Origin of the sequence: Tessaracoccus oleiagri (genome assembly GCF_900103275.1) — a bacterium.
Lineage (GTDB): Bacteria > Actinomycetota > Actinomycetes > Propionibacteriales > Propionibacteriaceae > Arachnia > Arachnia oleiagri.
Genome location: NZ_FNGP01000003.1, coordinates 114,724 through 565,896 on the forward strand (window position 1 = coordinate 114,724; position 451,173 = coordinate 565,896).

General features: G+C 69.8%; 413 protein-coding genes, 8 tRNA genes, 1 other RNA gene, 6 pseudogenes and 1 riboswitch (1 of these 429 only partly in view). Of the genes and pseudogenes, 290 read left to right on the top strand and 138 right to left on the bottom strand.

Annotated elements, in window-relative coordinates; genetic code table 11:
• A protein-coding gene (locus tag BLR46_RS08450; RefSeq protein ID WP_093251024.1) for a cation diffusion facilitator family transporter crosses the window boundary here: on the top strand, positions 1 to 461 show its final stretch. Its footprint begins 490 nt before the window's first position; the window shows 461 of its 951 coding nt (coding positions 491-951); its start codon lies beyond the left edge, outside the window; the stop codon is at positions 459 to 461.
• A gap of 6 nt (positions 462 to 467) precedes the next feature.
• On the opposite strand, the gene dhaL is transcribed toward BLR46_RS08450, so the two are convergent.
• Both dhaL and BLR46_RS08460 read right to left on the bottom strand, forming a co-directional pair.
• Positions 468 to 1,094 (bottom strand): dihydroxyacetone kinase subunit DhaL, encoded by a 627-nt coding sequence (dhaL, locus tag BLR46_RS08455; RefSeq protein WP_093251026.1) that lies wholly within the window; start codon positions 1,092 to 1,094, stop codon positions 468 to 470.
• A gap of 29 nt (positions 1,095 to 1,123) precedes the next feature.
• A complete protein-coding gene (locus tag BLR46_RS08460) occupies positions 1,124 to 1,372 on the bottom strand; it encodes a PLD nuclease N-terminal domain-containing protein (protein WP_093251028.1) in 249 nt (82 codons plus the stop codon).
• A 60-nt stretch (positions 1,373 to 1,432) separates the two neighbouring features.
• Between BLR46_RS08460 and BLR46_RS08465 the strand changes: the two genes are divergently transcribed.
• Genes BLR46_RS08465 through menD form a run of 4 tightly spaced genes read left to right on the top strand, consistent with a single transcriptional unit; the run spans position 1,433 to position 5,731 of the window.
• Positions 1,433 to 2,386, top strand: a complete 954-nt coding sequence (locus BLR46_RS08465) for an AMP-binding protein (RefSeq protein WP_093251031.1) — start codon at positions 1,433 to 1,435, stop codon at positions 2,384 to 2,386.
• A complete protein-coding gene (locus BLR46_RS08470; RefSeq protein WP_093251034.1) occupies positions 2,383 to 3,258 on the top strand; it encodes a 1,4-dihydroxy-2-naphthoate polyprenyltransferase in 876 nt (291 codons plus the stop codon). Before BLR46_RS08465 ends, BLR46_RS08470 begins: the two co-directional genes overlap by 4 nt.
• On the top strand, positions 3,255 to 4,181 hold the full coding sequence (locus tag BLR46_RS08475) for an o-succinylbenzoate synthase (protein WP_093251037.1): 927 nt from the start codon (positions 3,255 to 3,257) through the stop codon (positions 4,179 to 4,181). The genes BLR46_RS08470 and BLR46_RS08475 overlap by 4 nt, the downstream gene beginning before the upstream one ends.
• Positions 4,178 to 5,731, top strand: a complete 1,554-nt coding sequence (gene menD, locus BLR46_RS08480; protein ID WP_093251040.1) for a 2-succinyl-5-enolpyruvyl-6-hydroxy-3-cyclohexene-1-carboxylic-acid synthase — start codon at positions 4,178 to 4,180, stop codon at positions 5,729 to 5,731. The genes BLR46_RS08475 and menD overlap by 4 nt, the downstream gene beginning before the upstream one ends.
• Here the strand turns inward: menD and BLR46_RS08485 are convergent.
• Together BLR46_RS08485 and BLR46_RS08490 are read right to left on the bottom strand one after the other, a co-directional pair.
• On the bottom strand, positions 5,718 to 7,373 hold the full coding sequence (locus BLR46_RS08485) for a TM0106 family RecB-like putative nuclease (RefSeq protein WP_245701609.1): 1,656 nt from the start codon (positions 7,371 to 7,373) through the stop codon (positions 5,718 to 5,720). The two genes, menD and BLR46_RS08485, sit on opposite strands and share 14 nt — an antisense overlap.
• Positions 7,370 to 8,086, bottom strand: coding sequence for a demethylmenaquinone methyltransferase (locus tag BLR46_RS08490; protein WP_093251041.1), 717 nt, complete (start codon positions 8,084 to 8,086; stop codon positions 7,370 to 7,372). Before BLR46_RS08490 ends, BLR46_RS08485 begins: the two co-directional genes overlap by 4 nt.
• A gap of 56 nt (positions 8,087 to 8,142) precedes the next feature.
• On the opposite strand from BLR46_RS08490, the gene BLR46_RS08495 reads away from it, so the two are divergent.
• Both BLR46_RS08495 and BLR46_RS08500 read left to right on the top strand, forming a co-directional pair.
• Positions 8,143 to 8,793 carry an ABC transporter ATP-binding protein gene (locus tag BLR46_RS08495; RefSeq protein WP_176761719.1) on the top strand — a complete coding sequence of 217 codons (651 nt, stop codon included), beginning with the start codon at positions 8,143 to 8,145 and terminating at the stop codon, positions 8,791 to 8,793.
• Complete coding sequence (locus BLR46_RS08500; RefSeq protein WP_245701611.1) at positions 8,790 to 10,424, top strand: DUF6297 family protein; 1,635 nt, start codon at positions 8,790 to 8,792, stop codon at positions 10,422 to 10,424. Before BLR46_RS08495 ends, BLR46_RS08500 begins: the two co-directional genes overlap by 4 nt.
• Before the next feature lie 86 nt (positions 10,425 to 10,510).
• Here BLR46_RS08500 and BLR46_RS08505 read toward each other — a convergent pair whose 3' ends face one another.
• Positions 10,511 to 11,761: an isochorismate synthase gene (locus BLR46_RS08505; RefSeq protein ID WP_093251846.1), complete on the bottom strand. Its 1,251-nt coding sequence runs from the start codon at positions 11,759 to 11,761 to the stop codon at positions 10,511 to 10,513.
• A 171-nt stretch (positions 11,762 to 11,932) separates the two neighbouring features.
• On the opposite strand from BLR46_RS08505, the gene BLR46_RS08510 reads away from it, so the two are divergent.
• From BLR46_RS08510 to BLR46_RS08590, 17 genes are all read left to right on the top strand, one after another.
• Positions 11,933 to 13,201, top strand: coding sequence for a geranylgeranyl reductase family protein (locus BLR46_RS08510; RefSeq protein ID WP_093251043.1), 1,269 nt, complete (start codon positions 11,933 to 11,935; stop codon positions 13,199 to 13,201).
• Positions 13,202 to 13,228: 27 nt separating this feature from the next.
• Positions 13,229 to 13,588: an NADH-quinone oxidoreductase subunit A gene (locus tag BLR46_RS08515; RefSeq protein ID WP_093251046.1), complete on the top strand. Its 360-nt coding sequence runs from the start codon at positions 13,229 to 13,231 to the stop codon at positions 13,586 to 13,588.
• Positions 13,589 to 13,610: 22 nt separating this feature from the next.
• Positions 13,611 to 14,165, top strand: a complete 555-nt coding sequence (locus tag BLR46_RS08520; RefSeq protein ID WP_093251048.1) for an NADH-quinone oxidoreductase subunit B — start codon at positions 13,611 to 13,613, stop codon at positions 14,163 to 14,165.
• Positions 14,162 to 14,851 (top strand): NADH-quinone oxidoreductase subunit C, encoded by a 690-nt coding sequence (locus BLR46_RS08525; protein WP_093251049.1) that lies wholly within the window; start codon positions 14,162 to 14,164, stop codon positions 14,849 to 14,851. Before BLR46_RS08520 ends, BLR46_RS08525 begins: the two co-directional genes overlap by 4 nt.
• Positions 14,848 to 16,185, top strand: coding sequence for an NADH-quinone oxidoreductase subunit D (locus BLR46_RS08530; RefSeq protein ID WP_093251051.1), 1,338 nt, complete (start codon positions 14,848 to 14,850; stop codon positions 16,183 to 16,185). Before BLR46_RS08525 ends, BLR46_RS08530 begins: the two co-directional genes overlap by 4 nt.
• Positions 16,182 to 16,925 (top strand): NADH-quinone oxidoreductase subunit NuoE, encoded by a 744-nt coding sequence (gene nuoE / locus BLR46_RS08535; protein ID WP_093251053.1) that lies wholly within the window; start codon positions 16,182 to 16,184, stop codon positions 16,923 to 16,925. The genes BLR46_RS08530 and nuoE overlap by 4 nt, the downstream gene beginning before the upstream one ends.
• Positions 16,922 to 18,235 (top strand): NADH-quinone oxidoreductase subunit NuoF, encoded by a 1,314-nt coding sequence (gene nuoF, locus BLR46_RS08540; RefSeq protein ID WP_093251055.1) that lies wholly within the window; start codon positions 16,922 to 16,924, stop codon positions 18,233 to 18,235. The genes nuoE and nuoF overlap by 4 nt, the downstream gene beginning before the upstream one ends.
• Positions 18,232 to 20,634 carry an NADH-quinone oxidoreductase subunit G gene (locus BLR46_RS08545; protein ID WP_093251057.1) on the top strand — a complete coding sequence of 801 codons (2,403 nt, stop codon included), beginning with the start codon at positions 18,232 to 18,234 and terminating at the stop codon, positions 20,632 to 20,634. The genes nuoF and BLR46_RS08545 overlap by 4 nt, the downstream gene beginning before the upstream one ends.
• Positions 20,631 to 21,986: an NADH-quinone oxidoreductase subunit NuoH gene (nuoH, locus tag BLR46_RS08550; protein ID WP_093251059.1), complete on the top strand. Its 1,356-nt coding sequence runs from the start codon at positions 20,631 to 20,633 to the stop codon at positions 21,984 to 21,986. Before BLR46_RS08545 ends, nuoH begins: the two co-directional genes overlap by 4 nt.
• An 8-nt stretch (positions 21,987 to 21,994) precedes the next feature.
• Positions 21,995 to 22,540: an NADH-quinone oxidoreductase subunit NuoI gene (gene nuoI, locus BLR46_RS08555; RefSeq protein ID WP_245701650.1), complete on the top strand. Its 546-nt coding sequence runs from the start codon at positions 21,995 to 21,997 to the stop codon at positions 22,538 to 22,540.
• Entirely contained in the window at positions 22,537 to 23,349 is an 813-nt protein-coding gene (locus tag BLR46_RS08560) for an NADH-quinone oxidoreductase subunit J (protein ID WP_093251063.1), read from the top strand. Before nuoI ends, BLR46_RS08560 begins: the two co-directional genes overlap by 4 nt.
• Positions 23,346 to 23,645, top strand: a complete 300-nt coding sequence (gene nuoK, locus BLR46_RS08565; RefSeq protein WP_093251064.1) for an NADH-quinone oxidoreductase subunit NuoK — start codon at positions 23,346 to 23,348, stop codon at positions 23,643 to 23,645. The genes BLR46_RS08560 and nuoK overlap by 4 nt, the downstream gene beginning before the upstream one ends.
• A gap of 14 nt (positions 23,646 to 23,659) precedes the next feature.
• On the top strand, positions 23,660 to 25,564 hold the full coding sequence (nuoL, locus tag BLR46_RS08570) for an NADH-quinone oxidoreductase subunit L (RefSeq protein ID WP_093251065.1): 1,905 nt from the start codon (positions 23,660 to 23,662) through the stop codon (positions 25,562 to 25,564).
• Between the two features lie 14 nt (positions 25,565 to 25,578).
• Positions 25,579 to 27,084 carry an NADH-quinone oxidoreductase subunit M gene (locus BLR46_RS08575; RefSeq protein WP_093251066.1) on the top strand — a complete coding sequence of 502 codons (1,506 nt, stop codon included), beginning with the start codon at positions 25,579 to 25,581 and terminating at the stop codon, positions 27,082 to 27,084.
• Positions 27,081 to 28,655, top strand: coding sequence for an NADH-quinone oxidoreductase subunit NuoN (gene nuoN / locus BLR46_RS08580; protein ID WP_093251067.1), 1,575 nt, complete (start codon positions 27,081 to 27,083; stop codon positions 28,653 to 28,655). The genes BLR46_RS08575 and nuoN overlap by 4 nt, the downstream gene beginning before the upstream one ends.
• Complete coding sequence (locus BLR46_RS08585; protein WP_093251070.1) at positions 28,655 to 29,617, top strand: polyprenyl synthetase family protein; 963 nt, start codon at positions 28,655 to 28,657, stop codon at positions 29,615 to 29,617. The genes nuoN and BLR46_RS08585 overlap by 1 nt, the downstream gene beginning before the upstream one ends.
• A 180-nt stretch (positions 29,618 to 29,797) precedes the next feature.
• Positions 29,798 to 30,745: a type IV toxin-antitoxin system AbiEi family antitoxin domain-containing protein gene (locus tag BLR46_RS08590; protein WP_093251073.1), complete on the top strand. Its 948-nt coding sequence runs from the start codon at positions 29,798 to 29,800 to the stop codon at positions 30,743 to 30,745.
• Positions 30,746 to 30,802: 57 nt separating this feature from the next.
• Here the strand turns inward: BLR46_RS08590 and BLR46_RS08595 are convergent, their stop codons facing one another.
• The 6 genes from BLR46_RS08595 to BLR46_RS08620 are packed head-to-tail and all read right to left on the bottom strand — an operon-like array spanning position 30,803 to position 39,563.
• The gene (locus BLR46_RS08595) at positions 30,803 to 32,497 is read right to left on the bottom strand and encodes an alpha-amylase family protein (protein ID WP_093251075.1); all 1,695 of its coding nucleotides are present in this window, start codon (positions 32,495 to 32,497) and stop codon (positions 30,803 to 30,805) included.
• A 13-nt stretch (positions 32,498 to 32,510) separates the two neighbouring features.
• The gene (locus BLR46_RS08600; RefSeq protein WP_093251078.1) at positions 32,511 to 33,467 is read right to left on the bottom strand and encodes a TIGR03885 family FMN-dependent LLM class oxidoreductase; all 957 of its coding nucleotides are present in this window, start codon (positions 33,465 to 33,467) and stop codon (positions 32,511 to 32,513) included.
• 47 nt (positions 33,468 to 33,514) lie between these two features.
• Positions 33,515 to 35,455, bottom strand: coding sequence for a M13 family metallopeptidase (locus BLR46_RS08605; protein ID WP_093251080.1), 1,941 nt, complete (start codon positions 35,453 to 35,455; stop codon positions 33,515 to 33,517).
• Positions 35,456 to 35,491: 36 nt separating this feature from the next.
• Positions 35,492 to 36,673 carry a hypothetical protein gene (locus BLR46_RS08610; protein ID WP_143008255.1) on the bottom strand — a complete coding sequence of 394 codons (1,182 nt, stop codon included), beginning with the start codon at positions 36,671 to 36,673 and terminating at the stop codon, positions 35,492 to 35,494.
• On the bottom strand, positions 36,670 to 37,713 hold the full coding sequence (locus tag BLR46_RS08615) for a 2-oxoacid:ferredoxin oxidoreductase subunit beta (RefSeq protein WP_093251085.1): 1,044 nt from the start codon (positions 37,711 to 37,713) through the stop codon (positions 36,670 to 36,672). The genes BLR46_RS08610 and BLR46_RS08615 overlap by 4 nt, the downstream gene beginning before the upstream one ends.
• Positions 37,710 to 39,563 (bottom strand): 2-oxoacid:acceptor oxidoreductase subunit alpha, encoded by a 1,854-nt coding sequence (locus BLR46_RS08620; RefSeq protein WP_245701615.1) that lies wholly within the window; start codon positions 39,561 to 39,563, stop codon positions 37,710 to 37,712. The genes BLR46_RS08615 and BLR46_RS08620 overlap by 4 nt, the downstream gene beginning before the upstream one ends.
• A 187-nt stretch (positions 39,564 to 39,750) precedes the next feature.
• On the opposite strand from BLR46_RS08620, the gene BLR46_RS08625 reads away from it, so the two are divergent.
• The 3 genes from BLR46_RS08625 to BLR46_RS08635 are packed head-to-tail and all read left to right on the top strand — an operon-like array spanning position 39,751 to position 44,870.
• Positions 39,751 to 40,155, top strand: a complete 405-nt coding sequence (locus tag BLR46_RS08625; RefSeq protein ID WP_093251090.1) for a MarR family winged helix-turn-helix transcriptional regulator — start codon at positions 39,751 to 39,753, stop codon at positions 40,153 to 40,155.
• Positions 40,152 to 41,471 (top strand): MFS transporter, encoded by a 1,320-nt coding sequence (locus BLR46_RS08630; RefSeq protein WP_093251091.1) that lies wholly within the window; start codon positions 40,152 to 40,154, stop codon positions 41,469 to 41,471. The genes BLR46_RS08625 and BLR46_RS08630 overlap by 4 nt, the downstream gene beginning before the upstream one ends.
• Before the next feature lie 48 nt (positions 41,472 to 41,519).
• Positions 41,520 to 44,870 carry a PPi-type phosphoenolpyruvate carboxykinase family protein gene (locus BLR46_RS08635; protein WP_093251092.1) on the top strand — a complete coding sequence of 1,117 codons (3,351 nt, stop codon included), beginning with the start codon at positions 41,520 to 41,522 and terminating at the stop codon, positions 44,868 to 44,870.
• A gap of 3 nt (positions 44,871 to 44,873) precedes the next feature.
• Here BLR46_RS08635 and BLR46_RS08640 read toward each other — a convergent pair whose 3' ends face one another.
• Positions 44,874 to 46,520: a sensor histidine kinase gene (locus tag BLR46_RS08640; RefSeq protein ID WP_093251093.1), complete on the bottom strand. Its 1,647-nt coding sequence runs from the start codon at positions 46,518 to 46,520 to the stop codon at positions 44,874 to 44,876.
• A gap of 80 nt (positions 46,521 to 46,600) precedes the next feature.
• Between BLR46_RS08640 and BLR46_RS08645 the strand changes: the two genes are divergently transcribed.
• Positions 46,601 to 47,398, top strand: coding sequence for a response regulator transcription factor (locus BLR46_RS08645; protein ID WP_093251849.1), 798 nt, complete (start codon positions 46,601 to 46,603; stop codon positions 47,396 to 47,398).
• 4 nt (positions 47,399 to 47,402) lie between these two features.
• On the opposite strand, the gene BLR46_RS08650 is transcribed toward BLR46_RS08645, so the two are convergent.
• Positions 47,403 to 47,786, bottom strand: a complete 384-nt coding sequence (locus BLR46_RS08650; RefSeq protein WP_093251096.1) for an Hpt domain-containing protein — start codon at positions 47,784 to 47,786, stop codon at positions 47,403 to 47,405.
• Positions 47,787 to 48,011: 225 nt separating this feature from the next.
• On the opposite strand from BLR46_RS08650, the gene BLR46_RS08655 reads away from it, so the two are divergent.
• From BLR46_RS08655 to mptB, 8 genes are all read left to right on the top strand, one after another.
• Positions 48,012 to 48,530, top strand: coding sequence for an alternate-type signal peptide domain-containing protein (locus BLR46_RS08655; protein WP_093251098.1), 519 nt, complete (start codon positions 48,012 to 48,014; stop codon positions 48,528 to 48,530).
• Positions 48,531 to 48,710: 180 nt separating this feature from the next.
• The gene (locus BLR46_RS08660) at positions 48,711 to 49,151 is read left to right on the top strand and encodes a hypothetical protein (RefSeq protein WP_143008256.1); all 441 of its coding nucleotides are present in this window, start codon (positions 48,711 to 48,713) and stop codon (positions 49,149 to 49,151) included.
• Complete coding sequence (locus BLR46_RS08665; RefSeq protein ID WP_093251102.1) at positions 49,152 to 49,715, top strand: signal peptidase I; 564 nt, start codon at positions 49,152 to 49,154, stop codon at positions 49,713 to 49,715. It abuts the gene before it with no gap.
• The gene (locus BLR46_RS08670) at positions 49,712 to 50,197 is read left to right on the top strand and encodes a hypothetical protein (protein ID WP_093251104.1); all 486 of its coding nucleotides are present in this window, start codon (positions 49,712 to 49,714) and stop codon (positions 50,195 to 50,197) included. The genes BLR46_RS08665 and BLR46_RS08670 overlap by 4 nt, the downstream gene beginning before the upstream one ends.
• A gap of 21 nt (positions 50,198 to 50,218) precedes the next feature.
• The gene (locus BLR46_RS08675; protein WP_245701616.1) at positions 50,219 to 50,611 is read left to right on the top strand and encodes an NADH-quinone oxidoreductase subunit B; all 393 of its coding nucleotides are present in this window, start codon (positions 50,219 to 50,221) and stop codon (positions 50,609 to 50,611) included.
• Positions 50,604 to 51,116 carry an NADH-quinone oxidoreductase subunit C gene (locus tag BLR46_RS08680; protein WP_093251106.1) on the top strand — a complete coding sequence of 171 codons (513 nt, stop codon included), beginning with the start codon at positions 50,604 to 50,606 and terminating at the stop codon, positions 51,114 to 51,116. Before BLR46_RS08675 ends, BLR46_RS08680 begins: the two co-directional genes overlap by 8 nt.
• On the top strand, positions 51,113 to 51,433 hold the full coding sequence (locus BLR46_RS08685) for a 4Fe-4S binding protein (RefSeq protein WP_093251108.1): 321 nt from the start codon (positions 51,113 to 51,115) through the stop codon (positions 51,431 to 51,433). Before BLR46_RS08680 ends, BLR46_RS08685 begins: the two co-directional genes overlap by 4 nt.
• Positions 51,426 to 52,898 carry a polyprenol phosphomannose-dependent alpha 1,6 mannosyltransferase MptB gene (gene mptB, locus BLR46_RS08690; RefSeq protein ID WP_093251110.1) on the top strand — a complete coding sequence of 491 codons (1,473 nt, stop codon included), beginning with the start codon at positions 51,426 to 51,428 and terminating at the stop codon, positions 52,896 to 52,898. The genes BLR46_RS08685 and mptB overlap by 8 nt, the downstream gene beginning before the upstream one ends.
• Before the next feature lies 1 nt (position 52,899).
• On the opposite strand, the gene BLR46_RS08695 is transcribed toward mptB, so the two are convergent.
• Both BLR46_RS08695 and BLR46_RS08700 read right to left on the bottom strand, forming a co-directional pair.
• Positions 52,900 to 53,781 (bottom strand): exodeoxyribonuclease III, encoded by an 882-nt coding sequence (locus BLR46_RS08695; RefSeq protein WP_093251114.1) that lies wholly within the window; start codon positions 53,779 to 53,781, stop codon positions 52,900 to 52,902.
• Positions 53,782 to 53,807: 26 nt separating this feature from the next.
• A complete protein-coding gene (locus BLR46_RS08700) occupies positions 53,808 to 54,299 on the bottom strand; it encodes a YajQ family cyclic di-GMP-binding protein (RefSeq protein WP_093251116.1) in 492 nt (163 codons plus the stop codon).
• Between the two features lie 115 nt (positions 54,300 to 54,414).
• Here BLR46_RS08700 and BLR46_RS08705 point away from each other — a divergent pair.
• From BLR46_RS08705 to rplA, 17 genes are all read left to right on the top strand, one after another.
• Positions 54,415 to 54,496: transfer RNA gene (locus BLR46_RS08705), tRNA-Tyr, on the top strand.
• 74 nt (positions 54,497 to 54,570) lie between these two features.
• Positions 54,571 to 56,016: an aminodeoxychorismate synthase component I gene (gene pabB, locus BLR46_RS08710; RefSeq protein ID WP_093251118.1), complete on the top strand. Its 1,446-nt coding sequence runs from the start codon at positions 54,571 to 54,573 to the stop codon at positions 56,014 to 56,016.
• A 44-nt stretch (positions 56,017 to 56,060) separates the two neighbouring features.
• Entirely contained in the window at positions 56,061 to 56,771 is a 711-nt protein-coding gene (locus BLR46_RS08715) for a purine-nucleoside phosphorylase (protein ID WP_093251119.1), read from the top strand.
• Positions 56,772 to 56,826: 55 nt separating this feature from the next.
• Positions 56,827 to 56,899, top strand: a tRNA-Thr gene (locus tag BLR46_RS08720).
• Positions 56,900 to 56,927: 28 nt separating this feature from the next.
• Positions 56,928 to 57,000 (top strand) — tRNA-Met (locus BLR46_RS08725).
• Between the two features lie 52 nt (positions 57,001 to 57,052).
• Positions 57,053 to 57,223, top strand: coding sequence for a 50S ribosomal protein L33 (gene rpmG / locus BLR46_RS08730; protein ID WP_093251121.1), 171 nt, complete (start codon positions 57,053 to 57,055; stop codon positions 57,221 to 57,223).
• A gap of 110 nt (positions 57,224 to 57,333) precedes the next feature.
• Entirely contained in the window at positions 57,334 to 57,756 is a 423-nt protein-coding gene (locus BLR46_RS08735; RefSeq protein ID WP_093251122.1) for an FAS1-like dehydratase domain-containing protein, read from the top strand.
• Complete coding sequence (locus tag BLR46_RS08740; RefSeq protein WP_093251124.1) at positions 57,753 to 58,148, top strand: MaoC/PaaZ C-terminal domain-containing protein; 396 nt, start codon at positions 57,753 to 57,755, stop codon at positions 58,146 to 58,148. The genes BLR46_RS08735 and BLR46_RS08740 overlap by 4 nt, the downstream gene beginning before the upstream one ends.
• Positions 58,149 to 58,194: 46 nt before the next feature.
• A complete protein-coding gene (locus BLR46_RS08745) occupies positions 58,195 to 59,253 on the top strand; it encodes a UDP-N-acetylmuramate dehydrogenase (protein WP_245701652.1) in 1,059 nt (352 codons plus the stop codon).
• 106 nt (positions 59,254 to 59,359) lie between these two features.
• A complete protein-coding gene (locus tag BLR46_RS08750; protein ID WP_093251126.1) occupies positions 59,360 to 60,373 on the top strand; it encodes a peptidoglycan-binding protein in 1,014 nt (337 codons plus the stop codon).
• Between the two features lie 17 nt (positions 60,374 to 60,390).
• Positions 60,391 to 62,163 (top strand): ABC transporter ATP-binding protein, encoded by a 1,773-nt coding sequence (locus BLR46_RS08755; protein WP_245701618.1) that lies wholly within the window; start codon positions 60,391 to 60,393, stop codon positions 62,161 to 62,163.
• Positions 62,160 to 63,974 carry an ABC transporter ATP-binding protein gene (locus tag BLR46_RS08760; protein WP_093251127.1) on the top strand — a complete coding sequence of 605 codons (1,815 nt, stop codon included), beginning with the start codon at positions 62,160 to 62,162 and terminating at the stop codon, positions 63,972 to 63,974. Before BLR46_RS08755 ends, BLR46_RS08760 begins: the two co-directional genes overlap by 4 nt.
• Positions 63,975 to 64,085: 111 nt before the next feature.
• Positions 64,086 to 64,158: transfer RNA gene (locus tag BLR46_RS08765), tRNA-Trp, on the top strand.
• An 82-nt stretch (positions 64,159 to 64,240) separates the two neighbouring features.
• Positions 64,241 to 64,735 (top strand): preprotein translocase subunit SecE, encoded by a 495-nt coding sequence (secE, locus tag BLR46_RS08770; protein ID WP_093251128.1) that lies wholly within the window; start codon positions 64,241 to 64,243, stop codon positions 64,733 to 64,735.
• On the top strand, positions 64,735 to 65,550 hold the full coding sequence (gene nusG / locus BLR46_RS08775) for a transcription termination/antitermination protein NusG (protein ID WP_093251129.1): 816 nt from the start codon (positions 64,735 to 64,737) through the stop codon (positions 65,548 to 65,550). Before secE ends, nusG begins: the two co-directional genes overlap by 1 nt.
• Positions 65,551 to 65,612: 62 nt before the next feature.
• Positions 65,613 to 66,044, top strand: coding sequence for a 50S ribosomal protein L11 (rplK, locus tag BLR46_RS08780; protein WP_093251136.1), 432 nt, complete (start codon positions 65,613 to 65,615; stop codon positions 66,042 to 66,044).
• 92 nt (positions 66,045 to 66,136) lie between these two features.
• Complete coding sequence (gene rplA, locus BLR46_RS08785; protein WP_093251138.1) at positions 66,137 to 66,838, top strand: 50S ribosomal protein L1; 702 nt, start codon at positions 66,137 to 66,139, stop codon at positions 66,836 to 66,838.
• Between the two features lie 71 nt (positions 66,839 to 66,909).
• On the opposite strand, the gene moeB is transcribed toward rplA, so the two are convergent.
• On the bottom strand, positions 66,910 to 68,064 hold the full coding sequence (gene moeB / locus BLR46_RS08790) for a molybdopterin-synthase adenylyltransferase MoeB (RefSeq protein WP_093251139.1): 1,155 nt from the start codon (positions 68,062 to 68,064) through the stop codon (positions 66,910 to 66,912).
• 139 nt (positions 68,065 to 68,203) lie between these two features.
• On the opposite strand from moeB, the gene pulA reads away from it, so the two are divergent.
• On the top strand, positions 68,204 to 74,050 hold the full coding sequence (pulA, locus tag BLR46_RS08795) for a pullulanase-type alpha-1,6-glucosidase (RefSeq protein ID WP_143008257.1): 5,847 nt from the start codon (positions 68,204 to 68,206) through the stop codon (positions 74,048 to 74,050).
• A 55-nt stretch (positions 74,051 to 74,105) separates the two neighbouring features.
• Here the strand turns inward: pulA and BLR46_RS08800 are convergent, their stop codons facing one another.
• The 6 genes from BLR46_RS08800 to BLR46_RS08825 form a co-directional block, all read right to left on the bottom strand.
• On the bottom strand, positions 74,106 to 76,523 hold the full coding sequence (locus tag BLR46_RS08800; protein ID WP_093251141.1) for a hypothetical protein: 2,418 nt from the start codon (positions 76,521 to 76,523) through the stop codon (positions 74,106 to 74,108).
• Between the two features lie 101 nt (positions 76,524 to 76,624).
• Positions 76,625 to 77,389, bottom strand: a complete 765-nt coding sequence (locus BLR46_RS08805; RefSeq protein ID WP_093251856.1) for an amino acid ABC transporter ATP-binding protein — start codon at positions 77,387 to 77,389, stop codon at positions 76,625 to 76,627.
• 5 nt (positions 77,390 to 77,394) lie between these two features.
• Entirely contained in the window at positions 77,395 to 78,348 is a 954-nt protein-coding gene (locus BLR46_RS08810) for an amino acid ABC transporter permease (protein ID WP_218118408.1), read from the bottom strand.
• Positions 78,349 to 78,350: 2 nt separating this feature from the next.
• On the bottom strand, positions 78,351 to 79,265 hold the full coding sequence (locus tag BLR46_RS08815; protein ID WP_093251143.1) for an ABC transporter substrate-binding protein: 915 nt from the start codon (positions 79,263 to 79,265) through the stop codon (positions 78,351 to 78,353).
• Between the two features lie 57 nt (positions 79,266 to 79,322).
• On the bottom strand, positions 79,323 to 80,024 hold the full coding sequence (locus tag BLR46_RS08820) for a response regulator (RefSeq protein ID WP_093251145.1): 702 nt from the start codon (positions 80,022 to 80,024) through the stop codon (positions 79,323 to 79,325).
• Positions 80,021 to 81,133 carry a sensor histidine kinase gene (locus BLR46_RS08825; RefSeq protein WP_093251147.1) on the bottom strand — a complete coding sequence of 371 codons (1,113 nt, stop codon included), beginning with the start codon at positions 81,131 to 81,133 and terminating at the stop codon, positions 80,021 to 80,023. Before BLR46_RS08825 ends, BLR46_RS08820 begins: the two co-directional genes overlap by 4 nt.
• Before the next feature lie 128 nt (positions 81,134 to 81,261).
• Between BLR46_RS08825 and BLR46_RS08830 the strand changes: the two genes are divergently transcribed.
• The 13 genes from BLR46_RS08830 (at position 81,262) to tuf (ending at position 99,547) form a co-directional block, all read left to right on the top strand.
• A complete protein-coding gene (locus BLR46_RS08830) occupies positions 81,262 to 81,825 on the top strand; it encodes a hypothetical protein (protein ID WP_093251150.1) in 564 nt (187 codons plus the stop codon).
• 229 nt (positions 81,826 to 82,054) lie between these two features.
• On the top strand, positions 82,055 to 82,669 hold the full coding sequence (gene rplJ, locus BLR46_RS08835; protein WP_093251153.1) for a 50S ribosomal protein L10: 615 nt from the start codon (positions 82,055 to 82,057) through the stop codon (positions 82,667 to 82,669).
• 49 nt (positions 82,670 to 82,718) lie between these two features.
• Positions 82,719 to 83,114, top strand: a complete 396-nt coding sequence (rplL, locus tag BLR46_RS08840; RefSeq protein WP_093251156.1) for a 50S ribosomal protein L7/L12 — start codon at positions 82,719 to 82,721, stop codon at positions 83,112 to 83,114.
• 286 nt (positions 83,115 to 83,400) lie between these two features.
• Positions 83,401 to 86,874, top strand: a complete 3,474-nt coding sequence (gene rpoB, locus BLR46_RS08845) for a DNA-directed RNA polymerase subunit beta (RefSeq protein ID WP_176761720.1) — start codon at positions 83,401 to 83,403, stop codon at positions 86,872 to 86,874.
• A 131-nt stretch (positions 86,875 to 87,005) separates the two neighbouring features.
• Positions 87,006 to 90,956, top strand: a complete 3,951-nt coding sequence (locus tag BLR46_RS08850) for a DNA-directed RNA polymerase subunit beta' (RefSeq protein ID WP_093251161.1) — start codon at positions 87,006 to 87,008, stop codon at positions 90,954 to 90,956.
• 177 nt (positions 90,957 to 91,133) lie between these two features.
• The gene (locus tag BLR46_RS08855; RefSeq protein ID WP_093251163.1) at positions 91,134 to 92,447 is read left to right on the top strand and encodes an ABC transporter substrate-binding protein; all 1,314 of its coding nucleotides are present in this window, start codon (positions 91,134 to 91,136) and stop codon (positions 92,445 to 92,447) included.
• Positions 92,448 to 92,520: 73 nt separating this feature from the next.
• Entirely contained in the window at positions 92,521 to 93,426 is a 906-nt protein-coding gene (locus tag BLR46_RS08860; protein WP_093251166.1) for a carbohydrate ABC transporter permease, read from the top strand.
• Positions 93,426 to 94,322, top strand: coding sequence for a carbohydrate ABC transporter permease (locus BLR46_RS08865; protein ID WP_093251168.1), 897 nt, complete (start codon positions 93,426 to 93,428; stop codon positions 94,320 to 94,322). Before BLR46_RS08860 ends, BLR46_RS08865 begins: the two co-directional genes overlap by 1 nt.
• A 258-nt stretch (positions 94,323 to 94,580) precedes the next feature.
• Positions 94,581 to 94,952, top strand: a complete 372-nt coding sequence (gene rpsL / locus BLR46_RS08870) for a 30S ribosomal protein S12 (protein ID WP_093251171.1) — start codon at positions 94,581 to 94,583, stop codon at positions 94,950 to 94,952.
• Positions 94,952 to 95,422 carry a 30S ribosomal protein S7 gene (gene rpsG, locus BLR46_RS08875; RefSeq protein ID WP_093251173.1) on the top strand — a complete coding sequence of 157 codons (471 nt, stop codon included), beginning with the start codon at positions 94,952 to 94,954 and terminating at the stop codon, positions 95,420 to 95,422. Before rpsL ends, rpsG begins: the two co-directional genes overlap by 1 nt.
• Positions 95,423 to 95,535: 113 nt before the next feature.
• Complete coding sequence (gene fusA, locus BLR46_RS08880; protein ID WP_093251859.1) at positions 95,536 to 97,587, top strand: elongation factor G; 2,052 nt, start codon at positions 95,536 to 95,538, stop codon at positions 97,585 to 97,587.
• 123 nt (positions 97,588 to 97,710) lie between these two features.
• Positions 97,711 to 98,163 carry a GNAT family N-acetyltransferase gene (locus tag BLR46_RS08885; protein ID WP_218118409.1) on the top strand — a complete coding sequence of 151 codons (453 nt, stop codon included), beginning with the start codon at positions 97,711 to 97,713 and terminating at the stop codon, positions 98,161 to 98,163.
• Positions 98,164 to 98,347: 184 nt separating this feature from the next.
• On the top strand, positions 98,348 to 99,547 hold the full coding sequence (gene tuf / locus BLR46_RS08890; protein ID WP_093251176.1) for an elongation factor Tu: 1,200 nt from the start codon (positions 98,348 to 98,350) through the stop codon (positions 99,545 to 99,547).
• Positions 99,548 to 99,640: 93 nt separating this feature from the next.
• Here tuf and BLR46_RS08895 read toward each other — a convergent pair whose 3' ends face one another.
• Genes BLR46_RS08895 through BLR46_RS08905 form a run of 3 tightly spaced genes read right to left on the bottom strand, consistent with a single transcriptional unit; the run spans position 99,641 to position 103,450 of the window.
• Positions 99,641 to 101,203, bottom strand: coding sequence for a mechanosensitive ion channel family protein (locus tag BLR46_RS08895; RefSeq protein ID WP_093251179.1), 1,563 nt, complete (start codon positions 101,201 to 101,203; stop codon positions 99,641 to 99,643).
• Positions 101,204 to 101,228: 25 nt separating this feature from the next.
• Positions 101,229 to 102,905, bottom strand: coding sequence for a glutamine--tRNA ligase/YqeY domain fusion protein (locus BLR46_RS08900; RefSeq protein WP_245701620.1), 1,677 nt, complete (start codon positions 102,903 to 102,905; stop codon positions 101,229 to 101,231).
• Positions 102,906 to 102,940: 35 nt separating this feature from the next.
• On the bottom strand, positions 102,941 to 103,450 hold the full coding sequence (locus BLR46_RS08905) for a DUF4112 domain-containing protein (RefSeq protein WP_176761721.1): 510 nt from the start codon (positions 103,448 to 103,450) through the stop codon (positions 102,941 to 102,943).
• A 46-nt stretch (positions 103,451 to 103,496) separates the two neighbouring features.
• Between BLR46_RS08905 and BLR46_RS08910 the strand changes: the two genes are divergently transcribed.
• From BLR46_RS08910 to BLR46_RS08920, 3 genes are read left to right on the top strand one after another with little or no spacing between them, the layout of a single operon-like run.
• Positions 103,497 to 104,759, top strand: a complete 1,263-nt coding sequence (locus tag BLR46_RS08910; RefSeq protein WP_093251185.1) for a glutaminase — start codon at positions 103,497 to 103,499, stop codon at positions 104,757 to 104,759.
• Between the two features lie 31 nt (positions 104,760 to 104,790).
• Positions 104,791 to 106,245, top strand: coding sequence for a glutamate--tRNA ligase (gene gltX, locus BLR46_RS08915; RefSeq protein WP_093251186.1), 1,455 nt, complete (start codon positions 104,791 to 104,793; stop codon positions 106,243 to 106,245).
• 37 nt (positions 106,246 to 106,282) lie between these two features.
• Entirely contained in the window at positions 106,283 to 107,398 is a 1,116-nt protein-coding gene (locus BLR46_RS08920) for a glycerate kinase (RefSeq protein WP_093251187.1), read from the top strand.
• Here the strand turns inward: BLR46_RS08920 and BLR46_RS08925 are convergent.
• From BLR46_RS08925 to BLR46_RS08935, 3 genes are read right to left on the bottom strand one after another with little or no spacing between them, the layout of a single operon-like run.
• Positions 107,395 to 108,375 carry a hypothetical protein gene (locus BLR46_RS08925; RefSeq protein WP_093251188.1) on the bottom strand — a complete coding sequence of 327 codons (981 nt, stop codon included), beginning with the start codon at positions 108,373 to 108,375 and terminating at the stop codon, positions 107,395 to 107,397. The genes BLR46_RS08920 and BLR46_RS08925 overlap by 4 nt on opposite strands.
• Before the next feature lies 1 nt (position 108,376).
• The gene (locus BLR46_RS08930) at positions 108,377 to 109,375 is read right to left on the bottom strand and encodes a hypothetical protein (protein ID WP_093251190.1); all 999 of its coding nucleotides are present in this window, start codon (positions 109,373 to 109,375) and stop codon (positions 108,377 to 108,379) included.
• Positions 109,368 to 110,321, bottom strand: a complete 954-nt coding sequence (locus tag BLR46_RS08935) for a glutathione S-transferase family protein (RefSeq protein ID WP_093251191.1) — start codon at positions 110,319 to 110,321, stop codon at positions 109,368 to 109,370. Before BLR46_RS08935 ends, BLR46_RS08930 begins: the two co-directional genes overlap by 8 nt.
• A 96-nt stretch (positions 110,322 to 110,417) precedes the next feature.
• Between BLR46_RS08935 and BLR46_RS08940 the strand changes: the two genes are divergently transcribed.
• Positions 110,418 to 111,362 (top strand): DUF2599 domain-containing protein, encoded by a 945-nt coding sequence (locus BLR46_RS08940; protein WP_143008258.1) that lies wholly within the window; start codon positions 110,418 to 110,420, stop codon positions 111,360 to 111,362.
• A 2-nt stretch (positions 111,363 to 111,364) separates the two neighbouring features.
• Here BLR46_RS08940 and BLR46_RS08945 read toward each other — a convergent pair whose 3' ends face one another.
• Positions 111,365 to 112,141 carry a siderophore-interacting protein gene (locus tag BLR46_RS08945; protein WP_093251195.1) on the bottom strand — a complete coding sequence of 259 codons (777 nt, stop codon included), beginning with the start codon at positions 112,139 to 112,141 and terminating at the stop codon, positions 111,365 to 111,367.
• Positions 112,142 to 112,266: 125 nt separating this feature from the next.
• Between BLR46_RS08945 and BLR46_RS08950 the strand changes: the two genes are divergently transcribed.
• From BLR46_RS08950 to BLR46_RS09115, 34 genes are all read left to right on the top strand, one after another.
• Positions 112,267 to 112,740: a YgaP family membrane protein gene (locus BLR46_RS08950; RefSeq protein WP_093251196.1), complete on the top strand. Its 474-nt coding sequence runs from the start codon at positions 112,267 to 112,269 to the stop codon at positions 112,738 to 112,740.
• Between the two features lie 304 nt (positions 112,741 to 113,044).
• Entirely contained in the window at positions 113,045 to 113,356 is a 312-nt protein-coding gene (rpsJ, locus tag BLR46_RS08955) for a 30S ribosomal protein S10 (RefSeq protein WP_015071250.1), read from the top strand.
• An 11-nt stretch (positions 113,357 to 113,367) separates the two neighbouring features.
• A complete protein-coding gene (rplC, locus tag BLR46_RS08960; protein ID WP_093251197.1) occupies positions 113,368 to 114,024 on the top strand; it encodes a 50S ribosomal protein L3 in 657 nt (218 codons plus the stop codon).
• Entirely contained in the window at positions 114,021 to 114,740 is a 720-nt protein-coding gene (gene rplD, locus BLR46_RS08965) for a 50S ribosomal protein L4 (protein ID WP_093251198.1), read from the top strand. Before rplC ends, rplD begins: the two co-directional genes overlap by 4 nt.
• Complete coding sequence (gene rplW / locus BLR46_RS08970) at positions 114,737 to 115,042, top strand: 50S ribosomal protein L23 (RefSeq protein WP_176761722.1); 306 nt, start codon at positions 114,737 to 114,739, stop codon at positions 115,040 to 115,042. Before rplD ends, rplW begins: the two co-directional genes overlap by 4 nt.
• Positions 115,043 to 115,071: 29 nt before the next feature.
• A complete protein-coding gene (rplB, locus tag BLR46_RS08975; protein ID WP_093251200.1) occupies positions 115,072 to 115,908 on the top strand; it encodes a 50S ribosomal protein L2 in 837 nt (278 codons plus the stop codon).
• 14 nt (positions 115,909 to 115,922) lie between these two features.
• On the top strand, positions 115,923 to 116,204 hold the full coding sequence (gene rpsS, locus BLR46_RS08980) for a 30S ribosomal protein S19 (RefSeq protein WP_093251202.1): 282 nt from the start codon (positions 115,923 to 115,925) through the stop codon (positions 116,202 to 116,204).
• Positions 116,205 to 116,229: 25 nt separating this feature from the next.
• Positions 116,230 to 116,631: a 50S ribosomal protein L22 gene (gene rplV, locus BLR46_RS08985; RefSeq protein ID WP_093251204.1), complete on the top strand. Its 402-nt coding sequence runs from the start codon at positions 116,230 to 116,232 to the stop codon at positions 116,629 to 116,631.
• Between the two features lie 2 nt (positions 116,632 to 116,633).
• Complete coding sequence (gene rpsC, locus BLR46_RS08990) at positions 116,634 to 117,443, top strand: 30S ribosomal protein S3 (RefSeq protein ID WP_093251207.1); 810 nt, start codon at positions 116,634 to 116,636, stop codon at positions 117,441 to 117,443.
• Between the two features lie 2 nt (positions 117,444 to 117,445).
• Entirely contained in the window at positions 117,446 to 117,865 is a 420-nt protein-coding gene (gene rplP / locus BLR46_RS08995) for a 50S ribosomal protein L16 (RefSeq protein WP_093251210.1), read from the top strand.
• Entirely contained in the window at positions 117,865 to 118,095 is a 231-nt protein-coding gene (gene rpmC / locus BLR46_RS09000; protein ID WP_093251212.1) for a 50S ribosomal protein L29, read from the top strand. Before rplP ends, rpmC begins: the two co-directional genes overlap by 1 nt.
• 2 nt (positions 118,096 to 118,097) lie before the next feature.
• Positions 118,098 to 118,385 (top strand): 30S ribosomal protein S17, encoded by a 288-nt coding sequence (gene rpsQ / locus BLR46_RS09005; RefSeq protein WP_093251213.1) that lies wholly within the window; start codon positions 118,098 to 118,100, stop codon positions 118,383 to 118,385.
• 314 nt (positions 118,386 to 118,699) lie between these two features.
• Positions 118,700 to 119,917 carry a quaternary amine ABC transporter ATP-binding protein gene (locus BLR46_RS09010; protein ID WP_093251216.1) on the top strand — a complete coding sequence of 406 codons (1,218 nt, stop codon included), beginning with the start codon at positions 118,700 to 118,702 and terminating at the stop codon, positions 119,915 to 119,917.
• Positions 119,914 to 120,834 carry an ABC transporter permease gene (locus BLR46_RS09015; protein WP_093251219.1) on the top strand — a complete coding sequence of 307 codons (921 nt, stop codon included), beginning with the start codon at positions 119,914 to 119,916 and terminating at the stop codon, positions 120,832 to 120,834. The genes BLR46_RS09010 and BLR46_RS09015 overlap by 4 nt, the downstream gene beginning before the upstream one ends.
• Before the next feature lie 20 nt (positions 120,835 to 120,854).
• Positions 120,855 to 121,748, top strand: coding sequence for a glycine betaine ABC transporter substrate-binding protein (locus BLR46_RS09020; RefSeq protein ID WP_218118410.1), 894 nt, complete (start codon positions 120,855 to 120,857; stop codon positions 121,746 to 121,748).
• A 121-nt stretch (positions 121,749 to 121,869) separates the two neighbouring features.
• Complete coding sequence (locus BLR46_RS09025) at positions 121,870 to 122,751, top strand: glycine betaine ABC transporter substrate-binding protein (protein ID WP_218118411.1); 882 nt, start codon at positions 121,870 to 121,872, stop codon at positions 122,749 to 122,751.
• A 152-nt stretch (positions 122,752 to 122,903) separates the two neighbouring features.
• On the top strand, positions 122,904 to 124,292 hold the full coding sequence (locus tag BLR46_RS09030; RefSeq protein WP_093251224.1) for an ABC transporter substrate-binding protein: 1,389 nt from the start codon (positions 122,904 to 122,906) through the stop codon (positions 124,290 to 124,292).
• 20 nt (positions 124,293 to 124,312) lie between these two features.
• Positions 124,313 to 125,665 carry an ABC transporter permease subunit gene (locus BLR46_RS09035; protein WP_218118412.1) on the top strand — a complete coding sequence of 451 codons (1,353 nt, stop codon included), beginning with the start codon at positions 124,313 to 124,315 and terminating at the stop codon, positions 125,663 to 125,665.
• The gene (locus BLR46_RS09040) at positions 125,662 to 126,543 is read left to right on the top strand and encodes a carbohydrate ABC transporter permease (protein WP_218118413.1); all 882 of its coding nucleotides are present in this window, start codon (positions 125,662 to 125,664) and stop codon (positions 126,541 to 126,543) included. Before BLR46_RS09035 ends, BLR46_RS09040 begins: the two co-directional genes overlap by 4 nt.
• A gap of 369 nt (positions 126,544 to 126,912) precedes the next feature.
• A complete protein-coding gene (gene rplN / locus BLR46_RS09045; protein ID WP_093251229.1) occupies positions 126,913 to 127,281 on the top strand; it encodes a 50S ribosomal protein L14 in 369 nt (122 codons plus the stop codon).
• A gap of 1 nt (position 127,282) precedes the next feature.
• On the top strand, positions 127,283 to 127,651 hold the full coding sequence (gene rplX, locus BLR46_RS09050; RefSeq protein ID WP_093251232.1) for a 50S ribosomal protein L24: 369 nt from the start codon (positions 127,283 to 127,285) through the stop codon (positions 127,649 to 127,651).
• Entirely contained in the window at positions 127,651 to 128,280 is a 630-nt protein-coding gene (rplE, locus tag BLR46_RS09055; protein WP_093251234.1) for a 50S ribosomal protein L5, read from the top strand. Before rplX ends, rplE begins: the two co-directional genes overlap by 1 nt.
• Positions 128,281 to 128,289: 9 nt before the next feature.
• Positions 128,290 to 128,475 (top strand): type Z 30S ribosomal protein S14, encoded by a 186-nt coding sequence (locus tag BLR46_RS09060; protein ID WP_093251236.1) that lies wholly within the window; start codon positions 128,290 to 128,292, stop codon positions 128,473 to 128,475.
• A 73-nt stretch (positions 128,476 to 128,548) separates the two neighbouring features.
• Positions 128,549 to 128,953: a 30S ribosomal protein S8 gene (gene rpsH / locus BLR46_RS09065; RefSeq protein ID WP_093251239.1), complete on the top strand. Its 405-nt coding sequence runs from the start codon at positions 128,549 to 128,551 to the stop codon at positions 128,951 to 128,953.
• Positions 128,954 to 128,969: 16 nt separating this feature from the next.
• Positions 128,970 to 129,512, top strand: a complete 543-nt coding sequence (gene rplF / locus BLR46_RS09070) for a 50S ribosomal protein L6 (RefSeq protein WP_093251241.1) — start codon at positions 128,970 to 128,972, stop codon at positions 129,510 to 129,512.
• Complete coding sequence (rplR, locus tag BLR46_RS09075; protein ID WP_093251244.1) at positions 129,512 to 129,895, top strand: 50S ribosomal protein L18; 384 nt, start codon at positions 129,512 to 129,514, stop codon at positions 129,893 to 129,895. The genes rplF and rplR overlap by 1 nt, the downstream gene beginning before the upstream one ends.
• A 19-nt stretch (positions 129,896 to 129,914) precedes the next feature.
• A complete protein-coding gene (gene rpsE, locus BLR46_RS09080) occupies positions 129,915 to 130,520 on the top strand; it encodes a 30S ribosomal protein S5 (protein ID WP_093251246.1) in 606 nt (201 codons plus the stop codon).
• A complete protein-coding gene (gene rpmD, locus BLR46_RS09085; RefSeq protein ID WP_093251249.1) occupies positions 130,520 to 130,702 on the top strand; it encodes a 50S ribosomal protein L30 in 183 nt (60 codons plus the stop codon). Before rpsE ends, rpmD begins: the two co-directional genes overlap by 1 nt.
• A 1-nt stretch (position 130,703) precedes the next feature.
• A complete protein-coding gene (gene rplO / locus BLR46_RS09090) occupies positions 130,704 to 131,144 on the top strand; it encodes a 50S ribosomal protein L15 (protein WP_093251251.1) in 441 nt (146 codons plus the stop codon).
• A gap of 146 nt (positions 131,145 to 131,290) precedes the next feature.
• A complete protein-coding gene (gene secY, locus BLR46_RS09095) occupies positions 131,291 to 132,607 on the top strand; it encodes a preprotein translocase subunit SecY (protein ID WP_093251254.1) in 1,317 nt (438 codons plus the stop codon).
• Positions 132,604 to 133,176 (top strand): adenylate kinase, encoded by a 573-nt coding sequence (locus tag BLR46_RS09100; RefSeq protein ID WP_093251256.1) that lies wholly within the window; start codon positions 132,604 to 132,606, stop codon positions 133,174 to 133,176. Before secY ends, BLR46_RS09100 begins: the two co-directional genes overlap by 4 nt.
• Positions 133,173 to 133,985, top strand: coding sequence for a type I methionyl aminopeptidase (gene map, locus BLR46_RS09105; protein ID WP_281230830.1), 813 nt, complete (start codon positions 133,173 to 133,175; stop codon positions 133,983 to 133,985). The genes BLR46_RS09100 and map (BLR46_RS09105) overlap by 4 nt, the downstream gene beginning before the upstream one ends.
• Positions 133,986 to 134,005: 20 nt before the next feature.
• Positions 134,006 to 134,368 carry a DUF1707 SHOCT-like domain-containing protein gene (locus tag BLR46_RS09110; RefSeq protein ID WP_093251259.1) on the top strand — a complete coding sequence of 121 codons (363 nt, stop codon included), beginning with the start codon at positions 134,006 to 134,008 and terminating at the stop codon, positions 134,366 to 134,368.
• Positions 134,365 to 135,294, top strand: coding sequence for a neutral zinc metallopeptidase (locus tag BLR46_RS09115; protein ID WP_143008259.1), 930 nt, complete (start codon positions 134,365 to 134,367; stop codon positions 135,292 to 135,294). The genes BLR46_RS09110 and BLR46_RS09115 overlap by 4 nt, the downstream gene beginning before the upstream one ends.
• A 1-nt stretch (position 135,295) precedes the next feature.
• Here BLR46_RS09115 and BLR46_RS09120 read toward each other — a convergent pair whose 3' ends face one another.
• Complete coding sequence (locus tag BLR46_RS09120; protein ID WP_093251263.1) at positions 135,296 to 135,574, bottom strand: YciI family protein; 279 nt, start codon at positions 135,572 to 135,574, stop codon at positions 135,296 to 135,298.
• A 121-nt stretch (positions 135,575 to 135,695) separates the two neighbouring features.
• On the opposite strand from BLR46_RS09120, the gene infA reads away from it, so the two are divergent.
• The gene (gene infA, locus BLR46_RS09125; RefSeq protein WP_068749455.1) at positions 135,696 to 135,917 is read left to right on the top strand and encodes a translation initiation factor IF-1; all 222 of its coding nucleotides are present in this window, start codon (positions 135,696 to 135,698) and stop codon (positions 135,915 to 135,917) included.
• A 63-nt stretch (positions 135,918 to 135,980) separates the two neighbouring features.
• On the opposite strand, the gene BLR46_RS09130 is transcribed toward infA, so the two are convergent.
• Genes BLR46_RS09130 through BLR46_RS09140 form a run of 3 tightly spaced genes read right to left on the bottom strand, consistent with a single transcriptional unit; the run spans position 135,981 to position 139,098 of the window.
• The gene (locus BLR46_RS09130) at positions 135,981 to 136,850 is read right to left on the bottom strand and encodes a carbohydrate ABC transporter permease (protein WP_093251265.1); all 870 of its coding nucleotides are present in this window, start codon (positions 136,848 to 136,850) and stop codon (positions 135,981 to 135,983) included.
• Positions 136,850 to 137,770 carry a carbohydrate ABC transporter permease gene (locus tag BLR46_RS09135; RefSeq protein WP_218118414.1) on the bottom strand — a complete coding sequence of 307 codons (921 nt, stop codon included), beginning with the start codon at positions 137,768 to 137,770 and terminating at the stop codon, positions 136,850 to 136,852. Before BLR46_RS09135 ends, BLR46_RS09130 begins: the two co-directional genes overlap by 1 nt.
• On the bottom strand, positions 137,767 to 139,098 hold the full coding sequence (locus tag BLR46_RS09140) for an ABC transporter substrate-binding protein (RefSeq protein WP_176761723.1): 1,332 nt from the start codon (positions 139,096 to 139,098) through the stop codon (positions 137,767 to 137,769). Before BLR46_RS09140 ends, BLR46_RS09135 begins: the two co-directional genes overlap by 4 nt.
• A 131-nt stretch (positions 139,099 to 139,229) precedes the next feature.
• Between BLR46_RS09140 and BLR46_RS09145 the strand changes: the two genes are divergently transcribed.
• From BLR46_RS09145 to BLR46_RS09220, 16 genes are all read left to right on the top strand, one after another.
• Positions 139,230 to 140,354 (top strand): hypothetical protein, encoded by a 1,125-nt coding sequence (locus BLR46_RS09145; RefSeq protein ID WP_093251271.1) that lies wholly within the window; start codon positions 139,230 to 139,232, stop codon positions 140,352 to 140,354.
• Entirely contained in the window at positions 140,344 to 141,582 is a 1,239-nt protein-coding gene (locus BLR46_RS09150; RefSeq protein ID WP_176761724.1) for an NAD(P)/FAD-dependent oxidoreductase, read from the top strand. Before BLR46_RS09145 ends, BLR46_RS09150 begins: the two co-directional genes overlap by 11 nt.
• A gap of 177 nt (positions 141,583 to 141,759) precedes the next feature.
• Complete coding sequence (gene rpmJ, locus BLR46_RS09155; RefSeq protein ID WP_020575560.1) at positions 141,760 to 141,873, top strand: 50S ribosomal protein L36; 114 nt, start codon at positions 141,760 to 141,762, stop codon at positions 141,871 to 141,873.
• Between the two features lie 216 nt (positions 141,874 to 142,089).
• Positions 142,090 to 142,464, top strand: a complete 375-nt coding sequence (gene rpsM / locus BLR46_RS09160; RefSeq protein WP_093251275.1) for a 30S ribosomal protein S13 — start codon at positions 142,090 to 142,092, stop codon at positions 142,462 to 142,464.
• 46 nt (positions 142,465 to 142,510) lie between these two features.
• Positions 142,511 to 142,915, top strand: coding sequence for a 30S ribosomal protein S11 (rpsK, locus tag BLR46_RS09165; protein ID WP_093251277.1), 405 nt, complete (start codon positions 142,511 to 142,513; stop codon positions 142,913 to 142,915).
• Between the two features lie 32 nt (positions 142,916 to 142,947).
• Positions 142,948 to 143,553, top strand: coding sequence for a 30S ribosomal protein S4 (rpsD, locus tag BLR46_RS09170; protein WP_093251280.1), 606 nt, complete (start codon positions 142,948 to 142,950; stop codon positions 143,551 to 143,553).
• Positions 143,554 to 143,640: 87 nt separating this feature from the next.
• Complete coding sequence (locus BLR46_RS09175; RefSeq protein WP_093251281.1) at positions 143,641 to 144,657, top strand: DNA-directed RNA polymerase subunit alpha; 1,017 nt, start codon at positions 143,641 to 143,643, stop codon at positions 144,655 to 144,657.
• Positions 144,658 to 144,698: 41 nt separating this feature from the next.
• Positions 144,699 to 145,265 carry a 50S ribosomal protein L17 gene (gene rplQ, locus BLR46_RS09180; RefSeq protein ID WP_093251282.1) on the top strand — a complete coding sequence of 189 codons (567 nt, stop codon included), beginning with the start codon at positions 144,699 to 144,701 and terminating at the stop codon, positions 145,263 to 145,265.
• Between the two features lie 140 nt (positions 145,266 to 145,405).
• Positions 145,406 to 146,395, top strand: a complete 990-nt coding sequence (locus BLR46_RS09185) for an ABC transporter substrate-binding protein (protein WP_176761725.1) — start codon at positions 145,406 to 145,408, stop codon at positions 146,393 to 146,395.
• A 76-nt stretch (positions 146,396 to 146,471) separates the two neighbouring features.
• Complete coding sequence (locus tag BLR46_RS09190; protein WP_093251284.1) at positions 146,472 to 147,482, top strand: ABC transporter substrate-binding protein; 1,011 nt, start codon at positions 146,472 to 146,474, stop codon at positions 147,480 to 147,482.
• A 19-nt stretch (positions 147,483 to 147,501) separates the two neighbouring features.
• Positions 147,502 to 148,404: an ABC transporter permease gene (locus BLR46_RS09195; RefSeq protein ID WP_093251293.1), complete on the top strand. Its 903-nt coding sequence runs from the start codon at positions 147,502 to 147,504 to the stop codon at positions 148,402 to 148,404.
• Entirely contained in the window at positions 148,404 to 149,195 is a 792-nt protein-coding gene (locus BLR46_RS09200) for an ABC transporter ATP-binding protein (RefSeq protein ID WP_093251296.1), read from the top strand. Before BLR46_RS09195 ends, BLR46_RS09200 begins: the two co-directional genes overlap by 1 nt.
• Before the next feature lie 22 nt (positions 149,196 to 149,217).
• Positions 149,218 to 150,291 (top strand): sensor histidine kinase, encoded by a 1,074-nt coding sequence (locus BLR46_RS09205; RefSeq protein WP_143008260.1) that lies wholly within the window; start codon positions 149,218 to 149,220, stop codon positions 150,289 to 150,291.
• Positions 150,288 to 150,899 (top strand): response regulator transcription factor, encoded by a 612-nt coding sequence (locus BLR46_RS09210; protein WP_176761726.1) that lies wholly within the window; start codon positions 150,288 to 150,290, stop codon positions 150,897 to 150,899. The genes BLR46_RS09205 and BLR46_RS09210 overlap by 4 nt, the downstream gene beginning before the upstream one ends.
• A 26-nt stretch (positions 150,900 to 150,925) precedes the next feature.
• Positions 150,926 to 152,074 (top strand): glycosyltransferase, encoded by a 1,149-nt coding sequence (locus BLR46_RS09215; protein ID WP_093251877.1) that lies wholly within the window; start codon positions 150,926 to 150,928, stop codon positions 152,072 to 152,074.
• Complete coding sequence (locus tag BLR46_RS09220; RefSeq protein WP_143008261.1) at positions 152,067 to 152,669, top strand: transglutaminase domain-containing protein; 603 nt, start codon at positions 152,067 to 152,069, stop codon at positions 152,667 to 152,669. Before BLR46_RS09215 ends, BLR46_RS09220 begins: the two co-directional genes overlap by 8 nt.
• 54 nt (positions 152,670 to 152,723) lie before the next feature.
• On the opposite strand, the gene BLR46_RS09225 is transcribed toward BLR46_RS09220, so the two are convergent.
• The 4 genes from BLR46_RS09225 to trmB are packed head-to-tail and all read right to left on the bottom strand — an operon-like array spanning position 152,724 to position 155,489.
• Positions 152,724 to 153,338 carry a superoxide dismutase gene (locus tag BLR46_RS09225; protein ID WP_093251306.1) on the bottom strand — a complete coding sequence of 205 codons (615 nt, stop codon included), beginning with the start codon at positions 153,336 to 153,338 and terminating at the stop codon, positions 152,724 to 152,726.
• A gap of 53 nt (positions 153,339 to 153,391) precedes the next feature.
• The gene (locus BLR46_RS09230) at positions 153,392 to 153,976 is read right to left on the bottom strand and encodes a class I SAM-dependent methyltransferase (protein WP_093251308.1); all 585 of its coding nucleotides are present in this window, start codon (positions 153,974 to 153,976) and stop codon (positions 153,392 to 153,394) included.
• Positions 153,973 to 154,782, bottom strand: coding sequence for a tRNA pseudouridine(38-40) synthase TruA (truA, locus tag BLR46_RS09235; protein WP_093251311.1), 810 nt, complete (start codon positions 154,780 to 154,782; stop codon positions 153,973 to 153,975). The genes BLR46_RS09230 and truA overlap by 4 nt, the downstream gene beginning before the upstream one ends.
• Positions 154,779 to 155,489: a tRNA (guanosine(46)-N7)-methyltransferase TrmB gene (trmB, locus tag BLR46_RS09240; RefSeq protein ID WP_245701623.1), complete on the bottom strand. Its 711-nt coding sequence runs from the start codon at positions 155,487 to 155,489 to the stop codon at positions 154,779 to 154,781. Before trmB ends, truA begins: the two co-directional genes overlap by 4 nt.
• A gap of 78 nt (positions 155,490 to 155,567) precedes the next feature.
• Here trmB and BLR46_RS09245 point away from each other — a divergent pair, with 78 nt between their 5' ends.
• Positions 155,568 to 155,945, top strand: coding sequence for a YccF domain-containing protein (locus tag BLR46_RS09245; RefSeq protein ID WP_093251313.1), 378 nt, complete (start codon positions 155,568 to 155,570; stop codon positions 155,943 to 155,945).
• 78 nt (positions 155,946 to 156,023) lie between these two features.
• On the opposite strand, the gene BLR46_RS09250 is transcribed toward BLR46_RS09245, so the two are convergent.
• Together BLR46_RS09250 and dtd are read right to left on the bottom strand one after the other, a co-directional pair.
• Positions 156,024 to 156,272 carry a DUF6458 family protein gene (locus tag BLR46_RS09250; protein ID WP_143008262.1) on the bottom strand — a complete coding sequence of 83 codons (249 nt, stop codon included), beginning with the start codon at positions 156,270 to 156,272 and terminating at the stop codon, positions 156,024 to 156,026.
• A 65-nt stretch (positions 156,273 to 156,337) separates the two neighbouring features.
• Positions 156,338 to 156,772, bottom strand: a complete 435-nt coding sequence (dtd, locus tag BLR46_RS09255) for a D-aminoacyl-tRNA deacylase (protein ID WP_093251318.1) — start codon at positions 156,770 to 156,772, stop codon at positions 156,338 to 156,340.
• A gap of 193 nt (positions 156,773 to 156,965) precedes the next feature.
• Between dtd and rplM the strand changes: the two genes are divergently transcribed.
• From rplM to BLR46_RS09280, 5 genes are all read left to right on the top strand, one after another.
• A complete protein-coding gene (rplM, locus tag BLR46_RS09260) occupies positions 156,966 to 157,409 on the top strand; it encodes a 50S ribosomal protein L13 (protein WP_093251320.1) in 444 nt (147 codons plus the stop codon).
• Between the two features lie 22 nt (positions 157,410 to 157,431).
• Complete coding sequence (rpsI, locus tag BLR46_RS09265; RefSeq protein ID WP_093251323.1) at positions 157,432 to 157,956, top strand: 30S ribosomal protein S9; 525 nt, start codon at positions 157,432 to 157,434, stop codon at positions 157,954 to 157,956.
• A 98-nt stretch (positions 157,957 to 158,054) separates the two neighbouring features.
• Complete coding sequence (gene glmM / locus BLR46_RS09270; protein ID WP_093251325.1) at positions 158,055 to 159,404, top strand: phosphoglucosamine mutase; 1,350 nt, start codon at positions 158,055 to 158,057, stop codon at positions 159,402 to 159,404.
• A gap of 40 nt (positions 159,405 to 159,444) precedes the next feature.
• The gene (locus tag BLR46_RS09275) at positions 159,445 to 160,185 is read left to right on the top strand and encodes a zinc ribbon domain-containing protein (protein WP_093251328.1); all 741 of its coding nucleotides are present in this window, start codon (positions 159,445 to 159,447) and stop codon (positions 160,183 to 160,185) included.
• Entirely contained in the window at positions 160,185 to 161,618 is a 1,434-nt protein-coding gene (locus tag BLR46_RS09280; RefSeq protein WP_093251329.1) for an RNB domain-containing ribonuclease, read from the top strand. Before BLR46_RS09275 ends, BLR46_RS09280 begins: the two co-directional genes overlap by 1 nt.
• A 6-nt stretch (positions 161,619 to 161,624) precedes the next feature.
• On the opposite strand, the gene BLR46_RS09285 is transcribed toward BLR46_RS09280, so the two are convergent.
• Both BLR46_RS09285 and BLR46_RS09290 read right to left on the bottom strand, forming a co-directional pair.
• Positions 161,625 to 162,308 (bottom strand): potassium channel family protein, encoded by a 684-nt coding sequence (locus BLR46_RS09285; protein WP_218118415.1) that lies wholly within the window; start codon positions 162,306 to 162,308, stop codon positions 161,625 to 161,627.
• Positions 162,301 to 163,632, bottom strand: coding sequence for a TrkH family potassium uptake protein (locus BLR46_RS09290; RefSeq protein ID WP_245701626.1), 1,332 nt, complete (start codon positions 163,630 to 163,632; stop codon positions 162,301 to 162,303). The genes BLR46_RS09285 and BLR46_RS09290 overlap by 8 nt, the downstream gene beginning before the upstream one ends.
• Before the next feature lie 51 nt (positions 163,633 to 163,683).
• Between BLR46_RS09290 and rnpB the strand changes: the two genes are divergently transcribed.
• Positions 163,684 to 164,044, top strand: an RNA gene (gene rnpB / locus BLR46_RS09295) — RNase P RNA component class A.
• Here rnpB and BLR46_RS15080 read toward each other — a convergent pair.
• Genes BLR46_RS15080 through BLR46_RS09305 form a run of 3 tightly spaced genes read right to left on the bottom strand, consistent with a single transcriptional unit; the run spans position 164,045 to position 165,968 of the window.
• Complete coding sequence (locus BLR46_RS15080; protein ID WP_176761727.1) at positions 164,045 to 164,212, bottom strand: hypothetical protein; 168 nt, start codon at positions 164,210 to 164,212, stop codon at positions 164,045 to 164,047.
• A 43-nt stretch (positions 164,213 to 164,255) separates the two neighbouring features.
• Entirely contained in the window at positions 164,256 to 165,104 is an 849-nt protein-coding gene (gene map, locus BLR46_RS09300) for a type I methionyl aminopeptidase (RefSeq protein WP_093251331.1), read from the bottom strand.
• Between the two features lie 30 nt (positions 165,105 to 165,134).
• Positions 165,135 to 165,968, bottom strand: coding sequence for a DUF2510 domain-containing protein (locus BLR46_RS09305; RefSeq protein ID WP_176761728.1), 834 nt, complete (start codon positions 165,966 to 165,968; stop codon positions 165,135 to 165,137).
• Between the two features lie 73 nt (positions 165,969 to 166,041).
• Here BLR46_RS09305 and BLR46_RS09310 point away from each other — a divergent pair, with 73 nt between their 5' ends.
• On the top strand, positions 166,042 to 167,337 hold the full coding sequence (locus tag BLR46_RS09310; RefSeq protein WP_093251881.1) for a glutamine synthetase family protein: 1,296 nt from the start codon (positions 166,042 to 166,044) through the stop codon (positions 167,335 to 167,337).
• On the opposite strand, the gene BLR46_RS09315 is transcribed toward BLR46_RS09310, so the two are convergent.
• Positions 167,330 to 167,752, bottom strand: a complete 423-nt coding sequence (locus BLR46_RS09315) for a sterol carrier family protein (RefSeq protein WP_093251334.1) — start codon at positions 167,750 to 167,752, stop codon at positions 167,330 to 167,332. The genes BLR46_RS09310 and BLR46_RS09315 overlap by 8 nt on opposite strands.
• A gap of 39 nt (positions 167,753 to 167,791) precedes the next feature.
• Here BLR46_RS09315 and BLR46_RS09320 point away from each other — a divergent pair, with 39 nt between their 5' ends.
• Positions 167,792 to 170,698, top strand: coding sequence for a bifunctional [glutamine synthetase] adenylyltransferase/[glutamine synthetase]-adenylyl-L-tyrosine phosphorylase (locus BLR46_RS09320; RefSeq protein WP_093251335.1), 2,907 nt, complete (start codon positions 167,792 to 167,794; stop codon positions 170,696 to 170,698).
• Positions 170,699 to 170,702: 4 nt separating this feature from the next.
• On the opposite strand, the gene BLR46_RS09325 is transcribed toward BLR46_RS09320, so the two are convergent.
• Positions 170,703 to 171,464 (bottom strand): extensin family protein, encoded by a 762-nt coding sequence (locus BLR46_RS09325; protein WP_093251337.1) that lies wholly within the window; start codon positions 171,462 to 171,464, stop codon positions 170,703 to 170,705.
• A gap of 55 nt (positions 171,465 to 171,519) precedes the next feature.
• A riboswitch (FMN riboswitch) is annotated at positions 171,520 to 171,652 on the top strand.
• A 65-nt stretch (positions 171,653 to 171,717) separates the two neighbouring features.
• On the opposite strand from BLR46_RS09325, the gene BLR46_RS09330 reads away from it, so the two are divergent.
• Together BLR46_RS09330 and BLR46_RS09335 are read left to right on the top strand one after the other, a co-directional pair.
• A complete protein-coding gene (locus BLR46_RS09330; RefSeq protein ID WP_093251339.1) occupies positions 171,718 to 172,521 on the top strand; it encodes an ABC transporter permease in 804 nt (267 codons plus the stop codon).
• Positions 172,518 to 173,447, top strand: a complete 930-nt coding sequence (locus tag BLR46_RS09335; RefSeq protein ID WP_093251342.1) for an ABC transporter substrate-binding protein — start codon at positions 172,518 to 172,520, stop codon at positions 173,445 to 173,447. Before BLR46_RS09330 ends, BLR46_RS09335 begins: the two co-directional genes overlap by 4 nt.
• On the opposite strand, the gene BLR46_RS09340 is transcribed toward BLR46_RS09335, so the two are convergent.
• Both BLR46_RS09340 and BLR46_RS09345 read right to left on the bottom strand, forming a co-directional pair.
• On the bottom strand, positions 173,444 to 173,842 hold the full coding sequence (locus BLR46_RS09340) for a hypothetical protein (RefSeq protein ID WP_093251345.1): 399 nt from the start codon (positions 173,840 to 173,842) through the stop codon (positions 173,444 to 173,446). The two genes, BLR46_RS09335 and BLR46_RS09340, sit on opposite strands and share 4 nt — an antisense overlap.
• A gap of 5 nt (positions 173,843 to 173,847) precedes the next feature.
• A complete protein-coding gene (locus BLR46_RS09345; protein WP_093251347.1) occupies positions 173,848 to 174,816 on the bottom strand; it encodes an MDR family oxidoreductase in 969 nt (322 codons plus the stop codon).
• Between the two features lie 235 nt (positions 174,817 to 175,051).
• Here BLR46_RS09345 and scpC point away from each other — a divergent pair, with 235 nt between their 5' ends.
• On the top strand, positions 175,052 to 176,560 hold the full coding sequence (scpC, locus tag BLR46_RS09350) for a succinyl-CoA:acetate CoA-transferase ScpC (RefSeq protein ID WP_093251350.1): 1,509 nt from the start codon (positions 175,052 to 175,054) through the stop codon (positions 176,558 to 176,560).
• A gap of 62 nt (positions 176,561 to 176,622) precedes the next feature.
• On the opposite strand, the gene glnA is transcribed toward scpC, so the two are convergent.
• Together glnA and BLR46_RS09360 are read right to left on the bottom strand one after the other, a co-directional pair.
• Positions 176,623 to 178,044, bottom strand: coding sequence for a type I glutamate--ammonia ligase (glnA, locus tag BLR46_RS09355; protein WP_093251352.1), 1,422 nt, complete (start codon positions 178,042 to 178,044; stop codon positions 176,623 to 176,625).
• Positions 178,045 to 178,124: 80 nt separating this feature from the next.
• Entirely contained in the window at positions 178,125 to 179,480 is a 1,356-nt protein-coding gene (locus tag BLR46_RS09360) for a dicarboxylate/amino acid:cation symporter (protein ID WP_093251355.1), read from the bottom strand.
• A 202-nt stretch (positions 179,481 to 179,682) separates the two neighbouring features.
• On the opposite strand from BLR46_RS09360, the gene BLR46_RS09365 reads away from it, so the two are divergent.
• Both BLR46_RS09365 and BLR46_RS09370 read left to right on the top strand, forming a co-directional pair.
• Entirely contained in the window at positions 179,683 to 180,096 is a 414-nt protein-coding gene (locus BLR46_RS09365) for an RDD family protein (RefSeq protein ID WP_245701628.1), read from the top strand.
• Positions 180,097 to 180,201: 105 nt separating this feature from the next.
• Positions 180,202 to 181,629: an outer membrane protein assembly factor BamB family protein gene (locus tag BLR46_RS09370; RefSeq protein ID WP_093251357.1), complete on the top strand. Its 1,428-nt coding sequence runs from the start codon at positions 180,202 to 180,204 to the stop codon at positions 181,627 to 181,629.
• Positions 181,630 to 181,633: 4 nt separating this feature from the next.
• On the opposite strand, the gene BLR46_RS09375 is transcribed toward BLR46_RS09370, so the two are convergent.
• The 6 genes from BLR46_RS09375 to BLR46_RS09400 all read right to left on the bottom strand — a co-directional run bounded on the left by BLR46_RS09375 (position 181,634) and on the right by BLR46_RS09400 (position 189,105).
• The gene (locus BLR46_RS09375) at positions 181,634 to 183,394 is read right to left on the bottom strand and encodes an ABC-F family ATP-binding cassette domain-containing protein (RefSeq protein WP_093251360.1); all 1,761 of its coding nucleotides are present in this window, start codon (positions 183,392 to 183,394) and stop codon (positions 181,634 to 181,636) included.
• A gap of 1 nt (position 183,395) precedes the next feature.
• Positions 183,396 to 184,166: a DUF4191 domain-containing protein gene (locus tag BLR46_RS09380; RefSeq protein WP_093251362.1), complete on the bottom strand. Its 771-nt coding sequence runs from the start codon at positions 184,164 to 184,166 to the stop codon at positions 183,396 to 183,398.
• 17 nt (positions 184,167 to 184,183) lie between these two features.
• Positions 184,184 to 185,119, bottom strand: a complete 936-nt coding sequence (locus BLR46_RS09385) for a lipoyl synthase (protein WP_093251365.1) — start codon at positions 185,117 to 185,119, stop codon at positions 184,184 to 184,186.
• A 9-nt stretch (positions 185,120 to 185,128) separates the two neighbouring features.
• The gene (gene lipB, locus BLR46_RS09390) at positions 185,129 to 185,773 is read right to left on the bottom strand and encodes a lipoyl(octanoyl) transferase LipB (RefSeq protein WP_093251368.1); all 645 of its coding nucleotides are present in this window, start codon (positions 185,771 to 185,773) and stop codon (positions 185,129 to 185,131) included.
• An 80-nt stretch (positions 185,774 to 185,853) separates the two neighbouring features.
• Positions 185,854 to 187,674, bottom strand: coding sequence for a 2-oxoglutarate dehydrogenase, E2 component, dihydrolipoamide succinyltransferase (gene sucB / locus BLR46_RS09395; RefSeq protein ID WP_093251371.1), 1,821 nt, complete (start codon positions 187,672 to 187,674; stop codon positions 185,854 to 185,856).
• A gap of 36 nt (positions 187,675 to 187,710) precedes the next feature.
• On the bottom strand, positions 187,711 to 189,105 hold the full coding sequence (locus tag BLR46_RS09400; protein ID WP_093251373.1) for an FAD-dependent oxidoreductase: 1,395 nt from the start codon (positions 189,103 to 189,105) through the stop codon (positions 187,711 to 187,713).
• Between the two features lie 49 nt (positions 189,106 to 189,154).
• On the opposite strand from BLR46_RS09400, the gene BLR46_RS09405 reads away from it, so the two are divergent.
• Positions 189,155 to 189,484 carry a hypothetical protein gene (locus tag BLR46_RS09405; protein ID WP_093251376.1) on the top strand — a complete coding sequence of 110 codons (330 nt, stop codon included), beginning with the start codon at positions 189,155 to 189,157 and terminating at the stop codon, positions 189,482 to 189,484.
• Positions 189,481 to 190,698 carry an AGE family epimerase/isomerase gene (locus BLR46_RS09410; RefSeq protein WP_093251378.1) on the top strand — a complete coding sequence of 406 codons (1,218 nt, stop codon included), beginning with the start codon at positions 189,481 to 189,483 and terminating at the stop codon, positions 190,696 to 190,698. The genes BLR46_RS09405 and BLR46_RS09410 overlap by 4 nt, the downstream gene beginning before the upstream one ends.
• Here the strand turns inward: BLR46_RS09410 and BLR46_RS09415 are convergent.
• Positions 190,695 to 192,182: a leucyl aminopeptidase gene (locus tag BLR46_RS09415; RefSeq protein ID WP_093251381.1), complete on the bottom strand. Its 1,488-nt coding sequence runs from the start codon at positions 192,180 to 192,182 to the stop codon at positions 190,695 to 190,697. The genes BLR46_RS09410 and BLR46_RS09415 overlap by 4 nt on opposite strands.
• A gap of 38 nt (positions 192,183 to 192,220) precedes the next feature.
• On the opposite strand from BLR46_RS09415, the gene BLR46_RS14870 reads away from it, so the two are divergent.
• The gene (locus tag BLR46_RS14870) at positions 192,221 to 192,592 is read left to right on the top strand and encodes a hypothetical protein (protein WP_143008263.1); all 372 of its coding nucleotides are present in this window, start codon (positions 192,221 to 192,223) and stop codon (positions 192,590 to 192,592) included.
• On the opposite strand, the gene BLR46_RS09420 is transcribed toward BLR46_RS14870, so the two are convergent.
• Entirely contained in the window at positions 192,491 to 192,697 is a 207-nt protein-coding gene (locus tag BLR46_RS09420; protein WP_093251384.1) for a hypothetical protein, read from the bottom strand. The two genes, BLR46_RS14870 and BLR46_RS09420, sit on opposite strands and share 102 nt — an antisense overlap.
• Positions 192,697 to 193,323, bottom strand: a complete 627-nt coding sequence (locus tag BLR46_RS09425) for a DUF3043 domain-containing protein (protein WP_093251387.1) — start codon at positions 193,321 to 193,323, stop codon at positions 192,697 to 192,699. The genes BLR46_RS09420 and BLR46_RS09425 overlap by 1 nt, the downstream gene beginning before the upstream one ends.
• 131 nt (positions 193,324 to 193,454) lie before the next feature.
• Here BLR46_RS09425 and BLR46_RS09430 point away from each other — a divergent pair, with 131 nt between their 5' ends.
• The 7 genes from BLR46_RS09430 to BLR46_RS09460 all read left to right on the top strand — a co-directional run bounded on the left by BLR46_RS09430 (position 193,455) and on the right by BLR46_RS09460 (position 198,966).
• Positions 193,455 to 194,258, top strand: coding sequence for a PspA/IM30 family protein (locus BLR46_RS09430; protein WP_093251389.1), 804 nt, complete (start codon positions 193,455 to 193,457; stop codon positions 194,256 to 194,258).
• Positions 194,255 to 194,575: a PspA-associated protein PspAA gene (pspAA, locus tag BLR46_RS09435; RefSeq protein WP_176761729.1), complete on the top strand. Its 321-nt coding sequence runs from the start codon at positions 194,255 to 194,257 to the stop codon at positions 194,573 to 194,575. Before BLR46_RS09430 ends, pspAA begins: the two co-directional genes overlap by 4 nt.
• On the top strand, positions 194,572 to 195,411 hold the full coding sequence (locus tag BLR46_RS09440; protein WP_093251392.1) for a glycerate kinase: 840 nt from the start codon (positions 194,572 to 194,574) through the stop codon (positions 195,409 to 195,411). The genes pspAA and BLR46_RS09440 overlap by 4 nt, the downstream gene beginning before the upstream one ends.
• 78 nt (positions 195,412 to 195,489) lie before the next feature.
• A complete protein-coding gene (locus BLR46_RS09445) occupies positions 195,490 to 195,840 on the top strand; it encodes a HesB/IscA family protein (protein WP_093251393.1) in 351 nt (116 codons plus the stop codon).
• A 137-nt stretch (positions 195,841 to 195,977) separates the two neighbouring features.
• A complete protein-coding gene (gene ctaC / locus BLR46_RS09450) occupies positions 195,978 to 196,832 on the top strand; it encodes an aa3-type cytochrome oxidase subunit II (protein ID WP_483887616.1) in 855 nt (284 codons plus the stop codon).
• Positions 196,832 to 198,571, top strand: a complete 1,740-nt coding sequence (ctaD, locus tag BLR46_RS09455; RefSeq protein WP_093251394.1) for an aa3-type cytochrome oxidase subunit I — start codon at positions 196,832 to 196,834, stop codon at positions 198,569 to 198,571. Before ctaC ends, ctaD begins: the two co-directional genes overlap by 1 nt.
• A complete protein-coding gene (locus BLR46_RS09460) occupies positions 198,568 to 198,966 on the top strand; it encodes a cytochrome c oxidase subunit 4 (protein WP_093251395.1) in 399 nt (132 codons plus the stop codon). The genes ctaD and BLR46_RS09460 overlap by 4 nt, the downstream gene beginning before the upstream one ends.
• 74 nt (positions 198,967 to 199,040) lie before the next feature.
• Here the strand turns inward: BLR46_RS09460 and BLR46_RS09465 are convergent, their stop codons facing one another.
• The 5 genes from BLR46_RS09465 to ctaE all read right to left on the bottom strand — a co-directional run bounded on the left by BLR46_RS09465 (position 199,041) and on the right by ctaE (position 204,858).
• The gene (locus BLR46_RS09465; RefSeq protein WP_093251396.1) at positions 199,041 to 200,495 is read right to left on the bottom strand and encodes a GuaB1 family IMP dehydrogenase-related protein; all 1,455 of its coding nucleotides are present in this window, start codon (positions 200,493 to 200,495) and stop codon (positions 199,041 to 199,043) included.
• Between the two features lie 69 nt (positions 200,496 to 200,564).
• Positions 200,565 to 202,286 carry a cytochrome bc1 complex cytochrome b subunit gene (gene qcrB / locus BLR46_RS09470; protein ID WP_093251397.1) on the bottom strand — a complete coding sequence of 574 codons (1,722 nt, stop codon included), beginning with the start codon at positions 202,284 to 202,286 and terminating at the stop codon, positions 200,565 to 200,567.
• Positions 202,286 to 203,377, bottom strand: a complete 1,092-nt coding sequence (qcrA, locus tag BLR46_RS09475) for a cytochrome bc1 complex Rieske iron-sulfur subunit (RefSeq protein ID WP_093251398.1) — start codon at positions 203,375 to 203,377, stop codon at positions 202,286 to 202,288. Before qcrA ends, qcrB begins: the two co-directional genes overlap by 1 nt.
• Entirely contained in the window at positions 203,374 to 204,174 is an 801-nt protein-coding gene (gene qcrC, locus BLR46_RS09480) for a cytochrome bc1 complex diheme cytochrome c subunit (protein ID WP_245701630.1), read from the bottom strand. The genes qcrA and qcrC overlap by 4 nt, the downstream gene beginning before the upstream one ends.
• 18 nt (positions 204,175 to 204,192) lie before the next feature.
• Positions 204,193 to 204,858, bottom strand: a complete 666-nt coding sequence (ctaE, locus tag BLR46_RS09485; protein WP_483887617.1) for a cytochrome c oxidase subunit 3 — start codon at positions 204,856 to 204,858, stop codon at positions 204,193 to 204,195.
• A gap of 140 nt (positions 204,859 to 204,998) precedes the next feature.
• On the opposite strand from ctaE, the gene BLR46_RS09490 reads away from it, so the two are divergent.
• The 3 genes from BLR46_RS09490 to trpD are packed head-to-tail and all read left to right on the top strand — an operon-like array spanning position 204,999 to position 207,414.
• Positions 204,999 to 205,985 carry a cytochrome c oxidase assembly protein gene (locus BLR46_RS09490; protein ID WP_093251408.1) on the top strand — a complete coding sequence of 329 codons (987 nt, stop codon included), beginning with the start codon at positions 204,999 to 205,001 and terminating at the stop codon, positions 205,983 to 205,985.
• Complete coding sequence (locus BLR46_RS09495) at positions 205,982 to 206,383, top strand: response regulator transcription factor (RefSeq protein WP_093251409.1); 402 nt, start codon at positions 205,982 to 205,984, stop codon at positions 206,381 to 206,383. The genes BLR46_RS09490 and BLR46_RS09495 overlap by 4 nt, the downstream gene beginning before the upstream one ends.
• On the top strand, positions 206,383 to 207,414 hold the full coding sequence (gene trpD / locus BLR46_RS09500; protein WP_093251410.1) for an anthranilate phosphoribosyltransferase: 1,032 nt from the start codon (positions 206,383 to 206,385) through the stop codon (positions 207,412 to 207,414). Before BLR46_RS09495 ends, trpD begins: the two co-directional genes overlap by 1 nt.
• Here the strand turns inward: trpD and BLR46_RS09505 are convergent.
• Positions 207,401 to 208,042, bottom strand: coding sequence for a prepilin peptidase (locus tag BLR46_RS09505; protein WP_143008264.1), 642 nt, complete (start codon positions 208,040 to 208,042; stop codon positions 207,401 to 207,403). The two genes, trpD and BLR46_RS09505, sit on opposite strands and share 14 nt — an antisense overlap.
• A gap of 118 nt (positions 208,043 to 208,160) precedes the next feature.
• Positions 208,161 to 208,328: pseudogene (locus BLR46_RS15600) on the bottom strand (sunset domain-containing protein); the annotation flags it as partial.
• 891 nt (positions 208,329 to 209,219) lie between these two features.
• On the opposite strand from BLR46_RS15600, the gene BLR46_RS09515 reads away from it, so the two are divergent.
• Positions 209,220 to 209,729 carry a peptidylprolyl isomerase gene (locus tag BLR46_RS09515; protein ID WP_093251412.1) on the top strand — a complete coding sequence of 170 codons (510 nt, stop codon included), beginning with the start codon at positions 209,220 to 209,222 and terminating at the stop codon, positions 209,727 to 209,729.
• A gap of 11 nt (positions 209,730 to 209,740) precedes the next feature.
• Here the strand turns inward: BLR46_RS09515 and BLR46_RS09520 are convergent, their stop codons facing one another.
• Entirely contained in the window at positions 209,741 to 211,459 is a 1,719-nt protein-coding gene (locus BLR46_RS09520) for a DEDD exonuclease domain-containing protein (protein WP_093251413.1), read from the bottom strand.
• A gap of 135 nt (positions 211,460 to 211,594) precedes the next feature.
• On the opposite strand from BLR46_RS09520, the gene BLR46_RS09525 reads away from it, so the two are divergent.
• The 5 genes from BLR46_RS09525 to BLR46_RS09545 all read left to right on the top strand — a co-directional run bounded on the left by BLR46_RS09525 (position 211,595) and on the right by BLR46_RS09545 (position 216,884).
• Complete coding sequence (locus tag BLR46_RS09525) at positions 211,595 to 212,713, top strand: C40 family peptidase (protein WP_093251414.1); 1,119 nt, start codon at positions 211,595 to 211,597, stop codon at positions 212,711 to 212,713.
• Between the two features lie 83 nt (positions 212,714 to 212,796).
• A complete protein-coding gene (locus BLR46_RS09530; protein WP_245701631.1) occupies positions 212,797 to 213,549 on the top strand; it encodes a lysophospholipid acyltransferase family protein in 753 nt (250 codons plus the stop codon).
• Positions 213,546 to 214,763, top strand: a complete 1,218-nt coding sequence (locus BLR46_RS09535) for a sensor histidine kinase (RefSeq protein WP_093251416.1) — start codon at positions 213,546 to 213,548, stop codon at positions 214,761 to 214,763. The genes BLR46_RS09530 and BLR46_RS09535 overlap by 4 nt, the downstream gene beginning before the upstream one ends.
• 33 nt (positions 214,764 to 214,796) lie before the next feature.
• Positions 214,797 to 215,438: a response regulator gene (locus BLR46_RS09540; RefSeq protein ID WP_176761738.1), complete on the top strand. Its 642-nt coding sequence runs from the start codon at positions 214,797 to 214,799 to the stop codon at positions 215,436 to 215,438.
• Between the two features lie 60 nt (positions 215,439 to 215,498).
• Positions 215,499 to 216,884 (top strand): class II 3-deoxy-7-phosphoheptulonate synthase, encoded by a 1,386-nt coding sequence (locus BLR46_RS09545; protein WP_093251422.1) that lies wholly within the window; start codon positions 215,499 to 215,501, stop codon positions 216,882 to 216,884.
• Here BLR46_RS09545 and BLR46_RS09550 read toward each other — a convergent pair.
• From BLR46_RS09550 to BLR46_RS09560, 3 genes are all read right to left on the bottom strand, one after another.
• Positions 216,871 to 218,097 carry a hypothetical protein gene (locus BLR46_RS09550; RefSeq protein ID WP_093251423.1) on the bottom strand — a complete coding sequence of 409 codons (1,227 nt, stop codon included), beginning with the start codon at positions 218,095 to 218,097 and terminating at the stop codon, positions 216,871 to 216,873. The genes BLR46_RS09545 and BLR46_RS09550 overlap by 14 nt on opposite strands.
• A gap of 18 nt (positions 218,098 to 218,115) precedes the next feature.
• The gene (gene pknB / locus BLR46_RS09555) at positions 218,116 to 220,179 is read right to left on the bottom strand and encodes a Stk1 family PASTA domain-containing Ser/Thr kinase (RefSeq protein WP_093251424.1); all 2,064 of its coding nucleotides are present in this window, start codon (positions 220,177 to 220,179) and stop codon (positions 218,116 to 218,118) included.
• A gap of 103 nt (positions 220,180 to 220,282) precedes the next feature.
• On the bottom strand, positions 220,283 to 222,763 hold the full coding sequence (locus tag BLR46_RS09560; protein WP_093251425.1) for a sodium-translocating pyrophosphatase: 2,481 nt from the start codon (positions 222,761 to 222,763) through the stop codon (positions 220,283 to 220,285).
• 122 nt (positions 222,764 to 222,885) lie between these two features.
• On the opposite strand from BLR46_RS09560, the gene BLR46_RS09565 reads away from it, so the two are divergent.
• The 3 genes from BLR46_RS09565 to BLR46_RS09575 all read left to right on the top strand — a co-directional run bounded on the left by BLR46_RS09565 (position 222,886) and on the right by BLR46_RS09575 (position 227,068).
• Positions 222,886 to 223,767, top strand: a complete 882-nt coding sequence (locus BLR46_RS09565; RefSeq protein ID WP_093251426.1) for a pyruvate, water dikinase regulatory protein — start codon at positions 222,886 to 222,888, stop codon at positions 223,765 to 223,767.
• A gap of 113 nt (positions 223,768 to 223,880) precedes the next feature.
• Positions 223,881 to 226,517 (top strand): pyruvate, phosphate dikinase, encoded by a 2,637-nt coding sequence (ppdK, locus tag BLR46_RS09570; RefSeq protein WP_093251427.1) that lies wholly within the window; start codon positions 223,881 to 223,883, stop codon positions 226,515 to 226,517.
• A gap of 2 nt (positions 226,518 to 226,519) precedes the next feature.
• Positions 226,520 to 227,068, top strand: a complete 549-nt coding sequence (locus tag BLR46_RS09575; RefSeq protein ID WP_093251428.1) for a DinB family protein — start codon at positions 226,520 to 226,522, stop codon at positions 227,066 to 227,068.
• Here BLR46_RS09575 and BLR46_RS09580 read toward each other — a convergent pair.
• From BLR46_RS09580 to BLR46_RS09590, 3 genes are read right to left on the bottom strand one after another with little or no spacing between them, the layout of a single operon-like run.
• Positions 227,065 to 227,610 carry a DinB family protein gene (locus BLR46_RS09580; protein ID WP_245701632.1) on the bottom strand — a complete coding sequence of 182 codons (546 nt, stop codon included), beginning with the start codon at positions 227,608 to 227,610 and terminating at the stop codon, positions 227,065 to 227,067. The genes BLR46_RS09575 and BLR46_RS09580 overlap by 4 nt on opposite strands.
• 52 nt (positions 227,611 to 227,662) lie before the next feature.
• Positions 227,663 to 230,026: an HAD-IC family P-type ATPase gene (locus tag BLR46_RS09585; RefSeq protein WP_093251433.1), complete on the bottom strand. Its 2,364-nt coding sequence runs from the start codon at positions 230,024 to 230,026 to the stop codon at positions 227,663 to 227,665.
• A gap of 8 nt (positions 230,027 to 230,034) precedes the next feature.
• A complete protein-coding gene (locus tag BLR46_RS09590; protein WP_093251436.1) occupies positions 230,035 to 231,117 on the bottom strand; it encodes a polyprenyl synthetase family protein in 1,083 nt (360 codons plus the stop codon).
• A 48-nt stretch (positions 231,118 to 231,165) separates the two neighbouring features.
• Between BLR46_RS09590 and BLR46_RS09595 the strand changes: the two genes are divergently transcribed.
• Positions 231,166 to 232,068 carry a methylenetetrahydrofolate reductase gene (locus tag BLR46_RS09595; protein ID WP_245701633.1) on the top strand — a complete coding sequence of 301 codons (903 nt, stop codon included), beginning with the start codon at positions 231,166 to 231,168 and terminating at the stop codon, positions 232,066 to 232,068.
• On the opposite strand, the gene BLR46_RS09600 is transcribed toward BLR46_RS09595, so the two are convergent.
• Genes BLR46_RS09600 through BLR46_RS09610 form a run of 3 tightly spaced genes read right to left on the bottom strand, consistent with a single transcriptional unit; the run spans position 232,055 to position 236,338 of the window.
• Complete coding sequence (locus tag BLR46_RS09600; protein WP_093251438.1) at positions 232,055 to 233,665, bottom strand: DUF5671 domain-containing protein; 1,611 nt, start codon at positions 233,663 to 233,665, stop codon at positions 232,055 to 232,057. The genes BLR46_RS09595 and BLR46_RS09600 overlap by 14 nt on opposite strands.
• Before the next feature lie 13 nt (positions 233,666 to 233,678).
• Positions 233,679 to 234,107: a hypothetical protein gene (locus BLR46_RS09605; RefSeq protein ID WP_143008267.1), complete on the bottom strand. Its 429-nt coding sequence runs from the start codon at positions 234,105 to 234,107 to the stop codon at positions 233,679 to 233,681.
• A 59-nt stretch (positions 234,108 to 234,166) separates the two neighbouring features.
• Positions 234,167 to 236,338 carry a HelD family protein gene (locus tag BLR46_RS09610; protein WP_425441391.1) on the bottom strand — a complete coding sequence of 724 codons (2,172 nt, stop codon included), beginning with the start codon at positions 236,336 to 236,338 and terminating at the stop codon, positions 234,167 to 234,169.
• A 103-nt stretch (positions 236,339 to 236,441) separates the two neighbouring features.
• Between BLR46_RS09610 and BLR46_RS09615 the strand changes: the two genes are divergently transcribed.
• Positions 236,442 to 237,227, top strand: coding sequence for a DsbA family protein (locus BLR46_RS09615; RefSeq protein ID WP_093251446.1), 786 nt, complete (start codon positions 236,442 to 236,444; stop codon positions 237,225 to 237,227).
• Between the two features lie 21 nt (positions 237,228 to 237,248).
• Here the strand turns inward: BLR46_RS09615 and BLR46_RS09620 are convergent, their stop codons facing one another.
• A complete protein-coding gene (locus BLR46_RS09620) occupies positions 237,249 to 238,646 on the bottom strand; it encodes a DUF222 domain-containing protein (RefSeq protein WP_093251448.1) in 1,398 nt (465 codons plus the stop codon).
• A 113-nt stretch (positions 238,647 to 238,759) separates the two neighbouring features.
• Between BLR46_RS09620 and BLR46_RS09625 the strand changes: the two genes are divergently transcribed.
• The 3 genes from BLR46_RS09625 (at position 238,760) to rocD (ending at position 241,614) form a co-directional block, all read left to right on the top strand.
• Entirely contained in the window at positions 238,760 to 239,443 is a 684-nt protein-coding gene (locus BLR46_RS09625) for a TRM11 family SAM-dependent methyltransferase (RefSeq protein WP_143008269.1), read from the top strand.
• A 99-nt stretch (positions 239,444 to 239,542) separates the two neighbouring features.
• Positions 239,543 to 240,400, top strand: coding sequence for a dimethylargininase (gene ddaH, locus BLR46_RS09630; RefSeq protein ID WP_342689729.1), 858 nt, complete (start codon positions 239,543 to 239,545; stop codon positions 240,398 to 240,400).
• The gene (gene rocD, locus BLR46_RS09635) at positions 240,397 to 241,614 is read left to right on the top strand and encodes an ornithine--oxo-acid transaminase (protein WP_093251456.1); all 1,218 of its coding nucleotides are present in this window, start codon (positions 240,397 to 240,399) and stop codon (positions 241,612 to 241,614) included. Before ddaH ends, rocD begins: the two co-directional genes overlap by 4 nt.
• A gap of 46 nt (positions 241,615 to 241,660) precedes the next feature.
• Here rocD and BLR46_RS09640 read toward each other — a convergent pair whose 3' ends face one another.
• Complete coding sequence (locus BLR46_RS09640; protein WP_218118417.1) at positions 241,661 to 242,533, bottom strand: transposase; 873 nt, start codon at positions 242,531 to 242,533, stop codon at positions 241,661 to 241,663.
• 42 nt (positions 242,534 to 242,575) lie between these two features.
• Complete coding sequence (locus BLR46_RS15270) at positions 242,576 to 242,860, bottom strand: IS110 family transposase (RefSeq protein WP_218118418.1); 285 nt, start codon at positions 242,858 to 242,860, stop codon at positions 242,576 to 242,578.
• Positions 242,861 to 243,154: 294 nt separating this feature from the next.
• Between BLR46_RS15270 and BLR46_RS09645 the strand changes: the two genes are divergently transcribed.
• Positions 243,155 to 243,841, top strand: a complete 687-nt coding sequence (locus tag BLR46_RS09645; RefSeq protein WP_093251459.1) for a DUF2786 domain-containing protein — start codon at positions 243,155 to 243,157, stop codon at positions 243,839 to 243,841.
• 24 nt (positions 243,842 to 243,865) lie between these two features.
• On the opposite strand, the gene BLR46_RS09650 is transcribed toward BLR46_RS09645, so the two are convergent.
• Positions 243,866 to 245,686, bottom strand: a complete 1,821-nt coding sequence (locus tag BLR46_RS09650) for a glycoside hydrolase family 15 protein (protein WP_218118419.1) — start codon at positions 245,684 to 245,686, stop codon at positions 243,866 to 243,868.
• A 71-nt stretch (positions 245,687 to 245,757) separates the two neighbouring features.
• Between BLR46_RS09650 and hrpB the strand changes: the two genes are divergently transcribed.
• Positions 245,758 to 248,220 (top strand): ATP-dependent helicase HrpB, encoded by a 2,463-nt coding sequence (hrpB, locus tag BLR46_RS09655; protein WP_093251899.1) that lies wholly within the window; start codon positions 245,758 to 245,760, stop codon positions 248,218 to 248,220.
• Here hrpB and BLR46_RS09660 read toward each other — a convergent pair.
• Both BLR46_RS09660 and BLR46_RS09665 read right to left on the bottom strand, forming a co-directional pair.
• A complete protein-coding gene (locus tag BLR46_RS09660) occupies positions 248,217 to 249,746 on the bottom strand; it encodes a beta-N-acetylhexosaminidase (RefSeq protein ID WP_093251464.1) in 1,530 nt (509 codons plus the stop codon). The two genes, hrpB and BLR46_RS09660, sit on opposite strands and share 4 nt — an antisense overlap.
• A complete protein-coding gene (locus tag BLR46_RS09665) occupies positions 249,743 to 250,858 on the bottom strand; it encodes a hypothetical protein (RefSeq protein ID WP_093251467.1) in 1,116 nt (371 codons plus the stop codon). The genes BLR46_RS09660 and BLR46_RS09665 overlap by 4 nt, the downstream gene beginning before the upstream one ends.
• Positions 250,859 to 250,916: 58 nt before the next feature.
• Between BLR46_RS09665 and ilvD (BLR46_RS09670) the strand changes: the two genes are divergently transcribed.
• Entirely contained in the window at positions 250,917 to 252,617 is a 1,701-nt protein-coding gene (ilvD, locus tag BLR46_RS09670) for a dihydroxy-acid dehydratase (RefSeq protein WP_093251468.1), read from the top strand.
• A gap of 3 nt (positions 252,618 to 252,620) precedes the next feature.
• Here the strand turns inward: ilvD (BLR46_RS09670) and BLR46_RS09675 are convergent, their stop codons facing one another.
• Positions 252,621 to 258,533, bottom strand: coding sequence for a toxin TcdB middle/N-terminal domain-containing protein (locus tag BLR46_RS09675; protein ID WP_093251469.1), 5,913 nt, complete (start codon positions 258,531 to 258,533; stop codon positions 252,621 to 252,623).
• 7 nt (positions 258,534 to 258,540) lie between these two features.
• Entirely contained in the window at positions 258,541 to 262,041 is a 3,501-nt protein-coding gene (locus BLR46_RS09680) for a Tc toxin subunit A-related protein (protein ID WP_093251470.1), read from the bottom strand.
• 173 nt (positions 262,042 to 262,214) lie between these two features.
• Here BLR46_RS09680 and BLR46_RS09685 point away from each other — a divergent pair, with 173 nt between their 5' ends.
• From BLR46_RS09685 to dinB, 4 genes are all read left to right on the top strand, one after another.
• A complete protein-coding gene (locus BLR46_RS09685) occupies positions 262,215 to 262,682 on the top strand; it encodes a hypothetical protein (protein WP_143008270.1) in 468 nt (155 codons plus the stop codon).
• Between the two features lie 207 nt (positions 262,683 to 262,889).
• Positions 262,890 to 263,165 carry a DUF6504 family protein gene (locus BLR46_RS09690; RefSeq protein WP_093251472.1) on the top strand — a complete coding sequence of 92 codons (276 nt, stop codon included), beginning with the start codon at positions 262,890 to 262,892 and terminating at the stop codon, positions 263,163 to 263,165.
• Positions 263,165 to 266,716 (top strand): DNA polymerase III subunit alpha, encoded by a 3,552-nt coding sequence (locus BLR46_RS09695; RefSeq protein WP_093251473.1) that lies wholly within the window; start codon positions 263,165 to 263,167, stop codon positions 266,714 to 266,716. The genes BLR46_RS09690 and BLR46_RS09695 overlap by 1 nt, the downstream gene beginning before the upstream one ends.
• Positions 266,713 to 267,903: a DNA polymerase IV gene (gene dinB / locus BLR46_RS09700; RefSeq protein WP_093251474.1), complete on the top strand. Its 1,191-nt coding sequence runs from the start codon at positions 266,713 to 266,715 to the stop codon at positions 267,901 to 267,903. The genes BLR46_RS09695 and dinB overlap by 4 nt, the downstream gene beginning before the upstream one ends.
• A gap of 21 nt (positions 267,904 to 267,924) precedes the next feature.
• Here the strand turns inward: dinB and BLR46_RS09705 are convergent, their stop codons facing one another.
• The 4 genes from BLR46_RS09705 to BLR46_RS09720 all read right to left on the bottom strand — a co-directional run bounded on the left by BLR46_RS09705 (position 267,925) and on the right by BLR46_RS09720 (position 272,729).
• Positions 267,925 to 268,326, bottom strand: coding sequence for a DUF3040 domain-containing protein (locus BLR46_RS09705; protein WP_093251476.1), 402 nt, complete (start codon positions 268,324 to 268,326; stop codon positions 267,925 to 267,927).
• Positions 268,327 to 268,395: 69 nt separating this feature from the next.
• A complete protein-coding gene (locus BLR46_RS09710; protein ID WP_093251479.1) occupies positions 268,396 to 270,534 on the bottom strand; it encodes a transglutaminase TgpA family protein in 2,139 nt (712 codons plus the stop codon).
• Positions 270,531 to 271,769 carry a DUF58 domain-containing protein gene (locus BLR46_RS09715; protein ID WP_093251481.1) on the bottom strand — a complete coding sequence of 413 codons (1,239 nt, stop codon included), beginning with the start codon at positions 271,767 to 271,769 and terminating at the stop codon, positions 270,531 to 270,533. The genes BLR46_RS09710 and BLR46_RS09715 overlap by 4 nt, the downstream gene beginning before the upstream one ends.
• 3 nt (positions 271,770 to 271,772) lie before the next feature.
• Positions 271,773 to 272,729: an AAA family ATPase gene (locus tag BLR46_RS09720; RefSeq protein ID WP_425441388.1), complete on the bottom strand. Its 957-nt coding sequence runs from the start codon at positions 272,727 to 272,729 to the stop codon at positions 271,773 to 271,775.
• Between the two features lie 191 nt (positions 272,730 to 272,920).
• On the opposite strand from BLR46_RS09720, the gene mraZ reads away from it, so the two are divergent.
• From mraZ to pyk, 20 genes are all read left to right on the top strand, one after another.
• Positions 272,921 to 273,349, top strand: coding sequence for a division/cell wall cluster transcriptional repressor MraZ (gene mraZ / locus BLR46_RS09725; protein ID WP_093251903.1), 429 nt, complete (start codon positions 272,921 to 272,923; stop codon positions 273,347 to 273,349).
• 127 nt (positions 273,350 to 273,476) lie between these two features.
• Entirely contained in the window at positions 273,477 to 274,415 is a 939-nt protein-coding gene (gene rsmH, locus BLR46_RS09730; RefSeq protein ID WP_093251484.1) for a 16S rRNA (cytosine(1402)-N(4))-methyltransferase RsmH, read from the top strand.
• Complete coding sequence (ftsL, locus tag BLR46_RS09735) at positions 274,412 to 274,912, top strand: cell division protein FtsL (protein ID WP_093251486.1); 501 nt, start codon at positions 274,412 to 274,414, stop codon at positions 274,910 to 274,912. Before rsmH ends, ftsL begins: the two co-directional genes overlap by 4 nt.
• 230 nt (positions 274,913 to 275,142) lie before the next feature.
• Entirely contained in the window at positions 275,143 to 276,954 is a 1,812-nt protein-coding gene (locus BLR46_RS09740; protein WP_425441392.1) for a peptidoglycan D,D-transpeptidase FtsI family protein, read from the top strand.
• Positions 276,954 to 278,456 (top strand): UDP-N-acetylmuramoyl-L-alanyl-D-glutamate--2,6-diaminopimelate ligase, encoded by a 1,503-nt coding sequence (locus BLR46_RS09745; RefSeq protein WP_093251491.1) that lies wholly within the window; start codon positions 276,954 to 276,956, stop codon positions 278,454 to 278,456. Before BLR46_RS09740 ends, BLR46_RS09745 begins: the two co-directional genes overlap by 1 nt.
• The gene (locus BLR46_RS09750) at positions 278,453 to 279,877 is read left to right on the top strand and encodes a UDP-N-acetylmuramoyl-tripeptide--D-alanyl-D-alanine ligase (RefSeq protein WP_093251494.1); all 1,425 of its coding nucleotides are present in this window, start codon (positions 278,453 to 278,455) and stop codon (positions 279,875 to 279,877) included. The genes BLR46_RS09745 and BLR46_RS09750 overlap by 4 nt, the downstream gene beginning before the upstream one ends.
• Positions 279,874 to 280,944, top strand: coding sequence for a phospho-N-acetylmuramoyl-pentapeptide-transferase (gene mraY, locus BLR46_RS09755; RefSeq protein WP_093251496.1), 1,071 nt, complete (start codon positions 279,874 to 279,876; stop codon positions 280,942 to 280,944). The genes BLR46_RS09750 and mraY overlap by 4 nt, the downstream gene beginning before the upstream one ends.
• A complete protein-coding gene (gene murD, locus BLR46_RS09760) occupies positions 280,926 to 282,392 on the top strand; it encodes a UDP-N-acetylmuramoyl-L-alanine--D-glutamate ligase (RefSeq protein ID WP_093251499.1) in 1,467 nt (488 codons plus the stop codon). Before mraY ends, murD begins: the two co-directional genes overlap by 19 nt.
• 13 nt (positions 282,393 to 282,405) lie before the next feature.
• Positions 282,406 to 283,650 (top strand): putative lipid II flippase FtsW, encoded by a 1,245-nt coding sequence (gene ftsW / locus BLR46_RS09765; protein ID WP_093251502.1) that lies wholly within the window; start codon positions 282,406 to 282,408, stop codon positions 283,648 to 283,650.
• Positions 283,647 to 284,735: an undecaprenyldiphospho-muramoylpentapeptide beta-N-acetylglucosaminyltransferase gene (gene murG, locus BLR46_RS09770; protein ID WP_093251504.1), complete on the top strand. Its 1,089-nt coding sequence runs from the start codon at positions 283,647 to 283,649 to the stop codon at positions 284,733 to 284,735. The genes ftsW and murG overlap by 4 nt, the downstream gene beginning before the upstream one ends.
• Before the next feature lie 5 nt (positions 284,736 to 284,740).
• Positions 284,741 to 286,177, top strand: coding sequence for a UDP-N-acetylmuramate--L-alanine ligase (gene murC, locus BLR46_RS09775; RefSeq protein WP_093251906.1), 1,437 nt, complete (start codon positions 284,741 to 284,743; stop codon positions 286,175 to 286,177).
• Positions 286,170 to 286,889: a cell division protein FtsQ/DivIB gene (locus tag BLR46_RS09780; protein WP_093251507.1), complete on the top strand. Its 720-nt coding sequence runs from the start codon at positions 286,170 to 286,172 to the stop codon at positions 286,887 to 286,889. The genes murC and BLR46_RS09780 overlap by 8 nt, the downstream gene beginning before the upstream one ends.
• 121 nt (positions 286,890 to 287,010) lie before the next feature.
• Positions 287,011 to 288,159: a cell division protein FtsZ gene (ftsZ, locus tag BLR46_RS09785; RefSeq protein ID WP_093251509.1), complete on the top strand. Its 1,149-nt coding sequence runs from the start codon at positions 287,011 to 287,013 to the stop codon at positions 288,157 to 288,159.
• 110 nt (positions 288,160 to 288,269) lie between these two features.
• Positions 288,270 to 288,746, top strand: a complete 477-nt coding sequence (locus tag BLR46_RS09790; RefSeq protein ID WP_093251908.1) for a cell division protein SepF — start codon at positions 288,270 to 288,272, stop codon at positions 288,744 to 288,746.
• Between the two features lie 10 nt (positions 288,747 to 288,756).
• On the top strand, positions 288,757 to 289,041 hold the full coding sequence (locus BLR46_RS09795) for a YggT family protein (protein WP_093251512.1): 285 nt from the start codon (positions 288,757 to 288,759) through the stop codon (positions 289,039 to 289,041).
• A 96-nt stretch (positions 289,042 to 289,137) separates the two neighbouring features.
• A complete protein-coding gene (locus BLR46_RS09800) occupies positions 289,138 to 290,148 on the top strand; it encodes a DivIVA domain-containing protein (protein WP_093251519.1) in 1,011 nt (336 codons plus the stop codon).
• A 107-nt stretch (positions 290,149 to 290,255) separates the two neighbouring features.
• Positions 290,256 to 290,672: a TraR/DksA family transcriptional regulator gene (locus BLR46_RS09805; protein WP_093251522.1), complete on the top strand. Its 417-nt coding sequence runs from the start codon at positions 290,256 to 290,258 to the stop codon at positions 290,670 to 290,672.
• Positions 290,645 to 291,181, top strand: a complete 537-nt coding sequence (gene lspA, locus BLR46_RS09810) for a signal peptidase II (RefSeq protein ID WP_245701634.1) — start codon at positions 290,645 to 290,647, stop codon at positions 291,179 to 291,181. Before BLR46_RS09805 ends, lspA begins: the two co-directional genes overlap by 28 nt.
• A complete protein-coding gene (locus tag BLR46_RS09815; protein WP_093251523.1) occupies positions 291,178 to 292,104 on the top strand; it encodes an RluA family pseudouridine synthase in 927 nt (308 codons plus the stop codon). Before lspA ends, BLR46_RS09815 begins: the two co-directional genes overlap by 4 nt.
• A gap of 62 nt (positions 292,105 to 292,166) precedes the next feature.
• A complete protein-coding gene (pyk, locus tag BLR46_RS09820; protein ID WP_093251525.1) occupies positions 292,167 to 293,591 on the top strand; it encodes a pyruvate kinase in 1,425 nt (474 codons plus the stop codon).
• Between the two features lie 67 nt (positions 293,592 to 293,658).
• Here pyk and BLR46_RS09825 read toward each other — a convergent pair.
• A tRNA-Leu gene (locus tag BLR46_RS09825) sits at positions 293,659 to 293,741 on the bottom strand.
• A 123-nt stretch (positions 293,742 to 293,864) separates the two neighbouring features.
• Between BLR46_RS09825 and BLR46_RS09830 the strand changes: the two genes are divergently transcribed.
• Positions 293,865 to 294,455 (top strand): ANTAR domain-containing response regulator, encoded by a 591-nt coding sequence (locus BLR46_RS09830; protein ID WP_245701635.1) that lies wholly within the window; start codon positions 293,865 to 293,867, stop codon positions 294,453 to 294,455.
• Position 294,456: 1 nt separating this feature from the next.
• Here the strand turns inward: BLR46_RS09830 and BLR46_RS09835 are convergent, their stop codons facing one another.
• Complete coding sequence (locus tag BLR46_RS09835; protein WP_093251531.1) at positions 294,457 to 294,861, bottom strand: PaaI family thioesterase; 405 nt, start codon at positions 294,859 to 294,861, stop codon at positions 294,457 to 294,459.
• Positions 294,862 to 294,894: 33 nt separating this feature from the next.
• Between BLR46_RS09835 and BLR46_RS09840 the strand changes: the two genes are divergently transcribed.
• Entirely contained in the window at positions 294,895 to 295,476 is a 582-nt protein-coding gene (locus BLR46_RS09840) for an isochorismatase family protein (RefSeq protein ID WP_093251534.1), read from the top strand.
• Here the strand turns inward: BLR46_RS09840 and coaBC are convergent.
• Positions 295,473 to 296,687: a bifunctional phosphopantothenoylcysteine decarboxylase/phosphopantothenate--cysteine ligase CoaBC gene (gene coaBC, locus BLR46_RS09845; RefSeq protein WP_093251535.1), complete on the bottom strand. Its 1,215-nt coding sequence runs from the start codon at positions 296,685 to 296,687 to the stop codon at positions 295,473 to 295,475. The two genes, BLR46_RS09840 and coaBC, sit on opposite strands and share 4 nt — an antisense overlap.
• 53 nt (positions 296,688 to 296,740) lie before the next feature.
• Between coaBC and BLR46_RS09850 the strand changes: the two genes are divergently transcribed.
• Positions 296,741 to 297,433, top strand: a complete 693-nt coding sequence (locus BLR46_RS09850) for an NRDE family protein (protein WP_093251536.1) — start codon at positions 296,741 to 296,743, stop codon at positions 297,431 to 297,433.
• Here the strand turns inward: BLR46_RS09850 and BLR46_RS09855 are convergent.
• Positions 297,420 to 298,304 (bottom strand): hypothetical protein, encoded by an 885-nt coding sequence (locus BLR46_RS09855; protein ID WP_093251537.1) that lies wholly within the window; start codon positions 298,302 to 298,304, stop codon positions 297,420 to 297,422. The genes BLR46_RS09850 and BLR46_RS09855 overlap by 14 nt on opposite strands.
• Before the next feature lie 257 nt (positions 298,305 to 298,561).
• On the opposite strand from BLR46_RS09855, the gene BLR46_RS09860 reads away from it, so the two are divergent.
• Genes BLR46_RS09860 through BLR46_RS09895 form a run of 8 tightly spaced genes read left to right on the top strand, consistent with a single transcriptional unit; the run spans position 298,562 to position 304,492 of the window.
• Entirely contained in the window at positions 298,562 to 299,164 is a 603-nt protein-coding gene (locus tag BLR46_RS09860; protein ID WP_093251916.1) for an NUDIX domain-containing protein, read from the top strand.
• Positions 299,161 to 300,081 carry a site-specific tyrosine recombinase XerD gene (gene xerD, locus BLR46_RS09865; protein WP_093251913.1) on the top strand — a complete coding sequence of 307 codons (921 nt, stop codon included), beginning with the start codon at positions 299,161 to 299,163 and terminating at the stop codon, positions 300,079 to 300,081. Before BLR46_RS09860 ends, xerD begins: the two co-directional genes overlap by 4 nt.
• Before the next feature lie 33 nt (positions 300,082 to 300,114).
• A complete protein-coding gene (locus tag BLR46_RS09870) occupies positions 300,115 to 300,984 on the top strand; it encodes a ParA family protein (RefSeq protein WP_093251538.1) in 870 nt (289 codons plus the stop codon).
• Positions 300,977 to 301,333, top strand: a complete 357-nt coding sequence (locus tag BLR46_RS09875; protein WP_093251539.1) for a hypothetical protein — start codon at positions 300,977 to 300,979, stop codon at positions 301,331 to 301,333. The genes BLR46_RS09870 and BLR46_RS09875 overlap by 8 nt, the downstream gene beginning before the upstream one ends.
• On the top strand, positions 301,323 to 302,150 hold the full coding sequence (locus BLR46_RS09880) for a segregation and condensation protein A (RefSeq protein WP_093251540.1): 828 nt from the start codon (positions 301,323 to 301,325) through the stop codon (positions 302,148 to 302,150). Before BLR46_RS09875 ends, BLR46_RS09880 begins: the two co-directional genes overlap by 11 nt.
• Positions 302,147 to 302,710 (top strand): SMC-Scp complex subunit ScpB, encoded by a 564-nt coding sequence (gene scpB / locus BLR46_RS09885; protein ID WP_093251542.1) that lies wholly within the window; start codon positions 302,147 to 302,149, stop codon positions 302,708 to 302,710. The genes BLR46_RS09880 and scpB overlap by 4 nt, the downstream gene beginning before the upstream one ends.
• Positions 302,703 to 303,437 (top strand): pseudouridine synthase, encoded by a 735-nt coding sequence (locus BLR46_RS09890; protein WP_093251545.1) that lies wholly within the window; start codon positions 302,703 to 302,705, stop codon positions 303,435 to 303,437. The genes scpB and BLR46_RS09890 overlap by 8 nt, the downstream gene beginning before the upstream one ends.
• Positions 303,438 to 303,457: 20 nt before the next feature.
• Positions 303,458 to 304,492: an FKBP-type peptidyl-prolyl cis-trans isomerase gene (locus BLR46_RS09895; protein ID WP_245701636.1), complete on the top strand. Its 1,035-nt coding sequence runs from the start codon at positions 303,458 to 303,460 to the stop codon at positions 304,490 to 304,492.
• On the opposite strand, the gene gluQRS is transcribed toward BLR46_RS09895, so the two are convergent.
• Complete coding sequence (gluQRS, locus tag BLR46_RS09900; protein ID WP_093251550.1) at positions 304,456 to 305,364, bottom strand: tRNA glutamyl-Q(34) synthetase GluQRS; 909 nt, start codon at positions 305,362 to 305,364, stop codon at positions 304,456 to 304,458. The genes BLR46_RS09895 and gluQRS overlap by 37 nt on opposite strands.
• Before the next feature lie 47 nt (positions 305,365 to 305,411).
• Between gluQRS and BLR46_RS09905 the strand changes: the two genes are divergently transcribed.
• The 18 genes and pseudogenes from BLR46_RS09905 to BLR46_RS09985 all read left to right on the top strand — a co-directional run bounded on the left by BLR46_RS09905 (position 305,412) and on the right by BLR46_RS09985 (position 322,032).
• Positions 305,412 to 306,335, top strand: coding sequence for a helix-turn-helix transcriptional regulator (locus tag BLR46_RS09905; protein ID WP_093251552.1), 924 nt, complete (start codon positions 305,412 to 305,414; stop codon positions 306,333 to 306,335).
• On the top strand, positions 306,332 to 307,255 hold the full coding sequence (locus tag BLR46_RS09910) for a helix-turn-helix transcriptional regulator (protein ID WP_143008271.1): 924 nt from the start codon (positions 306,332 to 306,334) through the stop codon (positions 307,253 to 307,255). Before BLR46_RS09905 ends, BLR46_RS09910 begins: the two co-directional genes overlap by 4 nt.
• Entirely contained in the window at positions 307,252 to 307,434 is a 183-nt protein-coding gene (locus tag BLR46_RS09915; protein WP_093251557.1) for a hypothetical protein, read from the top strand. The genes BLR46_RS09910 and BLR46_RS09915 overlap by 4 nt, the downstream gene beginning before the upstream one ends.
• A 31-nt stretch (positions 307,435 to 307,465) precedes the next feature.
• Positions 307,466 to 307,729: a twin-arginine translocase TatA/TatE family subunit gene (gene tatA, locus BLR46_RS15525; protein WP_425441389.1), complete on the top strand. Its 264-nt coding sequence runs from the start codon at positions 307,466 to 307,468 to the stop codon at positions 307,727 to 307,729.
• Positions 307,730 to 307,739: 10 nt separating this feature from the next.
• A complete protein-coding gene (gene tatC / locus BLR46_RS09925; protein WP_245701637.1) occupies positions 307,740 to 308,612 on the top strand; it encodes a twin-arginine translocase subunit TatC in 873 nt (290 codons plus the stop codon).
• Positions 308,609 to 309,520: a diacylglycerol/lipid kinase family protein gene (locus tag BLR46_RS09930; protein WP_093251562.1), complete on the top strand. Its 912-nt coding sequence runs from the start codon at positions 308,609 to 308,611 to the stop codon at positions 309,518 to 309,520. The genes tatC and BLR46_RS09930 overlap by 4 nt, the downstream gene beginning before the upstream one ends.
• Complete coding sequence (locus BLR46_RS09935) at positions 309,517 to 312,249, top strand: DEAD/DEAH box helicase (protein WP_093251565.1); 2,733 nt, start codon at positions 309,517 to 309,519, stop codon at positions 312,247 to 312,249. Before BLR46_RS09930 ends, BLR46_RS09935 begins: the two co-directional genes overlap by 4 nt.
• A gap of 26 nt (positions 312,250 to 312,275) precedes the next feature.
• A complete protein-coding gene (gene hisF, locus BLR46_RS09940) occupies positions 312,276 to 313,037 on the top strand; it encodes an imidazole glycerol phosphate synthase subunit HisF (RefSeq protein ID WP_093251567.1) in 762 nt (253 codons plus the stop codon).
• Between the two features lie 11 nt (positions 313,038 to 313,048).
• On the top strand, positions 313,049 to 313,444 hold the full coding sequence (locus tag BLR46_RS09945) for an HIT family protein (protein ID WP_093251569.1): 396 nt from the start codon (positions 313,049 to 313,051) through the stop codon (positions 313,442 to 313,444).
• A gap of 100 nt (positions 313,445 to 313,544) precedes the next feature.
• Complete coding sequence (locus BLR46_RS09950) at positions 313,545 to 314,036, top strand: hypothetical protein (RefSeq protein WP_093251572.1); 492 nt, start codon at positions 313,545 to 313,547, stop codon at positions 314,034 to 314,036.
• Between the two features lie 231 nt (positions 314,037 to 314,267).
• Positions 314,268 to 316,010: an acetolactate synthase large subunit gene (locus BLR46_RS09955; protein WP_093251575.1), complete on the top strand. Its 1,743-nt coding sequence runs from the start codon at positions 314,268 to 314,270 to the stop codon at positions 316,008 to 316,010.
• Positions 316,007 to 316,513, top strand: a complete 507-nt coding sequence (gene ilvN / locus BLR46_RS09960; RefSeq protein WP_093251577.1) for an acetolactate synthase small subunit — start codon at positions 316,007 to 316,009, stop codon at positions 316,511 to 316,513. Before BLR46_RS09955 ends, ilvN begins: the two co-directional genes overlap by 4 nt.
• A gap of 13 nt (positions 316,514 to 316,526) precedes the next feature.
• Complete coding sequence (ilvC, locus tag BLR46_RS09965) at positions 316,527 to 317,552, top strand: ketol-acid reductoisomerase (protein ID WP_093251580.1); 1,026 nt, start codon at positions 316,527 to 316,529, stop codon at positions 317,550 to 317,552.
• Positions 317,553 to 317,655: 103 nt separating this feature from the next.
• Positions 317,656 to 318,174 (top strand): hypothetical protein, encoded by a 519-nt coding sequence (locus tag BLR46_RS09970; protein WP_093251582.1) that lies wholly within the window; start codon positions 317,656 to 317,658, stop codon positions 318,172 to 318,174.
• Between the two features lie 31 nt (positions 318,175 to 318,205).
• Positions 318,206 to 319,705 carry a flotillin family protein gene (locus BLR46_RS09975; protein ID WP_245701639.1) on the top strand — a complete coding sequence of 500 codons (1,500 nt, stop codon included), beginning with the start codon at positions 318,206 to 318,208 and terminating at the stop codon, positions 319,703 to 319,705.
• 36 nt (positions 319,706 to 319,741) lie between these two features.
• Positions 319,742 to 320,095, top strand: coding sequence for an MFS transporter (locus tag BLR46_RS15275; RefSeq protein ID WP_218118420.1), 354 nt, complete (start codon positions 319,742 to 319,744; stop codon positions 320,093 to 320,095).
• Between the two features lie 12 nt (positions 320,096 to 320,107).
• Positions 320,108 to 321,202 (top strand): annotated as a pseudogene (locus BLR46_RS09980) (MFS transporter); the annotation flags it as partial.
• A gap of 89 nt (positions 321,203 to 321,291) precedes the next feature.
• The gene (locus tag BLR46_RS09985) at positions 321,292 to 322,032 is read left to right on the top strand and encodes a hypothetical protein (protein WP_093251585.1); all 741 of its coding nucleotides are present in this window, start codon (positions 321,292 to 321,294) and stop codon (positions 322,030 to 322,032) included.
• Here BLR46_RS09985 and BLR46_RS09990 read toward each other — a convergent pair.
• Together BLR46_RS09990 and BLR46_RS09995 are read right to left on the bottom strand one after the other, a co-directional pair.
• A complete protein-coding gene (locus BLR46_RS09990; RefSeq protein WP_093251594.1) occupies positions 321,979 to 322,662 on the bottom strand; it encodes an SDR family oxidoreductase in 684 nt (227 codons plus the stop codon). The genes BLR46_RS09985 and BLR46_RS09990 overlap by 54 nt on opposite strands.
• Positions 322,659 to 323,711: a 3-isopropylmalate dehydrogenase gene (locus tag BLR46_RS09995; protein ID WP_093251597.1), complete on the bottom strand. Its 1,053-nt coding sequence runs from the start codon at positions 323,709 to 323,711 to the stop codon at positions 322,659 to 322,661. Before BLR46_RS09995 ends, BLR46_RS09990 begins: the two co-directional genes overlap by 4 nt.
• A gap of 122 nt (positions 323,712 to 323,833) precedes the next feature.
• Here BLR46_RS09995 and cimA point away from each other — a divergent pair, with 122 nt between their 5' ends.
• The 6 genes from cimA to BLR46_RS10025 all read left to right on the top strand — a co-directional run bounded on the left by cimA (position 323,834) and on the right by BLR46_RS10025 (position 328,050).
• Positions 323,834 to 325,408 carry a citramalate synthase gene (gene cimA, locus BLR46_RS10000; RefSeq protein ID WP_093251599.1) on the top strand — a complete coding sequence of 525 codons (1,575 nt, stop codon included), beginning with the start codon at positions 323,834 to 323,836 and terminating at the stop codon, positions 325,406 to 325,408.
• A complete protein-coding gene (locus BLR46_RS10005; protein WP_093251601.1) occupies positions 325,405 to 326,085 on the top strand; it encodes a type 1 glutamine amidotransferase in 681 nt (226 codons plus the stop codon). The genes cimA and BLR46_RS10005 overlap by 4 nt, the downstream gene beginning before the upstream one ends.
• A gap of 10 nt (positions 326,086 to 326,095) precedes the next feature.
• Positions 326,096 to 326,899 carry a fumarylacetoacetate hydrolase family protein gene (locus BLR46_RS10010; protein ID WP_093251603.1) on the top strand — a complete coding sequence of 268 codons (804 nt, stop codon included), beginning with the start codon at positions 326,096 to 326,098 and terminating at the stop codon, positions 326,897 to 326,899.
• Complete coding sequence (locus tag BLR46_RS10015) at positions 326,896 to 327,810, top strand: CPBP family intramembrane glutamic endopeptidase (protein WP_093251606.1); 915 nt, start codon at positions 326,896 to 326,898, stop codon at positions 327,808 to 327,810. The genes BLR46_RS10010 and BLR46_RS10015 overlap by 4 nt, the downstream gene beginning before the upstream one ends.
• Positions 327,811 to 327,878: 68 nt before the next feature.
• Positions 327,879 to 327,950, top strand: a tRNA-Gln gene (locus BLR46_RS10020).
• Positions 327,951 to 327,977: 27 nt separating this feature from the next.
• Positions 327,978 to 328,050: transfer RNA gene (locus tag BLR46_RS10025), tRNA-Glu, on the top strand.
• 150 nt (positions 328,051 to 328,200) lie between these two features.
• Here the strand turns inward: BLR46_RS10025 and BLR46_RS10030 are convergent.
• The 3 genes from BLR46_RS10030 to BLR46_RS10040 form a co-directional block, all read right to left on the bottom strand.
• Positions 328,201 to 329,571 (bottom strand): CAP domain-containing protein, encoded by a 1,371-nt coding sequence (locus BLR46_RS10030; RefSeq protein WP_093251607.1) that lies wholly within the window; start codon positions 329,569 to 329,571, stop codon positions 328,201 to 328,203.
• An 82-nt stretch (positions 329,572 to 329,653) separates the two neighbouring features.
• A complete protein-coding gene (locus BLR46_RS10035) occupies positions 329,654 to 331,219 on the bottom strand; it encodes a polysaccharide deacetylase family protein (protein WP_218118422.1) in 1,566 nt (521 codons plus the stop codon).
• A gap of 51 nt (positions 331,220 to 331,270) precedes the next feature.
• Positions 331,271 to 331,996, bottom strand: a complete 726-nt coding sequence (locus tag BLR46_RS10040) for an IclR family transcriptional regulator (RefSeq protein WP_093251609.1) — start codon at positions 331,994 to 331,996, stop codon at positions 331,271 to 331,273.
• Between the two features lie 97 nt (positions 331,997 to 332,093).
• On the opposite strand from BLR46_RS10040, the gene leuC reads away from it, so the two are divergent.
• From leuC to BLR46_RS10060, 4 genes are all read left to right on the top strand, one after another.
• Positions 332,094 to 333,491: a 3-isopropylmalate dehydratase large subunit gene (gene leuC / locus BLR46_RS10045; RefSeq protein ID WP_093251610.1), complete on the top strand. Its 1,398-nt coding sequence runs from the start codon at positions 332,094 to 332,096 to the stop codon at positions 333,489 to 333,491.
• A 22-nt stretch (positions 333,492 to 333,513) separates the two neighbouring features.
• Positions 333,514 to 334,122 (top strand): 3-isopropylmalate dehydratase small subunit, encoded by a 609-nt coding sequence (gene leuD / locus BLR46_RS10050; protein WP_093251612.1) that lies wholly within the window; start codon positions 333,514 to 333,516, stop codon positions 334,120 to 334,122.
• Positions 334,123 to 334,359: 237 nt separating this feature from the next.
• The gene (locus tag BLR46_RS10055; RefSeq protein WP_093251613.1) at positions 334,360 to 335,799 is read left to right on the top strand and encodes a DEAD/DEAH box helicase; all 1,440 of its coding nucleotides are present in this window, start codon (positions 334,360 to 334,362) and stop codon (positions 335,797 to 335,799) included.
• Between the two features lie 81 nt (positions 335,800 to 335,880).
• Positions 335,881 to 336,741, top strand: a complete 861-nt coding sequence (locus tag BLR46_RS10060; RefSeq protein WP_093251615.1) for an exodeoxyribonuclease III — start codon at positions 335,881 to 335,883, stop codon at positions 336,739 to 336,741.
• Positions 336,742 to 336,799: 58 nt separating this feature from the next.
• Here BLR46_RS10060 and BLR46_RS10065 read toward each other — a convergent pair whose 3' ends face one another.
• On the bottom strand, positions 336,800 to 338,179 hold the full coding sequence (locus tag BLR46_RS10065) for an HNH endonuclease signature motif containing protein (protein ID WP_093251616.1): 1,380 nt from the start codon (positions 338,177 to 338,179) through the stop codon (positions 336,800 to 336,802).
• Positions 338,180 to 338,327: 148 nt separating this feature from the next.
• The gene (locus BLR46_RS10070) at positions 338,328 to 339,629 is read right to left on the bottom strand and encodes a vWA domain-containing protein (protein WP_093251618.1); all 1,302 of its coding nucleotides are present in this window, start codon (positions 339,627 to 339,629) and stop codon (positions 338,328 to 338,330) included.
• Between the two features lie 381 nt (positions 339,630 to 340,010).
• Between BLR46_RS10070 and BLR46_RS10075 the strand changes: the two genes are divergently transcribed.
• The 5 genes from BLR46_RS10075 (at position 340,011) to BLR46_RS10095 (ending at position 348,642) form a co-directional block, all read left to right on the top strand.
• A complete protein-coding gene (locus BLR46_RS10075) occupies positions 340,011 to 341,312 on the top strand; it encodes an ISL3 family transposase (RefSeq protein ID WP_093251619.1) in 1,302 nt (433 codons plus the stop codon).
• Between the two features lie 83 nt (positions 341,313 to 341,395).
• Positions 341,396 to 342,085 carry a hypothetical protein gene (locus BLR46_RS10080; RefSeq protein WP_218118423.1) on the top strand — a complete coding sequence of 230 codons (690 nt, stop codon included), beginning with the start codon at positions 341,396 to 341,398 and terminating at the stop codon, positions 342,083 to 342,085.
• Between the two features lie 107 nt (positions 342,086 to 342,192).
• Positions 342,193 to 343,395 (top strand): DUF6361 family protein, encoded by a 1,203-nt coding sequence (locus tag BLR46_RS10085; RefSeq protein ID WP_093251625.1) that lies wholly within the window; start codon positions 342,193 to 342,195, stop codon positions 343,393 to 343,395.
• Positions 343,388 to 345,256, top strand: a complete 1,869-nt coding sequence (locus tag BLR46_RS10090; RefSeq protein WP_093251628.1) for a phospholipase D family protein — start codon at positions 343,388 to 343,390, stop codon at positions 345,254 to 345,256. The genes BLR46_RS10085 and BLR46_RS10090 overlap by 8 nt, the downstream gene beginning before the upstream one ends.
• The gene (locus BLR46_RS10095) at positions 345,253 to 348,642 is read left to right on the top strand and encodes a helicase-related protein (protein ID WP_093251630.1); all 3,390 of its coding nucleotides are present in this window, start codon (positions 345,253 to 345,255) and stop codon (positions 348,640 to 348,642) included. The genes BLR46_RS10090 and BLR46_RS10095 overlap by 4 nt, the downstream gene beginning before the upstream one ends.
• Before the next feature lie 604 nt (positions 348,643 to 349,246).
• Here BLR46_RS10095 and BLR46_RS15605 read toward each other — a convergent pair.
• Positions 349,247 to 350,478, bottom strand: a pseudogene (locus BLR46_RS15605) (IS30 family transposase).
• A 152-nt stretch (positions 350,479 to 350,630) separates the two neighbouring features.
• Here BLR46_RS15605 and BLR46_RS10105 point away from each other — a divergent pair.
• The 4 genes and pseudogenes from BLR46_RS10105 to BLR46_RS15610 all read left to right on the top strand — a co-directional run.
• A pseudogene (locus BLR46_RS10105) lies at positions 350,631 to 351,440 on the top strand (IS256 family transposase); the annotation flags it as partial.
• A gap of 223 nt (positions 351,441 to 351,663) precedes the next feature.
• Positions 351,664 to 352,884, top strand: a complete 1,221-nt coding sequence (locus BLR46_RS10110; RefSeq protein WP_093251632.1) for an IS110 family RNA-guided transposase — start codon at positions 351,664 to 351,666, stop codon at positions 352,882 to 352,884.
• Positions 352,885 to 352,957: 73 nt separating this feature from the next.
• Positions 352,958 to 353,464: pseudogene (locus BLR46_RS10115) on the top strand (transposase); the annotation flags it as partial.
• Positions 353,465 to 353,815: 351 nt separating this feature from the next.
• Positions 353,816 to 354,031, top strand: a complete 216-nt coding sequence (locus BLR46_RS15610) for a 3'-5' exonuclease (RefSeq protein WP_245701641.1) — start codon at positions 353,816 to 353,818, stop codon at positions 354,029 to 354,031.
• A 3-nt stretch (positions 354,032 to 354,034) separates the two neighbouring features.
• On the opposite strand, the gene BLR46_RS10125 is transcribed toward BLR46_RS15610, so the two are convergent.
• The 4 genes from BLR46_RS10125 to BLR46_RS10140 form a co-directional block, all read right to left on the bottom strand.
• Positions 354,035 to 354,658 (bottom strand): DUF4230 domain-containing protein, encoded by a 624-nt coding sequence (locus BLR46_RS10125; protein WP_143008272.1) that lies wholly within the window; start codon positions 354,656 to 354,658, stop codon positions 354,035 to 354,037.
• Positions 354,659 to 354,789: 131 nt separating this feature from the next.
• Complete coding sequence (glcF, locus tag BLR46_RS10130; protein WP_093251637.1) at positions 354,790 to 356,163, bottom strand: glycolate oxidase subunit GlcF; 1,374 nt, start codon at positions 356,161 to 356,163, stop codon at positions 354,790 to 354,792.
• Between the two features lie 2 nt (positions 356,164 to 356,165).
• Positions 356,166 to 357,371, bottom strand: coding sequence for an FAD-binding oxidoreductase (locus tag BLR46_RS10135; RefSeq protein WP_093251641.1), 1,206 nt, complete (start codon positions 357,369 to 357,371; stop codon positions 356,166 to 356,168).
• Positions 357,371 to 358,849: an FAD-linked oxidase C-terminal domain-containing protein gene (locus BLR46_RS10140; protein ID WP_093251643.1), complete on the bottom strand. Its 1,479-nt coding sequence runs from the start codon at positions 358,847 to 358,849 to the stop codon at positions 357,371 to 357,373. The genes BLR46_RS10135 and BLR46_RS10140 overlap by 1 nt, the downstream gene beginning before the upstream one ends.
• Before the next feature lie 118 nt (positions 358,850 to 358,967).
• Here BLR46_RS10140 and BLR46_RS10145 point away from each other — a divergent pair, with 118 nt between their 5' ends.
• Positions 358,968 to 362,330, top strand: coding sequence for a P-loop NTPase fold protein (locus tag BLR46_RS10145; RefSeq protein ID WP_093251646.1), 3,363 nt, complete (start codon positions 358,968 to 358,970; stop codon positions 362,328 to 362,330).
• A 5-nt stretch (positions 362,331 to 362,335) separates the two neighbouring features.
• Here the strand turns inward: BLR46_RS10145 and BLR46_RS10150 are convergent, their stop codons facing one another.
• Positions 362,336 to 363,343, bottom strand: coding sequence for a helix-turn-helix transcriptional regulator (locus tag BLR46_RS10150; RefSeq protein ID WP_245701643.1), 1,008 nt, complete (start codon positions 363,341 to 363,343; stop codon positions 362,336 to 362,338).
• Between the two features lie 111 nt (positions 363,344 to 363,454).
• Between BLR46_RS10150 and BLR46_RS10155 the strand changes: the two genes are divergently transcribed.
• Together BLR46_RS10155 and BLR46_RS10160 are read left to right on the top strand one after the other, a co-directional pair.
• A complete protein-coding gene (locus tag BLR46_RS10155; RefSeq protein ID WP_093251650.1) occupies positions 363,455 to 363,748 on the top strand; it encodes a hypothetical protein in 294 nt (97 codons plus the stop codon).
• A gap of 70 nt (positions 363,749 to 363,818) precedes the next feature.
• A complete protein-coding gene (locus tag BLR46_RS10160) occupies positions 363,819 to 364,355 on the top strand; it encodes a GNAT family N-acetyltransferase (protein ID WP_093251653.1) in 537 nt (178 codons plus the stop codon).
• Between the two features lie 11 nt (positions 364,356 to 364,366).
• Here BLR46_RS10160 and BLR46_RS10165 read toward each other — a convergent pair whose 3' ends face one another.
• On the bottom strand, positions 364,367 to 364,810 hold the full coding sequence (locus BLR46_RS10165; protein ID WP_143008273.1) for a DUF2231 domain-containing protein: 444 nt from the start codon (positions 364,808 to 364,810) through the stop codon (positions 364,367 to 364,369).
• A gap of 6 nt (positions 364,811 to 364,816) precedes the next feature.
• Positions 364,817 to 365,296, bottom strand: coding sequence for a COG4315 family predicted lipoprotein (locus BLR46_RS10170; protein WP_093251658.1), 480 nt, complete (start codon positions 365,294 to 365,296; stop codon positions 364,817 to 364,819).
• A gap of 102 nt (positions 365,297 to 365,398) precedes the next feature.
• Between BLR46_RS10170 and BLR46_RS10175 the strand changes: the two genes are divergently transcribed.
• From BLR46_RS10175 to BLR46_RS10185, 3 genes are read left to right on the top strand one after another with little or no spacing between them, the layout of a single operon-like run.
• The gene (locus BLR46_RS10175) at positions 365,399 to 365,971 is read left to right on the top strand and encodes an RNA polymerase sigma factor (RefSeq protein ID WP_093251659.1); all 573 of its coding nucleotides are present in this window, start codon (positions 365,399 to 365,401) and stop codon (positions 365,969 to 365,971) included.
• Complete coding sequence (locus tag BLR46_RS10180; RefSeq protein WP_093251660.1) at positions 365,964 to 366,641, top strand: anti-sigma factor family protein; 678 nt, start codon at positions 365,964 to 365,966, stop codon at positions 366,639 to 366,641. Before BLR46_RS10175 ends, BLR46_RS10180 begins: the two co-directional genes overlap by 8 nt.
• A 14-nt stretch (positions 366,642 to 366,655) precedes the next feature.
• The gene (locus BLR46_RS10185) at positions 366,656 to 367,048 is read left to right on the top strand and encodes a VOC family protein (RefSeq protein ID WP_093251661.1); all 393 of its coding nucleotides are present in this window, start codon (positions 366,656 to 366,658) and stop codon (positions 367,046 to 367,048) included.
• On the opposite strand, the gene BLR46_RS10190 is transcribed toward BLR46_RS10185, so the two are convergent.
• Positions 367,038 to 367,814, bottom strand: a complete 777-nt coding sequence (locus BLR46_RS10190) for an enoyl-CoA hydratase-related protein (RefSeq protein ID WP_093251662.1) — start codon at positions 367,812 to 367,814, stop codon at positions 367,038 to 367,040. The genes BLR46_RS10185 and BLR46_RS10190 overlap by 11 nt on opposite strands.
• Positions 367,815 to 367,919: 105 nt before the next feature.
• On the opposite strand from BLR46_RS10190, the gene BLR46_RS10195 reads away from it, so the two are divergent.
• The 5 genes from BLR46_RS10195 to BLR46_RS10215 all read left to right on the top strand — a co-directional run bounded on the left by BLR46_RS10195 (position 367,920) and on the right by BLR46_RS10215 (position 371,694).
• Positions 367,920 to 368,540 carry a cytidylate kinase-like family protein gene (locus BLR46_RS10195; protein WP_093251663.1) on the top strand — a complete coding sequence of 207 codons (621 nt, stop codon included), beginning with the start codon at positions 367,920 to 367,922 and terminating at the stop codon, positions 368,538 to 368,540.
• Positions 368,541 to 368,660: 120 nt separating this feature from the next.
• On the top strand, positions 368,661 to 369,473 hold the full coding sequence (locus BLR46_RS10200) for an ABC transporter ATP-binding protein (RefSeq protein WP_093251665.1): 813 nt from the start codon (positions 368,661 to 368,663) through the stop codon (positions 369,471 to 369,473).
• Positions 369,470 to 370,138 (top strand): ABC transporter permease, encoded by a 669-nt coding sequence (locus tag BLR46_RS10205; protein ID WP_093251666.1) that lies wholly within the window; start codon positions 369,470 to 369,472, stop codon positions 370,136 to 370,138. The genes BLR46_RS10200 and BLR46_RS10205 overlap by 4 nt, the downstream gene beginning before the upstream one ends.
• Entirely contained in the window at positions 370,104 to 370,796 is a 693-nt protein-coding gene (locus BLR46_RS10210; RefSeq protein WP_093251668.1) for an ABC transporter permease, read from the top strand. Before BLR46_RS10205 ends, BLR46_RS10210 begins: the two co-directional genes overlap by 35 nt.
• Positions 370,789 to 371,694, top strand: coding sequence for an ABC transporter substrate-binding protein (locus tag BLR46_RS10215; protein ID WP_093251669.1), 906 nt, complete (start codon positions 370,789 to 370,791; stop codon positions 371,692 to 371,694). Before BLR46_RS10210 ends, BLR46_RS10215 begins: the two co-directional genes overlap by 8 nt.
• On the opposite strand, the gene BLR46_RS10220 is transcribed toward BLR46_RS10215, so the two are convergent.
• Positions 371,691 to 372,470, bottom strand: coding sequence for an enoyl-CoA hydratase (locus tag BLR46_RS10220; RefSeq protein WP_093251671.1), 780 nt, complete (start codon positions 372,468 to 372,470; stop codon positions 371,691 to 371,693). The two genes, BLR46_RS10215 and BLR46_RS10220, sit on opposite strands and share 4 nt — an antisense overlap.
• 67 nt (positions 372,471 to 372,537) lie before the next feature.
• Here BLR46_RS10220 and BLR46_RS10225 point away from each other — a divergent pair, with 67 nt between their 5' ends.
• From BLR46_RS10225 to BLR46_RS10235, 3 genes are read left to right on the top strand one after another with little or no spacing between them, the layout of a single operon-like run.
• The gene (locus BLR46_RS10225; RefSeq protein ID WP_093251672.1) at positions 372,538 to 373,299 is read left to right on the top strand and encodes a hypothetical protein; all 762 of its coding nucleotides are present in this window, start codon (positions 372,538 to 372,540) and stop codon (positions 373,297 to 373,299) included.
• Between the two features lie 57 nt (positions 373,300 to 373,356).
• Positions 373,357 to 374,004: a hypothetical protein gene (locus BLR46_RS10230; protein WP_093251674.1), complete on the top strand. Its 648-nt coding sequence runs from the start codon at positions 373,357 to 373,359 to the stop codon at positions 374,002 to 374,004.
• The gene (locus tag BLR46_RS10235; protein ID WP_093251676.1) at positions 374,001 to 374,951 is read left to right on the top strand and encodes a hypothetical protein; all 951 of its coding nucleotides are present in this window, start codon (positions 374,001 to 374,003) and stop codon (positions 374,949 to 374,951) included. Before BLR46_RS10230 ends, BLR46_RS10235 begins: the two co-directional genes overlap by 4 nt.
• Here the strand turns inward: BLR46_RS10235 and BLR46_RS10240 are convergent.
• Together BLR46_RS10240 and BLR46_RS10245 are read right to left on the bottom strand one after the other, a co-directional pair.
• Positions 374,911 to 375,708 carry a tryptophan-rich sensory protein gene (locus tag BLR46_RS10240; RefSeq protein ID WP_093251677.1) on the bottom strand — a complete coding sequence of 266 codons (798 nt, stop codon included), beginning with the start codon at positions 375,706 to 375,708 and terminating at the stop codon, positions 374,911 to 374,913. The genes BLR46_RS10235 and BLR46_RS10240 overlap by 41 nt on opposite strands.
• Before the next feature lie 9 nt (positions 375,709 to 375,717).
• Positions 375,718 to 376,809 carry a serine hydrolase domain-containing protein gene (locus BLR46_RS10245; protein ID WP_093251680.1) on the bottom strand — a complete coding sequence of 364 codons (1,092 nt, stop codon included), beginning with the start codon at positions 376,807 to 376,809 and terminating at the stop codon, positions 375,718 to 375,720.
• Between the two features lie 175 nt (positions 376,810 to 376,984).
• Here BLR46_RS10245 and BLR46_RS10250 point away from each other — a divergent pair, with 175 nt between their 5' ends.
• Positions 376,985 to 377,722, top strand: a complete 738-nt coding sequence (locus tag BLR46_RS10250) for a lysophospholipid acyltransferase family protein (RefSeq protein WP_093251682.1) — start codon at positions 376,985 to 376,987, stop codon at positions 377,720 to 377,722.
• Here the strand turns inward: BLR46_RS10250 and BLR46_RS10255 are convergent.
• Together BLR46_RS10255 and BLR46_RS10260 are read right to left on the bottom strand one after the other, a co-directional pair.
• A complete protein-coding gene (locus BLR46_RS10255) occupies positions 377,707 to 378,201 on the bottom strand; it encodes an SRPBCC family protein (protein WP_093251685.1) in 495 nt (164 codons plus the stop codon). The two genes, BLR46_RS10250 and BLR46_RS10255, sit on opposite strands and share 16 nt — an antisense overlap.
• Before the next feature lies 1 nt (position 378,202).
• On the bottom strand, positions 378,203 to 378,538 hold the full coding sequence (locus BLR46_RS10260) for an ArsR/SmtB family transcription factor (RefSeq protein ID WP_093251687.1): 336 nt from the start codon (positions 378,536 to 378,538) through the stop codon (positions 378,203 to 378,205).
• Between the two features lie 85 nt (positions 378,539 to 378,623).
• Between BLR46_RS10260 and BLR46_RS10265 the strand changes: the two genes are divergently transcribed.
• The 7 genes from BLR46_RS10265 (at position 378,624) to BLR46_RS10295 (ending at position 386,051) form a co-directional block, all read left to right on the top strand.
• Positions 378,624 to 379,736: a D-alanine--D-alanine ligase family protein gene (locus BLR46_RS10265; protein WP_093251690.1), complete on the top strand. Its 1,113-nt coding sequence runs from the start codon at positions 378,624 to 378,626 to the stop codon at positions 379,734 to 379,736.
• Positions 379,733 to 380,653: a thiamine-phosphate kinase gene (locus BLR46_RS10270; protein ID WP_093251692.1), complete on the top strand. Its 921-nt coding sequence runs from the start codon at positions 379,733 to 379,735 to the stop codon at positions 380,651 to 380,653. Before BLR46_RS10265 ends, BLR46_RS10270 begins: the two co-directional genes overlap by 4 nt.
• 60 nt (positions 380,654 to 380,713) lie before the next feature.
• On the top strand, positions 380,714 to 383,203 hold the full coding sequence (locus tag BLR46_RS10275; RefSeq protein ID WP_093251924.1) for an FtsK/SpoIIIE family DNA translocase: 2,490 nt from the start codon (positions 380,714 to 380,716) through the stop codon (positions 383,201 to 383,203).
• Positions 383,204 to 383,215: 12 nt separating this feature from the next.
• A complete protein-coding gene (gene rimO, locus BLR46_RS10280) occupies positions 383,216 to 384,598 on the top strand; it encodes a 30S ribosomal protein S12 methylthiotransferase RimO (RefSeq protein ID WP_093251695.1) in 1,383 nt (460 codons plus the stop codon).
• Complete coding sequence (gene pgsA / locus BLR46_RS10285) at positions 384,595 to 385,203, top strand: CDP-diacylglycerol--glycerol-3-phosphate 3-phosphatidyltransferase (protein WP_093251697.1); 609 nt, start codon at positions 384,595 to 384,597, stop codon at positions 385,201 to 385,203. Before rimO ends, pgsA begins: the two co-directional genes overlap by 4 nt.
• A gap of 16 nt (positions 385,204 to 385,219) precedes the next feature.
• Positions 385,220 to 385,714, top strand: a complete 495-nt coding sequence (locus tag BLR46_RS10290) for a CinA family protein (RefSeq protein WP_093251700.1) — start codon at positions 385,220 to 385,222, stop codon at positions 385,712 to 385,714.
• 64 nt (positions 385,715 to 385,778) lie between these two features.
• Positions 385,779 to 386,051, top strand: coding sequence for a helix-turn-helix domain-containing protein (locus BLR46_RS10295; protein WP_093251701.1), 273 nt, complete (start codon positions 385,779 to 385,781; stop codon positions 386,049 to 386,051).
• Here the strand turns inward: BLR46_RS10295 and BLR46_RS10300 are convergent.
• Entirely contained in the window at positions 386,048 to 386,800 is a 753-nt protein-coding gene (locus BLR46_RS10300) for a DeoR family transcriptional regulator (RefSeq protein ID WP_093251704.1), read from the bottom strand. The genes BLR46_RS10295 and BLR46_RS10300 overlap by 4 nt on opposite strands.
• Before the next feature lie 59 nt (positions 386,801 to 386,859).
• Here BLR46_RS10300 and BLR46_RS10305 point away from each other — a divergent pair, with 59 nt between their 5' ends.
• The 4 genes from BLR46_RS10305 to rny all read left to right on the top strand — a co-directional run bounded on the left by BLR46_RS10305 (position 386,860) and on the right by rny (position 390,088).
• Complete coding sequence (locus BLR46_RS10305) at positions 386,860 to 387,054, top strand: DUF3046 domain-containing protein (protein WP_093251706.1); 195 nt, start codon at positions 386,860 to 386,862, stop codon at positions 387,052 to 387,054.
• A 150-nt stretch (positions 387,055 to 387,204) separates the two neighbouring features.
• Entirely contained in the window at positions 387,205 to 388,248 is a 1,044-nt protein-coding gene (gene recA, locus BLR46_RS10310) for a recombinase RecA (protein WP_093251708.1), read from the top strand.
• Positions 388,232 to 388,702, top strand: coding sequence for a regulatory protein RecX (locus tag BLR46_RS10315; RefSeq protein WP_218118426.1), 471 nt, complete (start codon positions 388,232 to 388,234; stop codon positions 388,700 to 388,702). The genes recA and BLR46_RS10315 overlap by 17 nt, the downstream gene beginning before the upstream one ends.
• Positions 388,703 to 388,729: 27 nt before the next feature.
• Entirely contained in the window at positions 388,730 to 390,088 is a 1,359-nt protein-coding gene (gene rny, locus BLR46_RS10320; RefSeq protein WP_093251710.1) for a ribonuclease Y, read from the top strand.
• A 9-nt stretch (positions 390,089 to 390,097) separates the two neighbouring features.
• Here rny and BLR46_RS10325 read toward each other — a convergent pair whose 3' ends face one another.
• Positions 390,098 to 390,538, bottom strand: coding sequence for a hypothetical protein (locus BLR46_RS10325; RefSeq protein ID WP_093251713.1), 441 nt, complete (start codon positions 390,536 to 390,538; stop codon positions 390,098 to 390,100).
• Between the two features lie 68 nt (positions 390,539 to 390,606).
• Complete coding sequence (locus tag BLR46_RS10330; RefSeq protein WP_093251715.1) at positions 390,607 to 391,485, bottom strand: aldose 1-epimerase family protein; 879 nt, start codon at positions 391,483 to 391,485, stop codon at positions 390,607 to 390,609.
• A gap of 52 nt (positions 391,486 to 391,537) precedes the next feature.
• On the opposite strand from BLR46_RS10330, the gene miaB reads away from it, so the two are divergent.
• The 7 genes and pseudogenes from miaB to pntB all read left to right on the top strand — a co-directional run bounded on the left by miaB (position 391,538) and on the right by pntB (position 401,146).
• Positions 391,538 to 392,992 carry a tRNA (N6-isopentenyl adenosine(37)-C2)-methylthiotransferase MiaB gene (gene miaB, locus BLR46_RS10335; protein WP_093251718.1) on the top strand — a complete coding sequence of 485 codons (1,455 nt, stop codon included), beginning with the start codon at positions 391,538 to 391,540 and terminating at the stop codon, positions 392,990 to 392,992.
• Between the two features lie 3 nt (positions 392,993 to 392,995).
• Positions 392,996 to 393,862: pseudogene (gene miaA / locus BLR46_RS15285) on the top strand (tRNA (adenosine(37)-N6)-dimethylallyltransferase MiaA); the annotation flags it as partial.
• Positions 393,863 to 393,934: 72 nt separating this feature from the next.
• The gene (dapF, locus tag BLR46_RS15290; protein ID WP_218118439.1) at positions 393,935 to 394,747 is read left to right on the top strand and encodes a diaminopimelate epimerase; all 813 of its coding nucleotides are present in this window, start codon (positions 393,935 to 393,937) and stop codon (positions 394,745 to 394,747) included.
• A 64-nt stretch (positions 394,748 to 394,811) separates the two neighbouring features.
• Entirely contained in the window at positions 394,812 to 396,203 is a 1,392-nt protein-coding gene (gene hflX, locus BLR46_RS10345) for a GTPase HflX (protein WP_093251722.1), read from the top strand.
• The gene (locus BLR46_RS10350) at positions 396,196 to 398,145 is read left to right on the top strand and encodes an ATP-dependent DNA helicase (RefSeq protein WP_093251723.1); all 1,950 of its coding nucleotides are present in this window, start codon (positions 396,196 to 396,198) and stop codon (positions 398,143 to 398,145) included. Before hflX ends, BLR46_RS10350 begins: the two co-directional genes overlap by 8 nt.
• 51 nt (positions 398,146 to 398,196) lie before the next feature.
• Positions 398,197 to 399,720, top strand: a complete 1,524-nt coding sequence (locus BLR46_RS10355) for a Re/Si-specific NAD(P)(+) transhydrogenase subunit alpha (RefSeq protein ID WP_093251726.1) — start codon at positions 398,197 to 398,199, stop codon at positions 399,718 to 399,720.
• A 4-nt stretch (positions 399,721 to 399,724) separates the two neighbouring features.
• Positions 399,725 to 401,146 carry a Re/Si-specific NAD(P)(+) transhydrogenase subunit beta gene (gene pntB, locus BLR46_RS10360; protein WP_093251730.1) on the top strand — a complete coding sequence of 474 codons (1,422 nt, stop codon included), beginning with the start codon at positions 399,725 to 399,727 and terminating at the stop codon, positions 401,144 to 401,146.
• Between the two features lie 3 nt (positions 401,147 to 401,149).
• Here the strand turns inward: pntB and lexA are convergent, their stop codons facing one another.
• Positions 401,150 to 401,869, bottom strand: a complete 720-nt coding sequence (lexA, locus tag BLR46_RS10365; protein ID WP_093251735.1) for a transcriptional repressor LexA — start codon at positions 401,867 to 401,869, stop codon at positions 401,150 to 401,152.
• Between the two features lie 196 nt (positions 401,870 to 402,065).
• Between lexA and BLR46_RS10370 the strand changes: the two genes are divergently transcribed.
• The 5 genes from BLR46_RS10370 to BLR46_RS10390 all read left to right on the top strand — a co-directional run bounded on the left by BLR46_RS10370 (position 402,066) and on the right by BLR46_RS10390 (position 407,279).
• A complete protein-coding gene (locus tag BLR46_RS10370; RefSeq protein ID WP_093251737.1) occupies positions 402,066 to 402,392 on the top strand; it encodes a hypothetical protein in 327 nt (108 codons plus the stop codon).
• Positions 402,393 to 402,552: 160 nt separating this feature from the next.
• On the top strand, positions 402,553 to 403,071 hold the full coding sequence (gene nrdR / locus BLR46_RS10375) for a transcriptional regulator NrdR (protein ID WP_093251741.1): 519 nt from the start codon (positions 402,553 to 402,555) through the stop codon (positions 403,069 to 403,071).
• A gap of 19 nt (positions 403,072 to 403,090) precedes the next feature.
• A complete protein-coding gene (locus tag BLR46_RS10380) occupies positions 403,091 to 405,937 on the top strand; it encodes a vitamin B12-dependent ribonucleotide reductase (protein WP_093251744.1) in 2,847 nt (948 codons plus the stop codon).
• 76 nt (positions 405,938 to 406,013) lie between these two features.
• Positions 406,014 to 406,451, top strand: a complete 438-nt coding sequence (locus BLR46_RS10385; protein WP_093251746.1) for an SRPBCC family protein — start codon at positions 406,014 to 406,016, stop codon at positions 406,449 to 406,451.
• A 30-nt stretch (positions 406,452 to 406,481) separates the two neighbouring features.
• Entirely contained in the window at positions 406,482 to 407,279 is a 798-nt protein-coding gene (locus BLR46_RS10390) for a sulfurtransferase (RefSeq protein WP_093251749.1), read from the top strand.
• A gap of 8 nt (positions 407,280 to 407,287) precedes the next feature.
• Here BLR46_RS10390 and BLR46_RS10395 read toward each other — a convergent pair whose 3' ends face one another.
• Complete coding sequence (locus BLR46_RS10395; RefSeq protein ID WP_176761730.1) at positions 407,288 to 408,064, bottom strand: 2-oxo acid dehydrogenase subunit E2; 777 nt, start codon at positions 408,062 to 408,064, stop codon at positions 407,288 to 407,290.
• Positions 408,065 to 408,174: 110 nt separating this feature from the next.
• Between BLR46_RS10395 and ilvD (BLR46_RS10400) the strand changes: the two genes are divergently transcribed.
• Positions 408,175 to 410,028 (top strand): dihydroxy-acid dehydratase, encoded by a 1,854-nt coding sequence (gene ilvD, locus BLR46_RS10400; protein WP_093251754.1) that lies wholly within the window; start codon positions 408,175 to 408,177, stop codon positions 410,026 to 410,028.
• Here ilvD (BLR46_RS10400) and BLR46_RS10405 read toward each other — a convergent pair.
• Together BLR46_RS10405 and BLR46_RS10410 are read right to left on the bottom strand one after the other, a co-directional pair.
• Positions 410,025 to 411,050: a magnesium and cobalt transport protein CorA gene (locus BLR46_RS10405; protein ID WP_176761731.1), complete on the bottom strand. Its 1,026-nt coding sequence runs from the start codon at positions 411,048 to 411,050 to the stop codon at positions 410,025 to 410,027. The genes ilvD (BLR46_RS10400) and BLR46_RS10405 overlap by 4 nt on opposite strands.
• 8 nt (positions 411,051 to 411,058) lie before the next feature.
• Positions 411,059 to 411,607 carry a DedA family protein gene (locus BLR46_RS10410; protein WP_218118427.1) on the bottom strand — a complete coding sequence of 183 codons (549 nt, stop codon included), beginning with the start codon at positions 411,605 to 411,607 and terminating at the stop codon, positions 411,059 to 411,061.
• Between the two features lie 77 nt (positions 411,608 to 411,684).
• On the opposite strand from BLR46_RS10410, the gene BLR46_RS10415 reads away from it, so the two are divergent.
• Genes BLR46_RS10415 through BLR46_RS10435 form a run of 5 tightly spaced genes read left to right on the top strand, consistent with a single transcriptional unit; the run spans position 411,685 to position 418,481 of the window.
• Complete coding sequence (locus tag BLR46_RS10415; protein ID WP_093251931.1) at positions 411,685 to 412,599, top strand: T3SS (YopN, CesT) and YbjN peptide-binding chaperone 1; 915 nt, start codon at positions 411,685 to 411,687, stop codon at positions 412,597 to 412,599.
• 33 nt (positions 412,600 to 412,632) lie between these two features.
• Complete coding sequence (locus BLR46_RS10420) at positions 412,633 to 413,037, top strand: pyridoxamine 5'-phosphate oxidase family protein (protein ID WP_093251758.1); 405 nt, start codon at positions 412,633 to 412,635, stop codon at positions 413,035 to 413,037.
• Complete coding sequence (locus BLR46_RS10425; RefSeq protein ID WP_093251761.1) at positions 413,034 to 413,900, top strand: universal stress protein; 867 nt, start codon at positions 413,034 to 413,036, stop codon at positions 413,898 to 413,900. The genes BLR46_RS10420 and BLR46_RS10425 overlap by 4 nt, the downstream gene beginning before the upstream one ends.
• Complete coding sequence (hrpA, locus tag BLR46_RS10430; protein ID WP_093251764.1) at positions 413,897 to 417,634, top strand: ATP-dependent RNA helicase HrpA; 3,738 nt, start codon at positions 413,897 to 413,899, stop codon at positions 417,632 to 417,634. Before BLR46_RS10425 ends, hrpA begins: the two co-directional genes overlap by 4 nt.
• A gap of 7 nt (positions 417,635 to 417,641) precedes the next feature.
• Positions 417,642 to 418,481 carry an acyl-CoA thioesterase gene (locus tag BLR46_RS10435; RefSeq protein ID WP_093251767.1) on the top strand — a complete coding sequence of 280 codons (840 nt, stop codon included), beginning with the start codon at positions 417,642 to 417,644 and terminating at the stop codon, positions 418,479 to 418,481.
• 3 nt (positions 418,482 to 418,484) lie between these two features.
• Here the strand turns inward: BLR46_RS10435 and BLR46_RS10440 are convergent, their stop codons facing one another.
• Entirely contained in the window at positions 418,485 to 418,943 is a 459-nt protein-coding gene (locus BLR46_RS10440) for a general stress protein (RefSeq protein WP_093251769.1), read from the bottom strand.
• 76 nt (positions 418,944 to 419,019) lie between these two features.
• Between BLR46_RS10440 and BLR46_RS10445 the strand changes: the two genes are divergently transcribed.
• Positions 419,020 to 419,475, top strand: a complete 456-nt coding sequence (locus tag BLR46_RS10445) for a MarR family winged helix-turn-helix transcriptional regulator (RefSeq protein WP_093251770.1) — start codon at positions 419,020 to 419,022, stop codon at positions 419,473 to 419,475.
• On the opposite strand, the gene BLR46_RS10450 is transcribed toward BLR46_RS10445, so the two are convergent.
• Positions 419,460 to 421,478, bottom strand: a complete 2,019-nt coding sequence (locus BLR46_RS10450) for a S9 family peptidase (RefSeq protein WP_093251771.1) — start codon at positions 421,476 to 421,478, stop codon at positions 419,460 to 419,462. The genes BLR46_RS10445 and BLR46_RS10450 overlap by 16 nt on opposite strands.
• Before the next feature lie 39 nt (positions 421,479 to 421,517).
• Positions 421,518 to 422,444, bottom strand: coding sequence for a sigma-70 family RNA polymerase sigma factor (locus tag BLR46_RS10455; RefSeq protein ID WP_093251772.1), 927 nt, complete (start codon positions 422,442 to 422,444; stop codon positions 421,518 to 421,520).
• 95 nt (positions 422,445 to 422,539) lie between these two features.
• Here BLR46_RS10455 and BLR46_RS10460 point away from each other — a divergent pair, with 95 nt between their 5' ends.
• Positions 422,540 to 423,934 carry an RNA polymerase sigma factor gene (locus tag BLR46_RS10460; protein WP_093251774.1) on the top strand — a complete coding sequence of 465 codons (1,395 nt, stop codon included), beginning with the start codon at positions 422,540 to 422,542 and terminating at the stop codon, positions 423,932 to 423,934.
• Positions 423,935 to 423,958: 24 nt separating this feature from the next.
• On the opposite strand, the gene BLR46_RS10465 is transcribed toward BLR46_RS10460, so the two are convergent.
• Together BLR46_RS10465 and BLR46_RS10470 are read right to left on the bottom strand one after the other, a co-directional pair.
• Positions 423,959 to 424,690, bottom strand: a complete 732-nt coding sequence (locus BLR46_RS10465) for a glutamine amidotransferase (RefSeq protein WP_176761733.1) — start codon at positions 424,688 to 424,690, stop codon at positions 423,959 to 423,961.
• Positions 424,687 to 425,826, bottom strand: a complete 1,140-nt coding sequence (locus tag BLR46_RS10470) for a carboxylate-amine ligase (RefSeq protein WP_093251779.1) — start codon at positions 425,824 to 425,826, stop codon at positions 424,687 to 424,689. The genes BLR46_RS10465 and BLR46_RS10470 overlap by 4 nt, the downstream gene beginning before the upstream one ends.
• Positions 425,827 to 425,913: 87 nt before the next feature.
• Here BLR46_RS10470 and BLR46_RS10475 point away from each other — a divergent pair, with 87 nt between their 5' ends.
• Positions 425,914 to 427,104: an amino acid aminotransferase gene (locus BLR46_RS10475; protein WP_093251781.1), complete on the top strand. Its 1,191-nt coding sequence runs from the start codon at positions 425,914 to 425,916 to the stop codon at positions 427,102 to 427,104.
• Here the strand turns inward: BLR46_RS10475 and recD are convergent.
• The 3 genes from recD to BLR46_RS10490 are packed head-to-tail and all read right to left on the bottom strand — an operon-like array spanning position 427,094 to position 434,788.
• Positions 427,094 to 428,782, bottom strand: a complete 1,689-nt coding sequence (recD, locus tag BLR46_RS10480) for an exodeoxyribonuclease V subunit alpha (protein WP_093251784.1) — start codon at positions 428,780 to 428,782, stop codon at positions 427,094 to 427,096. The genes BLR46_RS10475 and recD overlap by 11 nt on opposite strands.
• Positions 428,775 to 431,888 (bottom strand): UvrD-helicase domain-containing protein, encoded by a 3,114-nt coding sequence (locus tag BLR46_RS10485; protein WP_143008274.1) that lies wholly within the window; start codon positions 431,886 to 431,888, stop codon positions 428,775 to 428,777. The genes recD and BLR46_RS10485 overlap by 8 nt, the downstream gene beginning before the upstream one ends.
• The gene (locus BLR46_RS10490) at positions 431,885 to 434,788 is read right to left on the bottom strand and encodes an exodeoxyribonuclease V subunit gamma (protein ID WP_093251789.1); all 2,904 of its coding nucleotides are present in this window, start codon (positions 434,786 to 434,788) and stop codon (positions 431,885 to 431,887) included. The genes BLR46_RS10485 and BLR46_RS10490 overlap by 4 nt, the downstream gene beginning before the upstream one ends.
• Before the next feature lie 87 nt (positions 434,789 to 434,875).
• On the opposite strand from BLR46_RS10490, the gene BLR46_RS10495 reads away from it, so the two are divergent.
• Positions 434,876 to 436,894, top strand: coding sequence for an ATP-dependent DNA helicase UvrD2 (locus BLR46_RS10495; protein WP_093251790.1), 2,019 nt, complete (start codon positions 434,876 to 434,878; stop codon positions 436,892 to 436,894).
• Here the strand turns inward: BLR46_RS10495 and BLR46_RS10500 are convergent.
• From BLR46_RS10500 to BLR46_RS10510, 3 genes are all read right to left on the bottom strand, one after another.
• A complete protein-coding gene (locus BLR46_RS10500) occupies positions 436,891 to 437,385 on the bottom strand; it encodes a hypothetical protein (protein WP_093251791.1) in 495 nt (164 codons plus the stop codon). The two genes, BLR46_RS10495 and BLR46_RS10500, sit on opposite strands and share 4 nt — an antisense overlap.
• An 82-nt stretch (positions 437,386 to 437,467) precedes the next feature.
• On the bottom strand, positions 437,468 to 437,629 hold the full coding sequence (locus tag BLR46_RS15085; protein WP_093251793.1) for a DUF5679 domain-containing protein: 162 nt from the start codon (positions 437,627 to 437,629) through the stop codon (positions 437,468 to 437,470).
• A gap of 198 nt (positions 437,630 to 437,827) precedes the next feature.
• Positions 437,828 to 439,132 (bottom strand): zinc-dependent metalloprotease, encoded by a 1,305-nt coding sequence (locus BLR46_RS10510; RefSeq protein WP_176761734.1) that lies wholly within the window; start codon positions 439,130 to 439,132, stop codon positions 437,828 to 437,830.
• 108 nt (positions 439,133 to 439,240) lie between these two features.
• Between BLR46_RS10510 and BLR46_RS10515 the strand changes: the two genes are divergently transcribed.
• From BLR46_RS10515 to BLR46_RS10525, 3 genes are read left to right on the top strand one after another with little or no spacing between them, the layout of a single operon-like run.
• Positions 439,241 to 440,284: a YlbL family protein gene (locus tag BLR46_RS10515; protein WP_093251796.1), complete on the top strand. Its 1,044-nt coding sequence runs from the start codon at positions 439,241 to 439,243 to the stop codon at positions 440,282 to 440,284.
• Positions 440,277 to 440,792: a PPA1309 family protein gene (locus BLR46_RS10520; RefSeq protein WP_245701647.1), complete on the top strand. Its 516-nt coding sequence runs from the start codon at positions 440,277 to 440,279 to the stop codon at positions 440,790 to 440,792. The genes BLR46_RS10515 and BLR46_RS10520 overlap by 8 nt, the downstream gene beginning before the upstream one ends.
• Complete coding sequence (locus BLR46_RS10525; RefSeq protein WP_093251799.1) at positions 440,789 to 443,755, top strand: UPF0182 family membrane protein; 2,967 nt, start codon at positions 440,789 to 440,791, stop codon at positions 443,753 to 443,755. The genes BLR46_RS10520 and BLR46_RS10525 overlap by 4 nt, the downstream gene beginning before the upstream one ends.
• Here BLR46_RS10525 and BLR46_RS10530 read toward each other — a convergent pair.
• Genes BLR46_RS10530 through BLR46_RS15295 form a run of 4 tightly spaced genes read right to left on the bottom strand, consistent with a single transcriptional unit; the run spans position 443,752 to position 448,442 of the window.
• Entirely contained in the window at positions 443,752 to 445,056 is a 1,305-nt protein-coding gene (locus BLR46_RS10530; protein ID WP_093251800.1) for a M16 family metallopeptidase, read from the bottom strand. The two genes, BLR46_RS10525 and BLR46_RS10530, sit on opposite strands and share 4 nt — an antisense overlap.
• The gene (locus BLR46_RS10535) at positions 445,053 to 446,312 is read right to left on the bottom strand and encodes a M16 family metallopeptidase (protein ID WP_093251802.1); all 1,260 of its coding nucleotides are present in this window, start codon (positions 446,310 to 446,312) and stop codon (positions 445,053 to 445,055) included. The genes BLR46_RS10530 and BLR46_RS10535 overlap by 4 nt, the downstream gene beginning before the upstream one ends.
• A 10-nt stretch (positions 446,313 to 446,322) precedes the next feature.
• Positions 446,323 to 447,375: an acetylxylan esterase gene (locus BLR46_RS10540; protein ID WP_218118428.1), complete on the bottom strand. Its 1,053-nt coding sequence runs from the start codon at positions 447,373 to 447,375 to the stop codon at positions 446,323 to 446,325.
• On the bottom strand, positions 447,372 to 448,442 hold the full coding sequence (locus BLR46_RS15295; protein WP_218118429.1) for an acyltransferase family protein: 1,071 nt from the start codon (positions 448,440 to 448,442) through the stop codon (positions 447,372 to 447,374). Before BLR46_RS15295 ends, BLR46_RS10540 begins: the two co-directional genes overlap by 4 nt.
• Positions 448,443 to 448,560: 118 nt before the next feature.
• Between BLR46_RS15295 and BLR46_RS10550 the strand changes: the two genes are divergently transcribed.
• Positions 448,561 to 449,529 (top strand): squalene cyclase, encoded by a 969-nt coding sequence (locus tag BLR46_RS10550; protein WP_093251935.1) that lies wholly within the window; start codon positions 448,561 to 448,563, stop codon positions 449,527 to 449,529.
• Positions 449,530 to 449,587: 58 nt separating this feature from the next.
• Here BLR46_RS10550 and BLR46_RS10555 read toward each other — a convergent pair.
• Positions 449,588 to 449,661 (bottom strand) — tRNA-Met (locus tag BLR46_RS10555).
• A gap of 93 nt (positions 449,662 to 449,754) precedes the next feature.
• Positions 449,755 to 451,173: DUF222 domain-containing protein (locus BLR46_RS10560; protein ID WP_218118430.1), on the bottom strand; the 1,419-nt coding region annotated here is incomplete at its 5' end.

Consider the following 451,173-nt stretch of genomic DNA (forward strand, 5'->3'; position numbering starts at 1 on the left):
GCGTGGTGGTGGGCGTGCTGCTGGTGTGGGTGACCGGGTGGTTGTGGCTCGACCCGGTCGTGGCGCTGCTCGTCGGCGTCAACATCCTGTGGACCGGGTGGCGCCTGCTGCGCGAGTCCACCGGCGGCCTGATGGATGTGTCACTGCCGAAGGAGGTCAACGCCCGGCTGCGGGAGATCCTCGAGGAGCAGTCGACCGAGGACGTGCGCTTCCATGCCTTCCGCACCCGCGTGAGCGGTTCCCAGCAGTTCATGGAGATGCACATGCTCGTGCCGGGCAGCTGGACGGTGCAGCGCGGGCACGACGCGATGGAGGACCTCATCGACGACATCGTCGAGGAGTTCCCCGACCTGCACGTGAACGGCCACCTCGAGCCGATCGAGGACCCGCGGAGCTACGACGACATCCACATCGGCCAGCGCGGCCGGATCGACGAGGGGTTCGGGCCCCCTGCGGTGTGAGCGGCGTCAGCCCTCGTCGGAGAGGTGGCGCAGGCAGAGCTCCAGAACCATCGTCATGGACTCGGCACCGGGATCGATGTGCCCGACGGTGCGCTCGCCCAGCAGCGCCGCACGGCCACGCTTCGCCACCATGTCGCGGGTCGCGTCGCGCGCCTCACGGGCCGCGAGGACGGCGCTCTCGAGCGACTCGGCCAGCGGCGCCTCCGGGTCCGCGGCCTCCATGGCCTTCACCGCGGCGTCGAGGGGGTCGACCATCGTCTTGTCGCCGACCTCGGCCCGCCCGCGAGACTGCACCGCGTCGCGCGCGGCGCGGAAGAGTGCGGCCAACCGGGGCGTGTTCAGCTGGGAGGGCCACTGGGCGGCCAGGGTGAGGAAGAAGGTGCCGTACAGCGTGCCGGCCGCGCCGCCGATCGTGCCGAGGAGGGTCATGCCGATCTGCTTGATGGCGGCGGGGGGCGTGTTGCAGGTGGCGTAGTCCATGGTGGCGGCGGCCTCGAGGCCGCGTGCCATGTTGGAGCCGTGGTCGCCGTCGCCGATGGCGGCGTCGAGTTCGTCCAGGCGGTCGGCCGCCGCGTTGAACGCTGTCCTCGCCTCAGAGAGCCAACCTTGAATTGCGCCGAGTCCGAATGCCATGGGTGCATTCTCGCGCGACCCTGCCCCAGCTACCTAATCCCGCGGAGGAAGTCCTCGTCATCGTCGGGCGCGCGGGGCGGGAGCGGTCTCGCGGGCTCGGACCTGGGCCTGCCGAGCGTGAGCCAACCGATGGGTCCGACGACCGGCACCGCGATCACGGCGAACGCCCACAGCCACTTGGGGAAGGTCCTCACGCGGTACTTGCGCGACTGCGCCACCTCCACGACGCAGTACACCGTCAACATGACGACCGCGATGATGAGGATGACCCGGAGCATTCTCCAATCCTACCGCGCCACCGGACGGCTCCCGGGGGCGTGGGACTACGATGCGTAGCCATGACCCAAGTCGACGACGTCCGCCGCATGCTGGGCGGGGGCCCGGCGCTGTGGCTCGCCTCCGGGGAGGCGCAAGCGGTCGACCCGTCGGTCGGGGTCGTGCTCGAGACGTCCGGCTCGACGGGCGTCCCGAAGCGGGTGCCCCTGCAGCGGGAGCAGCTGCGCGCCGCCGCGGCCGCGACGACCGCCCACTTCGGGTGGGGTGCCACCTGGCACCTGGTGCTGCCCGCCCATTACGTCGCCGGATTCATGGTGCTCGTCCGCGGTGTCCTCGGCGACGGTGTCCGCGCGGCCTCGTCGGACCTCACCGACCTCGACCCGGCGCCCGGCCGCAACGTCGTCTCGATCGTGCCCACCCAATTGGTCCGTGCGCTCGACGCACCCGGCCGCCTCGCCGACTTCGACGCCGTCCTCGTCGGCGGCGCACCGCTGGCACCCGACGTGCGCGCGCGGGCCGAGCAGCTGGGGATCCGCGTCGTCGAGACCTACGGCATGAGCGAGACCTGCGGCGGCGTCGTCTACGACGGGGTGCCGCTGCCCGGGGTCGACGTCACCCTCGAGGACGGGCGCATCCGACTGTCCGGGCCGATGGTGAGCGGCGGCACCTTCCTCACCGCCGACCGCGGCGAGTGGCGTGACGGACGCCTGCGCGTGCTCGGCCGCGTGGACGACGTGGTGATCACCGGCGGTCTGAAGGCCGACCTGGCGGTCGTCCGCCGGCACGTGACCGCCCTGGACCCCGACGCGTGGGTGCTCCCCGTCGACGACGACGAGTGGGGCCAGCGGATCGTCCTCTTCGCGCGCGCCGGCACGCTGGGGCAGTGGCGCAAGCGGCTCGCCGGGGGCCTGCCCCGGCACGCGCTGCCTCGTCAGCTGGTTCGCGTTGCGGAACTGCCCCGCACCTCCGGTGGCAAACCCGACCGCGAATCGCTCCTAAGATTGCTCGGGACATGACAACACTCGAAGTCTGGGTCACGGGCGCCCGCCCGCGCACCCTGCCCGCCGCCATCGCCCCCATCCTCGCCGGCGCCGCCACCGCCGCCGCACAGGGGGAGGCGGACCTGCTCCTCACCGTGCTCGCGTTCCTCGTCGCCGCCGCCCTCCAGGTGGGCGTCAACTACGCCAACGACTACTCCGACGGCGTGCGCGGCACCGACGAGTTCCGCACCGGCCCCACCCGCATCACCGCCTCCGGCCTCGCCAGGCCCGCCGCCGTGAAGCGCGCGGCCTTCCTCAGCTTCGGGGCTGCCGCCGTGTTCGGCCTGGTCATCGTGGTGCTGACCGCCCACTGGTGGCTGCTGGCAGTCGGCGTGGCGGCCATCCTCGCCGCCTGGTTCTACACCGGCGGCGAGAAGCCCTACGGGTACATGGGGCTCGGCGAGGTCTTCGTGTTCATCTTCTTCGGGTTGGTCGCGACGATGGGCACCGCCTACATCGTCGCCGACCGGTTCGCCTGGTACTCGGTGGCGGCGGGCTCCGCCGTCGGCGCCATGGCGTGCGCGGTCCTCGTCGGCAACAACCTCCGGGACATCCCCACCGACCGGGAGACCGGCAAGCGGACGCTGGCCGTGCGGCTCGGTGACCGGGGCACCCGGGTGCTCTACGTCGCGCTCGCGGTGCTCGCCGTGGTGAGCGTGGTCGCGTTCGCGGCGGGCACCACCTGGTGGGCGCTGGTGGCGCTCCTCGGCCTCCTGCCGCTCGGCGGCCCGCTCAGGCTCGTGCTGTCGGGCGCCGTCGGCCGCGACCTCATCCCGGTGATCCAGGGCACCGGCCTGGCCGGCGTCGGGATCGGGCTGGGGCTCCTCGTCGGGGTGTACCTCGCATGATCGTCTACGACATCCCCATGGCGGTGCCGTTCCGCGGCCTCGCCCGTCGCCAGGGCATGCTTCTCCGCGGCCCTGCCGGCTGGGCCGAGTGGAGCCCGTTCCCGGAGTACGGCGACGAGGAGGCCGCGGCCTGGCTCCGCGCCGCCCGCGACACCGCCCAGCACGGGTTCCCCGCACCGTTCCGCGACCAGGTGCCCGTCAACGGCATCGTCCCCGCGCTGCCGCCCGAGCTGGCCGCCCGGCGCGCCGTCGAGACGGGCTGCGCCACCATCAAGATCAAGGTCGCGGGCGAGGGGCCGCTCGACGACGACGTCGCCCGAGTCCGCGCCGTCCGGGAGGCGCTCCCCGAGGCGAAGTTGCGCGTCGACGCCAACGCCGGCTGGACGCTGGAGGAGGCCCGCGAGGCGATCCGCCGGCTGAAGCCGTTCGGCCTGGAGTACGTCGAGCAGCCCGTCGCCGCGGTGGAGGACCTGGCCAGACTGCGCGGGATGGGGGTGCCGATCGTCGCCGACGAGTCCATCCGACGCGCCGAGGACCCGTTCCGCGTCAAGGAACTGGACGCCGCCGACGCGATCGTGCTCAAGGTGCAGCCCCTCGGGGGCGTGCGCCGCTGCCTGCAACTCGCCAAGCAGCTGGGGCTCCCGGTGATCGTCTCCTCGGCCGTGGAGACGTCCATCGGCCTCGCCGCGGGCGTCGCCCTCGCGGCGGCGCTGCCGTCGCTGCCCTATGCCTGCGGCCTCGAGACCATCCGCCTCCTGCAGGGCGACGTGGTGGCCGAGCCGCTCCTCCCCGTCGACGGGTTCCTCACCCCGCCGGTGGTCGGGCCCACCCCCGACCCCGAGCTGGCGGAGCGGTACGCGGCCGACGCGGAGACCACGCGCTGGTGGCGGGCGCGCCTCGAACGGGTGGAGGCCCTGCTGTGAGCGCCCACAGCACCGGCTCCGGCAGCGTCGCGCTCGGCGCCGTCATCGTCGAGACGCTCCGCGCCATGGGCGCGGGGCACTTCGTACTGTCGCCCGGATCGCGCAACGCCCCGCTGTCGCTCGCCCTGCACGCGGCCGGCAGCGACATCGACCTGCACGTCGCCATCGACGAGCGCGCCGCCGCCTTCCGCGCGCTCGGCCTCGCGAAGGCGTCGGGCCGGCTCGCGGTCGTGGTCGTGACCAGCGGCAGCGCCGTCGCCAACCTCGCGCCCGCGGCGCTGGAGGCCCGCCACGCCGGGGTTCCGCTGCTGCTCGTGACCACCGACCGGCCGAGCGAACTCGTCGGCACCGGCGCGAGCCAGACCGCGGACCAGGTCGGCATCTTCGGCCCCTCGGTGCTCGGCGTCGCCCGCCTCGCGTCCACCTCCGGCGGCCCGGAGGCGTGGAGCGCGACGGTGCAGCGCGCCGCCCACCTCGCCCTCGGCACCCGCACGCGCGAACCGGGACCGGTCCAACTGAACGTCGAGCTCACGCCCCCGCTGGTGGGGGCCGCGGACGTGGCCCCGCCGCGGATCGCGCGCGTCTCCGCCAGCCGGGGCGACGACCTGGTCGAGCTCGACGGGCGCCGCAACACGGTGGTCCTCGTCGGCGACGCCGCCCCCGCGGTGGGCGCCGAGGCACGGGCGCTCGCCGAGCTGGCGCGCGTCCCGCTGCTCGCCGAACCCAGCAGCAACGCCCGCGCGGGGGAGTGCGCGATCGCGAACTACCGGATCCTGCTCGCCGACGGACTCGCCGGGGAGATCGAGCGGGTCGTCGTGTTCGGCCACCCCACGCTCTCGCGGCCCCAGACCACGCTGCTGTCGCGCTCCGACGTCGAACTGGTCGTCGTCACGGACCGAGCGAGCTGGGGCGACACCGGCCACCGGGCGCACGTCGTGGCCGACCGGGTCACCCTCGAGCCGCAGGACGAGGGCTGGTTGGCACGGTGGCGGGACGCCGACGCGGCGCTGCGCAAGGAGCCGAGGTGGGGCGGGCGGGCCGTCGCGGACGCCGTCCTGCGCCACATGGGAAGCGCCGACGTCCTCGTGCTGGGGGCGAGCAACATCATCCGGGCGGCCGACCTGTCGCCGATCCATTCGTCGCCCCCCACCTGCTACGCGAGCCGCGGGCAGGCCGGGATCGACGGCACCATCGCCACCGCGAGCGGCATCGCGCTGGCCACGGGCCGGCCGACGACGGTGCTGCTCGGCGACATCACGGCGCAGCACGACCTGGGCTCCCTCGTGCGGCCGCCCCAGGAGCCGCGCGCACCCCTGCGGGTGGTCGTTGCCGACGACAACGGCGGGTCGCTCTTCCACAAGTTGGAGCAGGGGGCGCCCGAGTTCGCGCACGCCTTCGAGCGCGTCTTCGGCACCCCGCAGCACGCCGACCTCGCGGGGGTGGCGCAGGCGCTGGGGTGGCGGACGGCCGTCGTGGATTCGGTGTCGGCGCTCGAGGAGGCGCTCGCCGGCGACGCGGACTTCGTCGTCGCCAGAATCAGCCGGCCGTAGCGTCCAGCCGGGTCAGCCACTCGCGCACCGCCAGAGTGGCGCGCACGTCGTCCTCGTTGTACTCCAGCACGCGGCGACGGGCGCACTCGCGGGTCGTCACGTCCGCGGCCCCGACGGCGTCCTTGAACCACACCTGCGACTGGAGGCCGCCCGGGTCCTCGTCGCGCCAGCGGAAGTCCGCCCCCCGGGTGGCGACAACCTTGAGGCCGAGCCCGTCGACGCCCACGAAGTGGTCCCGCACGTACCCGTAGAGGTCGACGAAGCGCTCGCCCGCCAACTGGACGGCGCGCCGCAGGACGGGGTGGTCGCTGCGCTCGGCCATGCGGCGCAGGTGCACGACCTCGTAGTCGGAGTAGTGGTAGACCCGCAGGTCGGGGTGGCGGTCGGCGAGGTCCAGCAGCCACGTCGAGAACTCCAGGGCGAGCTCCACCTCGTCGGCACCGGTCATCCGGCCGAACCGGGCGAACGGGCGGTACGTCGGCTCCGGGTCCACGCCTGAGACGAGCGCCCCCCACAGATAGGTGGTGCCGTCGTCGGAGGTCTCGATGTCGAGATCCACCTCCACCGAAGCGCGCGGCAACCCGACGGGATCGTCGGTGACCCGCTCCAGTTCCACCCCGCGGGCGAGCATCCGGGCCCGCAGCGCCGCTTGGCGCAGCCGCGCCTCGGAGCGGTCGCGGTGACCGGTCAGCGGCAGGTACTCCGGCAGCAGCGCGTCGACGTCGGCCTCCGCCAACTGGGCCACAGTCTTGATGCCCAGGCTCAGCAGGGTCTGCAGCTCACGCACGTCGAGCGGCGCCTTCGCGATGCGCAGGGAGAGGTCGTCGTCGTCCATCTTCGGCCGGCACACCTGCCACCACGCGCACCACTCGCACTCCTTGACGCGGATGGGCCGCACGACCGGCGGCGGGTCGTCGACCCCGGTGCGCTCCGCGGCGCTGGTCGCGACGTGGACGCGGAAGCCGTGCTCGTGGTCGTAGCGCTCGAGCGGGCTGCGCATCTTGTGGCCCGCGGTGCGGGAGTAGGTCCGGATGAACTTGTGCTGCAGGTTCACCCACGTGATCGACGGCTGGGAGCCGTCGTGGTTGTCGCCGACGACCGCGGCCCACGGCTCGTCGCCCGCCCAGCCGGCGGACTGCAGCATGCGCCAGGCGTGGGCGAGTTCCAGCAGCACACCCTCCCGGAACACGCGGTAGCGGCGGTCGTGAAGGATGTGGAGGGTGTGCGGGGCGGAGAGCGGGGACGTGCGCAGTTCCCCGGCCCCCAGCTGCTTCTCGACGACGCGGTACGGCTTTGCCTTGAGCGGGTAGTAGCGCGGCTCCGGGGCGCCGGCGTCGGACACCAGGGCGTCGGTGCTGCCCTTGCGGTGGCCCTCGACGTCGTCGGGCAGCGTCGGGCGGATGATCACGCTCGCCCCTGCGGCGACCGCGGCGCGCGTGGCCTCCAGACTCGTCGACGTCCGCAGGTCCACGGCCCCCGGGACGGCCGCGAGGGCGCCGAGCACGAGGTCGCGGTGGTCGCTGCCGCCCTGGAACGCCTCGCGGAGGGACTCGTCCATCGGCGGAGCCGGTTCCGTCGGGTCGAACGCGTTGAACGTCTTGACCGGGCAGGAGCGAGCCGCATAGGGATCGAGCAGGATCACGGGCGCCAGCCTCGATGGAGGGCCACGATGCCGCCGGACAGGTTCTGCCACTCGACGCCGGTCCAGCCCGCCTCCACCATCAGGTCCGCCAGCCCCTGCTGGTCGGGCCACGCCAGGATGGACTCGGCGAGGTAGCTGTAGGCCGCCGGGTTGGGGGAGATCTTCGCCAGCGGCGGCAGCGCGCGCAGCAGGTAGTTGTTGTAGACGTGGCGGAACACGGGGTTGCTGGGCGTGGAGAACTCGTTGACGACGACGCGCCCGCCCGGCTTCGTCACGCGGAGCATCTCCTTGAGCGCCCCGAGCGTGTTCTCGACGTTGCGCAGGCCGTAGCTGATGGTGACCGCGTCGAAGGTGCCGTCCCCGAAGGGGAGCCGCAGGGCGTCGGCGTTGACGAAGTCGAGCTCCGGGTACTGCAACCGGCCCTGCTTGAGCATGCCGAACGACAGGTCCGCTGCCACGACGACCGGGCCCAGCTCCGCGAGGGCCACCGACGACGTGCCGGTGCCCGCGGCGAGGTCGAGGACCAGCTCGCCCTGCTTCGGTGCCACGGCCGCGACGGTGCGGCGACGCCACGCGCGGTCCTGCCCGAGCGACAGTATGTCGTTCAGCAGGTCGTAGCGGGAGGCGATGGCGTCGAACATGCCTGACACGTCGTCGCGGTGCTTGTCGAGCGTTGCGCGGTGGCCGGAGGACGACGATTGGGCTGCGGTCATGCGCACAGCCTAGCCCGACGGGCCCTGGTTGGCCCCAGTTGTCCCCTGCTGGGACAATGGCGCACGTGGCTAAGAGAGACGTCGTGCTGAAGGTCGAAGGATTGAAGAAGTCCTACGGGCCCGTGACCATTGTCGAGAACTTCAACCTGTCGGTGCGCGAGGGCGAGGCCGTCGCGCTCGTCGGGCGCAACGGTGCGGGCAAGTCGACCATCCTGCGCTGCCTCGTCGGCGCGGACCGGCCCGACGAGGGGACGGTCCTCATCGGCGGCAACCGGATGACGGAGACCAACCCCGCGGTGCGGCGAGACCTCGCCACCGTCATCGACGACCTCGACTTCTTCCCCGACCTCGCCGTCGTGGAGCACCTCGACCTGCTCGCCCGCGCGCACGGCCTCGAGGACCCGGACGACATCGTCGACGACGTGCTCGAGCAGGTCCAGCTGGTGCAGCAGGCCGGCCAGCTGCCCTCGACGCTCTCCTCCGGCCAGCGGCGACGCCTGGCACTCGCCACCGCCTTCGTGCGCCCGCGTCGCCTGCTCGTGCTCGACGAGCCGGAGCAGCGCCTCGACGTGCAGGGCGTGGAGTGGCTCGGCAGGAAGCTGAGGGAGGACCTCGACGAGGGACTCGCCATCGTGCTGGCCAGCCACGAGCCCTCGCTGATCGCAGCGGTCGGGGCCCGCGAGGTCCACGTCGGGGAGCAGCAGTGACCACACTCGACGACCGCTACGGTCCCGTGGGCGTCGCCGACGAGCGCGCCATCAAGCGCCTCATGGGGGACTGGCGCAACGGCCGCGCCGACCGCAACTTCTGGGCGGCGCTCTCGGACTCCTACGTGATGGTCTTCTCCATCGCGGTGCTCGGCGCGATGATCGGCTCCGCCATCTTCGACGCGCAGCAGCAGGCCGCGGGCTGCACCACCGTCGGCTGCTCGGCCGCGCGCGGGCTTCTGCCCTGGGCCGCGGCCGCCGCGCTGCTGACGCTGACGCTCGTGGCGGGACGCATGTTCGGGCCGGTCCTCGCCAGCGCGGCGGAGGGCTTCTGGCTGATGGACTCGCCGATGGACCGGCGCCGGTTGCTCGCGGGGCGGTTCGTCCTCGCGCTGGTGCTGGCGGGCGTCCTAGTCGGCGCCGTCTCCGCGCTGGTGGCGGCCCTGACCGGTTCGTCGCTCAGCCACGTCCTCATCTGGGCGGTATCGGCCGCGCTCGGCGCGTCGGGGCTCACCGCGCTGGCCGCGCTCGAGCAGACGTTCGACCGCCGCGTCATCATCAACGTCCTCGAGTGGGTGATGGGCGCCGCCGCGGCCGCCACGCTCGCGCTGCTCGTCGCCTCCGCCGCCGAGTGGATCGCGATCGACCCGGACATCGACGCGCAACTCGCCTTCATCGTCGGCGGCGTGGGACTGGTGCTGCTCGTGGTTGCGGGCGTCGCCGCCTTCACGAGGCTCCGCGAGATCCGGCGCCAGCGGCTCACGTCGGGCGGCTCGCTGCTGAGCGGGCTGCAGGGTGCCGCCTTCGCGCTGGAGTTCGCGCTCATCCGCGACATCCTCGTCGAGGAGAAGAGCCGGCAGAAGGGGCACGTCAACCCCACCCGCGGCGTCGGCAGCGGCACCACGGCGCTCATCATGCGCGACGTGCAGCGGCTCCTGCGCAACCCGCTGTCGCTGGTGGTCTTCGCCGGCTCCGTGGTCGTGCCCTACGCGGTCCAGGCGCTGGGGCTGCAGGCCCTCAACGTCGCCATCTCCGGCATCGTCCTGATGGCCGCGCTCATTCCATTCATGAACTCGTTGCGCGTGCTCTCGCGCACCAAGGGGCTCGAGCGGATGTTCCCGTTCAGCCCCACGACAGTGCGCCAGGCGACGATGGTCGTCCCGGCCGTGCTGGCGCTGCTGTGGGTGTTCGGGGCGTTCCCGGCCTTCGCCGGCGTGACGGGTGAGGTGCGCGTCGACTTCGTCACCGCCGCGTCCGCCGCACTGGTCGCCGGCCTGGCCGGGTTCCTGGGCGCCGTGCGCTGGGTCTCCGCGAAGCCGGCCTCCTACAGCGGGCCGCTCGTGGCCACCGGCACCGGCGCCATGCCGCCCGGCCTCATGTTCTCGATGATCCGCGGCTTCGACATGATCGCGCTCACCACCTTCCCGCTGCTCTTCGGGCTGCCCGCGTGGATCTCGCTGGTCATCGGCGCCATCGCGTTCATGTTCCTCAGCTCCGGCATGAGCCAGGAGTCGCTCATGGAGCAGTCGGCCGAGCAGCGCCGCCTGCTGGAGGAGGAGAAGGCCAAGACGAAGTCCGGCGGCACGTCGGGCTCCGGCCAGAAGATCAAGGTCCAGCGCAAGACGCGCTGACCCATCGAGACACTGCGCTCCTCAGGGAGCTTCCGGTGGGACGCTTTGCACCGAGCTTGGTGCAAACCCTCCCAGCGGAGTGGCCGTCAGTCGAGGCCGAGGGCCTGCAGCATGGGGACGAACTTCGCCCGCGTCTCCTCGAGCTCGGCGCCCGGCTGGGAGTCCGCGACGATCCCGGCGCCGGCGAAGAGCCTGATCTGGTCCGGGGCGTCGGGGCCCGAGTAGCCGCCGCGCAGCGCGATGGCCCACTCGCCGTCGCCCTCGGTGTCCACCCAGCCGACGGGGCCGGCGTAGCGCCCGCGGTCCATGTTCTCGATCGCCGCGATGGTGTCGAGGGCCAAGTGCGTCGGCGTCCCGCAGACGGCCGCCGACGGGTGCAGCGCCGCAGCCAGCCGCAGGGCGCTCACGTCGGCATCCGCGACACCCGTGATGTCCGTGGCGAGGTGCAGCACGTTGGGGAGGGGGAGCACCGACGGCGCCTCGGGCACGTTCATCGCGCGGCAGAACGGTTCCAGCGCCTGCGCCACGGACTCGACCGCGAACTCGTGCTCGCGGATGTCCTTGGTGCTGCGGGCCAGCTGCGCCGCCTTGGCGAGCGGGTCGGTGTGGTCCGGGTCGACCGAGATGGTGCCGGCGAGCACGCGGGAGGTGACCAGCCCGTCGGCCACCCGCACCAGCAGCTCGGGGGTGGCGCCCACCATGCCGTCGACGAGGTACGTCCAGGTCATGGGGTAGCGCTCGATGAGTCGACCCAGCACGGCGCGCAGGTCGATGGGGCCGTCGGCCTTCGCGATGAGGTCGCGCGCCAGGACCACCTTGTGGATGTCGCCCTGTCGGATCAGCTCGACGCACCGGGCGACGATGCCCGCCCACTCGTCCTGCGTGACGGTGCCGTGGCCGAGGTCGAGGTGCTCGGGGAACCTCGGCGCGTCGCCGGGCGCCGGCAGCGTCTGGTTGCGGTGCTCGCCGATCTGCGTCAGCCAGTACTGCCCGCCGCGCCGCCCGATGATTGTGCGCGGGATGGTGAGCACCGACCGGAAGGCGGAGCGGTCCGGGTCGAAGGCGAACGAGCCCACGGCCAGCGGGCCGATGCCGCTGGCGCCGGGCAGCTCGGAGTCGTGGTCGATCTGCGTGGCGATCTCCGTCCACCACACGTCGGCGGTGTCGATGTAGTCGGTCTCGAACCTCGCCACCTCCCCGAGCCCGACGAACCCTTCACCCCGCCGCAGGAACGCGCTGCCCGGCTCCTTCGCCGACAGGTAGCGCTCGAGCGGTCCGGGGTCGCTGATGGCGACGGTGGTGGCGCGCACCCGCCCAGAGCCGAAATCCGAAATCACCTTGGTGAGCATAGCCGCTCGGGCTCTACTATGCGCTGTCGTGCCCGCCCATTTTGGCTACCCGAAGATGCCGTAAATACCCGGCAGGACCCGGCTGGCACCATCCAATCGACACCCCTAGACTGACCGGAGTACAGTCCCGGCTTTGTGAAGAGATATGAGGTGCGCAGTATGGCTAATGCCGCTGGTGAGGCGGATGTCATCGTCGTAGGCGCGGGACCCGCGGGATCCACGACGGCTGCATACCTGGCCCAGCACGGCCTCTCGGTCACACTGCTCGAGAAGTCGCATTTTCCGCGCGAGAAGGTGTGTGGCGACGGTCTCACCCCGCGTGCGACGCGCCAGCTCATCCGGCTCGGCATCGACACCTCGGAGGAGGCCGGCTGGCTGCGCAACAAGGGACTGCGCGTGTACGCCGGCCGCAAGGAGCCGTTCCACTTCGAATGGCCGGACCTTCGCGACTTCCCCAACTACGGTCTCGTCCGCCCCCGCTCCGACTTCGACAACCTGCTGGCCCAGCACGCGGTCGGCCTCGGGGCCGAGCTCGTGCAGGGCGCCAACGTCACCGAGCCGGTCCTCGACGAGCGCAGCGGCCGCATCGTCGGCGTCACCACGAAGACGGGGGAGACCTACCGGGCGCCCCTCGTCGTCGCCGCCGACGGCAACTCGGCCCGCCTCGCGATCAGCATGGGCGTGAACAAGCGCGACGACCGCCCGATGGGCGTGGCCGTGCGCACCTACTACAAGACCCCTCGTCACGACGACGACTACCTGGAGAGCTGGCTCGAGCTCTGGGACGGCGAGCCGGACAAGTCAACGCTGATGCCCGGCTACGGGTGGGTGTTCGGCATGGGTGACGGCACCAGCAACGTGGGCCTCGGCGTCCTCAACACCTCGAAGGGCTTCGGCAAGACCGACTACCGGGCGCTGCTCAAGCGCTGGCTGGACCACACCCCGGAGGAGTGGGGCTTCCGCGACGAGAACCGCGTCGGCACCGTCCAGGGCGCGGCCCTGCCGATGGGCTTCAACCGCCAGCCGCACTACGGGCGCGGACTGCTGCTCGTCGGCGATTCGGGCGGCATGGTCAGCCCGTTCAACGGGGAGGGCATCGCCTACGCCATGGAGGCCGCGGAGTACGCCGCCGCCGCGATCGCCGACGCCCACGCGCGGGGCATCGGGACGAAGGAGGCGGAGCGTGCGCTGCAGGGCTACCCGGTCCAGCTCCGGGCCGAGCTCGGCGGCTTCTACCGCCTCGGCAACATCTTCGTGCACCTCATCGGCAACCCCACCATCATGAAGCTCTGCACGCGTTACGGTCTTCCCCGGAAGACCCTCATGCAACTGGTCATGAAGCTGCTGGCCAACCTCACCGACGCCCACGAGGGCGACTGGATGGACCGGTTGATCAACATGCTCGCCAAGGCAGCTCCGTCGGCGTAGCTCAGAAGAAGAAGTGAAGGAGTCCTCGTGAATCCCTACATCCCGGTCCTGGCCATCATGCTGCTGGCCACGGGCTTCGTGGTCGTGTCCATGCTCCTGAGCGCCGTCCTCGGACCCAAGCGGTACAACCGCAGCAAGCACGACGCGTTCGAGTGCGGCATCCAGCCCACCCCGCAGCCCCCGGGCGGCGGACGCTTCCCCGTGAAGTACTACATCACGGCCATGTTGTTCATCGTGTTCGACATCGAGGTCGTGTTCCTCTACCCGTTCGCGGTGGCCCGCGGCCAGATGGAGCTCTTCGTGGTGTTCCAGATGGTGCTCTTCATCGCGCTCGTGTTCGTCGCGTTCTTCTACGTCTTGCGCCGCAAGGGCCTGGACTGGGACTGATCAGGTTAGGAAACGATTCCAAATGGGTATCGAAGACAAGATTCCTCAGGGCATCATGCTCACCAGCGTCGAGGCGATCGCCGGCTGGATGCGCAAGACGTCCTTCTGGCCGGCCACCATGGGCCTGGCCTGCTGCGCGATCGAGATGATGGCGTTCGGCACGCCGCGTTTCGACGCCGGCCGGTGGGGCCAGGAGGTCTTCCGTTCGCCCCGCCAGTCCGACCTGCTGATCGTGTCCGGCCGCGTCACGCAGAAGATGGCGCCGGTCCTGCGCCAGATCTACGACCAGATGCCGAACCCCAAGTGGGTCATCGCCATGGGCGCCTGCGCCAGTTCCGGCGGCATGTTCAACAACTACTCGGTCCTGCAGGGCGTGGACCACATCCTCCCCGTGGACATGTACATCCCCGGCTGCCCGCCGCGTCCCGACCAGCTGATCGACGGCATCTTCAAGCTGCGCGCGCAGGTGCAGTACGGCACCAAGATGGGGGCCAACCGCGTCGCCGAGATCGAGGAACTCGAGCAGGCGGCGCTCGCCGCTCCGGCGAAGATCGAGCAGAAGGGGCTCCTGCGATGACCGAGCAGAACCTCCCGGAGGAGCGCCGCGACGCCGACCGCGCCGAGCGCGTGTTCGCCACCAAGAGCGGCATGTGGTCGCGCGGGTCCGGGGACACGTCGGGCTACAACGGCCTGGTCCGCGAGCTCGCGATGCCCGGCAAGTCCGGTGCGCCCTTCGAGGACGCCGCCGCCGACGCCATCCATGACCGCGCCGTCGACGTGCTCCCGAAGTTCAAGGGCTACCGCATGCTCTTCCACGCGGGGGAACTGACCGTCTACGTGCCGCGCGAGGACCTCCGCGAGGTCGTGCGCACACTCCGAGACGACCCGTACCTGCGGTTCGAGGTCATCATGTCGATCTCGGGCGTGCACTACCCGCAGGAGGTCGGCGCCGAACTGCACGCCGTCTACCACCTGCTCTCCTACACCTACAACCGCCGCCTGCGCCTCGAGGTCACCTGCCCCGACGACGACCGCCACATCCCGTCCGTGGTCGAGACCTACCCGATGGCCGACTACGACGAGCGCGAGACCTGGGACATGTTCGGCATCATCTTCGACGGCCACCCGTCGCTGACCCGGATCCTCATGCCCGACGACTGGGCGGGGCACCCGCAGCGGAAGGACTACCCGCTGGGCGGCATCGACGTCGAGTACAAGGGCGCCACCATCCCCGCCCCGGACACCCGAAGGAGCTACTCGTGAGCCAGCAGGACGTTTACTCGCAGCCCGAGGAGAAGCCCGCGGACCACGTGTACTTCCCGCAGGGCGGCGACTGGGAGGACATCGTCAGCGAGCACGCCGGCAGCGGCGACGAGACGATCGTCATCAACATGGGGCCGTCGCACCCGTCGACGCACGGCGTGCTCCGCCTCATGCTCGAGATGGAGGGCGAGACCGTCACGTCCATCCGCCCGGGCATCGGCTTCCTCCACACCGGCATCGAGAAGAACATCGAGTTCAAGACCTGGACCCAGGCCGTCACCTATGTGACGCGCATGGACTACGTCGCCCCGCTGTTCAACGAGGCCGTGTACTGCATGGCCGTGGAGAAGCTGCTCGGCATCACCGACCAGATCCCCGAGCGGGCGCGGATCATCCGCGTGCTCGTGATGGAGCTCAACCGCATCGCCTCGCACCTGGTGGCCATGGGCACCGGTGCGCTGGAGATCGGCTCCACCACCGTCATGTCGATCGCCTTCCGCGAGCGCGAGATGATCCTCGACTTCTTGGAGGCGCTCACCGGCCTGCGCATGAACCACGCGTTCATCCGCCCCGGCGGCGTGGCCAACGACCTGCCCGAGGGCGGCCTGGACCACCTCCGCGACGTCATCAAGTGGCTGCACAAGCACCTGCCGGAGTACGCCGGCTTCTGCAACGAGAACCCGATCTTCCTCGCCCGCATGAAGGACATCGCCGTCGTCGACCTGAGCGGCGCGATGATGCTCGGCATGACCGGCCCCCGCCTGCGCGGCACCGGCTACGACTGGGACCTCCGCAAGACGCAGCCCTACTGCGACTACGAGACCTACGACTTCGACGTCGTCTCCTGGGAGGGCGATGACGCGTACGCCGCCTTCCGCATCCGCCAGGCGGAGTGCTGGGAGTCGCTGAAGATCGTCGAGCAGTGTCTCGAGCGCCTCGAGAAGACCCAGGGCCAGCCGGTGATGGTGGCCGACAAGAAGATCGCGTGGCCCGCGCAGTTGTCCCTCGGCCCCGACGGCCAGGGCAACAGCAACGAGCACATCAAGCACATCATGACCGGCTCGATGGAGGCGCTGATCCACCACTTCAAGCTGGTCACGGAGGGCTTCGACGTCCCCGTCGGCCAGGCCTACATGGCCATCGAGTCGCCGAAGGGCGAGCTCGGCTGCCACGTCGTCTCCGACGGTGGCCCGAAACCCTACCGCGTCCACGTGCGGGACCCAGGTTTCCACCACATCCAGTCGATCCCGTACATGTGTGAGGGCGGCATGATGTCCGACGTCGTCGTCGCGCTCGCAAGCATTGACCCTGTCCTTGGAGGTGTGGACCGATGAGCGGCCACTTCGAAACGTATTTCCCCGACTCGGGGTCGGTCGACTACGCGGACCAGTCGACGAACATCGACGAGACGACGATGGCGGAGCTGCGCGAGCTGGCGGGCCGCTACCCGCAGCCGCGCTCCGCGCTGCTGCCGATGCTGCACCTCGTGCAGTCGGTGGACGGCCGCGTCAGCCCCCGTGGCATCGAGGTGTGCGCCGAGGTCCTCGGCATCAGCACCGCCGAGGTCTCCGGCGTGGCGACGTTCTACACCATGTACAAGCGCCGCCCCGCGGGCAAGCACCACGTCGGCGTCTGCACCACGTCGCTGTGCGCGGTGATGGGCGGCGACATCCTGCTGGAGCGCGCGAAGCAGAAGCTGGGCATCGACGAGAACCAGACCACCCCCGACGGCCAGATCTCGCTCGAGCGGATCGAGTGCAACGCCGGCTGCGACTACGCGCCGGTGATGACCGTCAACTGGGAGTACTTCGACAACATGACGCCGGCCAAGGCCGACGAGCTGCTCGACCGGCTGCAGGCCGACGAGGAGGTCGTCTCCACCCGCGGCGCCACCATCACGTCGTGGAAGGAAGCCGAGCGCGTGCTCGCGGGCTTCCCCGACGGCCGCGCGGACGAGGGCCCCTCCGCGGGGCACGCGTCGCTGCGCGGTCTGCAGATCGCGAAGGAGCGCGGCTGGAGCGCTCCCGACAAGGACACCCTGCCGGCACCCGCAGAGAAGGAGGCTGACCAGTGACCGACCTGCTGACCCCGGTCCTGTCGGCGCACTGGGGCGAGGACAACTCCTGGAAGCTGTCCCGCTACGAGGCCAACGGCGGCTACGAGGCCGCCCGCAAGGCGCTCGACATGGCGCCGGCCGACATCATCTCGCTGGTGAAGGACGCCAACCTCCGCGGTCGCGGCGGCGCGGGCTTCCCGACCGGCATGAAGTGGAGCTTCGTCCCGCAGGACAACCCGAACCCGAAGTACCTCGTCGTCAACGCCGACGAGTCGGAGCCGGGCACCTGCAAGGACATGCCGCTCATGATGGCGACGCCCCACACGCTCGTCGAGGGCATCATCATCGCCGCCTACGCGATCAACTCGCACACGGCCTTCATCTACTGTCGCGGCGAGGTGCTGCACATCATCCGTCGCCTGCAGCAGGCGGTCCGGGAGGCGTACGCCGCCGGCTACCTCGGCAAGGACATCTTCGGCAAGGGCTACGACCTGGACATCATCGTCCACGCCGGCGCCGGCGCCTACATCTGCGGTGAGGAGACCGCGCTCCTCGACTCCCTCGAGGGACGCCGTGGCCAGCCGCGTCTCCGCCCGCCGTTCCCGGCGGTCGCCGGCCTCTACGCGTCGCCCACCGTGGTGAACAACGTCGAGTCCATCGCGTCGGTGCCGTCGATCATCGCCAACGGCAAGGACTGGTTCGCCTCGATGGGCACGGAGAAGTCGAAGGGCTTCACCCTCTACTCCGTCTCCGGCCACGTGAAGAACCCCGGCCAGTTCGAGGCGCCCATGGGCATCACCATGCGGCAGCTCATCGAGCTCGCGGGAGGCATCCGCGAGGGGCACGAACTCAAGTTCTTCACCCCGGGCGGTTCCTCGACGCCGATCCTCACCGCCGAGCACCTCGACATCCCGCTCGACTACGAGGGCGTCGCGGGCGCCGGCTCCATGCTGGGCACCAAGGCGCTGCAGGTGTTCGACGACACCGTCTCCGCCGTCCGCACGGCGCTGCGCTACGTCGAGTTCTACAAGCACGAGAGCTGCGGCAAGTGCACCCCGTGCCGTGAGGGCACGTGGTGGCTCGTTCTGCTGCTGATGAACTTCGAGAAGGGCATCGCCACCCAGGGCGACGTCGACAAGCTGCTCGACATCGCCGACAACATCGGAGGCCGTTCCTTCTGCGCGCTCGCCGACGGTGCGGTCGCGGTCGTGACCAGCTTCATCCGCCACTTCCGGTCCGAGTTCGAGGCCGGTACGCACACGCCCGCGTGGGAGTTGTTCCCCTATGAGAAGAGCGCAGTCTTCGCCGAGGAAGGAGCCGTCCGATGAGCGTCGACGCCAAGACCGCCAGCGAGGTTGAGAAGAAGCCGGACCTGGTCACCCTCACCATCGACGGCACCCAGGTCAGCGTCCCGAAGGGCACCTTGATCATCCGGGCCGCCGAGATGGTCGGCACCCACGTGCCGCGCTTCTGCGACCACCCGCTGCTGGACCCGGTCGGCGCCTGCCGCCAGTGCCTCGTCGACATCCCCGACGCCGGCAACGGCCGCGGGTTCCCGAAGCCCCAGGCGTCGTGCACGATGCCGGTCGCCGAGGGGATGGTCGTCAAGACCCAGGTGACCTCGCCCGTCGCGGACAAGGCCCAGAAGGGCCAGATGGAGTTCCTCCTCATCAACCACCCGCTCGACTGCCCGATCTGCGACAAGGGCGGCGAGTGCCCCCTGCAGAACCAGGCGCTCAGCCACGGCTACGAGGAGACCCGCTACAACCTGCCCAAGCGGACCTACCCGAAGCCGATCAACGTCTCGGCGCAGATCCTGCTGGACCGCGAGCGCTGCATCCTCTGCGCCCGCTGCACCCGGTTCTCCGACCAGATCTCCGGTGACCCGTTCATCGCGCTCGTCGAGCGCGGGGCGCTGCAGCAGGTCGGCTTCTACGAGGACCAGCCGTACGACTCCTACTTCTCCGGCAACGTCGTCCAGATCTGCCCGGTGGGCGCCCTCACGTCGGCCGCGTACCGCTTCCAGGCCCGCCCGTTCGACCTCGTGTCGACGACGACCACCTGCGAGCACTGCGCCGCCGGCTGCGAGCTCCGCACCGACCACCGCCACCACCAGGTCAAGCGCCGGCTGGCCGGCAACAACCCGCTGGTCAACGAGGAGTGGAACTGCGACAAGGGCCGCTTCGGCTTCATGTACGCACGCAACGACCGGCTCAAGCACCCGCTCGTGCGCGAGAACGGCGTGCTGCGCCCGGCGTCGTGGCCCGAGGCGATCGACGCCGCGGTGGAGGGCCTGAAGCGCGCGGGCTCCGCCGTCGGCGTCCAGACCGGCGGCCGCCTGACCGTCGAGAACGCCTACGGCTACTCCCGCTTCGCCCGCGCCGTGCTCGGCACGAACAGCATCGACTTCCGCTCCCGCCCGCAGTCGGCGGAGGAGGCCGAGTTCCTGGCCGCCCGGGTCGCCGGACGGTCGCTGCCGCAGAACGTGACCTACACCGACCTCGAGCGGGCCAAGCACGTCGTGCTGGTCGCGTTCGAGCCCGAGGACGAGTCGCCGATCGTGTTCCTGCGCCTGCGCAAGGCCAACCGCGACAAGGGCCTCAAGGTCACGACGATCGCCCCGTTCGCCTCCCGCGGCTCGCAGAAGCTCGACGCGACCCTGATCCCGGCCGCCCCGGGCGACGAGATCGCCGCACTCGACCGCGTCGAGGGCCTCGACGGCAGCACCATCATCCTCGTCGGTGAGCGTGCCGGCACCCTGCCCGGCGTGCTCTCCGCCGTCGCCGCCAAGGCCGACGCCACCGGCGCCCGTCTCGCGTGGATCCCCCGCCGGGCCGGCGACGTCGGCGCCCTCGACGCAGGCTGCCTCCCCGGCGTCCTGCCCGGCGGACGCCTGGTCTCCGACGCCACCGGCCGCGTGGACGTGGCCGCCGCGTGGGGTGTCGAGCAGCTCCCGAGCGAGCCCGGCCTCAGCGCCGACGAGCAGTTCGCCGCACTGGCCTCCGGTGCACTCAAGGCGGTCGTCCTCGCGGGCGTGGAGCTCGCCGACCTCGCCGATCCCGACGCTGCGCGCGCCGGGCTCGAGGCGGCGGACTTCGTCGTCAGCATCGAGCAGCGTCCCTCCGAGGTCACCGAACGGGCGAACGTCGTGTTCCCCGCAGCGCTGATCGAGGAGCAGGCCGGCCACTTCCGCAACTGGGAGGGCCGCGACCTCGACGTCGCGCTCGTCACTGCGGCTCCCGGCAGCCCGATGACCGACCTCCGGATCCTCGCCGCGCTGTCCGACGCGCTCGGCTCCGACCTCGGCTTCCGCACCCCGGCGGCCGCGTGGGCCAGCTTCAGCGAGCTCCTCGACTGGGAGGGGGACCGCCAGGCCGCCCCGCAGGTCAGCGCGGGGGAGCGGCCCGAGGGCCTCGTCCTCGCCGGTTGGCGCGAGCTGCTCGACGCGTCGCGCGGCAACGACCACGAGGTGGCGCTCCGCGACACCGCACGCGACGCCGTCGCCCGCGTCTCGCCGGCCACCGCCGAGCAGCTGGGCCTGTCGGACGTCGTGCGCGTCAGCGCCGATGGTCGCGAGCAGGTCCTGCCGCTACTCGTCACCCCGGAGATGGTCGACAACGTCGTCTGGGTGCCGATGAACTCCGGTCTGGGGGACCGACTGTCGGTCCTGCCGGGCAGTGCGGTGACGGTGTCCGCCGTCACCTTCGAAGAGGGAGCAATGGCATGAACCCCATTTTCTTCGCCGACCCGTGGTGGCTCGTCCTGATCAAGGTGCTGGGCCTGTTCGTCCTGCTTCTGGTGTGGACGATCTTCAACGTCTGGTACGAGCGTCGTCTCCTCGGCAAGATGCAGAACCGCATCGGCCCCGTCATGAACGGCCCCCTCGGCCTCGGGCAGGCGCTCGGTGACGGTGCGAAGCTCATCTTCAAGGAGGACTACCGGCCGGCGAACACCGACGGGCTGATCTTCAACCTGGCCCCGATCCTCTCCGGCTTCGCGGCCTTCACCGCCTGGTCGGTCATCCCGTTCGCGGGCGAGGTCACGATGTTCGGCGTCGAGACGCGGCTGCAGCTGACGGACCTGCCCATGGCGGCCCTCTTCGTGCTGGCCATCGCCTCGATCGGCATCTACGGCATCGTCCTCGCCGGCTGGGCGGGATCCAACTCCTACTCGTTCCTCGGCGGCATCCGCTCCACGGCGCAGATGATCTCCTACGAGCTCGCGATGGGCCTCGCCATCGTCGGTGTGCTCATGCGCGCCGGCAGCATGTCGACCCACCAGATCGTCGAGGCCCAGAACCAGCCGATCCCGTTCGCCAACCCGTTCACGGGCGAGCTGTTCATGAACGGCGACCACGGGATCACCGGCTGGTACTTCTTCCTGCTGTTCCCCTGCTTCGTGATCTACGTGATCGCGATGGTGGGCGAGACCAACCGTGCGCCGTTCGACCTCCCCGAGGCCGAGTCCGAGCTGGTCTCCGGCTTCATGACCGACTACTCCGGCTTCCGGTACGCGATGTTCTTCCTCGCCGAGTACATCAACATGCTCACGGTCTCCGCCGTGTGCGTGACGCTGTTCCTCGGCGGCTACCTGATGCCGTGGCCGCTCAACCTCATCCCGGGGCTGGACAACCCGTGGCTCGGCTTCCTGGTCTTCCTGATCAAGGTCCAGCTCGTGTTCTCGCTGTTCATGTGGCTCCGCGGCGCCACCTGGCGCTTCCGCTACGACCACTTCATGGACCTCGGCTGGAAGTACCTCATCGAGATCGCGCTGGTCTACCTGATCGCGGTGATGATCTACCCGGAGGGTTCCGCCTTCTTCGGCGTGCTCACCGCGATCGTCGTCTACTTCCTCTACGCCTCGAAGCGCCGTAAGGACCTCGAGGCGCGGGTGGAGTACACGGAGGAGGTCACCACCGACCGGGCCGAGCTCGAGACGTTCGACCCGTACGCTGGCGGTTACCCGGTGCCGCCCCGCAAGGGCCAGGTGCTGCCCGAGCTCGCGGGTGTGGTCACGAGCCGACGCACCGACGACGGCACCGTCGAGGAGACGGACACTACCGAGGGAAGGGACGCCTGATGGGGTTCATGGAAGAGTGGGCCGGCTTCGGCATCACGTTCAAGACGATTTTCCGCAAGACCTTCACGCAGAACTATCCCCACAAGGACTCCGAGAAGGTCATGATGCCCCGCTTCCACGGGCGTCACCAGCTCAACCGCTGGCCCGACGGCCTCGAGAAGTGCGTCGGCTGTGAGCTGTGCGCGTGGGCCTGCCCCGCGGACGCCATCTACGTCGAGGGCGCGGACAACACCGAGGACGCCCGGTACTCGCCGGGCGAGCGCTTCGGGCACGTCTACCAGATCAACTACCTGCGCTGCATCTTCTGCGGCCTCTGCATCGAGGCGTGCCCCACCCGCGCGCTCACGATGACGAACGAGTGGAAGCTGGCGGACTCGTCGCGCGAGAGCCTCATCTACGAGAAGCAGGACCTCCTGGCACCGCTGCTGCCGGGCATGGAGCAGCCCCCGCACCCGCGGCGGCTCGGTGACGACGAGGACGACTACTACGCCGGCCTCCCCGCCACCGGTCAGCTGGACACGCGCAGCGCTACGCAGGCAGGAGCAGCCGAATGATGTCGCTGGTTCCCCTGGTGACCGCCGGGGACGTCGCGTTCTGGATCACCGCACCACTCATGGCGCTGCTGGCGCTCGGGTTCCTGGTGTCGCGCAAGCCGGTGCACTCGATGGTGTACATGGCCGGCGTGATGATCGGGCTCGCGGTGCTCTACGCTGCGCAGGACGCCCCGTTCCTGTTCGTGGTGCAGATCATCGTCTACACCGGCGCGATCCTGATGCTGTTCCTCTTCGTCGTGATGCTGATCGGCGTCGACGTGCGTGACTCGGTCGTCGAGACGATCAAGGGCCACCGCGTCACCGCCATCCTCGTCTCGCTCGGGTTCGGCATCCTCCTGATCATGGGCGTCGGCCAGGCGGCCGTCTTCGGTGGCCCCGCCGGCCTGGAGATGGCCAACGCGGGCGGCAACATCGAGGGCCTCGCCAAGTTGGTGTTCGAGGACTACTTCCTGCTCTTCGAGATCACCGCGGCGCTGCTGATCATCGCCCCGATGGGTGCCATCGTGCTGACGCACGGCGACGAGCTGAAGCGCCGCGTCTCGCAGTGGGGTTCCGCCCAGGAACGTGCCCGCGCCTACGCCGAGAAGGGCCAGCACCCCGGGCCCCGCTCCAACTCGGGCGTGTTCGCCACCGCCAACTCCATCGCGGTGCCGGCGCTCCTCCCGGACGGTTCCGTCGCCGAGGATTCGCTGTCCCAGGCCCTGCTCGACCGCGGCATCGCCGTCGACGTGGACCGGCTGCGCCGTCCCACCGACGCCAACTACGCCCAGATCGACCAGACGCACGCAGAGATCCAAGGAGAGAAATGACCACCGCCTCGCTGCTCGTCCTCTCCGCGTTCCTCTTCACCGTCGGCGTCGCCGGCTTCCTGCTGCGCAGGAACGCCCTCATCGCGTTCCTCTCCATCGAGCTGATGCTCAACGCCACGAACCTCGCGTTCGTCGCGTTCGCACGCCAGCACGGCAACCTCGAGGGGCAGATGGCTGCCTTCTTCGTCATGGTCGTCGCCGCCGCTGAAGTCGTGGTGGGCCTCGCCATCATCGTCGCCGTCTACCGTGCGCGTCGTTCGGCCTCGGTCGACGACGCGAACCTGATGAAGTTCTAAGGGGACAACAGAAAGTGATTCTTCTCGAAACCTTCCAGGCGGTCCCCGCCACAGGTCTCTTCTCACTGGCCTGGCTGCTCATCGCCATCCCGCTCGCGACGTCGTTCCTCCTCCTGCTGCTGGGGCGCGTTTCCGACAGCTGGGGCCACTGGCTCGCCACCCTTGCGCCGATCGCCTCGTTCGCCATCGGGCTGCTGCTGTTCCTGCAGATGCTGGGTGCCGACGAGGGCTCCCGCGCCGTGACGGTCCACCTCTACGACTGGATCTCCACCGGCTCCTGGAACGTGAGCGTCGGCCTGCTGATCGACCAGCTCTCGATCCTGTTCGTGCTGCTGATCACCGGCGTCGGCTCGCTGATCCACGTGTACTCGATCGGCTACATGGCGCACGACGACCGTCGCCGCCGCTTCTTCGCGTACCTGAACCTCTTCATCGCCGCGATGCTGACGCTGGTGCTCGCCGACAGCTACCTGATCCTGTTCGTCGGCTGGGAGGGCGTCGGTCTGGCGTCGTACCTGCTGATCTCCTTCTGGGCGCACCGCGACTCCGCGTCCGCGGCCGGCAACAAGGCGTTCATCGTCAACCGCGTCGGCGACCTGGGCCTGGCGATGGCGATGTTCACGATGTTCTCGCTGATCGGCTCGGTGTCCTTCGTCGACGTCAACGCCGCGGCGGGGGAGATGGGCGGCTGGGCCACGCTGATCGGCTTCCTGCTGCTGCTGGCCGCCTGCGGCAAGTCGGCCCAGGTGCCGCTCCAGTCCTGGCTCCTCGACGCCATGGAGGGCCCGACCCCGGTGTCGGCGCTCATCCACGCCGCGACGATGGTCACCGCCGGTGTCTACCTGGTGATCCGCTCCAACGTCATCTACGCGCAGACGCCGGAGGCCACGTTGGCCGTCGCGATCGTCGGCACGGTGACGCTGCTCGCCGGCGCCTGGATCGGTTCGAGCAAGGACGACATCAAGAAGGTCCTCGCGGGCTCGACGATGTCGCAGATCGGCTACATGATGCTGGCCGCGGGCCTCGGCCCGATCGGCGCCGCGTTCGCGATCTTCCACCTGCTCACGCACGGTTTCTTCAAGGCCAACATGTTCCTCGGCGCCGGTTCCGTCATGCACGGGATGAACGATGACGTGAACATGCGCAACTTCGGCGGCCTCGCCAAGGCGATGAAGATCACGTTCCTGACCTTCGCCGCCGGCTACCTGGCCATCATCGGGTTCCCGTTCACGGCGGGCTTCTACTCGAAGGACCACATCATCGAGGCCGCGTTCGAGTCGAACATCATCCTCGGCACCCTGGCTTTGCTGGGCGCCGGCGTGACGGCGTTCTACATGACGCGCCTGATGATGATGACGTTCTTCGGCCAGAAGCGCTGGGAGCCGGACGTGCACCCGCACGAGTCGCCCGCCGTCATGACGGTGCCGCTCATCATCCTCGCGATCCTCTCGCTGTTCGCCGGCCTGTTCCTCAACGGCTGGATCCAGGACTGGCTCGCCGTCCCCACCGGCCACGAGGTCCACAACACCGGCCTGCTCCACATCACGCCGATCGGCTGGCTCACCATGGCCGTCGTCGCCGTGGGAGTGTTCATCGGCTGGTACATGTTCAAGGACGACATCCCGAAGACCGTCCCGCAGACGAAGAACGTGTTCGCGCACGCGGGCCGCAACGACCTCTACGGTGACGCGTTCAACGAGCACGCCATCATCCGCCCGACGAAGGAACTCGCCGCCGGCCTCGCCTGGTTCGACCGCACCGCGGCCGACGGCGTGCCGGAGGGCGGCGCGACGGTGGCGGCCGGGCTCGGTGGGCTGTTGCGAAGGACCCAGAACGGTTACTCGCGCACGTACGGCCTGACGTTGGTCCTCGGCGTCATCGGCGTCGCACTCGTCGTCGCGCTCGGACAGCTGGGCTAAGGAGATTTGAAGAGATGCTGTTGACTGTTCTCGCCCTGCTGCCCATCGTCGGGGCCCTGGTCGTCGTCCTCCTCAAGGGGGAGATCGCCAAGCTCGTCGGCATGGGCGTCGCGCTCAGCACCCTGGTGCTCGGCGTCGTCGCGGTGGCCCTGACCATCAGCGGACAGGCGCTCAGCGTGTCCGTCCCGTGGATCCGGCCCATCGGCGCCTACTACGCGCTCGACATGACCACCATGGACGCCGTCCTCGTGCTGCTGACCGTCATCCTGGTGCCGGTCGTCATGCTGGCCGAGTGGCGCGTCGGTGAATCCGTCACCGCCCGCGGCACCACCGGTGGGTTCTTCTCGCTCGCGCTGCTGATGCAGGGTCTGGCGCTGTTCGTGTTCCTCGCCGGCGACCTGCTGCTGTTCTACCTCGCGTTCGAGGCCACGCTGATCCCGGTCTACTTCCTGATCGGCCGCTACGGCGGCGACGGACGCTCCCGGGCGGCGATGAAGTTCCTGCTCTACTCGCTCGCCGGTGGCCTCGTGCTGCTGGTCGGCGTCGTCGGCCTCTACGCCGTCGCGGCGGGGGAGGGGCAGGCCAGCCTGCTGATCGGCGACCTCGGCGCCCTCGACCTGAACAACACGACGGGGCACCTGCTGTTCCTCGCGGTGTTCTTCGCGTTCGCGGTCAAGGCGCCGCTCGTCGGCCTCCACACCTGGCTGCCCGACACCGCGCAGGCCGCCACCCCCGGTACCTCCACGCTGCTCGTCGGCATCCTCGACAAGATCGGCACCTTCGGCATCATCAAGATCTGCCTGGTGATCTTCCCCGAGTCGATGCAGTGGGCGGCGCCCGTGGTGCTCGTCTGGGCCGTGGTCTCCATGATCTACGGCGCCCTGATGGCGTTCCAGTCCACCAACCTGCTGCGCCTGGTCAGCTACACGTCGATCAGCCACTTCGGCTTCATGGTGTTCGGCATCTTCGCCCTCACCACGCAGTCGCTGACCGGCTCGATCTTCTACATGCTCAACCACGGGTTCTCCACCGCGGCGCTGTTCCTGATGGTCGGCTTCCTCGTCGCCCGCCGCGGGAGCGCGGACATCCACGCGTTCGGCGGCGTCCAGCGCGTCGCCCCGGTACTCGCAGGGTTCCTGCTGATCTCCGGCCTGTCGGCGCTGTCGCTGCCCGGCATGGCGACGTTCGTGTCCGAGTTCCTGGTCATGGCCGGTTCGTGGCAGCGCTACCCGGTGCACACCGCCGTCATCACGCTCGGCATGGTGCTGGCCGCGGTGTACGTGCTGCGCATGTACAAGATCACGATGACCGGGCCCGTCACCGAACAGGTGAGCACCCACGTGAACAGGGACCTCTCCCTGCGCGAGAAGGCCGCGGTCTTCCCGCTCCTCGTCCTCCTGCTGGTGCTCGGCTTCGTGCCGAAGCCCGCGCTGGAGTTCATTGACGAATCCTCGACGGGCTTCCTCTCGGTCGCCGGCGTCCAGGATCCCACCCCGCAGCTGAAGGAAGGCGGACGATGATCAACGTCTTGGAGATCCAGGCACCCACCGTCGAGTGGATGCCGCTGCTCCCGCTGCTGCTCGTCTTCGGCGGTGCCGTCGTGGGCGTGCTGTTCGAGGCCTTCGCGCCGCGCAGCACCCGCTACGTGCTGCAGACGGGGCTGTCGATCCTCGTGCTCCTGGGCGCAGGCGCGGCGGTGCTGTTCCAGATGGCGGATCTCGAGCCGCAGACGATCGCCATGGGCCTCCTGTCGCACGACGGCCCGACCCTGATCTTCTGGAGCCTGCTGATCCTCTTCTCGCTCGGCGGCGTGGCGCTCTTCGCGGAGCGTGGCGTCGGTGACGGGCAGTCGGCCTTCGCGTCGTCGGCCTCCGCCGTCCCCGGCTCGCCGCTCGAGCGCGAGGCCGTGCGCCTGCGCCGCGAGCACACCGAGGTCTTCCCGCTGCTGCTGTTCTCGCTGCTGGGCATGATGCTGTTCGCGTCGGCCAACGACCTCATCACGCTCTTCGTCGCGCTCGAGGTCATGTCGCTGCCGCTGTACCTGCTGTCGGCCATGGCGCGCCGCCGTCGCCTCCTCTCGCAGGAGGCCGGCCTCAAGTACTTCCTGCTCGGCTCGCTGGCCAGCGGCTTCTTCCTGTACGGCATCGCGATGCTCTACGGCTACTCGGGCGGCCTCACGCTGACCGACGTGGCCGCGGCGATCGACGCCGGGGCGGACAACTACTGGCTCCTGCTGCTCGGCCTCGTGCTGCTGGCCGTGGGCCTGCTGTTCAAGATGGGCGCCGTGCCGTTCCACTCGTGGGTTCCGGACGTCTACATGGGCGCACCCACCCCGGTGACGGGCTTCATGGCCATCGCCACGAAGACCGCTGCGATCGCCGCGCTGATGCGCGTGTTCTACGTGGGCCTCGGCGGCGCGTCGTGGGACTGGCAGCCGCTGTTGGCGGTGATCGCGATCGTCAGCATGATCCTCGGCGCGGTCGTCGGCCTGTCGCAGAACGACCTGAAGCGACTGTTGGCGTACTCGGCGATCACGCACGCGGGCTTCCTGCTCGTCGGCATCGTCGGCGCCGTGGAGCCGGGCGAGGGCGTCACCGTCTCGTCGGTCGGAGCGGTCGCGTTCTACCTGCTCACCTACGGTGTCGCGACCCTGGGCGCCTTCGGCCTCCTGCTGACGGTGCGCCGCTCGGGCGGCGAGGCCAACGGCATCGTCGCGTGGCGCGGTCTGGGCAAGACCAACCCGGTCGTGGCCGCCGTCATGACGCTCTTCTTCCTGAGCTTCGCGGGCATCCCGCTCACCGCCGGCTTCGTCGGCAAGCTGGCCGTCTTCAGCTCGGCCTTCCAGGGCGGGTTCGGCTGGCTGGTCCTGGTGGCGGTGATCCTGTCGGTCGTGGCGGCGTTCTTCTACCTGAAGATCGTCGTGGCGATGTGGTTCCAGGACGCCGAGGACGACTCCGACACCGTCGTGGTCACGCCTTCGCTGTGGACGTGGACCGTGGTGCTGGTCGGCGTGCTCGCCACCATCGTCCTCGGCCTCCTCCCGGGTGGCATGATCGAGCTCATGAACAACTTCTCGGAGTTCATCCGGTAATGGCGAAACCATTCGAGGTGCGGCTGCAGGAGCGTCTGGAACGCTTCGAGACGCTCCTGTCCGACGCCGCGGTGGCGAACTCGGAGTTCGTCACCGAGGCTGCGCAGCACGTCATCTCGGCGGGCGGGAAGCGCTTCCGGCCGATGCTGGTGTTCGTCGCCTCCGAGTTCGGCGACGCCGGCGACGAGGACAGCATCCAGCGTGCCGCGATGGTCATGGAGCTCACCCACGTCGCCAGCCTCTACCACGACGACGTCATGGACGAGGCCGACGTGCGGCGCGGGGCTCCGTCGGCCAACCGGTTCTACGGCAACTCGGTCGCGATCCTCGTGGGCGACTTCCTCTTCTCGCAGGCCTCGTACCTCGTCGCCGAACTGGGCGTCGACTTCGTCAAGCTGCAGGCACAGACGTTCGCGCGCCTGGTGCAGGGGCAGATCGCGGAGACCGTCGGCCCGCAGGAGGGCGGCGACGCGCTCACCCACTACCTGCAGGTGATCGCCGACAAGACCGGGTCGCTCATCGCCGCCTCCGCGTGCTTCGGGGGCATGGCGTCCGGCGCGCCGCGGGAGATCGTGCGCGCGCTGGACGCGTTCGGCGAGGAGATCGGGGTGGTGTTCCAGCTCTCCGACGACGTCATCGACATCAACTCCGACGTCACCGGCAAGACGCCCGGGACCGACCTGCGCGAGGGCGTGCCCACGCTCCCCGTGCTCATGCTGCGTGCCGAGAACAACCCGGCCGACGCCGAACTCCTGTCGCTGATCGACGGCGACCTCTCGGACGACGCGACGCTCGCCCGCGCGCTGGAGATGCTGCGCGCCCACCCCGTCATGGGGCGCGCGCAGGCGGAGATCCGGCGGCACGCCGACATCGCGCGCAGCCACCTCGCCATCCTGCCCGACGGCGACGCCAAGGACGCGCTGCTGCAGGTCTGCGACGAACTGGTCACCCGCTCCACCTAGGCCCAGACCAAGGCGCCTGCGTTTCCTACGTTCACCAGCGCTGCTTCGCAGGTGAACGTAGGAAACGCAGGCGTCTTTGCGTTCCCGCGCGAGAGGGGGTCTGTGGAGACACCGCCGCCGGTTTTCCACAGGTGCGAACGCAGGGAGCCGAACGCCACCTCTGGCCGCTGGAATGCACCCATGACCATCACCTATGCGGAACTCATGCAAGTCGGGCTGACGCCGGCGGCCGTGGCGTCGCTGGAGAAGGACGACCTCCTCCACCGCCTGCGCAGGGGCGTGTACGCCCACGAGACGTCGACGGAACGACTGGCAGCCCACCGGGCGCTCGTCGAAGCCACCCGACGTGTGGTGAGCCCCACGAACGTCCTGAGCCACACCACCGCCGCGGCGCTCCAGGGCCTGCCTGTGCGCAACCACACCCTCGAGCGGGTCACCATGACCCGGACGACGACGGGCCACGCGGACAAGGGACCGCACCTCCGCGTGCGCAACACGCGCCTCACCGACGACGAGGTCACCACGCTGGACGGTATGCCGATCACGACCCTGGCCCGAACCGTGTCGGACGTCGCGCGCACGGAGCCGTTGATGTGGGGCGTGGCCGCAGCCGACCGGGCGCTCGCGGACGGGCTGCAGAGGGAATCCCTGGCCGCCGCCGTTGGGATGCACCCGCGGCTGCACGGCATCCGGAAGGCGCTCAGCGTGGCGATGATGGCCAGCCCGTTCGCCGAGTCACCGGCCGAGTCCCTCAGCCGCACGAACCTGATCCTCGCCGGTCTGCCCGCCCCTCAGGAGCAGGTGGAGATCTTCGACGAGGAGGGCGCCTTCGTGGCGCGGGTGGACTTCCTCTGGCCCGACCACGGCGTGGTGGGGGAGGTGGACGGTGCGGCGAAGTACGGGGACCTGCTCGAGGACGGGATGACCAGCCAGGATGCCGTGATGGCCGAGAAGCACCGGGAGGCTGGGTTGCGTCGGCTGGGCTACTGGGTGACGCGCTGGGGCTGGCGTGAGGCCGGGCGCCCGGGGAGCCTCGAGGCCCTCGTCGGACCCGCTCTGACGGCGTCCATCGGGGCTGTGATGGCCGGCTTCACGCAGGCACCCGAGAGCCGCCAGCGTTCGCTCTGAGTACCAGCGATGCATCGCAGGTGGACGTAGGAAACGCTGGCGGACCGGTCCGTGCCGCTAGACCAAGCGCGAGTCGTCCGCGTATAGGATCCGCAGCCAGTGGTAGCCGTACCCGTCGACCGGGAGCTCCAACTGCCCGGACCTGCCGATCGTGTGCCGCTCGCCGGAGACGAGGTCCGCCACCTCCAGGCCCTCGTCGACGCCCTCCAACCGCACCTTGATGCGGGTGGCGCGCGGGCTGAGGTTGTGCACGAGCACCGAGCTCGACCGGCCGCCCCCGAAGGGATCCCAGGTCGAGCGGTGCACCAGCACCTCCTTGACGTCGTGCTCGAGGATCTCGAAGTTCCCCATCCCGACCTCCGGGCACTCGCGGTAGCGGCGCGCGAGAAGCGTCATGAAGTTGAGGAACGAGTCCGGGTCCTGTCGCTGCGCGGCGACGTTCACGTGATCCGGCCCGAAGGCGCCCTGGGTGACGGGGCGCGGCAGCTTCGACGGCGCGGCGGAGGAGAAGCCGCCATTCTTCGCGTCGGTCCACTGCATCGGCGTGCGGACCGCGAGTCGGCCCTCCACGTCGAGGTTCTCGCCCATCCCGATCTCCTCCCCGTAGAACAGCACGGGCGTCCCGGGGAGGGCGAACAGCAGCGAGTAGACCATCCGCATGCGACGGGGATCCCCGGCCACCATGGGTGGCAGCCGCCGGCGCAGGCCGCGACCGAACAGCTGCATGTCCTCCTCGGGACCGAACGCGTCGAACACCTCCTGACGCTCCTCGTCGGAGAGCTTGTCGAGGGTCAGCTCGTCGTGGTTGCGGATGAAGTTGGCGAACTGGCTGTGCCGCGCGAGCTGGGGGCGTCGCTGGATGGTCTCGATGATTGGGGCCGTGTCCTCGCGGGCGAAGGCGAGGTAGAGCCGCTGCATGAGCTCGAAGTCGAACATCATCGTCAGCTCGTCGCCGTCGGGGCCTCCGAAGAACTCGAACATCGTCTCGTATGGCACGTTGACCTCGCCGAGCATGATCGAGTCCCCACGGCGGCGTCCCATGAAGGCCTTCAGCTGCTTGAGGTAGACGTGGGGGTCGCCGAACTCCTTCGCCCACCTGTCGGCGACGCCCCGGGTCTCGATCATGTACGGCACCGCGTCGACGCGGAAGCCGTCGATGCCGAGCTCCAGCCAGAAGCCGATGATCTTCGCGATCTCGCCCTGTACGGCGGGACTCGTGATGTTCAGGTCGGGCTGTTCGGAGTAGAAGTTGTGCAGGTAGTACTGCCCGGCCTTCTCGTCGTAGGTCCAGAGCGAGTTCTCCGCGTCGGGGAACACGACCTCGTCGGAGGTGTCCTCCGGCGGCTCGTCGCGCCAGACGTAGTACTCGCGGTAGGGGCTGTCCTTGGAGGAACGGGCGGCCTTGAACCAGGGGTGCTGGTTGGAGGTGTGGTTGGTGACGAGGTCGACGATCACCCGCAGCCCCCGGTCCTTCGCCGTCCGGACGAGCTCGACCAGGTCGCCGTGCGTCCCGAGCCGGGGATCCACGCCGTAGTAGTCGATGATGTCGTAGCCGTCGTCCCGGTTCGCGGTGGGGTAGAACGGCATCAGCCACAGGCAGGTGACGCCCAGTTCCGCCAGGTAGTCGATGCGTTGGGCGAGACCCGTCATGTCGCCGACGCCGTCCCCGTTGGAGTCGAAGAAGGTCTCGATGTCCAGGCAGTAGATGACGGCGGACTTCCACCACAGGTCGGCGGTCTCGGTCTTCAGCACGTTGCCTCCTCGGTCAGCGCAGTTGGGGGAGCAGCCGCTCGCCGGCGGTCTCGAGCCAGGGTCGCTGGTCCTGGCCGACGTGGTGCAGGTACACGGCGTCGAACCCGAGCGACGCCAGGTCGTGGATGCGCTGTGCCAGCTTGCCGAGGTCCGACTCGATGACGACCGAGCGGTGCACCTGTTCGGGGGAGATGCCCTCGGCGCTCACGGCGTCGAACGTAGGAACGGTGAGGTCCCACGCGGCCGGGGGCCCGAAGACGTTGGAGCGCCACTGGTCGTGGGCGATGGCGTAGGCCTCATCGTCGGTGGGCGCCCACGACAGGTGGACCTGGAGCACCTTGTGATCGGCGCCGCCCGCCTCGTCCCAGCGGGCGAGCATCTCGCGCAGCGTGCCCGGGTCCATGTTGATCGTCGCGAGGCCGTCGGCCCAGCGGGCCCCGCGCACGGCGGTGGGGACGCTCACGGCCGGCGCGATCATCTTCGGCTTCGGATCGGGCCGCTCCCAGAGCTTGGCCTCGTGCACCCTCACGAGGCCGTCGTGGGAGACCGTCTCGCCGTCGAGGAGACGCGAGATGATGTCGACGCATTCCTCGAGCCGCTGCTGGCGCACCTCCTTGCGGGGCCAGGCGTCGCCGGTGATGTGCTCGTTGGCGTTCTCGCCGGAGCCGAGCGCGGTCCAGAACCGGCCGGGGAACATCTGGCCGAGTGTCGCCATCGCGTGGGCGACGATCGCCGGGTGGTACCGCTGCCCGGGGGCCGTCACCGTGCCGAACGTGAGGTTCGTCGTCGCGAGCGCCGCGCCCAGCCAGGGCCACGCCATCCCGGAGTGGCCCTGCCGCTTCGACCAGGGCTCGATGTGGTCCGAGCACATGGCCGCCTGGAAGCCGACCTCCTCCGCCAGCTGGACGTCCGCGAGCAGCTGCCGCGGCGAGATCTGTTCGTGCGAGGCGTGGAATCCGTAGACAGTCACGGTTCCCACCCTAGTCGGCCCAAGGTTCGCGGGTGCGCGCTACGGCCTCACCAGATGCTCACCCGGCGCTCCGGCTCGAGCCACAGGGCGTCGCCGGGCCGCGTGCCGAACGCGTCGTGGAAGGCATCCACGTTGCGGACGATCTCGTTCACCCGGAACTCCGCGGGGGAGTGGGGGTCGACGCTCAGCAGCATCTTCGCCATCTCCGGGCGCCGCTTCGACCGCCACACCTGTGCGTAGCCCAGGAAGAACCGCTGCGCCGGCGTCAACCCGTCGACCGGCTCCCCGTCCGGGTCGCCGCCCGCGATGCGCCAGGCCTTGTAGGCGATGCCCACCCCGCCGAGGTCGCCGATGTTCTCACCGAGCGTCAGCTCGCCGTTCACGTGGCCCTCGACGCCCTCCGGGCTGAGCCCCTCGAACTGCTCGACGAGCCGCTTGGTCCGGGACTCGAACGCGTCCCGGTCCTCGGGCGTCCACCAGTCGCGGATCCGTCCCTCGCCGTCGGTGGTGGAGCCCTTGTCGTCGAACCCGTGCCCGATCTCGTGGCCGATCACCGCGCCGATGGCGCCGTAGTTGATGGCGTCCTCCGCGTCGACGTTGAAGAACGGCGGCTGCAGGATGGCCGCCGGGAAGACGATCTCGTTGCGCAGCGGGTGGTAGTACGCGTTGACCGTCTGGGGGAGCATGGCCCACTCCTCGGGATCCATGGGGCCGAGCACCTTCGACAGGGTGTACTCGAAGTCGAACACGTTGCTCGCGATGACGTTGTCGACGAGTGAGTCGCCCACCCGGAGGCCCGAGTAGTCGCGCCACTTCGTCGGGTAGCCGATCTTCGGGCGGAACCGCGACAGCTTCAGCAGCGCCTCCTCGCGGGTGGCCTCGGTCATCCAGGTGAGGTCGCTGATCGACCGGCGGTACGCCTCGATCAGGTTCGACACCAGTTCGTCCATCGCGTGCTTGGCCTCCGGCCTGAAGTGACGGTCGACGTAGAGCCGGCCGACGCCCTCGCCGATCACGCCCTCGACGAACGAGAGGCCGCGCTTCCACCGGGGGCGCAGCTCCTCGGTGCCGGAGAGCTGCCGGGCGTAGAAGTCGAAGTTCTCGTCGACGAACGCCGACGACAGGTACGGCGCGAGCGCGGTGACGATCTTCCACCGGGCCCACGAACGCCACGCCTCGATCGGCGTACCGGCGACGACCTCGGCCAGACCGGTCATGAACGAGGGCTGCATGACGACGAGCTCGCGCACCTTGTCCGCCGGCAGCTCCGCGCCCTCGGCGTAGGCCCGCCAGTCGATGCCGGGCGCGGAGGCGGCCAGTTCCTCGTACGACATGGGGTTGAACATGGCGCGCAGGTCCCGGTTGCGGACCTTGTCCCAGTGGTGCGCCGCGATGCGCGACTCGAGGGCGACGACCGCGTCGGCCTGGGCTTCGGCGTCCTCGAAACCCGCCAGCCGCAGCATGCGCGCGACGTGCACCACGTAGCCCGCGAGGGTGTCCGAGTGCTGCTCGAGGCGGTAGTACTCCTCGTCGGGCAGCCCGAGCCCGCCCTGGCCGACGAAGAAGATGTAGCGGCTCGGCTCGCCGGGGTCGGCGTCCTCGCCCATCCCGACCAGCGACGAGAACCCGTGGCGGAGGCTCCACCCGAGGTGCCGGGAGAGCGTCGTGGGGTCCACGATCTCGTCCACCCGCGCGAGCAGGCTGCGCAGCGGCTCGGCGCCGAGTTCCTCGATGCGGGCCTCGTCCATGAAGGTGGCGTAGAGCCGCGCGATCTTCCCGTCGTCGGTGTCCGGATCGTCGTTGTCGATCTCCTCGACGATCCGCCTCACGTTGAGCTCCGCCTCGTCGCGGAGGTCGATGAACGCTCCCGCGCTCGTCTTGTCGGGGTCGATCTGGGTGGTGGCGAGCCAACCGCCGTTGAGGTGCCTGAACAGGTCGTCCTGCGGGCGCACGTCGTCGAGTCGGTGGCTGAGGTCAAGTCCGGTCATGGGGGCAACCCTAGCGACCCGGCCCAGAGCTCCCCGTCATTGCTGCCAGACGACGTTCACGCGCGAGGGGTCGTCGCCCAGCATGTTGGCGGTCGCGCGCGGAGAGCGGGCGCCGGTGTTCGTGCCCGACGTCGAGCCGTCAATGTAGTCGAACGTGACGGAGTAGCGCAGGTCGACCGTCATCGTCCCGCGCGACAGGTCCTGCGGCAGCAGCGTGGGCTGGACGTCGGCGAGCGGGTTGCCGATCAGGCGCCACCGGATGGTGTCCGCGGCCACCGGCTGTGGCGCGGTGATCGATTGCGGGCACCCCTCGGGGGCCAGCTGGCGGCGGGCGAAGCAGTCGTCGAGCGAGCGCCGCACCGCCGCCCGCAGCGCCTCCTCGCCGTCGGTGGTGAGCCGCGGGGTCGCGGTGAACCTCGTCTCGGAGGCGAAGCCCAGCGAGCCGATCAGGAACGAGTTGTCCTGCGGGTACTCGATGAACGTCAGCCCCGTGGTCACCTCGTAGAAGCCGGGCACCACCTCGAGTGGGGCGAACTTCTGCACGTCGACGCCGTTGACGCGAAGCGGCAGCGACTCCGCCTGCGCCAACTCGATGACGACCGTCACCGTGGTGCGCTCCAGCTCGTAGCCGCCCGCGTCGTTGCGGACCACGGGGATGGAGGTGCGCACGGGCTCACCCGCGAGCGTGTAGCTGACCTCGACGTCCGTGGCGTTGGGGTCCTCGGTGAGGATGGCGATGTCCGTCAGCGGCGCCCGCTCGCGCATGCGGGCGTGCACCTCGGAGTTGAGGAGCGCGCGGCTGCCGATGCCGCCGTACTCGCCCAGCGACAGGGCGGTGCGGATGTCGCCGTCGGCGAGCGCCTGGAGGTAGTCGCGGGCGGCGTCCTGGGGGGAGCGCAACCGCACGGTCTCGCGGCCCTCCGGCACCTGGACGATCGTGTCGGGATCGGGCTCGGGCTGGCGCAGCCACAGGACGTACGCGGCGCCGCCGGCCACGGCGAGAGCGATCACCAGGCTGAACACCAGCAGCACGGGTCGCCAGGGGAACGGGGGACGGGCCTGCTCCTCCTCGATGACCGGCGCCTGGAAGCGTGACCGGTCGCGCGCCCGCATCAGGACGGAGTCCATCCCGGCCGGGTCCGGGGCGGGAGGCTCCGGACGCGTCGACGGCGGCCGACCACCCTGCGGGGGCGGGGCCGGCGGCCGCCAGCCGGTCATCGTTCGGTGGCTTCCCAGGTGTCGGGTCCGGCGATGATCGACGCCAGCGCCGCGGCACGGTCGTCCGCCTCCGCGGCGCGGATCTGGTCGCGGAGCATGTCGTCGTAGGTGGGCCGCTCGACCCGGCGGAAGATGCCCACGGGCGCCTGGTGCAGGACGCCGGGATCCGTCAGCCGGGACAGGGCGAACGCCTGCGACGGGTCGGCGTTCGTCTCGTCGTGGACGAGGATGCTGGCCTCGTCGACGGTGTCGCGCTCGGCCACCGTGATGGCGCCGGCCGCGTCGCGGACGACCGCCTTGTGCCCGTCCTTGCCGAAGACGATCGGCTCGCCGTGGCGCAGCGGGATGATCGTCTCCTCCGCGCCCGGGCCCTTGAGGGCGTCGAATGCACCGTCGTTGAAGATGGGGCAGTTCTGGTAGATCTCGACGAGCGACGCGCCGCGGTGGTTGGCCGCCGCGTGCAGCACCTCGGTGAGGTGCGCGCGATCCGAGTCGATGGTGCGGGCGACGAAGGACGCCTCGGCCCCCAGCGCGACGGACAGCGGGTTGAACGGCGTGTCCAGGGAGCCGTACGGCGTCGACTTGGTCAGCTTGCCCAGCTCCGAGGTGGGCGAGTACTGGCCCTTGGTGAGGCCGTAGATCCGGTTGTTGAACAACAGGATGTTGACGTTCACGTTGCGGCGCAGGGCGTGGATGAGGTGGTTGCCGCCGATCGACAGCGCGTCGCCGTCACCGGTCACGACCCAGACGCTCGTGTCGGGCCGCGCGATCGCGACGCCGGTGGCGATCGCGGGGGCGCGGCCGTGGATCGAGTGCATGCCGTAGGAGTCGACGTAGTACGGCAGCCGCGAGGAGCACCCGATGCCGGAGATCATCACCGTGTTCTCGCGCTTGATGCCGAGCTCGGCCGCCACGGACTGGAACGTCGACAGGATCGCGTAGTCGCCGCAGCCGGGGCACCAGCGCACCTCCTGGTCGCTGGTGAAGTCCTTGCGGTTGAGTGGTTCGACGGCCAGGGGCACGCCTGCCAGCCCGCTCATCGGTGGTCCTCCATTGCGTCGATTGCGGTGATGAAGTCTTCCTCGAGCTCCGAGATGGACAGCGGCAGCCCGCGCACGCGCGAGTAGCTCTCGACGTCGACGAGGTACTTGGCCCGGAGCACCATGGCCAGTTGGCCGAGGTTCATCTCGGGGACGATCACGCGGTCGTAGGCGCGCAGCACGTCGCCGACGTTCGCGGGCAGCGGGTTGAGGTGGCGCAGGTGCGCGGTGGCGATGTTGCGTCCGCCCTTGCGGATGCGTCGCGCGGTGGCGGTGATGGGACCGTAGGTGGAGCCCCAGCCCAGGACGAGGATCCTCGCCCTCCCGCTCGGGTCGTCGACGGTGAGGTCCGGGATGTCGCGGACGATGCCGTCGATCTTCGCCTGCCGGGTCCGCACCATGGTCTCGTGGTTGTCCGGGTCGTACGACACGTTGCCCGTGCGGGCGTCCTTCTCGATGCCGCCGACGCGGTGCTCGAGCCCCGGGGTGCCGGGGATGGCCCACGGTCGGGCGAGGGTCTCCTCGTCGCGGACGTAGGGCAGGAACTTGCCGTCGGGACCGTTCGCCTCCGTGGCGAAGCCGGGGTCGATCGGAGGGATCTCGTCGAGGTCCGGGATGCGCCACGGCTCCGCGCCGTTGGCGAGGTAGCCGTCGGAGAGCATGATCACGGGGGTGCGGTACTTGACCGCGATCCGGCACGCCTCGACGGCGGTGGTGAAGCAGTCGCTGGCCGACTGGGCGGCGATCACCGGCAGCGGGGCCTCGCCGTGGCGGCCGTGGAGCACCTGCAGGAGGTCGGCCTGCTCGGTCTTCGTCGGCATGCCGGTGGACGGGCCGGCGCGCTGCACGTCGACGACCACCAGCGGCAGCTCCGTCATGATGCCGAGCGAGATGGTCTCCGACTTGAGCGCCATGCCGGGACCGGAGGTCGTGGTGACGCCGAGCGCACCGGCGAAGCTCGCGCCCAGCGCGGCGGCGACGCCGGCGATCTCGTCCTCGGCCTGGAACGTCATGACGCCGACGTCCTTGCGCTTCGACAGCTCGTGGAGGATGTCCGAGGCGGGGGTGATGGGGTAGGAGCCGAGGAAGAGGTCGAGCCCCGCCTTCTGGGCGCCGGTCATGAGGCCGTAGGCGGTGGCGAGGTTGCCCGAGATCTGCCGGTAGCGGCCCTCGGGCATCGGCGCCGGGTCGACGGTGGTCTGCACCGCGAACGCCTCGGTCGTCTCCCCGAACGCGTAGCCCGCGCGGTAGGCGGCGATGTTCGCGTCGCGGATGTCCGGCTTCTTGGCGAACTTCTCGGCGAGGAACTTCTCGGTGCCCTCGGTGGGGCGGGAGTACATCCAGCTCAGGAGGCCCAGCGCGAACATGTTCTTGGTGCGCGAGGCGTCCTTGCGGGACAGGCCGAAGCCCTCCACCGCGCCCTGCGCCAGCGACGTGAGGTCCAGTTCGTGCACGACGTAGTTGGCGAGCGACCCGTCGTCCAGCGGGCTCGTCTGCCAGCCGATGCGCTTGAGGTTGCGGGCGGTGAAGTCGTGGGTGTCGACGATGATGACCGCGCCCTTGGGCATGTCCTTCAGGTTGACCTTCAGCGCCGCGGGGTTCATCGCGACGAGCACGTCCGGGGTGTCGCCGGGGGTCACGATGTCGAAGTTGGCGAAGTGGAGCTGGAAGCTCGACACGCCCGGCAGGGTGCCCTGGGGGGCGCGGATCTCGGCCGGGAAGTTCGGGAGGGTGGCGATGTCGTTGCCGAAGCTCGCGGCCTCCGCAGTGAAGCGGTCGCCGGTGAGCTGCATGCCGTCACCGGAGTCACCCGCGAAGCGGATGACCACGCGTTCGAGTTGCTTTGTCACAGATCCTCGTAAGAAGTAGATGTCCGTGTCATTGTAGGCACGCAATTGAAAAACATCACGTTTCGTAATTCGGTCGAACCGCCCCAGGGGAGTGGCCCGCCCGGTCAAGGGTAGCGCGCTTGCCCCCATGGCATATACTTCACCGTGACTAATAAGTTTTGGTGAAGGAAGTGCTTTGGTAAACGCGATGACCCGGCTGGCGAACGAGGTCCGGCTGGCCTGCCAGCTCGTCAGCCACAAGGTGCGTTTCGAGTCCGGCGCGCCGCTGCCGCCCCACCAGCTGTCCGTGCTGTTCAAGCTGCGTCGCGGTTCCATGACGCCCGGCGAGCTGGCGGAGGAGGAGCAGGTGACCGCCCCGTCGATGACGAAGACCCTGGCCACGCTCGAGTCCCAGGACCTCGTGGCAAGAAGTGGCGACCCCGGCGACGGCCGGCGCCGCATCATCTCGATCACGCCGACGGGGGAGGCCGCGCTCCGCGACGCCGCCAGCGTCCGCGACAGCTTCATGGAGGCGAAGCTAGCCACCCTGAGCGACGAGGAGCGCGCCACGCTGGCCGAGGCGGCCCGGATCCTCAGGAGGGTGCTCGAGTGACCGAGCGACGTTCCACCTTCCAGTCCCTGCACATCCGCAACTACCGCTACTTCTGGACGGGCTCCCTCGTCGCCAACGTCGGGACCTGGATGAACCGGATCGCCCAGGACTGGCTGGTGCTCACCATCCTGACCGACAACTCGGCCCTTGCGTTGGGCGTCGTCACCGGCCTGCAGTTCCTGCCCATCCCGATCCTGTCGCCGCTGGCCGGCGCGCTCGCCGACCGCTTCTCCAAACGGCGCATCCTCCAGCTGACCCAGGCCGCGCTCATGGTGAACGCCCTGATCCTCTCGCTCCTGGTGTCGCTGGACCTGGCGCAGCTCTGGCACGTGTACGTGCTCGCGCTGGTCCAAGGGGCGGTCCAGGCCTTCGACTCACCGGCGCGGCAGTCGTTCGTCTCGGAGATGGTGTCGGAGAAGAACCTGCCGAACGCCGTCGGCCTCAACTCGATGCAGTTCAACTCGGCGCGCCTGGTGGGGCCGGGCGTCGCCGGCCTGCTCATCGGCTGGTTCGGCGTCGCTCCGGCGCTGTGGATCAACACCGTGAGCTTCCTGGCGCCGATCATCGCGCTGCACCTGATGCGCGCCGACGAGCTCCATCCCGCCCGTGCCGGCGGCTCGGGGAGGGGAGCCGTCATGGAGGGGGTGCGTTACCTCCTCGGGCGGGGCGACCTGCTGCTGATCTTCCTGATGGTGTTCACCCTCGGCACCTTCGGACTCAACTTCCAGGTCACGAACGCGCTGATGGCCACCGAGGTCTTCGGCCTGGACGCCGACGCGTACGGGCTCCTCGGGTCGGTGATGGCCGCCGGCACGCTGACCGGGGCCGTGATGGCCGCACGGCGCGGGTACCCGAGGCTCGGCCGGCTCGTCCTCGCGCTGCTGGGCTTCTCCGTCTTCACACTGCTGCTCACGCTCGCGACGTCGTACTGGGTGTACGCCGCGGTGCTCGTTCCCACCGGCTTCGTGGCGATCACGACGATGACCACCGCCAACAGCCGTGTGCAGCTCACCACCGAACCCGAGATGCGCGGCCGGATCATGGCGCTCTACATGGTCGTGTTCCTCGGCGGCACCCCGATCGGCGCGCCGCTCGTCGGCTGGATCGGCGAACTCTGGGGCGCCCGGGCCACGCTGCTCGTCGGCTCCGTCACCACCGGCCTCGTGGGGCTGTTCGTGGGGCTGGTGCTGCTGGCCAAGTCGGAGAAGTACCCGCCGCCGCTGCACTTCCTCGAGGTCACCCGCGAGCGGGTCCGCCGGACCCGCCGCAGCCGGACCGGAGCGGCACACCCTACAACCAGCGTCCCGCGCCCTTAGCGAGGGGGGACCCCAGCCGTTCGGAGGGGTCCCCGGGATACTGGCAGCATGGGATCCTCCTTTGATGCTGCAGCGATCAGCCTCCGACTCGCACTGCTCGGGTACGGCGGCGAGACCACCTCGGCGAGCGACGCCGGGACCCGGCTGATCCGCCCCATCCTCGACAAGCAGCGCGAGCTCACGCGACGCCTCGGCCCCGCGCTCTCGCCGATCGGCGCCCGGATCGAGTCCTTCCTCGCCGACTACTTCGCGGGAACCGAGTGGGACTGCCGGTTGCCCGAGCGCACCCTCGTCCTCGACCAGGCGGGACTGGCCCGCGCGATGTCGCTGCCCAAGGGCGGCGACCACTTCGCCTCCGAGCAGCTGAGCAGCTACCGGCTCGCGAACGGCATCCTGCACAACCCCGCCAACGACCGGCGCACCACGAAGGGCGTCTTCCACATCGCCGAGGGCGGGCTGCCCATCCAGGACGACAAGATCGCCGTGCCCCGCGAGGTGGCCGCGCGCATCTTCGCCGCCGCCATGCAGGCCCCCGACGAGGCTCTCACACTGCCCTACACCGCCGACGAGCAGCCGCCTGCGAGGTGCTGGGCCTCGCTGCTGCTGCGCCCCGTCGTCGTTCCCGAGGTGCCCGGCTTCACGCCGGAGCGGACGATGGAGATCCGGTTCTTCGCACCGGCCACCCTGATGGCGAACCTCGACTTCGTGGAGGGCATCTTCGGCAACGCCGGCGACCCCTTCCTGCCCGACAACGACGCCGCGCTGGACCCCGAGACGTGGACCGGCCACACCGGCGCCGTCATCCTGGCGCCGCACCTCACGCGGCTGACGAAGAAGGAGCTCGGGCTCCCGCACGTGGACGACGCCACCGAGCGCCAGCGCCGCGACGGGCAGTGCTGGAGCGCGGAGGACGAGCGCTACAACGGCGGCAGCGCGTTCAAGTTGTGCGTGCGCGACGAGCGGGGCGTGATCGTCACCGTCATCGCGGACAACTACTTCGGCTACTGCAAGAAGGAGGTCAAGGCGCAGATCAGCTACGCCACCAACCTCATGGGCCTCGTGGAGGAGGAGCACGCCGGCGGCGCGCGGGCGTTCCCGCGCTACAACCTCGGCCACACCTACGCCACCGAGCCCGACACCGCCCAGCGGTTCGACGACGTGCTCGCACGCGATCCGCAGCGGTGGGAGCGGCGGTCCGACGGAACGGCCGTGCACCGCGAGATCGAGCGACTCGTCCTGGTCCCGGCCGGGGCCGAGTTCTCGCTCCGCGACAGCCGGGTCACCTGGGGCGGCGACGGTGAAGGGGCCGGCATCGTCCTGCGCGCCGACCACACCTACGTGACCCCCGACGGCTACCAGGTGGAGTTGCAGCAGCTCGCTCCCGGCGGCAGCCACTGGACGCTCGTCGGCACCGCGCCCCGGCCCACCGAGGCGCACAAACCGGCGACGGTCTCGGGAGGCGGTAAGTCGGAGATCTCCAAGAGCATCACCGACGCGTTCGTCACCGGCCGCGCCTGGGTGGAGGACTTCGCCGTCGACATGGCGCGCGTCGCCGAGATCATCGGCAGGGACTTCAGCGACCGGTTCGTCGACGAGTCGCAGACGGACCACCGCCCGGTGCTGTCGGAGGCGCGCTCGATCGGCTCGGTGATCAAGCTGCTCACGCCGTCGGTGGACTACACCGACGAGTACAACGCATGGCTCGACTCCATCCCGAACCACGTCAAGGAACTCGTCTATGTCGTGAAGCGGTTCCACCGCCCGGAGTGGGGCGACGACTGGGCCGGCCATTTCTCGGTGCCGTCGATCAACGGCCGCGCCGGGCACGCGCTGCGGATGGACGACCAGGAGATCCACGTCAACATGCTGCGCGTCGGCTACGGCGCGGACGGTTCCTGGCGACTGTTCGCGCTTCGCCACGACTTCCACCCCGCCGCGAAGGTGCAGACCGAGGACGACATCAGCGCCTCCATCGTCGTCCCCGCCGACGTGGCCGGCCGCGAGGACGGCGCCAGCCGCAAGTACGTCACCAACGCGGAGCAGTTGCTGTTCCAGCGGCCCGACGACGCCATCCACCGCGGCTACGACACGCAGGCGGAGGCGGACATCGCCGGCGGTGCGTTCCTCAGCAACTTCGCCCCGCTCACCCGCGACGACGCACTGCGCCTCCAGGAGGACGCCGTCGGCTTCTCGCAGTTCACCCCGCCGATGCGCGACCTGATCCGTCGCGTCGCGGAGGGGGAGACCAGCGAGACCTACTTCGTCTCGTCGGCGCACCCCCGGATCGTCGACGGGGCGCGCTCGAAGAACCCGCGCTACCTCCAACGCAGGCCCGACGTCGTGAACGCGCGCGCCACCCGGCTCGCGGACGTCGCCGAGCGGCTGGCGCTCTCCCTCGGCGAGGACGAGCCCTACCGCCACGCCATCGACGTGGTGGCCGCGGGCCGGCGCAACAACCCCGCCGAGGAGCACGTGCCCGCGCTCTGCGCCTACGCGCCCCTGCACTACATGGAGCTCCCTGAGCTGATGATGGAGTTCATCTCCTCCATGACCGGCAAGTCCCCGTCGACGACGGGCGCGGGCTCGGAGGGGGCCATGACCAAGGGGCCCTTCAACGCCCTGCCGTCCGTCTACGACCTCAACGCGGCGTTCCTCTCGTTCGCGCTGACCGGCTACGACGGCTGGCTGTCCTCCGCGGGCGTCGTCGGTCCCTCCGTGCGCGTGGACCACGACATCTCCCTCCTCGTGCCCGAGCTGTTCTCCCGCATGTCCGAGGCCGAACGGGACGCCCGGAACCTCATCGAGGAGGGCGCGCTCGAACGGGTGCCGGACGTGGAGTTCGAGGGCGAGGTCCTCGAGGCCAGCCGGCTCGGCTACCGGATGACCAGGAAGTTCGCGACGAAGTACTTCGGCCGCATCTTCCTCCACCCCCACGTGGTCTTCGCCGACGACATGCTGCGCCCCGAGGAACAGGGGATCGACGAGTACGTCGCCTCCATGCGCACGATCCTCACCACCCACGAGCGCGTGGCCCGCAGCTACTTCGACGACGGCACCATCGAACTGGCCGTGCCGCCGGTGAAGGCGCTGCTGGGCATCATGGCGCACGGCAGCCACGACGGGCTGGAACTCCACGCCCCGGACTTCCGTGCCATGTTCACCCGCGAGGCCGTACTGGGTTCCGAGTGGTACGCGCAGCGGCTCGTCTCCGCCGCAGACGCCGAGCACCGCCTGATCACGAGGTCCGTTGCGGCGATCGAGGAGTTCCTCACCCACCCGTTCAACGAGGAGGCCGCAGCCAGGCTGGGCCTGGCGGAGAAGTTGGAGCGGCTGCGCGGCATGACGCCCGACGCGGAGCGGCTGCGCGGCACCCTGGGGCGGCAGGTGCGCTTCGGCTGACGCTCAGGACGCCGAGGGCACGACGAGGGGGAGCCGGACGGTGAAGACCGTGCCGACTCCCTTCTCGGAGTCGACCGTGATCGTGCCGTGCTGTTCGCGCACGAAGCGTTCCGTGAGCGACAGCCCGAGACCGGTGCCGGGGATGGCGGCCTTGCGCACTTCCTCCGTGCGGTAGAAGCTCGCGAAGACGTGGTCGAGTTCCTCCCGGGTCATGCCGATGCCGGTGTCGGCCACGGAGAACTCGGCGTGGTCGTCGTCCATTCGCGCGGAAAGCGTCACGACGCCCCCGGCCGGGGTGTACTTGATGGCGTTGGAGATCACGTTGTCGATGATCTGCGCGGTCCGCAGCCGGTCGGCCACCACGGGGAGGGACTCCGGCAGCTCCGTCTCGAGCCGAACCCCCGCCGACCGTGCCCGCGCGGCCGCCGACTCGGCGCTGTGACGAAGGAGCTTGACGAGGTCGGTGCGCCGGAGGATCAGTTCCTTGGTGCTGGCGGCGTCGAGGAGGCTGCTCACCAGGACGAGCAGCCGTTCGGCGTTGCGGTGGATGATCCGCACGTAGCGCGAAAGCTCGGGGTCCAGCTCGGCGTCGCGGGCCAGCTCGAGGTACCCGATGATCGACGTGAGCGGCGTCCGGAACTCGTGGGAGACGTCGGCGACGAAACGGTCTCGTGCCCGGATGGCGTGCATCAGTTCGGTGACGTCGTGGAAGACCACCACGGTCCCGTCGAAGGTGCCGTCCTCGTCGTGCATGGCCTGGGCCGAGACCGACAGCGTCAGCTGTTCCGGTGCCTGCCCGACGGTGATGAGGCAGCCCTGGAAGCTCTCGCCCCGGATCGCGCGGAGGACAGGACGCTCCTCGAGCGGCATCGGGGTCGTGCCGTCGGGTCGGTACTGGAGCAGGTCCGCCTCGGCCCCGTCGTCGGTGCCCTCGGGCAACCCGATCATGTGGAAGCGCCGCTGGGCGGGGTTCATGATCATGTCGTTGCCGTGCCGGTCGGTGACGAGGATTCCGACGTCGGTGGTGTCCAGTACGGTCTGGAGCAGGCGGTTGCGCTGCCGGATACCGGCCAGCGACGCGCCCAGTTCCTCCGTCTGCTTGTCGACGCTCCGGCTGATGACGCCGGTGGCGATCGCGAGGCTCAACATGAACAGCGGCACGAGGAGGGGACGCATCAGTTCCTGCTGGCCGACCTCGGGCGCGTTCACGTAGGGCCACCAGGTCACGGCGGCGCTGCCGATGAGGGACAGCACCAGCGCCAACCTGGGGAACACGTTCGACCAGCCCAGCCAGAACACGGGGAAGGCCGCCAGCATCGTCATGCCGTCGAGCTGGTGCCGGGCGTACTCCACGACCGGGGCGAGGGCGACGAAGTCCAGCAGCGGAATCGCCCAGTACGCGTACTCGGGCAGTTTCTGCCAGGGGATGGTCCCGGCCAGCAGCGTCAGGACGGCGACGCCGGCCGCACCGAAGAGAAATTCTCGGGCCGCGAGTGCGCCGTTCGCGTCGAGATAGAGGCAGGCGAGGACGACGAGCCCGACCGACACGGCGACGGGCAGCTGGGACAAGAGGACCTTGCGTCGCAGGGGAAGCTCGCTGAAATACTGGGGCCGGTGTTCGTGTTTGCCCGGCGATTCGGCCACCAACACCTGAACACCTTTCCTATGGCCTGCGAAATAATAGTCGCTGGTCCACGATAGCCTTGGACCAATCTAAGTGGGGAGTGCACGTGGAAGAACGGCGTGTTGCAGTGGTCATCGAGGATGACGAGGACATTCGCGGGTTGCTCGTCGCCTTGTTCACGCAATCCGGATTCGATGTCCATGAGACCTCGAAGGGTGTCGACGGGGTCCGCATGGTCGAGGAGGAGTCCCCGGACATCGTCACCGTTGACCTGGGCCTGCCGGACATCGACGGCTACGAGGTGGCCCGCCGGATCCGGCTGTTCTCGGACGCCTACCTGCTCATGCTCACTGCCCGCAGCGAGGAGATCGACGCGCTGATGGGGCTCGACGCGGGCGCCGACGACTACGTCATCAAGCCGTTCCGGCCGCGCGAGCTCCGCGCCCGGGTGGAGGCGCTCATGCGTCGGCCCCGGAAGCAGCCCGAGGTGGTCACGCCCCGGGCGCAGGCCATCGCGCCGGTGGCCGAGCCGCCTCCGGTGGGAATCGATGGAGAGCCGTCCTACGAGCTCAACGGGCTCCAGCTGTTCCCGCGCAGCTTCGAGGTCTCCGTCGAGGGCGAAGGCGTCACCGTCACGCCCACTGAGTTCATCCTCCTGAAGACCCTGCTCGCCTCCAAGCGCGTGGTGCGATCCAAGGCCGAGCTGTTCCGCGTGCTGCGCGACGAGGATCCCGACAGCGGCACGTTCGTGTCCATGGCCGATGAGCGCACCATCGAGGTGCACCTCGGGAATCTCCGGCGGAAGCTGGGTGACGATCCCGCCACCCCCCGCTGGATCGAGACGGTTCGCGGTGTCGGGTACCGCTCGGCCGGCACCCCGGTCCGCACCGGCAGCCACGACTGACGGGCTATGCCCCCGAGGGGCTGACGAACACCCGCAACTGACGCGCGGTCTCCGCCGCGAGCAGCCGCAGACACATCACCACGCAGTGCAGCGCGCTCTCGCCCGGCCACGGGTTCTCCGGAGTGATGGACTTCACCCAGGCCTGCACCTCCGCGACGAGGCGTGACAGCGCTATCGCGCCCGCCATCTGCGACGAGGTCCGGAGGCTCAGCGCCGCGTCCTCCCAGTCCTGCACATCGCGCGCGTCCAACGCACGTTCCAGTCTGTCGACCCGCTGGTCCAGCATCGTCGCGTAGCGGTCGAGGAAGGTGCAGAGCGCGTCGCGGTCTCCGAGTTCCTCGCCCAGCAGGACGAGCTCCCTCGTGTCGAGCACGGGCGCAACGGTCATGTACGGATCCTCCCCCTCGAGCCGCAGTGGTAGCACCATCTTTCCCCAAAGTTTTGCCGAAGATTCGCAGCGGCGCGCGTCGACGCTCCGACGTCGTTCGGAAGCCCCCGGAGATCTTGTGGAGGTCTTGCGGATGAATCCGTGGATTCCTTGAGCCTGAGGGCGTGGAATCAGGACGTCGAAACAAAACGACGAGGACAACAGAAAAAGGGTACGAGACACACGATGAACAAGATGATCAAGGGTGCAGCTTTCGCCGGCCTCGGCGTGGCACTCCTCCTGGGCGGCGGCGGAACGCTTGCCAACTGGAACGTCAGCGACGATTCGAGGGCAGGCATCATCTCCACCGGAGACCTGAACCTGGTCGCTTCAGACGGCAAATGGACCAAGAATGGGGAAGCTATCGATCCGACCTCGTACAGGGTCGTCCCCGGCGAGACTTTGACGTACCAACAGGCCGTCACGGTCACGGTCCAAGGTGATGAGTTGCAGGCCGAACTGACTGTTTCAGGTGTCAGCCTCGACGACGCAGTGACTTTGGACGGGCCTTATCTCACCGACCCGGCGGGAGCGCGGGTCGATGGCACGATCATCGGGAACTCGGACGTTCCGCAGCAACTGATCGCCACGGCGACGTTCGCATTCAGGGACGGCATCACCGGCCGGCAGGGTGCGGCCAAGACCTTCAATCTGGACAAGGTCGGCTACCAGCTGACCCAGGTGGCCGACACCAACAACAACTAAAAAGAGACCGACTCCGAGGGCAACTCTCGTAACCACAACAAAGCGCCAGGGGGTAAGACAGTGCGTTTTCGGCAGGCCCTGCAGCTCGCTGCAGTCGTTGCCTCCGCGGTGGTCGCGGGATTGTTCGGGGTCCAGGGGACGTTGGCGTTGTGGACGGTGTCCGCATCGTCGGACGCAGGCATGATTCAGGCGGCGGATTTTCGCTTGGATCTGAACGACAGGGAGATACCGGGCGGAGTAGCTGCCGCCGCGGTGGTGCTGGGGAGTCCCACCACGGTGCTCACCCCGTCGTCGCCGGTGTTCGTGAAAGTGGATGTGACACTCACCACGAACGCCACGGCCCCTTTCGAGATGGAGGCCGGTTTGGGGGCGGCCTCCATCTCGGAGACTTCCTCGGCGGAGCTCCGGCGCAACCTCGCCGTGAGCTATGCCGCAGTCGCGGGGGGCGACTGCGGCACGCCGGGGCTTCATTACACGGCCACGGCAGCCGCCAGGGTGAGCACCAGCGACAAGACCACGTTCTGTGTCCGGCTCGCGCTGCGCGAGGGTGCCCCCTTGTCCATCCAGCAACTCGGCGCGCGGATCAGCGTGCCGATGGAATTCACGCAGATAGGGATCTGAATGCTCAGGCTCCGTCAGCGCCCCGACACCGAGGGCGCCGCTCCCGCACGCCTCCTCGTCAACGCGACGTCCGCCCTCCTGCTCTGGACGAGCATCTTCGCCGCACTCGTGCTCGTCGTCGTCCCGTTCGTCACGGGATCCACCACCTACTCCGTGCTCACCAATTCCATGGCACCGGCCTACCCGCCCGGCACCTTCCTCGTGGTGAGGCCCCAACCCTTCGACGAGCTGGCGATCGGTGACGTCGTCACGTACCAGATCGAGTCCGGCAAGCCCGACGTCATCACCCACCGCGTCACCGGCTTCGCCGCGGGCCAGGACGGGAGCCGGCTGCTCGTCCTGAAGGGCGACAACAACGACGTCGCCGATCCACCCGTGCGCGAGGTTCAGGTGCGGGGGAAGCTGCTCTACGCCGTTCCCTACGCCGGCTTCGTCGCCAACGCGCTCGGCCGCCAGGACCGCGGCCTCATCCTCAAGCTGGTCGCCGTCGGTTTGATCGTCTATGGCGCGGGCTCCGTGGTCGCCGGGGTGCGGGCGCGCCGTCGCGACAAGGGCCGCCGGTGAGGGGGTGGAGCCTCGCCCGCGTCTGGCTGGTGGTCTTCGTCGCGGTGCTGGTCGGCGGTGCGGGCGGAAACGCCGTGGCCCTGTGGTCACAGCGGGCGACCGGCACAATCGATGTGACCACCGGCGGTTGGGGGATTCCACTCTCCGTCGCCTTCGCGGGCAACAACGGGCCGGTCAAGTTCGACGGGTCACTCACCTGGGTGCCGCTGGTCGCCCAGACGTCCTCGGTCTCGTACACGATCTCCTTCGAGGCCGTGTCCAACGTGGTGGTCACGAACCCGACATCGGCGGTGACCGTCACCGTGCCGCCCGGCGCATCCGGACGAACCCCCCTGGCGTTCGAGAAGAACAACAACAGCGTCCCCGCCGAACTGGTCGTGACCATCAGCCCGAGCAGCGGCGGAGTGGCGGGTGAGCCGTCGAAGTGGCGACTCGTGGTGGTCGACAAGCAGACGACCATCACGGAGATCCCCGGATCCTGAGACGGCCGTACACTGGCTCCCATGCTGCAGGCGGTGGACTGGTTCGATGATGGCTCGGTGTTCGTCGTCGACCTCGCCCTCGCGTGTTGCGCCCTCGAATCCCAGGCCGCCATCGGGAGCCGGCAGGGGGTACCCGTCGCCGACGTGCCGCCGGACGCGCGCGTCGTGCTGACCTTCTCCGGCACGCTGACCGCACCCATGGAGCCGGCGCTGCGCGCAGCCGTGGCGTCCCTGCCCCGCGAGCCGGTCGTCGTCGCCTTCGGCGCCTGCGCGATCGCGGGTGGCCCGTACTGGGACTCCTACTCCGTCTCCAAGGGTGTCGGCGACCTCATCCACGTCGACCACTTCATCGCCGGCTGCCCGCCGCCGCCGCGAGCGTTCGCGGAGGTCGTGGAGGCGGTGCGCCATGGGTGACCTGCGCACCGAGGCGGAGCGGGCGCTCGCCGACGGCTTCACGTTCCTCGTCCACCTGACCGCCGTCGACGAGATCGGGCGCTCCGACGAGATCCGGGTGTTGGTGCTGCTCGAGCGCCCAGAGGACGGGGAGCGACGGACGCTGTCGACATTGGTGCCGCGCGACGGGGGAGTGGCCCCCAAGCTCGACGACCTCTACCCAGCCGCCGCCTGGCTCCAGCGCCAGGTCCACGACCTGTTCGGCGTGTCGTTCGAGGGCGCGGACGACCGGCCGCTCATCCACCACGGCACCGGCGCGCCCCTGCGCAAGGACGTGCTCCTGGAGCCGCGCAGCGACGTCTCGTGGCCCGGCGCACTGGAGCCGGGGGAGTCCGAGGCCTCTCCCAGCCGACGCAAGCTGTTGCCCGTCGGGGTGCCCGACCCCACCGTCGCGCAGGACCCCCGGGCGACGCCCGAGGACATCGCGCTCAGCGCGACGGGCACGCGGGTGAGGGGGCGACGATGATCCACGGCTCCATCCACCTCCTCGAGGAGAAGTGCACCTCCTGCATGATCTGCGCCCGTGAGTGCCCGACGTGGTGCATCCGCCTCACGTCCCACATGGAGCAGACGGTGCCCGCACCCGGTGCGCGGCCCCGCACCCACAACGTGCTCGACACCTTCACCATCGACTGGTCGCTGTGCATGTACTGCGGCGTCTGCATCGAGCAGTGCCCCACGGACGCGCTCGTCTGGGGCGGCGCCCACGTGCCCCCGGCCGACTCGCTCGCGGACCTGCTGCACGGCAGGGACGAGCTCGCGCCGACGGAGGGCGGTGGCTGACGGCGGGTGGCGGACCGACCTCGCCAACGCCGCCAGATCCAGGGCCGTCTGGGTCGGCTTCGCCGGTTCGCTGTGCATCCTGCTCGGCTCGCTGAGCCCCGCGTACCTGCCCCAGGCGTCGCCCATCTGGGACTGGCTCCCGCGATCCGGCCCCGGGCTGGCCACCGTCCGCTGGACCGGGACGGTGCTGACCCTGCTGGGCCTCATGGCGCTGCTGGAGGCCTGGTTCCGGCTGCGTCCGGCGGCGCGTCGCCGACGGGGACGCCCGCAGTTGCGCAACTGGGCCGTGCTGGCCATCGTCGCCTCGCCGCTGCTCGTCGCCCCCCCGGTCTTCTCGCACGACGCGTACTCCTACGTGGCCCACGGTTGGCTGCTGCACAACCAGCTCGACCCCTACCAGATCGGGCCTGGCGCCCTGCCCGGCTACTTCGCCGACCAGGTGGCTTGGGTGTGGCGCGAGACGCCCGCCCCCTACGGCCCGCTCGCGCTGCGCACCAGCCACCTGCTCGTCATCCTCGCGGGGTTCGACCCCGTCTGGGCGGCGCTGTTGCACAGGATCCCGGCGCTGCTGGGGGTGGGGCTCATCGGCTACTTCGTCCCGCGGATCGCCCGGCTCGTCGGGGTGTCCCGGTCGGGCGCCAGCTGGTTCGCGACGCTGAACCCGATCCTCATCATCGACTTCATCGGCGGCGCCCACAACGACTCCCTGATGACCGGACTCATGGTGTTCGGCATCTGGCTCACGCTGCGCCACCGCTCCTGGTGGGCGGGCGCGATGGTCATCGGCATCGCCGCGGCGATCAAGCAGCCGGCGCTCCTGGCGGCGGTCGCCCTCCCGTTCATGGTCCGGCCCTGGACCTCCTGGCGGCCACGGCCGCTCGCAGCGGCGATGGGGCGGGCCCTGACGTCCTTGGCGATCGCCGTGGCCGTCTTCGTCGCGATCACGTGGGCGACCGGTCTCGGGTTCGGCTGGATCAACGCCACCGACGTGCCGGGCAGGGTCGACACGGTGTCGCCGGTGACCATCCTCGGCCGCGTCCTGCAGTACCCGGCCACGGCGTTCGGGTGGGATCCGACGGGGTCCGCGGTGTTCGACGTGATCCGCAAGCTCGGCGTCGTGGTGATGGTCGTCGGGATGGTGTGGTTCGCGATCCTCTACCTCGGCCGACGCCCGATCCGGTTCGTGTCGTGGTCGCTGCTCTGGTTCTCCCTCACCGCCCCGGCCCTGCACTCCTGGTACCTGTTGTGGGGCGGCGTGCTCCTGCCGATGACGTCGCCCGGACGGCGCACCGTCCGGGCCGCGATCGTCGCCACCGTGGTCCTGCTCGCGTACAACGCCCTCAACTTCGGCATCCGCAACGGACTGTGGGTGATCATGCTGATCCTCGTGGGCGCCGCCTACTGGACGATCCACACCCACGAACTGAGCCAGCCCATCGACGACGAGGAGTCCGTCTTCGAGTGAGTCAGATCGCGTAGTCGACGATCACCGGGCAGTGGTCGCTCATGCGGTGCTCGTACTGCGGCTCGCGGGCGGTCCAGGTCGACGTGGCGCTGCGGGCCAGGCCGGGGGAGGCGAGGTGGTAGTCGATCCGCCAGCCGATGTCGCCCGTGAACGACTGTCCCCGCCAGCTCCACCACGAGTAGGGCCCGCTGACGTCACCGGTGTGCCGGCGCACGACGTCGACGAGCGTCCGGGGACCGAGGATGGAGGAGAACCACTCGCGCTCCTCCGGCAGGAACCCCTCTGAGCGCTGGTTGCCGCGCCAGTTCTTGAGGTCGAGCTGCTGGTGCGCGATGTTGAAGTCGCCCATCACGAGGAACTCGCGGCCCTGGGCCTGCGCGTCGAGGCGGCTCTCCCGCAGCTGGCGGCGCAGGCCGCGCAGGAAGCGCATCTTGCGCCGGTACTTCTCCTCGCCGAGGCCGTCGTAGGGCCACGCCGCCCCCTTGGGCAGGTAGAGCGACGCGACGCGCAACGGCGCGTCGGCGAGGTCGACCTCCACGTAGCGACCCTCCGTCGCGAACGGACGCAGGTCGCGGCCGCCGACGCCGGAGCTGCTGATCTCCTCGACGCGCCCATCCGCCACCCGGTGCAGGGCGCCGCCGTGGAGCGTGCGGACCGCCACCGGGGGCGCCTTGGTCAGGACGGCGACGCCGTTGCGCCCGGGCAGGTGGCCCAGCTCGAGGGTGGCGTGCCAACCGTCGAAGCCCCACAGCGGCAGGTCGCCGGCGCGGCAACGCACCTCCTGCACCGCGATCACGTCGGCGGCGGCACCGTCCCAGAAATCACGGAATCCGCGGACCAGGGTCGCGCGGATTCCGTTGACGTTGTGGGTGCCGATACGCATGCCGACGAGGATAGCGGCGCGCGACCTCAGCGGTAATTCACGAACTGGGTGGCGAAGTCGAAGTCCTTGTCGCGGATCAGCTTCTGGACGGCCTGGAGATCGTCGCGGCTCTTCGAGCTGACGCGCAGCTCGTCGCCCTGGATCTGCGCCTTCACGCCCTTCGGGCCCTCGTCGCGGATGAGCTTGGAGATCTTCTTGGCGTTCTCCTGCGAGATGCCCTCCTGCATCTCTCCGGTGATCTTCCACAGCTTCCCGGACTGGCGGGGCTCGCCGGCCTTCAGCGACTTCAGGTCCACCCCGCGGCGCGCGAGCTTGGACTGGAACACGTCGAGCACCGCGTTGACGCGATCCTCGGTGGACGCCTGCATCTCGACGAACTCCCCGGACCACGCGATGGCCGCATCGGTGTTCTTGAAGTCGAACCGCTGCCGGACCTCCTTGGCCGCCTGGTTGATCGCGTTGTCGACCTCCTGGCGGTCCACCTTGCTCACGACGTCGAACGAGCTCTCAGCGGCCATGGGGTGCTCCTGTCTTCGGGGGATGATCGGTCCGGACCAGCCTACCGGCCTCTTCCGGGCTGCTTTGCCGACACCGGAGAACAGGTGCTAGCCTTGGTCCGCGCTGAGCGCAATCGGCAGGTTGCCCGAGCGGCCAAAGGGAGCGGTCTGTAAAACCGTCGGCACAGCCTACGTTGGTTCGAATCCAACACCTGCCACCCAGACCCCGGATCGGATTGATCCGGGGTCTACTGCTTCCCGTGGGCACCCCCGCGTTCCTACACTGCTCGCCATGGAGCACGCATCGACCGTCGGCCCTCTCGCGGCGATGTGGCGGGTACTGGACCTGGACCTCGACGTCGAGGCGACGGCCCACGGGCTGCTGCGCGACGCCGATGCCTCCTTCTGGCTCGACTCCGCCTCCGTCGCCACCGGCAACGGGCGCCACAGCATCATCGGCACCGACCGGGGGAGTCTCGCCGAGGTGGTGCGTTACCGCCTCGCCGACGGGCACGTGCGGCTCCGCGCCGGCGGCCGGGATCGCACCGTCCCGGCGGACGTCCTGACGCACCTGCAGCGACAGCTGGCCACTCCGGTGGTCGGCGACCTCCCCGACCTGCCCTTCCGCGGCGGCTACGTCGGCTACCTCGGCTACGAGTGCAAGGCGCTCACCGTCGCGCCCGGCCGGCACACCGCGGAGACGCCCGACGCGTACTGGCTGCGTCCGCAGTCCTTCCTGGTGCACGACCACGCCACCGGCCGGACGCACCTCGCCGCCCTCCACCCCCACGGCGGGGACACCGGCGAGGCGGCCGCGCTCCTGGACGCGCTGGAGGCGGCGCTGGTGGAGCGGACGCCGGGCACGGAGGCGGTCCCCGAGGACTTCGGCGAGGCCCCCGGCCGCTGGCGCCTGCCCGCCCGGGAGTACGAGTCGAGGGTCCGCCGGGCGCAGGCGGCGCTGCGACGCGGGGACTCCTACGAGATCTGCCTCACCGACACGTTCGTCGCCGACGCCCATCCCGGCGGGTGGGAGCTCTACCGAATCCTGCGCCGCCTGAACCCCGCCCCGTACGCCGCCCACCTCCGGTTCCGCACCTTCGGCGACTCCCTCGACGTGCTCTCCGCCTCCCCCGAGCGATTCCTGAGGGTGGACCGCGACCGGACGGTGGAGAGCCGTCCCATCAAGGGCACCGCACCCCGCGCCGCGCACCCCGCCGAGGATCGCCGGCTCGCCGCCGACCTCGGCGCCGACCCGAAGACCCGCGCCGAGAACCTGATCATCGTCGACCTGCTCCGCAACGACCTCGGCCGGGTCTGCCGGCCGGGAACCGTGCACGTGCCGGAGCTCATGCAGGTGGAGAGCTACGCGACCGTCCACCAGCTCGTCTCCACCGTCCGCGGGCAACTGCGCGCCGACAAGGACCTCGTCGACCTCCTCCGCGCCTGCTTCCCGGGCGGCTCCATGACCGGTGCCCCCAAACCGCGGACCCTCGAACTCATCGACGAGCTGGAGGCGGGGCCGCGGGGCATCTACTCGGGGACGCTCGGGCACCTGGGCTTCGACGGCAGCGCCGACCTCGCCATCGTCATCCGCACCCTCGTCGGCGACGGGCGGCGCTGGACCCTCGGCGCGGGCGGCGCAGTGGTGCTGGACTCCGATCCCGACGCCGAGAACGCCGAGAAGGAGCTCAAGGCCCGCGCGCTGCGCCGCGCGCTCCGGAGCGCAACCGGCCCCTGAACCGGGCTTCGTGTGCCACGCTTGGAAGCGACGAGAGGACCCCCATGCCCACACCCCACATCGCAGCGGAGCCCGGCCAGATCGCCGAGCTCGTGATCATGCCCGGCGACCCGGTCCGGGCGCGCCGCATCGCCCAGCAGCGGATGGCCGATGCGCAGCTCGTGTCCGAGGTCCGGGGCATCGGCGCCTGGACGGGCACGGTCGACGGCGTACCGATGACCGTCATGGCGTCCGGGATGGGCGTGCCGTCGATGTCGATCTACGCGACGGAGCTCTACCGGGAGTACGGCGTCCGGCGCATCGCCCGCGTCGGTACCTGCGGCGGGATCCCGGACCACGTCTCGGTGGCCGACGTGATCATCGCGGTCTCCGCGCACACGGACTCCGGCATCGCGACTTCGGCCCTGCCGGGCGTCACCCTGTCGCTGGCGGCATCGTTCGACATGCTGGCCGGTGCGGTGGCCCAGGCCAGGGGAGCGGGGCGGAGGGTGCACGTCGGGCCGGTGTTCACCTCGGACCAGTTCTACCACCCGCGCACCGACCTCATCCCCGTCCTCGAGGGCCTCGGCACCCTCGGGGTGGAGATGGAGGCGGCAGCGCTGTACTTCGCCGCCGCCCGCGAGGGCAGGGATGCGCTCGCCTGCCTCACCGTCTCGGACCACCTCCGGGACCACTCCGCCGACCTCACGTCGCAGGAGCGCGAGCAGCTCTACGAGGTGGCGCTGGAGGCCGCGATCGCCGGTCTGTGCGCCTGATCGGTGGCCGATTTGCTGGCTCGCTCCGGCGTCGTGTATGTTTGGTCGTCGGCTGGCCCCTATAGCTCAGTAGGCAGAGCGTCTCCATGGTAAGGAGAAGGTCTGCGGTTCGATTCCGCATGGGGGCTCGATTCCTTCCCACAGGAAGGGTCAACTGACGGGGTAGCTCAGTCGGTAGAGCAAGCGGCTCATAATCGCTGTGTCGCGGGTTCAAGTCCCGCCCTCGTCACCGAACAAGGCTTTCACCAAGCGCCTCGGCGCGCAGAGCAAAGGAAGACATCATGGCCAAGAAGGGCGCGGACGTCCGTCCGAAGATCACGCTTGCCTGCACCGAGTGCAAGGAGCGCAACTACATCACGAAGAAGAACCGTCGGAACACCCCCGACCGGCTCGAGCTGAAGAAGTTCTGCCCGCGCTGCCGCGTGCACCAGGTGCACCGCGAGACCCGCTGACCCAGAGCATCCGAAACGACCGCCCACGGGCGGTCGTTTTGCTTTGCCCGGGGCAGCGAACGCCACCGGTGCGTCACCGGGTCCCGGCCCGTTCGGGGTAGCCTTGGCCCATGCCGATCAGCTCCGAACACGCCGGCCGCCGCTATCCGGCCTCGGCCCCCTACGAGGTGAGCCGGGCGAAGATCGCCGAGTTCGCCGCCGCGCTGGGGGACGACAACCCCGCCTACTCCGGTGACCAGCCCGTCGCCCCGCCCACCTTCGCGGCCATCATCGCCGCGCAGGCGTGGGAAGCGCTCTTCGGCGACGCCGAGCTGGGTCTGGCGCTGCACCGGACCATGCACGGCGACCAGCAGTTCGACTTCCACCGGCCGCTCGTGCCGGGCGACCAGGTGGTCGCGCAGCTGGGCATCGAGCGCGTCCGCAACCGCGGTAACCTCGACATGGTGACGATCGTCGTCGAGCTCACGGTCGAGGGGGAGCCCGTCTGCTCCGCCCGCTCCACCCTGATCCACACCCGCGAGGAGGCGGCATGAACGTCGGCGACACCCGTGAACTCACGGTCCCGGTGACGCGCTCCCGGGTCGTGCGCTACTCCGGCGCCTCCACGGACTTCAACGAGATCCACTTCTCCGACCGCCACGCCCGCGCGATCGGGCTCCCCGGCGTCGTCGCCCACGGCATGTGGACGATGGGCGCCGGCCTGCGCGTCGTGACCGACTGGGTGGGCGATCCCGCCCGGGTGCTCAGCTACTTCGTCCGCTTCACGCGCCCCGTGGTCGTCCCGGACACCGACGAGGGCACCGAGGTGGTCTACACCGCCACGGTCGCCTCCATCGAGGACGGCGTCGCGAAGCTGACCATCACGGCCACCTGCGGTGACGAGGCGGTGCTCGGCGCCGCGAAGGCCGAGGTGCGCGTTGCTTGACTGGAATGACGTCGTGGAGGACGTCGAGGCCTGCCAGGTCGAGCGGGTGACGAGGGGTCCCGTCGACGTGGACGCCACGCCTTCCCGTCGGCTCGCCGACCACACCACGCTCCGGGTGGGCGGCGAGGCCGACCGGTTCGAGGTGGCCCGCACCGACGCGGAACTGGTCGAGCTCGTCCGGGAGGCCGACGCCGAGGGTACGCCGCTCCTCGTCCTGGGTGGGGGGTCGAACGTGCTCGTCCCCGACGAGGGCTTCCGGGGCACGGTCGTCCTCGTCGCCAACACCGGCGTCGACGGCGACGTCAGTCACTGCGGGGGCGCGGTCGTGAAGGTCGGCGCCGGCGAGAACTGGGACGACTTCGTCGCGTTCGCCGTGGGCCAGGAGTGGTCGGGCATCGAGTCGCTGTCGGGCATCCCCGGCAGCGTCGGGGCCACGCCCATCCAGAACGTCGGCGCGTACGGCAGCGAGGTGGGGGAGTACGTCTACCGCGTGCGCACCTGGGACCGCGTCGCGGACCGGCAGCGCACCTTCATGCCGGCGGACTGCGGCTTCGGCTACCGCACCAGCGTCTTCAAGGAGCACCCCGGCCGCTACGTCGTGCTCGACGTGACGTTCCAGTTCACGCTCGGCGACCTCTCGGCGCCCGTCCGCTACGCCGAACTGGCCCGGCGGCTCGGGGTCGAGATCGGCGCGCGGGTCGAGTCCTCGACGGTCCGGGACACCGTACTGGCGATCCGCGCGGGCAAGGGGATGGTGCTGAACGACGCGGACCCGGACACCTGGTCGGCCGGCAGCTTCTTCACCAACCCGATCCTCACCGAGGACGAGGCCGCGCGCCTGCCCGACGACGCACCGCGCTTCCCGGCGCCGGGCGGCCTGGTGAAGACCAGCGCGGCCTGGCTGATCCAGCACGCCGGCTTCGACAAGGGCTACGGTCACGGCAACGCGGGCCTGTCGACGAAGCACGTCCTCGCGCTGACCAACCGCGGCGGGGCCACCGCCGGCGAACTCGTCGCCCTCGCCCGCGAGGTGCGCGACGGGGTGGAGCAGCGGCTCGGCGTCCGGCTCGTCCCCGAGGTCAACCTGGTGGGTCTCGAGCTCTGACCGCCCGCCGCGGCGTCGCCGACGATCTAAAGCTGAACTTGAGGGACTATCCCCGCCGAGCGCGCGGCCGCTAGCCTCACCCTCGAATCCACTTCGAGGAGGGTGCATGCGCCGGTTCAGGGTCCTGTTGGCCATGGTGGTCGCCACGTTGCTGGGCTTCGGCGGGCTCGCGGTGCCGCAGGCACACGCCAGCGTCCAGAGCGACTTCATCGGTTCGCTGGTGAAGGCCGCCCAGGAGAACGAGCGCGACACCGGCATCCCGGCGTCCGTGACCATCGGCATGGCCGCGCTCGAGACCGGGTGGGGGCGTTCCTCGATGGCGAAGGAGCCGATGAACACCCTGTTCAACATCAAGTGCACCGCCAAGCCGTCGCCCTACCAGAAGGGCTGCAGCGAGGTCGCCAGCTACGAGTACGACAGCAACGGCGTGCGCTACCTCAAGGTCTCGGGCTTCCGCACCTACGCCAACACCGGCGACTCCCTGAAGGACTTCGGGCTGTTCCTCACGACGCTCACCCGCTACGCGAAGGCGTTCGACCACACCACCAACCCCGACGCGTTCGTCCGCGAGGTGCACGCCGCCGGCTACGCCACCGATCCCCGCTACACCGAACTGGTAGTCGGCATCATGCGGTCCTACAACCTGTACCAGTACAACGTCGGGGGCAGGACGGCGCTGGGCGACACCAGCAAGCTGCCCGTCACCGGCCGCGACTTCGGCGACCTCACGCTGGGCAGCGCCGGCCAGAGGGTCACGACGCTGCAGCGGCTGCTTTCCGAGCAGATGGGGCGCACGATCCAGTTCGACGGAAGGTACGGCTGGCAGACGCAGGACGCGGTGGCGGACTGGCAGTACGAGAAGAAGTTCCCGGAGCAGAGCGGCGACGTGGACCGCGCCACCTGGGAGGCCATCGTGCCGACGCTCAGCCAGGGCGACCGCGGGCCGCTCGTCAAGGCGCTGCAGCTCGAACTCCGGCACGCCGGCTACTCGATGGTCACCGACGACGGCGTCTTCGGCTCCCTGACGAAGCAGGCGGTCGAGGACTTCCAGCGACGGCACTCGCTGCCCGTCACCGGCACCGTCGCCACGATGACCTGGGGACGCCTGCTCGGCAACTGAGGGTAGACTCAGGCGGCGTGTCTGTTGCAGCCCGCCCCCGTGTGCGGCGGCGCCCCACCCTGGTCCGCCTCCTCCACTACGTAAAGCCTTACTGGAGGCAGTTCGCGCTCATCTTGGCGCTCGCTCCGGTCGGCGTCGCGATGGCCGTTGCGATCCCCATCCTGCTGGGCTACGTCGTCGACGGACCGATCGCCGAGGGCGACGCCTGGGGTGTCGTGGGCGTGGCGCTGCTGATCCTGCTGGCCGGCTCCGTCGACTCCGGCGTCAACTTCCTGCGGCGCTGGATGATGTCGCGCGTCACCTCCGTCATCGAGGCGAACATCAGGTTCGACCTCTTCGACAAGCTGCAGGCGCTGCAGATGGGCTTCCACAAGCGCTGGGAATCGGGGCAGTTGCTGAGCCGCATCATGAGCGACCTCGGCCTCCTGCGCCGGTTCACGTCCTTCGGGATGCTCATGCTCATCATGAACACCATCCAGATCGTGGTGGTGCTGGGCGTGATGCTCGTCATGTACTGGCAGCTGGGGCTGCTGGTGCTGGTGGCCATCGTGCCGGTGGTCGTGGCGACCCGGGTCCTGGTGGGGCGCGCCACGCGGCTGTCCCGGAACGTGCAGGACTCCACAGGCGACATCGCGAGCCTGGCCGAGGAGTCGCTGCACGGGGTCCGCGTCATCCGCTCCTTCGGGCGGATGCGCTACGTGTACCGCCGCTTCGACGAGGCGGCCCTGCGGCTGCGTGACCTCGGCGTGAGACGGATGAACCTCGCCTCGGTGCTGTGGACCCTGCTCGAGGTCTTCCCCAATGCGCTGCTCCTGCTCGTGGCGGGGGTCGCCTCCTACGCGGCGGCGGCCGGCGTACTGACGTTGGGCCAGGTCGTGGCCTTCGTCACGCTCCTGCTGTCGATCGCCTGGCCGGTCGGCTCGCTCGGCTTCCTGCTCAGCTTCGCCGGCGAGGCCGAGTCCGCGGCGACGCGCGTCGCGGAGGTCTTCGACTCCGAGGTGACGATCCGCTCTGGTGACCGTCGGATCGCGGAGCCCAGGGGGCGGTTGGAGCTCGTCGACGTGGAGTTCCGGTTCGACGACGCCGACCTGCCCACCCTCCGGGGCCTCAACCTCACGGTCGAGCCGGGGGAGACGGTGGCACTGGTCGGCGGCACCGGTTCCGGCAAGTCCACCCTCGTCGCGCTCATCCCGCGGCTGCTCGACGTGACCGGCGGGCGGATCCTCCTCGACGGGGTGGACGTGCGTGAGCTCGACCTCGCCCAGCTGCGGTCGCTGATCGGGACCGCCTTCGAGGACCCGATCCTGTTCTCGATGTCCGCGCGCGAGAACCTCACCCTCGGCCGTCCCGACGCCACCGACGAGCAGATCGCCGAGGCGGTCCGGGTCGCGCGCGCGGAGTTCGTCCACGACCTGCCGTGGGGCCTCGAGACGCGGCTCGGCGAGCAGGGGCTCAGCCTCTCCGGCGGGCAGCGGCAGCGGCTGGCGCTCGCCCGCGCGATCCTCGTGGACCCCAAGGTCCTGGTCCTCGACGACACGCTCTCCGCGCTGGACATCCACACGGAGGCGGAGGTCGAGGAGGCGCTGAAGTCGACGCTGGTGGGCGTCACGGGCATCGTCGTGGCGCACCGGGCGTCGACGGTGCTGCTCGCCGACCGCGTCGCCATGCTCGTCGACGGCCGCATCGCGCACGTCGGCACCCACTCCGAGCTCCTGGCCACCGTGCCCGAGTACCGGGAGCTGTTGTCGGCCGACTACTCGATCGAACCCAACCTCGAGGAGGCGCCGTGAGCGACACCGCCGAGTCGTGGCGCGGGAAGCGCCAGGAGATCGCGGAGGAGCAGGACACCACCGTCGCCCTCCGCCCGGCCAGCCGCAAGCTCCTCGTCGAGCTGGTGCGGCCGTACAAGTGGATGGGCCTGGGACTGGTGGTCGCGGTCGTGGCCGAGGCGGCCGCGAGCCTGGCGATCCCGTACCTCGTGCAGCAGGTCCTCGACTTCGGGATGCCCGAGCTGGCCGACGGCGACGGCTCGTCGCTGACGCGGCTGCTGCTCCTCATGGGCGTCGCGGTGGTCGTGCAGACGGTGGGACGCGTCGCGTTCATCCGCGGCTCCGGCGTGGTGGGCAACAACATCCTGCTCTCCCTGCGCCGCCGCCTCTACGAGCAGTTCCAGCGGCTCTCCATCGGCTTCCACGACCGGTACACCTCCGGCCGCGCCGTCTCGCGCATGACCTCGGACATCGAGGCCGTGCAGGAACTCGTCATGCAGGGCCTCGACGTCGTGGTCGCCTCGGGCCTGACCATCGTCGGAGCCACGGTCCTGCTGCTGTACCTCGACTGGCGCCTCGCGCTCGTCGCCTTCCTGACGTACCCGCTGATCTTCTGGTTGCTGCACTGGTTCACCCGCGCGTCCACGCGCGGCTTCCGGGCGGTGCGGACGAAGTCGGCCACGACGATCGTGCAGTTCATCGAGACGATGACCGGCATCAAGGCCGTGCAGGCGTTCCGTCGGGAGCAGCGCTCACGCAGCCAGTTCCGGCAGGTCGCGGGTGAGTACCGCGACGCGAACATCGACGTGATGCGTGTGTTCGCCCGCGCGATGCCCGGCATCCAGTACATCGGCCACATCGGCACCGTGGTCGTGGTCCTGGTGGGCGGGCTCATGGTGCTGCGGGGTGACCTCATGGTCGGCGTGATGGCGGCGTTCGTCCTGTACCTGCGGATGTTCTTCGACCCCATGCAGGACATCGGCCAGTTCGTCTCGTCGCTCCAGTCCGCACTGACCGCCCTGGAGAAGATCTCCAGCGTCATGGAGGAGCGGCCCGAAGTGGCGGACCCCGAGCGCCCCGTCCCGCTGCCCGTGGCCCGCGGTGAACTGCGCTTCGACCACGTCCGGTTCGGCTACATCGATGAGACGGTCGTGCTGCCCGACCTGACCCTGCACATCCCCGCCGGCCAGACCGTCGCGCTCGTCGGCACCACGGGCGCCGGCAAGACGACGATCGCCAAGCTCGTCGCCCGCTTCTACGACCCGCAGGAGGGCGCCGTGACGCTCGACGGCGTCGACCTCAGGGACCTCGACGCCCCGACGTTGCGCGGCCACGTGACGCTGCTCACCCAGGAGAACTTCATCTTCGCCGGGACCATCGCGGAGAACATCGCCTTCGGGAGGCCCGACGCGAGCCGTGAGGAGATCGAGGCGGCGGCGGCCGCCGTCGGCGCCGACGTGTTCATCGGCGAGATGCCCGACGGGTTCGACACCGACACCGGCAAGCGCGGCTCCCGGCTCTCGGCCGGGCAGCGGCAGCTGGTGGCGTTCGCGCGGGTGGTCCTCGCCGACCCGGCGGTCCTGATCCTCGACGAGGCCACCAGCTCCCTCGACATCCCGAGCGAGCGGCTGGTCCAGAACGCGCTCAACACGATCCTCGCCGACCGCACCGCCATCATCATCGCCCACCGCCTCTCCACGGTGGCGATCGCGGACCGGGTGCTGGTGCTGCAGCACGGGCGCGTCGTGGAGGACGGGGCGCCGTCGGAACTCATCGGGGGAGAGGGGCGCTACGCGGACCTCCACCGAGCCTGGCTGGCGTCGCTGGCATGAGCGGATCCTCGCGATTTCGGATGGTCGCCCGAAAGCGGCTATAGTGGTCCCTCGGTAAGCAAGTTGCCGTGCTCGGTCATCCCCGTGATCGGTACGCAGCCCAACCGCCTTAGGGTAGTAGCTCAACTGGCAGAGCAGCGGTCTCCAAAACCGCAGGTTGGGGGTTCGAGTCCCTCCTGCCCTGCGAAGTGGCCCAGGTCACTTTGTGAGCCTTACGGCGTAATCGCCGCAGGGCCTTTTATTTGTCAGCGAAAGGGCTTGGGAACGTGAGCGAAAAGTCGCCCAGGGACACTCCGGACGAGACCCCGAACGACGACGCCGCCCTCGACGTGACCCCCGAGGAGCAGGACGCTCCCGGTCCGGAGACCCCAGCCGGGGACGCTGACGCGATGGCAACCGACGAGACCGACGACGAGGTCATCGCGCGACTCGACGAGGACCTGCCCTCCGACGAGGCGCTGGCCGCCGGCCCGGCCCCGATCCGTCGGCGGACCGCCCAGGCCCCGGTCAAGAAGGCCGCCCCGACCCGCAAGCGCTCGGACGCGCAGGTCGAGCACGTCGACCCCTACAAGGCCAAGAATCCCGCGCACTTCGTCCGACAGAGCACCGACGAACTGAAGAAGGTCGTCTGGCCAACCTGGCCGACCCTGGTCCGTTACTTCGCCGCAGTGCTGATCTTCGTGCTGTTCATCATCGCCGTCGTGGCGTTGCTTGACGCGGCCTTCGGCTGGGCACTGCTGCAGATCCTAGGAAACAACTGATGACTGAGAACAACGCGAACGACGAGTTCGACTTCGAGATCGACCTGGGCGAGGTGGAGGCCCCCGAGGCGGACGACCTCGAGATCGACCTCGGCCTCGACACCGCCCCCGCGGAGACCTCCATCGAAGAGGCGGAGATCGACCTCGGCGGCGACGACGAGGACGAAGAGGACGAAGAAGCCGGCTCCGATGCCGACGCCGCGCTCGAGAAGGCGCTGGAGGACCTCCGGGCCGAGCTCGAGTCCAAGGACGGCGAGTGGTACGTCATCCACACCTACTCCGGCATGGAGAACCGCGTCAAGCAGAACATCGACTCGCGCGCGCAGACCCTCAACATGGAGCACGAGATCTTCGAGACCATCGTCCCCACGGAAGAGGTCGTCGAGGTGCGCAACAACACGCGCAAGACCGTGACGCGCAGCGTGCTCCCCGGCTACGTGCTCGTCCGCATGGACCTCACCGACGACTCCTGGGGCGCGGTGCGGCACACCCCGTCGGTGACCGGTTTCGTCGGACAGGGCCAGACCCCGGTCCCGCTCTCGCTGGACGAGGTCGTGCACATGCTTACTCCCTCTGTGAAGGCCAAGGTCGCCGCCGAGCAGGTCGGCGTCCAGCCCAAGCAGCGGAAGAAGGTCGAAGTCGTCGATTTCGCGGTCGGCGACTCCGTCATGGTGATCGACGGCCCCTTCACCGGTGTGCACGCCACGATCACCGAGATCAACGCCAACGCGAACCGGCTCCGGGCCCTGGTCGAGATCCTCGGCCGCGAGACCCCGGTCGACCTCGAATTCCGTCAGGTCAGCAAGGTCGTCTAAGATAGGGCGTTGGCCGAAAACTCTTCGGCAACAATTTTTCATTTCACAGGTAAGGACCCACCATGCCTCCCAAGAAGAAGGTGTCGGCGATCGTCAAGATCGCCCTGAACGCCGGCGCTGCCACGCCTGCGCCGCCGGTCGGTACCGCGCTCGGTCCGCACGGCGTCAACATGATGGAGTTCGTCAAGGCGTACAACGCCCAGACGGAGTCCCAGCGCGGCAACGTCATCCCCGTCGAGATCACGATCTACGAGGACCGCACGTTCACGTTCGTGACCAAGACGCCCCCGGCCGCCGAACTCATCAAGAAGGCCGCCGGTATCTCCAAGGGCTCCGGCAGCCCGCTGAAGGAGAAGGTCGGCAAGCTCACCAAGGCGCAGGTGCGCGAGATCGCGGAGACCAAGCTCCCCGACCTCAACGCCAACGACGTCGACGCCGCCATGAAGATCGTCGAAGGCACCGCCCGCCAAATGGGCGTCACCATCACCGACTGATCCCCACGACATCGCTGGCAGGGAAGTGACTCCCGTACCAGCAACTGGTGGACCGGGTCACGAGCCCGGCGCAAACACTAAGGAACCAGCTAATGAAGCACAGCAAGGGCTACACGGCCGCCGCAGAGAAGCGCGACGGCTCGCAGAGCTACTCCCCGGAAGAGGCCATCCGCCTCATCAAGGAGATGGCGTCGGCCAAGTTCGACGAGTCCATCGACGTCGCGATGCGTCTCGGCGTCGACCCCCGCAAGGCGGACCAGATGGTCCGCGGCACGGTCAACCTCCCGCACGGCACCGGCAAGACGGCAAGGGTCCTCGTCTTCGCCTCCGGCGACAAGGCTGAGGCCGCGCTCGCGGCGGGCGCCGACGAGGTCGGCACCGACGAGCTGATCGAGAAGGTCGCCGGCGGCTACCTCGACTTCGACGCCGTCGTCGCCACCCCCGACATGATGGGCAAGGTCGGCCGCCTGGGCCGCGTCCTCGGCCCCCGCGGTCTGATGCCGAACCCGAAGACGGGCACCGTCACCATGGACACCGGCAAGGCCGTCTCCGACATCAAGGGCGGCAAGATCGAGTTCCGCGTCGACCGGCACGCCAACCTCCAGTTCATCATCGGCAAGGCCTCCTTCTCCGAGCAGCAGCTCACCGAGAACTACTTCGCCGTGCTCGACGAGGTCCTGCGCCTCAAGCCCTCCGCCTCGAAGGGCCGCTACCTGCGCAAGATCGCCGTCTCCGCGACGATGAGCCCCAGCATCCTGATCGACTCCGCGGCGCACAAGCCGGCCGAGGCCTGATCCACACACGCCCGAACGGGGCGGGTGCTTCCTCACGGAAGCCACCCGCCCCGCTTCGCATGCCCGGAGCCTCAGTAGAGGGGCTTGTGCGGCTCGATCTCACGGACCCACGCCAGCACGCCCCCGGCGACATAGCGCACCGACGGATGCCCGGCGGCCACGAGGAGTTCGCGGGCCTGACGCGACCGGACGTCGGACTTGCAGTGGAGCACCACGTCCCGGGACGGGTCGAGCTGCACGTCGCCGGCGATGAACCGGCCGAGCGGCACCAGACGGGCGCCGTCGATGCTGACGATCTCGTGCTCGCCCGGTTCGCGTACGTCGATGAGGTCGAAGTCCGCCCCGCCGCGCTCCCTCGCCCGCAGCAGTGAGGCGAGCTCCGCCACGTCGACGGCGGCCGGGTCGTCAGCGGACGGGGGAGTCGCGCGGGTCACGCCGCAGAACTCCTCGTAGTCGATGAGCTCGGTGGCGGGGGCGCGCCGCGGGTCGGGCTTGATGGTCAGCTCGCGCCAGGTGAAGTCGAGGGCGTCCAGGACGACGAGCCGGCCCAGCAGGCTGCGGCCCATGCCGGTGATGAGCTTCACCGCTTCGTTCGCCATGGCGGTGCCGATCAGGCCCGGCAGCACCCCGATGACGCCACCCTCCGCGCACGACGGCACGGTGCCCGGCGCCGGCGGCTCGGGGAAGACGTCGCGGTAGGTGGGCCCGTGGCCGGCGTGGAACACCGCCACCTGCCCGGCGAACTGGAAGATCGCCCCCCACACGCACGGCAGGCCGAGGATCTCGGCGGCGTCGCTCACGAGATATCGGGTCGGGAAGTTGTCGGTGCCGTCCAGGACGAGGTCGTAGCCCGCGAGCACATCGAGGGCATTGGCGCTGGTCAGCCGGCCCGCGTGCTCGACGACCTCCACGCCGGGGTTGAGGTCGCGCACGGTCTCGGCGGCCGACGCCACCTTCGGCCGGCCCACGTCGGAGGTGCCGTGGATGACCTGCCGGTGCAGGTTGGACGCGTCCACCACGTCGTCGTCGACGATGCCGATGGTGCCCACGCCGGCGGCCGCCAGGTACAGCAGCGCCGGGGAGCCCAGTCCGCCGGCGCCCACGACGAGCACCTTCGCCGAGCGCAGGCGTCGCTGTCCCTCGGACCCGAGTTGGTGGAGCATGATCTGCCGCGAGTAGCGCTGGAGTTCGTCGCGGGAGAGGTCGTTCGTGGGGTCAACGGGCATGCGCCGATTGTCCCACGCGCCCGGCACGGGACCCATCCGGGGTTGCTGACGATGAACCCTCGACGCTGCCCCCTCGCCTGGCCTAGAGTGCCCATTGGAGATGGCCCGACGTGGGGCCGCATTCACGTGGGGAGTCGCGATGAAGCGAAAGTCTGCCGTCCTGTTGTCCGCCGCGCTGGTCCTGGGTGCGATCCCGGGGATGACCGCGCCGCAGGTGACGATCGCGCAGGAGCGCACCGTCACGCTGGTCGGGGACCTGCAGAGCGAGCTGGGCTGCCCTGGCGACTGGCAGCCGGAGTGCGCCGGCACCCGCCTCGCCGATCCGGACGCGGACGGCCGCTACGAGGGTGTCTTCGACGTGCCGGCGGGTGACTGGAAGTTCAAGGTGGCGCTCGACGGCACCTGGGACGAGGCGTACCCGGCGGCCGACGTGCCACTCAGCATCGAGGGGCCCGCCAGCCTGGCCTTCACCTTCGACCTCGGCACCCAGGCCGTGGGCGTCGCCCCCACCGCCCTTCCCGGCCCGGCCACCGAGGCGGACGCCGCGCTGGCGGGGGACTCGCTGCGGGAGGCACTCACCGCCGAACAGTTCTACTTCGTGCTGGCCGACCGGTTCGCCAACGGCGACACCGGCAACGACCGTGGCGGCATCGACGGCGACCGCATGGCGCACGGCTTCGACCCCACGGACAAGGGGTTCTACCACGGCGGCGACCTCCAGGGCATCATGGACCGGCTCGACTACATCGAGGGCCTGGGGACGACGTCGATCTGGCTCACCCCCAGCTTCAAGAACCGCCCGGTACAGGGCAGCGGCGACGACATCAGCGCCGGCTACCACGGCTACTGGATCACGGACTTCACGCAGATCGACCCGCACCTCGGCACCAACGAGGAGATGAAGGCGCTCGTCGACGCCGCCCATGCCCGCGGCATGAAGGTGTTCTTCGACATCATCACCAACCACACGGCCGACGTGATCGACTACGCGGAGGGGGAATACTCCTACATCTCCAAGGAGGCTGAGCCCTACCGGGACGCCTCGGGCAACGCGTTCGACGACCGGGACTACGTCGGCGGGACCTTCCCGGCCATGGACGCGTCGTCGTTCCCCTACACCCCGACGTTCCGCACCGACGCGGACCGCACGGTCAAGGTGCCCGAATGGCTCAACGACGTGACCATGTACCACAACCGCGGCAACTCCACGTGGGCCGGCGAGTCCAGCACCTACGGCGACTTCATCGGCCTCGACGACCTCTTCACCGAGCGCGCGGAGGTCGTCGACGGGATGATCGACATCTACTCGACGTGGGCCGACTTCGGCATCGACGGCTTCCGGATCGACACCGTCAAGCACGTCAACCTCGAGTTCTGGCAGGAGTTCAGCCCTCGAGTGCTCGAGGCGGCCCGCGCCGGCAACGCGGACTTCTTCATGTTCGGCGAGGTCTTCGACGGCAATCCGCAGTACGTCTCGACGTTCACCACCGAGGGCACGCTGCAGTCCGCGCTCGACTTCCCGTTCCAGGGCCGCTCGATCGACTTCGCCTCGGGCGGGGCGACGGTGCAGTTGCGAGACCTCTTCGCCCAGGACGACTACTACACCGACGCCGACTCCAACGCGTACCAGCTGGCCACCTTCACGGGTAACCACGACATGGGCCGCGCGGCGATGATGTTGGCAGGCAAGGGCTACACCGGCGACGAGCTGCAGCGGCGCGTCGAGCTCGCCAACGAGCTGATGTTCCTCACCCGTGGGCACCCCGTCGTCTACTACGGCGACGAGCAGGGCTTCATCGGGGCGGGCGGCGACAAGGACGCCCGACAGGACATGTTCGCCACCCAGGTGGGGCAGTACGCCGGCGAGGCCGTGGTCGGCGCGCCGTCGGGCTCCCGGGACCGGTACGACACGTCGCATCCGCTCTACCGGCAGATCGCCGAGCTCGCCGCGCTGCGTGAGGCGCACCCGGCGCTGGTCGACGGTGCCCAGCTCCACCGTTACGCCAGCAACGACGCCGGCGTCTACGCGTTCAGCCGGATCGCCGAGGGGGAGAACGTCGAGTACCTCGTCGTCACCAACAACGCCTCCGCCTCCCGCCAGACGAGCATCCCCACCTTCGGCGGCACCTTCGAATCCATCCACGGCGACGGCGGCACCCTGACCGCAGGGTCCGACGGCCGCCTGGGCGTGACCGTCCCCGCGCTCAGCACCGTGGTCTGGAGGGCCACCGCGCCGCTGGCCGAGCGCTCCGACGCGCCCGCGGTGTCGATCGCGTCACCGTCGGCCGGCGGCGTCGTCGGGGGACGGGCGGAGATCGCCGCGTCCGTGCCCGAGGCAGACTTCGCCCAGGTGACGTTCCTGTGGCGGCCCACCGGCACGTCGGACTGGCGCACCCTGGGCACCGACGACAACGCCCCCTATCGCGTGTTCCACGACGTCACCGACCTGGACTTCGGCACGCTCGTCGAGTACCGCGCGGTGCTGAAGGACTCGTCCGGCAACATCTCCGCGAGCTCCAGCTACGGGATCGTGGGGGAGGCCACCTCCGGAGGCGGCGGCGTCGACCCCGTCGGTCCGGTCGAGCAGCCCGACGCGGTGTCCGTCCCCGGCAGCCACAACACCGAGATGGGCTGCCCCGGCGACTGGCAGCCCGACTGCGCCGAGGCGCAGCTGTCGCTCGACGCGAAGGACAGCATCTGGAAGCGCACCTACGACGCACTCCCGGCGGGCGACTACGAGTACAAGGCGGCCATCAACAACGCCTGGGACGAGAACTACGGGGCCGGCGGCGTGCGCGACGGCGGCAACATCGCCTACACCGCCACCGGACAGCCGGTCACGTTCTACTACGAGCACGCGCGCCACTACGTCACGTCCGACGCGGAGGGGCCGATCATCACGGCACCCGGGTCGATGCAGAGCGAGCTGGGCTGCCCCGGCGACTGGGACCCCAGTTGCATGGCTCCCTGGCTCATCGACCCCGATGGCGACGGGGTGTACACGTGGTCGGCCACGGCGGTCCCGGCCGGCAACTACGAGCTGAAGGTGGCCCACGGGCTCTCCTGGGCCGAGAACTACGGTGCCGGCGGCGCCCGCGACGGGGCGAATGTCGCGTTCTCCGTGCCGCGCGACGGGATCCAGGTGACGATCAGCTACCGCATCGACACGCATGAGATCACGGTGACCACCTCCGAGGCGGGCGTCGCGCCCGACCTGACGGCGGCGAAGGCCCACTGGTTGACGCCCGACGTGATCGCCTGGCCGCGCGAGACGGGCGCGGAGTCCGACAGCTACCGCCTCCACTGGGCGAGCGAGGGCGGGCTGGTCGTGGATGCGGAGGACGTCGCGGGCGGCAGCACAGCGGCGCTCACCGTCGACCCGGCCGGTCTGCCCCAGGACCTGCGCGAGCAGTACCCGCATCTCGCGAACTACCTCGCGCTGCGGGTCGATCCCGCCACCGCGGCGCTGGCTCCCGAGATCCTCACGGGCCAGGTGGCCGTCGGCCGCTACTCCTCGACGGGGTCCGTGCGGGATGCGACGGGAGTCCAGATCCCCGGCGTGCTCGACGCGCTCTACGCCGAGGCCGCCGCGGACCTCCCCTTGGGCGTCACCTACGGCAACTCGCAGACACTCCGCCTCTGGGCGCCCACCGCGAAGGACGTGGCGCTGCTGGTCTGGCCGGAGGCCGGCGCGGGCGAGCCGGAGCGCATCCCCATGACGCGCGACGACGCGTCCGGCACCTGGGGCGTCACCGGCGAGTGGGACGGCCGCGAGTACCTCTACGAGGTCGAGGTCTTCGTGCCGTCGACCGGTGCGGTGGAGACCAACCGCGTGACCGATCCGTACTCCGTCGGGCTGACGCTCAACTCGACCCGCTCGGTGATCATCGACCTGGCCGATGCCGAGCTGATGCCCGACGGGTGGGCCACCTCGTCCGGCCCGAGGCTCGACAGCCCCGTGGACCAGACGATCTACGAGCTGCACGTCCGCGACTTCTCCATCCACGACGAGACCGTCCCGGAGGAGCTGCGGGGTTCGTATCTCGCGTTCGGCGCGGACGGGGACGGCAGCCGGCACCTGGCGGAACTGGCAGAGGCCGGGCTGAACACAGTCCACCTGCTGCCCACGTTCGACATCGCCAGCATCGAGGAGGACCCGGCGCTCCAGACCACCCCGGACTGTGACCTGGAGTCATACGCTCCCGACAGCGAGGAGCAGCAGCGGTGCGTCATGGCGCAGGCAGACACCGACGCGTTCAACTGGGGCTATGACCCGTGGCACTTCATGACGCCGGAGGGGTCCTACACGTCGACGGCGGAGGCCGCCCACGGCGGGGAGCGCACCCTCGAGTTCCGCGAGATGGTGTCCGCCATCCACGACCTCGACCTGCGCGTCGTGCTCGACCAGGTGTACAACCACACGGCAGCGTCGGGTCAGTCGGAGAAGTCGGTGCTCGACCGCGTCGTGCCCGGCTACTACCACCGCCTGAACGCGACCGGCGCCGTCGAGACGTCCACCTGCTGCGAGAACGTCGCCACCGAGCACGCCATGGCCGAGAAGCTGATGGTGGACTCGGTGGTGAAGTGGGCGCGGGACTACCGCGTCGACGGCTTCCGGTTCGACCTCATGGGCCACCACTCGGTCGAGAACATGCAGGCCGTCAGGGACGCGCTCAACGAGCTCACCGTGGCCGACGACGGCGTCGACGGCACCCAGGTGACGCTCTACGGCGAGGGTTGGGACTTCGGAGAGGTGGCGGGCAACGCCCGCTTCCTGCAGGCGAAACAGGGCCAGCTGGATGGGACCCACATCGCCACGTTCAACGATCGCCTCCGCGACGGGGTGCGCGGCGGCGGCCCGTTCGACCAGGACCTCCGCACCGACAAGGGCTTCGCCTCCGGCGGTGAGAGCGCCAACGACCTCGATCTCGTGCAGGTCGGGCTCGCCGGCAACCTCCGTGACTTCGAGCTGCGGAGCCAGGAGACGGGTGAACTGACGACTGGCGCCGGAATCAGTTACAACGGGGCGCCCGCCGGTTACGCGTCGCATCCCGACGAGATCGTCAACTACGTGGACGCCCACGACAACGAGACGCTGTTCGACATCCTCACCTTCAAGCTGCCGGCCGACATGCCGATGGCCGACAAGGTTCGCCTGAACACGCTGGGTCTGTCCACGACGGCGCTCTCGCAGTCTGTGTCGTTCTGGCACGCCGGCGCGGACATGCTGCGCAGCAAGAGCCTCGACCGGGACTCCTACAACTCGGGCGACTGGTTCAACCTGCTCGACTGGTCCATGACCGAGAACGGCTTCGGCCGCGGTCTCCCCCCGGAGGGCAAGAACGGCGACAAGTGGGACATCATGCGCCCGCTGCTCGCCGACGCGGCCCTGAAGCCGGCGCCGGAGGACATCGAGCAGGCCTCGGCGATGGCGCAGGACCTCCTCGAGCTGCGGTTCTCGACCGAGCTGTTCCGGCTCGGCGACCCCGACCTGATCCGGGAGAAGCTGAGCTTCCCCGTCTCCGGTACGGAGCTGGGTGACAACCAGGTGATCGTCATGCACATCGATGACACGGTGGGCGGCGACGTCGACGAGGACCTGGAGCGGGTGGTGGTCGTGTTCAACGCCTCGGCCGAGCCGATCAGCCAGCAGGTGCCGGGCCTGGAGGGGCATGAGTTGGAGCTGTCCGAGGTGCAGCGCGAGGGTGCCGACGAGGTCGTCAAGACGGCGACGTGGGACCGGGCGACGGGGACCGCCGACGTGCCGGCCTACACCGTCGCGGTGTTCGTGCAGGGCGGGGACGAGGTCATCGAGCCGACCCCCACCCCGACGCCGAGCGTCACGCCCTCTCCGACGCCCACCGGCAAGCCGACCGCGGTGCCCTCGGGGAAGCCGACGGCGGTTCCGTCCGGGAAGCCCACGTCGAGCCCGACGATCTGGCCCACCGAACGGCCGCGGCCGGGGCTACCGAGGACCGGGGTCTAGGAGCACAGGACGGGCGGCCGCGCTCCTGCGCGCGGCCGCCCTTTCCCAGTCGCTGTTACTCGGGACGACCCGGCAGGTCGAACAGGGCCAACTGCGAGCCCCACATGCCCCAGGTGTGTTCACCGTTGGGCGTGATGTTGAACAGCGGGTTGTTGTACCAGCCGTTCGGGACCGGGCTGTAGAGCAGCTCGCCGTCCGGGTTGACCCGGCTGGGCAGCTCGCTCATCTCGAGCGCGAAGTGGACCCACGCGAACACGCGCCCCTTGTCGTAGCCGAATGACCCGTAGCCGCCCAAGTTGCCCTGCCTGACGATCTGCTCGGTCTCGAGGTCGTAGGCGAACCAGCCACCGTTCGGCCGGCGGCCCATGAAGTAGGCGACATTCCCGTCCAGCACGACGTCCTCGTACGAGAGCCAGCCCTCCTTCAGGACCCGCCGCCACAGCACCTCGCGGCTGTCCAGGTCGACAGCTGCCACCTCCGCCACCGGCAGCAGGGGCTGGGAGTTGCCCTCGCCGACGGTGTCGCCGACGACGATCGCGATCCGGTGGTTGTGGGCAATACCGTGGACCCGGTGGTTCGGGAGGATGTCCTGCCGGGTCTCGAACTTGCCCGTCTTCAGGTCGATGAACGTCAGCGCGCCGTCGTAACGGCCGCTGCTGGGTCCGGTGGCGACCATCAGCACCTTGCGCTTCCAGTCGATGTTCATGTCCATCGTCCGCATCTGCCCCCCGATGCTCCCCAGCAGGCTCACCTCGTGGGTGCGCGGGTGGATGGCCAGGATCTGCGCGCTCGGGTACATCGCGGCGTAGACGGTGCCGTCGGGGCCCTCCACCATCGCCTTGGGCTCACCGTTGATCAGGAAGCGGTTGACCTTGCCTTGCTTCACGTCACGCACGGTCATCGCGAAGTGTCCGCCCACCCACACGCTGCCGTCCGTGTGCAGGAGCATCGACTGCGGCTCGTCGGGGTAGCCGAACTCGGTCTGCGCGGCGTCGAACACCGTGGCCTCACCACCCGGTGGCACCCACCAGACATGGCCCAGGCCGGTGACTCCGACGATCGTGCCGTCCTCCGCGACGCCGAGGTACTGGTTCTCCACGTAGTCCAGGGGCTGCGCCACCTTGATGAGCTCGCTGTCCGTCACGCGGTACACGTTGGTGGTCAGGCGGGCCATCGCGTAGATGGACCCGTCAGGTGCCACCGCGATCTGGTCCACGTAGCGGTCCTCCGGCAGGATGTCGCGGCTCACGCGCCCGCTGCCGTCGATGTTCATGCTGATGAGTTGCTTGCCACTGGCGACGTAGATCTTGCCGTCGGCCACGACCATGTCGAGGATGCCGACGGGGGAGTCGCTGAGGTAGCCGGAGAGATCCACCGGATCCCCGCCCTCCTTGGGCCACCGCAGGAGGCGACCCGGCGCGCTGGAACCGCCGTAGACGTAGTTGTCGTCCACCGCGACACCGGTGGCGTACATGGAGGTGGAGACCCTCCCGTAGACGACGTCGATGACACCGTCGGACAGGCGAGCCCTACGGACGGTGCCATCGTTGTAGGTGCCCAGATAGAGGTGGTCGCCGTGGATGGACATCGAGTAGACCCATCGTCCGGTGCCGAGGTCCACGAGTCGCTCGGCGCGGTCGGATCCCGGCAGGTAGCGCCAGACGTAGCGGCTGCCGGCCGAGCCGATGTAGAGGTGGGTCCCGTCGGTCTCGAGGTTCAGGCCTGCGGATCCGTTCCCGAGGTCGAGGTCGACGGTGTACTCCAGCTCACCGGTGCGGAAGTTCACGGCGCCGAGGCGACACGCCCCCTGCTCGACCGGATGGCGGGAGGTGAAGAAGACGGTGTCGCCGAGTCGGATCCCGCCGCGAACGGCAGCCGTGGTGGCGGCGGTTCCGAAGAGTTGCGGCTCGGTGAGCTCGATCGCGTCGATGGCGGCATCATCGAAGGTCGCGCTACCGCGGTTGTTCTGGGCGGAGTAGGGCAGGATCGTGGCAGCGACGGTGCCGGCCGGAGCCTGGGCGCGGACCCTGATCTCCTGCCAGTCGTCCACCGCGCCGAAGTTCTTCGTGGCGGTGGCGATGCGCGTTCCGCTGGCATTCCAGAACTCCAGGTACATCACGAAGCTGCCGCTCTCGACGAATGCGAAGATCGAGCCCTGGTACCAGCCGCCCGCCTCCGCGGGCACCTGCGCACTGCGGACGCCGATGCCCGTTGCGGTGTCGTCACTGATACGCAGGGCGTTCGTGCCGCCGTGCACGCGGTCGGCGACGATCGAGGCCTTGAGGGAAGAGGTGGCGTTGAAGGCGCGCCAGTGGTCCGGCCAGCCGTTCGTGACGGCCTCGAATCCGGGGTTGGGGAGTACGGAGGCGGCCTGCGCGAGGGGAGCGGCTGCGATCCAGTTGGCGGCTCCCGCGGCCGCGGCGAGGCCCGCGGCCCCTCCCAGCAGTGTGCGCCGCTTGATGTGGGTGGACATGCTTGCGGTCCTTTCGTCGTTGAAGGCACCAGAAATGCTTTTCTGGATACGTCATTCAACCACTTCGTGGGCCGCGTTGGAAGAGGTCGCCCGGATCCGAGTCAGAGAACCTTGGCGAAGAAGTCCTTGGTCCGCCGCTGCGCGGGGTTGTCGATCACCTCGGCGGCGGTGCCGCGTTCGACGATCTCGCCGTCGTCCATGAAGACCACTTGGTCGGCCACCTCGCGCGCGAAGCCCACCTCGTGGGTCACGACCACCATCGTCATGCCGGAGGTCGCGAGTTCCTTCATCACGCCGAGCACCTCGCCCACCAGTTCGGGGTCCAGCGCGGAGGTGGGCTCGTCGAAGAGCATGAGCTGCGGATCCATGGCCAGCGCCCGCGCGATGGCGACGCGCTGCTGCTGCCCGCCGGAGAGCTGGCCGGGGTAGTGATCGGTCCGGTCGCTGAGACCCACGCGCTCCATGAGGTCGAGGGCGCGCTGCCGGGCGTCGCGCTTCCTCAACCCGAGGACCTGGATCGGCGCCTCCATGACGTTGTCGAGCGCGGTCATGTGCGGGAAGAGGTTGAACCGCTGGAACACCATGCCGATCTTTGCGCGCTGCCGGGAGAGGTCCTTGTCGGTGCGGCGATGCAGCTGCACCTGGTCGCCCTTGACGACCTCTCGCATGCCCATCAGCTCACCGTCGACCCACATGCGGCCGGCGCTGATCTGCTCCAGCTCGTTGATGCAGCGCAGCAGGGTGGACTTGCCGGAGCCCGAGGGCCCGAGGAGCACGCACACCTCGCCGCGCTCGACCGTGAGGTCGACCCCCTTGAGCACGTGGAGGTCGCCGAAGAACTTGTGGACGCCGTCGGCGTGGATCATGGCGGTCACGGTGTCACATCCAGGTACGGGGCGCCCTTGGCGGTGCCGGAGGCGAGGATCGCCTGCTGCCGCTTGCCAACGCCCTTCTTGGTGGGGGTCACGTCGTTGCCGTCGAAGCCGCGGCCGTAGTACCGCTCGAGGCGGTGCTGACCGACCATGAGGATCGAGGTGATGACGAGGTAGTAGATCGCGGCGACGATCAGCAGCGGCACGGGCAGGAAGGTCTGGTTGCCGATGGCCTGCGTCACGAAGGTGAGCTCCAGGGTGAACGGGACCGCGACGACGAGCGAGGTGGTCTTGAGCATCGAGATGGTCTCGTTGCCGGTGGGCGGCACGATCACTCGCATGGCCTGGGGGATGATGATACGACGAAGGGTCGTCGAGCGCTTCATGCCGAGCGCGGTGGAGGCCTCCCACTGGCCCTTGTCGATCGAGTTCAGGCCGGAGCGGACGATCTCCGACAGGTAGGCGCCCTCGTTGAGCCCGAGACCCAGGATGGCTGCGACGGTGGCGTTGATCACGTCCTGCGTGTCGAAGACGAAGAACTCGGGGCCGAACGGGATGCCCAGGCTGAGCCGCGGGTACAGCACCGAGATGAGGCCCCAGAAGACGAGCTGCGTGTAGACGGGGGTGCCGCGGAAGAACCAGATGTAGACCCAGGCCACCCCCTGCAGCACGGGGTTCGCGCTCATCCGCATGATGGCGGTGGCCACGGCCAGCGTGATGCCGAGCGCCATCGCGGCCACGGTGAGCAGCAGCGTCCACACCACTCCACGCAGGACGCGCTCGTCGAAGAGGTACTGCCCGACGACGTCCCACCGGTAGTTCGGGTTGGTGAGCAGGCCGTTGACGAGCATGGCCACGAGGACCAGCACGATGGCAGCCGCCACCCAGTTGCCGGGCCGGGGCACCGGCCGCGGGCGCAGGAGCTCCGGATGGGACGTCGTCGGGGAGGACATGATCAGGCCTGCGGGTAGAGCTCGGCGGTGGTCAGCACGGCGTCCTCGGTGCCCCAGCTCTCCATGATGGCCTGCCAGGTGCCGTCGTCCATGAGGTGCTGCATGGCGCCCTGGATGGCCTTGGTGAGTTCGACGTCGTCCTGTGCGACGACGATGCCCTGCGGCGCCGAGTCACGGACGCCGCCGACGACCTCGAGCTGCCCGTTGGTGAGCGCGACGGCGTAGTCGGACACCGTCGAGTCGGCATAGAACGCGACTGCCTTGTTGCCGATGACGTTGGTGGTCACGTCGGACTGCGAGCTGTAGACCAGCACGTCGATCGCCTCCTCGCCGGCGTCGGTGCACTCCTTGCTCTTGGCGTCGAGGTCCTCGTGCTGCCAGGTGCCGTTCTGCACGGCGATGCTCTGGCCGCAGAGGGAGTCGGGGTCGAAGCCCTCGGGGTTGCCGGTCTTGACCGCGAAGGACGAGCCCACCTCGACGTACGCGATCATGTTGTAGCTGGCGGTGCGCTCGTCGGTGATGGTGAACGAGGAGATGCCGATGTCGTACTTGGTGCCGATGCCGGGCAACAGGGACGCGAACTCGGCGGCGCTGACCTCGGTCTCGAGGCCGAGCACGCGGCCCAGCGCCTTGCCGAGGTCGACGTCGTAGCCGATGGCGGTCTGGAGGTCCTCGGCGCGGAACTCGGCGGGGGCGTAGTCGATCGCGGCGCCGATGATGAGCTTGCCCCGGTCGCGGATCTCCTGCGGAACCTGCTCGGCCAGCTCGTCGACCTGCTCGACGCCGGACACGTCATACGTACGGTCGGTGGCGGTGGTGGCCGGCGACGAGCCGTCGGCGGCGGGTTCCCCCGAACCGTTGGAACAGGCGGTGAGGGCGAGGGCGGCGACGAGGCCGCCGACGATGAGCTTGCGCATGAACACTCCTAGAAATCGTGCAACAGCGGAATACTAATGCAGGTACTTCGATAACTATTAATTGTGGAGTCCTGCGTCACCGGGCCTCACTAGCCCCAGTTCGTAGGCGGCCACGGCCGCCTGGGTCCTGTCGCGGACCGAGAGTTTGCGCAGGATCGCCGCGACGTGCGTCTTCACCGTTCCCTCGCCCAGATAGAGCAGAGCGGCGATCTCGGAGTTCGAGCGGCCGGTCGCCAGCTCTCGCAGCACCTGCGTCTCCCGCTCCGTCAGCCGTGCCAGCAGCGGGGATGCCCCCGTGGGGCGGCGTGCGTGCTCGCTCAGCAATCGGTCCACGAGTTGCGGGGCGACGGCGGTCTGGCCCGTGGCGGCGGAGCGAACGGCAGCCCTGATGTCGGCCGGCGGCATGCTCTTCAGGAGGTAGCCGCAGGCCCCGGCGCGGGTCGCGTCGGTGAGCAACCGATCATCGGCGAAGGTGGTGAGCACCAGCGCCCTCGTCCGGGCAAGCGCCGGATCGGCGACGATTGTGCGTACCACCTCGATCCCGTCCATTCCGGGCATGCGGATGTCCACCAGCACGAGATCCGGCCGGTGGCGGCGCGTCAGCGCGACGCCCTCGTCACCGTTCCCGGCCTCGGCGAGGACGGCGAACGTCGGGTCGAGTTCGAGGACGAGCCGCAGTCCGTGCCGTACGAGCGGTTCGTCGTCCACGAGGACGAGCCGAAGCGTGTCGGGGCCGAGGCCGTCTGGACCGGTGGTCACGCGGCCTCCACCGGAATGTGGGCCTCGAGGTGCCAGCCCTCGGCGCGCCTGCCGGAGCGCAAGGCACCCCCGAGCAGCGAGAGACGCTCCTGCAGCCCTTCGAGCCCGCGGCCCGACCCGTCGACGGGGGAGGGTCGCGCCGGGCCGTCGTCCTCCACCGAGACGACGAGCCAGCCCTGCCCGTCGCGAGTGACCGTGACCCGGGCCCGCCGGGAGCCGCTGTGCCGGACGATGTTCGTCAGGCCCTCCTGAACCACCCGGTAGACGGAGCTGGCGACGAATCCTGGAACCCCGTCGGCCACGTCGAGGCGCAGGTCGACGGCCAGACCACAACGCTCGATGTCGGCGACCAGCGCGGGGAGCGCGCCGATGCCCGGCGCCTCGTCCCCGCGCTCGCCCACCAGCCGGAGCATCCGCTCGAGGTCGGCAAGGGCTGCGCGCGCCGTCGACTCGATGCCGCCGAGCAGGTCCCTGGTGGCTGGTTCGGAGGTCCGCTCTCCCGCGCTGCCCGCCTGGAGCGTGATGAGGGTCAGGGCATGTGCCAACGAGTCGTGCAGTTCGTGGGCTATGCGCGTGCGCTCCGCCTGGACCGACTCGCGGGCGCTCCGCTCTGCCTCCACCACGGCGGCGACCTCGGCGAGGAGCCTTCGGTCCGTTGCGCGCCGCAGGAGGAACGCGGCTCCCCACGCTCCGGCGATGATCACCACATTCACCACGGCATCCCCGGGCGCGGCGGAGCCTGCGGCGATCTCGGCGGCGAGACCTCCGGCCAGCACCACGCCGGTGCCAAGGAGGCCCTGGAGCAGGGGAGCGTGCCAGCCCAGGGAGGCCAACAGGAACAGCAGCGCCAGGAAGGGGGTCGCGATGCCCAGCTGCTCGACGGACGCGAGCTGCAGTGTCAGCCCGACGGCCGCCAGCGCTGCCGCCGCCAGAGGCGCCAGACGGCGCAGGGCGAGTGCGGGCAGGGTCAGCAGGAGTGTCAGGGCCCAACCGGGCCAGATCTCGACACCGGCAGCCCCGCCGACGAGCAACAACTCCGCTTCCGCGACCATCGTGATGGCGGCCGCGACGGCGAGGTCTCGCTTCCACACTCCACGTGGTGGACCCATGGCGTCATTCTAGTGTGGCACCGTCGTGCCGGGCCTCTGCCGCAAGGCATAGGGCTTGTGGCCCCGCGGCATACGGGCCGGGCCCGCAAGGAGAGGCGCGACGCCGTCGGCCGGCGGATCGTTGTGGCATGACGTACGAACTCATGTCCCACACCACCGCTGGACCGGCCACCGGCCGTCCCCGATCCGACGTTCCCCGCGGCGCCCGCATCGCCGCGGCCTTCGCAGCGCTGTTCTTCCTCGCGAACGGGGCGGTCGCCCTGGCTGGGGACCCCGCGAGCCTCGCGGATCACACACGTGGAGCAGGGGCCGCCTCCGAGATGACCACGGGACTGGCGTTCCTGTCCGGGGCGGTGTGCCTGCAATGGTTGACGCCGGTGGCGGGCTGGCGTCGCCTCCTGTGGTCGCTCGCGCCGATTGGGCTTGCCGTCGGTGGCGTGACCATGCTCGCCGTGCCGCTGTTTGGCGCGGAACCGCCCGGCTGGCTCTTCCTCGCAACGGTTGCGTGCATACTCGTGGGGATGACCGCTGCGGCGGTGCTCGGTACGCGCCGCGTGTGGCCCTGGTGGACCGGCGTCGCAGTGGCGCTCTTCCTGCCCGCCATGTTCCTGGTGCCGCTGGCCAACGGGTTGGTGATGATGCTGGTCTGGGTCGCCGTCGCCGCCACCGTCCGCGTCGGCAGCAATGCGTAGCGGCCACACCGTGATTTGGCCCTCGGAGGACGGGCCCGTATAGTTGGCCGAGCCGAAGACCGCAGGTGGCGAAAGCCATAAGCCCGAAGGGCGCCCGCGCAGGTGACCGTGACAGCTCTCCCCCTGGGGGAGGAGCCGCCCCGCGCCACCGGCACGGGGCTTTTTTGTTGCCTGTCTTCGGCACTTCCGGGGCCGCTGGCCCCGGACTGATGAACCGGAAGGAGACCCAATGGCGAGGCCGGACAAGGCTGCCAAGGTGGCGGAGCTCGCTGACAAGTTCAGCAACTCTGCTGCTGCAGTGCTTACCGAGTACCGCGGTCTCACCGTGGCCGACCTGAAGAAACTGCGTCGGTCGCTGGGTGAGGATGCCACCTATGCCGTTGCGAAGAACACCCTGACCGCGATCGCTGCCAAGGAGGCAGGCATCGAGGGCCTCGACGAGACCCTCACCGGCCCCACGGCCATTGCCTTCATCACTGGCGACGTCGCTACGGTCACCAAGGGGCTCCGTAACTTCGCAAAGGACAATCCGTCTCTGGCCATCAAGGGTGGCGTCATGGAGGGCAAGTTCCTCGACGCCCAGGCCGTGCTCAAGCTCGCCGACCTCGAATCCCGCGAGGTCCTGCTTGCCAAGCTCGCAGGTGGCATGAAGGCCAACCTGTCCAAGGCTGCATTCGCCTTCGCCGCTCCCGCCGCCAAGCTCGCTCGCGTGCTCGGTGCCCTGGAGACCAAGGCGCAGGAGAACCCCGACGTTATCGGCGGCGCCGGCTCCAAGCCGGCCGCCGAGGCCACTGAGACCCCCGCCGCGGAAGCGGCACCCGAAGCAGCTGAAGCTGCGGAATGATCCGTTGCAGCGTCACGCTGCTGCGACTTAACTGAAAGGAACGCCGAACATGGCGAAGCTCACCAACGAAGAGCTCCTTGACGCCTTCAAGGAGATGTCCCTCATCGAACTGTCCGAGTTCGTGAAGCTGTTCGAAGAGACCTTCGACGTCACCGCCGCCGCCCCGGTCGCCGTGGCCGCTGCCGCCCCGGCCGCTGCCGGTGGCGACGACGCCGGCGAGGAAGAGGCTGGCTCCGACAAGGTCGACGTCATCCTCACCTCCGGTGGCGACAAGAAGATCGCCGTCATCAAGGAGGTGCGCGCCCTGACCTCGCTCGGTCTGAAGGACGCCAAGGACCTCGTCGAGGGCGCCCCGAAGCCGGTCCTCGAGCAGGTCGACAAGGACACCGCCGCCAAGGCGAAGGAGGCCCTCGAGGCCGCCGGCGGTTCCGTCGAGATCAAGTGATCGCTGCTCCTCGGAGCACCCCACTGACGCGTGGCCCGTCCCCTTCGGGGGGCGGGCCATTCACCTTCCGGGACACGCGCGAACGGGGCATGGCGGGGGAGCGGGATCTGGGCTACAGTGGATCGCGTAGCGACGAGGCTGCCCACAATCGGATCTGGGGTTGCTTGGGGTAGTGATTTCCCCTATAGTGTTTGTTTGCCCCTGTGTGCTTTTCGTGCCCGTAACTTGACACGGGCGCTTCCGCGTGCAGCAAACAGCCACCAAGCGTTCTTGGAAGGACCGAATCTTGGCCACCTCGCGCTCTGCGTTGAACAACACCAATGTCGTCTCGCCCAGTGGTCGTATCTCTTTCGCGAAGATCTCGGAGCCCCTCGAGCTCCCGAACCTTCTCGACCTGCAGATCGACTCGTACGACTGGCTGATCGGTAACGAGGCCTGGCGGGCATCCGTCGAGGAGCGTCTCGCCGCCGGCCGCACCGACGTCAACCCGCGCTCCGGCCTCGAGGAGATCTTCGAGGAGATCTCCCCGATCGAGGACTTCAACGAGACCATGTCGCTGTCGTTCCGCGACCACCGTTTCGAGGATCCGAAGTACACCGTCGAGGAGTGCAAGGACCGCGACGTCACCTACGCCGCCCCGCTCTTCGTCACCGCCGAGTTCGTGAACAACGACACCGGCGAGATCAAGTCCCAGACCGTCTTCATCGGCGACTTCCCGTTGATGACCGACAAGGGCACGTTCATCATCAACGGCACCGAGCGCGTCGTCGTCTCGCAGCTCGTCCGCTCGCCCGGCGTCTACTTCGAGCAGATCCCCGACAAGACCTCGGACAAGGACATCTTCTCGACGAAGGTCATCCCGTCCCGCGGTGCGTGGCTCGAGTTCGAGATCGACAAGCGCGACCTCGTGTCCGTCCGCCTCGACCGCAAGCGCAAGCAGAACGTCACCGTCCTGCTGAAGGCGCTCGGCTGGAGCGAGGACCGCATCCTCGAGGAGTTCGGCGAGTTCGAGTCGATCCGACTGACCCTCGAGAAGGACTCGGTCAAGACCCAGGACGAGGCGCTGCTCGACATCTACCGCAAGCTGCGCCCGGGCGAACCGCCGTCGCGCGACGCGGCCCAGCAGCTCCTGGAGAACTACTACTTCAACCCGAAGCGCTACGACCTGGCCAAGGTCGGTCGCTACAAGATCAACAAGAAGCTGGGCCTCGACCTGCCCTTCGACAAGCAGGTCCTGACCAACGAGGACATCGTCGCCGCGATCAAGTACATCTGCGCGCTGCACGAGCACCGCGAGGAGCTCGACGGCGTCCCGGTGGAGGCCGACGACATCGACCACTTCGGCAACCGTCGCGTCCGCACGGTGGGGGAGCTGATCCAGAACCAGCTCCGCACCGGCCTCAGCCGCATGGAACGCGTCGTCCGCGACCGCATGACCACGCAGGACATCGAGGCGATCACGCCGCAGACCCTGATCAACATCCGCCCGGTGACCGCGGCGCTGAAGGAGTTCTTCGGCACCTCGCAGCTGTCGCAGTTCATGGACCAGAACAACCCGCTCGCGGGGCTGACCCACAAGCGCCGCCTCTCGGCGTTGGGCCCCGGCGGTCTGTCCCGTGACCGCGCCGGCATGGAGGTCCGCGACGTCCACCCGTCGCACTACGGCCGCATGTGCCCCATCGAGACCCCTGAAGGCCCCAACATCGGCCTGATCGGCTCGCTCGCGTCGTTCGGCCGCGTCAACGCGTTCGGCTTCATCGAGACCCCGTACCGCAAGGTCGTCGACGGCAAGGTCACCGACCAGATCGACTACCTGACCGCCGACGAGGAGGACCGCTACGCGATCGCGCAGGCGAACGCCGCGGTCGACGTCGACGGCCGCCTCATCGAGGACCGCGTCCTCGTGCGCATCAAGCACGGTGACGTCGACACCATCCCCGCGTCGGACGTCGAGTACATGGACGTCTCGCCGCGCCAGATGGTCTCGGTCGCCACCGCGCTGATCCCGTTCCTCGAGCACGACGACGCGTCCCGTGCACTGATGGGCGCGAACATGCAGCGCCAGGCCGTCCCGCTGATCCGCAACGAGGCACCCTTCGTCGGCACCGGCGTCGAGTACCGCGCCGCGGTCGACGTGGGCGACGTGACCGTGGCCAAGAAGCCCGGTGTCGTCACGGGCGTGACCGCCGACATCCTCGACATCACCAACGACGACGGCACCTACTCCAGCTACAAGCTGGAGAAGTTCGTCCGCTCCAACGCCGGCACCTGCATCAACCAGCGCCCGCTGGTCCGCGTGGGTGACCGCGTCGAGCCCGGCACGCCCATCGCCGACGGTCCCTGCACCGACCAGGGCGAGCTCGCCCTGGGCAAGAACCTGCTCGTCGCCTTCATGCCCTGGGAGGGCCTGAACTACGAGGACGCGATCATCCTCTCGCAGCGCATCGTCCAGGACGACGTGCTGACCTCGATCCACATCGAGGAGCACGAGATCGACGCCCGCGACACCAAGCTGGGCGCCGAGGAGATCACCCGGGACATCCCGAACGTCTCCGACGAGATGCTCGCCGACCTCGACGAGCGCGGCATCGTCCGCATCGGTGCCGAGGTCTCGGCCGGCGACATCCTGGTGGGCAAGGTCACCCCCAAGGGCGAGACCGAGCTCACGCCCGAGGAGCGCCTGCTGCGCGCGATCTTCGGCGAGAAGGCCCGCGAGGTGCGCGACACGTCGCTCAAGGTGCCCCACGGCGAGCAGGGCACGGTCATCGGCGTGCGCGTGTTCGACCGCGACGACGACGACGAGCTGCCCCCGGGCGTCAACCAGCTGGTGCGCGTCCACGTCGCCCAGAAGCGCAAGATCTCCGACGGCGACAAGCTCGCCGGCCGCCACGGCAACAAGGGCGTCATCTCGAAGATCCTCCCGGTCGAGGACATGCCGTTCCTCGAGGACGGCACCCCGGTCGACATCGTCCTGAACCCGCTCGGCGTCCCGTCGCGAATGAACGTCGGCCAGGTGCTCGAGAACCACCTCGGGTGGATCGCCAAGACCGGCTGGGACGTCACCGGGGTCCAGGAGGCCTGGGCCGAGCGTCTCCGCGAGGTCGGCCTCGGCCGCGTCGAGGGCAACGCCAAGCTCGCCACCCCCGTCTTCGACGGCGCGAACGAGAACGAGATCACCGGCCTGCTGGAGAACTCGCTCGAGACCCGCGACGGCGATCGCCTCATCGACGGCACCGGCAAGGCCCGGCTGTTCGACGGCCGCTCCGGCGAGCCGTACCCCGAGCCGATCGGCGTGGGCTACATGTACATGCTCAAGCTGCACCACCTCGTCGACGACAAGATCCACGCGCGCTCGACCGGCCCGTACTCGATGATCACCCAGCAGCCGCTCGGCGGCAAGGCCCAGTTCGGCGGCCAGCGCTTCGGTGAGATGGAGGTGTGGGCGCTCGAGGCCTACGGCGCGGCATGGGCGCTCCAGGAGCTCCTGACGATCAAGTCCGACGACGTCCCCGGCCGCGTGAAGGTGTACGAGGCCATCGTCAAGGGCGAGAACATCCCCGAGCCGGGCATCCCCGAGTCCTTCAAGGTGCTCGTCAAGGAGATGAAGTCGCTCTGCCTGAACGTCGAGGTCCTCTCCGGTGACGGGAAGATCATCGACCTGCGTGACTCCGAGGAGGACATCCGTTCCGCCGAGGACTTCGGTATTGATCTGGGTCGCCGCCCCGGCAGCGACAACTTCATGGACGTTGGCGAAGTCTGATAACGCACGGGGCCCCGTCCCCGTGACCCCGCCGGTGGCCGCGCCACCGGCCGGGCTCGCTACCTGATCAACAGAACAACTCAGACGAACAACAGCCACCTACGGGCCATGTAGGGGAAAGAGAAGAACACGTGCTGGACGTCAACTTCTACGACGAACTCAGGATCGGTCTCGCCTCCGCGGACCAGATCCGGGAATGGTCGCACGGCGAGGTCAAGAAGCCGGAGACCATCAACTACCGCACGCTCAAGCCCGAGCGTGACGGCCTCTTCTGCGAGAAGATCTTCGGTCCCACCCGCGACTGGGAGTGCTTCTGCGGCAAGTACAAGCGCGTCCGCTTCAAGGGCATCATCTGCGAGCGCTGCGGCGTCGAGGTGACCCGCTCCAACGTGCGCCGCGACCGCATGGGCCACATCGAGCTGGCCGCCCCGGTGACCCACATCTGGTACTTCAAGGGCGTCCCGAGCCGTCTCGGCTACCTGCTCGACATCGCTCCGAAGGACCTCGAGAAGGTCATCTACTTCGCCGCGCACATGATCACGCGCGTCGACGAGGAGGCTCGCCACCGCGACCTCTCCAGCCTGCAGGCGAAGGTCGAGGTCGAGTCGAAGCAGGTCGCGCAGCGTCGCGACGCCGAGATCGAGGCCCGCATGACCAAGCTCGAGGAGGACCTCGCCACCCTCGAGAAGGAGGGCGCCGAGGCCGCCGCGATCCGCAAGGTCCGCGAGGCCGCCGAGAAGGAGGCCGAGGCGATCCGCAAGCGGACGCAGCGCACCCTCGACAAGATCGACGAGGTGTGGGCCCGCTTCAAGAGCCTGAAGGTCCAGGACCTCGAGGGCGACGAGACGCTCTACCGCGAGATGAAGAAGCGCTTCGGCCGCTACTTCGAGGGCTACATGGGCGCCGAGGCGATCCAGAAGCGCCTCCAGTCCTTCGACCTGAAGGCCGAGGAGCAGAACCTGCGCGAGACCATCGCCACGGCGAAGGGCCAGCGCAAGACCCGCGCCCTCAAGCGCCTCAAGGTCGTCGCCGCCTTCCTCTCCGGCCAGCACGCGCCGAGCTCGATGGTGCTCGACGCCGTCCCGGTCATCCCGCCGGATCTTCGCCCGATGGTGCAGCTCGACGGTGGCCGCTTCGCCACGTCGGACCTCAACGACCTCTACCGTCGCGTGATCAACCGCAACAACCGCCTGAAGCGACTGCTCGACCTCGGTGCCCCCGAGATCATCGTGAACAACGAGAAGCGGATGCTCCAGGAGGCCGTGGACTCGCTGTTCGACAACGGCCGTCGCGGCCGCCCGGTCACCGGTCCCGGCAACCGCCCCCTCAAGTCGATCTCCGACATGCTCAAGGGCAAGCAGGGCCGGTTCCGCCAGAACCTGCTGGGCAAGCGCGTCGACTACTCTGGCCGCTCGGTCATCGTCGTCGGCCCGCAGCTCAAGCTGCACCAGTGCGGCCTGCCGAAGGCCATGGCGCTCGAACTGTTCAAGCCGTTCGTCATGAAGCGCCTCGACGACCTGCACCACGCGCAGAACATCAAGGCCGCCAAGCGGATGGTGGAGCGCCAGCGCCCGGTCGTGTGGGATGTCCTCGAAGAGGTCATCAAGGAGCACCCGGTCATGCTCAACCGCGCACCAACGCTGCACCGCCTCGGCATCCAGGCGTTCGAACCGCAGCTCATCGAGGGCAAGGCCATCCAGCTTCACCCGCTCGTGTGCGCGGCGTTCAACGCCGACTTCGACGGTGACCAGATGGCCGTGCACCTGCCGCTCTCCGCGGAGGCGCAGGCCGAGGCCCGCATCCTGATGCTGTCGACGAACAACATCCTGAAGCCGGCCGACGGTCGGCCGGTGACGGTCCCGTCGCACGAGATGATCATCGGTGCCTACTGGCTGACGATGCTCCGCGAGGACGTCGAGGGCGCGGGCAACGCGTACTCGTCGCTGGCCGAGGCCGTCATGGCCTTCGACGCCGGGCACCTCAAGATCGGCGCGCCGATCCGTCTGCGCCTGCAGGGCATCGTGCCGCCGGCCGACATGGCTGACAAGGTGCGCGCGGACGGCTCCGTCGTCCTCGAGACGACGCTCGGCCGCGCCCTGTTCAACGAGGTGCTGCCGGACGACTTCCCGTACGTCAACGAGCACGTGGGCAAGCGCGGCATCGGCCGGATCGTCAACGACCTCGCCGAGCGCTACTCCACCGCGGTCGCGGTGAAGACCCTCGACGGGCTCAAGGACCTCGGCTTCTACTGGGGCACCCGTTCCGGCGTCACCGTGTCCATCCAGGACGTCCAGACGCCGCCGCAGAAGGCCGAGATCCTCGCCGGGTACGAGAACCGCGCCACGAAGATCGACAAGCTCTACGACCGCGGCACCGTGACCGAGGACGAGCGCCGCCAGGAGCTCATCGCGATCTGGACCGACGCGACCGCCGAGCTCACCGAGGCCATGCGCAAGAACTTCACGCGCACCAACCCCATCTTCATGATGGTGGACTCCGGTGCGCGAGGAAACATGACGCAGATGCGCCAGATCGCCGCCATGCGTGGCCTGGTGGCCAACCCGCGCGGTGACATCATCGCCCGACCCATCAAGTCGAACTTCCGCGAGGGCCTCTCCGTGCTCGAGTACTTCATCTCGACGCACGGTGGCCGCAAGGGCCAGGCCGACACCGCCCTCCGTACGGCGGACTCGGGCTACCTGACCCGTCGTCTCGTGGACGTGTCCCAGGACGTCATCATCCGCGAGGAGGACTGCGGCACCGAGCGCGGCCTGACGAAGACGATCGCCGTCTGGTCGAAGCCGGGCGTGGACGAGGACGGCAAGGCCGTGCAGGTCGCGGCCGAGCCGTTCGCCGAGGGCGCCACCGTCGAGACGGTCGGCGACGTCGAGACCGCCGTCTACGCACGTTCGCTGGCGGTCGACGCGGTGGACCGGGACGGCAACGTCCTCGTCGCCGCCGGCACCGACCTGGGCGACGTGGAGATCAAGGCGCTCGTCGAGGCCGGCGTGACCGAGGTCAAGGTCCGGTCGGTCCTCACCTGTGAGGCCGCCACCGGCACCTGCGCCATGTGCTACGGCCGCTCCCTCGCCTCCGGCAAGACCGTGGACGTCGGTGAGGCCGTCGGCATCGTCGCGGCCCAGTCCATCGGCGAGCCTGGCACCCAGCTCACGATGCGTACGTTCCACACCGGTGGTGTGGCGGGCGACGACATCACGCAGGGTCTGCCCCGCGTCCAGGAGCTGTTCGAGGCCCGCCAGCCCAAGGGCAAGGCCCCGATCGCCGAGGCCGACGGCGTCGTGCGCATCGAGGACGGCGACCGCACCCGCAAGATCGTCATCGTCCGCGATGACGGCGGCGAGGACCTCGAGTACCCGATCGCGCGCCGCACGCGCCTCGAGTTCGAGGACCACAACGGCGTCCGGACCCGCATCGCCGACGGCGTGCACGTCTCCATCGGCCAGCAGCTCACGTCGGGCCAGGTCGACCCGCACGACGTGCTGCGCATCCGCGGCCTCCGCAAGGTGCAGGAGCACCTCGTCGAGGAAGTGCAGCGGGTGTACCGCACCCAGGGCGCGCCGATCCACGACAAGCACATCGAGATCATCATCCGCCAGATGCTCCGTCGCGTGACGGTCATCGAGTCGGGTGACACCACGATGATGCCGGGCGAGCTCGTCGACCGTCAGAGCTACGAGGCGCACAACCGCAAGGCCGTCACCGAGGGTGGCCGCCCGGCGGAGGGTCGCCCCGTGCTCATGGGCATCACGAAGGCCTCGCTGGCCACCGAGTCCTGGCTGTCGGCCGCCTCCTTCCAGGAGACGACCAAGGTCCTCACGGACGCGGCGATCCAGGGCAAGAGCGACTCGCTGCTCGGACTGAAGGAGAACGTGATCCTCGGCAAGCTGATCCCGGCCGGCACCGGCCTGGACCGCTACCGCAACATCCGTGTCGAGCCCACCGAGGAGGCCCGGGCGGCCGCGTACACCATGACGTACGACCCGTTCGACTACTCCTTCGGCGCGGACTCCTCCGGTGCGGCGGTGCCGCTGGACGACCTGGACTTCGGCGAACTGCGCTGATCCATTCGCACCCGCGAGGGGGCGTCGGCTTCGTGCCGGCGCCCCCTCTTCGTCGTCCCCGGGGGTCACAGATAACGGTTCGAACACTATTGGCGACGAGCCGTCACGGGCGTGGGCGGCGGTGGGATGATTGAGGCGGTTCGCGATACCGCGGGTCAAGGGAACAAGGAGGTTTTCATGCGCTTCAAGACACTTGTGGCGGTGGGAATGGCCGGTCTGCTGGCGCTCACCGCCTGCGGCGGGGGAGAGACGACCGACGATGCCACGGGTGCGCCCGGCAGCGGTCAGGGGACGACCTCGGAGGGTCAGGACGGCGGCGCCGGCGGCGAAGTGGGCGTCTTCACCTGGTGGGCAGAGGGCTCGGAGAAGGCTGGCCTCGAAGCGCTGCAGGCGGAGTTCGAGAAGAACTACCCCAACGACACCTTCATCAACCTCGCGGTCGCGGGCGGCGCAGGCTCGAACGCCAAGGCGAAGCTCGAGGCCGATCTCCAGAACAACAACCCGCCGGACTCGTTCCAGGGCCACGCCGGCGCCGAACTCTACGACTACATCGTCGCGGACCAACTCGAGCCGGTGAACGACGTGATCGATGGGCTGGGCGGCACCGACGTGTTCCCCGAGAACCTCCTCAACCTGCTCACCGTGGACGGCAACATCTACTCCGTCCCGTCGAACGTGCACCGGTCGAACGTCGTCTGGGTGAACCCCGCGGTCCTCGACGAGGGCGGCGTCAGCCACGACGCGCCCGCGGATCTGGATGCCTGGCTGGCCGACATGGAGACCTTGAAGGGGGCGGGCGTCGAGACGCCGCTGGCGGTGGGCACCGCGCCCTGGACCCAACTGCACCTCTTCGAGTCCGTCCTCCTCGCCGAGCTCGGCACCGACGAGTACAACGCGCTCTTCACCGACGGTGACTGGGGCGCCGACGGGGTGCGCAGCGCGATCGACAAGTACGCGCAGCTGCTCTCCTACGCCAACACCGGCGGTGCCGACGACTGGCCGCAGGCCACCGACATGGTGATCGACGGCAACGCGGCCTACAACGTGATGGGTGACTGGGCCGTCGCGCAGTTCGCCCAGCGGGACAAGCAGGAGGGGACCGACTACCTCTACTGGCCGACCCCCGGGACGGACGGCACCTTCCTGTTCCTCGCGGACTCCTTCACGCTCCCGAAGGGCGCGAAGAACCCCGAGGGGGCGAAGGATTGGCTGAACACCGTCGGCTCGGCCGAGGGCCAGTTGGCGTTCAACCTGGCCAAGGGCTCCATCCCCGCCCGCACCGACGTGGCGCCGGACGAGTTCCCGCCCTACCAGCAGTCGGCCATGGAGTCGTTCAAGAACGACGCCTTCGCCTCCTCCATCGCCCACGGCGCGGCGGTGCAGATGGCGTGGAGCGCGGACATCTCGACCGCGATCTCCAAGTTCTGGACCGACAAGGACGCAGACTCCTTCCACGAGGGTCTGAAGCAGGCAGCCGAATCCAACCGCTGACCGTTCCGGCGCTGCACCCCGGGTGGACCACACCCGGGGTGCACCGTTGGGCGGGGGACGAAAGGGGAGCGACATGTGGAAGAAGTGGCAGGGGTTCTGGCTGGTGCTGCCGTCCATCGTCCTCGTGCTGGTCTTCGTGTACGGGCTCATCGCCCAGACCTTCGCCACTTCCATGGCGCCGCTGACCCGTCGCACCTTCGCGGGCAACGAGCAGGTGGTGAGCCCCGGCGGCTTCGACAACTACGCCCAGCTCCTGGCCGATGAGCGGTACCAGCGTGCGCTGTGGAACCTTCTGGTGCTCACGATCGTGTTCGTGGGCGGCACGATGCTGTTCGGCATGCTCTGGGCGCTGCTGCTCGAGAAGGGGGTGACGGCGGAGGGCTTCTTCCGGTCCGTCTACCTGTTCCCCATGGCGGTGTCCTTCATCGCCTCGGGCACCGTGTGGAAGTGGCTCCTCTCACCGGGCATCGGTGACCACGAGGCGATCGGCCTCAACCGCTTGTTCATCATGTTCGGCCTGCCGGAGCTCCAATCCCGTTGGTGGTCCGACCCGGGGCCGTTCAACATGGCCGCGATGGCCATGCCCGCGGTGTGGCAGCTGGCCGGCTACGTGATGGCGCTCTTCCTCGCCGGCTTCCGGGGGATCTCGGAGGACCAGCGCGAGGCGGCCCGAGTCGACGGAGCCAGCGAGTGGCGCATCTACCGGCACGTGCTCTTCCCCCAGCTGTCCCCGATCGCGCTGTCGGCGCTGATCATCATCGGCCACATGTCCATGAAGACGTTCGACCTCATCTACGCGATCGCCGGGCAGAACAACTACGTCGCCGACGTGCCCGCAACGCTCATGTGGGTCCAACTGTTCTCGCAGCGGAATGCCCCGGTCGCCGCCGCGAACGCCACGATCCTGCTGCTCATCGTGGCCCTGGTGGTCATCCCGTACCTGATCTACACCAACCGCACCGAGAAGGGGGGCCGGTGATGACCACGACGACGATGGCGCCCATCCCCGTCGCGCCGCCCACCGTCCGCAAGCGACGGTCCACCCCCGCGGAGACCGGCTGGCGCACGCTGCGCATGGTCCTGCTGGTCACCTTCGCCGCGCTCATCCTGATGCCCATCTACGTGGTGTTGGTGACGAGCTTCAAGTCGCCGGCCGACTTCCGCGTGACCGAGGCGTGGAACATCCCGGATCGGCTGAGCTTCACGGGCTGGCGGGCCGCCTGGGACGCGCTGGCCCCAGCGCTCGCCCGGTCGATGGTGATGGCGACCGCGGCCGCGGTGATCTCGTCGATCCTCGGCTCCATGAACGGTTTCGTGTTCGCGAAGTGGCGGTTCCCCGGCTCGTCCGTGATCTTCACGATGTTCCTGTTCGGCATGTTCATCCCGTACCAGGCGGTCATGATCCCGCTGCAGCAGATCATGATCGCGATGAACTCGTCGGCCCTGTTCATGAGCGGCATCCCGACGCTGATCGTGGTGCACGTGATCTACGGCATCCCGATCTGCACCCTCATCTTCCGCAACTACTACGCGACCGCCGTGCCGACGGACATCATCGAGGCGGCCCGGGTGGACGGGGCGGGGATGCTCCGCACGTATTGGTCGATCGTGCTCCCGATCAGCGCCCCGGCGTTCGTCGTCACGCTGATCTGGCAGTTCACCTCCGCCTGGAACGACTTCCTGTTCGCCCTGTTCCTCACCGACCGCAACACGGGGCCGGTGACCTTCGCGCTCCAGGAGCTCGCGTCCGCGCAGAACCCCGACTACTCCCGTATGATGGCCGGCGTGCTGGTGGCGTCACTGCCGACGCTGCTCGTCTACATCTTCCTCGGCCGCTACTTCGTGCGGGGGCTGATGAGCGGGTCGGTGAAGTAGGTTCCGGCTGCATTTTGACCGGGAGGGGTCCCTCGATTACCCTTGTCGGGTGTGCTCGGTTGCTCGGGCACCCTTGTGCGTGCCCTGGCATGACCGTCTGCTCTCATTTCGTTGCGGAGAGTCACGGACGTCGTGCGGAGTTCGCACGGCAGCGCGACTGACCTGCAGGCACAGAAACGGTGACCTGAGCCGCGGGGGAGGGGCGCTGCGCGCCAGGGATGAAACATTCCGTTAAGACAACGAAAGAGATGCCGACAGGTGCCAACAATCCAGCAGCTGGTCCGCAAGGGCCGGAAAGACAAGCAGAAGTCGAGCGACGCGCCGGCCCTCAAGGGCTCGCCCCAGCGTCGCGGCGTGTGCACCCGTGTGTACACCACGACCCCCAAGAAGCCGAACTCCGCACTGCGTAAGGTCGCTCGTGTGCGTCTGAGCTCGGGCATCGAGGTCACCGCGTACATCCCCGGTGTGGGCCACAACCTCCAGGAGCACTCGATGGTGCTTGTCCGTGGTGGTCGTGTGAAGGACCTCCCCGGTGTCCGTTACAAGATCGTCCGCGGTGCCCTCGACACCCAGGGTGTCAAGGGTCGCAAGCAGGCCCGCAGCCGCTACGGCGCCAAGAAGGAGAAGTAATGCCCCGCAAAGGTCCCGCTCCGAAGCGCCCCGTCGTCAACGACCCCGTCTACGGCTCCCCGCTGGTCTCCCAGCTCGTGAGCAAGATCCTCCTCGACGGCAAGAAGTCCATCGCGCAGTCGATCGTCTACGACGCCCTCGAGGGCACCCGCGCCAAGACCGGCAACGACCCGGTCGCCACCCTCAAGCGCGCGCTGGACAACGTCAAGCCCGCCATCGAGGTCAAGTCCCGCCGCGTCGGCGGCGCCACCTACCAGGTCCCGATCGAGGTCAAGCCGGCCCGCCAGACCACGCTCGCGCTCCGCTGGCTCGTCAGCTTCTCCCGCGCCCGTCGTGAGAAGACCATGACCGAGCGGCTGATGAACGAGATCCTCGACGCCTCCAACGGCCTCGGCGCTTCCGTGAAGCGTCGCGAGGACACCCACAAGATGGCCGAAGCGAACCGCGCCTTCGCGCACTACCGCTGGTGATCCACTGCCCCCGGGCCCAACGGCCCGGGGGCGCTTCACCCCTTGAAACCAAGCTTTTTAGGTAAAGGACTGCAACAGTGACTGACCTGTCCAAGGTGCGCAACATCGGCATCATGGCCCACATCGACGCCGGCAAGACCACGACCACCGAGCGCATCCTCTTCTACACCGGCAAGAACTACAAGATCGGTGAGACCCACGAGGGTTCGGCGACGATGGACTGGATGGAGCAGGAGCAGGAGCGCGGCATCACGATCACGTCGGCCGCGACGACCTGTTTCTGGAAGGACCACCTGATCAACATCATCGACACGCCCGGTCACGTCGACTTCACCGTCGAGGTGGAGCGGTCGCTGCGCGTGCTCGACGGTGCCGTCGCGGTGTTCGACGGCGTGGCGGGTGTCGAGCCGCAGTCCATGACCGTGTGGCGCCAGGCCACCAAGTACGGCGTGCCGCGAATCTGCTATGTCAACAAGCTCGACCGCACGGGCGCGTCGTTCGACCACGTGGTGAAGACCATCCGTGAGCGCCTGAACACCGACCCGGTCCTGCTGCAGATCCCGATCGGCGCCGAGGGCGACTTCATCGGCGTCGTCGACGTCGTGCGCATGCGCGCCCTCACCTGGCGCGGCGAGACCGCGATGGGCGAGGACTACGAGGTCGAGGAGATCCCCGCCGACCTCAAGGAGCTCGCCGAGCAGCGCCACGCCGAGCTCATCGAGCGCATCTCCGACGTCGACGACGAGATCATGGAGAAGTTCCTCGAGGGCGAGGAGCCCACCGTCGAGGAGATCGAGGCGGCGATCCGCAAGGGCGTCATCACCAACGCCTTCACCGCCGTGGTCTGTGGCACCTCGTTCAAGAACAAGGGCGTCCAGCCCCTGCTCGACGCGGTCAACAAGTACCTGCCCTCCCCGCTCGACGTGCCCGCCATCGACGGTTTCAAGCCGGGCGACGAGTCCGTGCAGCTCGAGCGCCACCCGAGCGACGACGAGCCGCTCGCGGCCCTCGCGTTCAAGGTCGCGGCCGACCCGCACCTCGGCAAGCTCACCTACGTGCGCGTCTACTCCGGCGTGCTGCACTCCGGCGAGAACGTCCTCAACCCCGTCACGGGCAAGAAGGAACGAATCGGCAAGATCTACCAGATGCACGCCAACAAGCGTGAGGAGATCGACTCGATCGGCGCCGGCATGATCTGCGCGGTCATGGGCCTCAAGAACACGACTACGGGCGACACCCTCTGCGACCCGCAGAACCCCATCGTCCTCGAGTCGATGACGTTCCCGGCCCCCGTGATCGAGCAGGCCATCGAGCCGAAGACGAAGTCCGACCAGGAGAAGCTGTCGCACGCGATCCAGCGTCTCGCCGAGGAGGACCCGACCTTCCGCGTCCACACCGACGAGGAGACCGGCCAGACGATCATCGCCGGCATGGGCGAGCTCCACCTCGACGTCCTGATCGACCGCATGAAGCGTGAGTTCAAGGTCGAGGCCAACATCGGCAAGCCGCAGGTCGCGTACCGCGAGACCCTCCGCCGCAAGGTCGAGAAGGTCGAGTACACGCACAAGAAGCAGACCGGCGGTTCCGGCCAGTTCGGTCGCGTCATCATCGACCTGGAGCCCCAGGAGCCGGGCGCCGGTTACGAGTTCGTCAACGCCGTCACCGGTGGCCGCATCCCCCGCGAGTACATCCCCGCGGTGGACCAGGGCATCCAGGAGGCCATGCAGTTCGGCGTGCTCGCCGGCTACCCGGTCGAGGACATCAAGGTGACCCTGACCGACGGTGCGTACCACGACGTCGACTCCTCCGAGCTCGCGTTCAAGCTCGCCGGCTCGCAGGCATTCAAGGAGGCGGCCCGCCGCGCGGATCCCGCCATCCTCGAGCCGATGATGGCCGTCGAGGTGACCACGCCCGAGGATTACCTCGGCACCGTCATCGGCGACCTCAACTCGCGCCGTGGCCAGATCCAGTCGATGGACGAGCAGCACGGCAACCGTGTCGTCCGCGCGCTGGTGCCGCTGTCCGAGATGTTCGGCTACGTCGGCGACCTCCGCTCGAAGACCTCGGGCCAGGCGTCGTACTCGATGGAGTTCGACTCCTACGCCGAGACGCCGAAGAACGTCTCCGACGAGATCGTCGCCAAGGCTCGCGGCGGCGCGGAGTGATCCGGCCCTGACGCCAGACTGCGGAAACGCCCCGGAGGGTTCGCCCACCGGGGCGTTACTGCGTCTCGGGCCGTGATCCGGGCACGGGCTCGCGGGGCCGACGATGCGGGCTAGGCTTCGCGGGTGGCCAACGAGATCGTGATGAAGTCCTGGGCAGCGCTCACGAAGGACGAGTTCTTCGAGATCGCACAGTTGCGGTGCGAGGTGTTCTTCGTCGAGCAGCGCGTCGACGTCCAGGACTTCGACGACGCGGACCGGGCCCCGGACACGGTGCATCTCTACATCCGTGACGACCGCGGCGTGGCCGCGTACCTGCGGGTCATCTCGCTGCCGGAACCGGAGTACGGTGCGGCCCGCGCGTTCGGTCGCGTGGCGGTGCGCGCCGACCGCCGTGGCGAGGGGCTGGCCAAGCGTCTGATCGAGCCCGTCATCGCACGGTGGGGGAGCGAGCCGATGGTCCTGCACTCGCAGGCCTACATCACGCCGCTCTACGCGGGCTTCGGGTTCGAGGTGGTGGGCGAACCGTTCGTGGAGGCCGGCATCCCGCACCGCACCATGCTGCGGCGCGGCGCGTGAGCCGGATTGCGCCGGCCCGCTTGGCCGTCGGGGATCGTCCGGTAGACTGAAGCGGCGCCGGGTCGGGCTGGTTTGACTATCTGCCTGCCCTGCACAAGAATAAACGGGTTCCCTGTGTCCAGATCAGGGAGACCCTCAATCCAACGCTGCGCAAGGTGCGTGGCGACACCGAGAAGGAGCCCAAGTGGCAAAGGCCAAGTTTGAGCGGACGAAGCCGCACGTAAACATCGGCACCATTGGACACGTCGACCACGGCAAGACCACTCTGACCGCGGCGATCTCCAAGGTGCTCCACGACAAGTACCCGGATCTGAACGAGGCCTCCCCGTTCGACAAGATCGACAAGGCTCCTGAGGAGCGCCAGCGCGGTATCACCATCTCGATCTCCCACATCGAGTACCAGACCGACAAGCGCCACTACGCTCACGTTGACTGCCCCGGCCACGCCGACTACGTCAAGAACATGATCACCGGTGCCGCTCAGATGGACGGCGCGATCCTCGTCGTCGCCGCCACCGACGGCCCGATGGCGCAGACCCACGAGCACATCCTCCTCGCCCGCCAGGTCGGCGTGCCCGCGATCGTCGTCGCCCTCAACAAGTGCGACATGATCGACGACGAGGATGCCGACCTGATCGACCTCGTCGAGATGGAGCTCCGCGAGATCCTCTCCAACCAGGGCTTCGACGGCGACGAGCTGCCGATCGTCCGCGTTGCTGCTTTCCCGGCGCTGAACGGCGACGAGAAGTGGGCCGGCACCATCCTCGAGCTCATGGACGCGGTGGACGAGTACATCCCCACCCCGGAGCGCGACACCGACAAGCCGTTCCTGATGCCCGTCGAGGACGTCTTCACGATCACCGGTCGTGGCACCGTCATCACCGGCCGCATCGAGCGCGGCATCATCAAGACGGGTGACACCGTCGACATCGTCGGCATCCGCGACGAGAAGCAGACCAGCACCATCACCGGTGTCGAGATGTTCCGCAAGATCCTCGACGAGGGTCGCGCCGGCGAGAACGTCGGCCTGCTGCTCCGTGGCACCAAGAAGGAAGACGTCGAGCGCGGCATGGTCGTCATCAAGCCGGGTTCGACCACCCCGCACACCGACTTCGAGGCCTCGGTCTACGTGCTGAACAAGGAGGAGGGTGGCCGTCACAAGCCGTTCTTCTCCAACTACTCGCCGCAGTTCTACTTCCGCACGACGGACGTGACCGGCGTGGTCCAGCTCCCCGAGGGCACCGACATGGTCATGCCCGGTGACAACACCGAGATGACCGTCCACCTCAACAAGCCGATCGCCATGGAGGAGAACCTCAAGTTCGCCATCCGTGAGGGCGGCCGCACCGTCGGTGCGGGCTCCGTCACCAAGATCCTCAAGTGATCTGATCGCAAGCCTGGAGAGGCCCGCACCGGAGACGGTGCGGGCCTCTTCTTCGTCGTGGGCCCCGCCGTGCCGCGGGGCCCACAAATGTGGTCAGGACTCCTCGCCGTCCGACGACTTGGGGAGGTTGGTCGTCGTCCGCTCCGCCGCGCGTTCCTCCCGCTCGCGCATGTCGTCCGGGTGGGGCCCGGCGTAGCGGCGGTTCAGTTCGTCGCCCTCGGGTGAGCCGGAGTAGAGACGGGCCGTAGCGCTCATCGAGCTGCCCTCTCCGTCGGTGATCTCGACCTTGGGCAGCTCCGTCGTGTCCGGGTTCGTGTCCTCGCGGCGCCGCTCCAGGTTGTCCGACTGGCGCAGGATCCCGGCGATGAGCGCCTCCATGTCCTTGGGCCGGTGGCCGCGGCCGACCTCGCGCGCGGCGGCGCGACGGTCCCGCACCGCCTGGAACCAGCTGCGCCGGTTGTCGACGGCGGTGAACTGCTGGGTCTCGTCTCCCTCCGCGGGCTCCAGCTGGCGCGTCGCGTCCTGGGCCTGCTCCGCCTCCCAGGCGGCCTTGGTCTCCTCGATGAACGCGTCCCGCGCCTGCGGCGGGGGTGCCGGCGTGGGCTCGGGCTCGAGGCGTGCCCGGGGAAGCGCGTAGACGGCCTTGCGCTGCACCCACCCGATGAGCTCCTCACGGACGTAGCAGCGCAGGTCCCAGAGGTCGCCGGACGTGGCGGCGGACACGACGGCCCGGACGCGCACGGGGCCTCCGGTGGCGTCGGTGACCTGCAGCCCCACCTGGCGCCCGTCCCACAGGTCGGAGGCCTTGACGATGCGCTGCAGCTCGATGCGCATGGCCTCGATGGGTACCAGCCAGTCGAGGTCGAACTCGACGGTGCCGAGCAGCTTCGTCTCGCGCCGGGTCCAGTTCTCGAACGTCTTCGAGATGAACACCGTCGACGGGACCAGCCACTGGCGCCCGTCCCAGCTCGCGACGACGACGTAGGTCAGGGTGATCTCCTCGACCGTGCCCCAGTTGCCGTCGACGATCACCAGGTCGCCCACCCGCAGGGCGTCGGTGAAGGCGATCTGGATGCCGGCGAACATGTTGGCGAGCGAGGACTGCGCCGCGAGGCCCGCGACGATCGACAGCAGGCCCGCGGACGCCAGCAGCGACGCCCCGACCGCGCGGAACTGCTCGAAGGTCAGCAGGGCGGCGGAGATCGCCACCACCCACACGAGCGCGACACCGACCCGGCTGATCACCTGCGTCTGGGTGCGGACCCGACGGGCGTGCGGGGTCTCCTCCACGTCGGACCGACGGGCGACCACGATGTTCTCGAACGCATTGATCACGCCGGTGACGAGGTAGGCGCCGGACAGGATGAGGGCGATCACGAACCCCTGCGTGAAGCTCGGCCGCCAGGCCACCTCGGGCGCGGGTCGCGGCCAGCCCGTCGCCACCAGTATCCCGAGGCCGGTGCCGAGGACGATCAGGAGCACCCGGCCAGGCACCTTCAGGTGGGAGCTGAATGGCCTGAGGTGGGGCCGCCGCCTCACCAGCACCCGGGTCAGCACCCCCAGCAGGATGGCCAGCACCGCGCCCGCCGCGAACCCGAAGGCCGCGTGCATGACGAGCGAGATCAGGTCAAGGGCTGCTTCGGTGGTCTCCTCCATGGCGTCCCTTTCGCTCGGTGTCGGTCTACTGGCCGCGCTTCTGGACCGCGGCCCACTCGTCGCGGAGTCCCACCGTCCGGTGGAAGAGCAGCGGCTGGTCGAGGTCGGCGGCGAAGTAGCCGATCCGCTCGAACTGCACCACCTCGCCGGGAGCGGCGTCCGCGAGCGCCGGCTCCGCCTTCCCGCCGGGCACGATCGTGCGGGACTCCGGGTTCAGGTCGTCAAGCGCCTCGCCGGTCGCGGCGCCGGGCGCCTCGGCGGTGAAGAGCCGCTCGTACAGCGCGACCGTGATGTCCACCGCATGGGGCCGCGAGACCCAGTGCATCGTCGACTTCACCTTCCGGCCGTCGGGGGAGTTGCCGCCCTTCGACGCCGGGTCGTACGTGGCGAGGACCTCGACGACCCGACCCTCGTCGTCCTTCACGACGTCGGTGGCGGTGACGAAGTAGGCGCCGCGGAGCCGGACCTCCTTGCCCGGGGAGAGCCGGAAGTACTTGGGCGGCGGCACCTCCATGAAGTCGTCGCGCTCGATCCACAGCTCACCGGTGAAGGGGGCGCTACGCGTGCCGTCGGCCTCGTCCTCGGGGTTGTTGACCAGCTCGAAGTGCTCGACGACCGGGCTCCCGTCCGCGTTCCGCGGCCAGTTGGTCAGCGTGAGCTTGAGCGGGTGCGTGACGGCCATGCGGCGCTGGGCGGTGGCGTTGAGGTCACGCCGGACGTAGCTCTCCAGCTCCTCGATGGCCTTGCGCGAGTTGACCCGGGTGATGCCCACCTCCTTGCAGAAGGCGCGGATCGCGGAAGCGGGGTAGCCCCGTCGACGGAGTCCGCGCAGCGTCGGCATGCGGGGATCGTCCCAGCCGTCGACGACCCCGTCGTGGACGAGCTTCGCGAGGCGCCGCTTGCTGGTCACCGTGTGGGTGAGTTCCAGGCGGGCGAACTCGATCTGCCGCGGGGCCTGGTCGACCTCGAGCTGCTCGAGGAACCAGTCGTACAGGGGTCTGTGCGACTCGAACTCCAGGGAGCACAGCGAGTGGGTGACGCCCTCGATCGCGTCGGACTGCCCGTGCGCCCAGTCGTAGGTTGGGTAGATCGGCCAGTCCATGTCGGTCTGGTGGTGCGGGACCTTGCGGATGCGGTACATCAGCGGGTCGCGCATCTGCATGTTCTCGTGGGCCATGTCGATCTTGGCGCGCAGCACCCGCGAACCGTCGGGGAACTCACCCGCCCGCATCCGGCGGAACAGGTCCAGGTTCTCGTCGACGGTCCTGTCGCGGTAGGGGCTCTCGACGCCCGGCTGCGTGAAGCTGCCGCGACCGACCGAGATCTCCTCGGGGCTCTGGTCGTCGACGTAGGCGAGGCCCTTGCGGACCAGGAGCTCGGCCCAGTCGTAGAGCTGCTGGAAGTAGCCGGAGGCGAACCGCACGTCGGCGGGCTCGTAGCCGAGCCAGCGGATGTCCTCGATGATCGCCTGCACGAAGTCGTCGTCCTCGGCCTCCGGATTGGTGTCGTCGAGACGCACCATGCAGATGCCCGCGAAGTCCTCGGCGACGGAGAAGTCGGTGACGATCGCCTTGGCGTGGCCGATGTGGAGGAACCCGTTGGGTTCGGGCGGGAACCGAGTCTGCACACGCGCGCCGTAGCGTCCGGAGGTGTTGTCCTGCCTTACGGCTTCGTAGAGGTAGTTGGTGGGCAGCTCAGTCATAGGAGAGAGCATATCCAGCCCGCTGCGGTCACCGCTCAACCCAGCATGCCGAGGAGCCACCCCACGAGCCAGACGGTGCCCACCACCATCAGCAGGAGGGTGACGGCGATCACCGCTCCGCCCACGATCCAGTAGCGGACGCTCGCCTCCCGCACCTGTCCGCGGTTCTCGATCGTGCGGTTCAGGAGCCTGAGGTTGCGGCGGTTGGCCCGGAACGCGATGTCGCCCAGGAACCCGAGGCCTGGCACCATCCCGATCAGCCAGTCGAGGACGTAGTTGAGGCCCATCCGGGCCAGGACCGGCGCCGGCATCCGCAGCCGCATGGCGTCGACGAGCATCACGGCGCCGAACAGCGTGCCGACCGTCGATCCGGCCCCGGGAACGAGGCTCAGCAGGGGGTCGATCCCGAACCGGATGCGCGTGCCGGGGACGCCGGTCATGTCGTCGAGCAGCTTGGTCATCAGGCGCGTCAGCTGCGCGGGCTGCTGCGGCGGCTGCTGGCGGAGCAGTTCGCGGGCCGCTTCCGCGTCGTCATGTTGCCTCACCGTCCAAGCATGCATGCGGAAGGGTTCGCGCACTAGCCTGAGGCGCATGCGATCCCCCGTGCCCGAGTACCTCGACGAGGTCCTGCGCCAGTGTGCCGACGACGACGAGGGCGCGCTCGCCGACTACATCCCGGAACTGGCGGCGGTCGACCCCGACCGCCTCGCGGTGGCGCTGTGCATGCCCGACGGGCAGTTGTACGGGGCGGGTGACGTGGATGCGCTGTTCACGATCCAGTCGATCTCCAAGCCCTTCGTGTACGCGTTGGCCCTCATGCGCCACGGGCTCGACGGCATGGAGCGCTTCGTCGGCGTCGAGCCCTCCGGCGACCCCTTCAACGAGATCTCGCTCGAGGCCTCGGGCCGGCCACGCAACCCGATGGTCAACATCGGCGCGATCACCACCCACGCCCTGGCGGGGGAGGAGGGCGCGGCGAAGGAGGACCTCTTCGAGGAGATCCGACGGGGGCTGGGCCGGTTCGCGGGGCGCGAGCTCGCCGTGGACGAGCGGGTGTTCGAGTCCGAACGCGCCACGGCCCACCGCAACCTGGCGCTGGCGCACCTGGTGCGCAGCTACGACGTGTTCTCCGCGGACCCGCGGGACGTGGTGTGGGGATACACGCGGCAGTGCGCGGTACAGGTGGACGTGCGGGACCTGGCCGTGATGGCCATGACGCTGGCGTCGGGCGGTACCAACCCGCTCACCGGTGACCAGGTGGTTCCCCGCTGGGTCGCGCGGCAGGTCCTCAGCGTCATGAGTACCTGCGGCATGTACGACGTGGCGGGGGACTGGATGACCGACGTGGGCATGCCCGCCAAGTCTGGCGTGGGAGGCGGCATCATGGCGGCACTGCCCGGGTTCGTCGGCGCGGCCACGCTCTCGCCCAGGCTCGACCGCACCGGGACCAGCGTGCGCGGGGTGCGCATCTTCGAGAAGCTGTCGCGCGAGATGGGCATGCACATGATGGAGACGCCCGCGACTGCGACGCAGGTGCTGCGGCGCACCGACGAGGTGTCGCTCGCGGGCGGCGCGGCGCACCGGCTGCAGCTGCAGGGGCCCCTGCACTTCGGCAGCACCGAGCGGCTGCTGCGGCGGATGCAGGAGGTGCCAACCGACCGCGAGGTGGTCGTGGTGGACCTGGGGCACGTCACCTCGGTCAACGACGTCGCCCGGCGGATGCTGCTGGAGGGGCTCCGACGGCTCGGTGCCGACGGGCACGAGGTGGTGCTGGTGGACCCGAACTCGGCGCTGCCCGGACGTCACGCCGAGGACGTCGCGGCGTCCGTCGTGGACGAGTTGCCGCTGCGCTGAACCGTCGCGGTCCGGATAGGCTGGGCCCACTATGACTGATGCCCCGATGCCTGCCCGCACCCGAGTCGCGCCCTCGCCCACCGGCGACCCCCACGTCGGCACCGCCTTCATGGCGCTGTTCGACAAGGCCTGGGCCGAGAAGACCGGGGGCGCGTTCGTGCTCCGCATCGAGGACACGGACCAGGCACGACTCGTCGCCGGCAGCGAGCAGCAGATCTACGACTCGCTCGAGTGGCTCGGGCTGCAGCCCGACGAGGGGCCCCACGTCGGGGGTGACCACGGGCCGTACCGCCAGTCGGAGCGGCTGGACACCTACCGCCCGTACGTGGAGCAGCTGATCGCCGACGGGCACGCCTACTACTGCTGGTGCACCGCCGAGCGGCTGAAGGAGATGCGCGACGCGCAGGCCGCCAGCAAGCAGGCCGACACCGGTTACGACCGGCTGTGCCTCGGCAAGACCCGCGAGGAGCGGGCCCAGTTGCCCGGCTTCTCGGACGCCCCGGTCGTGCGCATGCTCATCCCCGACGACGTGCCGCTCACCTTCAACGACATCATCCGTGGTGAGGTGAAGGCGCCGCGGCCCGACGACCAGGTCATCCTCAAGACCGACGGGTTCCCGACGTACCACCTGGCGGTCGTCGTCGACGACCACCTCATGGGCATCAACACCGTGGTGCGCGGCGAGGAGTGGATCTCCTCGACGCCGAAGCACGTGCTGCTCTACCAGTGGCTCGGCTGGGAACCGCCGGCGTTCGCCCACATGCCGCTCCTGCGCAACACCGACAAGTCGAAGATCTCCAAGCGGAAGAACCCCGCCGCGAGGCTCCTCTGGTTCAGGGAACAGGGCTACCTGCCGGAGGCGGTGCGCAACTTCCTCCAGTTGCTGGGCTACGCCGGCGACGACGAGCAGGAGGTGAAGTCCTTCGAGCAGTTCGTGGCGGAGTTCGACTGGGCCAAGGTCAACACCGTCGGACCGATCTTCGACCTGAAGAAGCTCGACTGGTTGAACGGCCACTACATCCGCACCCTGTCCGTCGACGAGCTCACCGACCGCATCGCCCGGTACGCCCGCGAGTCGGGGCAGTGGGAGCCGACGATGGACGTCGAGATCCTGCGCAAGGCGGTACCGATCATCCAGGAGCGGCTCGTGCTGCTGAAGGACGCACTGCCGCAACTCGACTACCTCTTCGCGGAGCGCGTGGAGGTCGCCGACGACGCGCGCGCTTCCCTCGCGGACAACGCGGCCGAAGTGCTGGACGCCGCGATCGAGGTGGCCCAAGAGGTTCCGTTCGAGGCCGACGCCATTCAGGCCGGGCTGAGGGAGCGGATCGTCGACGCGATGGGCATCAAGCCCAAGTTCGCCTTCGCGCCCGTCCGGGTGGCGCTGTCGGGCCGCAAGGTCTCGCCGCCGCTGTTCGAGTCGATGGAGATCCTCGGCCGCGAGGCGTCGGTGGCGAGGCTGCGGGCCCTGCGCGACAGCCTCTGAGGCCTGGCGTCTCTGGCTGATCATCCGATAGGTCGACATGCACGTGCTCGTGGTACCCGACTCGTTCAAGGGTTCGCTGTCCGCCGCCGAGGTGTGCGGCCTCGTCGGTGAGGCGTTCGTCGCCCGGGGTGCCACGACGCGCCTCATCCCAGTCGCCGACGGGGGAGAGGGCACCGTCGACGCCATGCTCCTGGCCGCAGGCGGGGAGCGACGCGTCGACACCGTCCAGGGCCCCTACGGGCAGCCCCTCGACGCCGCCCGCGCGATCCTGCCCGACGGCACGGCCCTCGTCGAACTGGCCCAGGCCGCGGGGCTGACGCTCGTGGGGGAGGACCGGCGCGCCGGCGACACCACCACCTACGGCGTGGGGGAGCAGATCCGCGCTGCAGCGGCCGAAGGGGCCCGGCGGATCATCGTCGGCATCGGCGGCTCGGCGACGAACGACGGGGGCTGCGGCGCCGCGGCCGCCTGCGGCGTGCGCTTCCTGGACGATGAGGCCAACGAGTTCGTGCCGGTGGGCCGCACGCTCACCGACGTGGCGGTCATCGACCTCGCCGGCCTCGACCCGGCCGTCGCCGCGGCGGAGATCGTGGTGATGTGCGACGTGGACAACCCGCTGACCGGCGAGCACGGCGCGGCCGCCGTGTTCGGGCCCCAGAAGGGGGCCGACCCCGAGACGGTCGCGCAACTGGATGCCGGTCTGCGCCATCTGGCGGAGGTCGTGCGGCGCGACGTGCACGTGGACGTGGAAGGTCTGGACGGGGCTGGCGCCGCAGGCGGGATGGGCGGTGGACTCGTCGCGTTCCTCGGCGGCACGCTGCGGCGCGGGATCGACGTCGTACTGGACGCCGTACGCTTCGAGGAGCAGCTGGCGGGCGCGGACGCCGTCGTCACGGGCGAGGGCTCGTTCGACTCGCAGTCGCTGCGCGGCAAGGTCGTCCACGGCATCGCCGCCCGGGCGCAACCGGCCGGTGTGCCGGTGCACGTGCTGGCCGGCCGGGTCGACGAGGGCGTGCTCGAGGCGGCGCGAACCGTCGGTGTCGCGAGCGCCACGGCGATCACACCGCCCGGAGTGCCCATCGAGCAGGCGATCGCCGAAGCACGCACCAACCTCGCCCGGGCCGCCGCGGCGCTGGCGGAACGGCTCGTCTAGTCCGGCTCGATCGCCAAAGTCTCCACCGCCGAGGGCATGTAGTGGAGGGCCATCCCATCGAGGATGCGTCCGAGCTGGGCCACCGCCGCCCGACGCTCGCCGTCGCTCGTCGCCGCGCGGGCGAGCCGCGCCACCTTCGCGGCGCGCCTGGCGTCGTCGCGCCGGTCGTCGGGGAGATGGTGGATTCCCACGGCGTCGGCGTGGGCCTTGGCGACCTCGAAGCTGACCTCGAGCCGTGAGGCGAGCGCCTCCAATTGCGGCAGCGGTAGGTCCTCGGCAACGTCGTCGGCCTCGACGAGGACCGACAGGAAGCGCGCGGTCAGCGGCTCGCTGCCGTCGAACAGAGCCGGATGGTCGATGCGAGCGAGGAGGTCGAGCTTCAGGGCGCCGTACTCGGCGCGGACGTCGGCGATCCGGGCCAGCACCCTTTCACGGTGCGGCTTCGCCTCCAGCGCCTCGGGGTGCGCACCCGCCAGACGCTGAGTGGCGTACTCCACGACATTGGTGCTGTCCAGGGGCAGCTGCTCGAGCGAGCGGACCTCGACCGGCCCGAACCGCGGCGTCAGCAGCAGGACCAGCGGGTACAGGAGCGTGGCGATCGCCCCGGCCGTCTCACCGTCCGCGCCGAGCGCCGCCACGCCCTGCCCGATCAGGTACCAGAGCAGGACGGTGAACAGGAAGCGGAGCCATCGCGCCCAGGCGGGCTGCCGCCACATCGGCATCGCAACGACGTCGAGCCCGTCCTCGGCGGGGAGGACCGACGAGAGGTGGGCCGAAGGCCAGCGCACCCGCCACTTCACCAGATGGGGCCGGCGGGTGTCGACGGTGCTGATGGTGCTCCAAGTGAGGCTCTTCGCCGTGTAGGTCCGGAACTTCATGAGCACCCCGGTGCCGTCGTCGCGGATGGCGAGGGCAGCCTCGTTCTTCAGCGAGCCCAGCGTTCGGCGCGTGTTGAGACGGTGCCAGTAGGTCAGCATGTCAGGCGCCCGTCCCCGACCGCCGCCACGGGAGCGCCTTGGGCCGTCGGCCCTCCAGCAGTTCCGTCGCCTCACCCGGGGTGGGCAGGTAGTAGAGCATCAGGGAGTCCAGGATCTCGTTGGCCTTGGCGAGAGCCGTCCGGCGTTCTGCCTCCGTGGTGGCCGGGTTCCTGGCGAGCAGCAACGACTTCGCCGCCACGGCTGCGGGCTTCCTCGCCGTCGCCGGTAGATGCGTCAGCCCGACTCGCTCGGCGTGCGCGCGTGCCGTGTCGAAGGCGACGCGCAGGTCCGCCGCCAGCGTCTGGCGCTGGTCGGGACGGAGCCGGGCGCGGTCCTCGTCCCAGCGAACCATCAGTTCGGCGAATTCCCGCGTGGTCGGCACGGATGGATCGAAGAGCGCCGCGTTCTCGATGCGGTAGACCACGTCGGACAGTAGTCGGCCGTACTCGGTCTTCACATCCTCCGCGAGGCTGAGCCCGGCGCGCTCGTCCTGGTCGGGCCGGACGAGGCCGCGGAGGTCGTGCGCGACGCCGTCGACCTCGTAGGCGTGTCGCGCCTGCGGCAGCGCGAAGAACGCGATGAAGACACCGACCAAGGTGCCGAAGAGCATCATCAGGACGGGCACGTCCGGATCCTCGTAATGCGCATACATCGTCAGAGCGACGCCGAGGGCCGCGATGGAGGCGAGTTCGGCCAGGAACCAGCCGCTCCACCGGGCCAGCACCCTGCCCTCGGGCAGGGCGAAGACCGACCTCGGGCGCCCGTTGCGGGCAGCGATGGCGACGTCACCCAGTTCGGATCTCCGTCTCAGCAACTTGTACCGGCGTGGCCAGTGCAGGCGGTTGCTGTACGCCAGCGCGTGGTCGTCCGCGATGTCGATGAGCGCCTGCTCGCCGTCGTCGTAGGTCACGACGTAGGCGCCTCGGAGGTCGGCCGCCGGGGTGTGGAAGCTGACGGCGCGCAGGGACGGGAGTCCCTCGCCGCTCCGCGCGTCAGCCACGACCGTGCGGCGTGTGCCAGTTCTCGAGGTCGGGGCCCTTCGGCACGATGCTGAGCGGGTTCAGGTCCGTGTGCACGACGTAGTAGTGGGCCTTGATCTGCTCGAAGTCGGTGTTGTTGCCGAAGCCGGGGGTCTGGAAGAGGTCGCGCGCGTAGCCCCATAGGTTGGGCATCTCGGAGAGCTTCTGACGGTTGCACTTGAAGTGGCCGTGGTAGACGGCGTCGAAGCGGGCCAGGGTGGTGAACAGCCGCACGTCCGCCTCGGTGATCGCGTCGCCCATCAGGTAGCGCCGCTCGCCCAGCCGCTCCTCGAGCCAGTCCATCGCCGTCCACAGCCGGTCGTAGGCCTCGTCGTAGGCCTCCTGAGAGCCCGCGAAGCCGCAGCGGTACACGCCGTTGTTGACCTCGGTGTAGACCCTCTCCATGACGGTCTCCATCTCCTCGCGGAGGTCGTCGGGCCACAGGTTCGGGGCGTCGGGCTTGTGGTGCTCGCGCCACTGGAAGAAGAAGTCCTCGGTGATCTGGGCGAAGTCGTTGGTGACCACCTCGCCGGTGGCGATCTCCACGATCGCCGGGACCGTGATGCCGCGGGGGTAGCCCGGGAACCGCTTCTCGTACGCGTCCTTGAGCCGCGGGATCCTCAGCACGGGATCGACCCCGTCCTCGTCGAGGTCGAACGTCCACGAGTCCTGGTCGTGGGTGGGCCCGGGCTTGCCGAGGGAGATGACGTCCTCCAGGCCGAGCAGCTCGCGCACGATGATGCTCCTGTTGGCCCAGGGGCACGCCATCGCCGCGATCAGTCGGTACCGGCCCGGCTCGACCGGGTAGTCGTCCGTCCCCTCGCGGGGCTCGGCCATGATCCGAGTGGTGATGTAGCGGGAGTCCCGCTCGAACGCCTTGCCCTTGGCCGAGTAGACGCCGGGGGTGCCGTGTTCGGGGTTTTCCATGGGTTGAGCCTATCCACTGGTAGCAAGGTCGCGGCGGGTTTCGCCGACCCCTCCGCGTGGGGGATCATGGATGAGGGCGAACGGAAGGAGTGCGACGTGCGAGCAGCGCCGGCGGTGGTGGCCTGTCTCGCGCTCGCCGCTTGCGCGGCGACTCCCGGACCCGCACCGGCTCCGGGCACCACGGTGCCGGTAACGGAGCGCCCCTCGGCATCGGCGGCCCCCAGCGACGTGCCCAGCCCGACCGGTTCACCCAGCCCGTCGCCCACCGCCGAGCCCTCGGTCCGCGTCCAGTTGCTCGGGACGCTCGCCGTGACGCCGGGCGGCCCGCCGTCGCTCCAGGCCGCCGCGGGCGCCCAAGTGACCACGCATCCCGGGGACGCGCTCCAGATCACCGTCACCCTCGCCGATGACCCGATCCCGACGAGGCTCGAACTGCGGCTCACGCCCGGCGCCCAAGAAGTCACCGTCAACGGCGGGGTGGCAGTCATCGGCACCCTCCCGGACGGGGTCCTCGCCGCGGTGCCGGAGCCCGAAGTGCTCGACGAGGACGACCAGCCCGTGGCCTCCGCGCTCAGCGCGCGCGACGGATCGCTCCTGCTGATGGTGACGCCGGAGGAACGCCATGCGGGCGCGATCACCGCCGAACTGTGGGTGGGCCGCCAGGTCATCGACGAGGTCACCGTGGGAGCCGAACGCGACCAGCCCATGTACGCCATCGCGCGGACGCCGTTCGGGCACGCGCTCCTCGGCGGCGGTCTCGGCAGTCCCGGTGCCCGGGAACTGTTCGAACAGCTCGGCTGGCGCCAGGCCGTCGCCCTGCAGCCCGCGCTGTCCTCACCGGACTCGCTGAAGCAGCAGTTCGACTGCCATGTCCTGGGCGCACCCCGCAAACAGAGTTGGAATCTCGAGGCCTTCAGGCTCGACCACCCTGACTGGATGCGCGGCGCCCTCGAGCACCGCTGCAATTGGGAGGCGGAACACGTTCCGGTCCCCACGGCAACGCCGGGCAGTCCCTCGCCCAGCGCCTCGGAGTCCGGCTAGCGTCAGATTCGGCCGAGGTCGGTGCGCTTCTCGGCCTGGAACTCGTCCTCCTTGCGGCCCAGCGCCCAATAGCCCGAGATCGACAGGCGATCGGCGGCGACGGCGTGCTTGCGGAAGACCGCGCGGAGCGACTTCATCGCACCCCGCTCGCCGTGGGCGAAGACGTCCACGTCGCCCAGGTCGCCCCAGGGCAGCGACCGCACCTCCTCAGCCAACCGCTCCTCACGGTAGGGCGCGTCGCCGCGGACCAGCCACCGCACCTCGACCCCCTCGGGCGCCTGGAGTTCGACGGTGTGCTCGCCCACCTCGATCAGCGCCAGTCCGCGGGCCGCGACCGGCAACGCGGCCAGGCCCGCCTCTATCGCGGGGATGGCCGACTCGTCCCCGACGAAGAGGTGCCAGTCGGCGTCGGGGGAGGGGGCCCACTTGCCGCCCGGGCCGCGCGCGATCACCCGGTCCCCGGGGCTGCAGGCGGTGGCCCAGGGGGCCGCGAGCCCCTCGTCGCCGTGGACGACGAAGTCGAGGTCGAGCTCCCGCGTGACGGGGTCGAAGCGCCGCACCGTGTAGGTGCGCGTCGTCGGCCGCTCCGGGATGTCGTCGAGGATCGGGCCCCGCTCGTCGAAGAGCAGCTTCACGTACGCGTCGGTGAATCCGTTCGGGGTGAAGTCGGGGGCGCTGAACGTCACGCGCACCATCGTCGGGTTCAGCCAGCGGCTCCCTAGCACGGTGAGCATCGTCAGCGGTTTGCCGCGGCGGCCTTCGGTGGTGGGTTCGGACATGGTTCGCTCCTCGTCGCTTCGTCGCGGCCAACGCTACCCAACGTCTGCGAAGGTGACGGTCGCGAATCGTGTCCCGTGACGGCACCCCCGTGGTGGACTGTGTGTCCTGACGTCAGGGGGCAATCATGGAAGATCGTGTGCGCGACGCCACCGACTCCGAACTGAACGCGAAGCTGGACGCCGAACGTCTCCGACGGGTGGCCTCGGCGGTGGACCAGCCCGCGGAGGTCATCACGGCCCGCATCGACGAACTCGACCGCACCTGGGACGTCGAGCGGGTGCTCGAGGCCAACGCGTCGACGCTCATGCTGATCGGCGTCACCCTGGGACGGCTCCACTCACGGAGGTGGCTGTGGTTGGCGACGGTGGTGCCGGCGTTCCTCCTGCAGCATGCCATCCAGGGCTGGTGCCCGCCCCTTCCGCTGATCCGCCGGTTCGGTGTCCGGACCCGGACGGAGATCGACGTCGAGCGCACCGCGCTCAAGGTGCTGCGCGGCGACTTCAAGCCGCTGCGCGCCGACGGCGGGGACTCCGAGCGTTCGGCGCAATTGGCGATCGACATGGCGGAGCGCAGGCACGCGCAGGGTTCCGACCGCTAGACTGGGCCCGCGCAGCGTTGCGCCGTGTCCCCCCGGCCTCCCGGGCGGGAGTTCGATTTGGTCTGCGCGTCGGATCGTGCCAAGATAGTCAGGTTGCTCCGCGGGGCGGTGTTGGCGTGCGTCGTTGATCCCCCTGCAGTCGAGGTCGGGACGAACCAGTGTTTGGATGGCCTCTCGGAATAGTCGGGAGGCGGCTCCAAGCCGGGCCAAAAGTCACGACACCCCCGTCCGCGGGGGCCGGTGCGACAAGGGGTTTTACCCCACTGGAACTCCAGTTAAATAGGGACGAGAAGAAGGAACAACTGTGGCGGGACAAAAGATCCGCATCCGGCTGCGGGCGTATGACCACGAGGTCATCGACAGCTCGGCGCGCAAGATCGTCGATACTGTGACTCGCACCGGTGCCAAGGTGGCTGGCCCCGTGCCGCTGCCCACCGAGAAGAACGTGTTCTGTGTTATTCGTTCGCCCCACAAGTACAAGGACAGCCGCGAGCACTTCGAGATGCGGACGCACAAGCGACTCATCGACATCCTCGATCCCACCCCGAAGACGGTGGACTCGCTCATGCGCCTTGATCTTCCTGCGGGCGTCGACATCGAGATCAAGCTTCCGTGAGGTCTGTGAGCATGAGTGAACGAATCGTTAAGGGCATCCTGGGCACCAAGCTCGGCATGACCCAGCTTTGGGACGAGAACAACCGCATCGTCCCCGTGACCGTCATCCAGGCGGGTCCCTGCGTCGTGACGCAGGTTCGCACCCCCGAGACCGACGGCTACTCCGCAGTCCAGCTGGGCTTCGGCGCCGTCAAGGCCAAGAAGGTCACCAAGCCGGAGGCCGGGCACTTCGCCAAGGCCGACGTCACCCCCCGCAAGCACCTCGTGGAGCTGCGCACCGCCAACGCCTCCGAGTTCACCCTCGGGCAGGAGCTGAGCGCCGATGTCTTCGCCGGGGGCGAGGTCGTCGACGTGACCGGCACCACCAAGGGCAAGGGCACCGCGGGCGTCATGAAGCGTCACGGCTTCCACGGTCTCCGGGCCTCGCACGGTGTGCACCGCAAGCACCGTTCGCCCGGTTCGATCGGTGGCTGCTCGACGCCCGGTCGCGTGTTCAAGGGCCTCCGTATGGCCGGCCGCATGGGTAACGACAAGGTAACCGTCCAGAACCTCAAGGTTCACGCCGTGGACGCCGAGCGCGGCCTGCTGCTGGTGCGCGGCGCGATCCCCGGCAACAAGGGCTCGCTCGTCGTGGTGCGCAGCGCGGCCAAGAAGGGTGACGCAGCATGAGCGACAAGACCGTCGACGTCCTCGACGCGCAGGGCAAGAAGGCCGGCACCGCCGAGCTGCCCGAGGCGCTGTTCGACGTCCAGACCAACATCCCCCTGATCCACCAGGTGGTCGTGGCCCAGCTTGCGGCCGCCCGCCAGGGCACGCACGCGACCAAGACCCGCGGCGACGTGCGCGGCGGTGGCATCAAGCCGTGGCGCCAGAAGGGCACCGGCCGCGCCCGCCACGGCTCGCGTCGTTCGCCCATTTGGTCCGGCGGTGGCGTGGCCCACGGCCCGCAGCCCCGCGACTACTCGCAGCGCACCCCCAAGAAGATGGTCGCCGCCGCTCTTCGTGGCGCGCTGTCCGATCGGGCGCGCGACGGTCAGGTGTTCGTCATCAAGGAGGTCGTCTCCGGCGACACCCCGTCGACCAAGTCGGCGCTCTCCGCGCTCGCCGCGTTCGGTGATCTGCAGAAGGTGCTCGTCGTGCTCGATCGCTTCGAGGACGTCGCTTGGCTGAGCCTGCGCAACGCCGCCGACGTCCACGCCCTGGCCGTCGACCAGCTCAACACCTACGACGTGCTGGTCAACGACAAGGTCGTGTTCACCGAGGCCGCGCTGGCCGCGTTCGTCGCCGGGCCGGCGACGGGCAAGTCCGTCAAGGCCGTCGCGACCGAGTCCGAGGCCGCGGCCGTCGAGGACGCCGACAACAACGCTGAGGAGAAGGACAAGTGACCGGGCTGAAGATCCGCGACCACCGCGACGTCATCCTGCGCCCCGTCGTGAGCGAGAAGAGCTACAACCTGCTCGACGAGAACAAGTACACGTTCATCGTCGCTCCCGACGCGAACAAGACCGAGATCAAGATCGCCATCGAGGAGATCTTCGACGTCAAGGTCCTCTCCGTGAACACGGCGAACCGTCAGGGCAAGACCCGCCGCACCCGCTACGGCACCGGCAAGAAGGCCGACACCAAGCGTGCGATCGTGACGCTCGCCGAGGGCGACCGCATCGACATCTTCGGCCCGACCGAGTGATACGGCGTCGAGGAAGGAACTGAACTTTCATGGCTATTCGCAAGTACAAGCCGACCACGCCCGGCCGTCGCGGCTCCAGCGTGTCGGACTTCGCCGAGATCACTCGCTCCACCCCTGAGAAGTCGCTCCTGGTCGCCAAGACCAAGACGGGTGGCCGCAACAACACCGGTCGCATCACCACGCGGCACATCGGTGGCGGTCACAAGCAGGCCTACCGCCTGATCGACTTCAAGCGCTACGACAAGGACGGCGTGCCGGCGAAGGTCGCTCACATCGAGTACGACCCGAACCGCACCGCCCGCATCGCGCTGCTGCACTACGCCGACGGCGAGAAGCGCTACATCATCGCGCCGAACAACCTGAAGCAGGGCACCGTCATCACCAGCGGTGAGGGTGCCGACATCAAGCCGGGCAACAACCTCGAACTGCGCCAGATCCCCGTCGGCACCGTGGTGCACGCCGTGGAGCTCCGCCCCGGCGGCGGCGCCAAGCTGGGTCGTTCCGCCGGAGCCTCCATCCAGCTGGTTGCCCGCGAGGGCAAGTACGCCACCCTGCGCATGCCCTCGGGCGAGATGCGCATGGTCGACGTCCGCTGCCGCGCCTCCATCGGCGCCGTCGGCAACGCCGAGCAGGCGAACATCAACTGGGGCAAGGCCGGCCGCAACCGCTGGAAGGGTATCCGCCCGACGGTCCGCGGTGTCGTGATGAACCCGGTCGACCACCCGCACGGTGGTGGCGAGGGTCGCACGTCCGGTGGTCGTCACCCCGTGTCGCCCTGGGGTAAGCCCGAGGGACGCACCCGCAGCAAGAACAAGGCGAGCAATCGTCTCATTGTTCGTCGTCGCAAGTCCGGCAAGAAGCGCTAAAGGGAGCCTGAATCATGCCACGCAGTCTCAAGAAGGGCCCCTTCGTCGACGACCACCTGATCAAGAAGGTGGACGCTCAGAACGAAAAGGGCACGAAAAACGTCATCAAGACCTGGTCCCGGCGCTCCATGATCGTGCCGGACATGCTGGGTCACACCATCGCTGTCCACGACGGCCGCAAGCATGTCCCGGTGTTCGTCACCGAGGCCATGATCGGCCACAAGCTGGGCGAATTCGCACCCACGCGCACCTTCAAGGGGCACGTGAAGGACGACAAGAAGTCGCGTCGCCGCTGAGGCGGACGAGAATAGGAACTGATTAATGAGCAACGAAAACGGCAACAGCCGTCGCCGCGAGGTCCTGCTCGGGGATCGTCCTGGCTCGTACGCCGTCGCGCGTCACGTCCGGATGAGCCCGATGAAGGTTCGTCGTGTGGTCGACCTGGTCCGCGGGCTGGACGTCTCCGACGCCCTGACCGCCCTGAAGTTCGCCCCGCAGGCCGCTTCGGAGCCGGTGTACAAGGTGGTGGCCTCGGCCGTCGCCAACGCCGAGTCCGCCGAGGCGCTGCGCGCGGAGGACCTGTACATCTCCAAGGCTTTCGTCGACGAGGGTGTCACCCTGCGACGGATCCGCCCCCGCGCGAAGGGTTCCGCCAGCCGGATCCTCAAGCGTGGGTCGCACATCACCGTCGTAGTCGAACCCCGCGAATCGAAGGAGGGCTAACCGTGGGACAGAAGATCAACCCGAACGGTTTCCGCCTCGGTATCACCACCGATCACCAGAGCCGTTGGTTCGCTGACAAGAACTACGCCGACTACGTCGGCGAGGACGTCAAGATCCGCAAGTACCTGACCAAGAGCCTGGAGCGCGCCGGCATCTCGTCGATCGAGATCGAGCGTCGTTCCGAGCGCGTCACGATCTTCCTGCACGCCGCACGTCCGGGCATCGTCATCGGCCGCAACGGCGCCGAGGCGGAGCGCGTCCGCGCCGAGCTCGAGAAGCTCACCGGGAAGCAGGTGCAGCTGAACATCCTCGAGGTGAAGAACACCGAGACCGATGCGCAGCTCGTCGCGCAGGGCATCGCCGAGCAGCTGGGCGCCCGCGTGGCGTTCCGCCGCGCGATGCGCAAGGCGCAGCAGACCGCGATGCGTGCGGGCGCCAAGGGCATCCGCATCAAGTGCTCGGGTCGTCTCGGCGGCGCGGAGATGTCGCGCTCCGAGGGCTACCGCGAGGGTCGCGTCCCGCTGCACACGCTGCGCGCCGACATCGACTACGGCTTCTTCGAGGCCCGCACGACCTTCGGCCGCATCGGTGTGAAGGTCTGGATCTACAAGGGCGACGTCACGGGCACCCGCGCTGAGCGCGCCGCCCAGAAGGCCGCCCGCAACGCCGCCCCCGGTGGGCGCCAGCGTCCGGGCCGTCGCCCGGGTCGTGGCGAAGGCCGTGGGGATCGTCCGGAGCGCGGCGGTCGTCGTCGCGCGGAAGCAGCCCAGCAGACTGAGGCTGCTCCCGAAACGCAGAACGCAGGAGCCTGAGCATGCTGATTCCTCGTCGAGTCAAGTTCCGTAAGCAGCACCACCCCAAGCGCAGCGGCGCCGCCAAGGGCGGCACCAAGCTCGCGTTCGGTGACTACGGTATCCAGGCCCTCGAGTCCTCGTACCTGACCAACCGTCAGATCGAGGCGGCCCGTATCGCCATGACCCGTCACATCAAGCGTGGCGGCAAGGTCTGGATCAACGTGTACCCCGACCGTCCGCTCACGAAGAAGCCTGCCGAGACCCGCATGGGTTCCGGCAAGGGTTCGCCGGAGTGGTGGGTCGCCAACATCAAGCCCGGGCGGGTGCTCTTCGAGCTCTCCGGTGTCCAGGAGGATGTTGCCCGCGAGGCCATGCGCCTCGCCATCCACAAGCTGCCGTTCAAGGCTCGTTTCATCAAGCGTGAGGCAGGTGAATTCTGATGAGCAAGACGCTTTCCGCCGCCGAACTGCGCGGTCTGACTCGTGAGGCACTCAACGAGAAGGTCGTCGAGCTGAAGGAGGAGCTCTTCGGGCTCCGTTTCCAGGCGGCCACCGGCCAGCTGGAGTCCAATGGGCGCCTGCGTGAGGTCCGCAAGGACATCGCGCGCGTCTACACCGTGCTGCAGGAGCGCAACCTCGGCATCGTCGAAGAGCCCGCCCAGGAGAAGTGAGCATGAGCGAAGAAACCACCCAGACCCCGGGGACCGAGGCGCGCAGCCGCCGCAAGGTCCTGTCGGGCGTCGTCGTCAGCGACAAGATGGACAAGACGATCGTCGTCATGGTCGAGGAGCGGGTCAAGCACTCGCTCTACGGCAAGGTCATGACCAAGTCGACGAAGCTGAAGGCCCACGACGAGGAGAACACGGCCGGCATCGGCGACCGGGTCCGCGTCATGGAGACCCGACCGCTGTCGGCGCAGAAGCGCTGGCGTCTCGTTGAGGTCATCGAGCGCGCCAAGTAAGGCGTCCCGACCTCCAGAACCGCGAAACCGGCCCGTCCCCGCAAGGGGCGGGCCGGTTTTTACTGTTTTCTTAGGAAGTCGGCTGACTCGTGCTTCACTAGCCCCTTTGGATTCTGAGAAGTCTCAGGAAGCTCACGGAATGTGGATTTCGGTTTGACGTTCAAGCAAGTGCTCGGAAGGGTGGAGACCCCGGGCTTGCGGGTTCGTCCCATCGGATTTGAGCCCAATGTCGGCCGAGCGCCGGCGTCCCCGGGCGCTTTGCGCGGCCAGATCGGCCGGGGAGCGGACAGACGGTTTTCGACTCAAGGAGTGATGTGAGCGCAATCAAAGCTGCGCACCTCTACAAGGTCTTCGGCAAGCGGCCCGAGTCCGGCGTTCGGCGACTGCGCGACGGAGCCACCCGCGCGGACCTTCAGCAGCAGGGCATGACCGCCGCCGTCATCGACGCGACCTTCGAAGTCGACCCCGGCGAGATCTTCGTCGTCATGGGCCTCTCGGGCTCGGGCAAGTCGACGCTGATCCGCATGGTCAACGGTCTCCTGCCGCTCACCGACGGCGAGATCTACATCCACGACAAGCCGCTGAGCGGCCTCGGGAAGGCGGGGCTCCGTCAGGTGCGGCGCGACAACGTGTCGATGGTGTTCCAGCACTTCGCGCTGTTGCCGCACCGCACCGTCGGAGAGAACGCCGCCTACGCGCTGAAGATCAAGGGGCTGAACCGCGCCGACCGCGAGAAGAAGGCAGGAGAGGCCCTCGAGATGGTGGGCCTCGGCGGATGGGGCGGCTACAAGCCCTCCGAACTGTCGGGCGGCATGCAGCAGCGCGTCGGCCTGGCGCGGGCGCTCGCCGCGGGAACGGACATCATGCTGATGGACGAGGCGTTCTCGGCGTTGGATCCGCTGATCCGGCGGGGGATGCAGGACCAGCTGATCGAGCTCCAGCAGAAGCTCGAGAAGACCGTGCTGTTCATCACCCACGACCTCAACGAGGCCATGCGGCTCGGGGACCGGATCGCGATGATGCGCGACGGCCGGATCGAGCAGATCGGCACCGCGGAGGAGATCCTCAACGATCCCGCCAGCAACTACGTGTCCCGCTTCGTCGCCGACGTGGACCGGACCCGGGTCCTCACTGCCGGCAGCATCGCGGAGCCGCCCTACGAAGTGCTCGGCTCGGAACAGGGCCCCCTCATGGCCCAGAAGATCCTGCGTGAGCACCAGCCGTCGTGGCTGCTCGTCGTGGGGAGGGGCCGGAAGCCCGTCGGCATGGTCTGGGAGGACGACGTCGCCCGCGCCGTGCGTGAGGGCCGCAAAGACCTGCCGTTCTCCAAGGTCCACGAAATGCCTGTCGTCCACCGTGACACCCCGATCAACGAACTCTTCGAGCACTCGGCGAAGCACCTCGCGCCTCTCGTGGTGACCGACGACGACGGCCGGGTCGAGGGTGTCATACCGCGCGTGACGCTGTTGACCGCCGCCACGCCGGTCGTGGAACAGGAAACCGACGAGGACCTGGAAGGGGCCCACGCATGATCGACTTCCCACCACGCATCCCCGTCGGCAGCTGGGTCGCGGAGATCATCGACTGGATCAACACGAACCTCGGGTTCGTGCTCGACTTCATCAAGGACACCGGCACCTCGATCAACGACGCGGTCACGTCGCTGCTCCTCGCGCCGCCACCGCTCCTGATGATCGCGTTGTTCGCCGCGCTCGCCTGGCTGGTGCGGTCCTGGCAGCTCGCCGTGGGGGTGATCGTCTCGTTCCTCCTCATCATGAGCATGGGCCAGTGGACGCAGTCGATGCAGACGCTGGCACTGGTGTTGATCGCCACCCTCACCGCTGTCGTGATCTCCGTGCCGCTCGGCATCTGGGCAGCGCGCAGTAGCACCGTGAGTGCCGTGGTCAAGCCTGTGCTCGACCTCATGCAGACCATGCCGGCGATGGTGTACCTGATCCCCGCGATCACCTTCTTCAGCATCGGGGCGGTCCCCGGCCTCTTCTCCACGATCATCTTCGCGATGCCCCCGGCCGTGCGACTGACGGAACTCGGCATCCGCGGGGTTGACCGGGAGACCGTCGAAGCCGGGCACTCGTTCGGCGCCACGGACTGGATGATCCTGCGCGGCACCCAGCTGCCCTTGGCCATCCCCACCATCATGGCCGGCATCAACCAGGTCATCATGCTTGCGCTCTCGATGGCCGTTATCGCCGGCATGGTCGGCTCCGACGGGCTCGGCAAGGAAGTCGTCGGCGCGCTGGCCACCATCAACATCGCACGAGGAGCCGAGGCGGGCCTCTCCATCGTGTTCCTCGCCATCTTCCTCGACCGCTTCACCGCCGCGCTCGGGACTCCCGACAAGTTCCGGTCCTCGCTGCTCGGCAGGTGGAAGTCCGCTCGCGAGAAGAAGGCCCGCGACAACCAGGAAGGCGTGGCGACCGCCGCGTGACCAATGTGAAAGGAAACCAATTGCACGCCCCATACATTCGAAAGCTCGGAATCGCCGCTCTCGCGGCCGCGGCGGCGGTGTCGCTCGCAGCATGCGGCGACGGCGCGTCCGGCGCGGGTGACGAGGCCGGCAAGGGGACGATCACCCTCGGCTTCATTCCCTCCTGGACCGACGGGCGCTCCGTCGGCAACCTGCTGAAGGTGCAGCTGGAGGAGATGGGCTACGAGGTCGAGACCGAAGAGCTCACCGACCCCGGCCCGCTGTACACCGCGCTGGCGCAGGGCGACATCGACATCTACCCGTCGGCGTGGCCCGAGGTCACCCACGCCTCCTACATGGAAACGTACGGAGACCGGATCGAGTCGATCGGCGCCTACTACGACAACGCGATCCTCACCTGGGCGGTGCCGGAGTACTCCGAGATCCAGTCGATCGAGGACATTCCGGAGTTCGCCGAGGAACTGGACAACCGCATCGTCGGCATCGAGCCCGGTGCGGGGCTGACGAAGGCGTCGCAGGAGTCCGTGATCCCGCAGTACGGCCTCGACGACTTCGAGCTCGTGACGTCCTCGACCACCGCCATGCTGGCGGAATTGCGGTCCAAGGTCGAGGCGCAGGAGGAGGTCGTCGTGACCTTGTGGCGTCCGTTCTGGGCGAACGCGGAGTTCGAGGTCCGCGACCTCGAGGACCCCAAGGGTGCCCTCGGCGAGCCCGAAGCCCTGCACTTCCTCGCCACCAAGGGGTTCTCCGAGGAACACCCGGAGATCGCCGACTGGGTCGGCCAGCTGAAGCTGGACGACGAGCAGTACGGCTCACTCGAGGACACCGTCGTGAACCAGTTCGAGGAGGGCCAGGAGGAAGAGGCCATCCGCGTCTGGACTGAGCAGAACCCCGACGTGCTGCCCGAAGCCTGATCAGCCAAGCCCACGAGGGGCAGGACCGCAAGTCCTGCCCCTCGTGCGTTCCACGGGCCCGACGCCCGCGGGACCACCACGTGCGGCAGTGCGTCGCGCGCGACCCCACGAAAGGAACACCATGACCAACCACGCATTCCGTGCCCTTGGCGGGGCACTGTTGGCAGGAACGATGACCGTGTCACTCTCCGCCTGCGGCGGTCAGGAGGATGAAGCGGGCGACAAGAACATCTCCATCGGCATCATCGCGCCATGGTCGGACACCCGCGTCGCCGCGGCGCTCATGACGTACCAGGCCGAGAGCATGGGCTACTCGGTGGAACTCGAGGACCTGAGCGATCCGCCGCTGCTCTTCGCCGCGGTCGCGCAGGGGGATGTCGACGTGTACGCCTCGGCCTGGTCCGAGCGGAACCACAAGGAGTTCGTCGACCGCTACGGCGACCAGTTGGAGGACCTCGGCTCCTACTACGACGGAGCCGGCAACTTCCTGGCGGTTCCCTCGTACAGCGAGCTCCAGTCGATCGAGGACATCCCGGACCACTGGGACGAGCTCGACGGGCAGATCATCGGCATCGAGCCGGGAGCAGGACTCACCAAGCAGATGGTGGAGGACGTGCTGCCCGCCTACGGGATCGATAAGGACCGCATGGTCACCTCGTCGACGACCGCGATGCTGGCGGAGCTCCAATCAGCCATCCAGGCGCAGGAGGAAGTGGTCGTCACGCTCTGGAGCCCCTACTGGGCGACCACCGAATTCGACGTCCGCCCACTGGAGGACCCCGAGGGCGCCTTCGGCGAGACGGAGGGGATGCATTACATCGCCACGGACGGCTTCAGCTCGGAGCACCCGGACATCGCCGATTGGGTGGACGGCTTCCAACTCGACGAGGAGCAGTTCGGCTCGCTCGAGAACCTGATCCTCAACGAGTACGAGGAGGGCGAGGAGCTCGACGCCGTGGAGGAATGGCTCCAGACGTACCCGGGGGTCCTCGGGGAGGCCTGAGCGTCCTCCCTTGAGCCCGCCGGTGTCAATTGTTAGCCAATTGAGACCTCAAAGCCGGCCGAGCGACTCCCGGAGTGATTAGGTTGGTAGTTGGAAGCGTCCGGCCCAGGAGCGACGACGTTGCTACCGGACGCACTCAACGGAGGAGTCCAATGAAGAAGAATGGTTTCAGATCGTTCGTCGCTGGCCTGACCGTCGTGAGCGTGGCCCTTCTGGGTGCCTGCTCCAACGGCGACGCCCAGGAGGAGGCGACTCCGGGGGCCACCGAGGCCACCACGGAGCCCACCGGCGGGGAGACCACCGAGGGGGAGGGCACCGAGGGCGAAGGGGCCGGTGACTGGGGAGACTTCAGCGGCGAGACGCTGAACGTCGTCGCGGCATGGTCCGGTGCCGAGCAGGCGAACTTCGAGGAGGTGCTCGCCGGGTTCGAGGAAGCCACCGGGGCCACCGTCAACTACGAGAGCTTCGGCGACAACGGCCCCACGTTCATCCAGGGTCGGCTCGAGGGCGGCAACCCGCCCAACGTCGCGATCGTGGGCCAGCCCGCCCTCATGCAGCAGCTCGCCACCAACGGTGACATCCTGCCGCTCAGCGAGGACGTGCTCGCGACCGTCAACGAGAACTACTCACAGTCCTGGCTCGACCTCGGCACGGTCGACGGTGAGGTCTACGGCGTCTGGTTCAAGGCGGCCAACAAGTCCACGATGTGGTACAACAACGACATCTGGTCCGAGGCGGGCGCCGACCCGGCCGCCGCGGCGGAGTGGGAGGGCTTCCTCGAGCAGCTCGGCTTGATCCGTGACGCGGGCTACGCCGGCATCTCCATCGGGGCCGACGTGGGCTGGCCGCTCACGGACTGGTTCGAGAACGTCTACCTGCGGACCGCCGGCCCGGAGATGTACGACCAGCTGACCAACCACGAGATCCCCTGGACCGATCCGTCGGTGCAGGAAGCGCTCGAGGTCCTCGCGCAGCTCTGGGGCACCGACCTCGTCCAGGAGGGTGGCGGCCAGCGCACCTTCTCGGAGTCGGTCACCGAGGTCTTCGGCTCGGCTCCGGCGGCGGGCACGGTCTACGAGGGTGACTTCGTCGCCGGCAACATCGCCGACGACGGCAACTCCACCGTCGGTGAGAACGCGCTGTTCTTCGACTTCCCGTCGATCAACGGCTCGGCCCCCGCGGTCGTCGGCGGCGGCGACGTCGCGATCCAGTTCACGGACGACGAGGCCACGAGCGCCTTCATGAAGTACCTGGCCTCGCCCGACTCGGCGAGCATCTGGGTGCCGAACGGCGGGCTCACCTCCCCGAACAACGGCGTGGACACCAGCCTCTACCCCGACGACATCTCGCGGCAGATCGCGGAGGCGCTCACGGGCGCCGAGGCCTTCCGCTTCGACATGTCCGACCTGACCCCGTCCGCGTTCGGCGGCACCCAGGGCCAGGGCTTCTGGCAGGAGATGATCACCTTCTACGAGAACCCGAGCGACATCCAGGGCACCATGGAGCGCCTTGAGGCCGCGGCGGTCTCGGCGTACCAGTGATCCGTCGCTAGGACGACGAAGTGGCTGACACCGTCGCCACTGCCACCCCTGCGAGGACCGGGAACAAACCCCGGTCCTCGCAGTCGGGTCGCAAGTGGTTGATCATTGCTTCCTTCCTGCTCCCCGCGCTCGTGGTGCTGGGCGCCTTGGTCGTGTACCCGATCGTGTTCACGGCGATCCGGTCGCTTTACGACCGCTCCGGCGACGAGTTCGTCGGGTGGCAGAACTACGTGACGATGTTCACCAACGACACCACGTTCACGGCGATCAAGAACAACGTGCTCTGGGTGCTCGTCGCGCCCGCCGCCTGCACCATCCTCGGGCTGATCTTCGCCGTGCTGCTGGAGAAGCTGCGCTGGAAGGCCGCCTTCCGGCTCATCATCTTCATGCCGATGGCCATCTCCATGCTGGCCGCCGGCGTCATCTTCAGGTCCATGTTCCAGGAGAACCCACAGCTCGGCACGGTCAACGCCGCGCTCGTCGCAGTGGACAGCGTGTTCAGCGATGCGGCCAACTACCCGGGAGCGAACCCGCGTCCCGACGTGGGCATCGCGGCCGAGGGCGGAATCATCGCCTCCGAGTCCGAGGTGGCGGCGGGAGAGCAGCAGAACTTCCCGCTGGTCGCGATCCGCCAGGACGACGTGCCGGAGTCCGCCGTCCAGGCGGCACCTGCGCCCGACGTGGGCGAGGACGCCCTGTCCGGGACCGTCTGGTTGGACGTCGTCCCGGGCGGCGGAGGCACCAACGGCGAGATCAGCGAGGGCAAGCGTGGACTCCCCGGCATCCGGGTCGACGCGGTGGCCGCCGACGGCTCGATCGCCGGGAGCGCGACCACCGAGGACGACGGCACCTACGTCATCGAGGGCCTCGACCCGGGCCAGCCCTACCGCGTCGCGTTGCCGGCCTCCAACTTCGGCGAAGGCTTCCAAGGCGTCAGCTGGCTCAGCTCGACGTTCATCAACGCCGTGGTGATCCTCTCCTACATCTGGATATGGGCCGGCTTCGCGATGGTGATGATCGCCTCGGGCCTGTCGGCGATGGACCGGTCACTGCAGGAGGCCGCCCGGATGGACGGCGCGAACGAGTGGCGCGTCTTCACGCGCATCACGGCGCCGCTGCTGGCGCCCGTGCTGCTGGTGGTGTTCGTCACGCTGATCATCAACGTGCTGAAGATCTTCGACCTCGTCTACGTCATCCCGCCGGGCACCTCCAAGCCCGCGGCAAACGTGATCGCGGTGGAGATGTGGACGCAGTCGTTCGGCGGCGGCAACGACTACGGGCTCGGTTCCGCGCTCGCCATCCTGCTGCTGATCCTCGTGCTGCCTTCCATGATCCTCAACATCCGCCGATTCCGTGAGGAGCGACGGTCGTGACCGAACAACTGACAATCGTAAGAAAGAAGAAGACACTGGCCGGCCGAATCGTGTCGGGTCTCGGCAACACGGTCGTCAACATCGTGCTCGCCATCGTGGCGATCTTCTGGCTGGTGCCCAGCTTCGGGTTGCTGCTCACGTCACTCCGGGGCAGCGGCGACAACGCCTCGTCGGGCTGGTGGAACGTCTTCACGAAGCCCACCCAGTTGACGCTCGAGAACTACGAGAACCTGCTGTCCAACCCGACGATCACCGGCTCCTTCTGGAACACCGTCGTCATCGCCGTGCCCACCACGATCCTCGTCGTGGTGATCGCCGCGCTTGCCGCCTACGCCTTCGCCTTCCTGGAGTTCCCGGGGCGCGACTGGCTGCTGATCGCGGTCATCGTCCTGCTGGCGGTGCCCATCCAGGTGGCGCTGATCCCGTTGGCCCGGCTGTTCGGCCAGTTGGGAATCTTCGGCGACATCACGGGCGTCATCCTTTTCCACGTGGCGTTCGGTCTCCCGTTCGCGATCTTCCTCCTGCGCAACTTCTTCTCGCAGTTCCCCAGCGAACTGCTCGAGGCTGCGCGCGTGGACGGCGCGAACGAGTGGTCGATCTTCCTGCGGCTGGTGCTGCCGCTGGGTCTGCCGGCCATCGCGTCGCTGTCGATCTTCCAGTTCCTCTGGACCTGGAACGACATGCTGGTGGCGCTGATCTTCACCTCCGGCGACTCGGCGCCGCTCACCGTGGCGATCCAGTCCCAGCTGCGTCAGTTCGGCTCCAACATCGACGTGCTGTCCGCGGGTGCGTTCCTGTCGATGATCGTGCCGCTGATCGTGTTCTTCGCCTTCCAGCGTTACTTCGTGCAGGCGCTGTTGGCCGGGTCGCAGAAGTAGGCCTTCGGTCGAGGCAGGTGCAACCTGTGCGGCCGCACAGGTTGCACCTAGCGGGCCCACGCACCTAAGGGCCGGGGCAGGTGACGCGTATGCTGGGTCCTCGCCGCAGAGGTCGTCGCTGGGCGGCACGCGCGACTGAGGCCGGTGCCCGACGAGGGGCGCCGAATGGCCGATTTCGCGAGCTTGGCCCCGTCGGATAGGATGTTCAAGTTGTCCTGGGTCTGTGCCCTCTTCGAGGGGACCCTTCCCGGACGGCATCCTCGGCGCCCACTCCCTAGAGCTGGGGGCTGCCTCCTGGCAAAATCCAGGGGGGTCGTTTCTAGTTTCGCAAGGCCAGGGCCCCTGGAACCAGCGAGACAAGGAGTATCAATGATCCAGCAGGAGTCGCGGCTCAAAGTCGCCGACAACACTGGTGCGAAGGAAATCCTCTGCATCCGTGTGCTCGGTGGCTCTGGTCGTCGCTACGCACATCTCGGTGACACCATCGTCGCCACCGTCAAGGACGCGATCCCTGGCGGCACCGTCAAGAAGGGCGATGTGGTCAAGGCCGTCATCGTCCGCCAGCGCAAGGAGCGCCGTCGCGCGGATGGCTCGTACATCAAGTTCGACGAGAATGCCGCTGTCATCCTCAAGAACGACGGCGAGCCCCGCGGTACCCGCATCTTCGGCCCCGTCGCCCGCGAACTTCGCGAGAAGAAGTTCATGCGCATCATCTCGCTCGCCCCGGAGGTGATCTGACATGTCGCTCCACGTCAAGAAGGGTGACCGCGTCCGGGTCATCGCCGGCAAGGACAAGGGCGCCATCGGCGAGATCATCGCCGTGAACCCGCAGGACCAGACGGTCCTCGTCCAGGGCGTCAACATCGTCAAGCGTCACCGCCGTGAGCAGCAGACGCCCAACGGTCGGAAGATCGAGGGCGGCATCATCACGTCGGAGGCCCCGATCCACGCCTCCAACGTCCAGCTCGTCGTGAGCGTGGACGGCAAGGACGTCGTGACCCGCGTCGGCTACAAGCGCGTCGAGGTCACCAAGCGTCGTCCCGACGGCTCCGAGTACAAGACCGAGCGCTCCGTGCGGATCGCCCGCAAGACGGGGGAGGAGATCTGATGACCGAGACCACCACCACCCGTGCGCTCCCGCGCCTCAAGCAGAAGTACCGCGAGACCATCGTTCCCGCGCTGCAGGAGGAGTTCCAGTACGACAACCCGATGCGGATCCCCGGTCTCGTGAAGATCGTGGTCAACATGGGTGTCGGCGAGGCGGCCCGCGACTCGAAGATCATCGACGGCGCCATCAAGGACCTCACGGCCATCACCGGCCAGAAGCCCTCCGTCACCAAGGCCCGCAAGTCCATCGCGCAGTTCAAGCTCCGCGAGGGCCAGCCGATCGGCGCGCACGTCACGCTGCGCGGCGACCGCATGTGGGAGTTCGCCGACCGTCTCCTGACGCTGGCGCTGCCCCGCATCCGTGACTTCCGCGGTCTCAACGGCCGCCAGTTCGACGGCAACGGCAACTACACCTTCGGTCTCAACGAGCAGGTCATGTTCCTCGAGATCGACCCCGACAAGATCGACCGCGTGCGAGGCATGGACATCACCTTCGTGACGTCCGCCACGAACGACGCCGAGGGTCGGGCGCTGCTCAAGCACCTGGGCTTCCCGTTCAAGGCCCAGGACGATCCGAAGAAGGCGAAGACCAAGCGTGGTCCGGCCTTCTACTCCAAGAAGAAGAAGTGAGGCTGACGCATGGCTAAGACAGCACTCAAGGTCAAGCAGGCCCGCAAGGCCAAGTTCGGCGTGCGCGAGTACAGCCGCTGCCAGCGCTGCGGTCGGCCCCGTTCGGTCTACCGCAAGTTCGGCGTCTGTCGCATCTGCCTGCGCGAGCTGGCCCACGCCGGCGACCTGCCCGGTGTGACCAAGTCGTCCTGGTGATCCCCGAGAACGAGAAGAACCATTACGCGACAGGTCCCGGCAGGGAAACCGGCGCGAGAAAGAGGCATAAGTCATGACAATGACTGACCCAATCGCAGACATGCTGACGCGTCTGCGCAACGCCAACCAGGCGTACTTGGACTCGACGTCGATGCCGTCGTCCAAGATCAAGGTAGGGATCGCTGAGATCCTGAAGGCAGAGGGCTACATCGCTGGCTACGAGCTGACCGAGGCCGAGGGCCAGGTCGGCAAGGTGCTGAAGCTGACCCTCAAGTACGGCGACTCCCGTGAGCGTTCGATCGCAGGGCTTCGTCGAATCAGCAAGCCGGGTCTGCGCGTGTACGCGAAGGCCAACCAGCTTCCTCGAGTGCTCGGCGGTCTCGGTATCGCCATCATCTCGACGTCGCAGGGGCTGCTGACCGACAAGGAAGCAAAGGCCAAGTCCGTGGGCGGCGAAGTGCTCGCCTACGTGTGGTGACGGAGGAGGATAGATAATGTCTCGAATTGGCAGGCTCCCCATCACCGTCCCGTCGGGCGTCGACGTGACCCTGGACGGGCAGGACATCGCAGTGAAGGGGCCCAAGGGCCAGCTCTCGCTCAGCGTTGCCTCGCCCATCAGCGTGAACAAGAACGACGACGGCGTGCTCGAGGTCACCCGACCGAACGACGAGCGTCAGTCCCGTGCGCTGCACGGCCTGACCCGCACGCTCATCTCGAACATGATCGTCGGTGTCACCGAGGGTTACGAGAAGAAGCTCGAGATCGTCGGCGTCGGTTACCGCGTGATCTCCAAGGGTCCGCAGCAGCTCGAGTTCGCGCTCGGCTTCTCGCACCCGGTGATCATCAATGCCCCCGAGGGCATCACGTTCAACGTCGAGACCCAGACGCGCTTCAGCGTCCAGGGCATCGACAAGCAGCTCGTCGGCGAGACCGCCGCGAAGATCCGGAAGCTGCGCAAGCCCGAGCCCTACAAGGGCAAGGGTGTCCGCTACGCCGGTGAGCACGTCCGCCGCAAGGCTGGAAAGGCTGGTAAGTAATGGCTATCTCGCTGAAGACGCGCAAGTCGCTGGCGAGCAAGACTGCGTCGCGTGCGCGCCGCCAGCTCCGTGCTCGCAAGCGCATCGGCGGCACCGCCGAGCGTCCCCGTCTCGTCATCACCCGTTCTCCTCGTCACCTGTACGCACAGGTGATCGACGACGTGGCCGGCCGCACCCTGGTGTCGGCCTCCACGATGGAGGCCGATCTCCGCAACCTCACCGCGACCAAGTCCGAGAAGGCCTCCAAGGTCGGCTCGCTGATCGCGGAGCGCGCGAAGGCGGCGGGGATCGAGGCGGTCGTGTTCGACCGCGCTGGCAACAAGTACACCGGCCGCCTCGCGGCCCTGGCAGACGCTGCCCGTGAGGGCGGCCTCGACTTCTGACCCGACGAAAGAGGAAACGATGAGTGAAACCCAGCAGCGCGGTGGACGCGCTTCCGGTGAGCGTCGTGGCCGTGACGACCGTCGTGGCCAGAACGCTCGCGAAGAAAAGAGCCAGTACCTGGAGCGCGTGGTTGCCATCAACCGCGTCGCCAAGGTCGTCCAGGGTGGTCGGCGCTTCAGCTTCACCGCTCTGGTGGTCGTCGGCGACGGCGAAGGCATGGTCGGCGTCGGCTACGGCAAGGCGAAGGAGGTGCCGGCCGCGATCGCAAAGGGCGTGGAGGAGGCCAAGAAGCACTTCTTCCGCGTGCCGATGATCCAGCGCACGATCCCGCACGCAGTGCAGGGCGAGAAGGCCGCCGGCGTGGTCATGCTGCGTCCCGCGACCCCGGGTACCGGTGTCATCGCCGGTGGCTCGGCCCGCGCCGTGCTCGAGTGCGCAGGCATCCACGACGTCCTGTCGAAGTCGCTCGGCTCGCCGAACGCCATCAACGTCGTGCACGCGACCGTCGATGCGCTCAAGCAGCTCGAGCAGCCCGAGCAGGTGGCCCGTCGCCGTGGCCTCCCCGTCGAGGACGTGGCGCCCGCCGCCATGCTCCGCGCGCAGAAGGAAGGGGCGGCCAGCTGATGGCAGAGTTGAAGATCACCCAGGTGAAGTCCGGGGTCGGCGGCAAGAGCAACCAGAAGGACACGCTGCGCACGCTTGGTCTCAAGCGCGTCGGCGACTCCGTGGTTCGCGAGGATCGTCCCGAGGTGCTCGGCATGATCCGTACCGTCGCCCACCTCGTGAGTGTGGAAGAGGTTAAGTGACATGGCGCTGAAAATCCATCACCTGCGCCCCGCGCCGGGTGCCAAGACGGAGAAGACCCGTGTTGGCCGCGGTGAGGGCTCCAAGGGCAAGACCGCCGGTCGGGGCACCAAGGGCACGGGCGCACGCAAGAACGTCCCGGAGAACTTCGAGGGCGGGCAGATGCCCATGCACATGCGGATCCCGAAGCTCAAGGGCTTCAAGAACCCGTTCCGCGTGGAGTACCAGGTCGTCAACGTCGGCCGCGTGGCCGAGCTCTTCCCGGAGGGCGGCGACGTGACCGTCGACAACCTCATCGAGGCGGGCGCCGTGCGCGCCGGCAAGCTCGTCAAGGTGCTCGGCAACGGGGACGTGTCCGTGAAGCTGAACGTTTCCGCGCACGCGTTCTCCAACTCCGCCAAGGAGAAGCTGGCGGCCGCCGGCGGCTCCGCGAACGAGCTCTAGGTCGAACGACCATCGGCACGGGCGGGTAGGCATGGCCTGCCCGCCCGTGCTCTTTCGCACAGGGCAGGGCGTTCGCCTTTGGTAGGCTGCTTGCGGTCGTGCCTTGTGCGCGCAACTAAGACGAAGACTTAAGAAAGTAGGGCTGGATGTTCTCCGCCTTCGCGAATGCGTTCCGAACGCCGGATCTCCGCAAGAAGATCCTGTTCACGCTCGGCATCATCGCCATCTTCCGTTTCGGCTCGACGCTGCCGTCGCCGAACGTGAACATGGCCCGGATCAGCGAATGCATGGCGTTCGCGAGCCAGGGCGACGCCGCGGGCCTCTACTCGATGATCAACCTGTTCTCCGGTGGCGCGCTGTTGCAGCTGACCGTGTTCGCGTTGGGCATCATGCCGTACATCACGGCCTCCATCATCCTGCAGCTGATGACCGTGGTCATCCCGAGGCTGGAAGCCCTCAAGAAGGAGGGCGGCGCCGGCCAGGCCAAGATCACCGAGTACACGCGGTACCTGACGCTGGTCCTCGGCATCCTCAACGCCACGGCGTTCGTCACGCTGGCGCGGACGGGTCAGCTGTTCCCCGGCTGCGACGGCATCCTCTATACCGACGAGCTGTTCGCCCTGGTCACCATGGTCGCCGTGATGACGGCCGGCACCGGCATCGTCATGTGGATGGGTGAGCTGATCACCGAGCGCGGCGTCGGCAACGGCATGTCGCTGCTCATCTTCACCCAGATCGCGGCCGCCTTCCCGGCCGGCATCTGGGGCGTCAAGGTGGCCAACCCGGGCACCATCGGGTGGGTCTACCTGTTCGCCATGATCGCCATCAGCCTGCTGGTCATGGGCGCCATCCTCTTCATCGAGCAGGGCCAGCGACGCATCCCCGTCCAGTACGCCAAGCGGATGGTGGGCCGGCGCCTCGTGGGCGGGTCGACCACCTACATCCCGCTGAAGGTCAACCAAGCCGGCGTCATCCCGGTCATCTTCTCCAGCTCGATCCTGTACCTGCCGGTGCTCTACTCGACGTTCCAGCCGGAGAGCGCCTTCGCCCAGTGGGTCAACGTCAACTTCGCCGGGGCCAACGGCACCTTCTCCCTGCCCTACAACATCGCCCAGTTCGTGCTGATCATCCTGTTCACGTACTTCTACGTGTCCATCACCTTCAACCCGGAGGAGGTCGCCGACAACATGAAGAAGTACGGCGGCTTCGTGCCGGGGGTGCGTGCAGGCAAGCCCACCGAGCGCTACCTCGGCTACGTCCTCAACCGGCTGACGGCTCCCGGTTCGCTGTACCTCGCGATCGTCGCTGCGCTTCCGACGCTCGGCTTCATGCTCGTCGGGGCGAACCAGAACTTCCCGTTCGGCGGCACGTCGGTGCTCATCATCGTCGGCGTCGGCCTGGACACCATCAAGCGCATCGAGAGCCAGCTGCAGCAGCGCAACTACGAAGGATTCCTCAAGTGAGGCTACTGATCATGGGGGCGCCGGGCGCGGGGAAAGGCACCCAGGCCGGTGCCCTCGCCGACCGCTACGGCGTACCGGCGATTTCCACGGGCGACATCTTCCGCCACAACATCAAGAACGAGACCCCGCTCGGGCTCAAGGTGAAGGCCATCATCGAGGCGGGTGACTACGTCCCGGACGAGACCACGGAGGAGATCGTCGCCGACCGGCTCCGGGAGCCGGACTGCGCCCCGGGCTTCCTGCTCGACGGCTTCCCGCGCACCATGCACCAGGTCCGGTTCCTCGACCGCTACCTTGCGGAGCAGGGCGCCGCGCTCGACGCGGTGGTGTCGCTCCACGTCGACCCGGAGGCGCTCGTCGAACGACTCCTGGACCGTGCCCAGAAGGAGGGCCGGGCCGACGACAACGAGGAGACGATCCGTCGCCGCATGGAGGTCTACGCCGGCCAGACCGCGCCGCTGCTGTCCTACTACGAGGACGAGGGCCTCCTCGTCGAGGTCGACGGCACAGGCAGTGTGGACGAGGTCCGGCAGCGCATGTTCGACCAGCTCGACGAGCGGCGCCCGTGATCGAAGTCAAGACCGCCGAGCAGCTGAAGCTGATGCGGCGCGCGGGACTCGTGGTCGCCGAGGGCCTCGAGGCGATGACCGCCGCCGTCGCCGCGGGGGTGACGACGGGGGAGATCGACGCGATCGGCCGCGAAGTGATCGCCCGGCACGGCGCCAGGTCCAACTTCCTCAACTACGGCGCCGAGTACGGCGTGGGGTTCCCCGGCGTGGCGTGCATCTCCGTCAACGAGGAACTCGTCCATGGCATCCCCGGTGACCGCCCGCTGGAGCCCGGCGACGTGGTCAGCATCGACTACGGCGCGATCGTCGACGGCTGGCACGCCGACGCGGCCCGGACCCTCGTCGTGGGGGAGGGCAGCGCCGAGGATCTCGACCTCATCGACACGGCGCGCGAGGCCCTGTGGGAGGGCATCGCCGCAATGCGCCCCGGCGGCCGTGTCAGCGACGTCTCGAAGGCCATCGAGAAGGCGATCCGCCGACGGGGTCGCTACGGCATCCTGCGGGAGTTCACCGGCCACGGCATCGGGTCCGAGATGCACATGCGTCCGGACGTGCCGAACTACCACACGCTCGGGCGCCAGGTGCCCCTGCAGGTCGGCATGGCACTGGCGATCGAGCCGATGATCACCCTCGGCTCGCACAAGACGGTCGAGCTCGAGGACGAGTGGACGATCGTGTCCCGCGACGGCTCCCGGGGCGCGCACTGGGAGAACACCGTCGCCATCACCGAGTCGGGCCTGTGGGTGCTCACCGAGTTCGACGGCGGCGCCGCACGCCTCGGCGACGCATTCGGTCCCTTGGCCGACTGACGCCTCACTACACTGGCGGCATGGAACTGCCCCCCTCCTCGAAGTACGTCGCCCGACGCGACGAGGCCGTCAGCGATGCCGAGCGGGACTCACTGGCCAAGCGGCTCGCCAGGGAGTTCGAGGCCGGCCGCATCGACCAGCCCACCTACCTTGAGACCCTGGATGAGCTGTACGCCGCGCGGACCCTGGGGGAGCTCGTGCCGGTCGTCCGGCACGTCCCCGATTCGGTGGCCGACGTCCCGGCCATCGTGGACACCGGCAGCGGCGAGCCCGGGGAACTGGCCCCGATCCGAGAGGGCAGTTGGATGCAGCCGCTCGTCGTCGGCGGAGTCGCCCTCGGGGCGGTCCTCATCCTGCTGCTGCTCCTCTTCCTCGTGGTGTGAGCCGCGGCGTGTGGACCCGGATCGCCGCAGCCCTCGGCGCCGCGTCGCTCCTGGCCGTCGTCCTGGTGGCCTGGTGGTCCGCTCCCGCCGAGGGGCCCGCACCCCAGAGCGTGGCCACCCCCACGCGGCCTGGCGAAGCGGTCTACGGGCCACCCCTGCCCGCCGCGCCGAACCCGAACGGGTCGCTCGAGGCGATCCCGTCGCCGGCCTTCTCCGAGCTCCCCGACCCCGGCCTCGAGCCACTGCCCTCGGATCGCGAAGGCGTGTCCGCAGTGCTCGTCGCCAACCCCCTGTACGCGTTCCCCCCGCCGGCGCTCGAGGGGTGTCCCGAGGCGTCGCTGCCGGCCGACGAGGCTGCCTGGCGCGAGTCGGTGAGCCGGCAGTGGGCCTGCCTGCACGCCGGGTGGGCGCCGCTGCTGGACGGGCAGGGCTGGCCGACGGCCGAGCCGCCGGTCCACTTCTACTCCGGGGCGGGTGCCGACAGCGATTGCGGCTACGTGGAGGGACCCGCATTCTACTGCGGCCGTGGCGAGGGCAGCGTCCACTTCGGCTCCGCGCACTTCGCGATGGCGAAGGGCTGGGACCTCGCAGTGCGGGAGATGGTCTCGCACGAGTACGCGCACCATCTGCAGCGCGTCTCCGGCATCACCGGCGCCTGGGCGGAGGACGTGGTCAGCGCCCGGAGCACCAACGTCCGACGCAGCGAGCTGCAGTCGGTGTGCTGGTCGGCCATGATGGCGGTGCGCAGCGACCCGGAGTTCGACGTCGCCGACTACGAGTCCTGGAACCTCCGCCTCCACACGATGCAGGAGAGCGAGGCGCACGGCGACCGCGCCGCGCTCGTCGAGTGGGGGCTGCGCGGGCTCCACGCAGCCACCGCGGGGGACTGCAACACTTGGGCCGTCCCCGACGAGCGGGTGTCCTGAGCTACTGCGCGAACACTCCGATGACGGGGTTCCAGGGCAGTACCTCGCGGGACGCGACGAGGCCCGCCTTGGCGAAGGGGTCCTCGTCGAGCAGCGCCTCGACCGTCGAGAGTTCGTCCGCGCGGAACAGCAGCAGGGCGCGGCCGGGGTCGGTGCCGACGAGGGGACCGGAGGCTACGAGCTCAGGGAGCGAGCCGAGGTACGCCCGGTGCTCCGGACGGATCGAGTCGAGCGACTCGGTGTCGGTGCCGTAGGTGTAGTGGACCGCGAAGTATGCCATGCGCCCACGGTATCGGCACGCGGCTCGCAGGCGGGGAGGCGCGGCGGTTTGGGGCTGGTTGCGCCACCGCGTAGGATGGTACGTGGGCCGCGCCCGCTGCCCGGTGGAAGATTGAGAGTTTATGGCTAAGAAGGAAGGCGCCCTCGAGCTGGAGGGGACGGTCGTTGAAGCGCTGCCCAACGCGATGTTCCGCGTTGAACTCGCCAACGGCCACAAGGTGCTGACGACCATCTCGGGGAAGATGCGACAGCACTACATCCGTATCCTGCCCGCGGACCGCGTCGTCGTGGAGCTGTCGCCCTACGACTTGACCCGCGGACGCATCGTGTACCGGCACAAGTAGGTCACGACACCCGATCAGACGCCCGGAGTCCCCGGGCGTTTTTTCACGCCCGGGGCCCCGTGATCACTTGATGCCGGTGTTGGCGATGCCCGTGGCGATCTGCCGCTGGAAGAACAGGAAGGCGATGATCACGGGCAGGATCGACACCACGCTCATCGCCAGGATCAGGTTGAAGGGGACCGTCTCCTCCGCGTTGAACCGGGCCAGCGCCACAGGGAGCGTGTAGACGCGCTCGCTCTGGGCCACGACGAGCGGCCACAGGAAGTCGTTCCACCGCCACATGACGGAGAAGATCGCAACGACGGCCAGGGCCGGCTTGCACAGCGGCAGCACGATGGTCAGGAACGTCCGGAACTCGCCGGAGCCGTCCACCCGCGCGGCCTCGATCAGTTCGTCGGGAATGGTCAGCATGTACTGCCGCAGCAGGAAGACGCCGGTCGGCGTCGCCGCGGCGGGGATGATCATGCCCCAGAGGCTGTTGACCAGCCCGAGGTCCGCCACCACCTGGTAGACCGGGATGAGGATCACCTGCAGCGGGATCATGATCGTGGCCAGAGTGAGGACGAAGAGGAAGTTCTTCCCCCTGAAGTTGTACTTGGCGAGGGGATAGGCGGCCAGCGAGTTGATCGCCAGCGTCAGCGCGGTGGCGCCGACGGTGACCAGCACCGAGTTCGTGATGTAGCTCACGAAGTTGAACCGGCTCAGGGCGTCGGTGTAGTTGTCCAGCGCCCAGGACTCCGGCAGCACCGACCCGGAACGCATCGCCAGCTCGGTGGGGGTCTTGAAGGACCCCAGGACCGTCCACACCACGGGGATCAGGCTCACCAGCACGAGCGCGATGAGGATGACGACGCGCAGGGCGTCGGCGAGACGGACGCGCTTGCGGCCGAGGCCGGTCCAGGTGCGTCGGACGGGGGCGGCTTGTGTGCTCATCAGTCCTCCTTTCCGCGGCTCAGGAACCAGTTGACCAGCGTCAGGGTGAACACCGCCAGGAACAGGATCACGCCGCCCGCCGCCGCCGTGCCGTAGCGGATGGGCGAGATGAAGCCGTTCTCGTAGATGTACTGCACGATCAGCGTGGTGGCGCCGACGGGTCCGCCGCCGGTGAGGGTCCAGATGAAGTCGAACGCCTGGAATCCGTGGATGGTCCCGAGGATGAGGACGACGAGGGCGCTCGGCTTGAGCAGCGGCAGGGTGATGCCCCAGAACTGCTGCCATCCGCTCGCGCCGTCCATCCGCGCCGCCTCGTAGAGGCTCGGGTCGATCGCCTGGAGACCGGCGAGGAGGATCAGCATGTAGAACCCCAGCTGGGTCCAGACACCGACGCCGATGATCGAGATCATGGCCCAGGTGCCGTCGACGAGCCACGGGATGGGGTCGATGCCGATGGCCCCCAGCATGTTGTTCAGCAGGCCGCCCTGTCGCTCGAGGATCCAGCCGAACACCAGGCCCACCACCACCGGGGAGACCAGCACCGGCACGAACAGGGAGGCACGGAAGAACGCCTTGCCGCGACGTTGTTGGTTGACGAGGACAGCAGCGATGGTGGCCAGCACGAGGCTGAGGGCCACGTAGGCGAAGGCGTAGGTGATCGTCTGCCGTGCGACGCGCCAGAACTCGTCGCTCGTCAGGATGCGCTCGTAGTTGCCGAGCCCGACCCAGCGGAAGACCCGCCCGTTCGGGGACTCGTAGAGCGAGATGTTGACGCCGCTGAAGGCGGGATAGATGGTGAAGACGCCGAAGATCACCATGTTCGGCAGCAGGAACAGGTACGGGGCCAGGCGGAGGCCCCACGGCGTGCGGCGACGCCGTGGGGTCTCCGACCCGGCCCTCGTGGCGGTGGCAACCGTCACCAAGAACCCATTTCCTCGACGATGGACTCCACCTCGGGCTGGAGGTCGTCCATCGCGGCGGTGAGCTCCTTGTTGCCGGCGACCACCTCGGAGACCTGCTCCACGAGCGCCGTCGCGGACGGTCCGAAGGCGGGCTGGCTGTTGGCGGCGAACCCGAGGTCCGGGGTGCGGTTGAGGTCGGCGATGAACACGTCCATCGCAGCCTGCGCCGCGTCGTCGTAGGTGACGCCGGACTCGGCGAGGTCGGCGCGCGTGGGCAGGTTGCCCGACACGGCGGCGAAGTGCTCCTGGCTCTCCGTGGTGTTCATGAAGCGCACGAATTCCGCGGCGAGCTGTGGGTTCTCGCTGGCGGACAGGGCGGCCATGAACTTGCCGCCGGGGAAGCCGCCGCACTCGTCGGCGCACGGGTTGGGCACGGCCGCCCACTCGAACTCCGCGTTGTTCACGAACTGCCCGACCTGCCACGAGCCCGACAGGTACACGGGGGTCTCTCGGGCGAGGAAGATCTCGTTGGCGCCCTCGTAGCGGGAGCCGGAGCCCAGCCAGAAGTCGCGCGGCATCTCGTCGGCGGCCATCATGTCCACAAGCGGCTGCAGCGCGGCGACCGCCTTCTCCTTGTCGAGCGCGAAACCGTCGTCGTTGAGCAGCGCCGTGCCGTACTGCGACAGGATCGTGGAGAGGCGGTGGCCGGACTTGTCCATCGCGAAGGCGTACGACGAGCCGGTGGCCTGCTGGACCTCCTTGGCTGCGGCGAGCATCTCCTCCCACGTCCACGGTTCCTCGGTGCTGGGGAGCTCGACCCCCGCCTCCTCGAACATCTCGACGTTGACGAAGGGGCCGTTCATCGTGAGGTCCGACGGGACGGCGATCATCTGGTCGCTGTTGTTGCGGACCGCCAGCATGGGGCCCTCGAGGAACTCATCGGCGAACTCGCTGCCGAGGTACTCGTCCAGCGGGAGCAGGTCCGCGGCGAATTCCCCGAGCCCGGTGAGCCGGACCACGTCCGGGGCGTTCCCCCCGGAGAGCCGCGCCTGGAGCGACGACACCAGGTCGGAGTAGGGGAGGATCTCGAGGTTGACGGTGACGTCGTACTCCTCCTCGAAGCGGGCGATGTTGTCGCGGGTGGCCTGTTCGTCCGGGCCATCGGTGAAGTAGAGGTAGTTGAGCGTCTCGCCGGCGAACTGGCCCTCCTCGACCGACTGGCCCTCGGAGGGTGCGGCCTGGGGATCCTCGTCGTCGACGGTCTCGCCGGGGGAGCAGGCGCTCGCGAGCGCCAGCAGGCCGGCAGCGACAACTGCGGTGAAACGGGTGACGGGTTTGCGGAACACGCTAGCCTCCTTGATGCGTGACGAGGCCGTCGTGTGGGATCACTCGACAGCCTGTACCGGCAGTATATGGAGTGGGCCGCCCAGAGGACAGGCTTTTCCCCGACAAGGATGGATGCTATGGGAGCGAGGACATGACCGACGAGCCGACGCGCTCCCCGGCCACCCGCAGCGTGGCGTTGCTGGCCGACCCCGGGCTGCCCCGGCGGGTCGCCGACGCCATCGCGGATGGTCTTGCCGAAGACCTGCAGCGCGAGGTCGGCGGGGGAGTCCGATGGGTCGTCCAGGTGGACCAGCGGACGCTGCCACTCACCCCCGACGGCGAGGTTCCGTTGATCGAGTCCGCCGCCTCGCTGCGCCGGGCGACCGGCGCGGACCATGTGGTGTACCTGACGGACCTGCCGCTCTACCACCTCGGTGAACCGATCGTCTGCGAGCTCAGCTCGGGGGCGGCGGCCGCCCTGGTCTCGTTGCCGGCGCTCGGCGCGGTCCGGCTGAGGGCCCGCAGCCGGTCCCTGCTGGTCACGGTGGTCGCGTCGCTGGTCGAGGGTTCGGCACGCTACCCGTCGCCGGAGGCCGCCAGACCCTCCCTCGGACGCTACGGCATCGCGCGGCGCGCGGGAGATGACGACATCTCGTACCTGACGCGGCGTGGTCCGGCGACCGCGTTCCTGATGCTTGCGGGCATGGTGCGCAACAACCGTCCCGGTCGGCTCCCCGTCGCCCTGTCCCGCGCTCTGGCGGCAGCCACGGCCACCGGCGCCTTCGGCATCTTCTACCCGACGATCTGGAACATGGCCGACTCCATGACGGCCCGCCGCCTCGCGCTCATCAGCCTGGCGGTCGTGACCGCCTTCAGCGGCTGGCTGATCGTGCACAACCGGCTCTGGAGCCGGCGCTCGCCGATCGCCAGCCGCAAGGAGACGAGGCTCGACAACGCCGCCACCGTGATCACCGTGGCCATCAGCGTGCTGATGGCGTACGTGTTGCTCTACCTCGTCCTCTTGCTGGGCGGGTTCACGGTGATCACCCCGGACTACCTGGAGAGTCAGCTGGCCCACCCGGTCAGCGTCCGCGACTACCTGCAGCTGGCTTGGCTCGCCTCGTCGCTGGGGCTCATGGCGGGCGCGCTCGGGTCGAACTTCGACAGCGAGGGCGCCATCCGCGAGGCCACCTACAGCCGACGGCAGCGGCAGCGGCGACAGCTGGCGGAGCGGTCGGAGGAGGCCGACGGTGCGGAGGCCGTCCGTGGGGACTGACGACGGCGTCGTGGTCGTCGGCGCGGGGCACGGGGGACTCTCCTGCGCGCTGGCCCTCCGCGAGGAGGGGTGGTCCGGGCCCGTGACGCTCATCGGCGACGAGCCGCACCCACCGTACGACCGCCCACCGCTGTCCAAACGCGTGCTGGTGGACCCTGCATCGGCGGGATCGATCACGCTCGCCGACGGCGAGTCGCTCGCCCGGTCCGAGATCCGTCTGGTGAGTGGTCGCGTCGAGCGGATCGACCGCGCCGCACGGAAGGTCCTGCTGGTCGACGGTACGCGTCGGGGCTACGACCACCTCGTGCTCGCGACCGGGGCCGTCCCGCGAACCCTCCCCGACGGCCTGCCGGGCGCCCGCGCGGTCGGTGTGCAGCCCATCCGCACCCTCGACGACGCGCTCGCCGTCGCCGCGCTGCTCGAGGACTCGGACGACGTGGTCGTCCTCGGCGGCGGGTTCATCGGGGTGGAGGCGGCCGCCGCGATCGCGATCTCCGGCCGCAGGGTGACGCTCCTCGAGAAGCTCGACGCGCTGTTGCCCCGGGTCGCCCCGCAGCCCCTGGCGGACTGGGTCGCGGCACACCTCGCCGGACTGGGCGTCGACGTCCGTACGTCGACCATCGCGACCGCCGTCGAGACCGACGCCTCCGGCCGCGTCACGGCGGTGCGGGACTCCGCCGGGGGCCGCCACGCGGCGCGGTTGGTGGTCCTCGGGCTCGGCGCACTGCCGGCGAGCGGGCTCGCGGAGGCGGCCGGCCTGAGGGTCGACGGCGGGATCGTCGTCGACGGCCAACTCGCCACCGCCGACCCACAAGTCTCCGCGATCGGCGACTGCGCCGTCCAGATCCGGGGCGACGGCTCCCGGCACCGGTACGAGTCCGTGCAGGCGGCGCAGGACCAGGGGCGACACGTCGCCCGGCGACTGGTCCACCCGGCGACGGCGCCCTACGACGAGGTCCCGTGGTTCTGGAGCGACATCGGCCCCTCGACGGTGCAGCTCGCGGGCCGGATGGACCTGGCGCGACGCACCGTCGTCCGCGGTGGGCCGGGGTCCGGCAGCTTCAGCCTCTTCGGGTACGACGGCGAGGCCCTCGTCGGCGTCGCCGCGGTCGACCGCCCCCGGGACTACCTCGCGGGGCGCACGCTCCTCAGGAAGGGGCGATCCCTACCCGCTACAGTGGTCGCCGACGAGTCCGCGGATCTGCGGGCTCTTGCCCGCAGGGCGTGAGCGTCCGGACGGCCCCATCGGATTTGGGAAACCGGCGTGACTCGGCGTAGAGTTGGCCGTCGGTCGTCTGTGCCGTCGGCTCTTCGTGCCCGAAGTGCCGCGGTGATTGGCTACCGAGAATATCCACCACAAGATTGGGCATCCCCATGTCCAGTCGCTGATTGAAAAGGTTGCTCGATGAAGGTTCAGCCGAGCGTCAAGAAGATCTGCGACAAGTGCAAGGTGATTCGCCGGCACGGTCGTGTGATGGTGATCTGCGAGAACCCGCGCCACAAGCAGCGCCAGGGCTGATCGCAGACCGCCGCGGGCAAGGGCCATTGGCCCCGACCGCCGACAACTGAAAGCAACGTGTACGCAAAAGGCCGGGTCGCACCGGCCCACACCCCCGGACGAAGGCCGGGGCCCCGCGGTCGAAGAGTTTCGACCGGCCAAGGCAGCGGGGACGCGACACGCCACACACCTTCGCAGCTGATGGAAACAGCTGAAACCTAAGAAAGGTACCGCCTGATGGCACGCCTCGTCGGTGTCGACCTTCCGCGCGAAAAGCGCCTGGAGGTCGCACTCACCTACATCTTCGGCATTGGCAAGACCCGCGCCGCAGAAACCCTCGCCGCCACCGGCATCAGCGGCGACACCCGCGTCCACCAGCTGAGCGAAGCAGAGCTCGTCCAGCTGCGTGACCACATCGAAGGCAACTACGAGATCGAGGGTGACCTCCGCCGTAGCGTCGCAGCCGACATCCGCCGCAAGGTCGAGATCGGCAACTACCAGGGTCGTCGCCACCGCAGCGGCCTTCCTGTCCACGGCCAGCGCACGCGCACCAACGCCCGCACCCGCAAGGGCAAGAAGAAGGCCGTTGCCGGCAAGAAGAAGGCACGCTGACCCGCGCGGTGAGCTGAAGAGAAGACTGTAGGAGAAACACAAACTTATGGCTACTGCAGGCCGCAAGGGCGCACAGACCAAGATGCGCCGCAAGGAAAAGAAGAACGTGCTCGCCGGTCAGGCGCACATCAAGAGCACCTTCAACAACACCATCATCTCGATCTCCGACCCCACGGGCGCCGTCATCGCATGGGCTTCCGCGGGCACCGTCGGGTTCAAGGGTTCGCGCAAGTCGACCCCGTTCGCCGCACAGATGGCCGCCGAGGCCGCTGGCCGCCGCGCCATGGAGCACGGCATGAAGCGCGTGGACGTGTTCGTCAAGGGTCCCGGCTCCGGCCGTGAGACCGCCATCCGTTCGCTTGGTGCGATCGGGCTCGAGGTCGGGACCATCTCCGACGTCACGCCCGTGCCCCACAACGGCTGCCGTCCGCCCAAGCGCCGTCGCGTTTAATCGTCTCGAGATAGAAAGGCTAGAAGAGAATCATGGCTCGTTACACCGGCCCTCTTACCAAGAAGTCTCGTCGTCTCGGGACTGACCTCGTCGGCAACGACAAGTCCTTCGAGCGCCGCCCGTACCCCCCGGGTCAGCACGGCCGCGGCCGCACCAAGGACTCCGAGTACTCGCTGCAGCAGAAGGAGAAGCAGAAGGCCCGCTTCGCGTACGGCGTGCTGGAGAAGCAGTTCCGCCGCTACTACGAAGAGGCTGCCCGCGTCCCCGGCAAGACCGGTGACAACCTCCTGCGCATCCTGGAGTCCCGCCTCGACAACGTGGTGTACCGCGCAGGCTTCGCCTCGACGCGCCGCCAGGCGCGCCAGCTCGTCGTGCACGGCCACTTCCTGGTCAACGGCCAGCGCGTGAACATCCCGTCGTACCGCGTCCAGCCCAAGGACATCATCGACGTCGCCGAGAAGTCGCTGAACCTCCACCCGCTGGTCGTGGCGCGCGAGACGCACCACGAGCGCACCGTTCCCGGCTGGCTCGAGGCCCGCCCGAACCGCATGCGCATCCTGGTCCACCAGCTCCCGGTCCGCGAGCAGATCGTCGTGGACGTCCAGGAGCAGATGATCGTCGAGCTCTACTCGAAGTAAGAAGATCCCTTGCAGGGGGCCGGAGCCGTTCCGGCCCCCAACCAAGTTCGCACCATCAGATAGCGGTTGGTGCGGGAAGGAAAACCAATGCTCATCGCACAGCGCCCCACGCTCTCCGAAGAGGTCGTCTCCGACTACCGCTCCCGGTTCATCATCGAGCCGCTGGAGCCGGGCTTCGGCTACACCCTCGGCAACTCGCTGCGTCGCACCCTGCTGTCGTCCATCCCGGGCGCCTCGGTCACCAGCATCAAGATCGAGGGCAACCAGCACGAGTTCTCGACGATCGAGGGCGTGGTCGAGGACGTCACCGAGATCATCCTGAACCTCAAGGGCCTCGTCATCTCCTCCGAGGAGGACGAGCCCGTGGTCATGTACCTGCGCAAGGCGGGTGCCGGCGCGGTCACCGCGGCGGACATCCAGCCGCCCGCCGGCGTCGAGATCCACAACCCCGAACTCCACATCGCCGAGCTGGCCGACAACGGCAAGCTGGAGATGGAGCTCGTGGTCGAGCGCGGCCGCGGTTACGTCTCTGCCCAGCAGAACAAGAACCCCGACGCCGAGATCGGCCGCATCCCGGTCGACTCGATCTACTCGCCCGTGCTGAAGGTCACCTACAAGGTCGAGGCCACCCGTGTCGCCCAGCGCACCGACTTCGACCGCCTCATCATCGACGTCGAGACCAAGCCCTCCATCCTGCCGCGCGACGCCGTCGCCTCGGCCGGAAGCACCCTCGTGGAGCTCTTCGGCCTGGCCCGCGAGCTCAACGTGCAGGCCGAGGGCATCGAGATCGGCCCGTCGCCCGTCGACGAGCAGATCTCGGAGTCGCTGAACCGTCCGGTCGAGGATCTCGAGCTGTCCGTGCGGTCCTACAACTGCCTGAAGCGCGAGGGCATCCACACCGTGGGTGAACTCGTCGCGCGCAGCGAGGAGGACCTCCTGGACATCCGCAACTTCGGCACCAAGTCCATCGACGAGGTCAAGGAGACCCTCGCCGGCATGGGGCTGTCCCTGCGCGACTCGTCGCCGGGCTTCGATCCCATGGAGGCGATCGAGCGCTACGACGAGGACAACGACACGGACTTCGCGGAGACCGAGCAGTACTGACCGCCCGAGCCCCACGGCTCACACTTTTTGGAGAATGAGAAATGCCTAAGCCAACCAAGGGCCCGCGCCTGGGCGGTACGCCGACGCACGAGGGGATCATCCTTCGTAACCTGGCCACCCAGCTCTTCGAGCACGGCCGCATCAAGACCACCGAGACGAAGGCCCGCCGCGTGCAGCCCTTCGCCGAGAAGCTGATCACCAAGGCCAAGCGTGGCGACCTGCACGCCCGCCGCGTGGTGCTCGCCGACATCACGGCCAAGGACGTCGTCGCGAAGCTCTTCGAGGAGATCGCCCCGCAGCTCGCCGACCGCGAGGGCGGCTACACCCGCATCACCAAGGTGGGTCCCCGCAAGGGCGACAACGCCCCCATGGCGATCATCGAGATCGTGACCGAGAAGGTCCAGAAGAAGGCCCCCAAGGCCGACGCCGCTCCCGCCGCTGCCGCCGAGCAGGAGGACGTCGTGGAGGACCAGGGACCGGACCTCGAGGAGACCGGGACCGACGAGCCGGCCGTCGAGGCCGACACCGCCGAGGAGGTCGCGGCCGCCGAGGGGATCGAGGTCGAGCAGACCGAGCAGGCCGAGGAGACCGACGAAGCCGCCAAGTGACTTCGCGTTCGAGCGACGAGGGGCCCCCGCGGGGGCCCCTCGTTTCTTTTGTCCCCGGCCCGGCCGGCCAACGACGCGGGCTGGGACGGGCGGCGCAGCGGGCGATAAGGTGGGTCGTCGATCGAGTGAGAAGGATGACGATGAAGCGACGCGCGCTCCTGGGCCTTGCCCTGGTTCCCGGCCTGCTGGCCGCTTGTTCCACGGGGGAGGGCGCCACACCAGCGCCCGGCGACGGTGACCTTCCGGCCCCCGTGGCGATCGCCGCCGTGACGATCGTCTCCCACCCGTCGCTGGACCTCATCTACGAGGGTGTGAAGGAGGGTCTCGCCGACGCCGGCTACGTGGAGGGCGAGAACCTCGACATCCGTCTCGAGAACCCGCAGGGCGACCAGTCGACGCTCGCCAACATCGCCAACACCTTCGCCAACGGCGACGAGGACCTCTACGTCGCGATCGCCACGCCGCCCGCCCAAGCGCTGGCGCAGGTGATCACGGACAAGCCGATCGTGTTCGCCTCCGTCACCGACCCCGTCGCGGCGGGCCTGGTCGACAGCATGGAGGAACCCGGCGGCAACGTCACGGGCACGTCGGACCAGATCCCGGCCGACGCGCAGCTCGAGGTGCTGCGCGAGATCGTGCCCGACCTGGCCACACTCGGCATCGTGTACACGTCGGCGGAGGTCAACGCAGAGGTCCAGGCCAGGGGCATGCAGGAGGCGGCGGAGGCCGCGGGCATCGACGTCGAGGTCGCGACGGTTATCAACTCCTCCGAAGTGCAGCAGGCCGCGGAGTCCCTCGACGTCGACGCGTACTGGGTGGGCAACGACAACGCGGTGGTGTCGGCCATCGAGTCGATCGTCCAGGTCGCGGAGGCCAACGGGCGCTTCCTGTTCACGTCCGACGCCGACTCCGTCGCTCGGGGGGCCGGGGCGTCGTACGCCACCGACTACAAGGCGCAGGGCGTGCAGACCGCGCGCATGATCACCCGCATCCTCGACGGCGCAGCCCCGGCCGACGTGCCGGTGGAGATCCAGGAGAGCCTCGAGCTCACCATCAACCCTGAGGCGGCGGAGCGGATGGGCTTCACGCTGCCGGAGAGCGTCGTCGAGAAGGCCGCCCGCACAGTCTGAGGGCTGGACGCGGAGGACGGTCCCTGTAGGCCGCTACTAGTCTTTCCGTGACTTGTTCTAACGAAGGAGAACCCAGATGAAGTGGTCCCGTGCATTCGTGGGGGCCCTCGCCGCCGCGAGCCTCGCGCTGGCGGCATGCGGAGGCGCAGAGACCGATCCCGAGGAGACGGCCGCGCCGTCCCCCGGCAACGGTGAGGCACCGGCAGAGGCCACGATCGGGATCGTCAACCTGCTGAGCCACCCGGCGCTGGATGCCGCGCAGGCGGGCTTCATCGAGGCCCTCGCTGAGGCGGGCTACGTCGAGGGTGAGAACCTCACGCTCGACATCCAGAACGCCAACAACGACCAGTCGACGCTCACCAACATCGCCAACACCTTCGCCAGCGGTGACGCCGACCTCTTCTACGCCATCGCCACGCCCTCGGCGCAGTCGCTGGCGCAGGTCATCACCGATCGGCCGATCGTCTTCGCCGCCGTCACCGACCCCGTCTCGGCGGGCCTCGTCGACGAGTGGGAGAACCCGGGCGGCAACATCACGGGTGTCTCCGACATGAACCCCATGGACGGCCAGCTCAACCTGATCCAGGAGGTGCTGCCCGACGTGCAGACCGTGGGCATCGTGTACTCCTCCGGTGAGGTGAACTCCGAGGTGCAGGTCGAGCAGGCGCAGGCCGTGGCCGACGAACTCGGCATCGAGATCCGCACCGCCACGGTGACCAACTCCGCCGAGGTGCAGCAGGCCGCCCAGTCGCTCGACGTGGACGCCTTCCTCATCCCCACGGACAACACCGTCGTCTCGGCCGCGGAGTCGGTCATCCAGGTGGCGGAGCAGAAGGGTGTGCCCGTCTTCGCCTCCGACGAGTCCACGATGGAGCGCGGCGCCGCCGCGGGGCTCTCCGTGAACTACACCCAGCAGGGCAAGGACGCGGCCGCGCTCGCGATCCAGCTGCTCGAGGGCGCCGACCCGGCGTCCCTGCCGGTCGAGACCCAGAAGGAGTTCGACCTCTTCGTGAACGAGGCCGCCGCCGAGGCACAGGGCATCACGCTCCCCGCCGAGGTCATCGAGCGCTCCGCCAAGCAGTTCTGACACCGACGAAAGCCCGACCATGATCATCGCCCTCGAGATCGGCCTGCTGTACGCAGTGATGGCCATCGGCGTCTACCTGACGTACCGCGTGCTGGACTTCCCCGACCTCACCGTCGACGGGTCGTTCACCACGGGTGCGGCCACGACGGCCGTCCTGATCCTCGGGGGCGTTCCCATCTGGCTGTCCGTGCTCGGCGGGCTCTTCGCGGGCGTCGTGGCCGGCATCGTGACGGGCGTGCTGCACGTCTGGGCCAACATCAACCCGCTGCTGGCGGGCATCCTCACGCAGATCGCGTTGTACTCGATCAACCTGCGCATCATGGGCAAGGCGAACCTGCCCCTGCTGCGGGCCGAGACGCTGTTCACCCCGTTGCGTGAGAACGGACTGCTGGGGACCTGGGTCTCCATCGCGATCTTCGCCGGGGTGGCTGCGCTGGTCGGCGTGCTGATCTACCTGTTCCTGGGCACCCAGTACGGCGTCGCGCTGCGCGCCACGGGCGACAACGAGCTGATGGCCCGCGCGCAGGGGATCAACACCGGCGGCACGAAGATCGTCGGGCTCGCGCTGTCGAACGGGCTGGTCGCGCTCTGCGGCTCCCTGATCGCGCAGTACCAGGGCTTCGCGGACATCTCCATGGGCATCGGCCTGATCGTCGCCGGGCTCGCCTCCGTCATCGTGGGTCAGGCCATCTTCGGCATGACGGCGGTCTGGCAGGCCGTGCTCGCGGCGGCGCTCGGCTCGGTGATCTACCGCGGGATCATCCAGCTCGCGCTCAACGCAGGGCTCAACCCCAACGACATGAAGCTGATCTCCGCGGTGCTGGTGGTGCTCGCGCTCACCGTGCCGAAGCTGTCGCCCCTCAAGCGGTGGCGCCAGCAGCGGATCCGCGAGAAGGCCGTCGCCGAGGGAGGGGCCGTCTGATGCTCGAGGCCAGGTCAATCACCAAGCGGTTCTTCCCGGGGACGATCAACGAGCGCACGGCGCTCGACTCGCTGTCGCTCAAGCTGGAGGAGGGCGACTTCGTCACCATCATCGGCTCGAACGGCGCGGGGAAGTCCACGCTCCTCAACGTCATCTCCGGTCGGTACCCGATCGACGAGGGCGCGATCGTCATCGACGGCAAGGACGTCAGCAAGGTGCCCGAGCACCGTCGGGCGACGCAGGTGGCACGCGTGTTCCAGGACCCCATGGCAGGTACCGCGCCGCACCTGACGATCGAGGAGAACCTGTCGATCGCGTTCGACCGGGGCAAGCGCCGCGGCCTTTCGCTCGCGGTCACGAACCGGAAGCGCGAGGAGTACCGGGAGGCGCTCGCGAAGCTCGACCTCGGACTGGAGCACCGGCTCGCCATGCGCGTCGGGATGCTCTCCGGCGGCCAGCGGCAGGCACTGAGCCTGCTCATGGCGGCCCACGAGCGGCCCTCCATCCTGCTGCTCGACGAGCACACCGCGGCCCTCGACCCGTCCCGGGCCGAGCTCATCACACGCCTCACGGGGGAGTTGATCAGCGAGCACAACCTCACCGCACTGATGGTGACGCACAACATGCACCAGGCCATCGAACTCGGCAACCGCCTCGTGATGATGCACGAGGGCAAGGTGGTGCTCGAGGTCGACGAGGAGGCCAAGAAGACGGTCACGGCGGAGGCGCTCCTCGCTGAGTTCGCGAAGATCAAGGGCGCGCAACTCTCCGACCGCACGATGCTCGACTGACGGCGGCCCTATGCTGTAGTCCGTGCTACGGCGGATGTTCCAGGGCGGGGGCGCCGAGATCAGCCTCGGGCTCCTCTGGCTGAGCGCATGGCTGCCCGAGGTCGGCAGCCGGGACTTCCACCCACTGGCGTTCCTCCTCGACGTGGCCGCCTTCGGCGCCGTGGTCGTCACCACGCGCCACCGTCGCTGGGGGCTGGCGATGATGCTGGCCGCGCTGCTCTGCAGCCTCCTGCTCGACCCGGCGACCTACGGGGTCATCGGCGTCCTGTCCTTCATCGCGGTCATCGCCGTGCTGCGCGACCGCGAGTTGCGCATGGCCGCCGCGCACACCGTGATGACGGTGATCGTCGGCGCGTCGGTGTCCTTCCGGCTCGGCCTCGGGCCGGTGGACGCGCTGTTCCCCTGGCTGCTCGGGGCAGGAATCGCCTGGGCGATCGGCCTGTCCTTCAACGGTCAGGCCCAGCTGGCGGCGTTGAAGGAGCGGGAGAAGCACCACCGCGCCCGCCTCGAGCTCGCCTGGGACCTGCACGACTTCGTGGCCCGCGACCTCACGATCATCTCCATGCGCATCGAGGCCGCCAAGCGACGAGGCGGCGCGACGGTGGAGGAGTTGGAGCAGATCGCCCAGCACAGCCGCTCCGCCGCCCAGTTCCTGCGGGACACGGCGGGACAGCTGGGCTCCGGCTCGTCGCGCGTGTTGAGCATCCACACCGCCCTTGCGGAGGGGGCGAAGGAGCTCGCGACGATGGGGCGCGGGCTCGTCGTCGAGGGCAGTGCGCCCAAGCCGGAGTACCTCGGCGATGCCGTCGGTGGACGCATCCTGAGGGAGGCGATCCACAACGCCAGCAAGCATGGGGCAGGCGACGTCCGGGTCACCTTCGACGAGAACGCCTCGCGGTTCTGCATGGAGGTCGCTAACATCGTTGTCAACACCACCTCCGTCCAGAGGGGACCATCGCTCGGGCTCGGCGCCATGCGCCAGCGGGCCGCGATGTTGGGCGGGGAGGTGAGTACGAAGCGGCGGGGGGCCGAATGGATCACCAGGATCAGCCTCCCGAAGCAACAGTTGGCGCCGGGCGAGGGGGAGCACCAGTGATCCGAGTGGGGATATGCGACGACGATCCGCTCGTCCGCGAGCTGTTGTCCGAGACGTTGGCCGGTGAGGACCTGGACGTCGTCGCACGCTGCGGCTCCGGCGAGGAGGCGGTCGCCGCCGACGCCGAGGTCGACGTGTGGCTGGTGGACCTCCGCATGCCGGGTCTCGACGGGCGCGAGACCGCCCGCGCACTCCGGGAGCGGCGGCCGGAGGCCAAGGTCATCCTGCTGACCGCGTTCGGCGATGACCGGCTGAGCGAGTCCCTCGACTCCGGTGCCAGCGCGTACCTGAACAAGGACGCGACACCCGAGCAACTGCGTCACGTCATCCGCTCGGTCATGGACGGCTTCACCGTCGTGGCACCCGGGATCCTGCAGCGATCGGCGCGGCCCGTCATCGACCCCTCGGACTTCCACGGCATGGCGATGGACGACGTCGACGAGCGGATCGTCGACCTGCTGTGCGCCGGGCGCAGCTACGAGGAGATCGCCGCCGACGTGGAGATGAGCGTCTCCGGCACGAAGAAGCGCGCCGCCCGGATCATGACCGCCCTCGGTGTCGCCTCGCGCGCCCAACTCGTCGCCAAGCTGTACGGGCTGCGCGCCTGAGGCCTTGGTCCACGCCTTGTGGGACCATTGCAGACATGCGTATCGCCCAGTTGGCCAACTTCGTCGGCCCCACCTCCGGTGGGATGAAGGTGGTCATCGAGCAACTGGGCAAGGGCTACGTAGCGGCGGGGCACGAGCGGATCTTCGTGCAGCCGGGGGAGCGCGACGAGGTGCTCGAGACCGAGGAGGGCATCATCGTCCGGGTCCGTGCCCCGAAGGTGACCGAGCAGTACCGGATGATCTTCCGGCCGTGGCGCGCCCTCGACGTGCTGGACCGGTTCCGCCCCACCAACATCGAGGTCTCGGACAAGTGGACGCTGTCCCCGGCGGGGCGATGGGCGCGGAAGCACGCCGTCGGTTCGGTGCTCTTCAGCCACGAGCGACTCTCGGACATGCTCGCCATGTGGGTCCGGCGCTCGTTCGGTGTCGAGGCGGCCGTCGGGGCGATGAACCGTCGCCTCGCCAAGGAGTTCGACAGCGTCGTGGTCACGAGCCGGTTCGCCGCCGAGGAGTTCGAGGACAGCGGGGCCAACTTGGAGCTGGTGCCGCTGGGGGTGGACCTGGAGACGTTCCATCCCTCCGTGGGGTCGCCCGACGACGACGGCGTGCTGAAACTCTGCTACGTCGGCAGGCTCAGCCATGAGAAGTCGCCCCAGCTGGCGGTCGAGACGGCGGTGGAGCTGCACGAGCGCGGTCACCGCATCCGTCTGGACATGTACGGCACCGGGCCCGACCAGGCCGAACTCGAGGCGGCAGCCGGGGACGCGCCCGTGTTCTTCCGCGGCTTCGTCCCCGGCCGCGAGGAGGTGGCGAAGCGCTTCGCCTCCTCCGACATCTCGTTGTCTGTGTGCCCGGCCGAGACCTTCGGGCTCGCGGTCCTCGAGGCGCTCGCGTCAGGGACCCCGGTCGTCACTTCCAACCGGGGTGGGGCCCAGGAACTGATCGACTCCTCGTCGGGGGCCAGCGCCGACCCGGACCCGGTGGCGTTGGCCGACGCGGTGGAGACGCTGCTGCCGCGTCTGGGCCCCGACCTCCGGCGTGCCGCCCGGCGCCGCGCCGAACAGTACAGTTGGGACCGGGCGGTGGCGAAGATGATCGCGCTCCACGAGCGGCTGGCGCAGGAGGCCCCGCACCGGCGGCTCAGCGCATTCGGAGAAGGGACATACCGTGCGTAGGCTCCTCTGGGTACTGGTGCTCGCAGCCCTGGCCATGGCCGGCGCCGTCGCGCTGCGGGCCCCGAGGACGCGCGCCACCGGCACGACGCTCGCCGAGCTGGAGCGCCGGCTGCGGGACTCCGGGGCCGAGGGCCCGGAGCTCGCGAACCAGGCCATCCGCGAGGTCGCGCTCGCCTTCCGGCGGCACTCCGCCTGGCACCTCTGGGAGGACCCGGAGCGCGCCCTCGCGCGGGGGCGGGGCTGGTCGCACCAGTACAACACCGTGCTGCTGCTGCTCCTGCGCCGCCTCGGCTTCGACGCGCGCCTGGTCCACGCGGCGCGGGTGCGCGGGTTCAACCGGCCGTGGTTCATGAGCGGGCACACCTGGGTGAAGGTGCGCATCGGCGGGCACTGGCGCAACGCCTGCGCCTCCTCGCCCGACAACCGTGTCGGCCGGGTGGGGTTCGTCGCCCTGACCGACGAGCTGCCCATGCGGGCCCGCACCCGACTGGCCGGGGGCCTGGCCCTCATGGTCTTCGTCGTCTACACCGTCTGGAAGGCGTGGCTGACCGGCAAACGGGTTCCCCGCTGGGTCTACCACGAACACTCCGCCTGACACGAGAAGGGGCGCGCCGGCCAAGCCGGCGCGCCCCTCTGTCAGCGGTACGGGTCAGGCGAGGGCCTGGCCGGCCGCCTGGGCCTTCTTGAACCGCTCGGTGACGTCGGTCCAGTTGACGACGTTCCACCAGGCGTCCACGTAGTCGCCCTTCACGTTCTTGTACTGCAGGTAGTAGGCGTGCTCCCACATGTCCAGCTGCAGCAGCGGGATCTGCGAAGCCGGCAGGTTGCCCTGCTGGTCGAAGAGCTGGTTGATGTTCATCCGGCCACCGAGGGTGTCCCACACGAGGATCGACCAACCGGAGCCCTGGACGCCGTTGGCGACGGCGTTGAAGTGCTTCTGGAAGCCCTCGAAGCTGCCGAAGTACTCGTCGATCGCCGAGGCGATCTCGCCCTCGGGGCGGCCGCCGCCGTCGGGGGACATGTTCTTCCAGAACACCGAGTGGTTGATGTGGCCACCCAGGTGGAATGCGGCGTCCTTGCTCAGCTTGTTCACCGCACCCAGGTTGCCGGACTCGCGGGCCTCGGCGAGCTGCTCGAGCGCGGTGTTGATCCCCTTGACGTAGGTGGCGTGGTGCTTGCTGTGGTGCAGCTCCATGATCTCCGGCGCGATGTGGGGCGCCAGTGCACCGTAGTCGTAATCAAGATCGGGAAGGGTGTATGTCATAGCCTGTATTCCTTTCAGAACGTTCAATGGCGACAAGTCCCATCCTAGGCAATTTATTCCCGGGCCCAAGTGGTCTTGAGTATTCGGAACCCCTTCGCGGAGGCGAACTTCTCCGTCGGCCATCCCTGCGCGGTGAGCCATTTCGCCAGTGAGTCGCCGCCGAGGTTCTTGCCGACCACCAGCCAGGCGACCCCGTCGGGCTTGAGACGGGGGAGCCAGGCCAGGAGCAGTTCGTGCAGTGCCTCCTTGCCGATGCGGATCGGGGGATTCGACCAGATCTCGTCGAACGGGCCGGCTGCCGTGCTCGCGGCGCTGACCCGGTCGGCCACCTGGTGCCGCTCGGCGTTCATGCGCGTGAGTTCCACGGCCTTCTCGTTGACGTCGACCGCCTCGACGGTGACGCCGGGCGAGGCGACCGCCAGCCCGACGGCGATGGGCCCGAAGCCGCAGCCGAGGTCGAGGAGGTGTCCCGACTGGGGCGGGGACACCTCGCGCAGCAGGACCGACGTGCCGGGGTCGAGGCGCGACCCGGAGAAGACGCCGCGCGCAGTGGTGAACCCCAGCTCGCGACCGAACACCTGGGCGGTGATCTCGCGGGTGACCAGCGGGCCCTCGCCCGTCTCGAAGTAGTGGCTCACGATTCGCCCTCCAATGTCCGCACGGCCCGCGCCTCGGCGGCGCGGGCCGCCAGCTCCGCGTCGGGTGGGTAGCCGACCTCCTCGAGGACGAGGCCATGCGGCGGCATGACCACGACCTCGTTGTGGCGCGAGGGGTGTGCCGCGACGGTCGCCAGCCACTCGACGGGGCGCCGCCCCCCGGCCACCGCCATGAGGGCGCCGACCAACGACCGGACCATGGAGTGGCAGAAGGCGTCCGCCAGCAGTCGGATCTCGATGACGCCGCCCGGGACCTCGGAGGCCGAGAGCTCCCGCAGTTCGCGAATGGTCGTCGCACCCTCCCGCGGCTTGCAGAACGGTGCGAAGTCGCGCAGGCCCAGGAGCAGGGGAGCGGCCGAACGGAGCAGGTCGAGGTCGACGTCGTGCGCGAGCCGGACGACGTGGCCGCGGTCCAGCGGGTCCGGGGTCGCCGTGGCAGGCAGGACGCGGTAGCTGTAGCGGCGCCAGAGGGCGGAGAAGCGGGCGTCGAATCCCTCGGGCGCCCGGCCGACGCCCGTCACGACCACGTCGTCGGGCAGGACCCGGCGCAGCCTCCTCAGCAGGGACGCTCCGTCAGCGTCGTCGTCGACGTCGACGTGGGCCACCTGCCCGCGGGCATGCACGCCCGCGTCGGTGCGTCCGGCGACGACGAGCTCCGCCGGGGTGTCGAGCCGCAGCACCCGGGTGATCCAGTGCTCGAGCTCGCCCTGCACGGTCCGCAGCCCCGGCTGGCGGGCCCAGCCGTGGAAGTCGCGGCCGTCGTAGGCCATGTCCAGACGCAACCTCATGCCCGCCGCCGGTAGGTGAGGTCGTAGATGCGGCGGCCGGCCGCGATCCCGCGAGACTCGTACTTCGTGACGGGGCGATCGGCGAGGCGTGGCGCCCAGCCGCCGTGCACGTTCTCGAGGAGTGCGTGGTCGTCGAGCTCCTCGCGCATCCAGAGCGCGTAATCCTCCCAGTCGGTCGCGAGCCGCCAGACGCCCCCAGGCACGAGCTTCCGCGCGACGACGTCCCCGAACGCCCCCGAGACGAGCCGGCGCTTGTGGTGCCGCGACTTGTGCCACGGGTCAGCGAAGAACGTCCAGACCTCGCTGATGGTGCCGTCGTCGAACAGCCTCCCGAGACCCTGCGCACCGTCGGCGACGACGATCCGCACGTTGGTCAGGCCCTCCCGGCCGATCCGGCCGAGGGTGGAGGCCACCGCCGGTTCGAAGACCTCGAACGCGACGACGTCGGCCTCGGGACGGGCCGCCGCCATCGGCACGAGGGAGTCGCCGGCGCCCGAGCCGATCTCGACGATCAGGTCGGCTCGTCGGCCGAACTCGCGGACCCAGTCAACGCTCGCCCCGTCGGCGATGGAGGTGGAGAGTTCGGCGGGCGGCACGTCGACGACGAAGTCCGCGGCATGGCGATCCCATGCGCCCCGCTGGGAGTCGTTCATCCGCGCGCTGCGGCGCACGAAGCTCACGACTTGCCGGTGCACTCGATCTGTCACCGGAACACTGTAGCCAAGTTCCCCGGCCGGAGCGGTGGCGGACTGGGTAGTGTGAGAGTCGAACCCTAGGGAGGAAACATGCGGACTGTCCTCAACATCATCTGGCTGCTGTTCGGCGGGATCTGGCTCGCCCTGGCCTACCTCATCGTCGGCGTCATCAGCTGCCTGCTCATCGTCACCATTCCCGTCGGCGTGGCCTTCATGCGCATGGCGGCCTACGTGGTGTGGCCGTTCGGGAAGGCGGTGGTGCGCAAGCCGGGCGCCGGTGCGCTCACCACGGTCGTCAACGTCGTCTGGTTCGTGCTCATCGGCTGGGCGCTGGCGCTCGTGCACGTGGTCGCCGCGCTGGGCCAGGCGGTCACCATCATCGGGCTCACGAACGCGGTCGTCAGCCTGAAGATGATTCCCGTGAGCTGTTTCCCCTTCGGGAAGGAGATCGTCGATTCGGCGTTCTGACCGGCCCTTCGGCAATGGAAAAGCGGCCCCGGAATGTTCCGGGGCCGCTTTTGCTTGGTCGAATGAGTGGGGAAGGGGTCAGCCCTCGCGGGTCTCACGCTCGACGTGCTCGCCGGTGGGCGTCTGGGTGTGGTGCTCGGCCGTGCGCACCGAACGCGCGCGGCTGTTGAACACGAGACCGAGGAGCAGCCAGATCAGCGCTCCGACGATCAGGATGTATCCGATGGCGGTCAGGTCGACCCCTTCGATGATGTCGGACACCGCGAAGGCGAGAACGGCACCGAGGATACCGAGTGCGATGGGGCCACCGATGTTCACGTAATTCATATTGAAAACGATAGTTCAGCCATACGTGCAAGTCATCGGCAATTGGCACACTATTTCGGTCGGCGTCAGCGGTCGTCCGAGTCGAGGAGGATGGTGACCGGCCCGTCGTTCACCAGTTCCACCTCCATCATCGCGCCGAAGCGTCCCGTCTCCACGTGGGCGCCGAGGCCCCGCAGGGAATCGACGAAGGCGTCGAACAGCGGCTCGCTCACCGCCGGCGGCGCCGCCCTCGACCAGGAGGGACGGCGGCCCTTCCTGGTGTCGGCATAGAGCGTGAACTGGCTCACCGCGAGGATGGGGGCCTGCACGTCGGACGCGGAGACCTCGCCCTCCAGGATCCTCAGCCCCCACAGCTTCCGTGCGAGCCTGGCGCCGGTCTCGACGGTGTCGTGGTGGGTGATCCCCACCAGGAGCACCAGGCCGGGGGAGGGCAGGGCGCCCACGACCTCGCCGTCCACCCGCACCCGCCCGGAGCTCGCTCGCTGCACAACGATCCTCATGGGTTTCGACGATAGCGCTCCGGCTGGCATACTTGGCGGGCGCGGGGAGTTCACGCCGCCGCCCGATTTTGACCATGGGCATGCAAGCACCTAGAATGACTAGCTGTTGCGCGCCTAGGTGGGCTGGCTCACGTGCCCCGTGCAAGCAACCACTCAGGCAAGAAGTAAACAAATTGGAAGTTGGTCTACGTCCGTGTCTACGTACACCCCAAAGCCAGGCGAAATCGCCCGGAACTGGCATGTGATCGATGCCGAGGATGTCGTCCTCGGGCGTCTCGCCGTCACCGCTGCGACGCTGTTGCGCGGTAAGCACAAGGCCACCTTCGCACCGCACGTCGACGGTGGCGACTTCGTCATCGTCGTCAACGCCTCCAAGATCGCCCTCACCGGCAACAAGCGCGCCGACTCGCTGCGTCACTCGCACTCGGGTCGTCCGGGCGGCCTCAAGTCGGTGTCGATCGGCGAACTCCTGGAGAAGGACCCGCGCAAGGCAGTCGAGCGCGCGGTCTGGGGCATGCTGCCGAAGAACAAGCTGTCGCGTCAGCTGATCAGCAAGCTCAAGGTGTACTCCGGCCCCGAGCACCCGCACGCTGCGCAGAAGCCGCAGCCGTACGAGATCACCCAGATCGCCCAGTAACGAGAGCGCAGAGACCTTACCCATGAGCACAGAAGTTGTTGAGGAGACCGTGGGCGACGAGTTCGTCCCGTTCACCGATGAGCAGGACCGCGAGATCGCGTACCGCTCCGATGCCAACCCCGCCGTCGCGGAGGGCACCCAGGCCCGCCCGGCCGTCGTCGCCCCCGGCGCCGCAGTCGGCCGCCGCAAGGAGGCCGTCGCCCGCGTCCGGATCGTTCCGGGTTCCGGCAACTGGACCGTCAACGGCCGCACCCTCGAGGACTACTTCCCGAACAAGCTGCACCAGCAGACGGTGAACGAGCCCTTCGTGATCGCCGGCCTCGTCGGCGCCTACGACGTGATCGTGCGCATCGACGGTGGCGGCATCACCGGCCAGGCCGGCGCGCTGCGTCTGGGCATCGCCCGTGCGCTGAACGCCGTCGACGCCGAGGCCTCCCGTCCGGCACTGAAGAAGGCCGGCATGCTCTCGCGTGACGCCCGCATCAAGGAGCGCAAGAAGGCCGGTCTCAAGAAGGCCCGCAAGGCGCCCCAGTACAGCAAGCGCTGATACACCGGTTCCATCGAAGGTGCCCGTCTCCCGCGAGGGAGGCGGGCACCTTCGCTTTGTTGGCAGTGGCGCGCCCATCCTCGGTAGAGTCACTACCTATGGCACGTCTCTTTGGAACCGACGGCGTCCGCGGCACCGCGAACGTCGAACTCACCGCGGAACTCGCACTCGACCTCTCCGTGGCTGCGGCACACGTACTCGGGGAAGCCGGGGCCCTGAAGAGCGGCAGGCCGTTCGCCATCGTCGGCCGCGACCCCCGTGCCAGCGGGGAGTTCCTCGAGGCGGCGGTCGTCGCCGGCCTCGCGTCGGCGGGCATCGACGTGACGTTGGTGGACGTCGTCCCCACCCCGGCCGTGGCGTTCCTCGTCGATGAGTTGAACGCGGACCTGGGCGTCATGATCTCCGCCTCCCACAACCCGATGCAGGACAACGGCATCAAGTTCTTCTCCCGAGGTGGAGTGAAGCTCGACGACTACCTCGAGGACGCGATTGAGGCACGCATGGGCGAGCACTGGGAGCGGCCCTACGGCGACCGCGTCGGCCGTGTGCGCCCCGACGGGCAGGCCGTGCGGAAGTACATCGACCACCTGACCGGCTCACTGGCCGGCGCCCGGCTCGACGGGCTGCGCGTGGTGCTCGACTGCGCCAACGGCGCCGCCTCGCGGACGGCCGTCGACGCCTTCACCGAACTCGGCGCGGAGGTCACCGCGATCCACAACGCGCCCGATGGCATCAACATCAACGACGGCTGCGGCTCGACGCACATGGAGTCGCTGGTGGAGAAGGTGCGCCAGACGGGCGCGGACCTCGGGATCGCACTCGACGGTGACGCGGACCGCTGCCTCGCGGTTGACCACGAGGGCGACATCGTCGACGGTGACAAGATCCTCGCCATCCTCGCCATCGCGCTGAAGGAGCAGCACCGGCTGCACGCCGACACGCTCGTCGCCACCGTCATGAGCAACCTCGGCCTGATCAACGCGATGCGGGAACACGGCATCCGGGTGGACCAGACCAAGGTCGGCGACCGCTACGTGCTCGAGTCCATGAACGCCAACGGCTTCGCGCTGGGCGGGGAGCAGTCCGGGCACGTGATCATCAACGACTACGCCAACACCGGCGACGGCACGTTGACCGGTCTGCACCTCGCCGCGCGGATGGTGGCCACCGGCAAGACGCTGCGCGAACTGGCGTCCGTCATGACGGTGCTGCCGCAGGCGCTCATCAACGTCCGCGGCGTCGACAAGCTCCGCGCCGGCATCGACAACGACGTGAACCAGGCGGTCAGCGCGGCCGCCCAGCGGCTGGGGGACTCCGGCCGCGTGCTGCTGCGCCCGTCCGGCACCGAGCCGGTGGTGCGCGTGATGGTCGAGGCCGAGACCCAGGAGCTGGCGGACTCGATCGCCGGCGAACTGGCCGACGTGGTGAAGCATCGGCTCGCCCTGTAGGGCCCGCGACTAGGATCAACTCGACAACGAAGGAGCCGACATGCTTGCTGAACCCTCCGCGCAGCTCCAACTGCTGCGCCTGGCCGACCTCGACTCCGAGATGGCACGGGTGACGCACGCCGCCCGGAGCCTGCCGCAGCACCGCACGATCCAGGAACTGATGGAGCAGCGCCAGCAGATCGGCGACGCACTCACCGCGGCCAGCACGAACGCGGACGACCTGGAGGTCGCGGCGCGGCGGGCGGAGGCGGACCTCGTCCCCGTCCGGGCCCGGCTCGAGCGCAACCAGGAACGCATCGACGGTGGCACGATCTCCGACCAGAAGGTGCTCCGTGGGCTGATCGAGGAGACCGAGCACCTCAAGGGCCGCATCTCCACCCTTGAGGACGCCCAGCTCGACGCCATGGGCCGGGCGGAGGAGGCCGTCGCCGCCCGCGATGAGCTCGCCCGTCGCAAGGAGCAGATCGAGCAGCGCCTCCGAGAGGAAGTCGCTGCACGGGATGAGGCCGTCGCCAGGCTCAAGGAGGAGGCGCAGTCGCTGACGGCGTCCCGGCAGCCCGTGGCCGGCACGATCCCCGAGCCGCTGCTGAAGCTCTACGAGAAGCTGCGGGCCGCCACCGGTCTGGGCGCCGCGCGGTTGGTGCAGGGCAGGTGCGGGGGCTGCCAGCTCACGCTCACCGTCGCCGACCTCGACAAGTTCCGGAAGGCCCCGGCCGACGAGGTGCTGCGCTGTGTCGAGTGCGACCGGATCCTCGTGCGCACGGACCAGTCGGGCCTCTGATGCGCCAGCACCGGCTCGACCGGGTCCCGCAGGCGGCCAGGGCCGCGATCCGGGCGCTGCAGGAGCGGCTCGAGCTGCCCCTCGAGTTCCCGCCCGAGGCGACCGCCCAGGCCGAGGCGCTGCTGCGCCGCCCGCCCAGCCCGGAGCAGCACGTCGACCGGACCGACATCGAGTTCGTCACCATCGACCCGCCCGGCTCGATGGACCTGGACCAGGCGCTGCACATCGAGCGCGAGGACGACGGCTACCTCATCCACTACGCCATCGCCGACGTCGGTTTCTGGATCGAGCCCGGCTCGCCGATCGACGTCGAGGCGCACCGGCGCGGGCAGACGCTGTACGCGCCCGGGGCGCGCATCCCGCTCCACCCACCGGCGCTCAGCGAGCAGGCCGGGTCGCTGCTCGCCGACGGCCGGCCGAGGCCCGCGGTGTTGTGGAGCCATCACCTCGGGCCCGACGGCCGCGTGCGCGAGGTGACGGTCGAGCGCGCGCTGGTGCTCAACCGCCACAAGCTGGACTACGCGGGCGTGCAGGCGGACCTCGACGCCGGGCGGGCGCACCCCAGCGTCGCCCTGCTCCCGGAGGTCGGCCAGCTGCGGGAGATGATCGAGGAGGCCCGAGGCGGCATCTCGCTCAACCTGCCGGAGCAGGAGATCGTGGAGCGCGGCGAACACTGGGAGCTCGCCTTCCGCGAACTGCAGCCGGTCGAGAACCACAATGCGCAGATCTCGCTCATGACGGGCTTCGCCGCGGCGGATCTGCAGCTACGGGGCGGGGTCGGCATCCTCCGCACGCTGCCGCCCGCCGAACAGTCAGCCATCGACCGTCTCCGCCGCGCGGCGGCCACGATCGGCGTGCCTTGGCGCGACGGGGAGAGCTACCCCGAGTTCGTCCGTCGCCTCGACCCCAACGACCCGCGGGAGCTCGCGGTGCTGATGAAGTGCACCTTCCTGTTCCGTGGGGCCGGTTACCTCGCCTTCGAGGGGGAGGTGCCCGGCGGGAACGTGCGGCACAGCGCCCTGGGCAACGAGTACGCCCACGTGACGGCGCCGCTGCGGCGGCTGGTGGACCGGTACGTCCTCGAGATCTGCCTGGCGCTGGCCGCCGGGACGGACGTGCCGGACTGGGTGCGCGCCGGCATGGACGCCGTCCCTGCAGACATGGCGCGATCCGGGCAGCGCGCCAGCGCGTACGAGAACGGCGTCATGGACGTCGCCGAGGCGCTCGTCCTGCTCGGCCGCGAGGGCGAGTTGCTCGAGGGCACCCTCATCGACGTCAACCCCAAGACGCGGCGCGGGACCGTGCAGGTGCCCGTGTCCGCGGTCGAGCTGCACGTGAGCGCGAACCCGAAGGATGTGGGGGAGACGATCCGGGTCCGGATCGACCACGTCGACATCCGCGAGGGGCGCGTGAAACTCACCCGTGTCAACTGAGCCGCATCAGCGGACCTGGGCGAAGGCCTCCACGTCGCGCGTGCGCCCGACCACCTGCACGAGGTCGCCCTCGTTCAGGATGGTGTCGCGCAGTACCGGGATCCAGCCCTGGGACGACTTCACCGCCACCACCTTGACGTGGTGACGTTCCCAGGCCTCTTCCTCGTTCAGCCGTCCACCCGCGAGGTGGGCGGGGATCTCGGTCCGGACGAGGGCGAAGTCGGTGCCGGTCTCGATGTAGTCCATGAGCGCCCCTCGCACCCGGTGCGCCACGCGGCGGCCCATCTCCTGCTCGGGATAGACGACGTGCGGCACCCCCAGCTGGGTGAGGATGCGTCCGTGCGCGTTGCTCGTCGCCTTGGCCCAGACCTCGCGGACGCCCATGTTCAGCAGCAGCGACGAGGTGAGGATGCTCGCCTCGAGGTGCGAGCCGATGGCGACCACGACGCGCTCGAAGTCGCGGATGGCGAGCTCGTCGAGGGCGACCTCGTCGGTGGTGTCGGCCCTGACCACGTGTGTCAGCAGCCCGTTGTGGCGCTGGACGAGCTCCTCGTCGGTGTCGACGCCGAGCACCGACGCCCCGACGCTCATGAGCTCGAGTGCCACGGAGGAGCCGAACCGGCCCAACCCCAGCACCGCGACGGACTCCGCGCTGCCGTCGTGGATCGACCTGCGTGTGAACCTAGCCAATGATCGGCCTTTCCTTGGGTAGTTCGGTGGCGCGTCTGCGTCCCGGCGTGGCGAGGGCGGTGGCGACCGTGATCGGCCCGAGCCGCCCGATGATCATGAGCGCGATGAGGACCAATTGGCTGCCCCCGTCGAGGCCCGCCGTGATGCCGGTGCTCAGGCCGACGGTGCCGAAGGCGGAGACGACCTCGAAGAGCACGTCGTTCAACGTGTAGTGGCTCATCGCGAGGATGAGCATGGTCGAGGTGAACACGACGGCGAACGCGAGCAGGAGCACGGTGAGGGCCTGCCGGTGCACGGAGCGGGACAGCCGCTTGCCGAGGACGTTCACCGCGGTCCGGCCGCGGATCTCGCTCCAGGCGATGAAGAACAGCACCAGGACGGTGGTGATCTTGATGCCACCGGCCGTGCCGGCGGGGCCACCGCCGATGAACATCAGCAGGTCCATGCCGAACAGCGTCGGGTCGTGCATCGCGCCGGTGTCGACCGAGTTGAAGCCGGCGGTGCGCGTCTGCACGGCCTGGAAGGTGCCGGCGAGGATCTTCTCGTCGACGGGCAGCGGCCCCAGCGTCTCTGGGTTCGTCCACTCGGCGGCGGTGATGAAGATCGACGACAGCACCAGCAGTGCGGCGGACCCGAAGAGCACCAGACGGGTGTTCATGGTCCACTTGCGGGGCCAGCGGAAGTCCTTGGCCAACTGGTGCAGCACGGGGAAGCCGAGCCCGCCGAGGACGGTGGCGGCCATCAGCGGCACACCGATGAACCAGTCGCCGACGAACTGCATCATGTTGTCGGGGAAGAGGGCGAAGCCGGCGTTGTTGAAGGAGGACACCGCGTGGAAGAGCCCGAGCCACAGCGACTGGCCCGCGCCGTGGCCCAGCGTCACGAAACGGGCGGTGAGCGCCAGGAAGACGACGAGCTCGATGAGGAACCCGGTGCGGAGGACGCCGAGCAGCACGGTGTGGATGTTGCCCACCGGGCGGTGCGCCTCCGTGGCCGTCGTGAGCCGGCTGCCCAGCGACAGCCGCCCCGTAACCCCGTAGCCGAGGATGGTCGCGAAGCTCATCACCCCGAAGCCGCCGATCTGGATCAGGGCGAGGATCACGACCTGGCCGAACGGCGTCCAGTACGAGGAGGTGTCGACGATGATCAAGCCGGTGACGCACAGCGCCGAGGTGGCGGTGAACAGCGCGGGCAGCAGGTCGATGCCACCCTCTTGCACGGTGGAGGGCGGCAGCATGAGCAGGACGGTGCCGATGAGGAGGGCCAGCAGGAAACCGATGAGGATCGTCCGCGCCGGGCGGGGGACGGAGGTGCGCTTGGCCACGCACGGGAGTGTACGCCCTCGCGCCCGGGACGGCTAGAATGGTCCCTTGGACGAGTCGGCCAGATGATCGCGGCCCCAAGGGCTGAGGAAAGTCCGGGCTCCACAGGGCACGGTGGTGGGTAACGCCCACCCGGGGTGACCCGCGGGACAGTGCCACAGAAAGCAGACCGCCTGGCGACAGGTAAGGGTGAAACGGTGGTGCAAGAGACCACCAGCGCCCCGGGTGACCGGGGCGGCTAGGCAAACCCCACCGGGAGCAAGACCAAGAAGGTCAGCCACGGCTGACCGCGGACACCGTCCGAGGGCTGCCCGCCCGAGGTGTCCGGGTAGGTCGCAAGAGCGGCGCGGCAACGCGTCGCCTCAGATAGATGATCATCCTCGACAGAACCCGGCTTACCGGCCGGCTCGTCCCTCACCCACCCGGTTGCGATGACGGGGCCTGTGCCGGCAGCGGCGCGGCCGGGAGCGTCAGCGCCTCGTCGGGTGCTACGGCGCCCGCGCCGATCGCCGCGACGAGCGACATGGCCGCCAGCACGATCGCGATGCCGAGCCCCCGACCCGATGGATTAGTTCCCCTCATGCACCCGATACGCGCCGGCGGGCACATCGGGTTGCGTCGGATTTCAGGGAAGGGTCAGGATCTCCGCGCCGTCGTCCGTCACGACGATCGAGTGCTCGAACTGCGCGCAGCGCGACTTGTCCAGCGTCGTGACGGTCCAGCCGTCGTCCCAGACCTCCGACTCGTAGTCGCCGAGCGTCAGCATGGGCTCGATGGTGAAGGTCATGCCCTTCTCGATGCGGGTGTCGAGGCGCGGCTCGTCGTAGTGCAGGACGACGAGCCCAGAGTGGAAGGCCGTGTGGACGCCGTGGCCGGTGTAGTCGCGGACGACGCCGTAGCCGAAGCGCTTCGCGTAGGCCTCGATCACGCGGCCGATCACCGAGAACGGACGGCCGGGTCTCACGGCCCGGATCGCGCGGTGCAGCGCCTCCTCGGTGCGCTCGGTGAGGAGCCGCGACTCCTCGTCGACGTCCCCGCAGAAGAACGTGGCGCAGTTGTCGCCGTGGACGCCGTCCTTGTACGCGGTGCAGTCGATCTTCACGAGGTCACCGTCCTCCAGCGGCCGCATGTCCGGGATGCCGTGGCAGATCACCTCGTTGACGGAGGTGCAGATCGCCTTGGGGAACCCGCGGTAGCCGAGCGACGAGGGGTAGGCCCCGTGGTCGAGCATGTACTCGTGGGCGATCCGGTCGAGTTCGTCGGTGGTGACCCCGGGCGCGATTGCCTTCGCGGCCTCGTGCATGGCCTGCGAGGCGATCCTCCCGGCCTCCCGCATCCGCTCGATCACGTCCTCGGTCTGGACGTGCGAGCCGCGGTAGGGCTTCGGCGCGTCCTTCCAGGCGTACTCCGGCCGGGTGATGGAGGCCGGCACCGGGCGCACGGGCGTGATGGTGTGGGGGGTAACGATGCTCACGGACCGATCCTATCGTCCGGCGCCAATCGCTCAGTCGACCCGCATGGTGTCGAGCGCGGCCTGCACCTCACTGATCGAGGGGTCGTGATCCTGCGTCGCGCATCCCACGATGACGGACAGCTCCCCGTCGCGGCCGAGGTCGAGGACGAAGACGTCGAGCACGTCGCCGGCCACCTCGCGCCCCGACACGTACACGTTCTCCTTGATGTACCAGCCCTCGTGCCCATCGAGGGAGAACGGCTGGCTGGCCAGCGTCTCGCTGTGCGTGAAGTCCTGGAACATCCACGACGACGCCATGCAGGAGATGATGTTGCGGGCGGCCCGCTCGGGGGACGTGAACCCGTCGGCGTGACGGACGGTACCGACGTCGACGGACGCGACCCACCCCGGCACCACCATGCGCGTGACCGAGTTCTGCTCGGACATCCAGGGCATCCAGGTGGGCGACAGTTCCCACCCGGGCGCGGTGGGCGCCTCCACCGAGAGTCCTCCGCCGCGCAGCCGGCCGTCGGCGTCGACGCGGCTCACCGGTGAACCCACCGAGGGGCACTCCTCGGGCTGGGCCGCCCCCTCGTCGGTCTCGCCGGGTTCGCTGGGGGACTCGGAGCGCTCGTCCCAAGGCTGGACGCTGGGCCGCTCGCTGCGGGTGTCGGGCTGCGCGGTCGACCCGAATCCCAACCCCCGCGGGCCGAGCACGAGCGCGAGGACTATCGCGGCGATCACCACCAGGCCGGCGACGAACCACCAGAGCCCGCGGTTGCCGCGGGGCCGCGCCTGCGCGTCGGGGGCCAGCCACCGCGTGCCGTCCCAATACCTGGGTCCGCCGCGTCCTTCTGGATCTGGGTACCACCCGGGTTGACTCATGAGGGAGAGCTTAGTTCGTGCTTTACGGCACACTGAGCACATGGACAAGCAATCGGAGGCCGTGTTCCGCTCGATGGAGGAGCACAACGTCCGCTTCATCCGGCTCTGGTTCTCGGACGTGCTGGGATCCCTGAAGTCGGTGGCGATCGCGCCGGGCGAGGTGGAGGGCGCGCTGGCGGAGGGGGTCGGCTTCGACGGCTCCGCGATCGAGGGCTTCGCCCGGGTCCTGGAGTCGGACATGGTGGCCCACCCTGACCCGTCGACGTTCCAGATCCTTCCGTGGCGCAACGAGAACGGCATCGCCACCGCCCGCATGTTCTGCGACATCCGGATGCGCGACGGCTCGCCCAGCTTCGCCGACCCGCGCTACGTCCTCAAGCGGGCCATGGACACCGCCGCCGACGCCGGCTTCACGTTCTACGTGCACCCCGAGATCGAGTTCTTCCTGCTCAAGCAGCTGCAGCCGCCGGTCCCGCTCGACAGCGGCGGCTACTTCGACCACACCATGCTGGGGGAGGGCACCGACTTCCGCCGGGAGGCCATCACCACCCTGGAGGAGATGGGCATCGCGGTGGAGTTCAGCCACCACGAGGGCGCGCCGGGACAGCACGAGATCGACCTCCGCTACGCCGACGCCCTCACCATGGCCGACAACATCATGACCTTCAGGGTGGTGGTCCGGGAACTGGCGATCAGCCGCGGGATCAACGCCACCTTCATGCCCAAGCCGTTCACCCAGTTCCCCGGCTCCGGCATGCACTCCCACCTGAGCCTCTTCGAGGGCGACACCAACGCCTTCTACGACGCGGCCGACGAGTACCACCTCTCGCGCACGGCCCGGCACTTCATCGCCGGCCTGCTGCGGCACGCGCCGGAGATCACCGCCGTCACCAACCAGTGGGTGAACTCGTACAAGCGGCTGGCCGCCGGCGACGAGGCCCCCGCGTACGTCTCGTGGGGTCGCGCCAACCGCTCGGCGCTGATCCGCGTGCCGCAGTGGACCCCGGGGAAGACCTCCAGCGCACGGATCGAGTACCGCGCGCTGGACTCGGGAGCCAACCCCTACCTGGGCTACGCCGTGCTGCTGCGCGCCGGCCTGAAGGGTATCGAGGAGGAGTACCCGCTGCCCCAGGAGGCGGAGGAGCTCGTCTACAACCTCTCGGCCAGGGAGCGGCGCGCCATCGGCATCGAGGAACTGCCCCGCAACCTCGACGGGGCGCTGCGGATCATGGAGAACAGCGAACTCGTGGCCGACACCCTGGGCGAGCACGTCTTCGACCACTTCCTGCGCAACAAGTACGCGGAGTTCGACGACTACCGCCGGCAGACGAGCCAGTGGGAGATCGACCGGCACATCACCGTCATGTGAGCAGCGGGAACGCCCGCGCCGCCTCGGCGGCGTGCGCCCCGGATGCCCGCACGTCGGCGTCGGCGAACGCCACCCGGCCCGTCACGACGTCGAGGAACGTCCCGGGCGCCATCTCGACGACGTTGGGCGGTGTGCCCCGGGTGTGTCGAGGCCCGGTGCCGAAACCCAGCTGGACGGCCGCGTAGGGCGGGACCCGCACCTCTATGGTGTGGCCGCCGTGTAGTTCGCCGAGCCGGGAGGCGGCCGCCCGCACCGCCGCCGCCAGGAGCGGTCGTGGCAGCATGGGGTGGGCGACGGCCGTCCGCAGCAGCACGTCGGTCAGGTCCGGGCGGCGCGCGCGGAGCGCGGCCTCGACGGCGGGACCCTCCCCGAGGTCGGTCAGCGCGGCGACGACGGCGGGGGTTGGGCGGAACATGACTCGTCATCCTAGCCTCCGCGACTAGACTGCCGGAGCATGAGCAGGGTGCAGTCGCCGGTGGCGGAGTTCGCCCGCCGCGGGTTCCGCGAGCCATCGGCCGCTGCCCGGATCTGGGAGTCCTGGCCCGAGGCGGACGACGACCGGCCCGGGCTCTCGCTCTTCGAGCCGGTCGGTGACCGGTTCTCCGCACTCCAGTCGCTCGACCAGCTTCGCGCCAGGGACCCCGAACGGTTCCGGTCGCTGTGCGATGACCCCGCGTGGTGCGGTCGCGTGCTGCGGGTGGCCGGGGCGTCGTCCGTGCTGGCGCAGGTCCTCGGCCGCCGGCCGGAGCTGGTCGACGGGCTCCGCGCGGCACCCGGGCAGCGCGACGCGGAACAGTGGCGCGCGTTCTTCGACCGGTGGACCCCGGTGGTCGACGGCGTCTGCACGGTCGACAGCGACCAACTCCGGATCGCCAACCGGGCGGCGCTGGTCGAGGTCGCCGCCCGCGACCTCTCCGCCGAGGACCCGGCCGCCGTCGTCGACTCCGTCTCGCTCGAGCTCAGCCACGTGGCCGACAACGTCCTCCGCGTGGCGCTCGCGCTCGCACGAGCGGAGGTGCAGGGCTGGCGCGACGTGCGGCTGGCCGTCATCGCGTTCGGCAAGACCGGCGCGCAGGAGCTCAACTACCTGTCCGACGTGGACGTCATGTACGTCGCCGAGCCGGCGGAGGGGGTCGGCACGGACCGGGCCATGGCGACGGCGACCCGGCTCGCGGCGGCGCTGGCGAGGATCTGCTCGGCGCACACGAAGGCGGGCACGATCTGGACGGTGGACGCCGGCCTCAGGCCCGAGGGGAACGCCGGGCCCCTCGTGCGAACCCTCGCGTCGCTCCGCACGTACTACGGCCGCTGGGCGAAGAACTGGGAGTTCCAAGCCCTGTTGAAGGGCCGCGCCGCCGCGGGCGACCTCGAACTGGGGCAGGAGTTCGTCGACATGGTGCAGCCCTGGGTGTGGGAGGCGGGGCACCGGGACGGGTTCCTGCCCGAGATGCGCGCCATGCGCGAGCGGGTCATCTCCCTGGTGCCCCCGGCGCAGGAGGAGCACGAGATCAAGCTGGGCAGCGGGGGACTGCGGGACACCGAGTTCACCGTGCAGCTGCTGCAGCTCGTCCATGGCCGGGCGGACGAACGCATCCGCTCCCGGGGCACGCTGGCCGCCTTGGCGGAACTCGTCGAGTACGGCTACATCGGCCGTTCCGACGGGGCCCAGATGGCGCAGCACTACCGGTTCCAGCGGCTGCTCGAGCACCGCATCCAGCTCAAGCACCTCCGGCGGACCCACCTCGTCCCGGACGACCGCGAGGAACTCGCCGAGATCGCCCGCACCATGGGGCTCGGGCTGGAGGAAGTCGAGTCGCGGTGGCGTGCCAGCCGGCGCGACGTCCGGCGGCTCCGCCAGCGTATCTTCTTCTCGCCGCTGCTCGACGTCTTCGCCACCGTGCCCACCGAGAGCCTGCTCACGCCCGAATCGGCCATGGCGAGGATCCGGGCGCTCGGCTTCGACGACCCTCGGTCCGCGCTCGGCCACATCGAGGCCCTCACCAGCGGCACGTCCCGGGCGGTCGAGATCCAGCGGCAGCTGATGCCGGCCATGCTCGAGTGGTTCGCCGACGGCCCGAACCCCGACTTCGGGTTGCTCTCCTTCCGCCAGCTCTCCGAGGCGCTCGGCGACTCCAGCTGGTACCTCCGTGCGCTGCGCGACGAGGGCTACATGGCACAGCGGTTGGCGAAAGTCGCCTCGACGAGCCGCTACGTCGTCGACCTGCTGAAGCGGGCCCCGCAGTCGGTGCGCTGGCTCGCGTCCACCGACGACCTGCGCCTGCCCGAGGGGGCCGAGCTGGCCGACGCGCTGAAGAAGGCCGCGGCACGCCACGACGACGTCGAGCGGGCGGTCGGCTCGGCGCGGGCGATGCGCCGATCGGAGCTCTGCCGCGTCGCGATCGCCGACGTGCTCGGCGAGCTCGACATCGACGACTGCGGCCGGGCGCTGAGCGACATCGGGTCGGCCACGGTGGAGGCCGCGCTCGAGGTCGCCCGGCGGGACATCGACGCACCACCCTTGGGGATCGTCGCCCTCGGACGCTGGGGTGGACGGGAGCTCAGCTACGCGTCGGACGCGGACTGCATGTTCGTGGTCCCCGACGGCACCGAGGGCGAGGACCTGGCAGCCGCGGGCCGGCTGGTGCGGCGGCTCGCCGAGATCCTGGCCAAGCCGGGCCCCGACCCGGCGTTCCCGCTCGACACCAACCTGCGCCCGGAGGGCGCGGACGGGCCGCCGGTGCGGACCGTCTCCTCGTACGCCTCGTACTACGCCAAGTGGGCGTCGACGTGGGAGCGCCAGATGCTGCTCCGCGCGCGCCACGGGGCGGGCGATGAGCGGCTCACCGCGGCGGTGCTGGCCGACGTCGCGCCCTACCGGTACCCCGAGGGCGGTCTCACAGGCGCGCAACTCACGGAGATCCGCCGCCTGAAGTCGCGCATGGAGAACGAGCGGCTCCCGAAGGGCGGCGCCGGCGTCCGTCACCTGAAGCTCGGGCCGGGCGGCCTGAGCGACGTCGAGTGGACGGTGCAGGTGGTCCAGTTGCAGCACGCGCACGCCCACCCCGAGCTGCGCGTCACCGGCACCATGGAGGCACTGGAAGCTGCGCGCGCACTGGGTCTGGTGCAGCAGGGGGACGCCGATGCGCTGGCCGCCGCCTGGCGGCATGCGAGCAGCCTGCGCGACGCGATCATGCTCGTGCGGGGGCGGCCCAGCGACGTGCTGCCCTCAGACCTGCGCGAGCTCGCCGCGATCTCCGCCCTGTTGGGGATGTCGGGTCCGGTCACGCAGTTGGGGGAGCGGACCCGTCGCCTCGCCCGGCGGGCGTCCGCGGTGGTGGCCCGGCTCTTCTGGGGGGAGTAGCGGCTCAGCCCCGGGCAACGGCGCGCAGGAACCCCCGCCAGCCCTCGGGAGTCGCCAGCGGCGAGGTCAGGTCGGCCATCGACTGGACGCGGCGCACCGCGTCCCGGGTCTGGTCGTCGTAGTCGCCGGTCGGCTCCACGTCGTGGCCGAAGACGTGGCGGCACGCGTACTGGACGAGCTGGACCTGGGTGCCGCTGCGCCGGTTGAAGGTGCTCAGACCGTCCCCGGAGACAGCGTTGTCCACGTGGATGTGGTTGTGGTGCGCCGCGTCGTAGGGGTAGGCGAGCGTGTAGCTGAAGTGCAGGTGGAGCGACGCGGCGAGTCGCCAGTAGTCGCGCAACTGCGTGGACGAGCCCGGCCCCCACCGGTCGAAGCGCAGCGACACCTCGCCCCGGTCGTGCGCGATGGCGGAGATGTCGAAAGCCCGGCCCACCTGGTGGTAGGAGCCGCACTTGTCGACGTAGGCGCCGAAGCTCGTCACGGTCCGGATCGCGCCCAGCCCGCTCAACTCGGCCCAGTCCGCCGCCCAGGCCTCGAGCCGGGCGAGGAAGGCCGGGTCGCTTTGCATGGTGGTGGGTGCGCCCGTCTCGTCGTAGAGCAGCGTGCCGGTAGCGACGGCGTCGAACGCGACGAGATCCCCCGGCGTCCGGCACGTCGGGGCCGCGCGGCCATCGGGTTCGCCCAGTGGCTCGAGCACGGTGTTCCGGCCGCAGCCGGTGAGCAGCGCCAAGGACGCGGCGGTGAGCAGCGCGCGCCTCGTGGTCATGTCACCAGAATAGGAGTGGTGCACCCGTTTCCCCAGCCGCTGCTAGAGTGGGGGCCACGTATTCCGGGGTCGGTGAAAGTCCGAACCGGCGGTTACAGCCCGCGACCCTGACGACGCGCCCGCGTCCGATGGCTGACTCGGTGGAATTCCGAGGCCGACAGTAAGAGTCTGGATGGGAGGAATGCGAGCCCATGCGGCGCGCCTGTCTGCGCGCCCGCGTCGGTGAGCGCCCCGGACCGATGAAGGGACTGGGATGGCAGCTCGCCTGTGGGTCGCGTACCCCGCGCGGACCTACCCCCGCACGCGCACCGAGCGTCTCGTGGTGCCCGCGGTCGCGTTCGTCGTCGTCGTCCTCGCCTGGTACGCGCTGAGCCGCGTGCTTCCTCCGCTGCTGCTGCCGAGCCCGTTCGACGTGGCCGTCCGCGTCGTGCGCCAGGCCTCGTCGGGACTCGCCTGGCAGTACCTTTGGCCCACGCTCGGTCCGGCCGTGCTCGGGGTCCTGCTCGCGATCGTCGCGGCCCTGTCGCTCGGGCTCGCCTCGTCGCACTCCCGGGTGCTGGCGGCCGTGTTCGAGCCGTTCGTGGCACTCTCGCAGACCGTCCCGCTCGTCGCGCTCGCGCCGCTGCTGGTCCTGTGGCTGGGCTACGGCGCCGTGCCGATCGCGGTGCTGTGCGCCATCGTCGCCTTCTTCCCCATGGTGACCACCACCATCATCGGCTTCCGCCGTCTCGACATGCGCGCCCTCGAAGCGGGCATGCTCGACGGCGCCGGCCCGTGGCAGCGTCTCTGGCACATCGAGCTGCCGATGGCCGCGCCGTCGATCCTCGCCGGCATGCGCGCCGGCGCGGCGCTGGCGATGACCGGCGCCGTGGTGGGGGAGTTCGTCATGGGTGGCAGGGGCCTCGGTACGCTGCTCACCCTCTCCCGGCAGGCCTCCGACACCACCGGGATGTTCACTGTCATCTTCTGGATCAGCGCCGCGTCGATGGTCCTCTACATGCTCTTCGCAGTCCTCGAACAAGCTGCGTCCAACCGACTCCAAGGAGAAACCCAATGATCTCTCGTCGTCACCTCCTCGCCGCCGGCGGCCTCACCGCGCTCGTCGCCGCGGGATGCTCGCCCGCCGATGAGCCGGCGCCGTCGCCCGATCCGGCCGTGACGGTCGGTTTGACCTACATCCCCAACGTGCAGTTCTGCGCGTTCTACCTGGGGCTGAAGGAGGGGTTGTTCGAGGACGTCGACGTGACGATCCGGCACCACGGCGAGCAGGAGGACCTGTTCGGCGCGCTGGCCCGGGACCAGGAGCAGTTGGTGTACGCCTCCTCCGACGAGGCGGTCGTGGCGGGGCAGGAGCTCGTCACGGTGGCGACCAGCTACCAGCGCTACCCGGTGGAGGTGCTGTTCCTGGGCCAGGCGGGCGACCTGTCGGAGCTTCGCGGCAAGACGCTGGGCATCCCCGGACGGTTCGGCTCGAGCTACTACGCGGCGCTGGCCGCCATGGAATCGGCCGGGCTCACGGAGGACGACCTGACGCTGCAGGAGATCGGCTACACCCAGGTGTCGGCGATGGCGACGGGCAAGGTGGACGCGATCATGGGCTTCACCAACAACGAGCTCGTGCAGCTGGAGATGATGGGCGTGGAGGTGTCCAAGGTGCCCATCTCCGAAGAGCCGATGCTCGTGGGGCCCGGGCTGATCACCACCCCGGATCGGGCCGACGAGCCGGCGGTCGCTGCGGTGGTGGCCGGTCTGCTGGCCGCGGAGCGCCGCGTGGTGGAGGATCCCGCGGCGGCGATCGAGGCTACCAAGGAGCACGTGCCCGCGCTCGCCGACCCGGCCCAGCTGGAGATGGCCCAGCGCGTGCTGGAGGCGACGATCGAGCTGTGGCGCGACCCGTCCGGTGAGGTGAGCGTCGACGTCGATCCCGCGGCGATGCGGCGCATGGAGGAGTTCCTCACCGGCGCGGGCATCGTCTCGGGCTAGTACTCGAGGGGCGCCCTGGGGCGGAAGACCAGGGCGCCGATGACCGGCGGCAGCAGGACGGTGAGGTAGACCCCGCTCGTGCCCGGCAGGAGCGGGGCGAGCGCCCACAGGATTCCCGCGAGCAGCACGGCGAGCACCAGCCACAGCAGCCCGAGCCGCAGCCGTCGGCAGACGAGGACCACGACGCCCAGGGCGGCGACGAGTCCCACCGAGCCGTGCACCAGGAAGGGCGGGATGACCATCGGGTCGTAGGCGTAGCCCACGCCCGGGTTGGTCCACTCCCAGACCATGACGCCGAGCGTCGCCCCGGCCGGGATCAGCAGCCACAGGACGAGGGCCACCACAAGCCAGAGTGCGAGCGCCTTGGGGTCGCGCCAGGTGTTGCGTCCCGCCACCGCGGTCAGCGCACCTCGACGAGGGTGCGGCCGTGCCGGCGGCCCGCCAGCAGCTCCTCGCCCGCGGCGATGACCCCGTCCAACCCGATCCGCGTGGTCATGGCGTCGAGAAGCTCGACATCGACGCCGCGCGAGAGGGTGCGCCAGGCGTCCTCCCGGTCGTTGGCGGGCGCCCAGACGGAGTCGATGCCGGCCAGGGTCACGCCCCGCAGGATGAACGGCATCACCGTCGTAGGCAGCGCGTGCGAGCCGGCCAGCCCGCAGGCGGCGACCGTGCCGCCCGGCACGGTGCGGGCGATGGCATTGGCGAGGACCTCCCCGCCGACCGAGTCCACGACGCCCGCGTAGGTGGCCTTCTGCAGCGGCTTGCCGGCCCCCTCCAGGTCCGCCCGCGCGACGATCTCGTCGGCGCCGAGTTCCCGCAGGAAGTCGCCGAGCTCGTCGGGGCGCCCGGTGAGCGCCGCGACGTCGAAGCCGGCAGCGGCCAGCAGCATCGTCGCGATCGAGCCGACGCCGCCGGTGGCGCCCGTGACGAGCACCGGCCCCTGGTCGGGGGAGACGCCCTCCATCACCAGCCGGAGGACGGCGAGGGCGGCGGTGTAGCCGGCGGTGCCCAGCGCGGCGGCCTGCTCGGGCGAGAGCCCGTCGGGGAGCGCGACGGCCAGTTCACCATCGATGTGCGCGCGGGTCGCGTAGCCGCCGTGCGCGGTCTCGGACAGTCCGGCGCCGTTCAGCATCACCCAGTCGCCGGGGCACCAACGCTCGTCGGAGGACTCCGCCACCCGGCCGACCAGGTCGATGCCGGCGACGAGCGGCCTCGTCCGCACGACGCCGGGCCTGCCCGTGACGGCGAGCCCGTCCTTGTAGTTCAGGTCGGAGTACGCCACGTCGACGTGCAGCGTCCCCTCCCCGAGAAGCTCTTCGCCGAACTCTTCGAGGGCGACGCCCTCATCCCTGACCACGATTCCACGCATGTCCCCACCCTACTGAGGGGCCGGGACCTTCCGGGCGCCCGCCTCGTGCAAGGATGAGGCGATGAGTGATTCGATCTCGACCCGGCATGGGACCGTCTGCATGGCGGTTCGGCGGTGGGAGCGGCTGACGACCCGAGGCATTTCTGCCAGACTTGGGCGAGCCGACTTCGCGGAGATCGAAGTCATTCGCAGTGGTGCGGATGCCCCGAAGCAACCTCGACTAAGGAGAGAGTAGATGCCCCGTATTGACAACGCCGAGCTACGCGGCAAGGTCATGTCTGCCGATGAGGCCGCCCAGCTGATCCCCCACGGTGCCGTGGTGGCCACGTCGGGCTTCACCGGTGCCGCGTACCCGAAGGCCTTGCCAACCGCGATCGCGAACCGCGCCAAGGACTTGCACGACCGGGGCGAGCCCTACCAGATCGACTTCCTCACCGGCGCCTCCACCGCCCCCGACTGCGATGGCGTCCTCGCCGAGGCCGACGCCATCCGCCTCCGCTTCCCCTACCAGTCCGACCCGTCGATGCGGCAGGCCATCAACGAGGGACGGATGGGCTACTTCGACACCCACCTGTCGCACACCGCCCGGCAGGTGACAGCCGGCTTCTTCGGGAAGGTCGACGTCGCCATCGTCGAGGCCACCCGCATCGACGCCGACGGCAACCTGATCCCCTCCTCGGGCGTCGGCAACAACGTGGAGTTCCTCGACGCGGCCGAGAAGATCATCATCGAGGTCAACTCCTGGCAGTCCGAGGACCTCGAGGGGATGGCCGACATCTACCGGATCGGCGCCGCCCCGGGCCGCCAGCACATCCCGATCTACGCCACCGGCGACCGCATCGGCACCACCTACATCGACATCGACGTGTCCAAGGTGGTGGCGGTCGTCGAGACCGACCTCCCCGACCGCAACGCCCCCTTCAAACCGATCGACCACGTCTCCAAGCAGATCGCCGGCCACTTCCTCGACTTCCTCGAGGACGAGGTGCGCTTCGGCCGCCTCCGCTACGACGGGTACGTCATGCAGTCCGGCGTCGGCAACGTGCCGAACGCGGTCATGGCCGGGCTGCTCGACTCGAAGTTCGAGAACATCCAGGCCTACACCGAGGTGATCCAGGACGGGATGGTCGACCTCATCGACGCGGGCAAGATGTCGGTGGCCTCGGCCACGTCGTTCTCGCTCTCCCCGGAGTACGCGCAGAAGATGAACGAGGAGGCGGCGCACTACCGCAAGTACATCATCACGCGGCCGCTGCAGGTCTCCAACCACCCGGAGGTCATCCGCCGACTCGACCTGATCTCGAACAACGGACTGATCGAGGCGGACATCTACGGCAACGTGAACTCCACCAACGTCTCCGGGTCGCGCATCATGAACGGCATCGGCGGCTCGGGCGACTTCACGCGCAACGCCTTCACGTCGACGTTCATCACGCCGTCCGTGGCGAAGCACGGCGCGATCTCCGCGATCGTGCCGTTCGCCTCGCACATCGACCACACCGAGCACGACGCGATGGTCATCGTCTCCGAGTACGGGTACGCCGACCTGCGCGGGCTGTCCCCGCAGGAGCGGGTGCCGCGGATGATCGCCATCGCGCACCCGGACTACCGGCCGCTGCTGCAGGAGTACTTCGATCACGCGAAGGCCACCTCGCCGCAGCAGACCCCGCACGACCTCGCCAGGGCGTTCGAGTTCCACCTGCGCCTGGCCGAGACCGGCTCGATGATGCCGCGCGGCGCCTGACTCGCGAACGCGGAAGCGGCCGGCCACCCGAGGGTGACCGGCCGCTTTCGTGTACCGAGAGCTCAGAGCGCGTAGTACAACTCGAACTCGTAGGGGTGCGGGCGCTGGGCGATCGCGGTGATCTCCGCGCGCTTGAGCTCGATCCACGTCTCGATGAGGTCGGGCGTGAACACGTCCCCGGCCAGCAGGAAGTCGTGGTCCGTCTCCAGCCGGTCGAGCACCGCTCCGAGGCTCGCGGGCACCGTGGGCACCTGGTCGTGCTCCTCGGGCGGCAGCTCGTAGAGGTCCTTGTCGACCGGCGCCAGCGGCTCGATGCGGTTCTGGACCCCGTCGAGGCCGGCGAGCAGCATCGCGGCGAACGCCAGGTACGGGTTCGACGACGGGTCGGGGCAGCGGAACTCGATCCGCTTCGCCTTCGGGTTCGAGCCCGTGATCGGGATCCGGATGCAGGCCGAGCGGTTGCGCTGCGAGTAGACCAGGTTCACGGGGGCCTCGAAGCCGGGCACCAGACGGTGGTAGGAGTTCACCGACGGGTTGGTGAACGCCAGCAGCGACGGGGCGTGCTTGAGGAGCCCACCGATGTACCAGCGGGCGACGTCGGAGAGGCCGGCGTAGCCGTTCTCGTCGTAGAACAGGGGCTTGCCGTCGTTCCACAGGGACTGGTGGCAGTGCATGCCCGACCCGTTGTCGCCGAAGATGGGCTTCGGCATGAAGGTGGCGGTCTTGCCGGCCTCCCAGGCGGTGTTCCTGACGAGGTACTTGAACTTCATCACGTCGTCGGCCGACCGCAGCAGCGTGTCGAAGCGCCAGTTGATCTCCGCCTGCCCAGCGGTCCCCACCTCGTGGTGGGCACGCTCGACCTGCAGCCCGGCGTTCTCCATGTGGCGGACGATGTCGTCGCGGAGGTCACCGAAGTGGTCCACCGGCGCGACGGGGAAGTAGCCGCCCTTGTACTTCACCTTGTAGCCGCGGTTGCCGCCGTCCTCGACCCGGCCCGTGTTCCACGCGCCGGCCTCGGAATCGATGTGGTAGTAGGCCGAGTTGGAGGTGGTGTCGAAGCGGATGTCGTCGAACACGTAGAACTCGGCCTCGGGGGCGAAGAACGCGGTGTCCGCGATCCCCGTCGACTGCAGGTACGCCTCCGCCTTGCGGGCGATGTTGCGCGGGTCACGCGAGTACGGTTCCTTGGTCAGCGGGTCGTGGACGAAGAAGTTCACGTTCAGCGTCTTGGACTTGCGGAAGGGATCGACGAACGCGGTCGTCGGGTCGGGCAGCAGCGACATGTCCGATTCGTGGATCTTCTGGAATCCGGTGATGGAGGACCCGTCGAAGTTGAGACCGTCCTCGAACACGGCTTCATCGAAAGCGGCGGCCGGCACGGTGAAATGCTGCATGACGCCGGGGATGTCGCAGAACCGCACATCGATGGTCTCGATGTCACCGTCCCGGACGTAGGCCAGCAGTTCTTCAGCGTTCTTGAACATTTGGAGAGCCCCTCTCTGTAGCAGGCGGGGCCCACTCTAGATGAGTGGGCCCCGCCGCGAATCGTCCGGTGTTTATAAGTTCAGATCTTGGCGCTGAACTCCGGCTTGGCGTGGTATATGTCCTCGTCCAGCACGCCGGCGCGCTTGGCGACGACCGTGGGCACGAGGGCCTGGCCGGTGACGTTGAGGGCGGTGCGCCCCATATCGACGATCGGCTCGACGGCGAGGAGCAGGCCGACGCCGGCCAGGGGGAGGCCCAGCGTGGAGAGCGTGAGGGTGAGCATCACCGTCGCGCCGGTGGTCCCGGCGGTGGCGGCGGAGCCGATCACCGCGACGAACGCGATGAGCAGGTAGTGGGTCAGGTTGAGGTCCACGCCGTAGAACTGGGCGATGAAGATCGCCGCGAGCGCCGGGAAGATCGCGGCGCAGCCGTCCATCTTGGTCGTCGCGCCGAGCGGCACCGCGAAGCTGGCGTACCGGCGCGGCACGCCGAGGTTGCGCTCGGCGACCTGCTCGGTGACCGGCATGACGCCCATCGAGGAGCGCGTGACGAAGCCGAGCGAGATCACGGGCCACACGTTGCGGTAGAACTGCCCGACGCCGAGTCCGTGGAGCTTCAGGATGACGGGGTAGACGACGAGCCAGACGATGGCCAGGCCGACGTACAGCGCCACGACGAAGGCGCCGAGCGAGGCGAGCGAGCTCCAGCCGTAGGTGACGACGGCGCGCCCGATCAGCGCGGCGGTGCCGATGGGGGCGAGGCGGATGATCCACCAGAGCACCTTCTGCACCACGGCGAGGACCGACTCCGTCAGCGAGACGAACTGGGCCGCCTTCTCGCCGACCTTCAGCGCCGCGATGCCGAAGGCGATGGAGATCAGCAGGATCTGCAGGATGGAGAAGTTCGGGGTGGCGGTGAACCCGGCCTCCGCATCACCGCTCACCCGGACGCCGAGGCCCAGGATGTTGCTGGGGATGAGGCCGGTGAGGAAGGCGAGCCAGTCGCCGGTGCGTCCCGGCTCCTGCGCGGCGTCCCCGGAGACGCCGGCGGTGAGCCACGGGCTGGAGACCAGGCCGGCGAGGATGCCGACGACCACGCTGGCGAGCGCGGTGATGCCGAACCAGATCAGCGTGCTGACGGCGAGGCGGGCGGCATTGGTGACCTCGCGGAGCCGCGAAACCGAGGAGATGACGGCGGTGACGACGAGCGGCACGACCAGCACGGTGAGGAGCTTGACGTAGCCGCTGCCGACCTCGCTGAGGAGGACGGTGAGCCAATTGGGGGACTCGTCGGCGCCCGGGCCGATGGCCGCTGCGGCGAGGCCGAGGAAGAGGCCGACGACGAGGCCGAGGAAGATCTGGAAGCCGAAGGACTTCCACAGGGGTTGCTTGTTCTGCGGCTGCACGTCGGCAGGCGCGATGGCGGTCTGTGCCATGGGAATGGGTGCTTTCTACTGGTGACGGGTGGGGCTGGGGACGACTGCGGGGACCGGCGTCAACAGGACGCGGTCGTGATGATGCAGTTGTCGACCCAGGGCCGGGTCACCAGGATTGGCATGGGCAAAGGATGTCACAGGGCGGCCCGCACCACAAGTGCCCGGTTGGCCGGGCCCACGGCGCAGCCGCTACGCTCGCGGTGTGGACAGCGGCTACCCGGGTGAGAGCATCGGACTGCCGTCGTCTGGGCCCGGCTCGCTCGCGAGCTGGCGTGCCCGGGTGGCGGCGATGATCGGGGACTGGGCGGCGTCCATGCTGGTGGCCACCATGCTGTTCGGCCCGGGCGTGCTCACCGAGTCCGGCTGGAGGAGCTTCATGGTGCTGGCGGTCTACTTCGTCGAGGCATCGGTGCTGACGACCGTGACCGGCAGTTCCTTCGGCCAGTTGCTGGCCCGGATCGGCGTGACCCGCGTCGAGGGCGGACCGCTCGGCCTCTGGCGCCCCACCGTGCGTACCGCGTTGAAGTGCCTGGTGATCCCGATGTTCGTGGTGGGCGCTGAACGGCGGGGCCTGCACGACCTCCTGCTCGGCACCGTGGTGGTCAACCGGCGCTGAGGGCCGGCCGGCCCCAGTACGCGAGTCGTGGGGCGGAACTCTTGCATCATCGCCCGTTCCGAAGAACACTGAGGAGCAACGAGGTCATCACGGAACCGGGCCGACATGAATTCCGAACTCTCACCGTTCCAGCGCGGCGGGCAGGACCTGCCGGTGACGTTCGTCGCGCCGGTACCTTCGCGGGCCGGTGACGCCATCGACCTGGACGCCGCGGTCGATCGTTCCCGCGGCCGTCGCCGGGGCATCACGGCCGCGGTGGCCGTGCTCGTCCTGGCGGTGCTGGCCGGGCAGTGGGTGTTGCGGCCCCCGCAGGCCGACTGGCTGGAGGCCGGACTGGTCGTCGGACTGGAGCAACCGCCGCCCGCGATGGCCTCCGTGCACGCGTTCGGCCGCGTCGGCGGCATGGAACTCACCGCGAGGGTGTCGCTCGGCGGCCGGACGGTGCAGGTGCGCAGCGTGACCAACGAGGGCCGCACTACCCTCTGGGAGCGCGAGGTGGGGGCCGACCGGCCGATCGGGGCCGTGAGCCTCGTGGGCAACGCTGCGGACCGGCGGGCACTGTTGGTTCTCTCGACGCCCCGGACGCTCGCGCCCGGGGCGGAGGACGAACGCGACGTGGTCGTCGCGTTGAACCTCGACGACGGACGCGAGCTCTCGCGTCGTGACTGGGACCCGGCCCACCGGCTCGTCCCCTCCGACGACGGACGCATCTACCGCCTCGACACCGGCACGTCGGAGATCCAGGCGATGCAGGACATCAACTCCGTGAGCTGGCGCACCACCATCGACCCGTACATGTGGCTCGGGCACGCGCCCGAGCTCCGCAGGCACGGGGGCTGGCTGCTGCTGGTCCCCGAGGACGAGGGCCGCCGCGCGACCATGCGGGGCGGTGACGTCTTCCTCACGGCACTCGACCCCGCGACGGGGGCCATTCCCGGCTGGCTGGCAGTGGCGGGGCCCGGGGAGCGGTTCCAGCGGCAGGCGCTGGAGGACCTGTTCGTCGAGCATTCGGTGGGTGCGGGGGAGCGCGTGGTCAGGGCTCGCCGGTGGAGCGACGGGGCGGTGCGTTGGCAGCGGTTCGACGCGGGACTCATCCCGCTGGCGGTCGACGGGAAGCTCTACGCCACGTCGTCCACCCTCGAGGGGACGCGGCTCATGCGGCTCGACCCGGCCGACGGCGGCTTGCTCTGGGAGCGGGAACTCGAGGGCACGATGACGCTGCTGCTGGGCGGGGACGAGGGCTTGGTCGCGGTCACGCCCGACCGGTGGGCGATCACGGTGCTCGACGAGGACTCCGGCGAGGTGCGTGCGGAGCTTCCCTACGAGGGTGCGCCCCATCTGGGCACGGGCTCGTACTTCAGCGCCGGGCTCTCCCCGGCTGGTGACCTCGTCCTGTCGCGTCGTGGTCTGGGCGACGGCGCGCTGGAGTGGCGGGAGACCTACCGCGGCTTCCGAGCCGTGACGCAGGTGGGGCCGAGGCTGCTCCTGGTGGCCCCGGAGGAGCAGCGCCTGTCGCCGCTGTACCCGCCCTGACCGGTCACCCGGCCGACTCGAGCCAGGCTTCCTCGATGGCGTCGCGCCGAGACTCGGCGTCCTGCAGTTGGGTCCCGAGTTCGGCCAGGCGGCTGTAGTCGGTGGCGGCCTCCGCCATGCGCTGGTGGAGCCCGGCGATCTCCGCCTCCACCTTCTCCAGCTGGGACTCGAGCCGCGCGAGCTCCTTCTTCCGCGCGCGCTCGGCGGCGGCGTCCGACGTGTTCTTCGCAGGCGCAGCCGGGGCGGCGACGGTGGTCGCGGCCCCGCCGGTCCGCCGGCGCTCGAGGTACTCGTCCACCCCGCCGGGCAGGAGCACACAACTGCCGTCGCCCAGGAGCGCGTACGTGACGTCGGTGACGCGCTCGAGGAAGTAGCGGTCGTGGCTCACGACGATGAGGGTGCCGGGCCAGGTGTCGAGGTAGTCCTCCACGACGGTGAGCGTGTCGATGTCGAGGTCGTTGGTGGGCTCGTCGAGGATCAGGACGTTGGGCTCGGTGAGCAGCAGTCGGAGGAACTGCAGCCGGCGGCGCTCGCCACCGGAGAGGTCGCCGATCCGGGCCACCAGCCGGTCGCCGGTGAACCCGAACTCCTCCAGGAGCGACGAGGCGCTCGCCTCCCGGCCCGTGGCCAGCCGCGTCTCCTCCTTCAGCCGGGACACCGACTGCAGGACCCGGTCGCTGTCGTCGAGCTCGGCGACGGCCTGGGAGAGGTACGCCAGCCGGATCGTCTGCCCGCGCTTGATCTTGCCGGCGGTGGGGGAGCGGCGGTCCGCCAGGAGGTCGAGCAGGGACGTCTTGCCGGCTCCGTTGACGCCGACCAGTCCGATCCGGTCGCCGGGACCGATGGACCAGGTCAGCGACCGCAGCAGCTGCCGGTCGCCCACCTCGTAGCGCACGTTGGTGAGATCGAACACGTCCTTGCCCAGGCGCGCCGTGGCGAACTGTTCGAGCTGGAGCTTGTCGCGGGGCGGCGGCTCACCGGCGATGAGTTCGTTGGCCGCGTCGATGCGGAACTTCGGCTTGGAGGTGCGGGCCGGGGCACCGCGGCGCAGCCAGGCGAGTTCCTTGCGCGCCAGGTTCTTCCGGCGCGCCTCGTTCGCGGCCGCCTGCCGTTGCCGCTCGACCCGGGCTAGCACGTAGGCGGCATAGCCGCCGTCGTAGGCGTCGACGACGCCGTCGTGCACCTCCCAGATGCGCGTGCAGACGGCGTCGAGGAACCAGCGGTCGTGGCTGACGACCAGCATCGCCAGGCCGGCGCGCGACCGGGCGGCGAGGTGGTCCGCGAGGAAGGCGATGGCCTCCACGTCGAGGTGGTTGGTGGGCTCGTCGAGGACGATCAGGTCGTGCGGGCCGAGCAACACCGAGACCAGGGCGACGCGTCGCCGTTCCCCGCCCGACAGCGTGCCGAGGGTTCGGTCCAGTTCGAGGCCGGGGAGTAGCGCCTGCACCACGGCGCGCTGCTCGGCGTGGCGGGCGTAGACGTGGTCGGGCTCGCCGAAGAGCGCCACGTCGCGGATCGTCTGCTCGTCGGTCCCGATGTGCTCCTGCCGGAGCACGCCGATGGAGGCGGAGTTGGAGACGGTGACTCGGCCCGCGTCGGGCTCGAGTTCGCCGGTGAGGATGCGCAGCAGCGTGGTCTTGCCGTCGCCGTTGCGGCCGACGACGCCGATCACCTCCCCGGCGGAGAGGCCCAGCGACACCCCGTCGAGCAGCGTGCGCGTGCCGAAGCCGTGGGTGACCGCCTCGGCGTTGACGATGTTGGCCACGTCAGCGGCCGCGCATCGCCCTGTGTGCGCCCTTCATGTTGATCGGGCCCTTGGGGATTGGGGCCTTGGGGCGCATGGCGTCGAGCGAGCGCAGGCGGTTGCGGGTCTCGTTGATCTGCGCGTCGGTGAGCTGCTTGGGCAGCTTCTTGATGTGGTCGGCGAGCTTGTCGAGCGGCACCTGTCCAGGGCCAGTGCCCATCTGGACCACCTGGGCCTGCACGCCGTAGAGCACCTGGTCGTGCTTCTTCTTCTCGCTGGCGAGCAGCGCCTTGAGACGGCCGGGCTCGCCCTCGCCGATCAGCACGAGGCCGCCGGGGCCGAGCGTGCGGTGCACCGCGTCGTAGCTCTTGGTGACGGCGATACCGGGCGTGGAGTGCCACTTCTTGCTCAGCATGTTGAGGGCGACCTCGGCCGAGCCGGGCTGTCCCTCGTAACGCTTGTAGGCGCCGCGACGGGCGCGGCGGGTGAGCATCAGCAGCACGGCCATGATGCCGGTGGTGATGGCGAGGATGGTCCACAGGAGGATCCCCAGCCAGCCGTTGGCGAGCCACAGGGTGAGCGCGAGGATGACGAGGAACGGCACCAGGAAGGATGCCACCAGGATGAGCCCGAGCTTGGGATCGTGCTCCTTGGTCGCCTTGTACACCTCGACGAGCTGACGCCACCGGCCCCAGTCGGCGGGGTTGGTGGAGTTCTTCCGACGAAGCTTCTCGGCCCGGGCCTCGGCCTTCTGCTTCGCCTCGAGTGCCTTGGCCTTCTCGCTCTTTGCCATGGTCGCTTTCTAGTGGATCAGGACTGCTTCTTCCGCGCGTCCATCGCGGTGCGGTACAGGCGACCGGCGCGGTAGGACGACCGGACCAGAGGTCCGGACAGCACACCAGAGTATCCGATCTCCTTGGCCTCCTGCTCCAGCTCCGCGAACTCGTCGGGCGTGACCCAGCGGTCGATGGGGTGGAGGGTGGCGTTGGGGCGCAGGTACTGGGTGATCGTGATCAGCTCCGCACCGGCGTCGTGCAGGTCGCGCAGGGCGCCCGAGATCTCCTCGCGGGTCTCGCCCATGCCGAGGATGAGGTTGGACTTGGTGACGAGCCCCTCGTCGCGCGACCAGCGCAGCACCTCGAGCGACCGGTCGTAGCGGAATCCGGGACGGATGCGCTTGAAGATCCGCGGGACGGTCTCGACGTTGTGGGCGAAGACCTCGGGGCGCGCGTCGAACAGCTGCTGCAGCAGTTCCCGCTTGCCGGAAAAGTCGGGCGCCAGCATCTCGACCCCCACACCGGGGTTGACGGCGTGGATCTGGCGGATCGTCTCCGCGTACAGCCAGGCGCCCTCGTCTGGCAGGTCGTCGCGGCAGACGCCGGTGACGGTGGCGTAGCGCAGCCCCATCTGCTTCACGGAGGCGGCCACCCTCAGCGGCTCGGCCGGGTCGTAGCCCTCGGGCTTCGCGGACGTGATCTGGCAGAAGTCGCAGCGCCGGGTGCACTGGTCGCCGCCGATCAGGAAGGTGGACTCGCGGTCCTCCCAGCACTCGTAGATGTTGGGGCAGCCGGCCTCCTGGCACACGGTGTGGAGGTTGCCCGTCTTGACGATGCTCTGCAGGTCGTTGTAGTTCGGCCCCATCTTCGCCTTGGTGCGGATCCACTCCGGCTTGCGTTCGATGGGGGTCTCCGCGTTGCGCGCTTCCACGCGGAGGAGTTTCCGACCTTCTGGCTTCACTGCAGTCACGCTGCCACCCTACTCGCTTCCGAAATCGAGCGCCGCCTCCAGGTGCGGCCGCAGGTCCCTCGCCACGCCCTCGACCGTCCAGTCGCCGGGGACCTCCTCGACGATCGAGGTGACGCCCGCGTCGGCGATGCCGCACGGGATGATGTTGCCGAACCGTTCGGCGCTGGAGGCGACGTTGAGCGCGAAGCCATGCATGGTGGTGCGCCGGGAGACGCGGACGCCGATCGCGCAGATCTTCCGCTCCGGCCGGTCGGCGTCGGCGGGCAGCCAGACGCCGGTGCGGCCCTCGACGCGCCCGCCGGGGATGCCGTAGTCGGTCAGGAGCCCCATGACGGCCTCCTCCAGCTTGCGCACGTAGTCCACCACGCCCATGCCGTCGCGGAGGCGGACGATGGGGTAGCCGACGAGCTGGCCGGGGCCGTGGTAGGTGATCTTGCCGCCGCGGTCCACGTCGATCACGGGTGTCCCGTCGAACGGCCGCTCCTCGGGGAGGGTACGGCGCCCCGCGGTGTAGACAGGGGAGTGCTCGACGAACAGCACGTGCCCGGGCCGCTGACCCGAGGCCACCGCGTCGTGCACCTGCCGCTGGTAGTCCCACGTGCGCTGGTAGTCCGCGTCGCCCCGGCCCAGGCCGAGATCCTCGAAGGTCAGCATGCCGGTCAGGTTACTCCACCCTTCAACGACCGGCGGCCGGCCCCCCGACAGGGGACCGGCCGTCGCACACGCGGGGTGGCTCAGAGACCGAACTCGGCGCCGAAGTCGCCCTCCTCGAGGCGGGCCTTGATCGCCGACAGGAAGCGGGCCGCGAGGGCGCCGTCGACCAGTCGGTGGTCGTAGGTCAGCGACAGGTACATCATGTCGCGGATCGCGATCGTCTCGTCGCCGAACTGGTCCGCGACGACGACCGGCCGCTTCACCAGCGCACCGGTGCCGAGGATGGCCACCTCGGGCTGGTTGATGATGGGCGTGTCGAACAGCGTCCCGGCCGAGCCGTAGTTGGTGATCGTGAACGTGCTGCCGGACAGCTCGTCGGGGGTCACCTTGCTCTCGCGGGTGCGGGCGCCGAGGTCGCCGATCTTCTTGGCCAGGCCGGTGAGGTTCAGGTCGCCGGCGTCCTTGATGACGGGCACGAGGAGACCGCGGGGGGTGTCCACCGCGATGCCGATGTGCTCGCCGTCGGCGTAGGTCACCGTGCCGCCCTCGAGGTCCATCGTCGCGTTGAGCGTCGGGAACGCCTTCAGGGCCTCGATCGTCGCCAGCGTGATGAACGGGAGGTACGACAGCGAGGCGCCCTCGCGCTTCTTGAAGTCGTCCTTGGCGGCCTTCCGGATCCGGCTGATCGCGGTGACGTCGACCTCGACCGTGGCGGTGAGCTGCGCGGACACCGACAGCGACTGGGTCATGCGGTTGGCGATGGTCTTGCGCAGGCGCGAAAGCTTCTCGGTCGTGCCACGCAGGGCCTTCGCCTCCGCGGTCGGCTGTGCCTTCGGAGCGGCGGCCGGGGCCGCAGCGGCCGGAGCGGCGGCCGCGGGTGCGGCGGCTGGGGCGGCGGGAGCCTGCTTGGCGGCCTCTGCGGCGTCGAGGATGTCCTGCTTGCGGATGCGACCACCCACGCCGGTGCCGGTGACCTGGGCGAGGTCCACACCGTGCTCCTTGGCCAGCTTGCGCACGAGCGGGGTGACGTAGGTGCCGTCGCTGGAGGACTCCGCGGCGCGGCGGGCCACGGCCGCCTCGACGGCCTCCGAGCGCTCGGGCGTCGAACGCTGCGACGGCGCGGGCGCCTCCTCGCTGGTGGGCTCGGCCTTCACCGGGTCGGCGGCGGGCGCGGCCTCCTCGGGAGCCTCCTCCTTCTTCGCCGGCTCAGGCTCGGGCTCCTCCGCCTTAGGAGCCTCCGGAGCGGGAGCCTCCTCGGCTGCGGGGGCGGCGCTCTCGTCGCCGACGATGGCCAGCACGGCCCCGACCTCGGCGACGTCGTCCTCCTGGAACCGGATCTCGAGCAGCGTGCCCGCGACCGGGCTGGGGATCTCGGTGTCAACCTTGTCCGTGGAGACCTCGAGCAGGGCCTCGTCGACGTCCACGGAGTCGCCGACGGACTTGAGCCAGCGCGAGATCGTGCCCTCCGTGACCGACTCGCCCAGTGCCGGGAGTGTCACCTCGGTGCCCTGCGCCTTGCCGCCGCCGGACGGGGCCTGCGGAGCGGGTTCCTCGGTCTGCTGCGGGGACTCCTGCACGGGAACCTCCTCGGCCGCCTCCTCGGTGGGCTCCGGCTCGGGCTCGGCCTCCGGTTCGGGCTGCGACGGCGCGTCGCCACCCTCGGACGCCTCACCGATCACGGCGAGGACCGCGCCGACCTCGGCGACGTCGTCCTCCTCGAACCGGATCTCAAGGAGCGTGCCGGCGACGGGGCTGGGGATCTCGGTGTCGACCTTGTCGGTCGAGACCTCCAGCAACGGCTCGTCGACCTCGACGGTCTCGCCGACGGCCTTCAGCCAGCGCGAGATCGTGCCCTCGGTGACCGATTCGCCCAGTGCCGGAAGCGTTACTTCGGTTGACATTGTGTAGATGCTCCTTTGCTTGCCGCGTGTTGCTGTTCAGCCTATATCCGTTGCGACCCGCATGTGCAAAGGCCGCCCCCCGAGCGCGAGAATCGCCTCCGCGAGCGACTCGCCCACCGTCGGGTGGGGGTGGACGATCGATACGACGTCGTCCGGTTCGGCGCCCCAGCCGACGTGCATGGCACCCGACGTGATCAGCTCGGCCACGTCCTCGCCCACGGCGTGCACCCCGACGATCGGCCCCTGGGCGGAGCGGACGACCTTCACCATCCCGGTCTCCCTCTCATCGGTCGGCCGGGCGATCAGGGACTTGCCGTTCCCGGCGAGGTGGTAGGTGACGCTGCGGGCGCCGGGGCCGGCCTGGTCTTCGCGGAGGCCGACGCTCGCCACCTGCGGGGAGGAGTACGTCACGCGGGGGATCTGATGGTCGGGCGGCAGGGTCGGCCGGTGCCGGGATCGGCCCAGTTCCCACGCGACCAGCTCTGCGACGAACTGGCCGTGCGCGTAGCCGCGGTGCGCGAGTTGCGGGCCGGCGACCACGTCGCCGGCGGCGTGGATGTGCGGGACGCTGGTCCGGAGGTCCGCGTCGGTGGCGATCGCGGCACCGTCCAGTTCGACCCCCACCTCCTCGAGCCCGAGCCCGGCGACGCGCGGACGCCGTCCCACGGCCACGAGCAGCAGGTCGGCCTCCAGTTGCTCGTGGCCCACGGTGACGCGCACGCCGCCGTCCCCGGCCTCGGCCCCGGCGACCGGGGCGCCGGTCCGCACGTCGACTCCGCGCGACCGGAGCGCGCGGGTCAGCACCTTGGACAGCGCGGGCTCCTCGGACGGCAGCAGCCTGTCGAGCGCCTCCACGATGACCACCTCCACGCCCAGGTCGGCCCAGAGGGAGGCGAACTCGACGCCGATGACACCCCCGCCGAGCACCACGGCACGCCGCGGCAGCGCATCGAGCCGGAGCGCGTGCTCGCTGGTGATGATCCGTTCCCCGTCGACCGGCAGCCCCAGCGTCACCGGCTCCGCACCGGTGGCGACGAGGACCGCCGCCGCCTCGATCCGCTCGCCGCCAGCCTCCACCACGGTGCCGCCGACCAGACGTCCGGCCGCGGCCACGTGCCGGACGCCGCTGGCGGAGACCAGCCCCGAGAGCCCCCGGTGCAGTTGGTCGACCACGTCGTCGGCGTGCGACCGGATCGCGGCGGCGTCGACGTCGCCGGTGCCGCCGCCGATCCCGAACGCGCCGGCGTGCAGCACCGTCCGCCGGACCTTGGCGGACTGCAGCCAGGCCTTCGTCGGGATGCAGCCGACGTGCAGGCAGGTGCCACCCAGCGGGCCGGGGTCCACGAGCGTCACGTCCAGTCCGAGTTGGGAGGCGCGGAGGGCGGCGGCGTAACCGGCGGAGCCGGCGCCGAGGACGGCGAGGTCGGTCATGGGGGCCAGTCTTCCACGGGGCATTCGGAGGGTGGGCAATAATGTCCACGTGGGTTGGTTCCGACGACGCAGAGCGAAGGCCGAGGTCCGGCGCGCCACGGACGCGCTCCGAGGGGTCTCCTACGACCACCTGGTGGCGTTCGTGCGCAGCCGTCGCGGCGTCGAGGCGTGGATCGAGCGGCCCACCAGCTTCAACAAGCCGTCCATCCTCCTCGTGGCCGCCGACGGCGAGTCCACGCGGCGGGCGGTACCCAGCGAGGAGTACGGGTACGCGTTCGCCGAGGAGCTGGACATCCCCTGCTACGACGCCGGCGTAGTCCCGTATCCCCAGCGGATGCGCGAGTACGGCAAGGCCAACAAACGAAAGCCCATCGCATGATCAACCACACCTGGGGCACGGACGCCCACCTGGCCTGGCTCGACCGCTACCGCGAGGAACTGCTCGACTTCTACCAGCCGCACGTCGCCGACCCGCAGGGCGGCTACTTCTGGCTCGGCGGCACGGGGCAGCCGATGCCGGAGAAGGGCAAGGGGCTGTGGCTCGCGGCGCGCATGACGCACTGCTTCTCCCTCGCTCACCTGCTGGGCCGGGAGGGCGCCCGGGAGATCGCCGCGCACGGTGTGCGCTACCTCACCACGCCGCCGGGCCGCGACACCCGGTACGGCGGCTGGTTCGCCGCGGTGAACGAGGAGGACCGCGACGAGTCCAAGGAGCTCTACGGGCTGGCGCACGTGGTGCTCGCCGGTTCCTCGGCGCTGACCGCCGGCATCGAGGGGTCGCAGGGCCTGCTGACCGAGGCCTTGGGGCTCATCGACGCGCACTACTGGAACGAGGCCGACGGTGCCGCCCTGGACGCGATGGACCGGACGTTCACCGTGGCCGACCCGTACCGCGGGCTGAACGCCAACATGCACCTGACCGAGGCCTACCTGGCCGCCCACGAGGCCACCGGCGACCCGGTGCTGCTGGAGCGGGCGATCCGGCTGGCCGAGCGGTTCGTCGAGGGGCAGCTGCGCTCGGGACGCCCGGAGCCGCACCGCCTCGTCGAGCACTTCGACGAGCAGTGGCAGCCGGTGCCGGGCTACAACCGTGACGAGCCGGCCCACCCGTTCCGGCCGTACGGCTCGACCCCGGGCCACTGGCTGGAGTGGTCGAAGCTGGCGGTCCAGATCGCGGGGCTGCGCCCCGACGTGAAGTGGCTCGTGCCGGCGGCCGAGCAACTGTTCGCGGGGGCGCTGGCCGACGCGTGGGCGCCCAACGGGGGCTTCTACTACACGGTCGACTGGGACGGCAGCCCCGTCATCTCCAACCGCTTCTTCTGGCCGGTCACCGAGGCGATCGGCGCCGCGCACGTGCTCCGGCTCGCGACCGGCAAGCAGGAGTACGCCGACTGGTACACCCGGTTCTGGGACTTCGCGCAGGCCTACCTGATGGACCACGACCACGGCGCCTGGCACTCGGAACTCGACGACGACCTGCTGCCCACGACGCGGACGTGGGACGGCAAGCCCGACCTCTACCACGTGCTGCAGGCGACGCTGTACGCGAAGCTGCCGCTGGAGGCCGGGCTGGCCGCCCACCTGGCCCGCTAGGCGGAGGCCTGCTGGGCCAGCGCGATCAGCGTCCGCACGCCTACGCCGGTGCCGCCCTTGGTGGTGTAGCCGAACGCCTCTGAGGCGTCGGCCGGGCCCGCGATGTCCAGGTGTGCCCAGGCCACGCCCTCGGGGACGAACTTCTCGAGGAAGGCGCCGGCGACGAGCGCGCCGCCCCACCGCTTCCTGCCGCCGGAGCGGAAGTCGGCGATGTCGGACTTCAGCTGGTCGCGGTCGTGGTCGGTGATCGGCAGCTGCCAGAACTCCTCGCCGGCCGCCTCCGCGGCGTCGAGCACCCGGTCCGCGGTCGCGTCGTCGTTGGTCATGAGGCCGGCGATGCGCTCGCCGAGGCCCACCATGCAGGCGCCGGTGAGGGTGGCGACGTCGACGATCAGGTCGGGCTCGTCGGTGCCGGCGCGGCCGATCGCGTCGGCCATGACGAGGCGGCCCTCCGCGTCGGTGTTGTAGTTCTCCACCGTCTGCCCGTCGAACATGGTCAGCACGTCGCCCGGGCGGTAGGAGGAGCCCGACGGCATGTTCTCGGCCATCGCCGCGTACGCGGTGACGCGGACCTTCAGGCCGAGCTCGGCGATGGCCTTGATGGCGGCGATCACGATCGCGGCGCCGCTCATGTCCATCTGCATGCCCTCCATGCTCGCCGGCGGCTTGATGTCGAGGCCGCCGGAGTCGAAGGTGATGCCCTTGCCGACGAGGGCGAGGTGGAACCGCGCGCCGCGGGGCACGTAGCTCAGGCGCACGAGGCGCGGCTTGGCGGCGGAACCGCCTCCGACCGCGAGGATGCCCCCGTAGCCGCCCTTCTCCAGGGCCTTCTCGTCGAGGACCTCGACGGTGATGCGCTCGTCCTTGACGTACGCCTTGGCGGCGTCGGCGAAGGTCTCGGGGTAGAGGAGGTTCGGAGGGGTGTTCGCCCAGTCGCGGGCCTGGTAGACGGCGCGGACGCCGGCGTCGGCGACCCGGATCGCCTCCTGCAGCTCGGACTTGGCGAGCAGGACGATGCGGGACACCGGCTCCGGCTTCGGCTCGGTGGTGACGCGCTGAACCCGGTACGCGCCGAGCGCCGCGCCCTCGGCGGCGGCCTGGACCAGCTCGGGGTCCGCGAGCTCGAGGGAGACGGCGACGGTGAGGTCCTCCGCGCCCGGCAGCTCCGCCACCCGGCGCAGGGCCGCGCCGACGGTGCGGCGCAGCGCGGTGGGGGACACGTCGGGCTCGCCCAGGCCCACGACCACGGCGCGGGGCCCGCCGTCGCTGACCGGCAGGACGGTGACCTTCTCGAGTTCGCTCGTGGCGCCGAGCGCGACGGCGAGGTCGCCGACGCCGACCTTGAAGGCTCCGGCGTAGGCCTTCTCGAGTTCGGGGGTTCCGCCCACGAGGGTCGTGATGTCGCCCGAGGTGGTGAGTCCGACGACGACCACGTCGGCGGAGCGGGGGAGGGACTTGGCTAGTTCCAGGGTTACGTCGTGCATTCGGCCAGCCTATCGAGGTACTTGCTACCTTTGCCCCCATGCTGAAGCGAATCGGGCTCTGGGCCTTCGTCGTCGCCGCCGTCGCACTCACGGCGTGGGGTGTGGCGAGCTACGTGTCGCCCGGGGTGGACTGTCGGGGCGTCCCGATGGGCCCGGGCGACCTGTGCCACTACTCCAGCGCCACGCAGGAGAACACCGACCAGGTGCAGAGCTATGAGCAGCGCGTCGCTACGGTGCGTCAGCAGGTGCCGTTCGTCATCGGGCTCGGCGTGGCGGCGACGGTGTTCGGGGTGGTGCTGGCGCTGCGCTCAGGCCAGCAGCGACATGGGGCCGTAGACGGTGCGGTCCTCCTCCATGAGGGTGACCTCCGCCACCCCGTGGGAGACCAGTTCCGCGAAGAAGAGCGTTAGCCACTCCTCGGCGGCCTCCTTCGAGTCGAACTCGTGCAGCAGGCCGGACTCGGCGAGGGACTTCGGGTCGAACGCGCCCGAGGCGGGCTCCCAGCGGTAGCTCATCAGATGGGGTCCCCTCGCTTGATGCGGGGGCTCGGGCGGCGGAACCGTCGGATCATCATGGACCGGTTGATCATGTACATGAGCAGGCCCTTGCGGTTCGCGCCTGGTATGCGCTCGTCGAGGAGCCGCTTGTAGCTGCGCCACATGATGGCGACATTGATCACCGCGAGGATGAAGATGCCCCACAGCGACATGGAGACGTAGAACGACAGCTGCACGTTGTTCATCGTCACCACTATCAGCGCCATGATCAGGATCATCGCGGGCATCATGAATTCCGCGATGGTCCAGCGGGTGTCGACGAAGTCGCGCAGCAACGCGCGCTCGGGGCTGCGCTCGATCCGGTCCCACGCCTCCTGCTGCGACCTGAACCGCGCCTCGCGGTCGGCCTTGCGCTGTTCCTTGGGGCTGAGGCTGGGGTGCAGCCGCTGCATGCGCGCTGCCTCCGCCTCCTTGCGGGTGGGGGTGGGGCCTGCCTTCCCCCCGCCGCGGGTCACGGTGATCTTCTCCGTGGCGGCCGGCTGAGCGGCGGGCTCGGGAGACGCCGTGCGGGAAACCCGGCGGACGGTCGAGGTGCGCTGCCGGTCGGTCTTCTCGGTGCGCTCATAGGCGCGGAACAGTCCCACGTCGGATCAGCCTCACAAATGGTGATGAATTCTTGGTGCCCGAGCATTCTACCTGTTTGCCATCTGCTCGTTATCACCACCGGCTGCCATGTACGGTTGTAGGCGAACACATCAGTTGGAAGGACTAGTTCGTGGCAGGCATCTTTGAACGCATCGCGATGGTGTTCCGCTCCAAGGCCAACAAGGCGCTGGACAAGGCGGAGGACCCCCGCGAAACGCTCGACTACTCGTACCAGAAGCAGCTTGAGCTCCTGCAGAACGTCCGCCGCGGCGTGGCGGACGTCGCCACGAGCCGGAAGCGGGTGGAGCTGCAGGCCAGCAAGCTCAACCAGGAGGTCGAGCGGCTGCAGAGCGCGGCGCAGCGAGCACTCGAATCCAATCGTGAGGACCTCGCCCGCGAGGCCCTGACCCGGAAGTCCGGCCTCCAGCAGCAGCTCGTCGACCTGCAGGCCCAGCACGCCCAGCTCCAGGGCGAGGAGGAGAAGCTGGTCCGGGCCAGCTCGAGGCTGCAGGCCAAGGTCGACGCCTTCCGCACCCGCAAGGAGACGATCAAGGCCACCTACTCGGCCGCCGAGGCCCAGACGCGGATCAACGAGGCCTTCACCGGCATCTCGGAGGAGATGAGCGACGTCGGCCTCGCGATCCAGCGGGCGGAGGACAAGACCCTCGAACTGCAGGCGCGGGCATCTGCCGTCGACGAGCTGATCGCCTCCGGCGCGCTCGAGGACTCGAGCGGTGCCCTGAACGACGTGACCCGCGAGCTCGACGCCCTGGCGGCGGACGCATCGGTGGAGAGCGAACTGGCTGCGATGAAGGCACAGCTCACGGGTGGCCCGGCCTCCCGTGGCCAGCTGAACGCGCCGCAGCAGGGCGCAGCGACGCAGCAGTCCGGCGCACAGCCGCAGTACGGATCGCAGGAGGAGTCGGGACGATGATCGTTCGCGTGCTTGGTGAGGGGCAGTGGGTGCTGGAGCCCGAGCACCTCGAGGCCCTCGACGCGGTGGACGTCGAACTGGAGAACGCCGTACAGGCCGGGGACGAGGAGAAGATGCGCGACGCCCTGAGCCGCCTCTTCGACGGCATCCGCGAGCTCGGCACCCCGGTGCCCGACGACGTGCTCGCCGAGTCCGACCTCGTGATGCCGGATCCGGACTCCACGCTCGAAGAGGTCAAGATGCTGCTCGACTCGACGTCCGAGTACTTCGGGTTGCTGCCCGACGGCCAGGGCTCGGAAGAGCCGGCGGAGAGTTGAGGGTCGTCGTCGCCTCCGACGCGATCGGGGGCCTCGACGCCCGTACCGCGGCCGAGACGATCGGCGCGGCCTTCCGTGAGGAGGGGGCCGAGGTGGCCGTCATCGTCCTCGCGCCGGACGCGCCGACGCCGGACACCCAGGCCCGCCTCGCCGCCGCGCTGCGCGAGGGGGCCACGGTCGTGGACTGCACGCAGTTGCGGGTCGACGACCTCGGCGCCGGCCTCCTCGCCTGCTACGCCGACACTCCGCGCGCGGGTCTCGACGAGCTCCGCCGCGAGATTGGCGGGCGTGCACTCACCGTCGTCGTCCACGGCGAGGAGTTGCAGGCGCCGCTGACCGGGCTGTCGGGTACCGCCGTGACCAGCTCCAGGGAGGCGGGGGAGGACCTCGCCGCCGGGCTCGCCGCCGACGCGCGGGCGGTCGCCTGGCTGCGGGAACTCGGGCTCTCCGACGTGCCGGGCGCCGGGGCGGCCGGTGGCCTCGGCGCCCTGTTCCTGGCCTGCGGGGCCCGACTGGCGGACAGGCTGGACATCGCCATGGAGGCCACCGACTTCCCGCGCACCGCGAGAGAGGCCGACCTCGTGGTCACAGGTTGCACGGAGCTCGACTTCCACGCGAAGGGGGGCGCGCTCGTCAGCCGCGTCGTGGAGGTGGCCGAGCGGGCGCTGCGCCCGGTGATCGTGGTGGCCGGGAGGAACTTCGTCTCCTCCCGGGAACTCCGCATGGCGGGCATCGAGTCCGCGTACGCCGTCCACTTCTCGGCCGACGAGCGTCCCGTCACCCGTGACGCCCTCGCGGACCTCGCCGCGAAGGTCGCCGGCACGTGGCGGTTCTGAGCGGCGAACGACGCTTTGGGTGCCGCACACCGTCCGCGTACACTGGCCATTACCAATTCCCTAGATGATGGAGTCAGCGTGACTGATACTCAGATTGATGCACCCGCGGGCGTCACCCTCACCGAGGATGCCGTCAAGAAGGTGCGCGCTCTGCTCGAAGCAGAGGGTCGCGACGATCTTTCGCTCCGCATCGCCGTGCAGCCGGGCGGCTGCTCCGGTCTGCGGTACCAGCTCTACTTCGACGATCGCGAGCTCGACGGCGACGTCCCGACCGAGTACGAAGGCGTCAAGGTCGTCACCGACCGGATGAGCGCTCCCTACCTGGGAGGCGCCTCGATCGACTTCGTCGACACCATCCAGCAGCAGGGGTTCACCATCGACAACCCCAACGCCGGCGGCTCCTGCGCCTGCGGCGACTCTTTCCACTGACGCACAAACTCATTAAGCTAGCACCCCCGGGTTGATCGGTTTCACCCGGGGGTGCTTTTATGCACTAAGGTTGCTCCTGCAGTGCTGTTCAGGCGGATTTCACGGGTCGTCTGGCACCAGAGTTGGAAGGCTTACGAGTGGAGAGAAACAATCCTCAGCCGGGGCGCCGCCGCCGCGCGACGATGACGTTCGCCGGCGTGATGTCGCTCATCTGGTTGTCCGGTTGTTCTGGTCAGGCGGCGAGGTTCGGGCTCCCCGAGCCGGCGTCGGAGCAGGCCCCGGTCATGGGCGACCTCTGGGTGGGCTTCTGGATCGCGGCGTTCGTCGTCGGCGGTCTCGTGTGGGGCCTCATCATCTGGTCGATCATCCGCTACCGCCGCAAGGACGGCGACGCGGAGGTCCCGCGCCAGACCAAGTACCACCTGCCGCTCGAACTGCTCTACACGCTCGTGCCGTTCCTGATCATCGGCGTCCTCTTCCTCTACACCATCAAGGCGTCGGACCAGGTGCTGAGCCAGGAGTCCGAGCCCGACGTCGTCATCGACGTGATCGGGCAGAAGTGGTCCTGGACGTTCAACTACCACGGGGCCGATGACCCGGAGATCGGCGTCGACGCGCACACCGTGGGCACCCTGGAGAAGATCCCTGACCTGTACCTGCCCGTCGACCAGACGGTGCGGTTCAACCTCGACGCGGCCGACGTCATCCACTCGTTCTGGATCCCGTCGTTCTACTTCAAGATGGATGCCATCCCCGGCCACCCGAACTCGTTCGACGTGACCCCCAACCGCATCGGGGTCTACGACGGCAAGTGCGCGGAGCTCTGCGGCGAGATGCACGCGGCCATGATCTTCAAGGTGCACATCGTGAGCCAGGAGGAGTACGCCGAGTACATCCGCACGCTCGCCGACAACGGCAACGAGGGCCTCGTCGAGATGCCCCAGACGCTGAAGCACATCGTGCCTTCGGCGGCCAACCAGGAGGAGGAGTGATGACCAGCGACGGCATCGCGATGCGCGCGCAGGTCGCGCCCGCCGAGACCACCGGGTCCGACCACAAGCTCGGCACCATGTTCATGAAGTACGTCACCACCACCGACCACAAGGTGCTGGGCAACATGTACTTCGTCACGGCCATGGCGTTCTTCATGTTCGGCGGCGTGCTCGCCCTGGTGATCCGGGCCGAGCTCGCGAACCCGGGCATGCAGTTCCTGAACTACGAGACGTTCAACCAGTTCTTCACCATGCACGGCACGATCATGCTGCTGATGTTCGCGACGCCCATGTTCGCGGGCTTCGGCAACGCGCTGATCCCGCTGCAGATCGGCGCGCCGGACGTCGCCTTCCCGCGCCTGAACGCCTTCGCCTACTGGCTCTACCTGCTGGGCTCGCTGATGGCCTGCGCGGGCTTCCTCAGCCCCGGCGGCGCGGCCAGCTTCGGCTGGTTCGCCTACGCCCCGCTGTCCACGGCGATCCACTCGCCCGGCTTCGGCGGCAACCTCTGGGTGTTCGGCCTCTACCTGCTGGGCCTGTCGTCGATCCTCGGCGCCGTGAACTTCATCACGACGATCATCTGCATGCGCGCCCCGGGCATGACGATGTTTCGCATGCCGATCTTCACCTGGAACATCCTCGTCACCTCGATGATGGTGATCATGGTGTTCCCGGTGCTCGGCGCCGCGCTCCTCGTGCTCGGCTCGGACCGCGTGCTCGGGTCCCACATCTTCGACCCGGCATCCGGCGGCGCGCTCCTGTGGCAGCACCTGTTCTGGTTCTTCGGCCACCCCGAGGTGTACATCATCGCGCTGCCGTTCTTCGGCATCATCACCGAGGTGCTGGCCGTGTTCAGCCGCAAGCCGGTCTTCGGCTACTACGGCCTCGTGTTCGCGACCCTCGCGATCGGCGCCCTGTCGGTGTCCGTCTGGGCGCACCACATGTTCGTCACCGGTGCGGTGAACCTGCCGTTCTTCTCGTTCATGACGTTCATGATCGCCATCCCGACGGGCGTGAAGTACTTCAACTGGATCGGCACGATGTGGCGGGGGTCGATCACCATGACCTCGGCGATGATCTTCGCGATCGGCTTCCTGGTGACGTTCCTGTTCGGCGGCCTCACCGGCATCATCCTCGCGTCGCCGTCGCTGGACTTCCAGGTCTCCGACACCTACTTCGTCGTGGCGCACTTCCACTACGTCGTGTTCGGCACCGTCGTGTTCGCCACCTTCGCAGGCTTCTACTACTGGTGGCCGAAGTTCACCGGCCGGATGCTCAACGAGCGGCTCGGCAAGGTCCACTTCTGGACGTTGTTCATCGGTTTCCACCTGACCTTCCTCATCCAGCACTGGCTGGGCGTGGCGGGCATGCAGCGCCGAATCGCCGACTACGGCGCGTGGGAGGGCTTCACGGTGATGAACCAGATCTCCACCTTCGGCGCGTTCCTGCTCGGGCTCTCGATGCTGCCGTTCCTCTGGAACGTCTGGATCACCCGCAACGCACCCAAGGTCGAGGTCAACGACCCCTGGGGCTGGGGCCGCTCGCTCGAGTGGGCCACCTCGAGCCCGCCGCCGCGGCACAACTTCACCACGCTGCCGCGCATCCGCTCCGCGAGCCCCGCGTTCGACGCGCAGCACCCCGAACTGGCTGACGAGATGCACTACGACGACCCGGGCGAGTACCTCGACGCGGCCGTGTCCGAGCCCGTCCACGAGATCGAAGAGGAGCTCAAGAAGTGAAGACCGAAGCCTGGGTGTTCTGGTTCATCGTCATCTTCTTCGGTGTCGTGACGCCGGTCTACTGGTTCATGTCGAACGAGATCATCGGCACGGTCGCGCTGGGGTTCACGTTCCTGCTCGGTCTCATGATCGCGGCGTTCCTGACCTATGAGTCCCGCAACTTCGACCCGCGTCCGGAGGACCGCAAGGACGGGGAGATCCACGAGGGTGCCGGCGCGTACGGGTTCTTCCCCCCGAAGAGTATCTGGCCGTTCTGGTCCGCGCTGGTCGTGATGGTCATCTTCCTCGGCCCTGCGCTCGAGCAGGGCTGGATCTCGCTCATCGGCTTCGGCCTGGGCTTCTGGGCCTGTGCGGGCTGGGTCCTCGAGTTCTACCGCGGCGACTACCAGCACTGACGGCTCGACCGCACTGACATGGAAGAAGGGCGCCCCGCGGGGCGCCCTTCTTTCGCGTTCTCGTCCACCGCTGGTCACCAGCTCTGCGCGACGGGGCGGCCCTCCTCGTAGCCGGAGCCGGACTGGATCCCGACGACTGCCCGGTCGGCGAACTCCGACAGGTTGCGGGCCCCGGCGTAGGTGCAGGAGGAGCGCACGCCCGAGGTGATCCAGTCGAGGAGGTCCTCGACGCCGGGACGCTGCGGGTCCAGGTACATGCGGGAGCTCGAGATCCCCTCCTCGAAGAGGGCCGCGCGGGCGCGGCTGAAGGGGGACTGGTCCCGCGTGCGGTTGCGCACGGCGCGCGCGGAGGCCATGCCGAAGGACTCCTTGTAGATGCGTCCGTCGTTGTCGTTCATCAGGTTGCCGGTGGACTCGTAGGTGCCGGCGAACCAGGACCCGATCATCACCGAACCGGCGCCCGCGGCGAGGGCGAGCGCGACGTCGCGGGGGTGGCGCACACCGCCGTCCGCCCAGATCGCCTTCCCGTGTTCCTTCGCGGCCGCCGCGCACTCGAGCACGGCGGAGAACTGGGGCCGGCCCACGCCGGTCTGCATGCGGGTGGTGCACATCGCGCCGGGCCCGACGCCCACCTTGACGATGTCCGCGCCGGCGGCGACGAGGTCCGTCACGCCTTCGGCGGTGACGACGTTGCCGGCCACGATGAGGACCTGGCGGCCGGTCTCGCGGGCGTACTCGTCGCGTACCTCGCGGGCGATGCCGAGCGCCGAGATCATCTTCTCCTGGAAGCCGTGCGCCGTGTCCATGACGAGGACGTCGGCGCGGTTGTCGAGGGCTGCCCGCACCTTGCTGCGGACGTCCCCGTTGATGCCGACGGCGACGCCGGCCCGCAGGCGGCCCTCGGCGTCGAGGGCGGGGGAGTAGATCGTGGAGCGGAGCGCTCCCTTGGCGGTCGTCACGCCGACGAGGAGGCCCTCTGCGTCCACGGCCACGGCGAGCTCCTGGTGGGCCGCGGAGAGCGCGTTGAAGACCGACTCCGGGTCACTGTCCGCGTCGACGGTGAGCAGGTCGGTGGTCATCACGTCGCGGGCCTGCGAGAAGCGGTCGACGCCGTCGGCCTGTTCCGGCGACACGAGGCCCATCGGCCGGTCCCCGTCGACGACCACGGCGACCCCGTGCGCCCGCTTGGGGATGAGGCTCAGCGTCTCGCCCAGCGTCGTGGTGGGGTCGACGGTGACGGCGGTGTCGAAGAGCGGGTGGGAGCGCTTCACCTTCGCGATCGACTTCCCGACGACGTCGCTGGGGATGTCCTGGGGGAAGATCGCCAGCCCGCCGCGGCGGGCCATCGTCTCGGCCATCCGGCGGCCGGAGACCGCGGTCATGTTGGCGGCGACGAGTGGCGTCGGCGTGGCGAGCCCGTCCGTGGAGGTGAGGTCCACGTCGAGGCGGGAGGTGACGTCAGACCGGCTGGGCACCATGAAGACGTCCGAGTAGGTCAGGTCGTATGTCGGGTCGGTGAGGAATCGCACCCATCAAGTATGACAGCGAACGGCGGACGGGCCCCACTCCCGCGGGGAGTGGGGCCCGTCCGTACCGTCTCAGTGGCGGCCGCTGTGCTCCGGCACCTTGACGTCCTCCTCGGGGGACCCGGTGCCGATGGCGTGCTGCGCCTCGTGGTGGTGCGCGTCCTCGAGCTCCTCGCGCGTGGGCTTCCGGATGTCGCGGCCGAGGTACCAGCGGGAGAGCCGCTCACGGAACCTGGAGACCTTCGGCGTGCCGGCGACTCCGGTGGGCCCGGTGCCGTCGTCGGCCACCAGCACGGGGTACTGGATGTGCTGCGTGAGTGCATGCAGCTCGCCGGCGGGCACGGGGACGTGGTCCTCGTAGTAGTTGCCCTCGGGGGTCCGGACGATCTCGCCGGTCTCGGAACCGTGCAGCGCACGTTCGCGGTCCGCCCGCTGGAGCGAGAGACAGATCCTCCGAGTGACGAAGAAGGCGATGATCGGGCCCAGGATCACGGCGATGCGCAGGAACACCGTGATGTCGTTGAGGCTCAGCTGGAACCGCGTGGCGATGATGTCGTTGGCGCCACCGATCCAGAAGAAGCCGTACCACGTCATGCCCGCCACGCCGAGTGCGGTGCGCGTCGGGGCGTTGCGCGGACGGTCCAGGATGTGGTGCTCGCGCTTGTCGCCCGTGATCCACGCCTCGATGAACGGCCAGAGGCCGAGCGCGGTGAAGAGGATGCCCATCAGACCGACGCCGGGGAGGAAGATCGCCCAGCTCCAGGTCGTGGAGCCGATGTGCCACTCCCAGTTGGGCCAGATGCGCACGGCCCCCTCGAGCCAGCCCATGTACCAGTCCGGCTGGGAGCCGGCCGTGACCTTGGCCGGGTCGTACGGGCCGTAGAGCCACACCGGGTTGATCTGGAACAGGCCGCCGAACAGCACCATGGTGCCGAACACGATGAAGAAGAAGCCGCCGGCCTTGGCCATGTAGACGGGGAACAGCGGGTAACCGACGACGTTGTTCTCCGTGCGGCCCGGGCCGGGGTACTGGGTGTGCTTGTGGTACACCACGAGCGCGAGGTGCGCCGAGATGAGCGCCAGCAGCAGGCCGGGGATCAGCAGGATGTGCACCATGTAGAGCCGCGAGATGATCAGCCCGCCGGGGTACTCGCCGCCGAAGACGAAGAACTCCACCCAGGTGCCGACGATCGGGATCGAACGGATCAGTCCGTCGGCGAACCGCAGACCGGTGCCGGAGAGGAGGTCGTCGGGGAGGGAGTAGCCGGAGAAGCCCGCCAGGAGGGCGAACGTCAGCAGGCCGACGCCGATGAGCCAGTTGGCCTCGCGCGGCTTGCGGAAGGCGCCGGTGAAGAACACGCGGAGCATGTGCACCGTCACGGAGGCGACGAACAGCAGCGCGGACCAGTGGTGGATCTGGCGCAGCAGGAGGCCGCCGCGCACGTCGAACGAGATGTCCAGCGTGGAGGCGAACGCCTCGGAGACCATCAGCCCCTTCATGAGCTGGTACGAGCCGTCGTACTCCACCTCCGCCATGGAGGGCTTGAACCAGATCGTCAGGAAGATGCCCGTGAGGAGACACACGATGAACGTGTAGAGGGCGATCTCGCCGAGCAGGAAGCTCCAGTGGTCGGGGAAGACCTTGCGGAGCCCGAACTTCGTGATCTTGCCGACGCCGAGACGCTCGTCGACCGCTGCGGCCGACCCGGCCAACGGGTGCTTCTTGTCGTGGACGGCGGGACGCCCGTTGAGGACGTCACGACCCTCGTCCGCGACGGTGGTGGGCTTGGCCATCACGCGTCACCATCCTCGTAGTCGTTGCGGGAGTCGCGCTCCCAGTAGCTCGGTCCGACGGGGACCGTGAAGTCGCTCTGCGCGACGAGGTAGCCCTCGTCGTTGACGGTGATCGGCAGCTGCGGCAGGGAGCGCGCCGCGGGGCCGAAGACCACGACGCCCGAGTTGCCGAGGTCGAAGGTCGACTGGTGGCAGGGGCAGAGCAGGTGGTGCGTCTGGCGCTCCCAGAGCGAGATGGGGCAGCCCACGTGCGTGCAGATCTTGGAGTAGGCGAGAATCCCGGAGACGTGCCAGTCGCTGCGCGACTCGGGGATCTTGATGTCGTTCGGATCCATCCGGACGATGATGATCGCCGACTTGGACTTCGCCTGCTGGTACTCCACGCCGTGCAGGTCCTGCAGGTTGGAGGGCTGTGCGTTGACGAGCTGGCCGATCTCCAGGTCTGAGGCCCGGATGGGCTCGAAGGTGACGTCGTTGACCAGCAGCACCTCCTCCTCCGGGGCGGCCGCGAAGAGCGTGCGCTCGAGCGTGCGCTCGCGCAGCTCCTTCGTGGGCCACGGGCCCATGTCGGCCAGCGTGACGACCGCCGGGAGGACGGCGAAGCCGATGGCGCCACCGAGGGCCCCCAGGATCAGGGGGCGACGGCGAACGCCGGAGTCGGCGACGCCCGCCTCGTACTTCGCGACGGCGATCGCCCGGGTCTCCGCGTCGGACGCGGCGCTGTGCCGCTCCTCGACCATCTCGTGGTCGTTCATGATCGTCTTGGCCCACTGCACGGCGCCGAGACCGATGAGGAGGACCGCCAGGCCGCCGGTGAGGCCGAGGAGCACGTTGTGGGCGCTCGCCCGGACGAAGGTGGCGCCGGCGAAGCCGATGTCGAGGATCGCGTCACGCGGCACCGCGAAGTAGATCACGATGAACGCGATCGCGAGGATCGGCACGGCGCCGAACATCGCCAGCACCGAGTAGTACGCGCGGTTGCCCGCGCCCTTGTCGACGTCGGTGTAGCGCTCCACGTGCTCCGGCAGGCCCGGGTCGGGCAGGGACAGCCCGAACTCGGGGTCCTTGACGGGGAGGTGCTTGCTGCTCATCGTGCGCGCGCTCCATTCTTCGCGATCCAGAAGGCGACGAGGGAGAGGCCGCCGATGCCGAGGAGGAAGATCCACAGGCCCTCGGAGACCGGGCCGTTGTTGCCCATCCCGAGACCGCCGTACTGGGGCTGCTCGCTGGCCTCGTTGAGGTAGCCGATGATCTGGCGGACGTCCTCGTCCTCGAGGACGTCCTTGCTGAACATGGGCATCTGCTGCGGCCCGGTGCGGATGGCCTCGTAGATGTGGACGTTCTCGGTGTCGGCGAGGCTCGGGGCCTGCTTGCCCTCGGGCATCGCACCGCCGCCGCCCACGATGCCGTGGCAGGCGGAGCAGTTGGCGCGGAAGAGGGCGCCGCCGCGGGCGATCTCCTCCTCGGAGAGGCCCTCGGGCTCGTACTGGCTGGCCTCTGGGACGGCGGGGCCTGGACCGAAGGTGGCGACGTAGGCGGCCACCGCGTCGATCTGCTCCTGGCTGTACTGGACCTCACGCACGGGGATCTGCGCCTCCGCGCGGGCGGCCGGCATGCGGCCGGTGCCCATCTGGAAGTCGACGGAGGCGGCTCCGACGCCGATCAGCGAGGGACCCGTGGTCTGGCCCTCGCCGTTGAGCCCGTGGCAAGAGGAGCACGACACGTCGAAGAGCGCCTTGCCCTCGGCGATCTGCTGCGTCATCTCGGTGTCCGCCGAGCTCGTCTGGGGGATCACGGCGGAGTACGCCACACCCACGACCAGGAGCGCCAGGACCAGCAACCAGGGGCGCGCGAGGGACTTGCGCCTGCGCTTGGATTCGGTGTTCAAGTGAGTGCTCCTAGCGGGTTAACGGAGGAAGTAGATGACGCTGAACAGGAGGATCCAGATCACGTCCACGAAGTGCCAGTAGTAGCTGACGACGTGGGCGGAGACCGTCTGTTCGTGCGTGTGCGTGCGGGTCATGTACGAGCGCGCCAGCACGAACCAGAAGGCGATGATTCCGCCCAGGACGTGCAGGCCATGGAACCCGGTGGCGAGGAAGAAGGCCGACCAGTACTGGTTCGTGCCGATGTTGAACCCCTCGGAGAACAGCGTGAAGTACTCCCAGATCTGGCCGGAGATGAAAATCGAGCCGAGGATCGCCGTGATGATGAAGCCCTGGCGCAGTCCCATCTTCAGCGGGTTGAACCAGGAGCCGTTCACGCGGCCGGCGGAGGCGGCGTTGGCGGCGAACTGACAGGTGAAGGAGCTGAACACGAGGATCGCGGTGTTGATCGCGCCGAACGTCACGTCCAGGTGTGCGGACTCCGTCGCCCACAGCGCCGGCGTGCCCGCCTCGGCGGCGATCTCGTTGGTGGTGTTGCGGAGCATGAAGTACGCCGCGAACAGCGTCGCGAAGAACATCAACTCGCTCGCGAGCCACACCCAGACGCCCACGGCGACCATGTCGGGGCGGCCCTTGGGGGCGTTGAGACGTGAACCGGGAACCTCGTGCAGGGCACCTGAAGGCATCTGCCCTATGCGCCGTTGCGTATCTTCATTCGTGACCACGGGGCCATTATTGCCGCAAAAGGGCCGTACGTCACGCCGGCGACCGTTTTAAAGTGACCCCGCCTCGGAACGGGCGATAGGCTCGTGGGACAATGCCCGCTATGCCTGTCGCCTTCTCGGCGCTTATCCCGCTGCACGCGAACCCGGACGACGCCATCGAACCGCTGGTCGGATGGCAGTACCTCACCGCGTGGACCTTCCCCTGGTGGGTGGTCCTGTCGCTCACCATCATCGCATGCCTGTACCTCTACGGAGTCCGGATCCTGCACAAGCGAGGCGATCGCTGGCCGCTGTGGCGCACGTTCTCGTTCGTCGTCCTGGGGCTGGGCCTGATCGCGGTCGCCACCTTCAGCTTCCTTGGTGTGTACGACACGGTGCTGTTCTGGACGCACATGATCCAGCACATGGTGCTCAACATGATCGCCCCGGTATTCCTGGTCTCCGGCGCGCCCATGACGCTCGCGATCCGGGTGCTCCCGGTCCGGCCCCGCAAGTGGCTCCTGGCCGTCCTGCACAGCTGGGTGGCGAAGGTGCTCCTGTTCCCGCCGCTCACCCTCGGCATCATGATCGCGAGCCCGTTCCTCCTCTACCTCACCGGTTGGTACGAGCTGACGCTCACCAACGACTTCCACCACGACCTGCTCCACATCTACATGGTGACCATCGGCTACCTCTTCTTCACGCCGCTGCTGGGCACCGACCCGCAGCCGTACAAGGTGCCGTACCCGCTGCGCATCCTCATGTTCATCCTCACCATGCCGTTCCACGCATTCCTCGGCGTCATGATCATGGGCTCGCGCCGGCTGATCGCCGAGGAGTGGTACGTCGCCTTCGAGCGTGACTGGGGGCTGAGCCCGCTCGACGACCAGGCCTGGGCGGGCGGGCTGATGTGGGCGACGGGCGACCTCACCATGGCGGCCGCCATGACGATCATCTTCGTCCGGTGGATCCAGGAGTCCAAGCGTGAGGAGCGTCGTCACGACCGCATGATGGATCGCGAGGAGGCGCGGGCCCGTGCGGCGGCGGCCGCTGCGGAAGGGCTAGACTCTGCCGAGACGCACGAGAATTCCAATAAGGATGCAACATGACGAACGACCCCTTGAAGGTGCTGGTCTACTCGGACAACCGGCTGGTCCGGGAACAGGTCAGGCTCACTCTCGGCAGGAAGGTCGCCGGCGACCTCCCCGAGATCGAGGTCTTCGAGGTGGCCACCCACTCGGCGGTCCTGCGTGCGCTCGACTCCGGCACCGACTACTCACTCGTCATCCTCGACGGTGAGGCGCAGCCCTCCGGCGGCTTCGGGCTGGCCTACCAACTGAAGGACGAGTACGCGAACTGCCCGCCGGTCATGCTGCTCATCAAGCGCGGCGTCGACGCGTGGCTCGCCACCTGGTCGAAGGCGGAGGCCATCGCGCCTTACCCGTTGGACCCGTTCCAGATGCCCGAGCAGGCCGCCAACCTGCTGCGTGCGCGTCTGGCCGCCTGATGTACACCTGGCCCGAAATCCTGACCGGCCTGGTCCGCAGCGAGGGGCTCGAGACCGACGGCGCCATGTGGGCGCTCGACGAGATCCTCAACGGCCGCGCCTCCGACGTGCAGATCGCGGCGCTGCTGACCGCGCTCCGCGCGAAGGGCGAGACGGAGGACGAGATCCGCGGTCTCGCCCAGGCGATGCTGAACAACTCGCTGCCCATCGAACTCACCCGCGAGGCGGTCGACATCGTCGGCACCGGCGGTGACCGCGCCAACACGGTCAACATCTCCACCATGGCGGCCATCGTCGCCTCCTCCGCCGGCGCCCGCGTGGTCAAGCACGGCTCGCGGGCCGCGTCCTCCCAGTCGGGCACCGCGGACACGCTGGAGGCCCTCGGCGTGAACATCGAGGTGGCGCCCGAGAAGCAGGCCGGGATCCTCGAGCGCACCAACATCGCGTTCCTGTTCGCGCAGCTGTACCACTCGGCGATGAAGAACGTCAGCGCCGTGCGCCGCCAGCTCGCGATCCAGACCACGTTCAACTTCCTCGGCCCGCTCGCCAACCCCGCGCAACCCCTGGCCATGGCGCTGGGCGTCGCCGACGACGAGATGGCGCCGGTCATGGCGCGGGTCATCGCGTCGCGCGGCGGACGGGGGTTGGTGTTCCGCGGGTTCGACGGCCTCGACGAGCTGACCACCACATCTCCATCCGACGTCTGGGTGGTGGCCGACGGCAAGGTCCACCGGACCGCGCTGGACCCGCAGAAGCTCGGCCTCGCGCCGGCCGCGCCCGCCGACCTCGTGGGGGGACCGCCCGCGCACAACGCGCAGGTGGCGCGTGAACTCGTCGAGGGCAAGCGGGGACCGGTGCGCGACATCGTGCTGCTGAACGCCGCAGCGGCGCTGCTCGCCTTCCACGGCCCCGAGCTCGAGGAGGAGGTCGAGCCGCAGGTCGGTCGCTACCTGGACCAGGCCGCAGAGGCGATCGACAGCGGGCGCAGCCGCGAGAACCTGGACCTCTGGATCGAGCTCACGAACCGCTGACCGGCCACCACACCGCGACGAGCGGGCCCAGCCACAGCCACGGCCCGTACGGCAGGAGGCGCCGGCCGCGCACGGTGAAGGCGATCGCGGCGACGGCGCCCAGCGCCGTCCCGACGAGGAACGCCCACACCCAGCCGACGGCGCCCCCCGGCCCGGCGACCGCCCCGATCACCGCGGCGAGCCGCACGTCGCCGAACCCGAACGAGCTGCTGAACCGCCACACCAGCCAGAAGACGCCGTAGGCGGCCACTGCCCCGACGAACGACGCTAGGCCGGCCCACGGGTCCGCCACGGCGCGCAGCGACACTCCCGCCCCGACGAGCACCCACATCGGGTACATCAGGCGGTTGGGCAGGTAGGTGGTGTGCGCGTCGACGTAGACCAATGGGGCCCCGAGCGCGACGTAGCCGAACCAGGCCGGCCAGGCCTCCGGCGGCGTGGCGAGGTAGACGCTGCCGGCGGCGGCGGCTAGGGCGCCGGCCACGGTCGCGTGCCGCGCGGTGCCGAGGCGGGAGAAGTCCGGTCGCTCGTCGCCCTCCTCGACGAAGGCGGTCAGCCGCGGGGCCACGAACCGTTGCACGGCGACGGCGACGGCCACCGTCGAGATCCACACCACCCACAGCCACATGGCCAGCACGATAACGCCTCGGGCTTCGCCCGCGCGCCGGGCGCCACGGGGTTGTGGAGAAGCCGGGGACGCGAGACGGGGCGCCGCCGCAGCGACGCCCCGCCCTCGATCGGTCGTGTCAGCGCTGTGCGCGCGTGAAGCCCGCCCTCTCGGCGGCCTCCTCGGACTCGAACCACACCTCGGCGATGGTGCGCTCGTACCCACCCGAGCCCGGGACGTGGTACTTCATCGAGCGCTCGTTGCCCTTGATGGTGAAGCCCTCGGGCGGGGTCTCGCCCACGTAGGAGCCCTCTCCGTACCGGGCCTCGGTGCCGGTCGCCGACTCGGAGGCCGACTCGGCGGCCGGCTCGGCGGCGACGGCCTCCTCCGTCTGCTCCTGGATGCGGTCCTGCTCAGGCATCGACTCGGCCACCTCCTCGGTGGCCTCCCGGGCGACCGCCTCGTTCTCGGCGGCCTCGGACATCGCGTCCGAGTCGGCGGCGACCTTGGCGGCGGTGGCGAAGGTGTCGTTGTTGTTGACGTACGCGCGGGACGGCTCGTGCGCGGTCCAGCCGTCGTCCTTCGGCGCCAGGAAGTGGCGCACCGCCGCGACGGCGCCCGCGACGATGGCTCCGAGGGCGATCACCTTGACGAAGGTCTTGAAGGGGTTCGTCTTCTTGACCGGCTTGATCGCCTCGGCCAGGCGCTCGGGGTGCTCGGCGGCGGCGTGCAGCGCGCGGGAGAGTCGCGGCAGGTAGTCGTCGGCGACCTTGTAGCGGGCGGTCTCGACGGCCGGCTGGACCCTGTCGAGTGCGCCGCGGAGCTGCGGTTCGATCTCGTCCAGCTTGCGGGCGGCGTAGTCCGCGGAGCGGACGCGCGCGTCGTGGATCGCGGGCGCGGCCTGCGCCTGCGCCTTCGCCAGCGCATCCTGCGCCCTGACGAGTCCCTCGTCGAGCAGCACCTGCGCCTTGATCATCGATTCCTTGAGTGCCTTCTGCCCGTACTCGGCGGCGGCGGATGCCTGATCCGCGGCGGCCTTCCGTAGCTCTTGTGACTTTCGCACAAGTACCTCCCATGATTGTTGTGGCTCGTGGTCGAGCAGCCTCTACGCTACCCGCCGATCGGGTTGCATGAAGGGTTGCGGGGCAGAAAGCTGGGGATCTGCAAGACTGGACGCCAGCCAATCGAAAGGAAGCCAGTGAGCACCGCCACTTTGCACACCAACCGCGGCGACATCGCCATCGAGTTGTTCGACGACCACGCGCCGAACACGGTCGCGAACTTCACGGGTCTCGCCAGCGGTCAGAAGGAGTACCAGGACGCGCAGACCGGCGAGCGCCGGACGGGCAACTTCTACGACGGCCTGACGTTCCACCGTGTGATCGACGGCTTCATGATCCAGGGCGGGTGCCCCCGCGGTGACGGCCGCGGCGGCCCCGGCTACCAGTTCGCCGACGAGTTCCACCCCGAGCTGCAGTTCGACCGCCCCTACCTGCTGGCCATGGCCAACGCGGGACCCGGGACCAACGGCTCGCAGTTCTTCATCACGGTGGCCCCGACGCCGCACCTGAACCGCCGCCACACCATCTTCGGCGAAGTGACCGACGAGGCCTCCCGCAAGGTGGTCGACGAGATCGCCTCCACCAAGACCGGGCCGATGGACCGGCCCGTCGAGCCGGTCGTCATCGAGTCCGTCACCATCTCCTGACGCACCCGCGGTCAGCTGGCCAGCGGCAGCTCGGACGGCCCGAGCAGCTGCGTGGCCAGCTGGCTGGGCGTCAGCCCCGCCCTGAGCGGCCACGCCCACTCTCCCTCGATCTCGATCAGGCGGATGCCCGGCAGCTCAAGCCAGGCCGCCACGCGCTCCGCCTCCTCCACGGTGCAGGCGGGCAGCCCCGTACCGGGCGGCAGCACCGTCTCGCCGGCAACGGCGGCAGCCTCCGCGGTCTCCCTCGCGGTCCTCGACGGCGCATGGGCCGCGGCGGCCAGCTTCCCGTAGCGGATGACGTGGATGTCCCAGCCGCCCGCCACCGGCAGGCCCGCCACGATCTGCGGGCAAGCCGCCAACGACTTGAGCCGATGCAGCCGCACCGACGCGCGCACGTAGGCCTCCAGCCGTCGCGAGATCTCCCCGGCTTCCTCGTAGCGCTGCCCCTCGACAAGCTTGCGCATGCGGGCCGTCACGGCGTCGAGCACGGGGTCGACGTCGCCGGTCCAGGCGGCGCGGACGGCCTCCACGATCCCGTCGTAGGCCTTGGCGCCGTCGCCCAACAGGCAGGGGGCGACGCAGCGTCCCATCTCGCCCAGCGCGCAACTGGCGCTCGCGGTGTGCGCCGACAACCGGGTGTTGCAGCGTCGCAGCTTGAAGGCGTCGAACAGCGCGAACGACACCTCCTCGGCCGCGCGCCGGCTGGTGAACGGCCCGAAGTGCGGTGCGTCGCTGCGCACCTGCGCCACGACGGAGAGGCGGGGGAAGGCCTCGTCGGTGAGCCGCAGCCACTTCAGTTGCTCCTGCTTCTTCGAGCGGCGGTTGTACCGGGGGCCGAGGCTCAGGATCATGCGCAGCTCGCGCACCTCGGCCTCGAGGTCCGTGGCGCACTCGACGTGCCTTACCGCGGTGGCGACCCGGACCATCTCGTGGATGCGGGCGCGCTTCTCACCGGCCGAGAAGTACGAGCGGACGCGTCGGCGCAGGTTGTTGGACTTCCCGACGTAGAGCACCTCCTCCGGGCGCCCCTCGTCCTCCCGCACGAAGTAGTAGACGCCCGGACGCTCGGGCAGGTCCTGGGCCCAGGTGCGCTTCGCGCGGCGGTCGGGGGAGACCTGCAGCGTGAACTCGAGCAGATCCTCGAGCGTGTGGACGCCCAAGTTGCCGACCCGTTCGAGGAGCCCGTGGAGGACGTCGACGGTGGCGCGGGCGTCGGAGAGCGCCCGGTGGTTGGGCACGGTGGTGGCGCCGAAGTGCGCGGCCAGGGTGGCCAGCTTGCAGTTGCGGACCTCGTCGCGGAGCAGCGCGCAACGGGCCAGGGCGACGGTGTCCACGACGGAGGGGCGCGGCCAGGTCAGCCCCACCTCCGCGTAGCCGCGCTTCAGGAAGCCGACGTCGAAGCGGGCGTTGTGCGCGACGAGCGTGGCCCCGGCGGCGAAGTCCGCGAACCGGGGCAGCACGTCGTCCAAGGAGGGCGCCGTGGCGACCATCTGCTGCGAGATGCCGGTGAGGACCTGTATCATCGCCGGGATGGGCTGGTCGGGGCGCACGAGCGTCTGGAACTCGCCGATGACCTCACCGGCCCGGACCTTCACCGCCCCGATCTCCGTGATCGAGGAGTCGGGGCCGCCGCCGGTGGTCTCGAGGTCGACGACCACGAAGGTGACCTCGGGCAGGAAGGTGCCCAGGTCGTCGAAGGACGGCTGGAGATCGAGGACGGATTCCGACATGCCCCGCAGAGTAGTCACGGCCTCTGACAGGGATCGACCGACCCGCGGTCGGCGATTCTGCGATACCCGTTTGGGAATACCCTGAGGAGGGCTTAGGATTCTCTCAGATTTCCAGTCGTCAACCAGGAGCACCACGTGAAGCTCGCCCGCCTCGTACTGACGGGGATCGTCGTCGGATCCCTGCTGGCCGTCGACAACCTCGCCTTCTCGGACCCCGACGCGGTGTCGGAGGCCAAGAGCCAACTCGACTCCCTCCACGAGCAGGTGTCCGCCATCGAGCAGGAGGCCATCGACGCGGGTGCCAAGGCCGAGCAGGCCAGGGCCGACCTCGAGCGTGCGCAGCAGGACCTGCGCACCCAGGAAGAACGTGTCGCCAAGCTCTCCGACGAGATCGGCGGGCTGGCCGTCATGCAGATGCAGCAGGGCACGTTCGACCTCACGATGGAGCTCCTCACCACCGCCACTGACGACACCTTCCTGAGCTCGCTCGCCACCATCCAGTCGGAGACGGAGCGCTCCAACGCCAGCCTGCAGCAGTTGCAGAATGACCAGGCACGACTGGACGTCCTGCGCGCCCAGGCAGAGCAGGCCAAGGGCGAGATGGAGGCCAACCTCGCCACGCTGGAGCAGCGCGCCGAGGAGTACAAGGCCAAGGAGGCCGAAGCCCAGCGCGTCTACGACCAGCTGAAGGCCGAGGAGCAGGAGCGTCTGCGCCGACTCCAGGAAGAGGAGGAGCGGCGCGCCGCCGAGGCTGCCCGCCGCGAGGCGGAGGCCGCCGAGGCGCGGCTGGCCGCACGCCGGCCCAGCAACTCCCGCAGCGAGGAGCGTGCCTCCGAGACCGCTGCCCCGGCAGCAGCATCAGCAGCGGCAGCGGAGCCGACGCCTGTCGCCGCCCCCGACGGCAGCCGCGCCCAACGGGTCATCAACGCCGCCCTCGCGCAGGTGGGCAAGCAGTACGTGATGGGCACCGCGGGGCCGAACACCTTCGACTGCTCCGGGCTCACCTCCTACGCGTACCGCCAGGTGGGCATCAGCCTGCCCCGCACGTCCCGGGCCCAGTACTCCGGCGCGGGGCGCGCCGTCTCTCTTAGCGACATCCAGCCCGGCGACCTCGTGTTCTACTACTCCGGCCCGAGCCACGTCGGCATCTACATCGGAAACGGCAAGATCGTGCACGCGGCCAACCCGCGCACCGACGTCAACGTCGCCGGCCTCCACTCGATGCCGATCAAGGGCGTCCGCCGCGTCCTCTGACGTCCCGACGGATTCGCGCGCTCCTTTGTCCACCGTCGGAGGACGGTCCTAGACTGACCTCCGACCCACGACGAAGGAGCGCGTTGCTTACCTACCAGCTCTTCAAGCAGTTGATCTTCCGGCCGCTGGTGAAGTGGGGCTTCCGGGCCCGCGTCATCGGCATGGAGAACGTGCCAGCGGGCGGGGGCGCGATCCTGGCGAGCAACCACATCGCCACCATGGACTCGATCATCATCCCGGCGATGCTGCCGCGCGAGGTGACGTTCCCGGCCAAGGCCGAACTGTTCAAGGGCACGAGCGCGGGCGGCCGCATCGTCGCATGGTTCCTGCGTTCGGTGGGCATGGTGCCCATGGAGCGCGGAGGCGGCAGGGCTGCAGCCGAGTCGCTCCAGAAGATCTCCAAGGTGCTGGCCGAGGGCAAGCTCGTCGCGATCTACCCCGAGGGCACCCGCTCCCCGGACGGCAGGCTGTACAAGGGCCACACCGGGATGGCGCGCATGGCGCTGCGGCACGACGTGCCCGTGCTGCCCGTGGGGGTGGTCGGCGCGCAGACGGTACGCGGGCTATTCGGCATCCCGTGGGTCCGCAGGCCGCTCGTCGTGGTGGGGGAGCCCCTCTACTTCGGGGAGTACGCGGGCAGCAACGAGATGAAGGTGCAGCGCTACGTCACCGACGAGGTCATGGCCGCCATCCAGCGCCTCACGGGCCAGGCCTACGTCGACGTCTACGGTTCCCGCGTCAAGCACGGCGACCTCAAGGGCGCGGACCTCACCCAGTACGAGATCGAGGGCCCCGGGGGCAAGGAGCCGCCCGCGGTCGCCCCGGAGGCCGGGTGAGCCAGCCCGCGCGCCGGCGTGCGGAGCCTGCCGACGGATCCTCCGCCGCAGCGCGGCTGTGGGGTCGGCTGATCGATCCTGCCCTGTGGGTGCCGTCACGCCACGACGTGCTCGGACGCGTCTACCAGGTGGCGATGTTCGCCCGCCTGTCGCTCGGGTTCCATGCGGTCTTCGTCGACCTCTTCCTGGTGCTGCCGAGGGCCACGAACCCGGGCGTCGTCTGGGGCGTGGCGGCGGGCGTGCTCGTCTGGACGGTCGTCATCTCGCTGGTGATGATGCGCCCGTCGCGGCGCCGGCCGGGCGCATTCGTCGCCGATGCGCTCGTGACGTTCTCGCTGGTCGCCGTGACCGCCCTCGCGGTGGAGCCGGGCGGCGCGGAGCTCTCGCTCGCCGGTTACTGGCTCGTCGGCGCACCGCTCTACGCGGCGATCTTCTGGTCCACCTGGGGAGGGGTCGCCAGCGCGGCGATCGTGTCCAGCGCGCTGTTCGTCGTGCCGGCGCACGCGAACGTGCAGCGCGCCGGCATCACGTTCACGGTCCTCCTCGTCGCGTTCTGCGTCGGCATCCTGATCACCCAGATCCGTGCGACCATCACCGAGCGCGACGCGGAGCGCAGCAAGATGGCGGCCCTCGCCGAGCGCGAGCGCCTGTCCCGCATCGTGCACGACGGTGCCCTCCAGGTCCTCGCGCTCGTGGAGCGGGAGGGCCCGACGCTCGGTCCCCGCGGGAGTAGGCTCGCCTCGCTCGCGCGGGAGTGCGAGTCCCAGCTGCGCATCCACCTGCAGGACCGGGACGTCACCGGGGTGGACGTCGACGAGAGCGTCGACCTGGCCTCCACGCTGGCCATGTACTCGACCGCGAAGGTGACGGTGTCCACCATGGCCGGGGAGGTGCTCGTGCCGCGCTCCATCGTCGAGGAGATCGAGGGCACGCTGCAGGAGATCCTGCTCAACGTCGAGAAGCACGCGGGGCCCGACACGGAGGTGTGGGTGCTGCTCGACCAGGAGGTCGACGACGAGGTGATCCTCTGGGTGCGCGACAACGGTGCCGGCATGGCGGCCGACCAGGCGCGACGCGCCGCCGAGCAGGGACGATTCGGCATCCGGGACTCGATCATCGGTAGGATCTCGGCCATCGGCGGCTCCGCAATCCTCAAGTCCGCGCCCGGCGCCGGCACGGAGTGGGAGCTACGCATTCCGACCGACGTGGAGTAGAGGCAAGTGGACAAACCGGAACGCAACCGCGTGATGCTCGTCGACGACCACCCGATGTGGATCGACGCCCTCAGCGAGGACCTCACGGCGGTCGGCTTCGAGATCGTGGCGGTGGCGAAGAACGGCACCGAGTGCCTGCAGCGGGCACGGGCGACGAAGCCCGACGTCCTGGTGATGGACCTGCAGATCCCGGAGCCGGACGGCGCCACGTGCATCGACATCCTGATCAAGGAGTTCCCGAACCTCCACGTCCTGGTCATGTCGGCCTCGGGGGAGCGCGAGGACGTGCTGCGGGCGATGAAGGCCGGGGCGAAGGGCTACCAGGTGAAGTCGGCGTCCAAGGAGGAGCTCATCGAGGGCGTCCGCCGCACCGCCGACGGCGACGCGGTGTTCACGCCGGGGCTGGCCGGCCTCGTGCTCGGCGAGTTCCGCCGGATGGTGAGTGTGGCCCGCGCCCACAACGACGAGGGGCCGATCCTCACCTCCCGGGAGGTGGAGGTGCTGCGGCTCGTGGCCAAGGGGCTGGCGTACCGGGAGATCGCGGAGGAGCTGTTCGTCTCCCACCGGACGGTGCAGAACCACGTGCAGAACGTGCTGCGCAAACTGCAGCTGCACAACCGGGTCGAGCTCACGCTCTACGCCATCGACCAGGGGATCCACGACCCCAACGCCTGAGCTGTCCACGCTCGGTCCCGAGCTGTGGGAGGTTTGCGCGGTTGCGGTAATCTCGGCGCCATGTCCAGCCTTTTGTCCCGGGAAGAACTACGCGCGCTGCCACAGGTCCAGCAGCCGACGTATCCCGACAACGCCGTGCTCGATCGGGTCATCACCGATCTCGAGCACCGCCCCCCGCTGGTGTTCGCCGGGGAGTGCGACGACCTGCGCCAGCACCTCGCGGCGGTGGCGGAGGGCCGGGCCTTCCTGCTGCAGGGCGGCGACTGCGCGGAGACGTTCGACGGCGTCAGCGCCGACGCGATCAAGCGCAAGCTGATGGTCCAGCTCTCGATGGCGGTCGTCATGACCTACGCCGCGCAGGTGCCGGTGGTCAAGGTCGGCCGCATCGCCGGCCAGTACGCCAAGCCGCGCTCCCGCGACGGCGAGACCCGCGGCGGCGTCACGCTGCCCAGCTACCGCGGCGACGCGGTGAACGGCTTCGACTTCACCCCCGAGTCGCGGGCCCACGACCCCGAGCGACTGCTGCGCGTCTACAACTCGTCGGCGGCCACGCTGAACCTCGTGCGCGCCTTCACCAAGGGCGGACTCGCCGACCTGCGCGGCGTCCACACCTGGAACGCCGAGTTCGTCCGTGACTCCCGCGTCGAGTCGGAGTACGAGGAGCTCGCCACCGAGATCGAGCGGGCGCTCGCGTTCATGGTCGCCTGCGGCGTGCGCGACGAGTCGCTCAGCACCGTCGACTTCTACGCCAGCCACGAGGCCCTGCTCCTGGAGTACGAGCGCGCGCTGACCCGCATCGACTCCCGCACCGGTCTCCCGTACAACGTCTCCGGCCACTTCCTGTGGATCGGCGAGCGCACCCGCCAACTCGACGGCGCGCACGTGGAGATGTTGCGCCGCGTGCGCAACCCGCTGGGCATCAAGCTCGGCCCCACGACCACGCCCGAGCAGGCCATCCAGTTGGCGGACGCGCTCGACCCCGACCACGAGCCCGGCCGCATCACGTTCATCACGCGGATGGGCGCCGGCAAGGTGCGCGACGTCCTGCCGAACGTGATCCAGGGCGTCGAGGCGACGGGCCGCAAGGTGGCCTGGGTGTGCGACCCGATGCACGGCAACACGTTCGAGGCCGCCAACGGTTACAAGACGCGGTCCGTGGCCGACGTGGTCGAGGAGGTCAACGGCTTCTTCGACGTGCACGACCAGCTCGGCACCTGGCCCGGCGGGCTCCACGTCGAGCTCACCGGCGACGACGTCACGGAGTGCGTCGGTGGCACGTACCTCCTCACCGAGGAGGACCTCGCGACGCGCTACGAGACCGCCTGCGACCCGCGCCTGAACCGCAACCAGTCGCTGGAGCTGGCGTTCATCGTCGCCAAGCGGCTGCGCGAGCGCAACGGCAAGCACCCGAACCCGGTGCAGGAGTACTCGCTCAAGGAGTTCTGACCTCGGCCTCCGGCACCGGTCGGGGCCAGACACCCAGGTTCTGCCAGACGAAGTCCGGCACCCGTGCGAAGAACTCGCGGAGGAAGTCGTCGGCTGCCTCCAGCTCGGCCACGCCCCAGCGTCCTCCCTCGGGGATGCGGACGTGGCCGTTCGTGCGGATGTGCACCCGCGGCGCACCGCGCTCGAGGAGCCAGTGCATCATCCGTGGGTGCAGCACATCGTAGGCGAACTTCTTGTCGGCGGCCGTGACCTTGTACGCCTCGTTGAACTGCGACGACTCGAACTGCAGGCCCGAGCGGTCGTTCGCGATGCCGAGCGGGTTGGAGCCGAGGTCGAGTGCGCCGAACGGGAACGTGACGTGGAACGGGCACAGGTACTCGGTGTGGTTGCGGGTGTGGGTCCGGCCGTCCTTGTCGCGGTGTGTGGTCTTCCACCGGTGCTCGAGCCGGACGAACCCTATGCCGTCCCTCTCGCCGTGGACGATGTCCCACGCCTCGTGGCTGTGTCCGCCCCGCGTGTACGGCACCCTGGCGAGCCAGGAGTCGTCGCGGGGGATGTAGACCCAGTCGGGACGGTGGGTGAAGGAGAGGTGGCCCGGCGCGTCGGGCGCGGCGAACCCGTCGGCCGCCCGGGAGACGGCCTCGGCCAGACGCGCCCCGGTCTCGACCGCCGCGTACAGCGCGTCAGCCTTGGCGGGCACGTCGAGGACGACCAGCCGGGCGTGGTCGATGGTCACCTCGTGACCGAGCTCGGGCACGAGCTCCGCGAGGACGGGCGCCAGCGCGTCGGCGAAGCGCGCGTCCTCCGCGTGGACGGTGCAGTTGCCGACGGTCCGCGTCGACGCCCCGGGCAGGGCCGGGACCCTGCCGGGCCGCCCGTGGGCGCGTGCGTGGAGGTGGGGCAGCGGACGCGGCAGCGGGAGGATGACGACGTAGTGGTCCGAGCGCCAGCCGTCGTGGTCGTACTCCAGCGCCTTGAACGCCCAGCCGCTCGTCGACGTGCCGTGGACCATGTCGTCGACGCGGCGGCGGAAGCCGGACCCGAAGGGCGGGTGGTTGAGCCCCACGACGTGCTGGATCGACGGGGAGGTCTCGAACTGCCAGCCGTGGGCCTTCAGGCTCTGCACGTAGCGCCAGCGGAGCACCCCCCAGACGGCGAGCCCGGCCAGCGCCAGGGCGCCGACGACGATGGCGATCAGGGTGACGTCGGACATCTTCGTCCCGGTCCTTTCTCAGGTGATCAGCAGCGTTACCTTGGTGCCCTCGGGGACCTCGGTCCCCGCTTGGGGATCGGTGCCCGCGGCGATGTCGAGGGGGAGCGGGAAGTCCGAGGCGCGCTTCGTCTCGTACTGGAGGCCGGCGTCGGCGAGCAGCTTCTCGGCCTCGGCGGTGGACTTGTAGCGGACGTCGGGCACCGTCACCATCACGGGCCCGAGCGACTCCACTACGGCGATGGTGTCGCCGCGCTTGCCGTTGCCCGAGCCGGGGGTCTGCGAGATGACCGTTCCCTTCTTGACGTCGGCGTTGTGCTCCTGGGTGACCTCGACCTTGAAGCCCGCCTTCCCCAGCGCCTCCTTCGCCGCGGTCGCCGAGCGGCCCGTGAAGTTCTCGATGGCGATCGGCTGCGGGCCCTTCGAGACGGTGAGGTCGACGGGGGTGTCGCGCTTGAGCTCCGCGCCGGCCTCCTGGGAGGCCGACAGGACCTCGCCGGCCGGCTTCTCCTCGTTCCAGGCCTCGGTCACCTTGCCGACGACGAGGTTGGTCCCGGTCAGGGCGTCCGACGCCTCGTCGAGCGTGAGCCCCACGACCTCGGGCATCGAGAACCGCTCGGGGCCCAGCGAGATGACCACGTCGACGGTGGTGTCGCGCAGCACCCGCTCACCGGCGGCCGGATCCGAGGCGATGACCTGCCCGGCGGGCACCTCCTCGTGGTGCGCGCTGGTGGTGTTGAGCCTCAGCTCCGCGGTCTCGGCCGCGTCGTTGATGGCGGCCTCGGTCTGGTTGGCCATCGCGGGGACCGTGGTGAACCGCCCGTCGACCCACCACCAGGACCCGACGGCGGCACCCGCGGTGAGGAGGATGACGAGCAGCAGCGCGACGGCGCCGCGGCGCCTCCGGTGCACGGGGGACTTCGACACGTGGAACACCGGGGTCCGCTGGCTGCGGGGCCCGTGCGGCGGGCGCTCCGGCATGGCCTTGTGTGGGGGTGCCGGGATCGGGGTCGGGCTGGGGGTGCGCGGCGACGCGGGCATCTCCGGCTCCCAGCGCGGCTCTGGGGACACCGGGGCCGCGGGCTGCTTGGGGAGCACCCGGGTCACGGCGGGCCGGGGGCGCTCGGGCCGGGGGGTGATCGGTTGCGTCAGGTCGCCGCCCGAGGGCTCGGGCTCCAGCTCCGCGGCCAGCGCAGGGTTGTCGGCGTAGCCGTGGCTCTCGAGCTCGTGCAGGCTGCGGCGCACCTGCTTCAGCAGTTCGCGGCCGTCGGGGATCCGCTTCTCGGGGTCGCGGGCGGTGGCGGCCCGGACCAGCGCGTCGAGGTAGTCGGGGATCGGCCAGCCGGTGCGGCGCCCGGTCTCCCGCATGCGCTCACTGGGGCGCGGCACGTCGACGTTCACGTGGCGGTAGGCGATCTGGTAGTTGTTCTCGCCGGTGTGCGGCTTGGTGCCGGTGAGCAGTTCGAACAGCATGACGCCGGACGAGTAGATGTCGCTGCGGGAGTCCGGGCGGGAGTGGGTGACCAGTTCGGGCGGGAGGTAGCTCGCGGTGCCGACGAGGACACCCGTCGCCGTCATCTGGGGCGAGCCCACCCGTCGGGCCAACCCGAAGTCGACCACTTTCAGCTGGCCGCGGTGCGAGATCAGCACGTTCTCCGGCTTGATGTCGCGGTGCACCACGCCCGCCTCGTGCGCCGACGCGAGGGCGGCCGCGACGTCCTCCAGGTGGGTGAGCGCGCGCTCGGGGCGCAGCGGCGCCTCCCGGCTGATGACGCGGCGCAGGGTCTCGCCGTCGACGAACTCCATGACGATGTAGGGCTGCCCCTGGGAGATGCCCTGGTCGAAGACGCTCACGACGTTGGGGTGCGACAGGACGGCCGCGGAGCGCGCCTCCCGGTCGAACTTCGCGACGAACTCGTCGTCCTCGCCGAGGTCGGAGCGCATCACCTTCAACGCCACCACGCGCGACAACCTGAGGTCGCGCGCGCGATAGACCGTGGCCATGCCACCGCGTGCCACCTTCGCGACGATCTCGTAGCGAGAGTCCAGCACCTGGCCGACCAACGGGTCGAAAGTGCTGTTCATTCACACTCCGTCACGGTGGGGAAGAAGGCCGTGTGACCCCTTGATTCTGCGACGATTGTAGGCGGCCGACTCCGGAGCACGAAGTCGGCGCGCGGGTGCGGGGTCAGGAAGTGAGTGCGGGCTGGTGGGCCATGGCCACCTCGTCGAGGCTGCGTCCGATGCGCATCGAGTAGAACGAGCGCACCACGAAGGTCATCGAGGCCAGCCCGAACACCACGGCGAGCACCGGCGCGAGCCAGCCGACGCCGAGCGCGGGCATCGCCACGGCCAGCTCCACCGCGAGGAGCCCGAACAGGGTCGTGAACTTGATCACGGGGTTCAGCGCCACCGACGAGGTGTCCTTGTAGGGGTCGCCCACGGTGTCGCCCACGACGGTGGCGTCGTGGAGCAGGGTGCCCTTCGCGTTCAGGTCCACCTCGACCAGCTTCTTCGCGTTGTCCCACGCGCCGCCGGCGTTCGCCATGAAGACCGCCTGGTACAGGCCGAACAGCGCCATAGCGATCAGGTAGCCGATGAAGAAGAACGGCTCCACGAAGGCGAAGGCCAGGGTGGCGAAGAACACGCCGAGGAAGATGTTGAACATGCCCTTCTGCGCGTACTGGGTGCAGATCTGCACGACGCGCTGGCTGTCGCGCTCCGACGCGCGCTCGATCCCGTCCAGGCGGATGTTGTCGCGGATGAACTCCACCGCCCGGTGGGCGCCCGTGGTGACGGCCTGGATCGTCGCGCCGGTGAACCAGTAGATCATGGCGCCGCCGACGATGAGGCCGAGCAGGAACGGGGCGTGGAGGAGCGAGAGCTTCTCGATGTCGACGGTGAGGCCGTCGGTGAGGCCCATCATGATCGCGAAGATCATCGTCGTCGCGCCCACCACGGCGGTCCCGATCAGCACCGGCTTCGCCGTCGCCTTGAAGGTGTTGCCGGCGCCGTCGTTGGCCTCCAGGAAGTGCTTCGCGCGCTCGAAGTCCACCTCCCTGCCGAACTCCGCGCGCAGTTCGTCGCGCACGCCCGGCACCTCCTCGATCATCGACAGCTCGAAGACCGACTGGGCGTTGTCGGTGACGGGCCCGTAGGAGTCGACGGCGATCGTCACCGGGCCCATGCCGAGGAAGCCGAAGGCGACCAGCCCGAACGCGAACACGGCCGGCGCCAGCATGACCTCGCCGAGGCCGAGCGTCGAGATGCCGTACGCGATGGCCATCAGGCCCGCGATCGCCATGCCGATCCAGTAGCCGGAGAAGTTGCCGCTGACGAGGCCCGAGAGGATGTTGAGGCTGGGTCCGCCCTGCTCCGAGGACACGACGACCTCACGCGTGTGCTTGGCGTTGGGGGAGGTGAAGACCTTCACCAGTTCGGGGATCAGGGCGCCCGCGACGGTGCCGCAGGAGATGATGAGCGACAGCTTCCACCACAGCCCGTCGCCCACGTGCGGGATGAGCAGCGCGGAGGTGAGGACCGTCGTCGCGATGCAGACGGCCGACGTGATCCAGACCAGGTTCGACAGTGGCCGCTCGAAGTCCATCTCGTCGGCGTCGGCGTAGCGGGCCCGGGTGAGGGCGTGGTTGACGAAGTAGGAGATCCCGGAGGCGACGACCATCATGGCGCGGACGACGAACAGCCAGACCAGCAGCTGTACCTGCAGTGCCGCGTCGGGCACGCCGACGAGGATGAACGTGATGAGCGCGACGCCGGTCACGCCGTACGTCTCGAAGCCGTCGGCGGAGGGGCCGACGGAGTCGCCGGCGTTGTCGCCCACGCAGTCGGCGATGACGCCGGGGTTGCGGGCGTCGTCCTCCTTGATGTGGAAGACGATCTTCATCAGGTCGGCGCCGATGTCGGCGATCTTGGTGAAGATGCCGCCGGCGATGCGCAGCGCGGAGGCGCCGAGGGACTCGCCGATCGCGAAGCCGACGAAGCACGCGCCCGCGATGTCGCCCGGCAGGAAGACGAGGATGATCAGCATGATGGCGAGCTCGACGGAGATCAGCACCATGCCGATGCTCATGCCGGAGCGCATGGGGATGTCGTGTGCGGGGTACGGCTTGCCGCCCAGCGCCGCGTGCGCGGTGCGGGCGTTGGCGAGGGTGTTGAGCCGGATGCCGTACCACGCGACGCCGTAGCTGCCGGCCATGCCGATGAGGGAGAAGGCGATGACGACGAGCGTCTTGCCGAAGCCGAAGTCGACGAGGAACAGGTAGTACAGGACGATGATGGACGCGATGAACAGCCAGAGCAGGAGCAGGAAGCGGCCCTGCTGCAGGAGGTAGGTCTTGCAGGTGGAGTAGATGAGGTCGGCGATGTCGCGCATGGCGGCGTGCGCCGGCATCCGCCGCAGCGACATGTAATTGGCGAGCCCGAATGCGAGGCCCAACGCACACACCACGAGCCCGAGCGAGAGCAGCACGTCGCCCGGGAGACCGAGGAACTGCTCGCTGCCGAGGTCGGGCAACTGGAGGGTGGCTTCACCTCCCAGGTGGACCTCGTCGCCGGTGCCGCCCGTGGCGCATCCCGCGAGACCGAGCGCCGCCGCAGCCGGCAGCACCCACCTGAACCTGCGACTCCGCTGCCCCAGCGTGCCGTCCATGGCGACTCCTCTTCGAATCGAACGCGGCGGGTCCTCCCGTCGTGGTCATCCTACGACCGGGGGTACCGAATATTGCGCGGGGGTGACGAAACTCCCCGGCGCGTTGCGCCTAGACTCCTCGCATGACAGCAGAGCCGCTGGAGATCCACATCATCGCCGATTCGACGGGCGAGACCGGGGCCCGGATCGCGCGCGCCGCGCTGGCGCAGTTCCCGGGACGGGAGTTCGTCATCGTGCGGCACCGTCGGATGGGCTCGGTGGAGCAACTGCGCAAGATCCTGGCCCAGCTGCCGCTGGAGAAGCCGCTGGCGGTGCTCTTCACGCTTGTCGACGAGAAGTTCGCGGAGGTCGTGAGCCGGTTCTGCGTCGACTACAAGATCCCGCACGCCGACCTGATGTCGTCGGCGCTCGCGGCGCTGGAGGCGGCGAGCGGCACGGAGGCCGACGCGGTGGCGAGGCGCCCCGTCGGCGTGGAGGCGGACTACTTCACCCGCGTCAGCGCGATCGACTTCGCGGTCCGCAACGACGACGGCTCGGTGCCCGCGCAGCTGCGGGAGGCCGACATGGTCCTCATCGGCCCGTCGCGCTCCGGCAAGACGCCGCTGTCGATCTTCCTGGGTTACCTGGGCTACCGCGCGGCCAACGTGCCGCTCGTGCCGGGCATCGCCCCGCCGCCGGAGCTCTTCCACGTCGACCGCTGGCGGATCATCGGGCTCACGATGGACGCGGACCGGCTGCAGGTGATCCGCAACCAGCGGGTGCGGGGCATGGGAGGCTTCGGCAACCGCGACGGGTACGCGGACCTCGCGGCGATATACGACGAGCTCGACGAGGTGGGCCGCACGATGCGCGAACTCGGCTGCCCCGTGCTCAACACCACCGGCGTGGCGCTGGAGGAGAACGCGAGCCGCATCATCGACCTAGTCGCCACCCGCGCCCTCAAGTTCGGGGCCCTGCTGCGCCCGCCGCCGGGCGTCGAGGGCAAGTCGGACAAGCTGGGCTGAAGCCCGTGTTCGGAAAATTTCCCCCCGATCCCGGTAGCCCGCCGGGCGTCGGTAGTGTTGGTCCCGCCGGGGCGATCCCGCGCGTCCGTCGAGTCGAAGGAGTCTTGACCCAAATGAGCGAACAGCGTTACATCTACGATCTGGCCGAGGGCGACGCCAGCATGAAGAACCTCCTGGGCGGGAAAGGGGCCGGCGTCGCCGAGATGGCGCGCATCGGGGTCCCCGTGCCGGACGCCTTCACGGTCACCACCACCGCCAGCGTGGAGACCATGAAGAACGGCGGCACGTGGCCCGAGGGGCTCGACTCGCAGATCGACGCGGCGCTCGCGAGGCTCGAGGAGCGCACCGGTCGCACGCTCGGCGGCGCCACCCGGCCGCTGCTGGTGTCCGTGCGCTCGGGAGCCGTCGTCTCCATGCCCGGCATGATGGACACGATCCTCAACCTGGGCATCAGCGACGAGTCGGTCGTCGCCGTGGCGGAGGAGTCCGGCAACCCGCGCTTCGCCTGGGACTGCTACCGGCGCTTCATCCAGATGTACGGCGAGGTCGTCGAGGGCGTGCCCGGCCACGTGTACGAGGACGCCCTCACCGAGCTCAAGCGGGAGCGCGGCGTCGAGCAGGACACCGAGCTCACGGCCGAGGACCTGCAGGGCCTCGTGGCCACGTTCAAGGAACTGTCGGAGGACCACCTCGGCGGGGCCTGGACGTCGGACCCCCGGGAGCAGCTCCACCGCGCGGTGGACGCGGTGTTCCGGTCCTGGCAGAACCCGCGGGCGGAGGTCTACCGCCGTGCGCACAACATCTCCTCCGAGCTCGGCACGGCCGTCAACGTGATGCAGATGGTGTTCGGCAACCGGGGTGACACGTCGGCCACCGGCGTCTGCTTCACCCGCAACCCCTCCACCGGCGAGAAGGCGCTCTACGGCGAGTTCCTGATCAACGCCCAGGGCGAGGACGTCGTCGCAGGCATCCGCACCCCGCGGCCGATGGCGGAGATGGAGGAGATCCTGCCCGAGGCGTACCGCCAGCTGATCGACACCATGCACCGCATGGAGACGCACTACAAAGACATGCAGGACATGGAGTTCACCGTCGAGGACGGCAAGCTCTACCTGCTGCAGACCCGCAACGGCAAGCGCACGGCCGCCGCCGCGCTGAAGGTGGCCTCCGACCTCGTCGACGAGGGGCTGATCGACCAGAAGGAGGCGCTGCGCCGCATCGAGCCCGGCCAGCTGGACCAGCTGCTGCACCCCGCGATCGACCCCGCCCACGGCAAGGCGCCGGTGGCGAAGGGTCTGCCCGCGTCGCCCGGCGCGGCGGTGGGCGAGGTGGTCTTCGACGCCGACACCGCCGCCGAGCGCGGCGGCCGCGGCGAGCCGGTCGTGCTCGTCCGCTACGAGACCACCCCCGACGACATCCACGGCGTCATCGTCGCCCAGGGCATCCTCACCGCCCACGGCGGCATGACCTCGCACGCGGCCGTCGTGGCCCGCGGCATGGGCAAGCCCTGCGTGGCGGGTGCCTCGGGGATCCGGATCGACACGGCCGCCAAGACGCTCACCATCGGCGACAAGGTCTTCGCCGAGGGCGACGTGATCACCCTCGACGGCTCCACCGGCGAGGTCTACGGTGAGGCGCTCGAGCTCATCCCTCCGCAGATCAACGAGGACTTCGAGCGCGTCGTCGAGTGGGCCGACGAGGTACGCCGCCTCGGGGTGCGCGCCAACGCGGACACCTTCGAGGACGCGACGAAGGCCCGCGAGCTCGGCGCCGAGGGCATCGGGCTCTGCCGGACGGAGCACATGTTCATGTCGCCGGACCGGCTCCCCGCGGTGCGGCGGATGATCCTCGCGGACACCCCCGAGGCCCGCGCCGACGCGCTCGAGGAGATCCTGCCGATGCAGCAGGCCGACTTCGAGGGCATCTTCACCGCCATGAAGGGGCTGCCGGTCACGGTGCGACTGCTCGACCCGCCGCTGCACGAGTTCCTCCCCAACCTGGTGGAGCAGTCGCTGCTGGTGCAGCGGCTCGAGCTCACCGGCGGCGACGAGGGGGAGCTGAAGGCCGCGCGCGCCACGCTCGCCCAGGTCAAGCGACTGCACGAGCAGAACCCGATGCTCGGCACCCGCGGCTGCCGCCTCGCGATGCTCTACCCGGAGATCCCCGAGATGCAGACCAGGGCGATCATCCGGGCGGCCCTGGCGGTGAAGGAGCGCGAGGGGGAGACCGTCGGCGTCGAGATCATGATCCCGCTCGTGGCGCTGGAGCAGGAGTTGCAGACCCAGCGGTCCATCGTCGAGCGCGTGGTCGCGGAGGAGGTGGGGGACTCCGGGCTCGAGGTGCTGATCGGCACGATGATCGAACTGCCGCGTGCGGCGCTCACCGCCGACCGGATCGCCCGGCATGCCGACTTCTTCAGCTTCGGCACGAACGACCTGACCCAGACGGGCATCGGGATCTCGCGTGACGACGCCGAGAACGGCTTCCTGGCGCAGTACATCATCGACCACGTCCTTGAGCGCAACCCGTTCGAGTCGATCGACGTCGACGGCGTGGGCCAGCTCGTGGAGATCGGGGTCGAGAAGGGCCGCTCCGCCAAGCCGGGCCTGAAGACCGGCGTCTGCGGCGAGCACGGCGGTGACCCGGACTCGGTCGCGTTCTTCCACGGTGCCGGGCTCGACTACGTGTCCTGCTCACCGTTCCGCGTCCCGATCGCCCGGTTCGCGGCGGCGAAGGCCGTACTGGACTGATCGTGCCCGTCTCGGAAGGCACCCTCACCGCCCTGCGAAGGGTGGGCGAGGACTACGCCTTCCTGGTCGGGGCGGCCACGCCCGACGAGCTCCTCGGGCCCACCCGCGGGACCCGCTGGACCAATCGCGAGTTGCTGTTCCACATGTGGTTCGGGCAGCACCTCGTGCGCGTGTTCATCCCGCTGTTCGGCGGCTTCGCCCGGCTGCCGCGCCCAGTGTCCGTGGGATACGCCCGACTGCTGGAGGCGGCCACACGGCCGTACCACTGGGTCAACTTCGCCGGCCCGGTGGCCGGCGTGCGGGCGGTGAGGCTGCGGCGAGCCGCCTCGTGGATGGCGGCGGACACGGACTGGCTGCTGCGGTGGGCCCGGAGCGCCAGCGACGCGCAACTGGCCGCGGGCATGGCCGTGCCGGCGAAGTGGGATCCGTACTTCCGGCCCTGGATGTCGCGGGCGGACGTGCTCGACTGGGCGCCCCGCCATTACGCCCACCATCGCGCCCAGTTGACCCTGGCCGCCGCCGACGAGAGGGCGGAGGGCTCCGGGGGCTAGCGGCGCAGTCCGGGGTAGAGGTCGCGCAGCAGGGCTATCTCCGCGCCGTGGTGGATCAGCTCGCGGTGGATGTGGAGCACCAGCGTCGCGCGCGGCTCCTCACCGAAGCCCGGCTCGCGATCCCCGACGGGTACCTCGAGGTCCTCGTCCGTCCACGAGGAGACGCCGGCGACCCACTGGTCGTGCATCGCGTCCAGGCTTCGGAGCGCCTCGTCCGCGGACCCGGGGTAGTCGTAGGTGCGGTAGTCGACGGGCGGCCCGTCGAAGTGGCTCGCGATCCGCATGCCGAGCACGCCGACGAGGATGTGGCCGAGCCGCCAGGCGATCGTGGTGACCGGCGGTGGGCTGGGCTCGGGGAAGGCGAAGTCGATGAGGTGGTCGCCGGCGCCGACCTGCAGGTAGCCGGGGTCCTGCCGGGCGGAGGAGGAGCCGACGGGCCGGACGCTCCAGCCGGGCACGGGCTCCCAGAAGTACTCCTCATCGGTGAGGCCGTCGAGCCGGCGGCGTAGCTGGTGGTCCCAGTGCCATTCGAGTTGTTCCACGAGTTTCGGTCCCCAGCGCACGTTGCCTCCCCGGGTCGTCGGTCATCCCATGCTAGGAGCGACGGGGGAGCACGCGGGCGGGAAGGTGCAGGATCCGCGCCCGGACCCACCAGGTGACCTCGATGGCCGCCATGCCCGCGAGGCCGCAGACGATGCCGACGACGATCCGGTCGGGGTCGTCGATGTTGAGCTGGAGGATCTCGCGGGAGAAGGGCAGCAGGAACATCGCCGCGTAGAACGAGTAGGCGAACGCCACGAGCGCCAGCCGCCACAGGTAGTAGGGGCGCGCCACGACGGCGAGGGTCCACGTCGCCACCATGATCAGCGCGATGAGCGCGGCGGTGCTCGACGCCTCCTGCACGGCGTCGCTCACGTCGTGGGCGAGTCCGCGGGTCACCAGGTAGGTGACGATCGTGGCGATGGCGACGATGAGCCCGGCGGGGACGGCCCAGGACAGGGTGCGGCGCACGAACCCCGGCCTGGCCTTGTCGCGGTTGGGCGCGAGGCTCAGCAGGAACGCGGGGATGCCGATCGTGAACCAGCCGACGACGGTGACGTGCAGCGGGAGGAAGGGGAAGGGGACGGCGACCAGCCCGAAGACCAGGGCGAGGGCGACCGCGTAGATGGTCTTGGTGAGGAACAGGTTGGCGACGCGCTCGATGTTGCCGATCACGCGTCGCCCCTCGGCAACGACGTGGGGGAGCGTGGCGAACTTGTCGTCGAGGAGTACGAGCTGGGCGACGCCCCGGGTGGCGGGCGAGCCGGAGCCCATCGCGACGCCTAGGTCCGCGTCCTTCAGCGCCAGCACGTCGTTGACGCCGTCGCCGGTCATCGCGACGGTGTGGCCCTCCTCCTGGAGCGCGTGCACCATGTGCCGCTTCTGCTCCGGGGTGACGCGGCCGAAGACGTCGGCCGAGTTCACGGTCTGCGTGAACTCGCGTCCGGGCCCGGGCAGCGTGCGCGCGTCGACGGGGTCGCCGACGTCCACGCCAAGCAACCTGGTCACCGCCCCGACCGACGCGGCGTTGTCCCCGGAGATCACCTTCAGGTCCACGCCCTGGCTGCGGAAGTAGCGCAGGGTGTCGGCGGCGTCGGGCCGCACCAGCTGGTCGAGGACGAGCAGCGCGATGGGCGCCACGAGGCCTGGCGCCCCAGGGGAGTCGACGGGCAGCTCGGCCCGGCCGAGGACCAGCACCCGGCGCCCGGTCGCGGCGATCTCCTGCGCACGGCGGGCCACCTCGCCGTCGGTCAGCGCCTCCGGCGCGCCGAGGACGTAGTGCTCGTCGCCGAAGCTGGTGCCCGACCAGCGCCTCGCGGACGAGAACGGGGCACGCGCTGTCCGCGGCCACGGCTCGGTCGCCGGCGGGACCGCGTCGGCGATGGCGCGCATCGAGGCGTTGTGGGTGTCGTCGGCCGCGACGAGCTGCTCCAGGACCGACCGCACGGCGGCCTCGTCGCGACCGATCGGGAGGATCTCGCCCAGCGTCATCGCGTTCTGCGTCAGGGTGCCGGTCTTGTCGGCGGCGACGACGTCGACGCGCGCGAGGCCCTCGATCGCCGGGAGCTCCTGGACCAGCACGTTGCGCCTGCCGAGGCGGATCACGCCGAGGGCGAAGGCCATGGCGGTGAGGAGCACGAGCCCCTCGGGGACCATGGGCACCAGCGACGCGGTCATGGCGAGGACGGCGTCCTGCCACGTGACGTCGGGCCGGGAGAACTGGACGGCGATCGAGAGGATGCCGACGGGCACCAGCAGCCAGGACACGTAGCGGAGGATCTGGTTGATGCCCTGCCGGAGCTCGGAGTGCACGAGGGTGAACTTCGCCGCCTGCGCCGTGATCTGGGCGGCGTACGCGGCGGCCCCCACCTTTGTGGCCCGGTAGGCGCCGCTGCCGGCGACGATGAAGGAGCCGGACATCACGGGGTCGCCCGGCTGCTTCGCCACCGGGTCCGCCTCGCCCGTGAGCAGGGACTCGTCCACCTCGAGGTAGTCCGCGCGGACCACCTCCCCGTCGACGACGACCTGCTCGCCCGGGCGCATCAGGACCACGTCGTCCAGCACCACCTCGTCGCGGGCCAGCTCGTACTCCTCGCCGTCGCGCAGCACCGTCGGCCGCGCCTCGCCCACCACCGCCAGCTTGTCGAGGGTGCGCTTCGCGCGCAGCTCCTGGATGATGCCGATGATCGAGTTCGCGACGATGAGGCCGGCGAACAGTCCCTGCAGCAGCTGGCCGGTGCTCAGCACGAAGAGGAACAGCACGAAGAGGATGAAGTTGACCCTGGTGACGACGTTGGCGCGGATGATGCCCCACGTGGTGCGGCCCGAGCGGGGCGGCAGGGTGTTGACGTCGCCGCGCTGGATGCGTTCGGCGACCTCGTCGGCGGTGAGGCCGGTGAGCGGTGCGGGCGGCGGCACGTCGCGGCTCAGAACGCGCGACGGACGCTCAGCTCCGCGAGCCGCGTCAATGCCTGCCTGCCGTCGTCCGTGAGCGGGGCGTCACCGATCGCCTCGAGCCCGTCCGCCAGGTGCCGGTCGATGAGCTCCTCGACGTGCGCCCTCGCGCCCGTCGCCTCGACGATCGCGGCGGCTTCGGCGACGTCGTCGTCGGCTGCGTCCTTCGCGCCCAGCACCGCCCGCAGGCGGCGGCCGGCCGCCTCGTCGGCGCGCTCAAGGGCGGTCAGCACGAGGACCGTGGCCTTGCCCTCGCGCAGGTCGCCGCCGGTCGGCTTGCCGGTGACGTCCTCGTCGCCCCAGATGCCCAGCACGTCGTCGCGCAGTTGGAAGGCGGGGCCGATGTGGGCGCCGAAGCGGGCCAAGGCCCCGTACGCCTCGTCGGAGGCGCCGGCCAGCCGGGCGCCGATGAGGGCGGGACGCCGGATGGAGTAGCTCGCCGACTTGTACTCCAGCACGCGCTCGGCGACGGCGAGCGCGTCGGCATCGTCGGCGACGCCGTGGGCCGCGCTGATGTCGAGGAACTGCCCCGCGGTGACCTCCGCGCGCATCCGGCCGAGCTCCTCGCGGGCGGCGTCGAGGCCGGGCGCGCCGGAGCGGTCGAACATGTCCGCGCTCCACATGAGCAGCATGTCGCCCAGCAGCACCGACGCCGAGGCCCCGAACTCGCGGGCGCTGCCCCGCCCGCCGCGCTCCAGGTGGAGGGCCTCGTACTGGCGGTGCGCCGCGGGCTTGCCGCGCCGGGTGTCGGCCGCGTCGATGAGGTCGTCGTGCACCAGCGCGGAGACGTGCAGGAGATCGAGCGAGGCCGCCACCTGCAGGACGGGCTCCGGGTGGGTCCCGTCTCCGCCGGCCGCCACGTAGGACCAGTAGCAGTAGGCGGGACGCAGTCGCTTGCCGCCGTCGGTGTAGCTGCGCGCCACTTCCATGAGCGCCGAGGTGCCCACCTCCCGCAGCAGCACCTCCTGCTGGGAGAGGAACCCGTCGATCGCCCCGCCCACCGAGTCGCGGAACGCGTCGGACAGCGGATCGGCGGGGTCGAAATCTCGAAGCATGGACCCAGAGTAGTCGGGTCCGTCGGGCTGCCGCCTATTCTGGCCCCCGTGCAAAATTCGAACGCCTCGACCGTGGGAGAACTCCTCGAGCATGCGGCCAGGCCGCTGTACTCGTTCGAATTCTTCCCCCCGCGAACCGCGGAGGAGGAGCCCGTCCTGCTGCGCGCGGTGGAGGCGCTCGCGCCGCTGAATCCCGACTTCGTGTCCGTCACCTACGGCGCCACGGGCTCGCGTCGGGACCGGACGATCCACGCCACCCGCCGCATCGCGGAGATCGGCAACCCCATGACGGTCGGGCACCTCACGTGCGTGGCGCAGTCGAAGGCCGACATCGCGGCAGCCCTCCACGAGTACGCCGAGGCCGGCGTGCGGAACATCCTCGCGGTCCGGGGGGACATGCCCGGCGGCGGGCCGTGGGAGCCGCACCGCGACGGGCTGCGGAACGCGACCGAGCTCGTCGAGTTCGTGAAGGGCGAGGGAGACTTCTGCGTCGGCGTCGCGGCCTTCGTCCAGCCCCACCCGGATTCCAACGACCTAGACCTGGACGCGCGCATCCTGCTGGAGAAGGTGGAGGCGGGCGCGGAGTTCGCCATCACGCAGTTGTTCTTCGAGACCAGGGACTACTTCGATTTGGTGGAGCGGGTACGTGGCCTGGGCTGCGACGTGCCCATCATCGCCGGACTGATGCCGCTCACGGTGATCACGCAGATCGAGCGGTTCCAGGCGCTGTCCGGCCAGCCGCTGCCGCAGTCGTTCGTCGACCGGCTCCGCGCCGCTCCGCCGGAGGAGGTGCGAGCGGTGGGGCTGCAGCACACCGTCGACATGTGCAACGAGCTGATCGACGGCGGCGCCGCGGGGCTCCAGTTCTTCACCCAGAACCGCTCCAAGGCCACGCGCGAGGTCCTGGCCCAGGTGCGCGCCCAGCGCGACGCCCTGATCAGCCCCGCCTGACCGGCACCACCCGGGGGCCGTCCGGACCGACCAGCACGACGAGGTCCTCCCCGTCGTGCCCCTCCAGGGCGGCGACCAGCGCGTCGACGTCCCAGCCCGAAGGAGCGAGGTCCACGCGCGGCAGTAGACGGACTTCAGCGCCGGTGGCATCGGCCACGAGCCGGCGGCCGTCCGCGTAGTCGGGGGCCACCAGCAGCACCGACCTCGGGCCCGTCCTCCCGGGTGCCGCCTCGGCCACCGAACGGTCGTGCCGGAACACCGCCCAGTGGTAGACGGCCACAGCGCCCGCGGCCACGATGGTGCCGAGGCCGTAGCGCATGGCGCGCAGCGTCGCCGCGCCCAGGACCCCGTCGACGAGGTCCCCGAAGAACGACATGGCCACCGAGATGAGCGCGATGACCGCCGCGACGGCGGCCAGCCCGAAGAGCAGCACGAGGTAGATGCGGCGGCTGAGCGACGCGATCTCGGGCTGCGGGTCGGCGGCCGTGGCCGACTGGATGCGGCGCCAGAAGATCCACCAGACGGGGACGCCGACGGCCAGGAGGGTGACGGCCGCCAGAAGTGTGTTGACCACCGTCATGCCGACGTCGACGCCGGGGGTCGCGGACTCGATGAGGGCGACGATGACCGTGCCGACGCCGAGCGCGGCCGCCACCAGCGCGATCCCGCTCACGAGGTACTCGTAGGTGCGTCGCGGCTCACTGCGGCCGACGCGGCCGAGGATGCTGCGGTGGTACCACCACAGGAGGACCCCGACGAGCACGGCCGCGATCTCCACGGCGGCGGAGTCGAAGTGCTGCGCGGCGGGGGCGCCGAGCCGGTCGCCGAGGAACCAGACGAGCACGCTCCACAGGAGGCGGCTCGCGGCGACGAGGCACAGGACGAGACCGCCACCCACCCCGAAGGGGAGGACGTACACGAGCCAGAAGGTGCGTCGCGGCAGCCGGATCCCGGAGGCCAACCAGTACACGCCCCACACGATGCCGCCCGCGACGAGGAGCCCCGCCCCCGTGCCGATCCCGCCGAGGCGGTGACCGATCACGTCGGGACGCAGGAACACGTCGAGTGCGGCGCCGAGCAACTGGGTGAGGCCGGCGGCCACGAAGGCGAGCCCGTAAAGGGAGCCCAGCAGGAGGTGCGGGGTGTCGCGCCGCGCGTCGAGCGCCCGCCGCGCCCAGTAGCGGTGGAGCAGCCAGAACGCCCCCCAGACGAGCACCGCGGCGAGCGCGTCGGGCCGCAGCTCACCGTCGCCCACAAGCGCGGAGACCAGTTCTTGGGTGGCGCTGGTGAAGGCGATCGCCCCCGTGAGGGCCGCGAGGGTGAGGTAGATGGTGAAGAGGACGGACCGCGCCTCGGCCGGATCGCGACGGTGCGCGCCGCGTGTGCCCCACAGCAGGGCGGCGGACACGGCACCGCCGACGATCACGAAGGCGAGCGATCGGGCGAGCAGCGCGTCGGGATCCTGCCACTGTTCGTAGTCGACGCCGAAGGCGCGCGACAGCAGGTCGGAGGCCCCGATGGCGGTGACCAGCAGCAGGGCGTAGAGCACCGCGTACTGGAAGAAGCGACGGACGCCGCGGGCGGTGACGTGCGACATGGTCAGGACCCCTTCATCGGCACGAGTAGATGGGCCAGGAATCGCGCTGGACGAGCCACCGGTCGGCCTCGGCCCTGAGCCGCAGGGTCTCACGGTGCGACCACGAGCCGAAGAGACCCCCGCCCGCCTGCTCGGTGACGTCGATGGTCACCTCGGCGGTGCCGTCCCGGGTCACCGAGTCGACGAGGGTGATGGTCGCCCCCTGCGGGCGGTACAGGTCGGGCAACGGAGCCCTGCAGCCGAGTGAGGGGTCGAGGTAGCCGACCGCCTCCTCGTCGTCCCCCTCGAGCACCGCCCGCACGAACAGTTGGACGGTGCCCTCCGGGGTGGACGGGTCGAGGTCGGGCGGTTGCCGGTTCGCGGCGAGGAACGCCGCCACTGCAGCGAGCAGCACGACGACCGCCGCCACGACGGCGAGCACGAGATTGGGCCGCTCCTTCATGGGACCAGTGTGGTCCGGTGGATGAGGGCCGCGTGCGGTTGGTGGGGAATTTCCCCTTGTCAGTCGAGCAAGCGGCGCCAGCGGGAGGTGCCGACGTCGATCGCGACCATGCGCTGGGTGGCGCGCGTGAGCGCGACGTAGAGCATGCGCTCTGCGCCCGGGGCCTCGGCGACGATTTCGTCCGGCCCGACGATCACGACTCCGTCGTACTCGAGGCCCTTCGCCTGCAGGGACGTGACGACGATGAGCCGCTCCTCGAAGGCGCCGAGACGCGGGTCCGAGAGGACCAGCCGCGTCATCTCCACCTGCCGCGAGGGGGCGACAATGATGCCGATCGTGCCGGTGACCTGGCCGGCGAGGGCGAGGACCTCGTCGCGGAGCGTCGACGGCAGGCCCTCCTCGTCGGTGGCGACGAGCTTGGGCATGACCCCGGTGGAGCGCACGGCGCGCGGGAGGTCGGCGCCGGGGTGCACCTTGGTGATCACCTTGGCGGCGAGGTCGAACACCTCGCTCGGCGATCGGTAGTTGGTGCTGAGCGTGAAGGTCCGGTGCTGGCCCTTGCCGATGATCTCGGCCATGGCCCTCTGCGTCTCCTCCGGATGCGGGTACGAGGACTGGGCGGGGTCGCCGACGATGGTCCACGAGGCCTGCGGGCCGCGACGGCGGAGCATCCGCCACTGCATCGGGGTGACGTCCTGCGCCTCGTCGATGAGCAGGTGGGCGAAGGTGTGCTGGGGGTCGTCGTCGGGGTCCGCGACGCGTTCCCGGGCGAAGCGGTCACCGAGTCCGACGAGCTCCTGGACCTCACCGCCCTCGAGGAAGACCAGCGGGTCCTCGGTCGGGTCGTCGGGCTCGGGGCCGAGCATGTTGACGAGCTCGTCGAGGAGGGCGATGTCGGCGATGGACCAGCCGCGGGGCACCTCCTGCACGGTGTCCGTGCCGTCGAGCCAGGCGTAGGAGCGGACGACGGCGGCACGCTCGGCCTCCGTGAGTTCGGGGGCGACGCGCTCGACCACCCCCGGGTCGGCGAGGCGCGCGAGCACGCGGGTGGCGCTGAGCGACGGCCACCAGGAGTTCATGAACATCTGGAGGCCGGGGTGCTCTCGGATCACCTCGGGGACGTCGATGTCGTCCACGTCCACGTCGTCCGGGAGCTTCCGGTGCAGTGCCTCGACGACGAGCGACTCGGCCTGCGCCCGGCCGCGGTTGTGCCGCTGGACGGCGAGGACCTGGTCGCGGATGCGGTCGAGTTCGCGGCCCTCGACCGTCAGCACCTCGCCCTTGACCGTCACGCGGACGCGCGGCGCCTCGTCGAGGAGGGGGAGACGGATCAGGCGGCGCAGGACGGTGAGCATGCGCCAAGAGCCCTTCAGCGTGGCCGCGGTGGCCTCGTCGGCTCGCTCGCTGCCCATGCCGAGCGTGTCGGTGGCGATGCCGCCGATCGACTTCAGGGTGACCGAGTCCTCGCCGAGGCTGGGGAGTACCCGCTCGATGTAGTTCATGAACACCGAGCTGGGGCCCACGACGAGCACGCCGCCGCGCTCGAGGCGCGCGCGGTTGGTGTAGAGCAGGTAGGCGGCCCGGTGCAGCGCGACGACGGTCTTGCCGGTGCCGGGGCCGCCCGCGATGACGGTGACGCCGCGGTAGGAGGCGCGAATCGCCTCGTCCTGCTCGGCCTGGATGGTGGCGACGATGTCGCGCATCTGGCGGCCGCGGGAGCGGCTGACCGCCGCCATGAGCGCGCCCTCGCCGTAGATGGGGAGGTCGGACTCGACCGAGGTGTCGAGGAGGTCGTCCTCGAGTCCGATCACACGGTCCTCCCGGCAGCGGAGCACCCGACGGCGCACGACGTTCATCGGCGCCACCTGGGTGGCGCGGTAGAAGGGCTCGGCGGCCGGGGCACGCCAGTCGATCACCAGGGGCTCGTAGTCGTCGTCGCGGACGCCGATGCGCCCGATGTAGCGGACTTCGCTGTCGGTGAGGTCGAGCCGGCCGAAGACGAGGCCCTCGTGCTCGGCGTCGAGGATGGCCAGCCGGCGGGCCGCCTGGTAGGCGAATGCGTCACGCTCGAACAGCGCCGTGCCGTCCTCTTCACGCAGGAAATCGGTGCGATCTGAGACGAAGATCTCCCGGCCCTGCCGGGCGAGCTCCTTGGCGCTGGCGGCCGCGACGTCCAGATTGGCGTACACCCTGTCGACGTGAGCCTGCTCGATGGCGATCTCTCGTTCCAACGCCTCGCGCGATATGGTCAATGGAGTCCTCACTGGATTTTGACTGGCTAATCAGTCTAGCCCTGTCGGTGAGTGTGTCGAGTCGGAGGCTTGCGGCGTGGAAATGAGGCATCGCCCACTACTGGCGGCGGTCGGGGTAGCGGTGGCGGTGCTGATGATCGCCGGGTTGGCGTTCCTGTCCGCGCGTCCGGCTCCCGACGAGAGGCAGGTGCAGGAGGCCGCGTCGGCGCCGCCGACGACACCCGCAGCATCGCCGGTCCCGGCGGTTTCCGAACCGCCCGCCCCGCAGCCCGTCCCCGAGGAGGAGCGAGACCCGGCGCTCGAGGCGTTCCTGCTGGGGCTGGCCCGCCGCGATTCGGACGACACGACCGCCGTGGGACCCGTCGACGCGCCCATCGTCATGATCGAGTGGGCCGACTTTCGCTGCCCCTACTGCTCGGCCTTCGCGGAGGTCACCCTGCCGCAGTTGCGGCATCACTTCGACGAGGGAACCGTCCGCTACGAGTTCCGCGACCTCGCCCTCTTCGGTGAGGAGTCCGTCTACGCGGCCGTCGCGGCGCGCGCGGCGGGGGAGCAGGGCAAGCACCACGAGTTCATGAACGTCCTCTATGCGGCGCTGCCCAACGACGGCCATCCAGTCGTGGACAAGGACGTCGTCACCGAGGTGGCCATGCAGATCGGCGTGCCGGACATGGCGAAGTTCGACGCCGACCTCGAGTCGCTCGAGCTCCGCAACGCCGTCCTCACCGACACCAACGAGGCTCGGTCGATGGGGTTGAGCAGCGTGCCGGTCTTCGTGGTGGGCACGCAGGTCATCCAGGGCGCGCAGCCGCCCCAGGTCTTCGAACAGGTGATCCAGCAGGAACTGGCCAAGGCGTCGAACCGCTGACCGGCTTGGGCGGCGTGTCGCTCAGGCGGCCGTTCGAGTGAGGGTGTGTCGGGCGATGGTCCAGGGGATCAGTTCGGGTTGGAGTGGCTGGTCCCAGACGGGATCACTCGGCCCGGGGTCTTCCCAGGGCTCGGGTTCTCGCTCCACGTAGTGGGGTGCTGCTCGTGGTGGTGTGCCGATTCGGGTGGTGCCGGCGGCGGTGACGATGTATTCGTAGCCGGCGGGGGATCGCCAGTGGAACACCCCGGGCTCGGGTTGCGTCAGCCGCCAGCCGCCGTGCGTCTTCGCTCTATGCGTGCGGCGGGAGAGGGGGCCGAGGTTGTGCAGCCCCGTCTGCCCCTTCACGTCCCGATCGAACTGGTACGGATCGGTGTGGTCCAGGTCGCAGGCCCGGGCTTGGCGGGTGCCGAAGGGGAACACATCCACCGGGTTCCGCACCTGGAGCGCGAGCCGCATCGCCGCCGACGGCTCATACCCGTCCAGAGCTGGCAGCATGTTGGGGTCCAGCACCGGCCGGACGGTCACGTTCGAGCCGCGCAGGAACTCGGGTAGGTATTCGGTGAGGATGGTGCCCCAGCGTTCGACGCGGGCGACGCCGGTGCCGTGGGTGAGGTCGTTGGCGTCGACGTGGACGATGAGCTCGACCGGGAGGGCGTCCTGTCCGAAGGCTTGGCGGGCGATGATGCCGGCCGCCGACGCGCGGCGCTGGTCGTGCCGGTACTGCGCTTTCGCGCCGTCGGTGTAGTGGGCCATCCAGTCCGGTGCCTCCGGTGCAGGCAACGTCGAGGCCACCGAATCCAGGGCTTGGTCGAGGGCGATGGCGTCCTCGGCGGCGAGGCGGCCGTAGAGGGTGCAATGCCCGTCCTCGATCTTCCCGATATGCACACCGCGCTGCTGACGGGCCGAGGCGGCACGGGCGGCGGCCGCTGCGGGATCGGCATCGATGATCCAAGCGGGGAGCTCGCGCATCACCCGCGACCACGGCCACAACTGCAGCGCATGCGCCGTCCGCCGGTCAATCAGCGCGACCGCCTCGAACGACAGCTGCGAACAGGCCTCCACGATCTTCGACGCCTGCCAAAACCACACCGTCCCGGACAGGAACGCCTCCCACAACGCCGGGTGCCGGTAGCGCAGGTCCAAGATCTGCCCGACCTGCCACAACGCCGACTCCGGAGAGCACCCCAACAGACCGGCGAGCTCCAAACTCAGGAACTCCCCGATGAGCGGGGTGCCATCTGAACCGGCCTGGATCTCTCGTTCGGTGACGGCCCAGACCGCGTCCCGGTCGACCTCGTAGAGTTCGGCGGCGCGGAGCAGGGCGATCTTCTCCGCCACCTCCGCCGCGCGGCGGTGCTCGTGCGCGTGCGCGACCGCGGCGAACGCGTCTGCGCAGGTCATCGGCACCATCTCGAACATGTGAACTATTCTACGGGGCTCCTCCGACAACCAAAAGGCAATCCCGACGCCTGTGGAGAACTATTCCGGAGTTCGGCAGCGCGCCAGTGCCGGCGGGCGCCTACGATACGAGCGTGCGCCTGCGTCCCCATCTCTTCGTCGAGCACGACCGCGTCGTCGCCGAGCGCCACCCAGCGGCGGAGGAGGACGTCCATTTCTCGCGCGACCTCGTCGCCGCGGTCCTCGAGGACCTGACGCGGCCCGGGGACCGGGTGCTGGACCCGTTCGCCGGCTTCGGGACCACGTTGCACGTCGCCGAGGCGATGGGGCGCAGCGCGGTGGGCGTCGAACTGCTGCCCGAGCGCTGCGCAGCCGCGGCCGAGGCGGCGCCAGGCTCCGTGGTGGTGCAGGGCGGAGCCCGTCACCTGTCCCAGTTGGTCGAGGGCCCCTTCGACCTGGTGCTGACGTCCCCGCCCTACATGGCGCGCGACGACGGCCCGGAGGATCCGCTGTCGGGCTACACCGGCAGCAGCTCGTACGAGCGCTACCTTGCAGAACTTCGGGACATCCTCGCGCAGTGCCTAGAGCTCCTGACGCCTGACGGCCATCTCGTGGTGAACGTCGCGAACATCGACAGCGGCGCCCGGTTCACGCCGTTGGCGTGGGACGTGGGCCGGGTCCTGAACGAGGTCGGTCGCCTCATCCAGGACGTCTTCGTGTGCTGGGACCGCCCGTGGCACGACCTGGCCGGTGACTACCTCCTCGTCGCGCGCCGCGTTGCGCCGGCGGCTGATTTCCGCGGCCTTCCGATGGAATAATGGGGCAAGGCGTGCTCGTGTCGCCTCTTCCCCGTGGGTCGGCCACGGGTCGAAGTGCCGCCGGGCCCCGGGACAGCGTCCGCCGCCGCGACTGTAGAGGTGACGATGCCTTCAGAGGACAGGATCCAGCAGCACCGCCGGTACCTGATGTGCCGGCCGGACCACTTCACGGTCAGTTACGAGATCAACCCGTGGATGGACCGGGCGCGCCCTCCCGACACCGCCAAGGCCCTGCGGCAGTGGCAGGTGCTGCACGACACCTATGTGCGGCTGGGGCACCGGGTGGATCTCATCGACCCGATTCCCGGCCTCGACGACATGGTCTACACGGCCAACAGCGGGCTGGTGATCGACGGCGTGGCGCTGGGCGCGAGATTCAGCGTCAGTGAACGCCGCGGGGAGGAACGGCCGTTCCGGCAGTGGTTCGCCGCCCACGGGTACGGCGTGGTCGAACCCGTCGCGATGCAGGAGGGCGAGGGCGACCTCATGCTCGCCGGCCAGATCATCCTCGCTGGGTACGGCTTCCGGACGCAGCTCGACAGCCACGCGGAGGTGGCGAGGGTGTTCGGGCGCGAGGTCGTGTCGCTGCGGCTGGTCAACCCGTTCTACTACCACCTCGACACCGCGCTCTGCGTCCTCGACCCGGTGGAGGGCCCCGGGGGAGTCGAGCGGGCAAACATCGCCTACCTGCCCTCGGCCTTCGACGAGCGCGCCCAGTCCGAACTCCTCGAGCGGTTCCCCGACGCGATCCGCCTGCCCCCGTCGGTTCCCGAGAGCCTCGGCCTGAACGCGGTCAGCGACGGCCGCAACGTCGTGATGTCCCCGGCCGCCACCCACTTCGCCGACCAGCTGCGCGAGCGCGGCTACCACACCGTCCCCGTCGACCTGTCCGAGCTGCACCTCGGCGGCGGCGGGATCAAGTGCTGCACCCTGGAACTGCGAGGAGGCAGATCATGAGCACCACGGCCAAGTCCGAGACCACGACGGCGCGGCTCATCCGCGAGGAGGGCCTGCACGTCGCGCGCAACTACGACCCGCTCCCCGTGGTGGTGTCCACCGCCGAGGACGTCTGGGTCACCGACGTGGAGGGCAGGCGCTACCTCGACCTGCTATCCGCCTACTCGGCACTCAACTTCGGGCACCGCCACCCGGCGCTCGTCGCCGCCGCCGTCGACCAGTTGGGCCGTCTGACGCTCACCAGCCGCGCGTTCCACAACGACCGGCTCGGAGAGTTCGCGGCCGCGCTCGCGGAACTGTGCGGCAAGGACATGGTGCTGCCGATGAACACCGGCGCCGAGGCGGTCGAGACCGGCATCAAGACGGCGCGCGCCTGGGCCTACCGCGTGAAGGGCGTGCCCGACGGAGCCGCGCGCATCATCGTCGCGGCCGGCAACTTCCACGGCCGGACGACCACCATCGTCGGCTTCAGCGACGACCCGGTGGCCCGCGACAACTTCGGGCCCTTCAGCTCCGGCTTCGTCACCGTCCCCTACGCGGACGTCGACGCGGTCGAGGCCGCGATCGACGCCAACACCGCGGCCGTGCTCGTCGAACCCATCCAGGGCGAGGCGGGGGTCATCATCCCGCCCGACGGTTACCTGCGGGCCCTGCGGGAGGTCTGCACGAAGCATCACGTGCTCCTGATCGCCGACGAGATCCAGTCCGGCCTCGGGCGCGCAGGAACCACGTTCGCCTGCGACCGTGAGGGCGTCGTCCCGGACCTCTACCTGCTGGGCAAGGCGCTCGGTGGCGGCATCCTGCCGGTGTCCGCCGTCGTCGGCGACCGCGACGTCCTCGGGGTGTTCCGGCCCGGCGAGCACGGGTCGACGTTCGGCGGCAACCCGGTGGCCGCCGCCGTCGGGCTCAAGGTCGTGGAGCTGCTGCGCACCGGCGAGTTCCAGGAGCGCGCGGCGACGCTGGGTCGCAAGCTCGAGGGGATGCTGAGCGGGTTGCTGGGCCGCGGGCTCACGGAGGTGCGCGTGGCGGGACTCTGGGCGGGCGTGGACGTCCACCCCTCCCGCGGCACGGGCCGCGACGTGGCGCGGCGGCTCCTGGAGCGCGGGGTGCTGGTGAAGGACACGCACGGCCAGACCGTCCGCATCGCGCCGCCGCTGACGATCAAGGCGTCCGACCTGGAGTGGGCCGTCGAGCAGTTGGAGCTGGTGCTCTAGAGGGCGCACGGAGGTGGTCCCCGGAAACTGATGCTCCTATGGTTCGTCAAGCTGCGATGAGCCATTCGCGGTAGGTCTCGGCGAGTTTGTCGTCGCGGCGTTGGCCGAGTTCGAGTTGGGAGATGGTCGCCGGCCAGACGTTGAGGTGTTGTGCGGCGTTGGTGAGGGTGATGTTCTTGGCCTGACGGGCGGGCCGCAAATCGGTGTAGTTCGGGATGGGGCAGTGGCCCAGGAGCGCTTGGTAGATCTCTCGGGCGACGGCGCGTTTCAGGGAGCGGTAGACCGCGGCGAGTGTCCAGCCTTTGGCGAGGTGTTTGTCGCGGTAGTCGCGAGTACGGGGATCGTGGACCATGCGGTTCTGGACGATCTGGTGGAGGGCCCAGTTCGCTTGGCGGTCGCCGCCGCGGCTCAGGCGGTGCCGCTGGGTTCGGCCGGAGGAGACGGGGATCGGGGTGGTGCCGCAGAGTGCGGCGAAGGAGGCGCTGCTGCGTAACCGGTCGGGGTTGTCCCCGGCGGTCAGGAGCAAGGTGGCGCCGGTGACCGGACCGACGCCTTTGAGAGCCATCAGACCGGGGTTGGCGTTGGTGGTGAGTTGCTCCAGCTCGTGGGCGAGGTCTTCGACCTCGTCGGTCAGGAACTGGTGACGGCGGGCGAGACTGCGCAGCGCGCGCAGTGTGATGGCGTCGTGCTTGTCACGGATTAGGTCGGGCCGGCTGGCCGCCAAGGTTTCCACGAGCTGCTGACGAGGCAGGTCGCGGTACTTGTCACGCAGTGTCGCGCTGGCGTTGACGAGCATGCTGCCGATCTGGCGCCACGCGGCCTGCAGGGCCTTGTTCGCTGAACGACGCGCGACGGTGACCGCGCGTAGCGGTTCGATCGTGTCGTGTTTGGGGGCGGTGCTGGCCTCCCCCGAGAGCACCGAACGAGCGGCGCGGTAAGCATCGAGCCGGTCGGTCTTGCCCTACTTGCGCCGCTCGGCGGCCCGGGTCCGGTTGACCTCGACGACATGGAATCCGTTGCGGCGCAGTTCAGCACTGATGCCGACGCCGTAGCTCGAAGTTCCCTCGACGCCGACGGCCTCGACCGGCCCATGGCTGGCGAGCCAGCCGATTGCCAGCCGGTAACCGGTTTGGGTGGTCGGGAACTCCTTGTCGGTGATCTCGGCGCCGAGGGGGGTGACCAGCGCGATGTGGATGGTGTCCTTGTGTGAGTCGATCCCGGCGACACGCCCGGTGAAGTTTGTCATGATGGTGTTGCCCTTCGCGTGAAGTGGGGTCAGTGGCGGCCGGGCCGGCCAGACAGGACATACACCAGGACTCGCTCCAACGATCTCAGGCTCGTATTAAGTCATGTCCGGTCGGCCGTCACTTGGGGCCCCGAGGAGCCGGACTGATCAGTTTGTCGGTAACCCAACAGGGCACCAGTCAGAGGCAGGGTCACGACTCCCCGGAACTACTTCCCATCATGTATGTCGGTGGCGGGCCGTAACGTGACCGACCCATCCCTTCCGTGGTGACCCCGAGCGTTCAGGAGCCCTGCTGTGAGTGAGTACGCGACGAAGATCAATGCCCTGCTGGCCAAGGCGGCCTCCACCGAACACGACGCCGAGCGCGACACGTTCACCGAGGCCGCGGAACGGTTGATGGTCAAGTGGGGCATCGACGACGTGATGCTGTCCCGCGCCGAGCAGCAGGCCAGGGAGTCGGCGAAGGTGCCGATCGAGCAGCGCGCGTACCGGGTGGAGGGCACGAACGGGAAGTTGCTCGCCGAGCTCGTCGCGGCCACGGTCGCGATGGGGATCGGCCCCGTGCGCGCACTGATCGACCGCAGCTCCAACCGGTGGTGGTGCGTTGGCTACACCGACGACCTCGCCCGCGTCGAGCTGTACGTGCCGCACCTCGTCGAGCAGGCCCGCCACGCCTGGAACCGGTACCTCGCTCGCACGGAGTTCTGGAACGGCACGGACCGGGAACGGGCGAAGCGCACCTTCCTGGCCACCTTCGGTGCCACCGTCGCGGCGAGGCTGGAGGCGATGTTCCGGGATGCGGCCACCACCGGGCTCGAGCTCGCATTGACCAGGCGCACCGAGGAGGTGCACGACGAGTTGGCGCGGCTGAACCCGCGCCTCGGCAGGGCGCGACGGCGGACCTTCTACGGGCCCGACGTCGCCGCCGCGGCCCGGGCCGCCGGGCAGCAGGCCTCCATCACCGCCGGAGCCCTCGGCTGACCGGGCCCGACCGTCGGGAGCCGGCTACCGCCCGGCGCCCGAGCGGGGGGTTCGGCCGTGGTCCTCGTAGGAGAGGGCGTGCGCCGCGCGCACGAGCGCGAGGTGGCTGAAAGCCTGGGGGTAGTTGCCGGCGAGCCGTCGCGTGGACGGGTCGTACTCCTCGCTCAACAGCCCCAACGGGCTGGCGATCGACAGGAGCTTCTCCATCATGGCGCGCCCCTCCTCCTCTCGGCCGCTCATCGCGTACTGCTCGATCAGCCAGAACGTGCAGATCAGGAACGGGTACTCGTGGCCGACGAGGCCGTCGAGCCCGCTCTCGGTGCGGTAGCGGTAGACGAACCCCTCGTCGTCGACGAGGTCCCGTTCGATCCGGGCCACCGTCGACAGCATCCTCGGGTCGTCGTAGGCCAGGAATCCCGTGTGCGGCAGCTGCAGGAGCGAGGCGTCCACCTCGGTGTTGTCGTAGGTCTGGGTGAAGGACTGGATGCCCTCGTCGTAGCCGTGCTCGAGGATCTCCTCGCGGAGCTGGTCGCGCAACCGGGCCCAGCGCTCGTCGTCGCCCTCGAGGCCGTACTCGCGGACGGCGCGGACGCCTTGGTCGAAGGCCGCCCACATCATCACCCGGCCGTGGGTGAAGAAGTGCTCGTCGCCGCGCATCTCCCAGATGCCGTGGTCCTTGCGGTGGAGGTGCTTCTCGCAGTAGTCGAGCAGGTGCCGCTGGAGGCGCCAGGAGTACTCGTCCTCCTCGAGGCCGTGGTCGCGCAGCTTCGCCAGGGCGAGCATGACCTCGCCCACCACGTCGGCCTGGTACTGCTCCACCGCGCCGTTGCCGATCCGCACCGGCAGCGAGTCCTCGTACCCGGAGAGGTGCGGGAGTTCGAGCTCCGGCAGGCTGCGCTCGCCCGCGATCCCGTACATGATCTGCAGCTCCCGGACGTCCCCGCCGATCGCCCGGAGCAGCCAGTTCCGCCAGGGCAGCGCGCTCTCGGGGGTGGTGTGGTCGGCGAGCACCTCGATGGTGAGCGACGCGTCGCGCAGCCAGGTGTAGCGGTAGTCCCAGTTGCGCGAGCCGCCGAACTCCTCTGGCAGCGACGTGGTGGGCGCGGCGACGATGCCGCCCGTGGGCCCGTACGTCAGGCCGCGCAGGACCAGCAACGAGCGGCGGACGGGCTCGACATAGTCGCCCCGGATCTCGAAGCTGTGCGACCACTCGGTCCACCGGTCCACCGCGTCGGCCAGCGCAGCCTCGCACTCGACGCGCCCGGGTAGGTCCTGGTGCGAGGGGAACCACACGAGGTGCCAGTCGGCCTTCTCGCCGGCGGACAGCTCCACCCGGGCGCAGATCTGCGACGGCAGGTCGCCGACCTCGGTGCGCGGCTCGTCGCCGTCCAGCCCCGGCCCGGTCAGCATCAGGCCGTCCGGCCCGGCGACCACGACGAGCCCGTCGTCGATGGGCCGCACCAGGGGCGTCGCCGACCCGTAGCCGAGGCGGAGGCGCACGTCGTGCTCGACCGTGACGGTCCCCTCGAGGCACTCCACCAGCCTTACGAGGTCCGCGTGCTCCTTGCCCGGCGGCAGGAAGTCCGTCACCTTGGCGCGTCCGTGCTCGGTGCGCCAGATGGTGTCGAGGACGAACGTGCCGTCCCGGTAGCTTCTCGACTCGACCTCGCCGTCGACGATGGACAACTTCCAGCGGCCGTTCTCCGGGTCGCCGAGGAGCGCCGAGAACGTGGCCGGGGAGTCGAACCGGGGCAGGCACAGCCAGTCGATGCTCCCTTCGAGCGACACCAGCGGCGCCGTGTGCAGATCGGCCAGGAGTGCGTACTGTTCCAGGGGAGTGCTCACGCCCACCATCGTAGGTGGGCGCCCGGAGGCGGCCCGGTGGAATACTGGCGGGCGTGTTGACGGCCGATCTGATGCGACGAGGGGAGTTCGCCTCCCTGCCGCTGGCGCGGCACGTCAGCGACCTCCGCCGCGCGCTCGCGGCCCGCCGCGTCGTCGTTCAAGCCCCACCCGGCACCGGCAAGACGACGGTGGTACCGCCCGTGGTGGCCGACGCCGTCGACGGACGCGTCATCGTCACCCAGCCGCGGCGCATCGCGGCGAGGGCCGCCGCCCGGCGGCTGGCGCACCTGACCGGCACGCGTCCCGGATCGCCCGTCGGCCACACCGTCCGCGGCGAGTCCACGGCCACCGGCGCCACCCGCGTCGAGTTCGTCACCACCGGCGTCCTGCTGCGACGCCTGCTTCGGGACCCCGACCTCGCCGGCGTCGGCGCCGTCGTGCTGGACGAGGTGCACGAGCGGCACCTCGACGACGACCTCGCCCTCGCGATGGTGGCCGAACTCGCGCAGCTCCGCGACGACCTGGCGGTCGTGGCGATGTCCGCGACCCTCGACGCCCGCCGCTGGGCGTCGCTGCTGGGCGGCGCGGAGGTGGTGGCGGCCGAGTCGGTGCTCCACCCGCTCGAGATCCGCTGGGCGCCCCACGCCGGACCCGCCACCGACCACCGCGGTACCAGCCTCCGCTTCCTCGACCACGTCGCGGACCTCACCCGCCGGGCGGTGCGCGAGCACCCGGACCGGTCCGCCCTCGTCTTCGTGCCGGGCGCGTGGGAGGTGGACCGTCTCGTCGCCGGGCTCGCGGACCTCGGTCGGCCGGTGCTGCCGCTCCACGGTAGGCTCGACCCGCGGAGGCAGGACGCCGCGCTCGACGACGCCGCCGGGCCGCGCGTCGTGGTGGCGACCGCGGTCGCCGAGTCCTCGCTCACGGTCCCCGGCGTGCGGATCGTGATCGACTCCTGCTTGAGCCGCGAACCCCGTTTCGACCAGAACCGGGGCGTGTCCGGTCTGGTCACCGTGCGCTCCTCGCAGGCCTCGGCCACGCAGCGCGCCGGCCGCGCCGCCCGCCTCGGGCCGGGCCTCGCCGTGCGATGCCTCTCGGCGGACGACTGGGCGGGCATGGCGCCCGATTCCACGCCGGAGGTCATGCACGCCGACCTCACCGGCGCCCTCCTCACGCTCGCCGCCTGGGGCTCTCCCCGCGGCGACGGGATGGGGCTGCCCACACCGCTCCCGCAGGCCGCCGTCGACCGGGCCGAGGCCGAACTGCAGTCACTCGGGCTGGTCGAGGATGTAGGGCGGATCACCGACGAGGGCCGACGCGTGGCTGCCATCCCCGCCGAACCGCGGCTGGCCGCCGCCCTGCTCGCCGGCGCTCCCAGGGTCGGCAGCCGCCGCGCCGCCGAGATCGTCGCGTTCCTCTCCGACGACACCCGGGCGGGCGACGACCTCGCCCACGAGCTCGCCAGCCTCCGCCGCGCCTCCACGCCGCAGGCGAGGCGGTGGCGCGACGAGGCCACCCGCCTCGAGCGGCAGGCTCCCGCATCGCCGCCCACGACGGTGCCCGACGACGCCGCCGTCGCCTGGCTCGTCGCCTCCGCCCGCCCCGGGTGGATCAGCCGGAGGCGCGCCGACCGCACCTACACCAGCGCCTCAGGCACAGGTTTCGTGCTGCCGCCGGGCTCGCGGCTCGCGGGCGAGTGGCTCGCGGTCTGGGACTCGCAGCGCTCCGCCTCTGGGCCCGAGTCGCAGGTCCGCGCCGCCGTCGCCATCGACGAGGCGGCCGCCATGGAGGCCGGCGCCCACCTGCTGCAGGAGGTGGTCGACACCCGCTGGGAGGACGGCCGCGTCCGGGCCAGGGCGACGCGTCGGCTCGGCGCCATCACGCTGACCGCCACCCCGGTCCGCCCCGACCGCGGCCAGGCGGAACGAGCCCTCCGCGAGGCGCTGCTCATGGACGGCGTCGGGGCGGTGCTCGGCTGGAGCGACGAGGCCGCGCGCCTCCGTCGCCGGCTCGCGGTCCTGCGGCGCAGCCTGGGGGAGCCGTGGCCGGACGTCGGAGAGACCGCCCTCGCCGCACGCCTCGATGAGTGGCTCGCCCCCGAGATCGCGGCCGTCGCCGGCGGCGCGAAGGTACCCGACCTCGCAACGCCGCTACGCCGGCTGCTGCCGTGGCAGGAGGCAGGTCGGCTCGACGAACTCGCGCCCGAGCGGATCACCGTCCCCACCGGATCCGCCGTCCGGCTCGACTATCCCGAGGTGGGCAGCGACGCGCCCGTCGTGCTCGCGGTCAAGCTCCAGGAGTGCTTCGGCTGGACCGCCACCCCGACCATCTGCGCCGGTCGCGAGCGGCTGCTGCTGCACCTGCTCTCGCCGGCGGGGCGTCCACTGGCCGTGACCGCGGACCTGGCCAGCTTCTGGGCGGGCGCCTACGCCGCGGTGCGCGCCGAGAACCGCGGCCGGTACCCCAAGCACCCGTGGCCGGAGGACCCGCTCACCGCCCGCCCGATGCGAGGGACCACGCGCTCCGGCCGTTAGCCGGCGTCGAACCGGCGCCAGTTGACGCCCATCGCGGTGAGCCGGGCCATGGGCGTGGCCAGGGCCTCCGGCGTGCAGCCGAGACCGCTTCCGCCCGTCCAGAGCTGCTCGGCGATCACGGCACCGCGGGGGAAGCCGAAGTACTCGACCACCGGCCCGGTGCGCAGGTACTCCGACCACAGCTGGAACTGGCCGCCGAGCAGCCGAGGTGAGTCGAGGTCCTGCCACAGCCGGTGGTACTCGCCCACCTCCTCGAGGGTGCGCGGCGCCGTGATCGCGAGCGGCTCGTGCTCGCCGGTCGAGGCGCCGTAGTCGAAGTAGGTGTGCGCGGTGGGGGCGGCGATGGCGTCGTGGCCGGCCTCGATGGCCTGCCGGACGTACCGGGAGTTGCGCCAGACCATCACGGTGGCGCCCTCGGGTGCGCCGTGCTCCAGGACCTCGTCCCAGACGACGACGCGTCGCCCCGCGTCCAGCACCCGCCGGCACACCTGCTGCTCGAACCAGGCCTGGGCCTCGGCCGGGGTGGTGATGCCGAGCGCGTCCAGGTGTGCCCGCGTCTCGGCGTGGGCGAACCAGTGGTCCCCGGGCGCCTCGTCGCCGCCGAGGTGGATGGGCGAGTCGGGGAAGAGTTCGAGCAGGGTGTCGATCACGGTCGCGCAGAAGTCCATGGTCTGCGGCGTGAGGCCGAGCACGTGGTGCGAGATGCCGAAGCCGGTGCGCGGGTGCCGGACGTGGTCGCACGAGCCGAGCTCCGGGTAGGCGGCCACCGCGGCCTCCGTGTGCCCGGGCAGATCGACCTCCGGCACGACCGTGATCCCGAGCTGTCGCGCCCGGGCGACGATGCGCCCGATGTCGCCCGCGGTGTAGGCGCCGCCGTGCGGGATGCCGTCGTGCTCGTCGCAGTCCTCGTGCCGGACCGGGTCCGGGGAAGGTTGGTGCCCGCGCACCGTTCCCGGCCGCCAGGCGCCCACCTCCGTGAGGCGCGGGTAGCCGGGCACCGGCAGGCGCCAGCCCTGGTCGTCGGTGAGGTGCAGGTGGAGGACGTTGAGCTTGTGCAGGGCCATGGAGTCGAGCCAGCGCAGCACGAACTCGACGGGCTGGAAGTGGCGCGCCACGTCGAGCATCGACCCGCGCCAGGCGAACCGGGGCTCGTCCTCGACGACGACCCTCGGCCAGGCCAGCGACTCAGGTTGGAGCGGCCCCGGGCCGTGGACCTGCACCGGCAGCAGCTGCAGCAGGGTCTGGATCGCCCAGCCGGCGCCGCGACGGTCGGCGGCGACCACCTCGATGGTCTCGTCCACCGTGACGCGGTACCCCTCGGCGGGCAGCGCCCCGTCGAACCGGATGCTCAGGAACGCGTCCTCGGCGGCGGCCACGCGGCAGAACCCGACGGCGCTGCGGAGCCGCTCCTCGAGGACCGCCACGGCGTCCACCCCGTCGGGGCCGGCGTGCCAGGTGAGGAGCGGGGGCAGGGGACGGTTGCCGTCGGTGTACTGGAGGTGCCGGGGTGTGGGGAGGAGCGTCATGTCGCTTTCTTGGGTCGGTGGATGCGGGGCAGCCGGAAGTCCTTGTTGGCGGGGCGTGGGTCCTCGCCGGTGAGTGCCTCGTGGAGATGGTAGACGGCGAGTGCGGCACTGAGGAGTTCCCCCCAGGGCTCACCGCCCGCCGGCGAGGCGCTGCTCGCGCGTGTGGCGTCGGGCGGCGGGCGCAGCAGCCACCGCCTCGCGTCGTCGGGCGCCAGCCCGGCCGCGAGGTCGGGGACGGCACGGCGGTAGTCGAGCGTGACCGCCCGGGCCGGCGTACGGACGGTGCGCACCGGCGCGGGGCCCGTGAGGTCGACGACGTCCGCCTCGGACCCGGCCTCGGTCTCGGCGACGTGCGGGACGAGCGCGGGGCGGGGACCGCGGAACAGCGTGCGGGGCGGGTGCGGGCGGCAGTCGAGCTCGTGGTCCCCGTGGGCGTCCGACGCGGCGACCACCCCGCGCTCGGCGAGCCGTCGCCCGAGCAACTCCGCGAGCGTGTTCCCCGGCAGGTGCGCGCCCTCGCGGACGAGTTGGTGGCGGCCGAAGGTGCGCACCACCGAGAGCCTGACGGCCAGCAGCCCGGGGGCACGGCGTGAGTCGGTGCCCGAGAAGTGGGCCTGGGCCAGCACGACGGGCGCCAACCTGCCGGCGCGGTCCGCCACGTCGCCGATGCTCCGGTCCAACCACAGGCTGCGGCGGTCCGCGGCCGAGCGCGGCACGTCGGACGCCTCCAGACCGAAGCGGCGCAGAGCCGCCCACACCTCGTCGAGGTCGTCGACGAGGTCGCGCCACCGCTCCGCCTCGCGCTCGCCGAACCGGTCGCGGATCGCGGCGAACTGGGCACCGCGCCCGTCCGGGAGCAGCAGCTCGGCGCCGTCCGGCAGCAGATACGTCGTCGCGGGCGCGGCCACCATTTCGGTGCGGGTGCGGACGAACTCGCCGGGAAGGGGTCGGCCCGTCTTCTTGAACACGTCGCGCCAGGCGGCGGGCAGCTCGAAGAAGTCCAAGATCCGGGGTTCCACCGGGTCCCCGACCAGCGTCACGTCGTGGCCGAGCCGGGCCAGCCGGGCGGCGGCGGCCATGCCGGCGAGCGTGTGTCCGCGGACGACGATCATGGTCAGCGAGTCTATGGCTCTCCCGGCGATGACGCGGGCCGATGCCTAGACTCGGCGCATGAGCACTGACGCACCGGACATCAAGCCGCGCAGCCGGCAGGTCACCGACGGGCTCGAGGCCACTGCCTCGCGGGGCATGCTCCGCGCGGTGGGCATGGGCGACGACGACTGGGCCAAGCCGCAGATCGGGATCGCGAGCTCGTGGAACGAGATCACGCCCTGCAACCTCTCCCTCGACCGGCTCGCGCAGGCCGCGAAGGAGGGGGTGCACGCCGGCGGCGGCTACCCGCTCGAGTTCGGCACCATCTCCGTCTCCGACGGCATCTCCATGGGCCACCAGGGCATGCACTACTCGCTGGTCTCGCGCGACATCATCGCAGACTCGGTCGAGACCGTGATGCAGGCCGAGCGCCTCGACGGATCGGTCCTGCTCGCCGGCTGCGACAAGTCGCTGCCCGGCATGCTGATGGCCGCCGCCAGGCTGGACCTCGCGTCGGTGTTCCTCTACGCCGGCACGATCATGCCGGGCAAGGTGCAGTTGGAGGACGGCACCGAGAAGGACGTCACGCTCATCGACGCGTTCGAGGCCGTCGGCGCCTGCGCCCGCGGACTGATGAGCCAGGGCGACCTGGACCGCATCGAACGGGCCATCTGCCCCGGCGAGGGCGCCTGCGGCGGCATGTACACCGCCAACACGATGGCGTCGGTCGCGGAGGCGATGGGGATGTCGCTGCCCGGCTCCGCCGCGCCGCCGTCGGCCGACCGCCGCCGCGACGCGTTCGCCCGCCGCAGCGGCGAGGCGGTCGTCGAGATGCTGCGCCAGGGGATCACCGCCCGCGACATCATCACCCGAGAGTCCCTGGAGAACGCCATCGCGGTCGTGATGGCCTTCGGCGGCTCCACCAACGCGGTCCTGCACCTGCTGGCCATCGCCCACGAGGCCGACGTGGACCTCACCCTCGCCGACTTCTCCCGCATCGCCGACCGCGTCCCGCACCTGGGCGACCTCAAGCCGTTCGGCCGCTACGTGATGTACGACCTCGACCAGAAGGGCGGCGTGCCCGTCGTGATGAAGGCGCTCCTCGACGCCGGCCTGCTGCACGGCGACTGCCTCACCGTCACCGGCAAGACCGTCGCAGAGAACCTCGAGGGCATCAACCCGCCGGACCCCGACGGCAAGATCCTCCGCGCGCTCGACAACCCCATCCACCGCACCGGCGGCATCACCATCCTGGGCGGGTCGCTCGCGCCCGAGGGTGCGGTGGTGAAGTCCGCCGGGTTCGACTCGGACGTGTTCGAGGGCACCGCCAGGGTGTTCGAGCGCGAGCGGGCCGCCATGGACGCGCTGGAGGACGGCACCATCGTCGCGGGCGACGTGGTCGTGATCCGCTACGAGGGCCCGAAGGGCGGCCCGGGCATGCGCGAGATGCTCGCGATCACCGGCGCGATCAAGGGCGCCGGGTTGGGCAAGGACGTGCTGCTGCTCACCGACGGCCGCTTCTCCGGCGGCACCACCGGCCTGTGCGTCGGGCACGTCGCCCCCGAGGCGGTCGACGCCGGCCCCATCGCCTTCGTCCGCGACGGGGACCGCATCCGCCTCGACGTGGCCGCAAAGCGGCTCGACCTGCTCGTCGACGAGGAGGAACTGGAACGCCGGAAGCTCGACTGGCAGCCGCTGCCCCCGCAGTTCCGCACCGGTGTGCTCGGCAAGTACATCAAGCTGGTCCAGTCCGCCTCGAAGGGAGCGATCCTCGAGTAGGGCTCACGACCAGGCCAGCGTGCCCCCCGAGTGGGAGCCCCCGACGTGGTAGGCCCACGACTCCCAGGGGTTGTTGGTGTAGGCCATGTCCTCGATGGATTTGCCGATGCTCTGGTCGTCGGCGATCCAGAGCCCGACACCGATGAGGAATCCCACCACGGCGCCCACGACGAGCCAGCCGACGTACGTCGCGGTGAACACGGGCCCGAAGATGCGGTTCTGCAGGATGTGAGCCGTTTCGTGCTCGAGCAGGCTGCCGTGGCGCCCGCGCAGGTTGCTGATCACGTTGCCCTGCGTGAAGGCGAACGTGCTGAAACCGAACCCGCCGTCGTAGACGTGCCGGTTCTGCCGGCGGCTGAGGTGGAACTGGTAGTCGCGGCTCCCGCCGTAGAACAGGTTCACCGTGTGCAGCAGGACGCCGAAGCTGGTGCCGACGATGCCCCAGGTGGAGTCCGACGCGAACGCGGCCCATCCGGTCCAGGAGTCCCACGCGTAGATCTGCGTCGCACCGCTGATCACGCCGTTCAGCCCGCCGAACACGGCCGCGGTGACCGCGATCCCGGTGGCCACCCCGGAGCCGACCCCGAGACCCACCGCTCCCAGGGCTCCGAGGGCGAGTCCGGCGGTCGCGTACGCGAGCCAGGCCCCCGCGGCGCCGAGGAGGCCCGCCTCGAGGCCGAGCAGCATGGTGTCCCAGAATCCGCGCCCCTCGGCGATCCCCACCACCACGCCGGTCACGAAGCCCACCACGAAACCGACGCCGGCCACGATGAGGTCGTCCAGCCCGAACCACTTGCCCGACGGGTCCCGCAGCATGACCGGGTTGTTGATCGCGTAGCTGTACAGGTTGAGCGCCTGCGGTAGGCGGCGCGCGACCTCCGGGTTCTCGAGGACGTACCAGTCCGGCGTCACGAACCGGCCGAGCATCGGGTGGTACCAGCGCGAGCCGAGCTGGACCATCCCGCCCTCCGGTTGGTGGCCGCCGGCGTACCTGCCTTCGGCGCCGGTGGCCCGCGGGAGGCCGAACGGTGTGAAGGACTGCTGCGACAGCACCGTGCCTGCCGGGTCGACGGTGCACAGGACGGAACCCAGGTGGTCGGCGAACACCCATGCCAGCGACTCCTGACCGGCACCGTCGACGACGCGCGTCGCCACCACCAACGACCCGAGCGAGATCGTGGTCCGGGACCCGCCCGGACCGACTTCGTACCCGTCCACCCACCTCGTGACCTCGACGGTCCCGTCCGAGCGTTCCACCGTGCGTCGCTGCCTCCGGTCCTTGGCGTCGTACTCCAGCCGCACCCGGCTGCCGTCGGTGAGCCGCATCTCCACGATCCGGTCCCAGGCGTCGTACCGGACGCCGGCGACGCCGCCGGCCGCGGTGAGCCGGCCGGACGCGTCGATCGACAGCCCGTCGGTGCCGCCGACGTGGGTGACCGCGGTGAGCAGCCGTGCGTCGGGCCCGCCCATGCCGAAGATCACGGGTCCGGTCTCGCCGGAGCGCAGCAGGTCCCCGCGCCGGTTGTAGGAGTAGTCGACGCGCGACGACTCAGCGGCCTCCGGGCCGCCCTCGTGCCGGGTCCAGCGCACCAGCCGGAGCAGCGCGTCGTAGGAGTAGCGATGGCCCGTCACCTCCGGTGCCGCGCCGCCGCCGACGGTGTCCGTCACGGAGACGATCAGTCCATTGCGGTCGTAGCCGTACTCCAGACCACGCAGCACCACGTCGCCGAGCTCGAGCGAGGCCGACACCAGGCGCTTCTGTTCCCGGGTGTGCCGGTAGCGGGCCACCACGCCGCCGTGGTCGACCAGGGCCGGCAACCCGTGCTCGTCGTAGTCGACGGCGTCCACGATCCCGGTCACCGCGTCCGGCGACCCGTCCCGGTGGTAGCGCTGCTCGACCCGGAACCCGTCGGGCTGGACGGTGGCGGACACCTCGCCCCGGAACCCGTACTCATGGATGAGCGTCAGTTCGTCCCCAGGACCGAAGACGACGGTCTTGCCCACCCGGCGGCCCAGCGCGTCGTGCGTGTAGCGGGTGAGGATCGCACCCTCCTGCTGCGCGACCAGTCGGGCGCCGTCGTACTCGCTCGTCCGCAGGACGCTCGGTGACGCGGGATCGCTGGTGTCGACGACGGCGCGCTCGCGCCCGGCCGCGTCGTACGCCGTCTCGAGCACGCGGCCCTGCGAGTCCTCGCGGCGGCGCACCCGGCCCGCGGCGTCGCGCCAGTACGTCCTCGTTCCGGCCGCCGGGTCGCTGATCACCACCGCCGGTCCGGGTCCTGCGTAGCGGTAGCGGGTGGTGGTGGCGCCCTCGGCATCGGTGACGGCGAGGATCCGGCCGGCGTGGTCGACGTCGTAGCGCGTGACAGCGCCCCCGTCGGGGAGCGGGGTCTCGACCGCCACCAGCGCACCGCTGGCGTCGAAGCGCTCGATTGTGGGCTCAGCGTCATCCGGGGTTTCCGCGTCCCACTTCCTGACCTCGTCCCCGAGGTAGTCGACGCGGAACCGGCCGCCGTCGGGGTGCTGCAACAGCGTGACCCGGCCCAGCGCGTCGTAGTGGAAGCGGACCGAGGGGCCCCCGGGCGCGACGGGCCGGTAACCGGGGGAGGGGGCGAACTCGTTCGGGAACTCCTCGGCGGGCCTGCCGTCGGGCGTGCGCCTGGCGCGGCCTCCGAGTACCCATCCGCCGGCGGCGGTGGCCGCCGGGGCGGAGCGCTGCAGCTGCGTACCTCGGCCGTCGAAGAACGCGAACTCCACCGCCGCGTCCGCCAGCGTGGCGGGGTCGGCCTCCCGCAGTTGGTCGACGGTGAACCCCGCCCTGTGGGGGAGGACGACCACCGACTCAGCCGGGCGATCGGGATTGGCGGGGTCGTGCGGGTGCACCGCGTGGAAGGCGGTCAGCGCCTCGCCACCGTCGACGGTGGTGTCGAACTGCGCGACGAGCCGCCCGGTCGGGGTGTGCACGTAGCGAGTGCGCAGCCCCTCGGGCGTCACGACCTCCGAGGGCTGGGCGGTGCGCGGGTCGAATTTCGCGGAGGTCCGTCTGGCGAGGGCATCGGTGCTCGCGACGGGGAACTGGCCGTCGGCGTCGTACTCGATGCGGGTGGTCGCCCCGCCCGGGTCCCGTTGACCGGTCACGTTGCCGAAGGCGTCGCGCTCGAACCCCTCCACCGTGCGGTACCAGTCGTCGCCGAGCCGGACCAGGCCCCAGTCGGGATCGATGCGGTCCGCGTAGCCGTCGGGCAGTGCGGCGCCCACGAGCGCCAGTTCCAACCGCCGGGTGAGCAGGCCGGCGCCCACCTCGCCCCCGGGCAGCCCGACGAAGGGCTCCCCGTCGTATTGGAGCCGCTCGTCGGCGAGGATGGCCCCGCCCTCGTCGCGCGTGGTGATGCGCGACGGCAGCCCGACGCGCCACGACGCCTCATCGACGGCGTAGGCGATCTCCTGCACCGTGATGTGCTCGGCGCCGCCGCCCGCGAAGTGCAGTGAACGGTGTTTTGTCGCGAGGTTGCCGTACTCGTCGTACGTGTAGGTCGCGTCCTCAAGCCGGTCCCTGCCGCCGAGGGCGGCCTCCACGCTGTGTGCGGAGACGAGGTGCGGGAACGCGACGATGACGCCCGACGCGTCGGAGGCCTCGTCGCGGACGTCCCACTCGAACGTCGCCGAGTCGACCGGGACGCGCCGGTCCCCGTCGAGCGCGTACAGGTCCACCGCCAGCGTGCTGCCGGCGAGCGCGTGCTGCCGGGTCCTGCTCGTGCGGTCCCGGACACCGGCCGCAGCCGGGCCGCCGGTGTCACCGAGGTGGAACGCGGTGCGCCGGATCGTCGCCGGCGTGGCGTCGTCGCCCTCCCGCCACACCTCGACGCTCTCGAAGCCGCGGAAGATCCGTTCGACGGGATCGAAGTGGCCCCGCTCGTAGCTGATCCGCGTCCGTGCCATGGCTCCCGTGATCGAGTCGGCGTCCTCCAGCTCCTCCACGACCTGCAGGGGGAAGGGCTGGAAGCTGCCCCAGGCGTCGCCCAGGTGTGCGGCACCCCGGCCGTTGCGGAGCTGCGACGTGGTGGCGTACCGGATCGTCGTGCTCGCGCCGCAGCCGTTGTCGACGCGCGTCAGGAGGTACGGCTTCGGTGCCAGCCCCAGGTCGATGAACCGTGCCCCACCACCTTGTCCGGCCCACAGCAGACCGGGGCTGCCGGTGCCCAGCAGGTCCACGAGCTCGAGCGTCGCCACGTCGGGCGGCGGGGCGAAGGGGATCTCGACGGGGTCGCTCCACCCCGTCCCGCACCGGTTCAGCCAGAGCAGGATGCGGTCGCCGTCGACGTAGAGGAGGTCGGTGGTGCCGTCGCCGTCGAGGTCAGCCGTGAACAGGTTGGCGCCGCGGAACGGGCGCGGGAACACCGGCGGGTTCGCCATCTCCACCGACGGCCCGAACCGGCCCCGGCCGAGGCTCGGCCAGTAGCGCACGAGGCCAGAGCGAACCTCCCCGATCGTCGGCATGCCGTCGCCGGCGAAGTCGGCCACCACGGTCCCCTCGGTGCCGAACCGCACGGAGGGGAAGTCGTCCCCTTCGCGGCGGCGGACGTACTCCGGCGCCGTCCAGGTGCCCTCGCCGTCGCCGAGGAAGATCGTGTACCCGTGCCGACCGGTCTGCAGCATGTCGGTCACGCCGTCACCGTCGAGGTCCACCAGCCGCGAGTCGGTGGCCGACAGCACGAGCGACATCTGGGCGCCCACGTCGCGGGCCTCCGGCAGCCAACCACCCGCGCCGTCGTTGCGTGCCAGCCGGCTGATGCGGCTTCCGATCTGCAGGAGGTCGGCGGTGCCGTCGCCGGTGAGGTCCGCGAAGGTGACGCCGGGTCGGCCCAGCCGCAACCCGGCGGGTGCATCGGGGATCTTACGGGCAGGGTCGAACCGGCCGCCGCCCCGGTTGCGCCACAGCCGGTGCCCGGTGGGGCTGGTCTGCAGCACGTCGGGCAGCCCGTCGCCGGTGAGGTCCACCAGCGCGGCGTCGTCCTCGCCCAGCGGCAGCAGGGCATCGTCGGAGGCGGGCCGCAGGATGTCGGGCGCGACGTCGAAGCGCGAGTACGCGAACCCGAGTGGCGGCTGCGGGTCGCGTTCGCCCTCCGGGCCAATGCCCCAGTAGCGGACGCCGGTGAGGAGGGAGAGCGACGAGACGGGCGCGTCCTCGTACTTGAGGTCCCATTGCCCCACCAACGGCGGGTCCGCGCGCAGGCAATGGCGTTCGACTCGGTTGCAGCGCAGCGCCGTGGTGACCGGGAAGCCCGGGCGGGTGGTCGTGCAGACATCCGGCCTCGGGCCGTGGACGAGGCGGAGCTCGAAGATGCCCCATTGCACGGATGCCACGTAGAGCTGCCCGCCGTCGCGGAGATAGGTGTAGCGGACCGTGTTGCCGACGGCGTCTCGCTCCTCGTCGCAGTACCAGGCGAAGACGCGTCCGCCGTCCTCGAGCCGGGAGTCGGGGGTGCTGCCCAGCGTGAACGACCGGCCCTCCTTCGTGCGGATCACCCAGGAGTCACCGGACCGGCGGATGTCCCAGAACTGGCGGTCCGAGCGGGGCCGCCAGCGGCCGTCGCCCACGTCGACGAGCTCGTCGCCGCCGAGCAGGAGGGTGTCGGTGTGGTCATAGCGGGGCACGCCCCCGTCGGTGCCCCGGACGATCGTGAGGAGCCCGGAGAGCTGCCAGCCCATCCCGTATGGGCCGTTGCCCTGGCCCGTGGAGTATCGCAGCCCCAAGGTCGGGCGGATCCCGCCGGGCCCGGGCGGCACCTCGAGCGGCACTGAGTAGTTGCCGGTCCCGCGCAGCAGGTCCGGCTCGAACGCATCCCCGAGCGGGCGCAACGCGCCGCCGCCGCTCGCGCCGAACAGCGTCGCGTCGGCACCGGAGCCGGCTTCCACGGCGCACCTACTTCCGGTACTCGAAGCGGTACTGGAGGACCAGGGAAGCCCCCCGAAGCCGCCCGGCGTCGAGGCCGCCCCGGGGGCCGGTCAAGGGACTGCCGGCCGGCGGCTCGAGGGTGATGGTCCAGTCGCCCAGCACCTCGCCGCCCATGGCGGCTCCGAGGTCGTTGCCCGGGGCGGCGGCCACCGCCCCATCGGCGTCGGTGGTCATCCGGACCTCGTCGCGCCCGGGCAGCCCGATCGTCACGTCCACCCCGGCCACGTCCGCCGGGGATGCCCCCTCGAGGACGAGCGCGAGGCCGGCAGTGGTCAGCGCCGTCTCGTTTCGGGGGAACGAGTCGGCATCCATGACCAGCGTCGCCGTGGCGTCCCGCAGCATTCCGAACCACACCTCCGGGAAGTCGAACCGCACGGCGAAGTCCCGTACGTGGACGTCCTCCCCGGGCCGCGGCGGCGTGGCGAGCACCTGGTCCCGGAGCTCCTCGCTGTGCCGGGCCGTGTAGTAGAGGACGAGCTGCACGTCGCTGAGGAGGCGGTAGTCGAGGTTGTTGCTGCCGGGCGGCAGTTCCAACTCCCAACTGGTGGCGATCCCGTGTCCCTCGAAGAGCCCGAGCCGGGTGACGTCGGCGCGGAAGACGTAGGCGTCGCCACGCAGGACGTAGTCGGACAGCACCATGGTGTCGACGCCGTGGACGCGCGTGCGGTCGCCCCCGTCGGCGGTCCGGTAGTGCGAGATCCCGCCACCGCGCAGGGTGCCGCGGACGCCGCCCGCGGCGACGAGCCCGATGATCTCCACCTCGACGCCCTGGAGCCGCTGGCCGAAGGTGCCCGGATGGCGCCGGTCGAATTCGTGCAGCGACGTGTCGAAGCTGAGCTTCCCGGTGCGGAGGAACTCGCGGAACGCGAAGGGGTACTCGTTGCGCAGCGACAGCACCTCCTTGATCTGTGATTCGTTCTTCGCGACGGCGGTGATGAAGTGGTGCGTGAAGGAGTCGATGTCGCGCAGGAGCAGGTCCGAACCGAGGAGGTCTCCCGTCGCGGGGACGCTGTACTCGGGCCGGATCACCGCGAGCGCGCTGTCGGTCTCGAAGTTGTAGGCGCGCTCCATCAGCCTCGCCGCCGCGATGGCCCAGTCCTGGTAGCTGCGGGAGATGTCCCGCACGATCGCCGCCATGCGTGACCAGAGCTCCGGCGTGAAGACCTCCTGGTCGAACGCGTTGAGGGCGTCGGTGACCATCGAGACCCGCTGGTTGGCGGCCTGCAGTTGGAACCCCGCGGCGCGTGCGCGGGCGGCGGCCGCGTCGCGCTGTGCCTGCGCGATCGGGATGGCGGCCTCGGCTTCCTGCGCCTGGTCGTCAAGCCTGCCGAGCTGGTACTCGTAGGACTTCTGTCCTCCCACGAGGGTGGCGGCCGCGGCGAGCTTGCCCCGGTCGCCCTTCCACGAGCCCGACTCGATCTGCTGCGCGAGCTCGCGGATCTCGCTCTCGTGCCAGTCCTTGCCCGCCCCGTGCGCCGTGGCGATCGACTGCGAGATGTACTGCCAGTAGCCGGCCGATTCGTACTCCTGCCGGGCCTCGCGCGCGTTGTCCCTGCGCAGCCGGGCGTAGTCGACGGCCCGGTCGGCGCCGCGGAGGTCGGCCTGGGCAGCTTGGAGGAGCGCCCCCTGGGTGCTCGCCTCCGTGCGTGCGAGGGCGAGGGCGCTCTCGAGGTCACGGCGCGCCGAGGCCTCCGCCTCCGCCTGGGCGGCGAAGTTGATGTACTCGCGCTCGGCCTGGACGGACTGCTGCGCGAGGCCGCGGGCGGCCTGCTGGAGGTACTCGAATGTGAACGTGGGCGTGTAGGTGAGTCCGAAGAAGTCGAGCCCGGCGGCCAGGTTGGCCCACCGGCCGAGCACGACGAGGAGCACTTCCGCGACGGCGGGGTTGGTGGCCTCGGCGACGGCGCCTGGGTCGGACAGGACCTCCTTGGCGACCGCCCCGGTGGCGGCGAGCGGCCCGTCGGCGTAGAGGTAGGAGGCGGCATCGGCAGTGCCGTCCTCTCGGACGATCCGCGCGTACACGTCCTTGGCCTCGTCGGCGCGCTCATACTTGTACAGGCGGTCGCCCCAGGCCAGCAGGTTGCGCGCGAGCCGGACCCAGAGAGCGGGCGCCTCCAGTTCGGGATTGAGGTAGCTGTACCCGGCTGCCGCGAGGTACTGCTGCTCCGCCCGTTCGTGGTCGCCGAGCGCGGCATGGCTGTCGCCAAGACCGACGGGGATGACGTAGGAGTAGACGTGCGTGAGGTAGGCGGTGGTGATGGCGGCGGACTCCAGCGGGACGGTGAGCTCAGCGATGCTGGTGGCGACCCGGCGCTGTTCGTAGACCTTGGTGGTGAGGATCTCCAGCGGGGCGGGCGCGCCGGGCGACCAGGAGAGCTCCGCGATGTCCGGCCCGGTCGGGATGCCCACGGACCAGCGGCCCCGCGCCGCCAGCGGCTTGTTCAGCTCGTCGACGGGCACCGTGGCTATGGTGTCGTGGCGGTCGAGCCACCGCAGGGGCGCGAGGTCCACGGAGTCGTCCGCTATGTAGGAGAGCGAACCGGGGTTCCGCGTGCCCTCGGCGCCGCGCAGGAACTCGCGCACGGGGCGGTCGATGGCCCGGATGAAGGGGCTCTCCTGCGCGTCGGGCAAGCCTTCGCGGAGCCTGCGGAGGAAGCCGCCACCGGGGGCGGGGGTGTCGCCGTCGACCGGTGCTGGGGCGAGACCCCGCAGTTTCTCGTTGGCCGCCGCGAAACGCGCCGCCGCAGTCTGGGCGTCGCCGGCGCGACGTGCCGCCACCGAAGCCGCGTGCAGCGCCTGGACCGCGCCTGTGCGGTCGCCGCTCGCCTCGAACGCGTGCGCCGCGAGCGTGGCGGTCTCGGTGGCGCGGTCGTTGACGCCGGTGCCGAGCAGCGCCGTCGAGAGGTTGAGCAGCGCGGTGGCCTTGAGTTGGTCGTCGTCCGCCTCGGCGGCAGCGCGCTCCAGCAGGGACACGGCCTCGGTGGCCTCGCCCTTGGCGAGCAGCCGCGTCGCCGAGGTGATGGCTTCGGCCACAGCGGCGCTGCGAGGATGGAACCCGACTTTCGCGAACCGGGCGTCCACCTCGTGGGGATCGTGCTGCACCCTGACGGGGCCGACCGGAAGGATCACGTCCGGCCGCATTGCCTCCATCAGCTTGACCGAGGCCAGGTTCAGGGCCTTCTCGGTGTCAGGACCGAGCGGTAGGTGGACGCCGCTCGGGAACCAGCCCGGGGTGACGCCGGGGTTCAGCACCGAGTAACAAAGGGCGTGCGCGCGCTGGTAGGCACGCAACGCGCGTGAGTGGCCCCCGCGCGCGGCAGCGTCCGCCGCTTCCGTGAGGAGGGTGCGGACCTGGTCGACCTTCGCGGCCGCAGAGTTGGCGGGGTTCACGGTGAGTTCCGGCACACGCAGCGGCCGGACGTCGAGGGTGGTGACGAAATTGGCAGCGTGCTTGATGGAACCGGCCATCATGACCTCCTGGATTGGCGCACCCGCTGTTGTGATGGCAGTCCGTTTGGGGCCGAGTCAGGACGGTCTATGGACAAGGCTGCACAATAATTCTGCGCCTCATGCTGGGTTAAGTCCATAGGCCGTCGACGCGATTCGCTGCGTGCGGCTCCGGTGGGTGTTGTACTGGTGGAATGACCAGGCAAGTGTTGGCGGTTGTCGGCTCCGTGGTGCTCACGGTGTTCTACCTGGTGCTGGTCGCGATCCTGTCGATCCAGGCGTCCGGGGTGCTGGGCGGCGTCGTCTACTCGTTCGACAACGAGGTGACGGGGAGCCAGGACCCGCACGTGCCGTGGTACTTCATCCTCGCCGCAGCGGTGGTGACCGGGCTTATGTTCTTCCTCGCCAGCTCGAAGGACGTGCTGCTGCTGGCCGGGGTCCGGCGGCCGTTCGCGGTCACCATGCTCGTGGTGCTGGTCCTCGCCATCGTGGTGGGCGGGCTCACCAAGGACGCTGCGGTCGACGACGTGCCGGCGGGGCTCGCCGGCTGGGTGCAGGACTGGGGCACCAACCTGGCCGTGTACTCCCTCGCAGTGCTGCTGGTGCTGCAGCTCGTCCGGGACCGGGGCGGGTTCGAGGCGCTGCCCCCCGACGCCGACTGAGGCGGCGCGCCCGGCCCTTGACGTTTTGTCGGTGGGGGAGCCTATAGTTGTATTTACCGGACAAGCGTTCGATTAACTTGGGGAAGCTCTGATCGACCCCGCGAATCCGGTGTGGGCCGCCTTGGCCCGGCGTGGACTCGACCCCTGCGCCGGGCCGAGGTTTCCCGGGTCGAGCAACACATATTCGAACGTTCCCCGGAGGCGGCCATGCGCACTTATCACGAACCCATAGCGGTGCTGTTCGACGAGCGTCCCGCACAGTTCATCTGGCGGGGGCGCCTGTTGCTGGTGAAGGAGGTGCAGGCGCTCTCGCGCGAGGCCTCGCCCTGGTGGCGCCGGGCGGAGCAGTCGGAGACCGACCTGCTGCGCGAGCGCGAGGTGTGGCGCGTCGAGGCGGGCAACGGCCGGCTCGGCCGCGGCGTCTACGAACTGGCGCGCACCGTCGGCGAGGAGGACTGGGTGCTGCAGGCGGTGGCCGACTGATGTTCACGCACCTCCAGACCTTCTCCGGGTACTCCTTCCAGTACGGGGCCTCCCAGCCCGGCGCGCTCGTCGCCCGGGCGGCCGAGCTCGGCATGACCCGGCTCGGGCTCACGGACCGCAGCGGCCTCTACGGCGCGGTCCGGTTCGCCAAGGCGTGCCTGAAGGCCGGTATCGCGCCCGTCATCGGCGTCGACCTCGCCGTGGTGCCCGACGGCTGGCGGCCCGAGCGGCGCCCCACGGCGGCCCGCGGGGGCGAGCTCCGCGATCCACGGCTGCCCAGGGCGACGGTGTGGGCAACCTCCCGCGCCGGCTGGGGCTACCTGTGCGAGCTGATCAGCGACGCGCACGCCACCCGGTCGGACCCGATGGTCACCCTCGGGACCATCGCGCAGCACTGCGCGGGCCGCGACGTGGTGGTCGGCCTGGGTGCGGACTCCCACGCAGGCCGTCTCCTGGTCCAGGGCCGCCTCGACGACGCCACCCGGGAGGTGGCGCGCTGGCGCGACGAGCTGGGGCGGGGGGTCGTCGTCGCGATGACCAATCACCACACCGGCGGCCGAGGCGTCGCGTCGGCGCACCAGGCCGGCGGGCTGCTGCGGGTGGCCGGCCGGCTCGGGCTGCCCGCGGTCGCCACCAACATGGTCCGCATGGCCCACCGGGAGCAGGCGGCCACCGTCGACGTGCTCGACGCCACCCGACGCCTCGTCCCGCTGGACCTGCGCAACATCGACCGCCGCAACGCGGAGGGCTACCTGAAGTCCGAGCCGCAGATGCGGTTCGCCGTCGAGGAGGCGGCGCGGCTCGTCGGCGCAGACGCCGACGCGGTCCTGGCGGCGACGGAGCAACTCGCCGAGCGCTGTGCCCTCGACCCGATGGCCGACGTCGGGCTGGGGGAGATCCGGCTGCCCGAGTTCGAGATCCTCGGCACCACGCCCGAGGCCGCGCCGCGGGTCCTGCGGGAGCGCAGCATCGCCGGGCTGAACGCCCGTTACGGGGTGATCAGCCCCGAGGTGCAGGACCGGCTCGACGACGAGCTCGCCGTGATCGGCAAGCTCGGCTTCGAGTCCTACTTCCTCACCGTCGGTGACGTCACCGACCTCATCCGCGGCATGGGGATCCGGTGCGCAGCCCGCGGCTCCGGGGCCGGCTCGCTGGTCAACTACGCGCTCGGGATCTCCGGCGTGGACCCGATCCGCTACGGGCTCATCATGGAGCGGTTCCTCTCGCCGCTGCGCGTCGCGCTGCCCGACATCGACGTCGACGTCGAGTCCGCCCGCCGCACCGAGGTGTACGACAGGATCCTCGAGACGTTCGGCCACCAGCGGGTGGCGTGCGTGGCGATGATCGAGACCTACCGCGTCCGGCACGCGGTCCGCGACGTCGGGGCCGCGCTCAGCCTGCCCCCGGTGGAGGTGGACGCGATGGCGAAGGCGTTCCCGCACATCCGCGCCCGCGACGCCCGCGCCGCGCTGCGCGACCTGCCCGAGCTGCGTGCTGCGGGGCTCGCGGAGAAGCGGCTCGAGGTGCTGTTCGACCTCGTCGAGTCGCTCGACGGGCTGCCGCGCCACATCGCGCTGCACCCCTGCGGCGTGATCCTGTCCGACTCCGCGCTCCGCCAGCGCACCCCGGTGGAGGGCAGCTTCGGCGGCTACCCGATGAGCCAGTTCGACAAGGACGACGTCGAGGACCTCGGCCTGCTGAAGCTCGACGTGCTCGGCATCCGCATGCAGTCCGCGATGGCGCACGCGCTGGGAGAGCTGGAGCGCACCACCGGTTCCGCGCCGGACATCGACGCGCTGGCCCCGTTCGACGACGAGGAGGTCTACGACATGATCGCCCGCCGCCAGACGCTCGGCTGCTTCCAGATCGAGTCGCCGGGCCAGCGCGAGCTCGTCGGCAAGTTCGGGCCGAGCAGTTTCGAGGACATCGTCATCGACATCTCCCTGTTCCGCCCCGGCCCCGTGAAGTCCGACATGATCACCCCGTTCATCGACGCCCGCCAGGGCTTCCGGGAGCCCGACTACCTCCACGACGACTTCCGGCCCGTCCTCGAGCAGACCGCCGGCGTGGTGGTGTTCCACGAGCAGATCATCCAGCTCGTCGCGGTCGTCACCGGCTGCACCCTCGCGCAGGGCGACGAGGTCCGTCGCGCCCTCGGCGACAGGGAGGGGCAGGAACAGGTGAAGCAGTGGCTGTTCCCCAGGGCCCGCGAGCGCGGCTACGACGAGGAACTGATCGGACGCGTGTGGGACATCCTCACGTCCTTCGCGTCGTTCGGGTTCTGCAAGGCGCACGCCGCGGCGTTCGCGCTGCCGACGTACCAGTCGGCCTGGCTGAAGCGCCACCATCCCGCGCACTTCCTCGCCGGGGTGCTCACCCACGATCCGGGAATGTACCCCAAGCGGCTGCTGCTGGAGGAGGCCCGGCGCCTCGGCCTCGCGGTGCTGGGCCTCGACGTGAACGTCTCCACGGGTGAGTACCGTGCGGAGGAGACCCCCGACGGCTGGGGGATCCGACTGTCGCTGGCGGACGTGAAGGGCATCGCCGCCGACGAGATCGAGCGGATCGTCGAAGCGCAGCCCTTCCAGTCGCTCACCGACTTCTGGGAGCGCGCGAGCGTCAGCCAGCCCACCGCCGAGCACCTGGTGCTGGCGGGCGCGTTCGACTCCCTGTACGGCATCGGGGAGGCGACGGGGATCCGCTCCAGTACCCAGGTCACGCGCCGCGACCTGCTGCTGACGCTGGCGGACCTCCACACCGGCACCCGCAAGCAGGTGCCCGCGCAGGCGGCGTTCACCTTCACGGAGGCCGACGCGCTGGACGTGGTCCCCAGCGGGCTTCCGGAGATGGGCGACGACGAGCGGCTGAAGGCCGAGCTGGAGATCCTCGGCCTCGACGCGAGCCGCCACATCATGGAGCGCTACCTGCCGATGCTGCGCGCCATCCGCGCCACCAGCGCCCGCACCCTGCTGGAGGCGAAGAACCGCTCGGAGATCCTGGTGGCGGGCGTGAAGGTCGCCACCCAGACCCCGCCGGTGCGCTCCGGCCGTCGCGTGATCTTCCTCACCCTCGACGACTCGACGGGCCCCGTCGACGCCACCTTCTTCGAGGACGTGCAGGGGCCGTACTCGGCCACCGTGTTCAACACATGGCTGCTGCTGGTCCGGGGCGTGGTCCGCCGCACCGGTCCGCGCGGCGTCTCCATCCGCGCCACGGGGGCGTGGGACCTCGGCCAGGTCCACGACGTGTGGCGCGCCGAGCTGGAGCGCAGCGGCAGCCCCGACGACGCCGTCGCCGCGGTGCGGGCGCTGGTGGAGGAGGTGCCGGAGGGCTACAGCCTGGTCGGGGAGTACGTCCCGCCGGAGAAGGAGGGGCACGCCGCCATCGCCGACGACCACACCCGCGCCGGCGGCATGGGGCGCCGCAGGGTGCTGGTGCACGCGAGCGGGTTCCGGCAGTCGCCGTACGCCGACATCAAGCCGCAGGGCACGTCGGCCGCGGAGGCCCCGCGGAAGCTCTGGCACTCGAGCCCGGGGAGCGCGGGACGATGATCATCGCGCACGTGGACATGGACGCGTTCTACGCGTCGGTGGAGATGGCGAGGTACCCCGAGCTGCGGAAGGTGCCGATGTTCGTCGGCGGCTCCACCCGTGGGGTGGTGCTGTCGGCGAACTACCCGGCCCGGGCGTACGGGATCTCCGGAGGCATGCCGTCGAGCAGGGCCCGGCGGCTGTGCCCACAGGTGAAGGTCGTCCACCCGGACTTCGACCACTACCAGGCCGTCTCCGCCGGGATCCGGGAGATCTTCGACACCATCACCGACCGCGTCGAGATGGCCTCGATCGACGAGGCGTTCCTGGACCTCACGACGGCGATGCGCCGGCTCGGCGGCGATCCGGCCGCGGTCGGGGAGCTCCTGCGCGCGCAGGTGATGGACGAGCAGCGGGTCCCGTGCTCGGTGGGGATCGGGCCCAGCAAGTTCATCGCCAAGCTGGCCTCGAAGGAGGCCAAGCCGGACGGGCTGAAGCTGGTGCGCAGCGACGAGGTGGTCACCTTCCTGCACCCGCTGCCGGTGGAGGCCATCTGGGGGGTGGGGGAGGTGACCGCCGCGAAGCTGCACAAGCTGGGGCTCGTGACCGTCCGCGACATCGCGATGACGAAGAAGCAGACGCTGCAGCGGGCTCTGGGGATGGGGCAGGGGTCGCTGCTGTTCGATCTCGCCTGGGGCCGCGACGAGCGCGCCGTGATCTCCCGGGAGCCGGCCGAGCACAGCGTCGGCTCGCAGGAGACGTTCGCGCTGGACACCGACGACGCGGACCTCGTGGCCACGGAGATCCTGCGGATGGCGGAGCGCACCGCCTCGCGGATGCGGGCACAGCGGATGGTGGGAAGGACGGTCACGCTCTCGGTGCGGTTCGCGGACTTCCACTCGATCACCCGCACCGGCACGATCGACGCCTACACCGACTCCACCAACGACATCTACGCCGAGGCGATGCGGCTGTTCCGGCGGCTGCACCTGCAGCGGGCGCGGATCCGGCGCGTCGGGGTGCGGGTGGAGAAGCTGGTGCCGAAGGAGAACACCTATCAGCAGCCCGCGCTGGACGAGCCGGAGCGCGGCTGGCAGGAGGCGGAGGCCGCAGTGGACCGGGCGATCCTCAAGTTCGGCCCGAAGGCCGTGCAGCGCGCGCGGCTCACGGCCTCGGGGCGCTCGGTGACGAGATCGAGTGTGGCCTAGCCGGGATCGCCGCGGCGACGGTCAGAGGTCTCCCTGCTGCCGCTTCTTCCAGCGCTCCTCGAGCTTGTCCATGAATTCCTTGTTGGATGCGGTGGAGGTGGGGCCCGAACCGCCGACCGGCCCGCCCGGGGAGGCGCCGACTCCGCCCCCGTCGCCGCTCACGCGCTGCCACGAGTTGATGCCGACGATCGCGGCGCCGAGCATGATCGCGAAGCCCAGGATGCTCACCGCCCAGTGGACCTGGATGCCGGCGATGAGCGCCACGATGCCGAGGATGAACCCGATGCCCGCGATGGTGGCGCGGCGACGATGGATGCGAACCTGACCCGCGCCACTCAGCGTGTCCGCCAGTTCCGGATCCTCAGCCTTGAGGGACGCCTCGAGCTGCTCCAGCAGCTTGCGCTCTTGCTCGGATAGCGCCATTTGATGCTCCCTCGGTCGGATCGGTAACTGTCATTCTAGGCGTGAAAGTGTCGGTTCCAAAGGGGCCGGTCACCGTCCCCACAACGACCGGGGCCACCATCTCGCCCACCACGGCGCGTCCGCGTACAACGCGCGCCGGAGGCGCTGCACCTGGTCCGGCAGCGCGGTCGGGTCCACCGGCTCCCGGGAGAAGGTGGCGCGCTCCACCGCCAGCGCGATACCGCGCAGCAGCTCCGGTTCCGGCACGGACCCCGCGACGGCCCGCGAGGCGGGGCCTGGCGACCCGTCGGGCCAGTCCCGGTCCGTGTCGACGAACGTCGCCCGCACCTCCCGCCAGGCGCCCGCGGCGAGCTCTGCGGGGCCCTGCCCGGGGCGCAGCCGCCAGCGCGCCTGTGCGGTGCGGATGGCGAGCGGAGCGGCGGCCACGAGGGCGAGGCCGAGCAGGCCCAGCACGGTGGGCAGCACCCAGGCGGCGTCGTCACCGGCCCCCGGCACCGGGCGCGTGGTGGGCGGTACCGGCACCTGGGGATCGTCCTCGGGGGACTCGCTCTGGTTCGTCGGCGACGGGGACGGCGACGGCGACGGCTCCGGCGCGGACGGGCCGGTGGGGTCCGCGTCGGTGTAGCTCGGCGGGCTGGCGACGGCGGGCGTCGGCTCGAACGCCACCCAGCCCAGGCCCTCGAAGTACAGCTCGGGCCACGCGTGCATGTTGTGGGAGGTGACCAGGAAGGACCCGTCCTCCTGCTGCGTGCCCGAATTGAAGCCGATCGCCATCCGCGACGGGATGCCCTCGATCCTGGCCATCGTCATCATTCCGGCGGCGAAGTGGATGCAGTAGCCGTAGCGATCCTCGAGCAGGAACGAGGAGACCACGTCGAGCGTGGCGGTCTGCGGCGCGTCGAGGGAGTACTCGAAGTCGTCGCCGCGGAGGAACGACTGGATCCGCTGCGCCTTCTGCCCCGCGGTGCCGGCGCCCTCCACCACCTGTCGGGTGAGCTCCGCGACGCGCGGGTCCACGTCGGGCACGACGGTGGTGATGGGATCGACGCCCTGGCCCGCCTCGGCCGCGTCGAGTTCCTCGGGCGAGGGCGACGGCACCGTCGACGAGGCGGTGTAGCGGAGGTTCACCGTCTGCTGCTGCCGGTCGGCGCCGGTGGCGACGACGGCGAGGGTCTCCGGGTCGTAGGACCAGACGCCGTCGGCGGAGAAGTCGTCGACGGCGAAGGGCACCGGGAGGTATTCCGACGGCACGGCCCGCATCTGCACCTCGACCTCGAGCGGCACCCCCGGCGCAGAGTACGCCCCGGACAACCCGAAGTTGCGCAGGGTCATCGGGATGAGCCGCACGCCGTCGTTGGTGAGGTCCGGCATGGCCACGGTCCGGAAGTACGAGGGTGCCCCGGTGGAGGTGGTGTACGAGAACATCGGCACGTCCTCGGGGCGCCGCAGGTTCTCGTTCAGGGCGACGGTCGGGTCGCCCAGCTGGATCGGTCCGCTCTGGGTGTCCTGCCACGGCTGTTTGGACCCCATCGGCAACAGCGGCTGCACGGCCGCGGCGCCCGCGACGCCGCCGACGGTGAGCAGCAGCGCGAGTCCCGCACGGGTGAGGTGGAAGGCGCCGCTCCTGGACGCCCGGGCTGCGCGATGGCCCTCGCCGATGCCGGTGGCCACCAGCAGCAGCAGCACGTACGAGCCCGCCACCACCGCGAAGGTGGGGACCGTGAGCTCCTCGGATGCGGCGATGCCCGCGACGACGTAGCCCAACGCGAGCGGCGCGAAGGACCAGGCGGGCTGCTCCAGGACGTTCACCAGCAGCTCCAGCACGAGCTGCACGAGCGCGGTGAGCGCGAGGATCAGGAACACCACCCCGTTGGTGGCGTCCAGCGGCGGGGCGGAGGCGGCGATCGTCGCCGACCCCTCCTGGACCAGCGCGCGGAACGTGCCGAGGAAGCCGGTGTCGCCCGGTCCAAGCATGAGTCCGCGCCAGACCAGCATGGCGACGCCGCCCACCACCTGCAGGGCGTAGGTGCCGCCCCGGCCCAGGCCCAGCAGCGCACCGAGGGCGCCGATGATGCCGACGACGGTCACGAGCAGGGCGGCCTCGACGAGGTGCGCCCGCCCCTCCAACAATGCGCCCAGGGGCAGGAGCGACAGCCACGTCGCGAGGGCGATCACGGGGGAGACGACGGGGTTGGCGGTGGGGTTCATGCGGCGGCCTGCCTCACCATGAGCCGCGCCCACACCGTCGGCATGTGCTCGCCGGGCCCGTACTGCTCGACCGCCCAGCCCGACGCCCGCAGGAGCCGGACCGCGTCGCCGTGCTCGGCCGACCGCAGCCCCCACGCGCCCGCGTCCGGCACGATCGCGCTGGGCTTCGCCATACGCAGACCCATGCTGGTCAGCGTCGCGGCGTCCTGGACGCTCAGCTGCCCGCTGAACACGATGAGGCTGCCGGTCGCGTCGAGGGACTCGGATTCCGCGAGGATCGCGGCCAGCTCGCGCTCGTCCGAGGCGCCGATGTCGGTGAACGCGTCGATCAGCCCCTGGCGCTGGGCCACGCCGGTCAGCTGGTGCGGCTGGTAGATCGTGCCGGAGCCGCCGGCGACGACGATGCGGTAGCGGTCGTCGGACAGCTTGACGGCGACGCTGGCGGCGGCGGAGATCGTCCACTCGAGGCTCGACGACGGCCCCTCGCCGACGTGGGCCAGCCGCCGGGTGTCGGTGATGATCAGCGCCGACGGGTCCCACGGGTGCTCCTCGAGGCGCACCATCAACTCGCCCTGCTTGGCGCTCATCCGCCAGTGGATGCGGCGGATGTCGTCGCCGTGGCGGTGCTCCCGTACGAGCACGTCGTCCTGGCCGGCCTGCCCGATGCGCTGCGGGGCGGCCTCGCCGGTGGCGCCGACCCCCAGTCCGCGCTTGGCCTCCGTCAGGGGCCACAGCTTCGGCGTCACCCGCAGCAACGACTCCTCACCCCGGGGGTGCACCCGGCTGGTGGCCAGCCCGAGGGGGTCGCCGACACGGGCGGTGAGGGGGCCGACGAGGAACCTGCCCCGCTGCTCGGTCTGGATGCCGTAGCGCACCGCCTGGTCCCAGCGGCCGAAGGCCCGCGCCACGACGAACCGTGCGCCGCCACCCAGCGAGACCGGGGCGGCGTCGTGCAGTTCCAGGGTGGTCGCCGCCAGCGGGTAGACGTTGCGCAGCCGCACGACGACCTCCAGCCGCTCGCCGACCGGCAACTGCGCCGGGTTGAGCGAGCGCGCGTACTCGAGTCTCGGCTGCAGCGCGACGACGACCACCAGGGACAGCAGCGGCAGGACGCACAGGAACAGTCCCAGCCACATGAGGTCCGGCTCCCCGATGGCGCCCGCGATCCCCGCGAGCACCGCCCCGGCGACGAAGAGGATGATGCCGCGGATGGTGGGCCTTGCGCCACGGATCAAGGTCTACCCCCGGGTCGGTGCGGGCGTGGACGAGACGACGCCGCGGATGATGTCCTCGGGGCGGCGCCCCGCCACCTGCGCCTCCACGGTCGTGAGCACCCGGTGGGAGAACACCTCCTCGGCCAGTGCCTGCACGTCCTCGGGGATCACGTAGTCGCGGCCTGCGAGCACCGCCTCCACCCGGCTCACCTGCATGAGGTGGAGCGACGCGCGGGGGCTGGCCCCGAGCCGGAGGTCCGTGTGCTGGCGAGTGGCGTTCACCAGCGAAACGATGTAGTCGGCGATCACGGGCGCGACATAGACCTCCGTCAACGCCTCGGTGGCGGAGCTGAGCGCATTGACGGTGGTGACGGCGTTCACCTTCGCGAGCTGGTCGCCGGTGGCCTGCGCCATCAGCATCTTCGATTCCGACTCCGCCGCCGGATACCCCATGCGGATGCGGGCCATGAAGCGGTCGCGCTGCGCCTCGGGGAGGGGATAGGTGCCCTCCATCTCGATCGGGTTCTGGGTGGCGATCACCATGAACGGCCGGTTCAAGTGGTACGTCTTCCCGTCGGCCGAGACCTGGCGCTCGGCCATCGCCTCGAGCAGTGCGGACTGGGTCTTCGGGGAGGCGCGGTTGATCTCGTCGCCGAGGACGATGTTCGCGAAGATCCCGCCCGGCTTGAACTCGAACTCGCGCGTGGACTGGTTGAAGACCGAGACGCCCGTGACGTCGGCCGGCAGCAGGTCGGGCGTGAACTGGATGCGTTTCACGTCGCCCGCGATGGAGCGGCCCAGGGACTTGGCGAGCACCGTCTTCCCGACCCCGGGGACGTCCTCGATGAGCAGGTGTCCTCCCGCGAGCAGCACCGTCACGGCCGTCCGGATCTGCCGGCTCTTGCCCTCGATCACTCGCGCCATCTCCGCGCTGATCTGGTTGGCGAGCTGGGCTACCTCACCGATGTTCGTGGTGGTCAAGGGGTCTCCTTCGCAAGGGAATGCGCCGACTCCTCCCAAGAGTAGTGGGCCGCCCCATTTTCCCGGCACTTCGCTGCACAACGAACCGGTGGGGGAAACGCCCACAATGGGAGTAAAAGTGGGGGGAAGTGGGGTAAAGTGGGGGCAAGTGGAGTGGATCGGCGTGAAATTGGAGAAAGGGGGTGCTCCTCGTGTTCCTGGGTACGTACACCCCGAAGCTCGACGAGAAGGGGCGCCTCATCCTCCCCGCGAAGTTCCGCGACGAACTGGCCGACGGGCTGGTCATGACCCGCACCCAGGAGCGGGCCCTGGCCGTCTACACCAAGGAGGCCTTCGAGGAGCTGATGGCCCCCGTGGCATCGGCCCCGGCCACCGTGAAGCAGGTCCGCGACTACCAGCGCATGCTGGCGGCGGGGGCGAGCTTCGAGGTGCCGGACAAGCAGGGACGGGTCACCATCCCCCCGATCCTGCGCAAGTACGCCGGCCTTGACCGGGACGTCGTGGTGATCGGCGCGGGGACCCGCGCCGAGATCTGGGACGCCGAGGCCTGGGCCGCCTACTCGGAATCGAGCGAGGCGGGCTTCGCCGACCTCGACGAGGAATTCATGCCCACCCTCTAGCTGCTTCCCGGTGCCCGGCCGGTCGGCGCCCTGGCTTTCTTCCCCGTAGCCAGGTCGCCCACCGGAAGGGGACCGGGGAGCAGCTCCACACACAACCAACCCCACGCGCCACACAGGAAGGGTCGAGATGGCAGACGTGCATGTGCCGGTCATGCGGGACCGCATCGTCGACGTGCTCTCCCTTTCCCTCCACCACGAGGGCGCCATCTACGTCGACGGCACCCTCGGGCTGGCCGGGCATGCGAAGGCGGTGCTGGAGGCCAACCCCGGCGCAAGGCTCATCGGCATCGACCGCGACACCGACGCACTCGCCGTCGCGCGTGAGCGGCTGGGCGGACTCGCGGACCGCGCCACCCTCGTCCACGCCGTCTACGACGAACTCCCCGACGTGCTGGCGGACCTCGGCGTCACCGAGGTCGACGCCATCCTCCTCGACCTCGGCCTCAGTTCGCTGCAGATCGACCGCACCGAGCGGGGCTTCGCCTACCGCGTCGACGCCCCGCTGGACATGCGCATGAACCAGGAGGAGGGCCCCACCGCCGCCGACGTGCTGAACACCTACCCGGTGAACGAGCTCTCCCGCATCCTCAAGTGGTACGGCGAGGAGAAGTTCGCCGACCGGATCGCCCGCGCCATCGTCGCTGCCCGGCCCTTCACCACCTCCGCCCACCTCGTCGAGACCATCTCCGGCGCCATCCCCGCCGCCGCCCGGCACACCGGCGGGCACCCGGCCAAGCGGACGTTCCAGGCCCTGCGGATCGAGGTCAACCGGGAACTCGAGGCGCTGGAGGGCGTGCTGCCGGCGGCCATCGCCTCGCTCAGGGTCGGCGGCCAGCTCGCCGTCCTCAGCTACCACTCGCTCGAGGACCGGCTGGTGAAGCGCCTCTTCGCCGCCGGCGCGCGCGACCAGGCGCCCCGCGGCATCCCCGTGGTGCCCGAACACCTCAAGCCGCAACTCGAACTAGTCACGAAGGGGGCCGAGCGGCCCACCGAGGAAGAAGTCCAGTCCAACCCGCGCGCCGCGTCGGCGCGCCTCCGCATCGTGAAAAGGATCAGACAGGCATGAGCGAGATGACCAACCGTCCCCGGGCCGGCGTGTCCACCGTCGGGTTCGTGCTGATCGTCCTGGCCATCGTCGGCCTCGGGCTCGGCGGCGTGATGGTGGTGACCACCTCCATCGGTGCGCAGTCGAGGGAACTGAGCGCGCTGCGCAACCGTGCCGACGACCTCGCCTACGAGTCGGCCGCCCTCGGCACCCAGCTGGAGACGCTGTCGTCCACCGCCTCGCTGGCCCTGCGGGCCACCGACCTCGGCATGGTCCCCAACCCCTATCCCGCCTTCGTGTCGCTGGCCGACGGCAAGATCCTCGGCACCCCCACCCCCGTCGAGGGCGACGAGCTGCCGCAGCTGCGCGGCCGGCTGCCGAAGGTCACCGACGTGCCGGCCCAGCAGCCGCCCGCCCCACCGAGCGAGTCCCCCCAGCTCCCCGGCGAAGCGCCCACGGAGCCGGTGCAGAACCCCGATGACGTCGTGGCCGCGGACCAGGTGGGTGGTCGGGGATGAGCGACGAGCGCCGGCCACCGGCCCGCAAGCCGGCCGCCCCGCGGTCCACCGGTGGTACTCGTCGGGCCCGGAACGGCGCCTCGTCGAGGACCTCGGCGACCGCTTCGTCGTCCACCCGCAAGCCCGCCGCGAAGCAGCGCGCCACCACGGCGGCGCCGGCACGCAAGCGGCGCCGCGTCGACGCCCCCCCGCCGGGGGAGCGCCGCTACCGCCGCAGCGCCAGCCTCAAACTGGCCAGCACGGGGCTCCGCCTGCGCGTCTTCCTCGTCGTCGTCGCCCTGCTGCTCGGCGTGGCCGGAGTGCGCGCCTTCCAACTGCAGGCGCTGGACCCCCAGGCGTTCGCGGCGGAGGCCGCGTCGAAGATGCAGACCACCCGCGACGAACCCGCGATCCGCGGCGCGATCACCGACCGCAACGGCGTCGTGCTCGCGGAGACCGAGCCCGGCTTCAAGGTCACCGTCGACCCGGACATGATCAAGACCAACGGTGCCGACAAGCGCTACCCGATGAGCCGGAAGAAGCAGGAGGAGGCCGAACTGGCCCCCGGCGCGGTGGCCGACATCCTCGTCGAGCACCTCGGCGGCCGGAAGGCGGACTACCTCGAGATCTTCGACCGCACCAACGAGAAGACCGGCAAGCGGTCCCGCTACGAGATCGTGGCCCGGCAGGTGCCGGCCCACACGTTCACGCAGATCCAGGCCGACATGCGCGCCGGGCTGGACGGCGACGGGAAGCGCCCCCTCTACGGGGTGTTCGGCGAGTCCGACCCGATCCGCGTCTACCCGAACCGTTCCACCGGCTCCAACGTCGTCGGCTTCGTCAACGCGGAGGGCAAGGGCGCGAGCGGGCTGGAGTACGCGCTCCAGGAGCAGTTGGCGGGAGTGGACGGGAAGTCCACCTACGACCGTTCCACCTACGGCCGGATCCCGCTGGGCACGAACATCATGGTGCCCGCCGAGGACGGCGTCGACTACCAGCTGACGCTCGACTCCGACCTCCAGTGGATGACGGACCAGATGCTCGCCGAAGGCATCCGCAACGCGAAGGCGAAGACCGGCACGGCCGTCGCGATGAACGTCCACACGGGTGAGATCCTCGCGCTGTCGGTCCTGCCCACCTTCGACTCGTCGAACCCCGGCGCCGCCGACCCCGACGACCTCGGCAACCGCGCCGTCACGCAGGCCTACGAGCCGGGCTCCACCCAGAAGGTGCTCACCATGGCCGCCCTCGCAGACCAGGGGCTCGTCACCCCGGACACGCGCGTCCAGGTGCCGCCGAGGATCGCGTCCGGCGGCGGCTACGTCAGCGACTCCTACGACCACGGCACCATCAACCTCACCGCCCGCGGAATCTTGGCGAACTCGTCGAACATCGGCACGATCCAACTCGCCCGCCAGATGGAGAAGGGCACGCTCAGCCAATACCTCGCCAGCTTCGGGCTGGGGTCGAAGAGCGGGTCCGGGCTGCCCGGCGAGAACGCGGGCAGCATCCCCGGCAAGGACATGCCGGACTACACCCGCGACCAGATCTCCTTCGGGCAGGGCCTGTCGGTCAACGCAGTGCAGATGGCGTCGGCGATCGCCTCCGTCGTGAACGGCGGCACCTACCACCAGCCCAGGATCATCAAGTCCGCCACCGGCGCCGACGGGAAGGCCGTCGAACTCCCGGAGCCGACGAGCCGCGAGGTGATCTCCGAGGAGGCCTCCGCCATGGTCGTGGAGATGATGGAGGCCGTCACGATGCTCGACCCCGACAAGCGGGCGATCCCCGGCTACCGCACGGCGGGCAAGTCCGGCACCGCGCAGCGGTACGACCCGAAGTGCAAGTGCTACAACGGGTTCACCGCCTCCTACGTCGGCGTGGCGCCGGCGGAGGACCCGCAGATCCTCGTCTACGTCGTGCTGGACCAGCCGACCAACGGCAACCTCGGAAGCCAGCTCGCCCTGCCGGTGGTCAACCAGGTCCTGCAGATCGCCTTGCCCCGGTACAACGTGCTCCCCTCGACGAGCGAGGCGCCGCGCAAGGCGCTAACTTTTGAGTGATGACTTCGATCCGTCCGAGCCGGCACCGCGGGGTCGGGCTGCAAGCGCTGCTGCCCGAAGCCACCGCGAACCCTGAGATCACCGGCGTGACGCTGGACTCCCGCGCCGTGCAGCCCGGCTGGCTCTACGCCGCCCTGCCCGGAACCCGCACGCACGGCGCCCGGTTCGCCGCCGACGCCGCCGCGGCCGGTGCCGCCGCGATCCTCACCGATGCGGACGGGGCCGCGCTCGCGGGCGGTCTGGGCGTCCCCGTCGTTGTGGTCGACGACGTGCGGGCGCGGCTGGGTGACGTGGCCTCGGAGGTGTTCGGGCGGCCGACCGACCGGCTCACCATGTTCGGCGTGACGGGCACCAACGGCAAGACGACCACGGTGGCGCTCCTCGCCGCCGGGCTCATGGGGGCCGGCCGGAGCGTCGGGACAATCGGGACGATCGGCTTCCGGCTCAACGGTGAGGCGATCCAGTCGGGACGCTCCACCGTCACCACGCCGGAGGCCGTCGATCTCCAGGCGCTCCTCGCGGTCATGGAGGAGCGCGGCGCCGACAGCGTCGCCCTCGAGGTCTCCTCCCACGCGCTCGACCTGCAGCGCGTCGGCGGCATCCGCTTCGACGTCACCGGCTTCCTGAACCTGGGCCACGACCACCTCGACTTCCACCACACGCAGGCCGCATATTTCGAGGCCAAGGCGAAGCTGTTCGAACCGGGCAGGTCCGAGGCCGCCGTGGTGTGGGTCGACGACGCCCACGGCCGCGAGATCGCCGGGCGACTCCGTCGAGACGCCACGACGCGGCTCATCACCGTCGGGACCCGCGACGCGGACTACCTCGTCTCCGACGCCAGGCCCCACGGCCGGCTCGGCGGGGTGGCGACCATCCGACGCCGCGACGAGGAGCTGCGACTCGAACTCGCGCTCCCCGGGTTCCACAACATGATCGACGGGGCGGTGGCGCTCGCCATGCTCGAGGCGGCCGGCGTCCCCGCAGACGCCGCGTTGGAGGGCCTCGCCACCGCGCAGGTGCCGGGGCGGATGCAGCGCGCCGTCCTCGATGACGACGCGCCCCTGATCATCGTGGACTTCGCCCACACGCCGCAGGCCGTCCGGGGCGCGCTCGAGTCGCTCTCGGAGCTGGGACCGGTCACCACCGTGCTCGGCTGCGGCGGGGACCGCGACCCCGACAAGCGTCCCCTCATGGGGGAGGCGGCCGCGGCGCTGAGCCGCCTCGTCGTCATCACCGACGACAACCCCCGGACCGAGGACCCGGCCGCGATCCGCGCCGCCACCCTGGCCGGCGCCCGCGGCGGGCGGGCGGAGGTCGTCGAGGTGCCGGGGCGCGCGGAGGCCATCGAGCTCGCCATCGCCCGGACGGGCCGCGAGGGAGTAGTGGCTATCCTCGGCAAGGGCCACGAGCAGGGCCAGATCTTTGCGGACCGGGTCGTCGACTTCGACGACGTGGCCGTCGCGCGCCGTTGCTGGGGGCGCCTACGAGGAGGAGAACGATGAAGCCACGCATGCTGAGCGAACTCGTGGAGCTGATGCAGCCCGCGGCCGTGGAGGTGCTGGGCGACGACGTGCTCGTCGGTCCCGACGTCGTCACCGACAACCGCAAGGTCACGCCGGGGGCCCTCTTCGTCGCCATCCCCGGCGAACGAGTCGATGGTCACTCCTTCGCGACGGCGGCCCGGGACGCGGGGGCCGCCGCGGTCGTCGGCACCCACCGCACCGAGGCTGACATGCCCCACCTGCTCGGCGAGGACTCCGTGCAGACCCTCAGCTGGATCGCCCGCGGGGTGGTCCGGGAGGCACGCGCCCGGGGCCTCGTGTCGATCGGGGTCACCGGCTCGTCGGGCAAGACCAGCACCAAGGACCTCATCGCCCAGGTGCTGGAGCGCTCCGGCCCGACGGTGGCGCCCGAGGGAAGCCAGAACAACGAGATCGGCGTCCCGCTCACCGCCTGCAGGGTGGGGCAGGACACCCGCTACCTGGTGTCGGAGATGGGCGCGCGCGGCGTCGGCCACATCGCCTGGCTCACCTCGTTGGTCCCGCTCGACGTCGCGGTGGTGCTCAACGTTGGTCAGGCGCACGTGGGCGAGTTCGGGGGCATCGAGATGACCGCCCGGGCCAAGTCCGAACTCGTCCGCGACCTGTCGGACGAGGGCTGGGCGGTGCTGAACGCCGACGACCCGAACGTCGCGGCCATGGCGGAGAAGACCCGCGGCCGGATCGCCTGGGTCGGGCGAGGGGAGCTCCCCGACGGGGCGTTGCGGCTGCGGGCGCGCGACGTCGACGTGGACGCCCTGAGCCGGCCACGGTTCACGCTCGAGGTGACGGACGCGTCGGGCACCCGGACCGCCCCCGTCGAACTGGGCGTGATCGGGCGTCACCAGGTGGGCAACGCGCTGAGCGCCGCCGCCGTCGGACTCATCGTCGGGATGGGACTCGACGACGTGGCCGCCGCGCTGAGCGCCGCCGAGGTGCGGTCCAGCTGGCGGATGGCGCTCAGCCGCCTCCCCGGCGGAGCGTTGCTGCTCAACGACGCCTACAACGCCAACCCGGACTCCCTGGCTGCGGCGCTCGCGACCGCCGCCGACATCGTCGAGGCGAACCGGCAGGAGCACCCGGCGGCTCGGGCCATCGCGGTGATCGGGGACATGCTCGAGCTCGGCGAGGGCGCCAGCGACGCGCACCTCCAAGCCGGTCGGCTCGCGGCCGACCTCCGCTACGACGAGGTCGTCGCCGTCGGCGAGCACGCGGAGGCCGTCGTGCAGGGCGCGGCGGAGAATGTGCGGGTCGCCCGAGTGGCAGCGCGCGACGAGGTCGCCGGGTCGCTTAGGCTGTCGCCAGGCGACGTCATCCTGGTCAAGGGCTCCCGAGGCATCGGGCTCGAGCGGGTAGCGGCCGAGCTGGAGGAGGAGACCAAGTGATCAACATCTTGCTGGCGGGCGGGTTGTCGCTCATCTTCACCCTCGTCGGCACCCCGGTGCTCATCCGGCTGCTGGTTCGGAAGAAGTACGGCCAGTACATCCGCGACGACGGCCCGGACTCCCACCAGGTCAAGCGCGGGACGCCCACGATGGGCGGGCTCATCATCATCGCCGCCGTGCTGTTCTCCTACACGATCAGCCACTTGGTCCTCTGGAACCCGCCGACGCTGTCCGCCATCCTGCTGCTCGGGCTCATGCTCGCGATGGGACTCCTCGGCTTCATGGACGACTTCTCGAAGATCGCCAAGGAGCGCAGCCTCGGGCTCACCGCGCGGGGCAAGCTGATCGGCCAGTTCGCGATCGGGGCGCTGTTCGGCTGGGCCGTCCTGAACTTCCCGGACGACCGGGGGCTGACGCCCGGCTCGCCCGCGGTCTCGCTGCTGCGCGACATCGGCTGGCTGGTGTTGCCGACGATCGTCGCCATCATCTTCATCTCCTTCCTCGTCTCCGCGTGGTCCAACGCGACGAACCTCACCGACGGCCTCGACGGGCTCCTCGCGGGCTCCGCGACCCTGGTCTTCGCCGCCTACACGATCGTGAACATCTGGCAGTTCAACCAGTGGTGCTCCCGGACGTCCACGGCCGGCCCGCGCTGCTACCTGGTGCGCGACCCGTACGACCTCGCCGTCGTCGCCATCGCGCTCACGGCCGCCTGCTTCGGGTTCCTGTGGTGGAACGCCAAGCCGGCCAAGATCTTCATGGGCGACACCGGCTCGATGGCGATCGGCGCGTCGCTCGCGGGGCTGTCGGTGATGACGCGGACCGAACTCCTGCTCGTCATCCTCGGCGCCCTCTTCGTCATGGAGGCCGGTTCGGTGGCGCTCCAGGTCGGCTACTTCAAGCTCACGAAGGGCAAGCGCATCTTCAAGATGTCGCCCATCCACCACCACTTCGAGTTGAAGGGGTGGGAGGAGGTCACCGTCGTGATCCGGTTCTGGATCATCTGCGGCCTCTTCGTGGCGCTCGGCATCGGCATCTTCTACGCGGAATGGGTGGTTGGACAGTGACCAAGGACTGGATCGCGACCGCGAACCGGCTCTCCGACTGGAGCCGGGCGAACGTCGTCGTGGCGGGGCTCGGCGTCTCCGGGTTCGCGGCCGCCGACGGGCTGCTCGAACTCGGCGCGCGGGTGACCGTCCTCGACGACTCGCACGCGCACGACGACAAGGCGGAGCTCCTGCGGCACCTGGACGCCACGGTCATCACCGGGCCGGGTTCGACGGCTAGGCTCCCGGAGGGGACCGACCTCGTGGTCACCTCGCCCGGCTGGCGCCCCGACGCGCCGCTGCTCCACGCCGCGGCCGAGGCCGGCGTGCCGGTGTGGGGCGAGGTGGAGCTCGCCTGGCGGATGCAGCAGCCCGACCGCGTCGTGCCCTGGCTGGGGATCACCGGTACCAACGGCAAGACCACCACGACGCAGATGCTCACCTCCATCCTGACCGCCGACGGCTACAAGGTGGCCGAGGTCGGCAACATCGGGCGGCCGTTGGTGGAGGCGATCCTGGACGACGAGACGTACGACGTGTTCGTAGTGGAGCTCTCCAGCTTCCAGCTCCACTACGTGCACACGGTCGCGCTCCACTCGGCCGCCGTCCTCAACATCCACGAGGACCACCTCGAGTGGTACGACGGCGAGGACGGCTACCAGCGCTACCAGGACGACAAGGCCCGGATCTACGAGCGCGTCACGCATGCCTGCGTCTACAACGCCGACGAGCCGGTCACCGAGCGGATGGTGGAGGAGGCCGACGTCACCGAGGGGGCCCGGGCCATCGGGTTCACGCTGGGCACGCCCGCCCGGAGCATGGTGGGCATCGTCGACGACCTCCTCGTCGACCGCGCGTTCGTGGAGCAGCGCGCCACCTCTGCGCTGGAGCTCGCGCGGGTGAGCGACGTGCAGCCCTACGCCCCGCACAACGTCGCCAACGCGCTCGCCGCTGCGGCGCTCGCCCGCAGCTTCGGCGTCCGACCGCAGTCGGTGGCGCAGGGCCTGCGCGACCTCAAGCTCGCCGGGCACCGGATCCAACAGGTCGCCGAGGCCCGTGGCGTGCGCTGGATCGACGACTCCAAGGCCACCAACCCGCACGCCGCGGACTCCGCCATGACAGCCTTCGAGCACTTCGTCTGGATCGCGGGCGGCCAGACGAAGGGCACGTCGTTCGACGACCTCGTCCGGGCCCACCACGAGCGCATGCGGGCCGCCATCCTGTTCGGCGTCGACCGCGGCGTCATCGCGGAAGCCCTCGCGCGACACGCGCCCGAGGTCCCCGTCCACGTGCTGGATTCGTCCGACACTGGGGTCATGACCGAGGTCGTGCGCCTCGCGGGCGAGTTGGCCCGGGACGGCGACGTGGTGCTGCTCTCCCCGGGCGGCGCGTCGCTGGACATGTTCGACGGCTACGCGGCCAGGGGCGATGCCTTCACCGCAGCCGTCGAGGAGTACCTGAAGAACTGACGGAGGGACGGAAATGGCGATCCACGCAGCTTCCCCGGCGCGGACCCCGACCACCCGCAACCAGATCCGGGCACTCCTCGATGCGCCGCTGGCGCCGTTCTACTTCGTCGTGGCGAGCGTCGGCTTCCTGGTCGGGCTGGGGACCCTCATGGTCCTCTCGTCCTCGTCGGTGATCGCGCAGTCGTGGGGTCACAGTCCCTACTACTTCGCCCTCCGTCAGTTGGCGTTCCTCGTTATCGGCGTCATCGGTGCCTACGTGCTCGGGCGGTTCAACCTGGCGGCGCTGATGCGGCTCGGTTGGCTCGTCTGGGCGCTGGCCACCGTGCTCCTCATCCTCGTGCTCTCACCGCTGGGCGTGCGCGTCGCAGGCAACCAGAACTGGCTGGCGATCGGGCCGGTGCAGATCCAGCCGTCCGAGTTCGCGAAGCTCGCGCTGGTCGTGTTCGCCGCCACGGTGCTGCACCGCAAGCGGCGGCTGCTCCACGAGCCGTTCCACCTCGTCTGGCCGTTCGTGCCCCTGTCCGTGATCCTGCTGTTCCTCGTCCTGGCCGGCCGGGACCTCGGCACGGGCATCATCATGGGCGCGATCTTCGCGCTGCTGCTGTGGTTCGTCGGCACCCCCCTGCGCTACCTCCTCCCGATCGGCGCCGCCGCGGCCGGCGTGGTCGCACTGCTCGTCTACGGCTCCGACAACCGCATGAGCCGGATCAGCATCTTCCTCGATCCCAGCTCCAACACCGACCTCTCCTCCCAGCCCATGTCGGCGCTGTACGCGCTGGCCTCCGGCGGCTGGTGGGGCCTGGGGCTCGGGGCCAGCCGCCAGAAGTGGGGCGGGCTCAAGACCGGCGCCCACACCGATTACATCTTCGCCGTCATCGGCGAGGAGCTCGGGCTCTTCGGCGTGCTCGCCGTGATCGCCGCGTTCGCCCTGCTGGCCTACGCGGGCTTCGAGATCGCCCGCCGCTCCGACACGCTCTTCGGCCGGGTCGCGGCCGCCGGCATCACCGGTTGGCTGATCGTCCAGGCCCTCATCAACATCTTCGTCGTCATGCACCTGCTGCCGGTGCTGGGCGTCCCGCTCCCGTTCGTGTCGTACGGCGGATCGGCACTCCTCGCGAACCTGCTCGCCGTGGGCGTCCTGCTCGCGGTCGCGAAACAGACGCCCGAGGCGCAGCGGTACCTCCGGTCGAAGAAGCGCAAGAACAGCCAGCGCCGCCGCATGACCAGCGTGATGGCGGCCACGAAGGGAGACCAGTGACCAGCGTCGTACTCGCCGGAGGCGGCACCGCCGGCCACACCTCGCCCCTCATCGCCACGGCCCGGGCCCTCGAGGCGCTCGGTGTCGACCGCCTCGTCGCCGTGGGCACCGCGAAGGGGCTCGAGGTCCGCGTCATCCCTGAGGCCGGGCTGCCGCTGGAGCTGATCACACCCGTGCCGCTGCCGCGCAAGCCGAACCTCGACCTCGTGAAGCTGCCGTACACGCTGACCCGCTCCGTGCTCGAGGCCCGCAGCGTCATCCGCAGGGCGGACGCCGACGTGGTGGTGGGCTTCGGCGGGTACGTGTCGATCCCCGTTTACCTGGCCGCCCGGCTGATGCGGGTCCCGGTCGTCGTCCACGAGGCCAACAACCTGCCCGGTATCGCCAACCGGATCGGCGCCCGGAACGCCGCCTACGTGGCCACCACCTACGAGACGCCGCTGGCCGGAGCGAAGGTCATCGGCATGCCCATGGACCGGCGCATCACCCACCCCGAGGTGACGCCGGCCGAGGCGCGGACGGGCTTCGGGCTCGATGCGGACCGCGACACGCTGCTGGTCTCCGGCGGATCGCAGGGCGCTGCGGCCATCAACCGTGCGGTGCTCGAGTCCCGCGACGAGATCCTGGCCGCCGGCATCCAGATCCTGCACGTCCTCGGTCCCAAGAACTTCTCGGAGACCGACGACGTGGAGATCGTCCACACGTCGGGCGCCCGCTACCGCCCCGTCGCCTTCGTGAACGACATGGCGCGCGCCTACGCCGCCGCGGACCTCATGGTGGGCCGGGCCGGTGCCGGCACCGTCATGGAGACCGCAGTGTCCGGGCTGCCGGTCGTCTTCATCCCGCTGCCCTGGGGCAACGGCGAGCAGGGCCGCAACGCCGCGGCGCTCGTCGAGGCCGGGGGAGGGGTGCTCCTCGACGAGTCCGACCTCACGCCGGCGACCCTCCGCGACACCGTGCTCGGCATCTTCTCCGACCGTGGCAAGCTGGAGGCGATGTCGCGGGCCGCCAGGGACATGTACCCGGCGGACGCCGCCGAGGTGCTCGCGCGGGCCATCCTGGACGTCGTGAAGAAGGAAAGGTGACGAGCATGCTGCTCACCCCCGTCGAAGTGCTCCCGGCCACCGAGGTCGGTCCGGTGCACTTCATCGCCGCCGGTGGCTCCGGCATGAGCGGCATAGCCCGGCTCTACGCCGAGCTCGGCATCCGGACCACCGGGTCCGACCAGAGCGACTCGACGGCGCTGCGCTCCCTCGAGCGCGTCGGGGTCCGGGTGTACGTGGGCCACGACGCCTCGCAGGTCGCCGACGACGTCCGCACCGTCGTGATCTCCTCCGCGGTCCGCGAGACCAACGTCGAACTCGCCGAGGCGCGTCGCCGCGGCTTACGGGTATGGCACCGGTCCACCGCCCTGGCGGCACTCATGATCGGCAAGGACGGCATCTCCATCGCCGGCACCCACGGCAAGACCACCACCACCGCGATGACCGCCGTGATGCTCGGGGAGGCCGGCGCCGACCCCAGCTACGTCATCGGCGGGCCCCTCTCCACCACCGGCGTCAGCTCCGCCGTCGGGCAGGGGGAGGCGTTCGTCGTGGAGGCGGACGAGTCCGACGCCTCCTTCCTCCAGTACCCGACGAAGATCGCCGTCATCACCAACGTCGAGGCCGACCACCTCGTCAACTGGGGGACCCCCGAGGCCTACGCCGACGGGTTCCACGCGTTCGCCACGGGACCCACCGTGGAGACGGTCGTGATCAACGTGGACGACCACGGGTCGCGGAGCCTCGCGGAGCGGCTGGTGGCAGAGGGACGCCGGGTGGTCACCTACGGCGAGGCCGCGGACGCAGACGTGCGGTTCCACGACGTGCTGCCCACCCCCACCGGCGCCGAGGCCACGATCACCTACGGCGACGACTCCGGGCCCCTCCGCCTGCGCGTCCCGGGCAACCACAACCTGGCCAACGCGTCGGCCGCCTACGCCGTCGGGCGCTCGCTCGGGCTCGGCCACGAGGCGTGCGTCGACGCGCTCGGCCGGTTCGACGGCACCCTGCGCCGCTTCCAGCTGATCACCGACACCGCCGGGATCCGCGTGTACGACGACTACGCCCACCACCCGACGGAGATCCGCGCCGCGCTCTCCGCCGCCCGCCGCGCCACCGAGGCCGGCAACGAGGCCACCGGGCTCCGCGGCCGCCTGATCGCCTGCTTCCAGCCCCACCTCTACTCCCGAACCCTCGACTTCGCCGACGAGTTCGGCGAGGTCCTCAAGCTGGCGGACGTGGCGGTCATCAACGACATCGACGGCGCCCGCGAGGACCCGGTCCCCGGCGTCACCGGCGAGCTCGTCGTCGAAGCGGCCGAGCGGCACGGGGTCCGGGAGATCCACTACGTCAAGGAGAAGTACGACCTCCCCGACGCACTCAACGAGCTCGCCCGCCCCGGCGACCTCGTGATCACCCTCGGCTGCGGCGACGTCACGATCGTCGGCCCGCTGCTGGCCAAGCTGCTGCAAGAGCGTGCCTAGCCCCGCGGAGTTCGCCGAGGCGTTGCGCGGCCGCCGGAACCGTGAGCGGCGCCGGACCTGGTCCAGGGTCGTGGTCGCGGCGACGGCCACCGTGCTGGTCGCCGCGCTCGTCTGGCTCTTCTTCTTCTCCGACACCTTCCGGACCCGGGCGGGCACCGTCGAGGGCAACGCGCTCGTGAGCGCCGACGACGTCCTCGCGACGGCGGCGATCCCCACCGGGATGCCCCTGGTGCTCGTGGACACCGAGCCGATAGAGGCGAGGGTCCTGGAACTCCCCGAGGTCAGGTCCGTCACGGTGGCCCGCGACTTCCCCGACGCCGTGCGCATCACGGTCGAGGAACGCGCCGCCGTCTACCAGCTCCAGGACGGGGGCACCCACAGCTGGGTGGACGCCGACGGCATCGTGTTCCGGACCAACCAGGCGTCGGACCCCGAACTCCCGGTGGTGCGGGTGAGCGGCGAGCGCGACGAGCGCATCCTCGCCGACATCGCGACGGTGGTCCGCGCCATCCCGCCGGCCGTGGCCGGGCAGGTGGAGCGCGTCGACGCCGCGAGCGTCGACCGGATCCAGATCACGCTCGCCGACGACCGCACCGTGGTCTGGGGGAGCGCGGACGACTCCGATCTGAAGTCACGCGTCCTCACCCCGCTGCTCGGGGTCGACGCGAAGGTGTACGACGTGTCCGCCCCCAACCACCCGACGACCCGCTAGCGCCAACCCTCAAGTTCAACTTGAGGCGACTTATCCAAAACACGGGGGCACTGTTGGACGGGCGTGGGAATTGACCATAGCCTTCGTTGGAAGACAATTTCCCGTGGCCGGAAGGCGAGCAATGGCAAGCGCATCTCAGAACTACCTGGCGGTGATCAAGGTGGTCGGCGTCGGCGGTGGCGGCGTCAACGCAGTGAACCGCATGATCGAGGCCGGACTCCGCGGCGTCGAATTCATCGCAGTCAACACGGATGCGCAGGCACTCCTGATGAGCGACGCCGACGTCAAGCTCGACATCGGCCGGGAGCTGACCCGCGGGCTCGGCGCCGGGGCGGACCCGTCGAAGGGCCGCGAGGCGGCGGAGGACCACGCCGACGAGATCGAGGAGGCGCTGCGCGGCGCCGACATGGTGTTCGTCACGGCCGGCGAGGGCGGCGGCACGGGCACCGGCGGTGCGCCCATCGTCGCCAAGATCGCCCGTTCGCTCGGCGCGCTCACCATCGGCGTCGTGACGCGTCCATTCTCCTTCGAGGGTCGCCGTCGCGCGAACCAGGCCGAGACCGGCATCGAGGCGCTCCGCGAAGAGGTCGACACCCTCATCGTCATCCCCAACGACAAGCTGCTGCAGATGACCGACCACCAGGTCGCGATCCTGGACGCCTTCAAGCAGGCCGACCAGGTGCTGATGCAGGGCGTCTCGGGCATCACCGACCTGATCACCACCCCGGGCCTCATCAACCTCGACTTCGCCGACGTGAAGTCGATCATGAGCCAGGCGGGTTCGGCGTTGATGGGCATCGGTTCGGCCCGCGGCGAGGACCGCGCCCGTGCCGCTGCCGAGATGGCGATCAGCTCGCCCCTGCTGGAGGCCAGCATCGACGGGGCCCACGGCGTCCTGCTGTCGATCGCCGGCGGCTCCGACCTCGGCCTGTTCGAGGTCTCCGCGGCCGCCCAGCTCATCGAGGAGGCCGCGCACGACGAGGCCAACATCATCTTCGGTACGGTCATCGACGACGCCCTGGGCGACGAGGTCCGGATCACGGTCATCGCGGCCGGCTTCGACGGCGGCCAGCCGCAGAAGCGCCAGCCGCAGGTGACCCGTCCGCAGCAGTCGCGTCCGGGCGCCCCCCAGGCGCAGGCCCCCCGCGAGCAGTTCCAGCCCGCGCAGCAGCATGCCCCGCAGGCGGCGCCGATGCCGACCGCGCGTCCGCAGGCGCCCGTCGCGCCGATCGAGGACGACGACCTGGACGTGCCCGATTTCATGAAGTAGGTGCCGGCGCTGGGCGCGTCGGATCCCGCCGTTGCGGGGCGACGCGCTAGCCTTCCGATAACCGCAATTTTCAGGAGGCGACAGTGGGCGTTCGGAGCATCGCCGCGTGGATGGGGCTCGTCGACGACGGTCGGTACGACCGGGGTCATGAGGAGCCCTCCGCGGAGCTCACCGACGACGTGTACGTCGACGAGGACGACGTCGACTACACGGAGGAGCCGAGCGAGGTGGCCCCCGTGCCGCAGGCTCGCCGGCGCCCCCGCGTGGCGACCGTCCCTCCGAAGCAGCACGAACCGGAGGTGGCCGACTTGAGTCGCATCGTGAGCGTGCGTCCTCGTTCCTACAACGAGGCGCGGGTGATCGGGGAGAACTTCCGCGACGGCGTGCCCGTCATCATGAACCTCTCGGACATGGAGGACGGCGAGGACAAGCGCCTGGTCGACTTCGCCGCCGGCCTCATCTTCGGGCTCCGCGGGAACATCGACCGCGTCTCCAGCAAGGTCTTCCTTCTCTGTCCGCCCGGGCTCGTGGTCGGGCCGGAGGACAAGGAGCGCATCGCCTCGGGCGGCTTCTTCAACCAAAGCTAGACTGCCCTTCGTGATTGCGTTCGTCCTCTGGTGGATCATCACCGTCTACGTCTGGGTCCTCCTCGCGCGGGTCGTCCTGTCCTTCGTGCCGTTGCTCGTGCCCGGCTGGACCCCGCGCGGACTGGCGCTGCTCGTCGTGGAGGGCGTCTACACGGTCACCGACCCGCCGATCAACGGACTGCGCAGGATCATCCCGCCGATGAGGCTGGGCAACGTCGCCCTGGACCTCTCCGTCCTGGTCCTGCTGCTCGGCCTGCAACTGCTGCAGTCGATGCTGGCGCTCCTGCCGGTCTGAGAAAGCTAAAGCTCGGGTTACGGGTGCGTTGGCCGCTCCGGCGGCGCTAGGCTAGCCTGACCATCACTTGAATTCCCTGGAGAGTTTGGAGCGCAAATGAGCCTCACCCTTGAAGAGGTGCGTCGCGTACGCTTCCGCATGGCGCGTCCCCGCGAGACCGGCTACGCAGTCGCCGACGTCGACAACTTCATCGACAAGGTCGAGGAGAGCTTCGCCGCCTTCGAGAACGACCGCGACCTCCTCCGCCGTGAGCTGGAGTCGGCCGGCACGACCACCGGCGGCGCCGACAACTCCGCGGAGCTGAACGAGGCCCGCGCCGCGATCGGCGCCAAGGACCAGGAGCTCGAGTCGCTCCGCGCCGAGCTCGAGCGGGCACGGCAGGAGGCCACGCAGGCCCGCCAGGAGGCGGACAACGCCCACGCCCAGGTCTCGGGTCGCGTCGACGAGCAGATCGAGAAGCTGAACGCCGCCAACCAGGAGCTCCAGCGCCGCAACGCCGAGCTCGAGGCGCAGAACGAGCAGCTGCGCAGCCAGCTCGAGAGCACCCGCGAGGAGCTCAACCAGGCCCGCAACGACCGGATCACGAACGCCGGCGGCCAGCCGCAGCACATCACCGTGCACGCGGCGGAGGACGCAGCCCCCGCGGTCACCCGCCTGCTGCAGATGGCCACCGACCAGGCGAGCACGCTCGTCGCCGAGGCGGAGACGGAGGCGGCCCGCAAGATCGCCGACGCCGAGCAGCGCGCCACCGAGATCAAGACCGACGCCCGCACCCGCGCCGAGCGCATCGAGTCCGAGGCGCGCGTCAACGCCGAGCAGATGACGTCCGAGGCCGAGGGTCGCGCGTCGCGCCTCGACTCCGACACCGAAGCCCGCCGCACCGAGCTCTTCGCCGACCTCGAGCGCGAGCAGGGCGAGCTGACGCTGAAGGTCGACGCGCTGCGCCGCTTCGAGGGGGAGTACCGCTCCAACCTGGGCGGCACCCTGCAGCGCATGCTGCAGGCCCTCAACGACGACCACCCGGAGCCGGGAGACGTCCCGGAGCTGGCCCAGCGCCGTTCCGACACGCCGCGCCTCGACGCGCTCGCGGGCGGAACCGAAGAGTAGTCACCACCTCGGGAGCGGGCCGGCCTGACACGGGCCGGCCCGCTCCCGTCGTCGCCCGTCCTTGGTGTACCCTGCCTCGGACAGCAATCGATGAAAGAGTCATTACGATGCCCGAACACAGCGCACCCGAAGTGGTGCTTCCGGTCCTCGACGGTGAGGATCCATGGACCGACGAAGAAGTCGCCGAGCAGCGCGCCGAGCTCGTCGAGGAGCTCGAGCGCATGGAGAAGCGCATCGCGGAGTCCGAGGCCGAGCTGGCCGAACTCCTGCAGGGGGGCAACGACGGGGCGGGCCGCGACCCGGCCGACGTCGGTTCCAGCAACTTCGAGCGTGACCAGGAACTCTCCCTGGCCCAGAACGTGCGCGAGATGGCGGACCAGCTGCGGCTGGCGCTGACCCGTTTCGACCAGGGGGACTACGGCTACTGCGAGGTGTGCGGCAACCCGATCGGCAAGGGCCGGCTGCAGGTCTTCCCCCGCGCCACGCTCTGCGTGACGTGCAAGCAGCGGGAGGAACGGCGCTGAAGTCGCGGAGCGGGCTGGCCGCGGCGCTCCTCGCCCTGGGCATCTGGCTCCTGGGCCTGGGCGCCGACCAGCTCACCAAGCTACTCGCGCTCGAGCACCTCGAGCCGGGCCGCAGCATCGAGGTCCTCGGCCCGGTGGTGCGGTTCACACTAATCTTCAACCCGGGGGCGGCCTTCGGCATGGGGGAGAACGCGACGGTCGTCTTCTCCGTCTTCGCCATCGTGGCCACCGCGGTCTGCCTGTTCGTCGCGCTGCCCAGGGTGCGCCGCACCTGGCAGGGCATCGCGCTCGGGCTGCTGCTCGCCGGCATCACCGGCAATCTGGTCGATCGGCTCTTCCAGCCTCCGTCGCCCATGCACGGCCACGTCGTCGACTTCATCCAGGTGCCGTACTTCGCGATCTTCAACGTCGCGGACATTTGCATCACCTTCGCGGCCGGGCTCATCGTCCTGGCCACCTTCCTGTGGGACAAGGAAGAGGAGCCCGCGAGCGAGCCGGTAACCGCATGAGCGTGTTCCTCGTCCCGGACGCCCTGGACGGGCAGCGTGTCGACGCGGTCGCGGCCAGGATCAGCGGCTACAGCCGGTCCAAGATCGACACCATGCTCGAGGCCGGCGGCGTGCTCGTCGACGGCGCCGTCATCCTGAAGCCCTCCTCCCGGGTGCGGGCCGGGGCCATGCTGGAACTGGTCGACGAGTTGGCGCCGCCCCCGCTCGCGGTGGAACCGCGGATGGCGGAGGGCCTCGGCATCCTCTACGAGGACGCCGACCTGGTCGTCGTCGACAAGCCGGTCGGCGTGGCGGCCCACCCCAGCCTCGGGTGGGACGGGCCCAGCGTCGTCGAGCACCTGGCCCATGTGGGCGTCCCGGTCGCCACCAGCGGCGCCGCGGAGCGGCAGGGCATCGTGCAGCGGCTGGACGTCGGCACCTCCGGGTGCATGGTCATCGCCAAGAGCGAGGTGGCCTACAGCGTCCTCAAGCAGGCGTTCCGCGACCGGACCGTCGACAAGACCTACCACGCCCTCGTGCAGGGCCACCCGGACCCGTTCACGGGCACCATCGACGCCCCGATCGGGCGGCATCCGGGGCACGAGTGGAAGATGGCGGTGGTCGACGGCGGCCGGCACAGCGTCACCCACTACGACACGCTCGAGGCGCACCGACGCGCCACGCTGCTCAGCATCAAGCTCGAGACGGGCCGCACGCACCAGATCCGCGTCCACATGGCGGCCATCGGGCATCCGTGCGTCGGCGACCCGCTATACGGCGCCGACCCGGGGCTGTCCGCCAGGCTGGGCCTCGAGCGGCAGTGGTTGCACGCCGTCAGGCTCGGTTTCGTGCACCCCACGAGGGGCGAGTACGTAACCTTCGAGTCCGGTTACCCCGCCGACCTCGCCGGGGCGTTGGAGGCCGTCCGCGCCGACGCGGTCTGAAAGTTGCCTTTTGACCCCTCCGGCATCGTGGTGGTGGGCACCTGTCAGGTAGGGTTTACGGCGTGCGTAGAGCAAAGATTGTTTGTACCCTCGGTCCCGCCACAGAATCGGTCGACCGTCTCGTCGAGCTGATCCAGGCGGGCATGAACGTCGCCCGCCTCAACATGAGCCACGGTGACTACTCGGAGCATCTCACGCGTCTGCAGAACGTCCGTGAGGCCGCCCGCCTCACCGGCCACACGGTGGGCCTCTTCGCCGACCTCCAGGGCCCCAAGATCCGCCTCGGCAAGTTCGAGGGCGGCCCGTACGACCTGCAGCGCGGTGACGTCTTCACCATCACCACCGACGACATCATCGGCAACAAGGAGCGCAGCTCCACCACCTACAAGGGCCTCCCGGGCGACGTGAAGCCCGGCGACATGCTGCTCATCGACGACGGCAAGGTGGGTATGCGCGCCACCTCCGTCACCGAGACCGACGTCGTGTGCGAAGTGGTCGTCCCCGGCCCCGTGTCCAACAACAAGGGCATCAACATCCCCGGCGCCGCGGTCTCCGTCCCCGCCCTGTCCGAGAAGGACGAGGCCGACCTGCGCTGGGCGCTCCAGAACAACGTCGACATGGTGGCGCTCTCGTTCGTCCGCAGCGGCGACGACATCAAGCGCGTCCACGAGATCATGGACGAGGAGGGGCTGCGCGTCCCCGTCATCGCCAAGCTCGAGAAGCCGCAGGCGATCGAGAACCTGCAGGCCATCATCGACGCGTTCGACGCCTTCATGGTCGCCCGCGGCGACCTCGGCGTGGAACTGCCCCTCGAGGACGTCCCGCTGGTGCAGAAGCAGATCATCCGCGCCGCCCGCAAGTGGGCCAAGCCCGTGATCGTGGCGACGCAGATGCTGGACTCCATGATCAGCAGCCCGCGCCCCACCCGCGCCGAGGCCTCCGACGTCGCCAACGCGATCCTCGACGGCGCCGACGCGGTCATGCTCTCCGGCGAGACCTCCGTCGGTGACTTCCCGGTGCTCACGGTCTCCACGATGGCCCGCATTGTCGAGACCACCGAGAAGGAGGGCCACGGCGAGATCCACATCATCGACTGGGACCCGCACACCACCGGCGGCATCCTGGCGAAGGCCGCGGCGGAGGTCGCCGAGCGACTCGGCGCCCGCTACCTCGTCGCGTTCACCAAGTCCGGTGACACGGCCCGCCGGCTCTCGCGCCTGCGTTCCCCGATCCCGATGCTGGTCTTCTCCCCGGAGGAGTCCACCCGTCAGCAGCTCACGCTGTCGTGGGGCATCGAGACCGTCGTGACCCCGCACTTCCTGGCACAGGAGGAGATGGTGGACTCGCTGGACCAGTACCTGCGCGGCCACGGCCTCATCGAGGTCGGCGAGCGCGTGGTCATCCTGTCCGGCCTGCCCATGGGCGTTCCCGGCAAGACCAACAACCTGCGCGTGCACAAGGTCAAGGAGCTGGGCCAGGTCGACTGACCGGCGCCTGCGAAACGAAACGGCCGCCGGTCTTCCGGCGGCCGTTCTCCGTTCGAGGATCGGGGAGTACCCGGCAGGGGATTCGAACCCCTACGGCCTTTCGGCCACTCGAGTTTGAGTCGAGCGCGTCTACCATTCCGCCACCCGGGCAGGGCGTGCATAATTGTGCCACATCGCCGATTAACCGGCGAAGTGGGCAACTTCGACTCCCCGGCGGTACTCTGGGAGGCGTTGATTTTTGTCCGCTCAATGATGCCAAACAAGCGAGGAACAGTGCCCGAGACCAAGAAGAAGCCCACCGTGCTCGTCGCAGAGGACGAGGCCCTCATCCGTCTCGATCTCGTCGAACTCCTCACCGAAGAGGGCTACGAGGTGATCGGGCAGGCCGGCGACGGTGAGGAAGCCGTCGAACTCGCCCGCGAGCTGGAGCCGGACCTCGTGATCATGGACGTCAAGATGCCGAAGCTGGACGGCATCTCCGCCGCGGAGATCATCGCGGAGGAGCGGATCGCCCCCATCGTGATGCTCACGGCCTTCAGCCAGCGCGACCTCGTCGAGCGGGCCCGCGACGCCGGGGCCATGGCCTACGTGGTCAAGCCCTTCGATGCCTCCGATGTGGTCCCCGCCATCGAGGTGGCCTTGGGCCGCTTCGCCGAGATCCGCGCCATCGAGGACGAGCTGTCCTCGCTGGAGGAGCGCTTCGAGTCCCGCAAGATCATCGACCAGGCCAAGGGCATCCTCCAGAAGGACCTCGGCCTCACCGAGCCGGAGGCCTTCCGCTGGATCCAGAAGACGGCCATGGACCTGCGCAAGTCGATGCGCGACGTCGCCGAGGGCGTCATCAGCCACAACAAGAAGAAGTGAGTCAGCGCGGGTCGATCATCTGGCAGGTGAGCCGGCCCGTGGCCGTGACGGTGCCCTCGTCGTCGCGCAGCTCGACGGAGTAGACCGCCACCCGCTTCCCGAGCTTCACGGCGGTGGCGACGCCGGTGACCCGGCCCCGCGTGGCCGAGTGCACGTGCGTCACGTTGAGGTCCAACCCGACGCCCACCTTGCCGATCGTCCGGCCGTGCGCGTACGCGCCGAGCGAGGCGAGCGTCTCGACGAGCACCCCCGAGGCGCCGCCGTGCAGGATCCCGAAGATCTGTTCGTTCCCCTCGACCGGTATCGACCCGACCACCCGCTCGGCGCTCAGCTCGGCGAGCTGGAAGCCCATCTTCTCGTCGAGAGGACTGTTGAACTCGGGGGCCCAATCGGGGAGATTGCTCATGGCCGTCACTCTGCCACAGCTAGGGTTGTGGGCATGACCAGCGCTCTCATCGTGGTGGATGTCCAGAACGACTTCTGCGAGGGCGGTTCCCTCGCCGTCGCGGGCGGCGCGGCCGTCGCGTCGCAGATCAACGACCTGCTCGAGGGCGACCACGGCTACGACGTGGTGGTGGCGACGCGCGACCACCACATCGACCCGGGCCCGCACTTCAGCGACACGCCCGACTACGTCGACTCCTGGCCGCCGCACTGCGTGGCCGGGACGCCGGGCTCCGAACTGCACCCGAACCTGCGGTTCAACCGGTTCGACGCGGTGTTCGACAAGGGCCAGTACGAGGCGGCCTATTCCGGGTTCGAGGGGAAGTCGGACGGGAGGTCGCTCGAGGAGTTCCTCCGCGAGCGCGGCGTGACCGAGGTCGACGTCTGCGGCATCGCCACCGACCACTGCGTGCGCGCCACCGCCTCGGACGCAAACGCGGCCGGCTTCGAGACCACTGTCCTCCTGCCGCTCACCGCCGCCGTGACGCCCGACAACGTGCCCGCCCTCGTGGAGCAGTGGCAGGACGCCGGGATCTGGGTCACCGTCGACAACAACGAGGTCGGGGTGGAGGACTAACCCCTCGGGGCCTCCCGCGACCGCAGCCCGGCGATCGCGTCGAGGAGCGCGTCGGCCACCTGCAGCTTCGTACCCTCCGAGTCCGCGACGACGTCGTCGTCCGGTCCGATCACGACCAGCCGGTTGTGCAGGGACTCGAAGCCCTTGTCCCAACCGACCTGGTTCACGGCGATGAGGTCGGCGCCCTTGCGCCGCCGCTTGCGCCGGCCCCGCTCGAGGTAGTCGTCGCCGGTCTCGGCCGCGAACGCGACGACTAGCTGCCCCTTGCGGCGGCGCGCGGCCAGCGCGGCGACGATGTCCTCGTTCTCCACCAACGCGAGCATGGGCACGCCGCCGGCCTCCTTGGTGAGCTTGGTCTCGGACACCTCGGCGACCCGGTAGTCGGCCACGGCGGCCGCCATCACGAGCACGTCCGCCCGCTCGGCGAACTCTCGCATGACCACGGAGAGGTCGTGCGTGGAGACGGCCTCGGCGCACTCGACGCCGGCCCGGTGGGCCTGCCGCAACACGTCGGCCTCCACGTTGCACGCCGCCAGCAGCACCCGGGCGCCGCGGCGGGCCGCGGCCACGGCCAGCGCCACCCCCTGCCTGCCGGTGGAGCGGTTGCCGATGTAGCGCACGGGATCGATGGGTTCGCGGGTGCCGCCCGCGGAGACCGCGATCGTGAGTCCGGCGAGGTCGCGCGGCTGCGCCAGCAGCTCGACCGCGACCGCGTGGATGGCCTCCGGCTCGCTCATCCGCCCGGGCCCGGAGTCGCCGCCGGTCAGCGGCCCGTCGTCGGGGCCCACGACGTGCACGCCCCTCGACCGGAGGAGCGCCATGTTCGCCTGCGTGGCGGGGTGCTGCCACATCTCGGTGTGCATCGCGGGGGCCACGAGCACCGGCGCGCGGGTGGCGAGGAGCGTGGTGCCGAGCAGATCGGAGGCCAGCCCGGCGGCCATCGACGCGAGCGTGTTCGCCGTCGCGGGGGCCACGACCACCAGGTCCGCGCGTTGGCCGAGCGCGACGTGGCGCACCTCCGCCACGTCGTCGTGCACGGACGTCGTGACGCGGTGGCGGCTGATCGCCTCCCAGGTCGGCAGCCCGACGAAGCGGAGCGCGTCCTGGGTGGGTATGACGTGGACCTCGTGGCCGTCACCGATGAACAGCCGCACCAGTTGCACCGCCTTGTACGCTGCGATGCCACCGGTGACTCCCACGACGATCTCCATGCCCCGATTCTGGCATCCGCCGGGGGTCCGGCGTCGGTACCCTTGGCTCTACCATGTGCACCGTCGTCATTCGCGTCCCCCAACCGAACGCTCCCGAACCCGTCCGACTGCTCGCGGTGCGCGACGAGGACCCGGCCCGCCCCTGGCGTCCGCTCGGGGCATGGTGGGAGGACCGACCGGGCGTCCGAGGGGTGCTCGACGAGCAGGCCGGGGGCGCGTGGCTGGCCGCGGACGACCGCAAGATCGCCGTGCTGCTGAACCGGGCCGGCTTCCCCGACGTTCCCGTCCCCACGACGCGCGGCCGGCTGGTGCTCGACGCGCTCGCCGGGGTGCCGCTCCCGAGCCCCCTGACGACGCTGGGCTTCAACCTCGTGGAGGCCACTGGCGAATCCGTGAAGGTGACCTCGTGGACCGGCGAGGAGCCGCCGACCGTGCGGCTGCTCGGGCCCGGGACCCACATGGTGGCCCACGACGACGTCGACGACCCGCGCACGGCCCGCATCGCGGCATGGCTGGATTCCTTCGCCGAGTCCGATCCTGACGGCTGGCTGGACGTCCTCGCCGCGACCACCGCGGTCGACCCCACCGACGACCGCGCGATCATCCGCGACAACCGCCCCCACGGCTACCCGACCCTGTCGCTCCTGGTCGCGGTCGCCAGCGTGCACGCGGACGGCGTGGAGGTCCGCACCCGGACGCTGCCCGCCCCCGGCGCCTGGGGCCCGCCCGGCCTCACCACTGCATAGACCGCGCGGCCTCGATCCCGGCCTGGAAGCGGCTCGAGGCGTCCAGTTCCTGCATGAGCACGGAGACGTGGCGGCGGAACTGTCGCTCGGAGATCCCCAGCTTGCGGGCGGCCCCCGCGTCGGTGTGTCCTGCCGCGAGCAGCCGGATGACGGTGGCCGAGGTCACCTGCTGGGCGGGGGAGGCGCTGCCCACCCACGTGTCGGTGAGCGGCTGGAGGGCGTCCACCCCCTCCGTCTGCAGCAGCATCTGCCCCCGGTGGGGCAGGAAGTGGACGGCCCCCAGCCGTTCCCACAGGATCATGGGCGTGTCCACGCGGGAGGTGGCATGGAGTTGGCCGCCGGAGTCGATCACCGAGGTGGCGAAGGCGCGTCCGGTCGGGCTGTCGAGGAACGAGTGGGAGATCAGCATGCGCACCCGCTTGCCGAGTCCGAGCAGTTCGCGGATCAGGCCGAGGTTCAGGTCGCGCCACGCCCGGCCCTGCTCGCCGACGGCGCGGGAGAGGAGGAAGACGACGCCACGCGCCCGGTGGTTGTAGCGGGCGGCGACGGTGTCGAACTCGGCCCTGCTGCGCAGCCCGATGGTGCCATGGCCCGCGCGGGCCCGGCAGAGTTGCAGCCAGGCGCCGATGGTGCCGCTGTCGTCGTCGGCGGCGTGGGCCGCGATGGGTTCGGGCCGGCCCGCCGCGAGGGCCAGCTGCGTGTCGTCGCCGGTGGACGAGAGCTCCAGGGCGCCGGCGGCGACGAGCGATCGGATGCGTCGCACGAGCGTCTTGGGGTCCTGGTCGAGGCACCGGGACAGCCCCCCGAGGGTGCTGCGTCCGGTGGCGATCACGTGGACGAGGATTCGGGCGTCGAGTACGGGGTCGGTCACGGTACACCTCGCCGACGACTGTAGCCGTCGCGGGGATCAGACGACATGCCTCAAATCCTTTTCTACTGAGTCCGCAGGAATTCCAGAGCCGGACGATAGGGTTCACGTGGCCCGTGCGCGTGGATCCGGGGTGTCCTGTCCTGAAGCGGACCACCCGTCCGCTCGTCACGCCGTCTGACCCGACGGTGCCTCTTACCGGTACCGGGAGTAGGGTTACCTTCCGAACAGGAGGAAGCGCCTTGATCGAGGATCGCAGGATGCGCTGGCCGGTGCTCCGGCGGGAAGTGCTGGGCAGCGGCCGGGTGTCGGAGTTCGTGGACGAGGTCGTCGAGACCCCGACCGGCGCAACGATGACCCGTCAGTTCCTCACCCATCCCGGTGCCGTCGCCGTGGTGCCCTGGGACGAGGAGCGGGACGAGGTCGTCGTGCTTCGCCAGTACCGGCATCCGGTGGGGATGGAACTCGTCGAGATCCCGGCGGGCCTCCTCGACGAGGACGGCGAGGACTGGCTCGACGCCGCCGCCAGGGAACTCGCCGAGGAGGTGGAGCTCGCGGCCCGGCGATGGGACGTGCTCGTCGACATGGTGACCACGCCCGGCGCCTGCGAGGAATCACTACGCATCTACCTGGCGCGGGGCCTGGCCCCGACGGCGCGCCCCGACGGCTTCGAACTCGAGGGCGAGGAGGCGGAGATGGTCACCGCCCGCGTCGGCCGACAGGAGCTCGTCGACGCGGTGCTGGCCGGCCGCTGCCAGTCGCCGACGCTGGTGGCCGGCGTGCTCGCGCTGGAGACCGCACGGCTCTCGGGACGTCTCGACGCACTACGCGGGACCGACGCGCCGTGGCCGATCCGGGCATGACCCCGATCCTCGAGGCGATCGACGAGTTCCTCGGCCACATCAACGTCGAACGGGGCCTCGCCGCCAACACGGTCGCGGCGTACCGGAGGGACCTCACCACCTACGCCGAGTTCCTGTCCGACCGGGGGATCTGCGAACTCGGGGACGTGACGGAGGTTGAGATCTCCGAGTTCGTGCGTGAGCGGTCGAGGACGGCCGCCCGCTCCTCGGTGGCCCGGGCGCTCGTCAGCGTGCGCAACCTGCACAGCTTCGCCGTCGGGGAGCACCTCGCCGACGAGAACCCGTCCGAGCACATCTCCCCGCCGAAGTTGCGGCAGCGGCTGCCCAAGGCCCTGACCGTCGACGAGGTCACCCGCCTCCTCGCCGCGCCGGACACCAGCACGCCGGTGGGCCTCCGCGACGCGGCGCTCCTCGAACTGCTCTATTCCACCGGCGCCCGGGTGAGCGAGATCTGCGCGCTGGACCTCGACGAGGCCACCGCGGCACTCGCCGACCCGGACGCCGGCCTGAAACTGTTGGGGAAGGGGAACAAGGAGCGGATCGTCCCGCTGGGCAGCTACGCCCGGGCGGCGGTCGACGCCTACCTGGTGCGGGCGAGACCCGGACTGGCGGGGGTCGCCAAGCAACCCGACCACGCCCTGTTGCTGAACCAGCGTGGGCAGCGGCTCAGCCGGCAGAGCGCCTGGGCGGTGATCCAGCAGGCCGCGGGCAAGGCCGGCCTCGGCACCGACGTCTCGCCGCACTCCCTGCGTCACTCGTTCGCCACTCACCTGCTCTCCGGGGGCGCCGACCTGCGGGCGGTGCAGGAATTGCTCGGCCATTCGTCCGTGGCCACGACGCAGATCTATACACTCGTGACGGTCGACCAACTCCGGGAGGTCCACGCTGCGGCGCACCCCCGTGCCCGCGACCAGTAGGATGTCGACAAATGGACCGCAGGAGGAAATGCAGTGGCTGAAGAATCGCTGTTGGAGGGGGAGCTGGGCCCCACCGGACGCCCACTACCGATCTTTCCGGAGCCGGCGCCCCCCGTCGACGGCGAGAAGCGGGCCGCGATCATCTCGATGTGCAACCAGAAGGGCGGCGTCGGCAAGACCACCACGACGATCAACCTCGGCGCCGCGCTCGTGGAGACCGGCCGGCGCGTGCTGCTGGTGGACTTCGACCCCCAGGGGTCGCTCAGCGTGGGGCTCGGCATCAATCCGCACACCCTCGACCGCTCCATCTACAACCTGCTGCTGACGCGCGAGTTCGCCCCCGAGGACGTGGTGCGGCAGACCTCCACGCCAGGGCTGGACATCCTGCCGTCCAACATCGACCTCTCCGCCGCGGAGGTGCAGCTCGTGAGCGAGGTCGCCCGAGAGCAGACACTCACCCGGGTGCTCGCCAAGCTGCGCAACCAGTACGACTTCATCCTCATCGACTGCGCGCCGAGCCTCGGCCTGCTCACCATCAACGCGCTCACGGCGAGCGACTACGTCGTGATGCCGCTGGAGCTCGAGTTCTTCGCGCTGCGCGGCATCGCGCTGCTCACCGACACCATCACCAAGGTGCAGGACCGGCTCAACCCCGACCTGGAGATCCTGGGCCTCCTCGGCACCATGTACGACGCCCGGACCATCCACGGTCGCGAGGTGCTCGAGCGCGTCGTCCAAGCGTTCGGCGACCAGGTGTTCCATACCGTGATCCGCCGCACCGTCCGGTTCCCGGAGACCACCGTCGCGGGTGAGCCGATCACGTCCTACGCCCCGTCCTCGCCCGGCGCCGACGCGTACCGCCAGCTGGCGCGAGAGGTGCTGCTGAGGGTCCAGAATGGCTAAGCGGGCGTCGCTGCCGGGCGCCTCCGAGCTGTTCCGGCCCACCGGGGCGGAGTCGCCCAGGCCCCCGGCCGCGGAGCCCCCGGCGCCCCAGCCGTCCCCGGCGGAGGCCGACGAGCCACCCGCCGCCCCGGCCGCCACCGGCCGGGTCCGGCACGACCACAAGATCACCGTCTACTTCTCGGAGCACGAACTGCTCGCGCTGGAGGACGCGAACCTGGAGCTGCGGCGCCGCCACGGCATCCGGGTCGACCGCGGGCGCCTGGTCCGCACCGCCGTCGCGCTGGCTCTCCGGGACCTCGAGGAGGGGCAGTCGGAGTCCGCGCTGGTGCGGGAACTCCGTGAGCAGTAGGAAGGCTCCCCGCGGCGACCACCACGAGGAGGTGGCCGGGTTCGAGGTGCACCTCAAGAACTTCGAGGGCCCGTTCGACCTGCTCCTCCAACTGATCGCCAAGCGCGAGCTGGACGTGACCGAGGTCGCGCTCAGCCAGGTCACCGACGACTTCATCGCGCACGTCAAGCAGGGGGAATGGGACCTCGAGCTGATGAGCTCGTTCCTGGTCGTCGCCGCCACCCTCCTCGACCTCAAGGCCGCGCGGCTGCTGCCCGGGGCGGAGGCCGAGGATCCCGAGGACATCGCCGCCCTGGAGGCGAGGGACCTGCTCTTCGCGCGGCTCCTGCAGTACCGGGCGTTCAAGGAGATGGCCGCCTGGCTGCAGGCCGCCATGGACACCGCCGGCCGGCGGCACTACCGGCCCGGCGGTGTGGAGGAGAAGTTCCGCGGCATCCTCCCCGAGGTCGAGCTCGGCATCACGCCCGACGACCTCGCCCGGCTCGCCGCCGCTGCCATGACGCCGAAGGCCCCGCCCGTCGTCGAGCTCACCCACCTGCACGGCGCGACGGTGAGCCTGACGGAGCAGGTGCAACTCGTCGGCGCGCGGCTGCGGAGAGAGGGTGCGCTCACCTTCCGTCGGCTGATCGAGGGCGAGGACCGGCTGACGGTCGTCGTCCGCTTCCTGGCGGTGCTGGAACTCTTCCGCGCGGCGCAGGTGAGCTTCGAGCAGGTGGCGCCGCTCGGCGAGCTCAGCATCCGGTGGACGGCCGGTGACGACGAGGCGGTCGAGGTCGAGGACGAGTACGGACCGCAACCCCAACTGGAGGAAACGTGAGCCTTTCCCGCGCGCTCGAGGCGCTGCTCCTGATGTCCACGGAGTCGCTGCCGCCCGAGGAACTGGCCGCCGCGGTCGACGCGCCCGTCGCCGAGGTCGAGTCCGAGCTCCGCTCCATCGCCGGCTTCTACGCCGAGCACGACCGCGGGATCCGGCTCGTGTTCGTCGCCGGCGGCTGGCGCTTCGCCACGGTCGACGACGTGGCCGACGTGCTGGAGGCCTGGCTCACGTCGGACCAGCGGGCCAAACTCAGCCAGGCGGCGCTCGAGACCCTCGCCGTGGTCGCGTACCTGCAGCCCGTCTCCCGGGGGCGGATCGCGGGGGTGCGCGGGGTGAACGTCGACGGCGTGGTGCGGACGCTGACCATGCGCGGGCTGATCCGCGAGGCCGGTCACGACCAGGTCACCGGGGCGACGACCTACGAGACGACGCCCCTGTTCCTCGAGAAGCTCGGGCTCGCCAGCCTGCGCGACCTGCCCGATCTGGCGCCGCTGCTCCCCGACGCCGTAGCCTTGGAGGCCGAGCTCGGCGAGCTCGCTAAGGAGGAGAACCATGACTGAGACCGAGGGCGTGCGCCTGCAGAAGGTGCTGGCCGCCGCGGGCATCGCGTCCCGGCGCGCGAGCGAGGAGATGATCCTCGACGGACGCGTCGAGGTGAACGGCCGCATCGTGACCGAACTGGGCACCCGCGTCGACCCCGAAAGGGACACCATCCGCGTCGACGGGTCACGGATCCCCGCACCGCGCCGCCACATCTACCTGGTCCTCAACAAGCCCCGCGGCGTGGTCTCCACGATGGACGACCCCGAGGGGCGCCCGACGCTCAGCGACTACGTGCCGCCCCGCATGCCGCGGCTGTTCCACGTCGGCCGGCTCGACACCCAGACGGAGGGGCTCATCGTCCTCACCAACGACGGCGAGTTCGCGCACCGCCTGGCCCACCCCTCCTACGAGGTGTCCAAGACCTACATGGTCGAGGTCGTCGGTGGCATGGAACCGCGGACGCTGAAGAGGCTGGAGAAGGGCGTCACGCTCGACGACGGCCCGGTGAAGCCGGACAAGATCAAGGTCGTGTCCAGGACCGAGGGCCGCACCCTGCTGCGCATCACGCTGCACGAGGGCCGCAACCGCATCGTGCGTCGGATGATGGACGCCGTGGGACACCCCGTCGAGCGGCTGTCCCGCACGGCGATCGGCCCGATCATGCTCGGCCAGCTGCCGCCCGGCGAGACGCGCGAGATCACGCGCGACGAGCTCGGGAAGCTGCTCGACATCGTCGGCATGTGAGACTCGGGTAGTATTCCGGCGTGTCTTTCCTGAAGAGTATGCGCACCGCCGCCCTGGCCGTGCTGTCCGTGGCCGTGTTGGGCGCATGTTCCCCGAGCGCCGAGGAGACCTCGTCGCCGAGCCCCTCGCCCGCCGCGAGCGACACCGCCGCCTCCCCGTCGCCCTCGCCCTCGGCGTCCGAGGCCTCGCCGAGTCCCGAGGCGAGCCCGAGCCCGTCGGTGTCGCCGTCAACGGACCTCAGCGCCATCGAGGTGTCCGACGAGGACGTGCCCGAGGTGACGTTCGACGCGCCGTGGGGCATCGCGAGCACGACGACGCGCGTGCTGCGCCCGTCCGAGGGCACCCAGAAGCTCAACAAGGACTCCGTCGTGACCGTCAACTACGTCGGCGTCAACGGCACCACCGGTGAGGTGTTCGACTCCTCCTACGAGGCCGGCAGCCCCGTCACCTTCGCGCTGGCCAACGTCGTCCCCGGCTTCCGGCTGGGTCTCGACGGGCAGACCGTCGGCTCCCGGGTCCTGATCGGCATGCCCAGCTCCGACGGCTACCCCGAGGGCAACCAGGACGGCAGCATCAAGCCGGGCGACTCGCTCCTGTTCGTCGTCGACATCGTGTCGGCGAACTTCGAGGAGGCCACCGGCGAGGCCGTGCCGCCCGTCGAGGGGCTCCCGGCCGTGGCCGAGGACGACGAGGGCGCGCCGACGGTGACGATCGACTCCTCGCAGCAGCCGCCGGCCGAGCTCCAGGTGGCGCCGCTCATCAAGGGCCCCGGCGAGGCGATCACCGCAGAGTCGATGATCCAGGTGAAGTACCGGAGCTGGGTCTGGTCAACAGGCGAGGTCTTCGAGGACGCCTGGGCGCCGCAGTCCGGCCAGCTCGCCGGACTCATCGAGGGGTGGAAGCAGGGCCTGGTGGGCCAGACCGCCGGTTCTCGGGTGATGCTCGTCGTGCCGCCCGCGCTGGCGTACCCCGAGGGACGCACCACCGCCCCGGCGCTCCAGCCGGACCAGACGCTGGTCTACGTGATCGACGTACTGGACGTCCAGAACCCCTGACCACGCCACACCACCCGTTCGAAGAGGCTCTCGCCCGGCATCGCCGCGAGGGCCTCTTCCACGTTCCGACAGGGCCCGAGACCGAGGGACTCCGCGAGCCAAGGGAACACCGCCGCCGGCCCGCCGGCCTCGGCCAGCGTCACCGCGCCGTCGCGCTTCGCCAGCCGCTTCCCGTCGGGGCCGAGCACCAGCCCGACGTGCGCGTAGCGCGCCGGTGACCCGCCCAGCTGCTCCGTGAGCCAGGCCTGGCGCGGCGCGGACGAGAGCAGGTCGTCGCCGCGGGTGATGTGGGTGACTCCCATGGCGATGTCGTCCACGACCACCGCGAGGTTGTAGGCGGGTGTCCCGTCGGCGCGGACCAGCACGAAGTCGTCGACGATGCCCGTCACCTCGCCCGCGTGCGCGTCCTGGATGGTGAACGACGCGCCGTCGCCGCGCACCCGCAGGGCGGCCGGGCGGGTGGCGCGCCGCTCTGCGCGCTCGCGCTCGGACAGCCGACGACAGGTGCCGGGGTAGGGCCGGTACCCGTCGTCGCCGTGCGGCGCGGACGCCGCCTCGGCGATCTCCCGCCGGGTGCAGAAGCACTCGTAGACCCGCCCACCCAGCGCGGCGACGGCCTGCCGGTAGAGCTCGAGCCGCTCGGACTGGCGCACCACCGGGCCGTCCCACGTCAGGCCCAACGCCCGCAGGTCCGCCAGTTGCCGCGCCTCGGCACCCCCGGCCGCTCTCACGCGCGCCTCGTCCAGGTCCTCAACCCGCATCAGCCACTGCCCGCCGGCGACACGAGCCAGCAGCCAGCCCGCCAACGCCGTCCGGAGGTTGCCCAGGTGCAGGTCCGAGGTGGGGGAGGGCGCATACCGGTCGATGTGCATTCGTCCAGCGTAGGCCCCGCTAGGCTGTGCTCCCGTAGGAGGTGGCCATGGCTGCGGCGAAATCGGAGCGGGTGCTCAACCTGCTGATCGCTCTGCTGACGACGAAACGGTTCCTGACGAAGCACGAGCTCAGGGAGATGGTGGAGGGCTACCGCGAGTCCGGGAGCTTCGACCGCACCTTCGAGCGCGACAAGAAGGAACTGCGCGACCTGGGGATCGAGATCGAGACCGGCAGCAACGACCGCGACCTCAACGAGGAGGACGGCTACCGCATCAACCGCGGCACGTTCGAGCTGCCGCCGGTGGAGTTCACCGCCGAGGAACTCGTCTCCATCGGACTCGCGGCGCACACCTGGCAGACGTCCGTGAGCGCCCAGGCCACCACCGACGCGCTGCTGCGTCTGAGCGCAGCGGGCGCCGCCCCCGACCTCGCCCACCTGCCGCCCATCCGGGCGCAGATCCCCGTGGCGGAGCCGTCCTTCGACGTCATCTACGAGGCGCTCTTCCAACGGCGCGCGATCACGTTCACCCACGACGGGCGGACCCGCCGGCTGGAGCCGTGGCGGCTCTACCAGCGACGCGGCCAGTGGCTCGTCATCGGCCGGGACCTCGACCGCGACGCCACCCGTCGTTTCAAGCTGAACCGCATCGAGGGCGAGGTGGAGGCCGTCGGCCCGGCCGGGGCCTACGACGTGCCCGCCGACGTCGACACGCAGATCGAGCCGCCGACGACCGTGAGCGCCGTCGTCGCGCTCCGCGACGCCCCGGAGCTCGCGGCGGGCGCCGCCCCGGCCGAGTGGGACGGCCCGCTGCCGGAGGGGTTCACCGCACACGAGGTGTCGCACGTCACCGACGCGATGCTGGTCGCCGAGATCTGCGCGGCCGGCCCCGAGGCCGTCGTCCTGGCCCCGGAGTCCATCCGGGACGCCGTCGTCGCGCGTCTCGAGACCTTGTCGAGGAGTGCATGGTGAGCGAGCTCGAGCGGCTGGTGGACCTGGTTCCGTTCCTCAAGGCCCGTCCGGGGATCAGGGTCGAGGAGGTGGCCGAGGCCTTCGGCGTGACGCCGAAGCGGATCCTGGCCGACCTCGCCATCCTGCAGTTCGTCGGGCTGCCCGGTGGTCTCTACGGGGACCTGTTCGACGTGGACATCGACGGCGCCCGCTCGGACGGGCACATCTTCGTGCGCAACGTCGACGCGCTCGGCCGGCCCATGCGGCTCACCCACGACCAGGTGGCGTCCCTCATCGTCGCGCTCCAGGTGGTCATGGAGATGGGCGGGGACGACTCCGCCGCCAAGTCTGCGCTGGCGAAGCTGAAGGAACTGTCCCTCGGCGCCGAGCCGCCGGTGAGCGTCGCGGTGCAGTCCGGCGACGCCGAGGTCCGCGCTGCGCTCAATTCGGCGCTCGAGGAGCGACGCGCGGTCCGGCTCACGTACCGGCCGGGCGGCAGGGGAGCGACGAGGACCGCGATCGTCGAGCCGGCCCGGTTGCGTGCCGACTCGGGCTACGTCTACCTCGACGCCTGGAGCCGCGAGCGCGCGGCGTGGCGTTCCTACCGCCTCGAGCGGATCGTCCGGGCGGAGACCCTCGACGAGCCGGTCGCACCCCGGGAGGTACCGGAGCAGCTGGACAGTTGGTTCGGCGACGTCACCCACACCCTCACCGTCGTCGTCCGGCCCCGCGGGCGCTGGTGCGCCGACTACCACCCGACCACGCAGGTGCGCGAGGTCGACGAGGGGCTGGAGATCACCTTCCCGCTCGTCTCCGACGAATGGGGCGCCCGGCTGCTGCTGAGCCTGGGCGAGGACGCCGTCCGCGTGTCGAACGCCGACGTGGCCGAGTTGGCCCGCTCACTGGCGCGGGCGGCCCTCGAACAGTACGGTCGCCCATGATCTGGGTGGCGGTCGCGCTGCTCGTCCTGGGCCTTGCGGGGCTCCTGTTCGTCGTCGGCTATGCTCTTGCGCTGCGCAGGAGGTTCACCGAACTGCGGCATGAGGCGTCGCTGCTGAAATCGACAGTCGACGAGTTTCGCGCCGTGGTCGCCGATCCCGGACCCCGACCTACTGACTAGACTGTCCACAGCAATGAAAGGTGGCTACAACATGCCCATCCCAATGTTCATCGGTGTCTGGGAAGCCGTGATCATCCTCCTCGTCGTGCTGGTGCTCTTCGGCGGCTCCCGGCTCGCCGGCCTCGGCAAGGGCGTCGGCCGCTCGATCCGCGAGTTCAAGGACGAGGTGACCGGCGACACCAAGCCCGTCGACGCCCCGCAGACGCACCAGCCGCAGGGCACCGCGCAGCCGACCCGCCCGGACCAGCCCGGCGCGACCCCGGTTGACGAGGACCCGCGCGACCCGCAGGTCTGAGCGGGGCGCCGTGTCTGCCTCGACCGCCCGCGTGACCGGTGGCGGCCGCTTCGGCTGGCTGAAGCCGCCCAAGGGCGGCCCCGGCGGGACGATGACGCTCATCGACCACATCCGCGAACTGCGCTATCGCCTGACGATCGCCGTGCTCGGGATCGTGGTCTTCTCGGCCCTCTCCGCGTTCTTCTACGAGGACCTCATGCGGTTCATCACCGCGCCCTACGAACAGGCGAAGGCCGACGTCATGGCCGCCACCGGAGGTGCCGCCACGATCGAACTGACCAACGTGGGCGTCGTGTCCCCGTTCACGCTGGCGGTGATCGGCTGCCTGCTCGCCGGGCTCGTCCTCTCCACACCCATCTGGCTGTACCAGATCTGGGCCTTCGTGGCCCCGGCGCTGCTGAAGAACGAGAAGAAGTACGTCCTGGTCTTCGTGGGAGCGGCGTCGCCGCTGTTCGTCATCGGCTGCGTGCTGGGCTACATCGTGTGGCCGCGCGGCGTGGCGCTCATGCTGAGCTTCACCCCCCAGGGGCTGGACATCATCAACCTCCTCGACATGGTCGACTTTCTGCAGAAGGAAGTCATGATCATGCTCGTGTTCGGGGTCTCCTTCGTGCTGCCGGTCCTGCTGGTCATGCTCAACCTGGCCGGCGTGGTGCACGGCTTCCAGCTCGCCAAGGCGCGGAAGTTCGTCGTCCTCGGGTCCTTCGTGCTCGCCGCGGTCGTGACCCCCACCGTCGACCCCTTCTCGATGCTGGCACTGGTCCTGCCCATGACGCTCCTCTTCCTCGTGGCCGAGGTGGTGTGCCGGATCATCGACAAGAAGCGGGGCATCACGGAGGAGTCGTACGCCGAGTTCAACCCCGAACTGGACGTCGGCAAGTGAACGAACTCGCCAAGCCGCGGCTCCTCACGCTGGTCGTCAACCCGAAGTCCGGCGGGGGACGCGCCGGGCGGGCGCTGCCCAAGATCGCGCAGCACCTGCGCGAGACCATGCCGACCACCGAGTTGCACGTCATCCAGTCGTCGAGCTGGGAGGACGCGCAGAACCACCTCCGGGCCGCGGCCCTCGCGGCCCGCGACGGCGACTCGGTGGTGGCGATGGGCGGGGACGGGATGGCGCACCTCGGCCTGAACGCCTGCGCCCACACCGAGGCCACGCTGGGGATCATCCCGGCCGGCACGGGCAACGACTTCGCCCGCGCCGTGGGCGTGCCGAAGGACATCCGGGCCGCGGTCGACGTGATCGCCGAGGGCCGCTGGCGCCGCATCGACCTGTCGCGCGTCGTGAACTCCACCGGGCGCCGGTACGTCGGGGCGGTGGTCAGCTCCGGGTACGACGCGCGCGTGAACCGCGCCACCAACGAGACCCACCTGCGGTTCGGGTCCCTCAGCTACGGCGCCGTCGCGCTGCGCGAACTCGCCAACTTCGCCCCCATGGCCTACCGGCTCGTCATCGACGGCGAGCCGCGGGAGCTCGACGCGATGCTGGTGGCGATCTGCAACACCGGGGTGGTGGGCGGGGGCATGCTGATCTCCCCGGACGCCGACTTCGCCGACGGCCTCCTCGACCTCACGATCGTGCACCCCGTCGGCCGGGGCAAGCTGCTGCGCCTGCTCCCGTCGGTGTACACGGGCAAGTTCGTCTCCGACCCCGCGGTGGAGCGGTTCACAGCCGCCAGCGTCGCCGTCGACGGGGACGACATGTTCCTCATGGGCGACGGGGAGGAGCTCGGGGACGTGCCGGCCACCGTCGAGTGCGACCCCGGAGCCCTTAGGGTGTACACCCAATGACACTGATCGAGGATTTCGCCACCGGCTACGACTTCCCGCTCGACGACTACCAGGTCGAGGGCTGCGAGGCGCTGGCCGCGGGGGAGGGCGTGCTCGTCGCCGCCCCCACCGGCGCCGGCAAGACGGTCGTCGGCGAGTTCGCGGTCTTCCTGGCCGTCCAGCACTCCCGCAAGTGCTTCTACACGACCCCCATCAAGGCGCTCTCGAACCAGAAGTACCACGACCTCGTGGCGCGCTACGGGGCCGAGCGGGTGGGCCTGCTCACTGGGGACCTGTCCATCAACCCGGACGCGCAGATCGTCGTGATGACCACCGAGGTGCTGCGCAACATGATCTACGCGGCGTCCCCGGCGCTCACCCATCTGGGCTACGTGGTGATGGACGAGGTCCACTACCTTGCGGACCGGTTCCGTGGCGCGGTGTGGGAGGAAGTGATCCTCGGCCTGGCCGAGTCGGTGCAGCTGGTGGCGCTGAGCGCCACGGTGAGCAACGTCGAGGACTTCGGCGCCTGGCTCGCGGAGGTGCGCGGCGACTTCGCCACCGTCGTGAGCGAGCGCCGCCCCGTGCCGCTCTACCAGCACGTCATGGTGGGCCGCCGCCTCGTGGACCTGTTCGAGGGGACCGCACCCACCGCGCTGGAGGCGCCCAGCGTGCGCGCCGCCAAGGTCAACCGCGAACTGCTCCAGGTAGCGAGGAACGAGTCCAGCCGCGTCCGCGACGACTCCCGCCGCCCCCGCGGCCGGTCCGGGCGAGGGAAGCCGGGCGGGAGGGGCGACTTCGGCGGGGAGACCCATCCGCGGTTCGCCGAGCGCCCCACGAGCCGTGCCGACGTCGCGCGCGTGCTCCAGAAGGCGCGGTACCTCCCCGCGATCTACTTCATCTTCTCCCGCGCCGGTTGCGACGCCGCGGTCGGGCAGGTCCTGAACTCCGGCGTGGTCCTCACCGAGCCCGCGGAGGCGCGGCTGCTGGGCGAGATCGCCGACCGGCACGCCGCAGGCCTCAGCCTCGCCGACCTCGACGCGCTCGGCTTCGAGGACTTCCGGCTGGCGCTCACCCACGGCGTCGCCGCGCACCACGCCGGGCAGATCCCGGCTTTCAAGGCCATCGTCGAGGAGGGGTTCCAGACGGGAGCTCTGAAGCTCGTGTTCGCGACGGAGACCCTCGCCCTGGGCATCAACATGCCCGCGCGGACGGTCGTGCTCGAAAAGCTGTCGAAGTACAACGGCGAGGCGCACGTCGACATCACCGCGGGCGAGTACACCCAGCTCACGGGACGCGCCGGACGGCGGGGCATCGACGTGGAGGGCCATGCCGTCGTCCTGTGGCAGGCGGGGATGGACCCGAGGGCGGTGGCCGGTCTCGCGTCCCGCCGCACCTACCCGCTCCGGTCCAGCTTCGCGCCGAGTTACAACATGGCCGTCAACCTGATGACGACGATGGGCCGCGACCGGGCGCGCGAGATGCTCGACCAGTCCTTCTCCCAGTTCCTCACCGACAAGACGGTGGTGCAGGCGGCCCGCCAGGACCGACGGATCCGCGAGGACTTGTCCGGCCTCCAGGAGCAGATCGAGTGCCACCTGGGCGACTTCATGGAGTACGCCCAGCTCCGCGACGACCTGTCGCGGCTCGAGTCCAGCTCCGCGAAGCACCGCCGCGCCGAGCGCGTCGCGCAGACCGCGGACTCGATCGCGAGCCTCATGCCGGGCGACGTGGTGTGGGTGCCGCGGCAGGGCTGGAGCGTGGTCCTGCGCACCGGTCAGAAGCCGGCGAAGGGCGCCAAGCCCTGGGTGCAGATCATCTCGCTGGACCACACGGTCCTGAAACTCGAGCCGCACGACTTCCCGGGCCCGGTGGATGCCCAGGGCCGCATCCGCGTGCCCCGGCAGTTCCGACTCAAGGAGCGCTCGGACCGGCGCTCGCTGGTGGCCGCCCTCGGCGCGAAGGTCGAGGAGCTCGACGAGCCGGACTTCGACGACGTCCCCACCGACGAGTCGCACGCGGCGGAGATCCAGCGGCTCCGTCGGGAGATCCGCGACCATCCCTGTCACGCCTGCGAGGACCGGGAACTGCACGCGGTCGCCGCCGCCAGGGTGCTGCGGCTCGAGCGGGAGGCCGAGCGCAACGAGGCCTCCGCGCGAGGCCGCTCGAAGTCTCTAGCGGTGCAGTTCGACCACGTCTGCGACGTGCTGGAGGAGCTCGGCTACCTGTCCGGCGACGACCTCACCGAGGCCGGGTCGATGCTCCGCCGGATCTACAACGAACTGGACCTCGTGGCCGCCGAGGCCATCCGCCGGGGGGTGCTGAGCGACCTCGACCCGCCGCAGCTCGGCGCCGTGCTCAGCTCGCTCGTCTTCGAGTCCCGGCCTGGCCGGGACGTCATCGCGCCCCGGATGCCGGACCTGGCGAGCGAACGCGCCCAGTCGGAGCTCCGCGACGTGTGGCGGGAGGTCGGCGTCATCGAGCGCCGGCACAAGCGTGAGCGTTCCCGCGACCTCGACATCGGCTTCGCCGAGGCGGTCTGGCGCTGGGCGTCCGGGCAGGACTTCGCGAAGGTGCTGCGCCACTCGTCGCTCGCCCCCGGCGACTTCGTCCGCTGGGTGCGGCAGGTCATCGACATCTCCGGCCAGGTGGCCCAGGCCGCCGGACCGGGCGACCTCCGGCGCAACTGCCGCACACTCATCAACCAACTCCGCCGCGGCGTGGTGGCCGCGGACATGGAGGAGGAGTAGCTTCCCGCGGCGGTACCTTGGGCGGCATGGGTGTTTCTGTGCGCGTGATCCCCTGCCTCGACGTGCGAGACGGGCGAGTGGTCAAGGGAGTCAATTTCGTCAACCTCCGGGACGCGGGCGACCCCGTCGAACTGGCCGCGAAGTACTCGGGGGAGGGGGCCGACGAGCTCGTCTTCCTCGACATCTCCGCCTCCTCCGAGGGCCGCGGCACCACGCGTGAGATGGTGACCCGTTGCGCGGAGAACGTCTTCATTCCGCTGTCGGTCGGCGGGGGAGTGCGCAGCGTCGAGGACGTCGACCTGCTGCTGCGCTCGGGGGCGGACAAGGTCGGAATCAACACCGGCGCGCTCGCGCGGCCCCAGGTGATCGACGAGATCGCCCAGCGCTTCGGCCGGCAGGTGCTGGTCCTCTCCCTCGACGCGCGCCGGGACGCGACGATGCCGTCGGGCTTCGGCGTCACGACCCACGGCGGGAGCCGGTCGGCCGGCGTCGACGCCATCGCCTGGGCGAAGGAGGCGGCCAAGCGCGGCGTGGGCGAGATCCTGCTCAACTCGATGGACGCCGACGGCACCACCGAAGGCTTCGACATCGAGATGATCCGCGCAGTGCGCGAGGTGGTCACCGTCCCTGTGATCGCGTCCGGCGGCGCCGGAGAGGTGAAGCACTTCGTCGACGCGGCGAGGGCGGGAGCCGACGCGGTGCTGGCGGCGAGCGTCTTCCACTATGGCAAGCTGACGGTGGGCCAGGTCAAGGACGGCATGCGGGCCGCCGGCATCAACGTTCGATAGGAGCAACACCCATGGACTGTCTCTTCTGCCGGATCGTCGCCGGCGAGATCCCGTCGAAGAAGGTCTACGAGGACGAGCACGCCGTCGCGTTCCTCGACATCTCGCCCTGGCAGACGGGTCACACGCTCGTCGTGCCGAAGCGGCACACGGTCGATGCGCTGGAGGACGAGACGGTGCTCGGGGAGATCGCGCACGCCGTCGTGACGGTCGCGAACCTCCTCAAGGAACGGCTCGGGGCGTCGGCGGTGAACCTCCTCAGCAACGCGGGCGCCGACTCCGGCCAGGAGGTGTTCCACACCCACGTCCACGTCATCCCGCGCTACCCCGACAACCCGGGCATCGGCAACGTGAAAAGCGTAGTCAGTGAGGATATCGAGGCCACCCACCGTCGGTTAGGACAGGCTTAACTCACCCCGCGTGAATCCCGGTTTCGTGGGTGTTTAAAGTTCTTCTTGTTGGAGAACCAGTGCAGTGAAATCTACTGCACGCAACGAAAGGAACACGGTCATGAAGGTAGCTAAGACCGTCGGAATTCTGTCGATCATCGCCGGAATCGTCATGGTCATCGCCGGGGCCGTCACGTGGGGCATGGTCAGCTCGCAGCTGGCCGCGGAGCGCATCACGGTGCCCCAGGACGCCAAGGCGTTCGGCGGCGAGGAGGTGCGTGGCCCCCTGACCGCGTACTACCAGGCCGACATCATCAACACGCACGCCCTGGATTCCACCGAGGGCATGACCTACGCCGAGCTCGGCGCCGAGGTCCGCAAGGCCCAGGAGGCCGGCGATGAGGAACTCGCCGCTGAGTTCCAGCAGAAGCGCACCACCATCATGAACGCGTCGTTCCTGCGGGCGTCACTCTTCACCTCGGTGGTGTCCTACGGCATCGCCGCCCTCGTGATCGGGCTGGGTGTCATGTTCGGTCTCATCGGCTGGGCCCTCATGAGCCTCAAGCCGGCCGTGGCCGACGTCCGCGCCGACCACGCTCACGCGACCGTCTGAGCAGCGTCAGCAACCTCTCGAAACGACAGCGGGTCCGGGGTCTCCCCGGGCCCGCTGTTTCGCGATTCGAGACGCGGTTGACATGGCGGCGCGCGATGCGAAACAGTTGCACTGTGTCAACCACCCGTCTCGTAATTCGCTAAGCGTTTCGCCACCTACGACGAAACGCTCCCTCGTGCGCCTTCCGGCCTCGGGGGTTTTTTATTGGACGGCACAGATGAAGGGATAACCATGGCCAAGCAGGACGGTGAACTACTCACGGGCGCCGAAGCCCTCGTTGAGTCGCTGGAGCGCGTTGGCGTCGAGGTAGCGTTCGGCATCCCCGGCGGGGCCATCCTGCCCGCCTACGACCCCCTGTTCGACTCCACGATCCGCCACATCCTGACCCGCCATGAGCAGGGCGCTGGGCACGCGGCGGAGGGCTACGCGCTCGCATCGGGCAAGATCGGCGTCTGCATCGCGACGTCCGGTCCCGGCGCCACCAACCTCGTCACCCCCATCGCCAACGCGTACATGGACTCCACCCCGCTGGTGGCGATCACCGGCCAGGTGAACTCGGCGGCGATCGGCACCGACGCCTTCCAAGAGGCGGACATCCGCGGCATCACGATGCCCATCACGAAGCACAGCTTCCTGGTGAAGGAGACGAAGGACATCCCACTCGCGGTCAAGGAGGCCTTCCACATCGCAGGTACCGGCCGCAAGGGCCCGGTGCTCGTCGACATCGCGAAGGACGCGCTGTCGTCGAAGGCCCCGTTCGTGTGGCCGTCGGAGCTTGACCTCCCCGGCTACAAGCCGACGGTGACCCCGCACGCCCGGCAGATCCGCGCCGCGGCCAAGCTGATCAGCGAGTCCCGCCGCCCGGTCCTGTACGTCGGTGGCGGTGTGATGGCCGCCCACGCCCACCGGGAGCTGGCCGAACTCGTCGACCTGACCCAGATCCCGGTCGTCACCACCCTGATGGCGCGCGGGGTGTTCCCCGACTCGCACGAGCTCAACATGGGCATGCCGGGCATGCACGGCACCGTCGCAGCCGTCGGGGCGCTGCAGAAGGCCGACCTCCTCGTCGCCCTCGGCACCCGCTTCGACGACCGCGTCACGGGCAAGCTCGACAGCTTCGCCGTCGACGCCAAGGTCATCCACGCGGACATCGACCCCGCCGAGATCGGCAAGAACAAGCCCGTCGACGTGCCCATCGTGGGCGACGTGCGGGAGACGCTCCGGGAACTGGCGAAGGTCCTGGCCGACATGCCGGCGCCCGACGCGGACGCCTGGCGCGCCCAGCTGGGCACCATGAAGGACCGCTACCAGCCGAGGTGGGATCAGGCCCCCGACGGCAAGCTGTCGCCCCAGGAAGTCATCAAGCGACTGGGTGAACTGGCGCCCGCGGACACCATCTTCGTCACCGGCGTCGGCCAGCACCAGATGTGGGCGGCCCACTACCTGCCGCACCAGACGCCGAACACCTGGCTCAACTCCGGCGGCGCCGGCACCATGGGTTACTGCGTCCCGGCGGCCATGGGCGCCAAGGTCGCCGCGCCGGATCGCATGGTGTGGGGGATCGACGGCGACGGCTGCTTCCAGATGACCAACCAGGAGCTCGTCACCTGTGCGGTCAACAACATCCCGATCAAGATCGCGGTGATCAACAACAACGTGCTGGGAATGGTCCGGCAGTGGCAGAGCCTCTTCTACGAGAACCGCTACTCCAACACCGACCTCGCCACCGAGACGTGGCCGAACTTCCCGATGCTCGCCGAGGCGATGGGCTGCGTCGGTCTGCGGGCCACGAACGAGGAGGAGATGGAGGACGTCCTGGCGAAGGCGATGCAGATCAACGACCGCCCGGTCGTCGTCGAGTTCGTCGTCCACAAGGACGCCATGGTGTGGCCGATGGTCCCGGCCGGCACCAGCAACGATGAGATCAAGGTGGCGCGCGACATGGCGCCCGAGTGGGAAGAAGAAGTCCTGTGACCGCGTACACGCTGAGCATCCTCGTCTCCAACCGGCCGGGCGTCCTGACCCGGATCGCCGCGCTCTTCTCGCGTCGTGGCTTCAACATCGAGTCGTTGGCCGTCGGCCAGACCGAGCGGCCCGAGCTCTCCCGGATGACCGTCGTCGCACAGGTCGACGACGCGGCCGCCCTCGAGCAGATCGTCAAGCAGCTCAACAAGCTGATCGAGGTCCGCAAGGTGCTCGAGCTCGATGCCAACGCCGTCCAGCGCGAGATGATCCTCGTGAAGGTGAAGGCCGACGTGACCAGCCGCAGCCAGATCATCGACGTGGTGGGGCTGTTCCGCGGCAAGGCGGTCGACGTGTCCAACGACTCGATCACCATCGAGGCCACGGGCAGCCGCGACAAGCTCGACGCGTTGCTCAATATGCTTGCCCCACACGGCATCCAAGAACTCGTCCAGTCGGGGCAGGTCGCGCTCGGTCGCGGCGCCAAGACCCTTGCGGGCAAGACCAACAAGTAAAGGAAGAAATCACATGGCAGAGATGTTCTACGACGACGACGCCGACCTCTCGATCATCCAGGGTCGTCACGTCGCCGTCATCGGCTACGGCTCGCAGGGCCACGCCCACGCGCTGAGCCTCCGCGACTCCGGTGTCGACGTGCGGGTCGGCCTGCGCGAGGGCTCCCCGTCGGCCGCGAAGGCCGAGGCCGAGGGCCTGCGCGTCCTGCCGGTGGCGCAGGCCGTCGAAGAGGCCGACCTGATCATGATCCTCGCCCCCGACCAGGCGCAGCGGAAGCTGTACGCGGAGGAGATCGCCCCCCACCTCGTCGCCGGTGACGCCCTCTTCTTCGCCCACGGCTTCAACATCCGCTTCGGCTACATCGAGGCTCCCGAGGGCGTCGACGTCTGCATGGTCGCCCCCAAGGGCCCCGGCCACCTCGTCCGTCGCGAGTACGTCGACGGCCGCGGCGTGCCCGCCATCATCGCCGTCGAGAAGGACGAGACCGGCAACGCGTGGCCGCTCGCGCTGTCCTACGCGAAGGCCATCGGCTCCCTGCGCGCCGGCGGCATCAAGACCACCTTCACCGAGGAGACGGAGACCGACCTCTTCGGCGAGCAGGCGGTGCTGTGCGGCGGCGCCTCGGCGCTGATCATGGCGGGCTTCGAGACCCTGACCGAGGCCGGCTACCAGCCCGAGGTCGCGTACTTCGAGTGCCTCCATGAGCTGAAGCTCATCGTCGACCTCATGTACGAGGGCGGCATCGCCAAGCAGCGCTGGTCGATCTCCGACACCGCCGAGTTCGGCGACTACGTCTCCGGCCCGCGCGTGATCGACGCGCACGTCAAGGAGAACATGAAGGCCGTCCTCGCCGACATCCAGTCCGGTGCGTTCGCGAAGCGCTTCATCGACGACCAGGACGCCGGCGCGCCCGAGTTCAAGCGGCTCCGTGCCGAAGGCGAGGCGCACCCGATCGAGGCCACCGGCCGCGAACTGCGCAAGCTGATGAGCTGGGTCAAGTCCGACGATGACTACACGGAGGGCACCGCGGCGCGCTGATCCGCGGCCGACCACCGACGTGACCGGGGCAGGGGAATGATTCCCCTGCCCCGAACCGTCCCGGAAATCGATAGGCTGGGTCCGCGAACCTAGGAGAGTGGACGTGACCGTATTCCTGATCATCGGGATCCTCGGCCTGATGATCGTCGGGCTCTCCCTCCTGTTCGGTGAGGCCATCGACGGCCTCCTGGACCTCGACTTCCTCGGCGGTGACCTCTTCTCCATCGCCAGCATCGCCGCCTTCCTCGGCGCCTTCGGCTTCGGCGGCGTCATCTCGCTCAGCATCGTCGACGTCACCTGGATCGCGGTGGTCGTCGGAATCCTCGCCGGTATCCTCGCCGGGTGGGGAGCGGCGGCGTTGACACGCTGGCTCAAGCGCGGCGAGACGGCCGCCTCGTTCCGCTCGGACGCCCTGGTCGGTGCCGCGGGACGGGTCATCACCGCCATCCCCGACGGCGGGTACGGCGAGGTGCGCATCTACCTCGGCGGCCGATCGCACAAGCGAGCCGCCAAGGCCGACCGCGCGATCGCGAGCGGCACCGAGGTCTGGGTCTCCAGCATCCTCTCTCCCACGGCTGTGGAGGTAACCCCCGCGGCCGGAATCGACCCACCCACCCACTGAAGCCGCACCACCACAGAAAGAAGCGTCGTCCGTGCCTGAGATCCCGTCCCTGTTGTGGGGCGTCGGCGGCATCGTGCTGCTCGTCGTCCTCATCATCTGGCTCGTCGCGAGCCGCTACAAGGTCGCCCGACCCAACGAGGCCTACATCATCACCGGGCAGAAGGGGAGGGCCGTCACGAATCCGGAGACCGGCCTCGTCTCCACGGACCTGTCCGGCCAGAAGGTCATCATGGGCGGTGGCGTGTTCGTCATCCCCTTCATCCAGCGACTCCATGTCCTCGACCTCTCGTCGCGACGCATCATGGTCACCATCCGCAACGCCGTCTCCGGCCAGGGCGTCAAGCTCAACCTCGACGGGGTCGCGATCGTCAAGGTCGGCGGCAACGAGGACTCGATCCGGGCCGCCGCGCAGCGGTTCCTCATGCAGCAGGACGAGGTCGAGACGTTCACCCAGGAGACGCTCGCGGGGTCGCTGCGCTCCATCGTCGGTTCCCTGTCCGTGGAGCAGATCATCCGGGACCGCGCGGCCTTCGCGCAGCGGGTCGCCGACGAGGCGGAGGCGTCCCTGACGGGGCAGGGCCTCGTGCTCGACACCTTCCAGATCCAGGACATCACCGACGACGGCTCCTACCTCTCCGACCTGGGGCGGCCGGAGTCGGCCCGCGTCGGACGGCTCGCCGCCGTCGCCGAGGCGGAGGCCCGTCGCGAGGCCGAACAGGCCCGCATCCTCGCCGAGCAGGAGATCGCCATCTCCGAACGCGCGCTCGTGCTCAAGGAGGCGGAGATCCAAGCGGAGACGGACGCCGCCAAGGCGCAGGCCGCGGCCGCGGGGCCGCTCGCCCAGGCCGACCGCGACCAGGCGATCCTCGCGGAGCAGGAGAAGGTCGCCGTCCGGCAGGCGGCCCTGAAGGAACGCCAGCTCGACACGGAGGTCCGCAAGCCCGCGGACGCGCGACGCTACGAGGTGGAGACCGACGCTCAGGGTCGCCGCCAGTCGGAGATCTACGAGGCCGAGGCACGCAAGGCCGCCTCCATCGCCGCAGCCGAGGCCGAGGCCGAGCGGCAGCGGCTCACCGGCGTCGGCGAACAGTCACGTCGCCAGGCGCTCGCAGAGGCCGAGGCCTTCGAGGGCGCCAAGCGGGGCGAGGCGGAGAAGGCCCGACGCATCGCCGAGGCTGACGCCATCCGCGCCGAGGGCGAGGCTCAAGCGGCGTCGATCGCCGCCGTCGGCAAGGCCGAGGCCGACGCGATGGACCAGCGGGCCGCCGCCTTCGCGAAGTACAACGAGGCCGCGGTGCTGCAGATGCTCATCGAGGTGCTGCCCGAGGTCGCGGAGAAGGTGGCCGCGCCCATGGGCGCCATCGACAAGCTCACCGTCATCTCCACCGACGGGGCCGCTGCGCTGCCCCGTCAGGTCAACGACAACGTGCTCCAGACGGTCGAGATGGTCAAGAACACCACCGGGATCGACCTGCTGGGCTACCTCCAGCAGCGTACGGCGGGCACCATCAAGGGCGACGCGCAGGAGTGACCCCCGGCTGGGCCGTCCCGGGATTAGCGTGGGACCATGACCACGCAGCGAACGGCCCAGCCCCGGACCTTCGACGGCGACGATTCGGCGCTGCTCGGCATCGTCCTGGCAGTCATCACCTTCTGGCTGTTCGCCCAGACGACGATGAACATCGGCCCCCTCATGGCGCAGGACGTGGGGATGCCGATGGAGGTCATGAACATCGCCATCTCCCTGTCGGCGCTGTTCTCCGGCATGTTCATCGTCATGTTCGGCAGCTTCGGCGACCGCTACGGACTGAAGAAGATCGCGCTGCTCGGCAACCTGTTCAACATCGCCGGCTCGCTGCTCATCGCCGCCGCAGTGGGCGGGGCGGCCTCGCCGATGATCCTGGTCGGGCGCATCCTGTAGGGACTCGCGGCCGGTTCCATCATGCCCACCACCATGGCGCTCCTCAAGGTGTACTGGGACGGACCCGCCCGCCAACGGGCGGTGTCGATGTGGTCCATCGGTTCCTGGGGCGGTTCCGGGCTGACGGCCGTCTTCGGCGGCTTCATGGCGTCCACCGTGCTGGGCTGGCGTTCCATCTTCGTGATCCGCGCCTTGATCTCGGTGGCTTCGATCCTCCTCATGCGCCAGATCCCGGAGGCCGCGCCGGGCGCTGGAGCCCAGGGCCGGACGGACTGGGTGGGGATCATCAGTCTGGCCGTGGCGCTCGCGGCCCTGCTCATCGTCGTCACGCAGGGCTCCGCACTCGGTTGGACGAGCCCCGCCACCTGGGGACTCATGGCGGCCTTCTTGGTGGCCATGGGCGTATTCCTCAACACCGAACTGAAGACCGCGAGCCCCTTCGTGGACTTCGGCCTGTTCCGCAACACGGTCTTCACCGGCGCCACGATCTCCAACTTCCTCATCAACGGCACCGCCGGCGCGCTCACCGTCTCGCTCTGGGTGCTCCAGGGGGCCGGTGGCCTCAGCGCGGCGCAGGCGGGCTACATCACCATCGGTTACGCAGTGTTCATCATCGCGTTCATCCGCGTGGGGGAGAAGCTGCTGCAGCGCTTCGGGCCCAGGCGGCCCATGCTGTGGGGAACGATCATCGTGCTCGCCTCGATCGGCATGCTGATGGCCACCCAGACCCTGCAGTGGCAGTACGTCATCCTCGCCGCCGTGGCGTACTCGCTCTTCGGCCTGGGCCTGGCGTTCTACGCCACACCCTCCACCGACGCGGCGCTGTCCAACCTGCCCGACGCGCAGGTGGGCTCGGGCTCGGGCATCTACAAGATGGCCTCGTCGCTCGGGGCGGCGTTCGGCGTGGCCGCCTCGGCCGCGATCTTCACGGCGCTGGAGACGACCGGTGTCGACATCGTCGGCGCGGCGATCGAGTTCACCGGAAGACAGGACAATGTGGCGATCCGCGAGGCCGGCATGGTGGGGCTCGGCTTCAACGCCCTGATGGCCATCGCGGCGCTGATCTCGATCGTGATCTTTGTCCCCAAGGGCAAACGGGATCGGTGACGAGTTCTCCACAGTCCCCGGGTTTCGCCTCGCATTGACGCCGGCTGCGGGTTGACTGGCCGTCCGACCACCGAAGGAAGGACAGCGAAATGCAGGTTGGAGAGCAGTGGGGCCACAGGGCCACGACGCAGACGAGGCAACTGCAGCGCGCGGAGATCATCGAGGTCATCCCGCGGCCGAAGAAGGACCGCTACATGATCCGGCTCGACGATGGACGCGAGCGGGAGGTGTCGGGATCCACCCTGGTCTGCGCCTGGGAGGACGCCGACGCGTGGCACGCGCAGAAGGCCATGGAGGACCTCGTGAACCGCCAGTGCGGCGAGCGCGACGGCGCCGAAGCGGTGCGGCGGATCTTCCAGCTGATTCCCGAGGACGTGGCGGAACTGCGCTCGGGCCGGGTCCTGATCCGCGACGAGGGGCGATTGGAGACGCGCCTCGGCGTGAGGGCCGAGGACCTGTACGCCGAGTGCGGCAGGCTGCCACAGGAGGAGGGCGGGGTGCTCACGTCGGCGCTCGCCGCCGAGCGGATCGCCGTCGCACTGTGCCGAAGGTACCCCGCCTCCGCACTCAGCTCCGTGCCGCCGATGGTGGACCCACCGCCGTATGAGCGGGAGGAACGGCGCTGGGGGCGGGGTGACGCGCGCGACGTGATCCGTCGCTGGTGCGGGCTGGACGCGGTGGAGGCCTTCGAGGGCCGAGGGGCCCTGGCGTCCGAACTGGTTCGCCTCGCCCGGCTGGTGGACCAACTGGGCGAGGCTGTCGCCGCGCTCGGCGCGTCAGGTGATCGTGACCGGCCGGATCTGCAACTCGTCGATGTTGGCCTCGGGTGAGGTGTCGATCGCGAGTCGCACGGTGGCCGCCACGGACTCGGGCCGGATGTAGAGCTCGGCCTGGTACTCGCGGCCGTCGCGGGCCATCATCGCGCGCTGCATGTCCGTGTCGATGCGCCCGGGGTGGATCGAGGTGACACGCACGCGGCCGCGCTCCTCCTCGCGGAGCGCGTCGGTGAAGGCGCGCAGCGCGAACTTGGTGCCGCTGTAGAGGGCGCCGCGGCTGGTGGAGCGGAAGCCCATGCCGGAGTTGATCGTCAGCACGTGGCCGCGTGTCTCCCGCAGCTTGGGCAGGAGCAGGCGGGTCAGTTCGGCGACCGCGAACACGTTGACCTCGAACATCTCGCGGAAGTCCTGCCGAGTGCTCTCCTCGACGGTCTTCGCCATCTCGACGCCGGCGTTGTGCACCAGCACGTCGACCCGCTCGACGCCCGCGGCCGCGTGGGCGAGGGCGCTGTCGTCGCGGAGGTCGGCGATGAAGGGTTCGGCGTCGCCGAGCTCGGCCACCATGGCGTCGACGCTGCGGGGGTTGGTTCCGCCCACGAGTATGCGGTGGGTCCGCACCAGCTCACGTGCGATCGCCGCGCCGAGCCCGCGGGAGCCGCCGGTGATCAGCGCGACGGGCCTCATGCGAGCCGTCCGGCGATCCGGTCCCCGGTCTCGGTCGTGGAGGTCCGCGACGAGCCGCGCTCGGCGATGTCGGTGGCCACCGCTTCGTCGATACGGGCCGCCAGCTCCCGCTCGCCGAGGTGGTCCAGCAGCAGCGCCATCGACGAGATCGCCGCGGTCGGGTCGGCGATGCCCTGGCCGGCGATGTCCGGGGCCGAGCCGTGCACGGGCTCGAACATCGACGGGTAGTCGCCGGAGGGGTTGATGTTCGCGGACGCGGCGAGCCCGATGCCGCCGGTGACGGCCGCGGCGAGGTCGGTGACGATGTCGCCGAAGAGGTTGTCGGTGACGATCACGTCGAACTGCGACGGGTCCACCACCATGGCGATCATCGCGGCGTCGATGTGGAGGTAGTTGGTCTCCACGTCGGGAAACTCGGCGCCCACCTCGGTGAAGACGCGGTTCCACAGCTTGCCGGCGTTGACGAGCACGTTGTGCTTGTGGAGGAGGGTGAGCTTGCCGCGTCGGCGCTGGGCGCGGGCGTAGGCGTCGCGGACGACCCGCTCCACGCCGAAGGCGGTGTTGACGCTGACCTCGGTGGCGAGCTCCTGGGGCGTGCCCGTGCGGACGGCGCCGCCGTTGCCGCAGTAGAGGCCCTCGGTGCCCTCGCGGACGACGACGAAGTCGATCTCGCGACCCTCGACGACGTGCTGGGCAAGAGGCGTGGGCACGCCGGGGTAGAGCCGGGACGGGCGCAGGTTGACGGCGTGGTCGAGTTCGAAGCGCAGCTTGAGCAGCAGCCCACGCTCCAGCAGGCCGGAGGGGATGGACTTGGAACCGGGCGCGGCACCGACCGCGCCGAGGATGATGGCGTCGACGCCCTTGATCTCCTCGAGCACCGATTCGGGCAGCACCTCGCCGGTGCGCTGCCAGCGCTCGGCGCCCAGGTCGTACTCGTGGAAGTTGAAGGCGCCGGGGCTCACCGTCTCCAGGACCTTCAGTGCCTCGCGGGTGACCTCCGGGCCGATGCCGTCGCCCCCGATAACCGCGATGTTCTTGCGCTCAGTCATGTCGAGCAGCCTAGCGATCTCCGACGGGACGACCCCCGTCGTGGATGTCCATTGTCCACAAGTCGAGACGATTCCCGCACAACTGCTTGTATATTGCGCTGCAGTCCGGACAAGGAGAAGCCATGCCCAAGCTGCCCCAGCGGCCCACCGAGCTGCACATCTTCGACACCAGCCTGCGCGACGGTGCGCAGCAGGAAGGCCTGCGCCTCAGCGTCAACGACAAGCTTCGGATCGCGGGCTACCTCGACGAACTGGGCGTCACGTTCATCGAGGGCGGCTGGCCGGGCGCCAACCCGGCCGACACGGAGTTCTTCTCCCGCGCCGCCAAGGAACTCGAGCTGCGCCGCTCGAAGCTGGTCGCCTTCGGCGCCACCCGCAAGGCGGGCGTGCGGGCCTCCGAGGACGCGCTCACCCGCGCGCTCGTGGACGCGGGCACCGACTACGTCTGCATCGTCGCGAAGAGCCACGACGAGCACGTCACCCGCGCGCTGCGCACGACGCTCGAGGAGAACCTCGAGATGGTCCGCGACACGGTCCAGTTCCTCATCAGCGAGGGCAAGCACGTCTTCGTCGACTGCGAGCACTTCTTCGACGGCTACCGCGCCAACCCCGATTACGCGATCCAGGTGGTCCGCACCGCGCACGAGGCCGGCGCCGAGGTCGTCGTGCTGTGCGACACCAATGGCGGCATGCTGCCCAGCTGGATCGGTGAGATCGTGGAGGCGGCAGCCGCCACGGGCGCCAACCTCGGCATCCATGCCCACAACGACACCTCGTGCGCCGTCGCGAACTCGTTGGCGGCCGTCGAGGCCGGCGTGATGCACGTGCAGGGCACCTTCAACGGCTACGGCGAGCGCACCGGCAACGCCGACCTCTCCGCCCTCATCCCCAACCTGCAGCTGAAGTACGGCTGGGACGTCCTCCCCGCCGAGCAGCTGGGCGAGCTCACCCGGATCGCGCACGCGATCGCCCTCGTCGCCCACCAGCCGCTCCTGAACCGCCAGCCCTACGTCGGGGGCGCGGCGTTCGCGCACAAGGCCGGGCTGCACGCGTCGGCGATCAAGGTCGACGAGAACCTCTACCAGCACATCGACCCGTCGCTGGTCGGCAACGACATGCGCATGCTGATCTCCGACATGGCGGGCCGCGCGAACATCCAGATCAAGGGCGAGCAGCTCGGCTTCGACCTGACGGATCGCGAGCTCGCCGCTCGCATCACAGACGTCGTGAAGGCCCGCGAGGCCGAGGGCTACTCGTACGAGGCCGCCGACGCCAGCTTCGAGCTGCTGCTGCGCGACGAGCTCGGGGTGCTCGAGCTGCCCTTCGAGGTGGACTCCTGGCGGGTGCTTACGGAGGAGCGCAACGGCCACGGGCTGTCCGAGGCCACCGTGAAGGTGAAGGCCAACGGGGACCGCCGCATGGTGGTGAGCGAGGGCAACGGCCCGGTCAACGCCCTCGACGGCGCCCTCCGGGAGGCCGTCGCCGCCGTGTACCCGGTGGTGGAGGGCTTCGAGCTGACCGACTACCGGGTCCGCATCCTCGACGAGGGCCACGGCACGGACGCGGTCGTGCGGACGCTGATCGACACCTCGTACGAGGGCCGGACGTGGACCACGGTCGGGGTCGGCACGGACGTCGTCGAGGCCTCCTGGGAGGCGCTGCGCGATGCCATGGTCTACGGGTTGCTCCACAGTTGATCACCGTCCTGCGCCCCGACGTCGCCGTCGGGATCGACCGGTTCGGGGACTGGCTCGGGCTGGAGACCGAGGTGCTCGACATCTTCGACGGGCACCCCGTGCCCACGCTGGACGAGTGCAGGGAGGGCATCATCCTGCTCGGCGGCCGACCGAACGCGCTGGACGACAGCCGGCCCTGGATGTTGCCGCTCCGACGGTTGTTGCGCGACGCGGTCGCCGCCGACCGGCCGGTCCTCGGCATCTGTCTCGGGCACCAGGTGCTGGCCCACTCGCTGGGCGGCGAGGTGACCGTCGGGCACCCCACCGGCGGTGAGCACGGACCGCGGCGGCTCGCCTGGACCGACGAGGCCGCCGAGGACCCGTTGTTCTCCGCACTGGCCGGGCTCGGCGAGGTGACCGTGGCCGAGTCGCACTTCGACGTGGTCACCCGCCTCCCCGAGGGTGCCGTCGAGTTGGCCGCGACCGAGAAGTACCGCAACCAGGCGTTCCGGCTCGGCAGCGCGGTGGGGGTGCAGTTCCATCCCGAGGCGCCGCCCGAGCGCATGGCCCAGTGGGCCACGAACCGGGGGCAGGACAGCGGCGCGATGCTGGAGCAGATGCGGGCCGTGGACGACGAGGTGTCGGCGACGGGGGAGCGGATCGCCCGCGCCTTCGCCGAGCAGGTGGCCCGACACTAAGCTGGGCGCCATGCGCATTGCACGTTTCGCCAAGGACGGTATGGAGCCCACCTACGGGATCATCGAGCTCGCCGTCGACGCCGGGGACCACCCAGACACCATCGCTGCACTCACGGCCGACCCGCTCGCGGGCGTGCCGGTGAACTACACCGGCGAGCGCTTCGACCTCGACGAGGTGCGCCTCCTCGCCCCGGTCATCCCCCGGAGCAAGGCGGTGTGCATCGGGAAGAACTACGCCGACCACGCCAAGGAGATGGGCGGCGAGGTCCCGGAGCAGCTGCTGGCCTTCTTCAAGCCCAACACGTCGGTCATCGGGCCGGGCGAGCACGTGGTGCGCCCCGCCGGGGTGCGGGAGCTGCACTACGAGGGCGAGCTCGCCATCGTGATCGGCCGCTTCTGCAAGGAGGTGCCGGCCGAGCGGGTCAAGGACGTGATCTTCGGCTACACCATCGCCAACGACGTCTCCGCGCGCGAGTGGCAGCGAGGCGACGGCCAGTGGTGGCGGGCGAAGGGATCCGACACGTTCCTCCCGCTCGGTCCGTGGATCAACACGCACCTCACGATCGAGGAGGCCTCCCAGCTCGGGATCCAGACCCACGTGGGCGACGAGCTCCGCCAGGACGGCAACACCCGCGACATGGTGCGCGGCATCGTCGACCTCGTCGTGGAGATCACCAAGTCGATCACGCTGCTGCCCGGCGACCTCATCCTCACCGGCACGCCCGCCGGGGTGGGCGCCGTGGAGGACGGCGACGAGGTGAGCATCAGCATCGACGGGCTCGGCACCCTGACCAACAAGATCATCTCCGAGTGAGCGAGACGATCCTGCACCAGGGGCCGCCGGAGGACCCACCGTCGGGGGTCACCTACCCCCTGGTGCTGCGCCCTGCCCAACTGTTCCGTCTCGCCTTCGGCGTGCTCACCGCGTTGGCGGGTTTCGTCGTGGTCGTGCGCTTCGTCAGCGAGGTCGTGCTGCGCATCGGCTTCCTGCTGCGGGGAGGCGGCGACTACGCGGCGTACGCAGCCTCGGCGCTTGCCTACGAACTCCCGGAGGGGCTGCTGGCGGGCCATCTCGGGCTGGCGTCGCTCACGTTGGTCGTGCTGGCGATCATGCGTTTCCTGCACGGCAGGGCGCCGCGGTGGACGTTCTCCGTGCAACCGGGCATGCGCTGGCGCTACCTCCTCGTGACCCTTGGGATCGCCTTCGTGGTGCTCAATGGGATGCTGTGGCTCAGCTTCCTGTGGACGGGGGCCCCCGAGTTCAACTCGGGCCAGCTGTACGCCGGCTGGTTCGTGCTCGTGGTGCTGATCTCCTCGCCGCTGCAGGCGCTCGCCGAGGAGGTGTTCTTCCGCGGGTACGTGCTGCAGGCCATGGGGTCGGCCAGCGGGAGGGCGTGGGTGGGCATCGTGGGCTCGGCGCTGCTGTTCGCGCTCATGCACGGCGTCCAGAACCCGGCGCTGTTCGTGCACCGCTTCGCCTTCGGGATCGTCGCGGGCTGGCTGGTGGTGGCCACGGGCGGGCTGGAGGCGGGCATCGCGGCCCACGTGATCAACAACCTCGGTGCGTTCGGCTACGCGATCTTCACCACCAGCGTCGCCGATGCGCGTGCCATCCAGTCCATCACCTGGGGGAAGGCCGCCTGGGACATCCTGACGTTCACGGTGTTCGCGCTCGTCGCGTGGTGGATGGGGAGGCGGATGCGGGTCGCCACGACGACGCCCTGAGCCCCGATTTTGCGTAACCGCCGGGAGTTCTGTACAGTTTCTTCTCGTGCCAGCCGCACCGAAAACCTAGGGGTATGGGGTAATTGGCAGCCCGACTGATTCTGGTTCAGTTAGTCTTGGTTCGAGTCCAGGTACCCCTGCGGAGGAGAAATCCTCTATCCCTACATGGCCCCGTTGTGTAGCGGCCTAGCACGCCGCCCTCTCAAGGCGGTAGCGCGGGTTCGAATCCCGTCGGGGCTACAAAAGGAAGACCCCCTCGAAAGAGGGGGTCTTTTTGTATCTGCACCCTCGGGTGCGGCGGCTGACTGCCGCCCCGAACCCCGACCAACCACCGACAACGAAAGAGGACCCCATCCCGAGGGAGGGGCCCTCTTTCGTCGGTGCCGTCGGTCAGCGCGGCGCGGCGAAGGTCTGCGTCCAGTACATCCCGTAGGTGCTGTTGTCGTTCGACACCATCGCCGCGGCGAACTCCGTGAAGTTGGGGTTCATGATGTTGCGGCAGTGGCCCTCGGACTTCATCCAGGCCTCCATGACGGCGGTGACCGACCGGTGTCCGGCGGCGACGTTCTCGCCGACGGTGCGCCAGTCGTAGCCCGTGTCCGACACGCGGCTGCTCATCGAGCTGCCGTCGGAGCCGGTGTGCGACATGAAGTCCTTGGTGGCCATGTCGGTGCTGTGGCGCTGGGCTGCCTTGGCGAGGAGTGCGTCCCAGGAGAGCGCGCGGGCGGGGGCCATCTTGGTGGTTCCGCAGGTCGCCCCCGCGGCCCGTGCGCGGTTCACAGCGGTGAGGAGGTCGGATCCCACGCCGTCCGGTGTGGGCGACGGGGCCGGCGCGGCGGTCGCCGGTGCGGTGCGCGTCAGGGTGAACTGGTTCGAGTAGACGGTGCCGGTCGGGGTCGAGGCCGCCACGCGGAAGGTGTACTTGCCGGGGGTGTTGGCGCCGTACGTGAGCGGGAGGGTGAAACCGCCGCTGCCGTTGGACTTGGTCACCTGGGAGGTCGACCAGTGGCCGCCGATGAGGACCTGGGTCGAGACCCGGCCACCGGCGTAGCCGTGGACGGTGCCCCAGGTGTAGGTGGTCTGGTTGATCTCCTTGGTGCCGGCCGAGTAGGCGTCGACGCGGTAGGAGCCGCCGGTGCGCTGGAGGGCGAAGGGCTTCGAGTAGACGACGCCGCGGGGAGTGCTGGCGCCGACGCGGAAGGTGTACGTGCCCGGGGTGTCGGCGCCGTAGGTGAGCGGGATGGAGAAGTATCCCGACGAGTTCGCCGTCCGCACCTGCGAGCGGCCCCAGCCGCCGCTCAACTGGACCTCGGTCCACACGCTACGGCCGGCCGCGGAGGGGAGGGTCGCCCAGGTGTACGTGGTCTGGCCGACGGGCTTGCTGCCCGCGGAGCTGACCGTAAACGACGTGCGGGCGAGGGTGAACTCCTTCGAGTAGACCGTGCCGGCCGACGTGGCGGCGCCCACTCGGAACTGGTACTGACCCGGCGTGGTGAAGCCGTAGGTGAGCTCGAGGGTGTAGTTGCCGCTGCCGTTGGTCCGGCTGGACTGGGAGCGGGCCCAACTGCCGCCCAGCTTCACCTCGGTCCAGACGTCGCGGTTCGGTGAGTCGGAGACGTTGCCCCAGACGTAGGTGCTGTACCCCACCGGCTTGGTGCCGGCACTGTCCGCGCTGACAGAGGGCGCCGCGAGGGCTGGGGGAGTGAGGCCCACCAGTACGATCAGCGCCACCAGGGGCGCGAGGAAGTTGCGTAGCTGCATGTGCCGATGCTAAGGATCTTTCAGACCCTCAATCAATTATCGCCCCACAAACCTGCAACCTATGGTTCAAGTTGCGGTTTCCTCAGGTCTCCTTCAGCAGGTCGCTCACCGTCGCGAAGGTGTAACCGCGGGCGCGCAGGTCGTCGATGATGCCCTGCAGCGCGTCGGCGTCGGGCGTCGACCGGTCCTGTGGGTGGGCACCGACGTGCATGAGCACTATCGCACCCGGACGCAGTCCGTCCAAAACGCGCTGCCGCACGACGGCGGCCGTGTAGCCCTCCGTCACGCCCTTCCAGCCGAGCGTGTCGATCGTCCAGCGGATCGGGATGTAGCCGGCGTTGTTGACCACCTGGATGTCGTAGCTGGTCCGGTCGCCGAACGGGAAGCGGAACAGCGGCTTCGTCGATTTCCCGGTCAGGCCGCTGATGGCGCTGTCGGCCAAGCTCAGTTCGGACCGGATGGCCGCGTCGGTGATCTGGGAGAAGTACGGGTGGGTGTTGCTGTGGTTGCCCACCGGGTGGCCGCCGGCCGCCATGGCCCGCACGTCGTTCGGGAAGTCACGGGCGAAGTCTCCGGTGACGAAGAAGGTCGCCGGTACCCCGTTGTTCCTGAGGGTGGAGAGGATCCTGCTGACCGCCGTGTTGTCGCCACCGCCGTCGAAGGTGAGCGCGACCACCCTCCTGGTCGTCGGGAACACCTCGATGTCCTGACCGCGCCACTTCTCGACGAGGTCGACGGAGGCCGTGCGGGTCAACGTGAAGGCGTTCGAGTACGCCGTCCCGACCGGTGTGCTCGCGGCGACGCGGAACGTGTAGGTACCGGGCGTCGAGGCGCCGTACGTCAGCGGGATCGTGAAGGCGCCGGTGCTGCTGGAGGTGCGCACCTGTGACGTGGACCAGCTCCCGCCGATGAGCACCTGCGTGTACACCTGCCCGCCGCCGTAGCCGTGGACGGTGCCCCAGGTGTAGGTGGTCTGGTTGACCTCCTTGGTGCCGGCGCTGTACGCCTCGACCCGCGCGGTACGCGTGAGGGTGAAGGCCTGCGAGTAGACGATGCCCCGGGCGGTGCTGGCCGCGACCCTGTACGTGTAGCGGCCGACGGTGTTGGCGCCGTAGGTCAGCGGGATGGCGAAGGAGCCCGACGAGTCGGCCGTCCGGGCCTGCGAGGCGGACCAGCCGCCGTTCAGCAGGACTTCAGTCCACACTTTGCGGTTCGCCGCCGACGGCATGGTGCCCCACGTGTACGTGGTCTGGCCCACCGGCTTGGTGCCGGAGCTGGCGACCTGCCAGGGAGTGCGGGTGAGCGTGAACTCGGAGGAGTACACCGTGCCGGACGAGGTAGCGGAGCCGACGCGGTAGACGTAGTTGCCGGGGGTCGTGAAGCCGTAGGTGAGTTCGAGCGTGTAGCGCCCGCTGCTGTCCGTCCGGCCGAGTTGGGAGCGGGACCAGCCGGTGCCGAGTCTCACCTCCGTCCAGACGGGCTGTGAGCCGGATTCGGTGACGGTGCCCCAGACATAGGTGCTGAAGCCAACGGTCTTGGTACCGGCGCTGGCGGCGCCGACGGTGGGGGCGGCGAACGCCGTCCGGGGGAGCAACCCGGCCAGCAGCGCCAACGTCGCGAGGAGTGCGAAGACGATCCTTGGCTTCATGGACCAATTTTACGCCTCGCTAGGCGTGATGGCTAGGAAAAAGTCCCTCCGTCACTCGGCGTTGCCGCTGCGACGGAGCACCTCCGAGAGCCGCTCGGCCGCGGCCATGACGGCGGCGCCGTGGAGGCGTCCGGGGTAGCGCGAGAGTCGCTCGATGGGGCCCGAGCAGGAGACCGCGGCGAGGATCCGGCCGGACGGCGCGAGCACGGGGGCGGACACGCTCGCCACGCCGGGCTCACGCTCTGCGACGGACTGCGCCCAACCTCGTCGGCGGACGGTCTGGAGGGTGGACTCGGTGAACGTGGCCTGCTCGAGCAGCTTGCCGATGCGCTCGGGCTCCTCCCAGGCGAGCAGCACCTGGGCCGCGGAGCCGGCCTTCATGGAGAGCTGGGCGCCGAGCGGGACGGTGTCGCGCAGGCCCTGGGGCCGCTCGACCGCCGCGACGCAGACGCGCACGTCGCCCTGGCGACGGAAGAGCTGTGCCGACTCACCGGTGATGTCGCGCAGGCGGGTGAGGATGGGGCCGGCCGTCGACAGCAGCGGGTCCTCACCGGCGGCGTCGGCGAGTTCGAGCAGGCGGGGGCCGAGCACGAAGCGGCCCTGGAGGTCGCGTCCCACGAAGCGGTGGTGCTCCAGAGCCACCGCGAGGCGGTGGGCGGTGGGGCGGGCGAGGCCCGTCGCCGTCACGAGACCGGCGAGCGTCAACGGTTGGTGTTCCAGCGCGGACAACACGGCGGCTGCCTTGTCGAGGACACCGACTCCACTTGATTGGTCCATATGTTGAGACTACCTGTTCAGCATGTGGACTGACAAGTGGTTGGCAACTACGCTGGAACTACTTTCGTCCTCAGACGACATTGGAAGGTGTGTACTCATGGGGAAGACCCTCAGCGAGAAGGTGTGGGACGCGCACGTCGTGCGCGCTGCGGCGGGAGAGCCGGACCTTCTCTACATCGATCTGCATCTCGTGCACGAGGTCACCAGCCCCCAGGCGTTCGAGGGTCTGCGACTCGCCGGCCGCCCGGTGCGCCGCCCTGACCTCACGCTCGCCACCGAGGACCACAACACCCCCACGATCGACATCCTCAAGCCGATCGCCGAGCCCACCTCCCGCAAGCAGGTGGAGACGCTGCGGCAGAACGCGAAGGACTTCGGCGTCCGCATCCACTCGCTGGGTGACAAGGACCAGGGCATCGTGCACGTCGTCGGCCCGCAGCTGGGCGTGACCCAGCCCGGCATGACGATCGTCTGCGGCGACTCGCACACCTCCACGCACGGCGCCTTCGGCGCGCTCGCCTTCGGCATCGGCACCTCCGAGGTGGAGCACGTCCTCGCGACGCAGACGCTGCCGCAGAAGCGCCAGAAGACGATGGCCGTCAACGTGAACGGCGAACTGCCCGACGGCGTCACCTCGAAGGACATCGTGCTGGCGCTCATCGCCAAGGTGGGCACCGGGGGCGGCCAGGGCCACATCGTCGAGTACCGCGGCACCACCATCGAGGCGCTCTCCATGGAGAGCCGGATGACGATCTGCAACATGTCGATCGAGTGGGGCGCCAAGGCGGGCATGATCGCCCCCGACGAGACCACGTTCGCCTACATCAAGGGCCGCCCGCACGCGCCCGAGGGCGAGGACTGGGATGCTGCGGTCGAGTACTGGAAGAGTCTCCGCACCGACGACGACGCAACCTTCGACGTCGAGGTGGACATCGAGGCCACGCAGTTGACCCCCTTCGTCACGTGGGGCACCAACCCCGGGCAGGGTGTCCCGCTGGGCGGCACCGTGCCCGCGCCGGAGGACTTCGACTCCGAGGTCGAGCAGGCCACGGCCAAGCGCGCGCTGGAGTACATGGACCTGACCCCGGGCACCAAGATGCGCGACATCCACGTCGACACCGTCTTCCTGGGCTCCTGCACCAACGGCCGCATCGAGGACCTGCGCCTCGCCGCGTCGGTCATCGAGGGCAAGAAGATCCACGAGAACGTCCGGATGCTCGTCGTCCCCGGCTCCGCCCGGGTCCGCATCCAGGCCATGGAGGAGGGGCTGGACAAGGTCTTCACCGCGTTCGGCGCCGAGTGGCGCGAGGCCGGCTGCTCGATGTGCCTCGGCATGAACCCTGACCAGCTGAAGCCGGGGGAGCGGGCGGCGTCGACGTCGAACCGCAACTTCGAGGGCCGCCAGGGCAAGGGTGGCCGCACCCACCTCGTGTCGCCCGCCGTGGCCGCCGCGACCGCCATCACCGGCCACCTGTCCTCGCCGGCCGACCTCTGAGAACGAGATAAGGACTCACACCATGGAGAAGTTTTCCACCCACGTCGGCGTCCCAGTCCCGCTGCGCCGCAGCAACGTCGACACCGACCAGATCATCCCGGCCGTCTACCTGAAGCGCATCACGCGCACCGGCTTCGAGGACGGGCTGTTCGCCGCATGGCGCAACGACCCGGACTTCGTGCTCAACCAGGAGGCCTTCAAGAACGGGTCGATCCTCGTCCCGGGGCCCGACTTCGGCACCGGCTCGTCGCGTGAGCACGCCGTGTGGGCGCTGCAGAACTACGGGTTCAAGGCGATCATCGGCTCCCGCTTCGGCGACATCTTCCGCAACAACGCCGGCAAGGCGGGCCTCGTCGTCGGCGTGGTGAGCGAGGAGACCGTCAAGCAGATCTGGGACTACATCGACGCGAACCCGGGCCAGGAGATCGAGGTCAACCTCGTCGACCGCGAGATCACCCTCGGCGACGGGACGAAGATCGGCTTCGAGATCGACGACTTCACCCGCCACCGCCTCCTTGAGGGCCTGGACGACATCTCGATGACGCTCCAGCACGAGGCGGACATCACCGCCTACGAGGCCACCCGGCCCGCGTTCAAGCCGAAGACGATCCCCGCGAGGGTCGCCAACTGACGCTCGTCGTAGCCGCAAGATATCCCTGCGCCCTGCCGGATTCCCGGCGGGGCGCAGGTGCGTCCTGGGCGCCCGTCGCGCGGGAATTCCCGGTTTCAACGAGTTGGCTGCTAGTCTTCAGGAGTCGGCCCGCCCAGTCTTGCCTCGGGCCGCTGGCGCGCAGCCTCGGCTGCCGGACGCCGCTTTTCGCATTGCTTACAGCACTCGGTGAGACACTTACTCCCGATAGGTACCCACTTGTCTTCAGATTTCGCACGCCTCGGCGTGCCCACTTCGTTCGTCGCCGCACTCTCGGAGCGCGGCATCACCTCGCCCACCCCGATCCAGGCCGCCACGCTGCCCGACTCGCTCTCCGGGCGCGACGTCCTCGGCCGCGGCCGCACCGGCTCGGGCAAGACGTTCGCGTTCCTGCTGCCGCTGGTGGCTCGCCTCGTCGAATCGAACACCCGCAAGCATGCCAAGCGGCCCCGTTCGCTGGTGCTCGCGCCGACGCGTGAGCTCGCCACCCAGATCGCGGCCTCCCTCGCGCCGCTGGAGAAGGTCGCCGGCCTGACCTCCACCGTCGTCTTCGGCGGGGTCGGTCAGAACCCGCAGGTCAAGGCGCTGCAGCGCGGCGTCGACGTGCTCATCGCCTGCCCCGGCCGCCTCCTCGACCTGATGGGCCAGGGCTTCGCCGACCTCTCCGCGATCGAGATCACGGTGATCGACGAGGCCGACCACATGGCCGACATGGGCTTCCTTCCCGGGGTGCGCAAGATCATGCAGGCGACGCCCGCCAAGGGGCAGCGGATGCTGTTCTCCGCGACGCTCGACGCCGGCGTTTCCACGCTCGTCAAGCAGTTCCTCCACGACCCGGTCACCCACGAGGCGGACTCCGAGCACTCGCCGGTGGGCACCATGGAGCACCACGTGCTCCGCGTCAGCAACGAGCACCGCACGCAGGTCCTGGCCGACCTCGCCGCCGCCCCCGGCAACACGATCATCTTCACGCGCACGAAGCACGGCGCGAAGAAGCTCGCCAAGCAGCTGCTCGGCATGGGCATCCCCGCGGTGGACCTGCACGGCAACCTCAGCCAGAACGCCCGCACCCGCAACATGGACGCTTTCCACTCGGGTCGGGTCACCACCTTGGTGGCGACGGACATCGCGGCGCGCGGCATCCACGTCGACGACGTGTCCCTCGTCGTGCACGCTGATCCGCCGGCCGAGCACAAGGCGTACCTGCACCGCTCCGGCCGCACGGCCCGCGCGGGAGCGTCCGGCACCGTCGTGACCCTCGAGCTGCCGGCGCAGCGCAACGAGGTCCGCACGCTGCTGCGCCAGGCGAAGATCTCGCCGAAGTTCACCGACGCGGCCCCCGGCCACGGCATCCTCTCCGACCTCGCGCCGGGGGAGCGGACGTTCCTCCCGGCGGAGAAGGCCGCGGAGCTGGCCGGCGCCAACCGTCAGTCCGACCAGCCGCAGACCCGCCACGGCGGGGGCGGCGGCCGAGGCCGTTCAACCGGTGGCGGCGCTGGCCGTGCCCGTCAGGGCGGTGGCCGTGGTCAGCAGCCGCAGGCGAACGGCGGATCGCGACGGGGTGGCCGCGGCTCCCGTGGCTCCAGCTCGCCCGTCGCGGCGGGGTCGGGCAGCTCGCGTAGCGCGGCCGACTTCTCCCGTGGATTCCGCTCCCGCTGACCTGCCATCCACACGGCATCTGCGCCCCTCCGGTTCTCCGGAGGGGCGCTTTCGTTCTCCCCGGACGGTAGCCTCGCGGTTGTGAGGATCGCCACTTGGAACGTCAACTCCGCTAAGCAGCGCATGCCCCGGCTGATGCCGTGGCTCGAGGAGCGGCGCCCGGACGTCGTGTGTCTGCAGGAGACCAAGCTGTCGGACGCCGCGTTCGTGGACCTGTTCGCGGAACCGTTGGCCGCGTTGGGCTACCAGATGGCCCACCACGGGCAGGGCGGGTTCAACGGGGTGGCGCTGCTGTCGCGGGTCGGGCTCGCCGACGTCGAGCTCAACTTCCCGGGACAGCCGGACTACGGCGGCGTCGCAGAGGGCCGGGCCATCAGCGCGACTTGCGACGGGGTGCGTGTGCACAGCCTGTATGTGCCGAACGGGCGGGAGGTCGGCTCGGACCACTACGCGTACAAGCTCGAGTGGCTCGACGCCTTGGCTGCCGCGGTCAAGGAGGGGCCGGCCGACGTCGCACTCTGCGGTGATGTGAACGTGGCACCCGCGGATGCCGACGTGTTCGACCCCGCCGCCTTCGTCGGTCACACCCACGTCACCGACCTGGAGCGGCAGCGCATCACCAACTTCGGCCTCGTCGACGTCGTCCGGGACCATTGGCCCGAGCACGACCACGTGTTCTCCTACTGGGACTACCGCGCGGGCATGTTCCATCAGGATCTCGGGATGCGCATAGACCTGGTGCTGGCGTCACGTCCGGTGGCGGACAGGGTTCAGGCTGCCTGGATCGACCGGGCGGCCCGCAAGGGCAAGCTGCCCAGCGACCACGCCCCGGTCATCGTCGATCTCGACGTCGCTCCCGACGGCGACATCGGTCCGGTAGTGCCCCCGCCGTCCAACCCGAGGCGCTCCGCGAAGGTCAAGCTGCCGCAGGTCAGGGAGTGACCGACGGGCGGAAGCGTCTGTTTCCGGTCCTCGGAGGGCCGGATTCAGAACCCAGTCACTAACTGACCCACGCGGGGGAGGTCCGCAACTCCCGCACACCCGGTTCTGGGCGCACTCGTCCCTCAGAGGGTGGTGGAGCCGTCATCTCGTTGAGGGTGAAGCGACGGTGTTGTCGGGGTCGTCGTCCTGGGTCAACGTTTCTCGGTGGGACGAAGAGGGGCCGCCCGGTGTCCGGATGGAACTCGATGCGCCACTGCCATTCGGGTGGCCGATCGGGGTCGGGTTCGACGAGTCGGTGGTGGTAGGGACAGAGCAGGACGAGGTTGTCCAGTGATGTGCCGCCGCCGGACCACCACGGTGCGATGTGGTGGGCTTCGCATGCGGCGGGGCGCGCGGTGCAGTGGGGGAATGCGCAGCCTTGGTCGCGGTGCATCAGCGCTGCCCGGATGCCCTTGGACACGAGGCGGTACTCCCGGCCCACGTCGAGGGGTTGACTCTCGCTGCCCAGGACGATCGGGATGATTCCAGCGTCACAGGCCAAGCGTCGGGCCTCGCCGGCGGATAGCGTCTCGCCGTCGAAGCCGAACACGGCCGCACCCGGCCCGTTATTCGTGAGCAGGGCCAAGGGCATGGTGATGTGGATATGGGGTCGATCGCCGCCGTGGTGTGGCACTTCGCCGGCGTTGGCCGCGATGCCGGCCAGGGTCATGAGCGCATCGGCGCGTCGCGCATCTGCGTCGGGTGGGACGTCATCGGCGCCTGCGTAGGAGGCGGCCGAGGGCATCAGTGCATCGAGCTGGGCCTGCAGCAGGGCGCCATCGGCCATCGGAAGTGAGCCCGAGATGCGCATGGCGCCGTGGAAGTCCGGGGTGAGCCGGAAGCCACGCCCGGCTTTGGCGCGGCGTTCTTCCCGCGCCAGCCGAGCCGCTTCGAGTTCCTCGGCGCCGGCCGGGTCGAGCAGTTCCCAGATCCGCATGGCCGCGACGCGCAGTTCGGCCGGGCCGAGGTCCTCGGAGTACTCCAGGAGCTGGCGCTGGCAGCGCTCCAAGTCGTGTCGGCCCAAGGAGGCAGGTAATCGCTTGAGTCCGTGGATGATGGCTTCGGCCTGCGCGACCGATATCGACCCGTCCTTCAGCGCGTCGGCGAGGATCCAGAACCGGTCGGAGAGGTCGGTGGCCAGCCGGATGGCGGCGGAGGCTTCGCTGGTGGTGGTGCGGGAGGAACTGCGCACCCGTTCGCTCACGGCAGCCGCGCCGGCGAGTTGAGCCTCGCCCAGGAGTTGCAAGCGCATTCCGGCGAGCTGGGCTTCGGTGACGTGGAGGCAGTCCAACAGAGCGTTGACCTGGGCCACGTCGTCGTCAGTGGTGATCGTGAGCGCGCGCACGTGGTCACAGGCGGCCTCCACGGCCCGCTCCAGTTCACGCGCGATATCGATCATATGACCATTGAAGCAGCCACCACTGACAGGAATCTGGAAGAGCGGACTGCCGCGCAGAAAGCATGAACAATGGTTTGGGAACTCACGCTGAGCGGCCCGCCGGGGCCCACTTCGCCGGGCGCAACGAACGTCATCGTCTGCTCGTCCCTCACTCGGTCTTGTCCGCCTCGCCCTTGAAGGAGGACGGAGGGAAGTCCCGTCCGCGCTTCGCGGTCCCCAGGTGGTACGACTCCCTCGTCAACTTCGACATGACTGTGGTCTCAACGGCGTCGGCCATGGCGTCCATCCTGTCGACTTCCGAGAGCTCTGCCTCGATGTTGGCGCGGGCACCGTCCTTAGCGATGGTCAGGGCATCCGTCAGGAACTGCCGTGTCTGGCCGAGATTCTGCTTCGCGGTGGCCCGGTCGCCCATCTCGAACGCCTCCGACGCCTTGCGCTTGGTCTGCTGCGCCTCCTGGAACAACATCTCCGTCCGCACCGTCGGGTGCGGCACTCGCCCGGCAGCGGCGTCGCCGGGGACGACGTTGACGCTGATCGGGATCGTCGCGACGTGTTCCACCAGCGTGGGCAGCTCGACGTAGGCGAGTTCGAGCGACGCGATCTTCGCCAGGCCCAGGGCGGACATTGCCGGCACCTTGAATTTGAGGAGCAGCACGCGGTGCTCCTCGGAGTAGAGGTCGCCGAGTTCGATCATCACGGTCCCGTCGCCGATCTGGTGGCCGGGCAGGTCGTTATAGAGGCGCAGAAACTGCACCGACGGCTCAAACTTCACGGTCAGCGCGACGGCCTGGGCCACCTTGTTGAGGAGCCCGTCCGCCTCGGCGGCGATGGCCGCGGCGGCCGCGTCGGGATTCTCCGCGAACACGTGGTTGCCGGAACCGGACCGGGCGATGGCGGCGAGGAGCGTCTCGTCGTATCCTCGGCCGTACCCGAGCGTGGAGGTGAGGATCCCGTCGCCGTAGGCCTTGGCCGTGAGCGACTGGAAGTCCTCCACCTTCTGGAGGCCTGCGTTGACGTGGCCGTCCGAGATGATGAGCACCGTGCCGCCCGATGCGCCGGCCACCCGGCGGATCTCGCGGAGCCCTCGCATGTAGCCCGACGACAGGTCCGTGCTGCCGCCGGAATGGACCGCCTCGATGAGGTTCACGACGGCGTCCTTGTCCGTCAAGGGACCCGCGGGCACCACGACGTCTGCCGAATGGTCGAACGTGACCAGGCCGAAGTTGTCCGTCGGCTCGAGGCGACGGACCAACTCGACGAGCGCCTTCTTCGCTCCCTCGAGCGGCCGGCCGTTCATGGAGCCGGAACGGTCCAGCACGACCTGGAACGAGGCCTGCCTCCGCGCCGCGTCCACGGGGGCGGGCGGCGCGGTGAGCTCCAGGAGGACGGCGACCTCGTCCTCGGTTTCGTGGGCTACGACGTTGACGTCGAGCAGTGCATTGATCTTCATATTCCCACCCCTTCGGGCTCTCGCCAGATGAGCCCGGATGGTGCCGGCGCCCCCTCAGCCGTTGTGCTGATGTGTCTCATTGTTGCGGGAGCCACTGACAAGTCCGGGAACGGGCGTTACCCGGGTAACGGCAATGCCCGTTCCGGCTTCGATCCGCTTGCTGCGTGCCAGCGTGGCGTAGGACTCGCGTGTCACTCTGGGCTGGCTGGGATCCGGGGCGTGCGTCCGGTGGGTTTCCAGGCTCTTCACAGAAGGCGGTGGGTAGTTCGTCAACGATGACGTTGGTGGCCTGCGGATGGTGAGCGTGGCGTAGGGACGTGAGAGGGCCCCTGGTTGCAAGGATGAAGGTGTCTAATCACCACCCGAGAACCAAGGGCCCTGATGCGAAACGCTACCTCACCATGCCTGGATTCGTTCTGCCGACTCGACCGACTCGGCCTCACGGTCACCGCGCAGATCATCGAGCCGGGTCACTCGGTCCTCGTCTGCTCACCCACCACGCCGGCGATCCCGTGCCCGGACTGTGCTGGCGTCGGGACCAGGCATGACACCGTGATCCGGAAGCTGGCGCATGTGCCGTTCGGGTGGAAGCCGACGATCCTGCGCATCAACGTGCCGCGCTATCGCTGCCCGGATTGCGCCCGGGTGTGGCGCCATGACGTGCGCGCGGCGGCCCCGAGCCGGGGGAAGCTGTCTCGGGACGCGGTGACGCTGGCGGTCAAGCACATCGTGATCGATCGGCTCTCGATCGCGAAGATCGCCGCCATCCTCGGGGTGGCGTGGAACACCTGCAGCGACGCGATCCTCGCCTCCGCCGAAGAGCTGCTCTTCCACGACCCGGCCCGGCTCGACGGGGTCACCACGATCGGCGTTGATGAGCACGTCTGGCGCCACACCCGGGTCGGTGACAAGTTCGTCACCGTGATCATCGACCTGACCCCGACAAGGACCAACACCGGACCCTCGCGACTGCTCGCGATGGTCGAGGGCCGCTCCAAACAAGCACTCAAGACCTGGCTGCAGCAGCAGAGCGACGCGTTCCGGGACGGGGTCGAGATCGTCGCGATGGACGGGTTCACCGGCTACAAGACCGCCGCCGTGGAGACGATCGACGACGTCACGGCTGTGATGGATCCGTTCCATGTGGTCGCGTTGGCCGGGGAGAAGCTCGACCAGTGCCGGCAACGCCTCCAGCAAGCCACCCTCGCGCATCGCGGCCGCTCCGGAGACCCGCTCTACGGCATCCGCCGCGTCGCCCGCACCCGCGCCAGGCTCCTCACCGTCAGGCAGTGGTTCCGGCTCTTGAGCGTGTTCCACGACGACTGCCACGCCCCGTTCGAGCTCACTTGGGAGGCCTACCAGCGCGTCATCGACGCCTACCAAGCCCCCGACCCCGCCGAGGGAAAGCAGATCATGGAAGCACTGATCGACGCGATCAAGACCGGGGTCCCGGCCGGGCTGGAGGAGCTGCGCACCCTCGGCCTGACCCTGCAGCGGCGCCGAGCCGACGTGCTCGCGTTCTTCGACCACCCAGGCACGAGCAACGGACCTACAGAGGCCATCAACGGCCTCATCGAGCACCTCCGCGGCACCGCCAGAGGCTTCCGGAACCTGCACCACTACATCGCCAGATCCCTACTCGACGCCGGCGGCTTCCGACCCCTCATCCACTCTTATCTGTGAAGAGCCGGTTTCCAGAGGTTGCCTCGTCCGACTAGTTCCGGAAGTGCCACACTCGTCAGTAGGCGAACAAACGCTGTTCTGCCTTGAGCGTCAGGAAGAAGATGAAACAGAACACATCAGACAAGTTGGAGCCTTCGCGGCTGCAACAAGCAGTCGAAGCAGTAGCGATAAGTCCAGAGGACGCAGCCAAACTGGTCGACGGCTACAGGCGCACGTTCAGAATGAAGTTCAACCGAGAGCCCGAATCGCTGGAGGACAAGCGTCGCCTCGCCAAGAGGATCATCGGTCGTTATGCGACGGTGGCCGCGGGGGTTGGAGCTGCTACAGCGGTCCCGGGCGTCATTCCGGGCATCGGCACGGTGGTCTCTCTACTCGGCGGCGGTGCAGCAGACGCCGCTATCACGATCAAAATGCAGGTCGATATGTGCCTGTGTCTCGTCGAACTCTTTGAGGCTGAGTTGTCCGGTGAAGACAAGAAGCACTTGGCATTCGTCTTGGCACTGGGCGGGTCATTGGAGCAACTGGCGTCGCAGGGTGGCAAGCAGGCGGTCCAGCGGATCGCACAGAAGCTCGTCTATCAGTATCTCAAGGGGCCCCTTCTAGTGACGATCAAGCAACTGTTCAAGAAGCTGTCCATCACTTTCACACAGAAGGCCGCGGCGAAGGTGTTGCCTGCTGGTATAGGTGTGGCATTCAGCGGCTCAACAAATTACGTGCTGACGATAGTGGTCGGGAACGTCGCAGTTGCTGTCCTCGCGAAGGACGTGAAGTAGCGCATCTCGAACGCCTCTCGGGAAGCGTCTGGCTAAGATGCCTTGGACAGAGGAAGGTCCGCTACACGGCTGGCACTTGCCTGACAGCTCAACTTGGAGGGGCGCGGTTGTCATCCATCGCCTGGCTCGACACCTCAGCGGATGAGCAGCGACGTATCCGCGAGGTGATCGCATTGTTCACGCAGAAGGAGACGCTCGACGAACTGGGCATCGGCCAGATCCGGGACGCGTTCAGTGATGCACTTTTCCCGGGGATCACCACGATCCAGACACGCGCACGCTACTTCCTGCTGGTGCCTTGGGCCTATGTGAAAGAGAGCAGAGCGGGCCGGAGCGCCGCAGAGGTCCGGGGCCGCGTCGAGCAGTCCGAGCGGGATCTCGTGAGGACGCTCAACCGCCTCCCTCAGCAACAGGGTGTCATCGGCGCCAGAGCCGGCGCTGGGGTTAAGAACCTACCCTCCTCGATCTACTGGAACGGATTGCTCACGTTCGCCATCCTGCGACGCGACACCGCACTCGACCAGTTGACCGGGGCCAGTCGGGTCGAGAGTGACGGCGCCGACGAGCCCGCGAGCCGAAGCGTTGGCGACTGGCATCCCACCCTGCCAGCCGTTCCCGACGGTTTCCCTTGGACGCTGCACGACGGTCTCAACATGACCGCTGCTGAGGCATCTTGGCTCCGTGAGCGAATCTTGGAGAGCGTCCCGGACACCTTGCTTGCACACATCGTTGCAGCGGATGCGCCACCCGCAGGCGACAGCCCCTATCCGTGGCGTGACCCCATCTGCCAGGACGCGCCAGACCCCGTCGCACGGATTCTGCTCCATGCCGCGCTGTTCTCCTTGACGATCCAAGGCGCGACCCGGCTGTACGAGGTCCTGCTGTCCGAAGCATACGAAGAGGCGGGATTCACCACGGTTCAGAGCGGCGTGGAGGAGTACCACGAGCAGTTCCGTGCATGGCTGGATGACGTGGACGACGCCCGTCATCAGTTGGAGGCGTGGGATCGACATGATTTCTGGAACGAGGTGCGCTTACGCAGCCCCAGGGTGTCACCACGTACGAGACTCTTCGTCGACGCTTGGACCGACGGCTTGTTCGACGGCACCGTCCACGCTGCGCTCGAAAGCAGTGCCTCCCGCAAGCTCATCTCGAATCGCGAGGCAACCATGAAGGGCAGGCAAGCACGGCTGACGAACCGGAAACTGCTCGGTCAATGGGGCGGCGGGGGCGGCGGCGGACTCAGCTACCGTTGGGCCACCGCCAAGAGGATCCTGTCTGACATCCACGAAGGTTTGGCTCGTGTTTGAGCCGGACAGTCGAGTCGTCTTGATGGATCAACTCCGACCGCCTGCTGGCTATCGGCTGGAGTCTGCGGTTGCCACCACCTTCACTCTTCACTTGGCGACGGCCTTGGTCGCTCCTCTGTCCTTTGCCTCTTATGACCTGCGCACCCATGAGGACTCCATTGCGGTGCTGGAAGCCGTGCGGGCTTGCGCCGATCGCGTCGACATCTTCTGTCAGGCGGGCCAGATTGCCGTGCCGCAGCACGCCTCGGACCTGATGGCGTTCCTCGAACCGATGCTGCATCCGCTCCGTCGACCCCGACCGGGTCGCCTGTTCCATCCCAAGACCTGGGTGCTGCGCTATACGGCGGCGAATGCACCCGATGCGTACCGACTCATCTGTTCCACCCGGAACCTGGTGGACAGCCGGGCGTGGGATGCAGCGGTCATCCTCGACGGCTCCCAGATGAAGCGATGCCTTGACGGGAACCGCCCGCTGGCTCGATTCCTGCGCCAGCTGCCGAAATGGGCAGTGACCGATCTGGCTCCCGAACGACTGGAGCGAGTAAATGACCTCGCCGACCGCGTGGAGCGCGTCGAATGGTCGCTGCCGGAGCTCGTCAGCTCCGCCCATTTCCATGCGATGGGTGTACCTCGACTTCTCCCGGACATGGACTTCTCCGGATACCGCCACCTGGTCGTCTCCCCGTTCCTCAACCGCGAGGGCGTCCGCCACGTCAGCGGGAACAACGCCCAGGACGTGGCGCTAGTGTCCCGTCCGGAAGCGATCGACGCGCTCGGGCCCGAGTTCCTCACCGGTCTGCGGCGCCCCAACGATGACGCGGTGTTCGTCCTCGACCCGCTGGCGAACCTGGACACCGGAAGCGTTGAGGCAGAAACGCCCGCGACTGGCGGCGACGGAGGAGGGACGCACCGCCATGACCAGCCGGCGAACGGCGACGAGCTGGTCGGCCTTCATGCCAAGATCACCATCGCCGAACGCAACCGCGGCGAGACCCACGTGTTCGTCGGTTCGGCCAACGCTACCGACGCGGCATACGGAGGCAACGTAGAGTTCGTCGTCGAACTCGTCGGCCGGGCAAAGGACCTCGGAGTCAAAACCATGATGGCGATCCAGGAGGATCCCACCACGGCCAACTTTCGCAGCCTCCTGCAGGCGTATACCCCGGAACCGGACCGAGCGATGCCGGAACTGGACGAGGAACTGCACGCCCTCGAGAACCTCCTGCGAAGCCTCGCAGCTGTACCTTTTCGCATGGAGGTCCAACCGGTCGAGCGGGATTACCGCCTGCATCTGACCAGCGAAGCCGAGTTAGATTTCCCTGAAGGTCACGTCGTACAACTAGCCCTGCTCACCGAGCGCGGCATGAGCCACACCCAGACCGAGCCCGGCCGTTGCGATGCCAGCTTTGTGACCGTCTTGGCGGACATCACCCCGTTCGTGGTGATGCGCGTGACGAACACGACCAATCTTGTGCTCAGCACCGTCGTGCACGCACCGCTGCAGAACGATCCCCCGAACCGACTCGATGAGGTCTTGGCGCGACAAGTGGACACGCCCGAGAAGTTCCTCCGATTCCTCTCGCTCCTGCTGGGACTCACTGACCCTTCGGCGATCCGGGCCGACGAGACCAACATCGGCGGCGCAGGAGCACCCTGGGGTATGCCTGCTGGGGGCCGGACGGGTTTGTTCGAACTCGTCGTCCGGGCCCTGGCCGATCGACCGGACGTGCTGCGTGACTTGGACCGGCTCGTGATCCGTCTCCGCGAGACGGATCGGGGCCGCGAGGTCCTGCCGGACGGGTTCGACGCGCTCTGGGACACGGTCACGGAGGCACTGGAGAACATGGAGGCGACAGGGTGATCGAGCCGCGGCTATTCGACGCCGAGCCAATCCTGAACGGGCTCACCGGGTTTCAACGCAACACCGTCGAGCACGTCATCGATCGGTTCTATGGCGACGATCCGAGCGACCGTTTCCTCGTCGCCGACGAGACGGGTCTGGGAAAGACGATCGTCGCCCGTGGGGTCATCGCCCGTGCCGTCGAGCGGCTGCAGCGCAACGACCACGTCGACCGGATCGACGTCGTCTATGTCTGTTCCAATCTCGATCTCGCCCACCAGAACCTCCGCAAGCTGAATGTGACCGGGGGAGACCAGCTCGGCATCGCGAGCAGGCTCACTATGCTCGCAAAGCACTCACGCGACTTCGTCCAGTCCGGTAGCGACGGGCTGGCGAAGTCTGTCAACCTCGTTTCGTTCACCCCCGGAACCTCCTTCAGCAGCAGTTGGCGCTCGGGCAAGGGTGAAGAACGGGCGATGCTCTACCTGATGCTCGAGAACAAGATGCGGCTGCGGGGATCGCGGGCGGACGAAGCTCTGCGCGTCCTGCAAGGGACGGTGTCGACCGCTGCACGCTTCCGTTCCCATTACGTGGAGGAGCTGCGCTGGCAACTGACCCACGGGAGGGATGGGATCTCCGAGACGCCCGAAGATCCGGACCTGCCCGACTGCATCGATCCCCGGATCGCGAGGCCTTTCCTCGGGGCAGCAGCCGACGACGACCTGCTCGACGAGTTCGAAGAACTGATGGGCGCTCTCCGACATGGCGGGTCTCCCTACGACGCATCGACCCTCGTCGGACGGATGCGCAATGTACTGGCGCGAGAGAGCGTTCGTATCCTCAAACCGGATCTGGTGATCCTGGACGAGTTTCAGCGTTTCCGAGATCTATTGACCGAGGAGACCGAGGCCGGCGAACTGGCACACCACCTGTTCAACTACAACGAGGAGGGCAGCAGCCACCGAGCCAAGGTGCTGCTGCTTTCGGCCACGCCGTTCAGACCGTTCACCTACGCGGAGGAAGTGGCAAATGGTGACGAGCACCATCGGGACTTCCTTCGGATCGTGCATTTCCTGACGGGCGAGGACAATTCGGCCACAGGTCGGATCGCGGCCTCGCTTCGCGATTACCGCCACGCACTGGTGACAGGCAACGCCTCGGAAGAGATCACTCGTGAGGTTCGCCAGCGTCTGCTCTCGGTGATGGAGCGAACGGAACGGCCGCGGATGCTGACCGACGCCATGTCGCGCGAAGAGAGCTCGCCACTGCGTCCGCCACCTGCGGACGACCTGTTCGGCTATGTGGCGCTCAAGCGCCTGGCGCGAACGGTCCAGGCGCCCTTCTCCATGGAGTACTGGAAGTCCGCCCCCTATTTCGTCAACTTCTTGGACGGATACAAGCTCTCCGACCAAGTGCGAAACGCTCTCGTCGACCCAATGCAAGCCGAGACGGTCCGGTCGGCCCTCCTAAACACTCAACGGATCAACTTCCAGGCAATGGATGCGTACGAGCCCATCGACCTCGGCAATGCCCGCATGCGCGCACTGGCTGACGACACCATCTATCGGGGCTGGTGGAAACTGCTGTGGGTCCCGCCGTCCCTGCCATACCTCGAGCCCGGTGGACCCTACGCCGAGGACTTCGCCCGAGACATGACCAAGCGGTTGATTTTCTCATCTTGGATGGCCACTCCGGGCGCGGTGTCTTCGCTCCTCAGCTACGAGGCAGACCGGCTGGGGGCGGGGGACGCCTATGTGGGGACGACGGACGAGGAGCGGGACAGGGATCGACACAACCGTCGCAACCTGTTGGCCTATCGGATGGATCCAGATGGTGACCGTGAGCGCCCGTCGTCGATGTCCACGTTGGCGCTCTTCTGGCCCATGCCCGGGCTGGCCTCGCTGGGCGATCCGCGACGGGCCGACCTCCATCGCGGATCCGAGCCGCTGAGCGCCGACCGGTTGCGCGCCAGCATCGTCTACAAACTCGTCTCTGATCACAAGACCGATGTGCCAGACACGCCGGGGCCCAAGGCCTCGCACTGGTTCGAGGCACTGCGACGCGCCGACTCCTCACCGGAGGGCGTGACCATCTCTCAGGTTCAGGAGGCGGCGAGCGGCTTCTCCGCTGAGGAGGAGTTGGATGCGCAATTCGGCAGCGAACCGGTCCGACAGACGAGTGAGCGCAGGCTACGGCACTTCGAGTTGGCGCTGAAGGTTCGTCTCCATCCGCAGGACCGGGCGGTGACGGAGGAGGCGCTGTCCAGGATGGCGGACGTGGCTGCCCACAGCCCGGGCAATGCCGCTTATCGTGCACTGTCGAGGATCTCTGCGGATCAACCGAAGGTCAGCGAAGCGGGCCTCTGGTTGGCGGCCCTACGGCTGTCGTCAGCTTTCCGCACGCTCTTCTCGAGGCCCGAAACGTCGATCTTGATCGACCAACTCGTTCCTGACCAAATCCCTTATTGGCGAAAGATCCTGCAGTACTGCGCCTGGGGCAACCTCCAAGCGGTGCTCGACGAGTTCGTGCACCACGTGCATGCCGCTCAGGGTGCGATGGCTCTCGACGATGCGGCGCTCAAGGAGATCGCGAGTATGGTCGCGAATGCGCTGGAGTTGCGTCCAGCCACGTATGAACTGTTCGATCCTGATGAACCGGCCGAGCAGAAGAGGATCCGAGCCCGGTTCGCCCTGCGGTTCGGCGGTCGTAAAGCGGCTGAGGAGACCAATCGTCAGCCACTGGTTCGGCAAGCCTTCAACAGCCCCTTCTGGCCGTTCGTGCTCGTCACCACGAGCGTCGGGCAGGAAGGCGTCGACTTCCACTGGTGGTGCCACGCAGTCATGCACTGGAACACGCCACCCAACCCCATCGATTTCGAGCAGAGGGAAGGTCGCGTGGACCGCTTCGATGGCCACGCGGTCCGTCGCAACATCGCCAGCCGGCATGGTCGCGCGATCTTGTCGAGCGACGACCCGAATCCGTGGCAGGTCGCATACCGCCTGGCAGGGGACGAGCAGGAACGGCTGGGGGAGTTTGCGCCGCATTGGGTCTATCCCGGGCGGGCGCGCATCGAGCGGCATGTGTCACCCTATCCGCTGAGCGTCGACTCGGTTCGGCTTCAATCGATCAAGCAGGACGTCGCGCTGTACAGACTGACGTTTGGGCAGCCGCGTCAGGAGGACATGCTGGAACTGCTGAAGATGCAGTACCTGACGGCGAGCCAGAAGGAGTTGGAGGCACTTCGGCTGGATCTCAGCGCGCCGCCCAGCGCAGGACGAGGCGGCAGCACTGTCAGCCGATCGGGTGAGGAACCGCTTCAAGTAGGACCGAAGGTAGAGATCGACGGCGTGGATGTAGGTGTCTCGGTGAAGTTCGGGACTCATGACTGGTCGCCCGAAGATACTTAGGCGGACTCCCCCCGTGAGCGTTTGCCTCTATGTTCTCTCCGGCTTCTCCACGAGTCCCACTTGTCGTGCGATGCAGTGCAGATGCCGGCTGCGATGATCAGCCCGGTCCAAGAGTCGATACTCATGCCCCTACCGAAGAAGTTGAACTTGGGGCCCAGAAGCTCCGCCGGTAAACCATGCGACGCCAGGAGATGGTAGAGACCAGCGAGTGGTAAGGAGCCGGCAACGATGATGAAACCAACGATGAACAAGCAGCCACACCCGCACCCGGTGCAACTCGATACGTCGTCGATGAACCTCTCTCCGACTTTCCACATAGCGGCGCAAGCGGTTATCAAACCCAAGAAGAGCACTGTTGAGCCTAGGACGCCCAGAATGAAGCTCACCATTTGAGTCTAAGCGATCGCGACATGCTCGGGGACAACTGCGGGCGATGCGGCTGCCCATTGCGCCCGAAGTGCCATGAAACACACACGATCGCCGGCGATTCTGGGGCGCGACGCCACGAATCTTTCGTACGTTGCCCTTGCCGGATTACGAGATCAGTGGCCTGTGTCGACGACGACCGAAAGTGAGGCCGTTGGGACGGCTTGTGTTCCAGTGGTCATCGCAACGAGGGGTGTTCCTGCGAGGTTAGCATTCTTCGGAAGAGCTCGTCTGGAGTCTGGTCATCGAGGGTGATGCGGGGCCGAGTATTGAGTTCGGACTCGATGCGGGCGAGGTCCTTGGGGCTGTGGATCGTGAGGTCGGTGGACTTCGGGAAGTACTGACGCAGGAGACCGTTGGTGTTCTCGTTGCTGCCGCGCTGCCATGGGCTAGCCGCGTCGCGGAAGTAGATCCGCAGGCCGGTTTCGGCGGTCACCTCGAAGTGTCTGGCCATCTCGGTGCCTTGGTCCCAAGTCAGGCTACGGCGCAACAGTTTCGGGAGGTCGCGGAAGGTTCGAACGAGGGCGGCGTGCATCTCATGCGAGTTCAGGGCCGGCAGGTGCAGGATCTTGACGTAGCGGGTTTGCCGCTCGATGAGGGTGCCGATCGCGGAGCGGTGATGAGGCCCGACGATGAGGTCCCCTTCCCAGTGGCCGGCCTGGGTGCGGTCGGCGGGGGCGAAGTCTCGCTGGTGGATGGAGAGCATGGGTTGGGCGAAGCGTCGGCCGGCGCGGATCTCGCGCGTGTGAGCGCGGCGGTGGTCACGTCCGGTGCGCCGGGGCAAGGCTGCGGGTTTCCGCAGGATGCCGGTGCCGGGGCGGTAGATCGCCTGGTGGGTCGTCTCGATGGCCACGCGTTTGGCGGGCTCGTCGGGATGGAGTCGACGCAGGGCACGGGCGATCTGCTGGGGGCTCCATCGTTTCCGCAGCCGATCGAGCACGAAGCTGCGCAGGTCGGAGTCGGCCACGAGCTTGAAGGGCCGGGTCGTTGGCGACGGGCCGCGGCCGCGGCGTGCGCGTGGGATGGCCGGTACTGCCCGGTGGGGTGGCGGTTGCGGCGCAACTCGCGACTGATCGTCGATGGTGCTCGGCCGAGGACTCGGGCGATCGCGGTCGTCCCAAGACCGCGGCTGGCGAGGTCGGCGATCGGCACCCGCTCATCCTCGGACAGGAAGCGGGCGGAGATCACTCGAACGGCAAGGGGCTCCAATGGTGGCACGACCTTGACCGTGCCATCCTTGCGGCGAACTGTGGTTCCGTTCTTCCAGATGTTGCCGGTGGACCGCGCGATCCCGAGCTCGAGGCAGGCACCACGCAGTGATCGGCCCCGGGCCAAGAGCTCCAGGAACTGGCGCCGCTTCTCCGACATCGGCCGACGGCCGGGCCCCTTCTTGATCCGACGAGATGGCATATCAGGACTCCTATCGTCTCCCTGCTGGGTGGGTGAGTCCCCTAGCGTGGTGGCATCCCGGGTGGCTGGTCGGCGTGTCGTGAGATGGGCGATGGGCCATCGGGGATGCTCTTCGAGAAACGACCAAGTAACTCTTGTGAGGATTCACCACGATGACCCATCAGCACCAGTCTGCCCTACGTGGGCTGATCACAGAACTCCTTGACGGGAACGAGGACCTGCCCCGCGGCGAGGCGATGCGCCGCCTGCTCGAGGCCTCGCTCCAGGAACTGATCGAGGCGGAAGTGACCGCGAAGATCGGCGCCGGCTGCTATGAACGCACCGAGCAGCGCACCACCCGGCGTAATGGTTCCCGGCCGAAGCAGCTCGCCACCGGGGCTGGGACGCTGGAGCTGGCGATCCCGAAACTGCGCGAGGGCGCGTTCTTCCCCTCACTGTTGGAGCCGCGCCGCCGGGTCGACCAGGCGTTGTGGTCGGTGATCGCCCAGGCCCGGATCGGGGGCGTGTCCACCCGTCGGGTCGACGCGCTGGTCAAAGCCCTCGGCAACGAGGCCGGGATCTCCCGCTCCACCGTGTCCAGGATCTGCGGCGAGATCGACGAGTACGTCGGCGTGTTCCTGGAGCGGCGGCTCGACGACGCCGGCATCTGGTACCCCTACCTGTGGCTCGATGCGACCTACCTCGACGTCCGCACCGGCGGCCGGGTGGTGTCCCAGGCCGTGGTCGTCGCGACCGGCTGCGGCGTCAACGGGCACCGAGAGGTCCTCGGGATGGCGATCGGCGACGCGGAGACCACCGACTTCTGGACCGGGTTCCTGCGCTCGCTACGTGAACGCGGTCTGAAGGTCGCCACCGCCGAGGATCCGCTCGGGGTCGCGGTCGTGGTCTCCGACGCCCACGAAGGCCTCAAGCACGCGATCAAGGCGATCCTGCCCGGCGCCGCCTGGCAGCGCTCACTCGTCAAGATAGGGGGTGGTGGGAGTGTCCCGCCGGTTCATCCTCACCGTCGGGAGAGGACCTTGGCAGCGTGACCGTGAAGGTCCAGCGGCAGACCTGTCCCTCCCGGCGGTGGCGGATCTCGACTGGCTAGTGGGAGTCGTGCCCTGGGATGCCGGGAGCACCTTAGTGAGCGTCCAGGGGGATCGGCCATGAGGTTGGACTGTTCCTTTGGAAGGAGAACCGTTCATGCAAGATGACATCACACCGGTGTGGCCGGTGTTCGCCGGCATCGACTGGGGCAGTGAGAACCACCAGCTCTGCGTTGTTGCCGCCGACGGCACGCAAGTGCTCCAAACACGGGTCAGTCACGACGTTGCGGGGTTGCGGCAGCTGGATCAGCACCTCACCCGATTCGGGACTCGGCTTCCGGTCGCGATCGAACGCGCCGAGGGCCTCCTGGTCGAGCACCTCCAAGCGGCCGGACACGCGGTGTTTCCGGTCTCGCCGCGCATTGCAGCGCGGGCACGGGAACGCTACAAGGTCGCCTCCGTGAAGGACGACCGGTTCGACGCGTTCGTGCTCGCCGACACTCTCCGATTCGAGCACCAGCACTGGCGCGCGCTCGCGGTGCCATCACCCTTGCTTGCGGAGATCAAGGCACTCACCCGCGACCGAGATCGGCTCTCGGAAACCCAGCAGACCATCGAAAGCCAGTTGAGGATGATCCTCGAGGCCTATCACCCTGCTCCTGCGCGGTTGTTCTCGTCCGTGGATCGTCAGATCACACTGTCCTTTGTCACCGACTACCCAACCCCGGCGAACGCGTCGAGCGTGAAGGCCACCCGAATGGCCGGGTTCCTCACCCGCCATCACTACACGGGTCGCGTCCCGGCGCAGACGCTCGCGGACCGGTTGCGGCAGAACTTGCTTTCCGGCGCGCCGGGCACGGTCGCTGGCAAGAGCTTCTCCGCCTTGGCGTTCACCCAGGTACTGCAGCTGCTGAACACGCAACTCGCGGAGTTCGACGATGCGATCGCGGCCGCCACAGCAGAGCACCCGGACGCGAAGATTTTCGCCAGTCTCCCCGGCGTTGGACCCGTCCTCACCGCGGTGTTGCTGGCCGAGATCGGGGAGGACCGCGCGCGCTTCCCCGAGCCTGCGGTACTCCTCGCCGAGGCCGGTCTTGCACCAGTCACGCGCGCGTCGGGCCGGTCACGCTCCGTCCGCTTCCGCTACGCCGCGAACCGTCGACTGCGGGAGGCGACCATGTGGTGGGCGTTCAACTCCATCAAGCTCTCGCCCTGGGCCGCAGCCGCGTTCCGCGAAGCTCGTGACCAACGCGGTCAGCGCTACCACCGAGCACTGCGAGGCCTGGCCGCACGATGGACCCGCGTGCTCTGGCGATGCTGGACCAACCATGAACCCTACGACCCCACCCGCCACGGGACCGCCCCTGCAGCTGCCTAAGCCCGGCATCCACCCTCCGCCCGCCGAGGTCCCTCGGACCGCGGCCGTTCGACCGCGCCGTCCAGCCGGCCGCGCAAACACGAAGGGGTTGACAGTGGGAGTCTGCAGAACCCATTACGCCGCCAACCTGATGGCCGTCACCCCGAAGAGTCTCTGGCCGGCGGTCAAGGCGATGCTGCACTCCGTCTACGACCAACCCGACCAAGCATCCGTGGAGGCCCAGTTCGACCGGCTGCTGGACTACACCAGCGAGAAGCTCCCCGAAGTCGCCGAACACCTCGAGCACGCCCGAGCCGACGTGCTCGCGTTCGCGACGTTCCCCAAAGACGTCTGGACCCAGATCTGGTCCAACAACCCCGCCGAACGCCTCAACCGCGAGATCCGGCGCCGCACCGACGCCGTCGGGATCTTCCCGAACCGGGAAGCCATCATCCGGCTCGTCGGCGCCGTCCTGGCCGAACAGACCGACGAATGGGCAGAAGGACGCCGCTACCTCGGCCTCGACATCCTCGCCCGCTGCCGACTGACCACCATCACCAACACCCAGGAGGTCACCGAACCCCTCGCCCTCACCGCCTAGACGAAGGAACCGCTACACCACTCCCCGGGACTTGACCCTCGTCGGCGCCGTCACCCGGCCGATGACGCTCGACGAACTCGTCGAGGACGCCATTCGCGACGCCGGCAATGACCCGTTCGGGGCCCGAACCTCGGTTTGAACGGAGCGAGAGCCTGACCGCTGAACTCGATTTCGCCGCGCACCAGGCCAAGGCGTGGGTGGACGCCGGGGGCGTCGCGCCGGAAATGATCGCGGTGCTGATCCGCGACCGGGCGGACCGAGACCGGGTGGGGGTTGGGCTCGGAGCGGGGCGTCGAGGTCCGCGCGCTGGAGACGGGCACCGTGAGAAGTGGAACCCCGGTGGTGCTTACTATGCACCGGGCCAAGGGGACCGAGTTCACCAAGGCTCTGCTGTTCGGGCTGTCCCAGGACTCGATCCCGATGGGCCTGGACGCGTACGACTACGACGAGGAGGAGCGCTCGGAGGCGACGCTTCGTGAGCGGTCGCTGCTGTATGTGGCGGCCTCCCGGGCGCGCGACGAGCTCGTCGCGACCTACAGCGGGCAGCGGAGTCCACTGCTCGCGTGATGGTCAGCGCGTGGCGCTGAAGTCGAATTTGACCTCGATGTCGGGGTCGACGCCCTCGACGATGCTGCTGTAGAACGTCTCGGCCTGCTCCATCAGCAGTTCTTTGTTGGCGTCGATGTAGTCCTGCTGGCCGCCGTCGTCGAGGATCTCGTTGATCATGTCGATGGTGTCCGCCTCCGGCGTGATCCAGCTCAGCAGGCCGTTGTTCTCGGCGGCGAGACGGAAGCTCTCGTTGTCGTGGCCGATGAAGACGAATTCCGGGATCGTGATGCGCACGGTGTCCTCGTCGACCTGCCGGATGGACACCTCGCCGCCTTCGATGCCCAGCTTGGCGTCGAAGCTGTACTGCAGGAACGACGCCCTCTGGCTGCCGGGGATCTCGACGCCCATGAAGGTGCTCCGATCCGTCTTCTCGGAGATGCCTTGGATACCGAGGCTCAGGAGCACCACCTGCTCCTCGCGCGTCACCGCGCTGACCACGCGGGTTCCGCGATCGTCCGCTGCTCCGCCAAACAGGGCAGACTCGGGGAAGGCCTTCATAGCGAGGAAGGTCAGGAGTCCGCCCAGGATGAGTGCTCCTGCCAGGCGCGGCCAAGCGGGCCTTGGCTTCGTCTCCGGTGTCTCCATGTCATGTCCCTTCCCTCACGCCCCGTCGCGTGTATACCCGTGTCCGGACGAGCAGATCCACGAGAGCCGCGCCACCCCCGCGTGTGCCGCTTGGCACGGACGATAGCAGCCGACGGCGATGGCCGTATCCATCATCGGCCGACCAGGTGCACGCCGCGGATGGACGCGTCCATGATGACGGCGGTGTGCACGAAGGGCATGGGTTTGCCGGCGCGCTCCAGAGACTGGGTGATCTGCATCAGGCAGCCGGGGTTCGCCGTCACGAGAAGCTCAGCGCCGGTGGTGAGGATGTTCGCCGCCTTGCGGTCGCCGAGCGCGGTGGCGGGCTCCGGGTTGAGCACGTTGTACACACCTGCGGAGCCGCAGCAGATCTCGGACTCGGGGATCTCCCGCAGCGTCACGCCCGGGATGCCGCGCAACAGGGCGCGCGGCTGTGTCACGACGCGTTGCGCGTGCCGGAGGTGGCAGGCGTCGTGGTAAGCGACGACGACCTCGCGCCCGTCGGGTGCGATCGGGTGACGCGGCGCGACCGGCCCGAGCTCGACGAGGATCTCGGACAGGTCGGCCACCCGCTCCGAGAAGGCACGGGCGCGCTCGGCGTACGCGGGGTCGTCGGCGAGCAGGTGCGCGTAGTCCTTCATCGTCGACCCGCACCCGGCGGCGTTCACGACGATCCGGTCCACGCCGGCGGCGTCGAACGTGTCGATGAGCCGACGGGCGAAGGTGAGCCCCTCCTCCTCGCGGCCGGCGTGCACCGACAGCGCCCCGCAGCAACCCTGACGCCGCGGGGCGATCACGTCGCAGCCCTCGGCGGCGAGCACCCGCGCGGTGGCGGCGTTCACGTCGCCGAAGAACTCCCGCTGCACGCAGCCCGTCAGCATCCCGACGACCGCCCGCCGCTTCCCGACGGCCGGGGTGCGCTCAGGCACCGATTCCCGCTTGCCGAGCCCGGGGACGAGCGCCTGCATCGCGTCGAGCTGGGGGCTCAGTCTGCCGACGACGCCGGTGCGCCGCACCAGCCCGAGTGCCCCCGTCCTCTGGCCGAGGCGCAGCAGCGTCCTGACGACCCGGAGCCGCTCGGGATGGGGCATGAGCGCGAAGAGCAACGCCCTGATGGCCCTCTCCCTCGGGGGCCGCGCGACGCGGCGCTCCACCTGGGCGCGCGTGGCCTCCAGGAGCTTGTCGTACTGGACGCCGGACGGGCAAGCGGTGACGCAGGCCATGCAGCCGAGGCAGGCGTCGAAGTGCGACACCATCGACGTGGTCAACGGCGCTCCCTCGACACCGGACCGCATGAGGTCGATGCGTCCCCGCGGGGAGTCCATCTCCTCGCCCCAGAGCACGTAGGTGGGGCAGGTGGTGAGGCAGAAGCCGCAGTGCACGCAGTCGTCCAGGAGCTCGGGGCTCGGTGGGCGGTGCGCGTCGAAGGACGGGCGGGCCAGCACCGTCGCCTCCTCCCCGAACAACGTCGGCATCCCCAGCTCCACCTTGCGCACCCCGGCCATGTTCAGATCCCTCCGACGAAGCGGCCCGGCGCCAGCGTCCGGGCCGGGTCGAACTCCTGCTTGACGCGTCGCATGAGGTCGATCGCCGGGACCGGTCCCCAGCTGTCCAGCTGCGGTTTCACGTCGGCCGGCGCGTCCAGCGCGACGGTGGACCCGCCGAGCTCGATGCTCAGGGTCCGCAGCGACTGCACCACGGCGGCCCGGCGCAATCCCGCGCCTCCGCTCCGTCCGGCGGCGTACAGCACGCCCGTGCCGGCAGATCCCCGGACGCCCAGCCCGAGTGACGTGGCGTGGGCGACGAGTTGCGGCACGCCGCTCAGCCGGGCAGTGGTCTTCATCAGAAGGTCGCCCTCCGGCAGCTGGCCCCACCAGGCCGGGGGAGCGGACGAGACTCGGGCGCCGTCGAGCTGCGCGGCCAGCGCCTCCGCGCGGGCGGTGGCCCCGTCGGCGCTGCCCTCGAGGAGCGCCGAGACCTGGAGGGCGCCATCTGGTGGGGCGTGCAGCTCGAGCGCGCGAGGGACCAACTGGGAGTGCACCACCGCGGCGAGCACACCGGGCAGTTGCTCGGGCCCGACGTCGAGGGTCACCCAGCGGCTCGCCTCCGGCAGGGGATGCAGCCGCAGCGTCACCTCGGTGATCACCGCTAGCGTCCCGTAGGACCCGGTGAGCAGTTTGGCGAGGTCGTAGCCGGCGACGTTCTTGACCACCCTGCCACCGGCCTTCGCCACCACACCGTCTGCGCGGACGTACTTCACGCCGATGACGAGGTCGCGGATCGCCCCGGTCCACATCCGCCGTGGCCCGGACAGGTTCGTCGCGACGGCCCCGCCGACCGTCGAGCCGAGCGGGTCGTCGACGACGAGCTGGTGTCCGCCCTCGGCGAGCAGGGCCTGGAGACGTGCGAGCGGCATCCCGGCGCCGACGATGGCGACGAGGTCCCCGCGCGAATGCTCCACGAGGGCGTCCAAGCCGGTGGTGTCGAGGAGCACCTCGCAGCGCTCCGGGGGCCGGCCCCAGGACAGCTTCGTGCCGTTGCCGCGCGCGACCACCGTGAGTCCCCGTCCGTGGCAGGCGCGCAGTAGCGCCGACACCTCGTCGGTCGTCCGCGGCCGCGCCACGACCTGTGGCCGGACGCCGTCGACGTGGTCAGCGTCCTCCGCCTCGCGCACCTCGCAGGCCGCCGACAGCACCGCTCGCAGCAGGCTCATCAGAACACCTCCACGCCGTCGGCGGCCAAGGGATGGCTGCCCTGACGAATCCGTGGACGCTCCCCGCAAAGACGGGGAGTGGGATAGATCTTCCCGGGGTTCGCGATGCCGGCGGGGTCGAACGCGCAGCGGATGAGCTGCATCGAGTCGAGGTCGTCGGCGTCGAACATCCGCGGCATGTAGCGGGCCTTGTCGAGCCCGACGCCGTGCTCGCCGGTGATGGAGCCGCCGTGCTCGATGCAGAGGTCGAGGATCATGCCGGAGACCTCCTCGGCGCGCTCGGTGGCGCCGGGCTCCGAAGCGTCGAACAGGACGAGGGGGTGAAGGTTGCCGTCGCCGGCGTGGAAGACGTTGGCGACGCGGACGCCCTTCTCGGCGCTGATCTCGCCCATCCGGTGCAGCACCGCCGACAGCGAGGTGCGGGGCACCACACCGTCCTGGACGATGTAGTCCGGCGAGATCCGCCCGACCGCGGCGAACGCCGACTTCCGGCCCTTCCAGATCTCCGCCCGCTCGAACGCGTCGGTGGCCATCCGGAACTCGAAACAGCCCGTCTCGAGGCAGATGGCCTCCACCGCGGCGTACTCGTGCGCCACCTCCAGCGCCGAGCCGTCCAGTTCCACCACCAGCACCGCGCCCGCGCCCGCGGGGTAGCCGCACGAGACGGCCTTCTCCGCCGCCTCGATCGCCAGCGCGTCCATGATCTCGATCGCGGCGGGCACGATCCCGGCCGCGATGATCGCCGACGTGGCCGCCCCGGCCTGGTCGATGGTGGCGAAGCCCGCGAGGATCGTGCGGACCTCCTCAGGCAGCCGGGTGAGCCGCAGCGTTGCCCTCGTCGCGATGCCCAGTGTCCCCTCGGAGCCGACGAAGGCGCCGAGCAGGTCGTACCCCGGCGCGTCGGGCGCCTCGGTGCCGAGGGTGACCTGCTCGCCGGCCGGGGTCACGACGTCGAGCGCCAGCACGTGTCCCGACGTGAAGCCGTACTTCAGGCAGTGGGCGCCGCCGGAGTTCTCCGCTACGTTGCCGCCGATGGAGCAGATCTGCTGGCTGCTGGGGTCGGGCGCGAAGTAGTAGCCCTCGGGGTTGGCCGCCTTGCTGACGGCCAGGTTGATCACGCCCGGATCCCCGACCGCGCGCTGGTCCTCGCGCCGGATCGAGTGCAGGGTTCGGAGGCGGCTCGTGACGATCAACACCCCATCGGCGTGGGGGAGCGCGCCGCCCGAGAGGCCGGTCCCGGAGCCGCGGGCCACGAACGGCACGCGGCGCCTCGCGCAGGCGCGGACGGTGGCGACGATCTGCTCGACGGTGTCGGCCAGGACAACGAGCGCGGGCGTCACCCGGTGCGACGTCAGCCCGTCGCACTCGTAGGTCCGCAGCTGCGTGGGGTCGGTGATCAGCAGGTGTTCCGGCAGTTGGGTGCGCAGGTCGTCGAGCACGTCCCGCACGCTCCCGTGCGGCAGTCCTGAATCAGTCATCGGCGACCCTCCTCGGTGCCAGTCTGGCAGAGAAGCGGCGCCGCTGGAGGGGGAGGCCGCACGTCTGCCTGGGACAGTTCCCCATGGAGTTTCCCCCCTCCGCATCCGATACTGGAGTATGAGCGATCGTGGTCTCGCGGTCTATGTGGTGGGGGAGCCTCAGCGGTTGCAGCAAGCGCTGGCGCAGGACCTGGCCGAGTTCGAGCTCGGGACGATCGCGTCCGCCACCCTGCCCGATGGTTGGAGCAAGGAGGCGGCCGGCGCGGTGGTCATCCTGCTCGTCGCCCCGGCCGAGGGCGGTCCGGCCGATCCGGGACGCCTCCTCGCGGGCCTGTCGCGCCTTGGCGCCTCCGTGGTACTGGCGGCCCTCGGCGGAGCCGAAGTCTCGGGAGCGCTCCGCGAAGTCCCCGCCGTCGACATCTCCGCCTGGGCGGCCCGTCGTGACCCCGAGCCCCTGCGAGAACTGGTGGAGGTGATCCGCGCCCTCCAAGCACGGCCACCGGCAGGACAGTCCTCCGATGACGCCGACCTCGCGCAGGGGGGTGCCAGCGACGAAACCGTGCGCGAGTTCCTACGGCAACAGGGGAAGGAAGCGCGGCCCGCGACGCCGCAGGACGCGGTCGCGGTCGAGGCGCGGGGCCTCCGGCCGGGCACGCTCGAGTTGCTGGTGTTGGCCGAGCGCATCGCCGCGCACAGAGGCGCGCCCGCCGGCGCGATGGACGTCGTGCTCGCCGCCACGGTGCGTCCCGCCATGACCGAACTCGACCCCAGCGGGATCGAGGGCGGGGCGACCCACGCCCTCCACGCGGCGATACCGGAACCACGCAGTGAGCGACTGGCAGCAGCGATGGCTGCCGCGGGCGCCGGTCGGTTCCAGTTGGAGCGTGGGGCCGAGACGCTCCGCCCGAGCGGGACCAGCGTGGTGGTGTCGAGCGAAGTGGCCGTACTCGTCGAGGAGTCGCGCCGGCTGGCCGCCGCCGTGCGGTCCGCGGGGGAGAAGCATCTGACGGCCCCGGAGGCCTACTCCCATCACCTCGTGGCCGTCGCGCTGGCCAGATCGCCGTTGCCGTGGCCGGTCACCAGGGCGTTGGGCATCGACGGGGATGCCCTCCGCCTCAGCCTCCTCGGGGCGATCCGGGATCGATGGCGGGACGAGGACCCGACGCACTGGAACGGATTCCTGGCGCCGCCGCCGGGCGAAGCGGTGTCGACCTTCCACCACGACGACACCCGCCAACGTGACCTCCTCGCCGAGGACAGCCTCAACATCGAGCCGCACGTGCGGGCACTGGCCCTCCTGATCACCTCGAAGGTGCTCAAACCGCCGCTGGCGGTCGGGCTCTTCGGGGACTGGGGCTCCGGCAAGACGTACTTCATGCGCGCGCTACGGCAGGAGATCGACCGGCTGACCGAGGACGCGCGGAGGTCCGGACTGCCGCAGCGTGAGCTCCCGGTGTACCGCAACATCGCCCAGATCGAGTTCAACGCGTGGCACTTCGTGGATGCGGACCTCTGGGCCAGCCTCGCCGACTACATCTTCGCCAACCTGCGGATCAGGCCGGAGGAGGATGCGAGTGATGTCACGAGCCGACGCGAGATGTACGTCAGGAAGCTGAGCGAGCAGGGAGCAGCGATCCGACAGATCGAGACCGAGCGGCTGCATCTGCGGGCGCAGATCGAGCGCTCCGAGGCCGAGCTCATCCAGGTCCAGGCCCACGCGCGACTCCGCCTCGACCTCAGGCAGCGAGCCCGCGCCTTGGTGCGCGCCTCCGGGACGACGACGGAGCGCGTGGAGGAACTGGTCAACCGACTCGGCCTTCCGGCCGTCGGGGACAGCGTCGCGGAACTTCAACGAGCGCTGGACGAAGCGCGCGGCGTCACCATGGGCAGCCGGTCGACCTTCGCGGTCATCGCGGGCCGGTACGGCGCGGGCTGGTCGCTGCTCGCGGTCGCGGCGCTGCTGCTCGGCCCGCTCGTGCTGTGGCTCACGACCCTCGTCGACGTGAGTGGGATCGAAAGGGCTGCCGCCACCGCGGCCGGTTCCCTGGGAGGCGCTGCGGCCCTGATCCGCACGGCGAGCGGGGCGGCGAGCGGCATGACCAGGCAGATCGACGAACTCAACCAGCAGCTGGAACGAGAGGTCGAGGACAGCGACGAGATGAAGAGGCATCGCTCGGTGCTCGAAGAGCTACGTGCCCGTGAGAAGGCGCTCGCCGAGGAGGAAGCGAATCTGCACCGCCAGCTGAAGCAGGTGGAGGAGTCCTTGAGGGAGCTGAACCCCGCGAAGCAGCTCGCCGATTTCATCCTCAGCCGGACCGACTCCGACGACTATCGCAAGCACCTGGGCCTCGCCTCGCTCATCCGACGGGACTTCGAGGCCCTCGCCCTCCACATCGACGAGTTCAACGCGTCGCTCGAGTCGGTGCCGCCGGGCGACGCGCCCGACGGGAAGGACGCCGAGGACGAGGAGAGCGTCTACCACGTCAACCGGATCGTGCTGTACATCGACGACCTCGATCGCTGCCCGCCGGAGACCGTGGCGAAGGTGCTGCAGGCAGTGCACCTGCTGCTCGCCTTCCCGCTGTTCGTCGTGGTCGTGGGGGTCGACGCGCGCTGGCTGTCGCGATCCCTGTCCGAGCACTACGAGGGCCTGCTCGGTCCGTACGACCGTGACGGCAGCGTCAGCGCCACGCCGCAGGACTACCTTGAGAAGATCTTCCAGATCCCCTTCTGGTTGCGTCCCATGCCGCTCGAGGCGACCAGCCGGCTCCTCGACGCGCTCACCGGTACGACGGGCGAGCCACCCGCTGCCCCCGCGACCGACGGTCGCGACTCCCTGCCTCCGGTTGATGTGCCGCGGAGCCCTGACGATGATGGGCGCGAGGAGGGGCGCACCGAGGCCCCCGCCACGGCCGCCGCGACGGTGGCCGACCCGACGGCGCGAGAGGCCAAGCCGGAAGCCGTCCAGACCGCATCCCCGTACGCGCTGCGCCTCGCGGCCACGGAGGTCACGCCGGCCGAACGCTCCTTCCTGCAGGAACTGAGACCGATGCTCGGGCGTTCTCCCCGCTCGCTCACCCGTTACGTGAACATCTTTCGCCTGCTTCGAGCGGTGGACCAGCACGAGAACGCCGGCAACCCCTCGGCCGCCAGGGAGGGGGTCGATGAAGCGACGATGTTCCTGCTCGCCGTCCTCACGGGCTACCCGGGCATTGCGCACCCGCTCATGGCCGAGATCGCCGGGGTAAGGGACGCTGTGGATGCCGCCGGAGGACTCGTCCAGCTCGCCCGGAACGCCCGGGAGCGAATGCACGACGCCGAGGTGGAGCTGGGGGCGCAGTGGGATCTGCTCGAGCGGTGGCTCGAGCAGCACGCGGACTGGGCCGGGCGGCAGAGGCTCGCGGAATGGCCCATGAAGGCGCATCGGGTGGCGCGCTACTCGTACCGGTTCGACGCAATGGCGCCGACCAGCCCGAGGTGAGCGGGTCACTGCTCGCTCCACCAGCCGCCCAACTCGTCGGGCTCGCCGGGGCTGGACCCCGGGGTCGACCGCCCCAGCAGCCGCTCGCCGAGGCGGCGCATGGCCTGCTGCAGTTCGGGGGGATCGAGCACGGTCATGCGCCAGGGGACCAGCGCGAGCTGGCGCGCCATCTCGTCCAGGTCGTCGCCTCCCGTCTCGAGGATGCAGCCGTCGCCGTCCGGGGTCACGGTGCCGGCCCCCGGCGGAATCGCCTTCCGCACGGAGTCGCAGTCGGCCTCGATCCGGATCCTCGCCACGTGCTCGTACACCGTCTGGCTGACCTCACGGCCCACGTAGGCCGCGGCGTCCGGGGCCGGTCTGGGCCGGAATCGCCAGCCCGGCGTGCGCACGTCGGACATGCGGTCCAGCCGGAAGGTGCGCCAGTCGCCGCGTAGCACGTCGTAGCCGAGCAGGTACCACTTGCGCATCGTCGCCACCAGCCGGTACGGCTCGACGCGACGCTCGCCCGACCCGAGTGGTGACGTGTAGTCGAAGGTCACGAGCTCGTGGTCGCGGATGCCACGGGCCAGCGCGAGCAGGATCTTCCCGTCCACGACCGGCACGGTCGGGTCGAGGGTGACGGTGGCGTGGTGGATCGCGTCCACCTGGGCGCGGAGCGCGGCGGGGAGGACCTGGTCCAGCTTCGCCAGGGTCCGCACCGCCGCCTCGCCGAGTCCCTCGATCGTTCCGCCGGCCGCCAGCCGCAGGCACACGGCCACGGCGACCGCCTCGTCGTCGTTGAGCAGCAGGGGCGGGAGCCGTCGCCCGACGCCGAGCTGGTACCCGCCGCCCGCGCCGTGGTCGGCCTTCACGGGGTAGCCGAGTTCGCGGAGCAGTTCGATGTCGCGACGGATGCTGCGCGTCGACACCCCCAATCGACGCGCCAGCTCGCTCCCGCTCCACACGGGCCGCGACTGGAGCAGGTCCAGCAACCGCAGCACCCGGGCCGTAGCGCTGAGCTTCGGCTCCGTCACCCTTCGATGATGCGCCATCGAGCCGCTGAGTCATAGGACCTTTCTCGTCCTAATTCGGTCGCAGTATTTGTTCGGAAATCCCACGCAACCATCCGCTGAACGGAGCGTCCCATGTCCACCGTCGCCTGGAAGTTCACGGACTTCCTGCACCTCCCGCATCGTGTGCGGGCCGCGGCACCCACCGTCGTGATCCCTGTGGTCGACGAGGCGCCCACCGTCGAGGAGCCGGCCCGTTCCGGGGCCTGGTCCCGCTGGTTCGCCTGGCTGCGGCGCCCCGACGACCCGCTCCCGTACGAGCCGAATTCGGCGGAGGCGCACCTGCGCAACGAGTCCTACCGGCACAACATCGAGTCGATGCGTCGTTCGGAGGCCATGCGCTACATGTCCATGCGCAGCATCCGCTGACCCCGGTCACATCCCGGTCACCGCGGTCCTTCGTCGGGGTTGGCGGCGGTGCCGGGCCTACGCTGTCGCCATGTTCGAAGAGGTCTCCGCTCCACGCCCTCCGGCGGCCTACGTCATCCGCGACGCCCGTCACGACGACCTGCCCGCCGTCTGCGAGATCTACAACCACTACGTCCTCCACTCCACGGTCACGTTCGACGAGGAGTCGAGGACGGCGTCCCAGTGGGAAGCGAGGCTCGACGAGTTGCAGCGGCTCGGGATGCCCGTGCTGGTGCTGGAGGGCGCGTCGGGCCAGGTTCTCGGCTACGGGCTGGTGGCGCCCTGGCGGCAGAAGGCCGCGTACCGCTACACCGTCGAGAACTCCATCTACCTGCACCCCGACGCCGCGGGCAAGGGCTACGGTGCCGCGCTGCTGGCCGAACTCATCGAGCGCTCCCGCGCGGCCGGTCTGCGGGAGATCATCGCGGTCATCGCCGACGAGGGCGCCGACGCGTCGATCGCCCTGCACCACCGCTTGGGCTTCGCGGAGATCGGGCGCATGCAGCGCGTCGGCTACAAGTTCGGCCGGTGGCTGGGCATCGTCTTGCTGCAGAAGTCGCTGGCCTGATCCTGCGGGGATCAGCCCCAGACCGCCGTCGCGCCCAGATGGCCGGTGATCGCGACCACCACGAGGCTGGCGAGTGCCCCCGCGGCCGTGAGGGCGACGGCGGTCCACACCATGGGGCCGCGACGCGGTTCCGGCCGAGCGGTCAACCAGACGAGCGCCACCACGCCGATGGCGAGCACGAGCGCCGGCCAGGGTGCCCAGCCGCCCCACGCCTCGTGGGCGCTGATGCGAGGGGTGCCGGCCATGCCTCGCTCGGCGGCGAGCGCCTCACCCGACGACTTCGCGGCCAGTGCGGCGGCGAAGCCCGCAACAGCGAACGTCGCCGTCAGCCAGCCGTACGTCCGGCGCCACCGCGCCACGAGCATCAGGGCCAGGGCGCCGAGGGCGGCGAGTGGCACGAGCACCACCGCCGCGTGCACGATCAGCGGGTGCGCCGGGATTCCGAAGACGTCCATGGACACCTACCTGATCGGTTCGCCGTCGGGCCCGAGCACGAACCAGACCCCCTGCACGTCCTGCCCGCTGGTGTCGCCGGGTGCCGTGTCGCCCACCCAGTAGTACAGCGGCCAGTGGTTGTAGGTGGCCTGCACCCGCCCGTCCTCGCGCTCGAACGATCCGAGCAGCGCTTCGTCGACGCCCGCCCCGGCCGTCGGCTCCCCGAGCAGCGGCGGCCAGTTCTCCAGGCACCCGCCCTCGCAGGCGCTGGTGTCGGGGGAGTCGTTGGTGAACATGTAGAGAGTCATGCCGGCACCATCGACGAGGATGGAGCCGAGATCCGTCTCCGCCGTCTGCAGGGCGAGCGACTCGTCGGTGACGGAGGGAGGTGCGCCGTAGGGGTCGACGGCCGAGCCGCCGTCCCCCGACCCGCAGCCTGCGAGCAGCAGAACCGCGCCGACGGAGCCGGCAGCGGCCAGTCTGCGCAACACTGGATGGATGTTCATGGGTCCTCCTGGTTCGAGGGGTTGACAGTGATACGGGCCGGGCGGCCCAAGGGATTGCGGTCGGGCGCAATCCCTTCGGCCGGTTCGCCCGTATCCACGGACATGACGCTGTTCTCGCTGGCCGACCGCGCGTCCGACGCCGCGCTCGTGGCGGGGCTCGCGGTGGACGACGACGCGGCCGCGGTGGCGTTCGTGCGCCGCTTCGAGCGGCAGGTCTTCGGGCTGGCGGTCTCGATCACCCGCGACCGCGCGCTCGCGGAGGACGTCAGCCAGGAAGCGTTCCTGCGTGCGTGGCGCGCGGCGGCCACCTACGACCTGCGGCGCGGCTCGGTGCTCACGTGGCTGCTGACGATCACGCGCAACCTCGCCATCGACGTGGTGCGCGCCCGGCGCACCACGCCCACCGACAGCGCGCTGCTCGACCAGCTCGTCGCCACCGCGCTCACGCCGGAGCAGCGCGACGAGGTGGGCGCCCTCGCCGAGGCCGCGGACGCCGCGCGTCGCCTCCGCGACCTCCCGACGGAGCAGGCGCGCGCAGTGGTCCTCGCCGTGGTGGCGGGCAACTCCGCCCAGGAGGTGGCCGACCACGAGGGCATTCCGCTGGGCACGGCCAAGACAAGGATCCGCACGGGCTTGCGACGGATGCGTCGGTCGATGGAGGTGGAACATGACTGAGCGGCATACCGGTCCGGACGAACTGCTCCGCCTCGCGCTCCAGGAGACGCCGCCCGACGAGCGCACGCGGCTCGCGGCCCACCTGACGGGCTGCGACCGTTGCGCCGCGGAGTACGCCGAACTCGAACTGGACGTCCAGCGTGCTGTGGCGGCCGCGCCCTCGATCGCCCCTCCGGCCGGGTTCTCCGGGAGGGTGCTCGACGCAATGGGCATCGACGAACTGCCCGTCCGCCGACCGGCGCGGCGGTGGGCGCCGGTGGCGGCCGTGGCGGCGGCGCTGCTCGTCGGCCTCGCGCTCGGCGTCGGGGGAGCGGCCACGTTCCTGCGTACGGAGGGCCCGCCGCAGGCGGCACCGTCCGCCGGGCCGGTGTCCACCGCGGCGGCACTGCGCACCGCGTCAGGGGAGACGGTGGGCACGGTGGGGTTCACCCACCTGGCCGGGACACCCCACCTCCTCATCTCGATCGCCGCCGCGCCGCCGGACCTCACCTACGACTGCATCGTGATCGACGCGGAGGGACAGCGGTTCGACGGCGGCACCTGGACCCTGTCGGCGGACGTCGGGAAGACCACGGCGTCGGGCAGCTGGGTGGTGGAGATCGCCTCCCCGCCCGAACGCGTGGAGATGGTGACCCCGTCGGGCTACGTTTGGGCGACGGCAGAGTTCTGAATCTCGGAGGCACCATGCAGTTCACCGGATCCGCCATCTCGCTCAACGTCCGTGACGTCGCAGCCTCGGCAGAGTGGGCGAAGACCCATCTCGGTTTCGAGGAGGCGATGGCGGACCAAGGGTTCGCGTCGCTGACCCACCCCGACGTCGGGTTCAACCTGATCTTCCTGTCGGTGGGCCTGGGCAGTTTCAAGCCCGCCTCTGCGGCCGGGCCGGCGGACGGGCTCCTCGTCGTCTTCACGTTGGACAACATCGACGAGGAGTACGCCCGCCTCCGTGATGCGGGGGTGGAGATCGTCACGCCCATCGAGACGGAACCCTGGGGTGAGCGCTACTTCCAGATGGCCGACCCCAGTGGGGTCATCTACCAACTGGTGCAGTGGGTCGACGAGCCCGTCAGCGATTGACCCAGCGCGGCGCCCGCTTCTCGAGGAACGCCGCGATGCCCTCCTGCCCATCGGGGAGGAGGACGTTGTCGCAGACCGCGCCGACGGCGTACCGGTAGGCCTCCTCGGTCCCCAGCTCGGCCTGCGCATAGAAGGCGTGCTTGCCCTGCCCGACGACCGCGGAGGAGTACTGGGCGATCTGGGCGGCGACGTGCTGCGTCGCCTCGTTGATCACATCGGCCGGTACGACATGCGACACCAGGCCGTGCTGGAGCGCCTGCTCGGCCGTCAGGGCGTCACCCGTGAGCAGCATCCGCATGGCCATCTTGTGCCCCACGGTCCGGCTCAGCGGGACCGCGGGCAGCGTCGGGAACATCCCGATCCGCAGCCCGGCGATCGAGAAGCGGACGTGCTCGGCGGCGACGGCGAGGTCGCACCCCGCGACGAGCTGGCAGCCGGCCGCTGCGGTGTCGGCGTGCACGCGGGCGATCACCGGCTGCCGGATGCGGCGGATGGCGAGCATCAGCTCCGCGCTCGCGCCGAAGAACGTCTCGTGAACCGCCCGGTCGTCGCCGGCCATCTCCGCGAGGTTGTGACCCGACGAGAACACCTTGCCGATGGAGGCCAGGATGACCGCGTGCACTTCGGGGCGTGCGCCCACCTCGTCGAAAGCCTCCGTGAGCTGCCGCATGGCGGCCAACGAGAGCGCCCCGCGCTTGGCGGGATTGTTCAACGTGACAGTGGCAATGGGCCCCTCGTAGGTGAGGAGCACGAGATCAGTCGGCATGGCTACCAGTGTTCCGCCTAACTCCCGGCTGTGCAGGTCATCGGAGGCTTACGATGGGAGCAGCCCCGATGACGAGGTTCGACACGATTTCGAGCAGGAGCCGAGATGTCGCAACAGGAGCAGGTTGGTCACCCCCTGGTCATCACCATGTGGGAGACGTACGGCTGCGGGATGGAGGAGGTGGCCTCGGCGGTCGGCCGTGAGCTCTCAATCCCCGTCCATGCGCAGGCGTTCACGTCGGAACAGATCGAGCAGTCCGAGGCCGAGCGCGCCAAGGAGGGCGGCTTTGCCCGCTTCGTCCGGCGGGTCGGCTCGCTGCACATCGACGACGCCGTCGCTGACGGCACGGCCCGGACGGAGCAGGAGTCCTGGGTGGAGATGGCGAGGAACAATACCAAGATCGTCCGGGACACGGCTGCGCAGGATGCCATCATCCTCGGTCGCAACGGCGCCTTCATCCTCAAGGACGCGCCGCGTGCCTTGCACGTCAAGCTCGACGGCCACGCGAAGGACCGGGCGGCCCTCGCCGCGGAGTTGAAGAAGATCTCCCTCGACCAAGCGACGAAACGGCTGCCGCGCGAGGATCAGTTCCGCCGCAGCCTCTCGATGAGGACCTACAACTTCGACCCGACCGGCAACGAGTACTACACCATCGTCCTCAACAGCCCCCGACTAGGCCTTTCGGAGACCGTTCGCCTGATCGTCGAGGCGGCCAAGCGCCGCTGACGGCTCCAAGGCCGCTGACGTTCGACATCCGCCGTTGTTCGAGAGAGCGGAGCGAGCCGAGACCATGTCCCGGGGCACAACGTGGCCGCGTATGGCGTTGTGGGCCCCTAGGATGTGGCAATGATCGAGTTCGACGCAGTCTCGAAGATCTATCCGGGCGGCTCGGAAGCGGTCAGGGAGTTCTCGCTGCGGGTGCCCTCGCACCGCACTGTCGTCTTGGTGGGGTCGTCGGGCTCGGGAAAGACAACGCTGCTGCGGATGGTCAACCGGATGGTGGATCCGACGGCGGGCCGCGTCCTGATCGATGGCGAGGACATCCAGTCGCGTGACCCGGTGCAGCTGCGCCGCTCGATCGGCTACGTCCTCCAACAGGGTGGTCTGCTGCCGCACCGCACGATCGCGGACAACATCGCCACGGTGCCGATCCTCAACGGCATGCCGCGGAAGCAGGCGCTGGCGGAGGTCCCCGCCCTCATGGCGCGAGTCGGCCTCGACCCCGGCTTCGCCCGCCGCTACCCGGGGCAGCTCTCCGGCGGTCAGCAGCAGCGCGTCGGCGTCGCCCGGGCGCTCGCGAGCGACCCCAACATCCTCCTCATGGACGAACCCTTCGGTGCGGTGGATCCCATCGTGCGCCGCGAGCTGCAGGACGAGCTCCTGCGGCTGCAGGCGGAGCTGGGCAAGACGATCCTCTTCGTCACCCACGACATCGACGAGGCGTTCCGGCTGGGTGACGAGATCGTCGTGCTCAAGGAGAAGGGGCTCGTGGCGCAGCGGGGCACCCCGCAGCAGATCCTCGCCGCGCCCGCCGACGAGTTCGTGCGCGACTTCGTGGGGGTCGGCCGGGCGGAACGACAGCTGGTCCTGGAGGAGGTCGACGGCCGCACGCTCGCCGTCGACGGCGACGGCCGCCCGGTGGGAATCCTCCGCGCATGAACTGGCTCAGCCAGAACTGGGAGCGCTTGGGGGAACTGCTCCTGAATCACGTGGCGCTCAGCATCCCCGCGATCGTCATCAGCGTGCTCGTCGCCGTCCCGATCGGACGGCTCGCCTTCCGCAAGCCGATTCTCGGCGGCCCGGTGCTCGGCGCCGCGAGCCTGCTCTACGCCGTCCCCGCGCTACCGCTGCTTGTGGTCATCCCCGCCCTCGCCGGACTGTCGCCCCGCTCGCCGTGGGTGATGGTGATCGCGCTCAGCCTCTATGGCATCGCACTGCTCGTACGGACCTCGGCCGACGCGTTCGCCGCCGTCGACCGCACCGTGCGCGAGGGTGCGCTGGCAGTCGGGCACTCCCCGGCCAGCGTCTTCTGGCGGGTGGACCTCCCCTTGGCGCTGCCGGTGCTGATCCCGGGGATCCGGGTCGTGACCGTCTCGACGATCAGCCTCGTCACCATCGGGGCCCTGATCGGCGTATCCAGCCTCGGTTCGCTGCTCACCGACGGGTTCCAGCGCGGGATCGTGGCCTCGGTGATTACGGGTGTCGTCGCCACGGTCGCCCTGGCGTTGGCCTTCGACGGCCTCCTGCTCCTCGCCGGACGGGTCCTCACGCCGTGGAGGAGGTGGTCCCATGAACCTCGTGGAGGCATTCCGGTGGATCGCTGACCCGGGGAACTGGGGCGGGACATCGGGGATCGCCGCGAGGATCGTCGAGCACCTGTGGGTCACGTTCCTCTCGCTGCTGGCGGCGGCGGCCGTTGCGCTGCCCGTCGGGGTCCTGATCGGGCACACGGGGCGCGGAGCCGGCGTCATCGGTGCCTTCACCGGCGCCTTCCGTGCCATCCCCACACTGGGGTTGCTGACCCTCTTCGGCCTGCTGCTCGGCATCGGCCTCGCGGCGCCCATGCTGGCTCTGGTCATCCTTGCCATCCCGTCGTTGCTCGCCGGCGCCTATTCGGGGATCCACTCCGTCGACCCGACGATCGCCGGTGCCGCGAGGGCCATCGGCATGTCGCCGGCCCAGGTCATCACGCGCGTCGAGCTGCCGCTCGCGCTGCCCGTGCTGATCGGCGGCATCCGGGCCGCCACGCTCCAGATCGTCGCCACCGCGACCCTGGCCGCGTACACCGCCGACTACGGGCTCGGCCGCTACCTGTTCGCCGGGCTCAAGACCCGCGACTACCCTCAGATGATCGGCGGCGCAATCATTGTGATCGCCCTCGCCCTGATACTGGAACTGCTGCTCGCGGCCGTCCAGCGGACGATCGACCAGCGCGTCACCCGACCATCGACGAGAGAAAAGCTAGGGTCCAGACATGGCTAGACAACGCACCGCGCTCTTCGCGCTCGCTATCACCGGCGCCCTCACGCTCGCCGCCTGCGGCAACGGGACCGACGGGAACAACGAGCCCGACGGGCAGGCGGGCGGCGAGACGCTCGTCGTCGGCTCCCAGGACTACTACTCGAACGAGATCATCGCCGAGATCTACGCCCAGGCGCTCGAGGAGGCGGGGTACACCGTCGAACGCGACTTCCGGATCGGGCAGCGCGAGGTCTACATGCCGGAGATCGAGGCCGGGAACATCGACGTGTTCCCCGAGTACACCGGCAACCTGCTGCAGTACCTCGACCCCGAGACCACCGAGACCACCGAGGATGGGGTCTACGCGGCGCTGCAGGAGGCGATGCCGGAGGGCCTCCGCGTGCTGGACCAGTCCGACGCCTCGGACCAGGACTCCTTCGTGGTCACCAAGGCGTTCGCCGACGAGCACTCCCTGGAGTCGATCGGCGACCTGGCCGACGTGGAGGGCGTGACCCTCGGCGGCAACTCGGAGCTGGAGACCCGCCCGTACGGGCCGCAGGGCCTCGAGTCGGTCTACGGCGTGTCCGTCGACTTCACCCCCATCGAGGACTCGGGCGGCCCGCTGACGCTGAAGGCGCTGCGCGACGGCGACGTGGAGGTCGTCAACATCTACACCGCCGATCCCGTCCTGGCCGAGGGCGACCTGGTACGCCTTGAGGATCCTGAGGGGCTCCTGCTCGCGTCCCACGTCGTGCCGGTCGTCTCGGAGAGGGTCGACGACGAGGCCGCCGAGGTGATCAACGAGGTCTCCGACGCGCTGTCGGCGGAGGACCTCGTCGCGCTCAATGCGAAGTCGGTCAACGAGGAAGCGCCCGCAGCGACGATCGCGTCGGACTGGCTCGCCGAGCAGGACTTCTAGGAGCGGTGCTGCCAGACGGGCTCGCGCTTGTCGAGGAAGGCCCCGATGCCCTCCTTCGCGTCGGGCGCGAGCGCGTTGGCGGCCATCACTTCGACCATGTGGGCGTACGCCTCGGCGGTTGACAGCTCCGCCTGCTCGTAGAAGGCGCGTTTGCCCACGCTGACCGTCGCGGACGAGAAGCCGGCGACGCGGCGCGCGACCGCCATCGTCGCCTCCGTCAGTTCCTCCGGCGCGACCACGTGGGAGACCAGGCCCTGGGCACGAGCCTCGGCCGCACCGATCGGCTCGCCCGTCAGCAGCATCTTCATGGCGGTCTTCCGGTCGACGGCGCGCGTCAGCGCCACCATCGGTGTGGAGCAGAACAGACCGATCCGAACGCCGGGTGTCGCGAAGCCTGCGGTCTCGGCGGCGACGGCGAGGTCGCACGTCGCCACCAGCTGGCAGCCGGCGGCTGTCGCCAGGCCCTGGACCTGGGCGATCACCGGCTGGGGGATGCGCTGGATGAGCTGCATCAGTTCCGCGCAGGTGCCGAAGATCCGACGTAGCTGGTCGTGGTCCGCGTTCCGCACCTCGCCGAGGTCGTGCCCGGCGGAGAAGACCGTGCCCTCCGAACGGAGCACCGCCGCGTGCACGTCGCGGCGCTCCGCGACCTGGCGGAAGGACTCGATGAGGCCCTTCATCGCGTCCATCGAGAGCGCACCCCGCTTCGCCGGGTTGTTCAGGGTGACCACGGCCACGGTGTCCTCGACCTCGAGGTGTACGAGCGCTTCTGCCATGCGGGCAGTCTTTCAGGCCGGCTGACCGGATGTGGCGTTTCGGCGCGGGGCGTATACCCTAGGGGGTATGCCGTCGTCAGCTTCCGACCTCGTATCGAGCCACGAGTCCGCCGCGTTGAACGCGCTCAATGCCGCTGCGGGCGACGCGCCGCTGTGCCGCAGCGACGGCACGAGGCAGGGCGTCAAGGAGGCGGAGGGCGCGGCCGCGGCGCTCGGTGACGTGCGTCGAGCGCTCCAGCGAGACCCTGGCCGAAGCCCGCTCGTGGTCCTCGACGAGGTGGCCGGGCAGTGGCGGCGGCTGGACGGGGCGCTGGCCGAGCGGCCCGAGACCAAGGAGTACCTCGCCGGCGGGATGGAAGCCATCGAAGCACTCCGTGCCGACGTCGAGGCGGTGAAGCCCGCCGCCGGGCCGGCCCGAGCCGTGTCCCTGACCGCACCGACCTCCCCGTCGGTGTCCGTGCCGGCGCGAGCGGGGAAGTGGGCCCGACGCCGGGTCGTCGCCGCCCTCGTCGTGTTCGGCCTGTTGGCACCGCTCGTCGCGACGTCCGGGCCCTGGGACCTCATCGCGGAACCGTTGTGGTCGACGCTCGTCCTCGGCATCGCGGCACTGTCCTCGGCCACCCTTGCCTTGTTCGTGCCGCACCACGGCTGGAAGCCCGACCTCGGGTGCGCCCCGTGCGCGATCACGGGCGTCCTCGTGGCCATCGGTGCGCCCGCAGCCGTCATCTGGAACGCCCATGACCTCGGCTGGGCGTTGCTCGGGCTGGTCGTCTCCGTCTTCGCACTCGTCCGGAAACAACTCGACCCCGGTTACTGCGGACCCCCCTAGCCCCAGCAGGTCAGGCGGGCGCTTCGGGCGCCCACCCGGCGGCACTAGGCTTGGGCCATGCTCGACCTCGCGTGGACCCTGCGTGCCGCGCTCGGGCTGGACCCACGGTTGTTCGACCGGCTCGGTTCGGTGTCGCCATGGACGGCGTTCGGGGTGGCGCTCCTCGCGGGGTTGTCCACGATGCTGGGGCACGTCGCGATCCTCGCGCTGAACCGCATCCGCGGCTTCCGCCTCGTCACCAGCCTGCTGCTGAGCACCGGCGCGCTCACGTTCCTCTACGCGACGCAGGCCGCGGTCACCTGGGCCGTCGCCACCATGGCGCTCCGCCGCCAGCTGCCGCTCGGCGACCTGCTCGTCGTGGCGATGCTCGCGCTGGCGCCGCTGGTGCTCAACGTGCTCACGGCGCTCCCGCACCTCGGGCTGGGCCTCGGGCGAATACTTGAGGCCTGGAGCTACCTCATCTTCTGGTACGGCGTTGCGCGCGTGTTCGACCTCGTCTGGGGCTGGGCGCTCGGCTTCACGATCGCGGGTTGGCTCGTGATGCAGCTCCTGTCGCGGCTCGTCCACCGTCCGTTGTCATGGGCGATGTCGCGAGCTTGGACGCTGGGCACCGGCCGGCCGACGATGGTGACCTCCCGCGACGTGCTGGCCGGCATGCCGTTCATCCCGATCGAGCCGCACTCCTCGGGCGGAGCGTCCCGATGATCACCTGGACGCTGGGCGTGCTGGGCCTCATGCTCCTGCTGTTCGTGCTCCTGTCGCCGCTGGAGTCGCTCCGGTGGTGGGTCGACCGGGGGGAGCGGGAGGTCCGCCAGACCTTCGAGCTCGAGCCCCCCGGCAACCCTCCGCCGGCCGCTGCCGAACACTTCCTGGTGTACCTCTCCGGGGTCGGGACCATCGGCGGCGATGCCCTGTCGCGACGGGAGGAGGCCTGGCTCGACAGCCTTCGCGAGGCGCTTCCCGAGGCCCGGGTCATCGGCGACGTCTTCCCGTACGCGGTCGACAACCGCGGACTCCTCCAGCGGGCGACCGTGTGGCTGTGGGGACGGCTCGAGCGATGGCGACGGGGACGCTGGGCGCGGTTGCTGCCCGCGTTGATCGAGATCCGCAACATCGCGCAGGTCCTCGTGTCGGCCGATCCCCGCTACGGGCCGACGTACAACATCGGGCTGGCGCAGGAGATCTGGCGCTCACTCCAGCGGCACGGGTACGTCCCCGGCGGCACGACGCCGGTTACCCTGATCGGGTTCTCCGGCGGCGCCCAGGTGGCGCTCGGCGCGGGTGGCCTGCTCGCCGGGCTGGGGGTGCCGGTCTCGCTCATCGCGGTGGGCGGCATCTTCGGCGACGACCCCGGACTCGAGCGCTTGCGACGCGTCTGGCTGCTGACCGGCACGCGGGACCGGCTCCAACGACTCGGCGTGGTTGCGTTCCCGGGTCGCTGGCCCACCGCGCCGCTCTCGCACTGGGGGCGGGCGAAGCGTGAGGGCCGCATCACCCGGCTCGTGATCGGGGACATGGCGCACACCGGCGCGGACGGCTACCTCGGGCGGCGCGCGAGCGGGTCCGACGGGCGCAGCCATGCCGAGGCCACGCGCGACGCCGTCGTGCGAATCATCCGAGGCCAGGGCGGCGCTCGGCGCGGATCCGGATGAGGACGGTGCCCAGCAGGAGGATCCCGGCCGCGGTCCCGGCCAGCCAGGCGACCGCGGGGGAGACGAGATCGGTGGTCACGCGCCCGGCCGCGATCCAGGCGAGCCCCCAGGAGGTGGCCAGCGCCGGCGCCAGCCGACCGCGCCCGGCCCACGCGGTGCCCAACCCGATCCCCACCGTCACGGCGAGCACGGCCCCCGCGGCGTACTCGTAGCCGGTGAAGGTGGGGTCGGCGCCCAGCGACACCCCCCACGCCGTGATGTTGGCGACGGTGGCTACGCAGACCCAGCCCAGGTACAGGCCGAACGTGCCGTCGGTGACGATCGCCTCCACAGCGCCGGCCGGCCGCTCGGCACGGAGGATGAGGAAGATGCGGATCAGCACCGCCAGCAGCACGATGATCACGCCGACGCTTGCCGTGACGCTGCCGAGCTGTACGACCCAGATCCAGGCGGCGTTCAGCGCCGCGGACAACGCCGCCCACGGCCTCAACTCGGCCTGCCTCGAGGAGCGCCGCGCGGCGGGCAGCAACTGGTGGACGGTGTAGGCGACGAGCCCCGTGTAGATGACGCTCCAAATGCTGAATGCCGGCCCGGCCGGGGCCAGCGGGGTCGAGTCCTCCGACAGGATGCCGCCGGCGGCCTCGTTGATCGGCGTGCCGCCGAGCGCTCCGCTGCCTATGAACGCGGCGGCGACGGCGATCGCCACCGCCACCACCGTCAGGATCGACGCGACGAGGGGCCCGGGCTGCTTTGACATGCGCCGAGCCTATCCGCGCACCGAGTCCCAGAAGCGACGCATGTGGGGCGGCGTTACCGGGCCCGTGCCCTGGTGGCTCAGCAGCACGGCCGCGACCCCCTCGGTCCGGTCGACCCACAGTGTGGCGCCCGTGCCGCCGTCCCAGCCGAAGCGGCCCGCGTCGTCGATCCCGACGCCCAAGCCCCAGCGTCGTCCCGGCTCGAGGAACTCGCGGGCCATCGCGGCCGCGGGGTCGGGAAGCGGGGACGGCTCGGGATCGAGGTGCCCGTCGAGCAGCGTCTGGGCGAAGAGGAGCAGGTCCGACACCGTCGACAGCAGCCCGGTCGATGCCGACGGGAACACCGGGGGCTCGGCGTTGGCCGGGTCGCCGGCCCGCCGGATCAGGTCGGCACCGCCTCCTTCGCGGGGGAAATGGAGCGCCGGGACCCGGTGCAGCTCCGAGGTCGGCACGGCGTACCCGGTGTCGTTCATCTCGAGCGGTTCCAACAGCCGTTGCTGCAGCAGCGCGTCGAACCGCGTGCCGGTGGCCCGCTCCAGGACGATGGTCAGCGCGTCGAAGCTCGTCTGGTAGAGCCAGCCCTCGCCCGGCTGGTGCCGCATCGGCAGCGCGGCCACGCGCTCCACCCAGGTGTCGGGCTCGAGATCCGGCGGTCGCCAGGCGGACATGATGCCCGCCTCGTCGCTCGCGCGGCCCAGCGGATCGTCGCCGCCCGTCATGTCGTACCCGAGCCCGAACCCCATGTGCAGGAGGTCCCGCACCGTCGTGGGGCGGGCCGCCGGAACGGTGTCGGTCAACTCGCCGTGGCGCCGCCTCAGCACCCTGCGGTCGGCCCACTCCGGCACCCAACGCTCGACCGGGTCCTCCAGCACGAGCACTCCCTCCTCGACGAGGCCGAGGGCGCACGTCGTCCCGAGGAGCTTCGTCACCGACGAGATCTGGAAGATGGCTTCGACGTCCGCCCCCTCGGCGTCGATGGTGACGACGCGGTCGTCCAGCGGCCCCTCGGCGATCGCCCAGGCCACGCCGGGCGCGACCATCTTCGGGACTTCCTCACGCATCACCGCGGCGACCCGCGCCGCCCTCGCTGTCCGGGTGTCCATGGACTTACGCTACGTATCCACGGTGCCAGCGGGGCGGGTTCCGTACTTCTTGTACGAGTGCGCCCGTCTGATCGAGGACGCCGACGCGGCCAGGCGCTTCATCGGCGCGCAGCTCAAGGAGGCGTTCTCCGCTTGAGGGGACATGGCCGGAGCCACGTTCCAGTAAGGTCCTCCCATGCCGCAGAGTGAGTCGACGACGCCGGTCTACCGGGCGCTCGGGTTCGTGGTCCGCAAGATCGCCGCCCCGGTCCTTACCCGCAGGCACTTCCGTGGACTTGAGCACGTGCCCGCCCGGGGCCCGGCACTCGTCGTCGCGAACCACATCGGCAACTACGACGTGCTGACCCTCGGTGACTTCCTCATCACCGCGGGCCGGTGGCCGAGGTTCCTGGGCAAGGCCGACATCTGGACGGTGCCCGGGCTCCGTTGGCTCGCCACCCGGGCCAGGCAGATCCCCGTCGAGCGCTACACCGAACGCGCCAAGGACGCCCTGCGCCACGCGCAGACGGCGCTCGAGGCGGGGGACCTCGTCGGCATCTACCCCGAGGGCACCATCACGCGCGATCCCGAGGGCTGGCCCATGCTCGCCCGCAACGGCGCCGCCCGGCTCGCCCTGGCCACCGGCGTGCCGGTGATCCCCGTGGCACAGCTCGGCGCCGAGGAGGTCCTGGGCGGGCGGCACCTGCGGTTCCGCAAGCTGTTCAACCTCCGCAGACGCGACGTCCACGTCATGGCGGGGCCGCCGGTGGACCTCGCCGACCTCGGCACCACCAGCGACCCCACCGACGAGCAGCTCGCCGAGGCCACGTCGCGCATCATGGGCGCGGTCACCGAGCTCTACGCGACGCTCCGAGGGGGACGCGTCCCGCAGCTCGTCTGGGACCCCTGGCGCGAGGACTACGTCGAACGCTGAGCGAGGAACTCGTCGATCTGGTTGATCGCGAGCGTCGCGCCCTCCTCCATCCCCATGTCGAGCACCTGCTGCAGCGCCTCCGCGGACGCGTAGCGCGAGCTGTACGTCGCGCGCGTGCGGCCGTCGACGTCCGTGAACCGGTAGTCGCAGTACGACACCGGCAGGTCGGTGTTCGGGGTGAAGTCCTCGTTGGCGAACCCGTCCTCGAAGGAGAAGGCCTGCGGCTCGTCGACGGAGGTCACCTCCCAGTAGCCGGGGTACTTCTCGCCCTCGGGGCTGGTCATGTAGTAGACGACGCGGCCACCGGTCGCGAGCGAGTGCTCCACCACCGTCGCCGGGTAGCCGGGAGGGCCCCAGACCTTCTCGAGCTGGCGGGGATCGGCGTAGATCTCCCAGACGCGCTCGACGGGGGCGGCGAACTCGGCGGTGATGGTGAGGGTGAGGTTGTCGGGGTCCTTGTTGATGTCGACGACTGGCATGTCAATGCTCCTTGCTGAGTAGGTCGTCAATGTTGGCGATGCGTCCGCGCCAGATCTCCTCGAGCTCGTCGAGCATCGAGGCCACCGACCGGACGGCCTGGACGTCACCGCTGGCGAGTTGCATCCGGCCCTGTCTGCGCTTGTGCAGCAGGCCGGCCCTCTCCAGTACGACGACGTGCTTCTGGACGGCGGCGAAGCTCATGTCGTAGGCCGCCGCCAGCTCGGTCACCGACTGCTCGCCGGCGAGCACGCGCCGCAGGATGTCGCGGCGCGTCCGGTCCGCGAGCGCCCCGAACAGGGCGTCGGCGCGGTCCTCGGCGTGCATGATGACTGACATGCCACCAATATACAACCAAATGGTTGTACGTCGTCAACCCCCGGCGTCCCAGTAGGATGTCGCAGACCCGAAACTAGGAGGCCCGATGTCACATCGCACCAAAGTTGCACTCGTCTTCGGCGGGGTGTCCCCGGAACACGGGATCTCCTGCCTGACGGCGGCCAGCGTGCTCGGTGCGATCGACCAGGAGCGCTACGAGGTGGTGGGCGTGGGGATCGCGAAGTCGGGGCGGTGGACGCAGGTGCCGCTCGAGACGATCGCCGCCTACCGCATCGTCAACGGGGTCGCGCCCGAGGTCGCCGAGCCGCAGGACGACGCGGTCTTCATGGTCACAGAGGACGGCGCCGAGGTTGCCACCCGCAACGGGGAGGAGCTCCTCGACATCCGCGGCGTCGACGCGGCCTTCGCGCTCCTGCACGGCCCCTTCGGCGAGGACGGCACCATCCAGGGCATGTTCGAGATGATGGGCATCCGCTACGTCGGCTGCGGTGTCACCTCCAGCGCGGTGGGAATGGACAAGCACTACATGCGCGTCGCGTTCGAGGCCGCGGGGCTCCCCGTCGGCCCGTACGTCGTCGCCACCGACCGCCGCTGGCGGCACTTCCGCGACGAGGTGCTCGCCGAGGTGGGCGCGCTGCAGTTCCCCGTGTTCGTGAAGCCGGCCCGGGGCGGTTCGTCGATCGGGATCAGCCGCGTCACGGAGCCCGGCGAAGTCGCCGCCGCGATCGAGAAGGCCCGCGAGTACGACCCCAAGGTCGTCATCGAGCAGGGTGTGCGCGGCCGCGAGCTCGAGTGCGCGGTGCTCGGCAACCCGGACATCCCCGACGGCTGCGAGGCCTCGCCGCTGGGGGAGGTGCGCGTCCTCGCCGACGACGGGTTCTACGACTACGAGACCAAGTACTTCGACGAGTCCGGCGCGGCGCTCGACATCCCGGCCGTCGTCGATGACGAGGTGGCCGCCCGCATCCGGGCGCTGGCGAAGCGCGCCTACCACGCCCTCGACTGCGAGGGCCTGGCCCGCGCCGACTTCTTCCTCACCGACGACGGCGACGTGTTCATCAACGAAATCAACACGATGCCGGGCTTCACCGAGATCTCCATGTTCCCGCAGCTGTGGCAGTCCACCGGCATGACCTACCCGGAGCTCGTCGGCCGCCTCGTCGACATGGCCGTCGCCCGCCCGCTGGGGCTCCGGTGACCGGCGAGTTCGAACTCATCCGGGAGATCACGGCGGACCTCCCGACGGGCCCCGGCGTCGTGCTCGGAGTCGGGGACGACGCGGCCGCGCTCCGGTTCGCCGGCGACGCCGTCGTGAGCACCGACCTCATGGTCGAGAACGTCCACTTCAAGCGGGTCTGGAGCAGCGCCCGCGACATCGGCCGCAAGGCCGTGGCCATCAACGTCTCAGACATCGAGTCGATGGGCGCGACGCCGACCGCGGTCGTCGTGGCGCTCGCCGTCCCCAAGGACACCGACCCGCGGTGGATCCGAGAGCTCTCCGACGGCGTCCGCGAGGAGTGCGAGCGGGCGGGGGTCTCGCTGGTGGGCGGCGACATGTCGCGCTCCGCGACCGTCACCGTCTGCGTCACCGCCCTCGGCGACCTCGGCGACCGCCCGCCCGTCACCCGCAGCGGCGCGAGGCCGGGCGACGTGGTGGCGGTCACCGGCCGGCTCGGCTGGGCCGGCGCCGGGCTCGCGGCCCTGAGCCGCGGCTTCCGCTCACCCAAGGACGTCGTCGCGGAGGCCCAGTGCCCGACCGTGCCGTACGGCGAGGGCGTCGTCGCCAACGACGCCGGCGCCACCGCGATGATGGACGTGTCCGACGGGCTGGTGCAGGACCTCGGCCACATCGCCCGCGCATCGGGCGTCGCCGTCGAGTTGGACAGCTCCCGGCTGGAGGTGGCAGAGCCGATGGAACGCGTCGGCGCCGCCACGGGCAAGGACCCGGTGGGGTTCGTGCTGGGCGGGGGAGAGGACCACGCGCTGGTCGCCACGTTCCCCAGCGCGGCGGACGTGCCGGCTGGCTGGCGTGTCGTCGGCGCGGTCAGCGAGGGCGAGGGCGTCACCGTCGACGGCGAGGTGCCGGAGTTCACGGGCTGGGACCACTTCGCCTGACCCGGGCCGCGCGCGGGTCGCTGCACGGCGGACGGGCCCGCGATCGGTAGCATGGCCGACATGGCGTCCCGCGTAACTTCCCCCTCGCGGAACACCGGCACCAAGGCACGCGCCAAGAGCGCACCTGCCAGTCGTTCCTCGACCCGCAAATCCACCTCGACCCGCCAGTCGAGCGCCCGATCGACCCGCAAGCCCCCCGCCAAGCAGGGGCCGGGCGTCGGCATGGCCATCCTCCGCGGCATCGGCAAGGTCTTCTCCGGGCTGGCCGCCGGCGTGGGGTGGGTGGCCCGCTCGATCGGCGGCTCCGCCAAGGACGTCGACCCCAGGCTCCGGCGGGACGGCTGGGGCCTCCTGCTGTTCGCGCTCGCGATCGTCTCGATGGGCGGGGTGTGGTTCCAGCTGCCCGGCGTGTCCCACTGGCTGAGCATCGCGCTCACCACCGTGTTCGGCTCGCTGGCGGTCGCGGTGCCCGCCGTGCTCCTCTACGGCGCCTGGCGGGTGCTGCGCCATCCCCGCGACGTGGAGCGCGCCCCCCGCACCGGGCTCGGCTGGATGCTCCTGCTGTTCGGCGTCCTGGGCCTGCTCAACATCGCCAAGGGCCTGCCCAGGCCCGACGACATGGACGCGCTGCGACTCGCCGGCGGCATGATCGGCTACCTGTCCTCGAGCCTGCTCGTGGACCTCATGACGGCCTACGTCGCCGTCCCGCTGCTCGTGATCGTCGCGGTGTTCGGCGCACTCGTGGTCATCGGCCGCCCGCTGCACGAGATCGTCGACGGGGTACGGCAGGCCTTCTCCACGCTGGTCGAGCGGCCCGAGGGCTACGAGCCGCCGGAGCCGAAGAAGAAGCTGAAGTTCGGCGTCGACAAGCCCTACGACACGCCGCTCATCGAGGACTCCGTCGAGGACCCCGAGGTCCTGGACGAGCCGCTCGAGGAGGACGCGGCTCCGCCGCGGCCGGTGCCCGCGGGCCGGAAGCTGCCCGAACCGATCGTCGAGGACCTGGAGATCCAGGAGCCCGAGCGGCCGGCCCCCGTGGGGGCCGTCGCGCCGCCGCGCGGTGAGCAACTCATGCTCAGCGGCGACATCGTCTACCAGCTGCCCGAACCGCAGGTGCTCGCCCCGGGCTCGAAGCCGAAGGCACGGACGGAGGCGAGCGACCGCGTCGTCCGCCAGTTGGCCGTGGTGCTCGAGGAGTTCGAGATCGACGCCAAGGTCACCGGCTACACCCGGGGCCCGACGGTCACGCGCTACGAGGTGGAGCTGGGCTCGGCGGTCAAGGTGTCGAAGGTCACCGGCCTCCAGGACAACATCGCCTACGCGGTGGGGTCGAACGAGATCCGCATGCTCACCCCCATCCCGGGGAAGTCGGCCATCGGCATCGAGATCCCGAACGTCGACAAGGAAGTGGTCTCGCTCGGCGACGTGCTCCGCTCCGCGAAGGCGCAGTCGGACCACCACCCGCTCACCGTGGGGCTCGGCAAGAACGTCGACGGCGGCTTCGTCGTCGCGAACATGGCGAAGATGCCGCACCTGCTCGTGGCCGGCGCCACCGGCTCCGGCAAGTCGAGCTTCATCAACTCGCTGATCACTTCCATCATGATGCGCGCCACCCCGGACGAGGTGCGGCTCATCCTCGTCGACCCCAAGCGCGTCGAACTCAACCAGTACGAGGGCATCCCCCACCTCATCACCCCGATCATCACCAACCCGAAGAAGGCGTCCGAGGCGCTCGCGTGGGTGGTCCGGGAGATGGACATGCGCTACGACGACCTCGCGGCCTTCGGGTTCCGGCACGTCGACGACTTCAACAAGGCGGTGCGGGCCGGCCAGGTCAAGCTGCCGGAGGGCTCCCAGCGCGTCCTCGCGCCGTACCCGTACCTGCTCGTGGTGGTCGACGAGCTCGCGGACCTCATGATGGTGGCCGCCCGCGACGTCGAGGACTCCGTGGTGCGCATCACCCAGCTCGCGCGCGCTGCCGGGATCCACCTCGTGCTCGCGACGCAGCGGCCCTCGACCGACGTCGTCACCGGCCTCATCAAGGCCAACGTGCCGTCCAGGCTCGCGTTCGCGACCTCGTCGATGACCGACTCGCGCGTCATCCTCGACCAGCCGGGCGCGGAGAAGCTCGTCGGCAAGGGCGACGGTCTGTTCCTGCCGATGGGCGCCTCGAAACCGATCCGTGTGCAGGGCGCCTGGGTGAACGAGTCCGAGGTGCGCGAGGTCGTCCAGCACGTCACCGCGCAGCTCCAGCCCAACTACCGCGACGACGTGACGGTCGCCGGTGGGGGCGAGAAGAAGGTCGTCGACGACATCGGCGACGACATGGAGCTCGTGCTCGACGCCTGCCGCCTCGTGGTGGAACTGCAGCTCGGCTCGACGTCGATGCTGCAGCGCAAGCTGCGTGTCGGCTTCGCGAAGGCCGGCCGGCTGATGGACATCCTCGAGTCGCGCGGCGTCGTCGGCCCCTCGGAGGGTTCGAAGGCCCGCGAGGTCCTCGTGAAGCCCGATGATCTCGACGAGGTGCTCGCCAACTTGGCGCAGGGCTAGGCTGAGCCCACCATGACACTTCGCTCCGTACACATCGCGTCGCTCGGGTGCGCGCGCAACGACGTCGACTCCGAGGAACTGGCCGCGCGGCTCGAGGCCGGGGGATTCCGCCTGGTCGACGATGCCGCCGCGGCCGAGACCGTGGTCGTCAACACGTGCGGGTTCGTCGAGCAGGCGAAGAAGGACTCCATCGACACCCTCCTGGCCGCCGCCGACCTGAAGGCCGGCGGCACCGTGAAGTCGGTCGTGGCGGTCGGATGCATGGCCGAGCGCTACGGCGTCGAGCTGGCCCGTGAGCTGCCCGAGGCCGACGCGGTGCTCGGCTTCGACGCGTACCGCGACATCGCCTCCCGCCTGACGGGCATCCTCGACGGCGTGCAGCACACGTCCCACGTCCCCAGGGACCGACGGACGTTGCTGCCCATCGCCCCGGCCGAACGGACGCGCGCCGCGAGTGACGTCGCGGTGCCCGGCCACGACTGGCTCGCGCAGCGGCGGCGGCTCACCGACGCGCCCTGGTCCAGCCTCAAGATCGCCTCCGGCTGCGACAGGCGCTGCGCCTTCTGCGCGATCCCGTCGTTCCGCGGCTCGTACCTCTCCCGCCCCTCCGACGAGGTGGTCGCCGAGGCCCGCTGGCTCGCCGACCAGGGGGTGCGCGAGCTCTTCCTCGTCTCGGAGAACACCTCCTCCTACGGCAAGGACCGGGGCGTCGACGAGCGGCTCGAGACCCTCCTGCCGAAGCTGGCGGCCGTGGACGGCATCGAGTGGATCCGCGTCAGCTACCTGCAGCCGGCGGAGGTGCGGCCTTCGATGCTGCACGCCCTCCTGAACACCGAAAAGGTCGTGCCGTACTTCGACCTCAGCTTCCAGCACGCCTCCAAGGACGTGCTGCGGCGGATGCGCCGCTTCGGCGACCCGGAGAACTTCCTGGGACTCATCGGCCGGATCCGCGAACAGGCGCCCACGGCGGGCATCCGCAGCAACGTCATCGCCGGCTTCCCCGGCGAGACCGAGGCCGACGTGGAGATCCTTCGCCAGTTCATCGTCGACGCCTCCCTCGACGTGCTGGGCGTGTTCGGCTACTCCGACGAGGAGGGGACCGAGGGCGCGACCCTGGACGGGCACGTCGACCCGAGCGAGGTCGAGGCGCGCCGCGCGATGCTGGCGGACCTGTCGCTGGAGGTGTCGGAGGCGCGGGCCGCCGACCGCATCGGCGAGGATCTGGAGGTCCTCGTCGAGGGCCTCGAGGGCGGGCTCGCGACGGGCAGGGCCGCCCACCAGGGCCCTGAGACCGACGGCAGCGTCACCCTCGACGGCGAGTTCCCGGTGGGCAGCTTCGTCCGCGCGCTCGCGGTCGACGCGGAGGGCATTGATCTGATCGCGGAGGCGGCATGAGCGAGAAACCCAGCAACTGGAACGTCCCGAACGTCCTCACCGTCATCCGGATCGTCCTAGTCCCGGTCATGGTGGTCGTGCTCTTCCTCGACCCGCGGGACCCGACGATGCGGTGGGCCGCCGCGATCATCTTCGCGGTCGCCATGGTGACGGACTTCGTCGACGGCAAGGTCGCCCGCAAGTACAACCTCGTCACCGACTTCGGGAAACTCTGGGACCCGATCGCCGACAAGGCGCTCACCGGCGCCGCCTTCATCTCGCTCAGCATCCTGCAGACGCCGTCCGGGCCCGAGCTGCCCTGGTTCTTCACCGTCATCATCCTCGTGCGGGAATGGGGGATCACCTGGCTGCGCGACTGGCTGAAGAAGCGCGGGACCATCATGGCCGCGAACGCCGGCGGCAAGGCGAAGACCGCCACGCAGGCGGTGGCGCTGTTCCTGTTCCTGCTCTACCTGCCCAGCCTCCCCGGCTGGCTGCAGGTGGTCGCCTGGGTGCTGATGTGGGGGGCGCTGATCCTCACCGTCGTCACCGGATTCGAGTACATTCGGGAGGCGAGGCGCGCCGTCAAGAAGGGCGCGTCCCCTCGTCGGGCCATGACCGACTGAGCAGGAGGAGACGCGGATGACCGACACGGCCGTCAGGCTCGTCAAGGAGTTCACCAGGCGATCCGTCACGCTCGCCGTCTGCGAGTCGATCACCGGCGGCGCGATCGGCGCCGCCATCACCAGCGTGCCCGGCGCCTCGGCGGTCTTCCGCGGCGGGCTCATCACCTACGCCCGCGACCTGAAGAGCAGCCTGGCGAAGGTCGATCCCAAGCTGATCGCCGACGAGGGCGTCGTCAACGAACTGACCGCCTTCCAGATGGCCCGCGGCGCCCGCCTGGCCTGCCATGCGGACTGGGCCGTCGCCACCACGGGCGTCGCCGGCCCGACGACCACCGATGGGGCCGAGGTCGGCACGGTATGGTTCGCAGTGGTCGGGCCCAGCATGGGCATGAGCAACCCTCCGGTCTACACCGAGCGGCGACAGTTCGAGGGCGATCGCCAGGCGATCCGGGAACAGGCGGTGGAGCACGCCCTGGCGATGTTGCTGCGAGTTTCCGGCCTCGGGGAATAGTTCCGCCCGTTCGCTCGTTGTTACGTGCGACGCGGGCGACCGTCCCGCGAGTTTGGTGGTAGCCATGAAGGGCATTCTGATCCGTCAGGTGGTGGGTGAGGTCCTGCGCGAGATGCGTGCCGACGCCGGCATGACGCTGCGTCAGGTCTCCATGGCATCCATGGTGTCGCTCGGCTACCTCTCGGAGATCGAACGCGGCCACAAGGAGGCCTCCAGCGAGGTCCTCAACTCGATCGTGGGTGCGCTCGGGTCCACGCTCAGCGAGTTGCTCGGCGCCGTGACGATCAAGGTCGCCTCGCAGGAGATCAGCCGCGCCGAGATCGGCATCGCCGCCTAACCGGTACCCGCGACCAGCACCTCGACCCCCGTCCCGCGCAGCTCGGCGAGCGCCCGGGCGGGGGCGCGGTCGTCGGTCACGAGGATGTCGACGTCCTTCAGGTCCACCAGCTTCGCCAGCGTCACCGTCCCGAGCTTGCTCGAGTCGACGGCCGCTATCACTCGGTCCGCGCGCTCGATCATGAGCTGGTTCGTGCGGGCCTCCGTCTCGTCATGGGTCGTGAGCCCGCCCTCCACGCTGCAACCGTCGGCGCCCACGACGGCGGTGCCCACGTTGACGAGCTTCATCGTCGCCTCCGCAAGGGGGCCGACGAGCTCCAGCGAGTTGCGCCGCAGCACCCCTCCGGCGATGAGGACACGGCTCTGGCCCATCTCCGCGGCGGCCAGCCCGATGCTGAGCGAGTTCGTGATGATGGTGAGGTCGTGGCGCGACCCAAGCGCGCGCAGCACCGCGGCCGTGGTGCTGCCGCCGGTCAGCGCCAACGCGTGGCGTCCCTGCGGGATCAGCGTCGCGACCAGTTCCGCGATCGCCCGCTTCGCCTCATGGTGCTGGCCGTCCCGGAGCCGGATCGGCAGCTCCGAGCCGCCGCTCAGGGGTCGCACACCGCCGTGGGTCCGCTCCAGCAGCCCCTGTTCCGCCAGTTGGGCGACGTCCCGCCGGATCGTGGCGGCGGACGCCTCCAGCGTGCGGGCGAGATATGCGAGGGTCAGCGGCCCGCGCTCCCGCAGGAGTTCGAGCAACGCCATCATCCGATCGGAGCGTTTCTTCGAGGGGGCAGCGGGCATGGGACGAAATATAGTGGAGCATCGTGCGTGAGGTTGAGCTGTGGCAGCGGATGGAAGACGTCCTGGGGGCGGGGTACGCCCGGGTGTGGGCGGAGAACACCGTGCTTGCCGAGCTCGGGTCCCGAACGGTGGTGCAGGCGATCGCCGCCGGAATCCCCAGCAAACGCATCTGGCTCGCCGTCTGGGGGCAGCTGGAGCTGCCGCCGAAACTCCGCTAGGCGTGTCGCTACACAATCGAACGAATGTTTCGTAAGCTGAACGCGGTTGTCCACAACACGACTGTTTCGTGCAAGTTTGTCGGAGCTCGTTGACACAGTGTGGATGGAACTAGTCCGGCCGTACGCGGTCACGAGGTAGAAGGAACGTTCATGGCAGTTGCAGACCGCGGCAAGGCGCTCGAGGCGGCGCTCGCGCAGATCGAGAAGGCCCACGGCAAGGGCTCCATCATGAAGCTCGGCGAGGACTCGCGCGTGCCGATCGACGTCATCCCGACGGGATCGGTGGCGCTCGACGTCGCGCTCGGGATCGGCGGCCTCCCGCGGGGCCGCGTCGTCGAGATCTACGGGCCGGAGTCCAGCGGCAAGACCACGGTTGCCCTCCACGCCATCGCCAACGCGCAGCGCGACGGGGGCATCTGCGCCTTCATCGACGCGGAGCACGCACTCGACCCCGATTATGCGCAGCGGCTCGGCGTCAACACCGACGAGCTGCTCGTCAGCCAGCCGGACAACGGCGAGCAGGCGCTCGAGATCGCCGACACCCTGATCCGCTCCGGCGCGCTCGCGCTCGTCGTCATCGACTCGGTGGCCGCGCTGACGCCCCGGGCCGAGATCGAGGGCGAGATGGGTGACTCCCACGTGGGCCTGCAGGCCCGACTGATGAGCCAGGCGCTCCGGAAGATGACGGGCGCGCTGAAGAACGCCAACACGACCGCCATCTTCATCAACCAGCTCCGCGAGAAGATCGGCGTGATGTTCGGCAACCCCGAGACCACCACGGGTGGCCGCGCGCTGAAGTTCTACTCGTCTGTGCGCCTCGACGTGCGACGCATCGAGACCCTGAAGGACGGCACCGAGATGGTCGGCAACCGTACCCGGGTGAAGGTCGTCAAGAACAAGGTCGCCCCGCCCTTCAAGCAGGCCGAGTTCGACATCATCTACGGCGAGGGCATCTCCCGCGAGGGCTCGCTCATCGACATGGGCGTGGACGCCGGCGTCATCCGCAAGGCGGGCGCGTGGTTCACCTACGAATCCGACCAGCTGGGACAGGGCAAGGAGAACGCCCGCAACTTCCTGAAGAACAACCCGGAGGTCGCCCAGGAGATCGAGCGTCGCATCCGCCTGCACCTCGGCATCGACAAGTCCGACGTGCCGGAGGGTGTCGACCCGGAGACGGGTGAGGTCGATTTCTGACCTTGAGTTCGCGCGCAAGATCGCACTCGACCTCCTGAGCGCCCGCCCGCGCTCGGAGGCCGAGTTGCGCGCCGCCCTGGCCAAGCGCAACGTGCCCGCGGAGGTGATCGACGAACTCTGCCGGCGATTCAACGAGGTCGGGCTGCTGGACGATGCGGCATTCGCCGCGACACTGACGACGAGCAGGTCCCAGTTCTCGGGGCGCGGGAAGATGCGCATCCGCCAAGAGTTGCGCCAGAAGGGCATCGACCCGGAGACCGCGGAGGAGGCGCTGGCCGAGGTCTCCGTGGACGACGAGCTCGATGCCGCCCGGGCGGTGGCCGCCAAGCGGGCTCGTTCCCTGGAGGGACTCGAACGACCGGTCGCCCAGCGTCGCCTGGCCGGCGTGCTGGCCCGGCGCGGGTTCTCGCCAGGCGTCGTGATGCAGGTCGTCCAGGAGACGCTGATAAGTTAGGGCGTCCGAGGGCAAGAGGAGGCGGGCATGGACTGGGTCGGTTGGATTCTGGCGCTGGTGCTCGCCGGGGCAGTCGTGTTCCTGCTGCTGCGCCGCCGCGACTCGCGCGCGGCCCTCGACGCCGAGACCTCCCGGCTGCGCCAGCACGAGGACCGCCTCCTGACCGACAGCGAGGGGCTCCAGGCCCGAGCGGAGAAGCTCGACGCGCAGCGCTCCGAGCTGAAGCGCAAGCAGGCCTCCATCCAGGCCGAACTGGAGCGCGTCGCAGGGCTCACGCGCGAGCAGGCGCGGGCGGAGATCATCGAGGAGGCCGAGCGCACCGCGAAGCTGCAGGCCGCGCAGCTCGCTCGCGAGATCGAGCAGCGGGCGCGACGGGACGCGGAACGCGAGGCCCGCAACATCATCGTCGGCGCGATCCAGCGCATCGCGGCCGAGCAGACCAGCGAATCCGTGGTGACCGTCGTCCAGCTGCCCAGCGATGACATGAAGGGTCGCATCATCGGGCGCGAGGGCCGCAACATCCGGGCCTTCGAGCAGATCAGCGGCGCCAACCTCCTCATCGACGAAACCCCGGAGACGGTGCTGATCAGCTGCTTCGACCCCGTGCGACGGGAGACGGCGCGCATCGCGCTCGAAGAGCTGGTCGCCGACGGGCGCATCCATCCGCAGCGCATCGAGGAGGTCTACGCCAAGGCCGAGCGGACCATCGACGAGGAGATCCGGCACGCCGCCGAGGACGCCCTGACCGAGGTCGGCATCGTCGACCTGCACCCGAACCTCGTGCCCACGCTGGGCTCGCTGGCGTACCGCACCTCCTACGGGCAGAACGTCCTGAAGCACCTCGTGGAGAGCGCTCGCATCGCCGGCCTCATGGCCGCCGAGCTGGGCCTGGACGTCGCCACCTGCAAGCGGGCCGCCTTCCTGCACGACATCGGCAAGGCCCTGAGCCATGAGAACGAGGGGCCGCACGCGCTCGTCGGCGCCGACCTGCTGCGCAAGCACGGCGAGCACGAGGACATCGTCCACGCCGTGGAGGCGCACCACAACGAGGTCGAGCCACGCACCGTCGAGGCCGTGCTCACCCAGGCCGCGGACGCGATCTCCGGCGCCCGCCCCGGCGCCCGGCGTGAGTCGCTGGAGGCGTACATCGAGCGCATGCAGTCGCTCGAGAAGATCGCCCTGCGCCGCGACGGGGTCGCCCGGGCCTTCGCCATGCAGGCGGGCCGCGAGGTCCGGGTCATGGTGGAGCCCGAGAAGATCGACGACGCGGGGGCCCAGGTGCTCGCCCGCGAGATCGCCAAGGAGATCGAGGCCACGCTCACGTTCCCGGGACAGATCCGCATCACGGTGGTGCGGGAGTCGCGCGCCACCGCCACCGCGCACTGAGCATCGCGTTCAGTCGCCCTGGTCGAAGCCGACGACCCGCGCCGCGACCTCCCCGGACCTACCGAGCACCGTGCGCACCAGCACGCCTTCCCCGGTCAGTCGTACCTCGTCGAGCACCACTCGGGTCCCCCTCGCCATCGCGAGGGCGAGCCGTGTGCACGCCGTGGCCTGCTCCGGTCGCGCGAGGACGGACACCCCGTCGGCCAGCCTGACCCGCACCACACCCTTGACCGGCCCCGCCTCGAGTGCGGTGATGGGGACGCGACGGGAGGCGCTCAGCATGAGCCGGTGCAGCAGGAGTTGGTCGACCGCGCCGCGGAGCTCGCGGTCGATCGAGGTCCAGGTGGATTCGAGCTCGCTGTCGAAGCCGGAATCGTCCGCCGGAGCCCCCAGCGGGTCCGGTCGGGAGAACGCCGCCCGCAGCATCGCCAGCGGTTGGAAGCGCGCCATGGGTCCAGTATCCGTCGGCGGCTCGCCGTAGAGAAGATCAGCGGGCCCAGAATGTTCGCCCGCGGGCCTCAGGAAAGGCGGACGCCCCACGTGCCGGACGCCGACTCGCCGGGCTCGAGCCGGAGGAGGCCGTCGTGCGTCGGGCCGTCGTTGAACGCATCGGGTCCGCAGGTCATCGGCTCGATCGCGAGGGCGCCACGTTCCGGTCGCGTGTAGAGCTGCACCCAGCCGAACGCCTCGTCGGCCCACACGGTGACGGCATGATCCGGCCCCTCCGCCCGCACCTGCCACGGTCCGAGCGGCTCAGTGAAGGCGGTGTCGAACGACAACTCTCCGATCGCGCGGGCCTCGCGGAAGTCGAACGACGGGTCGAGGTCGGCGATCTCCACCGGTAGCAGGCGGTCGTCGACGCGGAGTTGCCGGGCGAACGGGAGCGACAGGACCACCCGGCCGACGTCGGGGAACTGGAAGAGCGGGTGGGCGCCGTAGCCGAACGGCAGCGGTGAGTCGCCCGCGTTGGTCGCGGTGAAGGACACCCGGAGCCCCTCGTCGTCCAGCGCGAACGTCTGCTCGACGCGCAGCGTCCCCGTCCACCCCACCTGCGGGTACACCACCGCGGAGAGGGTGAGTGCCTCGTCGGAGCGGCGGGTGAGCCGCCACGGCACGTCGAACAGGAGGCCGTGGATGGCGGTCCGGAAGCCCGGTTCGTTGACCGGGAGGTGGTGGGTCACGCCGTCGAAGCGGTAGGCGCCGTCGCGGACCCGGTTCGGCCACGGGGCGAGGGTGGCGCCGGCGAAGCCGCGCGGGCGCTCGTCGGCCCCGTAGGTCCACAGCACCTCGCGGCCGTGGTGGCTGAGGCTGCGCAACGTCGCGCCCACCTCCGTGACGACCGCGGTCAGCGCTCCGTGCGAGATGTCGTACTGGGTGCCGGTCGGCAGGATCATCATGGCTCACACCCTAGTGGCGGTCCTACCACCCCGGGGTTAAAGTTGGCCCGTCATGACTACGCGCAGCTACCACGTCATCACCTACGGGTGCCAGATGAACGTCCACGACTCAGAGCGCATCAGCGGGCTCCTCGAGGAGGCCGGGATGGTGCGGGCGGCCGGCGAGGGCCCCTCGGCCGGCGCCGACGTCGTGGTGTTCAACACCTGCGCCGTCCGGGAGAACGCCGACAACCGCCTCTACGGCAACCTCGGCCACATGGCGCGCGTGAAGGAGTCGCATCCCGGCATGCAGATCGCGGTCGGCGGCTGCATGGCCCAGAAGGACCGCGACCTCATCGTCAAGAAGGCCCCCTGGGTCGACGTCGTCTTCGGCACCCACAACGTGGGCGCCCTGCCGGTCCTGCTGGAGCGGGCCCGTGTGGAGGACGCCGCGCAGGTGGAGATCAAGGAAGCGCTCGAGACGTTCCCGTCGAACCTGCCCTCGCGGCGCGAGTCGCCGTACTCCGGGTGGGTCTCCATCTCGGTCGGCTGCAACAACACGTGCACCTTCTGCATCGTGCCCGCGCTGCGCGGCAAGGAGACCGACCGGCGGCCCGGCGACATCCTCGCCGAGATCCGCATGCTGGTCGACCAGGGCGTCCAGGAGATCACCCTCCTCGGCCAGAACGTCAACGCCTACGGGGTCGAGTTCGGCGACCGCCAGGCGTTCGCGAAGCTGCTCCGCGCCTGCGGCCAGATCGACGGCCTCGAGCGCGTGCGGTTCACGTCACCGCACCCGAAGGACTTCACCGACGACGTCATCGCCGCCATGGCCGAGACGCCCAACGTCATGCCGAACCTGCACATGCCGCTCCAGTCCGGCTCGGACGCCATCCTGAAGTCCATGCGCCGCTCGTACCGCAGCGAGAAGTTCCTCGGCATCCTGTCGCGCGTCCGCGACGCCATGCCGGAGGCCGCGATCACCACCGACATCATCGTCGGCTTCCCCGGTGAGACCGAGGCGGACTTCCAGGAGACCATGCGCGTCGTCGAGGCCTCCCGGTTCTCGGCCGCGTTCACGTTCCAGTACTCCATCCGCCCCGGCACGCCGGCCGCCACGATGCCCGGCCAGGTGCCCAAGCCCGTCGTGCAGGACCGCTACGAGCGACTGGTCCGGCTCGTCGACGACATCGCCTGGCAGGAGAACCGCCGGTTCGAGGGCCAGGAGGTCGAGGTCATGTTCGCCGTCGGCGAGGGCCGCAAGGACCAGTCCACCAACCGCATGAGCGGCCGCGCGCGGGACAACCGGCTGGTGCACGTCGCCGTCGGTGACGACCCCGCCGAGCTGCCGAGGCCGGGCGACGTCGCGACGGCGACCATCACGTACGCCGCGCCGCACCACCTCAACTCGGACCGTCCGCTCCGGAACCTGCGCCGGACCCGCGGCGGAGACGCCTGGGAGCTGGGGACGAGCGAACCGAAGCCGGTCGGCGTCGGCCTCGGGATGCCGACCATGCGCGTCGGCTGAACCATGCGCGTGGAGCCCGTGATCGTCCTGGTGGGGCCGACGGCCAGCGGCAAGTCCTCGCTCGCGGTCGACCTCGCCCTCGAGCTCGGGCGCCGCGGCCGGCCGGCAGAGATCGTCAACGCCGACTCGATGCTGGTCTACCGCGGCATGGACATCGGCACGGCCAAGCCCACGCCGACGGAGCGGCGCGGCGTGCGGCACCACCTCGTCGACATCATGGACGTCACTGAGTCCGCCTCCGTGGCGGAGTTCCAGGCGATGGCCCGGGCGGCGATCGCCGACATCCGCGCCAGGGGAGCGGTGCCGATCGTCGTGGGCGGCTCGGCGCTGTACACCCGCGCCGTCGTCGACGTCTTCGAGTTCCCGGGCGCCGACGCCGACGTCCGGGCCCGGTGGGAGGCGGAACTCGAGAGGGTGGGCGCCCACGCGCTGCACCGTCGCCTGCAGGAGATGGCCCCCGCTTCGGCGGCGAAGATCGAAGCGGGCAACGGGCGGCGCATCGTCCGCGCGCTCGAGATCGCCGAGCTCACCGGCGGCCACGAGCCCGACCTGCCCGAATGGAGCTACGCCCTCGACGACGTCCGCCAGTACGGGCTGAGTCTCGACCGCCACGTGCTCGACCGTCGCATCGACGAGCGCGTCGACGCCATGTGGCGGCAGGGCCTCGTCGACGAGGTGCGCGGGCTCCTTGCCCAAGGGCTGCGGGAGGGCCGCACGGCGGTGAGGGCGATCGGCTACCGGCAGGTCGTGGCGATGCTCGACGGCGAGTGCACCGAGGAGGAGGCAAAGGAGGCCACGAAGCGGGCCACGCGACGGTTCTTCCGCAAGCAGCTCGGCTGGTACCGGCGGGACTCCCGGATCCAGTGGCTGGCCGCTGGCGACCCCTCGAACGTCGAGCGGATCGCCGGGGACGTAGACTCGGGCGAAGAGCGGAGGAGCGGCATGGGGCGGACACGATTCCACAAGGGACACGGGACGAGGAACGACTTCATCCTCGTGAGCGACCCCGAGGGCCTCAAGCCCCTGACCCCCGAGTTCGTCCGGCGCATCGCGGACCGTCGTGGCGGGATCGGCGCCGACGGCGTCATCCGCGCCGTCAGGTCCGGGGCGGTGGGCGACTGGGACGGCGACCCCAACATCTGGTTCATGGACTACCACAACGCCGACGGGTCGGTCGCGGAGATGTGCGGCAACGGGCTGCGTGTGTTCGCCCGCTACCTCCTGCAGCAGCAGCTCGTCGACACCCTCGAGTTCGACGTGGCGACCCGCGCGGGGGTGAAGCACGTCGAGGCGCACAACCACACGATCTCGGCGCAGATCGGTCGCGCGATGGTCGCCGGCGACAGCGTCCGGGTGGACGCCGGGGGCCGGGCCTGGGACGCCACGCCGGTCGACGTCGGCAACCCGCACGCGGTGGCCTTCGTGGCATCGGAAGAACTACCGGCGCTGGACCTGCAGCACGCCCCCGTGTGGGAGCCGGCCGAGCGCTTCCCCGAGGGTGTCAATCTGGAGTTCGCGGTGGTCGAGGGGCCCGACCGGCTGGCGATGCGGGTCTACGAGCGTGGGGTCGGGGAGACGCAGAGCTGTGGGACCGGGGTGGTGGCGGTCGCCGCCGCCTATCGGGCGCAGCACCCGGGCGAGGGCCCGGTGGCGGTGCGGGTCCCCGGCGGCGACCTCCGCGTCGACTTCCGTCCCGAGGGCGCGGTGCTCACCGGGCCCGCGGAGATCGTCGGCGACGGGCAGTTCTGGTACTGAGTTCTCCACAGGCCGACGACCGGTGCTTGGCCGTCGCCCCACGGGCTGGAACAATGGCCCAATCATGACTTCAGACACCCCAGACCTCGCCGACTACGACGGCGACCAGGACGAGCTCGCCGACCGCCACGCGCTGCGGCGCGTCGCGGGCCTGTCCACCGAGCTCCAGGACATCAGTGAGGTGGAGTACCGCCAGCTCCGGCTGGAGCGCGTGGTGCTCGTCAGCGTGTGGACGTCCGGTTCCCAGGTGGACGCGGACAACGCCATGGCGGAGCTCAAGCTGCTCAGCGAGACCGCGGGCTCCCAGGTGCTGGCCGCGCTGGTCCAGCGCCGCTCGACGGTGGACCCCGCCACGTACATCGGCAGCGGCAAGGTCGCCGAGGTCAAGGAGGTGGTCGAGTCCACCGGCGCCGACACCGTCATCTGTGACGGTGAGCTCGAGGCGGCGCAGCTGCGCAACCTGGAGGATCGCATCGGGGTCAAGGTCATCGACCGCACGGGCCTCATCCTCGACATCTTCGCCCAGCACGCCAAGTCCGCGGAGGGCAAGGCGCAGGTGGAGATGGCGCAGCTGCAGTACCTCCGGCAGCGGCTCCGCGGCTGGGGTGGCAACCTCTCCCGCCAGGCCGGCGGCCGGGCGGCCGGCGGCGCGGGAATCGGCGGCCGCGGCCCCGGTGAGACGAAGATCGAGACCGACCGCCGCCGCATCGGCACCCGTATCGCCCAGTTGCGGCGGAAGCTGCGGGACATGGAGGTCACCCGTGAGGCGAAGCGCGCCGAGCGCCGCCGCCACGAGGTGCCGAGCGTGGCGATCGTCGGGTACACGAACGCCGGCAAGTCGTCGCTCCTCAACCGGCTCACCGGCGCCGGAGTCCTGGTGGAGAACGCGCTCTTCGCCACCCTCGACCCCACGACGAGGCGATCCGAGACCAGCGACGGCCGCGTCTTCACCCTCACCGACACGGTCGGGTTCGTCCGCCACCTGCCCCACGACCTGGTCGAGGCGTTCCGGTCGACCCTCGAGGAGTCCGTCGAGGCGGACCTGCTGCTGCACGTCGTCGACGCCTCCGACCCCGACCCGCAGGGGCAGATCGACGCGGTGCGCACCGTGCTGGGCGAGATCGGTGCCGCGGACGTGCCGGAGCTCATGGTGCTGAACAAGGCGGACGTCGCGGACTCCACCATGCTGATGGCGCTGCGCGCCAACTACCCGGAAGCCGTCGTCGTCTCGGCGCGCACCGGGCGCGGCATCGACGCGCTCCTCCAGCGGATCGACGAGCGGCTGCCCCGTCCCGAGGTGCCGATCGACGTCGTCATCCCCTACGAGCGCGGCGACCTCGTCGACCGCGTCCACAAGGAGGCGCTGATCGGCGAGCTGGAGCACACCGAGCACGGCACCCACGTGGTGGGCCGCGTCCGCCCGGACCTCGCCGACGAGCTCGCCCGGTATGTCTGACACGCGCGCGATCCTCGCCGCTGCGGTGGGGTCGCTCGGCGGTGAGGCGCGCCCCGGCCAGGAGGCGATGGCCGACGCGATCGAGTCATCGCTCGAGTCGGGGGAGCACCTGCTCGTCCAGGCGGGCACCGGCACCGGCAAGTCGCTGGGTTACCTGGTCCCCGCCATGGCGCGGGCGCTCGACAAGGGGGAGCGGATCGTCGTGGCCACGGCCACCCTCGCCCTGCAGGCGCAGCTGGCCACCAAGGACATCCCCACCGCACTGGCCGCGGTCGAGGAGGTGACCGGCCGAGCCCCCAAGGCGGCCGTGCTCAAGGGGCGCACGAACTACGCCTGCCTGCACCGCGCGCGCGGGGGCGTGGATCCGGAGCAGGCGGCACTGCTCGGCTCCGAGGCGCTCGCCGCCACCGCTCGGAGCGCCGACGAGACCACCCAGCTGGGCGCAGAGGTCCTCGCCCTGCGGGAATGGGTCGAGGAGGAGGTCGAGCGCGGGGGACTGGCCGACCGGGACGACGCGCCCGCGCACACCGCCCGCGCCTGGGGGCAGGTCTCGATCCCCACCCGCGAGTGCCTCGGCTCGAGCTGCCGGTTCTTCGCCGAGTGCCGCGTGGAGCTCTCGCGCGAGGCGGCACGCCAGGCCGACATCGTCGTCACCAACCACGCGCTGCTCGCCATCAACGCCATGCACGGCGGCACCGCGCTGCCGGAGCACGACGCGGTCATCATCGACGAGGCGCACGAGCTCGTGTCGCGCATCACCAACGCCGCGACGGACGAGCTCACCCCGTCGCTGATCGACCGCACGGCCCGGCGGGTCCTCGATTGGGTGAACGACGACCTCGGGGCCGATTTCCTCGACACGGCCGACCAGTTCCGGGAGGCGCTCGCGGAGTCCGAGGTCGGCCGGGTGGACAACTCCAGCGCCCCGATCGTCTACGCCGCGGCCACGGTGCGGGACGTCGCGCGCAAGGTCGTTTCGTCGCTGGGCAGCAACAAGGACGACGCGGAGCGCACCCAGGCGGCGGGTGCCGTGCGCGAGGTCTTCGACATCGCGGACCGGATCGCCCAGCTCGTCGACGCCGACGTGGTGTGGGTGAGCGAGTCGGAGCTGATGGGCCGGGCGGCCCACGTCGCACCGCTCAACGTAGCCGGACTTCTGCGCAACCAGGTCTTCGCGGAGACCACCACCATCCTCACCTCCGCCACCCTCTCGCTGGGCGGCAACTTCGACGCGGTGGCCCGGTCCGTGGGGCTACTGCCCTCGGAGCTGCCGTGGAAGGGCATCGATGTCGGCTCCCCGTTCGACTACCGCAGCCAGGGGATCATGTACCTGGCACGCGGCCTGCCCAGGCCGAGCCGCGAGGGGATGTCGCAGGAGGTCCGCGACCAGATCGCCGAGCTCGTCTGGGCGGCGGGCGGTCGCACCCTGGGGCTCTTCGCCTCCCGCCGATCCGCCGAGCAGGCCGCGGAGCACGTACGCAAGGCGTTGCCCGGCTCGACGATCCTCTGCCAGGGAGACGCACAGCTGCCGGAGCTGACCCGTCGCTTCATCGAGGACCCCGGCACGAGCCTGTTCGGCACCCTGTCGCTGTGGCAGGGCGTCGACGTGCCGGGCGACACGTGCCAGCTCGTCATCATCGAGAAGATCCCTTTCCCGAGGCCCGACGACCCGCTCATGCAGGCACGGGCCAAGGCGGTGGACGACGCGGGCGGCAACGGCTTCATGAGCGTGTCCGCCACGCACGCGGCGTTGCTGCTCGCGCAGGGCGCCGGAAGGCTCATCCGGAGGCACTCCGACCGCGGCGTCGTCGCTGTACTCGACACGCGGCTCTCGACGGCGCGCTACGGGTCATTCCTTCGCGCCTCGATGCCGGACTTCTGGGTCACGCACGACGTCGACGTCGCGGCCGAGGCGCTGCGGCGGCTGCGCGGCGCGCCCTGATTGACCGACCCCGGTGGAATGTTCAAGGACCGGTACGGATACCGTTTGCCTATGCAGATTGGAGTACCCAGGGAGATCGGGGACGCGCGCGTCGCGGCCACGCCGAAATCCGTTGAAGGCCTCCGCAGCCTCGGCTACGACGTCGTAGTCGAGTCCGGCGCGGGCCTGCAAGCATCCTTCGAAGATTCCGCCTACGAGGCCGCCGGCGCCGTGGTCGTCGCCGACGCCTGGGGCGCCGACATCTTGCTCGCCGTCAACGAGCCGTCCACTTCCCAGATCGCCCGCCTCCGGCCGGGCGCCACGCTCATCACGTTCCTCGCGCCACGCCAGAAGCCCGAGCTGACGAGGGAACTGGCCGAGCGCGGCGTCACCGCTATGAGCATGGACATGGTGCCGCGCACCTCCCGGGCCCAGTCGCTCGACGCGCTCAGCTCGCTGGCCAACATCTCCGGCTACCGCGCGGTCGTCGAGGCCGCCCACGCCTTCGGCCGGTTCTTCACCGGGCAGGTCACCGCCGCGGGCAAGGTCCCCCCGGCCAAGGTGCTCGTCGCCGGCACCGGCGTCGCGGGGCTCGCCGCCATCGGTGCCGCCAACTCCCTCGGCGCCATCGTCCGCGCCACCGACGTGCGGCCGGAGACGGCCGAACAGGTGGAGTCCATGGGCGCCAAGTTCCTGCACGTCGCCGCCGACCAGGGCGTGAGCTCCGACGGCTACGCCAAGGAGGCCAGCGCCGACTACGCCGCCAGGGCGGCCGAGCTCTACGCCGAGCAGGCCAAGGACGTAGACATCATCATCACCACGGCGGCCATCCCGGGCAAGCCTTCGCCGAAGCTCATCACCGCCGACATGGTGAACTCCATGAAGTCGGGCTCCGTGATCGTCGACCTCGCCGCACAGGGCGGCGGCAACTGCGAGCTCACCCGCCCGGGGGAGTCCTACGTCACCGACGGCGGCGTCACCATCATCGGTTACACCGACATGGCGTCCCGGCTGCCCGGGCAGGCGTCCCAGCTCTACGGCACCAACCTCGTCAACGCGCTGCAGCTGATGACGCCGGAGAAGGACGGGCAGCTCGTCGTCGACTTCGAGGACGAGGTCGTGCGCACCATGACCGTGGCCCACCGGGGCGAGGTGACCTTCCCGCCGCCCCCGATCCAGGTGTCCGCGGCGCCCGCCCCGGCCAAGGTCGACGTCGCCCCTCACCCCGAACCGGTGCAGAAGGCTCCCCGGCCCTGGTGGCACCAGGTTGCTGCGGTCGCCGCCACGTCGGTCGTGCTCATCGCGCTCCTGACCGTGGCGCCCAGCTCGTTCGTCGCGCTCTTCGGCGTGTTCGCGCTCGCCTGCATCGTCGGTTACTACGTCGTCTGGAACGTCACGCACGCCCTGCACACACCCCTGATGAGCGTCACGAACGCGATCTCCGGCATCATCATCGTCGGCGCGATGACGCAGCTGGCCCACGACGACTGGCTGGTCAAGGCGCTGGCGTTCGTCGCCGTCCTGATCGCCTCCATCAACGTCTTCGGTGGCTTCACGGTCACCTACCGCATGCTCAACATGTTCAGGAAGGCCTGAGGACATGTACCTGTCGAACTTCATCAACGCCACCTTCATCTTCGCCGGCATCATGTTCGTCCTCGCGCTCGCGGGGCTCAGCAAGCACGAGACCGCCAAGAAGGGCAACGTCTTCGGCATCCTCGGCATGGTCTTCGCCGTCGTCGCCACCAACTTCGCCATCGCCTACAGCGACGTGGTCGAGCACAACATCCAGATCAGTTCGGCGATCCTGCTGTACGTCGCGATCGCGATCGGTGCGAGCATCGGCATCTGGCGCGCGCGCAAGGTCGAGATGACCGGCATGCCGGAACTCATCGCGCTGTTGCACAGCTTCGTCGGCGCGGCGGCCGTCATCGTCGGGTTCAACGTCCACCTGATGAACCCGGGCTCCGACCTCCTCCACTCGATCGAGGTCTACCTGGGCATCCTGATCGGTGCGGTCACGTTCACCGGGTCGCTGGTCGCGTGGGCCAAGCTCAACGGCAAGATGGCCTCCAAGCCGCTCACCCTGCCCGGCCGGCATTGGCTGAACCTCGCCAACGTCGTCGTGATGGCGGGTCTGGGATGGTGGTACGTCGAGAGCCACTCGATGGTGCCGCTCGCGATCATGACGGTCCTGGCGCTGTGGCTGGGCTTCCACCTCGTGGCTGCCATCGGCGGCGCGGACATGCCGGTCGTGGTCTCGATGCTCAACTCGTACTCCGGATGGGCGGCCGCCGCGTCGGGCTTCATGCTCGACATGACGATCCTCATCATCACGGGTGCCCTCGTCGGCGCGTCCGGCGCCATCCTCTCCTACATCATGTGCCGCGCCATGAACCGTTCCTTCATCTCCGTGATCCTGGGCGGCTTCGGCGACAACGCGGTGGCCGACTCCGGGGAGATGGGGGAGTACCGCGAGGCAGGCGCCGCCGAGGTCGCCACCATGCTGGCCGACGCCGACCGGGTGATCATCGCCCCGGGCTACGGCATGGCCGTCGCGCAGGCGCAGTACCCCGTCGCCGAACTGACGGAGCGGCTGCAGGAGCGCGGCGTCGACGTGCGGTTCGCGATCCACCCGGTGGCAGGCCGGCTCCCCGGGCACATGAACGTGCTCCTCGCGGAGGCCAAGGTCCCCTACGACATCGTGTTCGAGATGGACGAGATCAACGCCGACTTCAAGGACACCGACGTGGTCCTCGTGATCGGGGCCAACGACACCGTCAACCCCGCGGCCAACGAACCCGGCTCGCCGATCTCCGGCATGCCGGTGCTCAAGGTCTGGGAGGCGCGCAACGTCGTCGTCTTCAAGCGCTCCATGAACGCGGGCTACGCCGGTGTGCAGAACCCGCTGTTCTTCCTGGACAACTCGGTGATGTACTTCGGTGACGCGAAGGCGTCGACGCAGGCACTGCTCGCCGAGCTGCCGGCGCCCAACCGGGTCCCCGAGGTGGCCCGGGCGTAACGCCTAGACCCGACGCATCACCGCGACGACCTTGCCCATGATCGTCGCGTGGGTGCCGTCGATGGGGCTGTAGCGCTCGTTGTGGGGCAGCAGCCACACCTGGCCGTCGCGGCGCCGGAACGTCTTCACGGTGGCCTCGTCGTCGAGCAGGGCGGCGACGATGTCACCGTTGACGGCGTCCGGCTGCCTCCGCACGACGACCCAGTCGCCCTCGCAGATGGCGGCGTCGATCATCGAATCGCCCTTGACCTCGAGCATGAAGAACTCGCCGTGTCCCACGAGCTGCGTGGGGAGCGCGAACATGTCCTCGACGTGTTGCTCGGCGAGGATCGGCCCGCCGGCGGCGATGCGTCCGACCAGCGGCGCGGTGACCGAGTTCGGGGCAGACCGCGGTTCCTCGACGTGGTGCTCCGGCTCCCCGGTGGCGGGGTCGACGACGACCAGCGCACGGGTGCGGTTCGGGTCCCGGCGGAGATACCCGGCCTTCTCAAGGGCCTTGAGCTGGTAGGTGACGCTCGACGGCGAGGCCAGGCCGGCCAGCTCGGCCATCTCCCGCACGCTCGGCGGGTAGCCCTGCCGTTCGATCGACTCGCGGATGATGTGCAGGAGCTTGTTGGCGCGCGGCGACAGGCCCGTGCGGCTCGTGTGGCTACCGAACTCAGCCGCGATGGCGGCGCGTGATGGGCGCCCGACCCGCCGGGGGCCTTCTTCCTTGGTGCTCATGCCTCAACCCTACATTCGTTCGAAACACATGTTCGAAAGAATCCGGGCGTGTCGCGCCCCCAAAAATTGTCGGACCCCTCCGATTGACTCTCCCTGTCCGGGCGAAACACCCATTCGAAAATGTGTTGCATTTGGGCGGCGGCTCGGGTTAGACTCTAATCGTACAAACGTACGGCATCGGTTGAGAGGGGTAGTCATGAGCACCAACGCGATGAATGCACTGGGCGGTACGACGCGGGCGCCGCGCCGCCGCCGTGGCGAGGCCGCCGGGCGCCCCGTGGTCGCCCACCCGCCGCGCGCGGGCCGTGGCATCGCCCGTGGTCGCGTCGAGTCGTGCGTCGTGCACCGGACGCCGGTCGTGCCCCGCGCAGGGCTGGTCCAGCGACTGAAGGTCGCTGTGCTGGGCGTCATCGCGGTCGCCGGGGCCGTGGTCGGGGTCACGGGTTACGCGGCAGCATTGGGTCCCGATCCGGTCGCCGACGCGGTTCAGGGCGAGGCCGCCTGGTCGCACGTCGAGAAGTAGTCGGAGACACGCCGACAGGGGTTGACCTGCCCCCCGGCAGTGCGTACGGTAATCCCTACATCTAGTAGTCACATCAGTGTCATTTCCCAATCCCTTGTGTTTGGGCATGGGGCGGGGTGTACTGGATGTAGGACGCTCCAACGTATGAGAGAGACACGCCGTGCACTGCCCATTCTGCCGCCATCCCGACACTCGTGTCGCGGACTCGCGCGCGGCCGATGACGGGGCGACGATCCGGCGCCGCCGGGTCTGCAGCGCGTGCGACCGCAAGTTCACCACGGTGGAGCAGGTCGTGCTGCATGTGGTGAAGCGCTGCGGCGTACTGGAGCCGTTCAGCAGGGACAAGATCATCAACGGCGTGACGAAGGCCTGTCAGGGTCGCCCGGTGACGGCGGACCAGGTGGCCGCACTCGGCCAGCAGGTCGAGGAGGCACTCCGCGCCTCGGGCAGCGCCGAGATCCCCGCGGAGGAGGTCGGCGTCGCGATCCTCGGCCCCTTGGCCGAGCTCGACCCCGTCGCCTACCTGCGGTTCGCGAGCGTCTACAAGAACTTCGAGTCCGTCGACGACTTCGCCAAGGAGATCGCCGACATGATGGACCAGGCGCCGGCCGTGCCGGAACCCGCCATCACCAGACGTGGCGCCGGCGCCACCCCCACCCAAGAACCACTAATCGGCTGAGAGCAACGGAGAGGAAATCATGACGGCGACTGCGACCAAGGCCACATCCCGACGCAAGACACCCAAGGAGGGGGTCGGCCACGGCCTGACCATCGAGCGGGTCTTCACCACCGAGGGCGTCCACCCTTACGACGAGGTGCAGTGGGAGCTCCGTGACGTCGTGCAGACGAACTGGAAGACGGGCGAGAACGTCTTCGAGCAGCGCGGCGTCGAGTTCCCGACCGAGTGGAGCCTGAACGCGTCGACGATCGTGACGACGAAGTACTTCCGTGGCGCGCTCGGCACCGCCCAGCGTGAGGCGAGCCTGCGCACGCTCATCGACCGCGTGGTGGGCAAGTACACCGAGGCCGGCAAGCAGTACGGCTACTTCGCCACCGACGCCGACGCCGAGATCTTCGACCACGAACTCACCTGGATGCTGCTCCACCAGGTCTTCTCCTTCAACTCGCCCGTGTGGTTCAACGTCGGCACCCCCTCTCCGCAGCAGGTCAGCGCCTGCTTCATCCTCTCCGTCGACGACTCCATGGACTCGATCCTCAACTGGTACAAGGAGGAGGGCTTCATCTTCAAGGGCGGCTCCGGCGCGGGCCTCAACCTCTCCCGCATCCGGTCCTCCAAGGAACTCCTGAGCTCCGGCGGCACCGCCTCCGGCCCGGTCTCCTTCATGCGCGGCGCCGACGCCTCCGCCGGCACCATCAAGTCCGGTGGCGCCACCCGTCGCGCCGCCAAGATGGTGGTCCTCGACGTCGACCACCCGGACATCGAGGAGTTCGTCGAGACGAAGGCGCGCGAGGAGGACAAGATCCGCGCCCTGCGTGACGCCGGTTTCGACATGGACCTGGGCGGCAAGGACATCACCTCCGTCCAGTACCAGAACGCCAACAACTCGGTCCGCGTCAACGACGAGTTCATGCGCGCGGTCGAGGAGGGCACCCGCTTCGGGCTCCGTTCCCGCACCACCGGTGAGGTCATCGAGGAGGTCGACGCCCGCGACATGTTCGGCAAGATCGCCAAGGCCGCGTGGGAGTGCGCCGACCCCGGCATCCAGTACGACGACACCATCAACGCCTGGCACACCAACCCCGAGACCGGCCGCATCACGGCCTCCAACCCGTGCTCGGAATACATGAGCCTGGACAACAGCTCGTGCAACCTGGCGTCACTCAACCTGATGAAGTTCCTCGGCGACGACGACCGCTTCGACGTCGAGAAGTTCGTGAAGGCCGTCGAGCTCATCATCACCGCGATGGACATCTCGATCAGCTTCGCCGACTTCCCGACGGAGGCCATCGGCCAGACGACGCGCGACTTCCGCCAACTGGGCATCGGCTACGCCAACCTCGGCGCGCTCCTGATGGCCACCGGCAAGGGCTACGACACCGACGGCGGGCGCTCCACCGCGGCCGCGATCACGTCGCTGATGACCGGCACCGCCTACCGCCGTTCCGCCGAGCTCGCGGCGGCCGTCGGCCCCTACGCCGGCTACGCCCGCAACGCGGAGGCGCACCAGAAGGTGATGCGCAAGCACCAGGCCGCCAACGACGACCTGCGCGTCCTCGAGGACGACAAGGCCATCCACGCCGAGGCCACCCGCGAGTGGGAGCAGGTCATCGCCCTCGGGGCCGAGAACGGCTTCCGCAACGCGCAGGCCTCGCTGCTGGCGCCCACCGGCACCATCGGCTTCATGATGGACTGCGACACCACCGGCATCGAGCCGGACTTCTCGCTCGTGAAGTTCAAGAAGCTCGTCGGCGGCGGCTCCATGCAGATCGTCAACCAGACCGTGCCGCGGGCGCTGCGTCGCTTCGGCTACACCGACCAGCAGGTCGCGGAGATCGTCGACTACATCAGCAACCACGGTCACGTGATCGACGCCCCGCACCTGCAGCCGAAGCACTACGAGGTGTTCGACACCGCGATGGGGCAGCGCGCCATCAAGCCGATGGGTCACGTCCGCATGATGGCCGCGGTGCAGCCGTTCCTGTCCGGAGCGATCTCAAAGACCGTCAACCTGCCCGAGACGGCGACGGTGGAGGAGATCGCCGACGTCTACATGCAGGGCTGGAAGCTCGGCCTGAAGGCGCTCGCCGTCTACCGCGACAACTGCAAGGTCGGCCAGCCGCTCTCCGACGGCAAGAAGAAGGAGGAGCCAAAGGTCGAGACGGTCGTCGAGGAGAAGGTCGTCGAGAAGATCGTCTACCGGCCCAAGCGCGAGCGGCTGCCGAAGTCGCGCGCGTCGCGGACCACGAGCTTCTCCGTCAGCGGCGCCGAGGGCTACATGACCTCGGGCGCCTACGAGGACGGCCGCCTGGGTGAGGTGTTCCTCAAGCTCGGCAAGCAGGGCTCCACCCTCGCCGGCGTGATGGACGCGTTCTCGATCGCGGTCTCGATCGGCCTGCAGTACGGCGTGCCGCTCGAGAGTTTCGTCCAGAAGTTCACGAACCTGAAGTTCGAGCCCGCCGGCATGACCGACGACCCGGACATCCGCATCGCGCAGTCGTTCATGGACTACATCTTCCGCCGCCTGGCGCTGGACTACCTGTCCTTCGACGACCGCGCCGAGCTGGGCATCTACACGGCCGCCGAGCGCGCCCGCTACGTCGAGACCGGCTCCTACCTCTCCGAGGAGGACGAGGCCGCGATGCCCGAGTCCGAACAGCTGCGCAACGACGCCGCGGACGACTTCAACGTCGACGGTGCCCGCCAGCCGTCGTTGATCGATGCCCACACCACCGCCGAGCTGCTGGAGAACCTGACCGGACACGCCGTCGACGCGCCGCTGTGCATGACCTGCGGCACCAAGATGCGCCCCTCGGGCTCCTGCTACGTCTGCGAGGGCTGCGGCTCCACCAGCGGTTGCAGCTGACCGATCGAGTGAGCGAGCAGGCCCGCGGTCCGGTGATCCCGGGGCGCGGGCCTCTCCGCACCATCAGGAGGTTGTCGTGAGTGTCGACGTCACGGTCGAGACGATCATCAGGCGCCCGGTCGACGTAGTCGCGGGTTACGCGGCGGACCCGGCCAATGCGCCGTCCTGGTACGCCAACATCGAGTCGGTCGAGTGGCGGACTGCTCCTCCCCTGGCGATCGGGACCGAGGTCGACTTCGTGGCGCGGTTCCTCGGGAAGCGACTCGCGTACACCTACCGGTTCGCCGAGTACGTGCCGGGGGAGCGGCTGGTCATGTCCACTGCGCAGGGCCCGTTCCCGATGGAGACGACGTACACCTGGCGCAGCGTCCCAGGCGGGACGCGGATGAGCCTTCGGAATCGGGGGGAGCCGGCTGGCCTGCTCCGCGTGGCGGGGAGTGTGGCCGCGGCTGCGGTCCGACGCGCCACCACGAAGGACCTCGCCCGTCTCAAGGCGGTTCTGGAGCAGGGCTGAGCCCTCGTGCCGGTCCACTAGATTGGGCCCATGATCGATCCCGTGGTGACAGTGGGCTGGCTGGCCCTGCAGACCGACGTGCGCCTCGTCGATGTCCGTTGGTACCTGGACGGGCGCAGCGGCGCGGACGCCTACGCCGCCGGCCACGTCCCGGGCGCAGTGTTCCTCGACCTCGACGAGTGGCTCACCGCCACGCCCTCACCTGAGGAGGGCCGCCATCCGCTGCCGGGCCCGGAGCGGTTCGCTGAGGGGTTGCGTCGCGCCGGTATCGACGATGACACGGTCGTCGTGGCGTACGACGACGCCGGCGGCGCCACCGCCGCCCGGCTCGTGTGGCTGTTGCGGGTGCTCGGCCACGACGCCGCGCTCCTCGACGGGGGACTGCAGGCCTGGCCCGGGGACCTCTCCACGGAGCCGTCCGTCCCGGAGCCCGGCAACTTCTCGGCCCAGCCCTGGCCGGCCGAGGCATTCGTGGGCATCGACGACGTGACCGGTGCTCCATTCCTCGTCGACGTCCGGGCCGCGGAGCGCTACCGCGGCGAGACGGAACCGGTCGACGCCCGCGCGGGCCACGTCCCGGGCGCGATCAACCTGCCCACCACCGGCAACCTCGGGGAGGACGGCCGCTTCCTCTCGCCGGACACCCTCAAGACCCGCTACGCGGGGGTGGGGATCCACAAGGCGTCCGAGGTCGTTGCCTACTGCGGCTCCGGGGTCAATGCCTGCCACGCGCTGCTGGCGATGGAGCACGCTGGGCTGGGGCGGGGGCGCCTCTACCCGGGCTCCTGGTCGCAGTGGGCGGCCACCGACCGCCCGATGGAGACCTGAGCCGAGCGTCAGGCCGCGGCCTCGTCCAGCAGTGTGCACAGGCGGTCCGCGAACCGGGCCGCGGGGGCGCCGTCGACGATGTCATGGTCGACGCTGACCGTGAGGTTGAGGTAGGTCCTCGGCCGGGCGCTACCGTCGATCCAGGCCGGGCGGGTCTCCATCCCCCCGACGGCCACCATGAGCGTCGGCATCGAGATGGGGATGGCCCACCCTCCTTGGGGCCCGAACATGCCCACGGCGCTCAGCCCCACGGTCCCGCCCAGCTTTCGGAACAGCTCCGGGCGCCGCCGGAGGTACCACCAGAAGGGGGCGCGGCTCGCGGCCGGTAGCGCGAGGAACCGCTCCATCGCGCGCAGGAAGCGGTCGTCCTGCGGTTCGGGCCGCTGGGCTGCGCGCAACTCGTCGTGGATCTCTCGGGGCGACTTCGCCTGCGCAGCCCGGATGATGTGCGGCTTGACGATGGAATGGTCCTCCAGACGCACCTCGATCTGCGTGTTGATGTCGACGTCGTCGAAGACCCGCACCCGACGGCCGACGGGCAGTGCATGGAGCATCGGGTTCTCGGCCACCGCGACGCCGATCGCGTGGGCGACCGATGCGGTGACGGAAAGCGGCTGGGCCCCGGCAGCACGGACGGCTGCACGACGCGCCATCAGCCGCGTGACGTCCGCCTGGAACAGCCCGTGGATCACGCGCTTGCGCTGCCCGACGCGCAACACGTCGATGTAACCCTGCCGGACGACGGGCACCCGCACCCAGCGTCCGGGCGACGCCTTCGTCCCCATGTCTCCCATTTCAGCACGGCGACGCCCATCGCGCGGACGCGACCCGGGGTATCCGCGCGCGGGGCGGTAGGGTGATCGGCGACCTTCCCACTACCCAGGAGCACGCGTCCATGCCCGCACTTCGTTCCCGCACCAGCACCCACGGCCGCAACATGGCCGGAGCGCGCGCCCTCTGGCGTGCGACGGGCATGGGGGAGAACGACTTCGGCAAGCCGATCATCGCGGTGGCGAACTCGTTCACGCAGTTCGTGCCGGGCCACGTGCACCTGCGCGACATGGGCCGCCTGGTGAGCGGCGCCATCAGTGAGGCCGGCGCCGTCGGCCGGGAGTTCAACACCATCGCCGTCGACGACGGCATCGCCATGGGCCACGGCGGCATGCTGTACTCGCTGCCCAGCCGGGAGCTCATCGCCGACTCGATCGAGTACATGGTCAACGCCCACTGCGCCGACGGGCTCGTCTGCATCTCCAACTGCGACAAGATCACCCCGGGCATGTTCCTCGCCGCGCTGCGGCTCAACATCCCGACGGTGTTCGTCTCCGGCGGCCCCATGGAGTCGGGCAAGGCGATCGTCAAGGACGACGGCAGCGTCACCCCGAACCTGAACCTCATCAACGCGATGATCAGCGCCGTCGACGACAGCGTGTCCGACGAGGAGCTGCAGCGCATCGAGGAGAACGCCTGCCCGACGTGCGGCTCCTGCTCCGGCATGTTCACCGCCAACTCGATGAACTGCCTGCTCGAGGCGATCGGGCTGGCGCTGCCCGGCAACGGTTCCACCCTCGCCACGCAAGCCGCTCGCAAGGACCTCTTCCTGAACGCCGGCAAGCTGATCGTGGAGCTCGTCAAGAAGTACTACGAGCAGGACGACGAGTCGGTCCTGCCGCGCTCCGTCGCGACGAGGGCCGCGTTCATGAACGCCATGAAGCTCGACGTCGCCATGGGCGGCTCGACGAACACCGTCCTCCACCTGCTGGCCGCGGCGCAGGAGGCGGGTGTCGACTTCACCCTCGACGACATCGACGCCATCAGCCGCGAGGTGCCGTGCATCTCCAAGGTGGCCCCGAACTCCGAGAAGTTCCACATGGAGGACGTGCACCGGGCGGGCGGTATCCCCGCGCTCCTTGGTGAGCTCCACCGCGCGGGCAAGCTCGACGAGGACGTGAGCTGCGTCCACTCGGAGTCGCTGCAGCGCTGGCTCGACGACTGGGACATCCGCGGCGGCAAGGCCACCGACGAGGCGCTGGAGCTCTTCCACGCCGCGCCCGGGGGAGTTCGGACCACGGAGGCCTTCTCCACGACCAATCGCTGGGAGACCCTGGACACCGATGCGGCCGAGGGCTGCATCCGCAGCCTTGAGCACGCGTACACCGTGGACGGCGGACTCGCGGTCCTCAAGGGCAACCTGGCCCCTGACGGCGCCGTGGTGAAGACGGCCGGCGTCCCCGAGTCCCAGTGGGAGTTCACCGGCACCGCCGTCGTCGCCGAGTCGGAGGACGAGGCCGTCGAGGCGATCCTGCACGGCCGCGTGAAGGAGGGGGACTTCGTCGTCGTCCGCTACGAGGGCCCCAAGGGCGGCCCCGGGATGCAGGAGATGCTCTACCCGACGGCGTACCTCAAGGGCGTGGGGCTCGGGCCCAAGTGTGCGCTGGTCACCGACGGCCGCTTCTCCGGGGGTTCCTCGGGGCTCTCGATCGGGCACGTGTCGCCCGAGGCCGCGTCGGGGGGCACGATCGGGCTCGTCGAGGACGGCGACACCATCACCGTCTCCATCCCCGAGCGGTCGATCACCCTCAACGTGGACGACGAGACGCTCGCGGAGCGCCGCCGCGCCGCCGACGAGCGGGGCTGGCAGCCGCGGAACCGGGAGCGGGTCGTGTCGCAGGCGCTGCGCATCTACGGCGCGCTGGCCCAGTCGGCCGACAAGGGGGCCGCGCGGCGGTTCGACGGCGCGATCGGCTAGAGCCACTTCTGCCAGCGGAACACCAGCCACATCACGAGGGCCGACACCGCCATCAGCAGCAGGGCCAGCGGGTAGCCGTACGCCAGGCCCAGCTCGGGCATGTGGCGGAAGTTCATGCCGTAGACGCCGGTGATCAGTGACGGCACGAAGATGACGCCTGCCCAGGCGGCGATCCGTCGCGAGTCCCGGGCCTGGTCGAGCGCGGCCTCGCTCATCTCCTTGATCTGCTCGTTGCTGGTCTGCTGCTGCAGCGCGAGGTGGAGGTTGAGCACGCTCACCAGCGCCTGGCGCATCGCGTCGATGCGTTCGTTGAGGCTCGCGACGTGGTCCTCGATGCTGCGCATCTCCTGCCGGTACCGGTCGCCGAGCGTGACGAACAGCGCGTCGTGGCGGAGCTCCGCCAAGAGGGCTGCGACGGGCCGGAGCGACCGCTGGAACTCGATCACCTCGCGGGTCAACTGGTAGATGCGCCGCGAGACCTCGCTGTGGCCGGTGAACACCTGGGCATCGATCTCGTCGATGTCGTTGTCGATGCCGTAGACGATTCCGAGGTAGCCGTCGACCACGAGGTCCGCGAGCCGGAGCAGTACGACGCCCGGCCCCGCCGCCAGATCCGACGGCGACGCCTCCAGTTCGCGGCGCAGGCGGTCCAGGTCGGGGCCCCCGGATCGGCCGACGGTCACCACCACCCGTTCGGCGACGATCGCGTGCACCTCGCCGAACCGCACCGACTCGCGCTCGTCGTCGTAGGTTCCGACGCGCAGCGCCAGGAAGATGGTCTCCGGGTGTCGCTCGAGCTTCGGCCGGTGGTGGCCGACGGATGTGGAATCCGCGACGGAGCCGTCGAGCCGGAGGGCGACGGCCAGTTCCTCCACCCGGTCACGCGTGGGCTCGCGCAGGGTCGCCCACAAGAAACTCTCGGGGGTGTCCTCCAGCAGGCCCGCAGCCTCTGCGAACGAGGCCGGTGACGCCGCCAGGCGGCCATCGACGTAGAGCCCGAACTCGACGTCCTCGCCCGGCACGGTCGGCGCTATCGCGTGCTCGCGCCCTGCGCCTCGAGCGTCGCCGTCCCGGATTCGGAGCGTGCGCGACGCCCGAGCCAGAGGTAGACGGCGGCACTCGCTGCCAGTAGCGCGAGCAGGAGGACGACGAACCACGGCGACCGCTCCCACAAGCGGGCGAGCGCCACCCAGCCGATGAAGCCGATCGTGCCGTACATGAACGCCCAGATGACGCAGCCCGCGGCCACCGCGGGCAGGTAACGGCGCAGCGACATCCGCATCGCTCCGGCACCGAGGTTGACCATGGTCTGCACACCAACGGTGAGGAAGCTGAGGGTGACGGCCGGGGCGCCCCACTTGTTCAGCCAACGCTGGCCGGTGTGGTAGTGCGGCGACTCGAGCAGCTTCCGCCAGCGGGTGCGTGCGGTGCCGCCCGCGATGCCGCGCCCGAGCCAGTACGTGGCGTTCGCGCGGATCATCACGATCACCCAGAGCCCGGCCACGACGGCCAGCAGGGGTGCGTTGTCCCAGGTGAATGGATTCCACCACCGGACTTCGAACGGGATGAGGGGCAGCACGCTCGTCAGTGTACCTTCCGGTTGCCCGGAGGCCGCTCGGACGACTGCTAGGTTGGGTCGGAATGGAGGGCAGCATCATGGATCTCGACGATTTCGACATCGACTCGGCCACGCTCGGCGCGTGGCAGTCGTTCACGACGAATCTCACCGAAGTCCTGTCGGTCATGGACGAGTCCTCCGACCTCACCATCTCGGTGGCGCGCGGCCTCGTCGACGGCGGCGACACGCCGGCCATCCGCTTCTCCGCGCGGGACGAGATCGTCACCGCGCGCATCCTCAACGGGTGGAGCGTCCCCGGCAAGGCCGATCCCTCCGACGATGAACGTCCCCTCCTGCTGGAGCTCGGCTGGGCCGAGGTCCCCGAGGACGACGCCACGTACTACACGGCGCGCTGCGACCAGGAGGAGACCGAGCCGCTCGCCGTGCTGGCGGCGGCCACCCTCCGCGAAGTCTTCGAAGTCCTGCACCCCGTCTTCCTCGAGCCGGACCAGCTGAAGGAGATCCTGCGGGGCAGCGCCACCTGGCAGTCGTCCGCGGTCCCGGCCCGACCGCAGGACGTCGCGATCATGCCCGCCAACCGGGCGGAGCTGGACCGCATCGTCGACCAGCAGCTCGAGAAGCTCTTCGGCCACCCCTCGTTGCGCAACCCCGACGGGGACGTCACCATCCGCGTCGGCTCCACCATGCTGTTCCTGCGCTCGACGCAGGACGCGGGCGAGATCGTGCTGTTCTCGCCGCTCGTGCACGACGTGGCCGGACGGTCGCGCGCGGCGGAGGTCCTGAACGACCTCAACGTGGAGTCGCGCTACGGGCGGTTCGCGCTGCACCGCGACCGCGTGTTCGTGCAGGTGTCCGTGCCGGCCCGCCCGTTCGTGCCGGCCCACCTGCACCAGGCCCTGCGGATCATGAGCCAGATCGCCGACGGGATCGACGACGACCTCGCCGACCGGCTGGGCGGCAGGACGACCTTCCCCAACCAGCTCGAGTCGTAGTCGCGACCGTCCCGCGAGCACTAAGCTGGTCCCATGGAAAACGACGAGGTGACGTACTTCTCCCCGATCCCCGAGGAGGAGTGCCGGTCCTTGCTGGGCTCGGTCGAATTCGGACGCGTCGCGTGGACGGCGGATGACGGCGTCATGGTGCTGCCGGTCAACTTCCAGCTCGTGGACGGGCACGTCGTCTTCCACACGGCTCAGGGCTCCACGCTGGCCAAGATCGCCGACGGCGCGAACGTGGCATTCCAGGCGGACGAGATCGATCCGGACTCTGCGATCGGCTGGTCCGTCCTGCTGCGCGGGACCACCCGGCAGGCTCCGGCGAACATCCCAGCGCACTCCTGGATGAGCGACGAACGGTCGCTCGGCGTGATGATCGAGGAGACGTCGTTGTCCGGACGGGTCATCTCCGGCAGGAAGAGGGAGCAATCATGAACGAGCGCGATCTGGTCGTCGTCGGTGTCGACGGCAGCGAGGACGGCCTGCGGGCCGTCAAGTACGGCGCCGGCATGGCGCTGCTCACCGGCGGCGAACTGATGCTCGTCAACGCCGTCGACGACACCCTCATGGCCGGCGCATGGGGCGTGGTCTACGACCCGGAGGTCCTGCACGAGGCGGGCGTCACCGCCAACTCCGTCGCCCGTCAGCATGCCATCGCCAACGGGATGCCCGAGGAGCGGATCAAGACAGAGGTCATCATGGGCACCCCGGCGGGCGTGCTGACGCGCCTCAGCGAGGTCGCGAGCCTGATCGTGGTCGGCCGGCGCGCCGCCTCCGGGCTGGAGCGCATGTTCGTCGGCTCCACCTCCGTCGCCGTGGTCGCCAACGCCGCTTGCCCGGTCGTGGTCATCTCCGCCGCCTCCAACCCCGAGGACGTCGGCGACAAGCGGCTGATCGGCGTGGGCGTCAACACCCACCCGGGCTCGGAGTCACCGTTGGAGGCCGGCTTCCAGCAGGCCCAGCTGCACGGCGCCCGGCTCGAGATCGTCCACGTCGTGCAGCCGCCGGTGGGCATCTTCGGCCCGAAGCTCTCGCCCGCGCAGTTGGAGCAGCAGCTCCGCTTCGCCGAGGGCGGGCTCAAGGAACTCGCCGGTCCTCTCAGCCAGCGGTACCCGGGCGTCGAGTACTCGATCGTCGTGGTGGCCGACAGCCCCATCAACGAGCTTGTGAGCCGCTCGGCCAGCTACGACCTCCTCGTCCTGGGGGTCAGTGACTCGGCCATTCCCGGCGTCCAGCTGGGCGGCCTTATGCGAGGGCTGATGGCGCACGCCATGTGCCCCCTCTACGTGGCCGCGTGACCCGGGTCGTAGTCAACCCCGAGCTGCCCATCGCGGACGAGGCCGAGCGAATCGCCGACCTCATCCGCGACCACCAGGTGGTCGTCGTCGCCGGCGAGACCGGGTCGGGCAAGACCACCCAGCTGCCGAAGATCGCGCTCCTCGCGGGCCGGGAGCGCATCGCCCACACGCAGCCCAGGCGGCTCGCCGCCCGCACGGTCGCGCAGCGGATCGCCGACGAGTGCGAGGTGGAACTCGGCGACTTCGTCGGCTACCAGGTGCGGTTCACCCGCAAGGCCGGCGCCGCCACGCGCATCAAGCTGATGACCGACGGCATCCTGCTCAACGAGCTGACCCACGACCGGATGCTGCGCCGCTACGACACGATCATCATCGACGAGGCCCACGAGCGCAGCCTCAACATCGACTTCCTGCTCGGCTACTTGAAGCAGCTCCTGCCCAAGCGACCCGAGCTGCGCGTGATCGTCACCTCGGCCACCATCGACACCGCCCGCTTCTCGGAGCACTTCGGCGACGCGCCGATCGTCGAGGTCAGCGGACGGACCTACCCCGTCGAGATCCGCTACCGCGAACCGCTCGAGGGCGAGGACGAGATCGACCAGATCACCGCCGCCGTGGACGACCTCTTCCGGCAGTCGTCCACGGGCGACATCCTCGTCTTCCTGAGCGGCGAGCGCGAGATCCGCGACGCGGCGGAGGCCATCGAGGCCCTCAAGCTACCGGGCCTCGAGACGCTGCCGCTCTTCGCGCGGCTCTCGGCGGCCGACCAGGCGAGGGTGTTCCAGCCGCACCGGACGCGCCGCGTGGTGCTGGCCACCAACGTCGCCGAGACGTCGATCACCGTGCCCGGGATCCGGTTCGTCGTCGACACCGGCAACGCCCGCATCTCCCGCTACTCCGCGCGCACGAAGGTCCAGCGGCTGCCGATCGAGCCGGTCTCGCAGGCGTCGGCGAACCAGCGCGCCGGCCGCTGCGGGCGCCTCGGACCGGGCATCGCCGTCCGCCTCTACACGGAGGAGGACTTCCTCTCGCGCCCGGAGTTCTCCGATCCCGAGATCCTGCGGACCAACCTCGCCACCGTCATCCTGCTGATGGCGCAGGCCGGCCTCGGCGACATCGCGAAGTTCCCGTTCGTCGAGGCGCCGGTCACCAGCCAGATCAACGACGGCATCCGGGTGCTGCAGGAACTCGGCGCGCTGAAGGACCGGAAGGCGGGGGAGGAGCTGCGCCTCACCTCGACCGGGCGCGCCCTGGCCAGGATGCCGGTGGACCCCCGTCTGGGGCGCATGCTGCTGGAGGGGGCCCGTCGCGGCTGTCTCCGCCAGGTGCTGGTGCTCGTGGCCGGGCTCACGGTCCCCGACGTCCGCGAACGACCCCTGGAGCACCAGCAGAAGGCCGACGAGCTGCACCGGCGCTTCTCGGTCGTCGCGTCGGACGACGGCGGCAAGGCTGGGGTCCCGGAGGGAGGCGACTTCGAGGCGCTGCTGAACGTGTGGCACTACCTGCGGCGCCGGCGGCGGGAGCTGAGTGGCAACCAGTTCCGGCGGATGTGCCGCGACGAGTTCCTCCACTTCGTGCGGTTCCGGGAATGGGAGGACCTGGTCTCCCAGCTCAGGGAGGTCGCGAAGGAACTGGAACTGCGCACCGACGGCGAGGGCGCCATGCCCGACGTGCTGCGGTCGCTGCTGTCCGGCCTCCTGTCCAACATCGGGCTGCTGGAGCCGGAGCGGGCGAAGCGCGAGCCGGGCAAGCGTCGACCCTTGCGGGAGTACCAGGGCGCGCGGGGCACGAAGTTCGCCATCCAGCCCGGATCGGCGCTCGCGAAGTCCACGCCGCCGCTGGTCGTCGCGTTCGAGTTGGTCGAGACCTCCCGTCTGTGGGCGCGGACGGTGGCGCCCATCCGCGCGGAATGGGTCGAGGACGTCGCCGGCGACCTCGTGACCCGCACCCTGTCGGAGCCCCGCTTCGCTCAGCGCACCTCCACCGTGGTCGCGAGCGAGCGGGTGACGTTGTTCGGGGTGCCCATCATCGCCGGCCGCCGTGTGAACTACGCCCGCACCCACCCCGTCGAGGCTCGCGAGATCTTCATCCGCTCGGCACTCGTCGAGGGCGAGTGGGAGACGCGCAACCCGCTCGTGGTGGCGAACCGGCGCGCGCTCGAGAAGGCGGGTCGGCTCACCGACCGCATGCGGCGGCCCGACCTGCTCATCTCCGACGACGCGCTCTACCAGTTCTACGACTGCAAGCTGCCCGAGACCGTGTGCTCCGGGGCGACCCTGGACAAGTGGCTCCGCGGCATCCCGAAGGAGTCGTGGCCCACGCTGACCCCGGAGCAGTGCATCACGGACGAGTCCGCGATCAGGGCGTCCGACTTCCCGGAGCACTTCGTCGTGGGCCCGGCGAAGCTCCCGGTCGACTACGTCTTCCAACCCGGGCGTCGTGACGACGGCGCGGCGATCACCGTGCGGCTGGAGCAACTGGGTTCGCTGGATCCGCCGCCGTTCACCTGGCTGGTGCCGGGGCTGCGGCAAGAACTCGCCACGGAGCTCATCCGGGGCCTGCCGAAGTCGGTGCGCACGTCGTTCGTACCCGCGCCCGACTACGCCGCGCGGGCGCTGGCATGGCTGGAGCAACGCGGGGAGACCGGCCAGGGCAGCTTCCCCCGGGCGCTGGGCCGGGCGCTGACCGCGCTCACCGGGGTCATGGTCGACGAGTCGCTGTGGCGCCCCGACGGCCTGCCGGCGCACCTGCAGCCGACGTTCGTCGTCGTGGAGGGCGGCAAGGAGGTCGCAAGGGGTGCCGACCTCGGCGCCCTGCGAACCCAGCTCTCCGCCAAGGTGGCGCAGACGCTCACCCGGGCGGCCGGCAGGCTCACGTCGTCGGGGCAGCGGAGCTGGACGTTCGGGACGATCCCCGTCACCACGTCCCTCGGCGGCGGGGTCATCGGCTACCCGTCGCTCGTCGACGAGGGCGACACGGTGGGCGTGCAGGTCTCCGACACGAGGCTCAAGGGCGAGCGCGCGCACGTCCAGGGACTCCGGCGCCTGCTCACGCTCACGAACCCGGATCCGACGAAGTGGGTCGTCAGCCACCTGACGATGACCGAGAAGCTGGCGCTCGCCGACTCTCCCTACCCCAACGTGCCGGAACTGCTGAAGGACGCGTGGCTGAAGGCCTCCGAGCAGCTGGCCGAGCGGCACGGCCCCGCGCTCGAGGTCCGCGACGGTGACGCCTACGCCCGCGTGTCGGTGGCGGTTCGCCAGGACTGCACGGACCAGACGCGCAAGGTGGTGAGCACGGCGGCCGCGGCATTGACGGCGGCGTCGCAGGCGCGGCTCGCGATGGCCGACCTCCCCGCCGACCACCCGGTCCGGGCCGATGTGACGGCCCAGCTCGACAACCTGTTCTTCAACCGCTTCCTCAGCTTCACGCCGGACCCCTGGCTGGAGCACCTGCCGCGCTACGCCGAGGCCGCCGCCCACCGCGTCCGGGCGGCGAAGGCGAACCCCGCCCGCGACGCGCGCGAGGCCCTGCAGGTCGAGGATCTCGAGGCGGAGTACGCGGACCTCACGGCCGCCGAGCCCCCCGGCCCGCTGCGTCCCGCGGTGGAGGAGATCGCGTTCCTCCTCGAGGAGCTCCGGGTCAGCCTCTTCGCGCAGCAGCTGCGCACCAGCGTCCCCGTGTCGGCCAAGCGGGTGCGGAGCGCGATCCAGCGTGCGCGGACCGTGCCATGATGATCGGGTGCCTAAAGACGTAGCCGGCCTGATGGGCCTGTTTGAACTCAAGCGGATCGACGACCTGGTGTGGGAGGGCCCGCAGCCCGACACGCTGTTCCAGCGGCTCTTCGGCGGCCAGGTGCTCGGCCAGACGATCGTCGCCGCCCAGCAGAGCGTGGCCGGCGATCGGCTGATCCACTCCCTCAACTCGTACTTCCTGCGCCCGGGCTCGCCGGACGAGCCGCTCACGTTCGAGGTCGAGGTGGTGCGCGACGGGCACACCTTCAGCAACCGCCGGGTGGTCACGAAGCAGTCCGGGCGCACGATCTTCGTCATGCAGGCCTCGTTCCAGGAGTCGGAGCCCGGTCTCGAGCACACCGCGCAGCAGCCGCACAAGGGGCTCACGCCCCCGGCCGAGGCCCCGTCGCTGCGGGCCGTGCTCGAGGACCGGTTCGGCGCGCACATCGACGTGCTCTCGGAGTGGGACGCGCTCGACGTCCGGCTGGCCCAGGACCCCAGGGTGGACGAGGGGGGAGCCCACCTCCGCGCGTGGGTGCGCACGAAGTCCGTCCTGCCCTCGGAGCCGCTGCTGCACACGGCGGTGCTCGCGTACCTCAGCGACATCACGCTGCTCAGCGTCACCACGATCCCGCACGAGGTGCAGCTCATGTCGCCCAACCTGCAGTCGGCGTCGATCGACCACTCGATGTGGTTCCACCGCCCGGTCAAGACGGACCAGTGGCTGCTCTACGAGATGAACTCGCCCTCCGCGGCGGGCGCCCGGGGCTTCTGCACCGGGCGCCTCTACCAGAACGGCGTGACGGTGGCCTCGTGCGCGCAGGAGGGCCTCCTGCGCCTGATCTGAGGACTAGCGGCCGGCGGACAGGAGGCGGAGCGCCTCGTCGGCGCGGTCGGCCACGACCTCGACGGTGTAGCTGGCGGCCTTGATCGTGCTCGCGGCGGCGAAGCTGCGCTCCTTGCCCGTGAGCGCGTGCCCCAGGAGGCCGAAGATCGCGCCGAAGGCGGCGGCGATGAGCACCGACCAGAGGATCACACTCAGCCATGCGATCGCCGGGACGAACAGGGCGAACAGCACACCCAGCATGAGGCCGAGCCAGGCGCCCGACAGCGCGCCGTAGCCGGCGGCGCGGCCGTACGTGCGCTTGCCGAGGACCTGCTCCACGGACTTGAGGTCGTGGCCGACGATGCGGACGGTGCCGACCTCGAAGTCCTTGTCAGCGAGCAGGTCGACCGCCGCCTGCGCGGCGGGGTAGTTGTCGAACTCGGCGATGGTTGCCCGCTGGACGTTGTAGGTGGGCTGGGTCATTTGCTCCTCCAAACTGTTAGGGGTTTGTATAGTTTTATTCTACCAACCAATTCTGCTGGTTCAAGGAAGGAGCCACATGGACCACGACGAGCAGCCCCCGCCCGACGCGGTGGGGGAGGCGCTGAGGACCGCCATGACCTCGATCGCGCGTTGGACCGCCCGCACGCACACGCGCGGGGAGGGCCCCACGCCGGGGGAGGTCTGGCTCCTGCAGCGGCTCGCTGCGACGGGAGCCCGGAGGATGGGCGAGCTCGCGGACCTCGGCCGCGTGGACCGGTCCACCATGACCGCGCAGGTCAAGCGGCTGGTGGAGCGCGGCTGGGCCGAGCGGGTCCCGGAGCCCTCCGACCGGCGCGCGGTCACGATCAGCATCACCGAAGCCGGCCGGGCCGCACTGCGGGAGGTGCTCACCCGCGAGAGCGGCGCCCTGGCGCGTGTGCTGCGCGACTGGCCGAGCGAGGACGTCGCACGGTTGGTCGACCTCCTGACCCGGTTCGCGCGCGCGGTGGACGAGGATCAGAGCAGTTCGTGACGCGCGGGTGGGCGACCGGCACGCGCCGCCTCGAGGAACTCCAGGACCACCTCGTACCAGACCTTCGCGTGCTGCGGCGTCAGGATCCAGTGGTTCTCGTCGGGGTAGTAGAGGAACCGGTGCCGGAGGGTGTCCGGCGGCCCGTCGTGGTTGCCGGTCAGGGCCCACCACAGCGCCAGGCCCTCACCGATCGGCACCCGGTAGTCCTTGTCGCCGTGGATCACGAGCATCGGCGTCTCGATGCGGTCGGCGAAGCGGTGCGGTGAGTACCGCTCCATCATCTCCGGAGTGAACTGCTCGCGCCAGAAGTGCGGCGCGTCAGTCGTGGCCGCGAACGCCGGGAGGTTCCACAGCGACGCGTGGGTCACGATCGCCTTGAACCGGTCCGTCTGCGTGGCGATCCAGTTCGCCATGTAGCCGCCGAACGAGCCGCCCATCATGATCGTCGATTCGCCGCTGACGTCGTCGCGCGCCTCGACCGCGTCGGTGAGCGCCATCACGTCGGTGTAGGGCTCGGCACCCCATCGCGCCCAGCCGCGCTGGATGTAGTCCCAGCCGTAGCCGGTGGACAGTGCGGGGTCGGGCAGCAGGACCGCCTGGCCCCGGGCCGCGAGCAACCACGGGCACCAGCGCCAACTCCAGGCGTTCCAGGAGCTGACCGGTCCGCCGTGCACCCAGAGGGCCAGGGGAGCGGGATGCTCGGGGGCGGCGCCCTCCGGGAGCACCAGCCAGCCCGGGACCCGGGTGCCGTCCTCGGCCAGGGTCTCCACCCGCTCCAGCCGGCCGGGCAGCGCGGGGTACTCCACGGGACCGGGCAGCGTGCGCGTCGCCCCCGAGACGACGTCGATGGCCACCACCTCGCCGGGGCAGTCGTGCGCGGAACGGACCGCGTAGAGGGTGCCGCCGTCCGGGTTGACGCGGACGCTGCTGAAGGCCCCCCGTTCGGTCAGCCGGCGCACGGCGCCGCCGGCGACGTCGATGGCGAAGACCGGCGCGTGGCCGTCCTCGTCCGCGGTGACGTACAGGGTCGAGCCGTCGGGGGAGAAGCACTCGGGGTGGCCCCAGCGATCCCATCCCTCGGCCAGCACCATGGACTCGCCGGAGTCCAGCCGGAAGAGGCGGAGCCGTTGCCGGTTGGCCCGCTCGGGCGTGGAGTGGTCCATCTCGACCGCCACCACCCCGCCACCGTCGCGCGTGAAGACCGGCGCGTGGTAGCTGCGGTCGCGATCGCCCGCGACGGTCCGTCGTTCACCGCTGTCCACGTCGACGTGCACGAGCTCGGTGCGCCACTCACCGCGCGGCTCCTCGACGCGCCAGGGCACCACGACGCTGCGGCCGTCCGGGGCGAGCACGGCGTCGGTGATGGCGCGGCCCACGTCGCCGACGAGGTCCCGCACCTCCGCGATGCCGTCCCCGCCGGCCACCCCGACGCGCAGCCGGGTCGACTCGGGGCCGAGATCGTGGTCCCAGTACCGGACGCCGGCGGAGGCGTGCCAGAGGGCGGAGACCTTCTTGGTCCGGCGGTCCGCACGCTTCTTCGCATCCGCCTCGTCGTCAGTGACCCCGGCGTGCATCGTCACGCCCAGGACCACGGTGTCGGAGTCCGGTGCCGTGAGCACGTGCGAGAACCCGCCGTCGCGTCGCGTGAGGACGGACGCCTCGCCGCCCCGCGCCGGCAGTCGCCAGACCGCGGACACCGACTCGGCGGGCTTCTCGTCCCCCTCGGCGGGCACGTCGCGCTTCGAGCTGAACAGGATGGAGCCGTCGCGGGCGAAGGCGGACAGTGCCTCGCCCTTCACCGACCTCGTCAGTCGGTGGGCGGGCAGCGCGCCGTTCGGGTCGACCTCCCACAACGCGGTCGTGTACGCCGTCCGGTCGGCGGCGAGACTGCTGACGGCCACGACGAGGCGCTGCGCGTCGGGGCTCAGTGCCAGGTCGCCGAGCCGGGGGAGCGCGATGTACTGGTCGAGGTCCAGAAATGGCGAGTGGAGGGCATCTGTCATGCCCTCCACCCTATTGGCGCCGATGGTCGGCGACGCGGATCACGCGGCCAGGTCGACCCGGGCCCGCATCTTCGACAGCGCGAGCCGCTCGATCTGCCGCACGCGCTCCGCGGTGATGCCCCAGTGGGCGCCGATGTCCGCCAGCTTCGCCTGACGGCCGTCGACGAGCCCGTACCGGCGGCGCACCACGTCGCGGGAGCGCTCGTCGAGCTCGCCCATCATCTCCTCGATGCGTGCGCGGTCGGCGACGTCGAGGACCATCTCGTCGGGTCCGGGGGAGACGTCGCGTGCGATCAGGTCGCCGAGCGAGGTGTCGCCGTCGGTGTCGACGGGGGCGTCCAGCGAGACGTGCTCGCGGGAGTAGCGGACGAGGTCCACGACGCGGGACTCCTCGAGGCCGAGTTCGGCGGCGATCTCGCCGAGCTCCGGGTCGCGACCGAGTTCGCGCTCGAGCGTGCGACGGACGGCGGAGACCTGGTTCACCTGCTCCGCGACGTGCACGGGGAGGCGGACGATCCGGCCCTGCTGCGCGATGCCTCGCGAGATGGCCTGGCGCACCCACCACGTGGCATAGGTGGAGAACTTGAACCCCTTGGCGTAGTCGAACTTCTCCACGGCCCGGATCAGGCCGGTGTTGCCCTCCTGGATGAGGTCGAGGAGCGGCATCTGCGCGCGGCCGTACTTGCGGGCCACCGAGACCACCAGCCGGAGGTTGGACTTCACGAAGCGGCGCATGGCGCGCTCGCCCTGCTCGGCGATGGCCCGGAGTTCGTCCTCGGTGGCGTCCGAGGTGGTCTCGACCTCGCCCTCCAACACCTTCTCGGCGAAGAGCCCGGCCTCGATCTCGCGGGCCAGCTCGACCTCCTCGACGGCGCTCAGGAGTGGGGTCTTTGCGATTTCGTCCAGGTACTGGCCGACAGCGTCCTTTCCGTCGATGCCCTCGTAACGGCTTCGTGCGGTGCTCATAAAATGACTCCTTTCGCGGCCTACACCAGTTACAACGCCCCGGTTCGTGGAAAAGTTCCAAAGCTTCCCGATTCATTTGAATCCGCCGGACGCGGGTGCAAAGATGGACGACGCGTCCCTTGACCGAAACGGGACGTCGCTTGCCCAAAATCTGGAGGAAGACCGTGTCCGAGACCCCCCGCAAGGCCACACCCCGCTCCCGCAAGCCGGCTGCGGCGAAGTCCGGCACCGCGGCGAAGAGCACGACGACCAGGGCCGGGACCGCGGCGAAGCCGGCGACGCGACGCACGACCAAGGCCAAGGCCGCCGAGGAGGTCATCGAGGCCGGCGTCGAGCCGACGATCGCCCAGGCGGTCTCCGGCGAGGTCCCCATCGCCAAGGCCGACAAGGACGGCAACGACATCGTCATGACGGTAGGCGGCAAGAAGCGCTCGCTCGACGACGTCGACGACACGAGCTTCAACGAGGCCGAGGCCGCCGAGGAGGAGAAGGAACTCGTCGGGGGCGAGGACCAGGGCTTCGCCCTCTCGGACTCCGACGACGCCGACGAACCCGAACAGCAGGTCGTCTCCGCGGGCGCCACCGCCGACCCCGTGAAGGACTACCTGAAGCAGATCGGCAAGGTCGCGCTGCTGAACGCCGTCGAGGAGGTCGAGCTCGCCAAGCGCATCGAGGCCGGCCTGTTCGCGGAGGAAGCGCTCGCCGACGAGGAGCACCCCCTCGACCCGGCCGACGTCGACGACTACCACTGGATCATGGAGGACGGGAAGCGGGCCAAGAACCACCTGCTCGAGGCCAACCTCCGCCTGGTCGTGTCCCTCGCCAAGCGCTACACCGGCCGCGGCATGCTGTTCCTGGACCTCATCCAGGAGGGCAACCTCGGCCTCATCCGCGCGGTCGAGAAGTTCGACTACACCAAGGGCTACAAGTTCTCCACGTACGCGACGTGGTGGATCAAGCAGGCCATCACGCGTGCCATGGCCGACCAGGCCCGCACCATCCGCATCCCCGTGCACATGGTCGAGGTCATCAACAAGCTCGCCCGCGTCCAGCGGCAGATGCTGCAGGACCTCGGCCGCGAACCCACCCCCGAGGAGCTCGCCGCAGAGCTCGACATGACCCCCGAGAAGGTCATCGAGGTGCAGAAGTACGGCCGTGAACCGATCTCGCTGCACACGCCGCTCGGCGAGGACGGCGACTCGGAGTTCGGCGACCTCATCGAGGACTCCGAGGCCGTGGTCCCGGCCGACGCCGTCAACTTCACCCTGCTGCAGGAGCAGCTCAACGAGGTCCTCGACACGCTCTCGGAGCGCGAGGCCGGCGTGGTGAGCATGCGCTTCGGCCTTACGGACGGCCAGCCCAAGACGCTCGACGAGATCGGCAAGGTCTACGGCGTGACCCGCGAGCGGATCCGCCAGATCGAGTCCAAGACGATGAGCAAGCTGCGCCACCCGTCGCGCTCGCAGGTGCTGCGCGACTACCTCGACTGACCTGCCACCCCTCGCATCGCGGCCTCAGTCCCTCGCATGGCGACGGACGAAAGCCGCGATGATGTCGTTGCTGGCGGTGCCGACGTCGGCACCCTGCGCCCAGGCGATCGTCTCCTCGAACTCCTCCTCCGGGTAGTAGCCCATGGTCCGGTAGGCGATGAGCCGTGCCACCAGGCTCGCCGAGTCGATCTCCGGGTGGAACTGCGCGGCGTAAACGTTGTCGCCGAAGCGCACCAGTTGGTGCGGGGAACGTTCGCCCGTCGCCAGCACGACCGCTCCCTCCGGCAGTACGCTCACGGCCTCCTTGTGGCCGGTGAACGCGCCGAAGCGGTCCGGGCTGTCGGCGAGCATCGGGTCGGCCCTGCCCTCCTCGGTGAGGGTGATCCAGGGCGACGAGGGTGCCTCGCCGAACTCGCGGCCCACCACCCCGCCGGTGACACCGGCGAGCACCCCCATGCCGTAGCAGAGCCCGAGGTAGGGGAAGTCGTCCTCCACGGCCTGCCGGGTGACGGCGAAGAGGTCCGCCTCGACACGCAACTGCAGGTCGTCCTTGGAGCTGTCGGAGACGTTGTACGGCCCGCCCCCGATGAAGATCCCCGAGTAGCGGGACAGGTCCACGTGGCCGAGCTCGACGCGGTCCAGCCGGCGCTGCTCGACGTCGGACACGTCGACGCGGCCGAAACGCGCGACGTCGACGAGCTCCCGTTCCGCCTCGATGTCCTCGGGCCGGTGGCTCAACAGGAGAAATGGCTTCACTTCGCCTCCAAGAAGTCGGGAACACCGGCCGCCGCCTCGTCCACGGCGCTGCGCGTGACGGCCTCGGTGCTGCCCGTAGCCTCCCACACGCGCCGCTGCCGGACGTAACTCGGACCGCGCGCCGCGAGCGTCCGCACCCGCTCCAGCTCCTCCGAGCAACCGAGTTCCTCGGCGATCGGCTCCAGCTGCGTGACCCAGTGCTCCAGGCCCTCGCGCATTCCGACCGTGCCCTGCTCCGGCCGCGGCGTCATCACCTCCGCGCCCAACCCGTAGCGGGCGGCGCGCCACTTGTTCTCGCGCATGAGCCAGTGGGGCAGTCGCCACACGGGTTCGCCGACCTCCCAGGCGCGGGACACCCGCTCGACGATGCACTGGTCGAAGGCTGCCACGGCACCGATCTCCCAGGTGGTCGGGGGCGCGTCCATCAGGCGGTTCTCCACGGTGCCGAGCAGGGACGGGCGCACGTCCCAGCGGATCTCGCCCGGCACCTCGATCATCCCGGACCGCTTCAGCTCGTCGACGTAGTCCTCGTACTCCGCCCAGTCGGCCATGCGGTAGGGCGGCCCGTTCGTGGACAGCTGCTGGAAGAACATGGTCCGCTGCGACGCGAAGCCGGTGTCCTCCCCACGCCAGAAGGGCGACGAGGCGGTCAGCGCGATGAAGTAGCAACTGAGCCGGGCCAACGCCATCACGATCGTGAGGGACTTCTCGCGGTCGTCCACGCCGACGTGGACGTGGAGTCCGTTGATGGCCATCTGCCGGCCCCACCAGGCGTTGCGCTCCGCGACCCTCGCGTAGCGCTCCTTCTCCCGCGGCTGCTGCCGCTCCGGGTCACCGAAGGGATGCGACCCGATGGGGAGGACGGCCAGCCCGTGCGGGTCCAGCCACTCCATCGCCTGCTCCTGGAGGCGGCGCATCTCCTTCTCGGCGTCGGCGACGCGGTGGTGCACCCCCGTCACGAGCTCGATCATGGAGTCCAGGTACTCCCCGCGGATGGGGCCGTGCTCCGGGTCCTCCACCCGTTCGAGCACGACCGCGGCGCCCGGCACCTGCTCCAGGGTGCGCTGGTCGACGATGGCCATCTCCCACTCGATGCCGACGGTGGACTGCTCCGACGCTCCGAATTCGACGCCCATGGTGGTGTCTCCTCTCTGGGATCCTGCGCTCCACCGTCCCCCTGACGCACTACGCTGGTCGGGCGAGACGTACAGGGAAGGTGCGAGATGAATCTGTTGGAACGCGCGGAGTTGGCTCCTGCTGATCCTATTCTGGGCCTCACCGAGGCCTTCAACAACGACGGACGCTCGGACAAGGTGAACCTGGGCGTGGGCGTGTACCTCGACGAGGGCGGCAAGGTGCCGCTGATGGAGGCCGTCCGCGAGGCCGAGCAGCGCATCGTCGCGGAGGCCAAGCCGCACGCCTACCTGCCCATCGACGGGCTGCCCGCCTTCCGCGACGAGATCCGGAAGCTGGTGTTCGGCGCCGACGCCCCCGTGCTCGAGCGCACCGCCACCGTCCAGGCGGTCGCCGGGACCGGCGCCCTCAAGGTGGGCGCGGACTTCCTGCGGCAGCTGAACCCCTCGGCCACCGTGCTCATCTCCGACCCGAGCTGGGAGAACCACCGCGCGCTGTTCACCCGCGCCGGGTTCAAGGTCGACACCTACCGCTACTACGACGCGGAGTCCCGGGGCGTCGACCTGGAGGGCATGCTCGCCGACCTCCGTGGCGCGGCCGAGGGCACCATCGTCGTGCTCCACCCGTGCTGCCACAACCCCACCGGCTACGACCTCACCCCCGAGCAGTGGGACCGCGTCGTCGAGGTGGTCGCCGAACGCGGGCTGTTCGCGTTCGTCGACATGGCCTACCAGGGCTTCGCGGCCGGGCTGGCCGAGGACGGCGCGCTCGTCGGCAAGTTCGTCCAGTCCGGGCTGCCGTTCATCGTGGGCACGTCGTACTCGAAGACCTTCGGCCTCTACGGGCAGCGCATCGGCTCGCTCTCCGTGGTCGGGGCCAGCGCCGACGAGGCCCGACGGGTGCTGAGCCAGCTCAAGATCGTCATCCGCACGAACTACTCGAACCCGCCCGCGCACGGCGCCAAGATCGTCGCCGGCGTCCTCGCCGACCCCGCCCTCCGCGGCGTGTGGGAGGACGAGTTGGCCAAGATGCGCAACCGGATCGCCCTGCTGCGCAAGGACCTGGTCAAGGGCCTCGAGGCGCAGGGCGTGACCGACATGGGCTTCATCGCCGAGCAGCGCGGCATGTTCAGCTACTCCGGGCTCACCACGCACCAGATGGTCCGCCTCCGCGAGGAGTTCGGCATCTACGGCACCGATGCGGGCCGCATGTGCGTGGCCGCCCTGAACGCCGACAACGTTGGCCGGGTGGCCAAGGCGATCGCGGCGGTCAGGAGCTGACGGCGAGCCCCGACGCCCGTCGCACGGGAGTGGCCACCGCCTCCGCGAAGGCCTCGCGCGAGCCGTAGATCCTCAGCCCCGTGCGGGCGCGGGTCACGGCGGTGTACACGAGTTCGCGGGTGGCCAGGGGCGAGCCCGGCGGGGGGAGCACGACGCTCACCGTGTCGTACTGCCCGCCCTGCGCCTTGTGGATCGTCATCGCGTGCAGGTCGCTCGCGTCGTCCAGCAGGACCGGCGGCACGAGCGTCGGCTCCCTGCCTTGGTCGATGGCCGCCACGAGTTCGCCGTCGCGTGCGACGATGACCGCGACGTCCCCGTTGCTGAAGGTCTCGGTGTTCTGCGTGAGCAGCAACGGCTGCCCGACGTAGTGGCGCGCCATGCCGTACTCCGGCAGTTCGGCGGCGATCACGTCGCGGGCCGCCCTGGCCCAGCCCTGCACCCCGTAGTGGCCGACGCGGTGCGCGCAGAGCACCCGGTGACGGTTCATCGCGTCCAGCGCCGCCCGCGCGTCGCCCGCTCCGGCGGCGGTCACGACCGCGCGGGCCGTACCGACCACGTCGGACCGGAACAGCGGTTGGCCGGCGATGCTGTGCCCGTCGAAGTCGTGCCACGTGATGGCGGTGGCGCCGTCGATCACCTCCAGCGCCCCCTTCGTGTCACCGGCGTCGATGGCGTCGGCCAGCGCGGTGATGTCGGGCTGGCTGCGCCGGTTGGTGCGCAGCTCGACGACCGAGCCCAGCTGCAGCAGCGACGGGTTTGCGACGATGTCGGCGAGCACGGCGCCGGCCTCGACGGAACGCAGCTGGTGGGGGTCGCCCACGAGGACGAGCCTGGTGTCCGGGCCGACCGCTTCGAGGAGCGATGCCATGTGCTCGAGCGAGACCATGGAGGTCTCGTCGACGACGACGACGTCGTAGGGGAGCGGATTGCCGGCGTGGTACGTGGCGTCCGTGCCGCGCACCCGCTTGCCGAGGATGCGGTGGAGCGTGCCGGAGTGGAGTTCCGAGACGGCGCCCGGCTCCAGGTGCGCGCCCACCGCCTCGTCGAGCTGGCGCGCCGCCTTGCCCGTCGGAGCCGCGAGCGCCGCAGAGACAGGCCGCCGCCGGCCGAGGGAGTTGATGATGCGCACGACGGTGGTGGTCTTGCCGGTACCAGGGCCGCCGGTGATGACGCTGGTCCGGTGCCGCAGGGCGGCCGCGACGGCGCGGTCCTGCTGCTCGTCGGGGTCCCCACCGCCCGGGAGCACGGTGAACCCTTCGTCCAGCGGCAACTCGCGGCGACGCGCGAGTGCCCGGGCCACCGCCCGCTCCTGGCGGTGGAAGCGCGTGAGGTACAGCCGACCGTCGACGAACGTGAACGGGCCACCGTCAGCGACGGCGGCGGACGCGGCGACGACGTCGTGCCAGGAGGCCGGATCGGGCCACTCCAGGGCGGACTCGGGCTGTTCGGCGCCCTCCTCCGCGTCGAGACCGGCCTTGAGCAGCGGCGCCTCGGCCAGCGGCAGGCAGACGGAGCCGTGCCGCAGCTCACGGGTGGCGAGCGCGAACGCGAGGAGCGCGTCCTCGTGCTCGTCGCGCGCGGTCATGCGACGGGCCAGGTGGAAGTCCGCCGGCGAGATCATCCCGGCCTCCGCGAACGTGCGCAGCTTGCCCTCGGCTGCGATGGGAACCTCATGCATGGTCGCCTCCCAGGAGTGAGCTGACCGCCACGACGAGTTCGGCGCTGGGGTGCCACGCGAACACACCGCAGCTGTGGCCGTCCACGACCGGGGTCTCCTCGCCGGCCATGCCGCGCACGAACAGGTATCCGACCCCGCCGAGGTGCCGTTCGGGGTCGTAGCCCGGCTGCCGCAGCGAGAGGAACCGGTGCAGCGCCGCGCAGTACAGGATCGCCTGCAGCGGGTAGTGGGCCTCCATCATGGCCTCCGCCATCGCGCCCGGCGTGTAGTGGCCGAGCGTGAGCGGCTCGTCCGCAGTGGCGGCCAGCCGGTTCGTCTTGTAGTCGACGACCAGGAAGCGCCCCTCGTCGGTGGCCAGGACGGCGTCGATCGAGCCGGTGAGCATCCCCCGCAGCAGCGAGCCCGCCGCGGGCGAGGACGCCAGCCGCGCGGGATAGGCGGCCAGCGGGTCGGACGGCCCGAGGTGCTCGCCGAGGAGTTCCGCGAGGGCACCGAGGGTGGCGCCGCCGTGGTCGGCCATCGGGAGGTCGAAGTCGAGTTCGGGCAGTCGGTTGGCCACGGGGACACCGGTCAGGCTCTGTCCGGTGAGTGGCAGCAGGGGCGTGCGGACGACGGCCTCCAGCCCCCGCGCCAGCAGGGAGGACTGCTCGTCGTCGAATCCCACGGCCAGTTCGGCGACGATCGACTCCAGCCGGCCGGTGAGCCCGTCCGGGCTCCAGTCGAGCCGCTCCAGCGCCTCGTGGACGAGCGTGCCGAACGCGGCGCCCGCCGGGAGGTCGCCCATGGGGGCCGGGGCCCGCAGCCGCTCGTCGACCTCGACCGCATCGAGTTCGAGCGTCTCGTCCGCCCCGGAGGGCAGGTCGTGGAGGCCGGTGGTGAGGCCGGTGTAGGAGGTCCGTCGCCAGAACTGGTCGACGTCCCGGCCCAGCTGACGGAGCTCGATCCGTGGCGATCCGTCGCCCCCGCGGTAGGGCGCGAGGGCGGGGCGGCGGGTGACGTCGGAGACCCGAACCCCGGGGAGGGAGGGCGCGAGCCGCCAGTTGTACGACGCCTCCAGACTGTTGCGCTCCCTGTCGCGGAACAGGGCGGCGGAGAGGGGCCCCGTCGGTGTCTTCGGTGAGTCGACGTGCCACGCCACCGCCAGGTGCTTGGCACGGGTGAGTCCGACGTACAGCAGCCGCAGCTCCTCGTCGCGGGCCTGGGCCAGCGCGAGTCGGCCCACCTCGTCGCGCTCGTCGACCGGCTCCACCCAGAGGCTCCGCCGGCCGTGGAGGACGACGTTGAACGGGTAGCGCAGGAAGATGCGGGTGGATGACATGTCCGGCATCAGGACGATCGGGAACTCGAGGCCCTTCGCCGCGTGGAGGGTCATGACCTTGACCGCCGGGGCGTCGGTGGTGACCCGCACGTCGGCCTCGTTCTCAAGGCGCTGGGCCTCCTCGAGCACCCGCAGGAGCGCCAGCGCGTCCCGGTGCCCGGAACGGTCGAGGAACTCGCCGATGTGGAGCAGGTCGGTGAGGTATCGCTCGCCGCGGGGCGTGGGGACCAGTCGGGCGTCGAGGTCGGTTTCCGACCGGATCAGTTGGAGGGCGGCGCCCGGCCCCTGGTCCTCGAGCGCGCGACCAGCGCGGGTCAGGATGTCCCAGAGGCGCGTCGCGGCGGGCGAGGTGATCTCCGTCACCGTCGCCCCGAAGAGGTCGGACAGGGCCACCACCCGCTTGGCGGCGTCCGCGGACGGCAGCAGCGCCTTCAACAGCCGCACCCAGTCCTGCGCGGCCGGTTGGTCCCACACGTTGGTGCCGCCGAACTGCACCGCGGGGTAGCCGAGGTCCGCGAGGCGCTTGGTCACGCGTCGGGCGGTCTGGCCCGTGCGCGTCAGGACGGTGATGTCGTCCGGGGAGACCCGGCGGCCGTCGAGCGGCTTGCCGAGGAGGGCCTGCACGTGGTGCACCAGGTCGTCGATCGCGACCTCGTCCGCCGAGGTGCCCTGCGGGGTGCTCACCCGTCGCACCCACACCCGCTCGCGGACGTGCCCGATCTCGAGCCGTTCGGGATGGCGCGCGGCCACGGGCGACACCTGGATCTGCTCGTGCCCGAGGTGCATCCCCTTCATCAGGCTCACCACGCCGTCCACGATCCCGGGGTCGGAGCGGAAGTTCGTCCCGAGGGACGCCTTCGTGGCATGCGAGGCCGCGTCGAGGTAGCTGAGGAGGTCCGCGCTGCGGAACCCGTAGATGGACTGCTTGGGGTCGCCGATGAGGATCGTGGCCCGGCCGGTGTCCACGAACGCGTCGCGGATCACCTGCCACTGGTCGGGATCGGTGTCCTGGAACTCGTCGACCAGCACCACCGTGTACCGGCGGCACAGCCACTCGCGGGCGTGCGGACCGGTGACGTCGTCGCGGAGGACCTGGCGCATCCGTGTGATGAGGTCGTTGAACGTCACCAGCCCCATGTCGCGCTTCCGGCGCTCGAACTCCTCCCGGACCGCCCGGCCGAACGCAGCCCGCGCGCTGTCCACGGGCTCGAGGGGGAGCGTGGATTCACACACGCTCCGGGCGAGCCGTCCGCACTCCCAGGGCTCGAACGGTGGCCGTTCCTCGTTCGCGAACATCCCCAGGTAGCAGTCCGCCGCCACCTCGTCGATCAGCGTGTCCGCCTGCGACAGTTCCTCGGCGTGGTCGGCGTCGCCGAGAATGCCGAGGCCCTCGAGCGCGTGCTGGCAGAAGGCGTGCGTGGTGAGGATCGTGGCCTCGTCGAAGCGGTCCAGCGCCCGGTGGAGCCGCGCCAGCGACTGTGCGGGGTCCGGCAGTCCCACGAGGTGGTGGGCGACCGGATCCGTCCCGGGGTCGGGAACGACGCCCTCGTCGCGCCACCGCACCAGGAGCAGGGCCGTGCGCTCGAGGGCGGCGAACACGCGGCTCCGGAGCTCGGCCGCGGCGTTGTTGCCGAAGGTGATCATGAGCAGCGAACCGACGTCGAGACCCTCCTCGGCGATGTAGCGCACCGCGAGCGCGGCGATGGTGTAGGTCTTGCCGGTGCCGGCGCTGGCCTCGAGGAGGAGGGTGTCGTCCGGGAGACCGCCGGTCAGTTGGAACTCGTTCACCACGTGCCTCCCGCTTCGATCATCGGTGCGTACAGGGCGAGCGCCCACCGCTCGAACACAGTCGACTGGCTGCCCGGCGGGTCGTCCTCGCAGGCGGGGTCGTCGAAGATGTCGCAGGCAGGGTTGTCGTAGAACAGCTTCCAGAGGTCGTCGGGATACCACTTCGCGCGCTGGCCGGGGACCGTCCACTGGTCTGCCGAGAAGCGTTCGGACGCCACCTCGAGGGCCATCTTGTAGGCGGGGGTGTAGGCGACCGGCAGGAGCCGGCTGAGACCCGTGCGCCACGCGCCCAGGTAGAGCGACAGCAGTTCGGTGGCGCGTTCGGGACTCGGCTGGCCGAAGGTGGTGCGTCTCGCGGGTCCACCGCGGCGGTCGGGGCGGATGACGATCGTCTTCGCCGCCACCCCCGAGGCGGCGAGCGCGAGCGTCTCCAGCCAGGCAAGGAGCAGAGGAGTGGTGCTCGTGCTGGCGCTGGGGCGGACCACTGTGCCGCCGTGCATGGCGATCTGCCCGGAGAGCGTCGTGCCGTCGACGTCGAGCGCGACGGGCACCGTGACCGGCGTGTCGGCGAGGAGGGGCTCGGTGGCTCGCGCCACTTCGCAGGCCCGCTGCTCCACGACGGCCGAGCGCCCCCTGCCGAGGTTGCCGGGCGGGAAGATCTGCCGGGCCGCCTGTCGGCGGATCAGCTCTGCGGGGTCCTCGTGGCGCAGCAGCCCGTCGATCAGGGCGTCAGTCACCTGCCACTCGCGCAGACCGTCGAGGGTGAGCGGCACGGCGTCCTCGATCGACGGGTCGTCGAAGGCCCGGATGCCCACCCTGGCGCGCAGGAACTCCTTCAGCGGGTCCTGCAGGAAGCGCTTGAGCTCCTCGAGCGAGACGCGAGACGGGGCCTGCTGCGGAGGCAGCGTCATGGCGGCCCGGCGTCGCAGCACGAGGGGCGACTCGGCGCGCTCCCCGCTGCGCCGGGCTCCCCGGTACGCGGTGGGGTCGAAGCTGCCGGGGCCCGTGAACGCGCCGGCGTTGAAGGGCTGGGGAGCGTGGTGGACGACGGTGGGGGTGACCCCCAGCTCCCGCGCGAGCCAGGCGATCGTCACGGGCATCTCCAGCTCGGCGCCGGTCCGCTCGGACCGCGTGCCGGTGACGACGAGCACCCTCCGGGCGGCGCGGGCGTGGGCCAGCAGCGACTGCAGGCGCCGGTGGCGGAGGTCGGGCAGCGTGCCGGGCACCCCGTCGGGCTGCGGCCGCTGGGGCGCGTCACCCAGCCCGATGAAGGCGACGACCTTGGCGTCGACGTGCCGCACCTCGTCGGGCGCGACGACGTGCAGGCCGCCGTTGCCGAGCGCGGGGCGGTGCCAGCGCGACGGCAGGTCCGCCAGCAGGAGCCGGCGGAACTCGCGCCGCGTGAACCCGGCACGGCTGCCCTCGTGGGCGCGCGCCAACCGGTCGAGGGCGGCGACGGCCTGCCGCTGCATCCACGCGTCCTCGTAACCGAGCCCGACGAGCCCCTCCAACGCCTGGGTGGCGATGCGGCACCATTCCGGGACCGGCAGGGAACCGCGGGTCTGGTGCGCGAGGGCCCGGAGCCGGCTGACCACCTCCGAGAGGGCGCCGATGAGCGCGAGGTCGCCGGAATTCGTCGCGTCCACTCCAGCCACCCCGGGCGGGCCGATCTCGGAGCCGAGCGCCACGCCCGTCAGCAGGGCGTCCAGGCCCCGGAACCAGGTGTTGTACTCGGTGTTGGGGAGGCCGAACCTGCTGCGTTGCGCCGCGTCGAGCCCCCACCGGATCTCCGCTTCCGACACCAGGATCAGGAGGTCGTCGCGGGACTGCCCGAAGCCCCACCGGCGGGAGATGGCCGGCATCAGCAGGAACTCCACCACCTGCGTGGCGGTGGCCCGCCCCTCGAGGAGCTCGAACGCCGCGACCAGCGCGTCCAGCGCGAGGTTGCCACCGACCGCCGGCGCCACCTCAGCGACCCGCAGGCGGTGTCCGGGGTGGGCGCCGTCCCCGCGGAAGACCGAATTGATGACCGGGCCCCACTCGTCCGGCGACGGGCACACGATGCGCACGTCCCTCGGCTCCAACGCGGGATCCTCCTCGAAGCAGCGGGTGAGCTGGTCGCGGAGCACCTCCACCTGCCGCAGGCGGGAATGGGAGCCGTGGACCTCGACGATGGGGTTCGCCTTGAGGGGTTTGCCGGTGCGCTGCACCTGGTGCTCGATCGCGCCCAGCCAGTCGGGCGCCCTCCCGACGAACCAGGCGCCTCGGAGGCTCGCCGCCGCGACCGCCGGCGCCCAGGCGGCGGGGACCTCGTCGATGGCGAACAGCCAGGTGGGGGTGGAGTCCGCGGCCGACGCCTCGCCCACGGCGTCGAGCAGTTCCACCGGGTCGGACTGGAGCGCGTCGCAGACCCGGCGGAACAGTTCCGGCTGCCACGTCAGGTGGGCCGCGAGCTCACCGTCGTCACCCTCGAGCCATCGACGGAGCAGGTGTGGCGCGTGGTCGAGGTAGCTCCGGAACAGGCGGGCGAACCGGGCCGCGGCCGACAGCTTCCGCCCCGGACGCTCCAGGAAGCGCGCGAGCAGGGGATGGTCGGCGGCGACGCCGTCGAGCTCTTCCCAGACGGCCGTCACGAGGCGCGGGGAGCGCCAGGCCTCCAGCTCGTCGGCGAGCCCGGCCTGCCGCGCCAGCCCACGGGCGAGCTGTGGGACGGTCACGTACTCGACGCCCGCGGAGATGCCCTGCAGCGCGGCGACCTCCTGGCTGAGCAACCGTGCCGAGCCCGGGGAGTCCACGACGACCCGGCCGGCCGCGAAGGGTGAGGCCAACGCCTCGGAGAACGACTCGACGAGCTCGCCCACCATCGCGCGCCAACTCTGGCCCACTCTCACCTGCAGCATGCAACCTCCCCGTCGACTCCGAAGCCTATCGGGCACCTCGGACAGTCGTCGGAAGCTGGTAGCTTGACCGGCGGTAGGAGGGACTGGATGTCGGATTTGATCCTCGACGCGCTCGATCCGGAGCAGCGGGAGGTGGCGCTGGCGCTCGACGCGCCGGTCGTGGTGCTGGCGGGAGCCGGCACCGGCAAGACGCGCGCGATCACGCACCGGGTGGCCTACGCCGTCAGCCAGCGGGTCTACGATCCGCGTGCGGTGCTCGCGGTCACCTTCACCACGAGGGCGGCGGGGGAGATGCGGGCCCGCCTCGCGCAGCTCGGCGTGCGAACCGCCCAGGCACGGACCATCCACGCGGCGGCTCTCAGGCAGTGCCGGTACTTCTGGCGGGAGGCCTACGGCACCGAGTTCCCCCAGGTGGCCGACAACACCTTCGGGATCATCGCCCGGGCCGCCACGCACGTGCTCGGTGCTGCCGAGACACCACTCATCCGCGACCTCGAGACGGAGATCTCGTGGGCGAAGTCCAGCAACGTGCCGCCCGAGTCGTACGTGGAGCTCGCCGATGGCCGCGAGGTCAACGGGGCGACCCCCGGCCAGGTGGCCGCCGTGATGGCGAACTACGAGAAGGCGAAGCAGGCGCAGGGCGTGGTCGACTTCCACGACCTGCTCCTGTGCAACGCGGCGCTCCTGACCGACCACCCGGCCGTCGCCGAGCAGATCCGCGCGCAGTACCGCCACTTCGTCGTCGACGAGTACCAGGACGTCTCCGCGTTGCAGCACCGACTGATCTCACTGTGGGTCGACGGCCGCGACGACGTGTGCGTCGTGGGCGACCCGAACCAGGCGATCCACTCCTTCGCAGGCGCGGACCCCCGGTTCCTCCGCGAGTTCGGTGCGGAGTACGACGGCGCCCGGACCATCCGCCTCGTGCGCAACTACCGCTCCACGCCGGAGATCCTCCGGGTCGCCGACCACGTGCTCCGCCCCACCGCTCTCGAGCGGCTACGCCCGACGAGCGCCTCCGGCCCCGCACCACTCGTCCGCGCGTCGGGGACCGCCGCCAACGAGGCCGACGCGGTCGCGGACTGGCTGCTCGAGCGCCACGCCGCCGGCACCCCCTGGTCGGAGCTCGCGGTCCTCTACCGGATCAACGCGCAGTCACCCCTGCTCGAGGCGGCGCTCGACGCGCGCCGGATCCCCTACACGGTGCGGGGCACCGAGCGGTTCTACGAGCGGGGCGAGGTGAAGCAGGCCGTCCGCGAGCTGCTGGTGAGGGCGGAACGGTCCCCGGACGTCACGGCCGGCGAACTCGTCGAGGCCACGCTCGCCGCCGTCGGCTGGACACCCGAGGCGCCGGGAGGGCAGGGGCGGCAGCGCGAGCGCTGGGAATCGGTGACGGCGCTGCGGCAGATGCTGTTCGAGGAGATCGACGCCGCGCCGACGTGGACCGCGGCCGATGCCGCGGGTTGGCTGCGGGAACGCGCGTCCTGGGAGCATGCACCCGTCGCGGCGGCGGTGACGCTCTCGACGATGCACGCCGCGAAGGGGCTGGAGTGGGACGCGGTGGCGATCATCGGCGTCCGCGAGGGCCTGGTCCCGTTCTCGCTCTCGCAGGAGGAGCCCGCGCTGGGTGAGGAGCGTCGCCTCCTGTACGTGGCCTGCACCCGCGCCCGCAAGCACCTGCGGATCAGCTGGAACTTCATCGGCCAAGGAGGCAAGCAGCAGCGCTCCCGCTTCCTGGCCGGACTGCCCGAGCAGGGCGGCGAGCCGGCGCGGCCCGAGACGAGCCGCAGGTCGGTGAAGTCGCGGCCGTGCGTGGTCTGCGGCAGGGTGCTCGCCACGCCCGCGGAGCGCAAACTCCGGCACCACGAGGACTGCGAGTTGCCCGTCGACCATGCGCTGCTGGAGGCGCTCAAGCGCTGGCGCAAGGAGACCGCCGACGCGGAGAGCGTCCCCGCGTTCGTGGTGTTCACCGACGCCACGCTGATGGCGATCGCGGAGGCCAAACCCGCGGGCGAGCGGGACCTGCTGGCGCTGCCCGGCATCGGGCGCAGCAAGCTCGCGAAGTTCGGCCAAGGGGTGCTCGGGGTGGTCGCCGACCACCGCTAGCCGGCGCAGCCCGGCGTCCGGCAGCCCTCGCGTCGGGGGTAGGTGGCCGCCGTGAGCCCGGGCTCGCTGCCCAGCGACCAGCTGAGCGACGTGGCCAGCAGGGTGCTCATCCCGTGCCTACGAATGACCTCGACCTCCATGGCGACGGTCGCCGCCACCCAACCGAGCACGCGCGGATCGTGGCGCGCACGGGGGAAGTCCTCGTCCACGGCCAGGCAAGCGGGACAGGGTGCCGAACCGATGGCGGTCGCGGGTCCGACCGTGCCGGTGTCGGCCTCCACCTCGGCGTACAGCACGGTGGAATGCCGGAAGGCCTCCGCCTCGACCAGCGGGTGCCGTCCGGGCCGGCACGCCATGACGGTGAGCTCAGAGCCGAGCGAGAAGCCCGCGTCCCGGGCGGCGTCCTCCAAGGCACAGCCGCGCACGGGCAGCCCGATGCGCGCAAGGGCGTCGGCGAGTGCCGCGCTGCCGTCCGTCACCACCGTGATCACGGGGCGAGTATTGCATCAGCGGTGATGCAAGACGGGCCGACGGTTTGAACCTCGCCGACCCGTCAGGGAAAAGTTGGTGCGCTCAGGCGCGACCGAGGATGCGGTTGAGGTTGGTACCGCACTCGGGGCACTTGCCCTTTGCCATCTTCGTGCCCTTGTCATTGACGACGACCTCGCCAGTGGCATTGCGCTTGGCCTTGCACTTGACGCAGTAGAACTCGCCTTCCCAAGTCTCCTTGGCCATTCTTCCTCCTAATGGATCTGGCCGCCGGTTCACCGGCGACACCTTCTGCACTGTAGCGGCAAGTGGGCCACTAGAGCGGAACATAAGTGGAGTCCCGCGGCTCTACCCGCCTTCCCCTGCGGGCGAGCCCCGCGGGACTCACGCCAACAAAGTCTGTCGCCCGGCGAATGCGCAAGTCAACCCGGACGCGCCGCGACTTCAGGAGTCGAGCAGTTTCCTCAGCTCCTCGTCGAGGTCGTCGGAGGCCGACTCGCCGTCGCTGGTGAAGGACAGCGGGTCCTCCAGGTGCCTGGCGTTCGGCACCATGTCCGGGTGCGACCACACCTCGTCACGCCCCTCGATCCCGCGGTCGTGCTCGATGGCGGCCCAGATGTTCTCGGCGTCGCGCACGAGCCTCGGGCTGAGGTCGAGCCCGATGAGCTCCTTGAGCACGGACCGCACGGGTCCCTCCGCGGCGCGCCGGCGGCGCAGCACCTCCGAGATGCGCCCCGCGTGCGGCATCCACTTCTCCATCGCGCGCCCGCTGACGTGGTCCACCCAGCCCTCGACGAGTGCCAGCAGCACGCCGAGGCGGTCGAGGATCTCCATCTGCACGTCCGTCGTGGCGGGACGGAAGAACGACACCTGCACCTCCTCGCCGATGCGCGCGATGTCCTCCATCGACATGCTCTGAAGGTTCTCCGGGCTCAGCCGCTCCGCGATGGCGTCGAGGTCGATGGTGATCTCGCGGGCGTAGTGCGTCATGAGCGCCAGCAGCTGCGGCGACAGCCACCCCACCTGGTGGAACAACCGCTGCCGGGCGGACTCCCGCAGCAGCAGCACGAGCATCAGGTCGGTGTCGTCGGCGTCGAGGTTCTCGGTGAACTGGGCGATGTTGGACGGGACGACGACGACTCCCGTGCCCTGGAACAGGTTGAAGCCGATCTCCGTTCCGGTCAACGTGTCGCGGGCAACCTTGGTGAGTTCCCGCTTCAGGCGCTCCCGGTACATGAGCGAGGCGGACGTCTTCATCAGCGGGCCCATCATGGCCCCGAAGTCCATGCCCTCCGGTGCGCCCTCCGTCGAGCTGCGCTGGAGCGCCTCGCCGAGCCCCTCGATGATCGGCTCGACGATGCTCCGCCAGCCCGCGCTGGTCCCGTCGAGCCACTGCGACCGGGTGATGGTGCGGGCCGGGAGACCCGGGTTGTCGAAGGCGGTGAACTCGTTGAGCCATGACTGGGCCAGACGCTCGGCGTCGATGACGGCCTCGCGTTCGTGGGGCATCAGCTCCGGGTCGGGGCCCTGCGCCTCGGTGGCCTGCTTCGCGGAGGTCATCGTGGTTCGCCACGCCGCATCGGGGTCCTGGTCGGCCGGCGTGATGCCCCACATGCGGCCGCTGGCCTGCATCTGCTGCATCCGCTGCATGATCGCGTTGAGGTCGAGTTCGCCGTCGTCGCCGACGAGGCCCATCTGCCGCAGCATCCTGCGCAGTTCCTCGAAATTGAAGTCACCTGGCTGGGTCACTTGTGACCACCTCCCTAGGCATCCATTCAACCGCACGGCGCAAGTGCGACGCATGCGCCTTGGGCGGTGTTGGTAGGGTTTCCCCGAACGGGGCGAAGGGAGACGACGGTGAACCGCAATGCCGTGGCCATCTCGTCCTCGGTGCTCTTCGTCATACTCGCCGCGATCCTGGTGCTCACGCCCGTGCCGTATGTCACGTGGCGGCCGGGGACGCCGGTCAACGTGCTCGCGTCCACCGACTCCGGTCCCATCATCCAGGTGAGCGGGGCGCCCACGTACGAGACGTCGGGGGAGTTGCTCCTCACGGTCGTGTCCACCTCCAAGGTGACTTCCAACGTCAGCCTCCCGGAAGCGATGATGGTCTACTTCGCGGAGGACTCCGACGCGATGCCCCGCGACCTCATCTACCCGCCCGGGAAGTCCGGCGAGGAGGTGTCCGCCGAGGCGGTCGCCTCCATGGACACCTCCCGCACCAACGCGATCGTCGCCGCCCTTCGTGCGGCCGGGATCTCGGTCACCGAGCGGCCCATGGTCTCCAGCGTGGTGATGTCCGGCCCGGCGGGCGGCCGGCTCGAGCCGGGCGACCTGGTGCTCGCCGTGAACGAGCAGCCGGTGACCACCACCGTCGAGGTCGCCCGCCTGGTCGGTTCCTCCCAGGTGGGGGGCCCGGTCACGTTCGAGGTCTCTCGCGACGGTGCACCCCAGACCGTCTCCGTCACCACGGCGCCCTCCTCGCAGGACTCGTCGCGCGCGATGGTCGGCATCGGCCTCGGGATCGGTTACGAGTACAGCCCGCGCGTCTCGTACGGGCTCAGCGACGACATCGTCGGGCCGAGCGCCGGACTGGTGTTCGCGCTCGGCATCTACGACCGCCTCACCGAGAACCCGCTCATGGGCGACGAGGTGGTCGCCGGGACGGGCGAGATCGACCCCAGCGGGCAGGTGCGGCCCATCGGCGGCGTCCGCCAGAAGATCAAGGGCGCCGAGGCGGCGGGAGCGTCCGTCTTCCTGCTGCCGCTGGACAACTGCGAGGCCGTCGCCGACCTCAAGACCGGCGTTCGCCTGGTGCCCGTGGCCACGCTGCGCGACGCGATCGCGGCACTGCAATTCCTTGATGAAGGTAACGAAGCGGAGGTTCCCACCTGTGACTGATCCCACACGACTCATCGCGGCGTTGACGGACGTCGAACGCCACGTCGCGACGCTGGGCTGGGACCAACCCGCCCGGCTGTTCGCGCTCGTCACCACGAAGGACCTGCTGGAGCGCGAGCCGCAACTCGTCGGCCGGGTCCCCCAGGGTGCCGACGACGCGATGAGCGCAGTCGAACAGGACGAGTTCACCGCCACCGACAACGTGTTCCAGCGCCTCAGCGAGATCTACTTCCCTGAGACGGTCGAGGGTGTGGCACTCGCGCTCGAGCGCACCGTGCTCCCGTCGCAGTACGAGAACGAGGTGCCCGCGGGCGACGAGGCGGCCTCGGACTTCGTCCGCAAGCACCCGAAGAAGGTCGACGTCCGCATCGTCGTCGGCGTCACGCGCGACGGTGCCCGGCACGGCGTGGCGCGGCTGAAGTCCGACCCTGACGAACTGCTCGGCTCCGAGGACCTCGTCCCCGGGCTCGCCGACGCGCTGTTCGAGACGCTGAGGAGCGAACCATGAGCGAGACGATCCGTTCCCTCGACGACCAGGGTCGCCGCAACCCGCTGCTGTGGATGATCGGCATCGTCGCCGTCCTCCTCGTGGTCGTGGTGGTGGTGTCCCGCCTCGTCACCGACTTCTGGTGGTTCGACAGCGTCCACTTCGAGACGGTCTTCACCACGCGACTCGTGACGCAGGTACTCCTGTTCGTCGTGTTCGGGCTCGTCATGGGAGGCGCGCTGTTCGCGTCCCTCGAGATCGCGTACCGGCTGCGGCCCAAGGTGCGACGGGCGAACCTCGACTCCGAGTTCCTCATCCAGGCCCGCGACGTGCTCGACGCCCGCTCCCGGACCCTGATGCTGGTGCCGTCCGCCATCATCGGCCTGATGGCGGGGATGAGCGCCGTCTCGGCCACCGACACCTTCCTGGCCTTCTGGCGCGGCACGACGTTCGGCACCCGCGATCCGTACTACAACCTCGACGCGTCGTTCTACGTCTTCGACCTGCCCTGGTGGCGGTTCGTCGTCGGCTTCCTGCTGACGACGCTCGTCATCTCGGCGATCGGCGCGCTCGTCGTGCACTTCATGACCGGTTCGCTGACCGTCAAGGCGCTCACGCGCACCGGCAACACCCGGGAGTCCCGCGGAGCCCACCGCCAGATGTCCATCCTGCTCGGCCTCATCCTCCTGGTCCTTGCCATCAGCACCTTCCTCGGCCGCTACGGGTTCCTCTCCTCGGACAACTCCCTGTTCACCGGTGTCGCCTACACCGACGCGACGGCGCGCATGCCGGCCCAGACCATCCTCGCGGGCATCATCGCCCTCGTGGCGCTGGTCGCGTTCTACAACGCGTGGAGGATCCGCTGGGCGGTGCCGGGCGTGTCGATCGCCCTGCTGCTGGTGTCGTCGCTGCTCATCACCGGGCCTTACCCCTGGCTCATCCAGGAGTTCCAGGTGCTGCCCAACGAGCCCGACAAGGAGCGCCCGTACATCGGACGCCACGTCGAGGCCACCAGGGCGGCGTTCGGGATCGACGAGGTGGAGATCACCGACTACGAGGCCACCACGGAAGCCTCGGCGGGACAGCTCCGCGCGGACGCCGAGGCGCTGCCCGCGATCCGACTGATCGACCCGGCCGTCGTCGGGCGGACGTTCGAACAGTTGCAGCAGGTCCGCGGGTACTACCGCTTCCCGCAGACCCTGGACGTGGACCGTTACGAGATCGACGGCCGCAGCACGGACGCCGTCGTGGCCCTGCGCGAGCTCGACTTCGAGTCCGCCAACGCCGAGGTCACGTGGAACAACCAGCGCACCGTCTACACCCACGGCTACGGCATCGTCGGCGCGTACGGCAACCAGCGCCACAGCAACGGCGAGCCGGTGTTCTTCTCCGGCGGCATCCCCACCGTCGGCGTCCTGCCCGAGCACGAGCCGCGCATCTACTTCGGCGAGCGGACCACCGACTACATCGTCGTCGGCGCCCCGGAGGGCCAGGAGCCCGTCGAGCTCGACACCCCGACCGGCGGTGAGGGCCGCACCGAGTCGCGCTACACCTACACCGGCCAGGGCGGTGTGCCGATCGGCGACCTCCTGCCCAGGGCCGCCTTCGCGGTCCGGTTCGGCGACATCAACCTGATGCTGTCGGATCGGGTCAACGAGGAGTCGAAGCTCATCCACAACCGCGTCCCGCTGGAGCGGGTCCAGGAGGTGGCCCCGTGGCTCACGCTCGACTCCGACCCGTACCCGAGCGTGGTCGACGGGAAGATCGTCTGGATCATCGACGCGTACACCACCACCGACGAGTTCCCGAACTCGCAGAGCATCGACTACACGTCGGCCATCTCGGACTCGCGGACACGGACCGGGGTCCTGACCCAGCCCGGCCGCGAGGTGAACTACATCCGCAACTCCGTGAAGGCCACGGTCGACGCCTACGACGGCACGGTGACCCTCTACGAGTGGGACGAGGAGGACCCGATCCTCCAGACCTGGTCGAACGTCTACCCGGGCACGGTGACCCCGAAGGAGGACATCCCGGCCTCGCTGCTGGAGCACCTGCGCTACCCCTCGGACCTGTTCAAGGCCCAGCGGGAGGTCCTCGGCCGCTACCACACCACCAACTCCGACACCTGGTACCAGGAGTCGGACATCTGGGCGGTGCCCAACGACCCGGTCCGCGGCGGCGAGACCGAGCAGAAGGAGCCCCCGTACTACCTGACGATCCGCTGGCCCCGCGACACCACGCCGCACTACGCGAACACCACGATCTTCGTCCCCAGGGGCCGCGAGAACCTGTCGGTGTACATGTCGGCCAACGCCGACGCCACCAGCGACGACTACGGTCGCCTGCGGGTGCTGAAGCTGTCCGACGAGGAGCAGATCCCTGGCCCGGGGCAGGCGTACAACGCGATCCGCACCAACGAGACGGTGGCCGACCGGCTGCTGCCGTTCAACCGGGAGGGCTCCGACACGCAGGCGATCTTCGGCAACCTGCTCACCCTGCCCCTCGGTGGGGGCCTGCTGTACGTGCAGCCGATCTACACGATGACGAGCAGCACCACGGGTGGTTACCCGGCGCTGCGGTTCGTCGTCGTGCGCTTTGGCGAGAACGTCGGCATCGGCGACACACTGCAGGCAGCGCTCGACCAGGTGTTCCAGGGCGATGCGGGCGCTGACACGGGTGAGGTCATCGAGGGCGAGTCGCCCGAGGCCGAGGAGACCCCGGGCAGCGGCGAGACGCCGGCGCCCGGCGAGAGCCCGTCCCCGCAGCCGTCGCAGAGCCCGAGCGGCGCCGTCGAGACCCCGTCGCCCACCGCGTCCCCGTCCACCCAGGACGAGCGCGTGCGGGCCCTGCTCGACGAGGCCCAGGACCTCTACGAGGAGGCCGAGGCGGCGCTCCGCAACGGCGACCTGGCCACCTATCAGGACCGCCAGGAGGAGGCGCAGGAGCGCATCGAGGCGGCCATCCAGGAACTGGACGGCTAGGCCAACTCCACCACGGTCGGGTCGAAGCCCTGCAGCTGCTGCTGCAGGGCTTCGGCGTTCCCTGCCACTGCGATGACGAGGTCGTCGACGTGGACGAGCTCTCGCCAGGTCTCCGTGGCCTGCTCGACCGTGACCTCGCGCAGCGCGTCGGTGTGTTCGTTGACGAACGACGTGTCGAGCCCGGCCTCTGCCAGCACGGCGGCCTGTCCTGCGATGTCGGAGGAGGTCTCGTTCGCCAGGGGGGCGACGCCGATGCGGTACGCCTTCGCGTCCTCCAATTCGTCGCCGGTGAAGGGCTCCCTCAGGCGAAGGCCGTCGAGGATGCGCGCGAGTGCGTCGCCGGCGACCTCGGTGCGGGTGTTGGTGCTCACCTGCGCGACGCTCGCGAGCGCGTCGGGGACGAAGCCGCCGTTCACGCCGTAGGTGTAGCCGAGCCGTTCGCGGAGCTCGAGGTTGAGCCGGCTGGCGAAGCCGCCCGCCATGATGTGCCCGGCGAGGCGGGCCGGCGCCCAACGGGGGTCGGTGCGGGGGATGCTGCGGACGGCGAGGTTGATGGTCGCTTGGACGGCGTCCGGCACGTCGACGATCAGCACCCGGCCGGGGCCCGTGGCCGGCTCGGTGCGTGCGGCCCGTTCGGCGTGCCCGGTCCACTCCTCGAGCGGCGACAGGTCGAGGTCGGGGATCTCTCCCACGACGATGAGCGTCGCCCCGTTCGGGGCGTAGTGCTGCCCGTGCCAAGCGACGACGTCGCTCCGGGTCAGGCGTTCGAGCGTCTCCGGTGATCCCGCGAGCGGGCGGCCGTGGCGCTGGTCCAGCCCGTAGAGGCCGGCGCGCAGGGCCCACCGGGCGGCGGAGGCCGGGGAGCTGCGCCGGGTGCGGTAGGCGGCCACCTGCGCCTCCACGTGCAGGGCGACGTCCTCCTCCAGGTAGCCGGGCTCGCGCAGCACCTCCGTGAACAGGGGGAGCACCTCACCGAGCCGGCGTGACGGTGCCGCGCCGCCGAGGCGGGTGGCCATCAGGTGGGCGCTGGCGTGCAGCGCGGCGCCACTCAGGTCGAGCAGCTCGGCGATGTCTGGGTGCGAGAGGGTCGACTCGTCGATCCCGTGCAGCGCGACGGTCCCCACGCCCTCCAACTCCCGGGGCTCCATCGTCAGCGAGGCGGGCACGACGAGCTCGAACGCAGCGACGTGCTGGCCGGCCACGGGGAAGTGCCAGACGGTGAGCCCGTTGCGCAGGTGGTGGATCTCGGGCTCAGGGAAGCGCCAGGGCGAGGCGGTCAGTTCGACGGTGGGGCGATTCATGCGGGATCTCCGGCCAGGTAGTGGAGTTGGTGCGCGTCGTCCGGGCGGAGCCAGCGGAGGGCAGCGGCGTGGACGTCTGCGGGGGTGAGGGCGAGCACCTCGTCGAGGTGCGTGTTCACGCGGCCCGGATCGCCGTGGAGCAGCCACGCCTCGTTCATCAGGTCGGCGCGCTCCTCGGCGGTCGACAGCTGGGAGAGCCAGCCCCGCTCGTACTGCGCGACGGCTCGCGCGAACTCGCGCTCGTCGGGGCCCTCGTCCAGGAACCGGGCGAGCACGTCCTGCATCCCGGCCGCGACGCGCCGCGTGTCGACGCCTTCCGCGGGCCGCGCCGTGAGCGTCGCCAGCGAGGGCGCCATGTGGTTCGTCAGCATCATGGCGTGCGCCTCCTGCGCGACGCGATCGTCCTTCACCAGTTGCCGGTGGAGCCGGGAGGCGTGCCCGTCGGCGAGGACGCTGAGCGCCAGGTCGAGGGCGGGCAGGTCGTCGGCCGCCGCGGGCGTGGACGCCCACGACAGGTAGGCCACGGAGTACGGCACGTTGCGAGTGACCGTGGTGGTCGTCGGCGGACGGAGCGGCTCGGGGGAGTGGATTCTGGGCGGACGTTCGGGAAGCAGCGGCAGGTGCCCGAAGTAACGCTCGGCGAGGGCGAAACCCTCCTCCGCGTGCACCGGGCCGGCCAGCACGAGGGTGGCGTTCGAGGCGCGGTACCAGCGCGACCAGAACTCCGCCACGTCGTCGAGCGTGGCGGCGTCCAGGTCGGCCATCGATCCGATGGGCAGGTGGCCGTAGGGGTGCGACTCCGGGAAGTGCTGCGCCACGATCAGCTCGAGCAGGTCACCGTAGGGCTGGTTGTCGTACCGCTCGCGCTTCTCCTCCTTGACCACCTGGCGCTGGGCCTCGAAGTTGCTGGGCGTGATCGCCAGCGACCCCATGCGGTCGGCCTCGAGCCAGAGGGCGAGCTCGAGGGCGCCGCGCGGCACGGTCTCGAAGTAGTTGGTGCGGTCCGACGAGGTCGTGGCGTTGACCGTACCGCCCGCGGCCTCGATGAGGGCCATGTGTTCGCCCGATGCGACGTTCGCCGAGCCCTGGAACATCAGGTGCTCGAACAGGTGCGCGAAGCCGGTCTTCCCGGGGGCCTCGTCGACGGCCCCGACCCCGTACCAGAGGTTGACCGCCACCCCCGGCGACGGTGCCTCGGCCACCGCCACCTTGAGTCCGTTGGCGAGCTCGGTGGTGGTCAGTGGGAAATTCTGCATGCGGGAGATGCTAGTGCAGCCAGCGTCGCAGCAGTTCGACGCGCGACCGGTCCTGCGCCTGCTGGCCGGGGAAGTCCGTGTGGGCGGCGTCCTGCACGACGAGCTGCTTCTCGCCTGCCAGCCCGTGGTAGACCGCGAACTGGCCGGGTGGCGGGACGGAGGGGTCCCAAAGGGCCGCGCAGACGATGGTGGGCGTCGTCACGCGGCGGGCGGCGGTCATGGCGTCGAAGTAGGCAAGCACGTGGAGGATCGACGGGTCGGTCGCCAGCCGGCGGCGCAGTCCGGCGCCGCTGCCGATGCTGGGGAACCGCAGGCGCAGCGGATGGTGGCCGAAGGTCGGCACGTGGAGCGCTGCCCGTCGGTAGCGCCCGTGCACCAGCGCCAGCGCCCCGATACCGCCGCCGAAGCTCGGCCCGTAGTAGGCGTGCTCGGCCGCGCCGGTGAGGTTGTCCAGTTCGGCCGATGCACGCCAGACGTCCGCCACGCAGCCGCGCAGGACGTAGCCCTCCCGGGACTCGATGCCGTGCAGCACGTGTTCGGCTCCGGCGGCGGGAATGTCGGGGCGGAGCGAGAGCGCGCCGAGGCCACGGAGGCAGGGGAGGATGACTGCGTCGTCGGGTTCGACGAGCTCCTCCTCGAAGTCGGGGGAGTAGCGCCCGCCATAGCCGTGGGCGAACGTGAGGTTGCGTCGCGCGCTGCCCGAACGGGGAAGGAGCACCCAACACCCGATCACGTTGCCACCGATGGACGTGAACGTCCCGGTCTGCACGGTGTGGGTCTCACGGAGCCGCCCGGGGGCGGGGTCGGGGGCCGCGAGGCGCAGGGACGGCGGGCCGGCGTCCGCCTCCGCTGCCGTCGCCGCCCAGAATGCGTCGAAGTCTGCCGGCTCGGGCGGCGGGGCGGGTCGATCGAGGAGGGAAGCGAGGTCGTAGCCGTACGTGGCGTCACCGGGTAGCAAGCCATCGCACGCCTCATTCGCCGGCCAACCGCCGATGAGCCCTCGGGTGTGCCAGTCCGCCAGTGGCGGAGTGGTCGAGCCGAGCACGATCGGGGAGCGCGTCACTGGATCCTGCCGAAGCCGGTGGGGCGGTTCACCCTGGGCGGCGCCAGCACGGAGCCGTGCAGTGACACGGGCTCGGGGTCGGGTCGCGCCCAGAGCCAGCGCCGCTTGCGGGTGAGTTTCCAGACAGCGATCGCCAGCACGATCGAGGTGGCCCAGAGCAGCGGGGTGAGGACGAGGCCCGTCCATTCGGGCGCCTCCTCGAGGAATCGCAGCGTGAGGCCCAGCTGGAATTCGAGGAGCAGCCAGTGGGTCACGTAGACCGGCAGCGAGCGCTTGCCGATGGAGAGCAACGGCCCCGACAGCCGCTGCGATCGCGCGACGAAGGCCGAGATCAGGAAGAGCGAGGGAACGGCGACGAAGAAGCGCAGCCCGGGCACCGGCGGCTCGGTGAACACCAGGAGCATCCACGCGGTGACGAACGCCAGCAGGTGCCACGCCTTCGCCTTCGGAACCCAGGCGCGGATGAACCCGTTCGCACGCGCGCCGATGAGGAACGCGAACAGGTAGTGGGTGAAGCCGATGGTGCCGACGGTGCTGATGACCGCCGGCCAGTGCAGCCACCCGGCCTGCGTGCCGATGTAGCCGAGGAACGCGATGCCCACGGGGATCCAAGCGGGCCACTTGCGCGTCGCCCACCAGATGAGCGAGAAGAGCGGCAGGGCCATGAGGTACCACAGCGGGGTGTCGATGCGAAGGATGTGTTGGACGGGCCCGCTGCGGGTCAGGCCGAGGACCCGGTCCTCGAGGTGGCGCACGACAAGGCCATCCACGACGAAGTAGACCGTGGCCCAGACGAAGTACAGGTAGACGAAGCCGGACAGCTTGCCCTTGACGAACGCGCGCCAGCCCCGGGTCTTCCAGCGGTAGAGGAAGAAGCCCGAGATCATGAAGAACGCAGGCATGCGGACGCTGGCGAACGTGGAGCCGATCCACTGCCAGACGGGGTGGACGGGAAGCCCCACCATGTCGATGAGATGGCGGGAGTGGTCGAGCACGACGAGCGCGATGGCGATGCCCTTGGCGACGTCGATCCAGACCTCACGTGGTCTGGATTGCTTCGTACTCATCGCCGCACAGCCTAACAATCGATTCGACCGCCAATGATAGGCCGCCTTGCACCGACGGGGCGACTGCTGAGACGCGCACGCCTTCCTCTCGGATGGTTCGCTCACTAGCATTGGCGATATGTCCGACGCAGTCGTGCAATGGCTCATGCATCCCGTGCGTTCGGACCCGTCCATCCGCTGGCAGGTGATGCGGGACCTGTTGGAGGCCCCAGAGATCGAGTGGCAGAAGGAGCGAGCGCGCGTCGCCACCGAGGGCTGGGGAGCCCGGCTTCTCGCTGTCGCTGATGCTGAGGGCGGCTGGGCCGGCGGGGCGCACTTTCCGGCTGATTACGTGTGGGGCGGCACGGAGAAGGGCCAACCATGGACGGCCACCTCCCACGTGCTCACGTTGCTGCGCGAGTTCGGGCTCCCGCCGTCGGCGTTGGAGCAGCGAGTGGCGTCCATCCGCAGGACTGTGCGCTGGGAACACGCGGGCCAGCCTTACTGGGAGGGCGAGGTTGAACCCTGCATCAACGGGTCGCTCGTGGCCAACGGGGCATACTTCGGCGTGGACGTGGGGCCCGTCGTCGAGCGTCTGATCGGCGAGCGGTTGGACGATGGCGGCTGGAACTGCGAGGCGGAACGCGGATCGGTGCGTTCCTCCTTCGACACGACCATCGCCGTTCTCGAGGGCCTACTGGCGTACGAGGCCGCGACGGGTGGGACGCCCGCATCCCGGGAGGCGCGCCGCGCCGGGGAGGAGTACCTGCTGGTGCGGCACCTGTTCCGTCGGCTCAGCACGGGGGAGCCGGCCGACGAGAAGTACCTGTCGTTGCTGCATCCGAACCGCTGGCACTACGACGTGCTCCGGGGCCTCGATCACTTCCGGGCGGCCTCGCTGCTCACTGGCCAGGCGCCGGATCCGCGGATGAGCGAAGCGGCGGAGCACGTCCGTCGGCGCCGATTGGAGGACGGACGCTGGCCGTTGGACCGGAACCCAGAGGGCCGCGACTGGCTCGATATCGACGCAGGACCCGGTAAGCCCTCTCGGTGGATCACCCTGCGCGCGTTGCGCGTCCTCAACTGGTGGGATCGCGCACAACACTGAAGACCCCAGAAAAGCACGTGGCCCTGACAGCATTTCTGCTTGTCAGGGCCACTTTTCGTAGCGGGGACAGGATTTGAACCTGTGACCTCTGGGTTATGAGCCCAGCGAGCTACCGAGCTGCTCCACCCCGCGGTGCTTGAATTACATTACCGGGGTTCCTTCGGAAAACCAAATCGAGGGTTTGGCCAACGAGGGCGTGCTCCTACGTCACCCAGCTTACGCGGGTCAGGCGGCCGCGTTGGTGAGGGTGTGTTGGGCGATGAGCCAGGCGATGAGTTCGGGTTGGATTGGCCGACTCGAGGTGGGGTCGCTGGGTGGTGGATCTTCCCAGGGATCCGGCTCTGGTTCGATGAAGCAGGGCGAGGGCCGCGGTGGTGGAGCGCTGATGCGGGTGGTGCCGGTGGCGGTGACGAGGTATTCGTACCCTGCGGGGGAGCGCCAGTGGAACACGCCCGGCTCGGGCTGCGTCAACTGCCAACCACCATGGGTTTTCGCGCGGTGGCTGCGTCGTGAAAGGGGGCCGAGGTTCTGCATCCCGGTCTGGCCGCGGGTGTGGCCGTCGAAGCGGTAGGGCTCGGTGTGGTCCAGGTCGCAGGCGCGGGCCTGGCGGGTGCCGTAGGGGAACACGTCGACCGGGTTCCGCACCTGGAGCGCGAGCCGCATCGCCGCCGACGGCTCATACCCATCCAACGCAGAGAGACCCGCGGGGTCGAGGACGGGCCGGACGGTGACCGTGGAGCCGGTGAGGAACTCGGGGAGGTGCTGGGTGAGGATGGTGCCCCACCGCTCGATGCGGGCGGCGCCGGTGCCGTGGGTCAAATCGTTGGCGTCGACGTGGACGATCAGCTCGACCGGCAGGGCGTCTTGGCCGAAGGCTTGGCGGGCGAGGATGCCGGCGGCGGTGGCGCGACGCTGGTCGTGCCGATAATTGGCTTTGTGGCCGTCGGTGGCGTCTTCGAGCCATTCGGGCAGTTCGGGGGCGGGCAGCGTGGCCGCGATCGCATCCAACGCCTCATCGAGCGCGATCCCGTCTTCGGCGGCGAGCCGGCCGTTGAGGGTGCAGTGCCCGTCCTCGATCCTGCCGATGTGCACGCCGCGGGACTGGCGGGCGCTCGCGGCTTTGGTGGCGGCGTGGGCGGGGTCGGCGTCGATGATCCACGCAGGGAGGTGGTGCATGACCCGCGTCCAGGGCCACAGCTGCAGCGCGTGGGCGGTGCGGCGGTCGATCACCGCGACGGCTTCGGCGGAGAGTTCGCTGCAGGCTTGGACGATCTTCGCGGCCTGCCAGAACCAGACGGTGCCGGCCAGGAACGCCTCCCACAACGCCGGGTGCCGGTGGCGGAGGTCCAACACCTGCCCGAGCTGCCAGAGCGCGGACTCCGGGGAGACGCCGAGCAGGCCGGCAAGTTCGTGGGCGAGGAACTCCCCCACCAGTGGGGTGCCGTCGGAGCCGGCTTGGATCTCTTGTTCGGTGACGGCCCAGATGGCGTCCCGGTCGACCTCGTAGAGTTCGGCGGCGCGCAGGAGGGCGATCTTCTCCGCCACCTCGGCCGCGCGGCGGTGTTCGTGTGCGTGCGCGACTGCGGCGAACGCGTCTGCGCTGGTCATCGGCACCATCTCGAACATGTGAACAATTCTACGGGC

Coding starts and splice junctions, on each gene's coding strand:
- dhaL (WP_093251026.1), bottom strand. CDS start 1,094: ATGGCATTCGGACTCGGCGCAATTCAAGGTTGGCTCTCTGAGGCGAGG.
- BLR46_RS08460 (WP_093251028.1), bottom strand. CDS start 1,372: ATGCTCCGGGTCATCCTCATCATCGCGGTCGTCATGTTGACGGTGTAC.
- BLR46_RS08465 (WP_093251031.1), top strand. CDS start 1,433: ATGACCCAAGTCGACGACGTCCGCCGCATGCTGGGCGGGGGCCCGGCG.
- BLR46_RS08470 (WP_093251034.1), top strand. CDS start 2,383: ATGACAACACTCGAAGTCTGGGTCACGGGCGCCCGCCCGCGCACCCTG.
- BLR46_RS08475 (WP_093251037.1), top strand. CDS start 3,255: ATGATCGTCTACGACATCCCCATGGCGGTGCCGTTCCGCGGCCTCGCC.
- BLR46_RS08490 (WP_093251041.1), bottom strand. CDS start 8,086: ATGACCGCAGCCCAATCGTCGTCCTCCGGCCACCGCGCAACGCTCGAC.
- BLR46_RS08495 (WP_176761719.1), top strand. CDS start 8,143: ATGGCGCACGTGGCTAAGAGAGACGTCGTGCTGAAGGTCGAAGGATTG.
- BLR46_RS08510 (WP_093251043.1), top strand. CDS start 11,933: ATGGCTAATGCCGCTGGTGAGGCGGATGTCATCGTCGTAGGCGCGGGA.
- BLR46_RS08520 (WP_093251048.1), top strand. CDS start 13,611: ATGGGTATCGAAGACAAGATTCCTCAGGGCATCATGCTCACCAGCGTC.
- BLR46_RS08525 (WP_093251049.1), top strand. CDS start 14,162: ATGACCGAGCAGAACCTCCCGGAGGAGCGCCGCGACGCCGACCGCGCC.
- nuoE (WP_093251053.1), top strand. CDS start 16,182: ATGAGCGGCCACTTCGAAACGTATTTCCCCGACTCGGGGTCGGTCGAC.
- BLR46_RS08545 (WP_093251057.1), top strand. CDS start 18,232: ATGAGCGTCGACGCCAAGACCGCCAGCGAGGTTGAGAAGAAGCCGGAC.
- nuoH (WP_093251059.1), top strand. CDS start 20,631: ATGAACCCCATTTTCTTCGCCGACCCGTGGTGGCTCGTCCTGATCAAG.
- nuoI (WP_245701650.1), top strand. CDS start 21,995: ATGGAAGAGTGGGCCGGCTTCGGCATCACGTTCAAGACGATTTTCCGC.
- BLR46_RS08560 (WP_093251063.1), top strand. CDS start 22,537: ATGATGTCGCTGGTTCCCCTGGTGACCGCCGGGGACGTCGCGTTCTGG.
- nuoK (WP_093251064.1), top strand. CDS start 23,346: ATGACCACCGCCTCGCTGCTCGTCCTCTCCGCGTTCCTCTTCACCGTC.
- BLR46_RS08575 (WP_093251066.1), top strand. CDS start 25,579: ATGCTGTTGACTGTTCTCGCCCTGCTGCCCATCGTCGGGGCCCTGGTC.
- nuoN (WP_093251067.1), top strand. CDS start 27,081: ATGATCAACGTCTTGGAGATCCAGGCACCCACCGTCGAGTGGATGCCG.
- BLR46_RS08585 (WP_093251070.1), top strand. CDS start 28,655: ATGGCGAAACCATTCGAGGTGCGGCTGCAGGAGCGTCTGGAACGCTTC.
- BLR46_RS08590 (WP_093251073.1), top strand. CDS start 29,798: ATGACCATCACCTATGCGGAACTCATGCAAGTCGGGCTGACGCCGGCG.
- BLR46_RS08605 (WP_093251080.1), bottom strand. CDS start 35,455: ATGACCGGACTTGACCTCAGCCACCGACTCGACGACGTGCGCCCGCAG.
- BLR46_RS08610 (WP_143008255.1), bottom strand. CDS start 36,673: ATGACCGGCTGGCGGCCGCCGGCCCCGCCCCCGCAGGGTGGTCGGCCG.
- BLR46_RS08615 (WP_093251085.1), bottom strand. CDS start 37,713: ATGAGCGGGCTGGCAGGCGTGCCCCTGGCCGTCGAACCACTCAACCGC.
- BLR46_RS08625 (WP_093251090.1), top strand. CDS start 39,751: ATGACCCGGCTGGCGAACGAGGTCCGGCTGGCCTGCCAGCTCGTCAGC.
- BLR46_RS08635 (WP_093251092.1), top strand. CDS start 41,520: ATGGGATCCTCCTTTGATGCTGCAGCGATCAGCCTCCGACTCGCACTG.
- BLR46_RS08650 (WP_093251096.1), bottom strand. CDS start 47,786: ATGACCGTTGCGCCCGTGCTCGACACGAGGGAGCTCGTCCTGCTGGGC.
- BLR46_RS08655 (WP_093251098.1), top strand. CDS start 48,012: ATGAACAAGATGATCAAGGGTGCAGCTTTCGCCGGCCTCGGCGTGGCA.
- BLR46_RS08660 (WP_143008256.1), top strand. CDS start 48,711: ATGATTCAGGCGGCGGATTTTCGCTTGGATCTGAACGACAGGGAGATA.
- BLR46_RS08665 (WP_093251102.1), top strand. CDS start 49,152: ATGCTCAGGCTCCGTCAGCGCCCCGACACCGAGGGCGCCGCTCCCGCA.
- BLR46_RS08675 (WP_245701616.1), top strand. CDS start 50,219: ATGCTGCAGGCGGTGGACTGGTTCGATGATGGCTCGGTGTTCGTCGTC.
- BLR46_RS08680 (WP_093251106.1), top strand. CDS start 50,604: ATGGGTGACCTGCGCACCGAGGCGGAGCGGGCGCTCGCCGACGGCTTC.
- BLR46_RS08685 (WP_093251108.1), top strand. CDS start 51,113: ATGATCCACGGCTCCATCCACCTCCTCGAGGAGAAGTGCACCTCCTGC.
- BLR46_RS08695 (WP_093251114.1), bottom strand. CDS start 53,781: ATGCGTATCGGCACCCACAACGTCAACGGAATCCGCGCGACCCTGGTC.
- BLR46_RS08700 (WP_093251116.1), bottom strand. CDS start 54,299: ATGGCCGCTGAGAGCTCGTTCGACGTCGTGAGCAAGGTGGACCGCCAG.
- pabB (WP_093251118.1), top strand. CDS start 54,571: ATGGAGCACGCATCGACCGTCGGCCCTCTCGCGGCGATGTGGCGGGTA.
- BLR46_RS08715 (WP_093251119.1), top strand. CDS start 56,061: ATGCCCACACCCCACATCGCAGCGGAGCCCGGCCAGATCGCCGAGCTC.
- rpmG (WP_093251121.1), top strand. CDS start 57,053: ATGGCCAAGAAGGGCGCGGACGTCCGTCCGAAGATCACGCTTGCCTGC.
- BLR46_RS08735 (WP_093251122.1), top strand. CDS start 57,334: ATGCCGATCAGCTCCGAACACGCCGGCCGCCGCTATCCGGCCTCGGCC.
- BLR46_RS08740 (WP_093251124.1), top strand. CDS start 57,753: ATGAACGTCGGCGACACCCGTGAACTCACGGTCCCGGTGACGCGCTCC.
- BLR46_RS08750 (WP_093251126.1), top strand. CDS start 59,360: ATGCGCCGGTTCAGGGTCCTGTTGGCCATGGTGGTCGCCACGTTGCTG.
- nusG (WP_093251129.1), top strand. CDS start 64,735: ATGACTGAGAACAACGCGAACGACGAGTTCGACTTCGAGATCGACCTG.
- rplK (WP_093251136.1), top strand. CDS start 65,613: ATGCCTCCCAAGAAGAAGGTGTCGGCGATCGTCAAGATCGCCCTGAAC.
- rplA (WP_093251138.1), top strand. CDS start 66,137: ATGAAGCACAGCAAGGGCTACACGGCCGCCGCAGAGAAGCGCGACGGC.
- moeB (WP_093251139.1), bottom strand. CDS start 68,064: ATGCCCGTTGACCCCACGAACGACCTCTCCCGCGACGAACTCCAGCGC.
- pulA (WP_143008257.1), top strand. CDS start 68,204: ATGAAGCGAAAGTCTGCCGTCCTGTTGTCCGCCGCGCTGGTCCTGGGT.
- BLR46_RS08800 (WP_093251141.1), bottom strand. CDS start 76,523: ATGTCCACCCACATCAAGCGGCGCACACTGCTGGGAGGGGCCGCGGGC.
- BLR46_RS08805 (WP_093251856.1), bottom strand. CDS start 77,389: ATGATCCACGCCGACGGCGTCCACAAGTTCTTCGGCGACCTCCACGTG.
- BLR46_RS08810 (WP_218118408.1), bottom strand. CDS start 78,348: ATGTCCTCCCCGACGACGTCCCATCCGGAGCTCCTGCGCCCGCGGCCG.
- BLR46_RS08815 (WP_093251143.1), bottom strand. CDS start 79,265: ATGCGCAAGCTCATCGTCGGCGGCCTCGTCGCCGCCCTCGCCCTCACC.
- BLR46_RS08825 (WP_093251147.1), bottom strand. CDS start 81,133: ATGGGTCCACCACGTGGAGTGTGGAAGCGAGACCTCGCCGTCGCGGCC.
- BLR46_RS08830 (WP_093251150.1), top strand. CDS start 81,262: ATGACGTACGAACTCATGTCCCACACCACCGCTGGACCGGCCACCGGC.
- rplJ (WP_093251153.1), top strand. CDS start 82,055: ATGGCGAGGCCGGACAAGGCTGCCAAGGTGGCGGAGCTCGCTGACAAG.
- rplL (WP_093251156.1), top strand. CDS start 82,719: ATGGCGAAGCTCACCAACGAAGAGCTCCTTGACGCCTTCAAGGAGATG.
- BLR46_RS08855 (WP_093251163.1), top strand. CDS start 91,134: ATGCGCTTCAAGACACTTGTGGCGGTGGGAATGGCCGGTCTGCTGGCG.
- BLR46_RS08860 (WP_093251166.1), top strand. CDS start 92,521: ATGTGGAAGAAGTGGCAGGGGTTCTGGCTGGTGCTGCCGTCCATCGTC.
- BLR46_RS08865 (WP_093251168.1), top strand. CDS start 93,426: ATGACCACGACGACGATGGCGCCCATCCCCGTCGCGCCGCCCACCGTC.
- rpsG (WP_093251173.1), top strand. CDS start 94,952: ATGCCCCGCAAAGGTCCCGCTCCGAAGCGCCCCGTCGTCAACGACCCC.
- fusA (WP_093251859.1), top strand. CDS start 95,536: ATGGCCCACATCGACGCCGGCAAGACCACGACCACCGAGCGCATCCTC.
- BLR46_RS08895 (WP_093251179.1), bottom strand. CDS start 101,203: ATGGAGGAGACCACCGAAGCAGCCCTTGACCTGATCTCGCTCGTCATG.
- BLR46_RS08900 (WP_245701620.1), bottom strand. CDS start 102,905: ATGACTGAGCTGCCCACCAACTACCTCTACGAAGCCGTAAGGCAGGAC.
- BLR46_RS08910 (WP_093251185.1), top strand. CDS start 103,497: ATGCGATCCCCCGTGCCCGAGTACCTCGACGAGGTCCTGCGCCAGTGT.
- gltX (WP_093251186.1), top strand. CDS start 104,791: ATGACTGATGCCCCGATGCCTGCCCGCACCCGAGTCGCGCCCTCGCCC.
- BLR46_RS08920 (WP_093251187.1), top strand. CDS start 106,283: ATGCACGTGCTCGTGGTACCCGACTCGTTCAAGGGTTCGCTGTCCGCC.
- BLR46_RS08925 (WP_093251188.1), bottom strand. CDS start 108,375: ATGCTGACCTACTGGCACCGTCTCAACACGCGCCGAACGCTGGGCTCG.
- BLR46_RS08935 (WP_093251191.1), bottom strand. CDS start 110,321: ATGGAAAACCCCGAACACGGCACCCCCGGCGTCTACTCGGCCAAGGGC.
- BLR46_RS08945 (WP_093251195.1), bottom strand. CDS start 112,141: ATGTCCGAACCCACCACCGAAGGCCGCCGCGGCAAACCGCTGACGATG.
- BLR46_RS08950 (WP_093251196.1), top strand. CDS start 112,267: ATGGAAGATCGTGTGCGCGACGCCACCGACTCCGAACTGAACGCGAAG.
- rplC (WP_093251197.1), top strand. CDS start 113,368: ATGAGTGAACGAATCGTTAAGGGCATCCTGGGCACCAAGCTCGGCATG.
- rplD (WP_093251198.1), top strand. CDS start 114,021: ATGAGCGACAAGACCGTCGACGTCCTCGACGCGCAGGGCAAGAAGGCC.
- rplB (WP_093251200.1), top strand. CDS start 115,072: ATGGCTATTCGCAAGTACAAGCCGACCACGCCCGGCCGTCGCGGCTCC.
- rpsS (WP_093251202.1), top strand. CDS start 115,923: ATGCCACGCAGTCTCAAGAAGGGCCCCTTCGTCGACGACCACCTGATC.
- rplV (WP_093251204.1), top strand. CDS start 116,230: ATGAGCAACGAAAACGGCAACAGCCGTCGCCGCGAGGTCCTGCTCGGG.
- rplP (WP_093251210.1), top strand. CDS start 117,446: ATGCTGATTCCTCGTCGAGTCAAGTTCCGTAAGCAGCACCACCCCAAG.
- rpmC (WP_093251212.1), top strand. CDS start 117,865: ATGAGCAAGACGCTTTCCGCCGCCGAACTGCGCGGTCTGACTCGTGAG.
- rpsQ (WP_093251213.1), top strand. CDS start 118,098: ATGAGCGAAGAAACCACCCAGACCCCGGGGACCGAGGCGCGCAGCCGC.
- BLR46_RS09015 (WP_093251219.1), top strand. CDS start 119,914: ATGATCGACTTCCCACCACGCATCCCCGTCGGCAGCTGGGTCGCGGAG.
- BLR46_RS09025 (WP_218118411.1), top strand. CDS start 121,870: ATGACCAACCACGCATTCCGTGCCCTTGGCGGGGCACTGTTGGCAGGA.
- BLR46_RS09030 (WP_093251224.1), top strand. CDS start 122,904: ATGAAGAAGAATGGTTTCAGATCGTTCGTCGCTGGCCTGACCGTCGTG.
- rplN (WP_093251229.1), top strand. CDS start 126,913: ATGATCCAGCAGGAGTCGCGGCTCAAAGTCGCCGACAACACTGGTGCG.
- rplX (WP_093251232.1), top strand. CDS start 127,283: ATGTCGCTCCACGTCAAGAAGGGTGACCGCGTCCGGGTCATCGCCGGC.
- rplE (WP_093251234.1), top strand. CDS start 127,651: ATGACCGAGACCACCACCACCCGTGCGCTCCCGCGCCTCAAGCAGAAG.
- BLR46_RS09060 (WP_093251236.1), top strand. CDS start 128,290: ATGGCTAAGACAGCACTCAAGGTCAAGCAGGCCCGCAAGGCCAAGTTC.
- rpsH (WP_093251239.1), top strand. CDS start 128,549: ATGACAATGACTGACCCAATCGCAGACATGCTGACGCGTCTGCGCAAC.
- rplF (WP_093251241.1), top strand. CDS start 128,970: ATGTCTCGAATTGGCAGGCTCCCCATCACCGTCCCGTCGGGCGTCGAC.
- rplR (WP_093251244.1), top strand. CDS start 129,512: ATGGCTATCTCGCTGAAGACGCGCAAGTCGCTGGCGAGCAAGACTGCG.
- rpsE (WP_093251246.1), top strand. CDS start 129,915: ATGAGTGAAACCCAGCAGCGCGGTGGACGCGCTTCCGGTGAGCGTCGT.
- rpmD (WP_093251249.1), top strand. CDS start 130,520: ATGGCAGAGTTGAAGATCACCCAGGTGAAGTCCGGGGTCGGCGGCAAG.
- rplO (WP_093251251.1), top strand. CDS start 130,704: ATGGCGCTGAAAATCCATCACCTGCGCCCCGCGCCGGGTGCCAAGACG.
- secY (WP_093251254.1), top strand. CDS start 131,291: ATGTTCTCCGCCTTCGCGAATGCGTTCCGAACGCCGGATCTCCGCAAG.
- BLR46_RS09110 (WP_093251259.1), top strand. CDS start 134,006: ATGGAACTGCCCCCCTCCTCGAAGTACGTCGCCCGACGCGACGAGGCC.
- BLR46_RS09120 (WP_093251263.1), bottom strand. CDS start 135,574: ATGGCATACTTCGCGGTCCACTACACCTACGGCACCGACACCGAGTCG.
- infA (WP_068749455.1), top strand. CDS start 135,696: ATGGCTAAGAAGGAAGGCGCCCTCGAGCTGGAGGGGACGGTCGTTGAA.
- BLR46_RS09130 (WP_093251265.1), bottom strand. CDS start 136,850: ATGAGCACACAAGCCGCCCCCGTCCGACGCACCTGGACCGGCCTCGGC.
- BLR46_RS09145 (WP_093251271.1), top strand. CDS start 139,230: ATGACCGACGAGCCGACGCGCTCCCCGGCCACCCGCAGCGTGGCGTTG.
- rpmJ (WP_020575560.1), top strand. CDS start 141,760: ATGAAGGTTCAGCCGAGCGTCAAGAAGATCTGCGACAAGTGCAAGGTG.
- rpsM (WP_093251275.1), top strand. CDS start 142,090: ATGGCACGCCTCGTCGGTGTCGACCTTCCGCGCGAAAAGCGCCTGGAG.
- rpsK (WP_093251277.1), top strand. CDS start 142,511: ATGGCTACTGCAGGCCGCAAGGGCGCACAGACCAAGATGCGCCGCAAG.
- rpsD (WP_093251280.1), top strand. CDS start 142,948: ATGGCTCGTTACACCGGCCCTCTTACCAAGAAGTCTCGTCGTCTCGGG.
- BLR46_RS09175 (WP_093251281.1), top strand. CDS start 143,641: ATGCTCATCGCACAGCGCCCCACGCTCTCCGAAGAGGTCGTCTCCGAC.
- rplQ (WP_093251282.1), top strand. CDS start 144,699: ATGCCTAAGCCAACCAAGGGCCCGCGCCTGGGCGGTACGCCGACGCAC.
- BLR46_RS09185 (WP_176761725.1), top strand. CDS start 145,406: ATGAAGCGACGCGCGCTCCTGGGCCTTGCCCTGGTTCCCGGCCTGCTG.
- BLR46_RS09190 (WP_093251284.1), top strand. CDS start 146,472: ATGAAGTGGTCCCGTGCATTCGTGGGGGCCCTCGCCGCCGCGAGCCTC.
- BLR46_RS09195 (WP_093251293.1), top strand. CDS start 147,502: ATGATCATCGCCCTCGAGATCGGCCTGCTGTACGCAGTGATGGCCATC.
- BLR46_RS09200 (WP_093251296.1), top strand. CDS start 148,404: ATGCTCGAGGCCAGGTCAATCACCAAGCGGTTCTTCCCGGGGACGATC.
- BLR46_RS09225 (WP_093251306.1), bottom strand. CDS start 153,338: ATGACATACACCCTTCCCGATCTTGATTACGACTACGGTGCACTGGCG.
- truA (WP_093251311.1), bottom strand. CDS start 154,782: ATGAGGTTGCGTCTGGACATGGCCTACGACGGCCGCGACTTCCACGGC.
- BLR46_RS09245 (WP_093251313.1), top strand. CDS start 155,568: ATGCGGACTGTCCTCAACATCATCTGGCTGCTGTTCGGCGGGATCTGG.
- BLR46_RS09250 (WP_143008262.1), bottom strand. CDS start 156,272: ATGAATTACGTGAACATCGGTGGCCCCATCGCACTCGGTATCCTCGGT.
- dtd (WP_093251318.1), bottom strand. CDS start 156,772: ATGAGGATCGTTGTGCAGCGAGCGAGCTCCGGGCGGGTGCGGGTGGAC.
- rpsI (WP_093251323.1), top strand. CDS start 157,432: ATGAGCACAGAAGTTGTTGAGGAGACCGTGGGCGACGAGTTCGTCCCG.
- glmM (WP_093251325.1), top strand. CDS start 158,055: ATGGCACGTCTCTTTGGAACCGACGGCGTCCGCGGCACCGCGAACGTC.
- BLR46_RS09275 (WP_093251328.1), top strand. CDS start 159,445: ATGCTTGCTGAACCCTCCGCGCAGCTCCAACTGCTGCGCCTGGCCGAC.
- BLR46_RS09280 (WP_093251329.1), top strand. CDS start 160,185: ATGCGCCAGCACCGGCTCGACCGGGTCCCGCAGGCGGCCAGGGCCGCG.
- BLR46_RS15080 (WP_176761727.1), bottom strand. CDS start 164,212: ATGAGGGGAACTAATCCATCGGGTCGGGGGCTCGGCATCGCGATCGTG.
- BLR46_RS09305 (WP_176761728.1), bottom strand. CDS start 165,968: ATGAGTCAACCCGGGTGGTACCCAGATCCAGAAGGACGCGGCGGACCC.
- BLR46_RS09310 (WP_093251881.1), top strand. CDS start 166,042: ATGGAGGAGCACAACGTCCGCTTCATCCGGCTCTGGTTCTCGGACGTG.
- BLR46_RS09315 (WP_093251334.1), bottom strand. CDS start 167,752: ATGTTCCGCCCAACCCCCGCCGTCGTCGCCGCGCTGACCGACCTCGGG.
- BLR46_RS09320 (WP_093251335.1), top strand. CDS start 167,792: ATGAGCAGGGTGCAGTCGCCGGTGGCGGAGTTCGCCCGCCGCGGGTTC.
- BLR46_RS09325 (WP_093251337.1), bottom strand. CDS start 171,464: ATGACCACGAGGCGCGCGCTGCTCACCGCCGCGTCCTTGGCGCTGCTC.
- BLR46_RS09330 (WP_093251339.1), top strand. CDS start 171,718: ATGGCAGCTCGCCTGTGGGTCGCGTACCCCGCGCGGACCTACCCCCGC.
- BLR46_RS09335 (WP_093251342.1), top strand. CDS start 172,518: ATGATCTCTCGTCGTCACCTCCTCGCCGCCGGCGGCCTCACCGCGCTC.
- BLR46_RS09345 (WP_093251347.1), bottom strand. CDS start 174,816: ATGCGTGGAATCGTGGTCAGGGATGAGGGCGTCGCCCTCGAAGAGTTC.
- scpC (WP_093251350.1), top strand. CDS start 175,052: ATGCCCCGTATTGACAACGCCGAGCTACGCGGCAAGGTCATGTCTGCC.
- glnA (WP_093251352.1), bottom strand. CDS start 178,044: ATGTTCAAGAACGCTGAAGAACTGCTGGCCTACGTCCGGGACGGTGAC.
- BLR46_RS09360 (WP_093251355.1), bottom strand. CDS start 179,480: ATGGCACAGACCGCCATCGCGCCTGCCGACGTGCAGCCGCAGAACAAG.
- BLR46_RS09370 (WP_093251357.1), top strand. CDS start 180,202: ATGAATTCCGAACTCTCACCGTTCCAGCGCGGCGGGCAGGACCTGCCG.
- BLR46_RS09380 (WP_093251362.1), bottom strand. CDS start 184,166: ATGGCAAAGAGCGAGAAGGCCAAGGCACTCGAGGCGAAGCAGAAGGCC.
- lipB (WP_093251368.1), bottom strand. CDS start 185,773: ATGCTGACCTTCGAGGATCTCGGCCTGGGCCGGGGCGACGCGGACTAC.
- sucB (WP_093251371.1), bottom strand. CDS start 187,674: ATGTCAACCGAAGTAACGCTTCCGGCACTGGGCGAATCGGTCACCGAG.
- BLR46_RS09400 (WP_093251373.1), bottom strand. CDS start 189,105: ATGACCGACCTCGCCGTCCTCGGCGCCGGCTCCGCCGGTTACGCCGCC.
- BLR46_RS09410 (WP_093251378.1), top strand. CDS start 189,481: ATGATCAACCACACCTGGGGCACGGACGCCCACCTGGCCTGGCTCGAC.
- BLR46_RS09415 (WP_093251381.1), bottom strand. CDS start 192,182: ATGCACGACGTAACCCTGGAACTAGCCAAGTCCCTCCCCCGCTCCGCC.
- BLR46_RS14870 (WP_143008263.1), top strand. CDS start 192,221: ATGCTGAAGCGAATCGGGCTCTGGGCCTTCGTCGTCGCCGCCGTCGCA.
- BLR46_RS09420 (WP_093251384.1), bottom strand. CDS start 192,697: ATGAGCTACCGCTGGGAGCCCGCCTCGGGCGCGTTCGACCCGAAGTCC.
- pspAA (WP_176761729.1), top strand. CDS start 194,255: ATGATCGTTCGCGTGCTTGGTGAGGGGCAGTGGGTGCTGGAGCCCGAG.
- ctaD (WP_093251394.1), top strand. CDS start 196,832: ATGACCAGCGACGGCATCGCGATGCGCGCGCAGGTCGCGCCCGCCGAG.
- qcrB (WP_093251397.1), bottom strand. CDS start 202,286: ATGGCCAAGCCCACCACCGTCGCGGACGAGGGTCGTGACGTCCTCAAC.
- qcrA (WP_093251398.1), bottom strand. CDS start 203,377: ATGAGCAGCAAGCACCTCCCCGTCAAGGACCCCGAGTTCGGGCTGTCC.
- ctaE (WP_483887617.1), bottom strand. CDS start 204,858: ATGCCTTCAGGTGCCCTGCACGAGGTTCCCGGTTCACGTCTCAACGCC.
- BLR46_RS09490 (WP_093251408.1), top strand. CDS start 204,999: ATGCCTGTCGCCTTCTCGGCGCTTATCCCGCTGCACGCGAACCCGGAC.
- BLR46_RS09495 (WP_093251409.1), top strand. CDS start 205,982: ATGACGAACGACCCCTTGAAGGTGCTGGTCTACTCGGACAACCGGCTG.
- trpD (WP_093251410.1), top strand. CDS start 206,383: ATGTACACCTGGCCCGAAATCCTGACCGGCCTGGTCCGCAGCGAGGGG.
- BLR46_RS09505 (WP_143008264.1), bottom strand. CDS start 208,042: ATGTGGCTGTGGGTGGTGTGGATCTCGACGGTGGCCGTCGCCGTCGCC.
- BLR46_RS09520 (WP_093251413.1), bottom strand. CDS start 211,459: ATGTCGGAATCCGTCCTCGATCTCCAGCCGTCCTTCGACGACCTGGGC.
- BLR46_RS09540 (WP_176761738.1), top strand. CDS start 214,797: ATGCTCGTCGACGACCACCCGATGTGGATCGACGCCCTCAGCGAGGAC.
- BLR46_RS09545 (WP_093251422.1), top strand. CDS start 215,499: ATGTCCAGCCTTTTGTCCCGGGAAGAACTACGCGCGCTGCCACAGGTC.
- BLR46_RS09550 (WP_093251423.1), bottom strand. CDS start 218,097: ATGTCCGACGTCACCCTGATCGCCATCGTCGTCGGCGCCCTGGCGCTG.
- pknB (WP_093251424.1), bottom strand. CDS start 220,179: ATGAACAGCACTTTCGACCCGTTGGTCGGCCAGGTGCTGGACTCTCGC.
- BLR46_RS09560 (WP_093251425.1), bottom strand. CDS start 222,763: ATGGACGGCACGCTGGGGCAGCGGAGTCGCAGGTTCAGGTGGGTGCTG.
- BLR46_RS09565 (WP_093251426.1), top strand. CDS start 222,886: ATGACAGCAGAGCCGCTGGAGATCCACATCATCGCCGATTCGACGGGC.
- ppdK (WP_093251427.1), top strand. CDS start 223,881: ATGAGCGAACAGCGTTACATCTACGATCTGGCCGAGGGCGACGCCAGC.
- BLR46_RS09590 (WP_093251436.1), bottom strand. CDS start 231,117: ATGCTTCGAGATTTCGACCCCGCCGATCCGCTGTCCGACGCGTTCCGC.
- BLR46_RS09600 (WP_093251438.1), bottom strand. CDS start 233,665: ATGTCGCACGTCACCGCCCGCGGCGTCCGTCGCTTCTTCCAGTACGCG.
- BLR46_RS09605 (WP_143008267.1), bottom strand. CDS start 234,107: ATGAAGGAGCGGCCCAATCTCGTGCTCGCCGTCGTGGCGGCGGTCGTC.
- BLR46_RS09615 (WP_093251446.1), top strand. CDS start 236,442: ATGAGGCATCGCCCACTACTGGCGGCGGTCGGGGTAGCGGTGGCGGTG.
- BLR46_RS09620 (WP_093251448.1), bottom strand. CDS start 238,646: ATGTTCGAGATGGTGCCGATGACCTGCGCAGACGCGTTCGCCGCGGTC.
- rocD (WP_093251456.1), top strand. CDS start 240,397: ATGAGCACCACGGCCAAGTCCGAGACCACGACGGCGCGGCTCATCCGC.
- BLR46_RS15270 (WP_218118418.1), bottom strand. CDS start 242,860: ATGACAAACTTCACCGGGCGTGTCGCCGGGATCGACTCACACAAGGAC.
- hrpB (WP_093251899.1), top strand. CDS start 245,758: ATGCGACGAGGGGAGTTCGCCTCCCTGCCGCTGGCGCGGCACGTCAGC.
- BLR46_RS09660 (WP_093251464.1), bottom strand. CDS start 249,746: ATGACGCTCCTCCCCACACCCCGGCACCTCCAGTACACCGACGGCAAC.
- BLR46_RS09665 (WP_093251467.1), bottom strand. CDS start 250,858: ATGATCGTCGTCCGCGGACACACGCTCGCCGGCATGGCCGCCGCCGCC.
- ilvD (WP_093251468.1), top strand. CDS start 250,917: ATGAGCACTGACGCACCGGACATCAAGCCGCGCAGCCGGCAGGTCACC.
- BLR46_RS09680 (WP_093251470.1), bottom strand. CDS start 262,041: ATGGCCGGTTCCATCAAGCACGCTGCCAATTTCGTCACCACCCTCGAC.
- BLR46_RS09685 (WP_143008270.1), top strand. CDS start 262,215: ATGACCAGGCAAGTGTTGGCGGTTGTCGGCTCCGTGGTGCTCACGGTG.
- BLR46_RS09690 (WP_093251472.1), top strand. CDS start 262,890: ATGCGCACTTATCACGAACCCATAGCGGTGCTGTTCGACGAGCGTCCC.
- BLR46_RS09695 (WP_093251473.1), top strand. CDS start 263,165: ATGTTCACGCACCTCCAGACCTTCTCCGGGTACTCCTTCCAGTACGGG.
- dinB (WP_093251474.1), top strand. CDS start 266,713: ATGATCATCGCGCACGTGGACATGGACGCGTTCTACGCGTCGGTGGAG.
- BLR46_RS09705 (WP_093251476.1), bottom strand. CDS start 268,326: ATGGCGCTATCCGAGCAAGAGCGCAAGCTGCTGGAGCAGCTCGAGGCG.
- BLR46_RS09710 (WP_093251479.1), bottom strand. CDS start 270,534: ATGAACCCCACCGCCAACCCCGTCGTCTCCCCCGTGATCGCCCTCGCG.
- rsmH (WP_093251484.1), top strand. CDS start 273,477: ATGGCAGACGTGCATGTGCCGGTCATGCGGGACCGCATCGTCGACGTG.
- ftsL (WP_093251486.1), top strand. CDS start 274,412: ATGAGCGAGATGACCAACCGTCCCCGGGCCGGCGTGTCCACCGTCGGG.
- BLR46_RS09745 (WP_093251491.1), top strand. CDS start 276,954: ATGACTTCGATCCGTCCGAGCCGGCACCGCGGGGTCGGGCTGCAAGCG.
- BLR46_RS09750 (WP_093251494.1), top strand. CDS start 278,453: ATGAAGCCACGCATGCTGAGCGAACTCGTGGAGCTGATGCAGCCCGCG.
- murD (WP_093251499.1), top strand. CDS start 280,926: ATGGGTGGTTGGACAGTGACCAAGGACTGGATCGCGACCGCGAACCGG.
- ftsW (WP_093251502.1), top strand. CDS start 282,406: ATGGCGATCCACGCAGCTTCCCCGGCGCGGACCCCGACCACCCGCAAC.
- murC (WP_093251906.1), top strand. CDS start 284,741: ATGCTGCTCACCCCCGTCGAAGTGCTCCCGGCCACCGAGGTCGGTCCG.
- ftsZ (WP_093251509.1), top strand. CDS start 287,011: ATGGCAAGCGCATCTCAGAACTACCTGGCGGTGATCAAGGTGGTCGGC.
- BLR46_RS09790 (WP_093251908.1), top strand. CDS start 288,270: ATGGGGCTCGTCGACGACGGTCGGTACGACCGGGGTCATGAGGAGCCC.
- BLR46_RS09800 (WP_093251519.1), top strand. CDS start 289,138: ATGAGCCTCACCCTTGAAGAGGTGCGTCGCGTACGCTTCCGCATGGCG.
- BLR46_RS09805 (WP_093251522.1), top strand. CDS start 290,256: ATGCCCGAACACAGCGCACCCGAAGTGGTGCTTCCGGTCCTCGACGGT.
- BLR46_RS09815 (WP_093251523.1), top strand. CDS start 291,178: ATGAGCGTGTTCCTCGTCCCGGACGCCCTGGACGGGCAGCGTGTCGAC.
- BLR46_RS09835 (WP_093251531.1), bottom strand. CDS start 294,861: ATGAGCAATCTCCCCGATTGGGCCCCCGAGTTCAACAGTCCTCTCGAC.
- BLR46_RS09840 (WP_093251534.1), top strand. CDS start 294,895: ATGACCAGCGCTCTCATCGTGGTGGATGTCCAGAACGACTTCTGCGAG.
- coaBC (WP_093251535.1), bottom strand. CDS start 296,687: ATGGAGATCGTCGTGGGAGTCACCGGTGGCATCGCAGCGTACAAGGCG.
- BLR46_RS09850 (WP_093251536.1), top strand. CDS start 296,741: ATGTGCACCGTCGTCATTCGCGTCCCCCAACCGAACGCTCCCGAACCC.
- BLR46_RS09860 (WP_093251916.1), top strand. CDS start 298,562: ATGCGCTGGCCGGTGCTCCGGCGGGAAGTGCTGGGCAGCGGCCGGGTG.
- xerD (WP_093251913.1), top strand. CDS start 299,161: ATGACCCCGATCCTCGAGGCGATCGACGAGTTCCTCGGCCACATCAAC.
- BLR46_RS09875 (WP_093251539.1), top strand. CDS start 300,977: ATGGCTAAGCGGGCGTCGCTGCCGGGCGCCTCCGAGCTGTTCCGGCCC.
- BLR46_RS09890 (WP_093251545.1), top strand. CDS start 302,703: ATGACTGAGACCGAGGGCGTGCGCCTGCAGAAGGTGCTGGCCGCCGCG.
- gluQRS (WP_093251550.1), bottom strand. CDS start 305,364: ATGCACATCGACCGGTATGCGCCCTCCCCCACCTCGGACCTGCACCTG.
- BLR46_RS09905 (WP_093251552.1), top strand. CDS start 305,412: ATGGCTGCGGCGAAATCGGAGCGGGTGCTCAACCTGCTGATCGCTCTG.
- BLR46_RS09915 (WP_093251557.1), top strand. CDS start 307,252: ATGATCTGGGTGGCGGTCGCGCTGCTCGTCCTGGGCCTTGCGGGGCTC.
- tatA (WP_425441389.1), top strand. CDS start 307,466: ATGCCCATCCCAATGTTCATCGGTGTCTGGGAAGCCGTGATCATCCTC.
- BLR46_RS09935 (WP_093251565.1), top strand. CDS start 309,517: ATGACACTGATCGAGGATTTCGCCACCGGCTACGACTTCCCGCTCGAC.
- hisF (WP_093251567.1), top strand. CDS start 312,276: ATGGGTGTTTCTGTGCGCGTGATCCCCTGCCTCGACGTGCGAGACGGG.
- BLR46_RS09945 (WP_093251569.1), top strand. CDS start 313,049: ATGGACTGTCTCTTCTGCCGGATCGTCGCCGGCGAGATCCCGTCGAAG.
- BLR46_RS09950 (WP_093251572.1), top strand. CDS start 313,545: ATGAAGGTAGCTAAGACCGTCGGAATTCTGTCGATCATCGCCGGAATC.
- BLR46_RS09955 (WP_093251575.1), top strand. CDS start 314,268: ATGGCCAAGCAGGACGGTGAACTACTCACGGGCGCCGAAGCCCTCGTT.
- ilvC (WP_093251580.1), top strand. CDS start 316,527: ATGGCAGAGATGTTCTACGACGACGACGCCGACCTCTCGATCATCCAG.
- BLR46_RS15275 (WP_218118420.1), top strand. CDS start 319,742: ATGACCACGCAGCGAACGGCCCAGCCCCGGACCTTCGACGGCGACGAT.
- BLR46_RS09985 (WP_093251585.1), top strand. CDS start 321,292: ATGCAGGTTGGAGAGCAGTGGGGCCACAGGGCCACGACGCAGACGAGG.
- BLR46_RS09990 (WP_093251594.1), bottom strand. CDS start 322,662: ATGAGGCCCGTCGCGCTGATCACCGGCGGCTCCCGCGGGCTCGGCGCG.
- BLR46_RS09995 (WP_093251597.1), bottom strand. CDS start 323,711: ATGACTGAGCGCAAGAACATCGCGGTTATCGGGGGCGACGGCATCGGC.
- cimA (WP_093251599.1), top strand. CDS start 323,834: ATGCCCAAGCTGCCCCAGCGGCCCACCGAGCTGCACATCTTCGACACC.
- BLR46_RS10010 (WP_093251603.1), top strand. CDS start 326,096: ATGCGCATTGCACGTTTCGCCAAGGACGGTATGGAGCCCACCTACGGG.
- BLR46_RS10030 (WP_093251607.1), bottom strand. CDS start 329,571: ATGCAGCTACGCAACTTCCTCGCGCCCCTGGTGGCGCTGATCGTACTG.
- BLR46_RS10035 (WP_218118422.1), bottom strand. CDS start 331,219: ATGAAGCCAAGGATCGTCTTCGCACTCCTCGCGACGTTGGCGCTGCTG.
- BLR46_RS10040 (WP_093251609.1), bottom strand. CDS start 331,996: ATGGACCAATCAAGTGGAGTCGGTGTCCTCGACAAGGCAGCCGCCGTG.
- leuC (WP_093251610.1), top strand. CDS start 332,094: ATGGGGAAGACCCTCAGCGAGAAGGTGTGGGACGCGCACGTCGTGCGC.
- leuD (WP_093251612.1), top strand. CDS start 333,514: ATGGAGAAGTTTTCCACCCACGTCGGCGTCCCAGTCCCGCTGCGCCGC.
- BLR46_RS10065 (WP_093251616.1), bottom strand. CDS start 338,179: ATGATCGATATCGCGCGTGAACTGGAGCGGGCCGTGGAGGCCGCCTGT.
- BLR46_RS10070 (WP_093251618.1), bottom strand. CDS start 339,629: ATGAAGATCAATGCACTGCTCGACGTCAACGTCGTAGCCCACGAAACC.
- BLR46_RS10075 (WP_093251619.1), top strand. CDS start 340,011: ATGCGAAACGCTACCTCACCATGCCTGGATTCGTTCTGCCGACTCGAC.
- BLR46_RS10110 (WP_093251632.1), top strand. CDS start 351,664: ATGCAAGATGACATCACACCGGTGTGGCCGGTGTTCGCCGGCATCGAC.
- BLR46_RS15610 (WP_245701641.1), top strand. CDS start 353,816: ATGCACCGGGCCAAGGGGACCGAGTTCACCAAGGCTCTGCTGTTCGGG.
- BLR46_RS10125 (WP_143008272.1), bottom strand. CDS start 354,658: ATGGAGACACCGGAGACGAAGCCAAGGCCCGCTTGGCCGCGCCTGGCA.
- glcF (WP_093251637.1), bottom strand. CDS start 356,163: ATGGCCGGGGTGCGCAAGGTGGAGCTGGGGATGCCGACGTTGTTCGGG.
- BLR46_RS10135 (WP_093251641.1), bottom strand. CDS start 357,371: ATGAGCCTGCTGCGAGCGGTGCTGTCGGCGGCCTGCGAGGTGCGCGAG.
- BLR46_RS10140 (WP_093251643.1), bottom strand. CDS start 358,849: ATGACTGATTCAGGACTGCCGCACGGGAGCGTGCGGGACGTGCTCGAC.
- BLR46_RS10145 (WP_093251646.1), top strand. CDS start 358,968: ATGAGCGATCGTGGTCTCGCGGTCTATGTGGTGGGGGAGCCTCAGCGG.
- BLR46_RS10155 (WP_093251650.1), top strand. CDS start 363,455: ATGTCCACCGTCGCCTGGAAGTTCACGGACTTCCTGCACCTCCCGCAT.
- BLR46_RS10160 (WP_093251653.1), top strand. CDS start 363,819: ATGTTCGAAGAGGTCTCCGCTCCACGCCCTCCGGCGGCCTACGTCATC.
- BLR46_RS10165 (WP_143008273.1), bottom strand. CDS start 364,810: ATGGACGTCTTCGGAATCCCGGCGCACCCGCTGATCGTGCACGCGGCG.
- BLR46_RS10170 (WP_093251658.1), bottom strand. CDS start 365,296: ATGAACATCCATCCAGTGTTGCGCAGACTGGCCGCTGCCGGCTCCGTC.
- BLR46_RS10175 (WP_093251659.1), top strand. CDS start 365,399: ATGACGCTGTTCTCGCTGGCCGACCGCGCGTCCGACGCCGCGCTCGTG.
- BLR46_RS10180 (WP_093251660.1), top strand. CDS start 365,964: ATGACTGAGCGGCATACCGGTCCGGACGAACTGCTCCGCCTCGCGCTC.
- BLR46_RS10185 (WP_093251661.1), top strand. CDS start 366,656: ATGCAGTTCACCGGATCCGCCATCTCGCTCAACGTCCGTGACGTCGCA.
- BLR46_RS10190 (WP_093251662.1), bottom strand. CDS start 367,814: ATGCCGACTGATCTCGTGCTCCTCACCTACGAGGGGCCCATTGCCACT.
- BLR46_RS10195 (WP_093251663.1), top strand. CDS start 367,920: ATGTCGCAACAGGAGCAGGTTGGTCACCCCCTGGTCATCACCATGTGG.
- BLR46_RS10200 (WP_093251665.1), top strand. CDS start 368,661: ATGATCGAGTTCGACGCAGTCTCGAAGATCTATCCGGGCGGCTCGGAA.
- BLR46_RS10205 (WP_093251666.1), top strand. CDS start 369,470: ATGAACTGGCTCAGCCAGAACTGGGAGCGCTTGGGGGAACTGCTCCTG.
- BLR46_RS10210 (WP_093251668.1), top strand. CDS start 370,104: ATGAACCTCGTGGAGGCATTCCGGTGGATCGCTGACCCGGGGAACTGG.
- BLR46_RS10215 (WP_093251669.1), top strand. CDS start 370,789: ATGGCTAGACAACGCACCGCGCTCTTCGCGCTCGCTATCACCGGCGCC.
- BLR46_RS10220 (WP_093251671.1), bottom strand. CDS start 372,470: ATGGCAGAAGCGCTCGTACACCTCGAGGTCGAGGACACCGTGGCCGTG.
- BLR46_RS10225 (WP_093251672.1), top strand. CDS start 372,538: ATGCCGTCGTCAGCTTCCGACCTCGTATCGAGCCACGAGTCCGCCGCG.
- BLR46_RS10230 (WP_093251674.1), top strand. CDS start 373,357: ATGCTCGACCTCGCGTGGACCCTGCGTGCCGCGCTCGGGCTGGACCCA.
- BLR46_RS10235 (WP_093251676.1), top strand. CDS start 374,001: ATGATCACCTGGACGCTGGGCGTGCTGGGCCTCATGCTCCTGCTGTTC.
- BLR46_RS10240 (WP_093251677.1), bottom strand. CDS start 375,708: ATGTCAAAGCAGCCCGGGCCCCTCGTCGCGTCGATCCTGACGGTGGTG.
- BLR46_RS10245 (WP_093251680.1), bottom strand. CDS start 376,809: ATGGACACCCGGACAGCGAGGGCGGCGCGGGTCGCCGCGGTGATGCGT.
- BLR46_RS10250 (WP_093251682.1), top strand. CDS start 376,985: ATGCCGCAGAGTGAGTCGACGACGCCGGTCTACCGGGCGCTCGGGTTC.
- BLR46_RS10255 (WP_093251685.1), bottom strand. CDS start 378,201: ATGCCAGTCGTCGACATCAACAAGGACCCCGACAACCTCACCCTCACC.
- BLR46_RS10260 (WP_093251687.1), bottom strand. CDS start 378,538: ATGTCAGTCATCATGCACGCCGAGGACCGCGCCGACGCCCTGTTCGGG.
- BLR46_RS10265 (WP_093251690.1), top strand. CDS start 378,624: ATGTCACATCGCACCAAAGTTGCACTCGTCTTCGGCGGGGTGTCCCCG.
- BLR46_RS10275 (WP_093251924.1), top strand. CDS start 380,714: ATGGCGTCCCGCGTAACTTCCCCCTCGCGGAACACCGGCACCAAGGCA.
- rimO (WP_093251695.1), top strand. CDS start 383,216: ATGACACTTCGCTCCGTACACATCGCGTCGCTCGGGTGCGCGCGCAAC.
- pgsA (WP_093251697.1), top strand. CDS start 384,595: ATGAGCGAGAAACCCAGCAACTGGAACGTCCCGAACGTCCTCACCGTC.
- BLR46_RS10290 (WP_093251700.1), top strand. CDS start 385,220: ATGACCGACACGGCCGTCAGGCTCGTCAAGGAGTTCACCAGGCGATCC.
- BLR46_RS10295 (WP_093251701.1), top strand. CDS start 385,779: ATGAAGGGCATTCTGATCCGTCAGGTGGTGGGTGAGGTCCTGCGCGAG.
- BLR46_RS10300 (WP_093251704.1), bottom strand. CDS start 386,800: ATGATGGCGTTGCTCGAACTCCTGCGGGAGCGCGGGCCGCTGACCCTC.
- recA (WP_093251708.1), top strand. CDS start 387,205: ATGGCAGTTGCAGACCGCGGCAAGGCGCTCGAGGCGGCGCTCGCGCAG.
- rny (WP_093251710.1), top strand. CDS start 388,730: ATGGACTGGGTCGGTTGGATTCTGGCGCTGGTGCTCGCCGGGGCAGTC.
- BLR46_RS10325 (WP_093251713.1), bottom strand. CDS start 390,538: ATGGCGCGCTTCCAACCGCTGGCGATGCTGCGGGCGGCGTTCTCCCGA.
- BLR46_RS10330 (WP_093251715.1), bottom strand. CDS start 391,485: ATGATGATCCTGCCGACCGGCACCCAGTACGACATCTCGCACGGAGCG.
- miaB (WP_093251718.1), top strand. CDS start 391,538: ATGACTACGCGCAGCTACCACGTCATCACCTACGGGTGCCAGATGAAC.
- dapF (WP_218118439.1), top strand. CDS start 393,935: ATGGGGCGGACACGATTCCACAAGGGACACGGGACGAGGAACGACTTC.
- hflX (WP_093251722.1), top strand. CDS start 394,812: ATGACTTCAGACACCCCAGACCTCGCCGACTACGACGGCGACCAGGAC.
- BLR46_RS10350 (WP_093251723.1), top strand. CDS start 396,196: ATGTCTGACACGCGCGCGATCCTCGCCGCTGCGGTGGGGTCGCTCGGC.
- BLR46_RS10355 (WP_093251726.1), top strand. CDS start 398,197: ATGCAGATTGGAGTACCCAGGGAGATCGGGGACGCGCGCGTCGCGGCC.
- pntB (WP_093251730.1), top strand. CDS start 399,725: ATGTACCTGTCGAACTTCATCAACGCCACCTTCATCTTCGCCGGCATC.
- lexA (WP_093251735.1), bottom strand. CDS start 401,869: ATGAGCACCAAGGAAGAAGGCCCCCGGCGGGTCGGGCGCCCATCACGC.
- BLR46_RS10370 (WP_093251737.1), top strand. CDS start 402,066: ATGAGCACCAACGCGATGAATGCACTGGGCGGTACGACGCGGGCGCCG.
- BLR46_RS10380 (WP_093251744.1), top strand. CDS start 403,091: ATGACGGCGACTGCGACCAAGGCCACATCCCGACGCAAGACACCCAAG.
- BLR46_RS10390 (WP_093251749.1), top strand. CDS start 406,482: ATGATCGATCCCGTGGTGACAGTGGGCTGGCTGGCCCTGCAGACCGAC.
- BLR46_RS10395 (WP_176761730.1), bottom strand. CDS start 408,064: ATGGGGACGAAGGCGTCGCCCGGACGCTGGGTGCGGGTGCCCGTCGTC.
- ilvD (WP_093251754.1), top strand. CDS start 408,175: ATGCCCGCACTTCGTTCCCGCACCAGCACCCACGGCCGCAACATGGCC.
- BLR46_RS10415 (WP_093251931.1), top strand. CDS start 411,685: ATGGATCTCGACGATTTCGACATCGACTCGGCCACGCTCGGCGCGTGG.
- BLR46_RS10420 (WP_093251758.1), top strand. CDS start 412,633: ATGGAAAACGACGAGGTGACGTACTTCTCCCCGATCCCCGAGGAGGAG.
- BLR46_RS10425 (WP_093251761.1), top strand. CDS start 413,034: ATGAACGAGCGCGATCTGGTCGTCGTCGGTGTCGACGGCAGCGAGGAC.
- BLR46_RS10440 (WP_093251769.1), bottom strand. CDS start 418,943: ATGACCCAGCCCACCTACAACGTCCAGCGGGCAACCATCGCCGAGTTC.
- BLR46_RS10445 (WP_093251770.1), top strand. CDS start 419,020: ATGGACCACGACGAGCAGCCCCCGCCCGACGCGGTGGGGGAGGCGCTG.
- BLR46_RS10450 (WP_093251771.1), bottom strand. CDS start 421,478: ATGACAGATGCCCTCCACTCGCCATTTCTGGACCTCGACCAGTACATC.
- BLR46_RS10455 (WP_093251772.1), bottom strand. CDS start 422,444: ATGAGCACCGCACGAAGCCGTTACGAGGGCATCGACGGAAAGGACGCT.
- BLR46_RS10470 (WP_093251779.1), bottom strand. CDS start 425,826: ATGGGCGTCGAATTCGGAGCGTCGGAGCAGTCCACCGTCGGCATCGAG.
- BLR46_RS10475 (WP_093251781.1), top strand. CDS start 425,914: ATGAATCTGTTGGAACGCGCGGAGTTGGCTCCTGCTGATCCTATTCTG.
- recD (WP_093251784.1), bottom strand. CDS start 428,782: ATGCATGAGGTTCCCATCGCAGCCGAGGGCAAGCTGCGCACGTTCGCG.
- BLR46_RS10490 (WP_093251789.1), bottom strand. CDS start 434,788: ATGCTGCAGGTGAGAGTGGGCCAGAGTTGGCGCGCGATGGTGGGCGAG.
- BLR46_RS10495 (WP_093251790.1), top strand. CDS start 434,876: ATGTCGGATTTGATCCTCGACGCGCTCGATCCGGAGCAGCGGGAGGTG.
- BLR46_RS15085 (WP_093251793.1), bottom strand. CDS start 437,629: ATGGCCAAGGAGACTTGGGAAGGCGAGTTCTACTGCGTCAAGTGCAAG.
- BLR46_RS10525 (WP_093251799.1), top strand. CDS start 440,789: ATGAGCGAGACGATCCGTTCCCTCGACGACCAGGGTCGCCGCAACCCG.
- BLR46_RS10530 (WP_093251800.1), bottom strand. CDS start 445,056: ATGAATCGCCCCACCGTCGAACTGACCGCCTCGCCCTGGCGCTTCCCT.
- BLR46_RS10535 (WP_093251802.1), bottom strand. CDS start 446,312: ATGCAGAATTTCCCACTGACCACCACCGAGCTCGCCAACGGACTCAAG.
- BLR46_RS15295 (WP_218118429.1), bottom strand. CDS start 448,442: ATGAGTACGAAGCAATCCAGACCACGTGAGGTCTGGATCGACGTCGCC.
- BLR46_RS10550 (WP_093251935.1), top strand. CDS start 448,561: ATGTCCGACGCAGTCGTGCAATGGCTCATGCATCCCGTGCGTTCGGAC.